This is a genomic window from Acinetobacter sp. 766875 (assembly GCF_000582055.1).
Taxonomy (GTDB): Bacteria; Pseudomonadota; Gammaproteobacteria; order Pseudomonadales; family Moraxellaceae; genus Acinetobacter; species Acinetobacter nosocomialis.
In genome coordinates, this window is the sequence record NZ_JEXX01000001.1 from 1 (window position 1) to 461,373 (window position 461,373).

Annotated in this window: 395 protein-coding genes, 17 tRNA genes and 11 pseudogenes (1 of these 423 only partly in view); 228 read left to right on the top strand and 195 right to left on the bottom strand. The window is 38.5% G+C overall.

Annotation, left to right across the window (positions count from 1 at the left end):
* The 3 genes from J576_RS00005 to J576_RS00015 all read left to right on the top strand — a co-directional run.
* Window positions 1-5,964, top strand: a 5,964-nt coding sequence (locus J576_RS00005) for a BapA/Bap/LapF family large adhesin (protein WP_147520472.1), incomplete at its 5' end; no start/stop codon positions are given.
* A 146-nt stretch (window positions 5,965-6,110) separates the two neighbouring features.
* The gene (locus tag J576_RS00010) at window positions 6,111-7,766 is read left to right on the top strand and encodes a glycoside hydrolase family protein (RefSeq protein ID WP_002048500.1); all 1,656 of its coding nucleotides are present in this window, start codon (window positions 6,111-6,113) and stop codon (window positions 7,764-7,766) included.
* A complete protein-coding gene (locus J576_RS00015) occupies window positions 7,763-9,487 on the top strand; it encodes a CapA family protein (protein ID WP_033855444.1) in 1,725 nt (574 codons plus the stop codon). Before J576_RS00010 ends, J576_RS00015 begins: the two co-directional genes overlap by 4 nt.
* Here the strand turns inward: J576_RS00015 and J576_RS00020 are convergent.
* Window positions 9,484-10,200 (bottom strand): zinc metalloprotease, encoded by a 717-nt coding sequence (locus J576_RS00020; protein ID WP_025467685.1) that lies wholly within the window; start codon window positions 10,198-10,200, stop codon window positions 9,484-9,486. The genes J576_RS00015 and J576_RS00020 overlap by 4 nt on opposite strands.
* 79 nt (window positions 10,201-10,279) lie before the next feature.
* On the opposite strand from J576_RS00020, the gene J576_RS00025 reads away from it, so the two are divergent.
* Window positions 10,280-10,609, top strand: a complete 330-nt coding sequence (locus J576_RS00025) for an MGMT family protein (protein ID WP_080660891.1) — start codon at window positions 10,280-10,282, stop codon at window positions 10,607-10,609.
* Between the two features lie 25 nt (window positions 10,610-10,634).
* A complete protein-coding gene (locus J576_RS00030) occupies window positions 10,635-11,381 on the top strand; it encodes a hypothetical protein (protein WP_004707334.1) in 747 nt (248 codons plus the stop codon).
* A gap of 37 nt (window positions 11,382-11,418) precedes the next feature.
* On the opposite strand, the gene J576_RS00035 is transcribed toward J576_RS00030, so the two are convergent.
* From J576_RS00035 to J576_RS00045, 3 genes are all read right to left on the bottom strand, one after another.
* Complete coding sequence (locus J576_RS00035) at window positions 11,419-11,856, bottom strand: universal stress protein (protein ID WP_002048591.1); 438 nt, start codon at window positions 11,854-11,856, stop codon at window positions 11,419-11,421.
* Window positions 11,857-11,979: 123 nt separating this feature from the next.
* On the bottom strand, window positions 11,980-12,612 hold the full coding sequence (locus J576_RS00040) for a CatB-related O-acetyltransferase (RefSeq protein ID WP_002048504.1): 633 nt from the start codon (window positions 12,610-12,612) through the stop codon (window positions 11,980-11,982).
* Window positions 12,613-12,727: 115 nt separating this feature from the next.
* Window positions 12,728-13,117, bottom strand: a complete 390-nt coding sequence (locus J576_RS00045; protein ID WP_081404054.1) for a RidA family protein — start codon at window positions 13,115-13,117, stop codon at window positions 12,728-12,730.
* A gap of 139 nt (window positions 13,118-13,256) precedes the next feature.
* Here J576_RS00045 and J576_RS00050 point away from each other — a divergent pair.
* A pseudogene (locus tag J576_RS00050) lies at window positions 13,257-13,854 on the top strand (TetR/AcrR family transcriptional regulator); the annotation flags it as partial.
* Window positions 13,855-13,923: 69 nt separating this feature from the next.
* On the opposite strand, the gene greA reads toward J576_RS00050, so the two are convergent.
* From greA to carA, 3 genes are all read right to left on the bottom strand, one after another.
* On the bottom strand, window positions 13,924-14,400 hold the full coding sequence (gene greA / locus J576_RS00055; protein WP_002048557.1) for a transcription elongation factor GreA: 477 nt from the start codon (window positions 14,398-14,400) through the stop codon (window positions 13,924-13,926).
* A gap of 87 nt (window positions 14,401-14,487) precedes the next feature.
* A complete protein-coding gene (carB, locus tag J576_RS00060) occupies window positions 14,488-17,718 on the bottom strand; it encodes a carbamoyl-phosphate synthase large subunit (RefSeq protein ID WP_002048602.1) in 3,231 nt (1,076 codons plus the stop codon).
* A gap of 14 nt (window positions 17,719-17,732) precedes the next feature.
* On the bottom strand, window positions 17,733-18,872 hold the full coding sequence (gene carA, locus J576_RS00065) for a glutamine-hydrolyzing carbamoyl-phosphate synthase small subunit (protein WP_031950607.1): 1,140 nt from the start codon (window positions 18,870-18,872) through the stop codon (window positions 17,733-17,735).
* A gap of 313 nt (window positions 18,873-19,185) precedes the next feature.
* On the opposite strand from carA, the gene J576_RS00075 reads away from it, so the two are divergent.
* The gene (locus J576_RS00075; protein WP_002048572.1) at window positions 19,186-19,773 is read left to right on the top strand and encodes a flagellar basal body-associated protein FliL; all 588 of its coding nucleotides are present in this window, start codon (window positions 19,186-19,188) and stop codon (window positions 19,771-19,773) included.
* 59 nt (window positions 19,774-19,832) lie between these two features.
* Here the strand turns inward: J576_RS00075 and J576_RS00080 are convergent, their stop codons facing one another.
* Both J576_RS00080 and yhbY read right to left on the bottom strand, forming a co-directional pair.
* Window positions 19,833-20,369 (bottom strand): DOMON-like domain-containing protein, encoded by a 537-nt coding sequence (locus J576_RS00080; protein WP_002048508.1) that lies wholly within the window; start codon window positions 20,367-20,369, stop codon window positions 19,833-19,835.
* 14 nt (window positions 20,370-20,383) lie between these two features.
* Complete coding sequence (gene yhbY, locus J576_RS00085; RefSeq protein WP_000729551.1) at window positions 20,384-20,707, bottom strand: ribosome assembly RNA-binding protein YhbY; 324 nt, start codon at window positions 20,705-20,707, stop codon at window positions 20,384-20,386.
* Between the two features lie 199 nt (window positions 20,708-20,906).
* Here yhbY and rlmE point away from each other — a divergent pair, with 199 nt between their 5' ends.
* The 4 genes from rlmE (at window position 20,907) to J576_RS00105 (ending at window position 25,016) form a co-directional block, all read left to right on the top strand.
* On the top strand, window positions 20,907-21,557 hold the full coding sequence (gene rlmE / locus J576_RS00090) for a 23S rRNA (uridine(2552)-2'-O)-methyltransferase RlmE (protein ID WP_000235573.1): 651 nt from the start codon (window positions 20,907-20,909) through the stop codon (window positions 21,555-21,557).
* A gap of 134 nt (window positions 21,558-21,691) precedes the next feature.
* A complete protein-coding gene (ftsH, locus tag J576_RS00095; protein WP_001286662.1) occupies window positions 21,692-23,587 on the top strand; it encodes an ATP-dependent zinc metalloprotease FtsH in 1,896 nt (631 codons plus the stop codon).
* Window positions 23,588-23,717: 130 nt separating this feature from the next.
* Window positions 23,718-24,569, top strand: a complete 852-nt coding sequence (gene folP, locus J576_RS00100) for a dihydropteroate synthase (RefSeq protein ID WP_002048603.1) — start codon at window positions 23,718-23,720, stop codon at window positions 24,567-24,569.
* Window positions 24,570-24,701: 132 nt separating this feature from the next.
* Complete coding sequence (locus J576_RS00105) at window positions 24,702-25,016, top strand: DUF5713 family protein (RefSeq protein ID WP_016804968.1); 315 nt, start codon at window positions 24,702-24,704, stop codon at window positions 25,014-25,016.
* On the opposite strand, the gene J576_RS00110 is transcribed toward J576_RS00105, so the two are convergent.
* The gene (locus J576_RS00110; protein ID WP_002048533.1) at window positions 25,017-25,358 is read right to left on the bottom strand and encodes a hypothetical protein; all 342 of its coding nucleotides are present in this window, start codon (window positions 25,356-25,358) and stop codon (window positions 25,017-25,019) included.
* Window positions 25,359-25,433: 75 nt separating this feature from the next.
* Window positions 25,434-25,519 (bottom strand) — tRNA-Leu (locus tag J576_RS00115).
* A gap of 196 nt (window positions 25,520-25,715) precedes the next feature.
* Between J576_RS00115 and J576_RS00120 the strand changes: the two genes are divergently transcribed.
* The gene (locus J576_RS00120) at window positions 25,716-27,479 is read left to right on the top strand and encodes an alkaline phosphatase D family protein (protein ID WP_002048525.1); all 1,764 of its coding nucleotides are present in this window, start codon (window positions 25,716-25,718) and stop codon (window positions 27,477-27,479) included.
* Between the two features lie 103 nt (window positions 27,480-27,582).
* Here the strand turns inward: J576_RS00120 and J576_RS00125 are convergent.
* Both J576_RS00125 and J576_RS00130 read right to left on the bottom strand, forming a co-directional pair.
* Window positions 27,583-27,668 (bottom strand) — tRNA-Leu (locus J576_RS00125).
* A gap of 11 nt (window positions 27,669-27,679) precedes the next feature.
* Window positions 27,680-27,753: transfer RNA gene (locus tag J576_RS00130), tRNA-Cys, on the bottom strand.
* 152 nt (window positions 27,754-27,905) lie between these two features.
* On the opposite strand from J576_RS00130, the gene folD reads away from it, so the two are divergent.
* Together folD and J576_RS00140 are read left to right on the top strand one after the other, a co-directional pair.
* Window positions 27,906-28,754: a bifunctional methylenetetrahydrofolate dehydrogenase/methenyltetrahydrofolate cyclohydrolase FolD gene (gene folD, locus J576_RS00135; RefSeq protein WP_001229846.1), complete on the top strand. Its 849-nt coding sequence runs from the start codon at window positions 27,906-27,908 to the stop codon at window positions 28,752-28,754.
* A 233-nt stretch (window positions 28,755-28,987) separates the two neighbouring features.
* Window positions 28,988-29,656 carry a class I SAM-dependent methyltransferase gene (locus J576_RS00140; RefSeq protein WP_001278008.1) on the top strand — a complete coding sequence of 223 codons (669 nt, stop codon included), beginning with the start codon at window positions 28,988-28,990 and terminating at the stop codon, window positions 29,654-29,656.
* Between the two features lie 21 nt (window positions 29,657-29,677).
* Here the strand turns inward: J576_RS00140 and J576_RS00145 are convergent, their stop codons facing one another.
* Window positions 29,678-30,100, bottom strand: a complete 423-nt coding sequence (locus tag J576_RS00145; RefSeq protein ID WP_001043188.1) for a hypothetical protein — start codon at window positions 30,098-30,100, stop codon at window positions 29,678-29,680.
* A 114-nt stretch (window positions 30,101-30,214) separates the two neighbouring features.
* Entirely contained in the window at window positions 30,215-31,546 is a 1,332-nt protein-coding gene (locus J576_RS00150) for an MFS transporter (protein WP_080593569.1), read from the bottom strand.
* A 373-nt stretch (window positions 31,547-31,919) separates the two neighbouring features.
* Between J576_RS00150 and glpK the strand changes: the two genes are divergently transcribed.
* Window positions 31,920-33,428 (top strand): glycerol kinase GlpK, encoded by a 1,509-nt coding sequence (gene glpK, locus J576_RS00155; RefSeq protein WP_002048566.1) that lies wholly within the window; start codon window positions 31,920-31,922, stop codon window positions 33,426-33,428.
* 153 nt (window positions 33,429-33,581) lie between these two features.
* On the top strand, window positions 33,582-35,099 hold the full coding sequence (gene glpD / locus J576_RS00160) for a glycerol-3-phosphate dehydrogenase (RefSeq protein ID WP_002048527.1): 1,518 nt from the start codon (window positions 33,582-33,584) through the stop codon (window positions 35,097-35,099).
* 41 nt (window positions 35,100-35,140) lie between these two features.
* Here the strand turns inward: glpD and J576_RS00165 are convergent, their stop codons facing one another.
* On the bottom strand, window positions 35,141-36,973 hold the full coding sequence (locus J576_RS00165) for a phosphoenolpyruvate carboxykinase (GTP) (RefSeq protein WP_002048516.1): 1,833 nt from the start codon (window positions 36,971-36,973) through the stop codon (window positions 35,141-35,143).
* Window positions 36,974-37,364: 391 nt separating this feature from the next.
* On the opposite strand from J576_RS00165, the gene J576_RS00170 reads away from it, so the two are divergent.
* The 4 genes from J576_RS00170 to groL all read left to right on the top strand — a co-directional run bounded on the left by J576_RS00170 (window position 37,365) and on the right by groL (window position 41,211).
* Window positions 37,365-38,303, top strand: a complete 939-nt coding sequence (locus tag J576_RS00170; RefSeq protein WP_025467684.1) for a diacylglycerol/lipid kinase family protein — start codon at window positions 37,365-37,367, stop codon at window positions 38,301-38,303.
* Window positions 38,284-39,042 (top strand): metallophosphoesterase family protein, encoded by a 759-nt coding sequence (locus tag J576_RS00175; protein ID WP_002048510.1) that lies wholly within the window; start codon window positions 38,284-38,286, stop codon window positions 39,040-39,042. The genes J576_RS00170 and J576_RS00175 overlap by 20 nt, the downstream gene beginning before the upstream one ends.
* A gap of 185 nt (window positions 39,043-39,227) precedes the next feature.
* The gene (locus J576_RS00180) at window positions 39,228-39,518 is read left to right on the top strand and encodes a co-chaperone GroES (RefSeq protein ID WP_000065579.1); all 291 of its coding nucleotides are present in this window, start codon (window positions 39,228-39,230) and stop codon (window positions 39,516-39,518) included.
* Window positions 39,519-39,576: 58 nt separating this feature from the next.
* Window positions 39,577-41,211 (top strand): chaperonin GroEL, encoded by a 1,635-nt coding sequence (gene groL / locus J576_RS00185; protein WP_002048605.1) that lies wholly within the window; start codon window positions 39,577-39,579, stop codon window positions 41,209-41,211.
* A 170-nt stretch (window positions 41,212-41,381) separates the two neighbouring features.
* Here groL and J576_RS00190 read toward each other — a convergent pair whose 3' ends face one another.
* Window positions 41,382-41,756 (bottom strand): diacylglycerol kinase, encoded by a 375-nt coding sequence (locus J576_RS00190; protein ID WP_004699662.1) that lies wholly within the window; start codon window positions 41,754-41,756, stop codon window positions 41,382-41,384.
* A 107-nt stretch (window positions 41,757-41,863) separates the two neighbouring features.
* Here J576_RS00190 and J576_RS00195 point away from each other — a divergent pair, with 107 nt between their 5' ends.
* Window positions 41,864-42,826, top strand: coding sequence for an MBL fold metallo-hydrolase (locus tag J576_RS00195; protein WP_004885578.1), 963 nt, complete (start codon window positions 41,864-41,866; stop codon window positions 42,824-42,826).
* A 44-nt stretch (window positions 42,827-42,870) separates the two neighbouring features.
* Here the strand turns inward: J576_RS00195 and J576_RS00200 are convergent, their stop codons facing one another.
* The gene (locus J576_RS00200) at window positions 42,871-44,010 is read right to left on the bottom strand and encodes a glycerophosphodiester phosphodiesterase (protein WP_002048491.1); all 1,140 of its coding nucleotides are present in this window, start codon (window positions 44,008-44,010) and stop codon (window positions 42,871-42,873) included.
* Between the two features lie 264 nt (window positions 44,011-44,274).
* On the opposite strand from J576_RS00200, the gene J576_RS00205 reads away from it, so the two are divergent.
* On the top strand, window positions 44,275-47,370 hold the full coding sequence (locus J576_RS00205; protein ID WP_002048493.1) for a multidrug efflux RND transporter permease subunit: 3,096 nt from the start codon (window positions 44,275-44,277) through the stop codon (window positions 47,368-47,370).
* 72 nt (window positions 47,371-47,442) lie between these two features.
* On the top strand, window positions 47,443-48,021 hold the full coding sequence (locus tag J576_RS00210) for a DUF4112 domain-containing protein (RefSeq protein WP_002048590.1): 579 nt from the start codon (window positions 47,443-47,445) through the stop codon (window positions 48,019-48,021).
* A 39-nt stretch (window positions 48,022-48,060) separates the two neighbouring features.
* Here the strand turns inward: J576_RS00210 and htpX are convergent, their stop codons facing one another.
* Together htpX and J576_RS00220 are read right to left on the bottom strand one after the other, a co-directional pair.
* Window positions 48,061-48,966, bottom strand: coding sequence for a protease HtpX (gene htpX / locus J576_RS00215; RefSeq protein WP_002048489.1), 906 nt, complete (start codon window positions 48,964-48,966; stop codon window positions 48,061-48,063).
* 257 nt (window positions 48,967-49,223) lie between these two features.
* Window positions 49,224-50,090 (bottom strand): lytic transglycosylase domain-containing protein, encoded by an 867-nt coding sequence (locus J576_RS00220; RefSeq protein ID WP_002048562.1) that lies wholly within the window; start codon window positions 50,088-50,090, stop codon window positions 49,224-49,226.
* 504 nt (window positions 50,091-50,594) lie between these two features.
* Here J576_RS00220 and ttcA point away from each other — a divergent pair.
* Window positions 50,595-51,500 carry a tRNA 2-thiocytidine(32) synthetase TtcA gene (gene ttcA / locus J576_RS00225; protein WP_002048552.1) on the top strand — a complete coding sequence of 302 codons (906 nt, stop codon included), beginning with the start codon at window positions 50,595-50,597 and terminating at the stop codon, window positions 51,498-51,500.
* A gap of 208 nt (window positions 51,501-51,708) precedes the next feature.
* Complete coding sequence (locus tag J576_RS00230; RefSeq protein ID WP_001110719.1) at window positions 51,709-52,092, top strand: SCP2 sterol-binding domain-containing protein; 384 nt, start codon at window positions 51,709-51,711, stop codon at window positions 52,090-52,092.
* 91 nt (window positions 52,093-52,183) lie between these two features.
* Here the strand turns inward: J576_RS00230 and J576_RS00235 are convergent, their stop codons facing one another.
* On the bottom strand, window positions 52,184-53,296 hold the full coding sequence (locus tag J576_RS00235) for an MltF family protein (RefSeq protein WP_025467683.1): 1,113 nt from the start codon (window positions 53,294-53,296) through the stop codon (window positions 52,184-52,186).
* 372 nt (window positions 53,297-53,668) lie between these two features.
* On the opposite strand from J576_RS00235, the gene greB reads away from it, so the two are divergent.
* Together greB and J576_RS00245 are read left to right on the top strand one after the other, a co-directional pair.
* Window positions 53,669-54,163 carry a transcription elongation factor GreB gene (gene greB / locus J576_RS00240; RefSeq protein WP_002048569.1) on the top strand — a complete coding sequence of 165 codons (495 nt, stop codon included), beginning with the start codon at window positions 53,669-53,671 and terminating at the stop codon, window positions 54,161-54,163.
* Window positions 54,164-54,252: 89 nt separating this feature from the next.
* Window positions 54,253-54,342, top strand: a tRNA-Ser gene (locus J576_RS00245).
* A 78-nt stretch (window positions 54,343-54,420) separates the two neighbouring features.
* On the opposite strand, the pseudogene J576_RS00250 reads toward J576_RS00245, so the two are convergent.
* Window positions 54,421-54,895 (bottom strand): annotated as a pseudogene (locus tag J576_RS00250) (SgcJ/EcaC family oxidoreductase).
* A gap of 664 nt (window positions 54,896-55,559) precedes the next feature.
* Between J576_RS00250 and posA the strand changes: the two are divergent.
* Window positions 55,560-59,558: a delta-poly-L-ornithine synthetase PosA gene (gene posA, locus J576_RS00255; protein ID WP_025467682.1), complete on the top strand. Its 3,999-nt coding sequence runs from the start codon at window positions 55,560-55,562 to the stop codon at window positions 59,556-59,558.
* Window positions 59,559-59,703: 145 nt separating this feature from the next.
* The gene (locus J576_RS00260; protein WP_002048518.1) at window positions 59,704-60,039 is read left to right on the top strand and encodes a hypothetical protein; all 336 of its coding nucleotides are present in this window, start codon (window positions 59,704-59,706) and stop codon (window positions 60,037-60,039) included.
* A 104-nt stretch (window positions 60,040-60,143) separates the two neighbouring features.
* Here the strand turns inward: J576_RS00260 and J576_RS20360 are convergent.
* The 4 genes and pseudogenes from J576_RS20360 to J576_RS00275 form a co-directional block, all read right to left on the bottom strand.
* Window positions 60,144-60,231 (bottom strand): annotated as a pseudogene (locus J576_RS20360) (hypothetical protein); the annotation flags it as partial.
* Window positions 60,232-60,237: 6 nt separating this feature from the next.
* Window positions 60,238-61,059, bottom strand: a complete 822-nt coding sequence (locus J576_RS00265; protein ID WP_002048573.1) for an ROK family protein — start codon at window positions 61,057-61,059, stop codon at window positions 60,238-60,240.
* A 406-nt stretch (window positions 61,060-61,465) separates the two neighbouring features.
* Window positions 61,466-61,972: pseudogene (locus J576_RS00270) on the bottom strand (GNAT family N-acetyltransferase).
* A gap of 33 nt (window positions 61,973-62,005) precedes the next feature.
* Window positions 62,006-62,263, bottom strand: coding sequence for a YjhX family toxin (locus tag J576_RS00275; protein WP_002048597.1), 258 nt, complete (start codon window positions 62,261-62,263; stop codon window positions 62,006-62,008).
* A gap of 277 nt (window positions 62,264-62,540) precedes the next feature.
* On the opposite strand from J576_RS00275, the gene J576_RS00280 reads away from it, so the two are divergent.
* Together J576_RS00280 and J576_RS00285 are read left to right on the top strand one after the other, a co-directional pair.
* Window positions 62,541-62,960: a hypothetical protein gene (locus J576_RS00280; RefSeq protein ID WP_002048583.1), complete on the top strand. Its 420-nt coding sequence runs from the start codon at window positions 62,541-62,543 to the stop codon at window positions 62,958-62,960.
* Window positions 62,961-63,096: 136 nt separating this feature from the next.
* A complete protein-coding gene (locus J576_RS00285; protein ID WP_081400874.1) occupies window positions 63,097-63,843 on the top strand; it encodes a hypothetical protein in 747 nt (248 codons plus the stop codon).
* Between the two features lie 45 nt (window positions 63,844-63,888).
* Here J576_RS00285 and J576_RS00290 read toward each other — a convergent pair whose 3' ends face one another.
* The gene (locus J576_RS00290) at window positions 63,889-64,524 is read right to left on the bottom strand and encodes a Shedu anti-phage system protein SduA domain-containing protein (protein WP_002048506.1); all 636 of its coding nucleotides are present in this window, start codon (window positions 64,522-64,524) and stop codon (window positions 63,889-63,891) included.
* Between the two features lie 813 nt (window positions 64,525-65,337).
* Here J576_RS00290 and J576_RS00295 point away from each other — a divergent pair.
* Window positions 65,338-65,892, top strand: coding sequence for a TetR/AcrR family transcriptional regulator (locus J576_RS00295; RefSeq protein WP_033855488.1), 555 nt, complete (start codon window positions 65,338-65,340; stop codon window positions 65,890-65,892).
* Between the two features lie 159 nt (window positions 65,893-66,051).
* Here J576_RS00295 and J576_RS00300 read toward each other — a convergent pair whose 3' ends face one another.
* Window positions 66,052-66,654: a TetR/AcrR family transcriptional regulator gene (locus J576_RS00300; RefSeq protein ID WP_002048563.1), complete on the bottom strand. Its 603-nt coding sequence runs from the start codon at window positions 66,652-66,654 to the stop codon at window positions 66,052-66,054.
* A gap of 111 nt (window positions 66,655-66,765) precedes the next feature.
* Here J576_RS00300 and J576_RS00305 point away from each other — a divergent pair, with 111 nt between their 5' ends.
* The 4 genes from J576_RS00305 (at window position 66,766) to J576_RS00320 (ending at window position 70,868) form a co-directional block, all read left to right on the top strand.
* On the top strand, window positions 66,766-67,863 hold the full coding sequence (locus J576_RS00305) for an alkene reductase (protein ID WP_022575229.1): 1,098 nt from the start codon (window positions 66,766-66,768) through the stop codon (window positions 67,861-67,863).
* A gap of 28 nt (window positions 67,864-67,891) precedes the next feature.
* A complete protein-coding gene (locus J576_RS00310; RefSeq protein WP_002048530.1) occupies window positions 67,892-68,941 on the top strand; it encodes an alpha/beta fold hydrolase in 1,050 nt (349 codons plus the stop codon).
* A 90-nt stretch (window positions 68,942-69,031) separates the two neighbouring features.
* Entirely contained in the window at window positions 69,032-70,039 is a 1,008-nt protein-coding gene (locus J576_RS00315) for an alpha/beta fold hydrolase (RefSeq protein WP_002048505.1), read from the top strand.
* A gap of 73 nt (window positions 70,040-70,112) precedes the next feature.
* Window positions 70,113-70,868 carry an SDR family NAD(P)-dependent oxidoreductase gene (locus J576_RS00320; RefSeq protein WP_002048543.1) on the top strand — a complete coding sequence of 252 codons (756 nt, stop codon included), beginning with the start codon at window positions 70,113-70,115 and terminating at the stop codon, window positions 70,866-70,868.
* 106 nt (window positions 70,869-70,974) lie between these two features.
* Here the strand turns inward: J576_RS00320 and J576_RS00325 are convergent, their stop codons facing one another.
* Window positions 70,975-71,592 carry a TetR/AcrR family transcriptional regulator gene (locus J576_RS00325; RefSeq protein WP_002048558.1) on the bottom strand — a complete coding sequence of 206 codons (618 nt, stop codon included), beginning with the start codon at window positions 71,590-71,592 and terminating at the stop codon, window positions 70,975-70,977.
* A 78-nt stretch (window positions 71,593-71,670) separates the two neighbouring features.
* On the opposite strand from J576_RS00325, the gene adeD reads away from it, so the two are divergent.
* Window positions 71,671-72,795: a multidrug efflux RND transporter periplasmic adaptor subunit AdeD gene (gene adeD / locus J576_RS00330; protein WP_002048488.1), complete on the top strand. Its 1,125-nt coding sequence runs from the start codon at window positions 71,671-71,673 to the stop codon at window positions 72,793-72,795.
* A gap of 9 nt (window positions 72,796-72,804) precedes the next feature.
* The gene (adeE, locus tag J576_RS00335; protein WP_002048548.1) at window positions 72,805-75,918 is read left to right on the top strand and encodes a multidrug efflux RND transporter permease subunit AdeE; all 3,114 of its coding nucleotides are present in this window, start codon (window positions 72,805-72,807) and stop codon (window positions 75,916-75,918) included.
* 69 nt (window positions 75,919-75,987) lie between these two features.
* Here the strand turns inward: adeE and J576_RS00340 are convergent, their stop codons facing one another.
* Window positions 75,988-76,593: a nitroreductase family protein gene (locus J576_RS00340; RefSeq protein ID WP_002048541.1), complete on the bottom strand. Its 606-nt coding sequence runs from the start codon at window positions 76,591-76,593 to the stop codon at window positions 75,988-75,990.
* Between the two features lie 37 nt (window positions 76,594-76,630).
* The gene (locus J576_RS00345) at window positions 76,631-77,413 is read right to left on the bottom strand and encodes an SDR family NAD(P)-dependent oxidoreductase (protein ID WP_002048539.1); all 783 of its coding nucleotides are present in this window, start codon (window positions 77,411-77,413) and stop codon (window positions 76,631-76,633) included.
* Window positions 77,414-77,534: 121 nt separating this feature from the next.
* Between J576_RS00345 and J576_RS00350 the strand changes: the two genes are divergently transcribed.
* Window positions 77,535-78,101: a TetR/AcrR family transcriptional regulator gene (locus J576_RS00350; RefSeq protein WP_002048538.1), complete on the top strand. Its 567-nt coding sequence runs from the start codon at window positions 77,535-77,537 to the stop codon at window positions 78,099-78,101.
* On the opposite strand, the gene J576_RS00355 is transcribed toward J576_RS00350, so the two are convergent.
* Entirely contained in the window at window positions 78,098-79,255 is a 1,158-nt protein-coding gene (locus J576_RS00355; RefSeq protein WP_002048571.1) for a glycerate kinase, read from the bottom strand. The genes J576_RS00350 and J576_RS00355 overlap by 4 nt on opposite strands.
* Window positions 79,256-79,649: 394 nt before the next feature.
* On the opposite strand from J576_RS00355, the gene J576_RS00360 reads away from it, so the two are divergent.
* The 5 genes from J576_RS00360 to epmA all read left to right on the top strand — a co-directional run bounded on the left by J576_RS00360 (window position 79,650) and on the right by epmA (window position 85,582).
* Window positions 79,650-82,058 carry an FdhF/YdeP family oxidoreductase gene (locus tag J576_RS00360; protein WP_002048492.1) on the top strand — a complete coding sequence of 803 codons (2,409 nt, stop codon included), beginning with the start codon at window positions 79,650-79,652 and terminating at the stop codon, window positions 82,056-82,058.
* Window positions 82,059-82,136: 78 nt separating this feature from the next.
* The gene (gene fdhD / locus J576_RS00365) at window positions 82,137-82,928 is read left to right on the top strand and encodes a formate dehydrogenase accessory sulfurtransferase FdhD (protein WP_002048604.1); all 792 of its coding nucleotides are present in this window, start codon (window positions 82,137-82,139) and stop codon (window positions 82,926-82,928) included.
* 119 nt (window positions 82,929-83,047) lie between these two features.
* A complete protein-coding gene (locus J576_RS00370; protein ID WP_002048592.1) occupies window positions 83,048-83,440 on the top strand; it encodes a YkvA family protein in 393 nt (130 codons plus the stop codon).
* A gap of 103 nt (window positions 83,441-83,543) precedes the next feature.
* Window positions 83,544-84,611 (top strand): 4-phosphoerythronate dehydrogenase, encoded by a 1,068-nt coding sequence (locus tag J576_RS00375; protein ID WP_002048606.1) that lies wholly within the window; start codon window positions 83,544-83,546, stop codon window positions 84,609-84,611.
* On the top strand, window positions 84,608-85,582 hold the full coding sequence (gene epmA, locus J576_RS00380; RefSeq protein WP_002048522.1) for an EF-P lysine aminoacylase EpmA: 975 nt from the start codon (window positions 84,608-84,610) through the stop codon (window positions 85,580-85,582). Before J576_RS00375 ends, epmA begins: the two co-directional genes overlap by 4 nt.
* A gap of 57 nt (window positions 85,583-85,639) precedes the next feature.
* Here epmA and J576_RS00385 read toward each other — a convergent pair whose 3' ends face one another.
* Together J576_RS00385 and radA are read right to left on the bottom strand one after the other, a co-directional pair.
* The gene (locus J576_RS00385; protein ID WP_002048497.1) at window positions 85,640-86,626 is read right to left on the bottom strand and encodes a Tim44 domain-containing protein; all 987 of its coding nucleotides are present in this window, start codon (window positions 86,624-86,626) and stop codon (window positions 85,640-85,642) included.
* A gap of 82 nt (window positions 86,627-86,708) precedes the next feature.
* The gene (gene radA, locus J576_RS00390) at window positions 86,709-88,097 is read right to left on the bottom strand and encodes a DNA repair protein RadA (protein ID WP_033855446.1); all 1,389 of its coding nucleotides are present in this window, start codon (window positions 88,095-88,097) and stop codon (window positions 86,709-86,711) included.
* 175 nt (window positions 88,098-88,272) lie between these two features.
* On the opposite strand from radA, the gene J576_RS00395 reads away from it, so the two are divergent.
* The 5 genes from J576_RS00395 to dapF all read left to right on the top strand — a co-directional run bounded on the left by J576_RS00395 (window position 88,273) and on the right by dapF (window position 93,887).
* Complete coding sequence (locus J576_RS00395) at window positions 88,273-89,691, top strand: amino acid permease (RefSeq protein ID WP_002048578.1); 1,419 nt, start codon at window positions 88,273-88,275, stop codon at window positions 89,689-89,691.
* Between the two features lie 300 nt (window positions 89,692-89,991).
* A complete protein-coding gene (locus J576_RS00400) occupies window positions 89,992-91,398 on the top strand; it encodes an amino acid permease (RefSeq protein WP_031951058.1) in 1,407 nt (468 codons plus the stop codon).
* Window positions 91,399-91,538: 140 nt separating this feature from the next.
* A complete protein-coding gene (lptM, locus tag J576_RS00405; protein WP_002048546.1) occupies window positions 91,539-91,763 on the top strand; it encodes an LPS translocon maturation chaperone LptM in 225 nt (74 codons plus the stop codon).
* A gap of 22 nt (window positions 91,764-91,785) precedes the next feature.
* A complete protein-coding gene (lysA, locus tag J576_RS00410) occupies window positions 91,786-93,036 on the top strand; it encodes a diaminopimelate decarboxylase (RefSeq protein ID WP_002048559.1) in 1,251 nt (416 codons plus the stop codon).
* A gap of 5 nt (window positions 93,037-93,041) precedes the next feature.
* Complete coding sequence (gene dapF, locus J576_RS00415) at window positions 93,042-93,887, top strand: diaminopimelate epimerase (RefSeq protein WP_002048521.1); 846 nt, start codon at window positions 93,042-93,044, stop codon at window positions 93,885-93,887.
* Between the two features lie 87 nt (window positions 93,888-93,974).
* On the opposite strand, the gene J576_RS00420 is transcribed toward dapF, so the two are convergent.
* Complete coding sequence (locus tag J576_RS00420) at window positions 93,975-94,598, bottom strand: LysE family translocator (protein ID WP_002048581.1); 624 nt, start codon at window positions 94,596-94,598, stop codon at window positions 93,975-93,977.
* A 162-nt stretch (window positions 94,599-94,760) separates the two neighbouring features.
* Between J576_RS00420 and xerA the strand changes: the two genes are divergently transcribed.
* From xerA to gyrA, 6 genes are all read left to right on the top strand, one after another.
* A complete protein-coding gene (gene xerA / locus J576_RS00425) occupies window positions 94,761-95,648 on the top strand; it encodes a site-specific tyrosine recombinase/integron integrase (RefSeq protein ID WP_081400872.1) in 888 nt (295 codons plus the stop codon).
* Between the two features lie 465 nt (window positions 95,649-96,113).
* Window positions 96,114-96,863, top strand: coding sequence for an electron transfer flavoprotein subunit beta/FixA family protein (locus J576_RS00430; RefSeq protein ID WP_000646180.1), 750 nt, complete (start codon window positions 96,114-96,116; stop codon window positions 96,861-96,863).
* Window positions 96,864-96,880: 17 nt separating this feature from the next.
* The gene (locus J576_RS00435) at window positions 96,881-97,813 is read left to right on the top strand and encodes an electron transfer flavoprotein subunit alpha/FixB family protein (RefSeq protein ID WP_002048542.1); all 933 of its coding nucleotides are present in this window, start codon (window positions 96,881-96,883) and stop codon (window positions 97,811-97,813) included.
* Between the two features lie 78 nt (window positions 97,814-97,891).
* Window positions 97,892-98,734 carry a helix-turn-helix domain-containing protein gene (locus tag J576_RS00440; RefSeq protein ID WP_002048551.1) on the top strand — a complete coding sequence of 281 codons (843 nt, stop codon included), beginning with the start codon at window positions 97,892-97,894 and terminating at the stop codon, window positions 98,732-98,734.
* Between the two features lie 90 nt (window positions 98,735-98,824).
* Window positions 98,825-99,784: an MBL fold metallo-hydrolase gene (locus tag J576_RS00445; RefSeq protein ID WP_002048514.1), complete on the top strand. Its 960-nt coding sequence runs from the start codon at window positions 98,825-98,827 to the stop codon at window positions 99,782-99,784.
* Between the two features lie 395 nt (window positions 99,785-100,179).
* Window positions 100,180-102,894, top strand: a complete 2,715-nt coding sequence (gyrA, locus tag J576_RS00450) for a DNA gyrase subunit A (protein ID WP_002048588.1) — start codon at window positions 100,180-100,182, stop codon at window positions 102,892-102,894.
* A 55-nt stretch (window positions 102,895-102,949) separates the two neighbouring features.
* On the opposite strand, the gene J576_RS00455 is transcribed toward gyrA, so the two are convergent.
* The 8 genes from J576_RS00455 to J576_RS00490 form a co-directional block, all read right to left on the bottom strand.
* On the bottom strand, window positions 102,950-104,596 hold the full coding sequence (locus J576_RS00455; protein WP_002048549.1) for an ArnT family glycosyltransferase: 1,647 nt from the start codon (window positions 104,594-104,596) through the stop codon (window positions 102,950-102,952).
* 9 nt (window positions 104,597-104,605) lie between these two features.
* Window positions 104,606-104,986, bottom strand: a complete 381-nt coding sequence (locus J576_RS00460; RefSeq protein ID WP_002048512.1) for a GtrA family protein — start codon at window positions 104,984-104,986, stop codon at window positions 104,606-104,608.
* A 1-nt stretch (window position 104,987) separates the two neighbouring features.
* Window positions 104,988-105,968, bottom strand: a complete 981-nt coding sequence (locus tag J576_RS00465) for a glycosyltransferase family 2 protein (RefSeq protein ID WP_002048490.1) — start codon at window positions 105,966-105,968, stop codon at window positions 104,988-104,990.
* Window positions 105,965-106,759, bottom strand: coding sequence for a ChbG/HpnK family deacetylase (locus J576_RS00470; RefSeq protein WP_033855448.1), 795 nt, complete (start codon window positions 106,757-106,759; stop codon window positions 105,965-105,967). Before J576_RS00470 ends, J576_RS00465 begins: the two co-directional genes overlap by 4 nt.
* 256 nt (window positions 106,760-107,015) lie before the next feature.
* Window positions 107,016-108,107, bottom strand: a complete 1,092-nt coding sequence (locus J576_RS00475; RefSeq protein ID WP_002048535.1) for an A1S_2622 family ABC transporter permease subunit — start codon at window positions 108,105-108,107, stop codon at window positions 107,016-107,018.
* Window positions 108,104-109,234, bottom strand: a complete 1,131-nt coding sequence (locus J576_RS00480) for an ABC transporter permease (protein ID WP_212750203.1) — start codon at window positions 109,232-109,234, stop codon at window positions 108,104-108,106. The genes J576_RS00475 and J576_RS00480 overlap by 4 nt, the downstream gene beginning before the upstream one ends.
* A 3-nt stretch (window positions 109,235-109,237) precedes the next feature.
* Window positions 109,238-110,356, bottom strand: coding sequence for an HlyD family secretion protein (locus tag J576_RS00485; RefSeq protein ID WP_033855450.1), 1,119 nt, complete (start codon window positions 110,354-110,356; stop codon window positions 109,238-109,240).
* A 12-nt stretch (window positions 110,357-110,368) separates the two neighbouring features.
* Window positions 110,369-111,856, bottom strand: coding sequence for a TolC family protein (locus J576_RS00490; protein WP_025467954.1), 1,488 nt, complete (start codon window positions 111,854-111,856; stop codon window positions 110,369-110,371).
* Between the two features lie 376 nt (window positions 111,857-112,232).
* On the opposite strand from J576_RS00490, the gene serC reads away from it, so the two are divergent.
* Window positions 112,233-113,312 (top strand): 3-phosphoserine/phosphohydroxythreonine transaminase, encoded by a 1,080-nt coding sequence (gene serC / locus J576_RS00495; RefSeq protein ID WP_002052530.1) that lies wholly within the window; start codon window positions 112,233-112,235, stop codon window positions 113,310-113,312.
* A gap of 58 nt (window positions 113,313-113,370) precedes the next feature.
* Here the strand turns inward: serC and J576_RS20170 are convergent, their stop codons facing one another.
* Complete coding sequence (locus J576_RS20170; protein ID WP_000691795.1) at window positions 113,371-113,517, bottom strand: hypothetical protein; 147 nt, start codon at window positions 113,515-113,517, stop codon at window positions 113,371-113,373.
* Window positions 113,518-113,550: 33 nt separating this feature from the next.
* Entirely contained in the window at window positions 113,551-114,492 is a 942-nt protein-coding gene (locus J576_RS00500) for a hypothetical protein (RefSeq protein WP_033855451.1), read from the bottom strand.
* Between the two features lie 256 nt (window positions 114,493-114,748).
* On the opposite strand from J576_RS00500, the gene J576_RS00505 reads away from it, so the two are divergent.
* Both J576_RS00505 and J576_RS00510 read left to right on the top strand, forming a co-directional pair.
* Window positions 114,749-115,234, top strand: a complete 486-nt coding sequence (locus J576_RS00505) for a YaiI/YqxD family protein (protein ID WP_081401001.1) — start codon at window positions 114,749-114,751, stop codon at window positions 115,232-115,234.
* A 10-nt stretch (window positions 115,235-115,244) separates the two neighbouring features.
* Window positions 115,245-116,153, top strand: coding sequence for a DMT family transporter (locus tag J576_RS00510; RefSeq protein WP_002052891.1), 909 nt, complete (start codon window positions 115,245-115,247; stop codon window positions 116,151-116,153).
* A 29-nt stretch (window positions 116,154-116,182) separates the two neighbouring features.
* Here J576_RS00510 and J576_RS20535 read toward each other — a convergent pair.
* A pseudogene (locus tag J576_RS20535) lies at window positions 116,183-116,263 on the bottom strand (PilZ domain-containing protein); the annotation flags it as partial.
* 137 nt (window positions 116,264-116,400) lie between these two features.
* Between J576_RS20535 and J576_RS00515 the strand changes: the two are divergent.
* The 3 genes from J576_RS00515 to J576_RS00525 all read left to right on the top strand — a co-directional run bounded on the left by J576_RS00515 (window position 116,401) and on the right by J576_RS00525 (window position 120,831).
* On the top strand, window positions 116,401-117,636 hold the full coding sequence (locus tag J576_RS00515) for a lipoprotein-releasing ABC transporter permease subunit (protein ID WP_004707458.1): 1,236 nt from the start codon (window positions 116,401-116,403) through the stop codon (window positions 117,634-117,636).
* Complete coding sequence (gene lolD / locus J576_RS00520) at window positions 117,629-118,315, top strand: lipoprotein-releasing ABC transporter ATP-binding protein LolD (RefSeq protein ID WP_002052552.1); 687 nt, start codon at window positions 117,629-117,631, stop codon at window positions 118,313-118,315. The genes J576_RS00515 and lolD overlap by 8 nt, the downstream gene beginning before the upstream one ends.
* An 83-nt stretch (window positions 118,316-118,398) precedes the next feature.
* Window positions 118,399-120,831: a DNA internalization-related competence protein ComEC/Rec2 gene (locus J576_RS00525; protein WP_033855452.1), complete on the top strand. Its 2,433-nt coding sequence runs from the start codon at window positions 118,399-118,401 to the stop codon at window positions 120,829-120,831.
* Here the strand turns inward: J576_RS00525 and J576_RS00530 are convergent.
* Window positions 120,784-121,767 carry a lysophospholipid acyltransferase family protein gene (locus J576_RS00530; RefSeq protein WP_080746702.1) on the bottom strand — a complete coding sequence of 328 codons (984 nt, stop codon included), beginning with the start codon at window positions 121,765-121,767 and terminating at the stop codon, window positions 120,784-120,786. The genes J576_RS00525 and J576_RS00530 overlap by 48 nt on opposite strands.
* A gap of 132 nt (window positions 121,768-121,899) precedes the next feature.
* Here J576_RS00530 and sppA point away from each other — a divergent pair, with 132 nt between their 5' ends.
* Window positions 121,900-122,916 (top strand): signal peptide peptidase SppA, encoded by a 1,017-nt coding sequence (gene sppA, locus J576_RS00535; RefSeq protein ID WP_002052797.1) that lies wholly within the window; start codon window positions 121,900-121,902, stop codon window positions 122,914-122,916.
* A 19-nt stretch (window positions 122,917-122,935) separates the two neighbouring features.
* The gene (locus J576_RS00540; RefSeq protein WP_002052584.1) at window positions 122,936-123,745 is read left to right on the top strand and encodes an alpha/beta fold hydrolase; all 810 of its coding nucleotides are present in this window, start codon (window positions 122,936-122,938) and stop codon (window positions 123,743-123,745) included.
* Window positions 123,746-123,809: 64 nt separating this feature from the next.
* On the opposite strand, the gene purN is transcribed toward J576_RS00540, so the two are convergent.
* On the bottom strand, window positions 123,810-124,439 hold the full coding sequence (gene purN / locus J576_RS00545; protein WP_002052470.1) for a phosphoribosylglycinamide formyltransferase: 630 nt from the start codon (window positions 124,437-124,439) through the stop codon (window positions 123,810-123,812).
* Window positions 124,436-125,506, bottom strand: coding sequence for a phosphoribosylformylglycinamidine cyclo-ligase (gene purM, locus J576_RS00550; protein ID WP_000071984.1), 1,071 nt, complete (start codon window positions 125,504-125,506; stop codon window positions 124,436-124,438). The genes purN and purM overlap by 4 nt, the downstream gene beginning before the upstream one ends.
* Before the next feature lie 135 nt (window positions 125,507-125,641).
* Here purM and cxpE point away from each other — a divergent pair, with 135 nt between their 5' ends.
* From cxpE to J576_RS00570, 4 genes are all read left to right on the top strand, one after another.
* A complete protein-coding gene (gene cxpE, locus J576_RS00555) occupies window positions 125,642-126,835 on the top strand; it encodes a chloramphenicol efflux transporter CxpE (protein WP_002052735.1) in 1,194 nt (397 codons plus the stop codon).
* 20 nt (window positions 126,836-126,855) lie between these two features.
* Window positions 126,856-127,554 carry a DnaA regulatory inactivator Hda gene (gene hda, locus J576_RS00560; protein WP_001249536.1) on the top strand — a complete coding sequence of 233 codons (699 nt, stop codon included), beginning with the start codon at window positions 126,856-126,858 and terminating at the stop codon, window positions 127,552-127,554.
* A gap of 324 nt (window positions 127,555-127,878) precedes the next feature.
* Window positions 127,879-129,732: a rhombotarget A gene (gene rbtA, locus J576_RS00565; protein ID WP_002052731.1), complete on the top strand. Its 1,854-nt coding sequence runs from the start codon at window positions 127,879-127,881 to the stop codon at window positions 129,730-129,732.
* Between the two features lie 15 nt (window positions 129,733-129,747).
* A complete protein-coding gene (locus J576_RS00570; RefSeq protein WP_002052876.1) occupies window positions 129,748-132,177 on the top strand; it encodes a CSLREA domain-containing protein in 2,430 nt (809 codons plus the stop codon).
* A gap of 84 nt (window positions 132,178-132,261) precedes the next feature.
* On the opposite strand, the gene J576_RS00575 is transcribed toward J576_RS00570, so the two are convergent.
* From J576_RS00575 to J576_RS00595, 5 genes are all read right to left on the bottom strand, one after another.
* A complete protein-coding gene (locus tag J576_RS00575) occupies window positions 132,262-132,651 on the bottom strand; it encodes a DUF3106 domain-containing protein (RefSeq protein ID WP_002052406.1) in 390 nt (129 codons plus the stop codon).
* Window positions 132,641-132,961 (bottom strand): hypothetical protein, encoded by a 321-nt coding sequence (locus J576_RS00580; protein ID WP_002052599.1) that lies wholly within the window; start codon window positions 132,959-132,961, stop codon window positions 132,641-132,643. The genes J576_RS00575 and J576_RS00580 overlap by 11 nt, the downstream gene beginning before the upstream one ends.
* Complete coding sequence (locus J576_RS00585; protein ID WP_000362317.1) at window positions 132,951-133,565, bottom strand: RNA polymerase sigma factor; 615 nt, start codon at window positions 133,563-133,565, stop codon at window positions 132,951-132,953. The genes J576_RS00580 and J576_RS00585 overlap by 11 nt, the downstream gene beginning before the upstream one ends.
* A 159-nt stretch (window positions 133,566-133,724) precedes the next feature.
* Entirely contained in the window at window positions 133,725-134,501 is a 777-nt protein-coding gene (locus J576_RS00590; RefSeq protein WP_002052861.1) for a TrmH family RNA methyltransferase, read from the bottom strand.
* 57 nt (window positions 134,502-134,558) lie between these two features.
* Window positions 134,559-135,530, bottom strand: a complete 972-nt coding sequence (locus tag J576_RS00595; RefSeq protein WP_002052522.1) for a class 1 fructose-bisphosphatase — start codon at window positions 135,528-135,530, stop codon at window positions 134,559-134,561.
* 182 nt (window positions 135,531-135,712) lie between these two features.
* Here J576_RS00595 and J576_RS00600 point away from each other — a divergent pair, with 182 nt between their 5' ends.
* Window positions 135,713-135,901 carry an NF038105 family protein gene (locus J576_RS00600; RefSeq protein WP_002052586.1) on the top strand — a complete coding sequence of 63 codons (189 nt, stop codon included), beginning with the start codon at window positions 135,713-135,715 and terminating at the stop codon, window positions 135,899-135,901.
* A 54-nt stretch (window positions 135,902-135,955) separates the two neighbouring features.
* Here the strand turns inward: J576_RS00600 and pal are convergent, their stop codons facing one another.
* The 10 genes from pal to J576_RS00650 form a co-directional block, all read right to left on the bottom strand.
* Window positions 135,956-136,519 (bottom strand): peptidoglycan-associated lipoprotein Pal, encoded by a 564-nt coding sequence (gene pal, locus J576_RS00605; RefSeq protein WP_002052670.1) that lies wholly within the window; start codon window positions 136,517-136,519, stop codon window positions 135,956-135,958.
* A 27-nt stretch (window positions 136,520-136,546) separates the two neighbouring features.
* Window positions 136,547-137,827: a Tol-Pal system beta propeller repeat protein TolB gene (tolB, locus tag J576_RS00610; RefSeq protein ID WP_002052600.1), complete on the bottom strand. Its 1,281-nt coding sequence runs from the start codon at window positions 137,825-137,827 to the stop codon at window positions 136,547-136,549.
* A gap of 90 nt (window positions 137,828-137,917) precedes the next feature.
* Window positions 137,918-139,318 carry a cell envelope integrity protein TolA gene (gene tolA, locus J576_RS00615; RefSeq protein ID WP_002052721.1) on the bottom strand — a complete coding sequence of 467 codons (1,401 nt, stop codon included), beginning with the start codon at window positions 139,316-139,318 and terminating at the stop codon, window positions 137,918-137,920.
* A gap of 3 nt (window positions 139,319-139,321) precedes the next feature.
* The gene (gene tolR, locus J576_RS00620; protein WP_002052868.1) at window positions 139,322-139,774 is read right to left on the bottom strand and encodes a protein TolR; all 453 of its coding nucleotides are present in this window, start codon (window positions 139,772-139,774) and stop codon (window positions 139,322-139,324) included.
* The gene (gene tolQ, locus J576_RS00625) at window positions 139,774-140,472 is read right to left on the bottom strand and encodes a protein TolQ (RefSeq protein ID WP_002052880.1); all 699 of its coding nucleotides are present in this window, start codon (window positions 140,470-140,472) and stop codon (window positions 139,774-139,776) included. The genes tolR and tolQ overlap by 1 nt, the downstream gene beginning before the upstream one ends.
* 24 nt (window positions 140,473-140,496) lie before the next feature.
* On the bottom strand, window positions 140,497-140,904 hold the full coding sequence (ybgC, locus tag J576_RS00630; RefSeq protein ID WP_002052673.1) for a tol-pal system-associated acyl-CoA thioesterase: 408 nt from the start codon (window positions 140,902-140,904) through the stop codon (window positions 140,497-140,499).
* Between the two features lie 210 nt (window positions 140,905-141,114).
* The gene (locus J576_RS00635; RefSeq protein WP_002052856.1) at window positions 141,115-142,449 is read right to left on the bottom strand and encodes a M20 family metallopeptidase; all 1,335 of its coding nucleotides are present in this window, start codon (window positions 142,447-142,449) and stop codon (window positions 141,115-141,117) included.
* Between the two features lie 204 nt (window positions 142,450-142,653).
* Complete coding sequence (gene ruvB / locus J576_RS00640) at window positions 142,654-143,658, bottom strand: Holliday junction branch migration DNA helicase RuvB (protein ID WP_002052424.1); 1,005 nt, start codon at window positions 143,656-143,658, stop codon at window positions 142,654-142,656.
* Window positions 143,659-143,666: 8 nt separating this feature from the next.
* Window positions 143,667-144,266, bottom strand: coding sequence for a Holliday junction branch migration protein RuvA (ruvA, locus tag J576_RS00645; protein ID WP_002052663.1), 600 nt, complete (start codon window positions 144,264-144,266; stop codon window positions 143,667-143,669).
* A gap of 91 nt (window positions 144,267-144,357) precedes the next feature.
* On the bottom strand, window positions 144,358-145,698 hold the full coding sequence (locus tag J576_RS00650) for a deoxyguanosinetriphosphate triphosphohydrolase (protein WP_002052941.1): 1,341 nt from the start codon (window positions 145,696-145,698) through the stop codon (window positions 144,358-144,360).
* A gap of 309 nt (window positions 145,699-146,007) precedes the next feature.
* On the opposite strand from J576_RS00650, the gene purL reads away from it, so the two are divergent.
* From purL to J576_RS00670, 4 genes are all read left to right on the top strand, one after another.
* A complete protein-coding gene (purL, locus tag J576_RS00655; RefSeq protein WP_002052793.1) occupies window positions 146,008-149,841 on the top strand; it encodes a phosphoribosylformylglycinamidine synthase in 3,834 nt (1,277 codons plus the stop codon).
* Window positions 149,842-149,923: 82 nt separating this feature from the next.
* A complete protein-coding gene (locus J576_RS00660; protein WP_002052957.1) occupies window positions 149,924-151,129 on the top strand; it encodes a multidrug effflux MFS transporter in 1,206 nt (401 codons plus the stop codon).
* 200 nt (window positions 151,130-151,329) lie between these two features.
* Window positions 151,330-151,455: a KGW motif small protein gene (locus J576_RS20370; protein ID WP_000977276.1), complete on the top strand. Its 126-nt coding sequence runs from the start codon at window positions 151,330-151,332 to the stop codon at window positions 151,453-151,455.
* A 68-nt stretch (window positions 151,456-151,523) separates the two neighbouring features.
* Complete coding sequence (locus tag J576_RS00670; protein WP_002052616.1) at window positions 151,524-151,841, top strand: YqfO family protein; 318 nt, start codon at window positions 151,524-151,526, stop codon at window positions 151,839-151,841.
* On the opposite strand, the gene J576_RS00675 is transcribed toward J576_RS00670, so the two are convergent.
* Entirely contained in the window at window positions 151,838-152,638 is an 801-nt protein-coding gene (locus tag J576_RS00675; protein WP_002052933.1) for an enoyl-CoA hydratase-related protein, read from the bottom strand. The two genes, J576_RS00670 and J576_RS00675, sit on opposite strands and share 4 nt — an antisense overlap.
* Window positions 152,639-152,747: 109 nt before the next feature.
* Between J576_RS00675 and J576_RS00680 the strand changes: the two genes are divergently transcribed.
* The gene (locus J576_RS00680) at window positions 152,748-153,323 is read left to right on the top strand and encodes a nicotinate-nicotinamide nucleotide adenylyltransferase (RefSeq protein WP_002052762.1); all 576 of its coding nucleotides are present in this window, start codon (window positions 152,748-152,750) and stop codon (window positions 153,321-153,323) included.
* An 11-nt stretch (window positions 153,324-153,334) separates the two neighbouring features.
* Here the strand turns inward: J576_RS00680 and J576_RS00685 are convergent, their stop codons facing one another.
* From J576_RS00685 to dapD, 8 genes and pseudogenes are all read right to left on the bottom strand, one after another.
* Window positions 153,335-153,697: a glyoxalase superfamily protein gene (locus tag J576_RS00685; RefSeq protein ID WP_002052476.1), complete on the bottom strand. Its 363-nt coding sequence runs from the start codon at window positions 153,695-153,697 to the stop codon at window positions 153,335-153,337.
* A gap of 11 nt (window positions 153,698-153,708) precedes the next feature.
* A complete protein-coding gene (locus J576_RS00690; protein ID WP_002052871.1) occupies window positions 153,709-154,278 on the bottom strand; it encodes a CAP domain-containing protein in 570 nt (189 codons plus the stop codon).
* A 121-nt stretch (window positions 154,279-154,399) separates the two neighbouring features.
* On the bottom strand, window positions 154,400-154,861 hold the full coding sequence (locus J576_RS00695) for a peroxiredoxin (protein WP_002052919.1): 462 nt from the start codon (window positions 154,859-154,861) through the stop codon (window positions 154,400-154,402).
* Window positions 154,862-154,878: 17 nt separating this feature from the next.
* Window positions 154,879-155,565, bottom strand: a pseudogene (locus J576_RS00700) (Dph6-related ATP pyrophosphatase).
* A 91-nt stretch (window positions 155,566-155,656) separates the two neighbouring features.
* Window positions 155,657-156,073, bottom strand: a complete 417-nt coding sequence (locus J576_RS00705; RefSeq protein WP_002052853.1) for a hypothetical protein — start codon at window positions 156,071-156,073, stop codon at window positions 155,657-155,659.
* Window positions 156,074-156,086: 13 nt separating this feature from the next.
* Window positions 156,087-156,758, bottom strand: coding sequence for a 7-cyano-7-deazaguanine synthase QueC (gene queC / locus J576_RS00710; protein WP_031955264.1), 672 nt, complete (start codon window positions 156,756-156,758; stop codon window positions 156,087-156,089).
* Window positions 156,759-156,798: 40 nt separating this feature from the next.
* Window positions 156,799-157,509 (bottom strand): 7-carboxy-7-deazaguanine synthase QueE, encoded by a 711-nt coding sequence (gene queE / locus J576_RS00715; protein WP_002052669.1) that lies wholly within the window; start codon window positions 157,507-157,509, stop codon window positions 156,799-156,801.
* Window positions 157,510-157,587: 78 nt separating this feature from the next.
* Complete coding sequence (gene dapD, locus J576_RS00720; RefSeq protein ID WP_002052807.1) at window positions 157,588-158,409, bottom strand: 2,3,4,5-tetrahydropyridine-2,6-dicarboxylate N-succinyltransferase; 822 nt, start codon at window positions 158,407-158,409, stop codon at window positions 157,588-157,590.
* Between the two features lie 285 nt (window positions 158,410-158,694).
* Between dapD and carO the strand changes: the two genes are divergently transcribed.
* Entirely contained in the window at window positions 158,695-159,423 is a 729-nt protein-coding gene (gene carO / locus J576_RS00725; RefSeq protein ID WP_002052777.1) for an ornithine uptake porin CarO type 4, read from the top strand.
* An 88-nt stretch (window positions 159,424-159,511) separates the two neighbouring features.
* On the opposite strand, the gene J576_RS00730 is transcribed toward carO, so the two are convergent.
* From J576_RS00730 to J576_RS00755, 6 genes are all read right to left on the bottom strand, one after another.
* A complete protein-coding gene (locus tag J576_RS00730; protein ID WP_002052645.1) occupies window positions 159,512-160,435 on the bottom strand; it encodes a CysB family HTH-type transcriptional regulator in 924 nt (307 codons plus the stop codon).
* A gap of 71 nt (window positions 160,436-160,506) precedes the next feature.
* The gene (locus tag J576_RS00735) at window positions 160,507-161,568 is read right to left on the bottom strand and encodes a sulfate/molybdate ABC transporter ATP-binding protein (RefSeq protein ID WP_002052588.1); all 1,062 of its coding nucleotides are present in this window, start codon (window positions 161,566-161,568) and stop codon (window positions 160,507-160,509) included.
* Between the two features lie 11 nt (window positions 161,569-161,579).
* Complete coding sequence (gene cysW / locus J576_RS00740) at window positions 161,580-162,464, bottom strand: sulfate ABC transporter permease subunit CysW (protein ID WP_002052783.1); 885 nt, start codon at window positions 162,462-162,464, stop codon at window positions 161,580-161,582.
* Complete coding sequence (cysT, locus tag J576_RS00745; RefSeq protein WP_004707527.1) at window positions 162,461-163,294, bottom strand: sulfate ABC transporter permease subunit CysT; 834 nt, start codon at window positions 163,292-163,294, stop codon at window positions 162,461-162,463. The genes cysW and cysT overlap by 4 nt, the downstream gene beginning before the upstream one ends.
* 80 nt (window positions 163,295-163,374) lie before the next feature.
* On the bottom strand, window positions 163,375-163,983 hold the full coding sequence (locus J576_RS00750; protein ID WP_033855455.1) for an RBBP9/YdeN family alpha/beta hydrolase: 609 nt from the start codon (window positions 163,981-163,983) through the stop codon (window positions 163,375-163,377).
* A 30-nt stretch (window positions 163,984-164,013) separates the two neighbouring features.
* A complete protein-coding gene (locus J576_RS00755; RefSeq protein WP_002052521.1) occupies window positions 164,014-165,021 on the bottom strand; it encodes a sulfate ABC transporter substrate-binding protein in 1,008 nt (335 codons plus the stop codon).
* Between the two features lie 262 nt (window positions 165,022-165,283).
* Here J576_RS00755 and pabC point away from each other — a divergent pair, with 262 nt between their 5' ends.
* The 4 genes from pabC to J576_RS00775 all read left to right on the top strand — a co-directional run bounded on the left by pabC (window position 165,284) and on the right by J576_RS00775 (window position 168,333).
* Window positions 165,284-166,096 carry an aminodeoxychorismate lyase gene (gene pabC, locus J576_RS00760; RefSeq protein ID WP_002052843.1) on the top strand — a complete coding sequence of 271 codons (813 nt, stop codon included), beginning with the start codon at window positions 165,284-165,286 and terminating at the stop codon, window positions 166,094-166,096.
* Between the two features lies 1 nt (window position 166,097).
* On the top strand, window positions 166,098-167,168 hold the full coding sequence (mltG, locus tag J576_RS00765; RefSeq protein WP_002052517.1) for an endolytic transglycosylase MltG: 1,071 nt from the start codon (window positions 166,098-166,100) through the stop codon (window positions 167,166-167,168).
* A 9-nt stretch (window positions 167,169-167,177) separates the two neighbouring features.
* Complete coding sequence (gene tmk, locus J576_RS00770) at window positions 167,178-167,777, top strand: dTMP kinase (RefSeq protein ID WP_002052412.1); 600 nt, start codon at window positions 167,178-167,180, stop codon at window positions 167,775-167,777.
* A gap of 133 nt (window positions 167,778-167,910) precedes the next feature.
* Entirely contained in the window at window positions 167,911-168,333 is a 423-nt protein-coding gene (locus tag J576_RS00775; protein ID WP_002052601.1) for a PaaI family thioesterase, read from the top strand.
* 50 nt (window positions 168,334-168,383) lie between these two features.
* On the opposite strand, the gene nadB is transcribed toward J576_RS00775, so the two are convergent.
* Window positions 168,384-170,027: an L-aspartate oxidase gene (gene nadB, locus J576_RS00780; protein ID WP_031951254.1), complete on the bottom strand. Its 1,644-nt coding sequence runs from the start codon at window positions 170,025-170,027 to the stop codon at window positions 168,384-168,386.
* 230 nt (window positions 170,028-170,257) lie between these two features.
* Here nadB and J576_RS00785 point away from each other — a divergent pair, with 230 nt between their 5' ends.
* The 12 genes from J576_RS00785 to J576_RS00840 all read left to right on the top strand — a co-directional run bounded on the left by J576_RS00785 (window position 170,258) and on the right by J576_RS00840 (window position 180,552).
* Window positions 170,258-171,634: a Do family serine endopeptidase gene (locus J576_RS00785; RefSeq protein ID WP_002052609.1), complete on the top strand. Its 1,377-nt coding sequence runs from the start codon at window positions 170,258-170,260 to the stop codon at window positions 171,632-171,634.
* 118 nt (window positions 171,635-171,752) lie between these two features.
* Window positions 171,753-172,205: an acyl-CoA thioesterase gene (locus J576_RS00790; protein ID WP_002052732.1), complete on the top strand. Its 453-nt coding sequence runs from the start codon at window positions 171,753-171,755 to the stop codon at window positions 172,203-172,205.
* Window positions 172,206-172,381: 176 nt separating this feature from the next.
* On the top strand, window positions 172,382-174,199 hold the full coding sequence (gene lepA / locus J576_RS00795; protein ID WP_002052578.1) for a translation elongation factor 4: 1,818 nt from the start codon (window positions 172,382-172,384) through the stop codon (window positions 174,197-174,199).
* Window positions 174,200-174,269: 70 nt separating this feature from the next.
* Window positions 174,270-175,097, top strand: coding sequence for a signal peptidase I (gene lepB, locus J576_RS00800; protein ID WP_002052421.1), 828 nt, complete (start codon window positions 174,270-174,272; stop codon window positions 175,095-175,097).
* Window positions 175,098-175,121: 24 nt separating this feature from the next.
* Entirely contained in the window at window positions 175,122-175,496 is a 375-nt protein-coding gene (locus tag J576_RS00805; RefSeq protein WP_033855456.1) for a DUF4845 domain-containing protein, read from the top strand.
* On the top strand, window positions 175,468-176,160 hold the full coding sequence (gene rnc, locus J576_RS00810) for a ribonuclease III (protein WP_025467956.1): 693 nt from the start codon (window positions 175,468-175,470) through the stop codon (window positions 176,158-176,160). The genes J576_RS00805 and rnc overlap by 29 nt, the downstream gene beginning before the upstream one ends.
* An 11-nt stretch (window positions 176,161-176,171) precedes the next feature.
* A complete protein-coding gene (era, locus tag J576_RS00815; protein WP_079376989.1) occupies window positions 176,172-177,194 on the top strand; it encodes a GTPase Era in 1,023 nt (340 codons plus the stop codon).
* A gap of 18 nt (window positions 177,195-177,212) precedes the next feature.
* On the top strand, window positions 177,213-177,407 hold the full coding sequence (locus J576_RS00820; protein WP_025467957.1) for an NF038104 family lipoprotein: 195 nt from the start codon (window positions 177,213-177,215) through the stop codon (window positions 177,405-177,407).
* A gap of 9 nt (window positions 177,408-177,416) precedes the next feature.
* On the top strand, window positions 177,417-178,130 hold the full coding sequence (gene recO, locus J576_RS00825) for a DNA repair protein RecO (protein ID WP_002052961.1): 714 nt from the start codon (window positions 177,417-177,419) through the stop codon (window positions 178,128-178,130).
* A gap of 13 nt (window positions 178,131-178,143) precedes the next feature.
* Window positions 178,144-178,869, top strand: a complete 726-nt coding sequence (gene pdxJ / locus J576_RS00830; protein WP_002052525.1) for a pyridoxine 5'-phosphate synthase — start codon at window positions 178,144-178,146, stop codon at window positions 178,867-178,869.
* Between the two features lie 6 nt (window positions 178,870-178,875).
* The gene (locus J576_RS00835) at window positions 178,876-179,520 is read left to right on the top strand and encodes a MiaE family protein (protein WP_002052437.1); all 645 of its coding nucleotides are present in this window, start codon (window positions 178,876-178,878) and stop codon (window positions 179,518-179,520) included.
* Window positions 179,521-179,793: 273 nt separating this feature from the next.
* Window positions 179,794-180,552, top strand: a complete 759-nt coding sequence (locus tag J576_RS00840) for an SDR family oxidoreductase (protein WP_002052905.1) — start codon at window positions 179,794-179,796, stop codon at window positions 180,550-180,552.
* 183 nt (window positions 180,553-180,735) lie between these two features.
* On the opposite strand, the gene J576_RS00845 is transcribed toward J576_RS00840, so the two are convergent.
* Window positions 180,736-180,811 (bottom strand) — tRNA-Asn (locus J576_RS00845).
* 49 nt (window positions 180,812-180,860) lie between these two features.
* Here J576_RS00845 and J576_RS20000 point away from each other — a divergent pair.
* Window positions 180,861-181,005, top strand: a pseudogene (locus J576_RS20000) (hypothetical protein); the annotation flags it as partial.
* A gap of 41 nt (window positions 181,006-181,046) precedes the next feature.
* The gene (locus J576_RS00850) at window positions 181,047-181,475 is read left to right on the top strand and encodes a hypothetical protein (protein WP_002052864.1); all 429 of its coding nucleotides are present in this window, start codon (window positions 181,047-181,049) and stop codon (window positions 181,473-181,475) included.
* Window positions 181,476-181,489: 14 nt separating this feature from the next.
* Here the strand turns inward: J576_RS00850 and J576_RS00855 are convergent, their stop codons facing one another.
* Complete coding sequence (locus J576_RS00855; RefSeq protein ID WP_002052956.1) at window positions 181,490-181,927, bottom strand: PaaI family thioesterase; 438 nt, start codon at window positions 181,925-181,927, stop codon at window positions 181,490-181,492.
* 184 nt (window positions 181,928-182,111) lie between these two features.
* Here J576_RS00855 and J576_RS00860 point away from each other — a divergent pair, with 184 nt between their 5' ends.
* Window positions 182,112-182,522 (top strand): GFA family protein, encoded by a 411-nt coding sequence (locus J576_RS00860; RefSeq protein ID WP_002052812.1) that lies wholly within the window; start codon window positions 182,112-182,114, stop codon window positions 182,520-182,522.
* 51 nt (window positions 182,523-182,573) lie between these two features.
* On the opposite strand, the gene J576_RS00865 is transcribed toward J576_RS00860, so the two are convergent.
* A complete protein-coding gene (locus J576_RS00865) occupies window positions 182,574-183,809 on the bottom strand; it encodes a pyridoxal phosphate-dependent aminotransferase (RefSeq protein WP_033855457.1) in 1,236 nt (411 codons plus the stop codon).
* A gap of 208 nt (window positions 183,810-184,017) precedes the next feature.
* Here J576_RS00865 and J576_RS00870 point away from each other — a divergent pair, with 208 nt between their 5' ends.
* Window positions 184,018-184,197, top strand: coding sequence for a hypothetical protein (locus J576_RS00870; RefSeq protein ID WP_000139632.1), 180 nt, complete (start codon window positions 184,018-184,020; stop codon window positions 184,195-184,197).
* Window positions 184,198-184,226: 29 nt separating this feature from the next.
* On the opposite strand, the gene J576_RS00875 is transcribed toward J576_RS00870, so the two are convergent.
* Together J576_RS00875 and J576_RS00880 are read right to left on the bottom strand one after the other, a co-directional pair.
* A complete protein-coding gene (locus J576_RS00875) occupies window positions 184,227-185,663 on the bottom strand; it encodes a sensor domain-containing diguanylate cyclase (protein WP_002052624.1) in 1,437 nt (478 codons plus the stop codon).
* Window positions 185,664-185,806: 143 nt separating this feature from the next.
* Window positions 185,807-186,598 (bottom strand): A1S_2505 family phage non-structural protein, encoded by a 792-nt coding sequence (locus tag J576_RS00880; RefSeq protein ID WP_002052788.1) that lies wholly within the window; start codon window positions 186,596-186,598, stop codon window positions 185,807-185,809.
* 179 nt (window positions 186,599-186,777) lie between these two features.
* Here J576_RS00880 and uvrB point away from each other — a divergent pair, with 179 nt between their 5' ends.
* The 8 genes from uvrB (at window position 186,778) to proB (ending at window position 196,315) form a co-directional block, all read left to right on the top strand.
* The gene (gene uvrB / locus J576_RS00885; protein ID WP_002052726.1) at window positions 186,778-188,799 is read left to right on the top strand and encodes an excinuclease ABC subunit UvrB; all 2,022 of its coding nucleotides are present in this window, start codon (window positions 186,778-186,780) and stop codon (window positions 188,797-188,799) included.
* A 94-nt stretch (window positions 188,800-188,893) separates the two neighbouring features.
* Entirely contained in the window at window positions 188,894-189,481 is a 588-nt protein-coding gene (locus J576_RS00890; protein WP_002052730.1) for a lipocalin family protein, read from the top strand.
* A gap of 108 nt (window positions 189,482-189,589) precedes the next feature.
* On the top strand, window positions 189,590-190,537 hold the full coding sequence (gene rarD / locus J576_RS00895) for an EamA family transporter RarD (protein ID WP_081401002.1): 948 nt from the start codon (window positions 189,590-189,592) through the stop codon (window positions 190,535-190,537).
* 216 nt (window positions 190,538-190,753) lie between these two features.
* A complete protein-coding gene (locus J576_RS00900) occupies window positions 190,754-192,211 on the top strand; it encodes a glyceraldehyde-3-phosphate dehydrogenase (RefSeq protein ID WP_002052743.1) in 1,458 nt (485 codons plus the stop codon).
* Window positions 192,212-192,360: 149 nt separating this feature from the next.
* The gene (locus tag J576_RS00905; RefSeq protein WP_004885863.1) at window positions 192,361-193,095 is read left to right on the top strand and encodes a hypothetical protein; all 735 of its coding nucleotides are present in this window, start codon (window positions 192,361-192,363) and stop codon (window positions 193,093-193,095) included.
* A gap of 11 nt (window positions 193,096-193,106) precedes the next feature.
* Complete coding sequence (locus tag J576_RS00910; protein ID WP_002052875.1) at window positions 193,107-193,781, top strand: hypothetical protein; 675 nt, start codon at window positions 193,107-193,109, stop codon at window positions 193,779-193,781.
* Window positions 193,782-193,945: 164 nt separating this feature from the next.
* Entirely contained in the window at window positions 193,946-195,166 is a 1,221-nt protein-coding gene (gene cgtA / locus J576_RS00915; RefSeq protein ID WP_002052725.1) for an Obg family GTPase CgtA, read from the top strand.
* A 15-nt stretch (window positions 195,167-195,181) separates the two neighbouring features.
* Window positions 195,182-196,315 (top strand): glutamate 5-kinase, encoded by a 1,134-nt coding sequence (gene proB / locus J576_RS00920; protein WP_002052602.1) that lies wholly within the window; start codon window positions 195,182-195,184, stop codon window positions 196,313-196,315.
* 26 nt (window positions 196,316-196,341) lie between these two features.
* Here proB and J576_RS00925 read toward each other — a convergent pair whose 3' ends face one another.
* Together J576_RS00925 and J576_RS00930 are read right to left on the bottom strand one after the other, a co-directional pair.
* Entirely contained in the window at window positions 196,342-196,998 is a 657-nt protein-coding gene (locus J576_RS00925) for an HAD-IB family hydrolase (RefSeq protein WP_004885875.1), read from the bottom strand.
* Window positions 196,965-198,173 (bottom strand): DUF1615 domain-containing protein, encoded by a 1,209-nt coding sequence (locus J576_RS00930; protein ID WP_002052526.1) that lies wholly within the window; start codon window positions 198,171-198,173, stop codon window positions 196,965-196,967. Before J576_RS00930 ends, J576_RS00925 begins: the two co-directional genes overlap by 34 nt.
* A gap of 82 nt (window positions 198,174-198,255) precedes the next feature.
* On the opposite strand from J576_RS00930, the gene dusB reads away from it, so the two are divergent.
* Window positions 198,256-199,281 (top strand): tRNA dihydrouridine synthase DusB, encoded by a 1,026-nt coding sequence (gene dusB / locus J576_RS00935; RefSeq protein ID WP_002052634.1) that lies wholly within the window; start codon window positions 198,256-198,258, stop codon window positions 199,279-199,281.
* A gap of 43 nt (window positions 199,282-199,324) precedes the next feature.
* On the opposite strand, the gene J576_RS00940 is transcribed toward dusB, so the two are convergent.
* Both J576_RS00940 and J576_RS00945 read right to left on the bottom strand, forming a co-directional pair.
* Window positions 199,325-200,371, bottom strand: coding sequence for an NAD(P)H-dependent flavin oxidoreductase (locus J576_RS00940; protein WP_002052631.1), 1,047 nt, complete (start codon window positions 200,369-200,371; stop codon window positions 199,325-199,327).
* A gap of 111 nt (window positions 200,372-200,482) precedes the next feature.
* Window positions 200,483-201,184, bottom strand: coding sequence for a VIT1/CCC1 transporter family protein (locus J576_RS00945; protein WP_002052483.1), 702 nt, complete (start codon window positions 201,182-201,184; stop codon window positions 200,483-200,485).
* Window positions 201,185-201,434: 250 nt separating this feature from the next.
* On the opposite strand from J576_RS00945, the gene J576_RS00950 reads away from it, so the two are divergent.
* Window positions 201,435-202,655: a tetratricopeptide repeat protein gene (locus tag J576_RS00950; protein WP_002052816.1), complete on the top strand. Its 1,221-nt coding sequence runs from the start codon at window positions 201,435-201,437 to the stop codon at window positions 202,653-202,655.
* Between the two features lie 2 nt (window positions 202,656-202,657).
* Window positions 202,658-203,794: a non-hydrolyzing UDP-N-acetylglucosamine 2-epimerase gene (wecB, locus tag J576_RS00955; protein WP_002052911.1), complete on the top strand. Its 1,137-nt coding sequence runs from the start codon at window positions 202,658-202,660 to the stop codon at window positions 203,792-203,794.
* Window positions 203,795-203,801: 7 nt separating this feature from the next.
* Here the strand turns inward: wecB and J576_RS00960 are convergent, their stop codons facing one another.
* The 9 genes from J576_RS00960 to J576_RS01000 all read right to left on the bottom strand — a co-directional run bounded on the left by J576_RS00960 (window position 203,802) and on the right by J576_RS01000 (window position 214,463).
* Window positions 203,802-204,707 (bottom strand): alpha-amylase family protein, encoded by a 906-nt coding sequence (locus J576_RS00960; RefSeq protein WP_025467958.1) that lies wholly within the window; start codon window positions 204,705-204,707, stop codon window positions 203,802-203,804.
* Window positions 204,685-206,529: a hypothetical protein gene (locus J576_RS00965; protein ID WP_002052922.1), complete on the bottom strand. Its 1,845-nt coding sequence runs from the start codon at window positions 206,527-206,529 to the stop codon at window positions 204,685-204,687. Before J576_RS00965 ends, J576_RS00960 begins: the two co-directional genes overlap by 23 nt.
* Window positions 206,530-207,780, bottom strand: coding sequence for a glycosyltransferase family 2 protein (locus J576_RS00970; RefSeq protein WP_000035254.1), 1,251 nt, complete (start codon window positions 207,778-207,780; stop codon window positions 206,530-206,532).
* Complete coding sequence (locus J576_RS00975; RefSeq protein ID WP_002052656.1) at window positions 207,767-208,663, bottom strand: hypothetical protein; 897 nt, start codon at window positions 208,661-208,663, stop codon at window positions 207,767-207,769. The genes J576_RS00970 and J576_RS00975 overlap by 14 nt, the downstream gene beginning before the upstream one ends.
* Complete coding sequence (locus tag J576_RS00980; RefSeq protein WP_002052464.1) at window positions 208,663-209,403, bottom strand: hypothetical protein; 741 nt, start codon at window positions 209,401-209,403, stop codon at window positions 208,663-208,665. Before J576_RS00980 ends, J576_RS00975 begins: the two co-directional genes overlap by 1 nt.
* 194 nt (window positions 209,404-209,597) lie before the next feature.
* Window positions 209,598-211,040 carry a deoxyribodipyrimidine photo-lyase gene (gene phrB, locus J576_RS00985; RefSeq protein ID WP_002052925.1) on the bottom strand — a complete coding sequence of 481 codons (1,443 nt, stop codon included), beginning with the start codon at window positions 211,038-211,040 and terminating at the stop codon, window positions 209,598-209,600.
* 102 nt (window positions 211,041-211,142) lie between these two features.
* Window positions 211,143-211,622, bottom strand: a complete 480-nt coding sequence (locus J576_RS00990) for an FKBP-type peptidyl-prolyl cis-trans isomerase (RefSeq protein WP_033855459.1) — start codon at window positions 211,620-211,622, stop codon at window positions 211,143-211,145.
* A gap of 135 nt (window positions 211,623-211,757) precedes the next feature.
* Window positions 211,758-213,044, bottom strand: coding sequence for an NAD(P)/FAD-dependent oxidoreductase (locus tag J576_RS00995; RefSeq protein ID WP_002052684.1), 1,287 nt, complete (start codon window positions 213,042-213,044; stop codon window positions 211,758-211,760).
* A gap of 99 nt (window positions 213,045-213,143) precedes the next feature.
* Complete coding sequence (locus J576_RS01000) at window positions 213,144-214,463, bottom strand: D-alanyl-D-alanine carboxypeptidase PBP6B (RefSeq protein WP_002052978.1); 1,320 nt, start codon at window positions 214,461-214,463, stop codon at window positions 213,144-213,146.
* A gap of 171 nt (window positions 214,464-214,634) precedes the next feature.
* Here J576_RS01000 and J576_RS01005 point away from each other — a divergent pair, with 171 nt between their 5' ends.
* On the top strand, window positions 214,635-216,338 hold the full coding sequence (locus J576_RS01005) for a M61 family metallopeptidase (protein WP_002052745.1): 1,704 nt from the start codon (window positions 214,635-214,637) through the stop codon (window positions 216,336-216,338).
* A 401-nt stretch (window positions 216,339-216,739) separates the two neighbouring features.
* Window positions 216,740-218,977 carry an NADP-dependent isocitrate dehydrogenase gene (locus J576_RS01010; protein ID WP_002052445.1) on the top strand — a complete coding sequence of 746 codons (2,238 nt, stop codon included), beginning with the start codon at window positions 216,740-216,742 and terminating at the stop codon, window positions 218,975-218,977.
* A 118-nt stretch (window positions 218,978-219,095) separates the two neighbouring features.
* On the opposite strand, the gene J576_RS01015 is transcribed toward J576_RS01010, so the two are convergent.
* Window positions 219,096-219,884 (bottom strand): rRNA large subunit pseudouridine synthase E, encoded by a 789-nt coding sequence (locus tag J576_RS01015; protein ID WP_025467959.1) that lies wholly within the window; start codon window positions 219,882-219,884, stop codon window positions 219,096-219,098.
* 200 nt (window positions 219,885-220,084) lie between these two features.
* On the opposite strand from J576_RS01015, the gene icd reads away from it, so the two are divergent.
* Window positions 220,085-221,341 carry an NADP-dependent isocitrate dehydrogenase gene (gene icd / locus J576_RS01020; RefSeq protein ID WP_002052682.1) on the top strand — a complete coding sequence of 419 codons (1,257 nt, stop codon included), beginning with the start codon at window positions 220,085-220,087 and terminating at the stop codon, window positions 221,339-221,341.
* Between the two features lie 80 nt (window positions 221,342-221,421).
* Here the strand turns inward: icd and J576_RS20295 are convergent, their stop codons facing one another.
* From J576_RS20295 to J576_RS01030, 4 genes are all read right to left on the bottom strand, one after another.
* A complete protein-coding gene (locus tag J576_RS20295; RefSeq protein ID WP_227865537.1) occupies window positions 221,422-221,865 on the bottom strand; it encodes a hypothetical protein in 444 nt (147 codons plus the stop codon).
* A gap of 48 nt (window positions 221,866-221,913) precedes the next feature.
* On the bottom strand, window positions 221,914-222,324 hold the full coding sequence (locus tag J576_RS01025; RefSeq protein ID WP_002052664.1) for a hypothetical protein: 411 nt from the start codon (window positions 222,322-222,324) through the stop codon (window positions 221,914-221,916).
* 219 nt (window positions 222,325-222,543) lie between these two features.
* Complete coding sequence (locus tag J576_RS19420) at window positions 222,544-222,669, bottom strand: hypothetical protein (protein WP_002052495.1); 126 nt, start codon at window positions 222,667-222,669, stop codon at window positions 222,544-222,546.
* Entirely contained in the window at window positions 222,666-223,844 is a 1,179-nt protein-coding gene (locus tag J576_RS01030) for a YbfB/YjiJ family MFS transporter (protein WP_002052455.1), read from the bottom strand. The genes J576_RS19420 and J576_RS01030 overlap by 4 nt, the downstream gene beginning before the upstream one ends.
* A 96-nt stretch (window positions 223,845-223,940) precedes the next feature.
* Between J576_RS01030 and J576_RS01035 the strand changes: the two genes are divergently transcribed.
* The 4 genes from J576_RS01035 to J576_RS01050 all read left to right on the top strand — a co-directional run bounded on the left by J576_RS01035 (window position 223,941) and on the right by J576_RS01050 (window position 230,265).
* A complete protein-coding gene (locus tag J576_RS01035; protein ID WP_002052908.1) occupies window positions 223,941-224,822 on the top strand; it encodes a LysR family transcriptional regulator in 882 nt (293 codons plus the stop codon).
* A gap of 197 nt (window positions 224,823-225,019) precedes the next feature.
* The gene (locus J576_RS01040; protein ID WP_002052703.1) at window positions 225,020-226,414 is read left to right on the top strand and encodes an L-cystine transporter; all 1,395 of its coding nucleotides are present in this window, start codon (window positions 225,020-225,022) and stop codon (window positions 226,412-226,414) included.
* A 150-nt stretch (window positions 226,415-226,564) separates the two neighbouring features.
* The gene (locus J576_RS01045) at window positions 226,565-227,380 is read left to right on the top strand and encodes a PhzF family phenazine biosynthesis protein (protein WP_002052566.1); all 816 of its coding nucleotides are present in this window, start codon (window positions 226,565-226,567) and stop codon (window positions 227,378-227,380) included.
* A 122-nt stretch (window positions 227,381-227,502) separates the two neighbouring features.
* A complete protein-coding gene (locus J576_RS01050; RefSeq protein WP_033855460.1) occupies window positions 227,503-230,265 on the top strand; it encodes a M16 family metallopeptidase in 2,763 nt (920 codons plus the stop codon).
* A gap of 59 nt (window positions 230,266-230,324) precedes the next feature.
* On the opposite strand, the gene J576_RS01055 is transcribed toward J576_RS01050, so the two are convergent.
* On the bottom strand, window positions 230,325-230,714 hold the full coding sequence (locus tag J576_RS01055; protein ID WP_002052603.1) for a DUF3144 domain-containing protein: 390 nt from the start codon (window positions 230,712-230,714) through the stop codon (window positions 230,325-230,327).
* A 103-nt stretch (window positions 230,715-230,817) separates the two neighbouring features.
* On the opposite strand from J576_RS01055, the gene J576_RS01060 reads away from it, so the two are divergent.
* Complete coding sequence (locus J576_RS01060; RefSeq protein ID WP_002052752.1) at window positions 230,818-231,450, top strand: hypothetical protein; 633 nt, start codon at window positions 230,818-230,820, stop codon at window positions 231,448-231,450.
* A 35-nt stretch (window positions 231,451-231,485) separates the two neighbouring features.
* Here the strand turns inward: J576_RS01060 and J576_RS01065 are convergent, their stop codons facing one another.
* Window positions 231,486-232,949, bottom strand: coding sequence for a CYTH and CHAD domain-containing protein (locus tag J576_RS01065; protein ID WP_002052436.1), 1,464 nt, complete (start codon window positions 232,947-232,949; stop codon window positions 231,486-231,488).
* A 165-nt stretch (window positions 232,950-233,114) separates the two neighbouring features.
* Here J576_RS01065 and J576_RS01070 point away from each other — a divergent pair, with 165 nt between their 5' ends.
* From J576_RS01070 to rapA, 6 genes are all read left to right on the top strand, one after another.
* Window positions 233,115-233,498 (top strand): Mpo1-like protein, encoded by a 384-nt coding sequence (locus J576_RS01070; RefSeq protein ID WP_017398143.1) that lies wholly within the window; start codon window positions 233,115-233,117, stop codon window positions 233,496-233,498.
* Between the two features lie 114 nt (window positions 233,499-233,612).
* Window positions 233,613-234,224 carry a thiamine phosphate synthase gene (thiE, locus tag J576_RS01075; protein WP_002052580.1) on the top strand — a complete coding sequence of 204 codons (612 nt, stop codon included), beginning with the start codon at window positions 233,613-233,615 and terminating at the stop codon, window positions 234,222-234,224.
* 41 nt (window positions 234,225-234,265) lie between these two features.
* Entirely contained in the window at window positions 234,266-235,564 is a 1,299-nt protein-coding gene (gene hemL, locus J576_RS01080) for a glutamate-1-semialdehyde 2,1-aminomutase (RefSeq protein ID WP_002052888.1), read from the top strand.
* Between the two features lie 62 nt (window positions 235,565-235,626).
* Window positions 235,627-236,331, top strand: a complete 705-nt coding sequence (locus J576_RS01085; RefSeq protein WP_002052974.1) for a hypothetical protein — start codon at window positions 235,627-235,629, stop codon at window positions 236,329-236,331.
* 132 nt (window positions 236,332-236,463) lie between these two features.
* Window positions 236,464-237,102, top strand: coding sequence for an RluA family pseudouridine synthase (locus tag J576_RS01090; RefSeq protein ID WP_002052556.1), 639 nt, complete (start codon window positions 236,464-236,466; stop codon window positions 237,100-237,102).
* 144 nt (window positions 237,103-237,246) lie between these two features.
* On the top strand, window positions 237,247-240,084 hold the full coding sequence (gene rapA / locus J576_RS01095) for an RNA polymerase-associated protein RapA (RefSeq protein WP_002052446.1): 2,838 nt from the start codon (window positions 237,247-237,249) through the stop codon (window positions 240,082-240,084).
* A 55-nt stretch (window positions 240,085-240,139) separates the two neighbouring features.
* Here the strand turns inward: rapA and J576_RS01100 are convergent, their stop codons facing one another.
* Window positions 240,140-241,156: an AI-2E family transporter gene (locus tag J576_RS01100; protein WP_002052593.1), complete on the bottom strand. Its 1,017-nt coding sequence runs from the start codon at window positions 241,154-241,156 to the stop codon at window positions 240,140-240,142.
* Window positions 241,157-241,324: 168 nt separating this feature from the next.
* Window positions 241,325-242,020, bottom strand: a complete 696-nt coding sequence (fabR, locus tag J576_RS01105) for an HTH-type transcriptional repressor FabR (RefSeq protein ID WP_002052794.1) — start codon at window positions 242,018-242,020, stop codon at window positions 241,325-241,327.
* A gap of 140 nt (window positions 242,021-242,160) precedes the next feature.
* On the opposite strand from fabR, the gene J576_RS01110 reads away from it, so the two are divergent.
* Window positions 242,161-243,231, top strand: coding sequence for a ferredoxin reductase (locus J576_RS01110; RefSeq protein WP_002052943.1), 1,071 nt, complete (start codon window positions 242,161-242,163; stop codon window positions 243,229-243,231).
* Window positions 243,232-243,243: 12 nt separating this feature from the next.
* Window positions 243,244-244,338: a fatty acid desaturase family protein gene (locus J576_RS01115; protein WP_002052591.1), complete on the top strand. Its 1,095-nt coding sequence runs from the start codon at window positions 243,244-243,246 to the stop codon at window positions 244,336-244,338.
* Window positions 244,339-244,370: 32 nt separating this feature from the next.
* Here J576_RS01115 and J576_RS01120 read toward each other — a convergent pair.
* Window positions 244,371-244,834, bottom strand: a pseudogene (locus tag J576_RS01120) (hotdog fold domain-containing protein).
* A 120-nt stretch (window positions 244,835-244,954) separates the two neighbouring features.
* On the opposite strand from J576_RS01120, the gene J576_RS01125 reads away from it, so the two are divergent.
* Complete coding sequence (locus tag J576_RS01125; protein WP_002052723.1) at window positions 244,955-245,587, top strand: TetR/AcrR family transcriptional regulator; 633 nt, start codon at window positions 244,955-244,957, stop codon at window positions 245,585-245,587.
* A gap of 53 nt (window positions 245,588-245,640) precedes the next feature.
* Here J576_RS01125 and J576_RS01130 read toward each other — a convergent pair whose 3' ends face one another.
* A complete protein-coding gene (locus tag J576_RS01130) occupies window positions 245,641-246,345 on the bottom strand; it encodes an SIMPL domain-containing protein (RefSeq protein WP_002052708.1) in 705 nt (234 codons plus the stop codon).
* Window positions 246,346-246,812: 467 nt separating this feature from the next.
* On the opposite strand from J576_RS01130, the gene J576_RS01135 reads away from it, so the two are divergent.
* From J576_RS01135 to J576_RS01145, 3 genes are all read left to right on the top strand, one after another.
* Window positions 246,813-248,186, top strand: coding sequence for a diaminobutyrate--2-oxoglutarate transaminase (locus J576_RS01135; protein WP_002052610.1), 1,374 nt, complete (start codon window positions 246,813-246,815; stop codon window positions 248,184-248,186).
* Between the two features lie 2 nt (window positions 248,187-248,188).
* Window positions 248,189-249,721: a pyridoxal phosphate-dependent decarboxylase family protein gene (locus J576_RS01140; protein ID WP_002052478.1), complete on the top strand. Its 1,533-nt coding sequence runs from the start codon at window positions 248,189-248,191 to the stop codon at window positions 249,719-249,721.
* A 285-nt stretch (window positions 249,722-250,006) separates the two neighbouring features.
* The gene (locus tag J576_RS01145) at window positions 250,007-251,437 is read left to right on the top strand and encodes an aldehyde dehydrogenase family protein (RefSeq protein WP_002052866.1); all 1,431 of its coding nucleotides are present in this window, start codon (window positions 250,007-250,009) and stop codon (window positions 251,435-251,437) included.
* A gap of 71 nt (window positions 251,438-251,508) precedes the next feature.
* Here J576_RS01145 and J576_RS01150 read toward each other — a convergent pair whose 3' ends face one another.
* Window positions 251,509-251,994 carry an Lrp/AsnC family transcriptional regulator gene (locus J576_RS01150; protein WP_000357090.1) on the bottom strand — a complete coding sequence of 162 codons (486 nt, stop codon included), beginning with the start codon at window positions 251,992-251,994 and terminating at the stop codon, window positions 251,509-251,511.
* 134 nt (window positions 251,995-252,128) lie between these two features.
* Between J576_RS01150 and J576_RS01155 the strand changes: the two genes are divergently transcribed.
* The 9 genes from J576_RS01155 (at window position 252,129) to blp2 (ending at window position 264,889) form a co-directional block, all read left to right on the top strand.
* Window positions 252,129-253,850 carry an alpha-keto acid decarboxylase family protein gene (locus J576_RS01155; RefSeq protein ID WP_002052651.1) on the top strand — a complete coding sequence of 574 codons (1,722 nt, stop codon included), beginning with the start codon at window positions 252,129-252,131 and terminating at the stop codon, window positions 253,848-253,850.
* Between the two features lie 139 nt (window positions 253,851-253,989).
* Complete coding sequence (locus J576_RS01160; RefSeq protein ID WP_002052892.1) at window positions 253,990-255,369, top strand: amino acid permease; 1,380 nt, start codon at window positions 253,990-253,992, stop codon at window positions 255,367-255,369.
* Between the two features lie 455 nt (window positions 255,370-255,824).
* On the top strand, window positions 255,825-256,856 hold the full coding sequence (locus J576_RS01165) for a substrate-binding domain-containing protein (protein ID WP_002052826.1): 1,032 nt from the start codon (window positions 255,825-255,827) through the stop codon (window positions 256,854-256,856).
* A 100-nt stretch (window positions 256,857-256,956) separates the two neighbouring features.
* The gene (gene pstC / locus J576_RS01170) at window positions 256,957-258,336 is read left to right on the top strand and encodes a phosphate ABC transporter permease subunit PstC (protein WP_002052700.1); all 1,380 of its coding nucleotides are present in this window, start codon (window positions 256,957-256,959) and stop codon (window positions 258,334-258,336) included.
* Window positions 258,333-259,730, top strand: a complete 1,398-nt coding sequence (gene pstA, locus J576_RS01175; RefSeq protein ID WP_025467960.1) for a phosphate ABC transporter permease PstA — start codon at window positions 258,333-258,335, stop codon at window positions 259,728-259,730. The genes pstC and pstA overlap by 4 nt, the downstream gene beginning before the upstream one ends.
* A gap of 13 nt (window positions 259,731-259,743) precedes the next feature.
* The gene (gene pstB, locus J576_RS01180) at window positions 259,744-260,646 is read left to right on the top strand and encodes a phosphate ABC transporter ATP-binding protein PstB (protein WP_002052705.1); all 903 of its coding nucleotides are present in this window, start codon (window positions 259,744-259,746) and stop codon (window positions 260,644-260,646) included.
* 147 nt (window positions 260,647-260,793) lie between these two features.
* The gene (gene sohB / locus J576_RS01185; RefSeq protein WP_002052504.1) at window positions 260,794-261,756 is read left to right on the top strand and encodes a protease SohB; all 963 of its coding nucleotides are present in this window, start codon (window positions 260,794-260,796) and stop codon (window positions 261,754-261,756) included.
* Window positions 261,757-261,892: 136 nt separating this feature from the next.
* Window positions 261,893-262,510: a cytochrome b/b6 domain-containing protein gene (locus J576_RS01190; protein WP_002052456.1), complete on the top strand. Its 618-nt coding sequence runs from the start codon at window positions 261,893-261,895 to the stop codon at window positions 262,508-262,510.
* Window positions 262,511-262,705: 195 nt separating this feature from the next.
* Window positions 262,706-264,889 carry an Ig-like repeat protein Blp2 gene (blp2, locus tag J576_RS01195; protein ID WP_033855461.1) on the top strand — a complete coding sequence of 728 codons (2,184 nt, stop codon included), beginning with the start codon at window positions 262,706-262,708 and terminating at the stop codon, window positions 264,887-264,889.
* A 47-nt stretch (window positions 264,890-264,936) separates the two neighbouring features.
* Here blp2 and J576_RS01200 read toward each other — a convergent pair whose 3' ends face one another.
* From J576_RS01200 to J576_RS01240, 9 genes are all read right to left on the bottom strand, one after another.
* Window positions 264,937-265,578: a DUF2238 domain-containing protein gene (locus tag J576_RS01200; RefSeq protein WP_002052686.1), complete on the bottom strand. Its 642-nt coding sequence runs from the start codon at window positions 265,576-265,578 to the stop codon at window positions 264,937-264,939.
* Between the two features lie 82 nt (window positions 265,579-265,660).
* The gene (purB, locus tag J576_RS01205; protein ID WP_002052704.1) at window positions 265,661-267,049 is read right to left on the bottom strand and encodes an adenylosuccinate lyase; all 1,389 of its coding nucleotides are present in this window, start codon (window positions 267,047-267,049) and stop codon (window positions 265,661-265,663) included.
* Window positions 267,050-267,103: 54 nt separating this feature from the next.
* The gene (hflD, locus tag J576_RS01210) at window positions 267,104-267,838 is read right to left on the bottom strand and encodes a high frequency lysogenization protein HflD (RefSeq protein WP_000229973.1); all 735 of its coding nucleotides are present in this window, start codon (window positions 267,836-267,838) and stop codon (window positions 267,104-267,106) included.
* Between the two features lie 13 nt (window positions 267,839-267,851).
* Window positions 267,852-268,985: a tRNA 2-thiouridine(34) synthase MnmA gene (gene mnmA, locus J576_RS01215; protein WP_002052965.1), complete on the bottom strand. Its 1,134-nt coding sequence runs from the start codon at window positions 268,983-268,985 to the stop codon at window positions 267,852-267,854.
* Between the two features lie 4 nt (window positions 268,986-268,989).
* Window positions 268,990-269,478, bottom strand: a complete 489-nt coding sequence (locus J576_RS01220) for an NUDIX hydrolase (RefSeq protein ID WP_002052563.1) — start codon at window positions 269,476-269,478, stop codon at window positions 268,990-268,992.
* A 120-nt stretch (window positions 269,479-269,598) separates the two neighbouring features.
* Window positions 269,599-270,144: a gamma carbonic anhydrase family protein gene (locus J576_RS01225; protein ID WP_002052760.1), complete on the bottom strand. Its 546-nt coding sequence runs from the start codon at window positions 270,142-270,144 to the stop codon at window positions 269,599-269,601.
* An 89-nt stretch (window positions 270,145-270,233) separates the two neighbouring features.
* Window positions 270,234-271,382, bottom strand: coding sequence for a D-alanyl-D-alanine carboxypeptidase PBP5/6 (gene dacC, locus J576_RS01230; RefSeq protein ID WP_002052555.1), 1,149 nt, complete (start codon window positions 271,380-271,382; stop codon window positions 270,234-270,236).
* A gap of 126 nt (window positions 271,383-271,508) precedes the next feature.
* Window positions 271,509-271,931, bottom strand: coding sequence for an MCR_0457 family protein (locus J576_RS01235; protein ID WP_002052886.1), 423 nt, complete (start codon window positions 271,929-271,931; stop codon window positions 271,509-271,511).
* A gap of 147 nt (window positions 271,932-272,078) precedes the next feature.
* Window positions 272,079-272,450, bottom strand: coding sequence for an MCR_0457 family protein (locus J576_RS01240; RefSeq protein ID WP_025467961.1), 372 nt, complete (start codon window positions 272,448-272,450; stop codon window positions 272,079-272,081).
* Between the two features lie 102 nt (window positions 272,451-272,552).
* Between J576_RS01240 and surE the strand changes: the two genes are divergently transcribed.
* From surE to J576_RS01255, 3 genes are all read left to right on the top strand, one after another.
* Window positions 272,553-273,323, top strand: coding sequence for a 5'/3'-nucleotidase SurE (surE, locus tag J576_RS01245; protein ID WP_002052561.1), 771 nt, complete (start codon window positions 272,553-272,555; stop codon window positions 273,321-273,323).
* A gap of 111 nt (window positions 273,324-273,434) precedes the next feature.
* A complete protein-coding gene (locus tag J576_RS01250) occupies window positions 273,435-274,274 on the top strand; it encodes a peptidoglycan DD-metalloendopeptidase family protein (protein ID WP_002052676.1) in 840 nt (279 codons plus the stop codon).
* A gap of 101 nt (window positions 274,275-274,375) precedes the next feature.
* Window positions 274,376-275,305, top strand: a complete 930-nt coding sequence (locus J576_RS01255; protein WP_002052792.1) for a LysR family transcriptional regulator — start codon at window positions 274,376-274,378, stop codon at window positions 275,303-275,305.
* 56 nt (window positions 275,306-275,361) lie between these two features.
* On the opposite strand, the gene J576_RS01260 is transcribed toward J576_RS01255, so the two are convergent.
* A complete protein-coding gene (locus tag J576_RS01260; RefSeq protein WP_033855462.1) occupies window positions 275,362-277,980 on the bottom strand; it encodes a Lon protease family protein in 2,619 nt (872 codons plus the stop codon).
* 166 nt (window positions 277,981-278,146) lie between these two features.
* Between J576_RS01260 and J576_RS01265 the strand changes: the two genes are divergently transcribed.
* The 4 genes from J576_RS01265 to rpmE all read left to right on the top strand — a co-directional run bounded on the left by J576_RS01265 (window position 278,147) and on the right by rpmE (window position 282,263).
* A complete protein-coding gene (locus J576_RS01265; RefSeq protein WP_025467962.1) occupies window positions 278,147-280,336 on the top strand; it encodes an AmpG family muropeptide MFS transporter in 2,190 nt (729 codons plus the stop codon).
* A gap of 2 nt (window positions 280,337-280,338) precedes the next feature.
* Window positions 280,339-280,740, top strand: coding sequence for a lactoylglutathione lyase (gloA, locus tag J576_RS01270; protein WP_002052709.1), 402 nt, complete (start codon window positions 280,339-280,341; stop codon window positions 280,738-280,740).
* 133 nt (window positions 280,741-280,873) lie between these two features.
* Window positions 280,874-281,845 carry a bile acid:sodium symporter family protein gene (locus J576_RS01275; protein ID WP_106465420.1) on the top strand — a complete coding sequence of 324 codons (972 nt, stop codon included), beginning with the start codon at window positions 280,874-280,876 and terminating at the stop codon, window positions 281,843-281,845.
* 193 nt (window positions 281,846-282,038) lie between these two features.
* Window positions 282,039-282,263 (top strand): 50S ribosomal protein L31, encoded by a 225-nt coding sequence (gene rpmE / locus J576_RS01280; protein WP_001200845.1) that lies wholly within the window; start codon window positions 282,039-282,041, stop codon window positions 282,261-282,263.
* A gap of 62 nt (window positions 282,264-282,325) precedes the next feature.
* On the opposite strand, the gene J576_RS01285 is transcribed toward rpmE, so the two are convergent.
* The 3 genes from J576_RS01285 to epmB are packed head-to-tail and all read right to left on the bottom strand — an operon-like array spanning window position 282,326 to window position 287,208.
* On the bottom strand, window positions 282,326-284,434 hold the full coding sequence (locus J576_RS01285) for an EAL domain-containing protein (RefSeq protein ID WP_002052928.1): 2,109 nt from the start codon (window positions 284,432-284,434) through the stop codon (window positions 282,326-282,328).
* Window positions 284,431-286,176, bottom strand: coding sequence for a cyclic-di-GMP receptor FimW-related protein (locus J576_RS01290; protein WP_004707685.1), 1,746 nt, complete (start codon window positions 286,174-286,176; stop codon window positions 284,431-284,433). Before J576_RS01290 ends, J576_RS01285 begins: the two co-directional genes overlap by 4 nt.
* A gap of 15 nt (window positions 286,177-286,191) precedes the next feature.
* On the bottom strand, window positions 286,192-287,208 hold the full coding sequence (gene epmB / locus J576_RS01295) for an EF-P beta-lysylation protein EpmB (protein WP_002052728.1): 1,017 nt from the start codon (window positions 287,206-287,208) through the stop codon (window positions 286,192-286,194).
* 73 nt (window positions 287,209-287,281) lie between these two features.
* On the opposite strand from epmB, the gene efp reads away from it, so the two are divergent.
* From efp to J576_RS01320, 5 genes are all read left to right on the top strand, one after another.
* On the top strand, window positions 287,282-287,851 hold the full coding sequence (gene efp, locus J576_RS01300) for an elongation factor P (RefSeq protein ID WP_002052936.1): 570 nt from the start codon (window positions 287,282-287,284) through the stop codon (window positions 287,849-287,851).
* Window positions 287,852-288,015: 164 nt separating this feature from the next.
* Window positions 288,016-290,112 carry a carbon starvation CstA family protein gene (locus tag J576_RS01305; RefSeq protein ID WP_016804680.1) on the top strand — a complete coding sequence of 699 codons (2,097 nt, stop codon included), beginning with the start codon at window positions 288,016-288,018 and terminating at the stop codon, window positions 290,110-290,112.
* A gap of 2 nt (window positions 290,113-290,114) precedes the next feature.
* Window positions 290,115-290,417 (top strand): YbdD/YjiX family protein, encoded by a 303-nt coding sequence (locus J576_RS01310; RefSeq protein WP_002052430.1) that lies wholly within the window; start codon window positions 290,115-290,117, stop codon window positions 290,415-290,417.
* Between the two features lie 167 nt (window positions 290,418-290,584).
* Window positions 290,585-290,661: transfer RNA gene (locus J576_RS01315), tRNA-Val, on the top strand.
* A gap of 298 nt (window positions 290,662-290,959) precedes the next feature.
* On the top strand, window positions 290,960-292,840 hold the full coding sequence (locus J576_RS01320) for a potassium transporter Kup (protein ID WP_002052660.1): 1,881 nt from the start codon (window positions 290,960-290,962) through the stop codon (window positions 292,838-292,840).
* 140 nt (window positions 292,841-292,980) lie between these two features.
* On the opposite strand, the gene J576_RS01325 is transcribed toward J576_RS01320, so the two are convergent.
* A complete protein-coding gene (locus tag J576_RS01325; RefSeq protein WP_002052791.1) occupies window positions 292,981-293,856 on the bottom strand; it encodes a zinc ribbon domain-containing protein in 876 nt (291 codons plus the stop codon).
* 808 nt (window positions 293,857-294,664) lie between these two features.
* Here J576_RS01325 and J576_RS01335 point away from each other — a divergent pair.
* Window positions 294,665-295,219, top strand: a complete 555-nt coding sequence (locus tag J576_RS01335; protein WP_002052712.1) for a TetR/AcrR family transcriptional regulator — start codon at window positions 294,665-294,667, stop codon at window positions 295,217-295,219.
* Window positions 295,220-295,325: 106 nt separating this feature from the next.
* On the opposite strand, the gene J576_RS01340 is transcribed toward J576_RS01335, so the two are convergent.
* On the bottom strand, window positions 295,326-296,294 hold the full coding sequence (locus J576_RS01340; RefSeq protein WP_002052719.1) for a threo-3-hydroxy-L-aspartate ammonia-lyase: 969 nt from the start codon (window positions 296,292-296,294) through the stop codon (window positions 295,326-295,328).
* 255 nt (window positions 296,295-296,549) lie between these two features.
* On the opposite strand from J576_RS01340, the gene J576_RS01345 reads away from it, so the two are divergent.
* Together J576_RS01345 and J576_RS20575 are read left to right on the top strand one after the other, a co-directional pair.
* A complete protein-coding gene (locus J576_RS01345; RefSeq protein WP_002052706.1) occupies window positions 296,550-297,173 on the top strand; it encodes a helix-turn-helix transcriptional regulator in 624 nt (207 codons plus the stop codon).
* 111 nt (window positions 297,174-297,284) lie between these two features.
* Window positions 297,285-297,521, top strand: coding sequence for a hypothetical protein (locus tag J576_RS20575; protein WP_079377406.1), 237 nt, complete (start codon window positions 297,285-297,287; stop codon window positions 297,519-297,521).
* A 35-nt stretch (window positions 297,522-297,556) separates the two neighbouring features.
* Here J576_RS20575 and J576_RS01350 read toward each other — a convergent pair whose 3' ends face one another.
* On the bottom strand, window positions 297,557-298,243 hold the full coding sequence (locus J576_RS01350) for a pirin family protein (protein WP_002052612.1): 687 nt from the start codon (window positions 298,241-298,243) through the stop codon (window positions 297,557-297,559).
* A gap of 186 nt (window positions 298,244-298,429) precedes the next feature.
* Window positions 298,430-299,686 (bottom strand): L,D-transpeptidase family protein, encoded by a 1,257-nt coding sequence (locus tag J576_RS01355; RefSeq protein WP_002052477.1) that lies wholly within the window; start codon window positions 299,684-299,686, stop codon window positions 298,430-298,432.
* Window positions 299,687-299,991: 305 nt separating this feature from the next.
* Here J576_RS01355 and hemE point away from each other — a divergent pair, with 305 nt between their 5' ends.
* From hemE to J576_RS01375, 4 genes are all read left to right on the top strand, one after another.
* On the top strand, window positions 299,992-301,065 hold the full coding sequence (gene hemE, locus J576_RS01360; RefSeq protein WP_002052969.1) for a uroporphyrinogen decarboxylase: 1,074 nt from the start codon (window positions 299,992-299,994) through the stop codon (window positions 301,063-301,065).
* A 6-nt stretch (window positions 301,066-301,071) separates the two neighbouring features.
* Complete coding sequence (locus tag J576_RS01365) at window positions 301,072-301,866, top strand: DUF817 family protein (protein ID WP_002052947.1); 795 nt, start codon at window positions 301,072-301,074, stop codon at window positions 301,864-301,866.
* 143 nt (window positions 301,867-302,009) lie between these two features.
* Entirely contained in the window at window positions 302,010-302,480 is a 471-nt protein-coding gene (locus J576_RS01370; RefSeq protein WP_002052590.1) for a DUF3015 family protein, read from the top strand.
* Between the two features lie 70 nt (window positions 302,481-302,550).
* Window positions 302,551-304,434, top strand: a complete 1,884-nt coding sequence (locus J576_RS01375) for an Lnb N-terminal periplasmic domain-containing protein (RefSeq protein ID WP_457758490.1) — start codon at window positions 302,551-302,553, stop codon at window positions 304,432-304,434.
* 67 nt (window positions 304,435-304,501) lie between these two features.
* Here the strand turns inward: J576_RS01375 and J576_RS01380 are convergent, their stop codons facing one another.
* Both J576_RS01380 and folE read right to left on the bottom strand, forming a co-directional pair.
* Window positions 304,502-305,653, bottom strand: a complete 1,152-nt coding sequence (locus tag J576_RS01380; protein ID WP_002052571.1) for an extended-spectrum class C beta-lactamase ADC-334 — start codon at window positions 305,651-305,653, stop codon at window positions 304,502-304,504.
* Window positions 305,654-305,809: 156 nt separating this feature from the next.
* Window positions 305,810-306,358, bottom strand: a complete 549-nt coding sequence (gene folE / locus J576_RS01385; protein ID WP_001187844.1) for a GTP cyclohydrolase I FolE — start codon at window positions 306,356-306,358, stop codon at window positions 305,810-305,812.
* Window positions 306,359-306,619: 261 nt separating this feature from the next.
* Here folE and xdhA point away from each other — a divergent pair, with 261 nt between their 5' ends.
* Genes xdhA through xdhC form a run of 3 tightly spaced genes read left to right on the top strand, consistent with a single transcriptional unit; the run spans window position 306,620 to window position 311,492 of the window.
* Window positions 306,620-308,125 (top strand): xanthine dehydrogenase small subunit, encoded by a 1,506-nt coding sequence (gene xdhA / locus J576_RS01390; protein ID WP_002052981.1) that lies wholly within the window; start codon window positions 306,620-306,622, stop codon window positions 308,123-308,125.
* Window position 308,126: 1 nt separating this feature from the next.
* Entirely contained in the window at window positions 308,127-310,502 is a 2,376-nt protein-coding gene (gene xdhB, locus J576_RS01395) for a xanthine dehydrogenase molybdopterin binding subunit (protein WP_002052689.1), read from the top strand.
* Between the two features lie 6 nt (window positions 310,503-310,508).
* The gene (gene xdhC / locus J576_RS01400) at window positions 310,509-311,492 is read left to right on the top strand and encodes a xanthine dehydrogenase accessory protein XdhC (protein WP_002052648.1); all 984 of its coding nucleotides are present in this window, start codon (window positions 310,509-310,511) and stop codon (window positions 311,490-311,492) included.
* 10 nt (window positions 311,493-311,502) lie between these two features.
* Here xdhC and J576_RS01405 read toward each other — a convergent pair whose 3' ends face one another.
* Genes J576_RS01405 through trpD form a run of 3 tightly spaced genes read right to left on the bottom strand, consistent with a single transcriptional unit; the run spans window position 311,503 to window position 314,073 of the window.
* Complete coding sequence (locus J576_RS01405) at window positions 311,503-312,198, bottom strand: Smr/MutS family protein (RefSeq protein WP_002052415.1); 696 nt, start codon at window positions 312,196-312,198, stop codon at window positions 311,503-311,505.
* 9 nt (window positions 312,199-312,207) lie between these two features.
* Window positions 312,208-313,014, bottom strand: coding sequence for an indole-3-glycerol phosphate synthase TrpC (gene trpC, locus J576_RS01410; protein ID WP_002052960.1), 807 nt, complete (start codon window positions 313,012-313,014; stop codon window positions 312,208-312,210).
* 9 nt (window positions 313,015-313,023) lie between these two features.
* Window positions 313,024-314,073, bottom strand: a complete 1,050-nt coding sequence (gene trpD / locus J576_RS01415; RefSeq protein ID WP_009498528.1) for an anthranilate phosphoribosyltransferase — start codon at window positions 314,071-314,073, stop codon at window positions 313,024-313,026.
* A gap of 356 nt (window positions 314,074-314,429) precedes the next feature.
* Between trpD and J576_RS01420 the strand changes: the two genes are divergently transcribed.
* The gene (locus tag J576_RS01420; RefSeq protein ID WP_002052450.1) at window positions 314,430-317,162 is read left to right on the top strand and encodes a TonB-dependent receptor plug domain-containing protein; all 2,733 of its coding nucleotides are present in this window, start codon (window positions 314,430-314,432) and stop codon (window positions 317,160-317,162) included.
* Window positions 317,163-317,175: 13 nt separating this feature from the next.
* Complete coding sequence (locus tag J576_RS01425; RefSeq protein ID WP_081404055.1) at window positions 317,176-319,941, top strand: M1 family metallopeptidase; 2,766 nt, start codon at window positions 317,176-317,178, stop codon at window positions 319,939-319,941.
* A gap of 95 nt (window positions 319,942-320,036) precedes the next feature.
* Here J576_RS01425 and J576_RS01430 read toward each other — a convergent pair whose 3' ends face one another.
* Together J576_RS01430 and J576_RS01435 are read right to left on the bottom strand one after the other, a co-directional pair.
* Entirely contained in the window at window positions 320,037-320,621 is a 585-nt protein-coding gene (locus J576_RS01430; RefSeq protein ID WP_000925672.1) for an anthranilate synthase component II, read from the bottom strand.
* A 206-nt stretch (window positions 320,622-320,827) separates the two neighbouring features.
* Complete coding sequence (locus J576_RS01435) at window positions 320,828-321,478, bottom strand: hypothetical protein (protein ID WP_002052583.1); 651 nt, start codon at window positions 321,476-321,478, stop codon at window positions 320,828-320,830.
* Window positions 321,479-321,591: 113 nt separating this feature from the next.
* On the opposite strand from J576_RS01435, the gene J576_RS01440 reads away from it, so the two are divergent.
* From J576_RS01440 to J576_RS01450, 3 genes are read left to right on the top strand one after another with little or no spacing between them, the layout of a single operon-like run.
* Window positions 321,592-322,032 carry a hypothetical protein gene (locus J576_RS01440; protein ID WP_002052675.1) on the top strand — a complete coding sequence of 147 codons (441 nt, stop codon included), beginning with the start codon at window positions 321,592-321,594 and terminating at the stop codon, window positions 322,030-322,032.
* Between the two features lie 2 nt (window positions 322,033-322,034).
* Window positions 322,035-323,351 (top strand): LysM peptidoglycan-binding domain-containing protein, encoded by a 1,317-nt coding sequence (locus J576_RS01445; protein ID WP_002052940.1) that lies wholly within the window; start codon window positions 322,035-322,037, stop codon window positions 323,349-323,351.
* Window positions 323,341-323,820 (top strand): hypothetical protein, encoded by a 480-nt coding sequence (locus J576_RS01450; protein ID WP_002052431.1) that lies wholly within the window; start codon window positions 323,341-323,343, stop codon window positions 323,818-323,820. Before J576_RS01445 ends, J576_RS01450 begins: the two co-directional genes overlap by 11 nt.
* 127 nt (window positions 323,821-323,947) lie before the next feature.
* On the opposite strand, the gene J576_RS01455 is transcribed toward J576_RS01450, so the two are convergent.
* Entirely contained in the window at window positions 323,948-325,750 is a 1,803-nt protein-coding gene (locus tag J576_RS01455; RefSeq protein WP_002052627.1) for an aminopeptidase P family protein, read from the bottom strand.
* Window positions 325,747-327,308, bottom strand: a pseudogene (locus J576_RS01460) (peptide MFS transporter). Before J576_RS01460 ends, J576_RS01455 begins: the two are co-directional and overlap by 4 nt.
* Window positions 327,309-328,011: 703 nt before the next feature.
* Here J576_RS01460 and glnA point away from each other — a divergent pair.
* From glnA to J576_RS01485, 5 genes are all read left to right on the top strand, one after another.
* Window positions 328,012-329,427: a type I glutamate--ammonia ligase gene (gene glnA, locus J576_RS01465; RefSeq protein ID WP_002052696.1), complete on the top strand. Its 1,416-nt coding sequence runs from the start codon at window positions 328,012-328,014 to the stop codon at window positions 329,425-329,427.
* A 125-nt stretch (window positions 329,428-329,552) separates the two neighbouring features.
* The gene (locus J576_RS01470) at window positions 329,553-330,062 is read left to right on the top strand and encodes a chorismate--pyruvate lyase family protein (RefSeq protein WP_002052747.1); all 510 of its coding nucleotides are present in this window, start codon (window positions 329,553-329,555) and stop codon (window positions 330,060-330,062) included.
* Window positions 330,059-330,937 carry a 4-hydroxybenzoate octaprenyltransferase gene (ubiA, locus tag J576_RS01475; protein WP_002052447.1) on the top strand — a complete coding sequence of 293 codons (879 nt, stop codon included), beginning with the start codon at window positions 330,059-330,061 and terminating at the stop codon, window positions 330,935-330,937. The genes J576_RS01470 and ubiA overlap by 4 nt, the downstream gene beginning before the upstream one ends.
* Before the next feature lie 115 nt (window positions 330,938-331,052).
* Window positions 331,053-332,510 carry an alpha/beta hydrolase family protein gene (locus tag J576_RS01480; RefSeq protein ID WP_002052558.1) on the top strand — a complete coding sequence of 486 codons (1,458 nt, stop codon included), beginning with the start codon at window positions 331,053-331,055 and terminating at the stop codon, window positions 332,508-332,510.
* A 111-nt stretch (window positions 332,511-332,621) separates the two neighbouring features.
* Window positions 332,622-332,822, top strand: coding sequence for a hypothetical protein (locus J576_RS01485; RefSeq protein ID WP_000082790.1), 201 nt, complete (start codon window positions 332,622-332,624; stop codon window positions 332,820-332,822).
* 9 nt (window positions 332,823-332,831) lie between these two features.
* Here J576_RS01485 and J576_RS01490 read toward each other — a convergent pair whose 3' ends face one another.
* The 7 genes from J576_RS01490 to J576_RS01520 form a co-directional block, all read right to left on the bottom strand.
* Complete coding sequence (locus tag J576_RS01490) at window positions 332,832-333,275, bottom strand: DUF2726 domain-containing protein (RefSeq protein ID WP_000464149.1); 444 nt, start codon at window positions 333,273-333,275, stop codon at window positions 332,832-332,834.
* A 55-nt stretch (window positions 333,276-333,330) separates the two neighbouring features.
* Window positions 333,331-333,406 (bottom strand) — tRNA-Asn (locus J576_RS01495).
* A gap of 181 nt (window positions 333,407-333,587) precedes the next feature.
* A tRNA-Asn gene (locus J576_RS01500) sits at window positions 333,588-333,663 on the bottom strand.
* 181 nt (window positions 333,664-333,844) lie between these two features.
* Window positions 333,845-333,920, bottom strand: a tRNA-Asn gene (locus tag J576_RS01505).
* A gap of 8 nt (window positions 333,921-333,928) precedes the next feature.
* Window positions 333,929-334,004: transfer RNA gene (locus tag J576_RS01510), tRNA-Asn, on the bottom strand.
* 146 nt (window positions 334,005-334,150) lie between these two features.
* The gene (gene sodB, locus J576_RS01515) at window positions 334,151-334,777 is read right to left on the bottom strand and encodes a superoxide dismutase SodB (RefSeq protein WP_000208082.1); all 627 of its coding nucleotides are present in this window, start codon (window positions 334,775-334,777) and stop codon (window positions 334,151-334,153) included.
* A gap of 147 nt (window positions 334,778-334,924) precedes the next feature.
* Window positions 334,925-335,683, bottom strand: a complete 759-nt coding sequence (locus J576_RS01520; RefSeq protein ID WP_033855466.1) for a Nif3-like dinuclear metal center hexameric protein — start codon at window positions 335,681-335,683, stop codon at window positions 334,925-334,927.
* 193 nt (window positions 335,684-335,876) lie between these two features.
* On the opposite strand from J576_RS01520, the gene J576_RS01525 reads away from it, so the two are divergent.
* The gene (locus tag J576_RS01525) at window positions 335,877-337,052 is read left to right on the top strand and encodes a S1C family serine protease (protein ID WP_002052780.1); all 1,176 of its coding nucleotides are present in this window, start codon (window positions 335,877-335,879) and stop codon (window positions 337,050-337,052) included.
* Window positions 337,053-337,101: 49 nt separating this feature from the next.
* Here J576_RS01525 and J576_RS01530 read toward each other — a convergent pair whose 3' ends face one another.
* The 6 genes from J576_RS01530 to ahcY form a co-directional block, all read right to left on the bottom strand.
* Window positions 337,102-338,340 carry a multifunctional CCA addition/repair protein gene (locus J576_RS01530; protein WP_002052620.1) on the bottom strand — a complete coding sequence of 413 codons (1,239 nt, stop codon included), beginning with the start codon at window positions 338,338-338,340 and terminating at the stop codon, window positions 337,102-337,104.
* Between the two features lie 91 nt (window positions 338,341-338,431).
* On the bottom strand, window positions 338,432-340,702 hold the full coding sequence (locus tag J576_RS01535; RefSeq protein WP_002052468.1) for an NADP-dependent malic enzyme: 2,271 nt from the start codon (window positions 340,700-340,702) through the stop codon (window positions 338,432-338,434).
* Window positions 340,703-340,938: 236 nt separating this feature from the next.
* Window positions 340,939-343,791 (bottom strand): putative bifunctional diguanylate cyclase/phosphodiesterase, encoded by a 2,853-nt coding sequence (locus tag J576_RS01540; protein ID WP_002052819.1) that lies wholly within the window; start codon window positions 343,789-343,791, stop codon window positions 340,939-340,941.
* 134 nt (window positions 343,792-343,925) lie between these two features.
* Complete coding sequence (locus tag J576_RS01545; RefSeq protein ID WP_033855467.1) at window positions 343,926-344,648, bottom strand: 16S rRNA (uracil(1498)-N(3))-methyltransferase; 723 nt, start codon at window positions 344,646-344,648, stop codon at window positions 343,926-343,928.
* An 18-nt stretch (window positions 344,649-344,666) separates the two neighbouring features.
* Window positions 344,667-345,503 (bottom strand): methylenetetrahydrofolate reductase [NAD(P)H], encoded by an 837-nt coding sequence (gene metF / locus J576_RS01550; protein ID WP_002052821.1) that lies wholly within the window; start codon window positions 345,501-345,503, stop codon window positions 344,667-344,669.
* A gap of 72 nt (window positions 345,504-345,575) precedes the next feature.
* Entirely contained in the window at window positions 345,576-346,958 is a 1,383-nt protein-coding gene (gene ahcY / locus J576_RS01555; RefSeq protein ID WP_002052729.1) for an adenosylhomocysteinase, read from the bottom strand.
* 221 nt (window positions 346,959-347,179) lie between these two features.
* Between ahcY and J576_RS01560 the strand changes: the two genes are divergently transcribed.
* On the top strand, window positions 347,180-347,716 hold the full coding sequence (locus J576_RS01560; protein ID WP_002052417.1) for a cysteine peptidase family C39 domain-containing protein: 537 nt from the start codon (window positions 347,180-347,182) through the stop codon (window positions 347,714-347,716).
* A 38-nt stretch (window positions 347,717-347,754) separates the two neighbouring features.
* Here J576_RS01560 and J576_RS01565 read toward each other — a convergent pair whose 3' ends face one another.
* The 3 genes from J576_RS01565 to lipA all read right to left on the bottom strand — a co-directional run bounded on the left by J576_RS01565 (window position 347,755) and on the right by lipA (window position 352,003).
* Window positions 347,755-348,138 carry a carboxymuconolactone decarboxylase family protein gene (locus J576_RS01565; protein WP_000043121.1) on the bottom strand — a complete coding sequence of 128 codons (384 nt, stop codon included), beginning with the start codon at window positions 348,136-348,138 and terminating at the stop codon, window positions 347,755-347,757.
* Window positions 348,139-348,241: 103 nt separating this feature from the next.
* Complete coding sequence (locus J576_RS01570; RefSeq protein ID WP_002052429.1) at window positions 348,242-350,707, bottom strand: acyl-CoA dehydrogenase; 2,466 nt, start codon at window positions 350,705-350,707, stop codon at window positions 348,242-348,244.
* Window positions 350,708-350,989: 282 nt separating this feature from the next.
* Complete coding sequence (lipA, locus tag J576_RS01575) at window positions 350,990-352,003, bottom strand: lipoyl synthase (protein ID WP_001289255.1); 1,014 nt, start codon at window positions 352,001-352,003, stop codon at window positions 350,990-350,992.
* 196 nt (window positions 352,004-352,199) lie between these two features.
* Between lipA and sthA the strand changes: the two genes are divergently transcribed.
* Window positions 352,200-353,612 carry a Si-specific NAD(P)(+) transhydrogenase gene (gene sthA / locus J576_RS01580; RefSeq protein ID WP_002052850.1) on the top strand — a complete coding sequence of 471 codons (1,413 nt, stop codon included), beginning with the start codon at window positions 352,200-352,202 and terminating at the stop codon, window positions 353,610-353,612.
* A 243-nt stretch (window positions 353,613-353,855) separates the two neighbouring features.
* Here sthA and J576_RS01590 read toward each other — a convergent pair whose 3' ends face one another.
* The 4 genes from J576_RS01590 to map form a co-directional block, all read right to left on the bottom strand.
* Window positions 353,856-355,070 (bottom strand): MFS transporter, encoded by a 1,215-nt coding sequence (locus tag J576_RS01590; RefSeq protein ID WP_002052551.1) that lies wholly within the window; start codon window positions 355,068-355,070, stop codon window positions 353,856-353,858.
* A gap of 169 nt (window positions 355,071-355,239) precedes the next feature.
* Window positions 355,240-356,586, bottom strand: coding sequence for an MFS transporter (locus tag J576_RS01595; RefSeq protein WP_002052479.1), 1,347 nt, complete (start codon window positions 356,584-356,586; stop codon window positions 355,240-355,242).
* Between the two features lie 407 nt (window positions 356,587-356,993).
* Window positions 356,994-358,112, bottom strand: coding sequence for an OmpW/AlkL family protein (locus tag J576_RS01600; protein ID WP_002052859.1), 1,119 nt, complete (start codon window positions 358,110-358,112; stop codon window positions 356,994-356,996).
* A gap of 206 nt (window positions 358,113-358,318) precedes the next feature.
* Window positions 358,319-359,143: a type I methionyl aminopeptidase gene (gene map / locus J576_RS01605; RefSeq protein ID WP_002052913.1), complete on the bottom strand. Its 825-nt coding sequence runs from the start codon at window positions 359,141-359,143 to the stop codon at window positions 358,319-358,321.
* Window positions 359,144-359,353: 210 nt separating this feature from the next.
* On the opposite strand from map, the gene rpsB reads away from it, so the two are divergent.
* The 6 genes from rpsB to J576_RS01635 all read left to right on the top strand — a co-directional run bounded on the left by rpsB (window position 359,354) and on the right by J576_RS01635 (window position 363,717).
* On the top strand, window positions 359,354-360,106 hold the full coding sequence (gene rpsB / locus J576_RS01610; RefSeq protein ID WP_001982118.1) for a 30S ribosomal protein S2: 753 nt from the start codon (window positions 359,354-359,356) through the stop codon (window positions 360,104-360,106).
* Window positions 360,107-360,243: 137 nt separating this feature from the next.
* Window positions 360,244-361,119 (top strand): translation elongation factor Ts, encoded by an 876-nt coding sequence (gene tsf, locus J576_RS01615; protein WP_002052897.1) that lies wholly within the window; start codon window positions 360,244-360,246, stop codon window positions 361,117-361,119.
* Between the two features lie 64 nt (window positions 361,120-361,183).
* Window positions 361,184-361,666: a DUF3465 domain-containing protein gene (locus J576_RS01620; protein WP_002052771.1), complete on the top strand. Its 483-nt coding sequence runs from the start codon at window positions 361,184-361,186 to the stop codon at window positions 361,664-361,666.
* Between the two features lie 96 nt (window positions 361,667-361,762).
* Window positions 361,763-362,587, top strand: coding sequence for an AraC family transcriptional regulator (locus J576_RS01625; protein ID WP_002052540.1), 825 nt, complete (start codon window positions 361,763-361,765; stop codon window positions 362,585-362,587).
* A gap of 94 nt (window positions 362,588-362,681) precedes the next feature.
* Window positions 362,682-363,398, top strand: coding sequence for an AzlC family ABC transporter permease (locus tag J576_RS01630; RefSeq protein ID WP_025467966.1), 717 nt, complete (start codon window positions 362,682-362,684; stop codon window positions 363,396-363,398).
* 1 nt (window position 363,399) lies between these two features.
* Complete coding sequence (locus tag J576_RS01635; RefSeq protein WP_025467967.1) at window positions 363,400-363,717, top strand: AzlD domain-containing protein; 318 nt, start codon at window positions 363,400-363,402, stop codon at window positions 363,715-363,717.
* Between the two features lie 37 nt (window positions 363,718-363,754).
* On the opposite strand, the gene J576_RS01640 is transcribed toward J576_RS01635, so the two are convergent.
* From J576_RS01640 to J576_RS01690, 11 genes are all read right to left on the bottom strand, one after another.
* Window positions 363,755-364,207 carry an Mpo1 family 2-hydroxy fatty acid dioxygenase gene (locus J576_RS01640; protein WP_002052736.1) on the bottom strand — a complete coding sequence of 151 codons (453 nt, stop codon included), beginning with the start codon at window positions 364,205-364,207 and terminating at the stop codon, window positions 363,755-363,757.
* Window positions 364,208-364,779: 572 nt separating this feature from the next.
* Window positions 364,780-365,397 (bottom strand): septal ring lytic transglycosylase RlpA family protein, encoded by a 618-nt coding sequence (locus J576_RS01645; RefSeq protein ID WP_002052473.1) that lies wholly within the window; start codon window positions 365,395-365,397, stop codon window positions 364,780-364,782.
* Window positions 365,398-365,687: 290 nt separating this feature from the next.
* Complete coding sequence (mltB, locus tag J576_RS01650; protein ID WP_002052939.1) at window positions 365,688-366,689, bottom strand: lytic murein transglycosylase B; 1,002 nt, start codon at window positions 366,687-366,689, stop codon at window positions 365,688-365,690.
* A gap of 19 nt (window positions 366,690-366,708) precedes the next feature.
* On the bottom strand, window positions 366,709-367,851 hold the full coding sequence (rodA, locus tag J576_RS01655; protein WP_004707770.1) for a rod shape-determining protein RodA: 1,143 nt from the start codon (window positions 367,849-367,851) through the stop codon (window positions 366,709-366,711).
* 126 nt (window positions 367,852-367,977) lie between these two features.
* A complete protein-coding gene (locus J576_RS01660; RefSeq protein ID WP_002052502.1) occupies window positions 367,978-368,628 on the bottom strand; it encodes a hypothetical protein in 651 nt (216 codons plus the stop codon).
* A gap of 23 nt (window positions 368,629-368,651) precedes the next feature.
* Window positions 368,652-369,464 (bottom strand): NADPH-dependent 7-cyano-7-deazaguanine reductase QueF, encoded by an 813-nt coding sequence (gene queF / locus J576_RS01665; protein WP_002052678.1) that lies wholly within the window; start codon window positions 369,462-369,464, stop codon window positions 368,652-368,654.
* Complete coding sequence (locus J576_RS01670) at window positions 369,461-370,234, bottom strand: ABC transporter permease (protein WP_002052782.1); 774 nt, start codon at window positions 370,232-370,234, stop codon at window positions 369,461-369,463. Before J576_RS01670 ends, queF begins: the two co-directional genes overlap by 4 nt.
* The gene (locus J576_RS01675; RefSeq protein WP_002052950.1) at window positions 370,231-371,166 is read right to left on the bottom strand and encodes an ABC transporter ATP-binding protein; all 936 of its coding nucleotides are present in this window, start codon (window positions 371,164-371,166) and stop codon (window positions 370,231-370,233) included. Before J576_RS01675 ends, J576_RS01670 begins: the two co-directional genes overlap by 4 nt.
* Before the next feature lie 117 nt (window positions 371,167-371,283).
* Window positions 371,284-371,360, bottom strand: a tRNA-Arg gene (locus J576_RS01680).
* A gap of 101 nt (window positions 371,361-371,461) precedes the next feature.
* Window positions 371,462-372,085, bottom strand: a complete 624-nt coding sequence (locus tag J576_RS01685; RefSeq protein WP_002049342.1) for a hypothetical protein — start codon at window positions 372,083-372,085, stop codon at window positions 371,462-371,464.
* 149 nt (window positions 372,086-372,234) lie between these two features.
* Complete coding sequence (locus tag J576_RS01690) at window positions 372,235-372,921, bottom strand: 3'-5' exonuclease (protein ID WP_002049276.1); 687 nt, start codon at window positions 372,919-372,921, stop codon at window positions 372,235-372,237.
* A 248-nt stretch (window positions 372,922-373,169) separates the two neighbouring features.
* Between J576_RS01690 and J576_RS01695 the strand changes: the two genes are divergently transcribed.
* Complete coding sequence (locus J576_RS01695) at window positions 373,170-374,399, top strand: alpha/beta hydrolase (protein ID WP_002049062.1); 1,230 nt, start codon at window positions 373,170-373,172, stop codon at window positions 374,397-374,399.
* A 121-nt stretch (window positions 374,400-374,520) separates the two neighbouring features.
* Here the strand turns inward: J576_RS01695 and J576_RS20605 are convergent.
* Window positions 374,521-374,586: pseudogene (locus J576_RS20605) on the bottom strand (hypothetical protein); the annotation flags it as partial.
* 60 nt (window positions 374,587-374,646) lie between these two features.
* On the opposite strand from J576_RS20605, the gene glyA reads away from it, so the two are divergent.
* The gene (gene glyA / locus J576_RS01700; RefSeq protein WP_002049224.1) at window positions 374,647-375,900 is read left to right on the top strand and encodes a serine hydroxymethyltransferase; all 1,254 of its coding nucleotides are present in this window, start codon (window positions 374,647-374,649) and stop codon (window positions 375,898-375,900) included.
* A gap of 40 nt (window positions 375,901-375,940) precedes the next feature.
* On the opposite strand, the gene adeH is transcribed toward glyA, so the two are convergent.
* Genes adeH through adeF form a run of 3 tightly spaced genes read right to left on the bottom strand, consistent with a single transcriptional unit; the run spans window position 375,941 to window position 381,808 of the window.
* The gene (gene adeH, locus J576_RS01705; protein WP_025467740.1) at window positions 375,941-377,389 is read right to left on the bottom strand and encodes a multidrug efflux RND transporter outer membrane subunit AdeH; all 1,449 of its coding nucleotides are present in this window, start codon (window positions 377,387-377,389) and stop codon (window positions 375,941-375,943) included.
* A gap of 12 nt (window positions 377,390-377,401) precedes the next feature.
* On the bottom strand, window positions 377,402-380,581 hold the full coding sequence (adeG, locus tag J576_RS01710; protein WP_002049365.1) for a multidrug efflux RND transporter permease subunit AdeG: 3,180 nt from the start codon (window positions 380,579-380,581) through the stop codon (window positions 377,402-377,404).
* A 6-nt stretch (window positions 380,582-380,587) separates the two neighbouring features.
* Window positions 380,588-381,808, bottom strand: coding sequence for a multidrug efflux RND transporter periplasmic adaptor subunit AdeF (gene adeF / locus J576_RS01715; RefSeq protein WP_033855468.1), 1,221 nt, complete (start codon window positions 381,806-381,808; stop codon window positions 380,588-380,590).
* Between the two features lie 197 nt (window positions 381,809-382,005).
* On the opposite strand from adeF, the gene adeL reads away from it, so the two are divergent.
* The 5 genes from adeL (at window position 382,006) to J576_RS01740 (ending at window position 386,276) form a co-directional block, all read left to right on the top strand.
* Entirely contained in the window at window positions 382,006-383,037 is a 1,032-nt protein-coding gene (adeL, locus tag J576_RS01720) for a multidrug efflux transcriptional repressor AdeL (protein WP_002049092.1), read from the top strand.
* 176 nt (window positions 383,038-383,213) lie between these two features.
* On the top strand, window positions 383,214-383,999 hold the full coding sequence (locus J576_RS01725) for an ABC transporter substrate-binding protein (RefSeq protein WP_002049251.1): 786 nt from the start codon (window positions 383,214-383,216) through the stop codon (window positions 383,997-383,999).
* Between the two features lie 91 nt (window positions 384,000-384,090).
* Window positions 384,091-384,780: an ABC transporter permease gene (locus J576_RS01730; RefSeq protein ID WP_000010370.1), complete on the top strand. Its 690-nt coding sequence runs from the start codon at window positions 384,091-384,093 to the stop codon at window positions 384,778-384,780.
* Window positions 384,777-385,490: an ABC transporter permease gene (locus tag J576_RS01735; protein ID WP_002049239.1), complete on the top strand. Its 714-nt coding sequence runs from the start codon at window positions 384,777-384,779 to the stop codon at window positions 385,488-385,490. Before J576_RS01730 ends, J576_RS01735 begins: the two co-directional genes overlap by 4 nt.
* A gap of 9 nt (window positions 385,491-385,499) precedes the next feature.
* Window positions 385,500-386,276, top strand: a complete 777-nt coding sequence (locus tag J576_RS01740) for an ABC transporter ATP-binding protein (RefSeq protein ID WP_002049337.1) — start codon at window positions 385,500-385,502, stop codon at window positions 386,274-386,276.
* A 70-nt stretch (window positions 386,277-386,346) separates the two neighbouring features.
* Here the strand turns inward: J576_RS01740 and abeS are convergent, their stop codons facing one another.
* From abeS to J576_RS01760, 4 genes are all read right to left on the bottom strand, one after another.
* Entirely contained in the window at window positions 386,347-386,676 is a 330-nt protein-coding gene (gene abeS, locus J576_RS01745) for a multidrug efflux SMR transporter AbeS (protein WP_002049209.1), read from the bottom strand.
* A gap of 235 nt (window positions 386,677-386,911) precedes the next feature.
* Complete coding sequence (locus J576_RS01750) at window positions 386,912-387,175, bottom strand: YfhL family 4Fe-4S dicluster ferredoxin (RefSeq protein ID WP_002049324.1); 264 nt, start codon at window positions 387,173-387,175, stop codon at window positions 386,912-386,914.
* 2 nt (window positions 387,176-387,177) lie between these two features.
* Window positions 387,178-388,548 (bottom strand): prephenate-dependent tRNA uridine(34) hydroxylase TrhP, encoded by a 1,371-nt coding sequence (gene trhP, locus J576_RS01755; RefSeq protein ID WP_025467741.1) that lies wholly within the window; start codon window positions 388,546-388,548, stop codon window positions 387,178-387,180.
* Between the two features lie 56 nt (window positions 388,549-388,604).
* Window positions 388,605-390,071: an aminotransferase-like domain-containing protein gene (locus J576_RS01760; protein WP_081404056.1), complete on the bottom strand. Its 1,467-nt coding sequence runs from the start codon at window positions 390,069-390,071 to the stop codon at window positions 388,605-388,607.
* Between the two features lie 230 nt (window positions 390,072-390,301).
* Between J576_RS01760 and J576_RS01765 the strand changes: the two genes are divergently transcribed.
* Window positions 390,302-391,171 carry a PhzF family phenazine biosynthesis protein gene (locus tag J576_RS01765; protein ID WP_002049316.1) on the top strand — a complete coding sequence of 290 codons (870 nt, stop codon included), beginning with the start codon at window positions 390,302-390,304 and terminating at the stop codon, window positions 391,169-391,171.
* A gap of 55 nt (window positions 391,172-391,226) precedes the next feature.
* Here the strand turns inward: J576_RS01765 and J576_RS01770 are convergent, their stop codons facing one another.
* Entirely contained in the window at window positions 391,227-392,006 is a 780-nt protein-coding gene (locus J576_RS01770; RefSeq protein ID WP_002049093.1) for a ferredoxin--NADP reductase, read from the bottom strand.
* A 104-nt stretch (window positions 392,007-392,110) separates the two neighbouring features.
* Here J576_RS01770 and tsaA point away from each other — a divergent pair, with 104 nt between their 5' ends.
* A complete protein-coding gene (gene tsaA / locus J576_RS01775; protein WP_081400906.1) occupies window positions 392,111-392,839 on the top strand; it encodes a tRNA (N6-threonylcarbamoyladenosine(37)-N6)-methyltransferase TrmO in 729 nt (242 codons plus the stop codon).
* A gap of 10 nt (window positions 392,840-392,849) precedes the next feature.
* On the opposite strand, the gene J576_RS01780 is transcribed toward tsaA, so the two are convergent.
* Window positions 392,850-394,121, bottom strand: coding sequence for an MgtC/SapB family protein (locus J576_RS01780; protein WP_002049080.1), 1,272 nt, complete (start codon window positions 394,119-394,121; stop codon window positions 392,850-392,852).
* Window positions 394,122-394,409: 288 nt separating this feature from the next.
* Here J576_RS01780 and tfpB point away from each other — a divergent pair, with 288 nt between their 5' ends.
* From tfpB to J576_RS01800, 4 genes are all read left to right on the top strand, one after another.
* Window positions 394,410-396,167 carry a type IV pilus assembly ATPase TfpB gene (gene tfpB, locus J576_RS01785; RefSeq protein WP_002049296.1) on the top strand — a complete coding sequence of 586 codons (1,758 nt, stop codon included), beginning with the start codon at window positions 394,410-394,412 and terminating at the stop codon, window positions 396,165-396,167.
* Between the two features lie 75 nt (window positions 396,168-396,242).
* Window positions 396,243-396,593, top strand: coding sequence for a NirD/YgiW/YdeI family stress tolerance protein (locus tag J576_RS01790; RefSeq protein WP_002049212.1), 351 nt, complete (start codon window positions 396,243-396,245; stop codon window positions 396,591-396,593).
* 104 nt (window positions 396,594-396,697) lie between these two features.
* Window positions 396,698-397,360, top strand: a complete 663-nt coding sequence (locus tag J576_RS01795) for a response regulator transcription factor (RefSeq protein WP_002049133.1) — start codon at window positions 396,698-396,700, stop codon at window positions 397,358-397,360.
* The gene (locus tag J576_RS01800; protein WP_002049101.1) at window positions 397,357-398,715 is read left to right on the top strand and encodes a sensor histidine kinase; all 1,359 of its coding nucleotides are present in this window, start codon (window positions 397,357-397,359) and stop codon (window positions 398,713-398,715) included. The genes J576_RS01795 and J576_RS01800 overlap by 4 nt, the downstream gene beginning before the upstream one ends.
* Window positions 398,716-398,780: 65 nt before the next feature.
* On the opposite strand, the gene hemP is transcribed toward J576_RS01800, so the two are convergent.
* Complete coding sequence (hemP, locus tag J576_RS01805; RefSeq protein ID WP_000993415.1) at window positions 398,781-398,951, bottom strand: hemin uptake protein HemP; 171 nt, start codon at window positions 398,949-398,951, stop codon at window positions 398,781-398,783.
* Between the two features lie 136 nt (window positions 398,952-399,087).
* On the opposite strand from hemP, the gene J576_RS01810 reads away from it, so the two are divergent.
* Window positions 399,088-399,990 (top strand): NUDIX domain-containing protein, encoded by a 903-nt coding sequence (locus tag J576_RS01810; RefSeq protein WP_002049113.1) that lies wholly within the window; start codon window positions 399,088-399,090, stop codon window positions 399,988-399,990.
* A gap of 22 nt (window positions 399,991-400,012) precedes the next feature.
* Here J576_RS01810 and J576_RS01815 read toward each other — a convergent pair whose 3' ends face one another.
* The gene (locus J576_RS01815) at window positions 400,013-400,564 is read right to left on the bottom strand and encodes a tetratricopeptide repeat protein (protein WP_002049196.1); all 552 of its coding nucleotides are present in this window, start codon (window positions 400,562-400,564) and stop codon (window positions 400,013-400,015) included.
* 20 nt (window positions 400,565-400,584) lie between these two features.
* Window positions 400,585-402,981, bottom strand: coding sequence for a penicillin-binding protein 1B (gene mrcB, locus J576_RS01820; protein WP_002049355.1), 2,397 nt, complete (start codon window positions 402,979-402,981; stop codon window positions 400,585-400,587).
* 185 nt (window positions 402,982-403,166) lie between these two features.
* On the opposite strand from mrcB, the gene J576_RS01825 reads away from it, so the two are divergent.
* A complete protein-coding gene (locus J576_RS01825; RefSeq protein WP_002049094.1) occupies window positions 403,167-404,075 on the top strand; it encodes an NAD(+) kinase in 909 nt (302 codons plus the stop codon).
* The gene (locus tag J576_RS01830; protein ID WP_002049252.1) at window positions 404,072-404,344 is read left to right on the top strand and encodes a YeaC family protein; all 273 of its coding nucleotides are present in this window, start codon (window positions 404,072-404,074) and stop codon (window positions 404,342-404,344) included. Before J576_RS01825 ends, J576_RS01830 begins: the two co-directional genes overlap by 4 nt.
* Window positions 404,345-404,555: 211 nt before the next feature.
* Here the strand turns inward: J576_RS01830 and J576_RS01835 are convergent, their stop codons facing one another.
* Window positions 404,556-405,560, bottom strand: a complete 1,005-nt coding sequence (locus tag J576_RS01835; RefSeq protein WP_002049173.1) for a glycosyl transferase family protein — start codon at window positions 405,558-405,560, stop codon at window positions 404,556-404,558.
* Between the two features lie 498 nt (window positions 405,561-406,058).
* Here J576_RS01835 and J576_RS01840 point away from each other — a divergent pair, with 498 nt between their 5' ends.
* Together J576_RS01840 and J576_RS01845 are read left to right on the top strand one after the other, a co-directional pair.
* Window positions 406,059-407,414, top strand: coding sequence for a dicarboxylate/amino acid:cation symporter (locus J576_RS01840; RefSeq protein WP_002049312.1), 1,356 nt, complete (start codon window positions 406,059-406,061; stop codon window positions 407,412-407,414).
* A 158-nt stretch (window positions 407,415-407,572) separates the two neighbouring features.
* Window positions 407,573-408,718, top strand: coding sequence for an acyl-CoA dehydrogenase family protein (locus J576_RS01845; protein ID WP_033855470.1), 1,146 nt, complete (start codon window positions 407,573-407,575; stop codon window positions 408,716-408,718).
* Window positions 408,719-408,768: 50 nt separating this feature from the next.
* On the opposite strand, the gene J576_RS01850 is transcribed toward J576_RS01845, so the two are convergent.
* Both J576_RS01850 and J576_RS01855 read right to left on the bottom strand, forming a co-directional pair.
* Window positions 408,769-409,392 carry a hypothetical protein gene (locus J576_RS01850; protein WP_002049128.1) on the bottom strand — a complete coding sequence of 208 codons (624 nt, stop codon included), beginning with the start codon at window positions 409,390-409,392 and terminating at the stop codon, window positions 408,769-408,771.
* Window positions 409,393-409,500: 108 nt separating this feature from the next.
* Complete coding sequence (locus tag J576_RS01855; RefSeq protein WP_002049259.1) at window positions 409,501-410,445, bottom strand: alpha/beta hydrolase; 945 nt, start codon at window positions 410,443-410,445, stop codon at window positions 409,501-409,503.
* Window positions 410,446-410,630: 185 nt separating this feature from the next.
* On the opposite strand from J576_RS01855, the gene pheA reads away from it, so the two are divergent.
* The 5 genes from pheA (at window position 410,631) to J576_RS01880 (ending at window position 417,879) form a co-directional block, all read left to right on the top strand.
* A complete protein-coding gene (pheA, locus tag J576_RS01860; protein ID WP_002049199.1) occupies window positions 410,631-411,740 on the top strand; it encodes a prephenate dehydratase in 1,110 nt (369 codons plus the stop codon).
* A gap of 108 nt (window positions 411,741-411,848) precedes the next feature.
* Window positions 411,849-414,095: a bifunctional prephenate dehydrogenase/3-phosphoshikimate 1-carboxyvinyltransferase gene (locus J576_RS01865; protein ID WP_002049075.1), complete on the top strand. Its 2,247-nt coding sequence runs from the start codon at window positions 411,849-411,851 to the stop codon at window positions 414,093-414,095.
* Window positions 414,096-414,222: 127 nt separating this feature from the next.
* Window positions 414,223-414,606 (top strand): hypothetical protein, encoded by a 384-nt coding sequence (locus J576_RS01870; RefSeq protein WP_002049301.1) that lies wholly within the window; start codon window positions 414,223-414,225, stop codon window positions 414,604-414,606.
* Window positions 414,607-414,839: 233 nt separating this feature from the next.
* Complete coding sequence (locus tag J576_RS01875) at window positions 414,840-416,270, top strand: formylglycine-generating enzyme family protein (RefSeq protein ID WP_025467744.1); 1,431 nt, start codon at window positions 414,840-414,842, stop codon at window positions 416,268-416,270.
* Between the two features lie 148 nt (window positions 416,271-416,418).
* Window positions 416,419-417,879, top strand: a complete 1,461-nt coding sequence (locus J576_RS01880) for an aminoacyl-histidine dipeptidase (RefSeq protein WP_002049363.1) — start codon at window positions 416,419-416,421, stop codon at window positions 417,877-417,879.
* A 94-nt stretch (window positions 417,880-417,973) separates the two neighbouring features.
* Here J576_RS01880 and J576_RS01885 read toward each other — a convergent pair whose 3' ends face one another.
* Window positions 417,974-418,930: a ribonuclease Z gene (locus tag J576_RS01885; protein WP_002049170.1), complete on the bottom strand. Its 957-nt coding sequence runs from the start codon at window positions 418,928-418,930 to the stop codon at window positions 417,974-417,976.
* A 59-nt stretch (window positions 418,931-418,989) separates the two neighbouring features.
* Between J576_RS01885 and J576_RS20610 the strand changes: the two genes are divergently transcribed.
* The gene (locus J576_RS20610; RefSeq protein WP_493302653.1) at window positions 418,990-419,070 is read left to right on the top strand and encodes a hypothetical protein; all 81 of its coding nucleotides are present in this window, start codon (window positions 418,990-418,992) and stop codon (window positions 419,068-419,070) included.
* Window positions 419,071-419,124: 54 nt separating this feature from the next.
* Here J576_RS20610 and J576_RS01890 read toward each other — a convergent pair whose 3' ends face one another.
* Entirely contained in the window at window positions 419,125-419,757 is a 633-nt protein-coding gene (locus J576_RS01890) for an alpha/beta hydrolase (RefSeq protein WP_016805219.1), read from the bottom strand.
* Window positions 419,758-419,882: 125 nt separating this feature from the next.
* Here J576_RS01890 and yaaA point away from each other — a divergent pair, with 125 nt between their 5' ends.
* Entirely contained in the window at window positions 419,883-420,662 is a 780-nt protein-coding gene (gene yaaA, locus J576_RS01895) for a peroxide stress protein YaaA (RefSeq protein ID WP_002049265.1), read from the top strand.
* A gap of 217 nt (window positions 420,663-420,879) precedes the next feature.
* Here yaaA and J576_RS01900 read toward each other — a convergent pair whose 3' ends face one another.
* The 5 genes from J576_RS01900 to J576_RS01920 all read right to left on the bottom strand — a co-directional run bounded on the left by J576_RS01900 (window position 420,880) and on the right by J576_RS01920 (window position 423,610).
* Entirely contained in the window at window positions 420,880-421,665 is a 786-nt protein-coding gene (locus tag J576_RS01900) for a thiazole synthase (protein WP_002049185.1), read from the bottom strand.
* Between the two features lie 13 nt (window positions 421,666-421,678).
* A complete protein-coding gene (thiS, locus tag J576_RS01905) occupies window positions 421,679-421,876 on the bottom strand; it encodes a sulfur carrier protein ThiS (RefSeq protein ID WP_001167820.1) in 198 nt (65 codons plus the stop codon).
* A gap of 13 nt (window positions 421,877-421,889) precedes the next feature.
* Window positions 421,890-422,255 carry a DUF423 domain-containing protein gene (locus tag J576_RS01910; protein WP_002049118.1) on the bottom strand — a complete coding sequence of 122 codons (366 nt, stop codon included), beginning with the start codon at window positions 422,253-422,255 and terminating at the stop codon, window positions 421,890-421,892.
* A gap of 109 nt (window positions 422,256-422,364) precedes the next feature.
* Complete coding sequence (gene rpoH / locus J576_RS01915) at window positions 422,365-423,231, bottom strand: RNA polymerase sigma factor RpoH (RefSeq protein ID WP_002049311.1); 867 nt, start codon at window positions 423,229-423,231, stop codon at window positions 422,365-422,367.
* A 133-nt stretch (window positions 423,232-423,364) separates the two neighbouring features.
* Complete coding sequence (locus J576_RS01920; protein WP_002049159.1) at window positions 423,365-423,610, bottom strand: sulfurtransferase TusA family protein; 246 nt, start codon at window positions 423,608-423,610, stop codon at window positions 423,365-423,367.
* A 374-nt stretch (window positions 423,611-423,984) separates the two neighbouring features.
* Here J576_RS01920 and J576_RS01925 point away from each other — a divergent pair, with 374 nt between their 5' ends.
* Both J576_RS01925 and rhlB read left to right on the top strand, forming a co-directional pair.
* Window positions 423,985-424,197 carry a cold-shock protein gene (locus tag J576_RS01925; RefSeq protein ID WP_000126912.1) on the top strand — a complete coding sequence of 71 codons (213 nt, stop codon included), beginning with the start codon at window positions 423,985-423,987 and terminating at the stop codon, window positions 424,195-424,197.
* A gap of 109 nt (window positions 424,198-424,306) precedes the next feature.
* Window positions 424,307-425,458, top strand: a complete 1,152-nt coding sequence (gene rhlB, locus J576_RS01930) for an ATP-dependent RNA helicase RhlB (RefSeq protein WP_002049290.1) — start codon at window positions 424,307-424,309, stop codon at window positions 425,456-425,458.
* 38 nt (window positions 425,459-425,496) lie between these two features.
* Here rhlB and J576_RS01935 read toward each other — a convergent pair whose 3' ends face one another.
* Window positions 425,497-425,877, bottom strand: coding sequence for a putative periplasmic lipoprotein (locus tag J576_RS01935; RefSeq protein ID WP_002049100.1), 381 nt, complete (start codon window positions 425,875-425,877; stop codon window positions 425,497-425,499).
* 203 nt (window positions 425,878-426,080) lie between these two features.
* On the opposite strand from J576_RS01935, the gene J576_RS01940 reads away from it, so the two are divergent.
* The 12 genes from J576_RS01940 to J576_RS01995 all read left to right on the top strand — a co-directional run bounded on the left by J576_RS01940 (window position 426,081) and on the right by J576_RS01995 (window position 438,442).
* Window positions 426,081-426,656: a nitroreductase family protein gene (locus J576_RS01940; protein ID WP_002049223.1), complete on the top strand. Its 576-nt coding sequence runs from the start codon at window positions 426,081-426,083 to the stop codon at window positions 426,654-426,656.
* A gap of 34 nt (window positions 426,657-426,690) precedes the next feature.
* Entirely contained in the window at window positions 426,691-427,764 is a 1,074-nt protein-coding gene (locus J576_RS01945; RefSeq protein ID WP_002049214.1) for an NAD(P)H-dependent glycerol-3-phosphate dehydrogenase, read from the top strand.
* Window positions 427,765-427,819: 55 nt separating this feature from the next.
* On the top strand, window positions 427,820-428,275 hold the full coding sequence (locus tag J576_RS01950) for a SixA phosphatase family protein (RefSeq protein WP_002049122.1): 456 nt from the start codon (window positions 427,820-427,822) through the stop codon (window positions 428,273-428,275).
* 22 nt (window positions 428,276-428,297) lie between these two features.
* Window positions 428,298-429,437, top strand: coding sequence for a type II secretion system protein GspL (gene gspL / locus J576_RS01955; protein ID WP_025467745.1), 1,140 nt, complete (start codon window positions 428,298-428,300; stop codon window positions 429,435-429,437).
* Window positions 429,437-429,916, top strand: coding sequence for a type II secretion system protein GspM (gene gspM, locus J576_RS01960; RefSeq protein ID WP_002049124.1), 480 nt, complete (start codon window positions 429,437-429,439; stop codon window positions 429,914-429,916). Before gspL ends, gspM begins: the two co-directional genes overlap by 1 nt.
* Window positions 429,917-430,005: 89 nt before the next feature.
* Window positions 430,006-431,010 carry a quinone-dependent dihydroorotate dehydrogenase gene (locus tag J576_RS01965; protein WP_002049313.1) on the top strand — a complete coding sequence of 335 codons (1,005 nt, stop codon included), beginning with the start codon at window positions 430,006-430,008 and terminating at the stop codon, window positions 431,008-431,010.
* A gap of 6 nt (window positions 431,011-431,016) precedes the next feature.
* Window positions 431,017-431,604 carry a CvpA family protein gene (locus J576_RS01970; protein ID WP_002049156.1) on the top strand — a complete coding sequence of 196 codons (588 nt, stop codon included), beginning with the start codon at window positions 431,017-431,019 and terminating at the stop codon, window positions 431,602-431,604.
* Window positions 431,605-431,629: 25 nt separating this feature from the next.
* Window positions 431,630-433,171 (top strand): amidophosphoribosyltransferase, encoded by a 1,542-nt coding sequence (gene purF, locus J576_RS01975; protein ID WP_002049153.1) that lies wholly within the window; start codon window positions 431,630-431,632, stop codon window positions 433,169-433,171.
* Between the two features lie 78 nt (window positions 433,172-433,249).
* On the top strand, window positions 433,250-435,139 hold the full coding sequence (locus J576_RS01980; protein ID WP_002049148.1) for a M48 family metalloprotease: 1,890 nt from the start codon (window positions 433,250-433,252) through the stop codon (window positions 435,137-435,139).
* Between the two features lie 100 nt (window positions 435,140-435,239).
* On the top strand, window positions 435,240-435,893 hold the full coding sequence (locus J576_RS01985) for a hypothetical protein (RefSeq protein WP_002049249.1): 654 nt from the start codon (window positions 435,240-435,242) through the stop codon (window positions 435,891-435,893).
* An 11-nt stretch (window positions 435,894-435,904) separates the two neighbouring features.
* Window positions 435,905-436,870 (top strand): 2-hydroxyacid dehydrogenase, encoded by a 966-nt coding sequence (locus tag J576_RS01990; RefSeq protein ID WP_002049072.1) that lies wholly within the window; start codon window positions 435,905-435,907, stop codon window positions 436,868-436,870.
* A 144-nt stretch (window positions 436,871-437,014) separates the two neighbouring features.
* Entirely contained in the window at window positions 437,015-438,442 is a 1,428-nt protein-coding gene (locus J576_RS01995; protein ID WP_081400907.1) for a M48 family metalloprotease, read from the top strand.
* A 101-nt stretch (window positions 438,443-438,543) separates the two neighbouring features.
* On the opposite strand, the gene J576_RS02000 is transcribed toward J576_RS01995, so the two are convergent.
* Complete coding sequence (locus J576_RS02000) at window positions 438,544-438,990, bottom strand: GatB/YqeY domain-containing protein (protein WP_002049105.1); 447 nt, start codon at window positions 438,988-438,990, stop codon at window positions 438,544-438,546.
* A 26-nt stretch (window positions 438,991-439,016) separates the two neighbouring features.
* On the bottom strand, window positions 439,017-439,232 hold the full coding sequence (rpsU, locus tag J576_RS02005) for a 30S ribosomal protein S21 (RefSeq protein WP_001136722.1): 216 nt from the start codon (window positions 439,230-439,232) through the stop codon (window positions 439,017-439,019).
* Between the two features lie 145 nt (window positions 439,233-439,377).
* Here rpsU and tsaD point away from each other — a divergent pair, with 145 nt between their 5' ends.
* Entirely contained in the window at window positions 439,378-440,388 is a 1,011-nt protein-coding gene (gene tsaD / locus J576_RS02010) for a tRNA (adenosine(37)-N6)-threonylcarbamoyltransferase complex transferase subunit TsaD (protein ID WP_002049277.1), read from the top strand.
* Window positions 440,389-440,390: 2 nt separating this feature from the next.
* On the opposite strand, the pseudogene J576_RS02015 reads toward tsaD, so the two are convergent.
* Together J576_RS02015 and J576_RS02020 are read right to left on the bottom strand one after the other, a co-directional pair.
* Window positions 440,391-441,493: pseudogene (locus tag J576_RS02015) on the bottom strand (DUF6670 family protein).
* 101 nt (window positions 441,494-441,594) lie between these two features.
* On the bottom strand, window positions 441,595-442,476 hold the full coding sequence (locus J576_RS02020; protein ID WP_002049146.1) for an ATP-binding protein: 882 nt from the start codon (window positions 442,474-442,476) through the stop codon (window positions 441,595-441,597).
* Window positions 442,477-442,654: 178 nt separating this feature from the next.
* On the opposite strand from J576_RS02020, the gene J576_RS02025 reads away from it, so the two are divergent.
* The 13 genes from J576_RS02025 to J576_RS02090 all read left to right on the top strand — a co-directional run.
* Entirely contained in the window at window positions 442,655-444,163 is a 1,509-nt protein-coding gene (locus J576_RS02025) for a DUF3336 domain-containing protein (protein ID WP_002049303.1), read from the top strand.
* A complete protein-coding gene (locus J576_RS02030) occupies window positions 444,150-444,956 on the top strand; it encodes a protein kinase domain-containing protein (RefSeq protein ID WP_025467747.1) in 807 nt (268 codons plus the stop codon). Before J576_RS02025 ends, J576_RS02030 begins: the two co-directional genes overlap by 14 nt.
* Before the next feature lie 102 nt (window positions 444,957-445,058).
* A tRNA-Leu gene (locus J576_RS02035) sits at window positions 445,059-445,143 on the top strand.
* Between the two features lie 53 nt (window positions 445,144-445,196).
* Window positions 445,197-445,270 (top strand) — tRNA-Trp (locus J576_RS02040).
* Window positions 445,271-445,297: 27 nt separating this feature from the next.
* Window positions 445,298-445,382, top strand: a tRNA-Leu gene (locus J576_RS02045).
* 53 nt (window positions 445,383-445,435) lie between these two features.
* A tRNA-Trp gene (locus J576_RS02050) sits at window positions 445,436-445,509 on the top strand.
* 27 nt (window positions 445,510-445,536) lie between these two features.
* A tRNA-Leu gene (locus J576_RS02055) sits at window positions 445,537-445,621 on the top strand.
* 67 nt (window positions 445,622-445,688) lie between these two features.
* Window positions 445,689-445,762: transfer RNA gene (locus J576_RS02060), tRNA-Trp, on the top strand.
* Window positions 445,763-445,975: 213 nt separating this feature from the next.
* Complete coding sequence (locus J576_RS02065; protein ID WP_002049200.1) at window positions 445,976-447,733, top strand: ShlB/FhaC/HecB family hemolysin secretion/activation protein; 1,758 nt, start codon at window positions 445,976-445,978, stop codon at window positions 447,731-447,733.
* Window positions 447,734-447,796: 63 nt separating this feature from the next.
* On the top strand, window positions 447,797-459,319 hold the full coding sequence (locus J576_RS02070) for a two-partner secretion domain-containing protein (protein WP_033855472.1): 11,523 nt from the start codon (window positions 447,797-447,799) through the stop codon (window positions 459,317-459,319).
* Between the two features lie 610 nt (window positions 459,320-459,929).
* Window positions 459,930-460,322 (top strand): hypothetical protein, encoded by a 393-nt coding sequence (locus tag J576_RS02080; RefSeq protein ID WP_002049260.1) that lies wholly within the window; start codon window positions 459,930-459,932, stop codon window positions 460,320-460,322.
* Window positions 460,323-460,438: 116 nt separating this feature from the next.
* Entirely contained in the window at window positions 460,439-460,861 is a 423-nt protein-coding gene (locus tag J576_RS02085) for a hypothetical protein (RefSeq protein WP_002049190.1), read from the top strand.
* A 223-nt stretch (window positions 460,862-461,084) separates the two neighbouring features.
* Window positions 461,085-461,373, top strand: partial view of a hypothetical protein gene (locus J576_RS02090; RefSeq protein ID WP_002049102.1) — the 5' portion only. 56 nt of this gene lie beyond the right edge of the window; 289 of the gene's 345 nt are visible here — the first part of the coding sequence; it begins with the start codon at window positions 461,085-461,087; its stop codon lies off the right edge, out of view.

Genomic DNA, 461,373 nt, shown 5'->3' on the forward strand with positions numbered 1-461,373 from the left:
GTGACTGTAAATGGTGTGAACTATACTGCGGTGAATAATGGCAACGGTAGTTGGACCCTTGCAGACAATACACTTCCAGTGTTGGCTGACGGTCCACATACTGTGACTGTGACAGCAACCGACCCGGCAGGTAATGTAAGTACAACCAGTGCAGTCGTGACTGTAGATACTGCAGCAGCGAACCTGCTTGGTCCGATTACAGTACCGGATGACTTAAATGCTGACGGTATCATCAATGCATCAGAACTTGGCACAGACGGCAGCTTTAATGCCCGTGTAGCATTGGGTCCAGATGCAGCGGTAGGTACTGTTGTGAATGTTAACGGCACTGACTACACAGTGAGTGCAACTGACTTAAGCAATGGCTATATCACAGCAGCGATTCCTGTAACAGCAGATGGCCCAATTACCATTCATGCCCAAGCAGTGGATTCACAAGGTCATATCAGCAGCCCGACAGATGTCACTGTAACTGTAGATACTACAGCAGCGAACTTGCTTGGTTCGATTACAGTACCGGATGACTTAAATGCTGACGGTATCATCAATGCATCAGAACTTGGCACAGACGGTAGCTTCAATGCCCGTGTAGCATTGGGTCCAGATGCAGCGGTGGGTACTGTTGTGAATGTTAATGGCACTGACTATACAGTGAGTGCAACTGACCTTGGCAATGGCTATATCACAGCAGCGATTCCTGTAACAGCAGATGGCCCAATTATCATTCATGCACAAGCAGTGGATGCGCAGGGCAACATCAGCAGCCCAACAGATGTCACTGTAACTTTAGATACGACAGCGCCGACAGTTGCTTTAAGTGATGTAACCACAAATGACAGTACGCCTGAATTAACAGGTACAGTGAACGATCCAGCAGCGACTGTTGTCGTGACTGTAAATGGTGTGGACTATACTGCGGTGAACAATGGCAACGGTACCTGGACACTTGCAGACAATACACTTCCAGTGTTGGCTGACGGTCCGCATACTGTGACTGTGACAGCAACCGACCCTGCAGGTAATGTGGGCACAGGTAGCGCGGTCGTGACTGTAGATACTGCAGCAGCGAACTTGCTTGGTCCGATTACAGTACCGGATGACTTAAATGCTGATGGTATCATCAATGCAGCAGAACTTGGCACAGATGGCAGCTTTAATGCCCGTGTAGCGTTGGGTCCAGATGCAGTGGTCGGCACAGTCGTAAACGTTAACGGCACTGACTACACTGTCAATGCAACTGACTTGACGAATGGCTATATCACCGCAGCAATTCCTGTAACTGCAGATGGTCCAATCACCATCCATGCACAAGCAGTGGATTCACAAGGTCATATCAGCAGTCCAACAGATGTAATCGTGAATGTCGATACTGTTCCAGCGAACCTGCTTGGTCCGATTACAGTACCGGATGACTTAAATGCTGACAGTATCATCAATGCATCAGAACTTGGCACAGACGGCAGCTTTAATGCCCGTGTAGCATTGGGTCCAGATGCAGCGGTAGGTACTGTTGTGAATGTTAATGGCACTGACTACACAGTGAATGCAACTGACCTTGGCAATGGCTATATCACAGCAGCGATTCCTGTAACAGCAGATGGCCCGATCACTATCCATGCCCAAGCAGTGGATGCGCAAGGCAACATCAGTAGTCCAACAGATGTCACTGTAACTGTAGATACCACACCAGCTGATTTAATCACTGCGATTACAGTACCGGATGATTTAAACATTGACGGCATCATCAATGCATCAGAACTTGGTACAGACGGTAGCTTTAATGCCCGTGTAGGATTAGGTCCAGATGCAGCGGTGGGTACTGTTGTAAATGTTAATGGCACTAACTATACAGTCAATGCAACTGACTTAAGCAATGGTTATATCACTGCTGCGATCGCAGTAACTGCAGATGGCCCAGTGACTATCCATGCCCAAGCAGTAGATGCGCAAGGCAATATCGATAATGCTACTGATGTCACAGTAACTGTGGATACTACGCCACCAGACATTAATGCTGCTGCAATTGCGATTAATCCGATTACAGGTGATAACATCCTTAGTCCGGTTGAGACTGCAGGAACAGTAAATATTACTGGAACAGTGACTATTCCTGCTGATGCAACTGTTACCTCGGTTGTTGTTAACGTTAATGGCACGGATTACACGGCTGTAGTAGATCCGGCGAATGGAACATGGACAATAGGTGTACCTGGTAGCCAGCTTGTAGCTGATACTGATTTGACAGTTGATGCAAAAGCAACCTTTACGGATGCTGCTGGCAACAGTAGTAATTTGCAAGCTACACAAAGTTATACAATTGCAAGTTCTTCTATCATTGCATATGACAACTTTGATACAGCTGTTCTTGCTCCACAGCCATTACAAATCGCAAATGATGCGGCTCTTGGTAGTAAAACTTACTTGGCGCTTGTATCACTTGCTGGACTTAACTTACAGCTTGGTTCTGAAGCGGTTAACTTTAATGTAGCTGCCAACCAAGAAGGTAATGCGACATTTACCTACAGTGCTTTAATAGGGGTTAATGCTCTATCTGATTACTCATTAGTTGTACAAAAATTTGATACAGCTACTGGTCAATGGACTTCTATATATGGCGGTGGTCAAGCAGATATTCTTCACCTGACTTTATTAGGTTCTACACCAGGTGTTGTTATCGATGGGCTTGAGCAAGGACAATATCGTGCCTTTATGACTTATAACGGTCTGGCAGGTATTGGTTTACTAGGTACTTTAACAGGTACTATGGACATTTATGATACAACCCAAATCGGTGGTTTCTATACAGAAGCTGCAGATGGTAATGTGATCGTAGATGTTAACTCAAACGGTCAAGCTGATGTCGTAACTCCAAATACAGTTGTGAGTGAAGTTAATAACCAACCTGTTCTTGCTAATGGCACAATCATTAATGGTACATACGGTACATTGGTGATTAACCTTGATGGTTCATACACTTACACTCCAAATCAAAATGCTTCTGGAGTTGGACAGGTTGATCACTTTGTATATACGTTAAAAGATTCTGTAACTGGTGATGTAGCTCAAGCAGCTCTTAACATTCAGTTAAGTTCTGTCAAAGCTGCAGATAACTTGGCAGTTGCTGAAATTAATCCGGAATCTTTACTTGTTGCGAATGACGTAGCACTTGGTAGTGCAAGTTATGTAGCTGCAGTATCGTTAGCAGGTCTAGATTTACAGCTCCTTGGTAAACCAACAGTTGCATTCAATGTGGATGCTGACCGTCAAGGTACTGCGACATTTACATTCAGTGGTTTACTCAACGCTGGTGTATTGAATGATTATTCGATTGTTGTTCAAAAATATGATGCTGCAACAGGACAATGGGTATCTATTGGCGGAAATAACCCACAAGTGACTTTAGTTAGTCTATCTCTAATAGGAGGTACTCCAACAGCAGTCATTGAAGGGCTAGATCCAGGACAATATCGTGCATTTATGGGCTACAGTGGTCTACTAGGTGTGGGTATTGGTGGTACATTGACAGGTACAATGGATGTGTATAACCCATATGTTGTATCTGGATATTCAGTTGATCCGATCTCTGGTAACGTCATCAAAGATGCTGGTATTAATGGTGCAGTAGATGCTGCAAGTAATAATGCAGTGATCTCAGCAGTGAATGGAAATGCCGTTAACGCAACGGGTACAACTACAATCACTGGTACTTACGGTACGTTAGTGATTGATCAACATGGTAATTATACCTATACACCAAATGCAGATGGTCTAAACCTTGGTAAAGTTGATCAGTTCTCGTATACGTTACTAGACCCAGCAACAGGTAATACATCTCAAGCTGTCTTGTATGTCCACTTGGATAGTAACAAGGTTGCTATGACTTGGAATGCAGCAGATCCATCTCAGCCTGCAGTAATTACAGGTCATGTTCCAGTTGATGCAATGGATAACGTTGCTTCAGCAGCAATTGACATGGTTTACCCAACTACACAACAAGTTCTTAGTAACGCGATTAGTTATAACTGGTTGTTAGGAGTTGGCGGAGTCGTTATTGGCTCTAAACAAGGTACAGCAACCTTTAATGTAGCTGAAGGACATGTGTCTGAAGCTATCATCTCGGTTAACTTTGGTTCAGTAGCTACAGTTGTTGATGGTTTACATGTGGTATTAACACGAGTAAATCCAGACGGTACTCGTACAGTAATTGCAGATAGCGCGAATACTGGAGTGCTTGATCTATTAGGTATCTTTGGCTCTGAAGTGAAATTCAAAGTTGATAATTTAGGTTCTGGTAGCTATGAGCTATTTATGGAAAGCAATACGCTTCTAACAGCTCTAGGTAGCGTTACAGCAAGTATTACTTTGAATAATGGTGATATTACGCAAGTACCTAACTTGGTTGTAACTCCGGTTACAGGCAATGTTCTTTCAGACGACAACTCGGCTGTATATGGACCAAACTATACGCCAGACTATATTACGACTACGACAGTTGTGACTTCTGTCACTTCTGAAACTGGTAATACGCAGGCTGTAAATGTAGGTTCATCAACAGTTATTGTGGGTGCTTATGGTTCCTTAACGATTAATGCTGATGGTACTTATAGTTATCAAGCTACAGCGAACACACAAAATATAGGAAAAGTTGATAGCTTTACCTATACAGTGACAGACCCTGTAACTGGTAGAACAGACACAGCAACATTGCATATCCAAATTGGTTCTCCAGATGTGAATATCACTTGGAATAATGTTAACCCTGGTGCAGATGCGGTAATACCGTTACCTGTAGCAAATGCTGATACTAATCATGCAACTGTTAGTATGAAACAAGTGACTGATGCAGTTGTTGATGTACCAAGTGGTAACGTATCGCTTAGTACATTACCTCCAGTTTTAAGTAGTACAGTGACATCGAACCAATTTGTTGTTGCAGCTAATACTGTTACTGATGTACATGTTCAGTTGAACTATTTAGCATCTTTAAGCCTGTCTGTTTTACCAACGACTGGATATAAGATCCAACAATTTGTTGGGGGAGCGTGGGTTGATACAGTTTACTCAGGTTCTGCGACCGCTTTGGCAGGTATTTTAGGTGCACCAGCATACTCAGCTGATGTATCTCATTTATCTGCTGGTACTTATCGAGTGGTATTTAGCTTATCTAGCTTACTTCCAATTGGTAATATGTCACTTGATTCAGTTGTAACGACCAAAACAACCCATCTAGATACTTATACACCTGATGGTCAGTCTGATTGGATTCACGGCAATATCTTGTTAGGCGATACAACTGGTGGAGTTGCAGATACTTCGGCTGCTTCTCAACTATATGTTGAAGTTACACCAGGAAATTACCAAATTGCTGCTGGTCAGGCGATCAATACTGGCGAAGGTACGTTGTATCTCTACCATGATGGTTCGTACTACTATAAAGCTCTTGATACTGCGGCAAATGCTACGATTGATACGATTAACTACAAACTCGTATCGGTGACTGGTGCAGAGTCAACTAGCACATTAACGATCAACTTAAGTCAAGAGTTGAATAGCCTAGCTGTAAGTACAGGAGCAAATGATACATTTACGCTTGGAAATGGCTCGGATACCTTGATTTACAACACGTTGACTGCTGCTAGTGTGAATAGCCCAACAGGTGGTAACACAACTGCTGGTGGTGTAGATAGATGGACTGATTTCCATGTAGGTAATACAGCAACTGATAGTCAAGCTGATAAGATCGATATTAGTAACTTGTTACTTACTCATCCAAACAGTTTAACCATTGGTCAGTATGTATCTGTAAGCTATGACGCTGCCACACAAAACGCCACCATTAGTGTAGACCGTGATGGCTTAGGTTTAACTTATTCAAGTACGCAATTGTTGACGATTCATTTGGATCAAGCTAGAACATCATTAACGCTTAATGATCTTCTTAACAACGGTCAAATTATCTATTAATAGATAATTAACCAAATAAAAAAGAGAACCCTAGGGTTCTCTTTTTTATGTTTAAACAATACGTTAACTGAGCTTTTAAAGAGTTCATGCTATGATGTATTGAAAATTTTATAGAACAACAAATAACGAATAGGGACTTAATTCGAGTGTCGGTATTTCTAGACTTTAAAAGACAACTTAAGCTTTGGTTGGAACATTTCGTTCAGCATGTTTCAGACTTTCCGGAAAAAACAATTTTGTTTATATCATTTGGTCCTAAAGATCAAAGATGTAGTGTCTGGCATACCGAAAAAACAGCTTTTTCACAAGCAACTATACAGTTATTCGATTTTATTAATAGACAGTTTTCTCCAGATCAACTTCCAGACTATATAAAAATTGATGTTGCCTACAACCTAGAAAAACAAAGTTGGAGTCAAATAGAACAACTTGTTCATCATCAATTTCATAATAATCATTACCGCAGAGGAATTGCATTTGATGAAGCATGTTCGGTAATTTTTCTTGAGCAAGAGATATATGGCAAAGCAATTATTCGAGGTTTGAGTTATGACAAACCTAACTTTTTTGATGAAACCAATCTCAACTATGCAATTAAGCAAAAATATAACGCTCCTAAACCACAAATTAGACTACAAGAGCTGCAAGACATTTGGACTTTCGATACCTATGCAACTTTTTATGAAAATGGACAGTTTATTAATTTAGCAAGCCGTTATGATGCAAATGGTATTAGAGGTATTGCGACCAATAAGAAGCTGCATTTTAGAGAGCTCATTGAGAAAAATGCAGCGTTTTTGCACAGCCAGATTCAAGAAAATGGCAAATTCATTTATGGCTATTTTCCTGCTTATGATCGTGATATACGGAACTATAATACGGTACGTCACTGTACTTCGCTTTATGCACTATTAGAAACTTTCGAATTACAAGATAAACCTGAGTACTGGCCTAAAATTATTGCAGCAATTCAATACGCTCTTACTACTTTCTATAAAGAAAAAGACTCTACAACTGCTTTTATGATTGATGGTAAAGAAGGGGAGTTTGAAATTAAATTAGGTGCAAACGCAGCAGCTATTTTAATGTTAACGAAATATCAGGAAATTACTCAAAAAACAGATTATTTAAAATATGCAGAGAAACTTGCAAATGGTATTTTAAAATTAGTTGATTCAGATGGATTAACTACTCATGTATTAAATTATCCAGACTATGATTTAAAAGAAAAGTTTAGAATCATTTATTATGATGGAGAAGCAGCATTAGCTTTACTCAGGTTGTATCAAATAAATCAGGATAAAAGATTATTAGACGCTGTTAAATTAATGTTTGAAAATTTTATTTATAAAAGATATGAAAAATATCATGATCATTGGTTAAGTTACTGTACCAATGAGCTTACAAAAATATGTCCTGAAGAAAAATATTTTATTTTTGGTTTAAATAATTATTTAAAACATTTTATTTTTATTCGAAATAGAAAAACAACGTATGCAACTTTGTTAGAAATGCTAATGGCTGCTTATAAAATGGTAAATCGTTTAAAAGAGCAAGGCCATCAAAAACTTTTTGAACAAGCTTATATGCACGAATTAAAAAAACTGATTACATTTCGGGCTGAGTTTCAAACCACAGGTTTTTTCTATCCGGAAATAGCGATGTACATGGCGCGTCCAGATAAAATATTAAATGCTTTTTATGTACGACATGATCGTTTTAGAGTAAGAATTGATGATCAGGAACATAACTTGTCTGGCTACATTGCTTACGTAAAAGATTTCGAAGGAGAGGAGATATGACTGATCCTCTATTTGAAATTAAGCTGCTAGCCTCTCTTGATCATGCTCAATTTGAAGAGGCAATTTGGACATTTGAAATTGATGGAGACATTTCTACTTTATTATTGATTGATTATGCATTAGAACAATTCCATCAAAAAAAAGTTCAAGCTGATAAAGTCTATCGGGTTTCTGAACAAAAAAATAAGAAAATTGGTGAACAATATTTGGGCTTGGAAAAAAATGAATCTTATACATTTGCCCAGATTTTACAATTCGTAATTTTTACTCAGGCAAATGATGTTAAAGATGCCTTAAGCAATATACTGTTTGATTCCGTTGAGCAAGCTCAATTGATCTTGTCTAAGAGAGCGGAAAACTACAAATTAACTTTAAAAGCGCCTAATCAATTAAAAAATCTATTTTTGTTGGCAAAAAATATTTATAGCTATCCAGCCGAGCTAAAGAACCTTTTCTTTATCAAAACACTTTTTTTTAAAAATAAAGTATATCAACCGATTACACCTTTGCTTGCTCATCCAGTACTCACCTCGGTTTTATATCTCTCACATACCTTTAGACAGATTTATATCACTTATTCTGAACAGAATCAGAGCATTGGAATTTTCTCTTTTTTAGATGTTATTCACCGTCTTGAGCATTTGGTTCCGTACTACCATTTTTTTCAAGAAAAGTATGTCGAGGCAAAAAAATGTTCTTCTCAAACAGGCATTATCAATATTCTGGGAGATACCTATTTCGGTGAAATGTATACTGAAAAGCGTAAGTCTAGAGGACAAACAGATGCTTTACAGCAGTATGGATATCACTATTCATTTGAAAAAATACAGCTATTTTTAGGTAAAAATGACATAAACATAGCTAACTTTGAAGCAGTCTTTTCTTTAGAAAACCAATCGCCGTTAAAAGATAAAAAGCCATTCATTCTAAAAGCCGACGCTAAAAAAACATTAGAAGAGTTTAAGAGCATTCATTTGAATTATTTGATGTTGGCGAACAATCATCTGAAGGATTATGGTGATGAAGGAGTAGCCCATACATTACAACAGTTGGATCAGGCGAGTATTGCTTATATTGGCGCTGGACTGAACCAAAAAGATGCTCACAATTACTTTGAAATAGCTTTTGAAGCTAAGCACTATGCGATTTTTAATGGTTATTGGCATAGAGTCAGTGCTTATCTAGACTATGATTTCTATGCACTAGGGGCAAGAAGTGGAGTAGCTTGTTTAAATGGTGTTTTACTTGAACAAATAATGCGTTATAAGCAGAATCATCCAGAGCGCAAAATTATTGTTATTTGTCATTGGGGTATCGACTTTAAGCCTATTACAAAAGACCAAACTAAACTCGCGACTATTCTTACTCAAGCAGGAGCTGATCTTATAGTTGGTCATGGCGCTCATACTATTCAGCCAATCCAGATCATCAATCAAAAGCCTGTTGTGTTTGGTATTGGTAATGCTGTGTTTAATAGTGATGGAGAATATGAACAGCAAAATGCTTTGCCATTTGGTTGTATAGCCAAACTCGATTTGGCAAATGACTTACTTCGTCTTTATCCAATTTATACGGATAACTTAAAAACTTTTTGGCAGCCGTATCCAGTAGATATTGAAGATTTCTCAAAGGCCAGTACTTATATGACATCTTTACTGACCCATGAGAATTACATGGCATCCCAAGATAACTTGGGGAGATATGTTGAAATTAAATTTTAAGAATATTGTTTATAAGTTGATAAGATGGTTTGAAGCTGTGTTTGAGTAAACCCCAAATTTCTTAAGCCGCCACTGCCTAATTTACACTCAGCACTGGCCATAATATTGGTGGGGGTGGTTTTAGTTGCATTAGGTACACATACATGTTTTAAGCCGAAAGCATGGCCCATTTCATGAATACTACCCGCTTGAATATTGTAATTTAATCGATTCCAGTCTAATAAAATAAAGGGTTTTCCATTATTACGGAATGTACGACTAGTAACATCATCAAATTCTAAGTTTTTTGAATACGCATCGTATATAAAGACTATGACCTCTTTATGTGCTGTTCGTTTAGGAAAGCATGCATTCACACTTGCAGGGATCGAGCCTATAGAAATAGGACGAGCTTGGTTTATTTCATTACCAAGTTCGCAATGCATTTTTGAAAAATCTTGGTAAGAAATATAACGGTTTAATTTGAAATTAAAGATTTTATTGCCTTGGTCATCTAAATAATATTTATTTAAGATGCGGACTTCTTTTCGCATTTGTGTAAGGTTATCAAAGCGTGCAGCAGAAGGATTGTCTGTAGTAAAAACGAAAGTAATTGGAACTACAGGTCTATTATTGGCAGGTTCCTCTGATAAATCTGGCGTTTGTAGAGGAGGGCGGGTCGTACAAGAAACACACAGAAGTGTCCCTGTAATCATCAGTAAGGTTTTTTTCATATTCATCGCAATGTCTCTGCATATTCTTTTAAAGAGATTTAAAGTAAATTTTTATATGATATGAACGATGTCAATTTTTATGGATTCCACTTTGACAACTCAGTATGAACTACATCGACAGATTTTAGAAGTGATTGCTCTAATTCCATATGGAAAAGTAGCAACTTACGGACAAATAGCACGTATGGCAGGGTTACCCAAACACGCCAGATTAGTAGGTTATGTTCTTAAGCATCTTGATGCAGATCATCAAGTTCCTTGGTACCGTGTTATTAACTCACAAGGTAAAATTAGCCTAAGTAAGTTTAATGAAAAAGGTGAAAATGTTCAGCAGTTAAAGCTTGAAGCTGAAGGAGTCTATTTGTTGAATGGCAAAGTGAACTTAAAGCAGTTCGCATGGCAACCTTAAAATTATTAATAGAGAACAAATACAAATGCAGAATTATAAATGGCAGAGTCTAGCCATATTACTACTAGGTTTAACAGTGCAATCGAGTTTTGCAGAGCAGGCTATTTCAGCTCAACCTTTTATAAATGTGAAAGTCTCATCACAAGATATACATTCGATTTGTCAGCAGTTAAGTCATAAATGTAGCGATGAAGCTAAGCTATGGAAAGTCAAAAACACACAAGATCAGACTTATTATTTAATAGATGAAACTCCACAAATTGCTGAAGTTAAAAAGCAAAATAATCAATATACGGTGTTGAATCAGTGGAATTTTAAAAATTATGAACATAGTAATAAAGAGCCACATTCTGATGATTTAGGCCCTAATGGACTCAAAATCTTTCCAGCACTATATCCACTCAATAAAAATGAGCATGCAATAGCAGTGCTAAACACATGGTTTACTGGTTATTCTGGAGGAGGACGCTTTGAGGAAAACGCTGATTTTATTGAGCTTAAGTCTAAAGGGCAGTATCAAGTTGCCTTAAAAGATATTAATTTTTCTTCGAGTAAAATGATTCGGGCATGTTTTTCAGAACGAGAGTATAAGAAGTCACAGCATTGCCATGATGAAACATGGATGACATTAAATATTAGGTTTAAAGATATCGGTCAATCTTACTATTTATGGCAGTTAAATTATAAAAATTATTCTTGGGATGCTTTTAAAAGTAAAAAAACAATAACGGTTGAGCAATCAAGAGAAGACGTTATTCCTTTTAAAAAATAGGTGCCTATCTGGCCGAATTGAGCCAGACAGGCATTTTTTAGCGAACAATTAAAACAGGAATATGGCTTTCACCTAAAACTTTTTGTGCAACACTTCCTAATACAAGTTTTCGTACGCCTGTACGGCCATGAGAGCCCATTATAATTAAGTCAGCATTAAGCTCTTGTGCAGCTTGAATAATTTCTTCATGCACAACGAAACCTTCAAGTAATTTGGTTTCTACGCTAAGACCTTCTTGTAAAAACTGTTGTTTGGCTTGTTCTAAAATATCAAGTAAGTATGTTCTAGTCCGCTCAATTAGTTCATTGGTTTGACCAGTCTTTACATAAAGATCTGCAATAATTGGATCAAGTGCCATGACCTGTATGATAGTAATTTTACTATTTAATGCTTTGCCAAGTTTGATCGCTTCTTTCATAGCGACCATAGATGTTTCAGAACCGTCAATTGGTACAAGAATATGTTGGTATAACATGAGAATGTTCCTTATTGTAATGATGCTTATTTATTCAATACTTTATACTTCTTTTCTTACGATTTAAATTCGGCCACGTAATCATTTGTGATTTTTTAAACAAGAAAAACTTGAGAATATATTTTACTTATCTCTTAAATTTTCAATATGGATTGTTAAAGCGTCAATATCATCAGTTTGCAAATATTCACGCATTTTTAAAACTTGTTTTTCATCTAAATCATAAAGTTTTAAAGCAAGTAGTTTGTCGATTTGTTCTTGAGGAAAACGGTATTTAATAACTTTTGCCGGAACTCCACCTACAATTGCATAGGGTGGGACGTCTTTTGTTACGACGGCTCCAGTTGCAATAACAGCACCTTCACCGATTTTTACACCTTGCATAATCATGGCACGGCTTCCAATCCAACAACCATCTGCAATGATGGTGTCGCCAGCTGCTAAAAAACTGCGGGTATCAAAAGGGAAAGTCGAAATCCAGTCTGGTCTATGAAGCTGATTACCACCCATCATAATCACACACTCAGCGCCAAAACATACAAAATTACCAATATAAAGCTGATCGATTGGTTTATCGGGAGTAGATGGTTTGTCGTGTAAATAGCGTACGACACAGCGTTCAAAACCTTGATCCCAGTAGGCTGAGTAGTAAGAATAATTACCTTTAATATGGATATTCGGATTTTTTACAGTTTTGGAAATAAATTCAAATTCGCACCAATGGCGGACAGGGGAGCTAATTAACTTTTCAGCCATAAGGAAGATATAAAAAAGGGAATAAGTCATTATACCGAATTGCGATTCAAGCTGAACCAATAATCTCAGTTCAGCTAGTGAATCGAATACTAAAGCACGTACTAATTTGTCTTCATTACTTATGAGGAATACGTGCAATGACTTTAATTTCAAAATCAAAACCCGCTAACCAAGTTACGCCAACAGCTGTCCAGTTGGGATAATGCTTTTGTGTAAAGATTTGATTTTTAACCTTCATAATACTTTCAAACTGCCGTTCGGGATCCGTATGAAAGGTAGTGACATCAATAATATCATCGAAAGTGCAACCTGCTGCTTTTAATGTCTCTTCTAAGTTTTTAAAAGCTTGTGTTACCTGTTTTTCAAAATCAGGTACAGGCGAGCCATCTTCCAGGCTACCAACCTGCCCTGAAACAAAGAGTAAATCTTTCGATTGAATTGCGGCTGAATAGCCATGCTGTTCATATAAGGCATGACGATTTTGGGGAAATATTGCAGTTCTCATCAGGTTTGTTCTCCTTCAGTATTTAATTTCTAATCAATAAATGTCGGTTAATTTTCACATACGCTTCGTATGTAAACTTAATTGACATACGAGGCGTATGTCAATTAATATTTTTTGTGATGATTAGCTGGTGAAATATATGTCTGTTCGTGAAAGAAAAATGGCGGAAACCCGCAAAAAACTAATTGAAGTAGCACGTCATGCATTTGCGGAATATGGCTATACCGATACTTCAATGGATAAACTCACGGCCGAGGCAGGATTGACTCGTGGGGCGCTTTATCATCATTTTGGCGATAAGCGTGGTTTATTTGCAGCAGTTGTAGAACAAATTGATTCACAGATGGCCGAATATGCTCAGCAGCATCGAGAGCAGTTTGATGATCTTTGGGAAGGATTACTAGTTGAAGGGCAGACTTATATTCAAAATGCTTTGAAGCCTGAATTTCAGCGTATTGTGCTACGTGATGGCCCTGCAGTGTTGGGTGATCCGGCGCATTGGCCAAGTCAAAATAGATGTTTGCAGTCTACTCGTGAGTGCGTTGAACAGCTTTTGATAGAGGAACGAATTAAAATTGTAGATCCAGAAGCAGCAGCAGTGCTTTTAAATGGTGCTGCCATGAATGCAGCCTTATGGGTGGCTTCTAGTGAATATCCTGAACAGGTACTTCCTGAAGCATTAAATGCTTTTCAAATCTTTGCATCAGGTTTTTTAAAAGACGCATAGTGAATTTTTTACTATTTGTCTTAAATGTAAAAACCCCTCAATTGAGGGGTCTTATAGCCTAAGTATATCTAATTAAAAATTAAAGATATTCTACACTTACAACTTCGTATTCAACTTCGCCTTGAGGAGTGGTAATTTTTACTTCATCACCTTCATTTTTACCCAAAAGGCCACGTGCAATTGGTGAATTTACTGAAATTTTATTGATTTTAAAATCAGCCTCATCATCACCAACAATCTTATAAGTCTTACGTTCTTCAGTATCAAGGTTTTCAATCGTTACCGTAACACCGAATACAACACGACCGTTTTGTTCTAAGTCTTTAACATCGATGACTTGTGCAGCACCCAATTTCCCTTCGATATCTTGGATACGGCCTTCACAGAAACCTTGCTGTTCACGAGCAGCATGATATTCTGCGTTTTCTTTTAAGTCCCCATGTTCACGTGCTTCAGCAATCGCTTGAGTAATACGTGGACGTTCAACAGATTTCAGATGTTGTAATTCTTTCTCTAAGGCGATTTTACCTTCAGGGGTCATTGGATAACGTTGCATTTCGGTCCCTCTTAAGTTGAGAAAACACAGTTAAAAAAATGAAAAAATCCCGCCACCGATAAGGTGGCGGGACTTATCGGAAAAAAATTAACCTACAGTTAAATCTTGCAAGCGGTATACATCCATTGGCAATTTCACAGCAAAGGCTTGGCAAACTGCTTCTGCACCATTGATAGTCGTTGTGTAATAAACTTTGCCTTGGAGGGCAGCACGACGAATCATTGCAGAATCATATTGAGCTTGTTTGCCTTCAGTAGTGTTGACAATAAGGTGTATTTCACCATTTTTCAAGCGGTCAACAATATGTGGACGTCCTTCAGTTACTTTATTTACAGATTCACATTCCAAACCTGCTTCTTTAAGTACTTTATACGTTCCACCTGTTGCTACCAGTTTGAAGCCATAAGCTACGAACTTTTTAGCGATATCAGCAATATATTTCTTATCAGATTCACGAACAGATAAGAAAGCAATTTTTTCTTCGCCTTCAGTTGGTAGACCAGGTAAACGATCATTCGAACCTAAAACGGCTTTATAGAACGCTTCGCCAAATGTCTTACCAACGCCCATTACTTCACCTGTAGATTTCATCTCAGGCCCAAGCATTGGGTCTACGCCTTGGAACTTAGCAAATGGGAAAACAGCTTCCTTCACAGCAAAGTGAGTTGGAATGATTTCTTCAGTAAAGCCTTGAGATTCAAGTGATTGCCCCGCCATACAACGAGCAGCTACTTTTGCTAGAGATTCACCAATACATTTCGATACGAACGGAACAGTACGTGATGCACGTGGGTTTACTTCAAGAACGTAAATATCGTCGCCTTTAACTGCGAACTGAACGTTCATCAAACCAACTACACCAAGTTCTTTCGCCATAGCAACGGTTTGACGACGCATTTCATCCTGTACTTCTTTAGAAAGAGAGTAAGGAGGGATAGAACATGCAGAGTCACCAGAGTGAATACCAGCTTGTTCGATGTGCTGCATGATACCGCCGATTACGACATCTTTACCGTCAGATACGCAGTCAACGTCAACTTCAGTTGCATCATCAAGGAAGTGATCAAGAAGAACAGGCGCTTCATTAGAAGCCTGTACTGCTTCACGAAGATATCGTTTAAGTTCATCTTCGTTATATACGATTTCCATTGCACGGCCACCTAATACATAAGATGGACGAACAACTAACGGATAACCAACTTTCGCAGCTTCAGAGATACCTTCTTCAGCAGATTTTACGATGCTGTTGTTTGGTTGGCGAAGCTGTAAACGTTGAATCATTTGTTGGAAACGTTCACGGTCTTCCGCGCGGTCAATGGCATCTGGAGAAGTACCGATAATAGGAGTACCAGCTTCTTCTAAAGCACGTGCTAATTTAAGTGGAGTCTGGCCACCGTATTGTACAATTACGCCTTTTGGCTTCTCAGTACGTACGATTTCAAGAACATCTTCAAGTGTTACAGGTTCGAAGTATAAACGGTCAGATGTGTCATAGTCGGTAGAAACAGTTTCAGGGTTACAGTTCACCATGATTGTTTCATAACCGTCTTCACGCATTGCTAAAGCAGCGTGTACACAGCAGTAGTCAAATTCGATACCTTGACCAATACGGTTTGGACCACCACCAATTACCATGATCTTGTCACGGTTTGATGGATTTGCTTCGCACTCTTCATCGTAAGTTGAATACATATATGCTGTACCAGATTCAAACTCTGCAGCACATGTATCAACACGTTTGTAAACTGGATAAACACCCAAGTTCCAACGTTGCTTACGGAATTGCTTTTGAGAAATACCCATAAGGTTCGCAATACGAAGGTCAGATAAACCTTTACGTTTGAACGAACGGATATTTTCAGCAGTTAGATCACCAAAACCTAAAGTTTTTACTTGAGCTTCTGTCTTAACGATATCTTGAATTTGGATCAAGAACCAACGGTCAATCTTAGTTGCTTCAAATACGTCATCTAAAGAAAAGCCATGACGGAATGCATCTGCTACGTACCAAATACGCTCAGGACCCGGAACTTTAAGCTCTTTTAAAATGGTTTCTTTTACGTTTGTTGCACCAGCTTCGATTTTTTCATCAAAACCGCTTACACCAACTTCAAGACCACGTAATGCTTTTTGTACAGATTCTTGGAAGTTACGACCGATTGCCATGACTTCACCAACAGATTTCATCTGAGTGGTTAATACAGGTTCTGCTTGTGGGAATTTCTCGAAGTTAAAACGAGGAATCTTCGTTACAACATAGTCGATTGATGGTTCAAAGCTTGCTGGAGTTACGCCGCCAGTGATGTCATTTTTCAATTCATCAAGGGTATAACCAACAGCTAGTTTCGCAGCAATTTTTGCAATCGGGAAACCAGTTGCTTTAGAAGCAAGAGCAGACGAACGAGATACACGAGGGTTCATCTCGATCACAACCATACGGCCGTCTTTCGGGTTAATACCGAACTGAACGTTAGAACCACCTGTCTCAACACCAATTTCACGAAGAACCGCAACTGAAGCATTACGCATCAATTGGTATTCTTTGTCAGTTAATGTTTGAGCTGGTGCTACAGTGATTGAGTCACCTGTGTGAACACCCATTGGGTCAAAGTTTTCGATCGCACATACGATAATACAGTTGTCGTTTTTGTCACGAACAACTTCCATTTCGTATTCTTTCCAGCCAATTAAAGATTCATCAATCAATAACTGGTGAGTAGGAGAGAGGTCGAAACCGCGTTCACAAATTTCAAGGAATTCTTCACGGTTATATGCAATACCACCGCCTGAACCACCCATTGTAAATGATGGACGGATAATTACTGGGAAACCAAAGCGAGATTGGATTTCCAATGCTTCTTCCATGGTTTCAGCAATAGCAGCTTTTGGACACTCTAAACCGATTTTGCGCATAGCGATGTCGAAGAGTTTACGGTCTTCGGCTTTTTCAATCGCTTCTTTCGTTGCACCAATAAGTTCTACGTTGTATTTCGCTAATACGCCATTTTCATCAAGTGCAAGCGCACAGTTCAGTGCAGTTTGTCCGCCCATAGTTGGAAGGACCGCATCTGGACGTTCTTTTTCAATGATTTGAGCAACAGTTTGCCAAGTAATTGGCTCAATGTAAGTTGCATCAGCCATTGAAGGGTCAGTCATAATGGTCGCTGGGTTAGAGTTAACCAAAATAACACGGTAACCTTCTTCACGAAGCGCTTTACATGCTTGAGCACCAGAGTAGTCAAACTCACAAGCCTGACCGATAACAATTGGACCAGCACCAATAATTAAGATGCTTTTAATATCCGTACGTTTAGGCATTATTCGCTCCTTAATTACTGTTTAGATGCTTCGATAAGTTCGATGAAGTGATCGAACAATGGGGCACAATCATGTGGACCAGGGCTTGCTTCAGGATGACCTTGGAAGCTGAAAGCTGGTTTGTCAGTACGATGGATACCTTGTAAGGTGCCATCGAACAATGATTTATGCGTTGCTTTTAAGTTAGCCGGTAATGTCTCTGCATCTACAGCAAAACCATGGTTTTGAGAGGTGATCATCACTGTACCATCTTCAAGATTTTGTACAGGATGATTCGCACCGTGGTGACCATGATTCATTTTTACAGTTTTTGCACCAGAAGCGAGTGCCAAGATTTGGTGTCCTAAACAGATACCAAATACAGGTAATGTTGTGGTTTCAACAATAGTTTTTACAGCTTCGATAGCGTAATCACAAGCAGCTGGGTCGCCAGGGCCGTTTGAAAGGAATACGCCATCTGGATTAAGTGCTAATACTTTTTCAGCCGGAGTTTCAGCAGGAACAACAGTGAGTTTGCAACCGCGGTCTGCAAGCATACGCAAGATGTTGGTTTTGACACCATAATCGTATGCAACCACGTGGTATTTTAACTCAGGTTGAGTAAAGCCTTTACCTAATACCCACGAACCTTCAGACCATTCAAAGCCTGTTGGATCACAGCACTCTTTTGCAAGGTCTAAACCATTTAAACCACCAAAAGCGCGAGCTTTAGCAATCGCTTCTTCTTCAGTAATATTTTCGCCGGCAAGGATGCAACCATTTTGTGCACCTTTATCACGTAAAATACGAGTAAGTTTACGTGTGTCAATATCAGCAATTGCGACAACATTGTGTGCTTGCAGATATTCACTTAATGATTGCTCAGAACGGAAGTTGCTGTGTAATAGTGGAAGGTCACGAATAATTAAACCATTCGCCCATACTTTATGGATACGACCAGATTCAACGTCTTCTTCGTTGCAACCAGTGTTACCAATATGAGGGTAAGTTAATGTCACAATTTGTTGTGCATAACTTGGGTCAGTCAAAATTTCTTGATAGCCTGTCATGGCTGTGTTAAAAACGACTTCTCCAGTCGTACTTCCCGTTGCGCCGATTGACGTTCCTTTAAAGATCGTTCCATCTGCGAGGGCTAAAATGGCGGGGGGGCTCAAACCAAAGCTCCTGAATTTCGGCTGTAAAAAAGCGAGTAGACCTAAAAAAGATAGGCAATGTTCTAAAAAAACATGCCCCTCCCTATCGGTCTGCCCGCTTGTAACTTAACAGCGCATTATACGCATGGAACCCTAAAAAGTCTATTTATTTTCGATTAAAAAATATAATTCCTTGCTTGCTTTTTGCAAAAAAACTCATCCGCTTGTCTGAAATTGATACTTTTAGCAAATTGTCTAACAATCTGGTGGCTGAAATAAGCCAATTCCACTTATTGTAATGCTAGCTAAAAAATAAACAATATGAGGAAATAGCATGAGCAATAATCAAGTTTCAAAAGATATAGCTGAGAATGCTTCGTCTGTAGCAGAGACGGTTAAAGCCGAAGTAACTGAAGCAAAAGAAGCTGTAGCGAAAACAACAACTCGAGCTAAAAAAGCAGTGAGTACAAAAGCAACACAGGTAAAAGAAGTTGTAGCTGAAAAAACAGAACAGGTGAAAGAAGTCGCTCATGAAGCAACTTCGCAAGTTAAAGAAGCTATTGCAGAAACTCAAGAACAAGTTAAAGCTGTAATTACCGAGACTGAAGAAAAAATTGAGGCTGAAACTCAAGAATTGAATCAGAATATTCAAAACCAGTTTGCTCAGATTAAACAAGATATTTTACAACGTCTTGATGTGATTAAAGCTCAGTTCAATACTTCTCAAGAAGGACTAAATGAACTGAAAAATACATTAAAAGCTGAAATTAATGCATTAATTGAAGATTTAACGAAAGTGACTAAAGAACTTAAGGGTGACATTAGTCAAATTTCTTTAAAACATAAAGATTCTTTAAGTGAGAGTTTAAAGCGCACAAAAAATAATGCGGTTGAGGCTTGGAACAAAGCAAGAGATCACTAAGAATTGAAGATTAAAATTCAATAAAAAAGCGAGAATTAATTTCTCGCTTTTTTATTTTTTTAAAACTGATGCAGCCAATCACGTTTATTGTGAAAATCAGCATTCTTGCCACTATGCTGCATTGCATAGTACTGCATACCATCTTTTGTTTTTAAAACAGCAGTTAAACCTAAATAAAGGTTTGCCCATTTCAAACGGTGCTGTTGCATAAACTGACCTAAATCAAGACTTACATTTAAACCATAATGGGTACGCTTGAGATGATTTAGTTCGATATCGTAAGCAACGAGGGGAGGCATGCTTTCCGGATATCGATATTCTTCAAACTGGTAGGTCTGCCATGCTTGAGAAGGGGAAAGGTTAATTTCCCGGTAGAAATCTTCATCATGCACGCCGATAAAAATTTCAAAACAAGTCTCTTCCCACAAAAAATCTTGACGAGGATGAGCCGCGACTTCTTGGGGCCAGATAATAAGTTGGTTTGGATCACGAATCCAAAAACCCACATTTAATGTATGCGGGGCTTGCTGTTCAATTGCGCCAACAACAGAAACAGCATGAAAACGATCAAAAGCTGAAAGTTCGTAACTTGCCATAAGTAGTCAATAAGTTAGTTTGCTAAGTGAGCGTGACGAACGAGGTTAGATAAGTGTTGGTTTTGCTTAGCTGCTTTTTTGTAGAGTAAAACGATTTTACCGATTTTCTGCACAGCTTCAGCGCCAGTTGCTTCTACAATTGCATCAATTACAGCTGCACGAGCTTCACGGTCTTCACCAGCAATTTTTACTTTGATGAGTTCATGATCATTTAAAGCACGAAGCGTTTCTTCGATTACAGCATCTGTTAAGCCTTGTCCACCAATCATGACAACCGGATTAAGCACGTGACCAATTTGACGTAAACGTTTACGTTCATGAATAGATAAAGCGGCCATTAAAAATACCTGATTTTAAAAACGACTTAGTATAGCAAAAAACTTAAAATCAAATGTACGAAAAACTGTATAAATAATCGATCAACATTATTGGAAAAAAACTGTAAAAGTTATTGAGATTACGTTACATCCGTACTGTAATGAGAGTAATTTTCACGTACAATGAGCAATCAGAAGTTTTTTTGATATTTAGTGAGTTATGGCAACACGCATCACAAACCAAAAATTGTCTAAAAGTAGTCGTGCGTGGATGAGGGAACATCTAGACGATCCTTTTGTAAAAAAAGCACAAAAGGAAGGATATCGTGCACGAGCAGCCTATAAACTTCTTGAAATTCAAGAAAAATATAAGTTGATCAAGCCAGGCATGACAGTGGTTGATTTGGGAGCAGCTCCTGGGAGTTGGTCGCAAATTGCTGGGAAACTTGTTGGTAGCAAGGGTTTAGTTATTGCTTCCGATATTTTACCTATGGATGCTTTGCCGGATGTCACTTTCTTACAAGGCGACTTCAGAGAAGAAGCTGTATTTGAAAAATTGTTAAATATTTTAAACGGAAGACAAGTAGACATTGTAATTTCTGATATGGCCCCCAATACATCAGGTAATAGGGCTGTTGATCAACCTCGACAGATTTACTTGTGTGAACTTGCTTTAGACTTTGCTCAGAAAGTCTTGGGTCCAAATGGACAGTTTGTTGTTAAAGTGTTCCAAGGCGCAGGATTTGATGAGTTTCGTAAACAAGTCGTTGATAGTTTTGATGTGTTAAAAACAGCAAAACCAGCAGCTTCTCGGGCACGATCTAAAGAAGTTTTTTTGGTTGGACAAGGGCGTAAGAAAGCATTGCAATAAAGTTTACTTGCCAAGCTCCTAAAAATTGTGCATTTTGTATCTTTTAGGTTATCCGCAAGCAAGACAATTGCTGTTTTTAAGACGATCGGCCAAGATTGGGCATGATCAAATTAGATCGATATGGGAATAAAGCTTTGAGCGATTACTTCAAGAATGCCGTATTGTGGCTAATAATACTGGGTGTTCTGATTTTAATTTTCAGTAATATCAGTGACCGCAATAAGCCTACTGCAATGAAATATTCAGATTTTGTTGCAGCGGTGAATGCTGGCCAAATTAAGCAAGTCACGATTGACGGTTTAAATATTAGTGGTGAAAAAACTAACGGATCTCAGTTTGAAACTGTTCGTCCGCAAGTTGAAGACACTGAACTTATGCCAAGCTTAAACAAGCAAAATGTTGTTGTAGAGGGCACAGCACCACAACGTCAAGGCATTTTGATGCAACTTCTCATTGCTAGTTTCCCTGTACTGTTAATCATTCTGTTATTCATGTTCTTTATGCGTAACATGGGTGGTGGTGCAGGCGGTAAAAATGGTCCGATGAGTTTTGGTAAATCGAAAGCGAAAATGCTTTCAGAAGACCAAATCAAAGTGACTTTTGCTGACGTTGCTGGTTGTGATGAAGCGAAACAAGAAGTTGTGGAAATTGTAGATTTCTTAAAAGATCCTGCAAAATTCAAACGCTTGGGCGCTACGATTCCACGTGGTGTACTTATGGTTGGTCCTCCAGGTACTGGTAAAACGTTATTAGCCAAAGCAATTGCTGGTGAAGCAAAAGTTCCATTCTTTAGCATTTCTGGTTCTGACTTTGTTGAAATGTTTGTGGGTGTGGGTGCGTCCCGTGTCCGTGACATGTTTGAACAAGCAAAACGTCATGCACCATGTATCATTTTTATCGATGAGATTGATGCAGTAGGCCGTCACCGTGGTTCGGGTACAGGTGGTGGACATGATGAGCGTGAGCAAACCTTGAACCAAATGCTCGTAGAGATGGATGGTTTTGAAGGTAATGAAGGCGTAATCGTTATTGCTGCGACTAACCGTGTTGACGTATTGGATAAAGCATTATTACGTCCAGGACGTTTCGACCGTCAAGTTATGGTTGGTTTACCTGACATCCGTGGTCGTGAACAAATACTGAATGTGCATTTGAAAAAATTGCCTTCAGTTACTGGTGTAGATGTTAAAGTTTTATCTCGTGGTACCCCTGGTTTCTCTGGTGCTCAGCTGGCAAACCTTGTAAATGAAGCTGCTTTGTTTGCTGCTCGCCGTAATAAGAACACTGTCGATATGCATGATTTTGAAGATGCAAAAGACAAGATCTATATGGGTCCTGAACGTAAATCAATGGTTTTACGTGAAGAAGAGCGTCGTGCAACTGCTTACCATGAAGCTGGACATGCAATTGTTGCTGAGATTTTACCGGGTACTGACCCTGTGCATAAGGTAACAATTATGCCGCGTGGTTGGGCTTTAGGTGTAACTTGGCAGTTACCTGAACAAGATCAGATTAGCCACTATAAAGACAAAATGTTGAATGAAATTGCAATTTTGTTTGGTGGACGTATTGCTGAAGAAGTTTTCATTCAGCAACAATCGACTGGTGCTTCAAATGACTTCGAACGTGCTACAAAAATGGCTCGTGCGATGGTAACGAAGTACGGTATGTCTGACAAAATGGGTGTTATGGTTTACGAAGATGAAAACCAAAATGGATTCTTCGGTAACGTAGGTAGCCGTACAATTTCTGAAGCTACTCAACAGCAAGTTGATCAGGAAGTACGCCGTATTTTAGATGAACAGTATAAAGTTGCTCGTGATATCTTGGAAAATAATAAAGATATCGCACATGCAATGGTTAAAGCTTTGATGGAATGGGAAACCATTGATCGTGATCAAATCCGTGACATCATGGAAGGTCGTGAGCCTCAACCACCTAAAGTTTATATTGCTGAAAATCCGGTATCTGCGTTTGAACCACCAAAAGATGGTCCATCTACTCCACCGCCATTACCAGCAATGAATTAAGTTGATTAATAAAAAAGCCACAATCATGTGGCTTTTTTATTTGTCTTAAATTTCGATAAAGCTGAAAGAATTCGACAGCATGTAAAGCATACTTGTTAAAATAGCCGTTGATTTTGAACCGGAGCTTTTTATGCAGTTAATTTCTTTACCTAAGCAGATTTTACAGTGTGGACAGCTTCAATTAGATTTATCTCAGCCTCATGTCATGGGTATCTTAAATGTTACCCCTGATTCTTTCAGTGATGGTGGTAAACATAACCAATTAGACCAAGCGGTTGATCATGCACTGAGTATGATTGAGCAAGGTGCGACTATTATTGATATTGGAGGAGAATCTACAAGACCTGGTGCTTCAGAAGTTGCAGTAGAAGAAGAAGTGCGACGTGTGGTACCTGTTGTGGAAGCTTTATCTCATCATAATATTATTTTATCGATCGACACGAGCCAGCCGGAAGTTATTCGCGCAGCAAAAGCAGCAGGCGCACATATCTGGAATGATGTTCGCGCCTTAACACGTCCCAATGCTTTAAAAACTGCTGTAGAGCTAGATATCCCTGTGGTGATCATGCATATGCGTGGTGAGCCAACTACAATGAATCAGTTGGATCAATACGCTGATGTAACATTAGATGTAATGCAAGAATTGCAACAACGTATTGATGAGGCTTTGGCTGTTGGGGTAAAAAAGCACAACATTATTGTTGACCCTGGATTTGGTTTTGCAAAAAATGCTCAGCAAAATTTAAAACTATTAAAAGAATTTTGGAAACTTAATGAATTGGGCTATCCAATTTTATCTGGTCTTTCTCGTAAACGGTTTATCGGAGAAGCTTTAAAAGGTGCTGCCGCTGATCAACGTGCTGTCGGAAGTGTTACTGGGCATTTGCTTAGTATTCAACAAGGAGCATCCATTGTCAGAGCACATGATGTAAAAGCAATGCATGACGCTATCTCGGTTTGGCAAGCTATGCAACAAGCTTGAAATTCCCTTGTATAAATAGACTAGGGTATGGGTGTCTTAAATAAAGTGGATGAGTGAGTCGGGTAAAAATCTCGTGATTTTTGTGAAAATATGTTATAAGCGGCAAGTTTTTGCTGTTGTGTAATCTTTTGTATGTTCGAAGACCTACTTCTCCCGATGTTTGATGATGAATATTATCCAGATATTTTGGTCGCTGAACTTAAGCAGCTTATTGAACAATTTGCTAAAAAAGTTCAAAAACCTGCTTTAGCTGATCAAGATGTTTATCGATATGCTCATCAGACTGTAAGTGAAATTAATGAAATGAAACCGCAGTTTGAAGATCTAGATTCATCGCTTGATGATAGTGCTGCTGATTATATTGCGGAGGCAATGATGATGGTGGTGCAAGATGCAGGATTTTTAGATCTTGAAATGGAAGAGCTGGTTATGAATCGAGAGTGGTAATTACTCTCGATTTTCAAAGCTTTCAAGTGCATCTAATAAATGACATGAAGACCCTAAATGAACTTCATCTATTTTCTCAACTTCCAATATTAAATTTCCATTCTGCTGTACTTTGACATCTGCTAATAAGCTTACCCAATATTTTTTCTCTTTCTGCTGTAATGCTTTTAATTGAGTAATCACATCTTGAGAAGCTTCAATTAAATAGTCATCTTGAGTGATAGAGCAGCGTATAAAATGCCAATATTTATTTTTAAATAGGATAGTGCCGTTAAAAATATCTCCAGCATTTGTAGAAGGTATAAAGAGTAGAGAGGATATAAATATTAATATTCTTATCATGGGATCATTTTCATTAGGCATAAAAAAACCAGCTTACGCTGGATTCTTTGTAGCACCAAATTCAATATTTGAAAATGGTGCCCGGGGCCGGACTCGAACCGGCATGCTTTGAGGGCGGGGGATTTTAAATCCCCTGTGTCTACCTATTTCACCACCCGGGCATGTGCGCAATAATAGAGGACAAGTGCGCGATTGGCAAGAGAAAATCGGAGAGTTTGCTTTATTTTCAATCAGTTCTTATCGGTATTTATATAAATTAACCAATTTTTGTCATGATTTGTTCATCAAACTGAGATCAGCTGTTCATGTTATGTACTTAAGTTTAAAGCACTCATTGCTTAAAACTTAGAGAATTTTATGTCAGAGAAAATTTCACGCCGAGAATTAATTCAAAAAAGTCTATTCGGTTTTGGGGCTTTATCTATACCTGTTGCTTTTACGGGTTGCAACGATGGCTCAGATGATGAAAATCCGCAAGTACAAGCAGATTTTCTTCATGGGGTTGCAAGTGGAGATCCTTTGCAGGATAAAGTCATTTTGTGGACACGAGTAACTCCAGTGGATTTAGGAGTGCGTTTAAAAGTTGTATGGGAAATTTCAACCGATAATCAGTTTAAACAAAATTTAAAGACAGGAATGGTTGAAACAACGAAGACTGATGACTTTACAGTGAAAGTTGATGCAGCTGGGTTACAAGCAGATACTGTGTACTACTACCGTTTTAAATTTGGTAGTAAAGTCTCACCAGTAGGACAGACGAAAACATTACCAACTTCTACGAATAAAGTGAGCTTTGCAGTATGTTCTTGTTCTAACTATCCTGCGGGTTACTTTTATGTTTATCGTGAAATGGCAAAACAGAATGTTGATGTCATTATTCACTTGGGTGACTATATTTATGAATATGGGGCAGATGGCTATGCGGCGGAAGATGCAGTAAAGCTAGGCCGTAATTTACCTGCCGATAATAATAAAGAAATTATTAAATTAGATGATTATCGCAAACGTTATGCGCTTTATCGTCAAGATAAAGATTTGCAAGCAGCTCATCAGCGCCATCCTTTTATTGTGATTTGGGATGACCATGAGTTGGCCAATGATGCTTGGCGTGAGGGGGCAGAAAATCATCAAAGTAATGAAGGGGCTTTTTCGGACCGTAAATTAGCTGCTCTACAGGCTTATTTTGAATGGATGCCAATTCGTCCAGTCTCTAGTTCTGACCATTTAAATATTTATCGTCAGTTTAACTTTGGTTCACTTGTCCAATTAACCATGCTAGATACGCGTATTATTGCGCGTGATAAGCAGCTTGCATATGCAGACTACATGACGACTACAGGTTTGGATATTGCAAAGTTTCAGGGAGATTTAACTAATCCGGTGCGTACTTTGATGGGGTATACACAAAGAGATTGGTTGGTTGATAAATTAAAGCAATCTACAGCAACATGGAATGTAGTAGGGCAGCAAGTTTTAATGAGTAAAATGTGGATTCCAGCTGAGTTGTTGGCGTCTTTAGGGCAAATTACTTCAGGAGGAACTTCGCCTGATGCGCTTGCTAAAATGAATGCACAAATTACCGAGTTGGTCGCTTTAAAACTTCGTTTACAACAAAATGATCCGACATTAACAGCCCAAGAAAAAGCAAGAATTATGACGGTTGCGCCATATAATCTCGATGCTTGGGATGGTTACTATGCTGAGCGAGAGTTTGTATATGATAAATTGGCAGAGTTTAATAAAAAGATCATTGTGTTAGCGGGGGATACTCATAACGCATGGGCATCTTATTTATATAGCCAGAAAGGGAAGTATATTGGAGTTGAATTGGCGACTAGTTCTGTATCGTCTCCAGGTTTAGAAAAATATTTAAGTATTCCACTGGCTCAACTGCAACAGTTTGAATTTGCTTTTACTACATTAATTGATGAATTGGCCTACTGTAATTTAAATCAACGAGGATACTTATTGGTTACTCTAGATCAGGCACAAGTTCATTCTGAGTGGAGATTTGTAGATTCAATTAAAAATACCGAATATCAGATAGATTCAAGCCGACAAAACGATATTGTATTGGATCTAAATTTGATGCCGTTAAAACAAGATCAAAAGACTGCTTGAAACTATAGAAAAGTAGAGGGTTGCTGAGGTAACCCTTTTTTTTAGGCATAAAAAAACCAGCTTACGCTGGATTCTTTATGACACCATATTCAGTACTTGAAGATGGTGCCCGGGGCCGGACTCGAACCGGCACGCTTTGAGGGCGGGGGATTTTAAATCCCCTGTGTCTACCTATTTCACCACCCGGGCTTTACCAAATTTGGAGGCGGAGGTCGGAATCGAACCGGCGTCCACGGAGTTGCAGTCCGCTGCATGACCACTCTGCCACCCCGCCTACATTTGGTGATGCACATATTAGCAACCTTTACAAAAAAAACAATACTGTTTTGAGCGAAGATGCACATAAAAACAACATCTAGAATAAAATTGTCGAAATTATCATGTATTATTGGCACATTAAATTCATGTCTACCTTGGAGATGTGCTGTGGCATTGGTTTTAGACGGTCGTGCATTAGCAAAGCAAATTGAAGAAAATTTGTTGGTACGTGTTGAAGCTTTGAAAGCAAAAACAGGTCGTACCCCGATTTTAGCGACTATTTTGGTTGGAGATGATGGTGCTTCTGCAACTTATGTACGTATGAAAGGAAATGCCTGCCGTCGAGTAGGTATGGATTCATTAAAAATCGAATTACCACAAGAAACCACAACAGAACAATTATTAGCTGAAATCGAAAAGCTTAATGCCAATCCAGATGTTCACGGTATTCTTTTACAACATCCAGTTCCTGCACAAATTGATGAGCGTGCGTGTTTTGATGCGATCTCATTAGCAAAAGATGTAGATGGTGTAACTTGCCTTGGTTTTGGCCGTATGGCAATGGGTGAAGCTGCATATGGTTCAGCAACTCCTGCGGGTATCATGACAATTCTTAAAGAAAACAACATCGAAATTGCTGGTAAACACGCGGTTGTGGTTGGCCGTTCAGCAATTCTAGGTAAACCAATGGCAATGATGTTGTTACAAGCAAATGCAACAGTAACGATTTGTCATTCACGTACACAAAACTTACCTGAGCTTGTGAAACAAGCTGACATTATTGTTGGTGCTGTAGGTAAAGCTGAACTTATTCAAAAAGACTGGATTAAACAAGGTGCAGTTGTTGTAGACGCTGGTTTCCATCCACGTGATGGTGGCGGTGTTGGCGATATTCAATTACAAGGTATTGAAGAAATTGCTTCTGCTTATACGCCAGTACCAGGTGGTGTTGGTCCAATGACTATTACAACTTTGATTCGTCAAACTGTAGAAGCTGCTGAAAAAGCTTTAGGTTAATTTAATTTATTCACGGCGGCGTCCTACCGTTTAACGCAAATGTTAGGAGCTCGTATGTTACTTTTCTTTCGGGAAAAGTAACCAAAACCATTTGTCATCCGCAAAACTCGTCAGCTACTGGTTAGCTATAGATGAGTCGCAGAAACATTTTAGTTTAATGTAGTCCTACCTCGAACAATTGCGGATGACGTTAACGCGTATCAAATAGTAATTGTAAATTGTTGAGCTTATTTATGAGCTGCACCTTTCAACTGTCTAAAGCCCCTGAACATTTACTTCAAGCCCTACATGAAGTCATTCCTCATTGTGAATTAATGGCACAACAGTTGCCAGAAACTCCAATTTCTTTATGGTTGATTCCTCCAGTTTTTCCAACTGATCGTTTAGATGACGAAGTTATTCGCCGTATCTGGAATGACACGCCGTATTGGATTTTTTGTTGGGCATCAGGCTTGGCGATGGCTCAGTGGATACTTGCAGAGCCGCACCATGTTAAAGATAAAGTGGTGTTAGATTTCGGAGCAGGTTCTGGTGTAGTGGCAATTGCTGCAAAAATGGCAGGAGCAAAACGCGTAATCTGCTGTGATATTGATCAGGTTAGTCTAAATGCTTGCCGTGAAAATGCTTTACTTAATGATGTAGAGCTCGAATATCTGGATGATTTATATAAAGCTGAGCAGGTTGATGTTTTACTCGCTGCTGATGTGTTATATGACCAATGTAACCGCTTTTTCTTAGACGAATTTTTAAAATTTGCACCAGAAGTATGGGTAGCAGATAGCCGTGTTAAAAATTTTAGTCATCCAAAATATGAAAAAATTGAAGAAAGAAGTGCGACAACGTGGCCAGATTTGGATGAAGCAAAAGAATTTAGAAACGTAAGTTTTTATAAGACGCTGTAAAAGAACAGCGTCTTTTTTATGTTATGAACAAGTATAACGAACAACTTTCAATGTACTTGGACGTGCTTCAAGTGCTTGGCGTGTCGCATAATCTTCACCATTATTTAAGCTAGGTGTATTTGATAAGCCAAAAGACGCGCGAGTTTCACCGAGTTGAATTCCATAATGCTCATCTTTAGCTGGATTAGGAATTTCGTTGATGCTTAAAATTGATAATTTATAAACTTTCTGGGCACCTAACACATTCTGACAAGCACGTTGTAATTTGCGCTCATCAAGTTGCTGGTTACTACGGCCAGCTAAAGTATAAGCTAGAGTCGCTGAAGTTTTAGTTTGGTTTTCAATCTGATAGCCAGTTGAACCATTATATTGTCGAGGCGTAGTCTGACAAGCAGTTAAAATAAACATACTACTTAATGCCAAACATAAAATACTTTTATTCATCAGTATCGTCCTTATTTTCTTATACGCAGTATCTCATAAAATAGAAGCGTTGTTTGTGGTTATTCACTAGTTTAGAGCTAACATCGGCTCATGATATTAGCTCTAATAAAAATATTAGTGTTCTTTGATTTTTGAATGATGTTTGGTGTCTTTCATAAATATATAGATCAGTAATGAAATGAAAATCATAATACTGACATAAATGAAATACCAAGATTCATGACCAGCTTCTTTAAAACTTAATGCGAAGAATTCGGCTGTTCCTCCAAATAAAGTGTTTGCAATTGCATAAGGGAGAGCTACGCCCAAAGCACGAATATGTGCTGGGAAAAGTTCAGCTTTCACGACAGCATTAATTGAAGTGTAGCCAGTCACCATGATCAGGCCCCCAAAGCATAACCAGAATGCAGTCCAGTAATTATGCGTGTTTGCGAGAGCATCAAATAGGATGTAGGTGAATAAAACACCTGTCACCCCGAAGAAAATCATCAGTGGTTTACGCCCAATTCGATCTGATAATGCACCCGCCAATGGCTGTAAACACATAAAAATAAATAAGGCTAGAGTAGTAATTTGAGTCGCTTCAGGTTTGGTAAAACCAGATGTATTGACTAAATATTTTTGTAGATAGGTGGTGTAAGTATAAAAAGCGAGTGTACCACCAGCAGTTAAGAACAATACTGTAAAGGCTTCTTTAGGATAATGCTTAAATAAAGCAAACATTCCTGATTTTGGCTGATCCGTCTCTGTTTGAGCATTTTTAAAAGATTGTGTTTCTAATAGCCCACGGCGAATACGGAATACCACAATTGCTAAAAGTGCACCAATGAAAAAGGGAATACGCCATCCCCAGTCATGCAATTGCTGTTCGGTGAGTACCATTTGCAAGATGAGTAGTACACATAAAGCTGTAAGTTGTCCTGCAATTAAGGTGACATATTGGAAGCTTGAGAAAAAACCACGACGGTTCTTTTCAGCCATCTCACTTAAATATGTCGCACTTGCACCGTATTCACCACCTACACTTAAGCCTTGAATTAAACGTGCAATAACCAAAAGTAATGGTGCAAATACGCCAATACTTTCGTAGGAAGGGGTAACCGCAATGAGTAGAGAGCCAACACACATTAAGGTGACAGAAAGCGTAAGGCCAGCTTTACGTCCTTTACGGTCTGAATAAATCCCCATTATCCATGCGCCAATCGGACGCATGAGGAAGCCTACTGCAAAAATTGCAGCTGCTTGAAGAAGTTGAGCAGTTTGGCTCCCTTTTGGGAAAAAAGCATGAGCAAAATAGAGCGTAAATGCGGCATATACATACCAGTCGTACCATTCGACAAGGTTGCCAGCAGAACCGCCCAAAATTGATTTTAGACGAGTTTTTGTATCTAAATTAGAATGTGGAGGTGTTGCGGTAGAAGGTTGATCAACCATGAGTCGCTCCATGTTTCGCTTGGGTTGAATGCTATAGAAGAGAAGATTTATTCCGTTTTTACATATTATCTAGAGGAGTATTTCACTTTATTTTTTTTATGTCTGTAAAACAATGTTTATTATTTAAGCAAAGGAATAAATTGAATATTTATGTGATTTCAAATTAGCCGATCAGTTCATTTTTATAAGCTTACTCGGATTTTTAGAATATTATTTTTTCCCAAGTAGTAAAAACCGATAAAGAATGAGTAATGTTTGGGCGAAGAAAACCTATATCCCTTAAAAATAATGATATATTCCAAAGAAAATTTTAAATAAATACAGTTAGGCATAATGTCTTTGCATTGTGGACTAGATGTGTGTGGATAATGAAAGGGACATTCAGATGTCAAATTGCCCAAAGAAATATATTGTTGCTTTTGATCAGGGCACAACAAGCTCAAGAGCAATTGTTTTAGATCATGATGCAAATGTTGTCAGTATTGCTCAAAGAGAGTTTACTCAGATTTACCCTCAGCCGGGCTGGGTTGAACATGATCCAATGGAAATTTGGGCAACTCAAAGCGCTGTGTGGGTAGAGGCTTTGGCTCAAGCAGGCATCAAGAGTGAGCAAGTTGCGGCAATTGGGATTACAAACCAGCGAGAAACCACCATTGTCTGGGATAAGAAAACAGGTAAGCCTATTTATAATGCTATTGTTTGGCAAAGTCGACAGACGACTGAAATATGTAATCAATTGCATAAAGCTGGTTGGCAAGAATATATCCGTAAGACCACTGGTTTAGTGATTGATCCATATTTTTCGGCCACAAAAATTAAATGGATTTTAGATCACGTGGAAGGCAGCCGTGAGCGTGCTGCGCGGGGAGAGTTATTATTTGGTACGGTGGATACCTGGCTCATTTGGAAATTAACTAATGGTGCTGTCCATGTCACTGATTTTACCAATGCTTCACGGACTATGCTGTTTGATATCGAAAAGCTTGAATGGGATGAAAAACTTTTACAAGCTTTAGATATTCCTAGAGCAATGCTACCTGAGGTGCGTAGTTCATCTGAGGTCTATGGGTATACACATACTATTAGTGGCCAAGAAGTAGGTATTCCTATTTCGGGAATCGCTGGCGATCAACAGGCTGCACTTTTTGGTCAAATGTGTGTTGAGTCAGGGCAGGCTAAAAATACCTATGGTACAGGCTGCTTTCTACTCATGAACACAGGTAAAAAGATTGTTCGTTCAGAGCATGGATTACTGACTACTATTGCATGCGGTGCAAACGGAGAAGTGAATTATGCTTTAGAAGGTGCCGTGTTTAATGGTGGCTCTTGTGTACAGTGGTTACGCGATGAATTAAAGGTTATTAAGAACGCTAAAGATTCTGAGCATTATGCAACACGAGTAAAAGACAGTAACGGTGTATACGTTGTTCCAGCTTTTACCGGATTAGGGGCACCGTATTGGGACCCGACAGCACGCGGAGCAATTTTTGGTCTGACGCGTGGGGCTAGTATTGAACATATTATTCGTGCAACTTTAGAGTCCATTGCTTTTCAAACTCGAGATGTTTTAGATGCTATGCAGCAAGATGCAGCAGAAGAACTTCGTACGCTCCGTGTTGATGGTGGCGTAACGGAAAATAACTTCTTGATGCAATTTCAGTCTGATATTTTAGCAACCCCTGTAGAACGTCCAATAATGAAAGAAACTACCGCTTTGGGCGCTGCTTTCCTTGCAGGTTTAGCAACGGGTTTCTGGCAAGATCTTCACGAGTTAAGAAATAAATCTGCCATAGAAAAAGTTTTTGAACCCAAAATGTCTGCTGAACAATCTGAGTTTATTTATAAAGGTTGGTTGAAAGCAGTGAAACGCAGTCAAAGTTGGGCTGAGGATTGATTTGTTCTTTAATGAGTTAAATTAAAAGTAGAGTAATCAATTAGCGGCTCAATGTTTATTTATTCAAAATTGATTATTCTACTTTTTTGATTGTTGTTTCATCAATTTGATGTTTTAATTTTTATAAGATCAACAATAAAAAGAATATGAGAAATGACAGTACAAACTAATGATTATTCAAAAGTATATGATATTGCTGTAATTGGTGGCGGTATTAATGGCGTCGGTATTGCTAATGATGCAGTAGGCCGTGGATTATCGGTATTTTTGTGTGAAAAAGATGATTTAGCCAGTCACACCTCATCTGCTAGCAGTAAATTAATTCATGGTGGTCTACGCTATTTAGAACATAAAGAATTCAGGTTAGTCAGAGAAGCATTAGCAGAGCGTGAAGTGTTGTTGGCTAAAGCGCCACATATTATTGCACCTATGCGTTTTATTATGCCTCATCGACCGCATTTGCGTCCTGCATGGTTAATTCGAGCGGGTCTATTTTTTTATGATCATTTGGGAAAACGAGAAAAATTATTAGGTTCAAATCTGATCTATTTCAAAGAAGATAGTCCCTTAAAACCAGCGATAACACGTGGCTTTGAATATTCTGACTGTACTGTAGATGACGCACGTCTTGTGGTGTTAAATGCGCTACAAGCTAAAGAGCAGGGTGCCAAAGTCGTGACACGAACACGATGTGTGAAGGCGTATAAAGAACAAGAACTTTGGCACTTGGAACTACAAAGTGGAGCTGAGGTTTATCAGATACGTGCAAGAGCTTTAGTAAATGCAGCTGGTCCTTGGGTTGAAGAAATTATTAGTGAAAATCTAAATTTAAGATCTCCTTATCAAGTCCGATTGATCCAAGGAAGCCATATTGTTGTGCCAAAGCTATATGACTGTCATAAGGCTTTTATTATGCAAAACGAAGACCGACGGATCGTTTTTGCAATTCCTTATTTAGAAAAATATACCCTCATTGGTACAACAGATCAGGAATACACAGGTGATCCACAAAAGGTAGAGATTACTGATGTAGAAATAGATTACCTTTTGACAGTGACAAATTCACATTTTAAAAAGCAGTTAACGCGAGCAGATATTGTAAGTCAGTACTCAGGTGTACGTGCTTTATGTGATGATGAGTCTGATAACCCTTCGGCAATTACCCGCGACTATACTTTGGCACTACAGACGGAAGATAAAACGGCACCATTGTTATCGGTATTTGGTGGAAAGATTACGACTTATCGGAAACTGGCTGAGGCCGCTTTAGAACATCTGTCTCCGTTCTTTAGTGAAATGGCAGAGGAGTGGACTGCCAATGAACCATTACCGGGTGCTGAGAACTGGACTACATTAGTTGATTTAATCAACCAGATTCAATTAAGTGTAAATGGAGTTTCAGAATCCCTTGCCAAACGTTGGGCACATGCATATGGCACAAGAGTTTGGAACATGCTTCATGAACAAAATAGTATAGAACAATTGGGGCAAAATTTTGGTCATGATTTATTTGAATGTGAAGTTAAATATTTATGTGAATATGAGTGGGCAAATACTGCAGAAGACATACTCTGGCGAAGATCTAAATTAGGTTTGGCGTTTAATGAGAAACAGGTGAAAGTGTTAGAAGCTTACTTGTCTGAACGTCGATTAAAAGATGATGCCGCATAATAAAAAAGGCCGCATGAAGCGGCCTTTTTTATATTTAGCAATTAGAAGCCAGTTTTTACAGCTTCAAGTAATGCTGCTTGACGTTCTTTTAATGCTTTTGGTAAGCGCTCGCCAAGTTTATTGAATAACTCAGTGTGGCTTTCAATTTCAGTAACCCACTGGTCTTTATCTTGAGTAGTGATAAGGTCAAATTGTTCTTTACTGAACTCAGTACCTTTCCAGTTCAAGTCTTCATATGTTGGAACAAAACCGATTGGTGTTTCAACAGCGTTTGCACGGCCTTCACAGCGGTCAATGATCCACTCAAGAACACGCATGTTTTGACCGAAACCAGGCCATACGAAGTTGCCTTCAGCATCACGACGGAACCAGTTTACGTTGAAGATTTTCGGTAATTTGTTGCCAGAAGCTTCAGCTTTCTCGCTTACTTTTGCACCAAGGCTTAACCAGTGGTCAAAGTAGTCAGCCATGTTGTAGCCAGCAAATGGAAGCATTGCGAATGGGTCACGACGAACGATACCTTGTTGACCAACAGCAGCAGCAGTAGTTTCAGAACCCATAGTTGCCGCTTTATATACACCGTCAACCCAGTCAAAAGCTTCAGAAACTAAAGGAACTGTATCTGCACGACGACCACCGAAGATGAACGCAGAAATTGGAACACCTGCTGGGTTTTCCCAATCAGCGTCGATAGATGGACATTGACCAGCTGCAACAGTGAAACGAGCATTTGGATGTGCTGCTTTTTCGCCGTTTACGTGAGGTTGACCTTTCCAGTTCGTTAAGTTTGATGGAACTTCTTTAGAAAGACCTTCCCACCATACTTGACCATCTTCAGTTACTGCTACGTTTGTATAGATAACATCTTTATGAAGTGTTGCCATACAGTTCGGGTTAGTCTTGGTATTTGTACCAGGAGCTACACCGAAGAAACCAGCTTCAGGGTTAATCGCATATAAGCGACCGTCTTCACCTGGTTTGATCCAAGCAATATCGTCACCTACAGTTTCGATTTTCCAACCTTCATAACCTGCTGGTGGAATTAACATCGCAAAGTTTGTTTTACCACAAGCAGATGGGAATGCAGCAGCGATGTAGTGTTTTTCACCTTGAGGGTTAGTTACACCAAGAATAAGCATGTGTTCAGCTAACCAACCTTGTTCGCGTCCCATGACAGAAGCGATACGAAGAGCTAAACATTTTTTACCAAGTAATGCGTTACCGCCGTAACCAGAACCGAAAGACCAGATTTCACGAGTTTCTGGATAATGAACGATATATTTCTCTGGGTTACAAGGCCAAGCAACGTCTTTTTGACCTTCAGCAAGTGGAGCACCTACTGTGTGTACACAAGGAACAAATTCGCCGTCTGTACCTAATACGTCATAAACTGCTTTCCCCATACGAGCCATTTTGCGCATGCTAACAGCAACGTAAGGAGAGTCAGTTAACTCGATACCGATATGAGCAATATGGCTACCTAAAGGACCCATAGAGAAAGGAACAACGTACATCGTACGGCCTTCCATTGAACCTTCAAATAAACCATTTAATTTTTCACGCATAACAGCTGGATCTTCCCAGTTGTTTGTCGCACCAGCATCTTCTTTATTTTGAGAGCAGATGTAAGTACGATCTTCAACACGCGCAACGTCAGATGGGTCAGAATTTGCAAGATAAGAACCAGGATGTTTTTCTTGGTTTAATTTCTGCATGGTGCCGTTAGCGATCATCAAGTCGATTAGACGTTGATACTCTTCTTCGCTTCCGTCACACCATTCGATTTTTGCTGGTTTGGTTAAGTTTGCAATTTCTTCAACCCATGCTATAAGCTTAGGATGACGAACGAATTCTGGTGCGTTCACTGTGGTCATGGTGAGGCCTATTCAAAATATGTACAACGTACAAGTCTATTCATTGGGGTACAATGAAAGATCAAATAAAAAAGTGGCTGTATTAAAGCATAAAATCATAAAAAAAATAAGACTAAAGACTAACAATTAGATATTTGGAATTCCGATCATTTTTTAATAAAAATCATTTGTTTATAGTTTTTTATAAGGTTTTTGCTTTTATATTTTTATGTTGTATGTGTGTTATTTACTTAAGTTATTTTATTAAAAATCAATAAATTAACTCTTAAATTTTTCTTGAGAATTATTATTGATTAAACAAATGAAGATCATTCAAAATTTACATAAAGAGACTTTTAATAGGTGATTTTATATACAAAATAGAATAAACATCCCACTTTACGATAATAAAATGCGGCCTTTGAAACCTCTTTCGATCATCTATAACGAAAAATCAGGATTTCACGCTTCAAAACATGAAGATGTTTATGAGCAACTGATGACTGTATTTACTGAACATAGTTTTGAAATACAAGTATTTGAATTAAATGAAAATACATTGTTCGATGATCTGATGAATAATGTTATTCATCGGCATTCACAAAACGAAAATATAGGGGTGGTTGTTGCAGCTGGTGGGGATGGCACATTAAATGCTGTTGCATCTAAACTTAAGAATACTTCTATTCCAATGGGAATCTTGCCTTTAGGTACTTTTAACTATGTCGCTAAAGTTTTAGATATTCCGCTAGATCTTTTAGAAGCAGCAGAAGTGATTGCTACAGGCATTCCTCGGTCAGTACATATAGCAGCAATCAATGATCATATTTATTTAAATAATGCTAGTTTAGGTCTATATCCACTCTTTATCAAAAAGCGCGAACTCTACAATAAATATTTAGGAAGGCTTCCTTTACATGCCTATACATCAGCTTTAGATGTTTTGTTAAGAGAAAATAAGTCAATGAAGCTATCTATAACAGTAGATGGTAAAAAATATCCCGTTAAAGCACCTCTTATTTTCTTCGGGAATAATCAATTACAACTATGTGATATGAAACTTAGAATTGCAGAATGTGCAGCACAGGGACGAGTTGCTGGAGTTGTAATTACAAAAAGTGATAAGCTGAGTTTACTCAATATGCTTTGGCAGTGGATTCAAGGTAAAGTTGAAGATGCCCAAGATGTATATAGTTTTTGTGCAGATCATGTTGTAGTCGAATGTGCAAAAAAATCGAAACTTACAGTTGCTTTAGATGGTGAAATCATAGAGATGAAACCACCTTTAAATTTCACTGTAGAAAAAAATGCTTTAAATATAATGGTGCCGAATGTTATTACATCTGTCTGATTTACACTTTGGAACGGAAAAACAAGAGTGTTTAGAGGCAATTAGGCACTTCTGTATTCAGCAACAGCCTGAAGTAATTGTTGTAAGTGGCGATATTACTCAACGTGCCAAATACGAACAATTTTTTAAATGTCGGCAATATTTAGATAGTCTCAATATTCCTTATTTAGTGGTGCCAGGCAACCACGACATTCCTTTGTATCATGTCTGGAATCGTTTTTTTTCTCCATTTACTCGTTATCGATATTTTTTTGGTGAACTGGAGCCAACTTTAGAAACTGAACATTTTTATATTGTTGGTGTAAATAGCATACGCCGTCGTTACCATACGCGTGGTCATATTTCGATTGAACAAATTCAAGATACTTATGAGCGTTTACAAAAAGGGCCTAAAGATAAATTAAAGCTAGTAGTTTTCCATCAACCTTTTTATACACCACCCGATAATAAGCATGGAATAAAGGATTGTCCGGTTTTAGGAAAAATCGCCTTAGAGAAGTGGAGTACAACTGGATTATTCGGAATGTTGCATGGTCATCTCCATAAAACGGCTATATATGATTTAACTCAAATTTACCATCTGGAAATAGATCATCCTATTTATGATATTCATGCGGGTACAGCAACTTCTACTCGTTTATATCATCATAACCCAAATAGCTTTAATACGGTTTCAAATACAGGAAAGATTCAGCATTATTGGTTTAATGAACAGCAGGCTGAATTCACTACAGATTGATTTGGTTTAGATGAGATTAAATATTTGATTGTTTAAAAAATATTCAAAAAACAGAAAAATTTTTCTTATTTCCCCTTGAAGCCATTTTTTTCATCCCCACAAAAGTGACATCTAAATATTTTGTTATTGCTCTGGATTAAAGCAATAACGATTAATCAAAAAGACTAAGTCTGATGGAGTTAATTATGAGCAACATTCGTCCATTACATGATCGCGTTGTGATTCGTCGCGTAGAAGAAGAAACCAAAACTGCTGGCGGTATTTTATTGCCAGGTTCTGCTGCTGAAAAGCCATCTCAAGGTGAAGTAATTGCAGTAGGTAATGGTCAAATCACTGATAACGGCGTACGTGCTTTGGATGTTAAAGTTGGTGACAAGGTGTTATTTGGTACTTATGCAGGTACAACAGTTAAAGTAAACGGTGAAGAACTCTTAATCATGAAAGAGTCAGACATCTTAGCTGTATTAGAAGGCTAATCGATCCATAACTCAATTCATTATCAGATTCAGTATTTAAAAAGATTCGGAGTTTAATATGTCAGCTAAAGACGTAAAATTTGGTGATTCAGCTCGCTCAAAAATGATTGCAGGGGTAAACGTACTTGCAGATGCGGTTAAAGTGACTTTAGGTCCTAAAGGCCGTAACGTTGTAATCGACCGTTCTTTCGGTGCGCCGCACATCACTAAAGATGGTGTAACTGTTGCTAAAGAAATTTCATTAAAAGACAAGTTTGAAAACATGGGTGCTCAACTTGTACGTGAAGTTTCAAGCAAGACTAACGACATCGCAGGTGACGGTACGACAACTGCAACTGTACTTGCTCAAGCAATTTTAAACGAAGGTATCAAATCAGTAACTGCTGGTATGAACCCAATGGATTTAAAACGCGGTATCGATATTGCAGTAAAAACTGTAGTTGAAAATATCCGTTCTATTGCTAAGCCAGCTGATGATTTCAAAGCAATTGAACAAGTTGGTTCTATCTCTGCTAACTCTGATACTACTGTTGGTAAACTTATCGCTCAAGCGATGGAAAAAGTAGGTAAAGAAGGCGTAATCACTGTAGAAGAAGGCTCTGGCTTTGAAGACGCATTAGATGTTGTAGAAGGTATGCAGTTTGACCGTGGTTATATCTCTCCATACTTTGCTAACAAGCAAGATACTTTGACTGCTGAACTTGAAAATCCGTTCATCCTTCTTGTTGATAAAAAAATCAGCAACATTCGTGAATTGATTTCTGTTTTAGAAGCAGTTGCTAAAACTGGTAAACCACTTCTTATCATCGCTGAAGATGTTGAAGGTGAAGCGCTTGCAACTCTTGTTGTAAACAACATGCGCGGTATTATCAAAGTATGTGCTGTTAAAGCTCCTGGTTTCGGTGACCGCCGTAAAGCAATGCTTCAAGACATCGCGATCTTGACTGGCGCAACTGTTATTTCTGAAGAAGTTGGTATGTCTTTAGAACAAGCGACTCTTCAAGATTTAGGTACAGCGCACAAAATCACTGTTTCTAAAGAAAATACAGTTATTGTTGATGGTGCTGGTGATGCTGCTGCTATCGCTGAGCGTGTTCAACAAATCCGTGCTCAAATCGAAGAATCTACTTCAGAGTATGACCGTGAAAAATTACAAGAACGCGTTGCTAAATTGGCAGGCGGTGTTGCTGTAATTAAAATCGGTGCAGCAACTGAAGTTGAAATGAAAGAGAAGAAAGACCGCGTTGACGACGCTCTTCACGCAACTCGTGCAGCAGTTGAAGAAGGTGTTGTTGCAGGTGGTGGTGTTGCGCTTGTACGTGCAGTAAATGCGCTTGAAGGCTTAAAAGGTGCTAACGAAGATCAAACTGCAGGTATCAACATTTTACGTCGTGCGATCGAAGCTCCACTTCGTCAAATCGTTGCGAACGCTGGTGATGAGCCATCTGTAGTAATCAATGCAGTTAAGAAAGGTGAAGGTAACTTCGGTTATAACGCTGCAACTGGTGAATATGGCGATATGTTAGAAATGGGTATCCTTGACCCAGCTAAAGTAACTCGTTCTGCACTTGAGCACGCTGCTTCTGTTGCTGGCTTAATGTTGACTACAGAATGTATGATCACTGACATTCCTGAAGACAAACCAGCTGCTCCAGACATGGGCGGTATGGGTGGAATGGGCGGCATGATGTAATAAACATCAACGTCTAAATAAAAAATCCCTGCAAATGCAGGGATTTTTTTATTTCTTATATAAATTAAGAAAAAGTTAAGTTGATATTCTTAAACTTATAGTCAGGAACAGTAGCTGTAGTTCCTCTTTTTTGTTACACCATGCTTATCCTCTTATAAGCATGGTTTTTTTTAACCTAATAAAATGATAAGCCATGTCACTGCAATAATTGAAAGCGCGACAAATTGAGCAGCACTTCCCATATCTTTAGCATTTTTAGAGAGTTGGTGTTTTTCAAGTGATACACGGTCAACTACCGCTTCAATCGCAGAATTGAATAGTTCTACAATAATTGCAAATAAACACACAACCACCATAAGTGCATGTTCACCGCGAGTTACATCTAGAAAAAAGCTAGTAGGGATAAGCACAACATTAATTAAAACAATTTGTCGGAAAGCGGCTTCATTTTTATAAGCTGCTTTAAATCCTGAAATTGAATAACCTGTCGCATTCAAGATGCGCTTTAGTCCGCTTTTGCCTTTGTAGGGAGAATAACTATTCATTCACTTATATTTTTAACACTTTTCATGCATTATATATCGCGGCCCTTAAAAAAAATATTAAATCTTTTTTAAAGATTTTGACTTTATAACTTGATAGAGAAGAAGAGATGAAAAAATTATTTGTAGCATTAGGACTTGTCATGGGTGGGTTACATGTAAGCTATGCAGAGCCTGCCTCAGCTCAACAAGTACCGGGATATTATAAGCATCAATTTGGTAATTACCGCATTACCTCATTACTTGACGGTACCATCTATTTAGACCCTAAGTTGTTCAAAAATTTGAGTCAGGCTGAGAAGACTAAAATTTTAACAAAATACGCCGCTGTTAATGAGAAAGGGGTTCAAACTTCGGTAAATGCATTCTTGGTAGATGACGGTAAAAGTTTAACTCTTGTTGATAGTGGTGCTTCAAGTTGTTTTGGCCCACAGTTGGGTTCAATTGCTAAAAATCTTGAATTGGCAGGCTATCAACTTGCTAACGTGAAAACGGTTTTGTTAACCCATCTACATCCAGACCATGTTTGTGGTATTGCTCAAAATGGAAAAGCTGTATTTCCTAATGCAACTATTTATGCACATGAACGTGAAGCTGACTATTGGTTAAATCCAGCTTCTGAAAAAACTGTACCCGCAGATAAAAAAGAAAACTATTTAGGCACGGTTAAAAATATAAAAGCTGCGCTTGCACCGTATCAAGCGAAAAAAGCTTTCAAGACCTTTAAAGATGGCGATGTCATTCAAGGTTTTGAAGTAATCAATACACAAGGGCATACACCGGGTCACCACAGTTTCCGTTTAAAGAGTAAAAATCAACAAATTGTCTTTGTGGGAGACATTGTCCACTCACATTCTTTGCAGTTTGATGCTCCAAAAACCGGCGTAGATTTTGATGTAAATTCTGAGCAGGCAATTAACACTCGTTTGAAAATGTTTGCTGAAATCTCAAATAAACAGCAATGGGTAGCTGCTCCACATTTGCCATTCCCAGGAATTGGCCATGTGTATAAAGTAAATGCAGAGCAATACCAATGGATTCCTCTATATTTTAATAACAGTGTTGATAAGTAAAAAAACAGGGCATTGAATGCCCTGTTTTTTTATTAAGTCTTTAACTATTTAGTTGCTTTCTCAAAATTATTGACTGCTTCACGGCCGAGTGCTGGGTCATCTGTAAAGATACCATCTACACCTGCTTTGAAATATGCTTCAAACTCTTTTAGAGCACCTGTCGGGCAACGCTCGGCAGGTTTATCGTTACATTTTAAAGGCTGAGGTAAAAAGTTATTTTCTGGACGGAAAGTATATGGGTGTACTTTTAAGCCAGCGGCATGTGCATCGCTAATAAATGAAGTAGTTTGTACTGAACCATCATTATTGAAATTGAGAATATAGTTTTTGCTTGGGCCTACACCATTTGCATATTTAGCAACATCTTTTAAGCTTTGCGCTGTAGCTAAATCACCATATGTTTTAGACACACCAGATTCAACAAAGTCTGCTGGTCGAGAAGTTTTTGCATCATATAACTGAATGATTTGTGCATGTTTAAGTGTTTTATGTAGATCAAGTTGATCTTTTAAATACTTTAAATTGCTGACTTCGAACGATTGCAAATAGATAGGGGCAATATCACGTGTATATTGATATTTGGCAAGAGTTTTAAGAAGTGTGTCTTCCATGGCCAAATTCTTGTTTTTAAAATAAGTTGGATGTTTGGTTTCAATATATAAGCCAATAATCTTTCCGGTTTTTTTATAATTTGCTTCGGCAAGTTCAATGACTTGTTCAAGTGTTGGAATTGAATACAGATCGTTATAAGCCGTATTTGCTGGTCGGAACTCAGGAATACGTTCACGTGCTTTAACTTGTTGCAATTCATTTAAAGTGAGGTCTTCCGTAAACCAACCCGTTAAATTGACACCATCAATATTTTTTGTGGTTTTACGGTCTGCAAATTGGGCAAGAGTACTGATATTGGTAGTACCACCAATTTCGTTTTCATGACGAGTAACCAATACACCGTCTTTTGTTGAAACCAGATCAGGTTCAATAAAGTCAGCACCATCATCAATCGCTTTTTGATATGAAGCCAAAGTATGTTCAGGACGTAAAGCGCTAGCGCCGCGGTGTCCAATCACTAAAATTTTAGGAAGTTGATATTCTGGTGTAGTTGGGGTTGTTTCGGTTTTATCATCGTCATTGCAACCGACCAAGCTAATTAAACTTAAGCATAAAAGTGCTTTTCTAAACATAATTCTACTCATATTGTTTTAGTTGAAACGACTCAAGTATTAGGATTTAGTTTGACATGATCATGAAGAATTCATGAATTTTAAGTGACACTATTTAACTGGTTCTTTATTGCTTTGTTGGAAATAGTGAATCACGCTTTGTTTTTGTCTTAATTACATTTATTGTTTTAATTCCACTTGTCTTTTTTACACCGCTCGTTGATGATCACAAAGTCTCAAAGCGGCATTTACTCCTGTTAATTAACGACATCATACCGAGCAGCCATGCTATCTAAATTTTTTATTCAGCGCCCCATTTTTGCCAATGTATTGGCGATCATTGTCATGGCTTTTGGTATTTTTTCGGTGATGCACTTGCCCGTAGAACGGTATCCCGATATTGCACCTCCGAAAATTACAGTGTCGGCAAGTTATAGCGGGGCAGATGCACAAACGGTTGAGCAAAGTGTTACCCAAATTTTAGAACAACAAATACAAGGGATTGATCACTTACTCTATTTTAGCTCATCAAGTGATTCATCAGGACGTAGCCGAATTACCATTAGTTTCGATAATGGAACCAACCCCGATACTGCTCAGGTCCAAGTCCAAAATAGTATTAGTGGCGTCATACGCCGTTTACCCGATGAAGTACAACGTCAAGGGGTGACAGTCAGTAAGTCACTAGGCGATACCTTTATGGTAATTGGTTTATACGACTCGACTGGTAAAACCGGAAATATTGAGCTGTCGGACTATTTAACTACACATGTTGTCGATAACTTAAACCGTATTGAAGGGGTGGGTGAAACGGATGTATTCGGTTCGCAATATGCGATGCGTATCTGGTTAAATCCAGACAAGTTAAAGCAATATAATTTAATGCCCAGTGATGTGGCTAATGCAATCACTGCTCAAAATACCCAAGTTGCTGCAGGTGCAATCGGTGATTTACCAGTCATTGATGGTCAATATCTAAATACAAAAGTGACAGCAGGTTCTCGACTAAAGACTGTTGATGATTTTAAAAATATTGTCGTAAAGTCAGATAAAACGGCGAGTTATGTTTATTTAAAAGATATTGCAAGAGTTGAGCTCGGTGCAGAAAACTATCAGTCTTTCAACACGATTAATGGTTATCCTGCTGCGGGTGTAAGTATATCTCTGTCCTCGGGCGCAAATGCTATTCAAACTTCTAAGCTCATCCATCAAACCTTAGATCAGCTCGCCGCTAAATTACCAGCAGGCTATAAAATCGTTTATCCACGAGATAATACGCCGTTTGTTCAAGAGTCGATTAAGGAAGTTGTAAAGACGCTTGTAGAAGCCATTATTTTGGTAATTTTGGTGATGTTCCTGTTTTTGCAAAGCTGGCGTGCAACACTCATTCCGAGTATTACCGTTCCGGTTGTGATTTTGGGAACTTTTGCAGTCTTATATGTGCTTGGTTTTAGTATTAACACATTAACGTTATTTGCACTGGTACTCGCTATTGGTTTGTTGGTTGATGATGCGATTGTCGTAGTTGAAAACGTTGAGCGGCTCATGCATGAACAGCACTTAACTCCAAAAGAAGCTGCAATTGAGTCAATGGGTGAAATTAGCGGTGCATTAGTCGGCATTACATTGGTTTTAACTGCTGTTTTTATTCCAATGTCTTTTTTAGGTGGTTCAATTGGCGTGATTTACCGTCAGTTTTCCATTACTTTAGTTGCCGCTATGGCATTATCGCTTACGGTTGCACTCATTTTAACGCCTGCATTGTGCGCATTAATTTTAAAACCTAATCCTGAACCTATGCGCTGGGCAGTGTGGTTTAACCAAAAAATTGATCAACTTAAAAATAAATATATCAAGCTTGTTCAGACGAGTATTCATTACAGTAAATCGGTTATTGTGATTTTTGTGGCGCTGATTGCAGTTTTTATGCTCTTCTACAGTGGTTTAAAAAGCGGCTTTATTCCTAAAGAAGACCAAGGTATTTTAAGTGTGCAAATTAAGCTGGTAGACAGTGCTCCAATTTCTGAAAGTCAGAAAATTGGTGAACAAGTGCGCCAATACTTTCTCACTAAAGAAGATAAAAATGTTGATCTGGTTTTAATTCGTTACGGTCGAAATAATGCCGGGACAGGACAAAATTTAGCGCAAGGCTTTATTGCTTTAAAACCTTGGGATGTACGTACGGCGAAAGAGGACTCGGCTGACGCTATACAAAAGCGTGCAATGAAATATTTCAGAAATTTTAGTAATGCTCAAATTAACGTGACCTTACCTCCTTCGGTAAATGGTTTGGGGCAGACTGATGGCTTGGATTTCTGGATTCAAGATTTAAATGGACAAGGGCAAAACTTCTTAGATGGTATGTTCCGTCAGTTACAGGCTCAAAGTAAAAACTATTCAACGTTTGAAAACTTTGATAAGCAGTCTACCAATAGTAAAGCAAATCTGAATATCAAAATTGACCAGAAACAGGCTTTGGCAAATGGTTTGGAACTCTCTGCAATTAATAACACTTTGTCGAGTGCATGGGGCGGAACTTACGTAAACGACTTTATTGATCGTGGACGTATTAAACGTGTCATGATTCAAGGCGATGCCGAGTTCAGATCTAAACCTGAAGATTTATATAATTGGTCTGTGCGTAATAATCAAAATGAAATGGTGCCTTTTAGTTCGTTTGCTAACTTTAGCTGGGGTGGGGCACCAGAAATTGTAAAACGCTATATGGGATATAGTGCTTTACAGTTACAGGCTGATGTTGCCGGTGGTAGCAGTTCTGGTCAGGCTATGAAAGATGTTGAACAACTCGTCAACCAGCAAAAAGATATTGGCTTGGCTTGGACTGGTCTGTCTTTTGAAGAACAGAAGTCGACCAATCAGGCGGTATGGTTATATCTGATTTCGGCAGGTTTTATTTTCTTATGTTTAGCTGCTTTGTATGAGAGCTTAAGTATTCCTGCTGCCGTGATGACTTCTATTCCGCTAGGTGTAGGAGGAAGTGTTATTTTCTCTTATATCTTTGGTTTACCAAATGACGTGTATTTCCAAATTGCACTTCTAACCACGATTGGATTGTCTTGTAAAAACGCAATTTTAATTGTTGAGTTTGCTGCATTAGCCCAAGAGAAAGGAAAGAATGCTATTCAGGCCGCTTTAGAAGGCGCAAGCTTGCGTTTAAGACCGATTTTAATGACTTCTTTAGCCTTTGGTGCAGGTGTGATTCCACTTGTATTTGCACAAGGCGCTGGTGCGGTGAGCCGCCAAGAAATTGGTATTAGTATTTTAGGTGGCGTAATGTTTGGTACTGTACTGGTTCTATTCTTTATTCCAGTTATGTATGTGTTATTACGTTCATTGTTTAAATCGAAAGCTTCAAGTTAAAAGCAAACAATTTAAAAACAGGCATTAAATCAAGTATATTAAGTTTAACTTCTCTTCATATATTTGATTTAGATGCCTCAAGAAAAAAAACTAACACAGCAGCAGGTCATCGCACTGGAACGGGACCTTGCCAAGTTTGCAACCATGATGGATAGCGCCGTCCGTATTCCTTTTACAAAGCAGGGTATTGGTGCCGATGCTGCTTTAAGTACTATTCCAATTGCTGGTGATGTTGCGGGTTTTGTCCTGACTTGCTACGCCATATATAAAGCCAAGCAAATTGGTGTGCCACAGCACAAGCTTACTCCCGTCATAAAATTGGCTGTAGTCGATGCTGTGGTGGGGTGTGTACCAGTTGCAGGAACTATTTTCGATATTTTTATACGTCCTAGTAGAAAAGCATTAGATGTGGTTCATACCCATATTCGTGAAGAATATGCGATTCAAAGTGATATACATGTTATTCATCCGTATTTACATGAAAAGCTTGAAAAGAAACAGCAACACTCAGCCTTCTGGCGTAATCCTGTTGTGAGTTGGCTATGGCTACATATACCGGATTTATTAGGGGTATTGATGCTTGTTCTGATTGGTTTAGCAATGTGGTGGGGGATTAGTTTTCTTTGGGGACTGGCCCATCATTCAGCCTAATAAAAAAGCCTCCAACTGGAGGCTTTTTTATTTACTGTGTTATGGGCAATCTAACTGATGTAGAGCTGCGACACGCTGTTCAATCGTTGGGTGAGTTTGGAACAAAGCAGCTAAGCTGAAACCTTGTTCTTTACCTTCCGCAATCGCGAACGCTTTCATTTCTTTTGGCATTTGGTCTGGTAACTCTGTTTCAGCTTGCAAACGTAATAAAGCAGAAATCATTGCTTGTTTACCAGCTAAACGGGCACCGGCTTCATCTGCACGGTATTCACGGTAACGAGAGAACCACATTACAATAGCAGAAGCTAGAATACCGAACACGATATCTAAAACCATCGTAATGAGGAAGTAACCCATACCAGGTGCTTCATTGTCTTGACGACCAAAAACATTACGGTCGATAAAATCACCTACTACACGAGCAAAGAACATAACAAAGGCGTTTACAACACCTTGGATGAGTGCCAAGGTGACCATGTCACCATTTGCAACGTGACCAATCTCGTGCGCAAGCACGGCACGTAGCTCATCTTTGTTCATACGCTCAAGTAGACCGCTTGAAACGGCAACTAACGCATCATTTTTATTCCAGCCTGTTGCGAAAGCATTAGACTGATATGAAGGGAAGATACCAACTTCTGGCATATTAATACCAGCACGTTGAGAAAGTTCAGCGACTGTTTGCAATAACCAGCTTTCAGCTTGGTTACGAGGAGCATTTGGGTCAATCAGTTCTGTACCAGTAGTTTTCTTAGCCATCCATTTGGACATAAATAGAGAGACTAAAGAGCCCACCATACCAAACACAAAACAGATGACTAAAAGGTTGCCTAGATTTAAGCCACCCGCGCCATGGTAACTACCGACACCGAAGAGTGACAAAATAATGCCAGCTACAACCAGTACCGCGAGGTTGGTAAGCAAAAACAAACCAATCCGCATCATTGAGAAAATCCTCTTATAAATAAAATATTATCTGATTTATAAATTATAAATCACTCAGCTAATATGCGGCGCTTGGGGGAAAAATTCAAGGAAAAAATAAGGAATCGATACATTCTTTCCGGTATACGAATGTATTCAAATTAAACAAGTTATTTATAAGGCCCGTCTAAATACTAGGGTCGGGGTAATAGATCATTACAATTTTTAGACGATGGGCCTTATTAAAGCATGAGCTGCAAAGTATGCGGTTTTTAATTTTACTCAATTCTGATATGGGCAATTGCCGTTGCATTATTGGTGACATAAGTCCCTGTTGGTGCATCGGTATAGGTGCCATCAGACAATGTCACGATTTGGCGTGCAGAAGAATATTTAACAGGTTTAGCCGATACTTGTTGAGTTGTGGTGGTTTGGGTCAACTCTGGCTGATTTACAGTCTGGGTAGAAATATTTGAATTACTAAAAGATGAAAGGCTTACACCAGAAGAATATAAGTTTTGATATCGACTTGTGACTCGTCGTACATAATCTTGGGTTTCACGGAATGGCGGAATGCCGCCGTATTTATCCACGTTCCCTTCACCTGCATTATAAGCCGCAAGAGCCATTTGCGTATTGCCGTTAAATCGTTTGAGCAACCAACTTAGATATTTAGCACCAGCAAAGATATTTTGCTGAGGATCATAAGCATTAGATACGTTAAAACGGCGAGCAGTAGCTGGCATGAGTTGCATTAAACCTTGCGCACCCACAGGAGAATGAGCATTCACATTAAAACCAGATTCGGTATGCATGACTGCCTTAATTAGACCTTCGGATACACCATGCTGTTGTGCTGCTTGTTTAATAATATGGTCAAAAGCATTTTTATTTTTGCTATAGCTTGGTAGAACAGAAGCTTCTGAAGCGCCCCAGTTTGTATAACTATGAATATTACTATCGGGGTAGTAAGTCACCTTTACTTTCTTGAGTGAATGATCATAGCTTTTACGGTTAGTGAGTAAAGTGCTGCCATTTTTGTCTTGGTAAATGTACATTTGACCCGCTAAAGTCGGTGTTATACCTACCGAAAAAGTGGTCATCCCCAGTAAACACGAAAAAAGATATTGAACCGAATTTTTCATTTTATGTTATTCACAATTTTAAGGTATTCGTAACTAGTCAAAGAGTTTATCAAAAAATATTACAGAAAGAAGTTTTGTGTAATTTTTTTTATTTTTGCTCTTTTAAAAAATCAAGCTGTTTTGTTCGAATGATCATCAAAAAAAATTAAAAAAAATTTTTAAAATGATTCTATTGACTTGTCTAACTATTTGAAAATTAAAGACAAAAATCATTGGTTAAAAAATGATCAATTTAAATAAAACCCTTAACAGAAGGTGAAAACAGTTTGTCAAGTATTAAGAAATCCACAATTTTATCCACAGGTTTTGTGGAAAACTGTGGAAAAGTCCAAAAAGTAAGCATTTTGCGCAAAAAATGAACTCATCGGTCAAAATGGAGCACTGCTTTTGCATCATGCCTGAGCATTATGACGACTTCAAGAATTGAAACTATTCTTTTGATGCGATTCCCGTCCGAATCATATAAAATTGCGCGGTATTTTTATTTATGGGTATATCTCGTCTATGTACGCGCCAGTTGAGTCCAACGAAGGATTTAATTTTAAGCCTGAACTTCCAACAAGCTCGGCCTATTATCGTTTGCTTAAGAAGCTTCGCCGTCAAGTTGGACATGCCATCCGTGACTTCAACATGATTGAAGATGGTGACAAGGTCATGGTGTGTGTGTCTGGTGGTAAAGACAGTTATACCTTGCTCGACATTTTGTTGCAGTTCAAACGTATTGCACCAATCAACTTTGATATTGTTGCGGTTAACCTTGACCAAAAACAGCCGGGCTTTCCAGAAGATGTGTTACCACGCTATATGGAAGAAAATAACATTCCATATTACATTTTGGAAAAAGACACTTATACCATTACTAAACGTTTAACACCTGAAGGTAAAACATACTGTGCAGTGTGTTCACGTTTACGCCGTGGTTCGCTTTATGGCTTTGCTCAAGAAATTGGTGCCACTAAAGTTGCGTTAGGCCATCACCGTGATGATATTATTGCAACTTTCTTCTTGAACTTATTCCATGGCGGTAGCTTAAAAGCAATGCCACCTAAGCTTTTGTCTTCGGATAAGAAAAATATTTTGATTCGTCCTTTAGCTTATGTTGAAGAAAAAGACATTATCAAATATGCAGAATTACGTAAGTTCCCAATTATCCCGTGTAACCTTTGTGGTTCACAAGAGAACTTACAACGTGCCATGCTTAATGAAATGTTGCGTGAGTGGGATAAACAATATCCGAAACGTTTACACAGTATTTTTGGTGCGTTACAAAACGTGTCTCCGTCTCAGTTAGCAGACCGTGATTTGTTTGATTTCGAAGCGCTAGATTCTCAGCGCGAGATCGACTTTAAAGACCCTGAAGAACTTAAAAAACGTTTAGATGTCGTGAACTTAAGTTTTGCTGCTGAATAAAACAATTAAGTAAGTCAATTAAAGGCACTTTATAAACAAGTGCCTTTAATGTATCAAAATACTAAAAAATGAATGTTCCGTACAAAAAGTCATAGCCCAACCTTAAAATTACATGCTATAACAACGCACAAGCAGAAGTGCTTCATATGATGTTGTCTGGATAGGCAACTAACTAGAGAAATTGAACAAATAAATTTGAGGAAGAATCATGCCTGCATTTTTAACTGATGATTGGTTTGCGACTGTCGAAAAATTAACTGCTGAAGCAGGTGATCTTAATTTGCCACCAGCTCTTGCGAATTTGGCAATTAATTTAGTAGTTACAGATGCTTCTGGAAATACCGAATTAGCGTTAGATGGGGGTAAAATCCAAAAAGGTTTGTCTTCAAATGCCAAAACAACTTTAAACATGGATGCTGAAACTTTACGTAAAGTATTCCTAGAGTTTGATATGGCTGCAGCTATGCAAGCATTCATGACTGGTAAAATTAAAGTTCAAGGCGACATGTCTCAGTTAATGGCTTTACAAACAGCTAAACCAAGCCAAGAACAAAAAGATTTGTTCAAGAAAGTATTAGAACAAACAGCTTAATTCTAAAAGAATTCATATAAAAAGCTTACCCCAAGAGGTAAGCTTTTTATTGATACAAACAATGAATTTATCAACTTTTAAAACAATAAAACTAGATATTGATTCGTGTTTGAGCCGTTTTAATATGCTCAAGATAAGCACGGATACGAGTCACATACTGTACCGCTTGTTTGTATCGACCATTTCGCATTTGATTGCGTTGTAAATAGTCATAGAGATTAACCCATTGGTTTGGGTCTTTTCCTTGGGTTTGTAAGCGCTTCTGGATCTGGTTGACTGCTCCCGGACCCATATTGTAGGCCACAAGGGCATACCAGTTACGATCTGGGTAGGGAATATCACCATACTCACTTAGCATGAGATCATAATATTTCGCACCGCCCTGAATGCTTTGCGCTGGATCGCTACGGTTACTTACACCCATTGCCCGAGCTGTACTGTTGGTTAACATCATTAACCCGCGTACGCCTGTTGGTGAAACAGACTCTGGCTTAAGATACGATTCTTGATAGCTCATTGCTGCAAGCAAATGCCAATCTAAATCATACTTGGCCGCGCTTTGTTTAAAGCTGGCTTTGTAAATAGGTAGACGTGTACTTATATCACGTTGAATCGTCGACCAAGACTCAGGTTTTACAACGTTACGGTTATAAAATGAAGCCAGTTGTTGAGTCAGACCATTTTGCTTGCTTTGACAAACAAAACCACTGGCTGTTTGTGTAAGAGGATCATCTGCTTGTTTAAACACCCAGCTTAAATCGGGATTTAATCCATTTTTTTGCAAATTTACGATGTCACCACAACTTGCAGAAAAAGACATTAAACCTTTGTTCTCGATTGAGCTTAAGCTCGCGGTCGTCATGGCAAGATTTGCTTTACCTTGCTGGACCCACTTGAGTGCGGTGGCGTTATCTGCCACGATTTTGAAGTCCAACTTTACATTTAAGCTTTGTGCATAGTTACGAGCCAAGTCATAACCGAAGCCATGTAAAAATTGATCTTCTTTAAAAACAGTAGTTGGGCTTTCTACAGCAACTACGGTTAATGTGTTGGTGTTAACTACAGTATTGTACTGTAGGGTTTTTCCTGCATTGATACTATGAAAGGGAAAAAACATAGTGCTGAGCGCAAGAACTTTCAATGGGAGAGAAGAAAATAAAGAGTTAAGGCTAAGCCTCGACCCAGAACTTGAATTACTGTGCATGTTGTCTCCGCTACAGATAATTTATGCCCTAAAAGCCAGACAAAAAGCTGCCATAACTTTTAAAAGTTGATAAATTCAATAAGGGGTGGGCAGTCATGACGTCATTCAAAATGACATGAAATGAAAAAAATAAACTATGTAGAAAATCTACAAAGTTTTTGGTTGGGTTAAAAAATACTCAACATTTAAGATGCGCGCATCATAATCTTCAAAAAAAAGATTGTCAAATTTTGAACAATTAAATATTCGATATATCAACATAACAACATGAATTTATTAAGGAAGAAAATTTATACACTTCTGATATGAGTAAATAGGGTATAAAATGCTACATCTTGTAAGCAGTATGTTGTTCATCAGTGGTTTTTTATCATGAAATCTAACTTAATCACTCGGTCAGGACATGACAAATTAGTTGCTGAATTAAAACAACTTTGGCATGAAGAACGACCAGAAATCACAAAGAAAGTGAATTGGGCGGCAAGCCTTGGCGACCGCAGTGAAAATGCCGATTATCAGTACAATAAGCAGCTGCTTAGAAAAATTGATCGACGGGTACGCTATTTAGGAAAACGTTTAGAAGAGTTAAAAATTGTCGATTATGCTCCCGAGCAAGAAGGCAAAGTTTACTTTGGCGCTTGGGTCGAAATTGAAAATGAAGAAGGTGAACAAAAAACTTTACGTATCGTAGGGATTGATGAAATTTATGATCATCATCCTCAACATATCTCGATTGAGTCGCCAATGGCACGTGCACTCTTGAGTAAACAAGTCGATGATGAGGTTGAAGTGCACACTCCTTTAGGTAAAAAGCTTTGGTATATCAATGCAATTCGTTATGAAAAGCCTAAAAATGATGAAATTTAAATAGATTTGTTTTTATTTTGAGCGTTTGAATTAAAAATTAAATAAAAGATTTGCCAACTTGCATTTTTGTTTATATTATAGCGCTCGTTGGAAGCGTGGCAGAGCGGTTTAATGCACCGGTCTTGAAAACCGACGAGGGTGTGAGTCCTCCGTGAGTTCGAATCTCACCGCTTCCGCCAAAATTCTTAAAAGCCCTTGTTAATGACAAGGGCTTTTTTTATGTCTATAAATTACTTAAAAAATTATATTGCTCTGTTTCATAAATTTCTAAGTATGATCTCTCCTGTGCGTGGGTTCGTTAAAGTCACATTTTCTAGCGCCTGAATACACCAAGAGTTATTTTCCTTAACAAGGACGGTGAGAAGAAGGGTATCAATTTGATGGGGACCCTGAGGATGAGCTAAGCCTGCGGTTAGACGACTCCAAAAATGTGAAATACAGATATCATTAGTTAAAGAGGTGACGTCTATGAGTTCATTCTCTAGTGTTGAATCGCTATAGATGGTGTCATGAATAGGCTGGTGAAGAGCAATAATTTCATCAATGCCTTTAACGTAATGACCGAAACGATTAACAAAAGTCGCATCTTGATGAAAAAGTGCTGCAAAGGCCTTCATATCATGATTATTCCAAGCGGCTTGAAATGCTAGGGGAATGTCTTCTGGGTTTATTATGTGTTGACTCATATGATCCCTACTATTTAAGTTCTTAAGTCTATTTTCAATATATTATAAATGAAGGGACTTCGACCTGCTTAAACGTAACAGCAGCCCTCTTTCTTCATATGTTTGAGATTCTATATAAACAAACAATACTTGCAGCGCAAAACAGGGAGAACTTCTTCATAACTAAACGATATTAAACATATGTAAGCTTGAGTTAAGCGATTGCAAAAGTTTTTAGAAAAATACAGATAAGAATATAAGATAAATAGAAATGACTCATAATGACTTTAATATATTGTTAATAATTAAATACCCTCTAAAAATTTAAATAGAATTTTCCATTTTTAGGACTTTTTAAATGTTCACAATGAATCAATTAAGTTTAAAATATGGAGAATTTGTATATCGGATAGCATTTATTAGTTTTATTAAAATTAGAGTTATATAAATCTTGTGAATTATAGGTTTTTACTTGGCTGTTTTTGTACGTTTTTCATCCTGATGAGTGTGGTGAAATTAAAATATTGTAGCTAAGAGCTTAATTTTTTTAGAAAAAAATGAGCCTAAACAATCGGAATTTATATATTATTAAATAGACTTTAAAACTAAAACTTTAATCTTGATTTAAGTTCAATTATTTAATTTATGACATATCTTGATTTCTTTAATGGGTCACAAAAACAAACATGACTTCATTTGAGCCAAATCAGAAAATTAAAGAGAGTATAAAAATGAACCAGTTTGTAACAAACACGAATAATATTATTCGTGGAAAGTATCATCCGGAATTTTTGCAGCATGAAGTCTTGGCCGATATTTTTGTCCATACTGCACAAACTCTTCCTGATAAGACGGCTTTAATTGAAGCAGATAAAACGTTGAGTTATGGTGAGTTATATCAGCAAGCTTTAATCATGGCTCAGCATTTGACGATAAGAGGGGTAAAACCAGGTCATATTGTTGGGTTATGGTTGCCTCGTGGTATTGAGCTTTTAAAAGCTCAGTTGGCAATTTGTTTAAGTGGTGCAGCATGGCTTCCATTCGATATGGATACACCGGCTGACCGTATAGCAGTTTGTCTTGAAGATGCCGAAGCTGTAGGAATGATTACTACAGATGAATGGTATGCACATTTAGATGAAGTACCACAAACAAAGTGGACCAATACTGAATTGCAAAAGCCGCTCAGTGAAAATATTCCTTTAGCTAAAACGACCCCCGAACAACCTGCGTATATTATTTATACATCCGGTTCAACAGGTAAGCCGAAAGGGATCGTGATTACCCAAAGAAATATTTGCCACTTTTTACGTAGTGAAAATAATGTTTTGGGTATTGAAGAGCAAGATAAAGTCTATCAAGGCTTTTCTGTTGCTTTTGACATGTCGTTTGAAGAGATCTGGCTTTCTTACTTGGTTGGTGCAACATTGTGGATTGCACCTAAGTCACTTGTGAGTGACCCTGAACGTTTATGCCAAACATTAAAGCAAGAAAACATTACCGTATTACATGCTGTACCGACTTTACTTGCTTTATTCCCAGAAGATGTACCTAACTTAAGAATTATTAACTTAGGTGGGGAAATGTGCCCGGATTCACTGGTTGACCGTTGGGCATTGCCTCATCACAAAATGTTTAATACGTATGGTCCAACTGAGACTACGGTTACGGCAAGTCTTGAGGCATTGGAGCGTGGCAAACTTGTTACCATTGGTAAGCCTTTACCAAACTATGGCATGTTGGTCATAAACGCTGAAAGAGAATTACTACCCCAAGGTGAAACAGGTGAGCTCTGTATTTTCGGGCCAAGTGTGGCAGAAGGATATTTAGGCAGACCTGATTTAACGGCTGATAAATTTATTCAAAACCCTTGGGCAGAAGGTCCAGATGAACAATCGCTCTATCGTACTGGTGACTTGGCTAAAATTGATGAATTTGGACAAGTACATTGCTTGGGACGTGCCGACGATCAGGTAAAAATTCGTGGTTTCCGTGTTGAACTCGGTGAGATCGAAGCTGCGCTTTGTGATATTGAAGGTATTGGTACTGCGGCAGTTATTCTTCGTCCTGAAGACGGTATTGACCAGCTCATTGCGTTTATTGCACCAGAAATTGATGCAAAGAAAGCAGTCGAAATTAAAGAGATTCGCCATAATCTCAGCCAGCGATTACCACCTTATATGGTGCCAAACCGTTTTGAGATTATTGAAGAAGTTCCGCGTTTATTGTCAGGAAAAATTGACCGTAAGGCTTTAAAAGCACGACCACTTACGAGTGTGATTGACCGTAGTGAATCTGACCAACCACAGAACCCGGCCGAAGAAGTTTTATTTGGTATTTTAAATCGCTTGTTTCCAAACATGCCGATTAAACTCGACTCAGATTTCTTTGATGACCTAGGTGGGCATTCACTTCTAGCGGCGGTTTTAATTTCGAACCTACGTGAACATCCGGAATATAGCCACTTAACTATTCAAAACTTATATCAAGCGAGACGTGTTGGAGCCATTGCTGCACTCATGCTAGAGCAACCAACGCCGACTGTGTTTGATAGCCAGATTGGACAAGATAACCCTCGTAACCAAACTTATAAATGGTTATGTGGTATTGCTCAGTTTATTACTATTCCAGTTTTAATCTCGATTAATATCTTGCAATGGTTAGCGCCATTCTTTACCTATCATTATTTTACCGGTGGAACACGAGATAGTATTCCAAATGCAATCGCGATGTCTTTATTGGTTTATATCAGCGTAATTATTGCCAGTTTTGTGGTTTCAATTACGGTAAAACGATTATTAATGACAGGCGTTGGTGCAGGGCAATATCCATTATGGGGATTAACTTATTTCCGTTGGTGGTTAGCAGACCGTATTAGCAATATTTCACCAGTCTATCTTTTATCAGGCTCGACTTTACTTAACTTATATTTGAAAGCGCTTGGTGCGAAAATCGGCCATGACGTAACGATTAGTTCAGTACACATTCGTATGCCATCTTTACTTACTGTTGAAGATGGGGTGAGCATTGGTTCTCAAGTAAACTTGGAAAATGCCAAAGTCGAACATGGTCACTTGGTATTAGGCTCAATTCACTTAAAAGAAGATAGTTATGTGGGTTCTTATGCTGTGTTAGAAGAAAATACAGTGTTAGAAAAACAAGCTCACGTAAATGCCTTAACCTCAATTGAATATGACACAGTGGTACCAGCTGGAGAAATTTGGGATGGTACACCTGCGAAGAAAATTGGGCATGTGGACGAACACGCTAAATTGCCAGAGCGTCCAAAATTATCGTTTATTCGTAAAATTGCTGAATATGCATATTATGGAATTAGCGCATTAATTATTGCCTGTCTGTTCTTTATTCCAATTTTCCCAAGCTTTCTTTTGGTCGACTGGTTAGATGCAAACGTCTTTAATATTAGTACGAACGACCATTTGCAAATCGCACTTTACTATTTCATTTTAGCGATTCCAGCTAGTGCAATGATGATGATGATTACTGCTGTTATTTCTTCAGTCATTCGTAAAATTGCATTGCCTCGTCTTGAAACTGGAACCTATGCAGTACATGGCGGCACGTATTATCGTAAATGGTTTGCGTCTCAAATTTTAGAGACAAGCTTACAAACTTTACATGGCTTGTTTGCGACCATTTATGCGCCAACATGGTTCCGTATGCTCGGTGCAAAAGTAGGTAAAAATACCGAAATTTCAACTGCAAACGGTGTTATTCCAGAAATGCTGACTTTGGGTGAAGAAAGCTTTATTGCCGATGCTGTAATGCTAGGTGATGAAGAAATCAAAGGCGGTTGGATGACATTAAAATCGACCAAAATTGGTAACCGTAGTTTTGTCGGAAACAGTGCTTATATTGCTGATGGTACCGTGTTACCAGACAACGTCTTAATTGGCGTGCAATCTAAATCACCAGATAACCGTGAAATGTATGATGGTCAAACTTGGTTTGGTTCTCCACCATTGTTGTTACCTGCACGTGAAGCTGCTGAGAAATATCCAGATCATTTAACATTCTTGCCAAGTATCAAGCGCCGTTTAATGCGTGGTTTTATTGAAGGCCTTCGTGTTGTATTACCTGCCGCTCTTGCGATTGGTGTGGGTTATATGATTGTGCTTGAGATTATTGATGTTATTAACAAATACAACATTCCAACTGGTTTGTTGGCTTTAACGCTTGCTGGTTTGCTCTATGGTGTCGGCTGCTTCGTTATTGTTGCATTGTTAAAGTGGATTTTGATTGGTCGTTATCAACCACGTTCAGCTCCAATGTGGACCATGTTTGTATGGTTGAGTGAAGGGATCACAAGCTTATATGAGTCAGTTGCGATTCCTAACTTCTTAAACTACTTGAGAGGAACGCCAATGTTGCCATTCTTCTTGCGTATTTTAGGTGTTCGCATTGGTAAAGACGTATATATGGATACAGCCGATATTACAGAGTTTGACTGTGTAAGCATCGGTGATCGTGCTGAGTTTAATAGCTTCTCTGGCCCACAAACGCACTTGTTTGAAGACCGTATTATGAAAATCGGACAAGTGAATATTGGTAACGATGTTGTGGTAAATACACGTAGTATTATTTTGTATAACGCAAACGTGAGCAACCATGCCGTGTTAGGTCCATTAACATTGGTTATGAAAGGTGAAAATATTCCGGCTAAATCTGCTTGGATTGGTTCACCGGCTGTGCCTTGGGTTCATAAATAATAAATTGTTGAATTGAAAAAAGCCTCTGTAGAACAGGGGCTTTTTTGTAGCTAAGCTATGGTTAATTTTAGACACTTATATAATGTTCATGTGCTAAGTACATTGTAAAATATCAAACTTAAAAGGTATAGGAAGAATTTTAGGAATGTATTTAGTTCATATTTGGAAAGTTAACTCTATGGAAAAAGGCGAGTCTATATTCGCTTATCAAATACAAAAAGAATTTGCAGATATTTTAGTTTCAATTTTTGATGAGGAGTCACTTCCACTTATTTCAGATCTTTCATATGTAGATTATGATTTATACAGTGATAAACAGCTTAATCAATTAATTAACGAATTTAAAAAACTCTTCGAAATTTATACGGATTTTAAAGATGAAATTTCTAAAATAATAAGCTTTTTAGAAAAAGCTATTGAGTGTAAAGAAAAAATTCTTTTTGACCCTTTTAGAGAATCAATCTTGGGTTTAAATATTTAAATTTTCTCTAAAATACTAAAGCTTATATCAAATTTTTCAGCTCAATAAGTAAAAACCTAAGCTATTCCCAATATGCCCTTAGCCAAGTTTTATAGCCATTCATGTTCACTTAAAGCAATCAAAGCATGCGAAAGGGTTTTTTCCATTAATATTGGCTGAACTTTCAGCATGCTGAATCAGAAAAATACTTATATTGTTTTATTGTTCAATTGCACGTATAGCACCTAAAGCAGCTACTTTTTTCCCCGCCTTTACTTTTGATATATCGCAATTTTGCCAAAGCTCGGGAAGGCAGTTTTCTTTAGCAGCTTCTAAAGCCGCCTCTAAATAACCGGGTAACTCTATTGTTCCTCCTCCTATTACTAGTTGTGAAGGATTTAAAAGATTAATGACTGTGGCTATTCCAAGACCTAAAGCTTGTCCAGCGTCTTTTATAACAGCTAAAGTAGATTGATCTCCATTGTTAGCCATTAATGCTAAATTAGATGGGCTTAGTTCGCATAGTTTGGTAATTGCAGCTCCACTGGCAAGTTCATCTAGACGCTTAATTCCTTCATTACTTTGTACTGGTAAGTAACCGAGTTCACCAGCCCAACCACTAGCTCCCAGTAAGGGTTTTCCATTTGTTATGAATGCAGCCCCAATACCTGTACCAATCATAATAATGCCGCTTGCAGCATGAGATGAAAAATCATTGAGTTCTGCATACATAGCGGCTTTTACATCATTTAAGATCATTGTTTTACTACATAATGATTTTAATGCGTCATTTCCTTGCCAGCCTATGAATGCTGGAAGGACATCACAATTAACAATGTGTCCAGATTCGTTGACTAGACCCGGCACTGCTAGGCTTATGCTTTCGAGTTTAATTCCATGTTTTAAAATAAAAGATTTTAGATGTGATATTAATTGTTCTGGAGTGAATGAAATTCCTGTACTAAATATTTCTTCAATTTCATCACATAATATCAATAACTTAGTGCCTCCAAGATCTACACCAATTTTCTGAGTTTTCATCAAAAACCTTATCTCAAAATTATTTTATAAATTTTAACGTGTCTATATGATCAAGATTTGATAATTATTAGTATTTGTGTAATAAATTTTAAAATTGATTCCAAATGGAAATCAATTATTTGCCATATATTTCAATCTTACATATAACGGACAGCCCTAATTTTCTGTTTACTTGCTCCATTCATAACCCACTTTTACCAGTAACTATCTGATTATTTATCCTTACTTTTTCATGATCTAATCTAAAACAGATGTCATCTTGCGTGTTGTACTAAAAAGGGAACTACTCTCAATTTTATTTGTAGAATTTAATAGGTTTAATAATTATATAATTTTCAATGTTTTAAATTAATAAAAAGCCTCTATAAACAGAGGCTTTTTTATTATGTGTTGTAAGCGAACTTATTTATTCAGTTGCCATAAATGCTTCATGATAAGTAACTTCTCCTGAGGGAATATCATTAGTGAAGCTTATAGCTTGAAAGTATTCATTTGGTACATTAGGTAAATTTAAATCAGGGTATGATTTAAAACCAAATCGACTGTAATAATTTGGATCACCTAATAGAACGCAGCCTTTTCCGCCTAATTCTTTTAACTTTTGAAGAGCTGCATTCATTAAAAGAGAACCAATGCCAATTCCTTGTTTATTTGGGCATACAGAAATAGGGCCTAGGCCTTACCAACCAGTTTCACCTGACGTGATTGTAACTGGTGAAATAGCCACATGACCTACAATTAAGCCATCTTCTATAGCAACTAAAGAGATCGTGAGTTGCTTATGTTTCCGAAGGCTATTCACAATAAATTGTTCGGTATGGCTAGAATGCTCTTCATTTAAGAACGCGGCTTTTGTCAACGCTTCGATATTTTTAATATCTTCGGGTTGTTCATCTCGAATTGTAATATTCATATTTTTCTTTCTCTTAATAAATAGCAACTTATATCAACGATTGTCTAGTTGAGGGCGGACAGTCTGGAGTCCTAACAATGTAATTTGATAAGGTTGGCTATTTTTAGACTTGATTAAACGTTTTGCTTTTAGCTTTTTAAATACATCTAAGGAACAATCAGATAGCACGAAACCTTCTCGTGTATAGCATTCAACGAAATAGACTGTGCCTGATGCATTACGTTGGTATTTAATATGTCCGCCTTTGGCAAGGACATGAAGAGTTCGCTGTTCGAACTTTGAAAGATTCATGTTGGAGCCTTGATAATAATCAAACGTGCAAATAGAGGTGATCAGAAATATGACCACAGAAAAATTGCGACATTGATAATCAACTCAATAATAAAAATTGAGAGTGATTATCAGATGATTACTATCTCCAACATATAAACCTCTTTTAGAAGGGGGATACTTTTATTTAAAGGGTATATTAACTGTATATATCACCTAATAACAAATGTTTTTATATTCATAGGCCATTCATTTATATAAAATCAGGCAACAAAAAATTATGTATGAGTTTTAGTAAATGAAAAAAACAATTTTTAGCCTAATTTTTCCTATCTGTGCAGCTTTTTCCAATAGTATTCAAGCAGAAGAAGTTTATTATCAACAAGAAGATATCGCTTATGCTTTTGAACTAGATTCAATCGAATTTTATTTACCAAGTAAAAGTAAATTTAAAATTACTGCTACCAGAAAACTAGTTGGCGTACCCGAAACAAAGTTTTATACAGGTGATTTTGATAAAGATAATATTGCACAATTTCATATGGCTTTTGACTGTTCACACAAGACGATACAGATTTTAGACTTTATGATTGGTGATAAAAATAATGGTGAACTTAAGTACAAGAGCGATAAAAAGAGTGAAGTAATGAAAGCCACGGGTGACAATGATTTAGCTATGCTTAATTTAGTATGTGAAAATGCTAAAACTATAAAATAGTGCCTGGAATTATAAGGCTTGTTTTTTAATACTCGTATATACAATTTTCTTGGCGACCCACCTTTGAAAAAATGAAGCTAAAGATTTAATAATTATGATACCTGTACAGACATTCTCGGTTTTTGCAATTTTTCTGTTGTTTATTGCGCCATTGATTGGTGTTGTACTAACGCTAGGTTTATTAGTGAAAGCACTATTCTTTTGGCGAAATAAGGCTCAAAAGCCTGTGAGGTTTTTCTCTCAAAAAACATTATTCATTACGCTAGTGGCATTCATATGTGATCTGTGGGCAGGTTATTTATTTTATATGACTGAATCGGTAAAGTATGAGATTGCTCTTAAGCAGCATTACAAGGAAAGTCGTAGCCATTTCGTTTTATCTCAAGATGCACAATATGGCGAACTGTTGATTCCTAAAGGGAGTTTAATTAGTCGTTACGATGCTTTTGACAACGGTGAGCCACAAGTACCTTTTAGCTTACGTGGATTACAGGCTGTACGTTTCCCTCATCCTGTACAAGTCGCAGGAATGTGGGTAACAGCAATAGAGCCTCCTCGAATGGAATTGGCGTGGGATCAGCAAATAGGTCCAGTTATGCGCTTTGATCCTAATGAGGCCGATGGCTATGGTGAATGGGTTTACGATACGAAACGTCCTACTATCGCTTGTTCTCGTGGAGACATCGTACTACTAGAAATTCCACTCATTGATTACGATATTCAAAAAGAATTTGGTAAACCTGAGCCTGATGGAGCTAATGCACGTTTTCGCCCGAGTGAGTGGGGTGTTCAACAATGCGAAAAAGGTCAGGGACCAATTAAGGTTAGTCCTGCATATACTGGGACTGCGCCAAAGAAACCTTGGTTTCAACTATCAGGCTGAAAATATTCCATGTTAAAAAATCTTTATTTAGCTTAATAATGTCAGCTATAGCATTGTTCTCCATTTCATTATGTAGGAATATTTTTCCCAATAGCTTTGAAGTTTTGTAGAGTTTAATACATACGAATTTTCTTCAAAGCTCCAATAATGATTGGGTTTTTTTTCATAATTTTCGATAGCTCTATCAAAAATATCCATAGATCGAATTTCGATACTATTCTGATTTTCAAAAGCTCTCCACAGGCTAGCCTCTTTCTGTTCCCAATCATTTTTTTCACCAATTACTAAAATATATCTAAATTTGCTTACCGCTCCAAAGATCCTGCTTTTCTCAGCAGGGTGAATATTAAAATATCTTTGCCAACTTTTTACTTGTTCAATTCCATGATTTAACTCAGCACTAGGTTCATTTTTTTGATTAAAGAGCTTTACATTAGGTTTTTCAATTTCGACTAAAACCCACTCAGGACCATCTGAATTATCATTTAACCAACAAAAATCACATCTAAAATTATTACCAAAACTAACTTCTGAAAAAATTGGTTGTATTCCCCAATGTCTTGAAAATAACTCAGAGAAAAGAAAACTATTTTCTTTTAGTAATTGTAGAAGTTGTCTTTCAGAAGATGTAGCTCTTGCATTTTTTAGCTGCTCTTTTACTTTTACTAAATCAAAAACCATTATTCATCCGATTAATTATGAAGATCTAAAATATGTTACACCTACTAGCTTATTTAACCCGAATTTTGTTTAAGTGTGCAATTATACATGTAAAACTCATTCATTATTTTAATAATTAAAAAACTGATTTTAAGTTTTCCTAAAAATTAACATACTACATCTTGTATGCAATCTTCCAAGCCAATTATCTTCCCTTTATAAACCCCCATTTAACAATAACTCACCCATTATTTATCCTTACTTTTTAATGATCTAATTTAAAACAAATGTCATTTTGTGTGCTTGACTGCAAAAGGGTTGAGCACTATTCTTTGCCTGCTGGCCTACATTGCCAGTCGGTCGTCGCAGACCGAATATTATCTCCCGCATCAGAGCCATTCCTTCTGAGGAATACTCATATGTGGTAGCCACTCGTTCCTTTCCCGTAGCGGTAGGACGGGAGAGGGACACCTACGGGTGTGCTAGTTTGAGATAATACTAGTCTGCGAACCCTTTCTCGTTCTGCCACCATAATTCTATAAATGTCTGGCAGAACTCCAAATAAAAAGGAGTTGGCTTTGCACATCCATTATTTCTTGGCAACCTTTGCCAAAAGTTATAACAACACAACTTAGTTTTTAACAAGTTTGATCGCCATGCGGCAAATCAGGCTTTAAATCGTCACGACTAAAAACTTGCAGCAACAATAAAACTTGAGATGTGCCAAGCACAGTCTTTATGGCTTTGCTATGCCTTTTTTTCAGCTTTAAAAAAGTAAAAGGCTTTTATATCTCATTTATATACAACAACAATTTATTTTATAACGGTAAAACTATGCCAAATTTAATTCTCCCAACACGTGCTTTTGAGGTTGTAAAAAAAGGGATCGACTTATTTCACTACGGTGGCTTTCATATGGTCGGCGTCGACAAAATTGTGAAAGAAACCGAAGTGAATAAAATGACGTTTTATAATTATTTTCACTCTAAAGAACGCTTCATTGATATCTGTTTAATTGTGCAAAAAGAACGGCTCCAAGACCAAGTGGTTGCAATAGTGGAGTACGACCATGACACAAGCACAATCGATAAACTCAAAAAACTTTATGTATTACATACCGACTTAGAAGGGCCTTACTACTTATTATTTAAGGCCATTTTTGAAACTAAAAACAGCTATCCAAACGCTTACCAAACTGCGGTCAGATACAGAACATGGCTTAGCAATGAAATATATAGTCAGCTTAGATTACTAAAAAACGATGCAGCCTTTAATGACGCCAAAATATTGCTATATATGATTGAAGGCGCAATTATTCAGCTTTTAAGCTCAGAACAGGTCGATCAAAAAGAGAGGTTATTTAATTACTTTCTAAATGCTTTGGCTTAGCTAAAAGTGTGGAAATGAAAAGTTAGAAACAATAAAAACCATCAAGGTGAGCGTTTTTTTTCACTAACCCACAAATCTTATTGGTTATTTAAAGCAATTTTATCTTAGTGATTTAAGTTGAAATCAAACCAAATGATTTCAACTATAAAATCATTAAAATTAATTGTTTAAGGTTTTTAAAGCCATTTCTACACTGTCGTATAGATTTTCAATAGGCACATTATCTTTTGCTTGAACCGTAATACCAAATAGAATCATGCCAAAATAATCTGCTAAAACATCTAAGTTTAAGCTTTCAGCCACATCACCATCTTTTTGACCTTGTTCAAGTCTCGCTCTAATAAGAGCAACGGTTTTTCTGCGTTCATTACTCAAGATGTCTTGTACATTTTTACTTTCAGATGAACCTGATAATGCAGCAGAGACAACTAAACAGCCTGTTTTATCTGGCTTGCTATAAAATTGGTCAATTGTTCTGATTAACAAATTTTTAATGCCTTCTTGAGCTGTTAAAGACTCTTGAAGTGCCTCAATTCGATAATTACCAAAATTTTTAACATAATAATCAACAGCTTCAATAAACAATTTTTCTTTGTTTCCAAAAGAAGCGTAAAGACTTGGCGGGTTGATTTCCATTGCTTTTGTCAGGTCATTAATCGACGTCGCTTCATAACCATTTCGCCAAAATAGATTCATCGCTTTGTCTAATGCAGCATCTCGATCGAAATTACGAGGGCGGCCACGACCTGCGGTTTTATTCATTTTGCTCTCCATTTTGTATCAATCACTACAAAAACATGTTGACTGTATTTTAGCACGATTATATAGTGATCACTACATAAATAATCTTATGCATATTTTAAGGGCTAAAAAATGAATCACAAATTATTTAATCCAGTGGCTGTGGGTGATGTTGAACTAAGCAATCGTATTGTTATGGCACCGATGACCAGATCAAGAGCAGCACAACCTAATGATGTGCCGACCGAGCTTAATGCACTTTATTACGGTCAACGTGCAAGTGCTGGTTTAATCATTACTGAAGGCACACAAGTTTCTGATGTGGGTAAAGGCTATTCTTTTACGCCCGGTATTTATTCAGAAGAACAAATCAAAGGTTGGACTTTAGCGACTCAAGCTGTACATGAAAAAGGCGGAAAAATTGCTGCTCAGTTATGGCATGTTGGGCGTATGTCGCACTCTTCACTGCATAGCAACCACGAACAACCCATTGCACCATCTGCTATTCAGGCCAAAGCTTCAGTATTTATTGCCAATGAAAAAGGTGAAGGGGCAATGGTGCCTGCCGAAATGCCAAGAGCAATGGATTTTGATGATATTCAAAACGTTAAACAGGAATTTATTCAAGCTGCTCGCAATGCTGTACAAGCAGGTTTTGATTTAGTCGAAATTCATGCCGCGAATGGTTATTTATTTGACCAGTTCTTATCTACAGATGCGAACCAGCGTACTGATAACTATGGTGGATCTGTTGAAAATCGTGCACGTTTCTTATTGGAAACTGTCGACGCATTGATTGATGCGATTGGTGCCGGCCGAGTAGGTGTGCGTTTATCACCTTGGGGAACCATTAATGGCATGACAGACCAACAACCCGAAGAAATTACGCTTTATTTAGCTGAACAATTACAAAAAAGAAATATCGCTTATATTCATTTGGCTGAGTGGGACATGCTTCCACATGGTGATACTTATCCAGTGGGTTTCAGAGAAAAACTCCGTTCACTGTTCACAAATACATTAATTGTTTGTGGAAATTACTCACTCGAAAGAGCCGAAACTATTCTTGATAAAGGATTAGTAGATGCGGTGGCATTTGGTCGTCCTTTCATTTCCAACCCAGATTTAGTAGAGCGTTTACAGTCAGGTCATTCTTTAGCACCAGCAAAATCTGAATATTTCTATGGTGGCGATGCAACGGGTTATACCGACTATCCGACTGCTGAATAAGCCCACTCTATAAATCAAGGCTAAGAAAATGAATAAATTTTTTAAAGTAATGACTTTGTCCGCAGCAATTGGTGTATTGGGATTAAGTCAAGCAAATGCAGAATATGACCCAAACTTAAAGTCGATAGATACGCCACCAGCCGTTTCACAGCAAATGTTTAATAAAGTGAAATCTGAGGGGTTAGGCCAGTATGCTTATGCAAAAGGTTTATCTAGTAAGTTTATCGAGTCTGAAGGTGTAAAACTTCATTACGTTGAAGGAGGATCTAAAGGCACACCAATTGTATTTATTCATGGTTTTGGTTCGACATGGAAAATGTGGGAACCAGTCATGCTTTCTTATATGAAAGACCATAAAGTGATTGCAATAGATTTACCGGGTTTGGGTCAATCATCTCCCATACTTAACGATGATTATTCGGCAGAAAATACATCAAAAATCTTGATTGGTGCGATTAAAAAAATTGCTGGTAAAGGGCCAATCTATTATGTCAGTCACGATTTAGGTAATTCGGCTTCTTATCCACTGGTTGCCAATAATCAGGGCTATATCAAAAAAGTAGTATTTATGGACTCGCCAATTCCAGATCGTGCGATGTTTGGATATCCGGGATACACACTTGATGGTCCAGGTCTGGGTTGGCACTTTGGTTATTTCAGCTTTGGTGATATTGCTGAAAAGCAAATTGCACATGATCCAGATTTATTTTTCTCGTACTTTATTAAAACTTATGCAGGTAAAAAAGACATTTTTACGCCTGAACTCCTTGCTGAGTTGATTGAGCCATATTCAACTCGAGATAAATTAAAAGCAGCTTTTGGTTATTACCATTCTCATGCTGATTCAGTTCGTCAAAATGAAGCACTGCTCGCTAATGGTAAAAAGTTAACCATACCTTCTATGGCACTTACAGGCCAAAAAGGCGTAAATGATGTTTTAGTTAAAGAGATGCGAGCACGATTTGTAGCTGATCCAGCCGAATACTCAGCCATTATTTTGCCAGATACAGGACACTGGATGGTGGAAGAAAATGCTGAAGGTGTTGAAAAAAGTTTATCGAACTTTTTATTTAAATAATGACTAAAACTTTTACATCCGAATCTATCTGGGGTTCGGATGTAACTCACCTAAAACATCCTTATTCCAAGTGGTTGGGAGAAATGATAGATGAAAAATAAACTTCCATTCTTGTCTTTATTTTTTGCTTGTCTCACTGCGTCATCAGTTAGTTATGCAAATAATGTCTATGGAGAGCATTTAGAAGGATTTAAATATCCTTACCCGCTCCAGTATTTTAATTTCTCATCCCAGCAGCAAAATTTAAAAATGGGATATATGGATGTTCAACCCAAGAAGCCGAATGGACAAACAGTAGTGGTTTTTCATGGCAAAAACTTTTGTGCTGCAACTTGGGAAGAAACCATTAATTTTCTAACACAAAATGGTTATCGGGTGATTGCTCCCGATCAGATCGGTTTTTGTACTTCTAGTAAACCCGATCATTATCAATATAGTTTCCAACAGCTTGCACAAAACACTCATGCTTTACTCGAAAAACTGGGTGTTAAACAAGCGATTTTATTAGGACATTCAACAGGTGGCATGCTCGCAACGCGATATGCTCTTATGTATCCCCAACAAATAAAACTCCTCGCAATGGTTAATCCAATTGGACTAGAAGATTGGAAAGCAAAAGGGGTTCCGTACCGTACTATTGACCAATGGTATCAGCGTGAACTGAAGGTGACTGCTGAGTCAATCAAAGCCTATGAATTAAAAACTTATTATCAAGGCGTATGGAAGCCAGAATATGACAAATGGGTTGATATGCTGGCTGGACTAAATGCGAGCAAAGGACATGAAAAGGTCGCATGGAATTCAGCTCTTATTTACGACATGATTTTTACACAACCCGTCTATTATGAATTCTCTCATCTTAAAGTGCCTACCGTGCTTTATATCGGTACTGGTGATACGACTGCAATTGGTAGTGATATAGCCCCACCTGACGTTAAACAAAAAATTGGTCAATACAGCGTTTTGGGTAAAGAAACCGCAAAAATGATTCCAAATGCTGAATTAATTGAGTTTGAAGGCATGGGGCATTCGCCACAAATGCAAAATCCTAAAATGTTTCATGATGCTTTGATCGGAACTTTAAAGAAATACGACTAACTATTTTGGTCTGTTACCAAGATAAAAATAATTTATTTAAATTCAATTAAATAGTTTGTGAGATGAATAAGTTATGAACACGACTTCATCACATGATTTAGAACGTAAAATTGCATTTGTACAAGGTGGTTCACGTGGTATAGGTGCGGCTATTGTCACTAAATTGGCTGAACACGGAGCAACAGTAGCCTTTACTTATGCAAACTCAGATCAGGCAGCTAACCGTTTGGTAGATGATCTTAAAGCGAATGGCTTAAAAGTGATGGGAATTAAAGCTGATAGTGGTTCACCAGAACAGGTTATTCACGCCATTCATAAAGTTGCAGATGAGTTCGGTCGAATTGATATCTTAGTGAATAATGTTGGTATTTTTGTGATGAACAAAATACAAGATGTGACATTAGAAGAAATAGAAAAGATCATGGCCGTAAATATTAAAAGCGTGATTGTAGCTTGCCATGAGGTTGTTAAATATATGCCTGATTATGGGCGTATTATTAATATAGGAAGTATCAATGCTGAACGTGTGCCTACAGCTGGATTAACTTTATATGCTATGACTAAATCTGCGGTGAATGGCTTAACTAAAGGTATGGCTCGAGATTTGGGGGAACGATTCATTACTGTAAATAATATTCAACCGGGACCTGTCGATACTGATATGAATCCGGCAGAAGGCGAAATGGCAAATTCACTTTTAGACCTTATGGCGATTAAACGTTATGGTAATAGAAATGAAATTGCAGATTTAGTTTTATGGCTCTGTAGCGAGCATGCGGGATATATCACTGGTTCAAATATTAATATTGATGGCGGTTATGGTATTTAGGTGAGCATGTGGTTTAGATTGATATGGTCAATATTGTTTAGCATGTTTTAGTTATGAGCCTATTTTAAAAAGCCCCGTTGAATAGGGGCTTTTATCATTTTTGCAGTTATTCTTTATACTGCCATGCCTTTAAAAACATTGAACAAACTTCTTGATTGAGTTTTTTCAATTCTTTAGGAGTGGGTGGTGCACCCCCTAGCATTGTTGCAGGATAAGAATATCCCATTACAGCACCCAAAAAGGCTTTAGCAGCTTCATCAGGATGTTCAACTTGAATTAAGCCAGCATTGTGTGCAGTTTCAAGAATATGACTTAAAGACCTCTTAATATTGCCTTGAGTACGATTCTGAATTTTAGGAAGAATCTCTTTCATTTCAACTAAAGCAATAATCAGTAATCGTTGCAGACGAATTGCATCAACATTATAAAAATGAGTTTGCACAGCGTACCCAATATCAAATAAACGTTGATCTAATCGTTTGTTACTATCCACGTGATGCTCAATAAAAGGAGCTTCCATTTCTGCTTTTAAATGGTCGAAGACTTCAATCAGCAGCGCTGTTTTGGTTGGAAAATGGTTATATAAAGTTTGTCGATTTGTACCAGCTTTAGTGGCAATAGCCTCTAAACGGACTTCTAAACCTTGTTCAAGAAATAGTTCACGTGCTGCTGCTATAAGAGTTGGGCGGATTCGAGAGGGACGTCCTGGAGATTTTTTTAACATATGGTGTTTTCTTGCACATCTTATTTATTTACTTTACAGTAAAGTAAATAAATTGTCCATATTTCTCGGGTTCCCGATATGCCTGATATTCATTTTTTTTGTCGTAAAACCTTGTATTTATTGCCTGTGCTCTTGTTTCTAAGTGGATGTGATTCTGAAAAACCTATTGTTAAAAATAACCAAAAGGTTGGTGTTATCACCATAAAAAAAGAGACGATTGAATCTTCTTATCAGTTAGCTGGAAGAACAGTGGCTTCTGAAATCTCACAAGTGCGTCCACAAGTAAACGGAGTAGTTATTGAGCAGTTGTTTAAAGAAGGCTCTCAGGTGAATAAAGGACAACCGCTTTATAAAATTGATTCTTCACTCTATCGCGATAGCGTTGATGAGGCTGCTGGTAACCTTGCACTTGCTAAAGCAACAGTGAACTCAACTCGTCTGCAAGCTGAGCGCTATAAGGAACTCATTAAGGTAAATGGCGTGAGTCAGCAAGAACTTGATAATGCGTTAAGTGCTTATGAACAGGCAAAAGCCACCGTTGCTGTAAATGAAGCAGTATTAAAAACAGCGCGAACTAATTTGCGTTATACACAAGTTACTGCGCCTATTTCAGGGCGGATAGGGCGCTCTTCGATTACACGCGGAGCTTTAGTGACTTCTGCACAAACAGATCCTTTAGCAACCATTCAAAAACTTGACCCGATGTATGTCGATTTAACTCAGTCGAGTGATGAATATATGGCGCTACGTAAACAGCTCACTGAAAATGGAATAAAACCAACTGAACTTTCAGTACGTTTACAGCTCGAAAATGGCACCACTTATTCGCAACAAGGAACTTTTAAGTTCAGTGATATTGCAGTAGATGAAGCAACTGGAAGTATCACGTTGCGTGCAGCATTTTCAAATCCAAATCATGGTTTATTGCCGGGAATGTATGTACGTGCAGAGCTTGGAACGGGTACGCGATCTAACAGCATTTTAATTCCCCAAGGAGCACTTTTTAGAGATGCAGATGGAACCGCGCTTGTATGGGTGGTTGGAAAAGATAATAAAGCTGAACAACGAAAAATTACGCTAGGAAATGCAATTGATAACCGTTGGTTAGTGAAATCGGGCTTGAACGAAGGAGATCAAGTCATTGTTGATGGCCTGCAAGGTTTAAGTGCCGGTATGGCGATTGAACCTACTCCAATGACCTGAGGATGCGCTATGTTGTCGAGTTTTTTTATTGCACGGCCTATTTTTGCTTGGGTTCTTTCTATTTGTATTATGGCCTTGGGTACCATTTCTATTTTGACCTTACCCATTGAACAATATCCAGATATTGCACCACCGGGTGTAAACGTCACTGCAAATTATCCCGGGGCATCTGCCAAAACTGTTGAAGATAGTGTAACCCAGATTTTGGAACAGCAAATTAAGGGCATTGATGGGTTACTTTATTTTTCATCGAGTAGCAGCTCGGCTGGCCAGGCACGTATAAGCTTAAGTTTTAATCAAAAAACAAACCCTGATACCGCTCAAGTTCAGGTCCAAAATGCAGTCAATCAGGCGCTTAGCCGACTACCGCAAGAAGTGCAGCAGCAAGGTATAACCGTGACAAAGTCACAAGGCGATAGTCTATTGGTTTTTGCACTTTACGATGAAAGTAATACAAGAACTTCTGTCGATATATCCGACTACATGGTGAGCACACTTCAAGACCCGCTAAGTCGCGTCGATGGCGTAGGTGAAATCACAGTATTTGGTGCTCAATATGCAATGCGCATATGGCTCGATCCACATAAACTAAATAGCTATGGCCTTATGCCTTCAGATGTCAGAACTGCGATTGAAGCTCAAAATGCACAAATTACAGCAGGTGAGTTGGGGGCATTACCAACTCGTGACGGACAGGCTTTAAATGCAACCGTAACAGCATTATCCCGTCTACAGACCGTAAATCAATTTGAAAATATTATTTTACGGACTCAAACAAACGGAGCTGTAGTTTTACTTAAAGATGTAGCTCGTGTAGAGCGCGGTGCAGAAAATTATCAAACCTCTACACGTTTGAATGGAAAGCCAGCTTCGGGTATGTCTATTCAACTTGCTTCGGGTGCCAATGCTTTAGAAACCGCTGAAAGAGTAAAAGCTGAGGTCACGCGTTTAACCGGTTCTATGCCATCAGGGTTAAAAGTTGCATATCCACGTGACAGTACTCCATTTGTTGAAGCATCTGTAAAAGGAGTGATTAAAACTTTAGCTGAGGCAATTGTTCTAGTCATTATTGTCATGTTCTTGTTTTTACAGAGCTGGCGCGCCACTTTAATTCCAGCTATTGCGGTTCCGGTCGTATTGTTAGGAACGTTTGGTGTACTCAGTATATTGGGTTATAGCATTAATACGCTGACTTTATTTGCGATGGTACTTGCAATTGGTTTACTAGTAGATGATGCAATTGTCGTTGTAGAAAATGTAGAGCGGGTTATGCATGAGCAACATATTGATGCCCGGCAAGCTACCCTAATTTCAATGAAAGAAATATCGGGTGCATTGGTCGGTATTGCGATGGTACTTGCTGCGGTATTTTTACCTATGGCTTTTTTTGGTGGTTCTGTCGGCATTATTTATCGCCAATTTTCGGTAACACTCGTATCGGCTATGGTGCTTTCAGCCATTGTTGCTTTAACCCTTTCACCTGCGTTATGTGCAACCTTACTTAAACCTGCAAATGAAAAACAGAAGCAGAGAAAATTCTTTACTTGGTTCAATCGTAAAGTCGAACAAGGGCAGTCAAGCTATCGTACAAAGCTGCTCGCTGTTTTAGGTAAGCCCAAAATATTTATGATCATATTCTTAGGTATTACAGCTTTGTTAGGCTGGCAATATACGCGAATGAATACTGGGTTTTTACCACAAGAAGACCAAGGCTCAGTTATGGTCCAGTTTAGTACGCCAGTAGGCACAACACTCGCTGAAACAGAACGGGTAGGTAACTTGATAGCAGATTATTTCCTGACGAAAGAAAAGGATAATCTCAATGTGATTTTCATGGTGATGGGTAGAAATAACGCGGGCAGTGGGCAAAATGTGGGAATGGCATTTGCTGGACTCAAACATTGGGATGACCGAGAAGGGAGTGAAAACACAGCAGAAGCAGTGATTGCTCGGGCAAACTCATATTTTAAGTCGCTGCGTAACGCACGTGTTCAGGTACTTTCACCAGCCGCAGTAAGGGGGCTTGGGCAATCAAGTGGTTTTGAGCTTTGGTTACAAGATGCTGAAAATAAAGGACGTGATGCTTTACTGGCGGCACAAAATAATGTGTTAAAAGCAGCAAGTGCTGATTCTGGCTTAGCAGCAGTCCGTCTAAATAGTTTAGAAGATAAAGCTCAGTTACAAGTCGATATCGATCAAAGAAAAGCCAGTGCACTTGGTTTGGCTCAAACAGATATCAGTAATACGCTATCTTCGGCATGGGGTGGATCTTATATTAATGATTTCATCGATCAGGGACGTGTTAAGCGAGTTTATATACAAGGAGACGCGATTTATCGTTCCTTACCTCAAGATATTGGGCAATGGTATGTTCGCGGTGCGACAGGTCAGATGACGCCATTTTCTAGTTTCTCTTCTGTAAAATGGCAAATGGGACCTCAAATGCTGCAACGCTTTAATGGTCTTTCAGCTGTACAAATACAAGGCTCTGCGGCAACTGGTGAAAGTTCTGGTGGAGCTATGGATAAGATGCAGCAGTTAGTTGATCAGCAACAAGGCTTTAACCTTCAGTGGAGCGGGTTGTCTTATCAAGAGAAGTTAGCTGGTGGTCAAACCATTTGGTTATATTTAGCATCTATTATCTTTATCTTTTTGTGTTTGGCAGCACTTTATGAAAGTTGGTCTATTCCTGTTTCTGTCATGCTAGTGATTCCTTTAGGTCTGATTGGAGCTGTGGTGGCTGCAAGTCTGGCTGGTTTTGTGAATGATATTTACTTTCAGGTAGCTATGCTTACTACCATTGGACTTTCTGCCAAAAATGCTATTTTGATTGTTGAGTTCGCGGCAGCCAAGTTAGAGGCAGGGCAAGCATTAATGGAAGCAATTATTGAAGGAGCAGGTCAGCGATTACGTCCCATTATTATGACATCTCTGGCATTTGTTGCGGGCGTTCTTCCCTTGGCTGTATCTACAGGAGCAGGAGCTGTTAGCCGTAAAGAAATTGGTATAGCCGTAACGGGCGGTATGATTTCAGGAACCTTGCTTTCTATTTTCTTTGTGCCTTTATTCTTTCTTTTAGTTCGCCGTTTAACCAATAAGCTAAACGAAAAAAAGATGTCATAAAATAATGAAAGTCATTAAAAATTAGACCCTTACACTATTTATAGCATGAGGGTCTAAAAGACATATCACTTAGAATGTATTTTGAATAATGACTTCATCGAAAGGAAGTTTACCCACACGTGGGTAAGGTTCAGAAGCTGACTTACCAACAGCAATCATTAAACACACCACATGGTCTTCAGGCAAGTTAACGAGCTTCGCCATTGCGTCAAAGTCAAAACCATCCATCGGGCAGCTATCTAAACCATGTTCTTGGGCAAGTAACATCAGAGTTTGAGCAAAAATCCCTGCACTACGCATAACTTCGTCACGTTGGGTTTGTGGGCGGTCACGGTAATACTGGTCAATCGCGCCAGCCATAATATTTTGAACTTCTGGAGTCGCACCATCCCATACACGTTTAGCATCAACTTCCCATGTATTTAATTTTGCACATAATACAATGAGTAAAGATGCTTCTGTAACTTGTGGTTGGTCCCAAGCAATAGCACGAATTTTTTGTCTTAACTCAGCATCTTCGACAACAACCGGACGCCAATGCTGCAAGTTAAAAGCACTTGGTGCATTTGCTAAAACTTCTTGTAATAACTGCTTTTTGTTATCTTCAGATAACTGAAAAGAAGGGTCGAAGCGTTTAATTGCACGGCGCTTACGGAGAGCATCAATAACATTCATAAGATTTTCCTACTTGAGAATTGGGTAGCGGTACTTGTTAGTTTGTATAACGTTGGGCTACTTCAGCCGAAGAAAAGTTTGGTAATAATGTCATACGTGATTTTTCAAAATTATTCCAATGATTTTCGTCTTTCAGCACAGGAATTGTAATTGTTTCTTTACGATCAAAGCCGATTAGAGCAGCATCCACCAAATTATTGACGTCCATTAATGGCGGAACTTGGCTTAAATCGATACCTGAACGTTCCCAAATTTCAGTTTTGGTTGCAGAAGGCAATACGGCTTGCACATGTACGCCATGATCTTTTAACTCTAAATGTAAGCCTTGGCTAAAAAAATGTATAAAGGACTTACTTGCACCATAAATGGTAGAACCAAATTCAGGAGACAACCCAACAACAGAACCTAAATTAATAATTGAGCCTTTACCTTTACGTACGAGTTGCTCGGAAACCGCATGAGACAAACGAACAACCGCCGTCATATTTAAAGTCATGAGTGTTTCAATTTCTTTAATATCTTGAGTTAAAAAATTTCCGCTAAGTGTAATACCTGCGTTATTTACCAAAATTTCAATATCAGCATCGTTTTTTAGAACATCTTCAATTTTGCTAATGTCTTGATCCTTTGATAAATCGGCCTGAATAAATTCGACCTGTACACCGTATTTTGCTTGAAGGTCTCTCGAGATTTTGTCTAAGCGGTTGGTATCTCGTGCAACCAAGATTAAGTGATGGCCACGTTGTGCAAAACGGTCTGCATAAACAGAACCAATCCCTGACGAAGCTCCTGTAATAAGTACTTTTGATTGAGCTGACATGTGATGTCTCCACGCTTTATTTTTAGATGATGATCATAATCTAAAATAACTAATTTTTGATGTCAATCATAATCAATGTATAATTATGACCAGTAGGGTGAATAAAAGTGGGTGCGCCAACATGAAAGTCAGTAAAACTCAGGTAAAAGAAAACCGAGATAAAATTGTTGAAAAGGCGACTCAACTGTTTCGTAGCAAAGGCTACGACGGGGTCGGCATTGCCGAGTTAATGTCTAGCGCAGGTTTTACCCACGGCGGCTTTTATAAACATTTCACTTCGAAAACAGACCTTGTCTCAATTACCGTTAAACATGGGCTTGAGCAGGTTTTAAAAAGAATAGAAGGTTTAAACTTAACTCAATTTATTCAGCTTTATGTGTCTCGCACTCATCGAGATAATCGAGATTTGGGCTGTACCTTAACAGCGCTATCTTGTGATGCCGCAAGACAGCCCGACGAAGTAAAAGTCGAATTTGAAGAGGGCATTGAGCAACTTATTCAGTTCATTATGAACGAACGAGCCAAACAAGTTTCTTTGGAAACACCAGAGTTAAGAAAGCAAGCTATTAATATTCTTGCCCAGTCTGTAGGGGCAATTGCCTTGTCTCGCGCATGCCCAGACCAATCAAACCTTAGTGATGAAATATTAGAAAGCTGTAAAGAGAGCCTTTTAAAATTAGCCGATTAAGCTTTGTTATCCGTTAAGCTGGTTTGGCTAAATTGAATTAATCTTGCAATATCGACGGTTCTTTCATAAATGAGTTCTGCTGCATATTCACAGGCCTGTTCTAATGTAATGGGGCCATTGGCGAGTGAAAAAGCAGCTGTAACGCCATGTTCATAAAGCGCTTGGTAGCCTTCGCCTAAAGCGCCTGCAATCACAATAACGGGAACATTGTGCGCTTTGGCAATTTGGCTCACCCCAAAAACTGTTTTACCGCTTAAGGTTTGTTGGTCAAATTTACCTTCGCCTGTAATGACCCAATCTGCGTTAGCAATTTTATGCTCAAGTTGATTTAGTTCGGCTACGACTTTAACACCAGCTTTAAAGTCTGCATTTAAATAACTTTTGGCTGCAAAGCCTAAACCGCCAGCAGCACCTGAGCCTGCTTCATCTCGTTTGTCGAAACCTAAAAGTTGCGCCGAGACATCGGCAAAATTGGCAAGGGCTGCATCGAGTAACTGTACTTGAGTAGGGGAAGCCCCTTTTTGTGGGCCAAAAATATGTGATGCGCCATTTGGGCCACAGAGTGGATTGGTCACATCGGCAGCCAGTAAAAACTGTGTATGTTCAATGCGTGAGTCGAAATGTGTTAAATCAATGTTTGATAAGTTGCTTAGAGCAAGCCCACCTGCGGATAAAACATTTTTATTAGCATCGAGTAAAACCGCACCCAAAGCACTGAGTAAGCCTGTGCCGCCATCATTAGTAGCACTACCGCCCACGGTTAAAATAATATCTTTTGCGCCTGCGTCTAAAGCATCCAAAATGAGCTGGCCTGTGCCAAAGGTTGTGCTGTGGCAGGCGTCTCGCTCAGAGGGCGGAACTAACTGTATGCCGCTCGCTTGAGCCATTTCAATGATGGCGATTTTTTGTTTTTCTAACCAACCCCATTTGGCTTGAACAGGCTGACCTAATGGCCCGACTACAGTTTTTTCACGCCATTGACCATCACAGACTTCTAAAACAGCTTCAATGGTTCCTTCACCGCCATCTGCCATTGGGCATAAAACAGTTTCTGCATGAGGAAAAACCGCTTGCCACCCTTTGGCAATGGCTTGCGCTACCTTCAAAGCAGATAAGCTGTCTTTAAATGAGTCAGGGGCGATCACAACCTTCATAAATGCTCTAATAAGGATAAGTTTCTCATTGTTTTATACTGCTTAATACCAAAAAACCATAGATAAACACATATAAGTGTCAATTTTAAAACGCTTTCAAACTCTTAAAAATGAAACCCAATAATGTTTTTATCTGTAAAAACCACAGCCATTAAATTTTTAACCAATTGTTTTATATGTTTTTATATAAATAACGTGATTGGGTTGAATGATTGTAATTGTAAATAATATGGCACATATTATAAGAACGGTTGAGCCGGCTTTTAAAATATGAGCAATAACATAAAAAGCAGACTCTACTCATGGGTAAACAGCGGGTAGCTTTGATAAAACCATAATTAAATTGTGATTTCAGTGAGCCTGTTGAGTGTAAAAAAGATAAGAGGATGAAAAAGTGGATAATTCAGAAGAACAAAAGCACATACAGGAAAATAATAGTTTTGCGCGAATTGAGCCATATACTCATCCTGCTGGCGGGTGGGGCGCACTGCTGAGTGTTGCTCGAAACCTAAAGCGACAAGATATTTTAGGCAAAGGCTCAATTACCTTACTCAACATTAACCAGCCGACAGGTTTTGACTGTCCCGGCTGTGCATGGCCAGAAAAGAAAGATGCCCATGCCTTTAACTTTTGTGAAAATGGTGCCAAAGCAGTTGCTTTTGAAGCAACCAGTAAAACCGTTACTCCCGAATATTTTGCAGGCCATACAGTTAGTTGGCTGTCAGAACAAAGTGACTTCTTCCTAGAAGACCTAGGCCGCTTAACCGACCCAGTTCGTTATGACGCTGCAACCGATAAATATGTGCCTATTTCGTGGGACGATGCATTTAAGCTCATCGCTCAACATTTACATGCACTAGACAACCCTGACCAAGCGGCATTTTATACGTCGGGCCGTGCCAGCAATGAAGCAGCATTTTTATATCAATTGTTTGTGCGAAGCTTTGGTACAAATAACTTTCCAGACTGTTCGAACATGTGTCATGAAACCACAAGTGTCGGCTTGCTTGACTCGATTGGTTTAGGAAAGGGCACAGTCACCCTAGATGACTTCGATATAGCTGATGCAATTTTTAGTTTTGGTCATAATCCCGGAACCAACCATCCGCGTATGTTAGGTACTTTGCGTGAAGTGTCTAAACGTGGCGGCAACATTATTGCGATTAACCCAATTAAAGAACGAGGCCTAGAGCGTTTCCAAGACCCGCAAGCACCGCTTGAAATGATGACCAACGGCAGTACGCCAATTAGTCGTTATTATTTCCAGCCTAAAATTGGGGGTGACTATGCACTCATGTTAGGGATGTTAAAGCATTTAAATGAGTGGGATAAAAAAGCACTTGCCTCAGGTAAACCAAGCGTTTTTGACCGAAACTTTATTGCGGTCAATACTGTTGGTTTCGATGAAATGATTGCCGAGGTAGAAAGAACCGAGTGGGCAGATATTCATAAGCACTCAGGTCTGTCACCTGAACATTTAGAAAAACTCTCTAAACTCTTTTTAGAGTCAGAGCGCTCTATTTTCTGTTGGGGTATGGGCATTACCCAGCACCGTCACGGAACTGCTAACGTACATATGCTGGCAAATTTATTGTTGGCGCGTGGTCAAATTGGTAGACCGGGTGCAGGACTTTGTCCGGTTCGTGGGCACAGTAACGTGCAAGGCGACCGAACTATGGGTATTAATGAACTGCCTAGCCCTAAACTACTCGATAGCATTGACCGTGTGTTCGGTATTAAATCACCGAGAAAAAATGGGCATGGTGTGGTTGAAACCATTAAAGCTATGGCTGAAGGCGAGGTCAAAGTCTTTATTGGTTTGGGCGGAAACTTTGCGGTTGCGACGCCAGATACTCCATATACTCAAGAAGCGCTTAGAAAATGTGATTTAACTGTTCATGTCGCAACGAAATTAAATCGTAGCCATTTGGTGTGTGGTAAAGATGCACTTATTTTGCCATGTTTAGGCCGTACCGAAATAGATGAGCAGCTTCATGGCCCACAAGCCATTTCGGTTGAAGACTCCATGAGTAATGTTCACTTGTCGGCAGGACGTAATACGCCAATTTCTAAAAACATATTGTCTGAACCGGATATTGTGGCAAGAATGGCTGAAGCTGTTCTTCCAGACAGTCAGATTAAATGGAAATGGTATATTGAAAGTTATGACCGCATTCGTGACTCCATTGCCGATGTGTTTGATGAGTTCCATGACTTTAATTTACGTGTTTATAAACCGGGCGGTTTCCACCTCGAGCATCCTGCTAATCAGCACATCTGGAATACCAAGAGTGGTAAAGCGCAATTTCTGATTACACCACTTGAAGAAGTCTACGCGGATAAAGAAAACCAATACGCTGCTGCATATACCGAAAGTAAGGTGTATACCTTAATGACCACCCGTTCTCATGACCAATACAACACCACTTTATATGGTCTGGATGACCGTTACCGTGGGGTATTTGGTCAGCGCCGTGTGTTGTTTATGAACCAAGCCGATATTGATGAAGCAGGCTTTGAAGCAAATCAGTGGGTTGATATTGAAAGTGTTTTCTCGGATGGTGTGAAGCGCATTGTGCACAGTTTCCGTATTGTGCCGTACAACATTCCACGAGGCAGCTTGGCGGCTTACTATCCGGAAACCAATCCTTTGGTGGCATTAAGCAGTCATGACAAATATGCCAAAATTCCGGCATCAAAAAGTGTTCCTGTGATTTTACATCCCGGGAATGCACCAGAGCATTTTAACTTGGCAACAGCCGTTGACCCTGAAGATGCCAATAAGAAAGTCAGCAGCCTCTAAGTGAACCTGTTTTTTAAAATGAAATCTAAGCAAATGGCGCTCTAAACAAGCGCCATTCTTGAAATAAAGGAAATAATTTTGACACCACATGCTTATGGGGTTGAAACATTACAAGTACAGCGGTTTAACAAAACCGAATCTGAAAATGTTTTAGATCATATTGTGCAAGAGTATCCAATTGCCTTGGTATATAACGGTATTTCACATGCGGTGATGATGGCAACACCGACCGATGTCGAATTATTTGCCAAAGGTTTTAGTCTCTCGGAAGGCATTTTGACCAGTTTAAAAGAGCTATATGTCCTTGATGTGCATCAAAATGAGTTGGGCATTATGGTTGAAATGACCATTTCATCGAGAGCATTTGCTGCATTAAAAGAGCATCGTCGCATGATGGTTGGTCGTACAGGCTGTGGTTTATGTGGCATTGAAAGTTTGGAGCAGTTTCAGTTAGATGTTCCCCAAATTACAACGCATGCATCAAAAATATGGCTTGAGCAAATTCCGACTGCCATTTCCCATTTAAAAGCCCAGCAAGAAATTACCGCTTTAACAGGTGGGGCACATGCCGCAGCGTGGGTAGTTGATGGTCAAATTGTGGCGTTATTTGAAGATGTCGGCCGCCATAATGCTTTAGACAAATTAATTGGTTATATAGCGCAAGAAAACTACGACACCAGTTTAGGTTTTGTGGTGATGACCAGTCGGGCAAGTTATGAACTGATACGAAAATGTGCCCAGTTGAATATTAGCTTGCTTGCTTCAATTTCTGCACCGACCAGTATGGCCATTCAGTTAGCCAAACAATCTGGCCTGACATTGGCAAGTTTTTGTAGGGGAGACCGGTTTGTTTTATATACAGAAATTTAAAATATATCGTTCAATATGATGGGCTTAAAACGAAGCTCATCTAACATCTCTGTTGCTTTTAAGCTATGGATAGATTTTATAGATTATTATAAAACTCAAAAGGTTCAGAGACTGACCAAATGTCTTGGTTACAATCACTAAAAGAATGGGCAAAACGTCTAAAAAAACAAATTATTATGCTTTGGTTTGCCTCAAGGCATCCTCAAATGCCGTGGTTACCCAAAGTGATTGCGGTCGTGGCTGTGGCTTATGCATTTAGTCCTATCGACTTAATTCCAGATTTTATTCCTATTTTAGGCTTTATTGATGATGCTATCATTTTACCGATACTCATTTGGCTAGCGCTTCGTTTTACGCCTCAACAAGTCATTTTAGATGCAGAACAACAAGCCAAAGAATGGTTAGATGAACATGAGAAAGGGCCACGAAATTATTTGGTTGCTGTACTGATTATTTTAATTTGGCTCACTCTTGCCGTGATGGCTTACTTTTATTTTGGTGGTGGTTTGTAGTTGAACCGAGTCTTAAAACCTGTGCGAATTTAATACCCTTAACATTGTGCTTTGCTACAACTCAAAGGATAATAACGTTTTTATAAACTATGGGTTGCAGACCATGAAAATCGTCGCAGATGAAAATTTGGCGTTTACCGATTACTTTTTTTCAGAATTTGGCGATATTCAACACAAAGCAGGGCGCACTTTAACGCATACAGACGTACAAGATGTTGAAGCTTTATTGGTTCGTTCAGTCACCGCAGTAAATGAAAGTTTAATTCAAAATACCGCCCTAAAATATGTGGGCAGTGCCACAATCGGGACCGATCATTTAGATATTCAAGCCCTAGAAAAACATAATATTACATGGGCCAATGCCGCAGGTTGTAATGCACAGGCAGTTGCTGAATATGTGATTACCGCTTTACTTCATTTAGATGGTAGCCTTTTAGAACAACAAGAAAAATTTACGCTAGGCATTGTGGGGCTTGGAAACGTGGGGAAACGTTTAGCTTATATGGCTCGGTTGCTTGGCTGGAACGTAATTGGCTTTGACCCATATGTACAGTTAGATTCAATTGAAAATGTGAACTTTAAAGCCCTATTACAACAAGCCAATGCTATTTCAATTCATGTGCCGCTTACCAAAAACGGTGAACATGCGACATATCATCTATTCAACGAAGAAACTTTTGCAGCGCTTCAACCAGATACAATTTTAATTAATAGCGCTCGTGGTCCGGTTGTGAAAGAAACTGCTTTAATCGAAGACATTCAACGTACCAAACGTAAAGTTGTACTTGATGTATTTGAACATGAGCCAGTGATATCAGATGAGCTTTTAAATATGTTGGCTTTGGCGACACCACATATTGCAGGTTATAGCTTGGAAGGAAAAGCTCGTGGTACACAAATGATTTATGAAGCGTTTTGCCAAAAATTTGGCTACGACATTAATAAGCGTTTCGAAACGCAGTTGCCTGCATGCGAAGATTATTTTTCAGGACATGACTTAAAAGCAGTGTTAAAGCAAAAAATATCTCATATTTATGATATTGCTCAAGATGATGCCAATATTCGTGCCTGTGTTAAAGACGGCAAAGTAGAGCAAAAAGCATTTGATTTATTACGTAAGAATTATCCGCTGCGTCGTGAATGGGCAGCACACGGGGGTCCGCAAGCATGAGTTTAAGTTATCAACCTACGTGTTCAATTGATGCTTTAAAGGCTCGTGCCAAGCTTTATACCCAAATCCGTCAGTTCTTTGCAGAACGTGGGGTCATGGAAGTTGAAACACCCGTAGTTTCACAAGCAGGCGTTACCGATGTACATTTAGCCTCGGTTCAGACTTTACGTCATATCAATGGTAAATTGCAGACTCAGTATTTACAGACTTCTCCGGAGTTTGCCATGAAACGTTTGCTAGCAAGTGGTAGCGGACCGATTTATCAAATATGCAAGGTTTTTCGTGACGATGAACACGGGCGTAAACACAACAGTGAATTTACCATGCTCGAATGGTATCGTCCGGGTTTAGACTTAAAAGCATTAATGCATGAAACAGCCGATTTATTGCAAACCTGTTTACAGCATCGTTTTGGCGAAGTTCGTCCATTTATTTTAAGTTATAAGCATGCCTTTCAGGACCGTTTAGATATTAACCCGTTACAAGCAACTTTAAAGCAACTCAAAGATACTGCAAATCGTGTTGGTTTAAATCTTGATTTAGGTGATGACCGCTTAGCTTATATGGACTTGTTGTTTTCTCATTTTGTTGAGCCAAGTTTAGGTTTTGATGCACCTGTCTTTTTAACTGACTTTCCGCCAGAAATGGCGTCTTTGGCAAAAGTGAAAGTAGATGAAGATGGGGAAGAGGTCGCAGCGCGTTTTGAGGTTTATATCGAAGGTCTGGAACTTGCCAATGCTTACGATGAATTGCTTGATGCAGACGTGTTACGTTCACGCTTTGAAGCAGACAATGCAGAACGGGCTAAGCAAGGGCTTCATGTTGTGCCATTAGATGAGTATTTGTTAGCAGCTTTGCCTCATATGCCAGAATGTTCAGGAATTGCTTTAGGCATAGACCGATTACTCATGGTTGCAACCGAACAACTTAAAATTGAAAAAGTCATCGCATTTCCAGCCGAAATTGCCTGAGTGCGAGCAAATAAAAAAGCCACATATTGTGGCTTTTTTATTTGGAGCTTATTTAAATTAAGCTTGTTGAATACCTGCAACCACCCAGTCTTGCTGAGAGCCAACAGGTTTTACAAAGTGCCAGATTTCTGTAAATGGCTGTGGCAAGCTATTTAAATCTTCACTTACTGTACCTGTGAAGCGTACGCTCACAATGTATTGACCATTTTCAGTCGCACTGTCTACAACCATTGCATTTAAGTTACTAAACTCAGCAACGTCCTGATCTTGATTCTCCATGATGTCGTTATACATAGAGTTATAAAGTTCAGGTGTTAAGTAGCGACGAATTTCTTCGATGTTACTTGCACTGTTGATTGACTGAATGTGGTTAAAACGCTGACGGGCAACACGTAAGAAAGAAGCAGGTTCACTACCATCTGGTAACTGGTTGCCATTACTTGTTGTTGCACCACCAAACGGTGCTTGAGTTGCTGTACCACCACCAACAGACTGACCAAAAATATTGGTATTGTCGTTTGAGTTAGTTGGTGCAGCTGAACGGCCAAATGTGTTTTGACCGTTGCTGTTTGGAGCGTAAGGATTATTTGCTGCTAATTTTTTTTTCCCGCCCAATTTGCGGAATACAAAAAAGGCAACAGCAGCAGCAAGTAATACCCATAACCAGCCTGGGATACCACCTTTCTTCTCTTGTTGCTGTTGAGCTTGAACCGCTTGTTGCTCGTTATCTGGCTGGGTTACACGTTGTTCAGTTGATGTTGGTTTGTCATCAGCTAAAGCATGTGCTGCAACAGCACCTACGGCAGCACCAGCTACACCAGCTGCAACCATTGAACCAACACCCGGACCAGATCTTTGAGGTGCTGTAGCAGGTTGTTGAACTGGAGTCACTTGACGAGGTTGTTGATATGACTGGCTTGAAGTGGTAGAGCGTGCCATGCCGTGGCTTTTACCACCACCTGCACGTTTTGCTTCAGCAAGAGGAGAAATTGCCAAAGCAGCCATTAAAATACCGGTTATCAAGCCGCGCTGGTGTACTTCCATAGGAAATTCCTGTTTAAAATTAATTTGTAATTGTATTTATGCAGTCATTTACACTAAATTTCAACTATAAAAATATGTTTTTTTATGTCAATTCATCGCTGAGCTGCATCGCTTCGGTAAGGGCTTCATGTAAGCGCGCCACAGCAATTACTTGTACTCCCGGAATCGCTTTTTGTGGTGCGTTGCCTCTAGGTAAAATGACATATTTAAAGCCATGTTTTGCTGCTTCTTTTAAGCGTTCTTGTCCATTCGGTACAGGTCGGATTTCACCTGAAAGACCAACTTCACCAAAAACTGCAAGTTGCTGAGGCAATGCCTTGGTACGTAAACTTGATGCACACGCCAGTAAAACAGCCAAGTCAGAACCTGTTTCAGTAATTTTTAAACCACCGACAATGTTGACATAAACGTCTTGCCCTGTAGTTTGTACACCACCATGACGGTGCATTACAGCAAGCAACATGTTTAAACGGTTTTGTTCAAGACCAAGAGCGACACGTCTAGGTTGTCCTTGAGCATCATCAACTAAAGCTTGAACTTCAACTAAGAGTGGGCGAGTTCCTTCACGGCTAATCATGACAATTGAACCGGGAATGGCTTCGTCATAACGACTTAAGAAAATAGCAGAAGGGTTAGCCACTTCACGTAAGCCCTTATCGGTCATGCCAAATACACCAAGTTCATTGACTGCACCAAAACGGTTTTTCACCGCACGAATCATACGATAGCGTGAGTCTGATTGGCCTTCAAAATAAAGCACACAGTCCACCATATGTTCTAAAACACGTGGGCCTGCCAGTGCACCTTCTTTGGTCACGTGACCAACAATAAATAATGCCGTGCCACTATTTTTTGCATAGCGGGTTAATAACGCAGCAGATTCACGAATTTGTGAAACCCCACCAGGTGCAGATTGAAGCGTTTCTGTGTAAAGCGTTTGAATCGAGTCCAAAATTGCTACTACAGGACGTTCTTGCTCTAAAACTTCACAAATGCGTTCGACACAGGTTTCAGACATGACTTTTAACTGGTCTGTAGGCAAGTCAAGGCGCTGTGCACGCAAGGCCACCTGAGACAATGATTCTTCACCCGTAATATAAAGTGCAGAACTTTTTGCACTTGCCATGTGGGTTGCTGTTTGTAAAAGAATGGTCGATTTACCAATACCCGGGTCACCACCAATCAGGACTACTGAGCCTGTGACCAAGCCACCACCAAGTACGCGGTCAAACTCGCTAATACCTGTAGGTAAGCGGGTTTCATGAGAAACTGAGACTTTATTTAGTGTTGTTATATTGGCAACTTGGCCTGCGTAGCCCCCAATTTTAGGACGAGCGCGATGGGCTGTAGTAGGTTCGAGTTTAACTTCAGTCAGAGAATTCCATTCACCACACTCTGAACATTGACCAGCCCATTTAGGATGATCCGCACCACATTGTTCGCAACGGTAAACAGTTTTGACTTTGTTCATATTCGACTTCGGTTTGTTAACTTCATAATCAGTAAAAACAGAGTATAGCAAAACGACACCCTGAACGTAGGCAGAACCCGATCATTTTTCAAAGGTCTATTTTTCACGCGTTGTCCAAAAATATTGGAATGTATTTTGCTTTAGCTAAGGTGGGAAATTTTTAGGATATTTACCTATGTCTAATCTTCAGCATCATGATCATGCTGGCGACTTACAGCGAAAGCTGACCAATCGCCATTTACAATTGATCGCTATTGGAGGGGCCATTGGAACAGGCCTGTTTATGGGGTCGGGCAAAACTATTTCATTGGCGGGGCCATCAATTTTATTTATCTATTTAATTATTGGCACCATGATTTTCTTTCTTATGCGTGCTTTGGGAGAGGTTTTACTTTCAAACCTAAATTATAAGTCGTTTGTCGATATGGCTTATGACCTGATTGGGCCTTGGGCTGGTTTTTATGTCGGGTGGACCTACTGGGTAAGTTGGGTGCTCGTAGGTATGGCAGATTTAACTGCGGTGACGAGCTATCTGAGCTTTTGGCTCCCCAATGGAGTTAGTTTTAGCCCAATAGAACAGGCAATGATTAGTGCAGGCTGTGTTCTCTTTCTATTGATTTTAAATTTATTGACGGTTCGTTTATTTGGCGAAGTCGAATTTTGGTTTGCGATTATTAAAATTGTTGCCATTATTGCTTTAGTTCTTGCCGGCATCTATATGGTAGTGACCAAGTTCCAATCACCATCTGGCTCTGTTGCGGCTATTTCTAATATTTGGAATCATGGCGGTATGTTTCCTCATGGGGTAAATGGTTTCCTTGCCGGCTTCCAGATTGCGATCTTTGCTTTTATTGGTGTAGAACTGGTCGGAACCACAGCTGCTGAAACTAAAGACCCTCATAAACATTTGCCTAAAGCAATTAACGCAATTCCGATTCGCGTCATTTTATTCTATGTATTGGCATTAATGGTGGTGATGTCTGTAACGCCTTGGGATCAGGTAAAAGCAGACCGTAGTCCATTCGTTGAACTATTCTTAATGGCAGGTATTCCAACAGCTGCAATTATTATGAACCTAGTGGTGTTGTCATCGGTCATGTCATCGATGAATAGTGGTATTTTTTCAACTAGCCGAATGATGTATGGCTTATCGCGTGATGGTCAGGCACCTGAAACATTAGGTCAGTTGACTAAAAGTGCAGTTCCAGCAAATGGTTTAATTTTTTCCTGTGCCTGTATTATGGGTGGTGCTTTATTACAATATTTTGTGCCCAATACGATTGAAGCATTTACCTTGGCAACAACGTTATGCACCATTTTATTTTTAACGGTATGGATTTTGATTTTGGTGTGTTATATCCGCTACCGTAAGTTATCTCCTGAACTGCATGAAAAATCGAACTTTAAAATGCCGGGTGGGGTAGCGATGAGTTATGTCGTTATTGTTTTCTTCTTATTTACGATTGCGATTTTAAGCCTTGAAGCAGACACAGCTAAGTCGCTTATGGTCAGTCCAATTTGGTTCCTCGTTCTTGCAATTGGTTACTTTGGTTTTTATAAGTCAAAAATAAAACGTAATTTTGCCCAAGAATAAATAACTTAGAAGCAAAATATAAAAAGGCAATCGATCTGATTGCCTTTTTTAATTGAAAAATCAAAGTGGTTCAAGTCTTAATTTTAGACTGGAAGGTGCGTTGTATTGCTATGTTCTTGTGCGTATTATCGGATTTAATTGTATGTATCTTGAAATTATCAGCCATACAGACAAAAATTGGTTAGCTGAAAAGTTGTCAAAAAATATACATTTAAAAGATACCTGCAAATGGTGCGATATCGTCTTTTTGATTTGAATTTAGCTAACGGACTAAAAAAATTACTGGAGTGTATTCATAAAATGTCGAATCAAAATCTGAGTGATCCTCATGAACAAGGTGAGCTCCATCGTAGTCTTTCCAATCGGCATTTACAGCTGATTGCAATTGGTGGTGCCATTGGTACTGGTTTATTCATGGGGTCAGGTAAAACAATTAGTCTTGCCGGCCCATCTATCTTATTCATTTATTTGATTATTGGTGTAATGGTGTTTTTTGTCATGCGTGCGCTTGGCGAATTACTCCTGTCAAATTTAACCTATAAATCATTTATTGATTTCACCACAGATTTAATTGGCCCATGGGCAGGTTATTTTGTGGGATGGACCTATTGGTTGTGCTGGATCACGATTGGTATCGCCGATCTGTCTGCAATTATCTATTACTTACAATTTTTCAATAACGGCCAGCCTTTCTCACCAGTTGAAGGGGCAATGATTAGTGTGGCTGCTATTGTATTTATTATGGGTTTGAACCTGTTAACTGTACGCCTATTTGGTGAATTAGAGTTCTGGTTTGCACTTATTAAGATTCTTGCGATTATTATTTTAATTGCAGTGGGTCTATGGATGATCTTTACTGGCTTTACTTCTAGTACGGGCGAGGTGGCTTCATTTACTCATTTATGGGCAAATGGCGGTTTCTTCCCAACAGGGGTGCATGGCTTCTTGGCTGGCTTCCAGATCGCGATCTTTGCTTTCGTGGGTGTAGAACTTGTTGGAACAACAGCTGCTGAAACCAAAGATCCTGAGCGCAACTTACCTAAAGCGATTAACTCAATTCCAGTTCGTATCATTATTTTCTACGTCTTGGCATTGCTTATTGTGATGTCGGTAACTCCGTGGAATAGAATTGATCCGGCGATCAGCCCATTTGTAAACTTGTTTAGCCAAGCTGGTATTGCGGCAGCAGCGATCTTGATGAACTTAGTAGTATTGTCATCAGTTATGTCTTCGATGAACAGCGGTGTATTCTCAACAAGCCGTATGTTGTTTGGTTTATCTCGTGAAGATCAAGGTCCAAAAGCTTTTGGTAAATTGAACAGACGTGCAGTACCTGCAAATGCATTGTATTTTTCTGCTGCATGTTTATTGTTAGGTGCGGCATTACAGTATTTTGTACCAAATACAGTTGAAGCATTCACTCTTGCAACAACGCTTTCAACTATTTTGTTCATTTGCGTGTGGTTACTAATTATCTGGAGTTATATCCGTTACTACACGACACGCCCTGAACTGCATGCCAAATCAACATTTAAATTGCCGGGCGGCCTATTTACCTGTTGGATCACGATTATTTTCTTTGTTGGCATGATTTATGTGCTGTCTTTAGAGCCAGATACTTTTAAAGCACTGAAAGTCAGCCCAATCTGGTTTATTATCCTGATCATTGGTTATTTCTTCTTCTATAAACCACGTCATAAAAAGTAATGAAATTGATTTACTTATGACTAAACGCCAGCTGAAAAGCTGGCGTTTTTTATGCATATTGTTTTTCTATTCAAGTTTACTCTTTAGCCGCTTGCATGATCACGGTATACTGCATCGAATTGTTTAAATCAGGTGCTCAGATGCTTCGTGTCATTTGCCTCATCAGTTTATTGAGCAGCAGTATTTTGCTTACAGCTTGCGGTCAGTCAGGAGCATTACAGCTACCTTCTGATCCAAATTATGACCACCGTGCAAAATACTTGCTCTATCGTAATAAAGAATCAAAACAAGTTGTGCAAAAAGATGAAAAGGCTGAACAGCCAGTCGAGTCATCATCAGCTCCAACCCAAACAACTTCACCTTAAGCTTTGAAATAAGGACACATTCATGAGTTTCACCCGCATTAATGGAGTATTGCATGCAGAGCAATGTTCTCTAGAGCAGCTTGCGCAGCAATTTGGCACACCGTTATATGTTTATTCAAAAACAGCTTTTGAAAAACATTATTTAGATATGGACCGTGCCTTTGACTTTATTGATCATCAAATCTGTTTTGCGGTGAAGTCTAACTCAAACTTGGCTGTTCTTAGTGTCTTGGCAAAACTTGGTGCGGGTTTTGATATTGTCTCTGGTGGTGAGCTGGCTCGTGTTTTAAAAGCCGGTGGGAATGCTTCTAAAATCGTATTTTCAGGTTTAGGTAAAACTGAAGTCGATATTGAAACCTCACTCAATGTAGGTATTGCTTGTTTTAATGTTGAGTCTTATGCAGAGCTAGACCGCATTCAAAAAGTAGCTGCTCGCTTAGGTAAAAAAGCGCCTATTTCTTTGCGTGTAAATCCTGATGTCGATGCAAAAACACATCCTTATATTTCAACTGGTTTAAAAGAAAATAAATTTGGTATTCCAAGTGATGCTGTTTATGAAACTTATCAATACGCAGCTTCTTTACCTAACCTTGAAATTGTAGGTATTGACTGTCACATTGGTTCACAGCTCACTGAAACTAAACCATTTGTTGATGCTTTAGACCGTGTCATTGTGATGATTGATGAGTTGAAGAAACTAGGCATCAATCTTAAACATATCGATATCGGTGGTGGTTTAGGGGTTTGTTATAAAGATGAGACACCGCCAAGTGTTGAAGAATATGCAAACTCTATGAAACCTGCTTTAGAAAAGTTAGGTCTTAAGGTTTATATGGAGCCGGGCCGTAGCATCAGTGCAAATGCGGGCGTACTTTTAACTAAAGTTGATTTGCTTAAACCAACTACACATCGTAACTTCGCTATTATTGATGCAGCAATGAATGATTTAATCCGTCCTGCTTTATATGAAGCTTGGATGGATATTCAGCCTGTTGTACCACGTACCGATACTGAAGAAAAAGTATGGGACCTCGTTGGTGCAATTTGTGAAACAGGTGACTTTATTGGTAAAGACCGCTCACTTGCATTACAAGAAAATGACTTGTTGGCTGTACTCGGTGCAGGGGCTTATGGTTTTGTGATGAGTTCAAATTACAACACGCGTGGCCGTGCTGCAGAAGTCATGGTATCAGGTGAAAACAGCTATTTAATTCGTGAACGTGAAACGGTTGAGTCGCTTTGGGAAAAAGAACGTTTATTGCCTGAGGAGTAAATGAGATGTTATTAGAATTTACCAAAATGCATGGTTTGGGCAATGATTTCATGGTGGTTGACCTAATTAGCCAAAGAGCTTATTTAGATACAGCAACCATTCAACGTTTGGCAGATCGACACTTTGGTGTTGGCTTTGACCAGCTTTTAATTGTTGAACCACCAGATGTACCAGAAGCTGACTTTAAATACCGTATTTTCAACGCAGATGGTTCTGAGGTTGAACAATGTGGTAATGGCGTACGTTGCTTCGCTCGTTTTGTACATGAACGTCATTTAACCAATAAAACCAACATTACGGTACAAACCAAAGCAGGTATTGTTAAGCCTGAGCTTGGGCAAAATGGTTGGGTACGCGTAAATATGGGCTACCCAAAGTTTCTACCAAATGAAATTCCATTTGTTGCGGAAGAGCCAGAAGCCTTATATACGCTTGAGTTGGCAAATGACCAAAACATTAGTATTGACGTAGTCAACATGGGGAATCCTCATGCAGTCACTATTGTTCCAGACGTACTCACTGCTGATGTAGCAGGTATTGGTCCACAAGTTGAATCACATAAACGTTTCCCTGAGCGTGTTAATGCCGGCTTTATGCAAGTAATTGATGAAAAACATGTTCGCTTACGTGTATTTGAACGTGGTGTTGGTGAAACTTTAGCTTGTGGTACAGGGGCATGTGCTGCTGCGGTAAGTGGTATGCGCCGTGGTTTGCTTGCGAACTCAGTTGAAGTTGAACTTGCTGGTGGTAAGTTGCAAATTGAATGGCAAGAAGGTGATGTGGTGTGGATGACTGGTCCAACAACCCATGTATATGATGGGCGTTTGGATTTACGTTATTTTCAAGGTTAATCGCGTAGCCTAAATAGAAGCCTCTTTTCATCAGTTAAAGTGATAAAAGAGGCTTTCTTTTATATGTACAATAATTTTTTAATTTTATTATCTTTTACTTAAAGCTAATTTCAATGCGAACAGAACAAAAATACTGCCTGTAATTCGGTCCATATATTTCACAAATTTAGGTTGTTTTAAATAACGTGAAAGTGGTTGCATAGCCATAATTAATAGACTTGACCATAATACGCCAATCACGACATGAATCATTACAAGTCCCATCACCCAAGTGATAGCAGATGCTTGGGCTGGAATGAATTGTGGAAGAAATGAAATATAAAAAATACCAACTTTGGGATTGAGTAAATTGCCAAAGAAACCTTTAACAAACCAATTCTCTGATGTAGAGCGATTTGGATTATTTTCTTGTATGTCTGCAAGTTGGCTACGTGGTTTTAAAATCATATTTAAACCCAGCCATGCTAAATAAGCTGCACCCATCCATTTCAATAGATTAAAAGCTAAGTCAGATGCCATGAGCAGGGCACCTAAACCGCAGGCCACGATAACTCCCCAAGCAATACAGCCAAGACTAATTCCAAGAGCTGCTTGAAATGCTTTAGATTTACCTTCAAGTGTGGCAGTGCGAATAATTAAGGTTGTATCTAAGCCAGGAGTAAGCGTAAGTAACGTAATGGCAATTAAATAAGGAATGAGTATGGTGGTCATGGCAGCAAGGTCCAATGAATACTTGGTATAAATTGTAATATATAAGTTAGATTCATTATGCTGTGCGATATGAAATTTTCATGATCAAATAGTTTTTGGTACACTCAAAAAAATGGGCAAATAATGGAGAGCAATTTGGATTTTGCATTACAACTGCTCTCAATGTGGTTAAAAGAAAGAAAAATTCAGAACCAGTCTGAGCATACAATCACGGCTTATGAGCGAGATGTGAAAAGCTTTCTTGAATTCTGTGACTTAAAAAAAATTGATTTAAAAAATGTTGAAGCTTCAGATTTACGTGAATATCTGGCTCAGCGTGTTGAGCAAGACCAGTTAAGCGCAAGTAGCATGCAGCGTCATCTCACTTCTATACGCCAGTTTATGAAGTGGGCTGAACAGGGCAAATACCTAGAAATTAATCCTACTGACGATTTTAAATTGAAACGTCAGCCTAGACCTTTACCGGGCATGATTGATATAGAAACGGTTAATCAAATTTTAGATCAACCTATGCCGGAAAAACCAATTGATCAGCAATTATGGTTGCGAGATAAAGCCATGTTGGAACTACTTTACTCAAGTGGTTTACGACTCGCTGAACTACAAGGCCTCACAATTAAAGATATCGATTTTAATCGTCATCTTGTTCGTATTACGGGTAAAGGAAATAAAACCCGTATTGTCCCATTTGGGAAAAAGGCAAAAGAAAGTCTATTGAACTGGCTTAAAGTTTATAAAATCTGGAAAGGGCAGTTTGACCAAAATGCTTTTGTATTTATTTCACAGCGTGGTGGTGTGCTCACTCCACGGCAAATCGAGAAACGTGTAAAACTTCAGGCACAACGAGCAGGTGTAAATGTCGACTTACATCCGCATTTACTTCGACATTGTTTTGCTAGCCATATGTTATCAAGTAGTGGTGATTTGCGTTCAGTCCAGGAAATGTTAGGCCATAGCAACTTATCGACTACCCAAATTTATACGCATATCGATTTTGATCATTTGGCTCAAGTGTACGATCAGGCCCATCCGCGAGCGACCAAGCATTAAGTCATTTAAGATAAATTATCCATCAATAAGCAACTTTGATTGCATTGAATAAGATGAATGTAGAGATCATTTGTACTTTTTTACAAATTTGTTTAAAAGAAATATGTGAAATTACCCAATTGACCATTTTGAACTTTGCACATTTTGTCGGCATATATGGCCTAAAAACGATAAAATTTGATTCATTTATAAGGCGTTTATGTTTCTGACTAATAAGGTAAATAAGATAAAAAGATAATAAAAATCAATGTATAAAATAGACTTTAAAAAGAATAAAATAAGTACGAGTCAGGTGTGAATTTTTTTTTATGAACTGATGATTTCATTTTTTTTGTACTGTTCCAGAAAATTGTGACTTGACCGAAATGCCAAACACATTGCAAGATAGGGTACCTAAAAAATTTGAATTGAAGAGTTAATATACTTTTCTCAACATTTACTTTTGCTAGAACAGCCGAGGATTACATGAAGGCTCTTGTTGCTGTAAAACGTGTGGTTGATGCCAACGTTAAAGTTCGTGTTAAGCCGGACAATAGTGGGGTTGACCTTACCAACGTTAAAATGTCAATTAACCCATTTTGTGAAATCGCAGTGGAAGAAGCGGTTCGCTTAAAAGAAAAAGGAACAGTATCAGAAATCGTTGTTGTTTCTATTGGTCCTAAAGAAGCTCAAGAACAAATCCGTTCTGCAATGGCTTTGGGTGCAGACCGCGGTATTTTAGTTGAAACTACTGACGAAATTGGCGCTCTAGAAGTTGCTAAAATCTTAAAAGGTGTTGTTGATGCTGAGAAACCAGAACTTATCCTTCTTGGTAAGCAAGCAATTGATGATGACTCTAACCAAGTAGGTCAAATGCTTGGCGCATTATTAGGTGCTGGTCAAGGTACGTTTGCTTCTGAAGTGAAAGTGGATGGCGGTAAAGTACAAGTGACTCGTGAAATCGACGGTGGTTTACAAACTGTTGAACTTGCGCTTCCTGCAATTATTACAACTGACTTGCGTTTAAACGAGCCACGTTATGCTGCATTGCCTAACATTATGAAAGCTCGTAAAAAACCGCTTGATACTAAATCTCCTGCTGATTACGGTGTTACAGCTGGTACTAAGCTTAAAACTGTTAAAGTTGAAGCTCCAGCAGAACGTAAAGCTGGCGTACAAGTGAAATCTGTAGATGAGCTTGTTGAAAAATTGAAAAATGAAGCGAAAGTGATCTAATACGGAAGGATAAAATCATGAGTATTTTAGTTATCGCTGATCACAACAACCAGACACTTAACGGTGCTACTTTAAACGTTGTTGCTGCAGCTCAAAAAATCGGTGGTGATATTACTGTATTAGTTGCTGGTTCAGGCGCTCAAGCAGTTGCTGACGCTGCTGCTAAAGTTGCTGGTGTAAGCAAAGTATTATTTGCTGACAACGCTGCTTATGCAAACCAATTAGCTGAAAACGTAGCTGGCTTAGTTGCTGACTTGGCTAAAGGTTACAAATACGTTTTAGCTGCTTCTACAACGACTGGTAAGAACATTCTTCCACGTGTTGCTGCGCTTCTTGATGTAAGCATGATCACAGACATTATTTCTGTTGAATCTGCGAACACATTCAAGCGTCCAATCTACGCTGGTAACGCGATTGCAACTGTTCAATCTGACGAAGCAATCATTGTTGGTACTGTTCGTGGTACAGCATTTGATCCAGTTGCTGCGGAAGGTGGTTCGGCTGCGATTGAGACTGTTGGCGAAGTAAAAGACGCTGGCATTTCTAAATTCGTATCTGAAGAAATCGTTAAACTTGATCGTCCAGAATTAACCGCTGCTCGTATTGTTGTATCTGGTGGTCGTGGTGTAGGTTCTGGTGAGAACTACCACAAAGTACTTGATCCATTAGCTGACAAGCTTGGTGCAGCACAAGGTGCTTCACGTGCAGCAGTTGATGCAGGCTTCGTACCTAACGATTTCCAAGTTGGTCAAACTGGTAAAATCGTTGCACCTGAGCTTTACATTGCTGTAGGTATTTCTGGTGCGATTCAGCACTTGGCTGGTATGAAAGATTCTAAAGTTATTGTTGCAATCAACAAAGACGAAGAAGCGCCAATCAACAGCGTTGCTGACTACTGGTTAGTTGGTGATTTAAATGCTGTAGTACCAGAGTTGGTAAGCAAGTTGTAATTTACAGCTTAATACTTATTCGAAAAACGCCCTTGTGCTATAACTAGCCAAGGGCGTTTTTTTATTTCGATCATTATTATGAATATTAACTATTCTGCTTCCATAGAGGCCCATCAATTGCACCAATCATTGGTGAGATTGGCACGGGCAGATATGGCACGAGATTATTTATGTATTCGATCTAAAAATCAGCATGGGCTAGCCAATATTAAAGTTAACCAGTTGCACATGGGATTTATTTTATATGGGCAACAACAATTAAATCTTCAAAAAAAACAATTCAATTTTAATGCCGGTGATCTATACATTATAAAACCCGATACGGTTATCGATGCAGTTAATTTGCCTGACCCTATAACGGGTGAATACCTCACTATTCTTGTGCCTATGTGTGATGAAGTTATTCAAGCTGCACAAATGATTTGGGCAAAGCCAGTTGTAGACAGAACCGACGCAATATTAAAGTTTTCAATTGATGATTTCGCTACCTCTTTAACCGAGTGGCAAACCGCTTTATTTAGTCATGATGTGGTGAAAGCGCGTTTATGTATTACCGCTATACTTGTACAGTTATGTCAACAGCACTTCTCAGATGTGCTAATTGTACCGCCACCTAAATTGACAAAAATCATTCACGATTGGGTGATAGAGAATCCACAGCACCATTGGCAGTCTAGTGAGTTTGAAATGCGTTTAGGTTTGAGTAGTGCAACACTTCGCCGCAAACTTAACCATGAAGATACAACTTTAAGAGAAACGATTATGCATGCACGTCTTAGTTATGCACTTGAGTTGTTGTATTCGAAAAAACTACCGATGAAAACGATTGCAGCAAAATCTGGATATCAGTCTGTTGCTATTTTTCGTGATCGCTTTGTAGAGCGTTATGGGATAGATCCAGCTGTTCTAGCTGCAGAATAAGTTAATATGAGCGTTTCTTATCGCTTATTGAGCGATTTAAATAGATAAAAACCAATAGAGTTAAAGTATGAAAATACTAAGGACTCTATGATGAAATCATTAAAATCACTTGCGATATTATTACCGCTGAGTGCCAGTACAGTTATACATGCAGAACAAAACCCAACCGTGCATCAGGTTGATGGTTATTTTTTACAACCAATAGGAAACCTTAAAGTAACGGCATTGTTTGATGGGGAACTGGGACTGCCTCGTACTGATTTACTGGGTATTTCTGCTGAAAAAGCCAATCGACTGTTTGCAGAAAACTTTGTTCCTGTAGACGAGCATAATCAGATTGTCACGGATTTCTCTGCCTATCTTGTGCAAACGCCTACGCAAAATATTTTGATTGATGCAGGGACTGCAAAATGTTTTGGCCCAACTTTAGGTCATGTACGTGAAAACTTGAAGAAAGCAGGCGTACAGCCTGAACAAATAGATACGATTTTAATTACACATGCCCATCCCGATCACTTATGCGGTATTACACTCGATGGCAAAATGGCTTATCCAAATGCGAAAGTTTATCTAGCTAAAGAAGATGTAGATTTTTGGACATCGCCTGTTAATGAAGCAAAAGCCACTGATTTTTTTAAACCAATATTTAAAATGACGCGTGATGCATTACAGCCATACCAAAAGGCAGGGCAGTTAGTTGCGTTTACCAAATCCTCTTTTAATGTACCGAATGTTCAACTCATCGTGACTCATGGTCATACGGAAGGTCATTCTTCATACTTAGTAGATGGACAAAACGGACAAAAGTTCTTAGGTCTAGGTGATGTTGTGCACTACGGTGCGGTACAGTTTCCTTATCCTGAAGCAAGCTATAAGCCCGATACTGACTCGAAACTAGCCATATCTGTCCGTAAAGATATCTTTGAGCAAGCCTATAAAAACCATTGGTGGATAGGGGCAGCACATATCGCTTTTCCTGGCATTGGACACATTGGTAAAAGCTCAACAGGATACCAATGGATACCGGCTCAATATCGCCCTGTAAATTGATTCTTCAAAAAGCATAATTAGCTTTAAAAATGAACTCGGAATCTTTAACTCAAATAGTGCTAAGTTGAGCTAAGACGAAAAGTTAGATTCTTTAAATACATGAAATGTGTTCTAAAAAGAGCACTTTCATGCTGTTTATATTTTGGTCGAATAATTGAGTTTTAATGAATACATTTAAAAGTAGAAACCTATAATTTTAACTTATTAATTCTAATAGAATTTTTATTGTAAAAAAATGCTATTTTCAGATTGCTAAACTCCCAGTTATCGAGCAATTTATGCTATAGTATACAGCTATATTTTTTTCGATTTTAGTTCACTTTCCGGAACTAAATTTTTTGCAAGATCAAGACATATAAACGGATAGAAATATCTATCTGTAAGAAGGAGTATGCATGAGCGTATCGGAAATCCGACCGATTGCCATTGAGGACGAACTCAAGCATTCATATTTAGATTACGCAATGAGTGTAATCGTATCTCGTGCATTGCCGGATGTGAGAGACGGTCTTAAACCTGTTCACCGTCGTGTGCTTTATGCCATGCACGAATTGGGCAATGACTATAACAAAGCCTACAAGAAATCTGCTCGTGTCGTTGGGGACGTAATCGGTAAATATCACCCGCATGGTGACTCAGCTGTTTATGAAACCATTGTTCGTATGGCTCAAGACTTTAGCTTACGTTATTTATTGGTTGATGGTCAGGGTAACTTCGGTTCGATCGATGGCGATAGCGCCGCGGCGATGCGTTATACCGAAGTCCGTATGACTAAGCTGGCACATGAGCTTCTTGCAGATTTAGAAAAAGACACAGTTGACTGGGAAGATAACTACGACGGTTCGGAACGTATTCCTGAAGTACTTCCGACACGTGTTCCAAACTTGTTAATTAACGGTGCTGCGGGTATTGCTGTAGGTATGGCTACCAACATGGCACCACATAACATGACTGAAGTTGTGAATGCATGTTTGGCTTATGCTGACAATCCGAATATCTCGATTGAAGGGTTGATGGAATATATTACCGGTCCTGACTTCCCTACAGGCGGTATTATTTACGGTAAATCAGGTATTGTTGATGCCTACCGTACCGGTAAAGGTCGTCTGCACATTCGCGGTAAATACCATTTCGAAGAAGATGAAAAGACAGGCCGTACAACCATTGTCTTTACTGAAATTCCATATCAAGTAAACAAAGCAAGAGTGATTGAACGTATTGCCGAGTTAGTAAAAGAGAAAAAACTTGAAGGTATTTCAGAACTTCGTGATGAGTCTGACAAAGAAGGTATGCGTATTGCAATTGACTTGAAACGCGGTGAAAACGCAGAAGTCGTTGTAAATAACTTATTCTTAAATACCCAGCTTGAAAACTCATTCAGCATCAACATGGTTTGTCTAGACAATGGACAGCCAAAGTTGATGAATCTGAAAGATATTATTGCGGCATTTATTCGTCATCGCCAAGAAGTTGTGACACGCCGTACCATGTTCGAATTACGCAAAGCGCGTGAACGTGGTCATATCTTGGAAGGTTTGACAGTTGCCTTAGCTAATATTGATGAAATTATTGAAACCATCAAAACTTCTGCTAACCCTGCTGAAGCGCGTGAGCGTTTACTTGCTGGTGAGTGGGCAGGTGGTGGTGTTGTTTCATTACTTGAAAAAGCAGGTGCTATTTCTGTTCGTCCAGATGAAATTGAAGGTGAAGATCCAAATCGTCCATTTGGTCTAAGCGATTCAATTTACCGCTTATCTCCGACACAAGTAGGCGCAATTTTAGAATTACGTTTACACCGTTTAACAGGTCTGGAACAAGACAAGTTACACGCAGAATATACTGAAATTTTAGGTCAAATTGCTGAACTTACAGCAATTTTAAACGACTTCAACTTGTTGATGGGCGTTATTCGTGAAGAGTTAGCACAAGTATTACAACAATATGGCGATGCACGTCGTACTGAAATTGTTGAATCTCGTGTTGATTTCTGCCGTGAAGATTTGATTCCGGAAGAGCAAGTTGTATTAACTGTTTCACAAACGGGTTATGCAAAAACTCAACCACTTTCAGACTATCAGGCACAGCGTCGCGGTGGACGTGGTAAGTCTGCAACCTCAATGAAAGATGATGACTTTATTCAACATCTGATTGTGGCATCGAATCACGCGACTGTACTTTGCTTTACCAATGTAGGTAAAGTGTACCGTCTAAAAGTATTTGAGGTTCCTCAAGCATCACGTGGGGCAAAAGGTCGTCCAATCGTGAACTTGTTACCTCTAGATGCAACAGAAACAGTAACTGCAATCTTGCCGTTAACAGAGTTCCCAGAAAACCACTATGTGTTTATGGCCACAGCTTCTGGTACGGTTAAGCGTGTTGAGTTAGAACAATTTGCAAACATTCGTTCAAATGGTCTACGTGCTATTGAGCTTAATGAAGAAGATACCTTAATTGGTGTTGCGATTACTGATGGTAATCAGCAAATCATGTTGTTCTCTAACGAAGGTAAGGCAATTCGTTTTGCTGAAACTGACGTACGTGCAATGGGTCGTACAGCTAAAGGTGTACGTGGTATGCGCGTGAGCTTTGCTAGCAGTATCCTAAGTGAAGAAGATGCAGATGTAGAAAATGATGAATCAGATGATAATGATGATTCAGCAGATTCGAATCTAGTAAGTCGTATCGTATCGCTTGTCGTTGTACCTGAAACAGGTGAAGTACTATGTGCAAGTGCCAACGGTTACGGTAAACGTACTCCTGTAAATGACTTCCCAACCAAGAAACGTGGTGGTAAGGGCGTTATTGCAATTAAAACAAGTGAACGTAACGGTGAGCTAGTTGGTGCAGTTTCTATTGATGAAACTAAAGAATTATTGTTGATTTCTGATGGTGGTACGCTTGTTCGTACACGTGCAGCAGAAGTTGCAATGACAGGCCGTAATGCTCAAGGTGTTCGTCTCATCCGTTTAAGTGAAGAAGAAACCCTCGTTGGTGTAGTTTCAATTGAAGCTGTAGAAGACGAAGAAGAACTTCTTGAAGGCGAAGTAGATACGACTGAAACTGATAGCGAAGAAGTTGTATCTAATAATGAAGATACTTCTGAAGAGTAAAACGTTTTAAAATAAAAAAAGGAAGCCTAGGCTTCCTTTTTTATTTCTCGTCTATTTATTTTGCCGGATGGAAAATAAATACATCATAGTTTCGGTAATGTAGAGTTTTTACCGATGGGTCTTTAGTCGAAAAATTATTTGGTTGACTTACCACGATTAGATCTTGCTTTTGAGATAAAGCATCTTTGAGCTGCTGTTCGCTCCACAAATACTTTTTAAGTTGGGGCTCAAATAACAAGCCATCTTTAATTTCTAAAGAAGCACTATCGGAATGGACACTATCCCATTCATTTACAATATAGACAGGCTGTTTAAGCTTTAAAAGGAATGGCACATCATAAAAATAGTAATTGTAGAAAACTATTTTTGTAGATGGAGTAATGTACTCAGCAAAATCTGTTTGGCCAACATTATTTTTGGTATCTAAAATACGAACGGCAAAAGGAACAGAGCTACATAAAACAATTAAACTTATAAAAATATAGTTTAAATAGCTCACTTTTTGCTTTTTGTATAACCACACTAAAACCAGTGGGAGCACAATTAACAGCGCACCAATGGTATAAATAAATACAGCTTCGTGTTGGAAAAAAGGTTGATTTGCACGAATAAAACGAGGTGTAGCAGCAATACCAATTCCAAGAAGTATAATAAATACAGGAGTACCCCAAATCTGTAATTTGGTTTTATAACTGCTTTCAAGAACTTTGTTAATCACAAGTGCTAAGAAAATAGCAAGAGGTGGCACAGCAGGTAAAATATAGCCCGCTAGTTTAGATGGTGGAATAGAGAAGAAAACCGTAACAGAAATAAACCACCATACAAGCAGGGCAAATACACCTGATTGCTTATAGTCTTTAAAGATGGTCTTAATAGATTCAAATCTACTCGCAAAAAACCATGGTAAGCAGCTGACAAATAAAATAAGCAGATAGAAACACCATGGTTGTTTATTATTAAATTCTTTTGAACTAAATCGACTAAATTGTTGGTCAATAAAGAAGTAATGTAAAAATTGAGGATATTTACTTTGTACTGCATAGAGCCATGGACTAATGATGAGCAAAAATAGCAAGATCGCCAATGGATTAAGAAACGAAGGTATTTTCTTCCATTGTTTTGTGTAGAGTATCCACGGCAACAGGATCATACCTGGAATGAGAACCCCAATGAGACCTTTACTTAGAAAAGCAGCTGCACCAGCGATGTAACCTAAAAATAAAATAGGTTTACGTGCAGAAATGGTGAAATCAGCAAAGCATAAAACACTAATCGTAATCCATGAGGCTACTAGTAAATCATGGTTAATATATTGACTACTACCAAAAAAAAGCAGGTTGGTCGCTAAAATGATAACCGTAAGCTGTGCTACGCCTTCCGAAATATGCTTTTTTACAAATAAGAATAGTCCCACTAACATGAGGGTACCAGCTAAAACAGGTACTAACCGTAACACCCATACATGTACGCCAAAAAGCTCCATAAAAATAGAACTTAACCAGTGTAGTAGAGGGGGTTTATGCATGAATGGCAAACCATCGATTCGTGGAGTTAACCAATCTCCAGACTCGACCATAGCTCGGCTAATATCTCCATAGCGTCCTTCATCAGGTACAGATAGAGGTCTTATCCAAGAAAGAAGAAGTAACCAACACGGTAAAAAAAATAATAAAAATTTGGAATTACGAAGCCATTGCTGCATACACAATCCTTAATGTTGAAATGCAAAAAAACGGTTAAGCAAGAAAGTCACGACAGAGGTCAGAACAATTGCAATACACACTAAGGTTGAAACAGGGACATTAAAATAGAGGTTCGAGAGTAGAAGAAAACTTTCATTAAATAAAAAACCTAAGCCTGCAACCAATGTGAATTTTGGTAGAGTCTGACGATGATCAAGATGATGTGCTTTGAAAGTAAAAATACGATGCCCGAAATAGCTCACCCAATAGGCAACTAAAAATGCGAGTAAATTGGCATATTGCAGTGCAACATGCTTCTTAAACAGAAGCATGGCGACACTGTAGTGAGTAAGTGCTGCTGCGGCTCCAGTAGTAGCAAACCGCGTGAGCTGAAGAATATGAGCAAACATGTTAGAAACTAGAGAAAGTATTTTCCGGCTTTGTGATAGATTTTTCTTGTTTAATACGAGAATGTTCGGATGCAACAATATATTTTGGTCTATTTTTTACTTCAGCATAAATACGACTAATATATTCACCAACAATACCTAGGAATAACAGCTGTATACCGCCAAGTAAAGTCATACCTGCTGCAAGTGTTGCCCAACCTGGGACAGAAATTCCTTCGATCAACGTTTTAATGATGATCCATACGCCGTAGCCCATAGCACCTAAAGCCAGAATTGCGCCTAAATAAATACAGATGCGTAAAGGTAAATCTGAAAAACCAGTTAAACCTGACATAGCCAAGTTAAATAGAGATTTTACGTTAAAACTAGAACGGCCGTGCTGACGTTCCTGTTCAGAAAAATTAACGCCTATACTTTTAAAACCAACCCAAGCATATAGGCCTTTCATATAGCGATTTTTTTCTGGCAATTGTTTAATTGCTTCAACAACTTTTGCGTCTAATAGACGAAAGTCTCCAGCACTTTCTGGAATATCGATCGGTGAGCTTAAGTTTAATATACGATAGTAACCTTGAGTTAAAACACGTTTAAGCCAAGATTCAGTGGAGCGATTACGAATGCCATACACCATGTCATAACCATTTTTCCAAAGGTTGATCATGGTTGGAATTGCTTCAAATGGGTGTTGAAAATCCGCATCAATTAGTAAAGTAACTTCGCCTGTCACATGATCTAAACCAGCACTTAAAGCTGCTTCTTTACCAAAGTTGCGTGAAAGTTCAAGCACAACTAAGGGATAGTCATCAATCATTGTTTGCAAAATTGGAATAGTATCGTCCTTACTTCCATCATCGACCACAATAATTTCATAGCTAAGATTTTGCTGTTTTAGACTATTTGCTAAAGCAGGAATAAAAGTTTTTAAATTTTCTGCTTCGTTATAAGCTGGAACAACGCAGGATAAAAATGGTTTTGTGTTCATTGCATTGCCCCTAGTCTAGTGAGCTGGATACCATATTGCTGACAATCAATTTGAAACTGATCCGAACTAAAATATTCATATTCTTGTATTCGGGCGTGCTGAATCGGATCTTGATCATTTGATTCTGCAAGTGCTGGATGGCACATTATCAGTAAATGGTCTTTTGCATGTGCAAGCCAGTATTGATTGAGTTCGCCATAATCAGTTTGCTTTAAATCATAAATACCAGCAAATTGGTCGTTCTGATTAAATTGATATGTTTGACATGCTTTTGCCAAAGAGTTAGAACCAAGTGCAGAGAGCACACGAGTCTTAAAACGATAGTGAGGTAAATCAATCGGATGCTGTAAATTTCGAATCCAGCCCGTAAATTTCTTCTCTTTTAACAATTGCAGCAAAATATCGCGTATAAACGGAAATTGATGAATATGTTGATGTCCATCAATAAAGTCTGGCTGTTTTCCCATGACTGAAACAAATAAGTCCCATTGCTCTTCAATACATTTCGTAATTAATTCACGATTCAGGCTTGAAGACCATGCACGTAAAATAAGCATAGGTAAGGAAAAAACAGTATTACCTGAAGCGAATTGATGGGTAAGATTTAAATGCAAACCGATATCAATTTGATCGCTAAAAGGTTTTAATTTAGCAGCAGCAGTTTCCCACAATTCAGATTGGGTCATACATGAGGTTGCCTGTAGGGCACCTTGTTCAATAAGTTGAATAATTGCGTCTGATATTTCTGCATTCATTGCAAAGTCATCTGCGCAATAACACACTTTTGCCATATCCAGATTCCGTCATAGGCAGGATTACAGAATACTCTGCGTAGCTGCTGAAAAACTATACTAATTACTATGGAGAAAATTTCTTAATTTCAACTTAAAGTTTTCTTAAGGTTTCATGACAATTGATACAAATTAATACTTTGAATTTATTTGTTTTTTTAGATTTTTTTGGTCAATTATTTAAGAAATAAGCTTTAACTATAAGATTTTATAGTAAATAAAAATATAATTTATACACATTTATGAGTCATTAAATTTATTTGGAATTTTTTAAACGTGAATGAGCAATAATTAAAAAAATGATTCCAATTATTGCAAGAAAAATCAATTTAGGAATCACAACATTTAAAGGAACACCCATTTGATTAAGCTGTACAAACATTTGTACACCGTGTGTAGAGGGTAAGCACCAAGCAAACCATTCTAGCCATTCTGGCATGGCGTGGTGGGGCCATGCGGTACCGGTTAATAAGAAAAGCGGAACTGAACTAAATACAATAATATGTCCGGCACGTTCAGGCATGTCTAAAAGTGAACCAACTAACATGCCTAGTCCAATCACACAACTAATAAAAATAGGAACCGCGACGAGTAAACCAATAAAGTTTCCACCGTGTGGGTAGTCGTTGAACCACAAGGTAAAACCAAAAAGATAAAAGCTGCTTAAACAACCAATAGTAAACAGGCTGGCAAAAATTCCAGCAAAACGAATGGAGGTAATTTTTTCATGCTGTTCGCGGTAGCTTGCAATCAGCATGGCTAAACCTAATACAATCGTTTGGTGAATAATGAGTGTTGCAACTGCTGGAAAAATATAGCTTCCATAACCTGAAAGGGGGTTAAATAAAGGAACCTGATGAATAGAAAGAGCTGGTTGGAAATGTGTACGCTCTCCAAATTTTTCAACATATTCTTTTAATGTAGCTTCAATAGATGTAGCAAGACCTAACCCAATTTCTTTAGTTTTTAAGAAGTTGGTTGTACTTAAGTACAAGCCAATTCCACCAGTTTCTCCGCGGCGTAGGCTCTGTGTTAAGTTGTTGGGTAAAAGCAAAATACCATCTGCTTTTTGCTCGCGAACCATTTGCTCAGCTTGGAGAAAATTAGCAGTCACATTAACAATTTTAACGTGCGGACTATTGCTTGCTTGTCCAATAATTTGAGAGCTTAAAAGACTCTGTTCTTCATCAACCACGACAATTGGAATTGATTCGGCACGTTCAGCTTTATAAGCAGTTGGATAAAAAAAGCTATAAAGAATGACTGATAAAATCAGTGTCGTGAAAACCGAACTGTTACCAACAATATCTTTAAACGTTTGGGCATAAGCCTTTAAGAACTCTTTCATTGCGCTGCCCCCCGAACTAGTTTTTTAAGCAGCAAGGAACTCAAAATAAAATAAATAAGGCAGTAGCCAATCAGTATTAAAAAGGGCGTCATTGAAATAAAAAGTGGACTTCCAATCACCCATTGTTCGGTTTGGAGCTTTGCATAAGGTGTATATGGAATAATTAAAGACCAAAATTTAGTGAAAATCGGTGCATTATTTAAAGGTAGGGTACCCCCTGCAAAACTTAAAGAAGCCCCGCCGTATACTGCAATAAAACCAAAAGTTTTACTTAAATTTTTGGTGGCTAAAATGACAGTACTACTAATGAGTGCATAAGAAAAATAAAGCAAAAACTGGGCAGCTAATAAAAGACTAAGAGAACCTGCGACAAACCAACCTCGGATCTCAACTAGCCAAAACATCCATAACCAAGTCCAAAGACAAAAAATAAAGCTATAAAGTAAATTTTTAGCCAGTAAGCCGCGAATAAAATTTTCGCGGTTGACCCACTGGGTTAATGTGCTGCGTTTAAGCTCTTGTCCAATAGCAAAAGCCACACAACAACAGAGTAATAGATGCAAAACAGCAGGAACCATGAAAGGTGCTAAATAAAATTCATAGCTCATGCTTGGATTATAGAGTGTTGAAATTTTGATGTGTGCTGTAGGGACATCTAAATAAGGAATATTATTTGCAAGATAACTCTGGCCTGCATAGTCTGCTAAAGCATTCAGTGTACTGACTAGCATTGCTGAGGAAATCGTATTTCCTACGCTAAAAAATGACTGATTAAAAGCAATACTGATTTGTGCGTCTTGAGCTTTTACAAAACGTTTTTCAGCGCCGTCAGGAATAAAAACATAGCCCCAAATTTTGGTTTCATTGAGTAGTTTTTCAGCTTCGGTCGAGCTTGCAGTAATTGTTTTAACATCTACTGTATGATTTAACGAAAGATACTTTTCAATATTGCGGCTCAGCTCACTTTGATCCTGATCAATAATCGCGATAGGTAAATGTTCAGCCTTACCTGCATAAAACATGCTGCTAAACAAAAAAATGATAAAAGCAGGGATAAGTGTCACCATACACAAATCCCATTTATTGCTTCTTAGATAGTTTAGTTCACGTAATATACTGGCAAACATGCTTTATTTTTCTTCTTTAATTTTAAATAGAACACTCATGCCAACTTTTAAATCTTTGACAGGACGCTCAGGTACCAAATGCAATTTAAAGCTACGGATATCATAACCGCCGGTTTGACGTGTGGTTTTAATGGTGGCAAATTCACCTTCGGCATCAATATTTTTCACTTTAAACATTACGGTTTGGTTCAGCGCAGGAATGAATCCCTCTAGCGTTTTGTTTTTATAAACAGAAGCGTACTGATTTTCACCGACATTTAAACTCACCCACAAATCATCATCTTCTAAAATGCTGACAACCGGTACACCCATCGCAACGAGTTCAGAAGGTTTGCCATAAGTTTTTGAAACTGTACCTGAAATAGGAGCGAGTAGGCGGGTTTCTGCCTCAAGTGCTTGAGCTTCACTGACTGCTGCTTTGGCAATATCAACTTGTGCATCTGCTGTAGATTTCTGCTGACTGGTACTTCCGCGCTTTGCTCGAGCATATTGTTGATAAGCTGCTTCACTTAACTCTTGAGCAGAAGTTTGTGCAGCTAACATCTCATCTCGTCTTTGACGAGAAATAACACCTTGTCTATATAAATTTTCACCACGTTGATAAGTGGTTTTTGCAAGGTTCGCCTGAGCTTTCATACTTTGCCAGTTGGCATAAAGAGTATCAATATTTTCCTGTTGCGAACCACGGTCTACAGTAGACTGAAAAGCTAAAGCTGATTGTAGTGTAGCTAAAGCTTGCTGCTTTTTAGCTTCAATTTCTGGGCTGACTAAACGAACCAGAGGTTGTCCTTTAGAAACTTTTTGGCCTTCTTGCACATAAATTTCTTCAATACGACTTGGAACTTTAGTACTGACGTGAATCGTTTCAGCCTCAACTCTGCCTTGTAATTCAATAGGCTTAGGTTGATAACTTTTCCATAAACCGAAAATGATTAGCCCTAATAGAGCAATAATGCCCACCGCAATAATTAGTTTAATTTTTGAACTTTTAGGCGGTTGAGAACTTTTACTCGTTTTTACTTCTTGCGCATTGTCGGTTTGAATATTTTGTTGATCTTGACCTGTATGCTCTGTATCCGTAACAGGTGAATCTTGCTGAGAAGAAGATGATTCTTGATTCATGTTATGCCCCCATTAGCGGATATAGTCGGTGTGTGGTTGAGTCACATAAGCTTTAAACTGGTCCATAGAACCATGGCTTTGCAATAGCGTTGCGAGCGACATGACATATTTATAAGCATTTAAAGCCATTTCTGTTTTTAAAGCACTTAACGCATTTTGCGCGTCAATGACTTGTGTGGCTGTTCCCATACCTTCACGGAAAGAAAGCTCCTGAATACGTAAGTTTTCTTGAGCTGCATTGATATTTCTTTGAAGTAAGGTATGACTTTGCTGCGCTGAATTGAGCTCGTTATAAGACTTATTCAATAAAGCTTCAATCTCTTGTTTAGTTCGTTCAGTCATGAGTTCTGAGGCATAACGTTTTAACTCGGCAGCATGAATATTCTTATTTTTATCTACGCCAGAAAACAGATTGTATTTTGCCATGACACCTACAATCCAGTTTTCATTTTCATCGAGTGAATATTCACCAAAAGCAAAGAGGCTTGGCTTTTTAGCTGCTTGTTGAGCCTGAATATTCGCATTAGCCAATTGGGTGTCTAACTGCATTTTTTGCACAAGGCTTGATTTTTGAGCGTAACTACTTAGCAGTGCTTCTAAAGATTGGCTACGAACTGTATTTACAAAAAGAGGAGTACTCAAATCAGGATTACTTTGCTGATGAAGAAGATTGTTTAAACTGAATTGGCTAGCATTCAGATTTGCTTGAGCATTTTGTAATGTTCGTTCGGCATTGTTACGGGCAACTTCAAATTGCATGCGTTGTCCTTTACTAATAAAACCTTGCTGTTCGAGCTTTAGCGCGTTGCTGTAATGCTTTTGCATTGCATTAAAGTTAAATAAGCTACTCGCGACCAGTTGTTGTTGTAATTGCACATTAAAGTAACTTTGTACGACTTCGAAGCGCTGTATATCTTGCTGTTGTTGGCTTGAAAGCTCGGAACGTTGAGCTTGAATATTAGCTATTTTCTTTGCACTAGTCGTCAAGCCTCCTGTATAGATTGGCATCACAACTGAAATAGAGGGGCGGACTACTTGGTCTTCTACAGTCAAATTAGCGTAGTTAGGAAAACGATTGATTCCATCATGGATGATTTGGTTTGAACCTTCTTGAACTTGTCCTAAAACATCTGATGGAATGACATTGTTCCACTGAGACAATTTGTCGTTTAATCCTTGGCTTAAATCATTCTCAAGTTTTTGCTTAAAACCACTAAGTGGCACATCTGTTTCACTATGAAACGCGTATGCTCTAACGTTTAAATCAACTCTGGGTAAGCCTAAACCTTTTACTGCTTCGGCTTCTAATTGAGAGGCTTGTTGTAAAGCTTGGTTGGCTTGAGTGCTATACGAGCTTTTTAAAACTTGTTGTTCTGCTTCAGCATAACTTAAGCTTTGTGCATAAATAGGCGTTGCAATAAATACTCCCAATACCAACGCAAGGTAATTGGGTTTAAAGAAAAAAGGGCGTATTGACTGTCGATACTGATGTGTTGGCATTTTATATAACAATTTTTGATCATCCCTTATAGTTTAAATTTCTTGTTATTAAATTCAATTATCATATTGTTTATTATACAATTGTATAAAAGCACAAAATGATTTTGAGTTTATTTTGCTTGACGGAAAATCATACAGCAAACTTTATATATTCCTCACAGTATGGGGAACTCGATTAACAAGTCAAGTTGAACTTTATTTAATAAAACTTATAAAAAAATAAGTGAAAGCAAAGAAATAAATAAAATAGTTATTGAAAAAATAAACCTAAATACGCCCTAGCATTGAAATATTTACTAGAGAAGCTGCTGCAAGCTTAAGCAATCTGTGGTTAAATGCCTTTTTTTATTGTGTTTCACTTTACAAGGGAAAAATCATGCGCGCGTACAATTTCTGTGCTGGTCCTGCTGCATTACCTACTGCCGTTTTAGAAAAAGCTCAAAAAGAGTTGTTGGATTGGCAAGGTAAAGGTCTATCCATCATGGAAATGAGTCACCGTAGTGCTGACTATGTTGCCGTAGCTGAAAAAGCTGAAGCAGATTTGCGTAAGCTTATGAATATTCCTGAAAACTATAAAGTACTGTTTTTACAAGGCGGCGCGTCATTACAATTTTCAGCAATTCCTTTAAACCTGCTTGGTAAAAATAACAAAGCAGATTATATCCATACAGGAATTTGGTCTGAAAAAGCGTTAAAAGAAGCAAAACGCTATGGTGATATTAATACTGTAGAAGCAGGTATTAAAGTAGATGGTAAGTTCGCCATCTCTGATCAAAGCGAATGGAACTTGTCTGACGATGCAGCATATATTCATTATGCAGATAACGAAACAATTGGCGGATTACAGTTTGCAGGTATTCCTGATGTTAAAGCGCCACTTGTATGCGACTATTCATCAAGTATTTTATCGGCTCCATTAGATGTGACCAAGTTTGGTTTAATTTATGCTGGCGCACAAAAAAATATTGGTCCTGCTGGTTTAACAATCGTTATTGTTCGTGATGATTTACTTGACCAAGCTAAGCCAGAAATTCCAAGCATTTTAAAATATGGTGACCAAGCGAAAAATGGTTCTATGGTAAATACTCCTTCAACTTATGCTTGGTACTTGTCAGGTTTAGTATTTGAATGGTTATTAGAGCAGGGTGGGGTAGACGCTATTCATAAAGTTAACCTTGAAAAAGCTCAGTTACTCTATGGTTATATCGATTCAAGCGATTTCTATAATAACCCAATTGCTATTCCAAACCGTTCAATTATGAATGTACCATTCACTTTGGCAGATGAAGCTTTAGAAAAGCAATTCTTGAAAGAAGCTGAAGAAAATCATTTATTGAACTTGGCCGGTCACCGCTCAGTTGGGGGTATGCGTGCAAGTATTTATAACGCTGTGCCATTAGAAGGCGTACAAGCACTTATTCGCTTTATGGATGATTTTGCTAAACGTAATGGTTAAGTAAATCAAAAAAATAAAGCCCTCAAAAAGAGGGCTTTATTTTTATATAATTTATTAATTAAAAAGGCATAAAACCAAATTGATGTATCATCATCGCAGCTAAGAACATACCTAAAACGAAAAAGCAAAACGCACCAGTATCGACCCTTATACGTGGGTTACTAGTTTGAATGAGGCTGGTGGTTTGTTCAGGTATAATCTTCATTCAATAGCCTAATTTTTAAAATATTAGTGAAATTCAATTAGTTTCACTATTTTTAGCATAAATATTCGCCTGAATCCAGATATTACCGCGAATATATTCACCAATATTAAAGTTTTTGTACAAATCATTTTGGGTCGCGATGCGCACTAATATGGCAGGAAGATTGTCTTCTAAAACTAAAGTGACATCATAAAGAGTATATTCTGCACCCATAAATGTCATTGAAGTTTTACCGACAATATTACCTTGGAACCAAGCTTCGTCTTCTTGACCAAGATTTTCCCCATATAAATATGCAACCATTTTTGAAAAATCAACCGTTACAGGTTCTTGATCTTCCTCAGTTTTTGGTTGCCATTCATTAATGAGTTCTTGTAGGTTTTCAGGTGCAGTACCATTATGTTCAGTTAAAATTGCATTTAACGCACGGTGATGCTTAATTGATGCCGGATCATCTACAACAATTGTTTCGCCGGCAGGAACGGACTCTAATTCATAAGCCCATGCATTAAATTGAACTTGGTAAGTTTGGGTTTTGTCATATTGACAACGATTAACACTAAATAAATTATCAAATGCATAAACAGTCGTATTTTTATTTAATCTTAAACTTAATACTGCCTGAGTTGCTGAATCACAAGTAATGATGCGCTCAATTTGTGCATTATATTGATACGGGCTTTCAAAACTAGGAAATGCTGTTTTTAGAGCACGAGGCTTTTGATTTTCAACTGCAATAATTTGGTTAATGGTGACATTTTGCCCTTGAGGACCTTGAATCAGCCAAAAAGATTGATCCATTTCATCTTCACTTTGGCATAAACCCATTGGCATTACAGGAGCATCAAGCGCCAGTCCAAGCCATTTTGGTACATCTGTCTCTGGATGGGCGGTCAGTAGATTCCAATGCTCGCCATGACTACCAAAATTTTGGTCGTTTACCGTAATAACTTCTGGACTGTTTTGATTTTTCATAAGTACGATTGATGTTGGGTTTATCTCACTTGTTATATTAAATCGAGGGTAATTGCTATTTTTCAAGTCAACATATGTAAATTCTCTTGCAAAAGCACATATTTACTTATTAAAAAGCCTTTCAATAGGCAAAACACGTGCTTTTAAGAGTGAATATAGTCGACTGTTAAGAGATTGTTAAAATTAAATTTAGAAAACAAGTTTTATATTTAGCGCTATTCTCTAATGAAATGCATCTGTTAGACTTATATTTTTAGTGGAAATAGAGAATAACGTGCTGCCATTTAAGTTATGGGTAGACGCAGATGCATTACCTAAAATTCTGCGTGAAGTCATTTTGCGAGCTTCAGATCGTTATCAGTTAGAAGTGATTTTTGTAGCCAATCAAAATGTCGGTATTACCCCATCGGTACGCATTAAATCAATACAGGTTTTAAGTGGGGCTGATCAAGCCGATCAGGAAATCGTTGATCGTATGTCTGAAAATGACATTGTCATTACACAAGATATTCCGCTTGCTGCTCAAGTTATTGAAAAAGGTGGTATCGCGATTCATCCACGTGGTGAGATTTATACCGCTGCAAATGTTAAGGCCCGTTTGCACTTACGTGACTTTATGGATACGCTGCGTGGTGCAGGAGTCCAGACAGGTGGCCCACCTCCAATTTCAGAACGAGATAAACGCGAATTTTCCAGTGCACTCGATCAAACAATTTTAAAGCAAAAACGTAAAACAGCTTAGTGAGCCTCTTATGCCATCCCAAACTAACTTGGCTTCAACTTACGTCTTGCTTGTATTTATTTGGGCAACGACACCTTTAGCCATTGTGTGGAGCGTGTCTGACTTACATGTTATGTGGGCCTTACTCTTACGTTTTTATATTGCTTTACCTCTTTCAGTTATTGTTTTACTTATTCTAAAAACTTCTTTTCCCACTCATAAGCAAGCTCTCCATAGTTATTTTGCAGGGTCTTTTAGTTTAATTGGCTCTCAAATTTTTACTTATGCTGCAACTCAATATTTAAGTTCAGGCATGATCGCACTCATGTTCGGTCTGGCGCCTATCATGGCTGGATTAATTGGCCGTTTTGCTTTTGGTCAGCATCTTTATAAATTGCAGTGGCTTGGTATGGCGATTGCCGTTTGTGGTCTAGCAATCATTTGTTTGAATGGATCTGGTCAGCACGTGCATCCATTTGGTATTGTCTTAATGTTGGTCAGCGTTTTTGTTTATTCATTTTCTATTTTTTGGGTAAAAAAAGTGAATGCCCAAATTCAACCTATGGCTCAGGCAACAGGTTCAATCTTAGTCTCATCGCTTTTGGCGAGCTGTCTTATTCCATTTATTTGGCAATATGCTCCGACCCATTTGCCACAAGCTAAATCCTTATTTGCTCTAATTTATACAGTTCTTATGGCTTCACTCGTTGCTATGTTCTGTTATTTCAAACTTGTACAAAATATCAAAGCAACTACTTTATCGCTTACAACCGTTATTACGCCTATGTTAGCTATGATGATTGGTGCTGTTTTAAACCATGAACATCTTTCAATGATGGTTTTTGTGGGGGCATTTATTATCTTGTTTGGTCTATTTCTGTATTTCTATAAAGACATTCAAGCAAATCGTAATTTTGCCCAACATATTAAATCTAAATAGGAGAAGATGAGGGTAATTTGTTGAGCTTATTCATTAAATTGTTCTAATTCGTAGCTAAATGCATGATCAAATTGATCTCATATCTTAAGTAGTAGAAAATAGCGCAGCAATATAATATTAGGATTGTTAAGGGTAGGTCAGAACTTACTGATTTTTAAACCTTAATACAGCATCTAACGATATGGCTAAATAAGAAGTGTGGATCGCACTTCTCTATTTTCCATCAATGACCTTGGATTTAGAAGGTATGTTTAAACCAATCTCACTGTATATAGGGTTGAGATATACTCGCGCACGACGCAGTAATCATTTTATTTCTTTTATTGCATTGGTTTCGATGGTCGGTTTGACACTTGGTGTCGCTGTACTGATCACGGTACTTTCTGTAATGAACGGTTTTGACCGCGAATTGAAAAATCGTGTTTTGGGAATGGTACCGCAAGCGACAGTTTCTTCAACGCAAATTCTTACGGATTGGCCTGAGCTGATTAAACGAGTTGAAAATCATCCCCATGTGACTGGAGTTGCACCTTTTACTCAATTACAAGGTATGTTAACTGCTCAAGGGCAAGTGGCTGGTATCATGGTGACGGGTATTGATCCGAAATATGAAAAGAATGTGTCTATCATTCAAAATCATATTGTTGCGGGTAGCCTCGACTCACTTAAAAAGGGTGAGTTCGGTATTGTGCTTGGTAAAGACATGGCCGATTCACTTGGTTTACGTCTAAATGACAGTGTGACATTAGTATTGCCAGAAGCAACGCCATCTCCAGCAGGTGTTGTTCCTCGTTTTAAGCGCTTTAAAGTGGTTGGTATTTTCAGCGTAGGTGCTGAAGTGGACTCAATGGTCGGATACATTGCTTTATATGATGCATCGACTTTATTGCGTTTACCTGATGGTGCTCAAGGCGTCCGTTTAAAAATGGATGATATTTTTGCTGCACCTCAAGTTGCCGATGATATTGTGAAAAACTTGCCAAGCAATTTCTACGCAACGAACTGGACCTATACACACGGTAATTTGTTTAATGCCATTCAAATGGAAAAAACATTAGTTGGTTTATTACTTGTACTGATTATTGTGGTTGCTGCATTTAACATTGTTTCGTCTTTGGTCATGGTGGTAACTGACAAAAAATCGGACATTGCAATTTTACGTACTTTAGGTGCGTCACCATCCATGATTACTAAAATCTTTATGGTGCAAGGTACAGTGATTGGTGTGATTGGTACAGTTGCGGGCACGGTTTTAGGTGTAATTTTGGCACTTACGATCAGTGATATTATTTCTTGGTTTAATAATGTTCTTGGACTTAATTTGTTCGATGCCTATTTTGTACATTACTTACCTTCGTACTTAAGATGGCAAGACGTGACAATTATCGTGATTGTTTCTTTACTCTTAAGTTTCTTGGCAACAATTTATCCGGCGCTTCGTGCAGCCAAAGTTCAACCTGCCGAGGCATTGCGTTATGAGTAAAGTCGTTCTAGAAGCAAAAGATATTTATAAGCATTTTGATGATGGTAAATCTAAGGTTGAAGTCATTAAAGGTCTTTCTTTACAAGTTGAAGCAGGACAGTTTGTCTCTATTGTTGGTGCAAGTGGTTCAGGTAAAAGTACTTTGTTACATGTACTCGGTGGCTTAGATCAACCGACTCAAGGCCAAGTCTTTTTAAATGGTCAGCGCTTTGATAACTTAGGTGAAGCAGAACGTGGTTTTCAACGTAATCAGTATTTAGGTTTCGTTTACCAGTTTCACCATTTATTGCCTGAATTTAGTGCGCTTGAAAATGTGGCAATGCCTTTAATGCTTCGAGCGGACAGTCAATATAAGTCGGTTAAGGCTCAGGCTGAGTATTTGTTAGATCGAGTTGGGTTATCTCATCGTATGGACCATAAACCAGGTGAACTTTCTGGTGGTGAACGTCAACGTGTGGCTCTTGCTCGAGCATTGGTGACTAAGCCTGCGGTCGTTTTAGCTGATGAACCAACCGGTAATTTGGACCGTAAAACAGCTGTAGGTATTTTCCAATTACTTACCGACTTGAAGAATGAACTAAATATGGCGATGCTCATTGTGACCCATGATGAGCAATTAGCTCAGGCAGCAGATTCTATCTTGCATATGGAAGATGGTTTGTGGGTAAGCGGTTCTTAAAAAATTGTCATTAAATCACATTGTTAAAGCCCACTGAGTTGGGCTTTAATTTTGCCCCTAAAATGATAACGACAAGATTTTAAATGCTTAAAATTATTTTATTGGGGTGGGTTGGTGGTATTGCATTGATGGGCATTAATTTACCTTTAATTATGCAATATGGAAAAGTAGGCAAAGCTCTGCTGTTACTTGCTTTTATTTTCTATCTTTTTAAACGCTCAGTATTCGTTAGCCGACCATTTTTAAAGGCAATGTATTCTTTGTTATGTGCAGCCAGCCTTTTTGTTGTGGGGTATCAATATGCCGAGAATGCGTTGGTCGAACGCTTACAACAAAGAGAAATGGATTCAAAAAATCTCGATATTATTGTTTATATAAATCAACTAAGTGAAGAAAAAGACAATAAAGTTCAACAAAATGCTCAAGTATTAAACCTATCTAAAGATCCGGTAAATTGGCTACTGTATTTAAAAAATGATAATCAAAGTGTGTTGAAGAGCAATCAAGAACTTCAATTAGGCCATTACTATCGACTATCTGGAAAAACAAAACCTGCTCATAGTTACGCCACAGCAGGAGCTTTTGATCAGGAAAAGTGGTTTATTCAGCGAAATATAATGTCTGGTTTTATTGTTCAGCATATTGAGCCTTTAAGCCGTGATGAAATTTATCGATTGGGATATCAACAGCATTCAAGAGAACAGCAGTCCTTTTTTAATAGATTTCAAATAAATATAGAAAAGCTGCGCTTAAATTTTAGGCATCTATTGCAAAATTCTTCACTACATCAAAAAGGACTAATTTTAGCTTTGCTGACTGGTGATGAAAGCCTTTTATCAGATGAGACCCAAATACAATTTAAACAATTGGGAATTGCTCACTTGTTAGCGATTTCAGGGCCACATGTACTTATTTTTGCCATCATGTTGTCTTGGTTCTGTCATCAAGTCATCTGCCGTTATTATCCTCAAATTTACTTATGGAAACCCAAACAAGTTTTGATGGCTATACCATGCTGTTTCGGTGTTTTAATTTATACAGCTTTTGTGGGTTTCGAAATTCCTGCATTACGGACATTGTTGTCAGTCTTTATATTTATTTCTTTTATAGTATTAAAACAACCTCTTAAACCATTTGCGTTGCTCGTATACAGCGCAAGTTTATTATTACTCATGGACCCGTTTAGTGTCTTGTCTGCAGGTTTTTGGTTGTCTTATGGGGCATGCTTTATTTTATTAAGAATTTATCAAACTATAGTTCAAATACCTGATCAACATTTTTTAAGCTTACGCTCGAAAATGATTTTTATGACTAAGGTGTTAATTGAGTCTCAAGGCAAAATCTTTATTGCATTGAGTCCTTTAACCTTACTTTTCTTTCAACAAATTTCTTGGATTGCTCCATTAACCAATATTGTTGCGGTGCCTATCGTTGGTGGGATTATTGTTCCTTTAAATATCCTGGCTGCTTGTACATGGTTTATTGTTAAACCATTTGGAAACATGCTTTTTTATTTCAATGATATCTTGCTCAATATATTGCTGAGTTGTTTAGGCTTATTAGAAAAACTGTCTTTACCACTACAAGGTATAAGCTTGACGCCACTGGCTTTATTCGCAGTGAGTTTAGGCATCCTTATTTTATTTTTGCCTAAAGGCATTTTGCCAAAAACATGGGGAATGCTCTGTTGTTTACCTCTCATTGTTGTGAATAAAACGAACCAACCAATTCAACTTCATATTTTAGATGTTGGGCAGGGGCAAGCTATTTTCTTACAGCAGCCTGAACAAAACTGGTTAATTGATACAGGTGGTTCTTATGATGAAAAGATCTTTAGTATTGGTCAAAATGTTGTAGTTCCATTCTTACGCCAACAAGGAGTGAAGCGATTAGATCGTGTTGTGCTCTCCCATCTTGATCAAGATCATAGTGGGGCTTTTCCTGTCATTCAGCAGGAGTTTCCTATAAAGCAGGTTCTCTCAAATGAGCAATCTTCCACTACTCTAAAGCAGCCATTTCAGTATTGTCATCAAGGTCAACAATGGCAATATCCTGAATTAGATATTCAAATTTTATGGCCTAAAGAAAAAGATTTAGCTTTTGTCCATTCTGAACAGAATCAATATTCCTGTGTGGTATATCTGCATTTTAAAGGAATTAGTGATTACCAAAATTTTCTGATTATGGGAGACGCGGGATGGGAGGCAGAATACGAATTGTTAAAAGACTATCCAAGTTTAAAAGTAGATGTTTTGGTATTAGGTCATCATGGAAGCAAGCACAGTTCGGCTTATGATTTTTTAGCAACCCTAAAACCAAAACTGGCAATTGCATCGGCAGGGGTTGATAACCGTTATGGCCATCCTAGCCAAGAGGTTATCAATCGTTTAAAAGCCCTTCATATCCCACTTAAAAGTACAGTAGAGCAAGGAACGTTAAGTTTTGTTCTGGAAAACCAAAAAATGATTTTACACAACCGACGTTTTGAGCGCCTCTGGTTGCGTAGAGTTCCCTAAAGCTTCAGCCTTGAGCCTATTCACGGTTTTAATCGCTTCTGAAGGGTCAATATTATAAACATTGTCTAAAGCTGGGTTTGCTTTAAAGCGTTTATAGCTCCAGTGGTAGTGTTCTGGATATTTATGGATGAGTTGCTCAATTGCCTGATGGATGACATAAGTACCATCGTCTGCAGTTCCTTCATAGATCTTCTCATCCATTGGTTCGATATGCATGGTAAAACCATCATTTTCATTACGGATCGCATAAAGGAATAAAGCTTTTGCCTTAGTCTTTTGGATGAGTTTTGCACTTAAATTACTTGAAGCAAGTGGCACACCAAAATAGTTCACCATATCTCCCCCAATGTTCGGAGTATGATCTGGCAAAATTACTGTAGTTTCACCTTGTTTGAGTGCTTTAAAAATTTGTCTTACACCAGTTTCATCGGTCGGGACTAGATTTGCTTGTTCACGACTGCGAGCTTCTCGTACAAAACGGTCAGCATCATCATCTTTGACTGGTTTATATAAAATAGTCATTGCTGTGAACTGAGCACACCATGCATTCATGACTTCCCATGTGCCAAAATGAGGAACAATGAGTACAACACCTTTTTTTGCTGCTAAAGCATCGTGAAAGTATTGTTCGCCTTCTATCCGATGGATACGAGCAATATTCTCTTCATTAGATGAACCCCAGATACTTAAAAACTCGAAATATGAGGTTAATTCATTATGTACAGCTTTTTCTGTAATTGCTATACGTTGCTGTGGTGTTAAGTGGGGCAGTGCAATTCTTAAGTTAAGCTCTATACTTTTTGAAGTTTTAGTAATTTTTAAAGTATTTACAAGGCCAGCCAATAGACGAGCAATAGAACGCCCAAATTGAATAGGTAGTCGGCTAAATGTTTTGAGTAATTGATAGTTCATGCTTTTTGAATCTGGTCTGGTCATCTATAGCAGTAAGGAGGAAACAACAAGTAAAAAAAGACAAAAATATTATAAATGAAATCATATTATTTAGACAGTTTTTATCAAATCAACGTATATAATGACATCATTTCGATTGATTTGGATTGGAATTTTATGTCCGATTGGCCACCAAAACCACAAAATGAACCTATAACCTCTAAACAGAACGGACCGGAATGGCAAATCCTTGAGAAAGCTGTGCTGGCTTCTGTAGAAGAACAACGCCGTAGTCGTCGCTGGGGTATATTCTTTAAAACACTTACTTTTATTTATCTATTGTTCATTGTTGTGTTAATGGGCAAAGGTTGTTCGACCAGCAAAGAAGGCTCAGCAGCAAGTAGTAGCAGTGCTCATCTGGCTGTGGTTGATATTGTTGGAACCATTGATGCTTCAAGCAATCAAGCAGTAAATAGTGAAGATACGAATAAAGCGCTTAAACGCGCCTTTGAAGCTTCAAATAGCAAAGCAATTGCACTTAATATTAATTCTCCTGGCGGTTCTCCTGTTCAGTCGGATGAAATTTGGCAAGAAATTCGCTATTTGAAAAAAGAACATCCTGACAAGAAAGTCTATGCAGTGATTGGCGATATGGGTGCTTCAGGTGCTTATTATATTGCTTCTGCGGCTGATGAAATTATTGTGAATCCATCAAGTTTGGTAGGCTCAATTGGTGTCATTATGCCGAACTATGGCATTACTGGTTTAGCTCAAAAACTTGGAATTGAAGACCGTACTTTGACAGCGGGCACCAATAAAGACATTTTAAGTATGACAAAACCGATTAATCCTGTACAACGAGAGCATATTCAATCTGTACTCGATAATGTCCATACTCATTTTATTAATGCAGTGAAAGAAGGACGCGGGAAACGCTTAAAATCAAATGATCCTGCTATTTTCTCAGGTCTTTTCTGGACTGGCGAGCAAGCAATCCAGTTGGGTGTCGCTGACCGCTCAGGTAACATTACGAGCTTGATGCGTGAACTGAAGCTTGATAATAAAGTTGACTACACAATTGAACGTAATCCACTGCAATCTATTTTAGGTCGAATGGGAGCAGAAATGGGTAAAGGTTTAAGTGAGTCAGTTGCTCAACGTTTACAGACGAGCCAAGACGCAAAGCTACAATAATTTAAATCAGGATAACGGTATGTCAGTAAAACCGGTTATACACTTTGCGCATGCCAATGGCGTGCCGTCTAAGGTGTATCAAAAGTTGTTTGATCAATTAAAAGATGAGTATGACGTAATTTATGTTCCACTCATTGGGCCTGACAAACGTTATCCGATTACCAATCACTGGCCTTTTTTGGTTGATCAGGTGATTGATAGTATTGTACGCCAAGCGAAGGGGCGCAAGGTGATTGGACTTGGTCATTCGTTAGGTTCAGTTTTAACCTTAATGGCATCTTTTAAACGCCCTGAGCTTTTTTCACAAGTAATTATGCTAGATCCGCCTCTTATTTTGGGTCGATACTCTTTTGCTTTTCATATGGCAAAATTATTTAAACCTAAAATAGTCGATGACATGACACCTGCGGGTTTATCTGCACGTCGTCGTGAGCATTGGGAGTCTCGTGAGCAAGCCGCTGCATTGTTACGTCCAAAAGGTTTTTATAAAGACTTTGATGAAGACTGCTTTCAAGCCTATATTGACTATGCTTTAAAAGAAGATCCAGTTCGTGGCGGTGTTACTTTAACTATTTCTCGTGAAGATGAAGTTGCGATATTCCGTAAAAATCCTTCTTGGTGGTGGCTACCTATGCCAAAACCGAAAATGCCTGTACATCTAGTCGTGGGTAAAGAGAGTGCCTTCTTAAAAAGAGGTTTTCCTCAAATGGCAAAGCGTAAAATGGGAATTCCATTTAGTGTGGTTGAAGGAGGGCATATGTTCCCTCTAGAGCATCCAATTGATACAGTGAATTATATTAAGAAGCTTATTCATAGCAATTCACGCTAATAAGACTTTTATAAAAAAAGGACATGCATGCATGTCCTTTTTTTACTTACGTTGAGCAAATCTTTTACCAAGATGCAAAACGAATAGGGTGTTCAAGAATTTGATTACGGAAATAGGCTTGTCCATCTTTCCATGTCAGCTGGCCATTACATAACCATTCTGCAACTTGAGGATAAATAAAATGCTCAAGTTTATGTACACGTTCTGCCAAAGAAGCAACATTGTCATGTTCTTTGACTTCAATTGCAGATTGAGCAATTGCTTGACCAGCATCAAGTTCAGAAGTTACAAAGTGAACTGTACAACCATGCAATCGATCGCCCGTATTTAATACACGCTGATGTGTATTAACACCTTTATAAGCGGGTAATAGTGAAGGATGGATATTGAGCATTTTACCTTGCCATTTATCGACAAAGTTTGCAGTTAAAATACGCATGAAGCCAGCTAAAATAACGATATCAGCTTGCCATGCCATAAGTTGCTGATGCATCGCTTCATCAAAATCGGCACGACTAGGAAAGTCTTTATGCGAAATTACCGCTGTTGCGATATTGGCATTTTGAGCACGCTCTAGGGCATAAGCATCGGCTTTATTGGACAATACACCTACAATTTGCCCTGATAGACGTGCATCTATCAAGGCTTGTAAGTTACTGCCGTTCCCAGAGACTAGAACAGCAATTTTCATCATTCAAAGATCACACGAATTTTTTCGTCTGCACCTTCCACTGATTCAGCATTTTCTTGGATATGTCCGATTTTCCAAGCTTTTTCACCTTGAGCATTAAGCACTTCAATTGCTTTTTCTGCATCATTTGCGTCAACTGCAATGACCATACCTACACCACAGTTAAAGGTACGGTACATTTCAAAACGTTCTACATTACCTTCACGTTGTAGAAGTTTGAATAATTCTGGCCATTCCCAAGAAGCTTCATTAATGACAGCTTGAGCACCATTTGGTAATACACGCGGTAAGTTACCAGGTAAACCACCACCAGTGATGTGTGCCATAGCATGCACATCAACTTGTTTGCAAAGCTCAAGAACTGGTTTTACATAAATACGTGTTGGTTCCATTGCGACATCTGCAAGAGGACGGCCATCAATCACTTGAGTTAAGTCTACGTTCTTAACATCTAGGATTTTACGTAGTAATGAATAACCATTTGAGTGAGCACCACTTGATGCAACACCAATAAGTACATCACCAGATTTTACTTTAGAGCCATCAATAATTTTGCTTTGCTCAACAACACCCACTGCAAAACCAGCAAGATCGTAATCTTCACCTTCATACATACCAGGCATTTCAGCTGTTTCACCACCTACAAGTGCACAACCTGCAAGTTCACAACCTTTACCGATACCAGTAACTACGTTTGCAGCTACGTCTACATTTAAGTGACCAGTTGCATAATAGTCGAGGAAGAATAATGGTTCTGCACCACAAACCAAAAGATCGTTAACACACATAGCGACAAGATCTTGGCCGATTGTGTCATGACGATTAAGGTTAAGTGCTAAACGTAATTTAGTACCTACACCGTCAGTTCCAGAAACCAAAACAGGTTCTTCGTAACCTTTAGGAATTTTGCATAGTGCACCAAAGCCACCAAGTCCGCCCATTACTTCTGGACGAGTTGTACGTTTAGCGACTGACTTGATACGATCGACCAGTGCGTCGCCCGCTTCAATGTCAACACCCGCATCTTTGTAGCTTAAACCGGTATTTGGGGTAGAAGTTGAGTTGCTCATAAATGAAGTCTCCGCATTGGCGGCAGATTATAACCTGAATATACGAAACTCTTATGTTATTTATGCTCGAAAATGCTATCTTTAATAAAAATATTTTTCCATTTATAACGATTAAATCAAAAAAGGCTAGATTTTATGCAAGATCGTATACTGCGCCGTATTTTCTTACTCGCAGGTATTGTATTGCTGGTATGGGTATTATACTTGCTCAAGCCTGTGGTCATTCCATTTCTTGGTGCTTTTTTCCTGGCTTATTTATTCAGTCCACTTGTCGATGTTCTAGTAAAAATTAAGCTCCCTCGTTGGTTGGCAATTAGCATCGTTTTTATCGGTATCGGTGTAACTTTAACTGTTGCATTATGGTATTTGGTTCCACTCATCTGGAAGCAACTTGTTTATGCTCGAGATAGTATCCCTGCTGGAATTCACTGGATTAATGCAGAGCTACTACCTTGGATTTCTTCGACCTTCCATGTCCAACAAATGGAAATCGATACTGATCAAATGTCCAAAGCGGTTATGGATTATGTCCAGACCAATTACAGTGCCGATAGCATTCAGGCTGTTTTATTAAAGCTTGCACAATCAGGTCTGAATTTTATTCAGATTGGTGGAACACTCGTTTTAATTCCAATTATCGCTTTTTATTTTTTATTAGACTGGGACCGTATGTTGCAGAACTTACGTCGTCTCATCCCACGACCATATGAAGCCACTACCTTACAAATCGTTCGTGAATGTCATAGTGTTTTAGGAGCATTTGTTAAAGGTCAGTTCCTCGTTATGCTTTTGCTCGGTGTGGTCTATGCGGTAGGTCTACAATTAATTGGGTTAGAGGTTGGACTTATTATTGGTATGGTCGCAGGCCTTGCCAGTATTATTCCTTATTTGGGATTTGCAGTCGGCATTATTGCAGCCATTATTGCAAGTCTATTTCAGTTTGGAATGGACTGGACTCACTTGTTACTCGTTGGTGTGGTTTTTATGATTGGTCAAGCTGTAGAAGGCTATATTCTACAACCATTCCTACTCGGTGATAAAATTGGTCTTTCACCAGTTGCTGTTGTATTTGCTGTTTTGGCAGGCGCGCAACTTGCTGGTTTCTTAGGAATGCTCATCGCATTACCAGTGGCTGCGGTCATTGTTGTACTCTTAAAGCACTTAAGGGATAACTATGAAAAGAGTAGCCTTTATGGTGCGTATTCGGAATTATTTGTGCAAGAGGGTAATATTCAGCAAATTCATGTAGAAACTGAAAATACTAAACTTGATCTTGAAGTTAAAACACAGCAAGATACAGATACACCAAATCTTTCAGATCAGAAATAATTTCAAGGCCAATTCATTATATGCGTCAACTCCAACTGGATATAGAACCTCAACTTGATGCCCGAATCAGTGATTTTTCGGGACCAGGTTGGGGGCATGTAGTCGATGCAGTGCGTCAACTACATGCAGGTCTAGTCAATAGATTTTATATCTATGGTGGAGCTGGAACAGGTAAGAGTCATTTGCTTTCAGCGATTTGTGATTCTTATTTAGAAGTAGGCAAGTCAGCAATAAAAGTTTCACTGTTGGAACTTCTTGATGCTCCGATTGAGGCAATTACTTGTTTAGAGCATTATGATTTAGTTGCTTTAGATGATATTGAATCTATTAGTGGCGTGCCGCACTGGCAAAAAGCTGTGTTTCATTTAATGAATAACCATGAAGGACAACTTGTATTTTCTTCACGGGTTGCGCCGATTGAATTAAAACTCGAGTTACCAGACTTACAATCACGTCTTACCCAAGCGGTCAGTGTAAAAGTGCCAAGTGGAAGTTTATACGCAGACCGTTATGCTTTAGTCACTTCTGTTATGGCTAGACGTGGTATCCATTTCGATCAGCAGATTGTCGACTATTTACTTTTACATGGGCCGCATCAAGCTTCTGTTTTATTACAAACCGTAGCACAGTTAGAAAAACTTCTTAAAGGTGAGAAGACTAAGCTTTCAAATGCAACGTTAAGACAAATTTATGCTTTAATTGATGAGTACCAACAATAAATTGTTTCATACATCTCGTTATTTCTTTGGTTGGGGTGAACTTGGGTTTTTTGCTAAAAAAATAATGAACTATTAAATACTTATGCTTTTAACTTTAAAGTGTATTGTTAAATTTTTTTCTAAGAAAATTTTCATATATCAATAGATGCTTAAATAACCAAATATTTATAAAGTTATATGAACAAAATGACCGGATAGGCCGATCAAAATATCTTGAGAAATTCTGATTCCTGTGACAAAGTACGCACAAAGGATGCGATTGCAAAAGTGGACACTTTGCAATATTGACAAAGAAAAATGAAAAAAATAGGTAAGGAGAAGGGTATGCTCAAACGGAGCATTGCTTTTGCATTATTGGCTGCTGCTGGGCACGCTTATTCTGCTGATATTCAAGTGACAAGTTTAGCTGATGAAGATAAAGATGATACGGTATGTACGCTTAGGGAAGCTGTACAGTTCCTAAATTATCGTGGCTCATCTAATGCAGCTGACGTTGAAAAATATGCAAATGGGTATCATGGTTGTGGAAATAAAGATGCTTCATCAAATATTATTTTACAGCGCGATCAAGAATATAGCTTAAATAGCAGAATAACGATTACAGCTCCCCTTACAATTAGTACAGCAAAAAATGATTCTACATTAGTTGATACTGATCAGCCTGGTTCTCATAATGCAACTATCAAAATGGTCGGTACAGATCAATTATTTAAAATTGATGATGGTAGCGTTGAAAAAGCTTCTTTTGCTGTCACCTTAAGTGATCTTAACTTACAAGGTGCAGGCGCAAACTCTAATGTGTTAACAGGTGGTTTAATTTTAAACCATGAAAAATTGACTATTCAAAACTCTCGATTGATTGGTGGATATGCCAATCAGGGTGGGGCGATTTACAATCAAGGATTGTTATCGAAAACAGGTCAAACAGCTGGCTTTGTAACTATCATAAATAGTTTGATTCAAAATAATAAAGCAACCCAAGGCGGCGTCATTTACAGCGAGCAGCCTTTATATTTAGTGACCCAATCTGTAGTCCGAGATAATGAAGTTTCTTCTGCAGATGGTGCCTTATTTTATGGCGCAACAAAATTTGATGATGAAAGTACTGGTGGATACTTAAATGTACGTGCCATAGGCTTTAGTAATAGTACCTTTTTCCATAATAAAGTTGGTTTTATTGCAAACATTAAAGATGGAATGTTTGTTAATAATATTACAATGATTAAAAATGCAGCAGGTTTATTTTTAGATGCTCCTCAAGGAAATGCTTCTGTTTCTAACAGTATTTTAGTCGGTAATGGGGTTAACTGTACTCCAAATACAAATGATCAAACTGTTGTCCAAAGCAACTTAGTAACCACTGACTGTAATCGCAATGCTTCTGCAAAGCTGCCTAATATACTTTTGCCTACGAGTGAAAAGTTAATTGCTGGTGATAGTGATGAAGGCATATGTGATGTAAGTGCTAAAGACGGCTTGTTATGTCCATTTAATACACCAAAAGATAGTTTCCTTGGCTTTTTTAAACCACGATTACTTGAGAGCTATAACACTTTAGCTGACTCCTTAATTATTAATAAAGGACGTTTATATAGTGATGGCTCATCAATTGGTTTAGCGAGTTGTGAGAAACTTGATCAACGTGGAAAAAACCGTAGTGGTTATGATGAGTTATGTGATTTAGGGGCAATTGAATATATTTTAAATAATGAAATCGCAACAGTAGGGCAAGATATTAAATATGGACAAGTTGCAAAATTTAATATTTTAAATTCTTTAAGTGAAGCAGATTTGGTCACACCAGCTACATGTAAGCGTTTATTTGGTGACCGTCCAGATGGAAAAGAATGGCAACCAGGTTGTCTAAAAATAAAACAAAGTACTGATACGCCAGTCTCTAAAGGTAGTGTAACCATAGACCAAAATGGAAACGTGGTTTATACGCCAAATGGAAACTGGCATGGTGCGGACATTTTTAGTATTCAAGTCGTTACGAGTGTATCAAGATTTAATGATGGAACCGATTTCCAATATGTCTCGATTCCAGCAACCGTAGTCCAAGAACCTGTATCTGGTATTGAAGATAAGTCTGTTAGTACCGGTGGTGGGGGAAGTGTCGGTGGTGGATTAATTTTAGGATTATTCGGATTAATTGCATTGCGCCGTTTCAAGTCATAATCAGGGATGAGGACTATGAAAAACTATAAAAAAGCAGTATTAGCATTAGCTGTGCTAGCGGCTATGCCACTTTTTGCTGATACAGCAAATCAAAGAATCGAAGTGACAACTTTTGCAGATGAAGATGGTGAAAACCCTAATGCGTGTTCGTTAAGGGAAGCGATAAAAGTTGCTGAAACACGAAGATCTGATTATGGATGTACAGTCTATAACACTTCTAAAAGTCAGGTAATCCAATTAAAAGCAGGAACTTATACATTAAACAAAGAATTGGTTCCAAATGCAGATATTGCGATTTATGGGTATGGTGAAAAAGATCAAGATAAAAATTGGGCAGAAAAAAGTGTTTTAACCAATGATTATCCAGCATTACAACCGTTACAGACGAGAATTAATGCTGCTGGTAAGTCACGTATCTTTAATACAGCGGTAAATAAACAACCTTTATTTCTTCAAAATATTATTTTGGAAAATGGTTCAGCACCAGACTTTGGTGGTGCTATTTATGCAGGTGGTAATGTTACCTTATTAAATAGTCAAATCTTGAACTCGCAAGCGTCTAAAGGTGGTGCTATTTTCCTCGGTGGCGATAATGTTAATTTGTCGGCAACTCACTCTTTGATTCAAGGTAATAATGCAACATCTGGAAGTGTACTTTCAATGAGTTGTTGGAATGGCACAGCCTATACAAAACGGGAAGTAACATTTACCTCTTCTAGTGTTATGAGTAATGGTTCAAATAGTTCTAATAATACTTTTGAGTTTTGCGGAGAGCCGAAAGCAACCTTTACAATTAATACAATAGCTAAAAATATTGCAAATACAGTAAATGGTAGTATTTTGAAATTTACTGGTGATGCTACTCCTAACGGTACTCCTAATCCTTCAACCATACTTAGCGCTAACAGTAGTTTAATCTTAAAAAATAATACTATTGTTGAAAATAATGCTTATACCACGTTTTTATATGACACATTAGGAAGTAAAGAATTAAGATTTAATTTAATCGGTTATAATCCGGGAACCTATGCCTGTCATTATTTTATAGGGCCAGCCACTGATTTAAAAAATGCTGGTTTCATACTATCTTTTAACGCATTAAATTTGACGAATGATGCTGGAAAATGTGATCTACCAACGGAAGCTCTTACGTCTACACATCGAACTGTTGATATAGCAGGCCAGTCTTTTGACTCATTATTAGAACCTTTACATTCAGCTGGGCCAGAGACTGGTTTTTTACCAATTTATTATCCTAAAAATAATATAAGTGGTAAGAATCTAGTAGATGTAGACCCAGAGGGTAAAGACTCATGTACTTCTATCGACCAGCGCGGACTTTCACGCCTTGCCGATAGTAAATTATATTATCAACCAAATGGTCGTAATAGCTGTGATATTGGTTCGATTGAACTAATGAAACTGACCGCTGGAGATATAAAAGGTTTAGGTAATACGTCACTTACAGATCTGCTTGCAAAATATCAATCTCAATATGATACGGTTCAGAAGAATATCTTGAATCCAGATTATGCATATTTATTAAATGTATTAAAAATCGATTCAGCAAATTACAAGAACCTTCTTGATCAAACTAAAGCAAATGCAAAATATCGAGCAATTTATATCGACTTAAAGGCAAATGGTTTACCTTTACCAAATGAAGATAGTAGTCATTTATTAAAGTTCTTTAATACATCTGATTATAATATTAATCTTGAAACTGTCGGTACAGGATTGATCGACGATAAAGTTACAAACATTAAAAAGGATGATGGACTTTTTTGTGAATGGAATGATGCTTTACAGCAAATTATATTCTATCGTTCAGATGATATTATTACCCAAGCAGGCGATTATAACTATTGTAAATATACAATTAGCAGTAAAGATGGCACTACTCAATCATCTGGGTTATTAGAAGCCCGATTTGATAATATCCCACCAGTTGCTGGTGATGGAACTGTAACTTTTAAATATTTAGCAAATGAAGTCATTCCTTTGAATTTATTACAGTATGCGAATGATGATGGAGATGGTCCTACAAGTACACTTAAGACAAAGCCAAATAAACCTAAATTTTGGGTGAATGATCAGGGTGTAGAGTTACCGATTTATATACCAAGTAAAACTTCAAAGGATGGTATTTTCAAGGTAGTCAAAGCAGATCGAGAAGGGCCATGTCCTAAAGATGATAGCGGTAATACTTGCTATGGTGGTAACATCTATATTCAAGCGAGTAACGTATTTAACACCTTCAATGATACATTGACTTACTATGTTTATGATGCAGATGGAACTATTTCAGCTAAAGCAGGAACGATTAATTTAGTAAGTACAGCAACTACAACAGATGATTCTCGAAGTGGAGGTGGAGGAAGTATTGGAATTTTCTCTCTGGCATCCTTGCTAAGTTTGATTGTCTATAGACGTTACCGTAAATAAGCATAAATAAAAAAAGCCTCCATAGGAGGCTTTTTTTATTTCTTGTTAGATTTTTGAATGGCACATTATTAAAAAAAACAGTTTTTAGTGCTCTAAATATTTGTTGATATATTCTTCACGTATAGCGGTTCTTTCATCAGCACTTGCTTTGAGCATGCGTTGACGTAAATCATTACGTTCTTGTGTACTCATTTTTTGCCAAGCTTCACGCATTTTCTGTTTTTCTGCATCTGGAAGTTGGTTGAACCAATCCATACGTTGTTGCAGATTAGCGCTTTGGTTTGCTGGTAATTCTTTTAAGCTTTGATAGCGTTTAATTACTGCTCGTTGTTCTTCTTCAGACAAAGCATTCCAAGTATCATCTACTTGAGTATTGGCATCTTTAGAAAAAATCCAGAAACGTTCAAAACCCGCAAAACTGGTTTGCAGGAAACTTAATGAACAAAGGATAAGTGCTAACTTTTTAGCTACCATGTTGAACTTTATCCTCACCCAACACCATCAGCATTTCTAAATCTTCCACCATTTGTGGTGATAATTTAGGATTTACAACCACTTGATTTTGTGGCTTATCCATCATATCTACCGAATTAGGTAAAATAACAAAACCAGTAATTGCTGCTGCAAGTGCAAAACCAGTCATTTTCCAGACACTATAAAAAGAGGCTGGTTTTTGTTGGATATGGTCAAGCACATGATTCATCACCACTGTTTTATTTTTATGGTGATGGGCCAAACTATCGAGTTTAGACGTCACCTTTTTAGTGAAATCATCATGATTCATTAGAACCTCCCATGGGATTTAAATGCGCTAAGTACTCTCTAAGTCCCTGAATTGCTCGATGATAATGGGTTTTTACACTACCTTCAGTACAGTTCATAATTTGCGCTGTGGTGTGGGTATCGAAACCTTCCCAAGCACGTAACATGAAAGCTTGTTGTTGACGAACAGGTAGTTTTGCAATCGCTTCCTGAATTTCTTCTATGGTCACTGCTTGATCTAGAAAATCTGCTGGATTGATTGCTTTTTCATCGACAATATCAATGATTTCTTCATCATCATTGTCTAGACTAACTTTTTTGAAGAATGAAAATGGATTTGCTCGACGAGCTTCTTTGCGGCGCCAATCCTGAAGTTTGTTGTTTAGAATGGTATAAAACAGCGGATACCATTCTTCAGTACTTCGATCGGCGTAAGACTTGTGTAAAGCAATAAATGCTTCTTGAACCAAGTCCATGGCAATGCCCTGTTGACCTTGGGTAGCACTTTCCATCATCACTAAAGCACGTCCAGTAACATCTTGCATAAAAACCTTTAGGCGTTGTTCAGCCGTGCTGGCATGAACACTAGATGCTTCCGATCGAGACTTTTTCGGTGCTAAATCCATGGAGATGGAAAATCCTGTCATTGGACGTACCCACCTTATCTTCAATATATCTCTTATATAACGTTGAAAAGAGGTGGGAGGTTGACAACAATCGGCTATTTTTTAGTAGTGTAAATGATTTTTTTCACAAATATGAGCGATGTAAAATAAATTAACGTTTTATTGGCGTTGGCGAACCATTTCAAAAAAGCAAATTGATCCTGCAATTGCTACATTTAACGACTCTTGACCACCTGGTTGCGGTATCGTTACTGATTGTGCATGCTCTAAAGCGTAATCACTTGCGCCTTGTCCTTCGTTGCCTAAAATCCAAACACATGGTTTTGAAAGATCTTTTGAATAAAGACTAGTCGAGCGATGAGAGCTTGTAACGAAAACAGGAATATCGAATTTAGGAAGAATATCGGTCAAGTGAAAGTTTTCAAAGCAAGACAGGCTAAAATGTGCCCCCATACCTGCCCTTAAAACACGTGGAGACCAAAGTGAGGCAGAGCCTTGTGTACAAATAATTTGTTTAATATTCGCTGCTGCTGCAGACCGTAATAATGTACCTACGTTACCTGGGTCTTGTACATTTTCGAGAATTAGAGTGTCTACGTTATAGTCAATCGTTGATGCAGTTTTAGGCAAATCAATAATAGCTAAGCAAGGAAGGGTATTACCTAAGGTACTTAAGTCTTTATATAAAACTTCGCTAATAATAAAGACATGACCTTGGTGAAGTTCAATGATTTTCTTTAAATCGGGATGTTCTAAGGCTTGTTCAGTTGTAAACAAAGAAAAGAGTTTTTTCTGTTGTTGTAACCAAGCTAGGCAAAGGTGAGTACCTTCAAGAACCGTTTGTTGATGCTTTTTTCGGGCGCTATTGAGTTCAATTAAACCACGCAAATGTTTAATTTTTGCATTGTCTTTTGATTCTAAAAAAATAACCGCCATAAGGATATATCCAAAAGGGCGTCATCATACTATATGACGCCCTCTATAATTTAATTATTAATGATAGCTTGTTACGCGTTCAACTTCGTTTTTAGACCCGATAATTACCGGAACACGTTGGTGAAGCTCTGTTGGTTCAATATCTAAAATACGAACACGGCCTGTAGTTGATGAACCACCTGCTTGTTCGATGAGCATACTCATTGGGTTAGCTTCATACATTAGACGTAAACGACCAGCTTTTTTCGGGTCTTTTAAGTCATATGGATAAAGGAAGATACCACCACGGCATAAAATACGGTGAATATCACCCACCATACATGCTACCCAACGCATATTGAAATCTTTTTCACGTACAGATGTTTTACCTGCAAGTAACTCTTCAATATATTGTTTCACTGGTTGTTCCCAATGACGCTGGTTAGATGCGTTAATTGCAAATTCTTGAGTATCTGCTGATACTTGAATATTCTCTGTAGTAAGTAAGAATGTTTGAGTTTCTGGATCTAAAGTAAAGAAAGCTACACCATTTCCAACTGTTAAAGCCATCATTGTTGATGGGCCATATAACACATAACCAGCAGCGACTTGTTGAGTACCTGCTTGCATGAAATCTTGCGCTTGTGTAACTGCATTTTTTGCAGGGAGAATCGAGAAGATTGTTCCTACGCACATGTTGATATCAATATTACTTGAACCATCTAATGGGTCGAATAGTACCAAGTATTCGCCGTTTTCTTGCGCAGGTGTAAAATCATCAAGTTCTTCAGACGCAAGACCACCTACGTGAGGATGAACTTTTAAAGCATCAATTAAATAGTCATTAGAAATCACATCAAGTTTTTTCTGTGTTTCACCTTGAACATTTTCATTACCTGCACTACCTAAAATTCCAGCCAATGCACCTTTTTGTAGGGCTTGGTCAATGGTTTTACAAGTCGTCGCAATCGTGTCGATAACTTGGGCCAACTCAGGTGTAAGGTTCCCTTTTTCTTGTTGTAAAAATTGGGACAATGTGAGGTTGGACATAAAAAAACGCTCCTGTGCGCAAGCATCAAAATGAGTCAAATAAATACGTGGCATATTCTAGATGAGAATGCCGGAAAATAAAAATTATCTTACTTTATTTGTGTTGCATTTATGCTTACAAGCCCCATTTTACGTGGTATGTTGTTTGCATAGCAAAGGAATGTATATTTAGGAGAATCGAAATGACAACTAAGAAGTTTGATGCGACCCCAACGGCAGGTGAACCAATCAATTTAGAAGAAATTTCGAAAGAAAGTGTTCAGGAGGCTTGGAAAGATTATGAAGCAAAACCTGAATATAAAGCTTTTAATAAGCACGATTTGATTGAGTCAATGCAACATTCAGAAGAAGAGGAAAATAAATCTTCTTAAATTAAGAATGCAAAAATAAACGCCCATATTTGGGCGTTTATTTTTTTAGATGTTTTATTTTAATAGGGGAGGAACCGCTTCATAGTTAATTTCAACACGGCGGTTTTCTTTCCATGCTGATTCGTCATGTCCTGGATTAACTGGCGCTTCTTTACCATAACTTACCGCTTCAAGTTGCTGTGGATTTACACCACTTGTAATAAGGTAACTTTGAACGGCTTTTGCACGACGCTCACCTAAAGCCATGTTGTATTCACGCGTACCGCGCTCATCTGTATGACCAGTTAATGCAACTTTTGAGTTTGCATTGGCCATGAGGAATTGAGCATGGGCTTGAAGAGTTTGATAGTCTTCAGCAGATAAATCACTACTGTCGTAATCGAAGTGAACAACACGTTTAGCTAAAGCAGCTTTATTTGCCTCAGTTACACCTTTTGATGAAGCACCTGCCAAATTTTGGGCATTTAATGCAGCATCTTCACTTAAACCTGTTGTGTTTACGGTGCTTGGGTTTGTAGTACCAGCATTTGCAGTCGTTGCTGGTTTACGGCTCGCACAACCTGTCATGACAAGCGCTACACTAAGTAGAGGAAAAGCCAAATATTTGATTGATTTCATCATCATCTCCATCAATGGAAGAAAAAGTTATTTAGGTGCCCAGGCTGGTTCACGTACTTCACCTTGCTCACTCGGTAAATTCATACGGAAACGACCATCAGTGGACATGATAGACAGTAAACCACGGTTTCCTTCACGAGTTGCGTAAACCACCATTTGCCCATTTGGTGAGAAACTTGGTGATTCATCTAAACTGGTTGGGGTAAGAATATTGACAATGCCTGTATTAATATCTTGGATAGCAACTTTATAGTTACTACCACTTGGTCGATGCACCAGTGCAATTTTTTTACCATCTGCACTTAAAGTGCCACGAGCATTAAACGACCCTTTAAATGTTAAACGTTTTACTGAGCCATCTCCAAAATCATAGCGATAAATTTGAGGAGAGCCTCCACGGTCAGATGTGAAAATAAAAGCTTTTCCATCTGGTGTATAACGTGCTTCTGTATCAATGCCTGAGTCATTTGTCATACGTTTGACTTGGCGAGTTGATAAATCCATTTGATAAATTTCAGGGTTACCATTCATCGATGCTGTAAATAGCATTGATTTACCATCTGGGGAAAAGCTTGGTGCACCATTTAAGCCTTTAAAGCTAGTCAGTACTTCACGTGTTCCTGTAGAGAGATCTTGTAAGTAAATTGCTGGGCGTTTAGTTTCAAAAGAAACATAAGCAATTTTTTTAGCGTCCGGAGTCCATGCCGGAGACAAAATCGGGTCGCGTGAAGAGAGAACAGTCTTTGGTTGTTCACCATCTGTATCAGCAATTTGTAAGGTGTAACGTTCCGCTGGGGTTGCGGGATTACGTAGTACATAGGCAATACGACCACTAAAATCACCTGCAATACCAGTCAATGCTTGATAAATAGCGTCACTTACCATATGTCCTGCTTGGCGCACACGTGAAGCAGGGACATTTAGCAATTCATTCAAAAGATATTGCTGTTTTTGCACATCATAAAGCTGGTAATGAACTTCAAACCCATCAGCCGTTTGCTTAATTTGTCCAGTAACAACATATGGAATACCAGCAGCTTGCCAATCAGATGCTTGAATTTGATTAATTGCAGCATTTGCAGGTAAATTTTTTGATGAACTTGTAAAGCGGCCTGAACGGTTTAAGTCAGTCTCAACAATAGGGTAGAGACCATTGTCATTATTAAATGGAACAATAGCGATTTTTGGCGCCTGATCAGGTGCTTTTGCAATTTCTAAATGTAATTGAGCAAAAGCAGCTGTCGGTGCAAGAGGACTTAATGCTGTAAGCAACGTTAAGGCTAGAAGGTGTTTGCGGGTCGTTTTCATAGGTTTAAAGTCATTAAAGGCATTTTTGTGACTGTGGATTTTGTAACATAGTTACATGCCTTAAACTATTTAAAGCATGTAACAATATACTTATTTTGCAGTAAATGTTGAACTGAATGACCTTGCTTCACGTCGAGCATCAGGATCGGATGGCATTGGGTAAGGTGCAGCAGAACGAATCGCAGCTTCAACACTCGCTTTAACATCTGGGTTGCTAGAGCTAACAATAACTGATAATACAGCTCCACTATCGCTGAGAGTGACACGCGCAGTTGCTTTCTGACCCGATGTTCCTGCTGGGATATCCCAAGCATTTCGAATTTTCTGTTCAAAATCACGTTTCGCTGAAGATGCAATTTTTTTGGCTTCACCCTTTTTCTGTGCAGCTTCTTCCTGTGCTTTTTTGGCAGATGCAGCTTTTTCTTCTGCCTCAGCCTCAGCTTTACGCTTAGCCTCTTCAGCCGCTTTTTGCTGTTTCGCTTTCGCATCAGCTTCAGCTTTACGCTTAGCATCTTCAGCCGCTTTCTGCTTTTTAGCCTTCGCGTCAGCTTCGGCTTTATGCTTAGCCTCTTCAGCCGCTTTTTGCTGTTTGGCTTTTGCATCAGCCTCAGCTTTACGCTTAGCCTCTTCAGCCGCTTTCTGCTTTTGGGCCTTCGCATCAGCTTCAGCTTTATGCTTAGCCTCTTCAGCCGCTTTCTGCTTTTGGGCTTTCGCATCAGCTTCAGCTTTACGCTTGGCTTCCTCAGCTACTTTCTGCTGTTTAACTTTCGCATCTTCAGCTGCTTTACGTTTAGCATCTTCCGCAGCTTTTCGGGCTTCATGTTTAGCTTTTGCCTCAGCTTCAGCCTTACGTTTTGCTTCTTGCTGTGCCTGAAGTTTTGCATTTTCTGCTTCACGTTTTAGTTTTGCATCAGCCTCAGCTTTACGTTTGGCTTCCTCAGCAACTTTGCGAGCTTCACTTTGTTCATGTTTAGTTTTTGCTTCAGTTTCAGCTTTACGCTTTTGTTCAGCTTCAACTTTTGCAGCTTTCGCTTCAGCTTGACGCTTAGCTTCAGCCTGCTGTTTTTGAGCTTCCTCTAAACGTTGTTGTTCCGCAGCTTGCTTCGCTTTAGCCGCTTCTTCAGCTTTACGTTTTTCCTCAGCTAATTTTGCTTGCTCAGCTTTTTGCTTTTGGGCAACCAGATGTTGTGCTGTTGGTGGAGGAGGTGGCACTGGTACTGCTGGAATATTTTGAGGAAGATTTTCATCCACAATTGGGCTTAAAACTTCTTCCGCCTGATTTTCTGCAGTAGTTTGTTGCTCAACTTCTTTTGCTAAAGGTGGTGGTAAATCTTCTGGCTTAACTAAGATAGTCGTCAGCTTTTTTGGCTGTTCAGGTGGTTTACTTAAGCCTAAAAAAAGCAAGCCGACAATGGCAATTGCATGAACTCCAAGTGTGAAGCCCAATGCAATCGCATTTTGTTTAAAAGGAGGCTTTTGATTTTTGTTCATAGCTTATTTTAAAGGCTCTGTCAGAAGGCCAACTTGAGTTAAACCTGCTTCTTGTAAACTTGCCATCAATGATACGACTTCGCCGTAAGGGCGCGACTTATCACCATTCACTAAAACCGTAAGTTGTTTGTTTTCCTGCTCAGCTTGTTTTTGTGCTTCACTTAAAACAGATTCAAGCTTTTCACGAGAAAGTGGCTCGTTGTCTTTATAATCTTGATATTGAAGATAAATATTGCCATCTTTACCAATCGTTACCATGGCTGGCATATCTTTGGATTCAATTGGACGATTATTTGCCTGCGGTAAATCAACTTTAATACCGCTAGTAATCATGGGCGCAGTCACCATGAAAATAACTAAAAGTACTAGCATTACATCGATATAAGGCACGACGTTCATGTCACTTTTTAATGGTTTTTTTATGCGCTCAAAGCGCCCTGAACGTTGAATGGCCATTATGCATCTTCCTGTGATGAACCCACAGATTGACGTTGCAATAAAGCAATCATCTCTTCGGCAAATAGTGCGCGGTCAGAGTAGACGCTTTCACCTTTAGCCGTAAAGTGGTTAAAAGCTAATACCGCAGGAATTGCAGCAAATAAACCAATAGCAGTTGCAATAAGCGCTTCAGCAATACCCGGCGCAACTGTTGCTAAAGTCACTTGATCAACGGCAGCCAAACCGATAAAGGCATTCATGATTCCCCAAACTGTACCGAATAAACCGATATATGGAGCAACAGAACCGATACTTGCTAGAGTGCCTAGGCCATATTCAAGGGTACCCTGATCACGACTTAAACCTACACGTAAAATACGCTCGGTGCCTTCGATCGTTTGAGAGGTAGACGCGTTACGCTTTTTAAGTTTGAAAAACTCACTCAGTCCTTGATAAAAGATATCCTCAAGGCCTGAGCGTTTTGAATTGAGTTGTGCGTTGTTATAGAGCGTATTAAGTTCAGCACCAGACCAGAACATTTTTTGGAAATGTTCATCACCTTGACGTGCTTTTTTATAACCCATATGTAACTTGGCAATTAAGTACCAACTAAAGATTGATGCTAACAATAAAATTAGCATGACCAATTGGACGACTGGACTTGCTTGTAAGATAAGGTCAGAAATATGCAGGGTTGATTCAATGTTTGTTGCCATAGTTACATATGCCTGTTGCTTTTTTTAGTCTTGTTCCAATTCTTTACGAATAAGATCACGTATTTCTTCAGGAAGGCGACGTGGCATCATTTCTTTACTTAAACATGCCAATTCAACCTCGCCAGAAGCAAGCAAGATTTCACCACGATAAATATTTTGTTGCAACACAAATGACGCAGCTTTACATGAAACTACACGTGCTGTAACAGTAATTAAGTCATCCATTAAAATAGGACGCATGTATTTCACATCAATTTTATGAACAACAAAGTTGTAATCTTTTTGACGCCAGTAATGGTCAACACCAGCAGCGCGGAGCCATTCTGTACGGGTACGTTCCATATAGCGAATGTGGTTGGCATGGTAAACAATACCACCTGCGTCCGTATCTTCGATATAAACACGAATGTTGAATTCAAAATGATTCGCCATGAGAGTATTCCGTTTTAGTTCACTATAGAGCTTTATATTTAAAATATGACTGCTGAATAAAACATCAGTTCTATCTCAAGTCATACATCTGCTTTTAAATACGGGGCAGTTTAGCAGATTGCATACTAAGTCCTATGGCACAACCTTTCAATTGCGATGGCTGTCTTTGTTGTCTAAAACCGTACCCTCTATGACAAGCATATTGTTAAGTTAAGACTGTTTCCACGCAGCCTGAACTTGTTTAGCTATATTGGGATAATCTAATACAAATCTTATATGCAGCTCAGTTCCTGTTTTTAAGGCCTTATTATCTACAATAAAATAGGGGCTATGATTTGGTGCAGCTTGAGTTAAATCATGATTTTCTGGTGTTGCACCCAAAAAAATAAAAAATGAGGGCATTAATTTGCCATAATAGGCAAAATCTTCACTTGCGCTTGCATTATGATCCAAAACATGAAGTTTTGAGTCTCCAACAACCTTGAGTAATGTGGGTTGAATAAGTTGAGTCAGTGCTTTGTCATTCATTGTTACTGGAGCATAGGGCGCAATTTCAACTTTGGCAGTCACATCATTGGCTTGAGCATTATGCTCTATCATGGCTGGTAAACTTTTTAAGATATTTGCCCGTATCTGTTCGTTATTAGAACGAATAGTCCCCACCATATTAACTTGTTCAGGAATTATATTTCCTGCTGTGCCACCCTGAATATTACCAATACTCACTACACCCATACCTTGGGTGAGATCAGTCCTTCGGCTAATAAGGCTTTGTAAATTATTAATCATTTGTGCCGATGCATAAATTGGATCTCTACCTAACCAAGGGGTAGAGCCATGTACTTGCTTGCCGTTGACTTGGATACGTAAATGATCTGCACTATTTAAAATAGCACCGTCTTTATAATAAAGATGTCCACTTTGCATACCAGATATGACATGTATGCCAAAAATGGCTTCAGGTTTATAGTCTCTAAATGCTCCATCTGCGATCATTTTTCTTGATCCGATTTGATCACCTTGCGTGAAATTGTCTATATCTGCTCCACCTTCTTCAGCGGGTTGAAAAACAAAGACAACGGTACCTGATATTTTATCTTTATTGGCAGCCAGAATTTTTGCAGCCCCTAATAACATTGCAGTGTGCGCATCATGTCCACAAGCATGCATTACATAGGTTTCTTTACCTTGGTAAATTGCTTTTTGTTTACTTGCAAATGGCACACCACTTTTTTCTTCCATAGGTAGTGCATCCATATCGGCTCTAAGCGCAATAATAGGGCCGGGTTTATTTCCTTTTAAAATACCTACAACCCCTGTTTTTGCATAACCCGTTTTGACTTGAATGCCATAAGACTTTAATTCTTTTTGAACAAGTGCAGATGTTTTAAATTCCATATTGCCAAGTTCAGGATTTTGATGAATATGTTGTCTTAACTGAATGACCTGATTTTCATTTTGTTGTGCAGCATCTTTGATCCAATCTGCTAGGCTCAGTTGACTCATTAAGGCGAATGGCAGAAGTAAAGCGGCTTTTTTGTACATGTCCTTATCCTAAAAATATTATTGTTCATAAGATTTAATATCTAGATTTCTTATAATTCAGTTTTTAAAAATATTAAAAAATCAATAAGGTATAAATAAAGACTTAAAAGGTATAGAGTAATTAACTTATTGATAAGACAGTTATTATTTGAGTTAAAAAGAATAGTTAAATTAAAAAAGGAAGAGAAAAGTCTCTTCCTTTGATTAGTTTTTAGGCTCAGGGGGCGTCATTCCAAACTGTAAATAAGATTGGTTGGTTGCTATACGACCTCGTGCGGTACGCATGACATAACCTTGTTGAATTAAATAAGGTTCAATCACGTCTTCAAGTGTACCGCTATCTTCAGCCATGGCAGCTGCAAGCGCTTCAACTCCAGCAGGACCGCCATCAAAACGCTCGAGTAACATGCTCAAATAACGACGGTCTAGGGTATCTAGACCAGCTTTATCAACATTGAGCATATCAAGCGCACGTTGTGCCATTTCATGAGTCACCTCACCCGTACCTTTTACTTGTGCATAGTCGCGAACACGTCGTAATAAACGATTGGCAATACGCGGTGTACCGCGTGAGCGACGAGCTACTTCTTCTGCACCTTCAACTGTAATTGGTACATCCATGAGGTTTGCAGAACGTGACACGATATGAGTTAGGTCTTCTACAGAGTAGAACTCAAGACGCTGCACAATACCAAAACGGTCGCGTAGAGGTGAGGTGAGTAAGCCGGCACGTGTGGTGGCAGCAACGAGCGTAAAAGGTGGTAAATCTAGTTTAATTGAACGAGCAGCAGGGCCTTCACCAATCATGATATCGAGTTGGTAATCTTCCATTGCCGGATACAGAATTTCTTCAATCACTGGAGAAAGACGGTGAATTTCATCAATAAATAAAACATCGCCTTCTTCAAGGTTGGTGAGCATTGCAGCCAAATCACCCGCACGCTCTAAAACAGGTCCTGAAGTGGATTTGAGATTGCCACCCATTTCACGAGCAATAATATTGGCAAGCGTGGTTTTTCCTAAGCCCGGTGGACCGAAAATCAGTGTGTGATCGAGTGCTTCCCCACGACCACGAGCCGCACCGATGAAAATTTCCATTTGCTCGCGTACAACTGGCTGTCCAATATAATCGGCAAGTGAAGTCGGTCGAATAGCCCGATCAAAATGATCTTCAGGTTTTTCTGTTCCACTGATTAGACGGTCTTGCATAAATGTATTTACTTCATCATTGATTTAAGAGCAGCACGAATAATATCGGCTGATTCAGTGTAATCGGCTTTAACCGCAGCTACAGCTTTTTGTGCTTCAAGTGGTTTATAACCTAAAGACTGTAATGCTGCTTCTGCTTCAGCAACAGGAGAGTTTGCAGCAAATTGAATTTGAGGCATGGTAGCCACAGTTGAAGTGCCTTGAGCCAAGGTTTTGAAACGGTCACGTAGTTCAATCATTAAACGTTCAGCCGTTTTTTTACCTACGCCTGGAACTTTGACCAAAGTGTTTACATCGTCATGTTCAATTGTGTGTACTAGCAATTCAACACTTAAAGTAGAGAGAATACCTAATGCCATTCTCGGGCCAACACCATTTACTTTTAATAAGGTGCGGAAAATTGTTTTCTCTTGAGCATCACTAAAACCATAAAGCTGCTGAGCATCTTCACGGACGACCAAATGCGTCCATAGCGTAACTTTCTGGCCTTTTTGTAATTGGCAAAATGTTGAAAGTGGCGTATCAATTTCATAGCCCACACCATTTACATTCAGTAAGACAGTTGGGGCTTCTAGGGCAAACACTTCGCCAATTAAACATCCGATCATAGCGTAATTTCACTTATTCATAACTGTAAATCTGGTCGTTCTAAATGTATTAAAACGACACCAGCTGTATTTCTTTCTATATTAAGGCAACTTAAAACAAGCCGATTTTATTACCTTGTAGCTCTTGCGCCAAGCTATAAGCCTGATGATCTGAAAACTTACTAATAATATCGAGTACCTGCATGATATTGTTATAGTGATTGTTGCTAAAGCGAGCACCGTATAAATGAAGAATAGACATTAAACGTTGTTCTTTAAAGCTTAAAGATTTATGCGGCATGGTTAATGGTACAAATGCATCAAGAATAGTTTGCAAACTTTGGTGAGCAATAATTTCTAAACCAGACTTTTGTGGATGTTCAAATATTTTTTCACGTGCCAGATTTTTGGCTGTTTCAATTCCTTTAGCAATATCAGGTGAGCAGTATTGTAAAAGGCTACCTTGAAGCTGACCCGTAATAATTTCATACTGATGCTTGGCAAAAGCTGTTGTGACTTCATCAACCAGACGTTTCATAACACGGCCACGTAATGCCGAGATTTTTTGTTGCCATGTACTGCTCGGCTGTGACAACTCTTCAGGTTGACCATAATCTGCAATCAAGTTGAGGAAAATCGGTTCAACTTCTTGATAGTGCAGCATATTTAAAATAATGCCATCTTCTAAGTCGATGAGGGCATAGCAAATATCATCTGCTGCTTCTAATAAATAGGTGAGTGGATGGCGGCAGTAGTGATATTCACCTAATTGAATGAGACCAAGCTGTTCAGCAATTTGTTTTAAAATTTCTTTTTCAGACTGATAACAACCAAACTTCGCCCGTTGGTGTGATGGACGATCACCTTGAGAAGCTATTGTTTTTGAAAGCCAAGGATATTTTAAATAAGCGCCTAAGGTCGCGTAAGTTAAACGCATACCCCCATCATCTGGGTGGTAGTCAATACGGGTTAATAAGCGTAAACCTTGAGCATTGCCTTCAAACTGACGAACATCGGCTTCTTCTTCGGGAGTTAATTTTTTTAGAAAATCATTATGTGAGGCATCGTCAAACCATTCACGAATCGCATACTCGCCGGCATGACCGAAGGGAGGGTTGCCAATATCATGAGCAAGGCAGGCTGCCTGAATGATTGCACCGACATCGGCAGGAGAAATCCAAACGGGCAATTCATCTTTTATTTTTTCGGCTGCCAGCATGCCCATGGAACGGCCAATACAGGAAACCTCAAGGGAGTGAGTTAAACGGGTATGGATACCGTCATGTTGTGCTAAAGGGTGAACTTGTGTCTTACGGTTTAACTGACGAAAACTTTGTGAAAATATAATGCGGTCATAATCTTTATGAAATGGGCTACGAGCCAGCTCTGTACTGCTTTTTTTGCTACCTAAACGAACCGCAGAAAGCAGTTCTAACCAACGCATTTGTTCCATTTATCATTATTCAAAACTATAAAGCCTGATCATGCCAAAAAAAACTTAAAAGCACTAGCGTGGTGCGACATAGTTTGTCTTAGTTCAGGTTTTATTATGTTATTGAATAAACATGAAACAATTTATTTTGAGTGAGAATGATTAAAAAAATGATTTTGAACAAAAAACACATCACTTCTTGCAGAATTAGGTTACAGAATACTGATTCTACATCTAGCTGATTTTAGCAAGACACAGTAGAATATGCGCTCTCTCTAAAGTCACATTGCGGTAAGGTTCACAAGACCTGCCCGTGGAGCCAAAATCAACATGTTTATCGTGGCCGGTGCAGCAGCACATTCTTCTTTTAAGAAAGCTCAACTATTAACACGTTTATCGTCAATTAGTTCTGTTCAATCTTTTGACAGCCAATGGGTCTATTTGTTTGATCAAGCGCTCAACGAGCAGCAACATCAATCTGCTTTGCAATTATTAAATGACGGTGAGTCTTTTGAACTTCGTCAACCTGCAAGTGATGAGATTCAGATTTTAGTGACACCACGTGTGGGTACTATTTCACCTTGGTCATCTAAAGCGACTGACATTTTCAAAAACTGTAATACGCCAGTTCACCGTTTAGAACGTGGTCTTTTATTTACCTTAAAAGGTGTTTCTGAAATTTCTAATGAAGTAAAACAAGTACTTCATGACCGTATGACTGAAACTGTTTTTGCACAAATTGAAGATGCAAAAGCACTATTTTCAGAAACAGCACCAAAACCTTTAAATTCAATTGATATTTTAGGTCAAGGTAAAGAAGCATTAGTAAAAGCCAACAACGAATTTGGTTTTGCTTTATCTGAACAAGAAATTGATTATTTAACAGAAGCATTTACTCGACTTGGTCGTAACCCAAATGACATCGAATTAATGATGTTTGCACAAGCAAACTCTGAACATTGTCGTCATAAAATCTTCGGTTCTGAATGGACAATTGATGGTGAAAAACAACCATTATCATTGTTCCAAATGATTAAAAACACTTATAAAGAATCACCAACTGACGTGTTATCGGCATATAAAGATAACGCTTCTGTAATTGTTGGTTATGACACTATGCGTTTTTATCCGAAAGCAGATGAAAACGGTCATTTTGTTTACAAATATAAGAGCCAAGCTGCTCACATTTTAATGAAGGTTGAAACGCACAACCACCCAACAGCAATTTCTCCATTTGCTGGTGCAGCAACAGGTTCAGGCGGTGAAATCCGTGATGAAGGTGCAACTGGTCGTGGTGGTAAACCAAAAGCGGGTTTAACAGGCTTTACAGTTTCTAACTTAAATATTCCAGGTTTTGAACAACCTTGGGAAGAAAACTACGGTAAACCTTCACGTATGGCATCGCCATTACAAATTATGATTGAAGGTCCATTAGGTGGCGCGGCATTTAACAACGAATTCGGTCGTCCTGCATTAAATGGTTATTTCCGTACTTTCGAACAAAATGTAAATGGTGAAGTGAAGGGCTTCCATAAGCCAATCATGATTGCTGGTGGTTACGGTAACATTCGTCCTGACCATGTAGAAAAAGATGCGATTCAACCAGGTGACTTGCTCATTGTATTGGGTGGCCCTGCAATGTTAATCGGCCTTGGTGGCGGTGCAGCATCTTCTGTAGACAGCGGTACAATGGGTGAAAGCCTTGATTTCGCTTCTGTACAGCGTGAAAACCCAGAAATGGAGCGCCGTTGTCAAGAAGTGATCGATACATGCTGGCGCTTAGAAGACTTCAACCCAATCGTGTCTATTCATGACGTTGGTGCGGGTGGTCTATCAAATGCAATGCCTGAACTTGTAAATGACCATGAGTTAGGTGCAGTTCTTAATCTTCGTAAGATTCCTTCATTAGAACCGGGCATGAGCCCAATGGAAATCTGGTCAAACGAAGCACAAGAGCGTTATGTTCTTGCAATTCGTCCAGAGTCTTTAGAGCAGTTCGAAGCAATCTGTGCACGTGAACGTTGTCCATTTGCCGTGTTAGGTGAAGCAACTGAAGCACGTCATTTAACTGTTGAAGATCCATTGTTCCAAAACAATGCAGTTGATATCCCAATGCAAGTGATGCTTGGTGGTACACCGCGTATGCAACGTTCTTATGAAACAATTGAGCGTAAAGGTAACGAATTTGACGCTTCAAAAGTTGATTTGAAAGATGCGATTTTCCGCGTATTGAAAAATCCTACAGTTGCGTCTAAATCATTCTTGATCACTATTGGTGACCGTTCAATTACTGGTATGGTTGCACGTGATCAAATGGTTGGTCGTTGGCAAATTCCTGTTGCGGATGCAGCAGTAACGACAACCAGCTTACAAGGCTTCACTGGTGAAGCAATGGCAATGGGTGAACGTCCACCAGTTGCATTGTTAAATCCAGCAGCGTCTGCTCGTTTGGCAGTTGCTGAAGCAATTACCAATATTGCATGTGCAAACATTGAACAAATTAGCGATATCAAACTTTCTGCAAACTGGATGGCTGCTGCTGGTCAAAAAGGTGAAGACCAAGCACTGTTTGAAGGTGTGAAAGCGATTGGTATGGAAATGTGTCCTGCTTTAGGAATTGCGATTCCTGTAGGTAAAGACTCACTTTCAATGCGTACCACTTGGAACGATAACGGCGAAGATAAAGCTGTAACATCTCCAATGACTGGCGTAATTACTGCATTTGCTCCTGTAGCTGATGTTCGTAAGACTTTAACACCAGAACTTAAGAATTTAGAAGATTCAGTACTTGTACGTATTGATTTATCTAAAGGTCAGTTCCGTTTAGGTGGTTCGATTCTTGCTCAAGTATATAAAGCAATTGGTTCAATCACTCCAGATGTTGATAGTTTTGATGATTTCAAAGCGTTCTTTGCTTTAATTCAAGACTGGAATAACCGTGGCTTGATTCAAGCTTACCATGACATCGGTGATGGTGGCTTACTCGCAACTGTAGCTGAAATGATGTTTGCTTCACGTTTAGGTGTGGCATTAGAAAACCAAACTACTGCTGGTTTATTTGCAGAAGAAATTGGTGCAGTAGTTCAAATCAAAGCAGCTGATTGGGAAGCTTTACAAGCAGAAGTTGCTGCTTCTAGCTTGAAAGATGCAATTGCTGTAGTTGGTCGCGTAAATAACACCGATCAATTATCTGTAAATGGCTTAACACTAGAGCGTGCAGAGTTACAACAAGCTTGGTCTGAGGTATCTCATCAGATCCAACGTTTACGTGATAACGTTGAAACTGCTGATCAAGAGTTTGCTTTAATTACTGATAAATCACATCAAGGTTTAATTGCAAAACCTACATTTGATTTAAATGAACCTATTGAAGCGCCGTTTATTAATAGCCGTCGTCCTAATATGGCAATCTTGCGTGAGCAAGGTGTAAATGGTCATATTGAAATGGCAGCAGCTTTCGACAAAGTTGGCTTTAATACGATTGACGTACACATGAGCGATTTACTTGCTGGTCGTGTGAGCCTAAGTGATTTCGAAGGTTTAGTGACTTGTGGTGGTTTCTCTTACGGTGACGTAATGGGTGCAGGCGGTGGCTGGGCAAAATCAGTTCTGTTCAATGCGAAGTTACGTGATCAGTTTGAACAATTCTTCCACCGTGAAGGTACGTTTAGCTTAGGTATCTGTAATGGTTGCCAAATGTTGTCACAATTAGCACCGCTTATTCCGGGTGCTGAACACTGGCCACGTTTCCACCGCAATATGTCAGAAGTTTTTGAAGCGCGTAGCGTAAACGTTCGTGTTGAAAAATCTGTTTCTGTATTACTTGATGGTATGGAAGGTTCGATTTTACCAATTGCTGTTGCACATGGTGAAGGTCGTGTAGTTGCAAGCGAAGCTAACATAGCAAGCTTGAATGCAGCGAACCAAGTTGCATTGCGTTATGTTGACAGCCACGGTAACCCGACTCAACATTATCCATTGAACCCGAACGGTTCGCCGGAAGCGATTACTGGTGTAACATCTAAAGACGGTCGTGCAACGATTATGATGCCGCACCCAGAGCGTACCTTCCGTGCAATTCAACACTCTTGGAGTCCAGAAGAGTGGACTGAAGACGGTGCATGGTTACGTATGTTCCGTAATGCACGTAAGTTTATTGGTTAATATAAAAATTGAAATAAGCCACCGTCAGGTGGCTTATTTGTATGTAGTACAATGTGAATAAAATAAATAGTAGAGAAGAAAAATGAATTCAAAAATCCATTTCCGTGAGTTTGCACTTCTGATGGCATTACTCATGTCTATTGTTTCTTTTTCGATAGATGCAGTTTTACCTGCCTTAGGTGAGATTGGACAAGTTTTTGACTTAAAAAATAATAATCAGACACAGTGGGTCATCATTGGTATTTTTTCCGGTATGACAATAGGTCAGCTTATAGCGGGACCGCTATCCGATGCAATCGGCCGTAAGCGCATTTTATTTACCGGTATCATCATTTACTTTTTGGGAAGTTTATTGTGCTTTACCACACAAAGTTTTGAATGGTTTTTAGTCGGACGCTTCATTCAAGGTGTTGGGGTTTCTGGGCCTTATGTTGCTTCTATTTCAATTGTTAGAGATAAATACAGCGGTGCTCAAATGGCCCGTATCATGTCTTTAATCATGATGGTCTTTATGGTTGCACCTGCGATTGCACCAAGTCTGGGGCAGCTTATTATTCATTTCTTTGGTTGGCGTGATATTTTTGTTTTATACATGGCGTATGCACTAGTCGTTGGGGCATGGGTCGCTCTACGATTAGAAGAGACACTACTTCCTGAAAACCGTTTACCTATGCGTTTACAAGCATTTCAAGAGGGCTTTAAAGAGGTAGTGAGTAATAAAACCACCATGAGCTATTTGCTATGTGCAGGCTTTTGTTTTGGTGGATTTATTGGTTACTTAGGAACTTCTCAACAAATTTTTATGCAGCAATTTGGTAAAACTGGGCAAGAATTTAGTGCCTATTTTGCTGTGCTTGCTGGTGTAATGGGCATTGCTTCATTTACCAATTCTAAAATTGTCATGAAATTTGGTATGCGTCCAATCTGTATTTATGGCTTTCTCGGTCTTTGCTTAATTTCACTTATTTTCTTAGGGATTCAACTTATAGGTGTGACTGTAGCATTTTGGATGTTCATGCTTTATGCCTGCATTCTGTTCTTATTATTTGGAACTTTATTCGGTAATTTAAATGCGATTGCAATGGAGCCAATGGGGCATGTTGCTGGCATGGCATCGGCTATTATTGGTGCAGCGTCCTCCGTTTTGTCACTTATTCTTGCCTCTATTATTGGGCAATTATATAACGGCACATTAATTCCAATGACTTGCGGTTTTGTCATTTTATGTGGTTTAGCATTTATGATGACAGTATATGAGAACAGATATTTAAAGAAATCGAATGCTTAAAATGATTCAGAATAATGATAGCTCACTGAATTAGAAAAATTTTCTTTAAACTTAAAGTAAAGGTAAGAAAATACGTTTTTTAAGGACTTTAAGAAAATCTATAAGAGTATAGACATAAGTATATTTAACCCCTTATGCTTGGATTGCTGTTGGTTCAATTTTTGCTTTCTCTGTAACAACGATAAAAATCGGAGATCAAAATGATGAAAAACAAAAATCACATAAGAACGATGTACACAAGAGATAAAGGTTGGCGCTTATTTGGCTTGGCGCTTGCCATACAAATACTTTTTATTGGAGCAAATTATCTAGCAATGATGAGCTGACTTTGATTCGTGGTCTTCTTAAAGGGTATGATTTAAAGCAAATTTACTAGTTTTGAGTCATTCTATTCATGTTAAAGCTGATTTATTACGTACCTGAGTCACATCTTGAGTCGACTAAACAGTCTATATTTGCGGCCGGAGCAGGTGGGATAGGGAACTATGAACAATGTGCTTGGCAAGTTAAAGGAATAGGGCAATTCAAGCCAGTTAAAGGAGCTGATCCTTATATTGGAGAGCTAGGTGAACTTGAGCAAGTTGACGAATGGCGTGTTGAAACGATTGTGCTTGAAGAAAAGGCAAATGCAGTAGCAAAAGCATTAAAGGCAAGCCATCCTTACGAAGAGCCTGCCTTTGAGTTTATTCAAATCATAGAAGTTGATTTTTAATTAAACTGTGAAAAGTCCGGTTTACGTTTTTGCATAAATGCCTGCACAGCTTCTAGCATTTCTGGAGATTGAACGCGTTGCATAAAGATTTCTGCTTCATGGTCAATACATTCAATAATCTGATCTAAATCATGTTTCATCAAGGCTTTGGTTTGTTTTAATGAAGCAAGTGGTAAAGCTGTTAAGTGTTGAGCAGTTGCCTGAGCAGTTGCATAAGCATCTTCAACGATTTCATTCACTAAGCCAGCTTGTAGAGCAGTTTCTGCATTGAACTTTTTCGCAGTAAACAGTAGTTCAGCTGCTTTGTGATAACCGGCTTGTTTAACTAATAATTGACTTGCACCACCTTCAGGAGAAAGCCCAAGGCTAACAAAAGGAATTTGGAAGAGGGCCGTATTGTCGGCAAAAACGAGGTCTGCCTGTAATAAAATCGTAACACCAATACCAATTGCTACGCCTTTTACTGCAATAATAAGCGGCTTTGATAGTCTGGCAGCAGATTTAAGGAGTATAAATGGAGGAACTTGACCTGCTGGGCCAGCATTCGGATTTTGTACAAAACCCATAAAGTCTTTCATGTCATTACCAGCGGTAAAGTCATGTTCAGCACCACGTAGAACGACTACTCGTACATCTTTATTTTGGTCAGCTTCATCAAGTGCTTTGGCAATCCATAAATAAAGTTCGCCATATAATGCATTTTTTGCTTCTGGGCGATTTATGGCTAAGGTGAGTACGCCACCTTCTAAATTTGCTTGTAAATGTTGATGAGGTTGTTGAATACAGCTAAGTGTCATCGTACTATCCTTGCTTTAAACCACGTTGTTGATTTTTAGGTTCTCATTATGGCGCATATTTTTTGTAATAAGCGTAACTGGTGAGTTCATAAAAAGTGAAAAACTCATTATGTATACATTTGATTATCTCGTTTTTATAGGTCGTTTTCAGCCATTTCATTTGGCACATATGCAAACGATCGAAATCGCGCTACAACAAAGCCGTTATGTGATTTTGGCATTAGGTTCCGCCCAAATGGAACGTAATATTAAAAATCCGTTTCTCGCGATTGAACGAGAGCAAATGATTTTATCTAATTTTTCATTAGATGAGCAAAAGCGTATTCGATTTGTGCATGTTGTCGATGTTTATAATGATGAGAAATGGGTAAAACAAGTCAAATCACTGGTAAATGGCGTGATAGAGCCGAACTCAAAAGTTGGTTTAATTGGCCACTTTAAAGATGAGTCATCTTATTATTTAAGATTATTTCCAGAATGGATAATGGTGGAGCTGGATAGTTTAAAAGACTCTATTTCAGCAACACCAATGCGTGAGGCGTATTATCGTGGTGAAATCCAAACGGAATTTTTTCCTGTTGGAACTATTCAATTTTTAGATGAATTTAAAAAAACACGTACTTACCAACAGCTTCAACAACGTTTTGAGCAAGATGACCGCTCTAACTTAGATGAAATTGAGTAATTAAATATAGATTAAGCATCTGCCCAAAAGATAATTCGGTTGGAAAAAGGATCGGTAATACTGAGTTCTAGCGTTTCCCAATCTGTTTTTTCAACCTGAGGTTTAGAAAATTTATAATCTTTTTGACTGAGTTCACTATGTAACTCATAAATATGTTCCCAATAAATACGGATTGCGCTGTGCGGACTTGCATCTCCAAAATGTTCAGATAAATGAATGATGCAATCATCTTTGGAAATCTGTAAATACAGTGGAAAGTTGTCTTCAAACTGGTGTTGCCAATCGAGCTGAAAGCCTAAAAACTCAAGGTAAAATGATCGAGCTAAATCAACATCAAAAATTCTTAAAATTGGTGTAATAGAACCTGATTGCATCATTTTTCCTTTTAACGTGTACCAAATTGTTGAGTCCAATAGCTCTTTTGTTTACCTGTTTGGTCAGAAGCACAAGCGATTGCATAAGTTGTGAATTTTGGATTCATTAAATTGCTACAGTGTAGGGGACTCGATAGCCATTTAGACATTACCTCATTTAAAGTTTTCTGCCCACTCGCGACATTCTCACCGTTGGCGTTACTAAGCGTATTGTAAAGTTTTAATCGTGACTTTAAATCGAGGCCAGTCGAGCCAACATGCCCAAGAAAGTTATGTATCGCCATATCTTCACTATGAGAAAGTGCGCCTTTATATAAATTATTATTCCAACTCAGCGGCGTGGTTGCGGAAAAATAATGCGGACCACATTGGCGTGATTGCTGGCGAATTTGATTGATTGTACTAAGAATAGCTTTTTGATAGGCAGGGTTTTTTAAATCTTGGCAGTTTATTTCTATAGATGATTTTTGAACTTGTGGTCTAGAAGAGCTCAGTGTAGGAGGTGTACTTGATGAGTTAACTGAGCACGCAGCAGTAATAAGGCTACAAGGCAATAAAGTACAAACTTTTAGTAGATTCATAGCTATGCCATTATTCGAATTATTTTAACATTTTTATCATACGCCAAATTAAAATGACTGAGCAATTTATGTGCGTGTAAAAAAGCGAGTATTCAACTCGCTTTTTTGTTGCTCAAGCTTATTAAGCCGTTTGTAATGCTTTTAAGTCTTCTAAAACTTGTTCTGCATGGCCAGCAGCTTTTACTTTACGGTAGCTTTTAACTAAAGTTTTGTTATGGAAAATAAAAGTAGAGCGCTCAATACCCATTACTTTTTTTCCATACATATTCTTTTCTTTAATGACATCAAAGTGATTACAAAGCACTTCTTCTCTATCACTAATTAAATCAATAGTTAGAGCCTGTTTTTCTGTAAAGTTTTGGTGGGCTTTTACTGAGTCACGTGATACTCCAAAAATACGAGCACCCAAAGCATCAAACTGATCTTTTAAACAAGAAAAACCGACAGCTTGTGTGGTGCAGCCAGGAGTTGAGTCTTTAGGGTAGAAGTAAATAATCAGCCATTCATTATCGATTTCAGCCAAATTCACTTCGCCGTGTGTAGTTGGGAAAACCTGATTTGGCAGTTGAATATTTTCAGACATTTCTTATCCTTTAAAAGTTAAATTCGATCTAATTCAAGTGGTAGAAAAGCATATTCTTCATGATAAACAATATCGAGTTTTCTTACAGGAATAGCTTTGTTAAAAATTGGGCCGTCAATGACAGTGGTATGGAATTCGCCGCCCTCACCACATGGATCAATTCCGCGGTTTTCAAGTTCCTGTATATACTCTAGCGATAACATTTGACCTAAATCTTCCACCTTCATCCCGAGTTTAAGGTTTACGGTCACAATGATGCTCTAAAATCCAAGTTGAATAAACTCTTCAACAACTTCACGGTGAGGGCGTAGCCAAAGTGGCATGCCTAGTTTAAGTCCAACCATTTGAGTGACGCGATCATGCCAACAGCCATGTTCAGGCATATCTAAGTCACCTGTAACCAGTACTTCTGCACCTTTTTGTTTAGCTTCATTCAATAAGTTAATGAATTTACTTTCATAGTCATTCCAGCTAGATGAAGCCATAAACACGGGTAAGCCAATTGCTTTCGCTTGTGCTTGAATAATATCAAGTGGCATAGCATGGGAACGGGAGCGTTGGCCATGTTCTTCCAGCATAACGATTAAACCAATTACATTACCAGTTCGCATTGCATCATACAGTGCAAGAGAACTGTCTTTACCTCCACTAAAGGAGACAATTGACTGTCTGTTATGTGCGTTGGTTTTCCATTGTTCTTGCATGGTTTATTTCGAATGATGAGGTCAGTGTCATTTTAACAGAGCTATAAAAAAAGCCTGCATAAATGCAGGCTTAATTTGGAGCAACAAAAGCTTATTTTTTAGGAGCTTGTTGTTGAGCTGCTTTCATTGCTTCTTCAGTTAATTTTTCAAGCTTAGTTGTTAACTGAGGACCGAAACATGCTTTAAGATCACGGTTTTGTTGTTGTACAAAAGCTAAAGAGCTTGGGCTTTTCTTCGCATTGATTGCGCTTTGGATTTCCCATTTTTGTGCTTCAGTCACTTTACCTTGTGCTTCCACTTGGCAGCTACAGAATTTGCTAACTTCAGCTGAGCTTAATTTACCGCCTTTTGCAGTTTGGTCTTTACAAACGTTGATTAATGCACCTTTAACGTTAGTGCTTTTATATGCTGCTTGAACTGGGTTATCAGCTGCATGAACTGAACCAGCCATAAGTGCAGCTGCTGAGAATAAAGATGAAAGAATAAGATTTGATTTTAACAACTTCATAAATTTTACCTACTTATTGCGGTATATAGCGTGTTGGATCGGTGACACCAGCATCGATAAAGCCTTCTTTACGCAAACGGCAACTGTCACATTTGCCACACGCACGTCCTTGAGCATCTGCTTGATAGCAAGATACCGTTTGACTATAGTCTACGCCATGTTCAATCCCTAAACGTATAATATTCGCTTTGGATAAATGTAACAGGGGTGTTTCAAATTTAAGTGGTTTTCCTTCAACGCCAGCTTTGGTTGCAAAAGGAGCCATATTGGCAAAAGCATCAATAAATTCTGGGCGACAATCAGGATATCCTGAATAATCAACAGCATTGATACCAATAACAATCGCTTCAGCATTGAAAACTTCTGCTGCTGCTAAGGCATAAGAGAGGAAAATTGTGTTACGTGCTGGTACATAAGTTACAGGAATGCCTTCTTGTAATTGTTCTGGTACAGCAATGTTATGGTCTGTAAGTGCAGATCCACCTAAATTGGCTAAATCGATATTAATAACACGATGTTCAACGCCTGCGCGCTGCGCTAATGCTTTTGCTGCATCAAGTTCAGTGGTTGAGCGTTGACCATACATAAAACTAATAGCGATACATTCATAGCGCGCTTGTGCCCAAGCTAGGCAAGTGGTTGAGTCTAAGCCGCCTGAAAGTAAAACAATGGCACGAGGGCGCATATTTTTCTCCATATTCGGAATGATTTGTTTTATTGAATGACTAACGACCTGATTCATCGTTCCAGAGCAGTTTATGTAACTGTAGCTGGAAACGAACAGGCAGTTTATCGTCCAGTATCCACTGTGCCAGATCACGTGCTAAACGTGGTAGGCCAACAGCACCTTTTTCAACTGCAAAGGCAGGGGAGAACCAAACGGTACTGACTTTGGTCTGCAGTTGATATTGTTCAACTTGTTGTTTTGACCACTCATAGTCTTCACGATTACAGATCACAAATTTGATTTGGTCATGTGAAGTTAGGTAGTCAAGATTACTGATGAGATTACGATGTTCTTCACCAGAAGTTGGAGTTTTTAAATCGAGAACTTTAGAAACACGTGGGTCTACTTTTGACACATCGAGCGCGCCACTGGTTTCCAAAGAAACGTCAAAACCGGCATCGCATAAACGTTGTAATAAAATTAAGCAATTTGGCTGTGCTAGAGGTTCGCCACCAGTCACACAAATATAAGGCGTTTGATATTTTTCAGCCGTTTCAATAATGTGCTCTAGTGATAAACGTTCACCTCCTTCAAAAGAATAGGTGGTATCACAATAACTACAACGTAAAGGGCAGCCCGTTAAGCGAATAAATACAGTCGGTAGACCAGAGGCATTTGCTTCACCCTGCAACGAGTAAAAAATCTCGGTAATGCGTAAACCAGACGCAGGGTCAGAGACAGGAATTGCAGAGGAACGTAAGGAAGCCATTCTAGAAATACCACACTATATAAAAAATAAAATCTCTACGATCAGTGTTGACCGTAGAGATGCTTGATCAAACTGAAATTAGTCAGCGCGTAACAAATCGTTCAAACTTGTTTTTGCACGTGTTTGCGCATCAACTTTTTTCACGATAATTGCAGCGTATAAGCTGTATTTACCATCAGCAGACGGGATGTTACCAGGTACAACAACTGAACCAGCAGGAACGCGGCCATAATGGATTTCACCAGTTTCACGGTCATAAATTTTGGTTGATTGACCAATGAAAACGCCCATTGAAATGACTGAACCTTCTTCAACAATAACGCCTTCAACGATTTCAGAACGCGCACCGATAAAGCAGTTGTCTTCAATAATGGTTGGGTTAGCTTGTAATGGCTCTAAAACACCACCAATACCTACACCACCAGACAAGTGAACGTTTTTACCGATTTGAGCACATGAACCTACAGTTGCCCATGTATCAACCATTGTACCTTCATCTACATAAGCACCAATGTTGACATAAGATGGCATTAACACCACATTTTTAGCTTGGAAGCTACCACGACGAGCAACAGCAGGAGGAACAACACGAACACCAGCAGCTTTAAATTGCTCTTCAGTCCAACCAGAGAATTTAGTTTCAACTTTGTCGTAGAAACGAAGATCACATGACTCGATTGGTTTATTGTCATTTAGTTTAAATGATAATAAAACAGCTTTTTTTAACCATTGATGAACAACCCATTCACCATTGATTTTCTCTGCAACACGAAGTGTACCGTTATCTAATCCAGCAATTGCTTCTTCAACAGCTTGGCGAATTTCGCTTGAGCAATCTGCTGCAGTAAAGTTTGCGCGGTCTTCAAATGCTTGCTCAATGATCGTAGAAAGCTGAGACATGATCTTCCTTCCATAAAAAATTTTAAAGATTTTACACTAATTTGTGACAAGAATCTTTGAAAAAACGTGTTACGTTTAAAGCGAGAGTTAAAGTGGAAAAGCTTATTAGATAATCAAGTGTTTTTTACACAAAAATGATTTGAAAATAAAAATTTAACTCAATTTGTATCAAAAAATAACAGAAATCTAGCAGTTTTTGTATAAAAAAGAATCTATGCTCTTGAATATAATTTTTGTCACAAGCTGAATAAATTAAAAACAGAGCCTTTTCTTGAGGAGAAAACGATGAAAGTATTACGTGTTTTAGTGACAACTACAGCTTTACTTGCTGCTGGTGCTGCAATGGCAGATGAAGCTGTTGTTCATGACAGTTATGCATTCGATAAAAACCAATTAATTCCAGTAGGTGTTCGTGCTGAGGTAGGTACTACAGGTTACGGTGGCGCTTTATTATGGCAAGCAAACCCATATGTAGGTTTAGCATTGGGTTATAACGGTGGTGACATTTCTTGGCGTGATGATTTATCGATTAATGGTACTAAATATGACGTTGATATGGATAATAACAACGTATATTTAAATGCCGAAATTCGTCCATGGGGTGCAAGTACTAACCGTTGGGCTCAGGGCTTATATATTGCCGCTGGTGCTGCGTATTTAGATAACGATTACGATCTAACTAAACGCTCATCAGATGGCACTATCAAAATTAACGGAACAAATTATTCTTATAATGGTTCTGTAAATGGTCAGTTAAGTTATAAAAATGATATTGCTCCTTATTTAGGTTTTGGTTTTGCACCTAAAATCAATAAAAACTGGGGCGTATTTGGTGAAGTAGGTGCTTATTATACTGGTAACCCAACTGTAGAGTTAGATAAACAAGGTACTTTTGTTAATGCTGCAGGTGGTAATGCGGATGCTGACTTACGTGCTGAAGAAAACAAAATCCGTAACGACGATAAATACAAATGGTTCCCAGTTGGTAAAGTTGGTGTGAACTTCTTCTGGTAATAATATCCTATAAAAAAACGAGTCTCGGCTCGTTTTTTTTATAGATAAAAATAAAAGAGCTAAAAAGCTCTTTTATTTTTTGCAGTTCTTATTCATCTGGATAAGCAATTTTCTTCAACGCTTTAATGTCAGCATCAGGTGAGCATAAAGAAATAAACTCATAACCGTAACCGCGTAATAAGTGACCTTTGCGAACAGCAATCCATGTAGTATTAACACCAAAGATATCAGTTTTAATTTGCTTTAAACGATAGTCACGTTCCGCATCATAGGCAACATCGTTGACAATTCCGACGCCCATACCAAGTTCAACATAAGTTTTAATAACATCGGCATCAAGCGCAGACATTACGATATCTGCATCAATTTGAGCATCTTCAAATGCTTTATCAATTTTAGAGCGACCTGTAAAACCACCGTGATAAGTAATCAATGGATATTCAGATAAAGCATCAAGATCGATTTTATCGAGCTTTGCAAGTGGATGATCTTGCGGAGTAATAATACTGTGCTGCCACTGATAGTATGGAATACTTGCTAAGTTTTCTTCAGTGGTTAAAGACTCTGTCGCAATACCAATATCGGCTTCGCCTTGTAAAAGCATTTCTGCAATTTCGACAGGACTGGCTTGTTGCAAAATCAAATGGACTTTAGGGAACAGCTTTTTAAATTGATTGACAATCGGTGGTAGCACATAACGCGCTTGAGTATGCGTTGTCGCAATTGTTAAAGTACCTTCGTCCACTTTATTAAAGTCATCTGCAAGACGTTTAATATTTTCTGCATCTACAAGCATACGTTCTACAATGCTAAGTAGCGATTGGCCTGGTTCAGTTAAACCAAGTAAACGTTTACCTTTACGAACGAAAAGTTGTACACCTAACTCATCTTCTAAATCTTTAATATGTTTACTTACACCTGATTGAGAGGTATATAACGCGGCAGATGCTTCCGTTAAATTAAAGTTTTGGCGTACTGTTTCTCGGATAATTCTTAATTGTTGAAAGTTCATTTACACTTTTCCTCGAAAGAGGTGAGGAACGGCTTTAAATTCCGCGAGATGGCTCCTCACCAAATAATTCCTTAAGCAACTTGATCTGCAAATAGGTGAAGTTGAGATGCACTCACCCAAACAGTTTGATTTGGTTTAAATGCATGTTGTTTTGCAGCTTCACTGCTCAAAGCAATCTCAATTAAACGTCCATTACGATCTTGTAATTCCGCCACTACTTTTCCAGCAATCCAGACTTCACGTACAAAAGTTGCTTCAATTGTATTTGCCTGTGGTTGCGAATGAATATGTAACTCATCCGGACGGGCAAAAGCAATCACTTTTCCTTGCGGTGCCTGAACTGTAGTCGGTAATTCGATACGATCATTGCCAATACGGATAATACCGCCAGCATGTTCGCCTTCAAAACGGTTTGCTTGACCTAAGAAATCAAATACGAATGGTGTGGCAGGTTTTTCGTAAACTTCACGCGGCGAACCAATTTGTTCGACGTTACCTTTATTCATCACAATAATTTGATCAGCTACCTCAAGTGCTTCTTCTTGATCATGGGTTACGAAAATTGAAGTGATATGCAGCTCATCATGCAAGTTCCTTAACCAGCGGCGTAGTTCTTTACGGACTTTGGCATCAAGTGCGCCAAATGGTTCATCAAGCAATAGCACACGAGGCTCTACAGCGAGTGCTCGCGCTAAGGCAATACGTTGACGTTGACCACCAGAAAGCTGAGCAGGGTAGCGGTCTGCTAAAAAGCCCAGTTGAACTAGGTCAAGCAAGCGAGTAACACGTTTTTTAATCTCAGCTTCCGAAGGACGTGTGGCACGAGGGCGAACACGTAAGCCAAAAGCAATATTGTCAAATACAGTCATATGGCGGAATAAAGCATAGTGCTGAAATACAAAGCCAACTTGACGTTCGCGAACATGGACATTAGTTGCATCTTCGCCTTCAAGTAATACTTGACCGCCATCGGCCGATTCTAAGCCGGCAATAATACGAAGTAGTGTGGTTTTACCGCAACCAGATGGTCCGAGTAGCGCAACCAGCTCGCCCTCTGGAAAGTCTAGGGAAATATTTTTAAGCGCATGGAATGCACCAAAGTGTTTTTCAATATTCTTAACTTGAATACTCATGATTTCATTCCTTACGAATCAGTTGAATGCGGTTCTGGTTTGTCTTGATGTAGTTCTAACCAAGTTTTCAATACCAGTGTTAATAAGGCTAAGAAAGCAAGCAATGAGGACACGGCAAAGGCTGCGCTGAAGGTGTACTCGTTATATAAAATTTCAACATGCAGTGGCAGAGTATTAGTTTCACCACGGATGTGTCCCGAAACTACCGATACTGCGCCAAACTCACCCATTGCGCGGGCATTACACAAAATCACACCGTAAATCAGACCCCACTTAATGTTAGGCAGAGTGACTTTCCAAAAGGTTTGCCAACCTGATGCACCGAGTACAATAGCTGCTTCTTCTTCCTCTGTTCCTTGCGCTTCCATAAGAGGAATTAACTCACGTGCAACAAATGGAACTGTGATAAAGATGGTCGCTAAAACAATTCCGGGCACGGCATATAAAATCTTAATGTCATGGTCCATTAACCAGCCGCCTAGCCAACCTTGAGCACCAAAAATCAGTACAATCATTAAACCTGCAATAACAGGTGAAACTGAAAAAGGCATATCAATAATAGTGGTTAAAATCGCTTTGCCTTTAAACTGGAACTTAGAAACAGCCCATGCAGCAGCAACACCAAATATCACGTTAATCGGTACGGCAATCGCTGCGGTGAGTAATGTTAATTTCACCGCTGACAACGTATCTGGATCAATTAAAGCCTGAACATAGACTTCAAGGCCTTGTTTAAACGCTTCAACAAAAACCAAAATAAGTGGCAGCATTAAGCAACTAAGAAAGAAAATCAGTGCAACTGTAATCAGCGTATAACGAACCCAAGTCGGTTCACGAGTTGCATCACGGGATTGCAATTTCAAAGCAAGTGCATTGCTGTCGGTATGTAGGTTCATGTGATATTTCTCCCAGTACGACGGTTTGCCCATGCTTGAAGTAAGTTAATGACAAATAAAATAATGAAAGAGAGAACTAACATAACTGCAGCAATAGTCGTTGCACCTGCATAGTCATATTCTTCAAGGCGAGAAATGATCATGAGCGGGGCAATTTCTGTTTTAAACGGCTGGTTTCCTGCAATGAAAATTACAGAACCATATTCACCTACACCGCGAGCAAATGCTAAAGCAAAGCCTGTAAATAGAGCAGGGAGTAATATGGGCAAAATAATTTTAGTAATGGTCTGCCAGCGATTTGCCCCAAGTGCAGAAGCCGCCTCTTCAAGCTCGGTTTCGATATCGCTTAATACCGGTTGAACAGTTCGAACAATAAAAGGAATACCAATAAACACTAAAGCTAGCGTAATCCCGATAGGGGTATAAGCAACATGAATACCAAGTGGTTCTAAATATTGACCAATCCAGCCAGTAGGAGCATAAAGCGAAGTGAGCGCAATACCTGCGACTGCCGTTGGTAGTGCAAAAGGTAAGTCCACTAAAGCATCAACTAGACGTTTTCCGGGAAAGTTATAACGGACAAGGCACCAAGCTAAAAGTAGTCCGAAAACAACATTAATAAACGCCGCAATTAATGCTGAACTAAAGCTGAGTTGAAGCGATTTTAAAATACGTTCAGAGGTTAAAATTTCCCATAGTCCGTCCCATCCGATTCCAAATGATTTGATAAAGACTGCGGCTAATGGAATAAGCACAATAAAAGAAACGTAGGCGAGGGTGAAGCCCAATGATAGACCAAACCCAGGCAGCACTCGGGATCGCTGCGACATGATATTTCCTCAAAGAGAAAAGCCTGCTGAAACCAGTAAGCGAATAAATAAAGATAAACGGCGCGGTATAAAGCTGGGTATTAAGCAAATTTCAAAGAGAAATGTGTCTTTACCGGATCAATAGATGAGTGGCTACACATCGAATCTTCAGGAAGTAGATAGTTCAGTAAGTCAGGAAATGGGCCAAAACCAGAAGCAACATTAATATGCCCAACTTGTCCAAGATTAATTGGGTTTAATTGCCAAGCTTTAGCAAGTTGTAAAGCATCGAAAAAATCTAGCCAAGGATCATTTTCACTAATCAGTAGTGTTGTAGGCACATTAATTTTTAACTGATGAAAATAATCTTTGTAGTCAGTCAGGCTATGGCGGGCAAAACCTGCTTCACCAAAACGTGCTGGATTTGCAGGAGCAACCAAAATTAATTTTTTAACTTGAAGTTGTAAATCAGGATGCTCAGCCAAAGCAGCAACACTGGTTAAGCAACCGAAACTATGCGCAACGATTTGTACGGGTGCTTGTACTGCTTGAACTGTTTTAACAAATTGCTCAATCCATTCACTTAATACGGGTCTATCCCAGTTTTTTTGCTCAACACGAGAACTAGACACGAGTTGACGCTGCAACCAAGATTGCCAATGTTGATGTTCACTTCCACCTACACCTGGAACAATTACAGAGTGAGTCATGTCTGTTCTCCTTATCGTTAGTACAAAGAATTACTTCTCTGCACTATTGATTTTCACGATTTGATCGAAAACACCACCATTATCAAAGTGTTGTTTTTGCACTTTTGTCCAACCACCAAACTCTTTATCAATTGTTACGAGTTTCAATGGTTTAAATACATTGCTGTATTTTTTGAGTACGGCTGCATTACGAGGGCGGTAGAAGTTACGTGCTGCAATTTCTTGGCCAGCAGGTGAGTACAAGTAGTTGAGGTAACCTTTCGCGATGGTGAGGTTGCCTTTTTTAGCAGCGTTTTTCTCAACAACAGCAACTGGTGGTTCAGCTAAAATCGAAAGAGACGGGGTAATAATTTCAAATTTGCCCGGTTGTTCGCGAACAGCTAAGTGAGCTTCATTTTCCCAAGCAAGTAATACGTCACCAATGCCACGTTCAGCAAAAGTCGTGGTTGCACCACGTGCACCCGAATCTAGAACTTTAGTGTGCTTATAAATTTGGCGGACATACTCTTGTGCTTTAGCATCGTTACCACCTGGTTGATGTTTTGCCCAAGCCCAAGCTGCAAGGTAGTTCCAGCGAGCACCGCCAGAAGTTTTCGGGTTTGGTGTAATAATTTCTACACCTGGTTTGATTAAGTCACCCCAGTCTTTAATTTGTTTAGGGTTACCCTTACGTACCAAAAACACGATTGTTGATGTGTATGGAGTAGAGTTTTGTGGCAATTTCTTCTGCCAATCAGTTGGAAGTAATTTTGCTTTTTCTGCAATTTCATCGATATCAGCTGCAAGAGCTAATGTCACAACGTCAGCATTTAAGCCATCAATCACGGCGCGGGCCTGTTTACCAGAACCACCGTGTGATTGTTTAAACTGAATATCTTGTCCAGTACGCTGTTTCCAGTAAGTACCAAACTGTTTATTAAAGTCTGTATATAACTCGCGAGTTGGATCATAAGAAACGTTTAAGAATTCTTGAGCTGCAAATGATGAAACAGAAAGAAGAGCAGCAATAACCCCGACTTTTAATTGAGAAAAACGCATGAGATAACCCCTCAAAAATACGAAATGTTCAAAACATGAACGCAGAATAGCGCTAGTCTTTATTCTAAAAAAATAATAAAAAACGAATTTAATATGAAAAATATAGAAATATAAAAAATGGATAAGCTATTCTTAAATCTTGATATATAACAAGTTTCAAAAGTGCTGATTAAATCGGTATAATTTTTTAAAATCAGTCATTTATTAATTAAATGAAAGGTGTTGTATTGTTGGGCGGTTTTTAAGAAAGGACGGATTAAGCATGTGGTGTTTTAAAAATGGACAACCTGTTGAAACCATTCCGTTACTAGACCGAGCATTTCATTATGGAGATGGTTGCTTTAGCACAATTCGTGTTTTTCAGAATGAGATAGAGCTTAAAGCTCGTCACTGGGAACGTCTAAAACTTGCTTGTCAAAAACTAGCTTTAATTGCAAATTTTGAATTAATTGAACAGAGTTTGCAGCATTTATACCAACAAAACCTTGTGCTCAACGGCACTTTAAAAATTGTGATTAGCCGCGGTGAAGGTGATCGTGGTTATACTTTACCAAAGCATGAGGCAGATATTTATGTCTGGTTTTATCCAAAAGCACTGGAGCAATTCCAACCCGACTTTATAAAGTGCGGGGTTTTAAATCAGGCCTTGGGTTTAACCATGCCGAGTCTAGTTGGACTTAAATCTTTAAACCGTCTAGAACAGGTATTGCTAAAAAAAGAAGCAGATCAACAAGGGTGGGCAGAAGCATTAGTATCTGATGTACAAGGTTATATTGTTGAAGGGGTAAGCAGTAATTGTTTTATTCGTTTAAATGATAGATGGATTACACCGGAACTTCGCTATAATGGCGTCCACGGTGTGATGCGTGCAGAAATTTTGGCACGTATGCAGCACCATGGAATTGCCTGCGAAGTCAGAATAATTGAATTAGATGAAGTGCCACAAATACAGAGTCTATTCTTTTGTAATGCTTTACATCCAATGCGAGTGGTTACTCAAATCGGTGAACAAACTCTAGATTCACAGGCGTGCCTAAATTTATTTCATAATCTTAACTTGAATCAGATTCATTAATATGCCGAAGCCACCTGTGAACGCGAAAGCAAAAAATGCTAAAAAAAAGGGCAAGAAAACAGCATCTCATTTTCCTAAAAAGTTGGTGCTGATTGGCTTTTTTATCGTTTTAATTTCTATTTTTGCTATTTTGTGGTCAAGTTTATTTAAAGCTTATCCTGTTGAAGGGAAAAAGCAGATGCTATCGATCACATCAGGTGAGACCTATTCTGGTTTTATTGATCGTTTAGCCAAAGAAAATAAAATCCATTTCCCAATTGTACTTAAGCTTTATCAAAAGTTTATGATTCATGACAGCATGAAAGCTGGTGTGTATGAAATCGAACAGGGAATGAGCGTAAGACAAGTATTGGAGATGTTGTCTAATGCTGATAATGCTCAGATGAACCGTATTTTAGTGATTGAAGGTACGACTTTTAAACAGCTTATTACTGCACTCAAAAATGATAAAAATGTAAAAAATACAATACTCGATTTACCAGATGACCAGCTTATGAAGGCTTTAGGTATTCCTTATCATCATCCGGAAGGTTTATTTGCGCCTAACACTTATTTCTTCGCAAAGGGTGAGACTGACAAAAAAATCCTCACCGATTTATATCATCATCAAATGAAAGCTTTAGATACTGCTTGGGCAAATCGCGCACCAAACTTACCCTATAAAGATAAGTATGAAGCTTTAATTATGGCTTCGATTGTTGAAAAAGAAACAAGTATAGATAGTGAGCTTGAGCAAGTATCTGGTGTATTTGTACGCCGTTTGAAAATTGGTATGCGTTTACAAACTGACCCAACCGTGATTTATGGAATGGGTGATAACTATAAGGGTAAGATCAGTCGCGAAGACTTACGTACACCAACCGCATATAATACCTATACAATTAATGGCTTACCGCCAACACCAATTGCTTTGCCAAGTCAAAAAGCAATTGAGGCCGCCTTACATCCAGATGATTCAAATAACATCTATTTTGTAGCGACTGGTAATGGTGGACATAAATTTACGGCAGACTTGCAAGCACATAACCAAGCAGTGCAAGAGTATTTATCCGTGTTGAGATCGAAGAAATAAGGAAAAGAGATGTTTATTAGCTTTGAAGGCACGGAAGGGGTAGGAAAAACTACACTCATTCGAAAAATTCATCAGCATTTTGAAGAGCAAGGTAAACAAGTTGTTTTAACTCGAGAGCCGGGTGGAACACCGCTCGCAGAACAAATACGTTCGATGCTTTTAGCGGTAAATCATGATGAAAATATGAGTCATGATACTGAGCTACTCTTAATTTATGCGGCACGTGCTCAACACTTACAACAAGTGATTTTGCCGGCTTTAGCCTCTAACAAAATTGTTTTAAGTGATCGTTTCACAGATGCCAGCTTTGCTTACCAATGTTCTGGTCGTGGTTTAAGCCAAGATAAATTACAGCTTTTAAATCAGAACTTTGTTTCACGTATGCCAGAGGTGACTTTCTGGTTAGATGCACCGATTGAACTCGGTATGAATCGTGCACGTGAGCGTGGAGCTTTAGACCGTTTCGAGCAAGAAAAGTTAAGCTTCTTTACTAAAGTTCGCGAAGGTTATGAGACTTTATGGAAATCTGAACCAGAACGTATTAAACGTTTAGATGCTACGCAAAGTCCTGAACAGGTATTTGAGCAAGCCTTGCAATACTTAGGATAAATAATAAAAGCCACTCTCAGTTCTGTGGGAGTGGTTAAAAATGACGACAAATCTGCTTAAAAAGATCATAGAACATATTGAACAGTATTTTATGCTATTTTGAATACTGTTCTAAAATTGAAGAAAAATAAGGATGAAAAGTTCAAAAGAAGAAATCATAGCGTTTCTTGAAAAGGAATTTCCCCCAAGTCTTGAACATTGCACGATTGAATCAGTTACACCTAGAGCTGCTGTCGTTTATTATCATGTAGATCAAAGACATCAACGCCCAGGCGGTACCATATCTGGTCCAACCATGATGACTTTGGCAGATTTTGCTTTGTATATTGCAATACTCGGTGAAATTGGAATTGTGGGTTTGGCGGTAACGACGAATTTTAATATTAATTTTCTAAGAAAACCCGCAGGTGATAAAGACTTACGTAGTGAATGGAAGCTTATGAAAGTAGGAAAAAGCTTAGTCGTGGGTGAGGTCTGGATTTATTCAGTTGGGCTAGAAGAACCAGTAGCGCATGTGACCGCGACTTATTCAATTCCACCCAGATCACAAATATAAAACTAAATAAAAAGCACAGCCAGAGCTGTGCTTTTTTGTAGAAAAATAGCCTAAATGTCGGTATTAACCAAGGGCTGCTCTACTGCAAAGTTTGGAGGCGTTAGAACCGTTTTACGAATCTCACTCGAAGTTTCCGGATAATCTAGAGTGTAATGTAGGCCACGCGATTCTTTACGGTGCATGGCACAGCGAACGATCATTTCGGAAACAAGTATAAGATTACGCAGTTCAATTAGGTTTTTGCTGACACGGTAGTCTTGATAATATTCAGTGATTTCACGCTTTAACATCTCAATACGGTGTAAAGCACGTTCTAAACGTTTTGTGGTTCTGACAATACCAACATAATTCCACATGGTTGAACGTAACTCATCCCAGTTTTGTAAAATAACCACATCTTCATCTGGGTTGGTTACTTGTGAATCATCCCAAGTTGGTACTTCTGGTAATATGAAGTTTTCATCAAATTTATTTTCGATGTCTTTTGCTGCACTCATACCGTAAACAAAGCACTCAAGTAACGAGTTACTTGCCATACGGTTTGCGCCATGTAAGCCTGTATAAGAGGTTTCACCAATTGCATATAGACCTTCAATATCGGTCTGGCTGTTGGAATCAACAACAACACCACCACATGTATAATGTGCTGCGGGTACCACCGGAATCATGTCTTTGGTAATGTCGATACCTAGCTCAAGCAATCTTGCATAGAGTGTAGGGAAGTGCTCTTTAATAAACTCAGGTGATTTGTGGGTAATGTCTAACCATACATGACGAATACCGAGACGCTTGATTTCATGGTCAATGGTACGTGCCACAATATCGCGAGGAGCCAACTCTGCACGATCATCGAAACGTAGCATAAAACGTTCGCCGTCTGGCAGGCGTAAATAAGCACCTTCACCACGCATCGCTTCAGTAATTAAGAAAGAACGTGCTTGCGGATGATATAGGCAGGTTGGATGAAACTGGTTAAATTCCATATTGGCTACACGGCAACCTGCGCGGTAAGCCATAGCAATACCATCACCTGTAGCAATATCTGGATTAGATGTATAAAGATAAGCTTTCATCGCACCACCGCAAGCAAGTGCGGTAAATGGAGCAAGGAAAGTATGAACTTTTTCTGTTTTTTCATCTAATGCATACAAACCAATAGCACGATTCGCTTGATCTATATGACCCAACTTATGCGACGTAATTAAATCAATCGCAATGTAATTTTCAAAAATTGTAATATTCTTGCGTTCTTTCGCTCGTTCAACCAATGTAGTTGAAATAGCTTTGCCTGTTGCATCAGCAGAATGGATAATACGGCGCTGTGAGTGACCACCTTCACGTGTTAAATGAAGCTGTTCATCTTCATCTAAGGTGAACTGCACGCCTTGCTTTAAAAGAAAATCAACAGAAGGACGGCCACCTTCTACAGTATGCTGTACTGCATCTATTTCACATAAATGAGCACCTGCAATCATAGTGTCATTAATATGTTGTTGAATAGAGTCAGTTTCATCAAGAACTGCAGCAACACCACCTTGTGCATAGAAGGTACTTGCTTCAGTTAAAGCAGCTTTGGCTAAAACCGCAATATTAAAATGACTTGGTAACGATAAAGCTAGGCTTAAACCAGCACCGCCACTGCCCACAATAATCACGTCAAAGTGGTGAATTGTCTGTTGATTAGGCATGTCCATTCGCATCAATTTAAAACGTCCGCTAATGACACCCCTTTTTACCTAAAAAGGCAAGAGCTTAAGCGCTCTAAGTCACAGAAAAATTGCAATTAGCTTAAAAAATTGCAATGTGTAAAATAAACGTGATGAGGATGCCTTACAAATAAACATATTGTTACGCACAATTCCAAAGCGTTGTGATACAACAGTTTTATTCTTATTCTCGTAGACCAATTGTGGGTGAGCACCGAATGAAATCTCGCTATTTACAACAAGGAATGTATGCAGCGGTATTTACAGTTGCTGCTGTTCAAGCAAACGCTGCTGTTGATTTTTCAAACCTCGTTGAACAAGTTAGTCCGGCTGTGGTGAGTGTAAACGTTGTAAAAAAAATGACGCAGGATGAACTGTTACAGCAGCAAGTTCCTGAAATTTTAAAACGTTTCTTTGGTAATCAGGTCATCATTCCACAGCAACAAGGTCCTCAAGAAAAAACCGCATACGGTAGTGCATTCTTTATTAGTAAAGATGGTTACTTACTTACAAACCATCATGTGATTGAAAATGCTTCCCGCATCAGTATTACTTTAAATGACCGTCGTGAGATTGATGCAACTGTTGTTGGTAGTGATGAACGTACCGATGTTGCCTTATTAAAAGTGAATGGAAATAATTATCCTGCTTTAAAAGTAGGAAATGTTGACCGTTTACGAGTGGGAGAGCCTGTTTTAGCGATTGGTTCGCCATTTGGTTTTGACTACTCAGCTTCAGCAGGTATTGTCAGCGCTAAATCACGTAACATGAGCGGTGAAACCTCTGTACCATTTATTCAAACAGATGTAGCTTTAAACCCTGGTAACTCAGGCGGTCCATTGTTTAATCAAAATGGTGAAGTTGTCGGGGTGAACTCACGTATCTTTAGTGGTACTGGCGGTTATATGGGCTTGTCTTTCTCTATTCCAATCGATGTAGCGATGGATGTAGCTGAACAGCTTAAAACAAAAGGCAAAGTTACTCGTTCATACCTAGGCGTTATGATGCAAGATATTGACCGTAACCTTGCCGATGCTTACAAACTGCCTAAACCAGAAGGTGCTCTTATCACACAAGTTACGCCAAATTCACCTGCTCAAAAAGCAGGACTTAGAGCTGGCGATGTGATTTTAAAACTTAATGGTGCTTCTGTACTTCGTACAAGTGATTTGCTCTATGCCTTAAACAAAGTACAGCCAAACCAAACAGTTCAGTTTGAAGTATTACGTGATGATAAAACTCGTAATATTTCGGCAACTCTGGCAACTGCACCAGATGAAACACCTGCTACAGGTACTCAGGCTTCTACTTCTAAAGGTCCAGTATTAGGCATGAGTATTCGTGATTTGGCTGAACCAGAGAAAAATGCGTTAAGCGTGAAAGGTGGTATTTATGTTCAAGATGTTCGCCGTGGTGGGCTAGCATCATTGTCAAATATCATTCCTGGTGATGTAATTGTTCAGGTTAATAATACTCAAATTTTGAATAGCCAAGATTTTGCTAAAGTTGTTTCTAACTTACAAAAAAATACGGTTGCTCGGGTTGGGATTATTCGTCAAGGCCAACGAGCAATGCTTGGTTTGCGCATCCAGTAATATGACATAAAAATGAGCCACCCTGAAAATGGGTGGTTTTTTATTATTTGGATTCGGCATAATGTGATCTAGCTAATTTGAATGTAGCTTTAGATTTAATAATTAAAGTGGGTGTTTTGTGAGCAGTATTTTCGATTTACATATTCAGGTTCAGCCACAGCATATTGATGCTTTGGGCCATGTTAACAATGTAATGTATGTCCAATGGATGCAAGATGTTGCAGCTGCTCATGTTGAAACATTAGGAGTAGGCGTAACCAAATATCTTGAGCTCAAGCATGCAATGGTTGCTGTTGAGCATCATGTGCAATATCGTAAAGCTGCGTTTGAAGGCGAAGAAATCGTACTACGGACATGGCTCGATGATATCAATGCACTTTATTCATTTCGTCAGTATGTTTTTTTTCGCCCTTCTGATCAGGCTGTCTTATTTGTTGGGAATACCAAGTGGGCATGTATTGAAATTGAATCTGGCCGACCAAAACGTATGTCACCGACTTTTACACAAGCCTATAAGCCACTTGACTCAAGTATAAATCCTTTAGATTTTACTATTTCGTATGCTCGATAGTCGGAAGTATTACATGTGTTTTGAATTGTCATTTTTTAGAACATAAGTACAAAGCTCATGATTATTTTGGATACTTTAAAATATCCATCTGCTATAATCTCTCGCAATTTGTTAAACCGCTTTGGCTATGTATTAAAACAAGCTACATAGCACTTTATATTTTCTCAAGGTAGCCCATGGCGCAAGCTAAAAAATCAGTTGATATCAAAAATATCCGAAATTTCTCGATTATCGCTCATATCGATCATGGTAAGTCTACTTTGGCTGACCGTTTTATTCAGATGTGCGGTGGCTTACAAGATCGTGAGATGCAAGCTCAGGTCTTGGACTCAATGGAGCTTGAGCGCGAACGTGGGATTACCATTAAAGCAGCGTCTGTGACATTGTATTACACCCATCCAAATGGGCAAGAATATCAGCTTAACTTTATTGATACCCCAGGGCACGTCGACTTCTCGTATGAAGTATCGCGTTCATTAGCAGCGTGTGAAGGCGCGTTATTGGTCGTAGATGCGGCGCAAGGCGTAGAAGCTCAATCAGTTGCAAACTGTTATACAGCAATTGAACAAGGCCTCGAAGTTCTTCCTATTTTAAATAAGATTGATTTACCGCAGGCTGAACCTGAACGTGTAATTCATGAAATTGAAGAAATTATCGGGATTGAAGCGACGGATGCGCCAACTTGTTCAGCAAAAACAGGTTTGGGCGTTGAAGGTGTATTAGAACGTTTAGTCGATGTTATTCCAGCGCCAGAAGGTGATCGTGAAGCTCCACTTCAAGCGTTAATCATCGATTCATGGTTTGATAACTACTTAGGTGTAGTCTCTCTTGTCCGCATTAAAGAAGGTCGTATCCGTAAGGGCGATAAAATGTTGGTTAAGTCGACAGGACAAACTCATCCGGTAACTTCTGTAGGTGTATTTAACCCTAAACATACTGAAACCGATATTCTTGAAGCTGGCGAAGTAGGATTTGTTATTGCTGGTATTAAAGACATTTTTGGTGCACCAGTAGGTGATACTATTACGCTTGCGTCTACACCAGATGTTGCAACTTTACCTGGTTTTAAAAAGGTTAAACCACAGGTTTATGCGGGTCTTTTCCCAATCGATTCAAGTGATTTTGAACCATTCCGCGAAGCATTACAGAAATTACAAATTAACGATTCTGCCTTGTTCTTTGAACCTGAAAGTTCTGATGCACTTGGTTTCGGTTTCCGCTGTGGTTTCTTAGGCATGTTGCATATGGAAATCGTACAAGAGCGTTTAGAGCGTGAGTATGATCTCGATTTGATTAGCTCTGCACCAACAGTAGTCTATGAAGCCGTTACCAAAAAAGGCGATACGATCTATATCGACAGTCCATCTAAAATGCCTGATGGTTCAGTTGTTGAAGATTTACGTGAGCCAATTGCTGAATGTCATATTCTTGTGCCACAAGAGTACTTAGGTAATGTCATGACCTTGTGTATTGAGCGTCGTGGTGTACAAAAAGACATGAAATTTTTAGGTAATCAAGTTTCGATTACTTTTGAAATTCCAATGGCTGAAGTCGTGATGGATTTCTTTGACAAGCTCAAATCATGTTCACGTGGTTTTGCATCGCTAGACTATAACTTCGTACGTTTCGAAAGTTCATCTTTAGTTAAGGTTGATGTATTAATTAATAGTGAAAAGGTTGATGCCTTGGCTATGATTTGTCACCGTAATGATGCTCGCCATCGTGGTATTGCTCTAGTTGAAAAAATGAAAGATTTGATTCCACGTCAAATGTTTGATGTTGCAATTCAGGCTGCTATTGGTGCTCAAATTATTGCTCGTTCGACTGTTAAGGCGATGCGTAAAAACGTTCTAGCAAAATGTTATGGCGGTGACGTGTCTCGTAAGAAGAAATTACTTTCTAAACAAAAAGAAGGTAAGAAACGTATGAAACAAGTGGGTAGTGTAGAAATTCCACAAGAAGCGTTCTTAGCTGTTTTGAAAGTAGAAAGATAAAAGAAAGGGCTGGGATGAACTTATATTCTCCCAGCCATAAAGCAAGCAGCTAGGCTGCGAGTGAGGTCATGTGGATTTTGATTTTAATTTAATTCTTGTTCCAGTTACGCTGATTTTATTTGCAGTGTGGTTGCTAGATAAGCTTGTTTTTAAACAGCGTGCAAATAAAGGGCGAGAGAACGAAAATTTTGTTATTACATGGGCCTATGACTTTTGGCCAGTTTTAGCTGTTGTGCTTGTACTTCGCTCATTTCTTTATGAGCCATTTAATATTCCATCAGACTCTATGGTTCCAACTTTAGAGACTGGCGATTTTATCTTAGTTAATAAATTCGACTATGGTGTGCGTTTACCTATCGTAAATAAAAAAGTCATTGATGTAGGTGAACCGAAACGTGGTGATGTCATCGTATTCCGTTACCCACCACAACCAACCATTAGTTATATTAAGCGTGTAATTGGTTTACCAGGTGACCATATTGTTTACGATCATGGTCAATTGATTATTAATGGTCAGAAAATTCCTAAAGTACCAACACAATTTAGTCGTGAAAAAGATGCTTTAGATACACCAACGTCTATTTATCATAAAGAAACAATTGGTGATCATACCTTTACGATGCGTGAACTCGAAGGTGTAAACGTTGCGCGTCAGGCACCATTTATCAACTATGTTGATAATGGCAAATATTCAAACCAAGACGGTTTATATTGGGAAGTAACTGTTCCGAAAGGACATTACTTTGCAATGGGGGACAACCGTGATCAAAGTGCTGACAGTCGTTTCTGGGGGTTCGTTCCTGAAGAAAATTTAACAGGCCGAGCTTTCTATGTCTGGATGCACAAAGAACCTGGTTTCCACCTGCCAAGCTTTAACCGAAATGGAAAAATAGATTAAAAACAACCATTAGGAAAAACAAAAATGCGTAAGGCACAACAGGGTACTTCGTATTTAGCAATTTTATTTGGGGTGGTTATATTTGCAATTGCGGCGAAAGCCGTACTTGCAGTTTGGCCAGCATATTGGGATGATCGTGTGATTAATAATCAGATTACAGAGCTCATGCAACAAAGCTCAGCTGATATCACACCCCAAAAGTTTATGATACAGATGGACCAACGGCTGGAGATGAACAATATTCGTGATCTCCATTTTAAGGAAATTGCTGAAGTGTTTAACGAGTCTGGTCTAATCGTCAAAAAGAAATATGAAGTAAGAAAACCTTTCTTACTAAATATTGATTTAGTTTTAACATTTGAGAAGAGTTTTGACAAAACATCAGTTCAAACTAAGTGATCCTCGCTTACTCAGTCGAATCGGTTATCAATTTAAGCAGCCCGAATTGCTACAGTTAGCTTTGACTCATCGTTCGGTGAGTCATAAGTATAACTATGAACGTCTGGAGTTTTTAGGCGATTCGTTGTTGGGGATGATCATTGCCAATTATTTATACCATGCCTATCCACATGAAAATGAGGGGCGTTTAACACGTATGCGTGCGACTTTAGTTCGCCAAGAAGCATTAGGTAAAATTGCAACCGATTTGCAACTTAGTCGGTGTTTAATATTAAGCACAGGCGAGTTGAAATCTGGTGGTCATCATCGTGAGTCAATATTAGCGGATACGGTAGAGGCGATTATTGGTGCAATTTATCTTGATAGTAGTGATCTGAACCTACTCAAAGATATTGTGTTAAAATGGTATGTACCTTATTTAGATCATATTGAGCCAACAGATCAACTCAAAGATCCAAAATCACGTTTACAAGAGTATCTACAAGCACGTAAAAAACCTCTCCCTGTTTACGAGGTTGTAGATATTCAGGGTGATGCACCTCATCAACACTTTACAGTCGAATGTTTGGTAGATGGTTTACCAAAGATTTATGGTGAGGGGTCAAGTCGTCGTTTTGCCGAGCAGGCAGCAGCGGCGGAAATTTTAAAGTTATTGGAGCAATAACCTGCATGTCGATGCATTCTGATCAAATCAATCCAGATTCAAATGAAAACCAAGATCCAAACAATCTGATTGATCAATTTTTTAGTTCCAAAGGCGTTACAATTCCTTCGGATTTTAAGAGCGGATTTGTGGCGATTGTAGGACGTCCAAATGTGGGTAAATCTACCCTCATGAACCATTTATTGGGTCAAAAACTCTCAATTACTTCACGTAAACCTCAAACGACTCGCCATAAAATTATTGGTATTGATTCACGTGAGAAGATGCAAGCGGTTTATGTAGATACACCGGGAATGCATAAGAAAGAAGTACGTGCGATCAATAAAATGATGAACCGCGCTGCTCATTCTGCATTACGTGATGTTAACTTGGTTTTATTTGTTATCGATGCATATAAGTGGACTCAAAATGACGATTTAGTGCTTGAGAAACTCAAGAACGCTGAAATGCCAGTTATTTTGGTCATTAATAAAGCTGATACTTTTGAAGATAAAAGAGAGATTCTTCCTTTAATTCAAGAGCGTACCAAGCTTATGAATTTTGCTGAGATTGTTCCTGTTTCTGCTCTTCGTGGAGCAAACTTGGAACATTTAAGTGAAACGATTGAAAAATATCTTCCTTATCAGCCGCCACTGTATTCATTTGATCAAATTACGGACCGTTCAGAACGCTTTTTAGCAAGTGAAATCATCCGTGAAAAAATTATGCGTCAGTTGGGTGAAGAGTTACCATATGATTTAACAGTACAGATTGAATCTTTTAAAACAGAAGAGGCAACTGTTAATGAGAAAAATGGTCGATTAAAACCAGCTTGTACCTATATTGATGCAACAATTTTTGTTGATCGTCCTGGCCAAAAAGCGATTGTGATTGGTGAAAAAGGTGCCAAGCTTAAAACGATTGGTATGGATGCTCGCAAAGACATGGAAAAAATGTTCGAACAAAAGATCATGCTTACCTTATGGGTTAAGGTTAAAGGCGGTTGGTCTGATGATGAACGTGCTTTGAAAAGTTTAGGATATAGCGATATCTAACAAGCAGGGAATACTGGTATGAAAACAATTACATCAATATTGGCTATTATTGGGTGTACATTGATGTTACAAGGTTGTGTATATAAGCTTGTAACCGTACCAGTAGGTATTGCTTATAAAACAACTAAAGGTGTCGTGAAGGGTACAGCTGCTGTTGTAGGAGCTGTAATTCCTGATGATGACGATAAAAAAGAAAAAGAATCTAAGGAATAGTTTCTTTTTATGATGCGCAATGAAGTCCTACATGGATATATGATTCACCATCGTAAATATCGTGAAAAAAGCCATATTGTGCATCTCTTCACTCAGGAATACGGGCGGGTCGATGGCATTTTAAGACAGACTCCTCCTCCCCAATATCAACCAATTCGGTTGCAAGCTACAGGTAAAAGTGAACTCAAAAATTTTACGAAGCTGGAAATATTAAATCAGCCAGTTTTCTTTTTTGGTGATGCTTTTTTTGCTGGCTTTTACTTAAATGAAATTGTTCTAAGACTTTGTCCTCTAGAAGAACCAATGCCACAAACTTTTGAACAATATCAATTAACTTTGCTTCAGTTACAACAATTATCTTCTCACGAAAATCCCGATCTTTTTCTCAGACAGATCTTAAGGCAGTTCGAACATATCTTACTTCCAGAGTTGGGCTATGCAATTGATTTTTCAGTTGATAGCTCACAAAAAGAAATTTTGCCAAATCAGTTTTATCAATTTCAAGTGACTGAAGGCTTTGCTCCCGTTGTCCAGGCAAGCCACTCATCTTTGTCGGGAAAAGCAATTTTATCTATGCTGGATTATGAGCAAGGGCAGGATTTTTCTCACGAACAATTGCAATTATTAGGTAAACTATACCGTCAAATGATTACATCGCTTTTAGGTGATCGTCCCCTAAAAAGTCGACAATTGTGGATTCAAAATACTCAAACTCAATCGTAATTAGGATTTATTTATGGCTGCATTGCTTGGTGTAAACATAGACCATGTTGCTACTCTAAGACAGGCGCGCGGTACTACTTACCCAGACCCTGTAGAAGCTGCTCTTATTTGTGAACAAGCTGGTGCAGAGGGGATTACTTTGCATCTTCGTGAAGACCGCCGCCATATTCAAGATGATGATGTGCGTCGCATGCGTCCATTGTTAAAAACACGTATGAATCTAGAGTTGGCCGTTACTGATGAAATGGTTGAGTTTGCCAAAGAAATTAAACCACAGCACGTGTGTTTCGTTCCTGAAAAACGTCAGGAAGTAACAACTGAAGGTGGTTTAGATGTAGTAACTAACTTTGAAAAAGTTAAGGCTGCAACCCAGGCTTTAGCTGCTTTGGGATGTGACGTATCATTATTTATTGATGCGGATTTTGCTCAAATTGATGCGGCAGTTGCATGTGGCGCACCTACGATTGAGTTGCACACAGGTGCATATGCCGATGCAGCAACAGAACAAGAACAACAAGAAGAGCTGGCTCGTATTGTAAAAGGTGTTGAATATGCCGCTTCAAAAGGTTTGGTTGTAAATGCAGGACATGGCCTTAACCTAAAAAATATTGCACCAATTGCAGCAATTCCACAAATCCATGAATTAAATATTGGTCATTCAATTATTGCAGATAGTGTTTTTGTAGGTCTGGCACAGGCTGTTAAAGATATGAAAAAAGCGATTCAGGCAGCAGGATAAGTAGTAATGTCGAGTATCAATTACGATGAATTAATGCAGCCTGTGTTGGCATTTTTGGGGTGTCAAACTCCAAATGAATGGTTAGATGAGGCCGTTAATAATTTAGACATCTTGATGCAAGATCATGCCAATTGTGAGAAAAAAGCAGCCGGTACGGCAATGAACTTGATGTTCCGCTATAGTTTTTTTACAGATCTACAAGTCAAACTTGCTCAACTTGTACGTGAAGAAATGCTTCACTATGAACAAGTTCTCGAGTTTATGACGAAACGTGGCCAAGAGTGGAAAGGTTTAAGCGCAGGACGATATGCAGGTGGCTTGCGAAAAGAAATACGTACCTATGAGCCAGAAGCTTTAATTGATGTACTGGTTATCGGAGCTTTTGTAGAAGCACGTTCATGCGAACGTTTTTATGCACTTGCTCCGCGTGTAGATGACGAACTGGGACGTTATTATCGTTACTTGCTTAAGTCAGAATCTCGTCATTTTGAAGACTATTTGGCACTAGCGCTTGATGTTGCCAAAACTGCCAAAATGAAAGATCCTGAAGAGGATATTCAGCAACGTATTGAACACATCCGTGAGGTTGAAAAGAATCTGATTTTGACTCCGGATGATACTTTCCGGTTTCATAGTGGTATTCCTGCATAGTCTTGGGCGCCTCAAATAAAAAAGTTTACCTTTCACGGTAAACTTTTTTATTAGGTGAGCTTTATCTTTTTGGCTATAGACATGTTCTGCTTTTAGTTTTTAAATGCATATAATTATTTAATAAATATATTTTTTATAGATTTTAATTTCTCTTAAAATTTTTAAAAAAACTTTTATTTTTTTAGGCTAATAATCAATATTGTGTAAATATAAAGGCTGATATGTTCATCATGAGTTCAACTGAAATAGTTGATTATTTCTAAGGATATAAGAATGTTAGCATTAGTTACAGGCGCATCGGCAGGTTTTGGTTATAGCATTTCAAAAAAATTGATTGAGTTGGGCTATAAAGTTATTGGTTGCGGAAGACGGGCAGAAAAACTAGAAGAATTAAAACAAGAACTTGGTGAGAAATTCTACCCATTAGTATTTGATATGACAGATACAGTAGAAAATATAAATAAGTTATTTAAAGAATTACCAAATGAATTTCAAATCGATCAAATTGACTTACTGGTCAATAATGCAGGCTTGGCATTGGGTCTAGAGCCAGCAGATAAAGCTGAATTAGATGATTGGTACACGATGATTGATACCAATGTTAAGGGGCTGGTTACTATTACCCGACTAATTTTACCAAGTATGGTGCAGAAGAAATCGGGTCTAATTATTAATATGGGGTCAATTGCAGGTACATATCCATATCCTGGTGGTAATGTTTACGGTGCAACAAAAGCTTTTGTGGAGCAGTTTAGTTTAAATCTTCGTGCAGATTTAGCTGGTACTGGTGTACGAGTAACAAATATTGAGCCGGGACTATGTGGCGGTACTGAATTTTCTCTTGTGCGTTTTAAGGGGGATCAGGAGAAAGCTAGTAGTTTATATGATAAAAAGAATCCAATCTTGCCTGAAGATATTGCAAATACGGTCGCATGGATTGCATCACAACCACCGCATATTAATATTAACCGTATAGAAATGATGCCAACGACTCAGTCTTTTAACCCTTTAAAAGTTGTAGAAGTGGAATAATGTAATTTTAAAAAAGATCTAAGCGTAGAAGGTCACCTAAGTTTAGAACTGATGATTCGATCTGGTAAATATTCGAATTATGAAAAGCAAATCCTCTACAGGCAGTAGGGGATTTTTTTATAGGTATACTTTAATAGAAGGCAATAAAAAAGCCCGCTTTAATGCTGCGGGCTTTTTAATATTTGGCTCTCCCACCTGGGCTCGAACCAGGGACCTGCGGATTAACAGTCCGTCGCTCTACCGACTGAGCTATGGGAGAATCTGCATGCGATTATAAGGAGATTTTGACAAGGGTCAAGTGAAAATCGTCATGTTTCCTTCATTTTTGTGTTGTATGCTTTTTATTTGATCAAGTTGAGTGGCGAGGATATAAATTACTTGCACTTTAAAAACTCAATTGCTAGATTCAAAAAAGAACGAGCGTTTGGAGTAATCCAAACAGTGTGGATTTAAACCAACTTGCCAGCACTAAAATGGCTAAATCGGAGATAAGTATGAAAACACTTACTGTTGCTTCTATTTTTTCTAATTTTGATTTTTATCAACGCAATTATCTCAATATTTTAAATCAACCAGAATCTTATTACACACTTGTAGAAGATGCATGGATCAATGCTTTTCCATTTAAAAAGCAGGATTTGTACTTAGGTGACTTATTACAACTCTGGTTTAGCTCAAAATGGGATGCGCATACTTCACTGAAAGTTTTAAAGTCTTGCAATATATTAGATCAATCTAAACCCCTTTATATTTTCCAACTCGAAGGGGAATTATTGTGGGGTAAAAATAAAGTTTTAGCTTGGTCTACTCAGTTTCATAAAGTGATAGAGCTTCAACTTAAGAATATTTGGGCACCTTATGTAGTTGCACAAACTTGTGACCGTCCAGATCTTCCTGACTTAATAAAAAAGGCAGCCGTTTAAAGCTGCCTTAGTTTTTATGGTCGAATAATCATACAAGTCGCTGTTGCATAAGCATAAATTTTGCCTTCTTCATCAATAATTTTGCCTTCGGAAATACCCAAATTTTTACTTATATTAATAATCTTACCTGTAGCAAATAAAGTCTGATTTTGAGGAATAGGACGACACATTTTTACATTCAGATCGATAGTTCCATAACCTACACCAGCGGGTAACATCGTATGCACAGCACAGCCAGTCACTGAATCTAGAACAGTTGCAGCGAAACCACCATGTACGCCACCTAAAGGGTTTAAATGGCTATGATCTGCTTGTGCTTTAAAAGTTACTGATCCTTCAGAAATTTCAGTGGGTTGCATAGGTATAGTTTTGCTAATACTCGCAGGCGGAATGTGGCCTTCAACCATGGCTTGTAAAAATTCGAGGCCTGTCATTTCCATAGGTTTTTTCATTTTTGAGTCCTTCAGTTATTAAAGTTCTAAAATGGAACTTGATGTTAAATTAGGCGTTAAATTAACTATTGTCAAGTTGGAGTGAATAGGAGGATAGGTCATTTATAGTTTATAAACTTGTAAAGTTGGATTGGGCAGAATATTTTATAAATCTAAAAATATAAATTTCGTATGGAAAATAATAATGAACGGTCAGTGTTTATGTGGTGAAACAACTTTTGAAGTTGAATTAAAAAATCATGATGTTCATGTTTGTCATTGTTCGATGTGTCGAAGACAGACAAGTGGTGTCATTATGACAGTTGATGTAGTTAAAGGTAGTTTAAAGTTTCTTCAGCAAAAGCATCTTAGTGTATTTAACTCTTCTGAATGGGGTGAAAGGGGCTTTTGTAATGCTTGTGGAACAACAATTTTTTGGAGAACGAAAGATAATAGTTATTGCAATATCAATGCATTTTCCTTAAATGAGCCGGTAGAAGGTTTACACCTTGATATGGAAATTTTTATTGATTCAAAACCCGATTTTTATACTTTTCAGAATGATACCAAGAAACTAACTGGGGCCGAGGTGGTTGCGCTATTTAACCCAGAATAATTTTAATTATAAAAAAGGCCTCAATTTTGAGGCCTTTTTTAGTTTTACAAATTATTTTGCAGCTTTTTCAGCTTCGATAGATGCAATCGCAGCATCAACACCTTTGATTGATTCAGCAGCTTTTTTGATACGTGCTAAAGCATCAACGAGTACTTCATCAGCTGTTGCATATGAAATGCGCATGAAGCCGCCTAAACCAAATGCATCACCAGGAACAACTGCTACGCCAGTTTCTTCAAGTAACCATTCAGAGAATTCTGTGCAAGACTTTAAGCCTTTTGCACGAATAAGAGGGCGAATATTTGCATATGCATAGAATGCGCCATCAGCAGGTAAACAAGAGATACCTTTGATGTCGTTTAAGCCATTAACTACTAAGTCATGACGACGTTTAAACGCTTCAATCATTGGCTCTAAAACATCTTGTGGACCATTCAATGCAGCTTCAGCAGCAACTTGTGAAATTGAAGTTGGGTTAGAAGTTGATTGAGACTGGATTTTTTTCATTGCACCAATGATTTTTGCTGGACCGGCTGCATAGCCAATACGCCAACCTGTCATTGCATATGCTTTAGATACACCATTTAAAACAATTGTGCGGTCATATAAATCTGGAGCAACAGTTGCAATGTTATAGAACTCATCTTCCCAACGGATTGGTTCATACATGTCATCAGAAGCAACAAATACTTGTGGATGACGACGTAAAACCTCAGCTAAAGCTTCTAATTCAGCTTTGCTATAAATCATACCTGTTGGGTTAGATGGGCTGTTTAATACTACTAAGCGAGTGTTAGGAGTAATTGCTGCTTCTAGTTGTTCAGGTGTAATTTTGAAACGTTGGTCTTCACCACATTTCACAATAACTGGCGTACCTTCAGCAATAATAACCATATCTGGATAGCTTACCCAAAATGGCGCAGGGATGATCACTTCATCCCCTTTGTTTAATAATGCAAGTGCCAAGTTAAAGAAGCTTTGTTTACCACCACATGAAACCAAAATCTGGTTTGCTTGATAATCAAGATTATTATCACGCTTCAATTTAGCAATAATTGCTTTTTTTAACCCAGGAGTACCATCTACAGCCGTATATTTTGTGAAACCATTATTAATCGCTTCAATTGCAGCATCTTTGATGTGTTGAGGGGTATCAAAATCTGGCTCGCCAGCACCTAAACCAATCACATTCTTGCCAGCAGCTTTAAGCTCAGCTGCTTTATTAGTTACAGCAAGTGTAGGGGACGGTTTGATGGCATTGACACGATCAGAAAGACGTACGTCCACGGCAATATTCCTCTTATGGGATTAAAAAATAAAAAGCATACTATCTTATCGCAAAAATTAAGTAATTTGCGGATGTGGGTATTTTTAGATGTAAAAAAGTTTAATTTAGAAACGTTCTTGTTGCGGTTTTATTCAATTGAAGCTTTTTTCGAAAGAAATGAGAAAAATCCTTTATAATAAATCGCAATCGAAATATCGAGACTGAATTATGACTGAGCAACAGCCAAAACAGAAAAAGGCTTTGGTGAAATTGCCATTCCCAATGCCTAATGAAAGCAACCAAGCTGGCGATGCTGTACACAACCAAGTGCGTCCGAAGCCAGAGCAATATGCAGATAGAACTTGGATGCCACCTCGTGGTACTCGTCGTTCTATGGGTAAGCGTTAATTAAAAAAACAGGCAATATGCCTGTTTTTTTATTGTTGTAGTACTTCTTGATAATAAATTTTTTTCTTTTGATACATGTGATGATCTGCGCGTTTTAACATCTCTTCCACTTGTTCATTTTCTTTTGTCGTTGCGTGTCCAATTGCAATACTAATAGGATGGCTTGAGTAATATTGATTATCGATATTAAAAAGCTCCTGAATAGTTTGAAGCATAATCAATACATTTGCCTCATCTGCACCAGGCATCAAAATTACGAACTCGTCTCCACCAATTCGGGAGGCAGTATAAGCAGTATTCGTAATAGCTTGGTTTAAAATATTCCCCACACGACGTAATAAACCGTCACCAATATCGTGGCCAAGTTGATCATTCGTTTCTTTTAAACCATTCATGTCTAAAAAAATTGAAGAAACAGGACGAATAATGCTGCGGTTTAAACGATTAAGCTCTTCTGTAAAGAAAGCACGGTTATAAAGTTTAGTCAGTACATCATGCTGACCTAAATATTCTAAATAATTTTCAGCTTTCTTTCGTGCAGTAATATCTGTAAGAGCAACCTGTACCAATCCCCAAGTATCTTCATAACCGGGGAATACGGTAAATTGCAGTAAAACATTTCTGATTTGGCCATCTAATGCATAGTTAACGGCTTCACGCTTATGGTGAATATTTCCTTGCCAGAGTTCAATTAGTTGTTCTCTAAAAGTTTCCACCATCTCTTGAGCAAAAATTTTATGCGTATTTTTTAAAAGAGCGGTTTTGTCAGGTGCTTTAAATAAATCAAGAGTCGACTGATTAACATCTAAGATTAAAATATCTTCGATACATTGGCGCACGAATTCAGGATGCACATCTAAAAAAGTCCTAAAGTCTTCAATACCTAATAGCCTAAGCTGATCAATTCTATTTTTAATACGGCTAAAATCTTCAACCCAAAGAGAAGTGGGGGAGTAGATAAACATTGATTCTGCTAGGCGTCGATTTTTCTCTTCCTGACGAAGTGCATTTTGATAAGGCGTAATGTCTTCAGTGGTAATTAAAATACGGTCAAATGTAGTTTCAGAACCCGGTAAAATTGCTCCCCGTAGTTGTACATCAATACGTTTACCAGAGAGCGTGTAATTTATCGTGGTACTTGAGAAATGAGTTTTGCCATTCCATAACGCTTCGAGTTCATGAATGTGAGCTTCAAACATCTCTTTTTTAAAAATAAGATTTAAATTGGCACATAATTCTTCTTGGTTTTTTGCTTCAAAAAGTTCTAATACCTTTTGGTTGACCTTAATAATTTTAATTTTATGGGCGCATTCGGCAATTAAATTTTCATTTTGACTTAGAAATTCGTAAAGGTTTTCGACCCCTTGATTTCTCCATAAATCAAATAGCTGTTTAACTTCACTGAAGTCCTCAATCCACATTGGAATTGGGGTTAGGTCAAAAATTGAAGAATCTAAAGTTTCCATTTGTTTCTTTAAGTATTCAGTTTGTCTTAAAGTATAATGAGAAAAATTAGGATTTGGGAAAATAATCAATTTAAATCTTTAGAAAAATTAAAATAATGAGAAAGCAGAATTTATCTGCTTTACTCATAAAATATCAAAATAAATTAACGGTTAATCGGGTGGTCGATATTTTTCTCGCCGCGCCATAATTTAATGAAGTCTTGTTCATCAAAATCATAAAGTTCCATCAGTGCCACAATGACACTGACAAAAATCATTGCGCCTTCTGAGTTACCATGAATATTGAAAATCTTGCCATTGAGCTTACCTAAAATATCACTCAATTCGTGCTCTCGGCCTCTGCCATAGCGGTCACGAGGGTACAACTCTTCATTTAAAACAATCAGCGCTATTGCTTTTTCAGCATCTGATAAATCAGTTTTATCTAAAGCATCTTCAAAAGATTCACTGCCATGATTAAAGTAAAAAATAACCTCATCGTTAATAAAACTTTGAACCATTTTTTGAGTGAGTGTCGGAAACTGTGAAACAGCATTATCTTCAACATAAGGTTTAAATGATTCTGGAAAAATCACGTTGTGATATATGCCTTTAAAAAGTGGGGCAATTTCAGAAACTTTATAACCCGCGATCCCACATCCTAAAGCAGTGACAAAGTATTTCATTTTAGGATGATTTTTTGCATAAATTTTAAAGTCTTCAACATAATGCTCGATTTGGGAGAGAGGCATTTGTTGAATGTGTTCATTTAAGGTTGGAATTGCAAAGCTTTGTCCAGCCCAGCCACGTCCCACACCTTCTACAGCCCCAAAATGCTGACTGGCAACACGTGCGGCTCCACTACCATGTTGCCCAGCCATATTACTACCGAAGACAAACACTGTATCTTCAGGGAGTTCAGTTACAATACTTTCATCATGATATTGATAGGTCATGGTTATGCTTTTTATCTAATGGATAAGTTCATGTTGCAACCGTTTAAAGCATTGGTCAAGTGTCAAGATGCTTAATATTTTCGCTGTATATTAATCTGGCTACAGACTTTAAATTAGGGAAAAAATCCCCATTAAATTGCTAGACGATAAATTCAAATTTTTTATAAAGAGAGAGAACTGTGAACGAAAATCAACCTTTCGATTTGGTCACTCATTACCAGCCAGCGGGTGATCAGCCACAGGCAATTGAAAAGCTGGTAAATGGCGTCGAAAAAGGTTTTCGTAATCAGTTACTTTTGGGTGTGACTGGTTCCGGTAAGACCTATACCATGGCAAACGTGATTGCCCAAACACAGCGACCAACCATTGTGATGGCGCACAATAAGACATTAGCAGCCCAGCTTTATGGTGAATTTAAAGCCTTCTTCCCAAATAATGCAGTTGAATACTTCGTAAGTTATTACGACTACTATCAACCCGAGGCTTATGTTCCGTCTTCAGATACGTTTATTGAAAAAGATGCAGCAATTAATGACCATATTGACCAGATGCGTTTATCGGCAACACGTGCCTTGTTAGAGCGTCGTGATGCAATTATTGTAGCTTCTGTTTCTGCTATTTATGGTTTGGGTGACCCAAATGCCTATATGCAAATGTTATTGCATGTGGTTCAGGGTGATCGAGTGAGTCGAGACGAAATTATTCGCCGTTTGGTTGAAATGCAATATACCCGTAATGAGCTTGAATTTTTACGTGGTACTTATCGAATTCGTGGCGAAATTATTGATATTTTCCCAGCAGAATCTGACCAACACGCAATTCGTATTGAACTTTTTGACGATGAAGTAGATTCAATTCGTTGGTTTGATCCACTCACCGGTAAGATGGTGCGCAAAGTACCACGTGTTACGATTTATCCGAAAAGTCATTATGTAACGCCAAAAGACAACTTAACGCGTGCTATTGATACCATTAAGGATGAACTTCAAGACCAGCTTAAGTTCTTCCGTGAACATGACAAGTTGCTTGAGGCTCAGCGTATCGAACAGCGTACTCGTTATGATTTGGAAATGATGCAGCAGTTAGGTTATACCAATGGTATTGAAAACTACTCTCGTCATTTATCAGGCCGTCCAGCAGGTGAAGCACCACCGACATTATTTGATTATGTACCGGACGATGCTTTACTTATTATTGATGAGTCACATGTAACGGTTCCTCAGATTGGCGCAATGTATAAAGGTGACCGTTCACGTAAAGAAAACTTGGTAAATTATGGTTTCCGTTTACCAAGCGCGCTTGATAACCGCCCAATGAAATTTGAAGAGTGGGAACGTATTGTTCCGACCACTATTTTTGTGAGTGCAACGCCAGCTAAATACGAGTTGGAGAAGTCAGAACAAGTGGTTGAACAGGTCGTTCGTCCTACAGGTTTGGTTGATCCTGAAATTGAAGTTCGCCCAGTACTTACTCAAGTCGATGATGTTCTTTCTGAAATTAATATTCGTAAGAACTTAAATGAACGTGTATTGGTGACGACTTTAACAAAACGTATGGCGGAAGATTTAACATCTTATTTAAAAGAATATGGTGTTAAGGTCGCTTATTTGCACTCGGATATTGATACGGTTGAACGTGTCAAAATTATTCATGAGTTACGTACAGGCGTATTTGATGTTTTGGTTGGTATTAACTTACTTCGTGAAGGCTTAGATATGCCAGAGGTTTCTTTAGTTGCTATTTTAGATGCAGATAAAGAGGGCTTCTTACGTTCAGAACGTTCACTTATTCAGACCATTGGTCGTGCTGCGCGAAATGTGAAAGGTAAGGCAATTTTATATGCAGATAGAATTACCGACTCTATGCAAAAAGCAATTGATGAGACAGAACGCCGTAGAGCTAAACAAATCGAATTTAACGAGCTGCATGGTATTACACCACGTAGTGCAGTCCGTCAGGCCGTGAAAGAAATTGATACGGGTGAAGTGCTTTCAGATGATCAAATTGATGAGAAAATATTGGAGCAGGCACAAGCACTAAGTGCTGATGACCGTCATATTCTTTCTGACCCTAAATTGTTCAGTAAGCATATTACTAAGCTTGAGAAAGAAATGTTAAAGGCGTCTAAAGATCTACAATTTGAGCAAGCGGCTCGTATTCGTGATGAAATCGTTCGTTTAAAAGCGCAAATGTTGCAATAAATGGATACATAACACTACATGATTTGTTTAAAAAACAAGCTACTGTAGATGTTTAAGTTATTTTTGTATTCACAACTAATAGTTGAGGGCAACAATGGCATTTCGAAATAATGTTCCGCAAGCCAGTTGGCGCTTGGCAAAAATTGCATTGGGCGGGATTGTTCTAACTGGCTTAGCCGTTGGAACATATGCCTATGCCCAGCAGAAGCCTTTACCAACTGTCGATAAAGTTGAATTAGACCGTTATTTAGGTGTGTGGTATGAAGTCGCACGTAAACCGGCTTTTTTCCAAAAAAAATGTGCTTACAACGTATCTGCAACTTACACTTTAAATGAAAATGGAAATATCGTTGTAGATAATCGCTGCTACGATAATCAGAAGCAATTACAGCAATCTATTGGCGAAGCTTTTGTAGTTAATCCACCCTATAACACAAAATTAAAAGTAAGTTTTTTACCTGAAGCTGTGAGATGGATTCCGGTTATTCGTGGAGATTACTGGATTTTAAAGCTGGATGAAGACTATCAAACTGTTTTAGTAGGGGAGCCTTCACGTAAGTATCTTTGGGTATTATCTAGAACACCACATCCCAAAAAAGAATTGATTGATGAATATCTAAATTATGCCAAAACATTAGGATTTGATATTCGTGATGTTATTCATACTGAGCACAAAGAATAAATAAATTCTGCTTAATAAAAAACCATGTTTTCGCATGGTTTTTTCTTTTTTATAGTGGATAAATCAAGTATTGTATCGCTTTATTTTTCTTAAAGTGTAAAGAGGTTAGTGATGTTAAAAGGCGTGATTTTCTCTGTCATGGCATCATTAACTTTCGGTGTTCTTTATTTCTATACTCAACTACTTGGTCAACTTGATAGCGAGCAAACATTTGGGTGGCGTATTATTGCTACTTTGCCATTTTTAACTCTATTTATGTGGTGGAGTGGTGACTTAAGTCATATTAAAAATATCTATCAACGTATTTTGGCAAAACCTTCTTTACTTTTGTTACTCATAACAACCTCGATTTTAACGTCGATACAGCTATGGCTCTTTTTATGGGGACCCATGCATGGACGTGGTTTACAAGTATCTTTGGGATATTTCCTTCTACCGCTTGTGCTGGTTTTGGCTGGTAGTGTGCTATATGGGGAAAAAATATCAAAATTTCAGTGGGTCGCTATTATTCTGGCAATAGTTGGTGTCGGCCATGAGATTTTTCGTTTAGGAAGTATTGCTTGGGAAACTGCTTTGGTGGCCATTGGTTACTCAGCTTATTTCTTGTTACGCAAGAAAATTAAAACAGATAATTTAGGTGGTTTTTGGTGGGACCTTTTGATCATCATGCCTGTGGCGATTTATCTAACACATACAGGATTATTGCCATATAGTAAATTTTTCGATCAACCAACTCTTGCCTTAGTAATTGCAGGATTAGGAGTACTTAGTGCTATAGGCTTGGGATGTTACATATTAGCAAGTCGTTTTTTACCTTTAGTTGTATTTGGCTTACTTGGATATCTTGAACCAGTGTTACTTGCTTTAGCATCCTTAGTGCTAGGGGAAAGCATTGGTCAAGAAGAATGGTTTACTTATATTCCAATTTGGTGTGCTGTATTTGTACTTGTGCTAGAAGGTGCATTCCATCTTTATCAGCAGCAGAAAAAAGCCAAAAATTTGCAATTAAATCTCGAAAAATATCAAAAAAGATTAAAAAATGATGCTCATGATTAGAGCAACAGAATCTAAAAAGTAAGAAAAAGCAAAAATTTAGCTGCTTTAAACAATAAGATAATAAAAAATAATTATAGGTATTTTATGAATTTATGATGAATTTTGGGAAAATCTAGTCACTGACGTCAGCTTTTGATTCATTCTTGCTAATAATTCCATTACAATTACGGGGTTTTAAAAATCACGCCTAGATATAATTAATTAGAGGACGTATCTGTGAGCAAAGACACTATCATCGCCCTGCACGCTGAACACCAAGGCCGTTGGAAAAACCGTGAAGAAATCGCGGAACGTATGATTGCATTAATCGGTCAATTATACCGTGAAAAAAATATTGTCGTATCTGTTTACGGTCGCTCTTTAATTAACCGTTCTGTTATTCAAATTTTGAAAACTCACCGTCGTACACGTGTTGTAGATGTTGAGCTTTCTGTAGTAAATACTTTCCCAATTTTAGAAGCTTTAGCAAAAGTTGAAAACATTGGTTCTGCAGAAGTTGATATCGGTAAACTTGCAGTTGAATATAAAGAAAAAGGCGGTGATGTTGACGCTTTTGTTGCTCAAGCAGTTGAGTCAATTAAAGGTAGCGCAACTTCTGAACAACCTAAAGATGTAGTTCTTTACGGTTTTGGTCGTATTGGTCGTATCTTAGCTCGTTTAATCATTAGCCAATCAGGTTTAGGTCGTGGTTTAAGCCTTAAAGCGATTGTTGTTCGTAAGTCTTCTGACGGTGACTTGGCAAAACGTGCTTCTTTACTTCGTCGTGACTCTATTCACGGTACTTTCGCTGGTACAATTTCTGTTGATGAAGAAAACGAAGCAATCATTGCTAACGGTAACTTCATCAAAGTGATCTATGCATCTAGCCCAAGTGAAGTAGACTATACTCAATACGGTATTGAAAACGCGCTTTTAATCGACAACACTGGTAAATGGCGTGATGCTGAAGGCTTAAGCCAACATTTGAAATGCCCAGGTGTTGCACGTGTTGTATTAACTGCACCAAGTAAAGGCGAAATGAAAAACGTTGTATTTGGTGTAAACAACTCTGACATCTTAGATGAAGACAAAATCATCTCTGCTGCAAGTTGTACAACAAATGCGATCACTCCAATTCTTAAAGTATTGGATGACAAATATAAAGTTCTTAATGGTCACGTTGAGACAGTTCACTCATTTACAAATGACCAGAACTTAATTGATAACTATCACAAAGCTGATCGTCGTGGTCGTGCTGCTACATTGAACATGGTTATTACTGAAACTGGTGCTGCTAAAGCTGTTGCTAAAGCATTACCTGCATTAAAAGGTAAGTTAACTGGTAACTCTGTACGTGTTCCTACACCAAACGTATCTCTTGCAATCTTAAACTTAACACTTGATAAAGAAGTTGATCGCGAAGAAGTGAACGAATACATTCGTCAAATTTCGATTAACTCTAAACTTCAAGGTCAAATCGGTTATACCAACTCTACAGAAGTTGTATCGAGTGACTTTATCGGTTCTCGTACTGCTGGTGTATATGATGCTCAAGCAACAATTACTTCAGGTAACCGTTTAACTGCATATGTTTGGTACGATAACGAAGTAGGTTATAGCTGCCAAGTATTACGTATTGCTGAACAAATGTGTGGCGTAAGCTATACAAAAATCCCTGCAGAAACTAATGCTTAATTTGATTTAACGTTAGATAAAAGTATGTGACAAAAAGACCCAGTTTAGACTGGGTTTTTTTACAACCGTACAAAATATATGCTGATTATTTTTTAGAAATCAATGAGAATAGGATTTAAGGAACAAAAAGAAATAGTAAGGGATTGGAATTGCAGCAGTTTAAAAGATTATTGATAGTCTTCTTTTTCATCATCATCGCGAATATATGTGGTGTGCTCATCGCCATTTGGGTTTTCAAGCATTTTAATATTTATATTCCGCTGAAAAACCAAGCTGTAGCGATTGATTTACAAGAACCATTACAGGTACAGGTCAAAGTAAAAGATGCTTTAAATGTCGATGTAAAAGGCCGAGTAAATGCGAATATTCCTATTAATGAAAAGTTAACGATACCTTTAACACAGACGTTAACTCCTCGTGTCTATTTCGATAATATGGTGCCAATCAGCACAGTTATTCCTGTAAAAGAAACGTTAAAAGTTGATCAAAGCCTACCGATAGACACCAAAGTTCAAGTCAGAGTATTGGGTAAGGATATTACTTTGCCATTAAAAGGGAATATTCCCTTAAAGCTTGATGTACCTATTGATATTCAAGTACCGCTCGATCAAAAAGTTCATTTGAAGTTTGATGCTCCAGTTAAAACGGTTTTAAAAGAAGATCTTCATATTCCACTAAATGCCCAATTAAAAACAAATATTCCAATTCAGGGTAGTTTAAATGTACCTGTAAAAACTGCTTTAAATGCTTCAGTAGATGTCAAAAATACTTTGCCAGTTAAAATTGAGCATGGCGAGTTAAAAATACCTCTATCAAGCATGAGCCTTAATCGTGTTAAAGATGATAACGCTACATCTTTACCTGCACAGAACCAGAATAAGTAGGAAGGTGACTTATGCTGGGTTCAATAAAAAGTATGCTCATCAGTTTCTTTCTGATTATGGTACTCACGGCAATTTTATTTTGGCTCTATTTAAATATACAAGCTTCGGTGGTGGTTTCTGCGCACGAATCAGATATTCGATTACCAGAATCATTAGAAACTAAAATACATGTTGGTAATAATTTACAGGTCCAGTCCATAGGTAAACTAGATACATCAATTGATATTAATCGTCAGATTTCGGTGCCTTTAAAGGGGAGATATTTGGCTGATTTAGCGTTTGAAGTTGAGACTCCAATTACAGTAAGCGTTGATTATGCAACAACGCTGAAAGTTGATCAGGTGATGCCTTTGGAAACAACAACCGATTTAATATACCAAAATAAGTTGTTACCTAGGTTTCCACTAAAACTAAATATACCCATTAATCTGGATATTCCATTTCAGTTAAAACGTAGCTATACCATTCCTGTTAAGATTGCTTTTAATGGTCCAGTTTATTTCGAGTTCGATGAATCGGTAAATTTACCGATTAAACACCAATTTAATCCAAGCTTAAAAATTAATGATGCAATGGAAATGGGCAATATCTCAAGCTTTAATGCCATTATGTATAACTCTGTGCAACACACTAAAGCTAATTTAGATATGAAGATGGATTTACCTCTGCGTAATGTACACCCTTAAGGAATAAATACATAAAGAGAGGCTATGTTCTGCTATAAGTTTTTATCAATATAAAAAGTAATAAAATAAGACCTAGGAAAGTAGAATTCTCTCGATTTTCTATTCGAGAATTTTATGAAAATATGGCAGAATAGGCGGTTTTAGAGTTTTTAGAGGATTGGCAAATGCGCTTTGTTGATGAAGCAGTCATTACCGTAGAGGCTGGCGACGGTGGCAATGGCGTAGCCAGTTTTCGCCGTGAAAAATTTGTACCATTTGGTGGCCCAGATGGTGGTGATGGCGGACGTGGTGGAAGTATCTATATTCAAGCCGATGATGATACAAGTACCTTAGTCGATTACCGTTACACCCGTAAATTCCGCGCTGAACGTGGTAAAAACGGTGCAGGTGCTAACTGTACCGGACGCGGTGGTGAAGATGTGGTTTTAAAAGTACCTGTTGGTACAACAATTGTTGATACAGATTCTGGCGATATTATTGGCGACTTGGTTGAAGACGGCCAAAGAATTCTGGTTGCAGGTGGTGGTGAAGGTGGTTTGGGAAATACACACTTTAAATCATCAACTAACCGTGCTCCACGTAAATGTACTACGGGTACTAAAGGTGAATTTCGTGAAATTCGTCTTGAGTTGAAAGTATTGGCAGATGTTGGCTTATTAGGTATGCCAAATGCTGGTAAATCTACTTTCATTCGTGCTGTAAGTGCTGCAAAGCCAAAAGTGGCAGACTATCCATTTACAACCATGGTTCCAAACTTGGGTGTTGTAGATGCTGACCGTCATCGTTCATTTGTCATGGCCGATATTCCGGGCCTTATTGAAGGTGCGGCAGAAGGTGCAGGTCTAGGAATTCGTTTCCTTAAACATTTGGCGCGTACTCGTATTCTTTTACATATTATTGATGTACAACCAATTGATGGTTCAGATCCAGCTCATAATGCAAAAGCAATTATGAATGAGTTGGTTAAGTTCTCACCTACTTTGGCGAAACTACCAGTTGTTTTAGTGCTCAATAAACTGGATCAAATTGCTGAGGAAAGCCGTGAAGAGTGGTGTCAGCACATTCTAGATGAATTAGAGTGGACTGGACCTGTCTTTAAAACATCGGGCTTATTAAGTGAAGGTACAAAGGAAGTTGTGTACTACCTGATGGATCAGATTGAACAGCAACGTGAACGCGAAGTTGAAGATCCTGAGTACGCAGCAGAAGTAAGAGCTTTCCGTGAACAACTAGAAGTTGAAACACGTGAACAAACCATTGCGGCAAAAGAAGCATATCGTGCAATGCGTCGAGCACAACGTCTTGAAAGCATGATGGACGATGATGATGATTTTGACGATGATGAAGACGACAATGATGTAGAAAGCATCTACGTTCGTGACTAAAAAACCGAGGAAAACATGATAGAAGTGGTCGATGGGCAACGTAAGCTCAGTGAGTGTAAACGAATCGTTGTTAAAATCGGATCATCTTTACTCACAGCAAATGGGCAGGGGCTAGATCTGGATGCTATTTCGCATTGGGCGAAACAGATTGCAGATTTACATAATGCTGGGCACGAAATTATTTTAGTGTCTTCAGGAGCTGTAGCAGAAGGTATGGTTCGTATGAAGCTTGCGAGTCGACCCACCGATCTACCCAGTTTACAAGCATGTGCCGCAATTGGGCAGATGGGCCTAATTCATACATGGTCTAGCGTGCTTGAAAATCATAGTATTCGAACAGCTCAAGTGTTATTAACACATGACGATTTGGCAGATCGCCGTCGTTATTTGAACTCATGCGATGCGTTGCAGAACTTGATTGACTGGCGTGTTATTCCGGTTATTAATGAAAACGATACAGTCTCTACTGACGAGATTCGTTTTGGTGATAACGATACCTTAGCGGCAATGGTTGCTGGTCAAGTACATGCTGATTTACTGATCATTTTAACAGATCAGCAAGGCATGTTTGACTCAGATCCACGTCACAACCCTGATGCAAAGCTGTTATCAACTGTTCGTGCCATGGATGATGTTTTATTTGAAATGGCTGGCGGTGGTGGTGTACTTGGGCGAGGTGGCATGGTCACTAAAGTCCGTGCTGCACGTTTAGCTGCCAAGTCAGGTTGTCCAACACTGATCGCTAGTGGTGAAAGTGATAATGTATTGTCACGAGTCATGGCTGGTGAAATGCTTGGTACATTGTTCACGACTGATAAAGACCGTATGACAGCACATCAACAGTGGCTTGCTGCACATTTACAAACAGCAGGTCGTCTGGTCATAGATGATGGCGCGGTTGACGCGATTAAATCTAAACATCGCAGTTTATTACCTGTTGGGGTAAAAACTGTTGAAGGACATTTTGATCGTGGTGATGTGGTTGAATGCGTTGATAAGCAAGGTAAACGTATTGCGGTTGGACGAGTAAACTTTAGTTCTCGTTCAGCTGAAATTATTAAGGGCCTCTCTTCAGACAAGGTTTATCAAGTACTTGGAGAAGCTCGTTCGCTTGAAATGATCCATCGTGATCATATGGCGATTTATTAACTAGTGATCTACAAAAAAAGCTCGCTTTATGCGAGCTTTTTTTGTGGTGTTAACGATGGCAAGATTCGATCTTCACCGACCATAAAAGGGTGGGTGGCAAGGCTCAGCATATCTAAATCTTCTGAGCTATTTCCATAAGCATAAACTTGATAATAATCCTGCAAAGAATATTGTTCATGTATTCTTAACTTCTTTTGTTCACTACTACAATCTGGCGTTGAGTAATAACCCGTCATCATGCCATTTTTTACTTGAGTTTCAGTACAAATTAATTCGATATCGAGCAATTTGCAAAGTGGAGCAAGATAGATATCGATTGAAGCCGAAACTAGTACTACCTGATCACCAAGTAACTGATGTTGTTGTAATTGTGCAAAAATTTCAGGTGAAAGAGTTGAGACGAGTTCTTGTGCATATTCTTCGCCTAATCTTTGCAGCTCAATTGCTGGGGTATTGCGAAACATGCTTCGAAAAAGTTTGGCACGCATCGCATGGGCGGGATAAAAATTAAGATAATAGGCTTGAATCCATGGCAGGATTTTCAAGCCTTGCTTAACTATGTGGCGCTTAGATAACGCATAAAAGATGAACCCTGTAAAACTGTCTTTACTACACAAGGTCCCATCAAAATCAAACAGGGCGAGATTTTTTATTGTCTTATTCGTTTCGCTCGTTGCATACATGATTCATATCGTCCGTTTACGCGGGTTGCATACCAGTTAGTATTATAGTCACGACTTAATTTAGGCCCAGAAATTACCACTTGAGGCATAATAGCATAGATAGGTTCTTTGCCTGTTTTTGCCTTATAGAGTTTAGTTAAGGCAATATAAGTTTGTGTATTCTCAAACTTTTTCTCTTTTTCTAATTTAAGATCATCGCGAAGTTGTCTTGGTGTAATTAAGACATTATTTGCAGTAAATAGTTTCATTAACTCTTTTTCTGACTGACTCTGAACTGCGAGTGGACTACCAGCTTTATCGTAAAGTAGTAAATCACCATCTAAGGTGAGCTCATTATCAGTAAGGGCATCGAGCATGCTTTGAAAAGCAGCATTACGGCTAGAATACATACCTGAGTTATAATCGGCAAAACGATAAATGGCCTTATCATAGTCTGCTGGGTATACCATCAAGCGATGAATGCCATAATATAGACCGCCATATTGCGTATAAAGATCATTTCTCAGGTCTGCAATATTCATGCTAGAACGTTTATGCGCTTTAGCATAATTAATATGAACTTGCATTGAACCCAATGTGGTGATTGGATTCATTTTTTCACCAATATCTTGCCCAACCAGTTTAGCTGCACCAGTTAACGCACTGACATGATAATGTTGAGTCATAAAATCAAAAATTTGACGATAAAGTAAGTCGAGATCTTTTTCAGTTTTGACTTTACGCATCTGACTCATATAGTTGTTGTCAGGAGAGGGTTGGGTTTTCAATACTTCTTCAAAATAACCTGCGACAGTACCCCCCACTTTCTGGCCAAGTTTGTCTTCAAACTTTTCATTTAAACGGGTACTGACTTCGTCAACTGCTTTTTTGCCTAGACCTGGTACTACAGGGTTAGCAACAAAGTTAGATTCCTGATCTACAATCGCGACAATACTACAAACATTTTGTTTGGTTTTAGGAATTTTTAAGTCCTGCATAATATCGTCAATATCTTTAGCCCATGACTCCCGATCATGCACACGTGCTGGAATTAACTTTTTAATTTGCTGACTTTCTAAATCGGGCTCATCATTTTTTGACCACCAGGCTTTATCTCCACAAGCAGCTAAACTCATGCATACGGTGACTACACCGAATGATTTTAATAAAAAACGGGAAGACAACGGTTTGTTCATGGCGAGGAAAGCACCTGCAAAAAAGATGAGCTGATCAAGCGGATGAAGTATACTATGTTGATCATCAATTGTATGAATATATATGTATATTGGTCCCTATCAACTGTCAAATAATTTAATTGTTGCTCCTATGGCCGGTGTAACTGACCGTCCATTTAGAACGTTGTGCAAGTATTTTGGTGCGGGTCATGCGGTCAGTGAAATGATGACTGCTGATAAAACTTTACGGATGACTAAAAAAAGTCTTTATCGTGCTAATTTTGATGGAGAGTTAGCTCCTATCTCTGCGCAAATCGCGGGTTCTGACCCAGAACAGTTGGCTGAGGCTGCTCGCTATCAAGTTGCAAATGGGGCACAAATTGTTGATATCAATATGGGATGTCCTGCAAAAAAAGTATGCAATAAATTAGCAGGTTCAGCATTATTACAAGATGAAGACTTGGTTGCTCGAATACTGGATGCAGTTGTTGCAGCAGTTAACGTTCCTGTGACTTTAAAAACCCGTTTAGGATTTTTAAATGGCCAAGAAAATATTTTAAGGGTGGCAAAACGTGCAGAAGAGGCGGGGATTGCTGCGTTAGCATTGCATGGCCGCACACGTGAAGACATGTATTTAAATACAGCACGTTATGAATTAATCAAACATGTTAAAGAGTTAATCAATATTCCAGTAATTGCCAACGGTGATATTGATAGTCCTGAAAAAGCAAAATATGTACTGGACTATACTGGCGCCGATGCAATCATGATTGGGCGGGCTGCACAAGGTCGTCCATGGATTTTCCGTGAAATTGCCCATTATTTAAAAACTGGTGAGCATTTGGCTGCTCCAAATATTGAAGAAGTCAAAGATGTACTTTTAGGGCATCTGTCTGAGTTATATCAATTTTATGGTGAATATTCTGGATGTCGTATTGCTCGTAAGCATATTGCTTGGTACACCAAAGGTTTACGTTCAAGTAACGAGTTCCGACAAAATATGTATAAAGTTGAAACCACTGCTGAACAGGCATTAGTAGTCGAGAGTTATTTTAATCAATTGCTTGCAGAAGGTAATTTGATGAGCGATGTTCAGGTTGAACAGGTTAATTTATTAGCTACTCACTAAAATAAAGCAACCAGTACACAGGCTGGTTGCTTAAAATCTTCATCTATTCATTATCTAGCATTTCAACAACGAGTTGATTAACCAGATCTGATGCTCCTAATTCGCGTATCAGTGCAACATTACTTCCTGCCCAAAATGCACCAAAACCATAGTCATGGTGTTTACTCGCAAGAGCATTAAGTTGCTTCGCCAAATCGTAAGCGTATGGATACTCTGGTTGGGCAGGTCGAGTAGGTGAATCAATTTGGTTGTGCCAATGGTTGAATAAACCGCGAGCGGGGCGCCCAGAAAGGCTAGCGCTAATTTGTGTTATGGGTTCATTAAATAATGCTTTGCGATATTCAGCAGAAGCATTTGAGGTCTGGCATTGAACAAACGCTGTACCTAACTGGACTGCGGTTGCTCCCAAGCTCAACATATGTTTGGCTTGTAAGCCAGTCATGATCCCGCCTGCGGCGACAACCGGGAGTTTGCAATGCTGCACAATCAATTGTACTAAGTCACTGGTTTTAATCGCAGCATCAAAAGTTTGATTGAAAATTCCGCGATGGCCACCTGCTTCAATACCTTGAGCAATAATAATATCAATACCTGCTGCTTCAATGGCTTGCGCTTCAATTAAATTGGTAGCCGAAACCATAGTCAAAATACCAGCCTCTTTTAAAGCTTTAATTTGATGCGGATGGGGAATACCAAAATGAAAGCTCACCGCTTTGGGCTTAGTTTCTAAAACAACATTTAAAAAGTCATCATTATCTAAAAAACTTGGATAGATGCAGTGCAAATCTTGAGGTGGCCGAGCACCGAATTTTTCAAAATGAGGACGTAGATATTCAATCCATTGTTTTGCTTTTTCTAGATTAAGTTCTGTAGACTGATGACAGAAAAAATTAACCTGAAATGAGTTTTCGGTGAGTGCTTGAGTTTTTAAAATTTGTTCACGTGCACTTTGTGGGGTATTTGCTCCCAAGCCTAATGATCCAAGGCCTCCTTGATTTGAAACCTCGGCCGCTAGTTCTGGTGTAGAAACCCCTGCCATGGGAGCCAGAAAAATTGGATGTTTAATTGCAAATTGTTGTAATAGGCTCATTTTATTCACCTCACTTCTTTCACTTCACCATAACGTGAAAATAGAATGAAGAGCAAATAATATTGGCTATTTAATTTTTAAATATTCTAGAGGAGTATTTAAAAAACTTTTTTATAAAGGGGTGACATTAAATAAAGAACCGATCCAGCTTGAAAAAGCCATTGCTAAAATTCCCCATAACGTAATACGCAAACTCCCTTTAATTTTAGATGTACCTGCAAAATAACTAGAAAGTGCACCTAAAATCGCTAACGAAAGAATACCAGTAGCCAAAACCACAGGCATAATCAAATGATTAGGGCTTAGTAATATAGCGAGCATAGGGAAAAAAGCACCAAAAGAAAATGATGCGGCAGATGATAAGGCAGCTTGTACAGGATTAGCTGCGGTATTTTCATGAATGCCGATTTCATCACGAGCATGTGCACCCAATGCATCATGAGTTGTTAACTGTAAAGCAACCTCTTGAGCCAATTCTTTAGATAGTCCTCTAGAAATATAAATTTGAGTTAGCTCATCTAACTCTTTTTGAGGGTGCTTTGAGAGTTCTTTTGCTTCAATCGCTAAATCTGCTTTTTCAATATCTTCTTGAGATTTTACGGAAATATATTCTCCAGCAGCCATTGAGGTAGCACCAGAAATAAGGCCAGCAATACATGTAATTAATAGAGTGTGTGAGTTGGCTCCACTTGCTGCCATGCCCATAATTAAGCTAGTGACAGAAATAATTCCATCATTAGCCCCTAAGACTGAAGCTCTTAACCAGCCTGAACGGTGAATTGCATGGTGTTCTGTATGATGTGGAAAAGCCATGTGTTTTTCCTTATAAATGTTTTATAAATACTATGAAACTTTACAATTTATTGATCAAAAAATATGTCATCATTATAGGGAATTTAGGGATACTAAAGAATAGATCAATAATAAAAATGGAGACTAAATTATTTATATAAAACATTTTTAACCTAACTTAACGGTGTAAATCATTATTTTTAATTATGATATTTATTGATCATTCCAAAAAAACTGCCCCTAATAACTCTAATCTACTGTAGAGGTGAAAATGAAAAATAGCAAAACAATAAATTCTATAACGCATTCAATATTACTTATGGGAGCAGTGATCTCTTCTTTAACGGTAGTGAGTATGAGCTCTGTTTATGCACAGGACCAAGTAGCTTCAGACTATAAACCTGGAAACCTCATTTATGATAAATGGGACAGATTTTATAAAATAGAGCAGTCTCAACCTCAAGAAGCAGAAAAAATTTTAGTTGAGCTGAGTAAGCTGACCCCTACAGATATTAAAGTCTGGAAAAGCCTAACTTATTTACAAATTCGGCTCGAAAAAAGAGATGAGGCTTTACAAAGTTTAAGACAAGCAAGAGCTTTAGCTCCTCAAGATGATACTTTAAAATTACAAGAAGCATATTTGCTGAATCAGCAAAAAAAAGATCGTGAAGCATTAGTTCTATTTAAAGAATTAACTTCATCTTCAGATCCAGCAATTGCAGCAAAGGCAACTCAGGCAGTTAAAAATTTAAGTGGGGGAGAAATTAAGGCATATTTTGGCGATATTTATTTTGCACCTTCTTATGAGTCACGTTATGACGATGTTATTTTTCCTTTAAAAGTTCGGTACGGAAAAAATATTGATAATGGACGAGCTCAAGTCTATGGTTTTCTTAATTTAAACCGTGATACTAAATCTCAAGGTGGGGTACGACCTGAAATTATTGATGAGAACGCAGTCACTCTTGGGGTAGGCGCAAATTATCAACCATGGATTTCAATACCGGTTCGAGCTTATGTCGAAGTTGGTGGAAGTTATGACTTGATTGACAGAAATAGAAAAAAATTTCGTGAAAGTGTAGTTGGGGGGGTGACAGGTTATCAAGAATGGTATTCACCATTGAACTGTAATCATACACTTTGTTTAGATAATTACTTTACCGATCTTTATGGCAATGTCGCGACTTATTCGAGAGAAGATTATAACGTTATTGGGGATTTGCGCTTACGTACAGGCTTAAATCTTTATAAGGGTGAGAGTGGGATTGTGCAGGCTTATGTAAAATTGCATGGTTTAGCAGATAGTAAAGATGAATATTACAATAATTTATTTGAATATGGCCCGGGTATTTCATGGCAACCTTTTAATTATCAACCAATAAAACTTCGTGTTGAACGTTTATATGGCAACTATTTTAAAGACGTACCTGTTAATACAAAAGATCATTACAACAACACTCGTGTAGAACTTGTTTTTTATAAGGACTTCTAATAATGAAAAAAATTTTTATTTCGATTGTATTTGGTACTCGTCCAGAGCTTATAAAGCTAGCTCCGGTAATTTTATTAGCAAAACAAGATTCACGATTTCAGATAGAAGTGATTTTCACGGGGCAACATGATGAGTTAGTGCGAGATGCTATCGATTTCTTTGGAGTTGAAATTGATCACCGACTTAAGATTATGAATGCTGGGCAAAGCCTCAATCAGCTCTTAATTCATGGCTTGACGCAACTTGAACATGTCTACACCGATGGTCAAAAAAGAGATGCGATTGTCATTCAGGGCGATACCACAACTGTCTTAGCTGCTGGGTTAGTTGCATTTTCAATGAAGATACCTGTTGCTCATGTTGAAGCAGGTTTACGTTCATATGACTTAGACCACCCATTTCCTGAAGAAGGTAACCGTCAGTTAGTCTCCCGTATTACCAAATGGCATTTTGCCCCTACAGAGCAGTCAAAACAAAATTTGTTAAATGAGCAAATTCAGCAAGCTTTAATTACGGTGACAGGTAACACTGTAGTAGATGCTGTGTATTTAGGAAGAAAAATAATCGCTGAAAAATCTGGTTTGAAAAATCAGCTTGATCCCTACGGAATTGAATTAAAACTAAATGATAAAGTTGTACTTATTACAGCTCATCGCCGTGAAAATTTTGGTGAGGGAATTCAAAATATTTGTAATGCGGTTGAATATTTAGCAAAACAGCATCCAGATTTGCATTTTATTTGGCCTGTGCATTTAAATCCAGCTGTACATGATGTAGTACATGATAAGTTTAGAAATCATGCTCAAATTCATCTTGTGAAACCTCTAGATTACCCAAGTTTATTAGCTGTTATAGACCGCTCCACCTTTATTTTAACGGACTCTGGTGGTTTGCAAGAAGAAAGCCCATCATTTAATAAGCCTGTATTAATTTTACGAGATACCACTGAACGCCCAGAAGTAGTAGAGGTGGGGGCTGGAGTACTCGTTGGTACAAATCAGCAAAAAATTATAGATGAAGCTGAGAAACTTTTAACAGATTTACAGCATTATCAAAAAATGGCAAATGTTGAAAATCCGTTTGGTGATGGACGTGCAGCTCAGCGAATATTAGATGAAATTGCTAAAACTTATGAATAGAAGTCATTTATTTTGAAATTTCCGATTCGTTTATGGCGGTAGATGTGCCGCCATAAGCGAGACGATACCACAAACCGACGATGTAAACCGACCAACGTCCCATGTAGTGTGGACCATCAAAAATATAAATTTTCTTGCCTTCATAAGCTTTAATCTGAGAAATAATTTCCCAAGGATATGCTGCTCGGAATTGTCCATTTTTCTTGGTTCGAAAGGCTTCTAGCACAATCACCGTTTTATCTTTTCCAAGAGTTTGCTCAAGTTGATCTAAAATACGTCGAGCTTGTTGTGGAGTTCTTACTCCCACACCTACGCCGTCTTGAAAAAAGATACCCGCTTGTTGAGGCAACCAACTTTTAACCCACAAATCATAGTTTTCGGGTTCGCTTTCACCACTGTAAATACTAACCCAGATAGGTGAAGGGAGCTTTTCTAAAACATGTCCTAATGTACTGACTCTTAGCCATGTGGGATCGGCTTCTACTGGAAAATAATAACCTTTTAAAGATGCATCATTTTGTTCTTGAATAATTTGCGCAGATTTTTCTCCTAAAGCAACGACATTTGCACGTGCTTCACGTTCGTTATATTCACCTGCTAAACCCAAGATAAGATTTTTGGCCCAAGGTTGTTGTTTAATTTTTTGTATATCAATGGCATTTTCCCATTGAGGAAGATTAGAGTTTTTCCACCAAGATTTAGATTCGACGACTGACCATTGAGGAACAAAAGTGTTCACTCCTAAGTAATGCCAGTTTCCTTTAGGAGGAGTGGTATTATTGTCGGGTTGCCAGAAAATGCCTTCAATAATTGGAGGCTGCCCGTGATTTTTGAACAACCCCGCATACGCCACTACACTACATATAATTAAAATAATAAAAGCAGTTATTTTAATTGGTATCTGTTTTCTCATTATTTCGTCGTAACCAATACCACAAGAAGATCACTATTATCATAATTGCAGAGATAATCACAACTAATAAAAAGAATGATGATTGCTGAACTAATGGCGCTTTTTGGTTGCCTACAATTAATTTTTGGAGAACATAAATATTGCCATTTTCAGAAACCAGCATTTTGGTGACATTGTTTGGAATTTTATGTTGAATCGTTCCCCATAAGTGCATGAAAGTTTGGGCACCATTTTCAGAGTCAGTAATCACATCAAAGCGGTTATTGTTATAACTCACAATAAAACCATTTGCTGCTGCTGGTGCATAAATAATGTTTTGATGCATTGATACTTGTTGCTGATAAATTTCTTTATTGACTCTGACATTAACTGCTTGAGGAGAGTTTGGTGAAAACCGTACTAAGTTTAATGGCATAGGTGCTTGTGTAAGCAGCATATTTTTAGCAACTTGCCCTAAAATAATAGCAATGTTTAAAGCCCCTGACTGGTCATCAATTGCAATTGTTGGCTTGGTCGCTAACGTCATGGAAAGTGCTGCAACACCATTTTTGAGCTTATGTGGAAGTTTTACCGTTGACTTGGCGGTATCAACCCAAAGTGAACCATGAGCATTTGGTAAACATTGAGAGTTGGCAATGACCGAGTTTTCAAGTTTTAAGCTAAAGTTTGTTGTATTTGAAATTTCCTTGGCAAAGATGTTGAACTGTCGGTTTACGGGGTCAGAAGCAAGATCTGCCGTTTTCATACTACCAGCGAGGCCGCCATCCAGCCATGCAGTGATACTAGAGCCTTGTAATAAACCACTTTGAATACGAAGTGCAATTTGTCCCTGTAGGATATCAGTTGGTTGCCATACTGCTGGAAAATCAAGAAAGAGGTTCTTTTCAGCATGGTTGAGTCTGAAGTCACTAATACCCAAATCTGCAAGCGTATCAATTTTTCTAAATTGCGCCCACGCTGGTGTTGAAATTGTGGTTGGGAAAATAGCACTGCCTGTATCAAGCTGCTGTACATAAGACGGGTTAATTAGTCCATTAATTGCGGCTGTAAGCTCTTGAGGTGTGTGGTAAGTAATTGATAATGTCGGTACACCTTCTGCTGGTTTTGCAATTTGTACTAAAGCACCACCTTTAAGTGGGCTAGCCGAATGAATTACTTCAATAATAAAGTTTGTTTCAGGGTTTAAATTAGTTTGTCCTGAATCGACCCACTCAATTGGTGTTACAGAACTCCAAGAGCTTGCCAAACGAGCTAGCATAGATGCTTCGGTAATTTCCTTACGGTTATATTTTAAAATTCCAACAAATGGGGTAAGACGTCTAGCTTGTGGGTTAAATAGGGCATCTGGTAAATCTTTTAAACGGTATATATTTCGGACAGGGGTAAAGTCGAGTTGGGAATTACTCAAATAAGTTAAATGATCGATATCTTCGGTACAGAAGGTTTCTTTTGTCTGGTTTAGAGTTGTCGGTTTAGCATATTGTTGAATAATAAAATCTAAACGGTGAAAACCACTTGGGCTGGCAGGAATATTAAATTTAAATTGGCCATCACCATTTAAGGTCGTGTTATAGATGAGTTTATCGTCATACTTCACGAGTAATGTGGTGTCGTTTTCAGTGGAATAGTCAGTAGAAAACTGGATATTTTGCCATTCTGCACCTTTTCCCACATAGAAAAAATGAGGCTCCACCGTATATTTAGTTGATGTACTAATATCATCTAATTTCCATGTGTTGGTATGAGCAGGCACGGCTAACATAAGGCAGCTGCTAGCAAGGAGTGCTTGTATAAGTGGATAGAGTTTGAAAGTCTTTTTCATTTATTTTTTCTCCTTGCTACGTTCTGTTTTGTACCATTGAAGGGAATTACCCTGTATTTTATTTTTTAGCATGTCGAATGCGGCTTTAAATACAATAAATAAGAAGATTTGTGAGTAACTTACGTAAGATAGAACAGAGTAAAAATAGAGTTCTGGTTTAACTTTTTCTAAAGATAGCGTAAACCACATTTGCGCTACATATAGGCAAAATGAAAGGCCCCACAGGAGCGTAAATGGTCCCGGAACTGAAATACCTGCAATATCAAGTAAGCCAAGTGTTAAGGTGATATGACTCCAGAATAGAGCTGGTACGAAAAGGATGTAGCACATAATATTATTCAGAATTTCAATTCCGATAGGAAATGGTGTTCTGAGTGCTACAGGTAAATATTTACGTGTCACATAAAAATTACCTTGTGTCCAACGTGAGCGCTGTTTAACAAATACACTTAATGAAGGCGGGTCCTGCTGCCAACCAATGGCATAGGGAACCCATTTAATTCGTTTTTGTCCGATGAAAATTCGGAAACTCATTTCTGTATCATCGACTAGCGACTTTTCATCAAAACCACCTAAAGTTTCTAAGGCATCGCGCCAGATAACGTAGTTAGTCCCCATCAATGTTGATAACTCAAAACGTTGCCAGCGGCCACCCTGAAAAATCCACTGGAAAAAGATGAATTCAATCGCAATAAAGCGAGTCAAAATACTATCTTGCCAGTTACGGGTTCTTACTTTGCCATTTACAGCAACCAACTTTTTATCTGCCAGTAAGGTTTGTGCAAGTAATCGGACGCAATCAGGTTCAGGCGTACTATCTGCATCATAAACAACAATTAACTCACCTTTAGCATGAGGAAGGCCGTTATTGAGTGTTCTTGATTTACCTTTACCGCCCATACCTTTGGGGACATTAACAATCTTTATGCACGGATAAATTTTTGCAAGGTTTTCTGCGATTTCAAGGGTGTTATCTTTGGAGCCATCATTGATCAATAAGACTTCATAAGACTCTGCTGGATAATCCTGTTGAGCAATGGCATGCAAAGTGTCTTCAATCACCACGCCTTCATTATAAGCAGGGATCAAAACACTTAAGATGGGCCATCTTTCAGGTATTGGTAAGTTTTGCAGCTCTTTTTCAGCTGTTTTGGAATACTTCCACGCTTGATAACTTAACCATGCCCAAAATGCTTGTGGAATCCAAATACCTAAAAAGCCAAATAAAAACAGGATATCAATTGGAGCCATTTTTACTGACCCTCCTAATAATAGAAGAGATGAGTACTAATAATAGAATTAATCCCACTACTAAGGAGATCCATGAAATATAGCTACCAAATGTACCCAGAAGATCTGGATAAGTTGTTGTTAAAATCAGATCAAGAGGAACTACAACAACACTTAAACCAATAAATATATAACCTATAAGACTCGTATTCACATGTTCAGAAGTACTGGCATAATCAATATTATTAAATTTCCACGAAATACCGAGTTGAGGATAACGAATATTAGATAGGGGTAAGTCGGCAGGAGGATTAATAATAATCTCATAACCTGATACATGGCCGTTAAAGTCTTTGGCCGAATAAAATAAATGCTGACCTTGTCGGATTTCTCTAGATGGTAAAGGGACGGCTGAAGAATTTAACTGGACAATATAACTTCCAGCTGGCTGTGAAATTAAATTTTCATCCCATCCTGTACTTACGAAAGCAGCCATTGGCCTTAAACCAATAGCAGTTGAAAAAGTAGCCTTTGCGGCAAAATACTGAGGTTGTTCAGTTTTAAAAAGCACGATGGGGATAGCACCTTGGCTCACGGCTTCTTTTAATAAAAAATAGTGGGGGAAACCAAATACTTCATCTGGCAAGATAATGCCGGGTTTAATTCCTTGATGTATAAGCCTTTGGAAACTTTCCGAGTTGAGTTGATCAATGGTAAAGACAGGCCACCATGTATCTTGATAAGGAAAAAACATGGAAAGATCATTAGAACTTTGTGCTTCGGCTTTTATTTGTTCAGCTTTAATTTCACAATGATAATATTGCCGATAGAACTGCTGTAGAGTGGCATCTGGATATTGGCTAGATGCAATCACAATTCCACAAATGTTAAGAAGATTAGACATTAATTCATCTCCTCAGGTGGAATTGGAATAATTTTATATTCCACCTCAAGACGCAACGTCATAATTTCTCTTAATTTTTTAATAAATTCAGGTTCTTGTTCAGTTTTTTGCTGACGAATCATAATACTGTATATATTTTCGAGATCATCATCTGCAAACTGAAAAACAATTTCATTGGGCTGATGCTGACTCAAAATTTTGATCATTTCGTTTTGAGTAGTTTTCCAGACATCATCACCTAGCATTTCTTTAATGAGACTACGATTAAGAATCTTGATTGAAAAGACTTCATAGTCTTGTACATTATGGTGATCAAGAAGCTTAAAAAAGCTACGCTGGAAATATTTCAAAGCGCTGATCGGGAAAATATCGCGGCGATAATTTCGATCATAGCTTTGAATATCTCGATATTTTTGAACATTAATTTCAATATTGTGGCGTACAGCACTTAAAAATAGCGGAATAAGAGGAATAATAAACAGTAAGAGAAGCTGCCGCTCAATATGAGTTTGTGCACCTAAGTCGAGTAGAAAATATACAGCAACTCCAATAAATGCGAGTAAACCAACAATTAAAGACAAGCCAACTTCTAAAAAAGCACCCGAAATTAAAAGAAGAAGAATAAAGATCCAGCTTCCTCTAAAACTAACAGGCAACCACTCATATGCAACCATTCCCATAAATAGATGTGCTGCGATAATCCATAAGACGAGTGTTCTACCTGGGTTCTTTTGTTGCATGCGAGCTATGCTACCTTTTTTGTAATGTTAATTTTTTTATACTTTTATAATGAAAGGTGTCCATTTGCGAAGTTGTTGTTGTTTCTGTCCTTTTTAAGTATCTGCTATGTTTATTTGTAGATGAAAGTCCCTTTATAGTCAAATCCCGTCTTTATTTTTTAATCAAAAATAAACAGATAAGACGCAATTCTTATCTAAATATGCTTGAAAGTTTCAATTGCTTTTAATCGTGTTTCTTTTAAATCTACAATTGGTTTTGGATAATTTAAACTCAAATTGATTTTGCTTGAGTAGGGGTCATGAATGGATTTATTGTCCAGATGAGCCAGTTCTTTCACCCATTTACGAATATAGTCCCCATTAGGATCAAACTTTTGTGATTGGGAAATCGGGTTAAAAATTCTAAAATAAGGCACAGCATCTGTTCCTGTTGAGGCACACCATTGCCATCCCCCATTATTTGCTGCCAAATCTCCATCAATTAAATGTTGCATAAACCACTGTTCACCAATACGCCAGTCAATCAATAAGTTTTTGCATAAAAACATGGCTGTAATCATACGTACTCGATTATGCATCCAACCTGTTTGTAAAAGTTGGCGCATCCCGGCATCCACAATAGGAATACCAGTTTGTCCTGTTTGCCAAGCTTTTAGATGCTCTGGATTATGGTTCCATTTAATTTTCTGAGTATCTTTCTTAAATGGAAGATGCTTAGAAACATACGGAAAATCAAATAAGATGTGCTGGTAGAACTCTCGCCAAATAAGTTCATCTAGCCATGTTTGTTGACCTTCATTGTCTAAATGAAAGTTGCCGTGTTGATTACGAAAGAGTGCTTGTAAACACTGCCTTACAGATAAGATTCCAATATTTAAATAAGGAGAAAGTTTGCTTGTGCCATGCACATGAGGAAAATCTCGCTCAACTTTATAATGGGATACAGAATCTTCGACAAATTGGTCTAGTTGTTCTAATGCATATGACTCGCCAACAGGCCATAAATCTTGCTGTTCTTTAGAAATAGATGAACAAAATAGTTTTTCAATTTCTGCCAAGTCCACACTTTTTTCATCTAAAAACTCTAATGAAATTTCATTTTGCTTATGTGGTAAAGGGAAGCATTGAGGTAAACCGCTGGTATTTAGTTTTGCATAACATGCTTTTTTGAATGCACTAAAAACCTGATAGGGTTGTTGTGATTGATTGCGAATGGAACGTAAAGGAAAAATTGTACGATCATGAAATAAAAAAAGCTCTTTGCTTTCCTTATTTAAAGAATCTTGTACTGTTTTATCTCTTTTTAATTCATTTGCACCCATTTCAATATTGGCATAGACATTTTCAATATTATATTTCTTGCTGAAATCAGAAATAAACTTAGCAGTATCTTCCCAATAAGGAATGACTTGGATAACAAGTGGAATATGAAGTGATGCTAATTCTTTTTGAAGCTCTTTGAGCTGCCGTAAATAAAAACTAATTTTTATTGGAGCATCGTCGTGTTGTTTCCATTGCTCTGGCGATAAGATGACTAATCCAATTGAAGGCCCTTGCTGACAGGCATGCCATAAAGCTGCATGATCATGTATTCGTAAATCTTGTCGGAACCAAATCAATTGATAAGCATTTGACATGCATAGTCCAATAATAAATTAACTTACTGAATATTATATAAAATAAACGCATAAAAAAAGCAAAGCCGAAGCTTTGCTTTTTATCATCTTGTGAAAGATGAATTAGTGGTGACCACCTGCACCATGTACGTGACCGTGATCTAACTCTTCTTGAGAAGCTTCACGGATTTCTACGATTTCAACTTCAAAAGTTAAATCTTGGCCAGCAAGTGGGAAGTTTGCATCAACTACAACGTTGTCGCCTTCAACCGCTTTAACAGTAACGATTTGAACGCCGTCATCTGTTTGAGCTTGGAATTGCATACCAGGTTGAATGTTATCAACACCTTGGAACATTTGAGCTGGAACTTCTTGTACTAGGTCTGGGTTGTATTCGCCATAACCTTCAGCAGCTGGTACGTTTACAGTGAATTTATCACCAACAGTTTTACCAGTTAATGCATTTTCTAAACCTGGAATGATATTGCCTGCGCCATGCAAATAGGCAAGTGGTTCACCTTGAGATTGATCAAGTGTTTCACCCTCAGCGTTTGTTAATTTATAGTGGAATGAAACCACGTGGTTATTTGCAATTGCAGTCATGTTTTTGATCCATTCAATCAATTAAAGCGTACATCATAAAGTGAAAAATAAATTTTGTAGACTACAAAATCTCAATCTTTAACACTTTTTCTAATGCGTTTTTATCTATATAGGGATGAACTTAAAAAATTCAACTCAATACAGCTTAATTTTTGGACGTACTCGTCTTGTAAGTAAATCTTTCACTGTGAGTAGTCCAGCTTGAGTGTATCCATGAATTGTTGCTTGATGTAAACGATATAAAGATACGTACATCGTTTTAGCAATATATCCTTGTACACTGACATCCCCCAGCAATTCTCCAACGGCTTTATTACGACTTAAAGACACAAGCGAACCTTTGTCGTTAAATGTAAACATTGGCTGTGAGCGGCCATTCAGCCGAGCAGCCATTGCATCGACTAAAAAGCTTGCTTGTTGACTGGCAACTTGAGCACGTGGTCCGAGTGGGGGATTTCTTGCGTCGAGTTGACAGTGTGCACAATCACCGAAAGCAAATACATTTGGATCGGAGTAAGTTTGCAGAGTTGCGTAGACCATTAAACGATTAATATTGTCACGTTCGAAATCAGTAAAACTTTCAAGAACTTTTGGCGCTTTTACGCCAGCTGCCCATACCGTAATATCACTTGTGAGTTGATTACCGTTACTGAAATAAATGCAGTGTTTATCAACTTTTTCAACGCGGTGTTGAGTTAAAATTTCGATGCCCATTTTTTGGAGCTGTTTTGCACTATGCTCAGCCGTTTTTTCACTTAAAGCAGGCAGGATTCGTTCTGATGCTTCAATCAGTGTGATTTTGACCTGTTTAGGATGGATCTTTTTCAAACCATAGCGATAAAAGTTTTTGGTTGTTTCAATCAGTTCTGCTGCAAGTTCAACCCCAGTTGCACCCGCACCAATGATTCCAATATTTAACGTGCGTTGATCTGGTTGATTTTGCGCTTCGATATATAAATGTAAAAGATCTTGCTGGAAAATATCTGCTTGTTTTCGGCTATCGAGGAAATGACAGTTTTCGCGTACCCCAGGTGTATTAAAGTCATTTGACACTGAACCAAGCGCTAAAATAAGCGTGTCATAATTCAGTTGTTGAACATGCGTGTTTTGTTCTTTGGATACTTGAGGTGGTACAACATCTATTATTTTTTGATCTTTGTGTATCGCAACAAGTGTTCCTAATACAAACTCGTAATGATGTTTTTCTGCATGGGCAAAATAATTGGTTTGTTCTTCGTGAGGGTTTAAGGAACCCGCAGCAATTTCATGGAGTAGAGGTTTCCAGATATGAGTCAAATTTTGGTCGACTAATGTAATTTTAGCTTTACCACTTTTCCCAAAAGTTTCACCGAGTTGTGTGGCAAGTTCTAAACCACCCGCACCACCACCGACAATAACAATATGATGTAAACTTTCGGCCATTTTTATCACCTAATTATTTTTCTATAAAAAAAAGATGGCTAAATTATGCCATCTTTTATTTATAAAATTTATTGTGCCTCTGTGCACAATTTGATGTTTTTAGTGCGAATCTACCGGGTAAAGTTTTGCGGCACTATGGTTACTCGATGAAAAAATAGAGAACAAATTTGAGAACCACATCACGATTCTTTGGAAAATATTCGCTTCTTCAATATGTACATCATTTTCAATTTGTAAGCTGCGAATCAGCTGATTATTTTGATAAATTGAAACAGTTGCCAAGTTCATGGCTTTCATTAAAGGTGCAGTTAACTTTTGCTCATTTAACTGAATATTTACACGAGTTTGGGTTGTTTCAAGTGGAACAATAGTCTTCGGTTGCTTATTGCTATCAAGAACTTGAATTCGCTGTGTAGCGTAGTCAAATGTATTTAAATCAATTGGTGCTGGCTCAGCATATAAAGAAGTTGTGACAATGGTCGGCTGCTTAGTTTCTACTTTAAACATTTTTAAAGTTGATTTAATGACAGGTAGTTCAGCAATCAATTTTTGCTCAGGAATAACCACTTCATCACGTGTATACGCATAAGCAAGGTTCATTAATTTATCGGCAATTTCAGCACGTTTCACGGCACTTGGTGTACCTAAAACAATAACCAGTAAACGTCTTTGCGGTAAGTTTGGTGAAAATGAAGGACGTGAAGCCGTTAGAGCCAAGTTATAACCTGCTGCTTTGGTATAGCCAGTTTTTAAACCATCTACAGATGGATCATATTTCAGAGCAAGGTTAGTTGCATGGTGAAAACGTTGATTGTAGCTAAAGCTTGGCATTTTTGAATAATGTAAATATTCAGGAGTTTGGTGAATCACTGCCTGACTTAATAAGCTTAAATCATGCGCTGTCGTGTAATGATCAGGCATTGTAATCCCGGCAGGGTTACTAAAATGCGTGTCTTTCATACCTAAAGCTTGAGCTTCTTGGTTCATACGTTGTACAAAATGAGGCACATCACCAGAAATTTTTTCGGCTAAAGTCACAGCTGCATCATTTGCCGACATCACAATTAAACCAGCCAAAAGCTGATCAACTGAAATTTGCTCGCCTGCTTTAAGGTACATTTGTGATTCATCCCACTGCACCACGCTTACGACTGGTGTTGCGGTAATGACTTCGTTCAGTTTTAGTTTTCCAGCCTTAATCTCTTTTAATGCAATGTAGGCTACCATCATTTTGGTTAAAGATGCTGGTGCACGTTGTACATGACTATTATGTTCAGCAATGATTTGTCCAGATTGAGTGTCTACAATTGTCCATGCAGCGGCTTCAACACTTTCAGGAGCAATATTAAGTAGAGCAGCATTGGTAAGAGTAGTACAGAAAATACTAAACAGTGTAAAAAGAGATAGGAAGAATTTCACTAGGTGACCTTGACGTTTACTGGCAAATACGGAACACAGATGCCCAGCATGCTATGCCTTTTTTTTGTAGAAGGCTAGTGTGAATTGTTGCCAAAAAATACATCTACGCAAGTCGATACAAAAAAGTGATAATCTAATGTGAAACCGTTCTTATTTTAAATTGAAGAATTTATGTTGCATTATCAAATAGAGTTCGATGATTACAAACAACACCTTGTTCACGTAACAATTCGTTTTTTAGCGAATCCAAATCAGGAACTATGGTTACCAACGTGGATTCCAGGCAGTTATTTAATTCGTGAGTTTTCTAAGCATATTGAGGCTGTAAAGGCCTATGATGAAGCTGGACGCATGCTCAATATTAAAAAAACTGAAAAAAATCGCTGGCGGTTATTTAATACCGATCATGAGTTAATTACTGTTGAATACGATGCGTATGCTTATGATTTGTCGGTACGTGGTGCTTATGTAGATCAAACGCGTCTATATATTAATCCTGCCTGTGTGTGTCTAGGCTTGGAAGGTCAGGAGCAAGCTGCTTGTGAAGTAGAAGTCTTTTTGCCTGATGAGCTGAAACACTTTCAATTAGCAACCGGTTTAGCTTCAAAAAGCTTAGTTAAGGGACGTTTTACCTTAAAAGCTGATCATTATGATCAACTCATAGATAGTCCATTTGAACTTGCGGAGCAAACACGTTTTAGCTTCGAAGCTCATGGAATTGAACATGAGTTTGCAATTTCTGGACAGCACAATACCAATGTAGAACGTTTAAAAACAGACATTGAAAAAATTTGTGCAGCCGAAATTGAAATGTTTGGTTCAGCTCCATTTAAAAACTATATCTTTATGACGATGGCTACAGGGAATAGTTATGGTGGCTTAGAGCATTGCAACAGCACAAGTTTGATTACACCACGTGATGATTTACCAAAATCGAATGAACCAACTGAACCTTCGAAAGATTATCAACGTTTCTTAGGTTTATGTAGCCACGAGTATTTTCATTCTTGGTTAGTGAAGTTTATCCGTCCAGAAAACTTTGCGAACTACAATTTGCATCAAGAAGGTTATACCTCGCTACTGTGGATCTTTGAAGGGTTTACTTCATATTATGATGATCTCATTTTATTACGTAGCGGTGTGATCTCTCAGAAGTCTTATCTAGATTTGTTGAAGTCACAGCTTGATCGTTATTTACAAAATCCGGGGCGCTTTGTTCAAACAGTAGCTGAATCAAGTTTTGATGCATGGATTAAGTTTTATCGTCCAGATGAAAATACGAATAATGCCGGTACGAGCTATTACAACAAAGGCGCATTAGTTGCCTTATGTCTAGATTTAGGCTTACGTTTACGTGGTTCCAGTCTAGATGCCTTAATGCGTCGTTTGTATGAAAATACGCAAAATAGTATTCAGGTCAATGAGCGTACTGTTTTTGATTTATGTGAAGAGTTAACTGGCGATAGTTGGGTTGAGCAGATTAATCATTTGATTAATACCACTGAAGAATTGCCGCTTGATCAGTTATTCCCTGAGTTTGGCTTAAGCTATACGCTTAAAAATGATAAGACCTTGGCTTATGGCTTAAAGTTAACTGATAAGCCAGAGGGCGTATTAGTACAAAATGCTCACCGTGAAGGAGCTGGTGCAAAAGCTGGTATTTCTGCCAATGATGTCATTATTGCAATTGATGGATTAAAAGCGACCACAAAACTTATTGAAAAATATGCTAAACAAAAGGGCAGTTACCCAGTCTTGGCTTTCCGCCGTGATGAGTTGTTATCATTTGAGGTTACAGGCGACAGTATCAACTTAACTGAAGTTGAACTTGTTGTTGAAGATCAAAGCAAAGCTGATAAATGGTTAAAAGCCTAAATAACAGTGAATTAATTTATAAAAAACCGATGTTTCGTACATCGGTTTTTTACTTTTTAGTAGATTATAAAAATTGAAATAGGTGTTATCTTTGAGTTTATTTTGAATGAAAAGTATAATATTTGTCAGAACTCTGAAAGATATCTCATGTAATTTAACAATGTCGTATATCTAAAAAGTTGGTAATCGTGCATGTATTACCATAAGTTAGGTATAAGATTATTATCAATAGATTTAAATTATGTATTATTTCGCTGCGAAATGTCGTTATCACTGGATATTTCGTTGACTGAAAGCCAATGAGAGCCGATACTCTCAGGGTTTTATTTAAGCATATCGGTTCGTAGGTACTGGGCCAAAAGCTCGGTCCTCAAAACTCAATTCAACGGAAGGGGCTATATATGGCTGGTGAAAAGTCAACTATCATTTACACACTGACTGACGAGGCGCCATTATTGGCGACTTATTCGCTACTGCCGATCATTGAGACCTTTACTAAGCCAGCAGGTATCGAGATTGTTAAAAGTGACATCTCTGTAGCTGCACGTGTGCTCGCAGAATTCGCTGACTACCTAAGTGAAGAGCAAAAGGTATCCGACAACCTTGCTGAGCTAGGTCGTCTTACACAAGATCCAGATACTAACATTATCAAACTCCCAAATATTAGTGCCTCTGTTGCGCAATTGACAGCATGTATTAAAGAACTTCAATCTAAAGGTTATCCAATTCCTGACTATCCGGAAAACCCAGCGACTGAAGAAGAAAAAACAATCAAAGCTCGTTATGGCAAATGCCTAGGTTCAGCAGTAAACCCTGTCCTTCGTGAAGGTAACTCAGACCGTCGTGCTCCTGCTGCCGTTAAAAATTACGCTAAGAAACACCCTCATTCAATGAGCGAGTGGAAACAATGGTCACAAACTCACGTTTCACACATGGAAGAAGGTGACTTCTACCACGGTGAAAAGTCAATGACGCTTGACCGCCCACGCAACGTAAAAATGGAACTTATCACAAACAGTGGTAAGAGCATTGTTCTTAAGCCAAAAGTTGCGCTTCAAGAAGGCGAAATCATTGACTCGATGTTCATGAGCAAGAAAGCACTTTGTGATTTCTATGAAAAAGAACTTGATGATTGTAAAGAAGCAGGAATTTTATTCTCTTTACACGTTAAAGCGACAATGATGAAAGTTTCACACCCGATTGTTTTCGGTCACTGTGTGAAAATTTACTATAAAGAAGCTTTCGAAAAACACGGTAAATTGTTTGACGAATTAGGTATTAACGTAAATAACGGTATGGCTGGGTTATACGAGAAAATCGAAACTCTTCCAACATCATTACGTGAAGAAATCATCGAAGACTTACATGCTTGCCAAGAACACCGTCCTGCACTTGCGATGGTTGACTCAGCAAAAGGTATCACTAACTTCCATTCGCCTAACGACATTATTGTAGATGCTTCTATGCCTGCAATGATCCGTGCTGGTGGTAAAATGTGGGGTGCTGATGGTAAGCAATACGATGCTAAAGCAGTAATGCCAGAATCAACATTTGCCCGTATTTACCAAGAAATGATCAATTTCTGTAAATGGCATGGTAACTTCGATCCGAAGACTATGGGTACAGTGCCAAACGTTGGTTTGATGGCTCAAAAAGCTGAAGAATACGGTTCTCACGATAAGACTTTTGAAATTCCTGAAGCAGGTATCGCAAACATTACCGATCTTGACACTGGTGAAGTGTTATTGACTCAAAATGTTGAAGAAGGCGATATCTGGCGTATGTGTCAGGTGAAAGACGCTCCGATTCGTGACTGGGTAAAACTTGCAGTGACTCGTGCACGTAACTCAGGCATGCCTGCGATCTTCTGGCTTGACCCATATCGTCCACACGAAAATGAATTGATCAAGAAAGTACAAAAGTACTTAAAAGATCATGATACGACTGGTCTTGATATCCAGATCATGTCTCAAGTACGTGCTATGCGTTACACACTTGAGCGTGTAGTTCGTGGTCTCGATACAATTTCTGTAACTGGTAACATTTTACGTGACTACTTAACTGACTTGTTCCCAATTATGGAACTTGGTACTTCTGCGAAAATGTTGTCTATCGTTCCGCTTATGGCGGGTGGTGGTATGTACGAGACTGGTGCAGGTGGTTCAGCACCTAAACACGTACAACAACTTGTTGAAGAAAACCACTTACGTTGGGATTCGCTTGGTGAGTTCCTTGCGCTTGCAGTTTCTTTAGAAGAAATGGGTATTAAAGAAAATAATGCTCGTGCCAAGTTACTTGCGAAAACACTTGATGAAGCGACTGGTAAATTACTCGATAATGACAAGTCTCCATCACGCCGTACAGGTGAGCTTGATAACCGTGGTAGCCATTTCTACTTATCACTTTACTGGGCAGAAGCACTTGCAGCTCAAGACGAAGATGCTGAGTTGAAAGCTAAATTTGCTCCACTTGCAAAAGCATTAGCTGAAAACGAACAGAAGATCGTTGCTGAGCTTGCTCAAGTACAAGGTAAAGCAGCTGACATCGGTGGTTACTATGCAGTTGATCCTGCGAAAGTAAGCGCTGTAATGCGTCCAAGTGCTACATTTAATGCAGCGCTTTCAACTGTTCAAGCTTAATAACTAATTCGTTAGTAAATAGCTGAAAAGCCGGTGTATATGCGCCGGCTTTTTTATTTTTATAAATAATAGCTATTAAAAAAGCCCACTTATGTGAGCTTTTAAAAATTAAATGTTTTTATCGACCATTACGGCTACGACCACGAGGTGCTTTAGTATTTGGACGAGTTGTACCGTTAGTTTTACGACGTGGCTTTTCACTTTCATCCATTTGCCAGATACGCTTTGTACCAGACTTTTTAACAGAACCATCTTTATTCTTACGAACCATTGGTTTGCCACCTGTACCACCCGGTTTTTTCACATATGAACGTGATCGATAAGGTTGCTCGGCTGGAACATCTTTAAAGTCTGGGTAGAGTAGAGGTTCGATTTCTTTGGTCTCGCCCGGCTGTAATCCTAATTGCACTAAATCAATTGAACCGATTTTAGTACGAATGAGACGTAAAGTCGGGAAACCTACCGCAGAGGTCATGCGACGAACTTGGCGATTACGACCTTCACAAATAGAGATTTCAATCCAAGATGTTGGAATGCTGGCACGGTAACGTACAGGAGGGTCCCGGTCCCATAACCATTCAGGTTCACTTACCTTAATTGCTTTAGCTGGTAAAGTCATACCATCATTAAGCTCTATACCTTTACGAAGTTGCTCAAGCGCTTCTTCGGTAACATCGCCATCAACTTGAACTAAATACGTTTTGTATTTTTTATTTGCAGGGTTAGTAATGAACTGATTCAAACCACCATGATCGGTTAAAAAAACTAAACCCTCAGAGTCCATATCAAGACGGCCTGCTATGCGTAAAGTCGGGTCATCTATAAAGTCAGACACCGTCATATGCGCTTCGTCTTTACGAAACTGGGAGAGCACGTCATAAGGTTTGTTGAGAATGACGATTTTCATAAAAAATGACTTCTTCTTTCAAATAAGAGGTAAAAACATTGAGCAATATTTAAGTGTGAAATTTGCTTATTTCCCACATAAATCTCAAAAAGGATTAAATTCGATTAAGCTATTATGCGTGAATAAAAGTTGAAAGTATTGTTTATCGATAATTATTTTTGTTTGGTTAGTTAAATATTATAAAAGGGAGAATCTACACAATGGGTTATCAGAAGATCGTTGTTCCTGCCGACGGTGATAAAATTACAGTAAAAGCAGACCTGTCACTGAATGTACCGAATCATCCAATTATTCCTTTTATTGAGGGTGATGGTATTGGTGTAGATATTACACCGACAATGAAAAAAGTTGTTGATGGGGCAATTTTAAAAGCCTATGGCGGCAAACGTTCTATTGAGTGGATGGAAGTCTATTGCGGTGAAAAGGCAAATAAAATTTATGGCACTTATATGCCAGAAGAAACTTTTGAAGCCCTGCGTGAATTTGTCGTTTCAATTAAAGGCCCCTTAACTACTCCAGTTGGTGGCGGTATTCGCTCACTTAATGTGGCATTACGTCAAGAATTAGATTTGTACGTATGTGTACGGCCAGTACGCTGGTTTGAAGGTGTTCCTTCACCTGTTCAGCATCCTGAATTAACCGACATGGTTATTTTTCGTGAAAATTCGGAAGATATTTATGCCGGTATTGAATGGAAAGCCGATTCGGAAGAAGCTAAAAAAGTTATTAAATTCCTTCAAGAAGAAATGGGGGTCACAAAAATTCGTTTCCCTGAAGGATGTGGTATTGGTATTAAACCCGTTTCCAAAGAAGGATCACAACGTTTAGTTCGTAAGGCCATCCAGTTTGCCATAGATAATGACAAACCATCGGTGACTCTTGTTCACAAGGGCAATATTATGAAATATACCGAAGGTGCATTTAAAGAATGGGGATACGAGTTAGCACTAGATCGTTTCGGCGGTGAACTCATAGATGGTGGCCCTTGGGTTAAAATTAAGAACCCTAAAAATGGTAAAGACATTATTATTAAAGATGTAATTGCAGATGCTTTCTTACAGCAAATTTTGATGCGTCCTGCTGACTACTCTGTGATTGCAACCCTTAATTTAAATGGTGACTATATTTCCGATGCATTAGCAGCAGAAGTAGGGGGGATTGGAATTGCACCCGGTGCAAATATTGGTGGCGCTATTGCAGTTTATGAAGCAACACATGGAACAGCACCTAAATATGCTGGGCAAGATAAAGTAAACCCGGGCTCAATTATTCTATCTGCTGAAATGATGCTTCGAGACATGGGATGGACTGAAGCGGCTGATCTGATCATTAAAGGAATTTCAGGAGCGATTTCAGCTAAAACGGTAACTTACGATTTTGAGCGTTTAATGCCGGGCGCAACCTTATTGCGTTGCTCTGAATTTGGTGATGCCATAATTCAACATATGGAAGATTAAACTTAAATAAAAAGGCCCTCGAACGAGGGTTTTTTATGTATATAAGTATTTATACATTTTTATGCTATTAAAAATTAAAACTAAGAGTGGGCAGTGTATACCCATAATAAACAAGCCAATACTGTAAAACTTAGCAATATTAAACCTTGTCCGTGATGAGTAGCATACAGAGGTACATTACCAATGCTATGCGTCATTTTATAGTTCAAAACAGGCCTGATACAAAAGAAAAAAAGAGGTAATGATAAAATCACTGTATTACTAATTTTAATGCTATAGCGGAAATAGTAACTAAATAGCCCTATCGTAGCCGCATATAGCAGCGTTTTGAAAAGCACTTCACCACTGGTATATATATCTATGCCAATATAAAAATTAAACTTCCATATAAGAAGGCTAACTGTAGCAATTATTGTAATAATGCCGACAACAACCGCTTTTGCTGGGTTTGATACATTGTACATTTTTAAAGTTTTTAATTGGTATAAATTAATTTGAATAAAATATATATTATAAAAAAGTATAGTGCATTAACTATTTTTAACTTTATAAAACTCCTCAAAAAATCTGATTTAGACATTTTGCGACTCACGCGAGTTTGAACTAGTCTCTTTAAATACCCATAAGGCAAAACAGAATATAATGACTATTAGTAGACCTAAACTTTGACCATGACCCGAGAGATAAAACGGAACATCTGGGATGGTTTGAAGGGCTTTATAATCAAGAATTGGTTCTAGCCAAAAGTACGCGAATGGAACAGCAATTAAAAATTGTGTTGTAAACTCAATATGATCGCGTGTTAAAAAGCCAAGAATAGCTGCTGTGGCAATATAGATAATGATCTTTACAGAGACCTCATAGGATGTTGTGATATCCAGTGCAAAAATGGTCCGGCATTTAAATGCCAGTAATGAAACACAGATAAAAGCAAACATCGCCAAGAGCTTTAAAAGCTCATCAATATAATTGTTATTGCTCATGTCTTACTCTATTTTAAGTATTAAAAATTATAAATTTTTATCGAATATAGATCAGAAAATAACACTCTACATTGACATAATATGACATTTTTTGTCAGTTGAGCTTACTGAGTAGGCGTATAGACATAGGCGTTATGCAGTTAGCTTTACTGATCTACTCATTAATTTTGACAAACTACGATTACTCAATGAAAAGCCCCTTATGTATAGGGGCTTTTTTTATTGCATAAATTCTGGATGTTTCTGGAGTTTAGAGATACCAATTTTCTTTTGATAGCTTTGGTCTAAAGCCTGAATAATAAGTACAAAGACAATTAAAAAGAGAGGAAAGTACAAAGTTTTCATAGTTTGGTTTCTCCGAGAGAATTTGGTAGGGAAGAATGGGTACGAATTAAAAGGCTCAATGCAAATAACAAAACAATGCCTCCCATTAAAAACAGATGGGCATAAGACCAATGCAAGTGGTGTAAAGTACTAATAACAACGCCACCTAATAGCTGAGTGCTGGCAAACCCAATGGTGGCAAGGCTCCAGATTTTTTGATAACGCTGCTCATAAATCTGTAGCAGACTATAAGAGCTAATAAATACAGTGGCTGGGGTAAGTAGACCTGTAAGAAAGGACGATAAGGCGAGTAAAGCAGTAGCATGGGAAAAGAATGGTAAAGCAACTGCCAAGCAGTAGACACCGTATAGCCATTTAATGGCTTGTAAATAACCAGTAAAGCGGCTTAAACAATAAGCTACAAACGCGCCAATACAGCTTCCTGCCCCATAAAGAACCCAAAATAAATTTCGTTGTTGCAAGGGAAAGTGTAGGGTTCCCGATAAGTAGTCCATCCAGAACAAAGAGTGGGGAATATAAGCAAAAGCACTGCACATATAAGCAATAATAATGACAAGCCCCAAACGTGAGTGTTTGAAGTTTTGAGGAGCTTGCGTTGTGACTTGTACGGCCTGAGTAGACTGATATTTTAATAAGCGGAAAAGAACGGAACTGCCAATAATAGAGAGTACTGCAAAAATGCTCCATACATATTGAACAGACATGTTTTTGAGTGCAGGAATAATGAGAGTAGCAGACAGCACCCCCACACCAATACCGCTAAACCCTAAAAAATTAACTTTAAGTCTTTGGCTAATTGCAATATTTTTCATAGCAAAGCTAGGTGCTAAAATCATGAGTAGGCCACCTGCGATACCTGAAATAGTACGCCAGAGAACAAACCAAGCCATAGGCATGTGTATAAACGAACAGCAGAGCAGGCTTAAACTGCCTAAGACAGCCGAACTTGTGATCAAAGCGGGAATAGATTTTTCTTTAATGCTAAACAGTGCCAATAGTGCGCCAACCAGATAGCCCAATAAATTTGCACTTCCTAAGTAACTTGCAAAATCATGAGTCCATCCATATTGCACAATCATGATCGGCATGAGCGCAGTATATGAAAATCTAAAAATACCAATTCCTAGGCAAGTCGCTAAAAAGACAAGCAGGCTCATTCGATAGAACGTAGACATGGGAAGTCTCTCAATTTTTTTATTATTAAAAGCGAGTTTATTTATCATTAGAAATGATTTAATATGATGTTAATTATCTTGTTTTGAGATAGTGGTATGTTGCTTAAGTCTTTAGAGTTTTTTTTAGCGGTTGCAGAGAGTGGAAGTTTTTCACTAGCTGCACAAAAAATGTGTACGGTTCAATCGAACATCACAAGTCATGTGAAGAAGCTTGAAGAAGAGTTAGGCGTGGTTTTATTAAATCGCCATAACCCCGTTACATTAACTAATGCAGGACAGCAGCTACATAGTTATGCTGTGCAAATGATCGCACTGCATAATAAAGCGAAAAAAATTTTTCAAGAAGGTGATATTGACCCGAATGAAACCATTCGTTTGGGCAGTATGGAAACGACAGCAGCTATACGACTTCCTCAATTGCTTAATCAATGTATTCAGCAATATCCGAATTTACCAATTGAGCTTCAAACTCACCCAACCCGATATTTGTTAAACGCGGTGCAACAGGGAGAAGTCGATTGTGCGTTTGTTGCTTCTAAATATGTAATTCCAGAGTTATATAGTTTTCCAGTGTGGCAAGAACAACTGGTTTTAGTTTGCCCAAAACAACAAACTCACTTTCCCGACATTACCACCCTCGCAAAGACTCGTTTTATTGCATTTCGACAAGGTTGTTCTTATCGGCATGCAATTGAGCTGTTTTTAAATGATCATAGTGTTCCACCTTCACAAATTATGGAAATGGGTAGTCTCGATGGCATTGTGAGCTGTGTAGAATTAGGAGTCGGTTTTGCTTTGTTGCCCAAGTCATATCTGAGCAAAGTAGCCGATAAAGTCTCATTAAGTTGTTTTGAAATTAACACTGAATCTGCACATTTCACTACTTATTTGGTTGCTCAGCCTCCTGAAACATGGGGCAGTAATTTAAAGCAATTTATTTGTTTTATTGAGCAAAACTTTATACAGAAATGCGCTTAATTTTTATACATAAATATCCTACTTATCTTATGTTTTAAAAGTGATATATATGTATTTAAAAGTCATTTTATATTCTCATTCAGATCAGTAATGATCTGCATGCTAGAAAATTGTTGAAAAAGGTAGTTTATATAGGCCGGCTATGGTCAAATATGCCCCCTTAAAAGATGACACAAGCAATAAGTTGGAGTTTGGGAATGAATATACCCTTAATCATCAATATTGTGGTTTTTGTCGGGTTAATATTTTTACTCGCCCAAACACGTAAAACGGACTGGAGCTTGTCTAAAAAAGTTCTAGCTGGCTTAGTTCTAGGTGTGGTGTTTGGCTTAGGACTACATTTGATTTATGGCGGTGGCCATCCGATTCTTGCTGAATCTATTAGCTGGTTTAATATTGTTGGTAACGGCTATGTAAAACTTTTACAAATGGTCGTGATGCCTTTGGTCTTTGTTTCGATTTTAGGTGCGGTAGCGAAGCTGCACCAAGCTTCTTCTTTAGGAAAAATCAGCTTCTATACCATCGGGACTTTGTTATTTACGACACTCATCGCTGCGCTGGTTGGGGTATTTGTGACGAACTTATTTGGTTTAACTGCCAAAGGTTTGGTACAAGGGGCTGCAGAAACAGCTCGACTTACCGCGATTCAGACTGACTATGTGGGTAAAGTAACAGACTTAAGCGTACCGCAATTTATACTTTCTTTTATTCCGAGTAACCCTTTTGCTGAGTTAACGGGTGCAAATCCGACTTCGATTATTAGCGTGGTTATCTTTGCTGTATTTTTAGGGATAGCAGCACTCAACTTGATGAAAGATGATGCAGAAAAAGGTCAACGTATTCTGACGGCTATTCAGACTTTACAGTCATGGGTCATGAAGCTTGTTCGTTTAGTAATGACGCTTACACCGTATGGTGTTTTTGCTCTCATGACAAAAGTTGTGGCAAGTTCAAATGTTGCGGATATCTTGAACCTAGGTGGTTTCTTGGTGGCGTCTTATTTAGGTTTGGCGATTATGTTTGTCGTACATGCTATTATTTTGACTCTGACTGGTGTTTCTCCACTTAAATTCTTCAAGAAAGTTGCTCCAGTTCTAACATTCGCGTTTACGAGTCGTTCAAGTGCAGCAAGTATTCCATTGAGCATTGAAGCGCAAACTCGTCGTTTAGGCGTGCCTGAGTCTATTGCAAGTTTCTCTGCTTCTTTTGGTGCCACTATTGGACAAAATGGTTGTGCGGGTTTATATCCAGCCATGCTCGCAGTCATGGTTGCGCCAACTATGGGTATTAACACCCTAGACCCAATGTGGATTGCTTCGTTAGTGGGTATTGTCACTTTAAGTTCAATTGGCGTAGCAGGTGTGGGTGGCGGTGCAACTTTTGCTGCGCTGATTGTGCTTCCTGCGATGGGCTTACCTGTAACTTTAGTTGCGCTTCTTATTTCAATTGAACCACTCATTGATATGGGGCGTACTGCATTAAACGTAAATGGTTCAATGACTGCTGGTGTAGTTACAAGCCAATTTATGGGGCAGACCGACAAAGCTATAATGAATAGCGAAGATGAAATTGAATTAACTCAACATCATTAAAAGTTAATATTAAAATGGCTCATCCAATCTGGATGAGCCGTTTTTTTATATGCGTAAATTGCTACTGTGATGTTAATTTTAAAAAAACTGTATCTGTTTTTCTTTTAAATAATTTTTAAAAATGAGCTTATTAAGAAAGAGAGCACTAACATGAAAATGTATCAAGTCGATGCTTTTACCAAAGAGTTATTCCGTGGAAACCCTGCTGCTGTAGTAGTTGAAAAAGAGTGGCTAGATGCAGATTTAATGCAAAAGATAGCGCTTGAAAATAACTTATCCGAAACTGCTTTTGTAAAAATTATAGACTCTGAAAATTATGAAATTCGTTGGTTTACTCCAACAGTTGAAGTCGATTTTTGTGGACATGCGACTCTTGCCAGTGCGTTCGTATTATTTAAAGATTTTACTGAGAAAAAGACTCTTAATTTTCATGTACGAAACTTAGGCCTATTTGTCGTTCATCAAGATGAAGACGGCAAAATCAGAATGAATTTTCCAATTCGTAAGGCTCATCAAGTTGAAGATTATCCGGCTGTTTTACGTCAAGCATTAACAAAACCGTTTAAAGCGGTTTATCAAAATGTTCAAGCCTACATTGTTGAATATGAATCAGTTCAAGATGTATTGGATGAGAAGCCTGACATGAACTTGCTTAAAGCCTTAGGTAAGCGGACTGCGATTACCACCAGTGGTCTTGATGTAGCAATAACGTCAAGAGCAGATCAACACTATGATTGCATATCGCGTTATTTTGCTCCTGTCGCAGGTATAGAAGAAGATCCTGTTACAGGTTCAATTCATACCGCAATAGCACCGCTATGGGCAGAGAAACTCGCTAAAAATAATATTACTGCTTATCAGGCTTCTAACCGTGGAGGCGTTTTGTATTGTAATGTGCTGAATCAGGAGCGTATTGAAATTTCAGGCTATGGCAAACTTTATATGCAAGCAGAAATTTTTCTTTAAAATATAAGGCCGTTTAAATAAACGGCTTTTTTTTCAAATCTTTACTATTAATGTCAGCTTAAATTTCCTACTATAGTCCCACAACTATTGATTTTTTATTATTCAAATTAATTGGTATTTATATGTTTATGCAGTTTAAACAACTGACTCTCTCCCTATGTATTCTTGGTTTAAGTGCTGCGTCTTTTGCACAAACAACATTAGTAAAAAGTAAGCAAAATATTGAGGAATATAAATTAGATAATGGCTTTCGGGTGGTACTTGCGCCGAATGACAAAGAAAATAAAATCTTTATTAATACCATCTATTTGACAGGTTCTTTAAACGACCCGCAAGGTAAAGGTGGCTTAGCACATTTACTTGAGCATTTGGCCTTTAAAGGCACGCAAAATGTAAAAGGTGAAGAATTCCAACGCCGTTTAGATCAATATACATTAATGACGAACGCGAGCACGGATTACTATTCAACTAAATACACGAATATTGTCCGTCCAGAAAAAACTGCACTTGATCAAGTACTGTATCTTGAATCTGAGCGTATGGACAAATTGGTTTTACAAGAAAAATTTGTTCCTTCTGAAATTGAAATCGTAAAGCGTGAACGTGAAGTCCGTATGGATCAGCCTTTTGCTGTTTTAATGGATCAAATGTGGAAATCGGCTTATGGAAACCAGTATTTAGGACGATTACCGATTGGTGATTTGCCAGAGCTTAAGTCAATTAAAATGCCGGAATTGAACCAGTTCTACCGTAGTTGGTACGCACCTAATAATGCGGTCATGGTGATTTCAGGCAAGTTTGATAAAACTGATGTTTTAAAAACGATAGATCAATATTTTAGTCCAATTCCTGCGCGAGCTGTGCCTAAGCGTGTTCAGGTGCCTGTGTTAGATTCTACAAAAATAAAGAATCGTGAATTTGTGGTGAAAAAGGGCAGTGATTTAGCCAAATTTCATATTTATATGAATGGGAAAAACGTCAAAATTCAGCCTACACTGGCTTTAGCGCCTATGTTATATACCATGCAGCCAAGCGGTCATTTGTACCAGAATATGGTTGAAACAGGCATTAGCACAGATGTTCAGGCATCAACATGGTTAGACCAAGATTTTAATGTTGTATTTTTAGGGGCGGTCTACTCACCTAAAAACGACCCCAACAAAGTAGAAAGCGCTTTGCTCTCTGGAATTGAAAAGGGTAAACCTTTTACTGAGACTGAGCTAAAACGTGTAAAAAGTTTAATGAAAACACAAAGTGAGTTAGTCAATAAAGACGCCGTTGCTTTGGGATCTCGTTTAAGTGATTACAGCGTAGCTGGTGGGCAGTGGGATCAATATTTCAAAGATTTAGATGCAGTTGAGAAAGTGAAGCTCAATGACGTAAATCAAACCTTAAAACAGTTCCTTATTGCTGGGCATCGTATTGATGGCGATATTTTGCCGACACCTGAAGATCAAAAGAAAGCATTGCAACTCGACCCAAAAGATAAACCTAAAACTTTAGATCAGACAGATGTTAAACCAGAACCTTTAAAAGACCCGAAAGTTTATCAACAAGAAGTTAACGAGTTTTTAAAAACTTCTAAGCAATATGCTGAGAGTAATGAAAAAAAGATTATTCGTGGAAAACTTAAAAATGGAATGAAGTATGCTTTGTTCCCTGTGGAAACCCGTGATGATCGTACCTATGCCACCATTACTATGGATTTTGGTACAGAAAAATCTTTATTTAATAAAGGCACAGTAGTTGATTTAACTTCGTATTTATTACTCCGCGGTTCTGATAAATATAGCCTGCAAGATATTGCCGATAAATCGATTGATGCTGGTGGCGCGGCTTATGCAAGTGCCGACGGCAATGGCATGACCATTAATATTCAATCTAAAACTGAAAAGTTTGATGAATTCTTCAAGTTTGTTCTAGAGGTTATGAAAAACCCTAAATTTGAACAATCTCAATTCGATTTAATTAAATCTCAAAGCTTATCTAGTCTTGATCGACCTTATACAGAACCTGATGTAGTTGCAGGTTTAACGTTGTCACGTTTAGTTGAAGAATATCAGCCAGGTGATTTACGCTTCCACTTTGAACCTGAGTTAGCCAAAAAACAATTAAAGGATGTGACCCAAGAACAAGTCAAAGAGTTATATCAGCATTTCTTTGCAATGAACCATGCCCAAATTGCAATTACCGGCGCATTTGATGCCAAAAAAATGAAAAAACTATTAAATCAGGAGTTTGGTAGTTGGAACAGTAAACAACCATATGAAAAAATCTTAATTCAACACGTCGATTTTCCTGCTCAGCAAGTACATGCTTTATCTGAACAACGTGAGTTTGGTAGTTATCAAAGCGTACTTGCGATACCGGTTGGAAAAAATCATCCGGATGCATCTGCCTTAATTTTAATGAATTATATTTTAGGTGATTCTCAAATTTCTTCGCGTTTGGCTCAAGAGCTTCGTGAAAAAAATGCATTAGTTTATGGTTTTGGAACAGGACTGCAACTTGATCAGGACACCAATGTGGGTGCATTAAGTATTAGTGCAAACTATACGGCGGGGCGTTCGGCACAAGTTTCTGCTTCAGTTCATAAGGTATTAAATGACTTATTAACCAATGGTATTACCGAGCAAGAGCTTGCAGCAGCTAAAGCAGATCTCATGAAAAAACGTGTTACTGCATTAGAGGATGAGCGTAATATTCACGGTATGTTAAATATTGAGCTTGAGTCAGGTAAAACATTACTGGATCGTGTTAAGCATGATCAAGATTTAACAAAGCTAACTGTTGCTGATGTGAATGCAGTCATTAAAAAATATATTAAACTTTCTAATCTCGTTGAAGTGATGGCTGACCAATATGGTCAACCGCAAAAGCAATAAATGACTTGCCAAATAAAAAGTCACATGAAGTGGCTTTTTATTTGGGTATTTAAAATTTATTAATGATCATGGTCATGCTTGTGAGTATGAAAATCTTCATTCTTACGGAAACGTAAATAGTTTTCGAACTGTTCACAGTACTCATCAAAGTTATCTTCAAGCATCATTTGAAATTGTTGAAGCAGATAAGACATCACTTGCTCTTTTGCATCACGCATTTCATTGCCATCTTTAAAATTATTGGCAGCGACCCATGTATTAAAACGGGCAGTTGCAAATAACATCGCAGCACTCACTTGACCGCGAAGCTCAGCTGGATCAGGTTTTTGGCCTTTAGGCGGGCGACAAAAATCATTCGCTTGTTTAATGAATTCATCCGCACGCTCAAAGAAAACAGCATTTAACGCTTCTTCTTCAGTAATATCTGTTGCATTAATCTTTTGAGACATGACTTATTCCCGCAAAAATAGAGCTGCTTATTATAGGCAAAGCCTTGCGGAAACAAAACCTTTGCCTTAGTCTGTAAATAGCCTAAGTATTGGGAGTTATAATATGCAAGATGCAATTGCCGTTCAAAGTCTAAAAACAGACATTGCTTTATTACGTCAGCATGTTTTTCCGCCCCAATATTTGGAGCATGTCGAAGGGCTGCCAATTTATTATGGTTTGCAAGAAGAAGTCTTAGCCTATTATCAACAATGGAAATATTTAATAGAAAGGGCACAAGAGCTTTTTCAACCTTTTATGGAAGATGAGTTACCAGATGCCATTCATTTACCAAGCCATCTAAATTTACCTTTATTCTTTTTTCATGTGGACCGTATTCGGATTAATAAAACACGTGCTAAAGAATCGAAAACTTTCCGTGGTGTGGCGAGTCTTATTGAAAAATGTGGGCAGTTTGAAACAGATCAGATATTTACCATGCAAGAATGGTTGCAGAGTGACGACACAGCAGCCTTAGTTGCACACCGTGAATTTATCGATTTAAGAACTTATGTATTCCAGCATGGTCAAAGTGAATATACGCGTTCACGTTTTTATACCAATGGGATTGTGTTGGGTGTTGAGCCTCACTTTAAACTTGTTGACGCTCGTGATAAGCCAAGAAAACAGCGTAGTGATAGCTATAGCGACCCATTAGCAGATAATGGTGTATGGAAAGTATTTGGTAAATACCGCTAAAAAGTCGCGACATATTTGCCGCGACTTTAAAATTCTTACCAAAATATTTTTGCCTGTTTAAATTTTTGCAAAGCTTCGGCAGACTGATTTTGTAAATAAGGCTGTTTGGCCTTAATCCATCCTAATGCAAACCAAAAATGCGGGTCATGTTCAGTTGCTTTATTAAATAGATCTTCGGCAATAAACAAGTCGTTATAAAGGCCTAAAGTATTTTGCACAGGTTGTAATTTTTTTAAAAACTGCTGAACATTTTTACGTGGATATAAGCTTGATATAAATTCGATACAGTAACGTAATTGCTTCGCTTTTTTACGAATTTTGTGCTGTTCAGTGACTTCAAGTTCTGTGAAATGATCGGCATGACTTATGACTTGGTGATGTAACTTGTCTAAGCTTTTTTCTATCTGTTTTTTCAATTTTCCTTTAGCGTTTTGGTTATCTTCTTCTGAATAAGCAAATGCCAGTAATGCGAGCACGAGCTTAACGGTTTCTGCAGATTTAAACAGTGTGGTTAGGTCTTTTAATGGCTGCTCAGAAATAGGTAGCAAAAGTTCAGGTGAACCATGCTGCACAATCATCGGTAAAATTTCAGTACGAATGGCATCTTCGTCTCGCGTGTCTCCAAGCTGACGGAACAGTTCGGCAATTTGCTCTTCCCATACAGGGTTTAACTCGTCTGACCATGTTGCAAAATGGTGAAGTGCGCTGCGTAAACGGCGTAAGCTCACGCGTGCTTGATGAATGTGTTCAGCGTCGGCAACACCATCAGCAATTGCAGCCATATTCGGCAAGAACTGTCCCAAACAGTTTTCTACAATTTTTTTGAGCGCCTGTTCTGCTGAAACGTCTTTATCTAAGTTCAGATTTTTTGCGTGAACAGCCGGTGAAGCAGCTTGCCCCAATGCAAGTAAATTACCTCGCTCGGCTTTACTTCTAACATCGAGCCAAAGTTCATAACGATTAATCCATTGCTGAGCAAATTGAATAAGTGTTTTAACTGCACCTTGTTTAAGTTCGAACTCAACTTCGCAAATTTTGCTTTGTGCTGTTGCTGTTTTTACGACGCCGTCATCGAGACAGACTTCAATTGCCGTGTCATCTGCTTCAAAAACATGATAGGTACGTTGTACATCAGTCTCAAACTGTAAGCTTAGTTTTTCGACTTCAGAGCCTAAAGCTTGAGTAATCAAATCTGTGACGGCTTTATTGTCTTTATATAACTCAAGGTTTAAGTCAGGTTCTTGATCGCATTTTCCTAAAAAAACTTCTTCTTCGACACGATGTAAATGACTTTGGCCAGCGGCTTTAAAGGTTTGTACCCACAGATCATTTTCTTTACGTAAACGTAGAGCCATGCCATTTTTTGCGAGTAGGCGATTTGGTGTATCGTAATACTTGGCCTGTAAATGAATATGCTGCGCTTTATGCTTTTTTAAATACTGCTGAACAGTTTTTTTCTTCGATTCAGGTAACTGAAACTTAAGCTCAACTTCAACCATAATGGATCTCCCTGAATCAGGTATTTAAACTATCTTGAATAAGTATAATAGCTTAGCGCTAAAAATAATGTTTTTGATAGAGAAAGTTACAATCAAACATATGACGCTACACTTTTATTTAGGTGTACAATCAGGTGATGTTTTGATCAAATAAAAATCAGGAAGATGATCGTGAATGCACCAGTAAACTTTAGCCATGAAACTCAGCCAGAGTTTGAGTTACCGATTAAAAACTATCAGGAATTTTATCGTTTTTACTTAACCGAACACCGTAACATTATGAGCAGACGCTTACATGTGGTGGGAAGTAGCATTGGTCTATACTTTTTTTCAAAAGCGATTCGTAAGAAACAAGCTAAATATGTGCTCTATGGTTTGGTAGCGGGTTACGCAAATGCATGGGTTGGACATTTTGTGTTTGAAAAAAATAAGCCTGCCAGCTTTAAACAGCCACTTTATAGCTTTATTTCTGATTGGCGAATGCTTTCGGATGTTGCAACGGGTCGATTAAGTTTGATTGATCGTAAGCATGATAAAATTCCAAGTTAATTTATTTATTTTTTTAAATATACCGATTGGTACTGGTAAGCCTATATCAATCGGTACTTATGATGACTTATAAATCCGTTATACTAGCGAAGTTTTCAAAAGCGAGAGTAGAGTATGCGCGGTTTATATCTCATTACCAATGATGACCCAATCGAATTATTATTAGAAAAACTAGACGCTGCACTCGCAACCCATCAAATCGCAATTTTACAGTACCGCCGTAAAAAAGTAGACAAAGCCGATCAGCCTGCTGAAGTTGAACAGATTAAAGGTTTATGTGAAAAATATCAGGTTCCTTTTGTCATTAATGATGATTTAAAACTGGCTGCAAAGTTTGGTTTAGGTGTGCATTTAGGACAAAGTGACGGTGAAATTACCGATGCAAAATCACAGTTACCAGAAAGCGTCATTATTGGCCGTACTTGCCTAAACTCATTAGAACTTGCCCAAAAAGCAATTGCTGATGGCGCAACTTATGTTGCCTTTGGCGCTGTGTATGCAACTGCGACTAAACCGGAAGCAGGTAATGTAGGTATAGAAGTGATTAGGCAAGCAGCAGCTCATTATAATTTACCTATTTGTGCAATTGGTGGTTTAACAGTTGAAAACTCAAAACCCGTGATTGAGGCTGGAGCTGACCTCTGCGCAGTCATTAGTGATATATTAGGTCGATCAACTGCTGAAATTCCTGCCCGTGTACAAGCATGGGCACAATTATTTTCTTAAGCTTTCAAAATTATTTTTAGATATTTAAGACGAGCATTTCCATGAGTTTATCTCCAAAGCAAGAACAGTTATTTAAACAAGCCAGCAAACACATTCCAGGTGGTGTGAACTCTCCAGTACGTGCCTTTAATGGCGTTGGAGGAACACCAGTTTTCATCGAGAAAGCCAAAGGTGCGTATTTATGGGATGTAGATGGCAAGCGCTATGTAGATTATGTTGGCTCTTGGGGACCAATGATTTTGGGCCATGCTCATCCAGATATTATTAAAGCTGTGCAAACAGCAGCAGAAGATGGTTTAAGTTTTGGTGCACCAACCGTACATGAAACAACGCTGGCAGATATTATTTGTGAAATCATGCCATCTATTGAATTGGTACGTATGACCAACTCTGGTACAGAAGCAACTATGACTGCTATTCGTTTAGCACGTGGTTATACTGGCCGTGACAAGATCGTGAAGTTTGAAGGTTGTTACCACGGACACTCTGACTCTTTATTAGTAAAAGCAGGTTCTGGTTTATTAACTAAAGGTGAGGGTGAACCAACATCGAAAGGTGTACCAGCTGATTTCGCTAAACACACTTTAACACTACCATATAACGATATTGCAGCATTAAAAGAATGCTTTGCAAAATTTGGTCATGAAATTGCGGGTGTTATTATTGAACCTGTCGCAGGTAACATGAATATGGTGAAACCAATTGATGGTTTCTTACAAGCGATTCGTGATGTGTGTGATGAATATAAATCTGTATTCATTATTGATGAAGTAATGACTGGTTTCCGCGTTGCATTAGGCGGTGCTCAGTCAGTTTACAACGTTAAACCTGACTTAACGACTTTGGGTAAAATTATTGGTGCGGGCTTACCTGTAGGTGCATTTGGTGGTAAGCGAGAAATCATGGAATGCATCGCACCTTTAGGTGGTGTATACCAAGCGGGAACTTTATCTGGTAACCCACTTGCTATGCGCGCAGGTATTGAAATGTTCAAACATTTACGTCAACCGGATTTTTACAGCAAATTATCGGCTCAACTTGAAAAGTTACTTGCAGGCTTACAAGCAGCAGCAGATGAAGCAGGTATTCCATTTAAAACTCAGCAAGCGGGCGCAATGTTTGGCCTTTACTTTACCGACCAAGAAGATATTACAAGCTTTGACTCTATGTTGGCATGTGATATTGAAGCTTTCAAAAAGTTCTTCCATGGTATGTTAAAGCGCGGTGTAAACTTGGCGCCGTCAGCATTTGAAGCAGGCTTTATTTCATCTGCTCATTCAGATGAAGATATCGAATATACGATTCAGGCTGCAAAAGAAACCTTCGCTGAAATGAAGTAGGCAAAAAGGCCCGTTTTAAACGGGCCTTTTAATTTGAGCTATTTTTATATTTGTAGAGAACAATGTTTTATCCCTTACCTCGAAAAATCCAGTTAGCCGCAAGTACTTCAAATTGGCCTATTGAATCTACGCATAGTATTTTGCTCATGGTTGGGTTAAATGAACTTGAAAATACCCCTGACTGGATGAACCAACCATTAGCCGATCATTTAGAAATGCTAAGCAAAAGAGCGCAAGCGCTCGAAATTCCAGTCATGATGATTCAGTCATCGCAACTTCAACAGACCATGTTACAGCTTGGGCAACAGTTGTCATCAAACACTCAAGCACAAGTGATAATGGCGGGAAATTTATCACCGCTATTTAAGCAAGTCATGCAGCTTGTTTTATCCATTACAGATTATGTAGCCGTTGTAAATGATGCGATTTTGGCGAGTAGTTTAGAGCAGCATATACAATGGATTGAAAAAATCAGTTTTGACTCCATTCAACATATAAACACACAGACTTTAATGCGGTTATGGTCTTTAAGAGCACCGTCGTCACAGGTGTTGTCCGATAAGGGAATTTTATTGGCAGTTGCTGAACAGGTTGGGCGGCATCCAATGGAAATTCATCCCGAAATAGATTTAAGAAACTATGGTCTAGACACTGCTGGAGTCAATTATCTGGTGGAATTATGGCGTGCGAACGGGGCGAGTCTAAGTGCTGAAGAGCTGATGCAAACACCTACGTTGCAACATATTATGCAGTTATTGAAGCACTAATCGGCTTTAGCCATAAACTGAATCATAATATTTGCAAATTCTGTTGTTAATTTACCCGAACGGCATTGTAATTCGGACGTAAGCTTTTTATTATTGCCCGCTTGTTTTTCATCTTACCTTGGGAATACAACTTTGAGTGATTTTCTAAGTGAACATCTGATCTATCGTGATGATGATTTTATGGTGATTCATAAACCTTCGGACATTTTGAGTGTGCCAGGGAAAGGTGATTTACATGACAGCGTTTTGACAAGACTGGTGGCAATTGAACCACGAACTTTGCTCATTCACCGCCTTGACCGTGATACCTCGGGTATTTTGGTTTTTGGGTTATCTAAGCGTGGACAAAGTGCGATTGCACGCCAATTTCAAGACCGTCAAACTTCGAAAATATATGAAGCGCTAGTTGCTGGTCATCTAGACGGCGAAGGAACTGTTGATCTCCCTGTAGTCTATGACCCGAGACGACCACCTTTACATATTGTCGATGCTTCTCATAACAAACCTGCTTTAACACATTGGCAGGCGATTGAACATTTCCAGATTCAGGGACAACCGGTTACGCGTGTCAAATTAACACCGATTACCGGACGTTCTCATCAACTCCGTGTACACATGCAATATCTGGGACATCCGATTGTAGGTGATACATTGTATGCAACACCTGAACAATTACTTGTTCCTCGTCTGTGCTTGCATGCCAAACAGTTAAGCTTTAATCATCCTGTCACAGGGGAATCATTAACGTTTAACTGTCCTGTACCGTTTTAATGTAAAAACTTTCAATGAGTAATTTTTGTAGCGAAATAATTTAATTGGTTTCTGCTGCAAAATTTTGCTTTAAAGACTACATAAAAAGATGCAAAAATAAGCTAATTTGCATCGTACAATATGTAGTGCGAACTTGAGAAAAAGGTGGAAAAATTGCAGCAGTATGCTATTGGTCAACGTTGGCTATCAGATACAGAGACTGAGCTCGGTTTAGGCGTTCTTATTGATGTAGATGAAAGATCTGTCAGCATTTTATTCCCCAAGAGTGATGAAACGCGTGTCTATGCACGTAATAACGCACCATTATCTCGTATCATCTTTAACACAAACGATGAAGTTCAAGATCAAGAAGGCCAAAAGTGGACTGTTGAGTCGGTTGAAGATCGCCATGGCGTTTTGCGTTACAACGTAGTTCGTACCTTAGAAAATGGCGAACAAGAACGTAAAGCGCTCAATGAAACTCGTATCGGTGCACAAATTCAATTATCAAAACCTCTAGATCGTTTGCTAGCAAGCCAGATCGATTATAAAGAGTGGTATGACTTACGCATTGAAGCCATGCTAATGCAAGCGCAAATGCAAACCAGTCCATTACGCGGCTTGGTTGGTGCACGCGTTGGTTTAATCCCACATCAACTCTATATTGCACATGAAGTCGGTAAACGTTTTGCACCACGTGTTTTACTTGCCGATGAAGTAGGTTTAGGTAAAACAATTGAAGCTGGTTTGATTATCCATCAACAGCTTAAAACTGGTCGTTCAGAACGTATCCTCATCTTAGTCCCTGATTCGCTGCAATATCAGTGGATGATTGAAATGCGTCGCCGTTTCAACTTGCAATTTTCTCTGTTCGATTTAACCCGTACTGCGTCTATTAAAGAACATGATCCAGAGCTTAACCCGTTCTTAACTGAGCAATGTATTATTGCCAGTGTAGATTTGATGGTGGACCATGACGATTTACGTGAGCAAGCACTAGAAGCTGGTTTCGATTTACTCGTTGTCGATGAAGCGCATCATTTAATGTGGAGCGAAGAAGAAGGCGGTAATGATCGTTACGACTTAGTTGAAGAGCTTGCTGAAAATACGGCTGGTGTATTACTTCTTACAGCAACACCTGAACAGCTTGGTGTAGAAAGTCACTTTGCACGCTTACGTTTGTTAGATCCGCAGCGCTTTAGTAGTTTAGAGCGTTTCTTAGATGAAGAAGCGCAATACCAGCAAACTGCTCAAGTTGCAGAAGTATTGATGTCAGATGAACCTTTAACTCAAGAGCATTTAACTGCTTTAGAAGGTTTATTGGGTCATTCAATTGAAGATCAGCCTGAACAACGTTTCAGAGCGATTCATGAGTTGTTAGACCGTCATGGTACAGGGCGTATTTTATTCCGTAATACGCGTGAAGCGATTCAAGGTTTCCCAGGCCGTGATTGCCAACCAGCACCTTTGCCAGCGCCAGAAGATTGGTCAAAAGACGGTAAACTACGTGAGCAAATGTGGCCAGAAGAAGCACAAATTGATGGATCATGGATGCAAAATGACCCACGTGTGCCATGGTTAATGGAAATTCTACGTAAAGAACTTAAACATAAAAAAGTTCTTTTAATTGCACGTAGTGGCCCTGTAGTTGAATCTTTAGAAAGCGCACTTCGTTTGCATGCAGGTATTCGTACTGCAATGTTCCATGAAGGCATGAGTTTACTTGAGCGTGACCAAGCAGCTGCTTACTTTGCAGAAGAAAGCTATGGTGCTCAAATTTTACTGTGTTCTGAAATTGGTTCAGAAGGTCGTAACTTCCAGTTTGCGAGTGATCTCATTTTATTTGATTTGCCTGCAAACCCAGATGTTTTAGAACAACGTATTGGTCGTTTAGACCGTATTGGTCAAGAAAACCGTATTCAAATTCATGTACCTTACTTAATGGGCACCGCTCAAGAGCGTATGTTCCGTTGGTACAATGAAGCATTAAATATTTTTAGCAATATTTCTCCTACAGCTCAAACGCTGCAAGAAAACTTTATTGTTGAATTAAAAGACTGCTTACTTTCAGATCAAGGCCAAACATTCGAAGACTTACTCGAAGAAGTCAATGTTCAACGTCAAGCTTTAGAAACAGAGTTACAAGCTGGTCGAGATCGCTTGCTTGAATACAACTCATGTCGTCCTATCGTTGCACAAGAAATTGTTCAAGCCTTAGAAGACTACGATGACAACACAACATTACCTATGTTTGTGAAGCGTTTTATGTCTTCAACCAATATCGATTTTGATGAGCAAAGTAACGGTACTGTTATTATTCGCCCAACAGACCAAATGCAAGTTCAAGGTTTGGCACTAGACGAAGAGGGCATGACTGCGACGTTCTATCGTGATCAAGCACAAATGCGTGAAGACGCTCAATACCTGACTTTAGAGCATCCGTTCATTGAAAGTGTAATGGAAATGATCCGTACCCAATCCTTCGGTAGTACCAATGTTGCTGTTCTTAAGTCAAATGCATTAAAGCAAGGTTCTGTATTACTTGAAGTTTGGTTTAAAGTTGATGTAGTTGCGCCAAAATCTTTGAACTTGCCATCAAGCTTACCGAAACAGCTCATTCGCGTGTTGTTAAGTGAAAATGGTCAGGACTTATCTGAAAAGATTGATCCAACCATTTTAAAACCATATTTGCATCATTTAGATGGCAATAGCTGTCGCCAAGTGGTTAAAGCTCGCCGTGAAGTAATTGAAGAGCGTTATAGACAAGCACTTGATATTGCTAAAGTCGGCTTGCCACAGCTTCAACAGCAGGCAAAAGAGCATTATGGTAGTAAATGGCAATATGAGATTGACCGCTTAACTTATTTAAAACAGTTCAACCCAAGTATTCGTCAAGACGAAATTGAGCGCTTACAGAAGTTACAAAAAGAAGGCTTGAGTTTACTCGATGGCTTAACTGTAACTCCGGAAGCAATTCAAGTACTCGTGGTGGTTAAACCATAAGTAAGCAATCATAAAAAAGCGCCGTTACGGCGCTTTTTTATTGAGTAAAATTTAATTAAATCATTCTGGCATCTTTTAATTCTAGTTTTAAATACGCATAAAAGATTGGTGCTGCAATCAATCCACCTAAACCAAAAATTGACTCAAAAATTAACATTGCCAATAAAATTTCCCATGCATTGGCATTAATTTTATGTCCAATAATTTTCGCATTAATAAAATATTCTAACTTATGTACTAATACGAGATAGAGCAGAGCAACGCCTGCTAGACCGAGTGAAACCGTCAATGCAGCAATAAAAGTGAGCGTATTTGAAATTAAGTTGCCTAAAATTGGAATGAGACCAAACAAAAAAGTAAGAATGGTTAAGGTTTTGGCGAAAGGGAGGTGAACACCCCAAATCGGCAATATTACAAACGCAAATAATATAAAGAGCAGCGTATTAATTGCTGAAATTTTAATTTGAGCAAAAACGACGTTTCTAAAAGAAATTGATAACTTTTGAATACGTTGAATGAGTAAAGACTTAAATATAGGCTGTGGTGTTCGACGGTGAAAGCCATGAATAGCCACCAAAATACCAATAATAAGGCCCATAATCATCGTTACGAAGTTATGTAAGATATCGGAACTGGCATTTTTTAATGTCGTCACGTTATCTTTCATAAACGCAAAAATTTCATCTTTTAGTTCTGTAACGCTGTCTGGAATATAACCTGGAAGATATTTGCCAATTTCGGTTTGTAAGTGTAATAGCGTTTGATCGACTTTATTGTTGATATTATGGATACCTACACCTTTTAGGTCATAAACCACAAAGCTAATTAAACTTGTAATGAAAAAGGCGATGAGTGAAACCGTGATAATACTGAGTAAAATACTAATAAAAATGCGAGCTCTTTGACCATCAATATAACGTTCAACAATAGAGCTTAAACTAATAATAATTTCATAAATGAGAAAGCCAGCAAAAAAACTTGCTAAGAGATGCAAGGGGATAACCGAAAGCAAAAAAATGCCCATCAGAATATAACTTGCAATCAGGCTTTGACGATTACTCAAACTTTGCATGTGAATCCCTAAATATCGTGGGGAAATATGGGTATGTATTGCTAGAATAATAATTACTTATACTCTTGCATGTTGGTTGCTTCAATCTACGAATTATATTTTTATCAAGAAACTGGTATATCTGTATAAAAAATGGCTTGTAAAATCACAAACCATTTTATGTTGAATTTATCGTATTTTTGCTTCGTCTAGATGACGGGCACCTTCCAAAATCATTCTTATCATAATCATGGTTTGTTCTGCGACTTCTGCACGTTGATGAACTGGAAGATCAATCACCTTAGCACCCATATGAAACACCAGTTGAGTAATTGCTTTTGCAACGAGTTCCGGATGGTATAGGTGGTTGTTATTTAAGCGCTCTAGGCGGATTAAATCTTCTTGTAGCTCTTGCTGGAAAAAGTTGAGCTGACGGTCTACCGCAGCTTTATAAGAAGCTGAACCTGTAAAGCCTTCGCGTAACAACAGACTTAAATTACCTTCGTCTGCATCAAGCTGCTGAAGAAAAATTTCTACTGAACTACGAATAATGCTGTCTTGAAAAGATGCACGCAAACGAGCTTGACGAATAATCTTACGTAAAACGATACCAGCGCGGTCAATGAGTGAAATGGCTAATTCATCAATATCTTTAAAGTGGCGATAAAAGCTATTTGGTGCAATACCAGCTTCTCTCGCAACTTCACGTAAGCTTAATGAGGCGATACTTTTTTGTGGACCAATCAGGTTAAGTGCAGCCTGAAAAAGTTCGTCTTTCGTAATAGTCGCTTTTCTTCCAACAGAACGCGTTGCTGTTTTTATTTCAATGACATCTTGTGAAGAGGCTGTGTCATTTGGGCTCTGAGAAAGTGAGGTTTGGGTCATGCTTTTCAATATATTCTTAAACTGTCTGGATTATAGCGTTAGACAGGGAACTTGTGAAATTGTAATTAAAAGTACAGGTGTATATACAAATATATATACATGTGTATAATAATTAAAAAAGAGCGACAGAGCCCTCAGTTATGCAAGCAATCGAAAAGAGAAATTCTCTATTCAATTCATTAACACAAGCTGTATTTGATAAAGATATAGCGAGTTTCTGGCTACAAAAAATAAATCCTTTATGGTCTGTAAAGCACGGACTAGTTCAAATTGTAAAAAAAGAATTCGTAGCTCATGACACTGTGAGCCTTACTTTAAAATGCAACCGTTTGGTTAAAATGGGAGCAGCAGGTCAGCATCATCCAGTGATTGTTGAAATTGCAGGCCGCCGTTATGAACGTACTTATAGCTTGACGCAAGTAGACGCAGAGCACTTACGTTTAACCGTTAAAAAAGTTGCTGATGGTATTGTCAGTAACTGGTTCATTGCCGAAAGTAAAATTGGTGATATTTTTGAGCTTGGTCAGCCTTATGGTGACATGCAACAAAATATCCAGACACCGAAATTAATTATGTTGGCTGCGGGTAGTGGTATTACACCAATGTTGAGCTTAATTACAGCAATTAAGCAAAGCCAGCAGTTAGAAAAAGTACAGGTTCAGCTTTTATATTGGGTAAAACAGCGTTCTGATGCTGCTTTTACAGAGTTTTTCGAACAAGTAGCAGAGCAAAATCCAAACTTCAGCTATCAGGTGTTTTACACACAAGAAACTCCAAATGATGAGCGCTTAAATGCTGAACATCTTGCATTGGTTGATGATATTGAAAACAGCACGGTCTACGCATGTGGTCCATCTGGCTTTGTTTCAACTGTCGAAGAGCTTTTTGAAAAAGCGCCAGCCGTGCTTACTGAAGCATTTAGTTTAACTAATGAAAGCTCTGCAGATGACGTCGGTTATGTGAATGTCACATTAACACAGTCTAATAAAGTGATAGCAATTCCTAAGAGTCAATCAATTTTGGTGAGCCTAGAGCATGAAGGTGTTAAGCCAACACACGGTTGCCGTATGGGAATTTGTAATAAATGTGTTTGTAGTAAAACGCAAGGTTCTACACGTAACTTACTAAATGGTAGTCAAAATACAGAACCAAGCCAGTTACTTAAGATTTGTGTGAACTCAGCACAATCCGATCTAGTTATTGATCTTTAAGAGAGACCTCTTATGAATATGCCAGTGAAAGTCGAATATTTTAAAAATCCTAAAAATCGCGATTTGACTCCAGCAGAACTTGAAGCATTTGCAAAAGAGCTTGACCAGATCAAACAAGAAGTATTGGATGATTTGGGTGAAAAAGACGCAAAATATATCCGTCGTGTTTATGCTGCCGTTCGCTATAGCAGTCTTTTAGGACGAGCATGCTTATTTGCAGGTTGGTTCCCACCAGCATGGATTTTGGGTACAGGTCTATTAGGTTTCTCTAAAATTATGGAGAACATGGAACTTGGTCATAATGTTATGCATGGTCAATATGACTGGATGAATGATCCAAAATTTAATGGCCAAACTTATGAGTGGGACACGGTAGGTACATCTGATAACTGGCGCCAAACTCATAACTATAAACATCATACTTATACCAATATTAAAGGTATTGATGATGATATTGGTTATGGCTTACTCCGTTTATTCCCAGAGCAACGTTGGAAACCAGGGTTTTTACTGCAACCGATTTATAGTATTCCATTTTGCTTATTGTTCCAGTGGGGCGTAGCAATTCAGAATCTTGAAATTGGGCGTGTGCTTTATAAACGTAAGACCAAGGCACAATTTTTAGAAGAGTTAAAACCAGTGAATAAAAAAATTGGTAAGCAACTTTTTAAAGACTATGTTTTCTTCCCTCTCATTGCAGGGCCAGCAGCTTTACCAGTATTTACGGGTAACTTAGTCGCTAATGGTCTTCGTAATATCTGGACATTCAGTATTATTTTCTGTGGTCACTTCACAAAAGATGCAGAAGTATTTCCAAAATCTGTTTTACAGGAAGAAAGCCGTGGACACTGGTATATGCGCCAAATTCGTGGTTCTTCTAACTTAACAGGTTCAGAAGCATTTCATATTTTGTCTGGCCACTTAAGTCATCAAATCGAACATCACTTATTCCCAGATATTCCTGCTCGTCGTTATCGTCAAATGGCTCCAAAAGTTGAAGCAGTTTGTAAAAAATATGGTTTGAACTATAACAATGCCAGCTTTGTTAAACAGTTTGGTCAAGTGGTCGGGCGTATTGCAAAATATGCTTTCCCATTTAAAAAATAATATGAAAAAGCCCTGAGAGTTCAGGGCTTTTTTTATTTCTTTTTAGTAATCCACATCGTAATAGTGGCATGGAATACCTTGTCTTGTGAGTGTCGTAAACATCTACATTAACTAAATATTCTCCAGCCTTTTCCCAGTCATAATTCGCGTGTACAGGTGCCGCTACAGCAATAAGGTCTGTTTCTGCCTTTTTTAAATATTCAACAGTCATGCCTTTTGGAATCCAGCGATGAGTGGACGGGACAGTGACTTCTGTCATTGTTCCCCCCGCCAGTTCAGCCATATTACACATGGCAATTGCATGTACTGTTCCAATATGGTTAAGCACAGAACGCTTCTTTTTGATGGAAATTTCACAATAATTTGGCTTTAGCTCAATAAAAAGAGGTGAAATACTGCCGAAATAGGGTGCTTTTAGGCACAGCATGCGAGAGAAAGTCCACTTTCCTTTAGGAAAAGCACTGACTTTATTCCAGAGTTCTAATGTTGTTGCCATAATTAATTTTCCTTTAATTTAAAAAATACAGAATATTATTCTGTTAAAGAATATAGTTCTGTTTACAAATAGGCGTCAAGTCATTCAAAATATCTCCGATGACTGGTCAGAGAATACAAAATGGTGTCTGCTCAAAATTTATTAGAACGTTTGTATCCCGGAAGAAGGGCTGCGTTAAAACGACAAATATTGTTAGATGCTTTAGATTGCTTTTTAGAGCATGGCATTGAAGCGACCAGCATTGAAATGATTCGTGCCAAATCAGAAACGAGTGTTGGAGCGGTTTATCACCATTTTAAAAATAAAGAGGGAGTCGTCGCGGCTTTATTTTTTTCAGCTTTAGATGACCAGACAGCACTAAGAGATGAATATTTAAAACGGGCCAAAACATTACAAGAGGTGGTATTTGGTTTAATTCATAGTTATGTAGACTGGGTAAGTGAACAACCCGAATTTGCAAAATTCTTAATTACTGCTCATTTCAATATTATGCAAGGGGAAGAACAGCAACAACTTGCTCAAAAAAATAAAAGTAGAAACAAAAAGATATTCAGCTTGATTGCAGATTTTGAAGAAGTTAAAGCATTCCACATGATTCCACATGAACTTTTGCTGTCACTGGTCATTGGTTCTACAGAAAGTTATTGTCGTGCGTGGTTATCAAAACGTGTAAAGTCTGACCCTAAAATCTATAAAGACTTGTTAGCCAAAGCAGCATGGAGTTCATTGCAGGATTTATGTTTAGAACAATAATGTGGAGCATAAAAAACCGCATTAAGAATGCGGTTTTTTAGTTTGAAAAATAATTATTTAAACTGGATTGAACCATTTGCATTTACGGTAATTTTAGACTCACCAGCAGCCATATCTTGAGCTGGGGCTGCAGCTTCGGCCAACGCAAATTTAGCCATACTTGCACGCATTACAGGCTGAGGAAAATAGTTATTCGTGTTTAGGTTTAGATTAACTAACGTGTATTGGCTCTTATTCCAAGCTTGAGTCAACATTTGAGCACGTTGCTGGAAGCTTTTTGACGCTTCAACCATTAACTCATTTTCAACTTTTTTACGTTGCTCATCTGAAACACTAAAATTAATGGATTGAGTTTGAAAGCTTTGTTGTAACTCATTAATTAATTGGCTTGCTGCTTTAAAATCTTTACTTTCTAAACGGATTTCTGCACGGCCACGCCATTCTTTTAATTTGTTACTGTCATTGTCATAAATTGGATAAGTGCTTTGAGCACCGGTTTCCACTTTTACCTGCGGATATTTGCGTGAAGTCGCCAGTGCTTGATTCATTAACTGGTTAATTTGATTTGAAAGTTCAGCAGGCTGCTTGTTACTTTTTTCAATATATAACGTTGCATGCATTTCATCGTTAGATACCTGACGAGAAGCTTCAGCTTGAACATTTACAATATTGTAGTGAAGTGCATTATCATCTTGGGCAAAAACCATAGGGCTGAGTACCGTACCAAGGAGAAGAGTAGATATTGCTAAAGTACGCATAAATTTATCCTTTAAAAATTAATATAAATTTAATTTTTTTTCATTAAGAAATGTTAAACATAAGTTATGCATAACTTTTGCAGATTTTGTGGGGTATTTGTAATATTTAAATCAAGTTTTTTAATTTTTGGTGCAGACAAAAGCTTTAAAAAATAAAAACTTAAAAATAAAGTATTTCAATGTAACTTAAAAAATCAAACTAATATAAAAAAAGAATATTTTCTTTAGGTTGTCACATAGTATGATGATAATTCATCATAACTATTGGGATAATACATTTTTTCAATAAGATTAGATGAGTAAAGTACACAAAAGACGTTTTTTTTCTTGCAAAATTAGGTATCATCGCGCTCCTAGTTACAAGATATAAAATATGTGTCTTCGCTAGTTCTATAAAGCACCGAGTCAAAGGACCAAAAGTCACCAGACTTATTTCTTTCTACCCTTATCAGAGATGGTAATCCGATATGAGCGTTACTTCTGTCAACCCTGCCACTAATGCTACTAACGAATATTATTTGACTCGCCAAAGTCAAATGGAATCGAATGTTCGTAGCTATCCACGTAAATTACCGTTAGCGATAGCGAAAGCACAAGGTTGCTGGGTTACTGATGTTGAAGGTACACAGTACCTTGATTGTTTAGCTGGGGCAGGTACATTGGCTTTAGGTCATAATCATCCTGCGGTGATTCAAAGTATTCAAGACACATTGGCAAGTGGTTTGCCATTGCATACTTTAGACTTAACCACACCTTTAAAAGATGCGTTTACTGAAGCGTTGTTAGCATATTTACCAGGTGGTAAAGAAGAGTATTGCTTACAGTTCTGTGGTCCTGCTGGTGCAGATGCGACTGAAGCAGCAATTAAACTTGCTAAGACTTACACTGGTCGTAGTTCAGTAATCAGTTTCTCTGGTGGTTATCATGGTATGACCCATGGTTCACTAGCAATGACTGGTAACTTAAGTGCGAAAAATGCAGTTAATGGTTTAATGCCAGGCGTACAATTCATGCCATATCCGCATGAATATCGCTGCCCACTTGGTTTAGGTGGTGAAGCTGGTGTTGATGCTTTAACTTACTATTTTGAAAACTTTATTGAAGATGTTGAAAGCGGTGTAACTAAGCCGGCTGCTGTCATTCTTGAAGCAATTCAGGGTGAAGGCGGTGTTGTTACAGCTCCAGTAAAATGGTTGCAAAAAATCCGTGAAGTAACTGAAAAGCACAACATCGTTTTAATTTTAGACGAAGTTCAAGCTGGCTTTGCACGTTCAGGCAAAATGTTTGCATTTGAACATGCAGGTATTGAACCTGATGTTGTCGTAATGTCTAAAGCAGTAGGTGGTGGTTTACCACTTGCAGTATTAGGTATTAAACGTAAATTTGATGCTTGGCAGCCTGCTGGTCATACGGGTACTTTCCGTGGTAACCAACTTGCTATGGGTACTGGTCTTGTCGTATTAAAAACGATTAGCGAACAAAATCTTGCTCAAAATGCGCAAGAGCGTGGTGACTTCTTACAAGCTGAATTGAAAAAATTAGCTACTGAATTCCCATGTATTGGTAACGTACGTGGCCGTGGTTTAATGATCGGCGTTGAAATCGTTGACGAGCGTAAACCTGCTGACCGTATCGGTTCTCATCCTGCTGATTCTCAGTTAGCAGCTGCGATCCAGACTGCTTGCTTTAACAACAAGTTATTGCTTGAAAAAGGCGGTCGTAACGGTACAGTAATTCGTTTACTTTGCCCACTCATCATTACTCAAGAAGAGTGTGTTGAAGTAATTGCCCGCTTCAAGAAAGCAGTTGCAGAAGCATTGGTTGCAGTACGAGGCGCTTAAATATGGTGGATTTTGCAGAACATCGTAAAGCGTTACTCTGCAATGATGCACAATCCATTGCTGACTATGAGTCAGCAATGGGCGAAGCGGTAAAAGCCGTTTCAGCATGGTTGCAAAATGAAAAAATGTACACAGGCGGTAGCATTAAAGAATTGCGTTCAGCAATTTCTTTCCAACCTTCAAAAGAAGGTATGGGTGTACAACAATCTCTTCAACGTATGATTGAGCTTTTCTTAAATAAAAGCTTGAAAGTACACCATCCACATTCATTAGCGCATTTACACTGCCCAACTATGGTGATGAGCCAGATAGCGGAAGTGTTAATCAATGCAACTAACCAGTCTATGGACTCATGGGATCAAAGCCCGGCAGGTTCATTAATGGAAGTTCAGCTGATTGATTGGTTGCGTCAAAAAGTAGGTTATGGTTCTGGTCAGGCAGGTGTTTTCACTTCTGGCGGTACTCAATCTAACTTGATGGGTGTGTTGCTTGCTCGTGACTGGTGCATTGCGAAAAACTGGAAAGACGAAAATGGTAATCCATGGTCTGTACAGCGTGATGGTATTCCAGCTGAAGCAATGAAAAACGTCAAAGTCATTTGTTCTGAAAATGCGCATTTCTCTGTGCAAAAGAACATGGCAATGATGGGCATGGGCTTCCAGTCAGTTGTAACTGTACCTGTGAATGAAAATGCTCAGATGGATGTTGATGCTCTTGAAAAAACGATGGCGCATCTTCAAGCTGAAGGTAAAGTTGTTGCTTGTGTTGTTGCGACAGCAGGTACAACCGATGCTGGTGCAATTGATCCATTGAAGAAAATTCGTGAAATCACAACGAAATATGGTTCATGGATGCATATTGATGCTGCGTGGGGCGGTGCACTGATCTTGTCAAATGACTATCGTGCAATGCTTGATGGTATTGAGTTGTCTGACTCGATCACCCTCGACTTCCATAAGCATTATTTCCAAAGCATTAGCTGTGGTGCGTTCTTGTTAAAAGACGAAGCGAACTATCGTTTCATGCACTACGAAGCTGAGTACTTGAACTCTGCTTATGACGAAGAGCACGGTGTACCAAACCTTGTATCTAAGTCATTACAAACGACTCGTCGTTTTGATGCATTGAAATTGTGGATGACCATTGAATCTCTAGGTGAAGACCTTTATGGTTCAATGATTGATCATGGTGTAAAACTGACTCGTGAAGTTGCAGATTACATTAAGGCAACTGAAGGTTTAGAGCTTTTAGTTGAACCACAATTTGCTTCGGTATTGTTCCGTGTTGTGCCACAAGGCTACCCAGCCGAGTTCATCGATAGCTTAAACCAAAACGTAGCAGACGAATTGTTTGCACGTGGTGAAGCAAATATCGGTGTAACAAAAGTGGGTAATGTACAGTCATTGAAAATGACTACATTAAGCCCTGTTGTAACATTTGAAAATGTTAAAAACCTTTTAGCTCAAGTATTGGCTGAAGCTGACCGCATTAAAGATGCGATTGCTTCTGGTAATTACGTACCACCAATCGACTAATTGAGTTGATACTAAAAAGCTCGGTTTATTGCCGGGCTTTTTTATTACATATTATTTTTATTAAAAGTGTGCATCGGAAAAGACTAATATGCACAAAATATGCATATTTTCAAAAAACAAAAATAATTATGCATGATTTATGGGGAGCAAATTTCTTATTGTATTGGTAGGTTCCAGATATTTTGGGTTGTATTGATATATCAATATCGCACTTACTTTAAATAATCCCGCTTTAACTGAAAAAAGTAAGAGGCTGTAATTACAATTAAGACAAGGAAGAAAAAAATGCAACAAGCGAATATGCTCAATGAATTTAAACTCATTATTGGCGGTCAACGTTGTTCAGGTGAACAAGGTGAACTAGAAATTATTAACCCTGCTACTGGCTTAACTGCTGCACGTTGTGCAAAAGCATCAGTTGCGCAGGTGAACCAGGCAGTGAGTGCAGCTAAACAGGCATCTAAAGCTTGGCAACAAGTCTCGCACGATGAACGTAAATCAATCCTAAATAAAATTGCAGATGGCATTGAAAAGCACGCTGAAATGCTCGCAGAGCTGGTTGTTCTTGAACAAGGTAAACCACTGGCACTTGCACAAATGGAAGTGCAGGGTGCAATTGGCTGGACGCGTTATGCGGCTTCTATGGATTTACCGGTAGAAGTAATTGAAGACAGTGAAACTAAGCGTATTGAGCGCCATCGCCAACCATTGGGTGTAGTGGCTTCAATTACGCCATGGAACTGGCCACTCATGATTGCAGTTTGGCACATCATGCCTGCATTGCGTGCGGGTAATGTTGTGATTAGCAAACCTTCTGAATACACACCACTATCGACTTTACGTTTATGTGAAATCATTCAGCAAGAAGTTCCGGCTGGTGTAATCTCAATTGTGGTTGGAGCTGGTGAGATTGGCGAAGCATTATCTTCTCATCCAGATGTGCAAAAAGTTGTCTTTACTGGCTCAACTCGAACTGGTCAGCACATTATGGCTGGGGCAGCTCAGCAGCTAAAACACTTAACTTTAGAGCTCGGCGGTAATGATGCTGGTATTGTATTGCCAGATGCAAATATCGATGAAATTGCAGCTAAGATTTTTAATATGGCGTTCTTAAACGCTGGTCAAACATGTGCGGCATTGAAGCGTTTATATGTACATGAAAGCCAATATGAGGCTTTATCTCAAAAGTTAGCTGATATTGCCAACGCTCAAGTGGTGGGAGATGGTATGGCATCTTCTACAACATTTGGTCCAGTACAAAACCAAATGCAATATAACAAGGTGAAAGCTCTTATTGCTGAAGCGATTGAACAAGGTGCAAAAGCACTTTCTGGACAACAACAGTTACCAGAGCAAGGCTACTTTATTGCGCCAACTATTTTGACTGAAGTTTTTGACTCTTGTCGCGTGGTGCAAGAGGAGCAGTTTGGTCCAGTGTTGCCTGTTTTAAAATATACCGATATCAACGATGCAATTGCCCGTGCCAATGACAGTGAGTTTGGCTTAGGCGGTTCAATTTGGTCTTCTGATCTTAAAGCCGCACAGACCTATGCTACGCAGCTTCAATGCGGAACGGTTTGGATTAATACCCATGCAGAAGTGTTGCCTCATGCACCTTTTGGTGGCTGGAAAATGTCTGGCTTAGGCGCTGAATTTGGTTTGGAAGGTTTGCTTGAAAATACGATTGGGCAAACGGTCCATATTAGTAAAATCTAAATATTAATTTTAAGGCGGATTTAGTATCCGCCTTTTTATTTTCACTTTTAAGAGTGAAAAGCTGAGTTATTTTATTGAGAGTGATGATAGCTCATGCTTTTAGGCTTGATTAAAAAATGATTCTGTTCTTTAATTTTTTTCAGAACGATGTAAGACTTTATGTGACCTATAAAATTGTAAGAAAGTAATCTTTCAGTCACAAATTGAGAAAGCTGTTCTAAATTTTCAGCAACGACTTTTAAAATAAAATCAGCATCACCACTAATTGAAAAAGCATCCTGAATGTTATCTTCAGCTTCAATCAGCTCTTGAAAAGCTTGTTGTGATTTGGCTTCGTGTGTCCTTAAATTAATGTGAATCATTGCTGTAACTTCAAGCCCTAGCGCCTGTTGCTGGATGCGTGCCGTGTAGCCAAGAATCACGCCTTTTTGCTCAAGCAATTGACGTCGTCTTGAACATTGAGAAGCAGATAAACCGATTAAATCTCCAATTTCCTGATTGGTGAGTCGTCCATTCTTTTGTAGTGCCTGAATGATTTGCCAGTCGAACTTATCCATTGCATAAAATCCTTTTATGATACACAAATCATGTATTTTTATTAAAATGCGTTTTCATTATGCACGAAATCTAAAAGATAGATGAAATATTATTTTTCTATGGAATAAAAATTGGTCTCAAAGGATATAGAGCAATGTTCATAGAAATTGGTGAATTTTTAAATCTTCGTCTAAAACAAATGGGTATCCAACATCTTTTTGGTGTACCTGGTGATTTTAACCTCTCATATCTAGAACAAGTTGAAGCAGACCCACAACTCGAATTTATTGGAAATTGTAATGAATTAAATGCTGCCTATGCAGCAGACGGTTATGCACGAATTAACGGTTTTTCTGCCTTGGCAACCACTTATGGTGTAGGTGACTTAAGTGCCATTAATGGTATTGCAGGTGCCTATGCAGAAAATGTACCTCTTATTCATATCTCAGGTATTCCACCTTTACATGCAGTACAAAAGGGCACTTTAATTCACCACACGCTTGTCGATGGTAACTATGACAATATTATGAACTGTATGAAAGAGTTCACAGTTGCCCAAACTCGTTTAACTCCTGCAAATGCAGCTTCTGAAATTGATCGTGTGTTACGTCAGTGTTTCCTTGAACGCCGTCCTGTACACATCCAACTACCTGGTGATATTACTCACGTTAAAATTGAAGTGTCTGAGCGTCCGCTCGACCTAAGTTATCCAGCTGTTGAGCCTGAATTATTGCAAAGTGTGGTGAGCAAACTTTGTGACATTATTGAGAATGCTCAAAGTCCAGCGCTTTTAATTGATAATGAAGCTTCAGTTTTTGGTGTAACTTCACTTTTAAATGATTTGTCTCAAAAATGCTCAATTCCATTTGCAGGTATGAATACTGCAAAAAATATTATGGATGAAGGTTCACCACGCTACATTGGTACTTATGTTGGTGGGGCGAGTCAACCGCATGTGAAAAATATCATTGAACAATCTGACTGTTTAATTGGTATTGGCGCGCGCTTTACCGATGTAGGCTCAGCTGTATTTACTCATCAAATTGAGACCAAGAACTACATCGAAATTAAATCTTATGGTTTAAATATTTTTGGTCAGGATTTTCCGGGTATTGAAATTGGACAATTACTTGTTGAGCTAAATAAAAAAGTTGCGCCACGTAAATCGTCAGTTCCCCTTCTTGAAAAACAACCTCAGAAAGTAGTTGAAGCGCCAGCTCAACAGAGGCTAAGCCAAGATGTGCTTTGGAACTACATTTCAGGTTTCTTAAAAGAAGATGACGTGATTATTGGTGAGGTAGGGACCTCAAACTCTGCTTTGTCAGGTATAAAACTGCCTGCTACAGCAAAATATATTGCACAGCCACTTTGGGGTTCTATTGGTTACACCTTACCTGCTTTGCTTGGTAGTTTGTTGGCTGCTCCAGAACGCCGTCAAATTTTATTTATTGGTGACGGTTCGTTCCAGCTTACGGTACAAGAGCTTTCTACAATTATCCGTCATGGCTTAAAACCAATTATTTTCTTGCTGAACAATGGCGGCTATACCATTGAGCGCTTAATTATGGGTGAAAACGCTGCCTATAACGACGTGCAAAACTGGAAATACACTGAAATTCCAGCGGTATTTAACGGTAAAAAAGGTCATACCACTTACGTGGTTGAAACCGCAGGACAGTTAAAGAGTGTTTTAGACAACGTTCAGCAAAATGACCAGTTAACTTTTATTGAATTAAAACTACCAGCAATGGATGCCCCGGTGAGTTTGAAAAAATTTGCTTCTGTGATTGCACGTTTTGATTACGGCGATCGTGGCTACGAAATTTTAAAGGAGCGTTCCCAACCTATTAAATGTAAGGATGCAAGCTCGTTTTAAATAGAAGATAGGACACGTCTTCTCAAAATTAAATGGACTCATATTAAAGCAATTTATGTCCGAAGGTCGGTTTCTGATCTTCGGATGTGGTGCTGAATAAAGGTGTACAGGAAGTGACACCAACATTGGAGATAATGTTATGGATGCAAACAATAAGCACGAGTTAAAACAAGGCTTATCCAATCGGCATATTCAACTCATCGCACTCGGAGGGGCGATTGGAACAGGTTTATTCTTAGGTCTATCACAAACAATTAAACTGGCAGGTCCTTCAATTTTATTAGGATATGCAATTGCAGGAGTGATTGCCTTTTTAATTATGCGTCATTTAGGTGAAATGGTTGTTGAAGAACCGGTAAGTGGTTCTTTTAGTTATTTTGCGAACAAATACTGGGGCAAAATGGCTGGCTTTATGTCTGGTTGGAACTACTGGGTGTTGTATGTACTGGTAAGTATGGCCGAACTGAGTGCAATTGGTACGTTTATACAGTTCTGGTGGCCTGAAATTCCGACATGGATGACTGCATTATTTTTCTTTATTTTAATTAACGGCATTAACTTGGTAAATGTCCGCTTTTTTGGGGAATCCGAGTTCTTATTTTCCTGCATTAAAATTGTTGCGATTTTAAGTATGATTGGCTTCGGTGCTTATCTTTTACTTTCAGGCTCAGCAGGTCCGCAAGCAGGTGTTGCAAATTTATGGCAACACGGTGGTTTCTTTCCGCATGGTATTCATGGCTTTATTATGGCTTTGGCTGTGATTATGTTTGCATTTGGTGGTTTAGAGCTTATTGGTATTGCAGCTGCAGAAACCAAAAAACCTGAAACAACAATTCCAAAAGCAGTGAACCAGATTGTGTACCGCATCTTGATTTTTTATATCGGTGCAATTGGTATTCTTTTATGTCTTTATCCTTGGAATATGGTGGCAGAAGGCGGTAGTCCATTTGTCTTAATTTTCCAGTCACTCAATAGTAATGGCGTTGCCAATGTTCTGAACTTTGTGGTCTTGATTGCTGCTATTTCGGTTTATAACAGTTGTATTTATTGTAATAGCCGTATGTTGCATGGTTTAGCAGAGCAGGGTAATGCGCCAGCAATTTTGAAAAAAGTAAATAGCCGTGGTATTCCAGTTCCGGCAGCAGTGGTGTCTGCATCAATCACAGCAGTCTGTGTGGTGGTGAACTATTTAATTCCTGGCCAAGCTTTTCAGCTCTTTATGATGTTGGTTGTTGCAGCGCTTGTCATTAACTGGCTCATGATTTCTGTCACGCATTTGAAATTTACTAAAGCAATGAAATTACAACGTCGTCAAACTAAGTTTCAAAGCATCATGAGCCCATGGAGTAACTATTTAACCATTAGCTTTGTATGTTTCATTCTTATTATTATGGCAATGACTCCAGATATGAGACTAGCTGTGATTTTGGGGCCGATCTGGCTTGCTGTTTTAGCCATTATGTATTTCTTGAAGTACCGTAAAAAAATGGTCCCAATGCCAGAAGTACAATCAAACTGATAAGCTTAATTTACGGTGATATTGCGGTTATCTGACAAAAAGCAGGTAACCGTTTATCTTTTTGTCATAATATTTTCATCTTTGAACGAAATAATTTTTTAAAAACAAATATGTCATCTAAAAATTTGAGAAATGTGTCAAAAATTAAATTTGTAATAACAATTTATTAAATTCTTTAAGTTTTTATAATTTAAGAATAATTGTAAATTTGGTAATTGGGATGATTGTCATATTTAATATAAAAATTAGGTTCTCTAAGCCTTATAAAATAAGTTTAAATGCTTGATATAAAATAAAATTAAAAATGTGACAATGAACATTATAAAAATCATTAAAGCGTCATAATACTGTAACTTATTTGTCATATTTTCTATTCACAATGCAGCTATCGAAGAGCGTACAAGCACTAAACAAAAAGTGACGTACAACCTATTGCATTAATGAGAGAGAACAGAATGCGCTTAAATCCACGTCAAATCGCAATTGCGTTAGCAGTAACTGGGGCCGCTGTAACAACGACTGCAAATGCAGCTCGTGATACGATTCAAATTGCTGGTTCTTCAACTGTATTACCGTTTGCCAGCGTTGTAGCTGAAGAGTTTGGTAATACATTCCCTCAATTTAAAACTCCTGTTGTAGGTTCTGGTGGTTCTTCTGCTGGTTTAAAACAATTCTGTCAAGGCGTTGGTGACAACACGATCGACGTTGCAAACGCTTCTCGTAAAATTAAAACTACAGAAATTGAAGCTTGTAACAAAGCTGGCGTAAAACAAATTCAAGAAATCAAAATCGGTTATGACGGCATTGTATTTGCGTCTAGCTCACACAAAGCAGCTTATAAATTAAAACCTTACCATGTGTTTGCTGCTTTAGCTGCACAGTTACCTTCAAAAGGTAAATTGGTTCCAAACCCTTATACAAACTGGAACCAAATTGACAAATCACTTCCTAATGAACCTATTACGCTTGTAATTCCTGCGTCTAACCACGGTACGCGTGAAGTTTTCCAAGAAAAAATGGTTGATGCTGGATGTGAATCATACGAATACTTCAAAAACCTAGATAAAGATGCTCAGAAGAAAGCATGTTCGACTTTCCGTAAAGATGGCCGTGTAATTGAAATTGCTGGCGACTATACAGAAACTCTAGCTCGCTTAAAAACTTCTCCAAGTGCAGTCGGTGTATTTGGTTTAAGTTTCTATGACATGAACCGTGACAAGTTACGTGTAGCATCAGTAAACAACGTTCTTCCTTCTGAGAAAACTGTGTTAAATGGTACATACCCTGTATCTCGCCCATTATTCTTCTATGTAAAAGGCGAACACTTAAAATCAGTTAAAGGTTTACCACAGTATGTAGAATACTTCCTAAGCAAAAAAGCGACTGGTAAAGGTTCTAAAGCTGAGCGTGACGGTTTAATCGCGATGTCTGACGCAGAACGCGCTAAAGTCTTAGCTGACTTTAAAGCAGGTAAAACTGTTAAATAAATTGTTTTGAATAGGGGCTGGTGATCCCAAGTGATCATCAGCCTTTTTGTCTAACACGTTTTTCCCAAATTATGACAATTGAGAAAACAGTGGAGAATACATGAATCTGCTACTTATCGGTGTGTTGTTAGCCCTTGTGGCAATTGCATATCAACTTGGGCTGAGAAAAAGCCGTAACCTAGCAGGTAAGGGAAGCAACTCGGCGACATTACATTCTCGTCCTGGTTATTATGGCGCACTGGTTGGACTTTGGTGCGGTATCCCTGCTTTTTTAATTTTGATGATTTGGAACTTAGTTGAACCAAATATTTTAAATCATATTATCTTTAATAATGTTCCAGCTTCTGTGTCAGCTTCTCTTGATGAAGCAGCAAGAAGTGTACTTGTTGATCGAGTTCAAGCGATTGCTTCTGGTTTTGGGGTAAGTGATCATCCGGCAGCTTATGAGTTAGCTGCTGCTCAGCAATATGCAAAATTTCAAACGATTGGCTCTTTTGCCAAATTTGCTGTTGTTGTTTGTGCTGCATTATTAGGTCTAGTCTGGGCAAAGAAAAAAATCAGCCAAGAGTATCGTGCACGTAACCAAGTTGAACGTGCCATCAATGTTGGTTTGATCTTGTGTTCAGGTGTAGCAATTTTGACCACAATCGGCATCGTAATGTCGATGTTTGGTGAAGCAATGCGCTTCTTCCATTTTGTAAGTCCAATCGACTTTTTCTTTGGTACAGAATGGAACCCTGGCTTTAGTACTTCAGGTAATGCTGAAGGTAGTTATGGGTTATTACCATTGCTATGGGGTACGCTCATGGTCAGTGGTATTGCTTTATTGGTTGCTGTACCTGTTGGCTTAATGATTGCCATTTATTTAGCTGAATATGCTTCACCATGGTTACGTTCATGGGCAAAACCAACGATTGAAGTGTTAGCGGGCATTCCAACAATTGTTTATGGTGTTTTTGCCATGATGATTATTGGTCCATTCTTTAAAGCTGTTGGTGCTCATATTGGTATTGAAATTAACGCAACCAGTGCACTGACTGCTGGTTTCGTAATGGGAATTATGATTATCCCATTCGTTTCATCTTTATCTGATGACATTATTACTCAAGTTCCTCGTGCACTTCGTGATGGGTCACTCGGACTTGGCGCAACCAAATCAGAAACAATTCGCCAAGTGGTTTTACCAGCAGCATTACCGGGTATTACTGGGGCATTTTTATTGGCTGTATCACGTGCCGTGGGGGAAACCATGATTGTGGTTTTGGCAGCGGGGAACAGTCCACTTCTACATGCAAATCCGTTTGAAGCTGTTTCGACAGTGACTGTAACCATCGTAAAACAGTTAACTGGCGATACCGATTTTGCAAGCCCACAGGCCTTGGTGGCATTTGCACTGGGTTTAACACTCTTTGTAATCACCTTGGGATTAAACATTGTTGCACTGTACATTGTGCGTAAATACCGTGAGCAATACGAATGAGTACATCAAATACATCGTCTCCTATGGATCAGAACGTATTTGATCCACAAGCTGCTGCTCAAGCACGTGATCGCCGTAAAAAAGTCATTGAAAAGTCATTGGCTAAACGTCACCGTAAAGAAAAAGCTTTCCGTATTGCTGGTTTATCAGCAGTGGTTATTGGCCTTGCATTCGTAGCGCTACTGTTTGGTAGTATTTTGGTAAAAGGTTTACCTGCATTTTGGCAAACCAGTATGAATGTACCAGTTTACTTCGATCCTAAAGTGATTGATGCCGGTCCGTTGCCAGTACGTGCACAAGGTGAAACACCTGCTCATTACCAAGAACGTTATGTCGATTGGCAAACAAAAATGGGTATGGTGGATTGGGACAGCCTCATCGTAAATGGAATAGTTGCTAAAGACCCTTCACTTGAGTCACAACGTGATTCTTTACGTAGCCTTTACGCAAGCTCGGAAGCTTATCGTTTACGTGACATGGTATTTGCTGACCCATCACTCATTGGTAAAAAAGAGAATCTTACTTTCTTGGGTGATGCTAACGTAGATGTCTGGTTAAAAGGTAACATTGACCGTTCATTACCAGATGACCAGCAGCAGCTCGATCCGGAAATCCGTAAGCTTGCAGATGATTTGAAAGCAAAAGGTATTCTTGAAAATACGTTTAATACTAACTTATTTAAGAATCCGGATTCTCGTAGCTCACCAGCAATTAGTGGTCTTGCAGGCGCATTCATGGGTTCATTATTCATGATGTTGATTGTGATTATTATCTCGATCCCAATTGGTGTGGCGAGTGCTATTTATCTGGAAGAGTTTGCTCCAAAGAATTTTATTACCGACATCATTGAGGTCAACATTAATAACCTTGCTGCTGTTCCTTCAATTGTATTCGGTTTACTTGGTGCTGCAATTTTCATTGGCTGGATGCATTTACCATTATCAGCTCCATTTGTCGGTGGTTTGGTATTAAGTTTAATGACATTACCGACAGTCATTATTACAACACGTGCTTCTTTAAAAGCTGTACCTCCATCAATTCGACAAGCTGCTCTTGGTTTAGGGGCATCTAAAGTACAAACCGTTTTTCACCATGTTTTACCTTTGGCTATGCCGGGCATCATGACAGGTTCAATTATTGGTGTGGCACATGCTCTAGGTGAAACTGCACCGTTACTTTTAATCGGAATGAGTGCATTCGTTGCAAGTATTCCAACCACTCCATTTGATCAAGCAACTGCTTTACCTGTTCAAGTTTACTTATGGCAAGGTAATGAGTTGCGTAACTTCTTCGAAGGCCGTACAGCTGCTGCGATTATCGTACTCCTTGCATTAATGATTGGTTTAAACAGCCTTGCAATTTGGTTACGTAAAAAGTTCGAAGTGCGTTGGTAATAGAGGATAAATAATGAATACTATTGATATTACGAATTCCTTAGAAAAGGATAAGTTAGTGAATACTGAACAATCTCCACTTACAGATACACAACTGCATCATGGCACTTCGTATGTTTCGCATTTTGAGCCACATACTTCAAAAAAGCCAAACTCAACCGAAATCAAGATCAGTGCACAAGATGCCCATGTTTATTATGGTGACTTCGAAGCGATTAAAGGCATTGATTTAGATATCTACCAAAATGAAGTGATTGCATTTATCGGGCCATCAGGCTGCGGTAAATCGACTTTCCTGCGTACTTTAAACCGCATGAATGACACAATTGATGGTTGTCGTGTAACAGGTAAGATCACTTTAGATGACAAAAATATCTATGATCCGAATCTGGATGTAGTGTTACTACGTGCTCAAGTGGGCATGGTATTCCAAAAGCCAAACCCATTCCCTAAGTCTATTTTTGATAACGTTGCATATGGACCAAAGTTACATGGTTTAGCACGTGATAAATACGACCTAGAAGAAATTGTTGAAAATAGCTTGCGTAAAGCTGGTCTATGGGAAGAAGTTAAAGACCGCTTAAATCAGCCGGGTACAGGCTTATCTGGTGGTCAGCAACAACGTTTATGTATTGCGCGTACAATTGCGGTAAGTCCTGAAGTCATTTTGATGGATGAACCATGTTCTGCACTTGATCCAATTGCAACAGCAAAAGTGGAAGAACTGATTTCAGAACTTTCTGACCAATATACGATTGTGATTGTAACGCACTCAATGCAACAGGCGGCGCGTGTTTCAGACCGTACTGCTTACTTCCATTTAGGAGATCTAATCGAAGTAAACTCTACAGAGAAAGTATTTACTCAACCTGACCATCAATTGACAGAAGCGTACATTACTGGTCGTTTCGGTTAATTTATAGTTATAAAAGAAAAAGAGCCTCGTGCTCTTTTTTTTATTTAATAAATGAAAATGAATCTATTTTGCAAAATCGCTATTGAATTTTAATCAAAAGAACCACATCTTAAGGCTATAAAGACAAACTTATGAGCATAGAATTTTATGTTATTCCATTTGCCTAAACTCCCTGCGGAAATACGTGTCAGCCATTTAAATGCACGTGTAAATGAACAGAGAAAAAAAATTGCACAAACGACAGCAAGCCGTTTAGAGCTTTTACAATTGGCTCAACAACTTGCGAAAGAAGCTAAAATCCGCCGTAAGAACAATCAGAAAATTTTTGTTTTAGATTTTAAAGGTGATATTCAAGCATCTGCGGTTGAAAACCTCCGTGAAGAAATCACACTTATTTTAGCTACCGCTAAAGCTGGACGTGACCGCGTAGTGGTACGTCTTGAAAGTCCGGGTGGTATGGTTCATGGTTATGGACTAGCAGCAGCTCAGTTAGTTCGTTTACGTGATGCAGGCTTTCATTTAACGATTTGTGTCGACAAGGTCGCTGCAAGTGGCGGTTATATGATGGCTTGTATTGCAAATGAAATTATTTCTGCACCATTTGCTGTTGTGGGTTCAATTGGTGTCGTTGCTCAAGTTCCAAATTTCAATCGTCTTTTAAAAGAGCATAACGTTGACTTTGAACTTTACACAGCAGGGCAATATAAGCGTACTGTGACTATGTTCGGTGAAAATACACCTGAAGGTAAAGCGAAATTTGAAGAAGAGCTACAACAGACGCATATCCTGTTTAAGCACTTTGTAGAAAAGTATCGTCCACAGCTTAATGTAGATAAAGTTGCTACAGGTGAGCACTGGTATGGACAAGATGCGCTTGATTTAAACCTTGTAGATAAATTACAAACTTCCGATGAATACCTATTAGCGTTGTTACCTCAGCATGACGTCTATGTGATTAACACACGCAAAAAGGCGACTTTGGGTGAAAAGTTAGGTTTACAAGCAGCACAAATGGCAGATAGCTTGATTCCAGCAGTAATGCATAAAGTTGCAGATACGTTGGCAAAAGCGAATTCAACTTTAGTGCAAATGCGCGATACCAAATTTTAATTAAGATATGTTTTAACTAAAGAGTACCTTTATAGGTACTCTTTTTTTATGGAATTGATTAAACCAAATTTGATTAATATTTATTTAAGTTTTAATTGCCAAAGTTAATATTATTTTTAAATTTTTGAGTTTAGTGATGTCAAAAACGTTATCGCATATTGATATTCTTATAAGAGTTTTGCACATCATTATTATGGTTTCTTTCGTTGGTGCTTATTTTACAGGGGATAACGAGGACTTACATCAGGTGCATATGATGTTTGGTTATATTCTCCTGATTGGCATTATTACACGGGTTATTTGGCACTTTTTAAGTCCACGTGTTTCAAGTACTGCGCCATTTGGCTTAAAGAAGCGGAGCACTATGGCATTTAATGCAATTAAAAAGTCCTTTAGCCATACAAATTCAGTCAGTCTTTTTTCGAAAAATACAATTCAATTGTTCAGTATTGGGCTATTTCAAGCTTCGATTGTATTTATTTTCATACTCATTCCTGTTGTTGTAGCACTTGGATACGGAACAGAACACTTTACTTATGCTTTGAGAGACTTACATTCATTTTTCGCAAACTTATTTTTAGCTTTGGTTATATTGCATCTTTCAACGCTTATTTTAAATAGCATTCTTGCTAAACGCTTTCAGGGTTGGACGATGCTTAAAATGACATGGGCAGATAAAAAAATAACTAAATTTATGACATTATTCATCTTATTTCTTGTAGGAGCTTTTAGCTTTGTTTATTTAAGAATGTAATATATAAGTTTTATATAAACTCTATTCGAAGTTATTTTTTAATAAAAATTCAAAAAATATTGTTGATAAATATACTTATTGAATTGTGATAGATAAGTGATTTTGATATTTTAGGCAACAATAAAATAGCTTTTAGATGTTTCATTTAAAAAGTTACACATTTAAAAATATAACTGAAATTCAGGATAGGAAATAATGACAAGAATAATTGTGGCATCCAAAGAGGGTTTGGACGTTCTGCAAGATGGTCAACTCAACAAAGTAATTTTAAATCAGCCTACTATTATTCAGATTGGTGTAAGCCAAAAAGATATTGCATCCATGGAAAAACAGGGTGGGCGCTTAGTTATCCATTTAAAAAATGGAGAGACTATTGTCTTAGAAAATTTCTTTAATGAAGCAACAAATACAACAGAGCATTCACTTGTTTTTCCGACTGAACATGGAAAATTTGTTGAAGCGCAATTCGATGCTCAAGGTAAAGTGATCGATTATAAAGGCTTAAATCATGTTACAGATTTAGGCTATGCCAGTACGAGTCCAGCAGCTGCAACTATGGCGGTTGATAGTGATCCAAGTTTTACGATGGGTAATGTACTCAAAGCAGGCTTAGCAGTTTTAGCTGCGGAAGGATTATATCTTTGGGCTTTTAAGAAAGATGATAAGGATGACTCATCAAGTGCACCTGATTTAATCGCACCTGCTGCTCCTACAGCTACGCTTGCTGATGATACCGTGACAGTGACTGGTAAAACTGAAGCAAATGCAAAAATCTATCTTAAAGATGCTGCAGGTAATACAGTCGCATCGGGTGTTGCAGATGCAAGTGGTAACTACACTGTTAAATTAGATAAGCCGCTCGTGAATGGGGACAAATTAAACGTTATTGCCCAAGATGCGGCTGGAAATAGTTCTAAAGCGACTGTTGTGACAGGTACAAAAGATACAATACCTCCAGATGCTCCGCAGGCCCAATTGAGCGATGATGGTTCATTGTTGACTGGTAAGGCAGAGGCAAATGCCAAAATTACAGTGTATGACGCCACTGGCAAAGTATTAGGTTCTGTTTTTGCAAATAAAGATGGTATTTATTCTTTAAAGCTTACTCCGCCGTTAACCAGTGAAGCGGGCGGTAAAGTTGTTGCTGAAGACGCTGCTGGTAATAAATCTGAAGAAGTTAAAATTATTGCGGGTAAAGACACCGTGCCACCAGCTTCTCCTTTTGTTGAAGTCAACAAAGAAGGGTCAGTAATACATGGTAAAACTGAAGCAAATGCAAAAGTTCAAATAAAAGATGCCGATGGTAAAGTGATTGGAAGTGGGACCGCCGATGCTCAAGGTGACTTTCAAATTACACTTTCACCTGCTTTAACAGAATCCCAAAAAGGTACAGTAGTTGTTGAAGATGCAGCCGGTAATATGTCTAAACCCGTTGAAATTAAGCCGGGCTTTGACTCGATTGCACCGGATAAACCAACGGCTCAAATTAATGCAGATGGAACTTCGGTAACTGGTACAGCGGAAGCCAATGCCAAAATTGAAATTAAAGATGCAACTGGTAAAGTGATTGGTACCGGAACGGCAGATGCGAATGGAAAATTTACGATTACTATTTCGCCTGCATTAACTGATAACAACCATGGTGCTGTTTCAGCGATCGATGGTGCTGGAAATAGATCTGAAAGTCTCGACATTGTGGGGACAAAAGATACCATACCCCCGACAAAACCTATCTTAAATAGTGTAGAAGATGATGTAGGTGACATAAAAGGCGCTATTGCAGCAGGTTCGGAAACTGACGATGCTAGACCAAAACTTACAGGTTCAGGTGAAGCTAATGCGACACTTACGATTTATGATAATGGTGTTGCAATTGGGGTGGTGACTGTAACGGCTGGTAGATCTTGGTCATTTACTTTTGATAAAGATTTAACTCTTGGTAAGCACAGCATTACTTTAACCCAAACTGATGCAGCAGGGCTGACCAGTGAAGCAAGCTCTCCATTTACTTTTTATGTGGTTGCACCGAAAGTCGCGAGTCTGGCTGATGCTTCAGTCAGTACTTTAAGTACAGAAACACCATCTTTAGCAGATAGTGTTGGGTTACACACTTTAAAGGTTACGCAAAGTACGACAACTGAGCCTACGAATCAGCAGAAAACTGTTCCTGTAGATGATTTGCTAAAAAGCTCTTCTTTAAACGATTCAGATCCTGTCTCAAAACTTCTATTATCGACAGCATTGAAAACAACGCAGATACCTGAGCAAACTGACGTAAATACTTCAATTGATCAAACAACAAATTTTGATCAAATTTTACCAAATACGAGTTCTTCACCTTTGCAAAATATTTTAGAGCAAACCTATCCGGTTGTTTAACAGGCCGTTTGGTAACAAATAAAAAGCGCTCATTGAGCGCTTTTTATTTAAGGTTTATGGGCTAATTTTGGTGATGTTATCAAGGCAAAAAGCCCATAGAAGATTGCTCCAGTTGTAGCGAGTAGCATGTCTTTATGAGCATCCCACATGTCACCTTGTTGCCCATTATAGTTTTCCGCTTGTTCAGGTGATAAGCCTATTGCGATTACCCATTCAATTAATTCATAGAATACACTCGATGCCATCACGAATTGGACTACAAGCAAAAATAGAGAAAAAGGACGTGCGGTCGGCAACCATACTTGGAAAACACGATAGATAAGAGGGTAGAGCAAAGCACCATATGAAAAGTGGACAAGTCGATCATACATATTACGAGACCAGCCCATGTACTCATCTAAATTAAAATGAAAGATGTGCTGAATCCAGTCATTGTATGGAACGTATGAATAAAGATAATGAGCACCAATTACGTGGATTAAAAGAAACAGTAAATAAAAACAAAAACTTAAAAAATCGAGACCAATTTTTTTAAAAATAATAAAAAGTAGAATCAGCATCAAAACAGTTCCAGCTTGATGAAGTAAATAAGCTTCAAACTCAAGAGGCTGTATACCTGAAATGATAATGGCAATGAAAAGCAGACTAAGCGCAATATAATGTTTAAGCTTAAATTTTTTTTCGATCATTTTCTAAATAAGATTTCTTTTGATGAATATGAGTGTAATAAAAAAGCGAAGCCTAAGCTTCGCTTTTATCAAATTTTTTTAATTAGATTTTGCTAATTAAATCGTTAATTTGTTTTGCTTGTTCAGCTGCATTACCTGTGTAAGTTGCAGGTGTAAGCTCAGCTAAACGAGCGCGCTCTTCGCTTGGTACTTGAGCAAGTTCATTACCATTTACGAAATCAACCATCATGTCGCGAGTCATTGCTTGACCACGAGTTAAAGCTTTTAACTTCTCATATGGTTTTTCAACGTTATAACGACGCATAACGGTTTGAATTGGCTCTGCAAGAACTTCTTGAGCTTGGTCAAGATCTTCATTCAAGCGGTTTGCATTCAATTCAAGTTTGCCAATACCTTTTAAGCAAGCATCAAAAGCAATTAAGCTTTGAGCAAAACCAACACCCATGTTACGAAGTACAGTTGAGTCAGTTAAGTCACGCTGCCAGCGAGAAATTGGTAATTTTTCGCCTAAGTGAGCCAACACAGCATTTGCAATGCCTAAGTTACCTTCAGAGTTTTCAAAGTCAATCGGGTTAACTTTGTGCGGCATAGTTGAAGAACCAACTTCACCTTCTTTAAGTTTTTGTTTGAAGTAACCTAAAGAGATATAACCCCATACGTCACGGTTAAAGTCGATCAAAATTGTATTGTAACGACGTAACGCATCAAATAATTCAGCCATGTAGTCATGTGGCTCAATTTGAGTTGTGTATGGGTTAAATGTTAAACCTAAAGATTCAACAAAAGCTTGTGAATGGGCTGGCCAATCAACATCTGGGTAAGCAGAAAGGTGAGCATTGTAGTTACCTACTGCACCATTGATTTTGCCGAGTAACTCAACATTTTCAAATTGCTTGATTTGGCGAGCTAAACGATATGCAACGTTCGCCATTTCTTTACCCAAAGTTGTTGGGCTAGCAGTTTGTCCATGTGTACGAGACAACATCGGTTGTTCAGCATGAGTCGTTGCTAAAGCAGAAATTGCATTTAAAATTTGCTTCATGCTTGATACTAAAACTTCACGACCATTTTTAAGCATAAGCGCATGAGACAAGTTGTTGATGTCTTCTGATGTACAAGCAAAGTGAATGAACTCACCCGCATTTTGTAATTCAGCAATACCAGCAATTTTCTCTTTCAAGAAATATTCAACGGCTTTTACGTCATGGTTAGTTGTACGTTCAATTTCTTTAATGCGATTCGCATCTTCTTCAGAGAAGTTGCTTACGATTGCATCTAGAGCTGCATTTGTTTCAGCTGAGAAAGGAGCAACTTCAATAATTTCTGGACGGTTAGAAAGCGCTTGTAACCAACGCACTTCTACAGTGACACGAGCATGAATTAAACCAAACTCAGAAAGAAAAGGGCGTAGCGCATCACATTTGCTGGCATAACGTCCATCTAATGGTGATAGTGCGGTTAAAGCGTTCATAACGATTCCTTAATGCTGGAATAAACATAAAACAAAAATAATCTCGTTACAGCCTTAGATAACTTGGTACTGTAAGCGAGCAAGAGCTTGAATATCCTGTAGCAATTTACGTTTGCTAAAAATCATGTTCCATGAACTACCGCCGAGTTGTCGCCATAAATGAGCCATTTGTAGCCCTGTAAACAGACAAGCACGAATACGGTTGGTATGGTTGGTATCTTTAAATGCCTCAGCATTACCACGAACAAGAATGCGTGGATTAATTTGCCCGGCAGTATCAACATAGGTTTGTGCCAAATTGGCTAAAATGCTGGGGTGTAAATAGTTATTATCGAAAAAAGAAAGCTGTTTTAAAATCTTCTGCTGTGCTTTTTCAATAATGGCCACATACTCAGGATTGCTATAGACCTTCTTTTCTAGCTGCAAAAGTGACATCGCGTAAGACATAGGAAGTTTTGCACTACGCATTTTAGGCAAACGAGATTTGGGCGCATTGGTAAAAGGCTGGGTAATACAATTCTCAAGAGTTTTAAGACCTAGAGAAATATCAGCCAATTGATTAAAAAAATCTAATGTCTGAACGGTATTATTATTTGTTGTAGGGCGAATATTTAAACTCGCCTTTATTAATAGCTCAAAATAGAAGTTACCACTTTCACCAATACTTTGTTGACCTGTCATAGCGGTCATATGCGTAAGCTGGGTCGCTTGAAATACCCCCGCCAAGGCAAGGGCACGGTTTTGGCGAACATTCAAGGCTTGTGATTGTTGAAAGGGTAACTCCACCATGCCATTCATTCCCTTAAATAAAATTTGGTGTAGGGGCATTTGTATGGTGAATCACACCCCCGCCTAGGCAAACTTCATCTGAATAAAATACAACACTTTGACCTGGTGTAACTGCGCGTTGAGGTTCATCAAATTCAACACGAACACCATGCTCACTATTTTCATCAATAAACACTGTGCAAGCTTGATCAGGCTGGCGATAGCGTGTTTTAGCGGTACAACGTAATCCTTCAGCCGGAATATGTTGTTCACCAGCTACCCAGTCAATAGACTCACTCCAAAGCTGCGTACTTTGCATAAGTGGATGTTCATGTCCTTGGCCTACAACTAAACGGTTATTGGCAACGTCTTTATGAAGTACAAACCATGCACCTTCAGCTGCACCTTTCATACCGCCCAGACCAATACCACCACGCTGACCGAGCGTATAGTACATCAGACCGTGATGTTCACCAACTTCTTTACCATTATCCAGCACAATTTTACCTGGTTGAGCGGGTAAATATTGTTTAAGGAAGTCATTAAAACGGCGTTCACCGATAAAACATATACCAGTTGAATCTTTTTTCTTCGCAGTTGCTAAGTCCAGCTCTTCGGCAATTCTACGAACTTCCGGTTTTTCAATTTCGCCAACAGGGAAGAGCGTTTTATTAATTTCGCGGCCATGTACTGCATGCAAGAAATAAGTTTGATCTTTATTATTATCTAAACCACGTAATAAAGGCGCATATGCTTCACCTTTAGAGTTATATGCAGTTTCAGCACGACGAGCATAGTGACCTGTTGCAATAAAGTCAGCACCTAAAGTCATGGCATGGTCTAAAAATGCGCGGAACTTAATTTCTTTATTACATAAGATGTCTGGGTTTGGGGTACGACCAGCTGCATATTCAGCCAAGAAGTGTTCGAATACACGATCCCAATATTCCATCGCAAAGTTTGCAGTGTGAAGTTTAATACCGATTTTATCTGCTACTGCTTGAGCATCGGCTAAATCTTCCATTGCTGTACAGTATTCCGTGCCGTCATCTTCCTCCCAGTTTTTCATGAAGAGACCTTCAACTTGATAACCCTGTTGAAGTAAGAGTGCCGCAGAAACAGATGAATCTACGCCACCAGACATACCGACGATGACACGTTGTTGCATAGGACTAGGCATCCAAATGAGAAGTTAATGAGGGAGAGAAAGGGTGCTCATAAATAAGAGCTAAAGGATAATGGTGTCCTTTTATGGCATCTTCAATCGCTTTAATGACCAGAGGACTACGAGCGCGGGCAGATTCTTGAAGCTCATCTAGAGTCATCCAGACAGCAGAAACAATACCTGTATCGAGTTTAGGTTCGCTTTCGACGTGAGTGATATGTGCTAAAAAGCAGAAGCGATAGTAAGTACGGTCCGGAAACATAGGCGGAGTATATGTATAAATACCAAGTAAGGCATCTATCTCAACATGATGACCCGTTTCTTCAAGTGTTTCACGAATAGCAGCTTCTATTAGCGTTTCACCACATTCCACATGACCAGCAGGTTGATTAAACACAGTGTGTGCAAAACCTTCGCTATGTTCTTCGACAAAAAGATAGCGTCCATCTTTTTCTACGACTGTAGCGACAGTGACATGAGGAGTCCATGCGGCCATAAAAAAGCACCATGAATTTAAAAGTCGTATGATACGAAATTTAGGGGTTTTTGGCTACGGTGATCTTACAAACGATAGAGAACTATAAAAGCTCTATCGTTTGAAAAAATTGAGTATGTACTAATTGGTTTGGTTATCTTTATGGTTGTTTTGCACTTTTACATAATGTTTTGCTGAATAAGGTAAAAATGCCAATTCTTTTTCGGTTAATGGGCGTACTTGTTGTACAGGGCTTCCAACATAAAGATAACCACTTTTTAAGACTTTACGAGGTGGCACTAAACTTCCTGCACCAATCATCACATCATCTTCAATAACAACATCATCTAAAATGACGGTATTGATCCCGACTAGTACGCGGTTACCAATAGTACAGCCATGTAAAGTCACATGGTGACCCACCGTCACATCTTCACCAATAATAAGAGGCGAACCATTAGGCTTAGCATCATTTTTATGGCTGACATGTAACATACAATGGTCTTGTACATTACTATTTTTACCAATTTGAATACTATTTACATCTCCGCGAATGACTGCAAAAGGCCATACCGAAACATTTTCGGCCAATTTAACATCACCGACAACCACTGACATTTCATCAATGTAACAGCTTGGATCAATTTGTGGATGATGATCTAAATAAGGACGGATGTTTTTTGTCATGAGAAGCATCAAAATAAAATTTAATAGAAGTATAAAATAAAAAAGCACTCAAGCTAATAGCATGAGTGCTTAATCGAACTATTCTAAAATTAGAATAAGTTACTAAAGAATTGTTTGATATGGTCGATCATGCGTGCAAAGAAGCCTGCTTCTTCAACTGGTTTTAATGCAACAAGAGGTTTTTCAGCAATGACCTTGCCATCTAAACTTGCAACAAGTTTACCTACCACTTGGCCTTTTTGAAGAGGGGCATTTAAATTTGGTTGAACAACCAATTGAGTTTTTATACCACCTGCTTTGCCTTTAGGCATAGTGACATTGAAGTTCTCTGCTAAACCAATTTGAACTTCATTTTCTTTACCGAACCATACTTTAGCTTTTGCAAGAACTTGGTTTGCAGGTTGAACATTTGCAGTTTCAAAGTTCGCAAAGCCCCAAGACAACAACGCGCGTGTTTGGTTAGCACGTTCATTAACGCTGTCGGTACCAAAAATAACTGAGATTAAGCGCATTGGGCCACGTTTACTTGAAGTTGTTAAGCAGTAACCAGCTTCATCTGTGTGGCCTGTTTTTAAACCGTCAACACTTGGGTCAGTATAAAGTAACGCATTACGGTTACCTTGTTTGATACCGTTAAATGTAAATTCTTTCTCAGAGTAAATTGGATAGTATCTTGAGCTGTCTTTAATAATATGTTGAGCTAGAACAGCCATATCTTTTGCAGTTGAATAATGACCTTCTGCAGGTAAGCCCGTAGAGTTCATAAACTGGGTATTTGTCATACCAATACGTTTTGCTTCCTGATTCATGAGGTGAGCAAAAGTACCTTCATTTCCAGCAATATGTTCAGCCATTGCTTTTGACGCATCATTACCAGACTGAATGATAATACCTCGAAGCATTTCTAAAACTGTTGCAGTGCCATTTAATGGTACATACATACATGATTCAGCGCTGCTTCCTTTACACCAAGCAGATTCGTTCATACGAACCTTTTCATTCTCGGTAAGCTCACCTTTTAATAATTTTTGTTCAATGATGTAGCTTGTCATCATTTTAGTCATAGAAGCTGGCGCAAGCTTTTCATTTTCATTTTTAGAAGCGAGAATCTGTCCTGTCTCGTAATCCATTAATACATAAGACTTATTATTTAATTCTGGCGGAGCTGATAAGACAGTTGCTGCATAAGAAAAACTTGGTAAGAGGAGGAGTGCAGCAATAGCGCTTTTTCGAGTCATTCTAGGTAATTCCAATATCTTGTGTGAAGCAGAAGAACCTAGCATTTTAGGACAAAGCAAAGCCGACTTCTATGGGGGAAGTCGGCTTTTTCAAACAGTATTGTAACTAGAGAGTTTTTAACTAATTTAGTTTTGCGATTGATAAGCTTTTACGTCTTGACAAACTAACTTGTTTTGCTCGTTACCAGCAGCTTTCGCATCATTACGTGCTTCTTTTAAGACTTTCTTGAAACTTTTGTCTTTGCTACGTTTTTCTAAAGCTGCAACTGGGTCAGCTTCATTTGGTAAATAATCTTTCACAAGGCGCTCATAACCTTGGGCAAATTCAGCATCTTTTTTGCCAATTAAACTTGGACAAATTTCAGAAAGTACTTGAATTGCTGCTAATTCTTCGGGTGTAGTCCCTTTGGTCGGCGTAACTTCAACAACATTTTCATTTTCAGTTTTCTTTTCAGCTGTTTTTTTCTTGTCAGCAGCATAACCCACTGTTGCCATTGTCATGAGTAAAACAACAGAAAGTGATTGAACTAAGCTTTTTTTCATAAACATGGATAACCTGAAACAAAAATTTGAAATATGCCGATAGCTTAAACAATTTAAACGCTAAAAAAATGGAAAAAATGTATTGTTATGTAGGTTTTCTGCTTTACATAAACAGAAAACCCTTCAAAGAAAAGCGTATTGAGTCAAATAAACTTAATCTTTGTAATTTACCACTTCCTGACAAAGTTCGTGTTGCTCATGGTGATCCATTTCTTTTGCCGCTTGGCGAGCTTCACTTAAAAGTGTCTTGTATTCTGCATCATTTTGTAGGGCAGAAAAGGTAATTGACTTATTGGAATAACCACCAAGGTACATTGCAATAATTTTTTTAATATTCGTTTCAAGATTTTTATTTGCGCCAACAAAACTAGGGCAAATTTCTTGTAAAACTTGAGTAGATGCAATGTCATCTTTAATTAAGCTATCAGCTTCTTGTGTCGAGATACCCTCATCAGCAAAAACCGTTTGCGTACACAATGTGATACTGATCCCCAATACTTGAAAAAAAGGAGCGAAAGTTTTCATTTTTTCACAATTTTATAATGCTATGGAGGCATAAATATATATAATTCAACAAATAATTCAATTGAGAAAACCTTCGGGTTTATTTGTCGAGAAAGATTTTTTGTGAATATTCTAATTGCGAATGATGACGGTGTATTTGCACCAGGTATACAGGCTTTAGCTGAAGCGTTAAAACCATTAGGCCGTGTTGTTGTAGTTGCTCCAGAAAGTGAAAGAAGTGGATTTTCGAGCGCGTTAACATTAGATCGTCCTTTACGTCCTATTCAAATTGCTGAAGATGTATGGGCTGTAAATGGAACGCCAGCCGATTGCGTCTATTTATCTATGAATGGATTGTTTGATTTCGAATTTGACTTGGTAGTTAGTGGAATCAACAGTGGTGCAAACTTAGGTGATGATGTTCTGTATTCGGGAACAGTCGGCGCTGCATTTGAAGGACGCTTAATGAAACAGCCTGCAATTGCGGTTTCTTTAGCGGGTTCTGATGTGCGTTCATACAACCATAAAGATGATTATGCACAAGCAGCCAAATGGGTACATGACTTTATTGCCAAAGGTTTACCTGCGCTACCACCTCGACATATTTTTAATATTAATATTCCGGATGTACCTCAGTTGAAAGGTACACAAATTACCTATCAAGGACGCCGTGCTCAGTCTAAACCCATCACAAGTCATGTCGACCCAAGAGGAAGACAGGTTTACTGGATTGGTCTGGCAGGTGAAGCAGTTACGGATCCGCAGCGTATTGCTAGCCAGATTCAATCTGACTTTTTTGCGGTTGCAAACGGTTTTGTGAGTGTGACCCCAATTCAGATGGATGCAACAAACTATGCGGTTTTAGAGGATTTGCAGGCAAGCTTGGGTCAATAATTTGGCCCGAATGTTATAACTTTGTGAATATAGAAAAAGAGGAACATGTTTCCTCTTACTTTTTTGGTACTCTTAGCCGAAATGATTTGTAGCATTTAGTGAGGGAGATCGATGCATTTAACTGGGCAACAAAGCAGATCGCATATTCAAAGAGACAATATAATGAAAATTATGATGTTGTCTGTAGCTGTAGGTTTTACTGTTGCAATGGCAGGATGTGCTTCTAAACCACAAATTAATAATAGTTCTCGCTATTCAATGGCTCCTAACTATTACACCGTTCGTTCAGGTGATACTTTAAGTGGCATTGCAATGCGTTATGGTTTGGACTATCTCAGTATTGCAGAGATGAATGATATTGCTCCGCCATATCGTATTTATGTTAATCAATCATTACGATTGAAAAAATCTTCTTCACCAAAAACCGTGTCGACACAAGTCATGGCGCAACAAGAGCCAATTAAGCGCCAAACAATTGCAATACCGTCAACCACAACTCCGCCAACAACAACGGTTACTACACCGCCGCCAAGAACAGTTGCACCAACAACCAATACTAGCGTAGGTGCTTCTATTCCAAGTTCAAGCTTGCGTTGGGTGAAACCAAATAATGGTCCGGTTATCCAAGGATTTAATTTGGCGAATAATGTCAAAGGAATTCGTTACGGTGGTAACCAAGGTGATCCTATTTATGCGGCAGCTGACGGTCAAGTTGTATACGCAGCCGATGGTTTAAAAGAATACGGTAATCTCGTTTTAATCAAACATATTGATGGCTATATCAGTGCGTATGCCCACAATAGCAAGATGATGGTGAAGAGTGGAGACAATGTAACCGCAGGCCAAAAGATTGCTGAAATGGGGTCTTCAGGGGCTTCTCGTGTCATGCTTGAGTTCCAAATTCGCCTTGACGGTAAACCAATCAATCCGGCAAATCTTTTACCAAATTAGCTAATGCAATAAATATAGGTTTCCTCGTATAATGTAATTGGTTGCTTTCATTACAACAATAAGCATTTTTTATAAATTTAGAATTAGATTTGAGGAAACCTATGTTAGATCAGCTTCGTGCGATGGGTGTTTTTGCTTGTGTGGTTGAAAAAAGTTCATTTAGTGGTGCGGCACGTGAATTAGGCATTACAACAAGTGCTGTCAGTCAGCAAATACGTTCTCTTGAAAATGAAATGGATGTAATTTTATTACACCGTTCTACTCGAAAACTTAGTTTGACAGAGGCTGGACAGGCTTTTTTCTCAAGTTGCCAAGAAATGTTGGCAGCAGCAGAAAGAGGCAAAATCAGAATCAATGAATTGCGAGATGACTTGATTGGTGATTTGCGTATTGCAACAACCCCAGACTTAGCAGTTCAGCACATTATTCCTGCTTTATCTCATTGGATGTCTGCCCATCGCGGTTTATCTGTTCATTTTGAAGTGGGGCATCGTTATATCGACTTAATTGAAGAGCGAATTGATATTGCCGTACGTATGAGCTCTACGCCAGTAGAAGAGAGTAGTTCTGTAGTTCCTATGGCTTTTGTCGATCAGATTTTGGTAGCCTCTCCCAGCTATCTCAATCAATCAAGCCCGATTTTGCATCCCAACGATTTAAACAACCATGAGTTGCTTTCTATCAATGCAATGAACGAATCACGCACTTTTAACTTCCAGCATGCTAAAACAGGTGAAAAATTAAATATTGAGATGGTAAGCCGTTTGCAAAGTAATAATTTGCAAGTTGCTAAAGCCTTATGTCAGCAAGGACATGGTATTGCTAGAATTTTATATTTAGATGCTCAAAAAGAATTGAAGGCTGGTTCTTTAATTGAAATTCTTCCAGATTGGAAACTTCCAGCTTTCACTTTATATGCAGAGATCGCCAAACACGATCAACAGCCAATGAAGATTCAGCGTTGTGTTGAAGCGCTTAAACAGTATTTTAGTCAATTGGCTGGCGGAAGGGCCATGCAAATTGTTCGCTAATTTTACCTTATTCATAAAAAAGGGCTTGTGATTACAAGCCCTTTTTTTACTTAGTACTATTTTTGCTTCAGAGTCGCAACTTCTTCTTGAGTCTCTTGTGGAAGATCATCAGCTGTGAGCTCTTCGTGCTTTTTGATTTTTTTCTTGTTTTTCTTTTTCTTCTTTGGTTCCTCTTCAATTTCTGCACCATCTTCGATGGCTTGCCAATATTCAAGTTGCTCCATTACAGCCGCATAAATAGAGTGCTTACTGTACTTGCCTTTTTTATCGAGTGTACCGACTGGAGGAGCCATTAAAATTTCAAGTGCTTGGTCAATCGTATCAATCGCATGAATATGGAACTGACCAACTTTTACTGCATCAATTACATCTTGGCGTAACATCAAATGTTGCATGTTTTGACGTGGGATAATGACACCCTGTTTGCCAGTTAAACCTTGTAATTTACAAGCATCATAGAAGCCTTCAATCTTTGCATTTACATCACCAATTGGTTGAACTTGGCCTAACTGATTCATAGAACCGGTAATTGCCCATGATTGATCAATTGGTATTTGGCTAATTGCAGAAATTAATGCAGAAAGCTCGGCAACCGTTGCACTGTCACCGTCGACTTGCCCATAGCTTTGTTCAAATGCAAGCGCGGCAGAGAAGTGTAAAATCTGTTCACGGCCAAAGTGAGCTTTCAAGAAGCTAGACATGAGCAACACGCCTTTGGCATGGAGTGAACCACCAAGTTCTACACTACGTTCAATATCAAGAATATCACCGCCACCTTGATAAACTGAGGCAGTCAAACGTGAAGGTAAACCAAACTCAACATCTGCATAGTGAATAACGGAGAGGGCATTGATTTGACCTAAACGGTGGCTCGAAGTTTCGATTAACTGAGTTCCACGCGATAGATCCTGCCAGTAAAGTTCTCTTAAATAGCCTAAGCGATATTGTCTATGTTGTAATGCAAGATTAATGTGTTGGTCAGTTACAATCTTTTCATTGGCTTTAAATGCATGATGATGTGCTTCGCGAATGAGATCACCCAAAGTTGAAGCATGTAATGATAGTGAGCTTTGGTCTTCCGCCTGACGGCTTGAGTCGGTAAGTAAAGCTGCTAAAGCACTACGATCAAATGGAAGTAGTTTATCTGCTTGTACATAGTCAGCAATTAGCTGCATGTAAGCTTGTTCATTTTCGTCATTACGTTGTAATGTATCGGTAAAATCTGCACGAATTTTAAATACACTACCAAGCTCTGGTTCTACTTCTAAGATTTCATAATAAATCTCAGGTTCTGCCATAAGAACCACTTTAATATCAAGTGGAACTGCAGCAGGTTCTATCGAGATAGAGCCTGTTAACGTCAACATATGTTCAAGAGAAGAGAGTTTGAGTTGACCTGATTTTAAGGCACGTTTTAAACCCTGCCATGCATAAGGCTGTTCGAGTAATTGCTCGGCTTCAAGCATTAAAAAACCACCATTCGCTTGATGTAGAGCACCTGGGCGAATGAGTGTGAAATCTGTGGTAATTGTACCGTTGTGCGTAAGCTGTTCTACATGACCAAGCAAGTTGTAGTGGGTTGGGAAATCTTCAAAAATAACCGGTGCACCGCTGTTTGGTTTATTTGAAACAATTACATTTGCTTGATAACGTGCTGGTACACGATTGAACATAGCAGGAGCAAAGTCATCTTCTTCTTGCTCTAAAATGAGTTCAACGTTGTCAATTACATCTTGCGCATATTGTTTTAAATAATCTTCAAGCCCTTTAACTTGACCATACTTATTTAAAATTAAATCTATTCGTGGCATAACCACTTGAGTCGCGATGTCTCGATTTAAAACAGAGACTTTGTCTCGTGCATCGTCTTCTAAATCGCCTAAATGCAAACCAAGACGCTCAAGCTTTTTATCCATATAGCGAATATTCGCCGCGATTTCAGCACGCTGTTTACTATTTAAAGCATCAATTTCTGCTTGGGTCAGTTCTTGAACCTGATCATTTTTTACTTGGACAGGCACGAAACCATGCTTCTCATTTCGAGAAATTAATTTTAAATCGAGCTCTTCGCCTTCTTTTGTTAACTCAACAAGCGCTTCTTGCTGCTCATCTCCAGTTTCCTGACGAATTCGCTCAATACGGTTATGATAAGTCTCAGCACTAAAACGGCGTTCAAGCTGTTTTAAAATAATTTGCCAAGTTTGATGAAGAGTATGTTGAAACTTGGTTCCTTGCCCAGCAGGGAAGCGTAGCGCAATTGGCTGACGCGCTTGCTTAAAGTTATAAACATATACCCAATCATCTGGAGTAGGCATTGTTTTCGCATGTTGTTGTAGTAAACGCTTAATCATGGTGCGTTTACCCAAACCTGCCGTTCCTACTGCAAAAATGTTATAACCAGAGTAGGGTAAAGAAATGCCGGCTTCTACTGAAGCTTTGGCACGATCTTGTCCTAAAAAGTTATTAAGCGGTTTTATACGTTTTGTTGAGGCTGGAATATTTTCAAAATCTGGAATATGTGTAAGTTGCTCGGGTTTTAAGGCTGTTTTATCCAAAGTCATTTTTATATCAGGTTGCTCAAAAGCTGAAGGAAATGCATTTATTGTGACGTTTGTGGTGTTTGTTTTAGCGAGTGATAAAGTTGAAGTTGTCACTTGATCAAGTTTTTGTGTCACTGTTGATATCCAGCAAAAGAAAACGAAGGTTGAAGATTAAAGGTATACAGGTTTAGCATAAAATATCAAGCAAACTTGCTGCTTTTATCACCAAAACAAAACTTGATTGCAGAAAGAATCTTGAAAGCAATTGTAAGAAGCGATTGAATAGACGCATTTATAATTTATGGAAAATAAAAAACGAATGACCACACAAACCTCTGGTTGGGTCTCGGCGTTTAAAGCATTTTTAGACCGTCGTGCATTAATTATGCTATTTCTGGGTTTTTCTGCCGGAATACCTATTTTACTAATTTTCTCTAGTCTTTCTTTATGGCTAGGTGAAGCGGGCATTGATAAAAGTGCAGTCACTTTTTTCAGTTGGGCAGCTTTGGGATATTCCTTTAAGTTTGTTTGGGCACCTCTCATTGATGAATTGCCAGTACCGGTCTTGACCAAGGCTTTAGGTCGAAGACGTGCTTGGCTGCTTATTGCTCAGTGTTTAATTGTGCTTGCGATTTGCACCATGGCTTTCGCGGACCCAGCTTTAGGCCATAGCTATTTGGTTCAAATGGCAGCCGGTGCAGTGTTGCTTGGCTTCTCGGCAGCAACGCAAGATATCGTAATTGATGCTTATCGTATCGAATTAGCTGAAACTGAAATGCAGACGGTGTTGGCGTCGACTTATAATGCTGGCTACCGTATTGGTATGATTGTAGCTGGGGCTGGTGCATTATTTTTAGCAGCACATTTAGGAACAGCTAAAGGCAACTATATTTACGAGGCGTGGAAAACGACCTATTTAACCATGGCAGCAGTCATGTTAGTCGGTATTGTTACAACCTTGCTTGTCCGTGAACCTAAGGTTAATCGCGTATATAAAAACTACAAAACTACTGATTATTACCGTCTGGTTTTAGTCTTCTTTATAGCGGTCATTTCGTTTGTCATAACTTATATTTACTCAGGTCAAATTACCGAGGCAATTTCCAAAGCTGGCAATATTCAAGATAGTGCAGCTTTATTTGGTTTAGAAGCTTTAAGATTCTTAACAGCAACAGGTTCTGCCATTTTAGTTGGTTATGTGCTAGTTAAGATGGGTGTGGTCAACCAGCAAATGGCAAAAGAAACTTGGATTGCTCCAATTCTGGATTTCTTTAAACGTTATGGTGTCAAACTCGCGTTAGTGCTTCTATTTTTGATTGGCTTCTTCCGTATTTCAGACATCATTGCCGGTGTGATCTCAAATGTCTTTTATCAAGATCTAAACTTTAGCAAAGAACAAATTGCTGAAGCTGTAAAAGTTTATGGTGTGATCTTTAGCTTGGTTGGAGGCTTCTTAGGAGGCTTATTAGCACAGCGTATGAACATCATGAAACTGATGTTTGTTGGTGCTGTATTGGCAAGCTCTACTAACCTCATTTTCATTGGTTTAGTGAAATCTGGCAAACCCCTTGATATGTTGGATGTTCAAGTGGGAGACAAACATTATAAAGCTCAGCCAGATGAAGTAGGTTATTGGAAGATTAAAGTCCCGAGTTCCACTTTTGAAGGAACAAAACAAGTTGATGTAAAAGCTGGCTATGCTTTGCAAGGTCAACAAGCAGACACCATAGTCCGAGTTCAACCTCTAGTAACAACGTATGCTGAACATGTACCCCTACAGATTTTACCTTTGATGGGAAGTGACCAAATCACTGCTAAATCTTCTGAAGGCAGTGTGGTTGTTCGTGGTCAGTATTTTGGTAAAGCTTTATCGCCTAACCAAAAGATTGTGTTGAATCTTGATGGACAGAATTTTGATGCAAAAATGACAGATCAAAAAGGTGTATTTAACGCTGCAATTGATATGCAAAAATTACTGTCATCACCAAGCAAACAAATTACTGCGTCAGTTGTCGAAGGAAACCAAAAAGTATTATCAGTTTCCCATCATTATAACGTTGCTTCAAATTCTGTACCCAAAGCTGAATTAGATGTAAATATTGACCCTCTACCATATATTGATACTCAGTCAGGTAAAGAGGTTGAGATTAGCGGTAAGGTCATTAAGCCTTATAGTTCGCTGTGGCTCTACTTTGCAATTGTTGTGGATAATATGGCTTCGGGCCTCGCGGGTGCAGCATTTATTGCATTCCTTTCGAGCCTAACCAGTGTGTCATTTACCGCTGTTCAATATGCGATCTTTAGTTCACTCATGACCCTTACACCAAAACTTTTAGGTGGATATTCAGGTACCATAGTGAGTAATATTGGGTATCCAAACTTCTTTTTGATGACCACATTGATCGGGATTCCAATCTTAATTTTAGTGGTTTGGGTTGGCAAACTACTCAAAGATCATCAAACACATGAAACAGAAAAGGCAGGTGAATAAACATGCGAATGCTTCATACAATGTTGCGAGTAGGCAATTTAGAACAATCTTTAAAGTTCTATACCGAAGTATTAGGGATGAAGTTACTTCGTAAGCGTGATTATGAAGAAGGTCGTTTTACACTAGCATTTGTTGGTTATGGCGATGAAGAAAATAATACCGTGCTTGAACTTACGCATAACTGGGATACATCAAGTTATGATTTAGGCAATGCCTATGGTCACATCGCAATTGGTGTCGAAGACGCTTACAAAGCATGTGAAGAAATTAAAGCACGTGGTGGTAAAGTTGTGCGTGAAGCTGGCCCAATGAAGGGTGGCGTTACGGTTATTGCCTTTGTTGAAGATCCAGATGGCTACAAAATCGAGCTCATTCAGCAAGATGCAAATGCTAGAAATAATTAAATAATTGACTTTGGCGCTTTAAGATTTAGGTCTTAAAATCCTAGCTTTATTTTTATAGCCCAGTATGATGAAGGCTTGACCAAATGGTCAATTTATCAACTGGGTTTTTATTTGTCTAAAATAATCATAGGATGTGAACATGCTGAAGTTCTTGGCACTTGATCGATTTACAATTTTGTTGGTTGGTATGGTGCTACTAGCAACATTTTTTCCAGTCAGTGGTCAAGCTGCGCAGTATTTCAATACATTAACTACAGTCGCGATTGCAATTTTATTCTTCCTTCATGGAGCTAAGTTGTCTCGTGAGGCAGTCATTGAAGGTATTTTGCATTGGAAAATGCACTTGTTGGTATTTGCAATTACGTTCTTTATTTTTCCTGCCCTTGGTTTATTGGCTAAACCTATTCTTTTGCCCTTATTAGGACAGCAGCTCTATTGGGGCTTCCTGTTTATGTGTTTCTTACCTTCTACGGTTCAGTCTTCTATTGCTTTTACTTCAGTGGCAAAAGGAAATGTAGCAGGGGCGGTATGTAGTGCATCTTTTTCAAACTTGGTTGGCATGTTCATTACACCAGTTTTAGTGAGTTTCTTTATTTTAGGACAAAGTCAGCATGGCTTTGATCCAACATCATCTATTGTAGAAATTACGCTGTTGTTATTGGTACCATTTGTTTTAGGGCAATTGCTTCGTCCTTATGTTTTTCCATATATGGCAAAAGTACCAAGTATTGTAAAAGCGTTCGATCAAGGCTCAATTTTGATGGTGGTGTATGGTGCATTTAGTGGAGCGGTGGTTGCTGGACTTTGGCATCAAGTAAACTGGAAAACCTTACTTCTTTTGGCGCTCGCTTGCTCTGTATTACTGACTATTATTATGTTGCTTGCCCTGTATTTACCGCGTGCTTTTGGTTTTAGTCGTGCCGATCAGATTACTGTTTTCTTTTGCGGCTCAAAAAAGACCTTGGCAAGTGGTGTACCAATGGCACAAATCTTATTTATTGGTCAGCCTTTAGGAATGATTGTATTGCCAATTATGATATTTCACCAAATACAGTTAATGGTGTGTGGAGTAATCGCAAATTACTGGGCTAAATCCCAAGATTAATTCGCAAAAAAAAATTATATGGCGTATAATACTGTCCACTTGTTGTGCTTAGCTCTAACCCTAGAGGTTTCGGTGGGCCAAAAGAATGGTCTGTTGTGGTGTTGATCTGCTTGTAAAAGCTTTCCTCAATTTAATTGAGAGTGATCAATTGCGATGACAGCTTAAGCCTTTCTTCAATTAGGAGTAATCGACGATGCGCGCCGATATTCACCCAAAATATGAAAAATTAGTTGCAACTTGCTCATGCGGTAACGTAATCGAAACTCGTTCTGCTTTAGGTAAAGAAACTATTTACCTTGACGTATGTTCAGCTTGCCACCCTTTCTACACTGGTAAACAAAAGAATGTAGACACTGGTGGTCGTATTGACAAATTCAAACAACGTTTTGCTGGTATGTCTCGCTCTATCAAGCGTTAATACTTCAAAACGAAATAAAAAACGGGCTTATGCCCGTTTTTTGTTTTTAGCGTCCAAGACCATTACTGGTCTTGCACATCTGTTAAACGATCAAGCTTCTTCTGAAAATAATCACCTTGTAAGAAACGTGTTTCCACATTCCATGCATTGGCAAACAGGTTCATGTCATTTAAGTTAGCTAATAAAATTCCAATTGGTTTTACAGTCAAATAGTTCAATACTTTTTCTTGCAAGCTATTGAGTCCTTGGTCTGAGCTTAATAGATCAGTTTTGCTAGACTGCAGTTTTACAAGCTGGATATCAAGCTGCTGTAAAATTGAATCGCTATATATAGAAGAAGCAAAGTCTCGGATTGAAACTTCTGCACCATGTTGACGTAAACGACCAATCAGCGGTTGAACTGTTGGAAGGTAGTGCTGAAGAGCTTGTTCCGAAAATTGCAAAATCAAAGGACATTCAAGTTTACTACCAATGATAGTAAGCAGTTTGGAAATCAGCTCAGGGAAGGTTTTATCTTTCAGCAAAATATCAATATTAAGGTTAATAATGAGCCTTGCTTTAGGATACTGAGCAATGAAATTATGAAGCTGTTTACAGGCTTCTACTAATATCCAGCGATCTAGTTGAATTGATAGTTCAGCATCTTCTTTTAATTCAGCTAAGTCATTTAAATCATGCCATTGTTCGTCTGCAATAAAGCCACTCGTTACTTCATAGTTATGAGTTTCTTCATCATGTTTATCGTAAATTTGCTGATACTTAAGATGTATCTCACCTTTAGCTAATTTTTGTTTCAACTGCTGTAGCAAAGAAGACTGCGAAGTCACCTCAAAGTGCTCAATCGTTAAATCAAGAGGAACAGCTTCAATGCTCGGCGAAACTGGTTTTTCTACAATAGGCGTTATTTCAAGCTGAGGGGTAACTTGAGGTAGGTTCTGCTTTTCAGCTTCATTAAGTAATGAGCTAAATGTAGTTTCAGTTAATGGTTGGTTAAGCGGAGCATAGCCAAGTTTTAACTGTACCGAAAAGTTTTGCTCATTCACTTTTAACAAGTGTTCTTTTTGCAAAGTTTGTAAACTCGTCAACTGAGAATTTAAAACCGTACTATTTTCAGCTTGTAAAATCCCGACATAACTGCCCAAGTCGACTTGGAAAATCGGCATCTGAGCATGGTCTTTTAAAAAACCATGTAGCTGATTGAAATAAAGTCCTAAAGTTTGCCAACCTTGTTGAAAAAGTCGTTCTGGACACTGTGCAAGTCTAAATAGAACTAGAGCATTTGCTTGGGCAGGGTGGGTCGATAAATGACGATTAATCTGTGGCCAAGCTGCACTTAATCCAGTCGTTTTCTCTGTTAGTGCTGTATTTGCTGGTGTTTTTAAATCAACTTGATAGTCGATGGTCAGTTGTACAGCATCTTCTTCTTGGCTCGGAATAAATTCCAGTTTTAAAGCATTATTACCAGAAATAGCTTGATGCTGACTTTGAATTTCGAAACGTGCTTGATCAAACTGGCCTAAAGAAATCTTCTTAAAACGTTGTTTAAAAATATTTAAATCGTTAGGTTGTAAGACATCTAAAATCGGCAAACCAATAATATCTTCTTCTTGCTGGAAACCAAAAAGATTCAAATATTCGGTATTTGCCTTAATATGTATACCTTCTTGAAAAATAGCGACCGCTTTATGGCTGCTATCGACCAGTGTTTGCGTATGTGTATGAATGGTATCAAGCTCAGCCAAAAGGCGCTGTTCTTTCTGTAAAAGTCGGCTATATGACAGCGCTCGAACAAGCGTAATATAGAAATAGTCCAAAGGTTCTAATGGAACTACATCATAAATGCCTTTTTGAATATAGTTTTGATATTGCGATGATTGGTAGTCATCTGGTTGTAAAAGTAAAATTGGAAGTTGCGGCTGTTCTGAGGCTTGAACAAGGGAGAGAGTTTGTTCAATTTTCAGATCGTACGCACGACCAAAAATAATGACATCCCACGATGTATTTAACTGCTTTTCAAAACTTTTTAAATCATCAAGTAATAAGGCATTAACTTGATAATCATTCCCCGATAATAAAGTTAAAATTTGGTTATAACGTAACTGGTTATCATCAATAATGAGTAAACGTATTTCAGTACGTTTTAACTTTTTAGATAGTAAAGAGTTTCTCACTTTAATGCTTCCCATAAATCTTGGTTATTCGCGTTACTATTCTTTTTCAGCATGAACTGATCAAGCAGATGTTGTTGCTGCTCATTCAAAAGTTCAAATTGAAATTGAATAAAACTTTGAGTAATGAGTTGTGCTTTGAGTAGATACACTTTGATTTCTTCTGTCCCCAATCGTAAATGAATTGTTTGTTGCTCTCTAAAAATTTGAGACCCCGGTAAAATAAGTGTGTTTTGTATTTCTTCTAGGTTTTGAGTTTGTAGTAATAGTGCAGGGTGGTAATTACGAGTATGGCGCTCTGCCTGAATATGTACGGCACAAGGGAACATGGCTTGCGAAAGAATTTCTAAACCCAGCTCCAGACTTTTTTCAGTCGATTGTTTAATCCAGCGAATCACACCGCCACGCCACTGACCATGCAGCGTTTCTTTGACTAAAATATATTCGCCAGTTCTTAAGTTTTTAGGGGCTTCACCAGACCATTTAATACGATAGCCATTAACACTAATATCAAGCACTGTAGTTTGGTAAATCGTCTTGCTCTCACGACTCAAGCGTTGATACGAGCTGGTCTGTTGCTCTTTTTTTTCTAAGTTTGATAAAACTTTTGATTCACTTTGTAGATTATAGTTATTGTTAAGCTGTAGCGTTTCTTCAAAGTTTTTTGCTTTGGATAAATAAAAATGAGCAGTACTTAAGCCAAAACAGATTTGCAGTGCAGCATTGTATTCATAACGTTCATGACGGCGCTGTGCTGTGGTACCCAAAATGGTTTGAACGTGGAATTTTAGTGCTGGACTCAAATAAATCTTTTCATTTTTAGACATGTATTGAGCATTTTTATGCATGGTAGCAGTCACATGCTCAAGCAAGGCTTGTGTACTAATGAAAATGCTTGGGTTGAAATTTGAGCTTTGCTTTTTGTTATATACAGGCGGATGGTCTTTAGTCGGATCGACTACATATTTAGTTAAAGCAGAGTCTTTAGGCAAGATTTGAATCATGCGTGCCCAGTCAAAACTACATTGAAACAAAGCCTGAATTTCTGATTGACGAATCTGATTGGTATTAAAAATATCTAATAAAATCAGCTGTGCATATGCCTGTGTAATATTTGCTAAAGGGTGCTGTACACCTTGAATATGATTAATATTGGTTAAATGATATTTATACTGAACAGCTGTTTCATAAAGTTGATGTGCAATTAACCATTGGCCTTTTACAGGTTCGCTGTAGAGCATATGCTGTTGGTATAAAAGGTTGGTGAGTTGCTGCAATGCATGGAATGTCGCCAAAATACGCGCAGTTTGTAAGTTTTTCTTTTGTTTAAAAGAAAATAAAGAGAATTTTTGTCTTTGTAGCTGCTCGTGGCTGGTCTGTGCAATATTTAAATAAATGCTGGCAAAATAACAACGCAGCAGCATTGCCAGCTCAATAATATGCTCGTTACGGTCGGTACTAATCACCCCTTGGTTAAAGAAGTTTTTTTCTAAGCTTGCCAAAACATTATTAATAGTTGGGTGAAGCGTTTGAATTAAGTCAAAGCGGAGCGTTTCACTGCAATTTAATTCATTTAACTCCAAAATTGCGGTAAATAGCGCTTTTGAAGTATCACCCAATTGCATAATAGAAAGGGTAGTGACCCATTCATTAAGATCTTTAATGTTGGCTTCACAAAAGCTTAACCGTTCACGGGTACGTGAGGTTTGATTGTGAAAAATGTCCGAAAGTGCATTATTCATCATCACTTATTATATAACTCAAAAAGTTGTAGCCCCAAAAAGCGGTGTTTTATTCTTTTCGCCCGCAATTTCCCTGACGAGTTTAGGAACCAGATATCCAGGTAGGCTCGCTAACACGTCTTGATATATCGCATCTATTTCAGATGGCATTAAATCAAAATGTTGTGCGCCTTTTACTTTATCTAATACGTGTAAGTAATATGGCATAACGCGAGCTTCAAATAGACGATAACTTAAATCAGTTAAAGTTTGAGCAGAATCATTGACACCTTTTAGCAATACAGCCTGATTTAGTACAGTAATGTGGTGCGAAGATAACTCCATCAACTTTGAACAAGTAAAGTCATCGAGTTCAGAAGCATGGTTTGAGTGTACCACCAGAATAATACGCAGCCTACTGTTTTTTAATAAAGAAATAAGCTCTTCGTCGATTCGATTTGGAATGACAATTGGAACTCGTGAATGAATTCGCAAAATCTTAACTTGTTTGAGAGATGATAAGCGTTCTAGCCAAAGTGCAAGCTTACGATTAGAAAGTGTAAGGGGGTCACCTCCACTTAAAATCACTTCATTAATATCGGGATTAGCTTCGATATAATTTTTAATATTGAGCCAATCATCATTTTTTGGCAGATTTTCCTGATAGGGGAAGTGACGACGGAAACAGTAACGACAATGCACAGCACATGCGCCTGTTAAGGTCAGTAAAAAACGAGATTTATATTTATGTAAAACACCTGGTAACTGGTTGGCTGCTTCTTCACCTAAAGGGTCGGTTACAAACTCAGGATGCTCTTCAAGCTCTAAATGATGAGGTAATACTTGTAGTAAAAGCGGGTCAAGCGGGTTTTTAGCGTTCATTTTTCCGACGAACGCACGAGGAACACGCAATTTAAACTTTTCAGAAGCCAGAATCGCACCTGATAATAGCTGATCTGAGGATAACTCGAGTAGGCTTAGCAGTTCAGAAGGATCAGTAATAAGGTCACTGAGTTGTGATTGCCAGTTTTGCTCTTGGTATAAATAGTTTATCATTTGACACGATTAAGATAATGCAACAACGCATTATATCGCATAGTTGACTTGTTAAGTTTGGAGTGTGCCTTTCATGGCCTATTATTCTACAAATGATTTCAAAGCTGGCCTTAAGGTTATGCTTGATGGTAACCCATGTTCTATCATGGAAAACGAATATGTAAAACCAGGTAAAGGTCAAGCGTTCAACCGTGTAAAATTACGTAACCTTAAAACTGGCAAAGTATTAGAAAAAACTTTCAAATCAGGTGACTCTTTAGAAGCGGCTGACATCGTTGAAGTTGAAATGGATTACTTATACAACGATGGTGAAATGTGGAACTTCATGGATCCTGTAACTTTTGAGCAAATCGCTGCAGACAAAACTGCAATGGGCGATGCTGCTAAATGGTTAAAAGACGATTCAAATGAAAAATGTACAATTATGTTGTTCAACGGTGTACCTTTAACTGTAAACCCACCGAACTTCGTTGTATTAAAAATCGTTGAAACTGATCCGGGCGTACGTGGTGATACATCTGGCGGTGGCGGTAAACCAGCTAAGCTTGAAACAGGTGCGGTTGTTCGTGTTCCGTTATTTGTTCAGCAAGAAGAAAGCGTTCGTGTAGATACTCGTACGGGTGAGTATTTAGAGCGTGCATAATAGTTAAAAAATAAACTATTATCGAAGGGATGATGTAAATCATCCCTTTTTTTATGCGAAAGTATAAGAGGAAAAAAGAAAAAGGAGGAGTAGAGTCACAGGGATTAAGAGAAACAGTACATAACAATATAAAAATGCTGTAGTTATTTATTGAGAGGTTAAGAATGGACACAATGCAAGCGAAATCTACGCTTCCCTCCAAGCTGGTCTGGAGCCTAGTGGCAATTATAGGTGCAATTTCTTTTGGGATGCTGGCACTCAGTCGTGGTGAACATGTTAACGCGGTTTGGCTTGTACTGGCTGCAGCATGTGTATATAGCATCGCATATCGATTTTATAGTCTATTTATTGCAACTAAAGTATTTGAATTAAACCCAAGACGTTTAACCCCAGCACATCGTTTAGCCGATGGTCTGGATTATGTACCCACTAATAAATATGTGCTTTTCGGTCATCACTTTGCTGCAATTGCAGGGGCAGGACCGTTAGTTGGACCAATTCTGGCTGCACAAATGGGCTTTTTACCAGGAACGATTTGGTTATTGGTCGGTGTTGTGTTGGCGGGGGCAGTACAAGACTTTTTAGTCTTATTTATCTCAACACGCCGTGATGGTCGTTCACTTGGTGAAATGGCAAAGCAGGAGCTTGGTTCTTTTGCTGGTATTGTCGTAATGCTCGGTGCGCTTGGGGTAATGATTATTATCCTTGCGGTACTGGCGTTGGTGGTTGTTAAAGCACTTGCACATAGTCCATGGGGTGTCTTTAGTATTGCAGCAACCATTCCAATTGCATTGTTCATGGGCGTTTATATGCGCTTTATCCGTCCGGGACGTATTGCAGAAGTTTCAATTATTGGCTTTGTTTTAATGATGCTGGCAATTGTCTATGGTGGACATGTTGCAGCAGACCCATACTGGGGTGAGTTCTTCACTTTAACGGGTACACAACTTACTTGGTGTCTCATCATTTATGGTTTTATCGCATCGGTATTGCCAGTTTGGTTGTTATTAGCACCGCGTGATTATTTATCTACCTTCCTCAAAATCGGGGTGATTCTTGGTTTGGCGGTGGGTATTATCATTGCATTACCTGAATTGAAAATGCCGGCTGTAACCCACTTCATTGATGGTACAGGTCCAGTTTTCTCAGGTAGCTTATTCCCATTCCTATTTATTACCATTGCCTGTGGTGCCATTTCTGGTTTCCATGCGCTTGTTTCTAGTGGTACAACACCAAAACTCGTCGATAACGAAGCTGACATGCGCATGATTGGCTATGGCGGTATGCTTATGGAGTCTTTTGTCGGGATCATGGCAATGATCTGTGCGACAGTGTTAGACCCAGGTGTGTACTTTGCGATTAATGCGCCAGCGGCAGTACTCGGTACAACTGTAGAAACTGCGGCAGAAGCTGTACGTAACTTAGGTTTTGTTGTTACCCCAGAAATGCTGACCGTGTTGGCTCAAGAAGTAGGTGAAAGCTCGATTCTTTCACGTACAGGTGGTGCACCTACCTTCGCTATTGGTATGGCTCATATCATTTCTGAAATTTTTAATAGCCGCCAAATGATGGCATTTTGGTATCACTTTGCCATTTTGTTTGAAGCATTGTTTATTTTAACTGCTGTCGATGCCGGTACTCGCGCTTGTCGTTTCATGGTGCAAGACACGGTAGGTATTGTTATTCCTGCGGTTAAAGCATCAGGTTCATTCTTTGGTAATTTGGTTGGTACAGCGGTTGCAGTTGGTGGATGGGGCTTCTTTGTCTATCAAGGTGTGATTGACCCACTTGGTGGTGTTAATTCATTATGGCCTTTATTTGGTGTTGGTAACCAAATGCTGGCTTCTATGGCACTTATTTTAGGTACAGTCATTCTGTTTAAAATGAAAAAAGAAAAATATGTATGGGTGACGATTATCCCAACAATTTTCTTATTCATTACCTGTATGACAGCAGGCTGGCAAAAGATTTTCCACGAAAACCCAAAAATTGGTTTCTTGGCGCAAGCGCATAAGTTCTCTGACGCGATTGCTCGTGGTGAAATTATTAAACCAGCCAAAACTATTGCTGAAATGCAAAACATTGTGATGTCGAATCAGATTAATGCTGCGCTTTGTGGCTTCTTTATGATTGTATCGATTGTCATGATTATTGCCTCAATTGGTATTGTTCGCCGTGCTTTAGCGAGTCCGAAACCGACTGTAAATGAAGCGCCTGCGGTATATGCCGATCCTGAAGTGGTTACCACTCGAGGAGAATAAAGATGAATTTTAAATTTGCAAAAAATGGAACTGTCATTATTGCGAAAATCATCAAAATGACAGTGCTCTCGCAAAAAGAGCTATTACTTTCTCCAAAGAACTGGTCGCGTATAGCAACCTTGTGGCAACGTTTACAGCAAAGCTTCCGACTGATGGTTGGCGTGCCGGACTATCAAACATATTTGGAGCATATGAAAGCCCATCATCCAGATTTAACACCTATGGATGCAAAGACTTTCTATCGACATTGTGTTGATGTGCGTTATCCATCGGCAGGTGGTACTTTGAAGAAATGCCCATGTTAAGTTAAGCTTGATATTTGGTTAAACAAAGACGGTATGTGGTTGAACCATGTACCGTTTTACTTTTTGGAAAATGAAAAAAGTTTGCTCAAAGTCTGCTCATTTGTATTTTTTTCAATGGCAAATCTCTTGTTTTGCTTTTGAAAAATGAATATGATGCTTTCCATTCTAGGTGTATAGCTCAGTTGGTTAGAGCGCTACGTTGACATCGTAGAGGTCTCCAGTTCGAGTCTGGATATACCTACCAAGATTCGCTGTTAAATCAGCAATTTAAAAAACCGCCTTAAATGGCGGTTTTTTATTTTCGGGGTATTTTCGGGGAATTAATTCACGCCTTAATGTGGATAAGTACGAAAATTAGTCAAGTTTAGAATTCAAATACTATGAGAGTAGACTAATTTTGTGTTTATAGTCCCCCTTATTATAGGAAGTAATATCTTATTGATTATTAATGCTCTTGATTTTTATATTTTGATCAATGATATTGGGTTATAGGTGTTAGTACTTCTATATAAGAATAATAATTTCATATCAAGGAGATATGGATGAGTTCACATGAGATTGGACGTCAAAAAATGTCAGCAATGACATTGGGTGCTTTAGGGGTAGTTTTTGGTGATATCGGTACTAGCCCACTTTACGCTTTTACCCAATGTTTTCATACATCACATAATGTTCCTATAAATGAAGCAAATGTTCTAGGCATTTTATCATTGATTTTTTGGGCACTGATGATCGTGGTGTCCTTGAAATTTAGTATGTTAATTATGCGTGCTGATAATCATGGTGAGGGCGGCATTTTAGCTTTATTAGCTCTTAACATGCACAATAAGCAAATTGGGCCTAAAGTGCGCTTTGGGTTAATTACAATTGGTTTATTTGGTGCTTCATTGTTTTTTGGTGATGGCATTATTACCCCAGCTATTTCAGTATTGTCAGCAGTAGAGGGATTGTCGGTAGCAACCCCTATTTTTACACCGTATGTAATACCAATTACGATTGTGATTCTAATTGGATTATTTATGATTCAGAAAAAGGGAACTGGATCAGTGGGCCGTTTTTTTGGACCTATCATGCTACTGTGGTTTTTCTCATTAGGTATTATTGGCCTATCTCACATTATCAAGAACCCTTTTATCTTGAATATGCTTAATCCGTATTGGGCTTTTCCTTTCATTGAAAATAACCCCGTGACTGCATTTGTAGTTATGGGAGCAGTTGTATTGACGATTACAGGTGGAGAGGCGTTATATGCGGATATGGGCCATTTTGGTCGTAAGCCAATTCAATTAGCTTGGTTTTTTGTTGCGTTACCATGCTTGGTATTAAACTATGCGGGACAAGGTGCATTAATTCTGCAAAACCCGCAGGCCATCGAGAATACTTTTTTCATGATGGTACCTAAAATAGCATTATATCCTATGATTGCTTTAGCAACTGCTGCGACAGTAATTGCCTCTCAGGCAGTTATTTCAGGTGTGTTTTCTATGGCACGTCAAGCTATCCAATTAGGTTATTTACCACGTTTTGCTATTGATCATACCTCTGAATCTGAAATTGGTCAGATTTATATACCAGCATTGAACTGGATGTTGCTTGGTATGATTATTGGTTTAGTGCTTATGTTTCAATCTAGCGCTAATCTAGCTTCGGCTTATGGTATTGCAGTAACTTTGACTATGTTTTGCGATACGATTTTAGTTGCTTTCATCATGTATCACTTATGGAAATGGCCTTCGTGGGTTATGTTGTTAATTGCGATACCTTTGCTAATTCCAGATCTCCTCTTTATTGCTTCAACTTCACTAAAAATTGTAGATGGCGGCTGGTTCCCATTAATGATGGGTGCGATCACTTTTATAATTATGACAACATGGCGCCGTGGACGTGAGTTACTACTGCGCAAGTTGCAAAGTGACACTATGCCATTAGATTTATTTATTAAGAGCTTGGAGTCTAGTGCTTATATGGTGGGTGGAACGGCTGTATTTATGACAAGTAGTCCAAAAGTTGTTCCTCATGCTTTATTACATAATTTAAAACATAACAAAATACTTCATGAACGTAATATTTTGATCACTATCAATACTCGTGACATTCCATATGTAGATGAATCAGAACGTATTGATGTCGAAGTATTAGATAAGCATTTTTTACGTGTTAGTGCTTATTATGGATTTAAAGAGCAGCCCAATGTACCTCAAGCATTAGAACAAGCTTTAACTAAGTTGAATCAACCATATAACATTATGGACACAAGCTTTTTTGTATCACGTGAACGTGTAATTCATAACGTAGGTGATGGTATTGTTTCATGGCGCGAAAAACTGTTCATTTCTATGCAACTTAATACGAGTCCTGCTAGTGATTTCTTCCAGATACCCGCTAACCGAGTGGTGGAAATGGGGAGTCAAGTAGAGATTTAGGGATGCCTTGATTGATTTTATATGCGCGGAAATAAGAGGCTTTTTAAAGGCTTAAATTTAGAAGATTTAAGCCTTTTTTTCATGATTCGAGAACTATTTTAGACGGTTACTCTAATTCAAGTTGATCATCTTCTTTTATATTATTCTATTTTTGAGATTTCATCTTTTCCTTCAGGTGGAATATAGCATTTCACCTTATGTGGAAGTTCTCCACCTAGATCATTTTTTGATTCATACAATACAGATACAACAATATTGCCATTACCTTGCGCTTTAAAAGTATCGATATTCCCATATTTGATTGATAAGGGATGCGTTTCATTAACTCTAATTAGTTGCTTACATCGGCTTATAGCTTCATCTACATCTACTGATTTTTGTGCCTGAGATAGTATCTGTTTATCCTCTTTTAATTCCTTTTCTGAAACATAAAAATGCTCGCCGTTTGCGCAATTAACATAAATAACAATTTCTTTTTTAGGTATGCTTCGCGTTGTAGAGATACCAGCTTCTTCAATTGAATCACAAGTATTTTCGCTATTAGCGACTTTCTGTACTGCTGCTTTTTCTACATTAGTAATTTTCTTAACCCATTTACTTCCCCATTCAGCATAAAGCTTAGGGAATTGATCTTTTGTATAGTCATTATATGCATATTCATTAATAGGTTTTGCTGAAGATATATTGCTTTTATCTCCGATTTTATTATTTGATTTTGTCTCTGAACCAATATTAGCGAAGAGCATTATTGGAATACCTAAGATGATAACCCATAGTAAAAGATTAAAAAGTTTAGTACGTATCTTTGAGTTTTGAGACGAAGATATTTCTTGTGAGCTGCTGGAAAGGTTGCTCTTATTACTTAACATATCAGGTAAAGGCGGAGGCGTTGTTCTTGATGCATTTGTTTTAAGAAATGGGTTTCTAAGATTTTCTATAGGAAAACCGCAGTGAGGACAACTTTTAGCTTGATCACTAATTTCTTTCTTACATTCTGGGCATGATATTAAAGCCATTTTTCCCCCTTTAATAAATTAAATATAAATTTGTTTTTGATATTTAATATTTAAAACTTAGGCATACTAGTTGATGAAATTCATAAATACTTAAACCTATATTACCTAAGAACTATATATAAAACACAAAAAAGATCAGATGCTGAAAGACAAAATCACATTTCAACCTTTTCATAACCCCACCTTTATAAACCCCACTTTAACAATCACTTAACTATTATTTATTCTTACTTTTTAATGATCTAAATTAAAGCAAATGTCATTTTGTGTGCTTGACTGCAAAAGGGTTGGGCACTATTCTTTGCCTGCTGGCCACATTGCCAGCCGGCTTTGACAGGCTGAATATTATCTCCCGCATCAGAGTTATTCCTTCTGAGGAATAGTCTTGTGTGGTGTGCCACTCGTCTCTTTCCCGTAGCGGTAGGACGGGAGAGGGACACCTACGGGTGTGCTAGTTTGAGATAATACTAGTCTGTCAACCTTCTTCCGTTCTGCCACCATAATTCTATAAATGTCTGGCAGAACTCCCTATAAAAAGGAGTTGGCTTTGTACATCCATTATTTCTTGGCAGCCGTTGCCAAAAGCTATAACGACACCACTTAAAAATTTAAAGCAGCTTGATGACCTATAGGGTTTTCAGGCTTTAAGTCATTACGGCTCAAAAAACTTGTATCAACAATAAAACTTGAGATGTGCCAAGCACAGTCTTTAGGGGCTTTGCTGTGCCTTTTTTTCTCCTAGAAAGGACACAGGCTTTTTTTATCTCATTTATATACAACAAAAATTTATTTTTATAACGGTAAAACTATGTCAAATTTTATTCTCCCAACACGTGCTTTAGAAGTTGTAAAAAAAGGAATAAATCTGTTCCATCACGGTGGGTTTCACATGGTCGGTGTCGACAAAATTGTGAAGGAAACCGAAGTGAATAAAATGACATTTTATAATTATTTTCACTCTAAAGAACGCTTCATCGAAATCTGTTTAATCGTACAAAAAGAACGCCTCCAAGACCAAGTGGTTGCACTGGTCGAGTATGACCATGACACAAGCACTATCGATAAACTCAAGAAGTTGTATGTTGTACATACCGACTTAGAAGGCCCGTACTACTTATTATTTAAGGCTATTTTTGAAACTAAAAATAGTTATCCAAAAGCTTATAAAACCGCGGTGAGATACAGAACATGGCTGACCAATGAAATTTATAGCCAGCTTAGATTACTTAAAACCGATGCTTCTTTTACCGATGCCAAACTCTTTTTATATATGATTGAGGGCGCCATTATTCAGCTTTTAAGTTCAGATAAGACAACTCAAAAAGAGAAGATGCTGGAATATTTTCTGCGAGGACTGATTTAACACTACATTTTATTTAAATTAAGACGAAATAAATCGAAAAGTTAATACAGATTGGATGTCTATCTATGAAGCTTTACCTAACATCATAGATAGACACCGACTTTTATTAAGCAGATAAAAACTCTACATATTTAGAAATATCAACGTTGCCACCACTAATAATGATGCCTATACGTTTGCCTTTTAACTCATGCTTTAAATTACGCGCAGCAGCAAAACCAAGACATCCTGTTGGTTCAACGACCATTTTCATTCTTTCAGCAAAAAACTTCATACAGCTAATGAGGTCTTCATCTGTGACTGTCAAAATATCATCAACTTTTTGTTGAATAATAGGGAATGTTAATTTGCCTAAATATTGCGTTTGAGCACCATCGGCAATGGTTTGTGGTGTATCAATATGAACAATTTCTCCCTTTCTAAAAGACATTTGCCCATCATTTCCTAAAGCAGGCTCAACGCCATATATTTTACAGTTCGGAGAAAGCTGGCGAGCAGAGAGGGCAGAACCTGCCAATAAACCGCCACCACCTAAACATACGAACAGGTAATCTAATTCGCCGACTTCTTCAAATAACTCTTTTGCAGCCGTTCCTTGACCCGCAATTACATGTGGATGGTCATAAGATGGAATGAGTGTCAGGCCATTTTTTTCGGCAATCTCTTTACCAATTTTTTCCCGATCTTCGGTATAACGGTCAAATTCAACAATATCGGCGTCGTACTCTCGGGTCGCTGCCATTTTTGCAGCAGGTGCATCTTTAGGCATGATGATTGTTGCTGGAATACCAAGAATTTTTGATGCGAGCGCAATCGCCTGTGCATGATTTCCCGAAGAGAAAGCGACCACGCCAGCTTTTTTCTGAGCTTCATTGAATTGTAAAAGCGCATTTATTGCACCACGAAATTTGAAAGCACCAACTCGCTGAAAATTCTCACATTTAAAGAATACTTCTGCTTTAAATTCATTATTAACAGTACGTGAAGTTAAAACAGGAGTCTTATTTGCAAAACCTTTTATACGTTCAGCAGCGGCTGCGACATCTTCATAAGTGGGAAGGGTTAAATTTTTCATAATTAAACCTAATTCTATTCAATGTTTTCGGATGCAAGATTTGGTATTGCTCAAGGAATACACAAGATAGTAGCCTTGTTTAGATAAAATATATATGTTTAGATAAAATGTCTAATTTTATTTTCTAATGTGATAACAATCAGATATAAGATTTTGATTTACATTAATTTTAAAATTAGATAAAAAGTCTAAATTACTATTACATGCTTCATTCTAAAGTTTGAAATAGTAAGTAAGTCATTTGGAGGAAATACCTTGGGAAATCGTGATAAACATTTGCTAACTCAACTAGATACCATTGCGAAGGGGTTAAGTGAAACGCTATTTCCTTTTTGTGAGGTCGTTGTCCATGACTTAACAAATCCTGAGCATGCCATACTCTCTATACATAACAATTTATCTGGTCGAAAAATTGGAGATCCGGCAACCGAGTTAGGGTTGGCTAGAATCATGTCTCCAGAGTTTCCAAACCTCATTTCAAACTATGCAAACCAGTTTGCTGATGGTCGGCCCGCCAAAAGTACGTCTATTGGGATTAAAGATGAAGAAGGCCAGTATGTAGCCGCTTTATGTATGAATATTGATTTAACCCTATTTAGGGGGATGCAAAGCGCTTTAGAGCAGTTTACTAAAATTGAAACTGACAACATTATTGAAAATTTAGAACCGAATGGTACAGAGGCAATTCGAAGATATATTGACCAATTTGCCTCAAAGCATGCTACGACACCGCGTATGTTAAAACTCAATGAGCGTAAACAATTAGTACATGAGTTAAAAAATAACGGTTTGTTAGATATTAAAAAGGCTGTCGAGACAGTGGCACAACATTTAGGTATATCAAGAGCCAGTGCCTATTTGTATGTAAAAGAAACTTAATAGATTGATCTTATCTATCAAAAAACAACTTGTTTATTCAACATAGCTCATTTAAATAAATGGATAGGGACACAACAAGTATCTCTATAGCCTAATCAAGGAGGTCGTTATTTGAAGTTATTTATTATTATATTTATAGCCATTTTTTCGAGTATTGGACTGATCTGTTTAATCGCGCTACTCAGAAATTTAAAAAGTTATTCACCATCGAGTGATCATGATTATTCATCTTCAACACATCATTTACACGATAATAGTTCTAGTCATCATCATAGCTCTAATTATTCAAATGATTGTTCATCGTCTTCAGACTCAGGGAGTTGCGATGGGGGCGGAGGAAGCGATTAAAAAAAGCCCTTTCATATAAAAGGGCTTTTAGCTATTTAAGGTAAATCAAACCAAATGAATTGGCTGTCTTCAAGTGCATGAATCACGGCGTTATCTTCAAACACTAAAGCATCACCCGCTTTAACTTCTTGATCACCAATACGAATTACACCTGAAATGACATGAACGTAATTTACGCGTTTTGATGTTTCAACAGGAAGTTCATTTCCTTTTTCCAATACAGCAGATTTGACCTCTGCGTTTTGGCGGATGTGCATTGGGGCATTTGCATCGGGACCTGCAATTAAATGCCATTTATTTGGATCTTTACGTGGGTCCAAACTAATTTGTTGGTAATTTGGCTCGGCTTCTTTTACGTCTGGAATAATCCAGATTTGTAATAGATGTACGGGTGTATCAGTGTTATTGATTTCACTGTGCGCCACACCTGTACCAGCGCTCATGAGTTGCCATTCACCAGCCTTAATTTGACCTTCATTTCCCATCGTATCACGATGTGAAATTGCACCATCGAGCACACAGGTTAAAATTTCCATGTTGTCATGAGAGTGCGTGCCGAAACCGTTATGGGCATCAATTCGGTCGTCATTAATCACGCGTAATGCACTAACACCCATATATTTCGGGTTATACCAGTTACCAAATGAAAAGCTATGATAAGACTCTAACCAACCCGCTTTAACATGACCACGATCTTCACTACGATGCAAAAAAGCATTCATGATTTGATCTCCTCAAATTATTATTGATCTCTTGAGGACTATGTTAAACCTGTAGAAACAAGCTAAAAATAGAGTAGATGCAACATATTGTTGCGTTTTTAATATGATGAAATGTCTATAAATATTCGTTTTAAATTTTAGATATAAAGAAAGCCTGCATAAAGCAGGCTTTCTTTTTTTTAAAGATTATTCTAAGAATTTAACAGTAACGCCAGAACGTACTTTATTACCTAAATCGTTAGCATCCCAGTTAGTTAAACGGATACAACCGTGTGATGCAGTTTTAGAAATTAAAGACGGGTTTGGTGTACCGTGAATACCGAATGATTTTTTACTTAAACCAATCCAGATGTTACCTACAGGAGCGTTAGGGCCTGGTGGTAAAGAAAGTGGTTTTAAGTTTTTACCTTGTACGAAGTTCGAAGGTGAATAGCTATACCAAGGGTTACGCGCAACACCAACTACCTTATAAGTACCGGTCGGAGATGGCGTATCAGTACTGCCAATTGTTGCAGGAAATGAGGCAATCATTTGATTGCGGCTATTAAACAGATACAACTGTTTAGCACCTTTATGCGCAATAATTAAATGAATGTCTTCTGGTAAGTCATTGCGTACGTTAGGAACAATAATTTTCTCACCAACTTTTTTGAAGGTTGCTTTCGGGTTTAGTTTCTTTAAGAAACCTTCATCAATATGGAACTTCTCGCCCAACATTTCACTCACGCGAGTGTAATACAAACCTTTCATTTTGGCTTGTAATGCATAGTCAGAAGGAATTGACTCAGCATACGGACCTTTGAGGTCTGCATCAGTAATGGTGTATTCAATAAATGCTGGTTTTGTTTGTTTTGCAACAAGCGCATCCCAAGTTTCTTTAGTAAGTTCACCAGTAGGTGATAAACCATTCATTTGCTGGAAAGATGCAATTGCTTTAAGCGTGTTTTTACCGCTCATGCCATCAATTGCACCCGGTGAAGCATGCGCATTGTTTAGCATGACATGGGCACGTGCATAAACTGGTAATTGACCTTTACCAATATTTTCGTACCACTCAGCATTGTTTAAGCCATCTAATGTCCATGAAACGGCTGGAGCAGAAGTAGCAGTCTTAGATGCTGTTGTTGTTTTAGCTGGCGCTGTTGGTTCTGAAGCAGCAATACCTGAATCGGCATTTGGATCTTCAGCTTTTTGTAAATTTTGTAATGTTGTAGACGCTCGATTTAAGTCATTTTGTTCTTGAGCTGTAATCTGTGTCTGGGCTTGAGCTTGAGTTTGGGCTTTAACAGTTGAAGCAGCATCTACAGCAAGTGGATCAATCGGATCTTCTACAGGAGCAGATACTTTTTTAGGAGTGACTGGTTGCTCAGTTGTTGACGCAGCCAAAGCAACATTAGCAATAATACAACTTAAACTCATAGCGAGTAATGAGCGAACAAACATGTAATTCAACCTTAAGAATTTTCATATAAGCAATAGGGTAAGGAGACTGATCCTAAAGTTTATAAAATCACCGATAACGCAATGTATGCGTATTTAAGTATTGGTGAATTTAATCATTAAAGGAAGATCAATAAACCCGATGTAACATGTTGCAAGTATTGCAGAAAACCGAGCTTCTTGCAGTAGACTTTTGTGTAAATATGCATTTTTTAGTAGATTGACAAGTTTTTTGTATGAAATTGAAATTATAAAAACATTCACCTTTTTGATATGATGCTGCCACATGAAAAAGATAGAGATCGGCAATGACGACACTTAAAAATGATCGTTTCTTACGTGCTTTATTACGTGAGCCTGTAGATACCACTCCAATATGGATGATGCGCCAAGCAGGACGTTATTTGCCTGAATATCGGGAAACACGCTCAAAAGCTGGTGACTTTCTATCTTTATGCAAAAATACAGAGTTTGCTTGTGAAGTAACTTTACAACCTTTGCGTCGCTACGATTTAGACGCAGCAATTTTATTTTCAGATATTTTAACGATTCCAGATGCGTTAGGACTAGGCCTTTATTTTGAAACAGGCGAAGGCCCTAAGTTTCATAAAACGGTTCGTACTGAACAAGATGTAGCAAACTTACCTAAGTTAAATGCTAAATCTGATCTTGATTATGTCATGAACGCAGTAAGCACAATTCGCTCTGCTTTAGGTGGACAAGTTCCACTCATTGGTTTTTCGGGTAGCCCTTGGACACTGGCGACTTATATGGTTGAAGGTGGTTCAAGCAAAGAGTTCCGTTTTACCAAGCAAATGATGTATGCCCAGCCGGAAGTTTTGCATGCGTTGCTTGATCATTTAGCAGATTCAGTCATTGATTATCTAAATGCGCAAATTGATGCAGGCGCTCAGGCCATTCAAATCTTTGATAGTTGGGGTGGGGCTTTAGCACATCGAGAATATGTAGAATTCTCACTGAACTATATGAAAAAGATTATTGCAGGTCTGCAACGTGAAAAAGATGGACGCCGTATTCCTGTCATCGTATTCACTAAAGGTGGTGGTCAGTGGCTAGAGCCAATGATTACAACAGGTGCAGATGCATTAGGTTTAGACTGGACCACACCATTAAATACAGCTCGTACAACTGTAGCAGGCCGTGTTGCTTTACAAGGAAACCTTGATCCGGCTGTTTTATATGGTTCAGCGGCTTCAATTGAAAAAGCAGTGAAAGCCATGCTAGATGATGCTTATGCAAATGGTGAGAAGACAGGCTATGTTGCAAACTTAGGCCATGGCATTACCCAATGGGTAGATCCAGCCCAGCCAAAAATCTTTGTAGATACAGTACATGAGTATAGTGCTAAATATCTAGGATAGTTTTTTGTGCAATATCTCTCTTTAACCTTTCAATTTATTGGCAAGGCTGTTTCGGCAGCCTTGTTTGGTATTTTGCTTTTAATTGCTTTTGCTTTAACCGCGCCGATGGGAAGCCATGAATATATGGGTTTTTATCGTTATGATTATTTACTCATCTATGCGCTCATTATTCAGATTTGCCTGTTGTATTTAAAGCTTGAGTCTTGGCAAGAAGCCAAGGTCATTGCTTTATTTCATATCATGGCAATGGTCATGGAAATCTTTTTGACACACCCTGGCATTGCTTCATGGCAATATCCGCAGCCTGCTGTGTTTAAAATTATTACTGTGCCTTTATTTGCAGGCTTTATGTACTCGGCTGTAGGTAGCTTTTTTGCTCGCTCAATCCGTTTATTTCAAGTTTCTTTTGAAAAACTTCCAAGTTTTGGAAGTATGCTTTTTCTCGCATTTTTCTCATATATTAATTTTATGAGTAAATTTTTTATACCAGATATTCGCTATATTTTATTTGCTTTTAGTGTTTATATTTTCTGGAAAACTACACTTTATTTTCAAATAAATGAACGTAAGTTTAAAACTCCAATGCTCCCTGTGTTGGTGACACTCGCATTCATAATTTGGGTTGCTGAAAATATTAGTACATTTTATAAAATTTGGGTTTATCCAAGTCAGATCAATGCTTGGCATATGGTGGGATGGGGTAAACTTGGTTCATGGTATTTATTATTACTACTAAGTTTAGTATTAGTTCTTAAAATATTAGGTCATCGAGATAATCAAGGTAATTGGAATTTAAAATAAAAATTTCCTTTTTACTTTTTATCATATTATTTAATTTTTAATTGCTAAATGACAAGCATATCGCTATCTTTGAAGGGTGTAACAATAGTTACACATAACAATACATAAGAAACAATCAATAATGATTTTGGAGATATACATCTATGTTAAAAAAATTAGCTTTAGCTGCTTTGTTAGCAGCTGGTTCAAGTGTTACTATGGCTGATAACGATGTAGGTTGTGGTGTGGGTACGCAAGTATGGGCTGGCCAAAAAGGAGTGGTGCCTAAAATTCTTGCTGCAACAACAAACGGTATTTTTACTAACCAATTATTAGGTATTACTTTCGGTACTTTAGGTTGCCGTCAAGGCGGAACAGTAACAGCTCAAGTTGTTACCTTCACAAATGAAAATGCAGAAGCTTTAGCGCGTGATATGGCTGTAGGCCAAGGTGAAAGCCTGAACGTACTTGCTGAGTTAATGCAAATTAAACCACAAGACAAAGACCGTTTCTTCAAAGTTTCAAAAGCAAACTTCGGTGAAATCTATTCAACAAACAACCAAAACACACTTCAAGTATTAGCATCATTACAAAACGTAATGGCTAAAGACGAAGTTTTAAAAGCTTACGTATAAGTTTGAAATTGAAAACCCTGCCATTTGGCAGGGTTTTTCTTATATTTAATGATAAAAATTGATGAGCTTAATGAAATCGGTTGCTTTAATTTTTGCCTCATTGGCAGTTAATATTGCGTATTCAGCAGAAATAAATCCATCTATTCAAAACTATTGGTCTATTGCAGAACAAAAAAAATTAGATCAAGACATTACATGGCAACGGCTCATGTATGCCAATAAAAACCAGAAGAGTGAAGTAAGTTATTCAGGTTATTTTATTGCTGCAAATGGGAAAAATAATTTAAAAGAAGAACAGAAAGCTGATATCGCTGCATTATTTACACCAGCCCCAGACAACCAGTCAATACGTTGTAAATTTCCGGCACGTAGTCAGTGGCTTATAAAGCAATTAGGCATTCAGGAAAATGAATTGCCGCAAGTAAAATGTTCAGAGTTTGAAAACTGGATTGGCCAGATTAAGCCTTATAAAGCGACTTTAATTTATGCGACTGACTTTATGGGCAATCCAAGCTCAATGTTTGGACATACCTTATTGCGTTTAGACCCTAAAGATCAAAAGCAGTTAAACCTCGTTTCTTACGCTGTAAATTATGCGGCCACTGTCGCAGGCAATGACAACTGGTCATATGCTTGGAAAGGCTTAACAGGGCAGTATCCGGGTGAATATTCACTTATGCCTTATTATCGTAAGGTAAAAGAGTATGGTGATTTTGAAAGCCGTGATTTATGGGAATATGAGTTAAATCTATCTCCTGAAGAAACACGTTTTTTGGTGAGCCATATTTGGGAAATGCAACATGTGAGCTTTCCTTATTACTTTGTAAGTGACAACTGTGCCTATCGGTTACTGGGCTTAGTCGATTTAGTTAAACCTGAGTCTCATCTACAAGAAAAGTTTAATTATGCTTCCATTCCAATGGAAACCATTAAAGCGATGCAACAGCAAGGACTCACCAAAGCTCCTGTTTATCGACCCGCTTTAGAAACTCAATTATTGGCCCAAGCTCATCAACATGGTGCGTCTTTAGCAAAAGTTGCTCATCAAGTAGCAATGAAGCCAATTCAACAGTCTACAGAAACACTTAAATCATTTAGCCCATCAGATCAGGCCAAAATCCTTGAGATGGCTTACGATGATTTATATCTACAATTTATTGGTCGCAAAGTTGAAGAAAGCTTTGCCCAGCCACAGCTTAGACAGCTTTTAGCACTACGAAGTCAGATTGATTTAGATAAACAGCGCCAAGAACCTAAACGACCTTCTACCGAGCCAACACAAGGCCATAATGCACGTAATGTTTCGCTAAAACTGGGCGAAGTGCAAGGTGACAAGTTTATCGAGATAGGTCATAGACAGGCTTATCATGACTTAATAGATCCTCAAGGCGGATACCGTGCCGGTACTCAATTATTATTTTTAAATGGTAATGCGCAGTGGCGTAACGATCATCTAAAACTTGAGCATCTTGATCTGTTAGAGGTGAACTCCTATAACCCGATTCAACCATTTAAAACACCGCTGACTTGGGGATTTAACTTAGGTTGGCGTCAGGAAGCGGTTCATGACGGTGTTTATAGTGATGAAAAGCAGCATGGCGTCGCGAGTTTTAATGCTCAGGTTGGTTACAGTCTTGCAGATTATGAGCGCAAACATATTTGCTATGGGCAGGTACAAACTTACGTCCAAGCGGGTTCAAATTTAGATAAAGGTTGGCGTGTAGGAGTAGGGCCGACATTAGGGTGTATGAATCAGTGGTTTGAAAAGTTTAACTCAGTGGTGCAAGTGGAGTTGCCATATTGGGAAGACAAAAACCAATGGAACTTACGTTTAAATACACAGTGGCAATATGTCATTAATAGCAATAATGCTATTCGGCTTAATTGGGATTATGAAAAACAGAATCATCTGGACTGGATGAAATCAAGTCTTGGATATGTTTGGTTCTTTTAAATCATATATTCATAAAAAAGAGAGAAATAGATGAAGACTATTTCTCTCTTTTTGTTTTAGAGAAAAATTATTTCTTTATTGCATTTAGCACAGCATAAGCTGCTTTAATGCGTTCTTCATTTGGAATGCGTTTATTGGTTAACATGACTAAACCAATATTTTCTTTAGGTATAAATACGACATAGGTTCCGAAACCATTGGTTGAACCAGTTTTGTGGTACATCTTAACTGAAGGTTCTTTTGAAATAGCAGTCACTTTATTAGGTTTCATCACAATCTGTTCTGAATTACTGTCTAATAAAGTTTGTAACGTTGCCGGATAAGCAAACTCTTCCCAACCGAGTGCCTGATACATGCTATTTACTTGATAGCGACCTTGATGTGTCTCATTAATTGCACGTTGAATATTTGCCGGATATTTCTGTGGGTTCAGGTTGGCATGAATAAAGCTCAGCATGTCGGGTAGGGTCGATTTGACGCCGTATGCTGGGGCATCGAGTGGACCAGGGTTAACTCGAATTGGCTGATTTTCTTGGTTATAGCCAAATGCATAGTTTTGCATCTGAGTTTTAGGCACATTGATATAGCTATGTTTTAAGCCAAGGTCCGGAAAAATCGTTTTTTCCAAGACCTGACTAAAAGGCTGTTTCATTGATAAACCAACTATTTCCCCAAATAGGCCAATACTTGGGTTTGAATATTGTCTATATTCACCGATTGGGTTTTTAGGTTTCCAATCTTTAAAAAAAGTTAAAACCTGTTGATCTGTTTGTACTTCATCTGGGAATTGCAAGGTGAGGTTACCACTTGTATAGGTGGCAAGTTGAAGTAAATTGACCTGATCAATTGGGGTGTTTTTTAACTCTTTCCAGTATTTGCCCGGCGTATCATCAAAAGAGATTTTTCCTGTATTTTTTGCATAAGCACCTGCCGTTGCAGTAAATAATTTACTGACAGAACCTAGCTCAAAAATGGTATTGCTATTTACAGCTTTTTTATCTTGAACGGATTGTAGGCCATAATACGTTTCATATTTTTTATTGTTTTGAATAATACCTACCGCCATACCCGGTACATTATATTTTTCTAATAAGGGTTTAAAATTTTGATCTACCAATTGTTTAATTTCTTGGTCTTTAGAAGTATTGCCCGCATAAATTGAGGTATTAAAAATAAAAAGAGAAGGTAAAAGTAAGTAAGAAATTTTTTTAAATCGCATGATTCGCTCATAAATCATTTAAAAAGAAAGATGCGTACTTTTATAACAAAAATCATCTAATTTAATTGTTATGTTTTATAGAGTTGGATTGAAGGTTTATAGCGTTCAGCTATAAAAAAAGCCCAACATTGTCGGGCTTTTTGCAGTAAAACTATATTAGTAGCTTTCTGGTACAGCACTTAAAAATTCACGGCGTGCTTCTTTATCGGTTTTAAAATCTCCGACAAATGAAACTGTACGAGTAGTAGATTCCTGTTTACCTACACCACGCATCATCATGCACATATGTGCAGAGTCAATGACTACAGCAACACCACGAGCGCCAGTGACTTCTGCAACAGCTTCAGCGATTTGCTGAGTTAAGTTTTCCTGAATTTGCAAACGACGAGCAAACATCTCGGTAATACGTGCAAATTTAGACAAGCCAAGCACTTTGCCTTCTGGTAAATAGGCAACATGAACACGGCCATAGAATGGAAGGAGATGGTGTTCGCAGAGCGAATAAAATTCAATATTCTTCACCAATACCATTTCATGGTTATCTGATGGGAAAACAGCATTATTGGTGACTTCTTCTAAAGTTTTACTATAGCCAGAAGTTAAATATGAAAAAGCTTTAGCCGCACGCACAGGCGTATCTTTAAGGCCGGGACGATTAAGATCTTCACCGACGGCAGTCAGAATATTTGCGTACGATTGCTGCATTGACATAAGACGTATAAATTTACTCTATTAGACAAGCTCGGCATTGTATCAGAAACATGCCCTGATGTTCATAAATCCTCACACTATATTTATTTTGGTTTTGCGCAAGCTTAGTAAAAGATGAATAAATTTCATGTTTTTTATCGTTAATAGTCAAGTGGTTGGATATGAAATGTGCGTTTAATATAGGTAAGTTCTAAATGATCGCTTCATGGCATCATATTTGCACAAAAGCATTATTATAAAACATAAGGATAAAACATGTCAGAACGTCCAATCACCTTCTTTTTTCGTGGCGGTCAGCAGCAAGTAGAAAATGTTCTACCCACAATGACGGTTTTACAGTTTCTACGAGAATATACCCAAACTGGTAAAACTAGACAGACTGGTACAAAAGAGGGCTGTGCTGAGGGCGATTGTGGTGCATGCACAGTAGTGATTGGTGAGTTGGTCAATGACAGCTTGCAATTGCGGAGCGTGAATGCGTGTATTCAGTTTTTACCGACTTTAGATGGTAAGGCTTTATATACAGTAGAAGACCTTCATAGCTTATTGCCTGCACAAGATGGCACGCTTCATCCGGTACAACAGGCGATGGTTGATATGCATGGTTCACAATGCGGTTTTTGTACACCCGGTTTTATCATGTCGTTATGGTCAATGTACGAAAATGAACAACAGCCCCCAAGCAAAGATAAAATCAGTGATTATCTTTCTGGAAACTTATGTCGCTGTACAGGCTATCGTCCTATTTTAGATGCAGCACAAAAAGCTTATGACTATCCACGTGTGGCATTAAAGCGTCAAAAAGTAATTGATGTATTAAAAGAGATACGAGCATTACCAGCATTGCATTTGAATGATCAAAAGCAGCAATTTTTTGCACCCAAGACTTTGCAAGATTTTGCTGCTTTACGTTCACAGTTACCGCAAGCACGGATTGTTGCAGGTAGCACAGATGTCGGTTTGTGGGTCACAAAACAGGGTCGTGATTTGGGTGATATGCTTTATATCGGTCAGGTTGAAGAGCTCAAAAAAATTGTAGTCACAGACCATGCTTTAACAATTGGAGCAAATGTAAGTTTAAGTGATGCACTCATTAAAATTTCAGATTTTTATCCCGACTTTCAAGAATTGCAGCGCCGTTTTGCTTCCATGCCCATTAAAAATGCAGGAACGCTGGGTGGAAATATTACCAATGGTTCGCCGATTGGCGATTCAATGCCAGCATTAATTACGCTAGGTACACGATTGATTTTGCGCGTTGGTGAGCAGACTCGTGAAATTGCTTTGGAAGACTTTTATTTAGACTATCAAAAAACAGCATTACGACTGGGTGAGTTTGTTGAGGCGATTGTTATTCCACTTCGTGAAGGGCAGACGCGTTTTAAATTTGCCAGCTATAAAATTGCCAAACGATTTGAGCAAGATATTTCTGCAGTATGCGCTGCTATTTCATGTGAGCTAGATCTAGATAAGGATAGTGTCGCTCACAATGTGAAAATTGCTTTTGGTGGCATGGCTGCTATTCCCAAACGTGCAAAATATGCAGAAGCCATATTGGAAGGCCAGCAAATTACAGCAGAATTGATCGTTCAGGCACAAGAAGCATTGTCGCAAGACTATCAGCCTTTAGATGATGGACGTGCTAGCTCTGCATATCGTTTACACGTCGCAAAAAACTGTTTACAGCGTTTTTATATAGAAAAAGTCCTGTCTCGGACAATCACTCGAGTAAATGACTTGATTGCTATGGTGGAGATCTGACATGAATCAAAATATTGACTTAAGGGTTTCTAAAAAATCCGCTAAAGCAGGTGATTCGATTCCACACGAGAGCGCGCATTTACATGTGACGGGGCAGGCAACTTATATTGATGATTTACCCGAGCTTGAAAATACGTTGCATTTGGCAGTCGGATTTTCAAGTTGTGCCAAAGGTAAAATCAGTAAGTTTGATTTAGATGCAGTACGTCAGGCCGATGGTGTCCATGCAGTTTTTTCGGCAAAGGATATTGAAGTTGAAAATAATTGGGGACCCATTGTTAAAGATGACCCAATTTTTGCTGAAGAGCAGGTTGAGTTTTATGGACAAGCCTTGTTTGTGGTTGTTGCTGACACTTATCAGCAAGCCCGTCAGGCAGTTCGCTTAGCAAAAATTGAGTATGTACCCGAAACTCCGATTTTAACGATTCAAGATGCGATTAAAAAAGAATCGTGGGTGCTACCGCCTGTTGAATTTAGCCACGGTGACGTTGAACAGGCTTTTGAAAATGCAACACATCATCTTTCAGGGAATATTCAGGTTGGTGGACAAGAGCATTTTTATCTAGAAGGGCAAATTTCCTATGCGATTCCACAAGAAAATCAGAGCTTAAAAGTCTATTGCTCGACACAGCATCCAACCGAAATGCAGTTACTAATTTGTCATGCACTAGGCATGAATATGCATCAGGTGAGTGTGGAAAGCCGTCGTATGGGTGGTGGTTTTGGTGGTAAAGAGTCGCAGTCGGCGCAGTGGGCATGTATTGCATCTTTGGCAGCGCAAAAAACAGGCCGTCCGTGTAAATTACGCTTAGATCGTGATGATGACATGAGTGCTACAGGCAAACGTCACGGTTTTGCTTATGAATGGTCAGTGGCTTTTGATGACACTGGTATTTTGCAAGGCTTAAAGGTGCAACTGGCTTCAAACTGTGGTTTTTCGGCTGATCTTTCTGGGCCAGTGAATGAACGGGCGATTTGCCATATTGGCAACGCCTATTATTTAAATGCAGTTGAGCTACGTAACTTGCGTTGTAAAACCAATACTGTTTCCAATACCGCATATCGTGGTTTTGGTGGACCGCAAGGCATGTTTGTCATTGAAAATATTATTGATGACATTGCGCGTTATTTAGGTTGTGATCCAGTTGAAATTCGTCAGCGCAATTTCTTTGCCGAGCAGCCCGGCGCCGGACGTGACCGTATGCACTATGGGGCAGAAGTTCGTGATAATGTTGCGCCAAAATTAGTAGCCGAACTATTGCAAAGTAGTGATTACGCGAAACGCAAACAGAGCATCCATGCCTTTAATCAGAATAATGACATCATTAAGCGTGGTATTGCGTTAACCCCATTAATGTTTGGTATTTCGTTTAACGCCGTGCATTACAATCAGGCAGGTGCACTGGTCTATGTGTACATGGATGGCACTGTCTCTATTACTCATGGCGGTACAGAAATGGGACAGGGGCTATATACCAAAGTACGGCAGGTTGCTGCACATGAGTTGGGTTTACCAATCGATAGCGTTCGTTTAATTGCAACAGATACTTCTCGTGTGCCAAATACTTCGGCAACTGCTGCATCGAGTGGAGCAGATTTAAATGGTAAAGCTGTTCAAAATGCCTGTATTAAAATTCGTGAGCGTCTGGCAAAACTTGCAGCCGAAATAAGTCAAAGTGAAGCTGAACAAGTCCAGTTTGAAGATAGTATGGTTTCAACAGCGAATGGTCTTTCATGGACATTTCCTGACTTGGTTCAACGAGCATATATGGCACGTGTACAACTATGGGACAGTGGTTTTTATAAAACTCCAGAAATTCACTATGATCAGGTCAACCATTTAGGGCGCCCATTTTTCTATTATGCCTATGGTGCAGCGGTTAGTGAGGTCGCAATAGATACCTTAACTGGGGAAATGAAAGTATTACGTGCTGACATTTTGCATGACGTTGGGCAGTCAATTAATCCTGCAATTGATATTGGGCAAATTGAAGGCGGTTTTGTTCAAGGGATGGGGTGGCTCACGACAGAAGAGTTGTATTGGCAGCCGCAGGGTCCACACGCAGGCCGTTTATTTACCCATGCACCTTCAACTTATAAAATCCCGACCAGTGTGGATATACCTCATATTTTCAACGTCAAACTGTTTAATAATCAAAATCAGGCAGACACCATCTATCGCTCTAAAGCGGTAGGTGAACCGCCATTTATGTTGGCATTGTCAGTTTTCTCTGCAATTCGTCAGGCAGTACAGGCGGCTATTCCAGAAAATGCACCGCTCGTACTCAATGCTCCGGCAACTGCCGAAGAAATTTTACGTGCAATTGCTATTGGACGGGGACAAGCTTTGGCAGATCGCCCACAAGCTAGAATGTAGAAGATTATGCAACATTTACAATGGTGGACTGATTTTGTAGCTTGGCAAGCCGATGCGTTGCCTATGGTATTGGTCACAGTGGTCTGTGCTGATGGTTCTACACCACGAGAAGTTGGTGCAACGATGTTGTTGCGGTTTAATTTACAACAGCAATGGCAGCAGTCAGATACGATCGGTGGGGGACATTTAGAGTTTCAGGCAATTGATATTGCTAAAGCAATGTTAAGTGAAACGGGAACTTGTGTGAGGCATATTGAACGTTTTAACCTCAGTGCTCGGCTTGGGCAGTGTTGTGGCGGAGTAATGTGGTTATTGTTTGAAAAAATATTACCTGCTGAAATTGCGTCGGATTTGTCTGGAAGTTTGCAAGCATGGCGAGCTGGAAAGCATATATCGCGTAACGTCTCACATCAATATGCATCCATTTGGCAAATTATGGATATGGAACAACAACCAAGTTTCGAGTTACATTCTGACAGTAGTGAGCAATGGCAATTTAGCCAGCAGATTCAACCTTATGCCATGCAAGTGTTGATTTGTGGTGCAGGTCATGTGGGTGAAGCAATTGTTCGTTGCTTATTGCCTATTGGTGTGAGGGTGAAATGGATTGATCCGCGTGATGATATTTTCCCATCCGATTTACTGGAACAGGTGCACTGTATAACAACTGATACCTTAGACGCCGAGATCGAGCATTTTGACCGTTCAGGTGCAGTTTTAATTTTAACGCACGATCATCAATTAGATTTGCAATTGTGTTTTATGGCCTTAAAACCTATGGCAAAACCATTTGCTTATGTTGGGATGATTGGCTCAAAAAGTAAAAGGGCTATTTTTGAAAAACGTATGCAGGTGCGAGGTTATACTCAGGAAACATTACAACGTTTGGTTTGCCCGATCGGGATAGAAGGGATTTCATCAAAACAACCTGCAACGATTGCCATTGCAGTAGTTGCTCAATTATTGCAGGTATTTGATGTAAAAAAATGATCCCAAAGGATCATTTTTTTTGTTCGAACTTAGGATTTTTTTCTGCACGTTTAAGCAGTACGAGAACGGCACCTGTACCACCTTGGTTTTCAGGGGCACTTACAAAAGCCAAAACATCACGATGCTGACGTAGCCATCCGTTGACATAGGTTTTTAAGACCGCTTCTGGGCCTTTACCATGCACAATTTTGATGACATTTTGATTTTCATCTTTTGCCATCTGGATGATTTGTAAAACTGCGTCACGTGCTTGTTCAATGGTACAGCCGTGTAAATCTACAGCTTCAAACCAACGCATCTTGCCTGCTTTTAAGTCTTCAAAAACCTTATGTTGAAGGGTCGCTATACGATAGCTTAACGTTGCTTGGCTTGCGACCGGATTTAAAGCAGCTTGTGTATCTGATAGCTCGGCATGTTCGGTATCACGACCACCTTCGGCAGCTGCACGTTTTGCCAAAGTTTGTGCATCGACTTTTTTGGCACGAGGTGTTTTTACATCGGCAATATTACTATTGTTGATGCGTTTTACACCTGCAACAGCCTGTTGAAACAGGTATGTATCTTCCAATTCTTCAGTCTCAGCCTGAGATTTTTTAGACTCAGGCTGATTTGCGATTTTGCTTGAATGAGGATTGGAGATTTGCTTTTTAAATTGCTTCAATAACTTTTGTTGCTCTTTAGAAAGCGATGAATCTTTATTACTCATATATCTTCATTAAACCGTTTGAGGTTGTCCAAAAAGAGCAGTAAAAGCTTGATCTGGACGTGGTTGTTTCATAAAACTTTCGCCAACCAAGAAACTGTGAATATCATGCTCTTGCATCATACGCACATCATCTGGTGTCGCAATGCCACTTTCAGTGATCAGTAAACGTGAGGACGGAAGTAATTTTTTCAAGCGGATAGACGTATTTAAATCTACATCAAACGTTTTTAAATTACGGTTATTCACACCTAGTAAACATTGCTCAGAAAGTTTTAAGGCACGCTCTAACTCTTCTTCGTCATGAACTTCAACCAATACATCAAGTTGATGTTCAAACGCTGTTTTAGACATTTCTTCGAGTTGCTGGTCAGACAAACAAGCAACAATTAATAAAATACAGTCAGCATGCAAAGCACGTGCTTCAACTACATTATATGGGTCGACTAAAAAGTCTTTACGTAAAGCAGGTAGGGCACAATGATTGCGGGCAATCGCAATATTTTCATCTGCACCCTGAAAGAAATCCACATCAGTCAGTACTGATAAACATGCTGCTCCAGCGTGTTCATATTGCTGAGCAATTTCAGCAGGATTAAAGTCTGCGCGAATGATCCCTTTTGATGGAGATGCTTTTTTAATTTCAGCAATCACACCCGGACGTTTATGTTGTAAAGCATTTGCAAAGCCACGTACTGGAGTCGCTGCTTTTGCAAGCTCTTCTACATCTTGCAAATTACGTTGTTTTAAACGTGCAGCAAGTTCCTCATGTTTACGGTCAACAATTTTACCTAAAATGGTATTTTGAATATTAATCATGAGAAGTCCTTAATCTGCCTGAGATTGTTTTAATGTTTTAGTAAATTCAGCTAAAACACTCATTTTCTCTAATGCTTGCCCGCCGTAAATAATATCTTGCGCAAATGTAACAGCCTGAGCATAAGTTTTGGTAATGCCTGCTACATAAATACCTGCGCCTGCATTAAGCGCAATCATGTTTGCAGCTTTTTCACCAATATCAGATTTATTTTTGCTTAAAGCATCTTTAATGAGCTTTAGACTCGCCGATGCATCAGCAACCACTAAACCATTTAATGTTTGTGACTCAATTCCGACATCTTCCGGATTAAGTGTCCACTCAGTAACTTCGCCATCTTTGAGTTCGGCAACAGTGGTAGGTGCTGCAAGACTAATTTCATCAAGACCATCTCTTGAATGAACAACCATAACGTGTTCAGCACCGAGTTGTTTCATCACTTCTGCAATCGGGCGACAAAGTTCATCTGAAAATACACCAATGACAAAGCGCTTTACCCCAGCCGGGTTGGTCAGTGGGCCAAGTAAATTAAAAATACTACGAATACCAAGTTCACGACGTGGGCCAGCAGCATATTTCATGGCTTTGTGGTGGTTTGGTGCAAACAAGAAACCTACACCCATTTCACGGATGCAGCGTTCGGTTTGTTGCATATCTAGATCAAGATGAATACCTGCCTGCTCAAGTAGGTCTGATGAACCCGATTTACTTGAAACGCCACGGTTACCATGTTTTGCAATGGTCGCACCTGCTGCTGCAATAACAAAGCTAGACGCTGTAGACACGTTAAATAAATTTTGTCCATCACCGCCAGTTCCCACGATATCTACTAAATGTTTGATATCACTCACATCGATCTTGATCGCAAATTCACGCATGACACGTGCGGCTGCCGTCATTTCGTCAATGCTTTCACCTTTCATGCGTAGGCCCATCATTAAAGCACCAATTTGTGCCTCGGTTGCCTCACCTTGCATGATGCTGCGCATAATTTCTTCCATTTGAGGCTGAGTCAAATGAATGTTCTTGGTAATGTGGTTAAGCGCCTGTTGGATATTCATAGTCATGATTTACAGCATTAATGATTAAAATTTTTAGGTGAAGTTGATCGAGTGTGGGAGGTTCGGCCTATTGCGTTCCATGATTCACTAGCTAGGGGAGCTATGTTAGCAGAAAATAATCAAAGATTTTTGCTGTTCGATAAGAGAATTAAAAATTTTGATTAGAGAAGGTTTTGAATCTATTCATAAACAAAATTTATTTATTGAAAAAGGTTTTAGTTTGTTGTGAGTTTTTATGATAAATAATTAACCATTTGGTATATCTTAAACATAAATATATCTAGAAAAAATGTGTATAAATCAAACAAATAAAAGTGGATATAGTAGGGCGATCTTTATTTTGTCTACTAATAAATATGTATTTAAATAACTTGAAATATGTAGGGGCTTTAAAAAATAAGCGCTCATTTATTTTTGTATTTGTTGCACTGTTTCATCCGTTAGAAAGTTATGCACAAGAAGCTGTAGAGCAACCACAAAACCAAGCTAAAGCAGATAAAGTAGTTCGTGTTGCAGTGACAGGATCTCGAATTTCAAAAGCACAAAAAGATGGCCCGACCAGTGTGACCGTCATTACCGCAGCCGATATTGAAAAACAAGGTTTTAGTAATGCATTTGATGCACTCAATAACCTGACGCAGAACACAGGTTTTGTACAAGGTGCCGATTATGGAAATACGTTTACGCCTGCGGCTAATGCCATTAGTTTACGAGGTCTGGGACCCAATCATACTTTGACTTTAATTAATGGACATCGGGTTGCAGACTATCCTGTGCCTTATGATGGCTCTGTCAATTTCGTAAACTTAGCCAATATTCCAACTGCTATTATTGACCGTATTGAAATATTAAACGGTGGTGCTTCTGCAATTTATGGTTCAGATGCAATTGCAGGTGTGGTGAATATTATTCTGAAAAAGAAAACAGACGGCACACAATTTAATATCAAGGCAGGCGGAACCAAAGAAGGCGGTGAAAATTTACGTTTACAACTGAGTGGTAGTAAAACTTTAGACAAGCTTAGTCTCGTTTATGGAGTTGAACTCAGTGGTCGTGAACCGATATGGGCAGCCGATCGGGATTTTATGAAGAGCCGAACTCGTTTGGGGGAGAAACCTGACACGATTGTGGGTCGGAAAAATGCCGATACTGGTAAATACCTTTCAATTGGAGGGTGTCAGGCCTTTAATGGTTTATTTAACGGATCAGTCAATAATATAGGACAAGCAGGGGCGGACAATTGTGCCAGTGGTTTGGCACGACCAACCTATTGGACTGTTCAAACTCAAAATCGCAGTCAAAATGGTTATCTCGGTTTAGACTATGAGTTAAATGATAAAACTCAATTATTTGCAGATTTTTTGATTGGGGCAAATCAAATTGAAAACAATACCCGTAGTCCGATATGGACCTCTTTAGGTGCATCGAGTGGTTATTTTCTAAATCAAGATTCGGGAAATTATGAAATTTGGAATCGTCGTTTTGCGCCTGAAGAATTAGGTGGGGTAGAACGAATAAATAAAAAATGGAAAGAACTTTCTTCGAACTTAAATTTTGGAATTCGAGGCGATATTGGGGAGACGAGCTGGAGTTATGAAGCAGCCTATAATGGTTCCATCTATACTAGTCAGCTACACCGCCAAGGCTTATTACGTTCGAATGTTGATGAATATTTCTTAGGTCAGCAACTTGGTACAGATGCAGATGGTATTCCTATTTATTCACCTCGCTTAGATCGTTTAAGTCGACCACTCACAGCAAGTGAATTTGAAAGCATTTCGGGCACAACAAAAGAAAAAGATAAGTCGTGGGCGCAAAGTTTAACCTTAAGCGCGAATGGTGACGTATTTAAGCTACCTGCAGGAACTGCCAAACTTGCGGCTGTGGCTGAAATTGGGCGTCAAGGCTTCTCGATTAAGCCAGATGAGGCGATCGAAAATGGTGAATATTATAATTTAAGCTCTAGTGGCGAATATGGAGGAACGAGGACCCGCCAAGCACTTGGCGCAGAATTATTCTTACCTTTAGCAAAACCATTAAATTTAACCTTGTCTGGACGTTATGACCGTTATGCTTTATCAGATAACAGCATTGATAAGCTAACTTTCGGTTCGGGTCTCGAGTTTAGACCACATCCAACTTTATTAGTGCGCGGTAACTATGCGACCAGCTTTCGTGCACCAGATATGAACTATCTGTTTTTAAATAAACAAAAAGGTTATTTCCCAAGTACAACGGATTATTTACGTTGTAGCCAAACGGGACAACCTTTAGATAAATGTAGCTTTAAAGATTACGCACCTGGGGCGAACTACACTTTAACCGGAAACAAAGAGCTGAAACCTGAAGAGGGTAAATCTTATGGTGCAGGTTTTGTTTGGTCACCCACCAATAAATTTGATATCAGCGTCGATTACTGGGATATCAAAATTGATAATCTTGTGACGAATTTAAGTGCGGACAAAATTCTACGTTTGGAAGCAGATTGTCGTTTAGGCAACCAAGATATTAACTCTGCGGCCTGTATCGATGCTTTGGCACGTGTAGAGCGTAACCCTGCAAATGCAGTTGTCGATCCAAATGTGATTAAGAATATTAATATCGTTCCGATTAATGCAGCATCAGACCATACCCGCGGGATTGATTTCACTAGTAGATGGCGCTGGAAAACAGACAGTTTTGGTAACTTTCTCTGGACGGTAAATTATAGCCGTGTACTAGAACATGAATATCAGCAATCAAAAGATGGCGAGAAAGATGATTACTTAAAAGATTTAAGTATTCCTGATTGGCGTGACCGTTTTAATACCAGTCTCAGCTGGAGCTATGGTGATTGGGCTTCAACAGTATTAGTTAATCGTTATGGCAAAATTCCAAATGGTAACCAAACTGCCTATTTAAGCCCAACGTATTTGGTGAACTGGAGTGGTACTTATCAAATCTCTCCAAAAGCTTCTGCTTCAATCATTATTAATAACTTGTTTGACAAAGTGAAACGAGATGACACAGGCGGTTGGCCGTATTATCCGGTAGGATCATATTCACCATTCGGCCGTCAAGGTTGGTTGGAGTTTAACTATAAATTTTAAGAATGATGTATGGATGCAGCGAAGTGGTACAGCAATTGCTGCATCTTTTTATTTAAAACTACAGAGGATAAAACCCCTTATGCTGGTCAAGCCTTCATTTAAAAAAAGATTGCTACTTACAACATTATTATCTTTATCGGCAACACAGATTTTTGCATCGAATAACAGTGAACAAATCCCGATTGGTAAATTACCCGAGTGGGTTGTACCAGAATCTTATGATTTAGATTTTAAGATTGATCCCGCACAAAAAGGCTATACCGGTAAAACTACTATTCATTTAAAACTGGCTCAAGCCACAGATCACCTCTGGATTCATGGTAAATCTTTGACGGTGAAAGAGGTGAATATCACATCGGCAGAGGGCGTCAAAACCAAAGCAAAATATGAGCAAGCCTCCGAGGTCGATGGGGTGAGTAAAATTAAATTTGCCAAGACCTTGCCCGCAGGCCAGTATCAACTCGTTCTAGATTTTAATGCGGCGTACGATCAGCAGCTCGACGGTATTTATAAAATTGAGTTTGAGGGTAAACCTTATGTGATGACTCAAATGGAAGCAATTAGTGCACGCCAGTCATTCCCATCATTTGATGAACCACGTTTTAAAACGCCGTTTAATATCCGTTTGACGATTCCAAGCAAATATTCAGGTTTTGCCAATACCCAACAAACATCTGAGCAAGCAGAGAAGTCAGGTTGGAAAACGCTCAGTTTTGCACAGACAAAACCACTGCCAACCTATTTACTTGCATTGGCTGTCGGACCGTGGCAATTACAAAAAGGGCCTGATATTGGAGCAACTTCATGGCGTAAGCAGCCGATCCAGTTACGTGGTATTGCACCCGATGCTAAAGCTGAAAAAATGCAGCATGCTTTATCTGAAACACCAGCTATTTTAAAAACTTTAGAAGATTATTTTGCCTTTGGTTATCCATTTGACAAGCTCGACTTGCTTGCAGCCCCAGACTTTGCTGCCGGAGCAATGGAAAACCCAGGGCTAATTACTTTTAGAGATTATCTAATGTTGTTAGATAAGGACTCACCAGTCTCTTTTGTACAGAATTCATTTAATGTCAATGCACATGAGCTCGCACATCAATGGTTCGGTGATGTCGTCACGATGCCATGGTGGGATGATTTGTGGCTAAATGAATCTTTTGCCACATGGATGCAAAGTAAAATTACTCAAAAATTACATCCGGAATTTAACGCTGATTTAGAGCGTATTTCAGACACCGCAGATGCGATGAAAAGTGATAGCTTGGTAAGTGTACGCCGTATTCGCCAGCCTATTTTAAGTAATGCCGATATTCAAACCGCTTTTGATGGTATTACTTACCAAAAAGGTGCAGCTGTTTTAAATATGTTTGAAAGCTATTTGGGTGAAGAAAAATTCAAACAAGGGGTGCGCAATTATATTAATAAGCACCAATATGGTAATGCGACAGCTAATGATTTAATTAGCGCTTTAGCAGAGCAATCTGGACAAGGTGAGCGCTTTACTAGAGCGATGAAAAGTTTCCTTGATCAACCGGGTGTACCTTTACTCAATACTTCACTACAGCAAGAAGGCAATAAAGTCTTTTTAAATGTGAAGCAAAGCCGTTACTTACCTGTGGGTTCAAAAGGTGATGCAAGAAGCCTGTGGGGTGTACCATTATGTGTACGTTATGAAGTTCCAAATGCAGGTAGTAAAGTGCAATGTGAATTGGTAGACCAAGCAGAAACCAAGATTGAACTCAAAGGTGCCAGCCTTGGCAGTTGGTATATTCCAAATGCAAATGCGGCGGGATACTACCAATTTAGTTTGCCACAAAAAGAATTTGCTCGTCTGACTGCTGCCACAGAAAAGCTTTCTAATACTGAACAGTTGGCCTATGCCTATGCAATTTCAGCTGCTTTTAACCATGGGGATATTAATTTATTGGCTGTCGTAGATGCTGCGAAGAAATTTGCCAATTCAAATAGTCGACAAATTAGTACAGCGCTGTTTTCCCAGTTAAGTACCATTCATCGTCATGTATTGAAAACAGAAGCTGAACGTGAACATTTTAGAAAAGTTTTGGCAAATTTATATTTACCTAAATTAAATCAGTTGGGTTATGTCAGTAAAACAGGTGAATCAGCTGAAGACAGTTTATGGCGTAGTGAGTTAGTTAGATTTCTTGCTTTAGATATTCAAGTTCCTGAAGTTCGTACACAACTGTTAAAACAGTCAGATGCTCTATTTGCTCAAAAGCAGCTTAATTTTGCGCAAGTAACACCTGAATTATTGCCAACCATTTTAGCTGTACGTGTACAAGAAAAAGGTCAACCAGCTTTTGACCGATTGTCTGGAGAGTTACAACACGTGACTCAACCAACACAACGTCTAGCAATCCTTACAGCCTTAGGCTCGGCAAATCAAGAAGCAACACGTCAACAAGCCCGTCAGTTGATTTTGAACCCGCGTGTTAAAGTTGGTGAAGTTCGTACCGTAGTTAACTCAATCAATAATTATGGAGATGAACAAGGCGGTTTGTGGTCTTGGTTTAAGGTAAATCATGAGGCAGTGTTTGATCGTTTAGGTAAGTCTTCGGCTGGGCGTTTTCCTGCAATGTTTAGTGGGGCAGCATGTACCCAACAACAAGCGGCACAGTTAAATGACTTTTTTGCACCACGAACTAAAGAGTTGGTTGGGGTGGAAAGAGGATTGAAACAGACTAAAGAGCGTATTCAACTCTGCGAATCGCTGGTAGCAAAACAAGATGGATCAATTGTGCAACAGTTACAGTTGTGATTGATTCAGCTATAAAAAAGCCAACTGATCATAGTTGGCTTTTTTATTCAGGGTTCTTATTAAATTACTTTTAAAACAAACTATTTAAAGCTGACTTATGCGTAGATGTCTAAAAAGTTTTTAAAGATTTGATGGCCATGTTGACTCAAAATGGATTCAGGATGGAATTGTACGCCTTCAATAGGAAGTGTCTTATGTTTAACGCCCATAATTTCTTCCATTGAGCCATCTGCTTCATTGGTCCAGCATGTTACTTCAAGGCAGTCGGGTAGCGTTTCCTGATCAATGACCAACGAGTGATAACGAGTTGCCGAGAATGGGCTAGGCAGATTACTGAAAATACCTTTATTGCTGTGGTACATATCAGATAAACGTCCGTGCATTACCGTTTTGGCTCTTACAATTTTTCCGCCAAAAGCTTGCCCGATACTTTGATGGCCTAAGCACACGCCAAGCAAAGGTATTTTTCCGGCAAAGTGATTAATTGCAGGAATTGAAATACCAGCTTCACTTGGAGAACATGGGCCAGGGCCAATTACGAGGTATTTAGGTTGCCATCGTTCAATATCCTCTAATGTGACTTGATCATTGCGAACTACTTTTACTTCCTGATTCAACTCGCCAAAATACTGGACGATGTTGTAGGTAAAAGAGTCGTAATTGTCGATCATTAGAAGCATTTTAGATTCAACTCACTAATAAATAAAAGGATTTTATTTTGATGCGGTTTTTATACTCAATTTAGTACCCAAGATTGCTAAAGTACTCATGTATAAAATAAAGCCACCATCAATAGATGGCTACTATATCAGAATTTTTATATTCTTCGACTTTATCTTTTACATAGAAGCATACCAAAATAAGTACTTCTAAATTAGATGTTTAGTCATTTAAATATAATAGATGAAATTAAAAGCGGATTTTCAATATGTAAAGCAAGCCTTTGACCTGTCTGGCAAGACTGTAAATATAAATCAAATGCAGAAGTAACACTGGGATCAATTGAAGCTTGCATCGCAAAGATTTGTTTTAGTTGTTCAACATAACACATAAGGAATTGAACAATGCTATCGAAACTATTAAGACTCCGTAAATTACTTTGAAAGTTTTTTAGATACGATAAATCTGGAGGAGTATGTAGACAGCACACTTCAACTGTTCCTGGTTCAACTTTATTAAGGTAAGTATTAGACAGTTGTTTTTCAAGAAATGCGCTAATCGGTATTGAATATAATAAGGAATTCACACCATTAAAAATAGAAAATACAATTGTATTTTTATTAATAAAATCTATAGGTAATCCTTCATATAATCTTCTATTTATTTCCTCAGCAATTATATCTATTTGTTTAATCTTTTGTTCTTCAATAGAAATATCAGCGAATCGCTTCATTATTCTGTTTATAAATACAACATCACCTGTTCCCGAAATTGCACCTCTGCACCATAACTGTATTTTATTTTCATTATTATGTGATACGCTTAATTCATTAGTCTCAACATTATAATTCATTGCCCTCTTATCTGCTGCAATCATAATAACATCACCTAAGTGAGCAGAAACAATCATGGTCATTGGGTTTAATTTTTAGATTTAATCAGATTATACTAGTATAACTTTATATTCTAATATTAGAGAATAAAAAAAGTATGGCTGGTGGTACACGTATTGTAATTAATGATAAAGGTATTAGTTTGATAACAGGGGGTAAGTTTGAAGTTAAAGCTGGTCAGCATATCTTTAATGATGGACAGCGAGTTAAAGCGGAACTTCCTAATTTACCTGTCGTTAATGAGATTAATAATTATACAAATAAATGGGATTTTTATGATTTATTTTATAAATCTAATTTCTCAAATGTGAAATACAAATTAATTAATAATAAAAACAATACTTATATTTCAGGAACGCTAGATGAACATGGTCGAACTCAACGTATAAATACTTCTACTAATGAAGGTTACGATATGCTGATTGGTATAGATGAGGGTTGGACTGTTTCAGTTGAAACTGGCAATGAAGATGATGAACATGATTATGAATGTAAATGTGGTTCACACGAAAATCATGAATATGGGGGTGAGATATAATCATGGATTGTCTAGCCAATATAAAATTCTTAGATGCCCTGGGCCAACCAATAAATGGGTTAGCTCATCAACTTTGGGTTGGTTCCTCATTAATTTCTGAGTTTGTTACTACTGCCAATGGCGAATCAGTATGGATTAAACGTCCAGTTGGAACAGTTATTGATGTTCGAGTTAGAAGCATAGCCACTGGAGAGTACAACTCTAAAGTTAAAATACAACTAATTGGCGAAAAGACTATTTTTACTATACGTAGCCCTAAAGTCTTGCTTAAAGGTTTAAAGCTAACTACTAAAGAAGTAGCACAGGGAGGATATGTTAGATCAACTTATATTGTTGCTGAAGGAGATTATTTATCTCGAATCGCGAAAGACAACAATACAACTACGGATGAGTTAATAAGAATCAACAACTTAAAAAATGACCAAGATATTCATGCTGGGCAAGTCTTAAAGATACCTACCAATAAAACTGAGGCTTCTTCGCCTGCGCCTGAAAACAAGCTAAAACCCCCTGTACCACAGCAATATCAGGCAGAGAAAACTAAGATTATCGTAGCTCAGCGAACCGATACTTTGCCTTTAATTGCTAAACTTACTGGTAATAGCATTGACGAAATTAAGAAACTTAATGGATTAAGTGACGGTAAAATCTCACAAAACCAAACGATAAAAGTCTATGATCGTCAAATTAAGTCTACTGTGCCTAAACCACATACTGAGAAGAAAAAAGACGAGAATCGGCCTGTAACACCACCTAAAGTTGTTCAGGATGCCTCACAAAATAAGGAAAAGACACCAGTTGCAAAGGTATCATCGTCAACCTCTGCATCTTCAAAAGTTTCTGCAAAGAATGAGAGAGCTATAGCTAGATTACATCCACAAGTAAGGGACTTAATCAGAAAGTTCATCAATGAAGTGTATGCAAAGCACCAGGTACAACTTGTTATTGTTCAAGATTATCGTACCTATGCACAGCAAGATGCTTTGTACGCCAAAGGACGTACAACACCTGGAAGTATTGTAACAAGAGCACGAGGTGGTCAAAGTAACCATAACTTTGCTTTAGCTGTTGATGTTTTTCCATTATGGGAAGATGGTAAACTTCACATGGATGCAAAGTCGGATGCTAAAAATATTCAAATATTGAGAAAAGTCGCCCCTGTCGGGAAAAGTATTGGATTAGAGTGGGGTGGAGATTGGAAATCAATAGTTGATAATCCTCACTTCCAACTAAAAACTGGAAAAACTATGTCGCAGCTTAGACAACTAACCAAAGATGCAGGCGGTGATCCATTAAAGGTAGTATATAATGTTAAATAAACAAGGCACGATAATAAAACTTATTATTAGTTTTTTCTTTCTCTTAACAGGATGTAACTTATCCGCTAAAACTAACATGTCTCCAAAGAAAATCTATGAGCTGGATTTAACTGATCAGGGAATTAGTCCTGAAGGTGGCGGGATCGAATTGAAAAAAGAGAAAAATTATTGTTCTCTTATATTAAGTCTTTATGGAGAATCGGGACAAGAAAAATATAAGTTCAATTTTAAGAAGGATAATTTGATTAATACAAATTACCTAAAATATAGATATAAGAATGGTTTGATAGAAGCTAATGATGACTTAGATGACCTTATTGCTGATGATAGTAAAAAATCAAATAAAGGTGCTATGGAATTAATAGCAAATAAGTCATTTGTTGGAAACAAAGATAGACAAATTACAAAAAAGTTTGAACTCTATAAGAAAAAAGTTCCTAAAATTCTATTAGACAGAAACTGTAACTAAATAAAAAATAATAAACGGATTAGAATAAGTATTTAGTATGGTTTTTGATTCTTTACATATCTTATAGGATTTAAATCAAAGCCTTGGCTCTTTCAAGGCTTTGATTTGGTTTAATGCTATTAAATATTTAAATCTTACGTGTGTTATAAATCAGCCAATCTAAAACATCGCCAGATAAATGTTCAGCCAGTGTTTCTTGAACAGTTTGATGATAACCATTTAACCAGTCTTTTTCTTCATCTGTTAGCATGTCAACGACAATACAGTCTAAATGAATTGGGCAAAGGGTCAGCGTTTCAAACTCTAAGAAATCGCCATAAGTTTTCTCAAACCCTGAGTGAAGTTTGTTTGCAACCAGATTTTCAATACGAATACCGTATTGTCCTTCATGATATAAGCCCGGTTCATTAGAAAGAATCATACCTTCACGCAATTTGCTGTAGGCATGAATAGTCGCGTAATAAGAAAGCACTTGTGGTCCTTCATGCACGTTAAGTGCAAAGCCTACGCCGTGACCTGTGCCGTGGCGATAATCTAAACCATGTTGCCATAAAGTATGACGACAAATTGAATCGAGTAGAGGAGCAGCTAAACCTTCTGGATAAATGGTTTTTGCTAAAGCAATATGACATTTTAGAACTAAGGTATAGTCACGTTTTTGTTGTTCTGTTGGAGTCCCGACAGGAACAACACGAGTAATGTCGGTAGTGCCGTCTACATATTGTCCACCAGAGTCAATCAGTAACAGACCATCACCTTCGATAAATGAATAGTGCTCTTCAGTTGCACGGTAATGGGGTAGAGCACCATTGGCATTAAAGCCAGCAATCGTTGAAAAACTTGGGCCTATAAAACCCTCTTGCTGAGCACGGAAAGCTGTAATTTTCTCATCAATGGTGAGTTCTGAAATGCTTTCACTATGATGAAGGGCTTTCTCTAACCAGTGAAAAAAGTGGCAAAGCGCGACTCCATCTTTCACCATGGCATGACGGATATGAGCTATTTCGCTTTCATGTTTACGCGATTTAAAAAGTGTACTTGGGTTGATGTCGTAAACAATCCGAATATCTTTTGCGATGGCTTGTTCATTAAAAATCGAGACTTTGGCTGGATCTAAAAGTACTGAGGCATCAGAAATATTCGATAAAAACTTAGCTGTATCTTCGTAGTTACGAATTTCAACGCCATCAGCTTTGAAAGCCTGTTGAATGGTTGAATCGACTTTGTTGCTAGCAATGAATAAAACAGCCTGTTGAGTACTGATATATAAATGGGAAAGGAATACAGGGTTGTACTCTACATCTTGTCCGCGTGCATTTAAAACCCAAGCAATATCATCTAAAGATGAAATGAAATGTCCTTCAATCGCCTTACTATTTAAAGCATCGCGTATTGCCTGAATTTTTTCTTTACGAGATAGGGCATTTAACCCTTCAGGCATTAAATGAATCTTCTCTAAAGGAAGTTCTGGACGATTAGACCAGATCGAGCCAATTAGATCTTGCTGTGTTTCAAGCTTAAAGCCACGTTGCTTTGCTGTATTTTCCAACGCTTTAGATTGCTGGATTGAAAGTGTTTGCCCATTTACTGAAATAACCGAACCCGCTGGTAGATTTTTCTCAATCCATGCGAGATGTGTAGAAGATTCATCACTGGTCAGTTTTTGTAATTGAAAGCCAGTTCCAGCGAGTTGTTGTTCGGCTTGTACCCAATAGCGCCCATCGGCCCAAAGTCCTGCAAAGTTTTGGGTCACAACTAAAGTGCCAACAGAGCCACTAAAACCGCTTAACCACTGCCTTGCTTTCCAATAGTCTGGTAAATATTCAGACATATGGGGATCTGCACTCATAACAACCAAAGCATCAATACTTTGATTGGTCATGAGTTCTCGAAGTTTCGCTAGTTTTTCTGGAACAGTTAAGTCGTTCATATCGTTTCCAAATCAGGTTGAACTTTGTTGGTACTTTTGTCCATTAATTTATTCATTGGTTTCTTTAATAAAAATAACACGATTGCGCCAATAACCAAGGCTAATACACAGCGTATAAATAGGCTAGGTAAATGATTAATACCATCTGCCGAGACTTGCCCGCCAATTAAACCTGCCATGAGGTTGCCAAGAGCTGTACCTGTAAACCATAAACCCATAATTTGACTACGTATGACATCAGGTGCAAGTTTGGTCATGGTTGATAAGCCAATTGGGCTTAAGCAAAGTTCACCTATGGTAAGAAGAAATAAAGTACCGACTAACCAAAATGGTGAAACTGCCCCACCATGAATAGCAAAATGACTGGCTAGAGACATAAGTAAAAAGCCACCTGCGGCGAATAACAACGCAATAATAAATTTGCTGATATAGCTTGGATCTTTATTCGCTTTACCTAGTTTCGCCCATAGCCAAGCTGCAACTGGAGCAAAGATAATAATAAAAAGAGCATTGATTGATTCAAACCATACAGTGGGAATCTCAAATCCGAAAACAATACGGTCCGTATAATCTTGCGCAAATAAAGTAAAAGTTGTGGGTTTTTGTTCGAAAGCTGACCAGAATAGGGCAGAGGCTGCTAATAAAACGAAGCAAATAATTATTTTAAATTTTTCATTTTGTTCTAAATTCAGGAAAAGCAGTAAGTATGCAAAATAAGCAATAATTCCAATGCTAATTCCTACAGTTAAGTAGGTGGAAACAACGACTGGGTTGATGTGAATAATCCCAAAGAAAGTTAATCCAATAACCACTGCAACAGCGAATAAAAAGCTAAATACAATTTTAGGCGCATTTTTATTTTCTACGACAGGTTTGCTACAGCTATTGGCTTCTTGTCGTAGCTCATTAAAAGTTTGGAGCTGCGGGATAGCTAAAAAGCGGAAAATTAATAAAGCAATGAGCATCCCAATGCCACCAATACCAAAGCCTAAGTGCCAGCCATAATCGCGAGCTAATAGACCTGTAATGAGCGGGGCAATAAACGAGCCCATATTAATTCCCATATAAAAAATGGAGAATCCGGCATCTCGTCTACTATCTTGAGCTTTGTATAAAGTTCCGACAATCACTGAAATACAAGTTTTAAATAAACCTGAGCCAAGAACAATCAGAACTAGACCGAAATAAAAAAAGAATTGATCAAAAATGGTGGTGAGGGCAATTGATAAGTGACCTAAAGCAATAATAATTGAACCGTACCAGACAGCACGCGCCTGACCTAACCAGTTATCAGCAATCCACCCACCAAAAACTGTCATTAAATACATTGAGCCTGCAAATAATCCTACAATAGCTGCGGCAGTTGGTCGATCAAGTGCTAGCCCACCGTCATTCACCATAGCAACCATATAAAGAACAAGTAAGGGGCGAATTCCGTAATAAGAAAATCTTTCCCAAAGTTCTGTAAAAAATAAAGTTTTTAATGGTTTTGGATGACCGAAAAATGCTTTATCGGTCTGTTCAAGTTCATGTTTCATTATTCAAATCCTTGAATGATTTTATGTTTTTTATAAACATAACTTTTAGTTTGTTTATTTATAACCAAAATTTATGTTTTTATTTTTTAGTTATTTTTAACAATAAAAGCAAATTTACCTTGTATAAAAACAGTGAATGAAAAAGAACATGAATAGTGGAGTTTGTAGATAGCGAATAACAAAAAGGAGCGTTCATTTGGCAAATCAAAGAACTGCCGAGTACTGAAATGCTCTATAAGAATTAATCAAAATGAAAACTATTTGGTAGATTGTAAATAAACAATAAAGAACTTACTTGGATGGCTTAACCAAGGCGCTTAAGTCATTTAAACAACGTAAAAATGAGTGAGAATGGATGCTTTAAGAAGTATAAATATTTTTTGTGTAATCTAATAAGAATCTCAACATTATATATAAGAAAGTATTATGATCATGAACGACTGTTAGAAATTGATGCAGCGGATTATATCAGTGCAACAATTTTGCACTAAATTAGGGCAATAATAAGCTATTTAAATATGCCATAATTTGAAAATGTGTGAATATGGTGCATTTGCACAAGCAAACAGTATAATGGGTTCAAGACAAGGGGCCTAAATCATGAATACTTATAAGTAATTCAATGTTTTAGGTAAGTCTTATAAAGTTGGTATGAGAATTGCTTAATAAATACCAGCAACTAACACGCACTTAACAAGTGCAACAAAATTTCATTGGAGCAAAATGAGCATGGCGAACAAGGTCCTTCAACTCATACAAGAAAGTGGCGCAAAATGGGTCGATTTTCGCTTTACTGATACTAAGGGTAAAGAACAGCACGTAACTTACCCAGCTGATTCTATTGATGAAGATACTTTTGAAGACGGTAAAATGTTTGATGGTTCTTCAATCGCTGGTTGGAAAGGTATTGAAGCATCTGACATGATCTTACGTCCAGATGCGGAAACTGGTTTCATCGACCCGTTCTTTGCTGAACCAACTGTAGTTGTGACTTGTGACGTTATTGAACCTTCAACTGGTCAAGGTTATGAGCGTGACCCACGTTCGATTGCTCGCCGTGCAGAAGAATACTTAAAATCTACAGGTATCGGTGATACTGCATTCTTCGGTCCAGAACCAGAATTCTTTGTATTTGACGAAGTGAAATGGGACATCGATATGTCTGGCGCTCGTCATACATTAATCGCTGAAGAAGCTGCTTGGTCTACTGGTAAAGACTATGAGTCTGGTAACTCTGGTCACCGTCCACGTGTTAAAGGCGGTTACTTCCCAGTTCCTCCGGTTGATTCTTCACAAGATATGCGTGCAGAAATGTGTGCAAAAATCGAAGACATCATGGGCCCAGGTCGTGTAGAAGTACATCACCATGAAGTTGCTTCTTGCCAGTTAGAAATTGGTGTGAGCTTCAATACTCTTGTTCGTAAAGCTGACGAAGTTCAACAGTTCAAATATGCTGTTTGGAACGTTGCACATCAGTATGCAAAAACAGCTACGTTTATGCCTAAACCAATGGTAGGTGATAACGGTTCTGGTATGCACGTTCACATGTCTATCTCTAAAGATGGCAAGAATTTGTTTGCTGGTGATGAATATGCTGGCCTTTCAGAAATGGCGTTGTACTTCATCGGTGGTATCATCAAGCACGCTCGTGCATTGAATGCAATCACAAACCCATCTACAAACTCATACAAGCGTTTGGTTCCTCACTTCGAAGCACCAATTATGCTTGCTTACTCAGCGCGTAACCGTTCTGCGTCTATCCGTATTCCATACGTTTCTAGCCCTAAAGGTAAGCGTATCGAAGCTCGTTTCCCAGACCCAATGATGAACCCATACTTAGGTTTCGCTGCATTATTAATGGCTGGTATCGACGGTATCCAAAACAAGATCCATCCGGGCGAAGCTGCTGACAAGAACTTGTATGATCTTCCTCCAGAAGAAGAAGCAAAAATCCCAACAGTTGCTCATAGCTTAGATATGGCTCTTGAAGCACTTCAAGCAGATCACGAATTCTTGTTAAAAGGCGGCGTGTTCACTAAAGAAATGCTTGATGCATACATCGAACTTAAAACTGAAGATGTACGTCGTCTTAACACGACTACTCACCCAGTTGAATTCGATATGTACTACAGCTTGTAATACGTATTTCGTAAAAAAGCCTGCTTATGCAGGCTTTTTTATTACTTGGAATGTTGATTGAATTCTCTACGTTTTTTATCAAAAAATTGGGGTAAACTAGGTGCGAGTTTTCATGTGAGCAGATTATGCGTAAACGACAACCAGTACTTAAACAGGAAGAAGTATTAAATCCTGCATTGAAAACATGGTTGTATGCGTCTGGTTCTCTGACCCAACAATTGACTGAACTTGGCGGTGGACAGTTCAGCGTAAAACCTTTTAAAGAACACTTTCAGCGTTTAACTTTTGCAGACAGTCAATGGATGAATATGCCTCATACCCATACTTCATGGGTAAGGGAAACATATTTATATGGCTGTGAAGTGGAACCTTGGGTTAAAGCAAAAAGTATTTTTCCAATTCGAAGTTTACAAAAAAAAGCTCGTATATTTCAGCATATTGGTTCTAAACCGATAGGTCGTTTTTTATTTCAAAGAACTACGCCACTGTGTGATCGCCGTGTTATTCGCTTACCAGAAGGCTGGACGCGACAAAGTTGCTATACTTGGCATGGGTGTAAATTTATTGTTCAAGAAACATTCTTACCGGCTTTTGAAGCTTTTTTATATCAGCAGCACGACAAGGAATTACTATGACGACTGCAACAGGTACAACATGGCGTCAGCGTTTAGAAGCTTATTATTATCTATGCCGATTTGATAAGCCAATTGGTACAGAATTGGTGTTTTGGCCAACCATGTGGGCACTTTGGGTTGCATCAAAAGGAATACCGAATTTAGGTATTTTATTCGTCATGATTTTAGGCGTCATTTTTATGCGCGCTGCTGGATGTGCGATTAATGACTTTGCTGATCGTAAAGTAGATGGTCATGTAGAGCGTACAAAAACTCGTCCTTTGGCAACAGGTGTCATTCGTGCGAGGGAAGCAGTATACGTATTCTTAGGTCTTGTTTTAGCAAGTGCATGTCTTTTGTTCTTTTTACCTATAGAAACTTTTTATTGGTCATTTGGCGCATTATTTTTAGCGTTTATTTATCCATTTATGAAACGCTATACCAACTTACCGCAAGTTTTTTTAGGAGCAGCATTTTCATGGTCAATTCCAATGGCCTTTACTGCCGTAGGTAAAACTCCGGATCTGACTTGCTGGCTGCTGTATTTTGGTAATTTGGCTTGGACAGTGGCTTATGATACTCAATATGCAATTACCGATCGTGAATATGATTTAAAGATTGGTGTGAAATCTACAGCTATTCTTTTTGGTCGATATGACATCCAGATTATTGCACTCCTACAAGCAACCAGTCTTGTCTTGATAGGAACGGCGTTATATTTAGAAAATATCTTATTTCCATGGGCAATCGTTGCTTTAATTGTTGTGGCATTCGATTTTATATATCAAACAATTAAAACCAAAGACCGCAACCCTCAGGTTTGTTTCTGGGCATTTCGTCACAATCGCTGGGTAGGATTAATCATTTTTCTAGGAATATTTTTAAATTTCATATAGTAAAAATGACCGTGAGGTTGAAAAGTGTTCTATGCAGAGCACTTTTTTTATGTCTTAATATTTGTGCATAAAAATTATGCGGAATAAATAACACATAACATAAAAAGGATATTTTATGAAACGGTCAAAAATTGCTTTAGCTATAACATTATCGGTTTCAGCATTATTTCTTACAGCATGTAATGACAACAATGACGATTACACTGGGATAGATTCAAATAAGACTTTTTTGTCTGAAAGTAATTACGCTATAGATAAAGTTGATAATGCTTCATCAATTAAAGTCATGACTTATAACATGACAAATGTGCAGGGAAAAACAGCCACTGCTACTGCTATGGTATTGTTCCCAAAAGCCTCGCAACCTAAAGATGGTTATCGAGTGGTTGTATGGGAGCATGGAACTGTAGGAGTAGGAGATAGTTGCGCGCCAAGTAAAAATGCAATTAATCCGCGATTTAAAATTTTAGCTGAAAACTTATTAGCAGCAGGTTATGTGATTATTGCACCAGATTATGAGGGTTTAGGTACGCCAGGTGTACATCCGTACTTAAACTTATCTAGTGAAGCAAAATCCGCATTAGCAGCAGTCAAGGCAGCAAAAGACCATTATGGAAATCAGTTGAAAGGCGATTGGATGTCAATTGGCCAATCACAAGGTGGACATGCATCATTAGGTACTGCTGAATTCGCCAATACAGATACAAGTTATAAAGGTGCTGTAGCTGGGGCGCCGGCATCAAGCTTGGGCACAATTATTCAAATTTATATTGATCCTGCAATGAATCAAGATAGTAATTTTGCAGTTAGTAAGCTAGATCAGGCAATTATAGCGCGTAGACAAATTGATGCAGCGATTGCTGCAGGGCAAATGTCTCCAAATGATCCACTGGCGCTTGGTGTACCAACAATTGATAAAACTGCAGAAGGATATGCTGAATTGTTAGCATATGCTGCTTTTGCAAGCGCTGGGATTAAAGCACAGCAACCAAATTATGATTTGAAGTCAATCTTTACATCAGGAGCAGCTGATATTGCAGAATTTGCTTATGGTCGTACAGGAGATGATGGTACATGTCTAAGTTATCCTGCACCTGATACTGCAAATGGTTTACAGGAGAAATTTAAAGCAGGAATCCTAGCTTTCTTAGCTGACCCTACACATCAAATTTCACAGTACGGTATTGATCTAAATAAATTCAAGACCGATCAAGTAGTTCAAAGTTTTTTAACATCGACTCAACCTGCAACGAATGCTACAGCTGAAAAAGTTATTAAAGCACCTGTATTTATTATTCAAGGTGAAAAAGATCAAGCAGTATTGCCTGTAGTAACACAAGCCTTATTCGCAAATATGAAAGCGAATGCTTTGAAATTTTTCCCTCAAGGTGGGTACGATAAGGGATATAACTTAACTATTGTACCGAATGCGACTCATACACAAGCAATCGTATGTCAAAATGCAAATGCCATAGATTTTATTCAAACGAATATGTCAGCAGGTACCGGTATTGTTTTAACTGATGCACAGAAAGATGCTAGCCAAAGCCCTCACTGTACAGGTAAATTTTAAGACCTATTTACTTGATTAAAATTAGTTTTAAAAAAGAGTCTCTTTATAGAGGCTCTTTTTGTTATATTGTTACGCATTCTGAAATCGATATTATTTGAGTTTGAAGGACTTATGAGCCAGCAATCTGTTGAAAAAAAATCTGTTCCTTGGTTATTAATGGGATTAGGTTTACTTATTCCTTTTCTGATTATTGGAATACTTTTTTTGGCTGCAAAAAGTGATGCTCAGAATAAAAAACAATATGAACAGCAGCGTTTAGAAATGGAAAAAAGAATAGCTGAGAAAGAAGCTGCCAATTCTGACAAGAAATAACAGTAGTTTTTAATAAATATCTTTTTGTAGCTGGCGTACACTCGGGATGTTTGTATAGCGTCTTACGATATAACCTGCCTCTATGAGCATTTGATCACGAAGACGATCTTCTTCGACTTTCTCAAGGTGAGTAGGGTCATCTAGCTCAATAATGGCTATTACTTCCATGTTTTCATCAAGCAAAACAAAATCAGTGACTTTACGGTTGAACTGACTACGAACCTTATAATCATTACTGGTGATTAATGCGCTAAAAGCCACTTGTGCTAGAACATGATAACTTGGGAAACTCTGTTTTAAGCGTATAAACATTTGAGTTTCAAAATTAGTAATAACAGGACGGGCAAAGAATTTTTGTTTGGGAAATAAATAAGGGCGTAAACAAACAAGAAGAAAAATACAGGTGCTTAAGCAACCTAAAATAATAAAAAATAAATGACTCGATTCGAACATGTGAAGACATCATACAAATAAAAACCCACTCATAAGGAGTGGGTTTTTAGAATCCTGGCTCTCCCACCTGGGCTCGAACCAGGGACCTGCGGATTAACAGTCCGTCGCTCTACCGACTGAGCTATGGGAGAATCTGGAAAGGGATTTTAGGCAGGAAAGGGGGCGAGGTCAAGGGTTAATAATGGAATTAGTGAGAATATCTAACTGATTGGTTTAAAAATATTCGAAACATTGATTTTATTCAAAATAATAGAAAAATATTAAATGATTAGAAAAGAAAAAGCCCACAATGAATGTGGGCTTTTAGAATCTTGGCTCTCCCACCTGGGCTCGAACCAGGGACCTGCGGATTAACAGTCCGTCGCTCTACCGACTGAGCTATGGGAGAATCTGGAAAGGGATTTTAGGCAGGAAAGGGGGCGAGGTCAAGGGTTAATAATGGAATTAGTGAGAATATCTAACTGATTGGTTTAAAAATATTCGAAACATTGATTTTATTCAAAATAATAGAAAAATATTAAATGATTAGAAAAGAAAAAGCCCACAATGAATGTGGGCTTTTAGAATCTTGGCTCTCCCACCTGGGCTCGAACCAGGGACCTGCGGATTAACAGTCCGTCGCTCTACCGACTGAGCTATGGGAGATTAGTAGATGGCTCTCCAACCTGGGCTCGAACCAGGGACCTGCGGATTAACAGTCCGTCGCTCTACCGACTGAGCTATTGGAGAATCTGATGCGCATTTTATGGATGAAATCTAAAAGCGTCAATAAGAATATTAAAGAAAATGAACCGTTTGCTTGATTAATATGCTTTTGTTGTACTAAAAATAAAAAAACCACCCAAAACAGGGTGGTTTTTTATAAAGAAATAAAATTATTTCTCTACACCAGCTGGTTGGCCTGCAAGTTTTGCATTTGCATAGTCCCAGTTCACAAGGTTTTCTAAGAAAGTTGCGATGTATTTAGGACGTAAGTTACGGAAATCGATGTAGTAAGCGTGTTCCCATACGTCAATTGTTAATACAGCAATTTGACCATGTGCAAGTGGAGTGTCTGCATTTGAAGTTTTAGTAATAGAAAGTTTACCGTTTACTTCATCAGCAACTAACCAAGCCCAACCTGAACCGAATTGAGTTGTTGCAGCAGCAGTAAATTCTTCTGCAAATTTTTCGTAGCTACCAAAAGCTTCGTCGATTTTAGCAGCGATTGCGCCAGTAGGTTTACCACCACCATTTGGCTTCATGCTGTTCCAGTAGAAAGTGTGGTTCCAAACTTGAGCAGCATTGTTGAAAATACCAGCTTTAGATGCGTCACCAGCAGTTGCTTTGATGATTTCTTCTAAAGTTTTACCTTCAAGGTCAGTGCCTTTGATTAAGTTGTTTAAGTTAACAACATAAGTGTTGTGGTGTTTGTCGTGATGGTATTCTAAAGTTTCTTTACTGATATGTGGCGCTAAATCATCATAGCCATATGGAAGTGCAGGTAAAGTAATGGTTGTCATGTTCCTATTCCTTGCATTTGCTGGGTTATACAATATTAAGTGGCTCTATTGTAAATGATTCTGTTAACAATAGGGCATCGTTTTAAAGAACTATACACAATAAAGATCTAATTAATACGCATAACACAGATTGAAAAAAAGACTTAATTAAATCGGATTATTCAATTCAAAATATTTAGATTCAACAGTGAACTGATTTGAAATGGCTTGTGCCAAACGTTGAACTCCATAACGTTCGGTTGCATGGTGACCGCAGGCAAAATAATGAACACCTAATTCTTTTGCTTCATAAAAAGTTCGTTCACTGACTTCCCCTGAAATATAAGCATCACAGTTTTGCAAAGCAGCTTTAGCAATAAAATCTTGAGCACCGCCTGTACAGAAACCTACTTTTTGAATCGTTTTCTTCTCGGCTGGTAAGTGAATCACTTTAAAATCAAAGCTGTTTTGTAGTTTTGCTTTAAAGTCATCTACAGAAAGTGCTTGTTCTAAATAACCAATGTTACCAATTGGATGTTTCTCGGTTAAATCGAGTGGTTCTAAGCTTTGCAAGTTTAGCTTTTCTGCAATGGCGATATTATTGCCCAAAGATGGGTGTGCATCTAAAGGTAGATGATAAGCGACTAATGAAATATTATTTTGAATGAGTTTTTTAATGCGGTTGCCTCGCATACCAGTAATAGGATACGGTTCGCCTTTCCAAAAATAACCGTGGTGTACAAGTAATAGATCGGCATTTTGAGCAATAGCTGCATCAATTGCATCTTCAGAAGCAGTCACTGCACAAAGAATACGTTTTACTTCAGTTGAACCTTCAATTTGCAGGCCATTTGGTGCGTAATCTTTAAATTCTGCTGCTTTTAAGGTTTGGTCGCACCACTGAATAATTTCATGCAAATTTGCCATGATATTTCCTGAATTGAGTAGTAAAAGTTGCTAAAGCTATAGAAACATATTTTGTTGTGTAACTAAAGCTAGACAAATCTTTTTTGACTTTTTTATGTATATCGACATATTTAATTTAAAATGCTTAACTGAAAACTCTTTTTGTTCAATATATTAATTTAATTAAAAACTTCTTTGCGTAGAGGATATGAACGTGCGCCGCACCTTTACATGGTTACCTTGGGTGTTACTTATTATTGTAATTGCCAGTTTTATTGCATGGCAAAAATACCATCAGCCGAAACCAACTGTTGCAGTTGATGGGGTGCAAATGCCTGCTGAGAAAGTTGAGCCTCTGGTGAATACTTCTCGAACGGGTGGGGTGGTATCTTATAGTGCTGCGGTAAAAGTTGCAGCGCCGGCAGTTGTTAATATTTTTACGACCCAGAAAGTTAAACAAAATCATCCTTTATTAAGTGATCCAGTTTTCCGTGAATTTTTTGGAAATCAGGTTCCCGAACAACAACAGCAAAATGAAAATAGCTTAGGTTCAGGGGTTATTGTTCGTGCTGATGGTTATATTCTTACCAACAACCATGTGATTGCCCAAGCTGACCAGATCGTAGTTGCTTTACATGACGGACGTCGTGCAGAAGCTACAATTGTGGGGACTGACCCAGATACAGATTTGGCAGTTATTAAAATCGATTTAGATAAACTGCCAGTATTGCCATTTAAATTAAGTGGTAATGAAGTGGGTGACGTTGTTTTAGCAATTGGTAACCCGTTTGGTGTAGGACAAACGGTAACTCAAGGTATTGTTTCAGCGACAGGTCGATCAGATTTAGGTATTAATACCTATGAAGACTTTATTCAAACTGATGCAGCAATTAACCCTGGGAATTCAGGGGGAGCCTTAATTGATGTTGCTGGTAACTTGATTGGTGTGAATACGGCTATTTTTTCACAATCAGGTGGCTCTTTAGGTATTGGTTTCGCTATTCCTGCGAAGGTTTGTCAACAAGTACTTAACTCAATTTTAAAAGATGGCCGTGTGGTCCGTGGTTGGTTAGGTATTAGTTTACTACCACCTACACAAGACGATGTATTGGCACCAAAACCACCAGTTGGTGTAATCGTTGCTGATGTATTAAAAAATGGTCCAGCGGCTTCTGCTGGTATTAAAGTGGGCGATAAAATTGTTCAGGTGAATAATGAACCGATTACTTCGGCTTCTCATTTGATTAACTACGTTGCTTTACAGGCGCCAAATAGTGAAATTAATGTATTGGTTGAACGAGATGGTAAACAACAAAACTTTGTTGTGACTGTGGGCGAGCGAAAAGCGCAAAATACTCAATCTCAGTATATCCCGCTTCCTAAACGTTAAAACCTCAATAAAAAAAGCCTCAAGATGAGGCTTTTTTTATGACTACTGATTAAGAGTGGCTAAGGCTTTGATGTTGATTTTTAAACTCAGCTAAAGCCTCAATTCGATATTGAATGAGCATTTCACCAATTTCTGCACCCTTAATGTTCTCTGGTAAATCCTGAACTTTAATAGAGCGAACAATCTGCATCGCTTCACGCATATATTGAGCTTGAGGATACGGACGATCTTCTAGCCCTAATCTGCCTTTTGCATCACATTCACAGGCTTGGACAAAAGCTTCTACTCTTTCTGGACGACGTAAAACATCTAAGCGTTGTAATAGACGCCATAAAGTACCTGGCTTTAATGACATAATCTGGTGGCATTTTAAATGCTCTTTACACACTGATAATGCCAACTGCTTGGTTTGCGTTGGGACTCTTAAACGTTCACATAATTGAGTAACTGGTTTAATTCCGCGTTCTTCATGCATGATATGACGAGGAAGCTCATCGGCTGGAGTAAGCGCTTTACCCAGATCATGTACTAAAACAGCAAAACGTACATCGAGTGAGTAATTCGATTTACAAGCTTGTTGTAATGACATAAGGGTATGAACGCCACAATCTACTTCAGGATGATATTCAGGACGTTGAGGTACACCAAATAAAGCATCAATTTCAGGGAAAAGATGCTTTAATGCGCCACAATCACGCAAAGTTTGGAAATAAATATCTGCATGAGTTTCCATTAAAGCGCGAGAGGTTTCTTTCCAAACACGCTCTGGTGTTAATGCATCCAGTTCACCTGACTCTGCCATGGTTTGCATAAGTTGCAAAGTCTCTGGTGCAATTTGAAAACCATATGGAAAATATCGTGCAGCAAAACGAGCGACACGCAAAACCCGTAGGGGATCCTCAGCAAATGCTTCTGAAACATGACGTAGAATTTTATTTTCTAAGTCGCTTTGACCACCATATGGATCATATATTTTGCCATCTTGATCCATGGCAATTGCATTAATTGTTAAGTCACGGCGAATTAAGTCGTCTTCTAAACTTACGGTTGTATCAGTAAAGAATTGAAACCCATGATATCCCTGACCAGACTTTCGTTCGGTTCGTGCAAGTGCGTATTCTTCTTTGGTTTGAGGATGAAGAAACACAGGGAAATCTTTGCCTACAGGCTGGAAACCTTGGGCGAGCATGTGTTCCGGCGTTGCACCGACAACAACATAGTCTTTTTCTTGATAGGGATGCCCAAGTAAAAAATCTCGGACGGCACCGCCTACTAAATACACTTGCATGAAAAAACCTCTATTCTTCAAGCAATCATGCTACAGAATAGAGGTTTTCTCAAGTGATTAGAGATGCTTTTCGTAAAAAGCAGTTTCTAAATTACTTTTCTTGTTGTTGAATTTCAGCAACAGTTAAAGCAGTCATATTGATAAGGCGGCGAGTCGTCGCTGTAGGTGTCAAAATATGAACTGGTTTAGCAGCACCTAGCAAAATTGGACCAATTGTAACGTTGTTACCAGAAGTTGCTTTTAACAAGTTAAATGAAATGTTTGCTGCATCTAGGTTCGGCATAATAAGCAAGTTTGCTGAACCTTTGAAACGTGAACCTGGGAAAGCATATTGACGAATGCTTTCGTCTAACGCTGCATCACCATGCATTTCACCTTCAACTTCAAGCTCAGGAGCTTGCTCAGATAAAATACGATAAACTTCACGCATTTTTTGAGCGCTTGAATCAGTCTGGTCGCTACCGAAACTTGAGTGAGAAAGTAAAGCTACACGTGGTGTAATACCAAAGCGACGTACTTCTTCAGCTGCTAAAATTGTCATTTCAGCAAGTTGTTCAGCAGTCGGGTTAGTGTTTACATAGGTATCAGCAATAAACAAGTTACGATCTTCAAGCATTAATGCATTTAGCGTGAAGAAGTTATTCATACCTTCTTTAAGACCAATGACATTGCGTACGAAGTCAAGGTGAATGTTATAGCTACTGTAAGTACCGCATAACATACCGTCTGCTTTACCAAATTTAACCAGAAGAGATGCAATTAAAGTTGAACGACGGCGAGCTTCACGTTGAGCATATTCAACAGTAATGCCTTTACGTTGCATTGTTTGATAGTAGTCTTTCCAAAACTCTTCATACATCGGGTTTTGTTCTTGATCTACAATCTCAATATTTACACCGTGTTGTAAACGTAGGCCTAATTTTTTGATGTTTGCTTCAATAACTGCAGTACGACCAACTAAAATTGGTTTAGCTAAATCTTCATCAACTGCAATTTGAACAGCACGTAATACGCGCTCATCTTCGCCTTCAGCATATGCAATACGTTTAGGATCTGTTTTTGCTTGAGCAAAGATTGGTTTCATTAAGAATGCTGAGTTATAAACAAACTCAGAAAGTTTTTGACGATATGCAGAGAAATCTTCGATAGGGCGAGTTGCAACACCTGAATCCATTGCTGCTTTAGCAACAGCAGGTGCGATTTCTAAAATTAAGCGTTGATCAAGTGGGCGTGGAATTAAGTAGTCACGACCAAATGAAGCAGATTTTTCACCATAAGTAGCTGCGTCAGCTTCTACGTGAGCCATACGTGCAATTGCGTGTACACATGCAATTTTCATATCTTCGTTAATTGTTGTAGCACCTACGTCAAGTGCACCACGGAAGATATAAGGGAAACATAACGCATTGTTTACTTGGTTCGGGTAGTCCGAACGACCAGTTGCCATAATGACATCAGGACGTACTTCATGTGCATGTTCAGGCAGAATTTCTGGATCTGGGTTTGCTAATGCAAAAATAATTGGATTTTCAGCCATTTGTTTCACCATGTCTTTGGTGAGAATACCTGCAGCTGAAAGACCTAAGAACATATCTGCGCCAGCCATTACTTCATGTAATTGAGTCGCTTTAATGTCTTGTACATAACGCTTTTTAGATTCATCTAAGCCTTCACGTGAAGTCGTAAGTAGACCACGAGAATCGGCAACAATGATATTTTCTTTATTTACGCCTAACGCGCAAAGTAAATCTAAACAAGAAAGGGCAGCAGCACCTGCACCTGAAGCAACGATTTTGATTTCTTCAATTTTCTTGTTAACGATTTGTAGAGCATTTAATAATGCTGAACCTACAATAATACTTGTACCGTGTTGATCATCATGGAACACAGGAATTTTCATGCGTTCACGAAGTTTCTTCTCAATATAGAAACATTCTGGTGCTTTGATATCTTCAAGGTTAATGCCGCCAAAAGTTGGTTCTAATGAAGCAACAATATCAACGATTTTATCTGGATCGTTTTCAGCAATTTCAATATCAAATACATCAACACCAGCGAACTTTTTAAACAGAACGCCTTTACCTTCCATTACCGGTTTAGAAGCTAATGGACCGATGTTACCTAAACCAAGAACCGCAGTACCGTTACTGACAACAGCAACTAAGTTACCACGCGCTGTGTATTTTGCAGCAGCTGAAGGATCACGTTCAATCTCTAAACATGGAGCAGCAACCCCTGGTGAATAAGCTAGAGCCAAATCTCGTTGGTTGACGAGTTGCTTACTAGGCGTGACGCTGATTTTCCCTGGATTTGGATATTCGTGGTAATTTAAAGCGGCCTGTTTTAAAGATTGATCGTCCATCTGAGTCTCTATTTGATACAAAAAAGCAAACTAGTCAAATCACTCATTTAGGGGGAGGCAACTTATTTCGTTTACTTTGCTTTAATTTTTACCAATTAAGAGAATAGTAGACGAATTGCCAATAGCCCCGTAGTGAGCTAAATGCTAAAGAATATAACACTACTTCTTTATTTCTCACAGTCAAAAACGCTCATTTTTGGAAAAACCAGCGCATGTAAAATAGACTGTTAAAACAATTATGAAATATACGTATTTGATTGTAGATATTGAATAATCTGATTTGGATGGAGTGGGCGACTAAAGAAATAGCCTTGTAAAAAATCACATTGTTGTTTTTGTAGATAAATGACTTGTTCCTCACTTTCAACACCTTCAGCAACCAGTTTTAATCCCATACTTTTGCCCATCGCAATCATGGCATTGACAATTGCTTCTTGTTTTTGATCACCAATTTTAGAAATAAAGGCTCGATCTATTTTCAAAATATCGATTGGGTACTCTGTTAGATAAGCTAAAGATGAATAACCTGTACCAAAATCATCGAGTGCAATTGAAATATTGCGTTCTTTAATTGAATGCAATAATTTTTTCACATTATCAGTATTGTCTAATAAAGCCGATTCGGTAATTTCTAGCTCTAAATTTGAACCATCTAACTGATATTGTTCTAAAAACTCATCCAAGTCATTGAGTAAAAGGCCTCGATGAATTTGTTGGGCAACAATATTTACCGAGACTTGGATATCTGTATAGCCAGCTTTTTTCCATTCTTGTAATTGTTTGCCGACTTTATCTAAAACGACTTTACCGATATCAGAAATAAGGCTACTACGTTCAGCAAAAGGAATAAACATATTCGGCATAACTAGTCCTTTTTCAGGATGTTGCCAGCGAATTAAAGCTTCAAAACCCTTAACTGATTTGTCATTTAAATTAATTTTCGGTTGGTAATAAACAACGAATTCATCATTTTGAATGGCTTTACGGAGCTCTTGTTCTAAATCGGCTGTCTTATATGGATTTGTTGTTTTATTACAATAATAGCTAATAGTATTGCCGCCCAGACGTTTTGCTTCTGACAATGCTTGTTCAGCGTGGTTGTTAAGATGGTCAACTTGTCTGCCATGTTCTGGAAAACAAGCGACTCCAATAGATGCTGTAATAAAATATTCCTGCTGATCAATATAAAAAGGTGCATTCAAAGCTTGTAATATATTTTGGCAATATTGCTCAATATTTGGGTGAATCGGTGATATTTCATAAATAATCGCAAAATCATCCCCATTTAAATAAGCGACTAAAATAGCATTAATATTGGTGAGACGTAGACGCTGTGCAAATTGTTTCAGTAGTTCGTCACCACTATCATTATTTAAGAACTCATTAAATGCTCTAAATCTATCAATATTAATTCGAATTAATGCCAGATTTTTAAAACTATAAGAGGGATTGACTAAATATTGATGTAATTGATTGTAATAATAAAAACGGTTAGGAAGGTGAGTTAAACTATCATAATTTTTTAAATAAGATAAATGTTGCTCTTGGCGTTTTTGCTCAGTTAAATCACGTGCAAAACCAATATAATTAATGACTTGATTGTGTTCATCTTTAACCGCATTAATATGAAGCCATAAATAAACACTCTTACCCGAAGCAAATTTTTCATCAAACTGGCCCATATATTCACCAGTTTTAAGAAGTTGTTGAGTAATCGAGTCATGAAACTGTTGTTGCTGCAATTTCTGATTTATTGCGATGTTAAATAACTGCTGATTTAATAACTCAGATTTCGAAAAACCAGTTAATTTTTCATAATAAGGATTAACATCAATATAATTAAGTTTTTCATCTAGAATGAAAATTCCTTCAGCAGCTTGTTCAAGCACAATAGCGCAGAGTCTTAAATGCTCTTGATCTTTTTTTTCCTGATGAATATCTCTGGTCATTCCAACCATGCGTAAAGCTTTATTGGTTTTAGGATCACGGCTAATGACACGCCCTACATCATGAATCCAGCGCCAAGAGCCATTACGACGTAAAATACGAAAAGTAATATTGAAATGATCAGATTTTCCTTCCAAATGTTCTTTTAAACGTTCATCAAATAATTTTCGGTCATTCGGATGAATACGCTCTAATATGGTTTTGAGATGTAAAGACGTATTTTGCGTTTGTTTTTGTTGATCAAAAAAAGTGATTTCTAGTTTTTGTTTTTCAATATCCCAGTCCCACGGTCGAATACCTGCAGTTTCATGGGCAAATGCTAAATTATGACGATGACTTTCAAGCCTCTCATTCATTTTGGTTAAGTCGTATGTTCTTTCACGTACTTTTTGTTCGAGTAAATGATTATTAAATTGAAGCTGTGCTTCAATATCTTTGGATTTATTTACTTCTTGTTGGAGCTGTACACATAACTCTTCAGCCCATTGAGTATGCTGTTCCGCGACTTGTACAAGTTGCTTATTTTTAAATAATAGTTGAGAAATTTTTTGATAGTTACGTTGAGTTGCATACGCACAAAGCAAAGTTGCTACAAAGGCTAAGTTATAAGCAAAGTAAAAAGGAAGTTGGGTGACTTGAGAATGGGTAAATTGACTAATAAGGAGTGGAACTGTACTTGGAATAAAGAGTAAATAAAAATATCGGGGCTGCTGAGTTAAAAAAGTAAGACCAATAATATGTGCTGAAGTAATAAATAGGGCGATTAGGATATGAACATCGGATACGGAGATTAAGCTAGCTGGAAGTGAAAAATGAAGAACAATTATATTTGTTCCCATTAAAATTCCAGAGAGCAAACAAATAGCTTGCAGGGTCAAATCAGTTTTTTTAATAAAATTAATATCGCGATATTGTGTTAAAAGTTTTGGAATAAATAATAGACAGGTAAAAATTAAAACGGTAAAGCCAATTGACCAAATAAACTTTGTAATGTAAGAAGTAAAGTAACAAGAGAAAATAAGGGCTGAAATTAGGCAAAGTAATATTAGGCTAATCAGATACCAGCGAATATATTGAATTGAGAGCCGGAGCTGTTCAATTTTTGTTTGATACTGTAAATATTCTTCCTGAAGGCCAGACATAAGATTTTTCTATCCTATTTTTTTACATTTATACAGAAAGAATCTGATTTATCAGTGGAAAAAAATTTAAATTAATATTCATACAGTAAAAGTAAGTTAACTTTAATTGTTGATTTAATCAATGTTCAATTAGTTTATATGGATAAAAACCGATAATTTAAAATAGATAATGCTACAACAGGTGCAGTTTCAGTGCGTAATACACGATCTCCAATACACCAGTTCATAAAACCAGCTTGATTCGCTTGCGTAATTTCATTTTCGCTTAAACCACCCTCTGGTCCAATTAATAGGGCAAGTTCAGGCTGAATCCCTGACAATACATCTTTTTGTTCTTTTTCAGGAGCTAAAACAAATTTAGATACAGGAAGTTCAGAAGAGCTTAGCCATTCATTAAGCGAAATAGGAGCTAAAACTTCTGGGACTAAGTTAAGTCCACATTGCTCACATGCTGCAATCGCAACAGCTTGCCAATGGTCTAATTTTTTTTGGTCTCGGTCATATTTCAAACGCATTTCACAACGTTCACTGGTTAAAAGCTGAATTTTGCTAACACCAAGTTCAGTGGCTTTCTGAATAGCATAATCCATTCGGTCACCTTTACTCATGACCTGACCAAGAACAGCTTTAAAAGGGGCATTACGGTTTGCAGGATTAAAATTCTCAATGGTGACAAATGCATTTTTTTTATTAATTTCGGTGAGTGTTGCGAGATATTCACCACCTTGCCCATTAAATAGAGTGGCTTTTTCTTGTAGTTGTGCGCGTAAAACCCGCACCCAATGATGGAATACCGATTCAGTCAGTTGAATTGTTGAGCCAACTGTAAGTTCAGTTTCGATAAAAAAACGATTCATTGGGTACGCCTTACAAAATTAATTTAAACCAAGATCAACAACAAGTTGACGAGTTGGTTCGACTTGGTTCATTGAATAGAAGTGCAAGCTTGGTGCACCACCTGCAATCAGGCGTTCGCATAGCTTAACAACAACTTCATGACCAAAAGCTTTAATACTTTCACTGTCATCGCCATAGGCTTGTAATTGCTTACGAATCCAGCGAGGAATTTCAGCACCAGTACCATCTGCAAAGCGAATTAAGTTACTTGCATTGGTAATTGGCATGATACCAGGAGCGACCGGAATATGAATTCCAGCTTTCTCCAAGCGCTCTATAAAATAAAAGTATGAATCTGGATTAAAGAAGAATTGGGTAATTCCTGCATTGGCACCAGCTTGTACTTTTTCAATAAAACGTTGGATATCTGAATCAAGGCTTTCAGCTTGAGGATGCATTTCTGGATAAGCTGCAACTTCAATATGAAAATGATCACCTGAGTGTTCACGAATAAAACGTACTAAATCTTGAGCATAAGGAAGCTCGCCAAGTCCAACCTGACCAGATGGTAAGTCACCACGCAAAGCGACTATACGGTCAATGCCTTGTGCCTTGTACAAATCGAGTAGTTCAGCAATACGTGTCTTATCATCGCCAATACAAGAGAGGTGAGGAGCAACAGGCGTGCCTTTACCGTTGAAATCATCAATGGCAGCAAGCGTACGCTCACGAGTAGAACCACCAGCACCATAAGTAATTGAGAAAAACTCAGGGTTTAATAGCTGTAATTCTTGGTGAACAATACGAAGTTTTTCAGCACCAGCATCAGTTTTTGGCGGGAAAAACTCAAAAGAAATAGGTGTACGTTTAGTCATGTCAAATCCTTGTAAACAGCGAAACATTATTTAGAAAAAAGGGCAGTCGGTTCACCGTCTGCCCTTAAATTCTTAGTATTTGTAAGCGTCAGACTTGAATGGTCCCTCAACAGCAACACCTAAATAATCGGCTTGCTCTTGAGTTAACTGAGTAAGTACACCACCGAAACCTGCAACCATTGCCGCAGCAACTTCTTCGTCAAGTTTCTTAGGAAGAACTTCTACACGAATTTTTGCAGCTTTTTCACTTGCAGGAAGGTCAGCAAATTTCTCTTGGAATAAGTGAATTTGGCCTAAAACTTGGTTAGCAAAAGAACCATCCATTACACGTGATGGGTGACCAGTTGCATTACCTAGGTTTACAAGGCGACCTTCAGAAAGAAGGATAAGGTAGTTGTTTTCGTCTTCTGAACGATAAACTTGGTGAACTTGTGGCTTAACTTCAACCCACTTGTAACCACGTAAATACGCAGTGTCGATTTCTGTATCGAAGTGACCGATGTTACATACAACTGCACCAGCTTTTAAGCTGTCTAACATTGCTGCATCACACACGTGGTAGTTACCAGTTGTTGTTACAACAAGGTCAGTGTTGCCAAGAAGGTCATGGTTAATATCTTCTTTTTTGCCTGTTTGTACGCCATTTTTGTATGGAGATACAACTTCATAGCCGTCCATACATGCTTGCATTGCACAAATTGGGTCAACTTCTGTTACACGAACAATCATGCCTTCTTGACGTAAAGATTGAGCAGAACCTTTACCTACGTCACCGTAACCGATCACAAGCGCACGGCGGCCAGATAACAACATATCTGTTGCGCGTTTGATTGCGTCATTTAATGAGTGACGGCAGCCATATTTGTTGTCGTTTTTGGACTTAGTAACTGAGTCATTTACGTTAATTGCAGGTACTTTCAAAGAACCGTCTTTCCACATTTCGATAAGACGTTGAACACCTGTTGTTGTTTCTTCGGTAATACCGTGAATACGTTCTAAAAGGGCAGGGTATTTTTCATGAACAAGAGCAGTTAAGTCACCGCCATCGTCCAAAATCATGTTGGCATCCCAAGGTTGACCATTTACATTGATCTGTTGTTCTAAGCACCATACATATTCTTCTTCAGTTTCACCTTTCCAAGCAAAAACTGGAATACCGCGAGCAGCAATTGCAGCAGCAGCATGGTCTTGAGTAGAGAAAATGTTGCAAGATGTCCAGCGAACTTCAGCACCTAATTCAACAAGCGTTTCAATAAGAACCGCTGTTTGAATGGTCATGTGGATACAGCCAAGAATTTTTGCGCCAGCAAGTGGTTTAGAAGCTGCATAGCGTTTACGTAAGCCGATCAAAGCTGGCATTTCTGCTTCAGCAAGTTTGATTTCTTTACGACCGTAGTCAGCAAGTGAGATGTCAGCAACTTTGTAATCTGTAAATGAAGCATTAACCGCGTTCATCAGGATCTCCTAGGAAAAAATAGTATTGATCATTCTGTTCGCGGATGCCGTTGTTGGTTAAAACGAGTGTCTAACCGATCGTCGAGCCTGGCAAAATGATCTTTAGTGCCGATCATTTGTCGCAGCATCCCTCGACTAGCGAAACATTGTACTTGGAAAAGCTTTTAGTGCCAATCTAGTTTTGTTTATTATCTGCGTAATTACGACTTTAGGTTTAAATTATGGCCTTAAATATTCCCGAATCTTTGGCAAATCTCGAAGCGAACAGTGGAGTTTTCGCAGTTTGGATGGTACTAAAGCATTATGGGATAGAAATTGATGTTGCTGAGTTGATTAAAGTTTGCCGATATGAGCAAGACGGTACCTATACGATTGCTTTAGCTGTTGCTTTAAAAAAATTTGGTTTTGATGTGTCTTTTCACTCAGATCATGATCCCAATATTAGCCCCAGCGAACGCATGAGCTATAAAGAAGCAAAGGTACTAAAAATTCCAATAGGATCTGCTTTGAGCTATCAAGATATTCAAGCTGCTATTCATAATGGAAAAATGATGATTGTGTACTACGACACTTTAGATGGTGTAGGTAATCAGTCACTGATTTATTCTATAGATCAAAATGAAATTTGCTTTTTTGATAGTTTTGAGCCGATGTCGTCAGCAGTTTTTGAGAATCAACGTAAAGCAGAAGGTATTTGCCGTCAGGCTGTCGTGATTGGTGACCGTAATTTAAATATTCATTCGACTAAATTGAATTAAATTTAAATGAGCCAGTAAAGTGTTGGCTCATACTGAAGTTATTGTTGTTGATATTCTTGAATGACTTCTAAAGCAGCGCGAAAAGCTTCCTGAGTAGCAGGAGCGCCGCAATATGGCAAACTATGCAATAAAGTTTCCTGAATTTCTTCCACTGTACAACCATTATTGAGTGCACCACGGACATGGCCTTTAAGCTCGGTAGGAGATTTAAGCGCAGTTAACATTGCTAGAGTGATTAATGAGCGATATTTACGTGGTAGCACACCTTCACGCTGCCAAGTCGAACCCCAAGCATGTTCATTAATCCAGTCTTGTAAGGGCTGGGTAAAGGGTACCGTATTTTCTTGTGCACGTTTTACAAAAGCTTCTCCCATCACTTCTGTGCGTACTTTTAATCCATTTTCGTAATCTTGCTTAGACATTAATTTCTCCTAAAAATAAAAGCGTCGAGTGACGCTTTTATGGTTATTTATTAATTAATGCGAATCAAAAATGATTGCAATAGTGAATTGGTGGAGGCATCAGTCACACTATTTGATGAGGGTTTGATAAAGGCAGATCCTTGTCGAGTTTTTCATCAAAAACATCGGTAAGCATGCTGTCAAATCGAATTGCATTGTATTGCAACAATTGTTGAGCTTCGCTATCAGAAATAAAGCCTTCTTTTGTAGCCTGCGCAATATTCTCTTCAAAAGTAAGCCCTGTAAATTTTCCTTTAGATTCAGCTTTCTTAAACTTATCCCAAAGCGGCTCGATGGTTCTTAAAATCTGGAATGTATGTTCCAGACGTCCAGTCACGTCATTAGGTTCAGTTGAATAGTACACATGGTGTTTAAGTTGCTCTCTAAATGGGTGTTCTTCCATCATAAGTTCAGCTACTTGTTGTTTTAACTCATCGTCAGGTTTTGAAATCATGCGGCCTAACGGGAAACATATCCATTTTACAAGTGCTGCTGGAAACTTGGCTGGGAAGTTATCAAATAATCCCCAAAATGCTTCCTGAATATTCAAGAATGCTTTTTGTAGTGCTAGCTTAGCATGCAGTTGTTCAGCTTCAGTTTTTTGCCCAGCTTCATAAAATTTTAAAATTGCAGTAGATATAAATAAATGCGCATGTATATCGGCTAAACGTCCTGATAGCATTTCTTTACGTTTTAAATCTCCGGCAAGTAAGCCAAGCGACATGTCAGAAACAAGTGCGAAGTTGGCACTAAAACGGTTAATCGTTTTATAGTAACTCGCAGTGAACTGATCTGATGATTGAGGTGCATCACTTGAACCACCTGTCCAACCATAAGCAAATGATTTTGCACCACGGTTAAAGGTATAGGCTAAGTGTTTAAATAACAGGTTGTCGAATTTTTGAACTGCATTGGCTTTATCATCAGACTGAAGCAATTGTAGTTCTTCAAAAAGATAAGGGTGACAGCGCATTGAACCCTGACCAAAAATCATTAATGAACGGGTTAAAATATTTGCACCTTCGACTGTAATTGCAATAGGAATAGCTTGATAGGTAAGTGCAAGGAAGTTGCGGGGCCCAAGCTGAATACCACGTCCACCAGCAATATCCATGCCGTGATTAACCACTTTGCGCATGGTTTCAGTTGCATAGTATTTTGCCATGGCGGTCATCACGGCAGGGGTTCCACCTTGATTTAAACCACATGTCACTAAATAACGGAATGCTTCAAGCATATAGGCATCACTGGCAATTTCACTACTTGCTTCTTGTACACCTTCAAATTTGCCGACAGAAATATTGAACTGTTGACGAATTCTCGCAAAAGCACCGACAGTAAGATAACTCATTTCACCTGCGGCTGTGGCTAATGCTGGAAGGGAAATACCACGACCGACGCCTAAGCATTCCATCAGCATGCGCCAGCCTTTACCAGCATTTTCTTGTCCGCCAATAATCCAGTCAATTGGAATGAAGACATCTTCACCCTCTACTGTTCCATTCATAAATGGAGAGCCGGGATAATGGCGTGCACCTATTTTTACACCTGCATGGCTTGCAGGAATGAGTGCACAGGTAATACCGTATTCGGTTTTATTTTTATCGCCGAGTAGACCTTCAGGGTCATAAAGCTTAAATGCTAAGCCAACTACGGTGGCAATTGGAGCAAGCGTAATCCAGCGTTTAGAGAAATTCATGCGTAGACCAAGAACTTGAGCGCCTTCATATTCGCCGTAGCAAACCACTCCCGAATCTGGAATTGCGCCTGCATCTGAACCTGCTTCTGGACTCGTTAAACCAAAGCATGGGATCTCTTCACCTTTAGCCAGGCCTGGTAAGTATTGCTGCTTTTGTGCATCAGTACCGTAGTGCATGAGTAGTTCGCCGGGTCCTAATGAGTTAGGAACCATACAACTCACCGCAGCAGTTAACGAACGCGAGGCAATTTTGCTCATAATGCGGCTTTGAGCAAATGAGCTAAATTCTTTACCGCCAAAGGATTTTGGAATAATTAGGCCTAAGAAACCTTTATCTTTAATGAATTGCCAAACTTCAGGAGGAAGGTCTTTTAATTGATGATGAATTTCCCATTCATCAAGCATACTACATAGCACTTCAACTTCATTATCGATAAAACTTTGCTCTTCTTGCGAAAGTGTAGGATAGGGATATTTTTCAAATTGCGACCAGTCTGGAGCCCCCATAAACAATTCTTTTTCCCACCAGCTTGTTCCTGCTTCTAAAGCTTCTTGTTCGGTTGTGCTGATGCTCGGCATTGAATTTGCCAGAGTTTTATATGCAGGTTGAGTAATTAAGTTAAACCGTAATGGTTTAAACAAAATGATAATGCTCAGCGCAATAAGAGGAATACCTAAGAGTAATGACCATGGCGTTAAAATGAATGCAGTAATTATGGCGACCGCAATCATAAGAACACTGCCAATGACTCTGTTTAGGTTAAAAAAGAAAATTGCCCATATTGCAATGAGCTGAATGATAATACTTAAAACAAAGAGTAGGAAAATCATACTTGCTCCTTGCTAGATAAGCCCTCAAGTTGGAAGTTACAAAAAAAAGCGATGAGAGATTAAGGCTTAACTAGCTAATTTTTTAATGCTGTTTAAATTTAATTTTTTATGTCGCAATTGATGTATATGCTAGAGCAGGGATATATCGTGCTTTTAGATATAAGATATTTTTAAATGAATGTGTAATGGCTTGTTTTATCGATTTGTCAAGAAATGTTATTGATTTTCTTATACAAATAAAAAGCCCTCAAATTAGAGGGCTTTTTAAAAAGATTTACTAGATTAAGCTTCGACGACCTGAACCGCGATTTTTTTAGCAGGATCTACTTTACGACGAACTTCTGGTACTGGTTCACCATGATATTGGCGGTCAGCAAAATAACTTGAACGAACCATTGGTGCAGACCAGATATTTCTAAAGCCAAGTTTACGGCCATGCTCTGCATAGCGTTCAAACTCTTCTGGTGTTACAAAACGGTCAATTGGCGCGTGTTGTTTAGAAGGTTGTAAATATTGACCGATAGTCACATAGTCGACATCGTGAGCACGTAAGTCATCAAGTAATGCAATCACTTCTTCTTCAGTTTCACCAATACCTACCATCAAACCACATTTTGTTGGAATGTCAGGGCAGTATTCTTTAAACATTTTCAATAAGTTTAAAGAATGTTGGTAATCTGAACCTGGACGCATGGCTTTATACAGACGAGGTACAGTCTCAATGTTGTGGTTAAATACGTCTGGTGGACATTCAGTCATAATGCGTAAAGCAATATCCATACGTCCACGGAAGTCTGGCACTAAAATTTCGAGTAATGTATTTGGACTAAGCGCACGAGCTTCTTTAATACAGTCCACAAAGTGTTGTGCACCGCCGTCGAGTAAGTCATCACGGTCAACCGAAGTAATTACTGCATATTTGAGCTTAAGATTGGCAATTGTCTCTGCCATGTGACGAGGCTCATCAGGGTCTAATGCATTTGGACGACCATGTGCTACATCACAGAACGGGCAACGACGTGTACAAATATCGCCCATAATCATGAATGTTGCTGTACCACCACCAAAACACTCTGGTAGGTTAGGACAAGCTGCTTCTTCACAAACGGTATGGAGTTTTTGAGCACGTAAAGTCGTTTTAATACGCTGAACTTCTTCTGGTGCCGTCATCTTGACACGAATCCAGTCAGGTTTACGCGGCACTTCAACCGTAGGTACAACTTTTACAGGAATTCTTGCGACTTTTTCAGCGCCACGAAGTTTTACACCCTGTTCAGGTTTACGGTGTTCTGACATATTTAACTTTTCCACTCGTTTATAGAGACATTGACATTGTATTATAGCGGAGTTCTTTGGTTAATAGCGGAAAATAACTATTCATATAATAAATGTGGTTATTCAGAAATATAGGGTTGAGAAATACATAAATTCACCGCATATTAGTCATAATCTATTATAAAATATGGTCATTCAAGAGAGGAAGGAGCTTTCAATGCCACGTAAAAAAGAGGTCGTTAGTGGGAATTTCGTTAAGTACGATACGGTAGTTCTCGGTTCTGGACCTGCAGGTGAAGGCGCGGCAATGAAGCTTGCAAAAGCGGGTAAGCGTGTTGCAATTGTAGATGTGCGTGATCAACTTGGTGGTAACTGTGCTCACGTAGGGACTATTCCAAGTAAAGCATTGCGTCAAACAGTATCTAGTATTATCCGCTATCAACGTGATCCAATGTTTCAAAAAGTAGGTGAATGGAAACAGTTCACCATGAAGCAGGTTTTGCGTAATGCACACAAAGTAATTCAACAACAAGTTGATACACATACACGCTTTTATGATCGCAACAAAATCGGTGTATTCCATGGCCGTGCATATATTCAAGATAAAAATACAGTTTTAGTTTTTAGCCATGAAGGCATTAAAGAAACAATTATCTGTAAGCAAATCGTGATTGCGACAGGTAGTCGTCCTTATCATCCACAAGGTCTCGACTTTGACCATCCTCGCGTATTTGATTCAGATAAAATTCTTGATCTTGATTATTCAATTCAAAAAATCATTATTTACGGTGCAGGCGTTATTGGCTGTGAATATGCTTCAATCTTTATTGGTTTAGACCATAAAGTTGATTTAATTAATACTCAGCAAAAACTATTAAGTTATTTAGATGATGAAATTGCTGATGCTCTGTCTTATCACTTACGTGAGCAAGGGGTGTTAATTCGCCACAACGAGCAAATGGATCATCTTGAAACATTTGATGACCACGTTGTTTTGCACTTACAAAGTGGTAAAAAGATTAAAGCTGATGCGATTCTTTGGTGTAATGGCCGTTCAGGAAATACAGAAGGTTTGGGTCTTGAAAATGTCGGACTAGTACCAAATAGTCGTGGTCAACTTTCTGTAAATGATCAGTATCAAACTGAAGTTGAAAACATCTATGCTGCTGGTGATGTGATTGGTTGGCCTTCACTTGCTTCGGCTGCTTATGACCAAGGACGCTGTGCTGGTGCGAACATGAGTGGTGAAGATGCGAAGCCAGTGCGTGATATTCCAACAGGTATCTATACGATTCCTGAAATTTCTTCGATTGGTAAGAATGAACAGGAATTAACGGAAGAGAAAATTCCATATGAAGTGGGGCAGGCATCTTTCCGACATTTAGCACGTGCACAAATTACGGGTGATACCGTGGGTGAGTTGAAGATACTTTTCCACCGCGACACTTTAGAAGTTTTAGGTATTCACTGTTTTGGTAATAATGCTGCCGAAATTATCCACATTGGGCAGGCAGTTATGCACAGCCCAAATAATACCTTGAAATATTTTGTTGAAACGACTTTTAACTATCCAACAATGGCTGAAGCATATCGTGTAGCTGCACTTAATGGTATGAATCGTTTATTTTGATTTTAAATAAGTTTTTCATAAAAAAGTCCGCAAACTTGCGGGCTTTTTTATTTTCATTAGACCATACGATTTTTATATTTTTATGACAATGTACAGACTGATTTTAGTGTCTCATCTATCTAGTGTGCACAAAATGCTTGATTAAAATATTCAAATAAATCAGGCGTCTGCTTCCATAATACGATAGAAATAACCAGAAGAGCGGCAATGAAGAAAGTCATAATTGTTTTCAAAAGTAAGGCATTATGCGTCATGAATAACAGCCTCCTCATTTACAAAGAAATGTACGATTACCCCTAATATACTCAATGCAATAGAGCAGAGCCAAATCGCATTGTAATTACCTGCTAAGTCATGGTTAACACCACCAAGCCAACCGCCAAAGAAAGAACCAACTTGATGGGTGAAAAACACGATTCCGCTCAGCATTGAAAGATATTTAACGCCAAACATATTTGCCACAATGCCGTTTGTAAGCGGAACTGTAGAGAGCCATAGAAGTCCCATGATGATGCCAAATGCATATACCGTATAAGTGCTTAAAGGTAATAATAGAAAGGCAATGATTGCGATGCCACGGCTTCCGTAAAGTGCCATTAATAGTTTAGGTTTCGAGAAACGGTCTCCCAACCAACCTGCACCGTAAGTTCCCACAATATTAAATAACCCGACCAAAGCAAGAAATACTGTACCTGTGGCTGCATCAAAGCCGTGATCGATTAAATAGCCTGGTAGGTGGACACCTAAGAAAACAACCTGGAATCCGCACACTAAAAAACCTAAAGCTAACCACCAGAACGGCTTATGTTTTCTAGCAATATTTAGTACTTGTTTAAAGGTGAGCTGAGGTTGAGCGGTTGCTTTTGGGGCTTGGTTGCTTGGCCCTTTTAACATCCATGCTAGAGGAATGATAAGAGCGATTAACAGCGCACTTACCATTAAAGCTGACGACCATCCCACTGTTTTAAGTAAGAGAAGGGTGGAAGGCAGCATAATAAATTGGCCAAAAGAACCAGCTGCACTGGCAATGCCCATTGCCATACTTCTTTTTTCTGATGGAGCAGCTCGGCCTACTGCGCTAAGTAATACTGTGAATGAAGTGGCTGATAAAGCTAAACCAATAATAAGACCTAGGCTCAAATTCAAAATGAGTACACTTGAGCTAAAAGCCATTAAGAGTAAACCAAGCGCATAAAGTAATCCGCCGACAGCAACCACAACTTTACTGCCATATTTGTCTGCGATTGCACCGGTAAAAGGCTGCACAGCTCCCCAAATTAGATTTTGCATAGCAATTGCGAGACTAAAAACATGCTGACCCCAACCAAAATCATGGCTCATTGGGACCAGATAAAGTCCGAAACCATGACGTACACCTAATGAAAGAGCCAAAATAATGGCACTACCAATGAGCATATAAATGAGTGATTGAGAAAACTGGTTGCTTGTTTTAGTCATTGTGAGTGTAAAGTTATAAGAATGTGATGAATCATTGTAAAAGATATATCGTATAATATCGATATATCTATAAAAATATTTAAGAAGAATTAAAAAGCTTGAAAGAGGTATGTGACGCTATAAAAAGTAAATAAGCAGAAATCATTTTAATTTCTGCTTATTATGAAAATTAAGCTGCGGAATTACGTTCAAGTAGAGCTTGTTCAAAAAGTACTTTTTCCTTTTCTTTATGCTCGGTTGTGAAGCGAATCAAAATTACGCTACAACCTGCAACCATAACCAGTCCACCTAAAATAAAGAGACAAGTTTGAACATCAAGTACACCTTTTAACAAGAAACCAGCTGCTACTGCACCAGCATTTCCACCTGCACCAATAATTCCTGCAACACCGCCTAATGCATTGCGATCAATAAATGGTACCAATGCATACGTTGCGCCGCAGGCCATGTGGGTAAATAGTGCAAAGATAGTCATTGAAAGAATAGCGAGAGTGACGCCGTTCATTTGAGAGAAAAGAATCAAAAATAAACCTTCGCCTAAAATCATGAGTACCAGTACCTTAGTGCGTCCGTCTAGTCCTTTTTTAAGTGCGACTTTATCTGAAATAATGCCTCCCAATGCTCGTGCGAATAACGCGAGAAGGCCAAATATTCCGGCCGTTAAGCCCGCAGTTTTTAAATCCATTTTGAACTGATCAACATAGTACATCGCTGCCACGTTATGGATAAAAATTTCGATACCAAAGCATGCGCCATAAGCCAGAAATAAAATCCAGACGCGGTAGTTACGAGCAGCTTGCATTAAAATTGCCATACCGCCTTTTTTACCACTGCCAACTTCAATACCTTCTGCCCGAACTTCTTTAAAATTTCCTTGAGGGCAATCTTGAGTTAGTTTCCAGTAAAGGACTCCCACAATTACCATCATTACACCAGGTACGATGAGAGCAATGCGCCAACCCATAGTTTGTTCGACACCAAACATGACAATTGCACCAAGTAATAAAGGCATTAACGCTTGAGTTGCACCGCCACCAGCATTGCCCCAACCAGCTGCTGCTGCATTTGCTGTGCCTACAACGTTAGGCGCAAACATAATACTCGTATGATATTGCGTAATGACAAAGCTTGCGCCAATTGCACCAATCAGCAAGCGGAAGAATAGAAAAGATTCATAACTGTTAGCAGCAGCGACACCAAATACCGGAATACTGCCAAGTAAGAGTAGGGCTGTATAGGTAATTCGTGGACCATATTTATCGCAAAGTGGTCCTACAGCAAGTCGTACTAAAATCGTAATCGCAACGGCGGCAATATTAATATTGGCAATTTGATCTTTTGTTAAGCCAAATTCGCCTTTAATAACAGGCATTAGTGGAGCACATGCAAACCATGCGAAAAAACACACAAAAAATGCGAGCCAAGACATATGGAACGCACGCATGGCTGGAGTTGAGAAACTAAATAATTTAATCTCAGTTGCTTTTTTTGCATCTAGATTGATATTTGAAGACATACGTCGTCCCCCTGAACTGAACGAAATTTTAATTTGCATGACAAATTGAATTGTCTATATGCATACCGATCAGAGCGGACGTCATTGGCCGTCTTGGTTTATCCATTGAATCGCCATTGATTCATCATGTTGTAATAAAGCAAAGGACGTGCCAAAAAGTAATTTTTACTAAGAGGAAAACTTTAGTTTTTAATTTTATTAAATTAGTTAGAAAATAAAAAAATTAATGACTAAAACAAAATTAAGAAAATAGGAAGAAATAGGAAAATGATGAGAGATTCTTTTAATAAGAAATGCTCATTTTTTTAGCATATTGGTTTAAAAAGAAGCAGCTTTAATTTGTTTAATAAAAAAAAGCTATAAAAACCTTTAGTAAAGCTTTTATAGCTGGGGTGCTTTTAAAAAAATTAGAAACGATAACCTATACCAACATATGTGATCAGTGGATCGATATCAATGGTCGTTTTTGCACGAATTAAATCTTTTCCAGTATTGCGATCAATTACATTAATTTTGGCATCACTGCTCATTTTTGAGTATGAAACTGAACCTACAGCAAACCAGTTTGGTTTAAAGTCATAGGTTGCGCCTAATGTAACAATTGGCGCAAAAGCATCAGTCGCTTTAAGTTTTACAACTGGATCTGCAGAAGATGTTTTACGATCTAGTGCTGCACCTGCCTTATTATCATGAATATTCTGTATCATGTGACCCGCTTGAATTAAATCGGCTTCAATACCAGAGTTCATTTTTAAATCATTAAAGTAGGCATACATCACACCAGCTCCAATATAAGGACGGAACTTATTTACTCCTGTTTTGCCAAACTGATATTGCAATTCCACAGCTGGTAACCATGCACGTGCAGTCGCAGCCTTACCCCCTTGAGAAAGATCAGTAATATGAATGTCTTGTTTCAAAGGAATATCCCCACCCGCTTTGGTAATACCATCTCCTAAGATTCCTCCAATCACAGATCCATCTTTTAGTGGAGTAGCTTTACCAGAAAGAGGAGCATAAATATTACCTTTTCCATTAATATCTACTTTAGGTGGAATACCGCCTTTAATTTCTAAAGATAAATTGTCCGTAAAGTTGTAGTTAAACATAAGTCCGGCAGTATCAACATCAGCAGCTTCTAAGCCAGAACCTTGTTGTTCCCATTGAGACAGACCATTAATTTCTGCTGTACCTGCAAGTGATGAGGGAAGGGTGTCAGTAAACTTATCCAGAAGGCTAATAGTGCTATACCAGAATTTTCCTGAAGGTTTACTTTGGTCGATTGCGTCTAAAACGGCTTTTGTAGATACATCTCCAACTTTAGAAGTAGTTCCTTCTGCAACACTAGTATTAATATTAACTGGATTTGCGCTTCCTTGTGGCATGGCATGTAACCAGCCAGCAGAAACCGAAAAACGCTTGAAACCATCACCATCTTTAAAACTAAAATATGGTGAAGCAGCGAAAGTGACTGTAGGCAGAGCAAAAAAGGCAGCTGTCATACAAAATAATGACTTTTTCATCATAAAGGACTCCATGTCCGGACATTTGTTTACTGATTTTTATTGAGCCCACCATAGCGCGTTTTATTAAAATGATTGTGTAATAAAAATTAATAATTGTAATGTTTTTGAAATATTTGTTTATATTTAGAAAGATTTATTAATAAAAAGTACAAAATAAAAAATAAAAGGCTACATAAAGTAGCCTTTTATTAAATCTGATTAAATTATTAATTGAAGCGTGAGAGGTCTTCTTCAGGACGAGCTGTTAACACTTCAATACCTGTTTGAGTCACTAAAATAGTATGTTCATACTGAGCAGAAAGTTTATGGTCTTTAGTTACAACAGTCCATTTATCACCAAGCAATTTAGTCTGCCAAACACCCACATTGACCATAGGTTCAATGGTAAAAGTCATACCTGCTTCTAAACGCATACCTGTACCCGGTTGTCCATAGTGCAATACTTGAGGTTCGTCATGGAAGACAGTACCGATACCGTGGCCGCAATATTCACGTACTACGCTAAAACGTTCTGACTCGACATATTTTTGGATGGCATGGCCAATATCACCTAAATATGAACCGTCTCTAACCGTTGCCATTCCACGATACATTGCTTCTTGAGCAACTTTACATAAACGGTTTGCCAAAATAGAAGTCTCACCACCCACGATATACATCATGTTAGTGTCGCCGTGATAACCGTCTTTGATCACGGTTACATCAATATTAAGAATATCGCCGTTTTTCAAGATTTTATTTTCAGAAGGAATACCATGACATACAACATGGTTAACCGAAGTACAGATAGAGTGTTGAAAAGCAGGGCGTCCTGGAGCACCGCCGTAACCTACGCAGGCTGGAATAGCGTGTTGTACATTTTCAATATGATTACGGCAAATCGTATCAAGTTCGAGGGTGCTTACACCGGCCTTAATATACGGCTTGATCATCTCTAGAACTTCAGCCGCCAGTCGTCCTGCAATGCGCATTTTTTCAATTTCATCTGGTGTTTTGATTAATCGACGTGGAGCTGTATAAGTACTGTTCATGATCTCTAAAAACTTTTGGTAATTTACAAGCGTCTATGGTATAAATAGCCGCCCATTTTATCAAATGCTTTTCGTGAATATCTTTTACGAAGAATTTTGATAGGTGGAGTAAAAAATCCGCACATATATCGTCACATTACTCTGGGTGCCCGTAAAAAGGTGGAGAATGCGGATATATGGAGGCCTAACCCAACTTTTAAGGTAAAGAAAATGGCAGATTACAACGTAAGCATGCGCGACCTTCTTCAAGCAGGTGCGCACTTTGGTCACCAAACTCGTTTCTGGAACCCAAAAATGCGTCAATACATTTTTGGCGCGCGCAACAAAATTCACATCATCAACCTTGAGCACACTGTTCCTGCGTTAAATGATGCTTTGAACTTCGCTAACCAATTAGCAAGCAAAAAGAACAAAGTTTTGTTCGTTGGTACAAAACGTGCTGCTTCTAACATCATCCGTGAACAAGCTCAACGCGCTGGTCAACCATATGTAGACCACCGTTGGTTAGGTGGTATGTTGACGAACTGGAAAACACTTCGCCAATCTATCAACCGTTTAAAAGATCTTCAAACTCAATCTCAAGACGGTACTTTTGCTAAGCTTACTAAACGTGAAGCTTTAGAACGTACTCGTGAGATGGAAAAACTTGAGCGCTCTTTAGGCGGCGTTAAAAACATGGGTGGTTTACCTGACGCATTATTTGTAATCGACGTTGATCACGAAGCGATTGCAATTAAAGAAGCTAAGAACTTAGGTATTCCTGTTATCGGTATCGTTGATACAAACTCTAACCCAGATAACGTTGATTACGTTATTCCTGGTAACGACGATGCGATCCGTGCAGTAACTTTATATGCTTCAGCTATGGCTGATGCAATTCTTGCTGGTAAAGAATACGCTCAATCTCAAGCGAACGCTCAAGCAAAAGGCGATGACGCTGCGAAAGACGCTTCTGAGGCTTAATGCGTTTTGACGCAGGCTTGTCATTTTTGCGACATGTAATGGTGGCAAATTAAGCGTCGAGAGTGCAAACGGCCCAGAGTTTCTTTGGGCCGTTTTTGTTGAACAGATTTATTTTCTACCGATTTTAGGAGATCAACATGACTGCAATTACTGCAAGCATGGTAAAAGAATTACGTGACCGTACTGGTCTTGCAATGATGGAATGCAAAAAAGCATTAACAGAAGCGAACGGTGACATCGAACTTGCTATTGATAACCTTCGTAAATCTGGTCAAGCTAAAGCTGCTAAAAAAGCTGGCAACATTGCTGCTGACGGTGCAATCACTATCGTTCAAGACGGTAATAAAGCGATCTTAGTTGAAGTAAACTGTCAAACTGACTTCGTTGCTAAAGACGAAAACTTCTCTAACTTTGCACACGCAGTTGCTGCTGCTGCTTTAGCTGCTGGCGAAACTGATGCTGCTAAAATCGCTGAATTAAAATTGGCTGATGGCCAATCAGTTGAAGAAGCTCGTATTGCGCTTGTTCAAAAAATCGGTGAAAACATCCAAGTTCGTCGCGCGAAAATCGTTGAAGGCGAAAACTTGGCTATCTATAAACACGGTTTAAAAATCGGTGTTGTAGTTTCTTACACTGGTGATGCTGACACTGGTAAAGGTATCGCAATGCACGTTGCTGCATTCAACCCAGTAGCAGTAAGCGCTGAAGCTGTTCCTGCTGACCTTATCGCTAAAGAGAAAGAAATTGCTGAAGCGAAAGCGTTAGAATCTGGTAAGCCAGCGAACATCGTTGAGAAAATGGTAACTGGTTCTGTTGAGAAATACTTAAACGAAGTTGCTCTTGACCGTCAAATGTACGTTATCGACAACGAGAAAAAAGTTGCTGACGTATTAAAAGCAACTGGTACAACTGTTGCTAACTTCGTACGTTTCGAAGTTGGTGAAGGTATCGAGAAAAAAGCTGAACTTAGCTTTGCTGAAGAAGTTGCTGCTGCTCAAGCTGCTGCGAAGTAATTCGTATCTTCAAAAAAAGCCCCTATGGGGCTTTTTTTATCCCTGTTGAAATCGGAATATAAAGATGACAAATAAAAAAAATTTGAGTATTGGCGGCATTATTGTTTTATTGATCGCTGCATATTTCGGTCTGGATTTATCTGGGCATAAGAAAAATCAATCGCCATCATCAAGTCCTGCCACTCAGCATACTGAAACTACGTTTTCAAATGATGGGATAGATACTATAAAAGCTGCCTATGACCGCAGACAAAGTAATGTTCAAGTGCAGGGAAGTGGTCGAGTAAAAGCAATTTTAAGAGAAGATAATGATGGGACAAAACATCAGAAATTTATTCTTGTATTAAAAAATGGTCTTTCAATTTTGGTCGCACATAATATTGATTTAGCACCAAAAATTGAAGATTTACATAAAGGGGATATTGTCGAATTTAACGGTGAGTATGAATATAACGAAAAAGGTGGTGTATTGCATTGGACGCATCATGACCCACAAAACCGCCATGAAAATGGTTGGTTGAAACATAATGGACATATTTACCAATAGAAATAGAGTATACATTTCTATCTAACAGCAATTTTGTTCTATGCATCTTTTTAAAACATGCTATGTTTTTTTTAGATAAATAGATGAGATGTATATATGCACCGGGAACAGGCTGACTACTTGCATTTGCGAGAGTTGGGCGGTTTAGAATTATTAAAAGCACATTACCATCAAACGCAATTTTCAAAGCATACCCATGAGGGATATTGTATTGGTGTTATTGAAGAAGGTGCACAGTCTTTTTTTAGGACGGGTCAATTACATGTCGCTCCTAAAGGCGACATTATTTTGGTGAATGCAGATGAAATTCACACAGGCTCATCTGCTGTTGAATCGGGCTGGCGTTACCGTGCAATCTATCCTACACCCGAAATGCTTGCTGAAGTAAGCCAAGATTTTTTTGAGCAAGGCCATGGGGCACCTTGGTTTCCACAAGCAGTTATTCAGGACTTGGGTTTGTCTCAACAACTTTGTTTATTATTTGATTTATTAGAACAAAAAGACAATTTTTTGCTTAAAGAAACCATGTATCTATCCACATTAGCATGTTTAATGATGCGCCACGGTAAATCACGGCACACTTTTTGTGAATTACCAGAAGCTTATTCGAAAATATTAAAAGTTAAAGATTTGTTGGCAGATATGCCTGAAAAGAATTTTTCTTTGCAGGAATTGGCTGACATGGCGGGATTAAGTGCTTGGCATTTTTTAAGAAAATTTAAAAAACATGTGGGTTTGCCACCTCATGCGTGGTTAGTGCAGGCACGTTTGCAAAAAGCGAGACAGTTGTTAAAGCAAAATGTTCAAACTGTGATGGTTGCACAGCAATGTGGATTTTCTGATCAAAGTCATTTTAACCGACATTTTAAAAAGGCCATGGGTGTTACACCTACCCAGTATGTAGCAAGTCTTAATCTCTAAAATTTATTTTTATTTCTAAACGCAATTTTGTTCAAGAGAAGTTAACCTGCATAGAAGAAAATCTATAAATATTTAATATTATAGATGTCTAGAGATGAATACTCGTTTAAATCAATCTATTAGATTTTCTAAAAGCCGACCTCCGTATCTTTTTTTACGAGGGGCGGTAGATATACTGCCATTGTCTATTTCGGTTATTCCGTGGGCTATTTTGGCTGGTTCAATGGCAATTCATGCAGGTCTATCATTTTATAAAGCATTGGCAATGTCAGGAATTGTGTTTGCTGGTGCTGCACAATTGGTCAGTTTGAGTATGGTGATGGAGGGTGCTTCATTATTAACAATCTATATCACGATTTTTTTTCTTACTGCTCAACATTTTATTTATGCATTAACTTTAAGAAATGATATTTCTATTTTGTCTTTGCCCAAACGATTAAGTTTAGGTTTTTTACTAACAGATGAATTGTTTGCCTTAAGTGCTCCGAACGAAAAAAGGCATCCTCATTATTTATTGGGGGCGGGTATATGTTTTTATTTATTTTGGGTAATTTTTAGTCTAGTTGGAATTTTATTGGCTACGGCGATTCCAGATTTATTGTCCTACCATTTAGATTCTTCGATTATTGCTATTTTTGTGGCCATGATTATCCCTATGTGTAAGGAAAAGCCTGTCATAGCCGGAGTTTTAACAACTTGTTTTAGTGGTTTTATTCTCAAACTTTTTCATGTTGAAGGCGCTATTCTGATTTCTGGTTTATTGGGAATGCTAATTGCGGTTGTTGCAGAAAATAGAACAGGAGAAAAATAAGATGTCATGGCTCATGATTTTAGGATTAGCGGCTATTGTGTTTTTTAATCGTTATTATTTTTTGGAACCCAGTGTAAAAGTAAAATTACCGGTATTGATGAATAAAATGCTGAACTATTCAGCGCCTTGCTTATTAACTGCTATTTGTATACCAGTAATTTTTTTTGAAGGAAATGAACTAAGAGGTCTTTTAGATAATCCATATTTATATGCGACAATATTTTGTATTGTAATTGCTTTTTATTTAAAAAAAGTATTATCAAGTGTGCTACTCAGTCTAGCATTTTTCTATTTTATAAATTTTCTAATAAATCAGTAAACTTAAGCTGAATCTAAAAGATTCAGCTTTTTAAAAATTATTGGGTAATCAATTTGTTCTGCCGACTTTTCCACTTTGGCAATATTTTTCCAAGATAGGCATCCATACACCAAACTGGGCCAATCAATAGAAATTGCAAATCTTTAAAGAAAGAGGGCTTTTTACCTTCAACTTTATGTCCATAAAATTGTCCAACCCAAGCAATCACAAAAATTGCAATATAAAACCCTATACCTACAGGTAGGGCATAAATGAGCCAAGCCATCACAACGAGAAGCGCAGCCATCGCTACTGCAAGTACAAGATCGAGTCGAGCATAGAAAATAAGAGTCAGTACAATGAGTAAAGCAGTGAGCAAAGCACTAAAGTGGGCGATGATTCCGATAATAGAAAACAAAATAGCTGGGACGCATACCCAATGAATTTTCTTATTCGTTGGATTTTGATGGCTTTCACTGTATTCATCAAACCATTCAGCAATAGATTTCATAGACCTTGTTCTCCATGTCTAATTTTGAGTCATTCTTTTTATGTCTATATTTTATCCTGTTGTTATGTAGATAGACAAGAAAAGTCAAAAATCTTCCTTATCGTACATTCATGTGACCTTAAAAATTAAGGACTGATCATCTGGAAAAAGCAGGGTGGAAAAAATTAAAAAATAATCTTAAAAGGCAGCACAATCGTTTTAAAAAATCAGGCTATTTATTTTTGGATTTTGAAGTGGGGAAATCCTTATAAAAACCACTTTTTTATGAAAAGCTGGAAAATAATAGAAAAAAGCTCAACTCAACTTGCTTTAAAACGCTATAAACAGCTTTTTTTGGACTAAGGTGGTACTAGGGTAGCGGAATTTTTTTAAAATGGCTCTAATCAAAAAATATAAGCAAAAATGGATGAGTAATAAAATGATGTGTTTTTGGGTTAAAAAATAATCAATTTTGTAATTAAAAAATGAGTAAAAAAACAAAATTTTTAGCATGATTTTTATATTTTTGGGTCTAAAAATTAAAAAGCCACAAATTAATTTGTGGCTTTTCCATGAACTCTAGGAGTAATCGCTTATGAAGTAGGGCCGTCTACACGTTCAATACTTACTTTTGCAGTACCAGCATTGGTAATACCAAGACGTTTTGCAGCACCGTATGATAAATCAAGTACACGATTTGCATGGAATGGACCACGGTCGTTTACTTTTACTACCACACTTTTACCATTGTCTTTATTTGTAACACGGATATAACAGTTCAATGGCAGACTACGGTGAGCAGCAGTAAGTGCATTCATATCGAATGTTTCACCACTTGCAGTTTTACGGCCATGAAATTGACGACCATACCAAGATGCCATACCAGTTTGGCTAAACTTACGAACAGTATTTGAAGCTACTGTGTTAAGTTTTTCAATCACTGAAGGCTCATCTTCAGGGATTTCAATTTTAGCTGCGATAGCTTGACGACGAATTTGATCGCCAGAACGTTCAGTGATTGAAAGACTGTTAATGTTAGAAAAACGAGAATTAAAGCTTTGAGTATCTTTACTCAATACACGTGCAGCTAAATTAGCATTTGGACCATCTACATCACTGTTTAATGATGATGATTGCATCATTTCAGCGTGCAGTGGGGCCATGCTTAAACTAGCCGTCAGTGCAAGAATGTATTTCAGCGATAACTGCATTTATATAAACTCCTGAGAACATGCTCTTTTTCTTTTAGCCAACAGGCTAAAAATTGAAGTGAACATGCCTAATTATTCACTTTTGCAATTGCTTGATTGGGGTGGATAATATTCATCGCTTACGGAGAGTGTCTAGTCTTTAACGAGAAATAGTTACAAAAAGGGCAAAAACTTACAGTTTTAGGTTAAAAAATAACCAAATATGTAACAAGGTATTTAAAATGTATGTATTGTGATCGATTTAACAAAAATATTTATTGACTTTTACATAAACTCATCAAAAAGCTAGCCTATCGGCTAGCTACCTCTGTGCCTAATAACCATACAGCAGTCGCATACATTCGACTTTTGTTATAGGTCGTAATTACCTGAAAATTCGGATAGGTTAAATAGTAAATTGGACCGTTATAGTCTTGTAATTGAATAACATTTACCATATCTAAGTCATCAATTTTAACTAATGGGTTTAATGGAGAAATTCCTTGATTTTTGAGCACACCATACGGAGTAGGTTGAGTGAGATCTTTAGCAATAATACTTTCTGGATTTGAGCCTACATAACGAGCCATAAAACCAATAGGCTGATCACGTTGCCAACCTTGCTTTGCTAGGTAATTTGCAATTGAACCAATCGCATCTTCCGCAGAGTTACGAAGATCGATATGACCATTACCATCAAAATCTACTCCATACTTACTGATATTACTTGGCATAAACTGTGGATAGCCAATTGCTCCAGCATAAGAGCCAACAATACTATTGGTTGGATAGCCTTCTTTGTAAGTCCATGCAATCAGAGCAGCTAACTCATCACTAAAATAATCAGCACGGCGAGGGTAACCAAATGCTAATGTTGCAAGTGCGTCACGAGTGATAAAAGAACCTTTATTTGCCCCATATCCTGTCTCAACACCTAAAATACCCAAAATAACAGCTTGAGAGACACCAAATTGCTGTTCAGCTCGGTTAAGCGCATCTGCATATTGATTTTTAAACCGGACACCACGTTGAATAGTACCTTCAACTAAAAACATAGAGCGATAATCGTACCAAGGCTTACTTTCTCCTGGACGAGTCATAATATTTATAATGTTTGGTAAATTTTTTGCACCGCTCATCGCGGCATCTACTTGTACACTACTTAAACCATAAGTATTCATGGCTTTTTGTTTAAAATTTAAATAATTAGGATCATTTACAAAATCATTGGCTTGAGCAAAATGACTTGTGCTCACTAGGCCGGTACACAAGGCAAGCGCTTTTAAAGTTTTATTAATAAATTGAGACAACATATCTTTTTAAAATTCCAAATTATCGATGTGTATGAATAGACATGACTAAACCAAAAGTGGCCATTAAAGTAATAATAGCGGTACCGCCATAACTCATAAAAGGTAAAGGAACACCCACTACAGGTAAAATACCACTGACCATTCCTGCGTTTACAAATACATAAACAAAAAAAGACAAACCAAAGGCACCAGCAACTAAACGACCGTAGTTATGAAAGCTCTGTAAACCAATCTGAAATGTTCTAAAAATAATAGCTGAATAAAGAATAACTAATATAAGTACGCCAATTAGGCCAAATTCTTCGGAATAAGCCGCAATAATAAAGTCAGTATGGCCTTCGGGTAAAAAGTGTAAATGTGATTGTGTACCTTCAAGAAAGCCTTTACCTGAGAAACCACCAGAACCAATAGCTGTTTTGGACTGAATAATATTCCATCCTGTTCCTAATGCATCTGCTTCTGGGTCAAGTAGCGTTAGAACCCGTTGACGCTGATAGTCGTGTAAAAGAAATTCCCAGGCAATTGGAATAACAATAGCTGCACAAGCTGCTGCGGCACCGATCATGCGCCAAGATAACCCACTTAAAAATAGTACGAAAATACCACTTGCTAATACGAGTAGGGATGTTCCTAAGTCAGGTTGTTCTGCAATCAGTAAGAAAGGAACACCAATTAACATTAATGATAAAACAACTTGAGAAAAGCTTGGAGGAAGTGGTTTGCGTGCTAAAAACCATGAAATCATCATTGGCATGCCAATTTTCATGAACTCACTGGGTTGCACGCTCCCGAAACCGGGAATATCGATCCAGCGTTTAGCCCCCATGCGGACTTCACCAAAGACCATAACTCCAATTAAGGAAAATAGTGCAAATAAATAAAAGTAAGGTGAAAAAGCTTGATAAACCTTAGGGGGAATTTGAGCCAGACTAATCATGACTAAAAAGCCAATACCAAAACTCATGGCTTGTTTACTGACTAAGCCTACATCTTGTGCAGATGCACTATATAGTACCGTTAAACCTAATAGGGCATTTAGGAATAAAAATAGGCATAACCACGGGTCAATATGAAGTTGCTGCCAGCGCGATGGTTGCATGGCAGTACTAAGACCATCTCGAGGAGCTTGGCGTAAAAATTTATATTGTGGACTAGGAGACATGCGGCTTTAACTAGGTCAATCAGTGCTTGGCGCATGCTAACATAAACCTGATTAATGGCAATGTATATCAATATTTTGCAATAAAAAAACCTGGCTCTCGCCAGGTTTCCGATGGTCTATTTTCTGTTAGTTAAAGAATAAACTATCGTGATATTCAGCCATCGCTTTTAGTTCAGTGCGATTTAAACTTGGAATAAGTTTATCGATCGCAATATGGACTGCTTTTGTTACAGCTGCTGCGCCAATATCGGCTGCTTTGCGCTTAATCATGCCTAAATCTAATGTTTTATTAAAATCAGACATAAAGTGTCTAACCATAGCATCACCAAACTGTTTATATAGTTCTGCTAAGGCTGCTTTATTAATGTCATTACCTGCTTGAAGCTCGGCAAAATTATGCTTCAAATTAGTAACTAAACCAGCATCTAAAGCTACACCAACTTTATATTGACCTTGTGGGTCTTTAAATAAGCTTTTCTCTGAAAACTCCACGGATTGTTTAACAACATCGTTTGGTGCTTTACTCAGTAATTGCTTTAAAAGCACAGCAACTGTTGATTTGACATAACCAGCTAGTTTTTCGGCAGTATCTCTTTTTTCACTCGCTGGGAAATGTTGTACTAACTGAGTCAGTACATTTTCAATAATTTCCTCATTAAGTTGTAAAGCAATTTTGTCTCGAAGTGGATATAACGGTTCACTGGAATTCTTATTCGCAATTCCAGTCTGTATATCGTTCAATAAGCCTTCAGAAGGGGTAAAACCAAAAAACGGCATGGTGTATCCTCAAATTATTCGTTTTATTGTCGTGCCAATCGAATCGGTTTTGGCATCCATGATAGATCCGATACTCGGCAAGGATTGATATCAAGTCCACCGCGGCGAGTATAAGTTGCATAAACCATCAGCTTTTCAGGTCGCAAATTTTGCCAAATATCTGCAAAGATTTGCTCAACACATTGTTCGTGAAAACCGTTATGCTGACGGTACGAGATAATATAAGCTAAAAGACTACGATAACAAGGTTTTTTGCCCTTAAAACGGATAAAAACTGTACCCCAATCTGGCTGTCCCGTGACTGGGCAGTTACTTCTCAAAAGATGAGAATACAGTTCAATTTCGACTTCTTCACCAGACTCATCCAGTTTTAAAAGTGATGCATCGGGATGTTGTTCTAAACGTTCAGGTGTTAGATCATCAATACAAATGCCTTGTGGTTTAGAAATATCAAGTTCATCTACTTGAAATAGCGTTAGCTCAACTTTGGCACCAGCTGCAGACGATAGATCTTTTTCAACCGTTTCAATAAATAACTCTTTAGAGCCAAACTGAGTGAAGTTAAGACTATTGAAGTATAGCTTTAATGACTTTGATTCAATCAAATTTGGTGAAGAAGCAGGCAGGGTAATTCTGCCAATCGCAACCTGTGGAATACCATGCGAGTTTAACCAAGATATTTCAAAAACATGCCACCAATCTTTACCTTGGTTGATACCTTCAATATGTGAATATTTTTCACGAGATTGAGCACGTGCAATTGGAAATAACACATCGGGTTGATAGCTAGTTGGATAATGGGTTTCTTTACCCAATAAAGACTGTTCGACACTCATTCACGCATTCCTGAACCACGAGCAAGTAAATAGTAGGCGATTCCATAAAGTACAACACAACATAATGTCACAATGATTAAAGAGAACGTAACGTTCACGTCACTATGACCTAAAATGCCGAAACGAAAAGCATTTACCATATACACAATAGGATTAATTAAAGAAAGTTTTTGCCAAAAAGGACCAAGTGCACTAATAGCATAAAACACACCACCTAAATAGGTGAGTGGAGTAAGTACAAAGGTTGGAATAATAGAAATATCATCAAATGATTTTGCATAGACTGCATTAATAAAGCCGCCTAAGGAAAATAAAACGGATGTAATTAATACTGTATATATAGTTACGAACCAGTTATGTATAAAAAGATGGGTAAAGAACATGCTCATCGCAGTAACAATGGCACCAACCAATACACCACGACAAATACCACCAATCACGTAGCCCCATAAAATAATATGTAAGGGCACGGGACTCATGATGAGTTCTTCAATACTCTTTTGAAATTTAACACTGAAGAAACTAGAAGACACGTTAGCATAGCTGTTCGTAATAACAGCCATCATGATTAAGCCAGGTACAATAAACTGCATGTAGCTCACGCCGCCCATTTGCCCAATACGTGAGCCAACCAAATTACCAAAAATGACAAAATACAAGCTCATGGTAATTGCAGGTGGTAATAAAGTTTGTGGCCAAATGCGAAGAAAACGGCGTACTTCTTTACGAACTAAAGTCCAAAGGGCAATTTGCAGTTGGTTAAAGTTCATTTTGCCGCTCCTTCAAGATTTTTCTCGACCATTTTGACAAATAGCTCTTCAAGGCGATTCGATTTGTTACGCATACTACGAACACGAATACCTTGTGACTCTAAAAGTTGGAATAAGTCATTTAATGTATGTGCTTTATCCATTGTTACTTCTAAAGTACTACTATCAATTAAGTTGAACTTCACACCAATAATATTGAGCTGGAGTGGGGCAATTGGTTCTGCTAAATCAAAAATAAAAGACTCTTCACTCAGCTGGTTTAAGAAATTTTTCATGCTGGTATCTTCTTTAATGACACCACGGTCAATGATGGCAATTTGACGACACAACATTTCAGCTTCTTCTAAATAATGTGTCGTTAAAATAATAGAAGTACCGTTTTCGTTCATTTCGGTTAGAAAATCCCACATAGAACGGCGTAATTCAATATCTACACCCGCAGTAGGCTCATCTAGAATAAGAAGTTTAGGTTCATGCATCATGGCACGGGCGATCATTAGTCGGCGTTTCATACCACCAGACAGCATACGTGCTTGTATATTACGTTTTTCCCACAAGCCAAGTTTTTCTAAATAATGTTCCGCTCGTTTCTCGGCAATCTTTTTATGAATACCGTAATAACCAGCCTGGGTAACTAAAATATCGAATGCTTTTTCAAATTGCCCGAAGTTAAATTCCTGAGGAACAACGCCAAGCTGCTGTTTTGCCAACGATGGATGAGTATCGAGATTATGTCCAAAAATCTCAACAGTTCCTGAAGTTTTTTTCGTGAGGGAGCTGATAATACCAATGGTTGTTGATTTGCCGGCACCATTTGGGCCTAACAACGCATAAAATTCACCTTCAGGCACAGTGAGGTTAATACCTTTTAACGCCTGAAAACCATTACGATATGTTTTGGACAAATCTCTTAAAACCAAAGCATCAGTCATGAAATTCTCACATTATGAAAGAGGGGTATATTTTGAGCGATAATGATTAATAAACCAAGTAAAATAGTCGGAATTTTATGAAATTGAGATAAATTTATGAAGTTATTATATATAAATTGGTGCGCCCGGCGGGGATCGAACCCACGACCCCAGGCTTCGGAAACCTGTACTCTATCCAACTGAGCTACGAGCGCACATGTGTGGGGCACATCATAGGAAAAAAACACCGGTAGGTAAAGCACGAAATACGTACCAAGTGAGTTTAATGCTTAATTAAACAGCAGCTTGTTCTATTTTAGATGCGTTGCTGAATAAGCTGAATTGAATAATTAATAGAATGGAGCGTATGTGCTAGCTCATGAGGAGGAATACGTGATTCCTGCAAACTGGTAATCCATTGCATTTGGCACATTTTAAGTTCTTGAAGTGTTTTTATTTGCTCTATTTTTTGAATAAGTGGCTTTGCCATAAGGCCACAGTATTGGCTTAAGCTTTGCTTCATCAACTGTTGTATTTCTTCAAAAGAGAGCTGTTGAACTGGAATGCTTGGTTGGTTATTTTCAATATTTGAAGAAGGCGCAGACGTTGAGTGAGGAACCTGAATTTCTCCAACTAAATCATTACTTTTATTCTCGTCAACATTTTTTTGATGTATTTCTTTAGTTGTTATAGATGACTCTTGGGGAGATATTTGTTCAGGTAACTCTGAATAATTTTCACTAGAAGGTGCAATTAGTTTTAAGTCAATGAGCTGTTGTATCAGTTCTGGTGGGGCGATCCGCTTTTTAAACTCGGTATCGAGACTTTGAAAATCTTCATGGTCTATTAATAGAAGTAAACGTCTTTGTTTTGCATTTAAGGTAATATTACGTTGTTGAAGCGCAACTCTTCCCAAATTGGTTCGATAAAAACCAGACATTGTATTTCCCCAATATAAAAATGAAGCAGTCTGTTTGATTTTTCTCAATCAAACAGCACTCTTCTTAATAAAATATAAATGGGGTTAAAGATAAAACTCAAAAATGACAATTTGATGAAGAATTTATGAATATCATCTATTTAAGGAAATTAAAATGCGCTTTCTAATGCCTTGCGTAAATAGACATCGAGCTCTTCCTGACGTAGAAGCCATTGAATATAATCTTTAGGCAGTTCAGCAATTGCCGTACCTTTATGCTTACCAAAATTAATCGTATGCGGAATACGGGCTTCTTCAGAAACTTGGTAAAGCTCTTCAATATCTTGAATATTTAAATGATAGATAATATGCATCAAAATATTGGCAGTTAAAATAATGTCAGCGTCGGCACGGTGAGCACCTTTCAGCATTTCTCGAGCTTTACCGCTACCTTGGGAAATCATATAAATGAGTGCAGAAATATTATGAGCTTCGGCATCTGGCCAAGCTTTACGTGCTAAAGCTAAAGTACAAATCGGTTTAATATGAGATACATCGACGCCACAGCGAGCAATTGCGGCAATATCATAATCAATATTATGGCCAATAATATAAGTTGTGCTATCAGGTAATTTAAAGGTTTTATAGTGAGGCTGATTTTCTAGGTCGGACTCTAAGATATGGTGAACAGCCATTGCAGCATAAGAGATCGGAGCTCCCACCTGATAAAGCTGATCAAACAATTTGCTTTTATCTAAAGTGAGTTTACCTGCATTAAGTTCAATAGGGGCGTATGCAATTTCAATAGGCAAACCATTTAGTGTATGAGTTTCTGTATCTAAAATAATGGCTTGCATCTTTTGAACCTTTAAACAATTACAAGTAACCATCAATCTTAACAGTTGGCTATCTACTTTAAAACATAGAGTAAGGCTAGATGAGCTATCAAATGCAATTTATGTTGAAAAGTAGAAAATCTCGCTGTTCATTTTGATTAAATATCACTTGCGAAAAATGAAGATTAGGCGTAATTGTTTGTAAGACATTTAAAATGTTCATTAAAAACTAAAGCACAACAAAAATTGAATTTAAGGAAGATATACGAATGAAAATGAAATTGTTCATGACCAGTGTTCTTAGCACAAGTTTACTATTGACGGGATGTGGAGATGGAAGTAGCGATGACAGTCCAGCAACTACTGATCCATCGGGTACTCCAGCCAATAATATTCAAAATCCAGTGGTTAAGGTCGATGCTTATACAAGTACTAACTTAGGAGCGGTTGCTGCTGAAAGTAGTATTTTAACTTATAAAATGTTAGGTCAAAGTGGACAAGAGGTGCAGGCAACAAGTCTAGTATTTACACCGACTACTCCACCACCAGCAGGCGGTTGGCCAATTGTGGTTTGGGCACATGGTACGACAGGGGTTGCAGATGCATGTGCACCGAGTAAATCGGCATTAACAGACAGTACTAAAGATTTAATTAGTAAACTTCTTGCAGCGGGTTATGTGGTGGTTGCACCAGATTATGAGGGATTAGGTACACCAGGTATACATCCATTTTTAAATATTAAAAGTGAAGCTTATTCAATTACCGATGCAGTAGTAGCAACACGCAATTATTTATTACAGCGGAACTTATTAACTTCGAAAAAGTGGGTTACTGTAGGACATTCGCAAGGTGGGCATGCTGCATTGGGCGCTGCACAATATGCGAGCCGTGCGCAGCTTGACTATAAAGGTACAGTAGCGGTAGCACCAGCTTCAAATCTAGGATTTATTTTAATTGCAGGTGAACAGGCTGTTGCTAATGCAACTGTGGATAAAAAGATTCCAATGTATGCGCAGCTTGATACATATACTGCTTTAGTGACAGCCGGCATTCGAAATACACAGCCAAGCTTTGATTATTCCCAAGTATTTACTTCACAAACAGCAAGTACTGCACAGCAGGCAGAAACAATTTGTGCAGGGCCATTGGGGCAAGCCTTTGGTGCAGGTATGACTAAGTATGCTACAGAGCATAATGGAACTCTGGATGGATATACGCGTACACAACCTAATTTTATGGCAGTACCTTTAGTTAAAACATTCTTAGATAAAGATTCTCAACCTTTACAGGCAAAAGTCACTACACCGATTATTATTTATCAGGGGCTAGCAGATACAACAGTTCCGAAAGTAGCTACTGATATTTTGATATCTAATGCCACTGTCGTCGGTACAAAAATTAATAGCTATGTAACGGGTAATTGGGACCATGAGGCGGCAATGAGCAGTAATGTAGATAATATTATTGGAAATGTACAAAACTTGCTGTCAGCTCAATAAGAGTGTTTGATATTTAAGGTTTTTTTATTGCTATGAAAAGCTAAATTTAACATTGGAAAATTAATAATTAAAAGCTTTTTAAGTGTTTATAAATTTTTTTAGATTTGATGGCTCAGTTTTAAATAAAAATTGAGCCATTTTTATTTAAAACTGAGCTAACTTGATTCTGTTTAATTATAAAGTTCATGCTACAATATGCCGCAATCTTAGCACGGCTTAAAAGCCCTAATTTATAGGACCCCCGCTAATGTTTGCCAATATTTCCATTTCTGAATTTGATCCAGAATTAGCTCAAGCAATTGCTTCTGAAGGTGAGCGTCAAGAAGCACATATCGAGTTAATTGCATCTGAAAACTATTGCTCTCCTGCTGTGATGGAAGCGCAAGGATCAAAACTTACGAACAAATACGCAGAAGGTTATCCTGGCAAACGCTATTATGGCGGTTGCGAATATGTAGATGTTATTGAACAAATGGCGATTGACCGTGCTAAAGAACTTTTTGGTGCTGATTACGCAAACGTTCAACCACATGCTGGTTCACAAGCTAACTCTGCTGTGTATTTAGCACTTCTTAACCCAGGCGACACAGTTTTGGGTATGAGCTTGGCTCACGGTGGTCACTTGACTCACGGTGCAAAAGTTAGCTTCTCTGGTAAAACGTATAACGCTGTTCAGTATGGACTAAATGCTGAAACTGGCGAGATCGATTACGAAGAAGTTGAACGTTTAGCGTTAGAACACAAGCCACGTATGATCGTTGCTGGTTTCTCTGCTTATAGCCGTGTTGTAGATTGGCAACGTTTCCGTGACATTGCGGACAAAGTTGGCGCTTACCTTTTTGTTGATATGGCTCACGTTGCTGGTCTTGTTGCTGCTGGTGTATATCCAAACCCAGTTCAAATTGCTGACGTAACGACAACGACAACTCACAAAACACTTCGTGGTCCACGTTCTGGTTTAATCCTTGCGAAAGCGAATGAAGAAATTGAGAAAAAACTTCAATCAGCTGTATTCCCTGGTAACCAAGGTGGTCCATTAATGCATGCGATTGCTGCTAAAGCAATCTGCTTCAAAGAAGCAATGTCTGATGACTTTAAAACTTACCAACAACAAGTTGTGAAAAATGCTCAAGCGATGGCTGAAGTATTCATCGCACGTGGTTATGATGTTGTTTCTGGTGGTACAGACAACCATTTATTCTTGTTATCTTTAATCAAACAAGACGTAACTGGTAAAGATGCAGATGCTTGGTTAGGTGCTGCTCACATTACTGTGAACAAAAACTCAGTTCCAAATGACCCACGTTCTCCATTTGTGACCTCTGGTATCCGCATCGGTACTCCGGCAGTAACAACTCGTGGTTTTGGTGAAGCTGAAGTTCGTGAACTTGCTGGTTGGATCGCTGACGTGATCGACAGCAAAGGTGATGAAAAAGTTATTGCTGATGTAAAAGCAAAAGTTGAAGCTGTTTGTGCAAAATTCCCTGTATATGCAAAATAATTTGTATATATAAAAAAAGCGCCGTAAGGCGCTTTTTTTATTAACTACTCCAACCGCCCCCTAAAGCACGGATTAAATTGATGCTTGCAATGATTTGGCTACCTTTCAGCTGAGCTGCTAATTGTTCTTGTTGCAAAATAGTACGGTCAGAATCAATGACATCAAGATAGCTAATCGCACCTTCTCGATAACGTAAATGAGAAAGTTGATTGGCATGACGAGAAGAGGAGAGTGCTTGGTTTTGAGCTTGAATTTGCTGATCGAGAATTCTTTGATCAGATAAACCATTTTCAACTTCGCGAAATGCGTTTAGTACAGTTTGTCTATAGTTGGCAACGCTTTCTTCATAAGCTGCTCGTGCTTGAGCAACGCCTGCTTTAAGTTGTCCACCATCAAATAAAGGTAAAGACAAAATAGTACCGGCGACAGGTCCTAGTAAAAAAGTCCGACTCGACCATTTACCCAACTCGCTTAAACTTGAAGATTCATAACCTAAAGCTCCTGTAAGACTGAGTTTTGGGAAAAATGCTGCACGAGCAATTCCAATACGTGCATTATCTGCTGCCATTGCACGCTCTGCAGCCGCAATGTCGGGTCGTCTTTCAAGTAAAGTTGATGGCAAACCAGCAGGGAGACGGATACTATTTGCAGTTAAAGGTTGAACTGGCAAGTTAAAGTCCGCTGGTGGTTTTCCTAATAAGACTGCAAGCGCATGTTCTGCACTGGCTCTGTTACGAGCAATATTTAGGGCAGTGGTTTGTGCGGTAGCAAGTTCGGTTTGTGCACGAGAAACATCTAATTCACTGACCAGTCCGTTTTTAAAACGAAGCTGCATTAAATCTCGTGTTTCACCTAGTAATTTGATTGTTCGGTTATAAATTGCTTGCTCGGTATCAAGTTGACGTATCAGAAAATAGCCTTGAGCAACATCTGCTTGTAGAGCTAAAAGTGCCGACTGATATAGAGCCTCTTGTTGCTGTAGATCTGCTGTTGCTGCATTGACACTACTTGCTACACGACCAAATAAATCGAGCTCATATGAAACATTGGCTTGAGCGCGCCATAAGGTGTGAGCCGAAGTATGTGCATTGTCATCTAAACCGAGTGAAGCCGGAGACGGCTTTTGGCGGGTTGGCCCAAATCCGGCATCAATACTTGGTAAGCGCTCAGCTTGAGCTGCCGAACGTAGTGCACGTGAAGCCTGAATATTGGCTGCCACCGCTTTAAGGTTCTGATTGCCTGCGATAGCTTGCTGTTCAAGTTCATTCAGTTGAGCATCATTGTAAATGCTCCACCATTCACCACGAGTTTGTTGATCGGCAGGTTGGGCAATCTTCCAGTTATTATCTTCAATTTTTGGATCAGATTCTTTGAATTTGACTGGCACTATAACTTTTGCAGGTTGATACTCTGGAGCTAATGAGCAGCCTGCAAGGAGCAGGCTTCCCATGAGTGAGGACAACAACCAGTTTTGTTTTGATGTAATCACCAAATGCCCTCCTTAATGATCGTGTGGGCTAGCTAACGGCGCTTCATGAACTGCCGCAGAATGTAGTTTATGTTTGCTGTTGAGGGTACGAATCAGAACGTAAAAGGCCGGGGTGAGGAATAAACCAAAGAATGTTACACCGATCATGCCGAAGAATACGGCAACACCCATCGCATGTCGCATTTCAGAACCTGCGCCAGTTGAAGTCACCAGTGGTACGACACCCATAATAAATGCAATAGAGGTCATTAAAATTGGGCGTAAACGTAGACGACTTGCTTCAATGGCTGCTTTAAAGGCAGTCGCACCTTGCATTTCAAGTTCCCGCGCAAATTCGACAATCAAAATGGCATTTTTACAGGCTAGCCCGACCAGTACCATTAGACCGATTTGGGTAAAGATGTTGTTATCTCCAGCAGTCAGCCAGACACCTGTCAGAGCCGCTAAGATTCCCATCGGTACAATTAAGATAACTGCTAATGGTAGGGTTAAGCTTTCATACTGAGCAGCTAAAACCAAGAACACGAGTAATACGCTAATTGGGAATACCCAAAGTCCTGCATTACCGGCCAAGATTTTTTGATAAGTTAAATCTGTCCATTCAAACTTGATACCACGCGGCAGAGTTTGTGCAGCAATACGTTCAACCGCAGCTTCAGCTTGGCTAGATGAATAGCCCGGTGCAGGTCCGCCGTTAATATCTGCTGATGTGTAACCGTTATAACGAACGACCATTTCAGGACCATAGGTTTGAGTGACATTTACCAATGAAGATAATGGCACCATTTGGCCGGCACTATTACGGGTTTTAAGTTGCAAAATATCTTCAGGGTTAGCACGGAAAGGCGCATCAGCTTGTGCACGAACCTGATAAACACGTCCAAAGCGGTTAAAGTCGTTAACGTACTGAGAACCCAAATAAATCTGCATAGTGTTGAAAACATCTGTCACAGCAACGCCTTGCTGTTTAGCTTTTACACGGTCCAGATCTACGTTGAGTTGAGGTACGTTAATTTGATAACTTGAGAACATTGGGCCAAGTTCGGGGGCTGATTGTGCTGCTTTCATAAAGTTTTGTGCAGCATCATTCAAGGCTGAATAGCCTAAGGCACCTCGGTCTTCAAGTTGCAGTTTAAAGCCACCCATAGTACCTAAGCCCATCACTGGTGGTGGTGGGAAAACTGCGATATAGGCATCTTGAATAGCTGAATATTTCTGGTTGAGTGCACCTGCAATAGCATTTGCAGATAAGTCTTTAGCCTTACGTTCATCAAATGGTTTTAAGGTCACAAAGACAATACCGGCACTCGAGCTATTAGTGAAACCGTTAATTGATAGGCCGGGAAAGGCAACCGCACTTTCCACGCCAGGTTGTTTAAGTGCAGTATCACTCATTTTACGAATGACTGCTTCGGTACGATCTAATGATGCGCCGTTTGGTAGCTGCGCAAAGCTAATCAAATATTGTTTGTCCTGCGCAGGAACGAAACCACCTGGAACAATATAGGAAATACCAACGGTTAAACCTAGAAGTGCTGCATAGACACCCATTGCCGAAGCTTTATGGGAAATAACACGGCTGACACCTTGACTATAACGGTCTGAAGCACGTGAAAACACACGGTTAAACAGTGCAAAGAAACGTCCAAATACACGATTCATAATACGTGTTAAGGCATCAGGTTTAGCATCATGTCCTTTAAGTAACATTGCTGCCAGAGCTGGAGAGAGGGTAAGTGAGTTAAATGCCGAAATGACTGTTGAAATGGCAATGGTCATGGCAAATTGTTTATAGAATTGTCCAGTTAAGCCTGTCATAAAGGCAAGTGGAACGAACACGGCTACAAGTGTTAATGCAATCGCAATAATCGGTCCGCTCACTTCTCGCATGGCACGGTAAGTCGCTTCCCTTGGATTTAAGCCAGCTTCAATATTCCTCTCGACGTTTTCGACGACCACAATCGCGTCATCGACCACAATACCGATAGCAAGTACCATTCCGAACAGTGAAAGCGCATTGATGGAGTAACCAAAAGCGAGCATGAGCGCGAATGTACCAATAATTGAAACCGGTACGGCAAGCAATGGAATGATTGAGGCGCGCCATGTTTGTAAAAATAAAATAACAACCACAACAACCAGTGCAATTGCTTCAAGTAGGGTATGAACGACTGCTTTAATACTGGCCCGTACGAATTGAGTCGGGTCATAAACAATGTCGTATTTAATTGAAGATGGGAAATCTTTTGAAAGTTCCTTCATCGTGCTACGTACTTGATCCGAAACTTGTAAAGCATTCGCACCCGGAGCTTGGAAAATTGGAATCGCGACTGCTTGTTTATTATCAAGTAATGAACGTAAGCCGTATTGAGAGGCTGCAAGTTCAACACGAGCAACATCACCCAATCGGGTAACCGCGCCATCAGGGGCAGTTTTTAAAATAATATCTGCAAATTCTTGCTCAGTAGTTAAACGACCTTGAGCATTGACTGAAAGTTGTAAAGGGGAATTACTTGGTGATGCACCGATTGTACCTGCTGCAACCTGAATGTTTTGTTCACGAATGGCATTCACAATTTCAGTGGCTGTGAGGTTACGCTGTGCCACTTTTTGTGGGTCAAGCCATACGCGCATCGCGTAGTCACCGGAACCAAATAATCCGACTTCACCTACACCTTGTAAACGTGCCAAACGGTCTTTTACGTTGAGCACCGCGTAGTTACGCAAGTAAGTCATGTCATAGCGATTATCTGGTGAGGTCAGATGCACTACCATGGTTAAAGTAGGTGAGCTTTTTAAAGTCGTGACACCTAAGCGCTGTACATCTTCAGGTAAACGGGGCATGGCCTGAGACACACGGTTTTGAACCAGTTGTTGTGCTTTGTCTGGATCGATACCGAGCTTAAAGTTCACCGTAATGGTTAAATTGCCGTCGCTGTTTGCTTGAGATTGCATATACAGCATGTCTTCGACACCGTTGATTGATTCTTCGAGCGGAGAAGCAACTGTTTCAGCGATCACTTTTGGGTTTGCACCCGGATATTGAGCACGTACCACCACAGATGGCGGAACAACCTCGGGATATTCAGAAATCGGTAACTGAAATACCGAAAGGAGACCGGCGAGTAAAATCAGTACTGATAACACACCAGCAAAGATCGGCCGATCAATAAAAAATTTAGAAATATTCATATGTGATTAACCTTTTGCCGGAGTTGATGTTTTATCTGTTGGCTGAGGTTGAGTAGGAGTAGTGCTAGCAGTGATTTGTGAATTTGGCATAGGCACGAGATGCGGTGTAACAGGGTCACCCGGACGAATTCGCTGTAAACCATTCACTACAATACGGTCACCCGCTTGTAATCCGCTATTTACGATTTGCAAGCCATCTTGTTGTGTGCCGAGTTTTACTTCGCGGTAAGCAGTTTGATTTTTCGCATCAACGACTACAACAAAGCGTTTATCTTGGTCGACACCAACCGCGGTTGGACTAATCAAAATCGCTGGGCGAGGTTGGCCTCCACCTAAACGGATTCGTGCATATAGACCCGGTAATAAAACACCGTTTGGATTGTCAAAAGTTGCGCGAACACGAATCGTACCTGAGGTTGTATTCAGGTTATTGTCGATTGAGTTGATCGTACCTTCGCGAGTAAAGCCTGTTTCATTGGCAAGTCCCATATAGACAGGAACTTGTGCTGAGTTACGCTGATTACTGATGTACTTGAGGTAAGTTTGTTCATCCACATCGAAAGATGCATAAAGACGGGATACAGACACTAAACTTGTTAAGACCTGTGCACCGTTACCTGCAGAGACGACATTGCCCACGGTCACTTCAGCTCGTGAAATCCGGCCGCTGACTGGTGCAGTAATACGGGTATATTCTAGATTTAAGCGGGCAGATTGAACTGCAGCTCTAGCGGCTTGTAGGTTGGCATTGGCTGAGCGTGCATCATTTTCTGCCAAATCTAACTCTTGGCGAGAAACAGCATTACTCTGAATGAGACGTTGAATACGTGAAAGATTGCTTGCGGTATATGTTACCTGTGCTTCAGCTGAAGCAAGCTGGGCTTTTGCACGATTCAGTTCTGCTTCAAAAGGACGTGGGTCAATGGTAAATAGTAAATCGCCTTTTCTAACAAGACTGCCATCTTTGAAATGTACGGCAATAAGTTTTCCTGAAACTTGAGGTCGAATATCAACTTGATCAATTGCTTCTAAACGACCGGAATATTCTTGCCAATCGGTAATGGTTTTGCTTACTACAGGGGCTACATCAACAGTAGCAGCTTGTTGGGCACTGGTCGGTGCAGCTTTTGCATCGGCATTTTCATGTAAAAACATAAAACTGCCCCCTGTAGCCAAAATGGCGACAAAGATGGCAGACAGTGCAAACTGTTTGCGGGAAAATGACATGAGGTGCTCCTAGTTATTTGGATACCTGTTTTCAGACTTTTAGTTATGGTCCGTATGGGAGAAACAGGGTTTATGGAATGGACGGAGCATAAAAGTTTGTCAATCACGAATAAATATATTAAATTTGATAACACTATTCGTATTTTTATAACAATTGATGTATTTGAATAAAGAAATGCATTAATAGGAGTGTGCGTGTGGATCTATTTCATGCCATGAGAGTATTCAACAAAGTGGTTGAAACAAATAGTTTCAGTTTAGCAGCTGATAGTTTGGGTTTACCGCGTGCTTCTGTGACTACAACCATTCAGGCTTTAGAGAAGCATTTACAAGTTCGTTTGCTGAATCGAACAACACGAAAAATTAGTCTCACACCAGATGGCGCGGTATATTATGATCGGACAGCCCGTATTTTAGCGGATGTTTCCGATATTGAATCTTCTTTTCATGATGCAGAGCGGGGGCCAAGAGGTCAGCTTCGTATTGATGTGCCTGTATCGATTGGCCGTTTAATTTTAATTCCAAGACTACGCGATTTTCATGCGCGCTATCCTGATATTGATTTAGTGATTGGTCTAAATGACCGACCTGTAGACTTGGTTGGAGAAGCAGTTGATTGTGCAATTCGGGTCGGTGAATTAAAAGATTCAAGCTTAATTGCGCGTCGTATCGGAACTTTCCAGTGTGCAACTGCTGCTTCACCGATTTATTTAGAAAAATATGGCGAACCTACCTCAATTGAAGATTTGCAAAAAAACCATAAAGCGATTCACTTCTTTTCAAGCCGTACCGGACGCAACTTCGATTGGGATTTTGTCGTTGATGATTTAATTAAAAGTGTATCAGTACGTGGACGTGTTTCTGTAAATGACGGTGATGCTTACATCGACTTAGCTTTGCAGGGGTTCGGTATAATTCAAGGCCCACGTTATATGCTCACCAACCATTTAGAATCGGGTTTGTTAAAAGAAGTATTGCCTCAGTGGACGCCAGCGCCGATGCCGATTTCAGCAGTTTATCTTCAAAATCGTCATTTATCGCTCAAAGTAAAAGTGTTTGTAGATTGGGTCGCTGAACTTTTTGCAGGTTGTCCATTACTTGGCGGTACGGCTTTACCTTTCGACCAGAAATGTGAATTTGCCTGTGATAAAGAAACTGGTCATGAATATACAATTCGTACTTTGGTCGAGCAGCACAATATTGCTGAAGCTTATACACTCAAAACTTAATCTTAAAATTTGATTGATTTTTCAACATTCAAACCGTCAATACAGCTCATTGCTTAGACATCTTCATAAATCCTTAATTTACTGGTATAGAAATTGCAATTATTTCGGCAGAAGAGTAATTTAGAAATTGCTCAAGTTTTTATCACCTTATTAGGATTTTAAGGAGAAGCTTCAAGATGGCAAGCTTTATGAAAAAAATGTTCGTTTCAACAACCTTAGTTTTGGCTGCTGTTGCAACGAATGTTCAAGCAAAGGATTGGAAGGTGATTCGTTTTGGTACTGAGTCGTCTTATGCGCCGTTTGAATATAAAACACCAGATGGCAAGTTAACTGGTTTTGATGTTGATTTGGGTAATGCAATTTGTGCAAAACTCAAAGCCAAATGTGTTTGGGTTGAAAACTCTTTTGACGGGATGATTCCCGCACTTAAAGCGAAAAAATTTGATGGCATTCTTTCATCAATGACCGTTACTGATGAACGTGCGAAACAAATTTTATTTAGTAGCAAAATCTATAACACGCCAACGCGTATGGTTGCAAAAAAAGGTTCGCCGTTGTTACCAACACCTACTTCATTAAAAGGTAAGCGTGTCGGTGTACAGCAGGGCACTATTCAAGAAACATATGCTAAAACCTATTGGGCTCCAAAAGGTGTGAGTGTTGTTCCTTATCCAACTCAAGATTTGATTTACCAAGACATGATGTCTGGTCGTTTGGATGCAACTTTACAAGATGCAATTATGGTTGATGGCGCTTTCTTAAAACAACCGAAAGGTAAAAACTTCTCTTTTGCTGGCGGCAATGTGGTGGATGTCAAAACATTGGGGGTAGGTGCGGCTATCGGTTTACGTAAAGAAGATGCAGACTTGAAAGCGAATATTGACAAGGCACTCGCTGCAATTATTGCGGATGGCACATACAAGAAACTCGAGAAAAAATACTTCTCTTTTAGCATTTACTAATGATGTGAAAAATGTCGGCTAAGTGCCGACATTTTTAAATCTATTCTCATCTCATCAATATTAGATATTGTTTTTAAGGAGAAGATGAGTCATGTCTTTTTCTGGCTATGGGCCACTCCTTCTCAGCGGAACATGGATGACCATACAGCTTGCGCTGTTATCACTCTTGCTTTCTGTCATTATTGGCTTAATTGGTGCGAGTTCAAAACTCTCTAATATTAAAGCTTTACGTTATATTGCGACCGCCTATACCACACTCATCCGTAGTGTGCCTGACTTAGTGATTATGCTGCTGTTATTTTATAGCTTGCAGTTGGGTTTAAACCAAATTACTGAAGCACTGCAAATGGACCAGATTGATATCAACCCATTTGTGGCTGGTGTGATTACATTAGCGTTCATTTATGGTGCATATTTTACCGAGACCTTTCGTGGTGCATTTCAATCGGTTCCGAGGGGACAAATTGAAGCAGCAATGGCCTATGGGATGACGCCGTGGCAGGTTTTTCACCGTGTATTATTCCCTCAAATGATGCGTTTTGCATTGCCCGGCATTGGTAACAACTGGCAAGTTTTGATTAAGGCGACCGCGCTGGTTTCCATTATTGGCCTGACTGACATTGTAAAAATTACGCAAGATGCAGGTAGAAGTACCATGCAACTGTTCTTTTTCAGCATCGTGGCTGCCGCTATTTATTTGGTCATTACTACCGTGTCGAACCTGATCTTAATGTGGCTTGAACGTCATTATTCTGCTGGTGTGAGGAAGGGGCAATTATGATTGAAATCCTTCAACAATATTGGAAAGCATACCTTTGGACTGATGGCCTACAAATGACCGGTGTTGCGATGACTGCCTGGTTATTAGTACTTTCTATTGGTATTGGGTTCGTGCTTGCTGTGCCTTTATCACTTGCACGAGTATCAGAAAATAACTGGTTGCGTGGTCCAGTTTGGTTGTTTACCTATGTTTTCCGTGGCACACCACTGTACATCCAACTGTTGATTATTTACTCGGGTATTTATAGCTTTGATTATGTCCATGAACATCAAACTCTCGATGCATTCTTTCGAGAGGGCATAAATTGCACCATTTTGGCATTCGCGCTCAATACTGGTGCATATACCACTGAAATCTTCGCTGGAGCGATTCGTTCTATTCCACATGGTGAGATTGAAGCTGCTCAAGCTTTCGGTATGTCAAAATGGAAACTCTACACACGTATTATCATTCCGTCGATGTTACGCCGTGCTTTACCGTTTTATGGCAATGAAGTCATTTTGATGTTGCACGCGACAACCATTGCATTTACCGCAACAGTTCCCGACATTTTAAAAATTGCGCGTGATGTGAATGCTGCAACCTATGACACTTTCAGTGCTTTTGGCATTGCTGCGGTGTTATATGCAGTGCTGGCTTTTATTTTGATTTGGATATTTCGTAAGTTGGAAAAACGTTGGTTGGCATTTTTAAAGCCATCGAATCATTAGGAGACATAAATGGAACAGGTTGCAAAACTAGTGATTCGTGATTTACATAAGACATTCGGCGATCATGAAGTACTTAAAGGAATATCACTTGATGCAAATGCTGGTGATGTAATTAGTATTATTGGTTCATCTGGTTCAGGTAAAAGTACCTTGCTGCGTTGTATCAACTTTTTAGAACAACCGAGCAATGGCACGATTAAGCTCAATGGTGAAAAACTACGCACAGTCTTTGATAAAAAAGGCAATTTAAAAGTAGTTGACCCAAAGCAGCTACAAAAAATGCGTACCCAGCTGATGATGGTGTTTCAACACTTTAATTTATGTTCTCACATGACAGTGCTAGAAAATGTCATTGAAGGGCCAATCCATGTACTTGGAGTAAAACGTGCTGAAGCAGAAGAGTGTGCACGCAAGTATCTACGTAAAGTTGGATTGCCTGAAAGTGTTGAGAGTAAATATCCGGCATTTTTATCTGGTGGTCAGCAGCAACGTGTAGCAATTGCTCGTGCTTTGGCTATGGAACCGGAAGTGATGTTGTTTGATGAACCAACCAGCGCACTTGATCCAGAGTTGGTAGGTGAAGTACTAAAAGTAATGCAAGGCTTGGCTGAAGAAGGTCGTACCATGATTGTGGTCACACATGAAATGGGCTTTGCACGTCATGTGTCTAATCAGGTGATTTTCTTGCATCAAGGGAAAATTGAGGAACAGGGACATCCTGATGAAGTACTTAACAACCCGAAAAGTGAACGTTTAAAGCAATTTTTGACGGGTAGTTTAAAATAAGCTGTTGATACCGAGTATGGTGAAACTTTTTTAACATTCTCATCATACTCGGTTGCTTTTTAATTATATTTTATAGATGAGTATTTTTAGAAAATACATTAATAATCACAATACCCGTGATCATTAAAGCTAAACCAATGCAGGCAGCCAAGTCTAAATGTTGTTTGTAAAATATCCAGCCAATTGCAGAAATTAAAATAATACCTGCACCCGACCAAATGGCATAGGCAATCCCGATCGGAATTGTTTTTAATGTTAGAGACAGTAAATAAAAAGCAATTGCATAGCCCACAACCGTAATAATAGACGGAATGGGAACAGTAAAACCTTGAGATGCTTTTAAAGCTGAAGTTGCAATGACTTCACAAGCAATCGCAATTGCTAAATAAAGATAAGACATGGGGAGCTGCGCCAGAATGAGTTTTAATCAATCTACATGAAATGTTGATATAGTTTGACCAGTTTTAACGATTGTTTAATTTTTTTGGTAAAAAATTACCAGTAAATCAAACTGAACTGATAAATTGATTTTATCACTAGCAAAGTGGTCTCAGCTATTTATTCGTTTATTCAATCATTGATCTGCATGGTCATTTAAGAGGATCAGTGATTTTAACTTGTTCCTCTAAAGGGTTTTAAGAAGAGAATGAGCCGATTAAATTCAGACCTTTAAATTTCTCTAATAATTGTTCTTTGCTTTCAATATGCGCAGGGTCTGGTTCTATACAATCGATTGGGCAAACCGCTTTACATGTTGGCGCATCGTAAAAGCCTACACACTCGGTACAACGAGATGAATCAATTTCATAAACTTTGCTTCCTTCAAAAATAGCTGTATTGGGGCATTCGGGTAAACACATATCACAATTAATGCAGTCATTCGTAATCAAAAGGGCCATGTTTAACTCACTGAATAAGCCAATGTAGAGGCAGTAATACTTTCTTTCGCTTGCGGCAAATTGCGTATGAGTAGGGCATAACTAATATCAACATCTTGTGAAAGTGGAATCTCAACAAAATGTCCCGAACCTTTAGCATCTGTAATTGGGTTGCCCTTTAAATCGCGCATTTCGGTTAAGGTAAAGCTGATATTGCCTTGAGGCGTCATCAGCTCAAGTGAGTCGCCAACCACAAAACGGTTTTTCACCTCAATGCGAATATAACCGCCGTGACGTTCTAAAACTTCACCACAAAATTGTTGATAGTCAAAGTGTGATGATCCGTCAGCATAGTTTTGATATTCGCTATGCACATGCCGTCTTAAAAAGCCTTCAGTGTAACCGCGGTTTGCCAAACCTTCGAGTTGGGCCATTAAACTTGGGTCAAAGGGTTTACCTGCTAAAGCATCATCAATGGCTTTTCGATAAATTTGAGCAGTACGGGCACAGTAAAAATAGGATTTAGTACGGCCTTCAATCTTGAGTGAGGCGATGCCCATTTTTGTTAAACGATCTACATGTTGTACCGCACGTAAATCTTTGGAGTTCATAAAATAGGTGCCGTGTTCATCTTCTTCGGCAGCAAACATTTCTTCATCATTACGTTGTACGAGTAAAGTTTGAACCGAGGTTGTTTCTGATTGTGCTGATGAGCAGCAAGATTTTTCTGGTGTATTTAGCTGAGTGGTTGGAATTACATCGCCGTTTGCATCTTCTTGGGCTTCATGCAGTTTATAGTCCCAACGGCAAGCATTGGTACAAGCACCTTGATTGGCATCACGCTTGTTCATATATCCAGAAAGTAAACAGCGGCCTGAGTAAGCCATGCATAGTGCGCCATGTACAAAAACTTCGAGTTCAATATCTGGTACGTGTTGCTGGATTTCTTCTATTTCTTCTAAAGATAACTCACGCGATAAAATCACACGGCTTAGGCCGTAGTCTTTCCAAAATTTAACAGTAGCCCAGTTAATAGCGTTGGCTTGAACCGATAGATGAATTTGCACTTCTGGGAAATGCTCACGTACCATCATAATTAAGCCGGGATCAGACATAATCAGAGCATCTGGCTGCATAGCCACAATTGGCTCAAGATCGCGTATAAAGTTTTTTAATTTGCTGTTATGTGGCTGAATATTTACCACAACATAAAACTTCTTACCCAAAGCGTGGGCTTCATCAATACCAATTTTTAAGTTGTCATGATCAAAAGTATTATTACGTACACGTAAGCTGTAACGAGGTTGGCCTGCGTATACTGCATCTGCACCATAAGCAAATGCATAGCGCATGTTTTTAAGAGAACCTGCGGGAGAGAGAAGTTCGGTTTTCATAAAATAAAAGGCATAAAAAATATATGGTTTTATTTTATTAACTCCGCATTTTTGATTCAACCTACTGAATTAGTAGGAATTTGAGTTATATCATTTTGCGCGGGTAGCATATTTTTTGCTAACTCTCCTAAGCGCATCAAAGCATTTAACATTTTCGGATTTAATTCGAAACAGGCTGCTATACGTAAACAATGACTAAAACGTTTATCAGCCGAACATAAAATTCCTGGCATACATAAGATCTTTTCATCCATTGCTTGATGAAATAGTTCTAATGTATCAATAGATTCGGGTAGCTCTAACCATAAAATAAATCCTGCTTGCGGGCGGCTGACTCGGGTACCGAGTGGAAAATAACGACAAATATAAGATTTGATGGTGTCAATTTGTTGTTGATAACGTTTTTTGAGCTGCCGTAAATGCAGGTCATAACCCCCATTCTCTAAGAAAAGTCCTAAAGTTTCCGTGAGCAAAGCCGGTTCGGCAACGGTTGTTGTTAATTTAATTTGCTGCACAATATTACGAAAGCGTCCAGCTTCTAGCCAACCAATTCGATAGTCAGGTGCCACAGTTTTGGTATAGCTACCACAGACCAAGACCCATCCATTTTGGTCAAATGCCTTAATGTTGGGTAGGAGAGGCTCGGTGAGTTGTAGTTCAGCATACATTGCATCTTCAATAACCGGAATTTGGAACTGATTAGCGAGCTCTGCTAAACGCCGGCGGTTGCTTTCAGGCATGCTAAAACCAAGAGGATTATGTCCTGTCGGAATAGTTAATATGGCTTTTTCACTTTTTGATTTTAAGAGTTTTTCAAGTGCATCTAGACACATCCCTGTATGCGGCGAAGTCGGCACTTCTACGATTTTTCGGCCTAAATTATGAAGAAGCGGGTACAGGTTATGAAAAGTAGGAATCTCAAGCGCTATGCTGTCACCTGCTTGGGTGGTTGCCATAATTGCGAGACTTAAAGCCTCCATAGTGCCATGAGTCAGCACAATGTCATCTGCGGACAGAAACATGCCAAGCTGTAAGCTTCGCCTAGCAATTTGAGTACGTAATCGTAACGAACCAGGCGGCAAAGTATAGTTTTTAAAAATGTCTGCCTGTGTCCGTAAAACTTGAGCAGTTAAACGTTTTAATCTTTCTATTGGATAGAAGTTTTCTCCAGTAGGGCAAGCTAGAGCTAAATTGGCATAGTCAGGCTCCATCTGTTTTTTAACAATTTGTGCGAGAAAACAGCTAATTCCTGAAAGAGATACTTTTTCTTCACTGACATAACGCTCTTCGAGTTCTAGTAAGTTTGAAGGCGCATGACAAACATAGTAGCCAGACTGTGGGCGAACTGAAATTAAACCTTGGTCTTCAAGCTGACGATAAGCTTCTTTTACGGTGTTAATACTGACCTGATAATGTTGCGCACAGTCACGAATTGAAGGCAGCCTAGAACCTACAGGCTGCCTACCATTCTGGATTCGAAGGGTGAGGTCATCACTCACTTTTTTATATTTGTACATGTCAATTTATTAAAAAGTAAAAGTAATGGATACACTTTATAGTGATCTGGTATTTATCTCAAATATTGTTATTCGCTTAGATTGATCCTTTTAAGCAGGATTTATTTTTAAGAACTGTGTCTATTATTTTTCATATTAACTGATACTGTGAACATCAAAAATAAATTAGTAAGATCAAAAAATGGTGAGCATTTAAAGCCATATTTTTTTAATTATAAAATCAGTAGGAGTGGTCTATGTCTGTTGTTGCATTTAAACAAGTTGATGTTTTTACTTCACAAGCATTTAAAGGAAACCCTGTTGCGGTCATTATGGATGCCAGTACTTTAACGTCTGAGCAGATGCAAGCCATTGCGAACTGGACCAATCTTTCTGAAACCACATTTGTACTTCCTGCGACCGATTCACAAGCTGACTATCAGGTTCGAATTTTTACTCCACAAAGTGAGTTGCCATTTGCAGGACATCCCACAATTGGTACCGCCTATGCTTTGCTTGAAGCGGGTATAGTGACTGCTAAAGAAGGTAAGCTAGTACAGCAATGCGGTGCAGGTTTAGTGACTTTGACTGTAAGTGATTCAAAGCATATTTCATTTGAACTCCCTAAGCCTAAAATTACTCCACTCGATGCAATGCATACTGAAAAATTGGCAGAAATTTTAAAATGTAAAATTAATACACAATGGAATGCAGCATTGATAGATGTAGGTGCGCGTTGGGTTGTATTACAAGCTGTAAATGCTAAGGCTGTTTTAGATAGCCAACCCGACTTTGCTGCTCTAAAAGAACATGATTTAGAAATGAAAGTTACGGGTGCGACAGTTTTCGGTTTTTATGAAAATGATGATATAGAAAAGCATATAGAGGTCCGTTCATTTGCACCTTCCTGTGGTGTAAATGAAGATCCAGTTTGTGGTAGTGGTAATGGGAGTGTAGCGTCTTTTATTCGTTACTATGGTATTTTGCCAGCACAAAATGACCTTGTGCTTTCTTCACAAGGTCGCGCTTTAGGGCGCAATGGACAACTTAAGCTTGAATTGCATCAAGATAAAATTTTAGTGGGTGGAACAGCTGTTACCTGTATTGATGGCAGCATCACCTTATAAAAAGAGCTATAAAAAAACCGAGGACTTTACCTCGGTTTTTTTATTTAGAAAAATCTTATTTTTCTACGAACGCACGTTCGATCACATAGTCGCCCATTTCACCCATACGAGGTGATTCAACTAAACCATGTTGGTCAAGTAACGCAGCAACGTCTTTTAAGAATGCAGGGCTACCGCAAAGCATTGCACGGTCAGTTTCACGGTTGAAACGTGGTAAACCGATTTTTTCAAATAAAGCGCCTGTTTCAATTGCAGTTGTTACACGGCCTTGTGTGTGGAAAGGTTCACGAGTAACAGTAGGGTAATAAACAAGTTTGTCTTTAATACCTAACTCTTCAAAGAATTCATGGTTTGGTAATTCGTTCAAGATTAAGTCTTGATAAGCTAATTCAGAAATATAGCGTGTACCATGAACAACAATTACTTTTTCAAAGCGTTCGTAAGTTTCTGGGTCACGAATAATTGACAAGAATGGAGCAAGACCAGTACCAGAAGATAAAAGGTACAAGTTTTTACCTGGTAAAAGATCATCATGAACTAAAGTACCTGTTGGTTTTTTAGAAACTAAAATTTCGTCACCAACTTGTACTTTTTGCAAAATTGAAGTTAAAGGACCATCTGGTACTTTAATCGAGAAGAACTCTAACTCTTCTTCGTAGTTTGCACTTGCAATCGAATATGCACGCATTAACGGTTTGCCATTCACTTCAAGTCCGATCATCACGAACTGACCATTTTTAAAACGTAAGCTAGTGTCGCGTGTAGTTTTAAAACTGAAAAGGGTGTCATTCCAGTGGTGCACATGAGTAATGCGTTCAACGTTAAAAGCAGCCATTAAAGGTCTCGATCACGATTAAAAGAAAACAGATTGCTATTCTAATCTAATTTCATTCCCGATAAACTGAATATATTTAATTGTGTTTATAAGAAAAAGTGATGATGAATTCTGTCACCCTCCCAATAGTCGGGCACATGTGCTCACCTTTTCGAGAAAAATTTGGTATTCCACGTCAGCCTAATTTGGTTAATATCGAATCTTATATCGAGATGGTAGAACCTTATAACGACTTGTTGGCTTTTGAGGGAATTGAGCAATTTAGTCATCTTTGGCTCATTTGGCAGTTTCATGACAATAAAAATCAGGAGACTGCAACTAAGTTTCGGCCTCAGGTTCGTCCGCCACGTTTAGGGGGCAATGAAAAAATTGGTGTGTTTGCAACACGCAGTATGTATCGTCCAGCGCCTGTGGGTTTATCTGTAGTACGTTTAAAAAAGATTGAAAAAGTCGGTAAGTCATTAAGAGTGTACGTTACAGGCAGTGATTTATTAAATGGCACGCCAATTTTAGATATTAAACCTTATATTCAATATTCAGATGCCATTGTTGATGCTCAAAGTGGTTATGCGCAGGCTGAACCAGAACGAAAGTCAGTCATATGGTCGCAAAGTGCACTCACTACCCAGCAGTATCTTTTAAAGAATAAAAAAATTAATACGCAATATCTTAATGAATTAGAACAAGTATTGACGTTAGACCCTAGACCTGCCTATCAAGAAGACCCTGAACGAGTCTATAAAATGAAATTTTCGAATTTTGATATTCATTTTAAAGTGAATGGCAATGTCATTACAGTTGTTGATATGGTGAAAGATGAATCGCTTATCTAATAAAGCCGTTTTAGAACCAATGTAGGTTCATCCATAGCAAGCTAATAAATATTGTCATATGCAAAATTTGGGCAGGAATAAAAGCAAGGGCATAACGCATTCCACCAGAAATAGCCGAGTTAATGCTTTTAGCAATCGCATGAACAGCGAAGCCGCTCATGAAAGCAATGAGTAGTGAGGTATGAGCGTTATTCGGTTCTCCTTGTACAATTACTGCTGCAATAGCTGCATGTATTTCAAACAAAGATGCGAGTAAGGTCCCTGCGATTAAGCCTGCATCTCCCAAATATAGACTTAGACCATAAACGCCTGCCTGAATGAGGGTAAGTGTCCCTGCAATAATAATTGCTTCTTTTAAGCTAAACATTCTGGAATCTAGCTCGGGTGTAGTCGTACTTCTTGGCTCTGCCTTGCGTAATATAATGAAAGCCCATACCGCTAAAAAAGCCAATGCAATGAGTGTTGGAAATATAATGAGTTTGAACCATGCCAAACTTATACCGACGACAATAATTAAGGTTTGTACCAATGTGGAAACACATGACATTAATGCTGCACCTGCATTTGTCTTGGCATTTGCACGACCAGAGCGTACTTCTAAGCCCAGACTTGCGATGGTGGCGGTACTTGAAACAAAACCTGATGCTAAAGAAGAGAGTAATAAAGCATTTTTAGAAGATAAAAGCCGCTTTGCAATATGTGCGAGGGCTTGCACAAATAAAATCAACGTCAGTAACTTTAAAATCACATGAGGGTTTAGAACAGGCCCCCAAAATGGTTTATTGGGAACTAAGGGTAAGGCAATTAAAAGTAATGCCAGTAAAAAAATCCCGTCGCGCAATTCTGATTCGGTAATCCATTGACTGGCTATGCCATGCATAGATTGTTTTGCCAATAAGATAATCGTCATAATCACGGCAAGTCCTGCAGCCAGTGAAATATTCCAAATACAAAGCGCCCCGATGAAGTAAGTCATAATAAAGGCAAGTTCTGTGGTGACACCAGGATCATTAGGCTGATTTTTAAGAGAGACAATACTGATCGCGCCTATAAGTAGAGCACCTACAATCCCAATTTCAGTACCAAATAAAAAGCATATTGCTCCGAGTAGGGAGCTAATTGCAAAAGATCGAAAACCTGCGAAAGTTTTATATTCGTGTTTTAACTTACTTCGTTCGCGCTCCAGACCAATTAATAACCCGCAGCCCAATGCAGCAGCAATGATAGTGATAAATTCTTCAAATGATGCAGTTTGTAATGACATTGTCATTGGAAGATTCATAATACTTCCTCTTAGGTTTATTGTTATATGTAGATGTCAGTCATTTTTAAATCATATATTCATGTCCAGTTTATGCTTTTTATTGTATTGAGCCTAGTCTCTTTTTTAATCAAACTATCATAATAAATATCTTTATAAATATGATCTATGCCACAAAAAAAATCTAAGTTGAGAATTGGTTTAATTAATTGAAGTTAAAAGATATTTAAAAGCTAAATTTGAAGATTTCTAGACCAGCTAAATCTAAAACATCTCTGCTATATTATAAAAATATATTGGGGATAACACATGAATGCACATGTAGAAATAGACGCACATTGGTGCCTAGAACAATTATTACAAGAAGGCCGTATTACTGAACGGGACAAATTACTGGTACAAACGACAAATAGACAAAAAGATCAATTGAAATGGCATCCATTACAGTGGATTGCACATTTTAATTTAAAAGACCAACAGCACGTACAAGCGCATTTAAGTCTAAACCGTCTGTGCCAATGGTTTGCCGATCGAGCGCAATTACCATTATTTGTGATTGATCCTTTAAAAGCAGATGTAAGCGCTTTAACTCAAGTCATGTCACAAGAGTTTGCAATTCGAAACCATATTTTAGCTGTAGAAGTCCATGCAGACCGAATTGTGATTGGTACAGACCAGCCTTTTAAAACAGATTGGTTAAACAATTTGGAAAGAAGCCTGGCACCGAAGAAAATTGAACGGGTATTGCTTAATCCCGAACAGTTGCAACGTTATTTGCGAGAATATTATCAGGTTAGCCGTGCGGTAAATTCAGCTCAGAAAGATGCTGCTCATGACCGTGATAACAAAGGGGTAGAAGCACTTTTACAGCTTGGCGATACACAGAATCCTGATGCCAATGATCAGCATATTGTGAAATTGGTTGACTGGATTTTACAGTTTGCATTTGAACAAAGTGCCAGTGACATTCATATGGAACCGCGTAAAGACAATGGCAAAGTTCGGTTCCGTATTGATGGTGTTTTACATACCATTTATAACATGCCCTCAAATACACTGACTGCCGTGATTTCCCGAATTAAAATTTTAGGGCGATTAAATGTAGCGGAAAAACGTAAACCGCAAGATGGTCGGTTAAAAACACGCACACCGAAAGGGCAAGAAACCGAACTCCGTTTATCTACCTTACCAACAGCGTTTGGTGAAAAACTGGTTATGCGTATTTTTGACCCAGATGTACTGGTACGTTCTTTTCAGCAATTGGGTTTTGATCAGTCTTTATTACAACAGTGGCAACGCATAACACAAAATAGTCACGGCATTATTTTGGTTACTGGTCCAACAGGTTCTGGTAAAACCACAACGCTATATTCTTCTTTAAAGCAGCTTGCAACCGAGCAGGTCAATGTCTGTACCATTGAAGACCCGATTGAAATGCTAGAGCCTAGTTTTAACCAAATGCAGGTCAATAATACAATTGATCTGGGCTTTGCTGATGGTGTGCGTGCCCTGATGCGTCAAGACCCAGACATTATTATGATTGGGGAAATTCGTGACCAAGATACTGCAAATATGGCCATTCAGGCAGCACTTACAGGTCATTTGGTTTTATCAACTTTACATACCAATGATGCGCCGTCTAGTTTGACCCGTTTACATGATTTGGGTGTGCAACCTTTTTTAACAGCAGCGACTATTTTAGGGGTATTGGCTCAGCGTTTAGTGCGACGACTTTGCCCACACTGTAAACAAGAAACTCATATAAATGAGGAAGAATGGCAGCACCTAACATTTGACTATATTATGGAAATGCCCGAAAAAGTTTATCAAGCAGTAGGGTGTGAACAATGCCGACATACGGGCTATAAAGGTCGAGTTGGTATTTATGAGTTTATGCCAGTTAGTCTTGAGCTTAAGCATCTTATTAGCAGCCATGCGACATTAAATGAACTACGAAGCCAAACCAAAAAAGAAAGTGTAGAGCCTTTGAGAATTGCGGGAGCACATAAAGTCATTGAAGGGCTTACCACTTTAGAAGAGGTATTAAGAGTTGTTCCATTAAACTAAAATTTTCTTAAGATTCACCTCATTTATGCTTGTTTTACTGATGTCATTCCAAGATGTAATCAAATAGGTGATTTTATGAAAGCATTTAAAGTGATCTTGATGACAGCGCTTACTGGTATAGCGCTAGCTCCTATATCTATGAGTCAAGCAGCGGCTATATCTGCAACGGTCACTACTGTTAAGCAAGCATTAACGGCAAAAGACGATACGCCTGTAAAACTACATGGACAAGTCGTGAAATCTATTGGAGATGAGAAATATCAGTTCCGAGATAAAACAGGTACTATCACTATTAATGTAGATGATGAGCTTTGGCAAGGTCATCCTATTTCCCCAACAACTAATATTGGTTTAGTTGGTGAAGTAGATATAGACTTTAAACCCTCAAAACATGTAGAAATTGATGTAGAACAAATCCAGTTTTAAGCACTGGACTTTACTTATAATATTTATAGCCGCACTGATGATGCGGCTTTGCTTTTTTAATAAAGGCTTGGCAAGATCAAGACAGAATATAACAGGAAAAATAGATGAGAATTTTGCTTGCAGAAGATGATCGCTCTCAAGCGGAAAGTATTCAATCTTGGTTAGAGTTAGATGGCTATCAAGTCGATTGGGTCGAAAGAGGTGATTATGCCCTTACTGCGATTGAGCAGCATGACTATGATTGTATTTTACTTGATCGAGGTTTACCTCAACTGGCAGGTGAAAAAGTCTTAACAACAATCCGTTATAAACAAAAAAATGTACCTGTCATTTTTATTACAGCGCGTGACAGCATTCATGACCGGGTAGAGGGACTAGATTTAGGCGCAAATGACTACTTGATTAAACCTTTTAGCCTAGAAGAGTTATCTGCCCGAATCCGTGCTCAATTACGTAATCAAACTTTAACTCAGCAATCGATTTTAATATGGGGAGATTTACATCTCGATACTCAAGCAAAAGTTGTATCGTTGGCCGGAAATTCTATTGATTTAACAGCGAAAGAGTTCCAAATTTTACGTAAGCTCATGGTTCATCCTGAACATATTGTTACTCGGGATCAATTAGAAGAAGCGCTCTATGCATGGGGTGACGAGATTGAAAGTAATGCAATAGAGGTTTTTATCTATCAACTTCGAAAAAAAATCGGCAGTAGCAGTATTAAAACCATACGGGGACTAGGCTACCGTATGGGAGATTTAAAATGAAAACGAATAGATCCTCTTTGCAGTCTCAACTGGTTAAAACCACCATGTGGAGCAGTATCGTGGTGGGACTGCTCGCTTTAAGTTTGCTTACCATATTTTCGATTTATCACAACATGTCAGTGCAAGATGAAATCATGGATGAAATTTCAGATACCTTACTGGTTTCTGATCTCTCTAAACATTCTATGAGACAATTTGACGAGCTCAGTGATGAGTTTGATATTCAATATGAATTATTAAATTCTGGTCAATTGCTTACTCATTCTCATACCTACCAACATGAACTTTTTGAACAAGGCAATTTATCAAAAGGTTTTTCATATTTTTGGTTTGATGGTCAATTATGGCGTAGTCTGGCCGCACAACAAAAAGATTCAGAGCTGCAAGTTGAGGTTTTTCAACCCATGAGTACTCGTGTTGAAGAAGTACTCAAAGCACTCGCTGGATATAGTGGTCTTATGGTTTTGTTCTGGCTACTACAATGGGTCATTGTAAGTTGGCGTACCGAACAACAATTGGCGGCTCTCAACCTACTCTCTAAACGTATTGCTCAAAAAACCGCATCAAATTTAGAACCGATTCAAGACCCAGATGTCATTACAGAAATTCAACCCGTCATAGATGCATTAAACCAGTTACTCGCAAGGCTCCAAAGGGCACTCGTTGCTGAACAGCGATTTACCGCAGATGCATCACATGAGTTACGTTCACCATTATCTGCCATACAAATGCGTCTGCAAGTTTTACAACGTAAATATCAGCATATTCCAGAGCTTGATCAAGACTTTGAACGGATCCAAGAAGACGTTTCAAGAAGTACCAAAATTCTTGAAAATTTACTGCTCCTTGCTCGTTTGGAACCTAATGAAATAGAACAACCAGAACTTTTTAAGAGTGTGATTGATTTAAACCATCTATTAGCTCGAGTAATTGAAACTGTAAGTATGGATGCACAAGCCAAACAAATGATGATTGAGACAAATATTTTGTCAAATGAAACCAAAATATTTGCAAATGAAGAATTACTTTTCATTGCTTTTAGAAATCTGTTTGATAATGCTATTCGCTATAGTCCTATGTTGGGTTTTATTCATGTTGAGCTCAGTCATGATCAGCAACAATTAAAAATTTCTATAGAAGACACTGGAAATGGCGTAGATGATGAAGTTTTAAGACGTCTAGGACAGCGTTTTTTTCGTGTATTAGGTACGCAGCAACAAGGCTCAGGATTAGGTCTATCAATTACTAAGAAAATTATTCAACTCCATGGTGGGGAACTGCAATTTATGCATGCAAACCAAGGTGGTTTAAAAGTTGAGGTGACATTGCCTTTTAATCATGAAATAAAAAAATAGCATGGTTGCCCATGCTATCCATTTTTTGTTTTCCCACGAATATTATTGAAACGCGAGGGTAGTTCTTATTTAGTTAAAATGAGACGGTTATTGCGAGTAAGGCGTAGTCGGTATTCCTCGCCAGCATGCATAATTCGAATTTCACGACCTAATGCAAATAGGTTGTTAGAATGCAGCATTGGTAAGGCATGAGCTGAGTCAGTGTTACGAGTAAATAAGCTAAAAGGTGCGTTCATTTGTTGTGCTCCGTGGTATATTCTTGAACGATTTAAATGATAATCATTATCGAATAGATCTGTCAATGAGATTTTAAAGAATTTATAAATTGATAAAATTTGCTTACACTTGGGAAAAATTTGAGTGAGTAGAAAAATGCCTAAACCGATAGTCGATGTCGCAATAGCTATCTTAATTCATCGCGGAAAAATATTAGTTGGATGGCGTGGTGAACAGCAGCATCAAGGTGGAAAGCATGAGTTTCCAGGAGGAAAGGTTGAGCAGGGTGAAACGCCTGAAGAAGCATGCCGCCGTGAAATTTATGAAGAAGTCGGTATTGGTTTAAAAGATTGGCATCAGTTTGATTATATTCACCATGAATATGATGACATTATCGTCAACCTTCATTTGTTCCATAGCTATGTACCTGATGAATTATTAAATCTTATTCATCAGCCTTGGACATGGTATACGCGTGATCAGCTAGTTAACTTAAACTTCCCGAAAGCCAATAAAGATATTATTAAAAGATTATATTGGCCACATTTTATTAAAATTAGCGCTACGCTCACACTACCCGAAAATGAAGCAACTTTAGTGTATTGGCGCAGTGAAAAAGATAATGTTAGTGAGGATGATCTAGAAAAATTAGCTCTTTTAGATACAAATCAGCTTTCAAAATTAATTGTGAATGTCGATACTTGGCACAAACTAAAACCTGATTTAAAAAGCCGTATAAAAACAGTACATCTTAAACAGTCTCAATTAATGAGTTTGCATAAAGGCGACTTAGAAATGGGAGTACGCTTTATTGCTGCTTGCCACGATGCGGTTTCTTTACAGCATGCTCAGCAAATTGGTTGTGATGCTGTTTTTGTAAGCCCTGTCAAAGTAACAGAGACCCATCCTGACGCTAGCGCATTAGGGTGGGATCGTTTTGCTGACTTAATTGACAAATGCCAGATTCCCGTCTTTGCTTTAGGGGGCATGAGTCCTGATGATTTAGCCACAGCACAGCAATATGGTGCGTATGGCTTGGCTGGTATTCGTAATTTTTAAAAAGACATAAAAGCATTAAAAGCTAGAGCGCTTTTAATGCTTGCTGAGCTTCCTGAACAGTTTTTGGGTTATTACGTTGTTGACCCGCTTTTAAAATGGTTAGCCAAAGCTGTTTTTTCATCGCTTGGCTCTGAGCAAAGCTTAAACCACGTCTTGCAAGAGACTCAGCATTAGCATATTGCTGTTTATGATTTGCAGTCAGTGCAAGAAATAAATAAGTCTCGGCAGCCTGTGGAGCTAAACGCTGGGCTTGAAGGGCGTAGCGCTCTGCATCTGACCATTGCTGGTTTTTGTAAGCTTGCTCAGTTTTTTGCATTAAAGTTTTAAAAGCTGGTAACTGGCTTCCATCATCATTAAAGCGTTGGGGCTTTTTCTGCTGAGGAACAATCACCTGTAAACTTTTACGTTGAATATCTGGATGATCATAGGGTGTAATTTTTACACCAGATGGTGTCTCAGCATTCTTTTTTTCAGTAACAGGTGGTGTTTTGTCTTTTGGAGCTGAATGATCTGGTAAAGTTGTACAGCCGACCATAAGTACAGCACCAATATAAAAAACACCTTTCTTTAACATATCCTGTTTCCTGTTAATGCTTAGTTGTTATAACTACCACTAGAAATCACTCGTGTGTTATTCGACAGATCTTGTTCCATCTGGCTTTCACTCTCACGAATATAGCTATCGCTATTATCCGGTTGAGAAGCTGGTGCTGTGTTATCACTTTGTGGTGCGTATGTTGGATCAACTTGATAATACGGTGCTCCACATGGCGTAGCACGATGCGGAACCGTATGTGTCAGCATAGGGATATACATCGCGCCAGCACAAGCTTGTGCTGATAAATCACCTGTTGCATGGTCAATCCATTGCCACTGTACCGTGTCTGGCTGACGTAGATTTACTGGTGTTTGACGTAATTGTTTCATCACATTAATCCACACTGGTAATGCACCAGATGAACCTGTTAAGCCAGTTACTTTGTTGTCATCTAGACCTAACCATACTACAGCGACATGGTTCCCCGAATAACCAGCAAACCATGAGTCACGTGTATCGTTAGTTGTACCTGATTTACCAGCCAATTTTAAAGTAGGAGGTAAGCTGTTATACGCTGCGCGGCCCGTACCTGATGACATGACCTGTTGTAGGCCATAGTTCATGATATAGCCAACCGAAGGGTCAATGGTTTGTTGTACGTTTAAACCATAACGATCAAGTAAACGGCCATTTGCATCTACCACAGAACGAATCGCACGAGTTGGATATTTGAAGCCACCTGTAGCGAAGTTTTCATAAATACCGAGTACTTCCATTGGTGACATATTAACTGCACCAAGGAAAATAGATGGGTAGGCTGGAATTGGTGATTCAACACCAAATTTTCTTAAGTTGTTGGTAAATGTAGATAACCCAAATTCTTGACCTAGACGAACTGCAGATAGATTGTAAGAGTTTGCTAAGGCTTCACTTAAACTTACAACGCCATGACCACCGCCACTATAGTTTTTCGGTGTCCAACTTTTACCGCCATCTACCGGAATGCTAATAGGAGCATCTTCGATCTTACTTGCCCAGTTATAACGTCCAGACTCAATTGCACTTAAATAAATCACTGGCTTCAATAAAGAACCGACTTGACGTTTTGCATCTAAAGCACGGTTAAAGCCAGTAAAATCTTGAGTTGAGCCAACGGCTGCAATCAACTCACCGTTTTCAGGATGTGCAATCAGTACCGCACCTTGCAAGTTTTTCAAGCGGGCAGGATTGCTTTGAGTCAGACGTTCTACAGAAGCTTTAAACGCATCTTGAACCTGAGTTTGTGCAATTGGATCCAAGGTCGTAAAAATACGTAATCCTTGATTAGTTAAATCGCTTTCTTGATATTCGGTACGTAACTGACGGCGCACAATATCTAGGAAATCAGGGAATTTTGCAGGACCTAAGCTTGGCTTGCTGAGAACACCTAAAGGACGTGCAATTTCAGTTTCATATTCGGCTTGAGTTAAATAACCCATTACACGCATGTTATTCAATACTGTATCGCGACGATTTTTTGCTCCTTCAGGGTTTTTCCAAGGGTTATATAACGATGGCCCTTGAACTAAACCGACTAAATAAGCTTGTTGCGCGACATTAAGTTCACGAAGTGGTAAACCAAAATAAAACTGCGAAGCCAAGCCATAACCATTAATTGAATAGTTACCATTTTGGCCTAAATTTACTTCATTTAAATAAGCTTCTAAAATTTCATCTTTGCTGTAATGAAGCTCAATAAGTAAAGCCATTAATGCTTCATTAACTTTACGCTTTAATGTACGTTCAGGGGTTAGATAGAAATTTTTGACTAACTGTTGTGTCAGGGTTGAACCACCTTGGCGACGTCCTCCAGTGACATTACTTACCAAAGCACGTGCTGTACCACGAATTGAAATACCGTGGTGATGGTAGAAATTACGGTCTTCTGTAGAAATTAAAGCTTCAATGAGTGGTTTAGGAACATTATTGAGTTTGATCAGAACACGGTCTTCATTATGCTGAGGATAGATCCCCCCAATCAGTAAAGGTTCTAAACGAGCCACACCTGTTGAAGAAGGTTTTGTACTGCGTACCTCTGCAACTTGGTCATTTGCAAAGCTAAGTTCTAAAACTTGTTCCGGTTCTACGCTATCACCATAGTCAAAACCGCGTGTATGTACATACATGTTGCTGCCTTGAGCAACGAAGGTTCCAGACTTGTCATAATTACTTGAAGTTTTGTAACCTAATAATTTTAATTCTTGGGTAAAATTTGCTTGAGTAATGGGTGCATTATTATAAATTTCCAAAGGCCGAGCGAACACTTTGGCAGGAATGTCCCAGCGCTGTCCTTCAAATTTTTCACGGATAATATTATCTAAACGAATCAGATAGATACTAAGAGCAATAAAAGCACCAATCACCAATATGGAAAAAATTAGCGCGAAGAAACCGATACCACGTTCAAACTTCATATAAATGAGATAAAACCCTAAACAATACGTTAATGATGCGATAGCTTGTCATCAATTTGCAATGATAAAACTGTGAATAAATGGAAAACTTAGATTGAATTTTACAGCATCTTGTTGTTATGTTTTTTTAAATTAATCAGGTTAATGTTATGATAGCGTAGAATCGCAGCGGAGCTTACTCATTCGTGCAAATTTCACATAAGTCCTTCAGAAACGTCGGGTTAATTGGTCGACCGGATAAATCATCAGTTGTAGAAACACTATGTTTAATTCATGACCATTTGCTAAGTTTAGGCCTAAACCCCATTTTTGATCAGGAAACTGCCGAATTAGTGCCCTATGATCATGCACAAGTTGTTAGTCGTCACTTATTAGGTGAAGTTGCTGATCTGGTGATTGTAGTAGGTGGAGATGGTTCTTTACTTCATGCAGCTAGAGCTTTAGTTCGCTACAATACACCTGTCATTGGTATTAACCGTGGGCGTTTAGGATTTTTAACTGATATTAAGCCTGCGGAAGCTATTTTTAAACTTGATCAGGTATTACAAGGTCATTTCCAACTTGATCGCCGTTTCTTGCTTGAAATGGAAGTACGGACCAATGGTGAAGTCATTTATGATGCAATTGCTTTAAATGACGTTGTACTACACTCAGGTAAGTCGGTACATATGATTGACTTTGAACTTAATATTGATGGTCAATATGTTTACCGTCAGCATAGTGATGGTTTAATTGTTTCGACCCCGACAGGATCAACTGCTTATGCATTGTCAGGTGGTGGTCCAATTTTACATCCGAGTATGGATGCTATTGCATTAGTTCCTATGCACCCCCATACATTATCTTCACGCCCGATCGTAGTTGGTGGGCAAAGTGAAATTAAAATCGTCATTCGCGAAAATCGGGTATTACCGATGGTGAGTGCAGATGGGCAACATAGTGTATCGCTCAATGTTGGTGACAGTTTGCACATCCGCAAACACCCATTTAAATTAAGTTTATTACACCCACCAGGTTATGATTTCTATATGGCTTGTCGTACCAAACTGGGTTGGAACCAAGATTTTGAATCTTTTCAAAGAGATGAATCATGAATATTGAACAAATGCTATCTGTTTTAAACCCTGAAATTGTAGAGCGTTTAAAAACAGCAGTAGAAATTGGTAAATGGCCAAATGGTATTGTTTTAACGAAAGAGCAGCGCGAAACATGTATGCAAGCTGTGATTGCTTGGGAGTTAAAGAACTTACCAGAAGAACAGCGTAGCGGTTATATTGACCGTGGTACAAAAGAAGAGGGTGAGGTTTGTGAAGATGATCATCACAAGCATGAGCCTGAATTTAAACCGATTCGTTTTGTTTAAAACCGTATTTTAAAACAAAAGAATAAATCCTAGTTAGCATTTGCTATCGCGTCGGCGACATGGATGTCGCCAGTTGAGCAACAGTACATGGAAGTACTGTTTGCTCAACAAAAGATTTTTGTTACTTTTCATCTTTGAAAAGTAAGTATTGCCTATATGTAGCCATATAAGAAAAACATGCTATAGAAGGCTGTATGATCTTATATCAGTTTTATTGGCTTGAATTACGTGTTTCCCATAACACTTTTGCTTTTTGCATTGCTTCCTCAAAACTAGAAACAACGCCCATGGTATATAAAGCAATACCCATAGTTTCTGTTACGGCCATTTCCCCATATTCATGATTTTGCTTTCCAAGCCAGACCGCTTTAAAGGTTGCTAAATCTAACTCTTCTTCAATTGGACTACGTTCAGGCGTAAGCTTTGGCAACTCATGCTCATAGAGTTCACCATTTTTAATACCGCAAATGAGAGTTTTAGCATCGGGGTTTCGTTCAAATTCACCGCCTTCACCTTTAATGACTGCACTATTTTGATAGCCTAAGCGAAGTGCGCTATGCTGATGGGAAGTTCTATACGCGGGATGGAATATGGCTTGCAAGGTGGCCTTAGCGTTAAAAGGATTAATGAGACGGGCTAACGTATGAATAGGTGAGCGTAAACCCATGACATTTCGTAAAGAAATTAAATCACTTAAAACAGGTGAAATCACATCTAGCGGTAAGTAAGCAAAATTCTGTTCGGCCAATTGTGTGCGGACTTCTTGTTCAGAATGGCAAATTTTATAATCTAAATATTGCAAAACTTGTTCGGTATAGACCCGGTTAATCGTATGTCCAGAAGCGCCATGCATGACGATTTTATAGCCGTGGTGAGCAAGAGTAAGAGCTGCTAATAAAAACCAAGGGTAATGTTTCCGCTTGCCTGCATAAGATGACCAGTCCAAGTCCACATCTAAAGGTTGAAAATTAAGTTGGTCTTTGGTGGCTTGTACAAAGCCTGCAAGCTCATCAATGGACTCTTCTTTAACACGTAGCAGCATTAAAAAAGCACCCAACTGAACATCAAGAACTTCACCTTTTAAAATCATGGTAAAAGCCTGATAGGCCTCTTCATAACTTAGTGAGCGAGAGCCGGTTTTCCCCTTACCTAAAATACGGACATATTGAGCAAAGGGATGTTCAGCATCTTTATAGATATTACGTTTAGTATTCATGGCAATTCAAAACAGTAAAAATAAGGGGGAGACAGCTCAAAATGAAATGTCTACAAGGACTTATCAATATGACATAAAAAACTGCTGAAAAAATATCAAAAGTGTTTCTCATACTAAAGTCTTAAGGCTGCATGAGTGTTTTTTGTGCGTATTAGCCAAAATTTTAACCGAATTGCTATTTAATTCGAGTAAACTTTCACGTGCTTTTTTGAGCACTCATATCATAATTTTATGTGATTCTCCTATATCTTCAGCTTTTTATTGGAAAAGTAAGAGGTTATTTCTGGCTACTCAAAGTGGTTGGAAACTTCAGGTATTCTCCTGTTTTAGAAAACTGTATTTCGTTTTCATTGAGGTAGTAGGAAGGTTTTTTGTTCCCAAAAAACCGTTTCCCTTTTGCGGTGTTTATGTGAAAGGTTAGGGCTGTGTATTCGTAAAGAATAGACGTTTCATTTTGATATTTCCAACGGACTTGGAAATATAGATTGAAGTAAAGTTATGGCTAAAAAACCGATTTATAAATCACTTTATTTTCAAGTGATTATTGCGATTATTGCGGGTGTTCTGGTTGGGCATTTCTCACCAAGTACAACGCAAATAGTGAATGGTGTTGAACACCATATTCCAGGTTTAGGTGAGCAACTCAAGCCATTAGGTGATGCTTTTATTCGTTTGATTAAAATGATCATCGCACCTGTTATTTTCTGTACAGTGGTCAGTGGTATCGCTGGTATGGAAAGTATGAAGTCAGTGGGTAAAACTGGCGGTGTTGCGTTGTTATACTTCGAGATCGTTTCAACAATCGCACTTCTGATTGGCCTTGTGGTGATTAACATTGCAAAGCCAGGCGTAGGAATGAATATTGATCCTGCGACTCTGGACACTTCAGGTATCCAAAAATACGTCACTTCTGGTGAATCACAATCTACCGTTGATTTCTTAATGCATATCATCCCAGATACAGTAGTGGGTGCATTTGCAAATGGTGAAATCTTACAGGTCCTTCTTTTTGCCATTCTATTTGGCTTTGCACTGCATAAGCTAGGTGATGCAGGACGTCCAGTTTTAAAGTTAATTGATCAAATTGCTCATGTGTTCTTTAACATTGTAAATATGATCATGAAGCTTGCTCCATTAGGTGCATTCGGGGCAATGGCGTTTACTATCGGTAAATATGGTGTGGGTTCACTGGTACAGTTGGGCCAGCTCATCCTCTGTTTCTACATTACCTGTTTATTATTTATTTTCTTAGTATTAGGAACCATCAGCCGTTTGAGTGGATTTAGCATTCTTAAAATGGTGCGTTTGATTCGTGAAGAACTTTTAATTGTACTTGGTACATCTTCTTCTGAGTCAGTTCTACCACGTATGCTACGTAAGCTTGAAATCGCAGGTTGTGAAAAGTCTGTGGTTGGTTTAGTCATCCCAACAGGTTATTCATTTAACCTCGATGGTACTTCAATTTATTTGACCATGGCTGCAATCTTTATTGCTCAGGCAACAAATACACAGCTTGATATCCAGCATCAAATTACTTTGCTATTGGTACTTTTAATTTCATCTAAAGGTGCGGCGGGTGTAACGGGTTCTGGTTTTATTGTTATGGCTGCAACTTTATCTGCTGTTGGTCATATACCAGTTGCAGGTTTGGCATTGATTTTAGGTATTGACCGTTTCATGTCAGAAGCTCGTGCTTTAACGAACCTTGTTGGTAACTCTTTAGCAACGATTGTGGTTGCGAAATGGGTTGGTGCATTAGATAAAGATAAACTAAATGATGCACTGAATAATCCCGATGAAGTAGATAGAAAAATGCTTGAGCAAAAAAGTGTAATTGCTGAGGCATCTCACTAATCATTTATCGTAATAAAAAGGAGGCTAAGCTTCCTTTTTTATTGGCTGACTGAAAAGTACAGTTTAAATGAGCAGCTATGCCATGACAGTAACTAAAAAAATGATTAGCATGCACAGCAATGAGATTCGATAAAACAATAAAGCCGAAGGAAAATATTATGTTGGCATATGATGCAGATTTAGAATTATTCCGTGATAATTTTAAACGTTTTATGAATGAGCATATTGCTCCACATTACGACCAATGGGAACGTGAAGGAATTATGCCGCGTTCAGTGTGGAATCAACTGGGCGAAAATGGCTTTTTATGTGTGGATGTCCCAGAAGAATATGGCGGTTATGGGGTTCCAACTTACTATTCATTAATGTTAGTTGAAGAGTCTGCTCGAGCTGGTTTTTGTGCATTATCAACTGCTATTTCATGTCACTCTGAAATTGCTGCACCTTATATTTTACATATTGGTACAGAAGAGCAAAAACAATATTGGTTGCCGAAAATGGTAACTGGTGAAGTAGTTGGGGCAATTGGTATGACTGAACCGGGTGCTGGTTCAGACTTACAATCAATGCGTACGAGCGCCATTTTGCAAGATGACCATTATTTACTAAATGGATCAAAAACATTTATTTCAAATGGTCAACATGCTGACCTTGTGGTGCTTGCAGTAAAAACCGATCCTCAAGCGCGTGCGAAAGGGGTATCGTTATTATTGGCAGATACACATTTGGATGGCTTTAAGAAAGGTACCAACCTCGACAAAATCGGTTTACATTCTCAAGATACTTCTGAGCTATTTTTTGACAATGTTAAGGTTCCTAAAAACCAGTTACTCGGTCAAGCTGGACAAGGTTTTGCTTATTTAATGCAAGAGTTACCACGTGAACGTACCGCTATTGCATCTACCGCAATTGGAGCTATTCGTGGTGCAATTGATTTAGCAACGGCTTATGTAAAAGAACGTCATGCATTTGGCCAGCCTATTTCTCAATTCCAAAATACGCGTTTTGTTTTAGCTCAAGCAAAAATTGATGAGCTTGCTACGGCTGCTTTTTACGAGAGAAACGTTGCTCTATATCAAGAAGATAAGCTAGATGTGGAAACAGCAGCCGCACTTAAAAGTTTTAGTACGGATATGCAAATGAAAGTAGCTGACAACTTGCTGCAACTTTTTGGTGGTTATGGTTATATGACTGAATATCCAATTTCACGTTTCTTTGTAGATGCTCGTATTCAGCGTATTTACGGTGGTACAAATGAAATTATGAAAGAAATCGTAGCGCGTGGCTTAATTGGTAAAGCCTAATTAAATAGTTTTAAAAAAAGCCTACCTTTGAGTAGGCTTTTTTATATTACCTATTTGTTAGTTCGATAAATGACAGGATAGTCTTGTTGCTTGGGTAACTTGTGTAAGGCCTGATTGATCTTTATTAAAAATGCATCGGCTTCATCTTGACGAAAAGAGTCTTCGGTATATTTGCTACGTTTTTGATTGATGCCACAACCCGTTATTTCCATATTTTCAGGATTAAATGACCAGTCATTTGGATTCTTTAAGTTAATGTCTAAATCACTTTCACAGCTTTTCCATAAATGTAAAAACTCATTTGATAATTCTGTTTTAAATCCTCGTGCTGGATAGACCGAGAAGCCTTTCATTTCGGGATTAGAAAATTGTATAAACATATCTACTGGCATACCTCCCCAAATGATTGCTGTATTTTCTGGTAATGTAATGCCTGATAAATTTTTTTCTTTTAAAGCATGTGTTTGTTCAAATTTCTGTCTGAAATTTTGCGATTGATAGGTCAGCTTGGTTTGAGGTGGGATTGGAATACCACGAATTTGATTACTGACAGTCGTCATATAGTACGGAGAATTATCAGTACCATTGCAACCTGCAATTATTGGACAACCGCCGCAAGCCGTTAAACTAAAAGTTGTAAAACCCAATAGGCTTAAAACAATAATTTTATTCATTCTATTTTACTGTTGTTATGACATATTGGGTCAGTATAACCAATCCATGCATTAAGAGGACTATCTTTAAGAACAACGAAATAATCAGCTTTAAATGTAATTATGTTTTTACTTGGCTGGCTGATGTAAGGGTCCATCAAATAAAGATTTACAGCTTTCTAAATTTTGACAAGAAGCAAACATAAGTGCTTTAGGTAAGCTCGCATACAAATTTGTAATATGTTGTTCGGCAGGGTTATAAAAATGCCAATAACTAAATTCGTTTGAACGTTTATTTTCTAAAGCTTTAAAAAAGTCTGCTTCATTAAGCGTATTATTCAGTTGAGTAAGAGGGCCACCTTGTTCATGTGTACCGACTGTGGTCATGAGTAAAGGGAAATGATTTAGTTTTTGACTTTGCCAATGTTCTAACTGTTGAAATAACATGCCTTGATCAAACCACAAAGAAGGACTTGCAGCGAAGTAACGCTGAAATGCATTTGGCTTTTGAAAAAAATGATAAAGCACAAACAAGCCTCCAAAAGAGTGCCCATAGAGGCTTTGTTGCTGGCTGTTAACCGGAAAATGTTTTGCAATTTCAGGTTTGAGTTCGTTATTTAAAAAGGCAATGAACTGATCAGCACCACCATATTTATATTTACCGTGTGCTTGAAATTGGGCAGAAGGTTCTGGTGTGTAATCATAAGCACGCTTTTGCACATCAAAGGTTTTTTGATGTGGATAACCAACAGCTACAATCATGAGCGGATCTAAACCTAATTTAGTCGAACCTGCTCCAATTGACTGAGCAATATTGGCAGCACTAGGGAAAGTTGCATTTCCATCTAATATATAAAGTACAGGGTAACCATGTTGGGGCGGGGCCACAGGCGGTTTATAAATTTGAATTAGATATTCATGACCTGTATTTTTAGATTTGATTTGGAATTGTGCCTGATTATTTTGAAAAACGATTTTTGATTGATCTTTTATTGAAGGTTGAGCCAAAACAGGCGTACTTATTAAAGTTCCCAAGAGAAAACTACAAGATAAAAAGAAAAATGGTTTAAGCATAATAAAGTTAAGTAAATGTTATAAGTAAAATAATAAATGAAAATCATTATCAAATAAAGTAATCTTATTGACAGGTTTGAGAGTGATTAACGAAAAAAGCCGGTACACCGATATTGCCTAACAAATCAAAGCCGACTATTGTTATACTCTCGTTTAAAAGATGATTTTTCTGAGGCTGCATTCCAATGATCAACGATGATCAAAACAAAACGACTTCTCTTAGTTTAGAACAAATTCGCGAAGATATTGATAGCGTAGATCAACAGATTCAAGAGTTATTAAATCGCCGCGCAAGCCTTGCTGAAGCTGTTGCTAAAGCTAAATTTGCTTCCGAAGAGAATCCTTTGTTTTATCGTCCTGAACGTGAAGCACAAGTATTACGCAAAGTTATGGAACGCAATCAGGGACCTTTATCTGATGTAACCATGGCGCGTCTGTTCCGTGAAATTATGTCTGCTTGCCTTGCTTTAGAAGCTCCGCAAAGCATTGCATTCTTAGGACCTGAAGGTACTTTTACGCAATCTGCTGTACTTAAACATTTTGGTAAAGATGCAGTTGTCCGTCCATTACCAACTATTGATGAAGTGTTCCGTGAAGTAGAAGCGGGTAGTGCACATTATGGTGTAGTTCCAGTTGAAAACTCATCTGAAGGTATTGTGAACCACACACTAGATTGCTTTAAAACATCGAATTTAAATGTGATTGGTGAAGTTGAATTGCGTATTCATCATCAATTCCTGGTTTCTGAAAATACGCGTAAAGACAGCATTAAACAGATTTATGCGCACCAGCAAACTTTGGCGCAATGCCGTCAGTGGTTAGACGCGCATTATCCAGGTGTTGAACGTGTTGCCTTAAACTCAAATGCAGAAGCTGCACGCCGTATTCGCAACGAATGGCACTCAGCAGCAATTGCATCTGATATTGCAGCAGGTATGTATAATCTTGAAATCTTGCATAGCAATATTGAAGATAATCCGGAAAATACCACTCGTTTCTTAGTGATTGGCCGTGAAAAAATTCCACAAAGTGGTAATGACAAAACATCGTTATTAATTTCAGCACATGATCGTGCAGGTGCTTTATTAGAAATTTTAGCGCCGTTTGCAAAACATAATATTAGCTTAACGAGTATTGAGACCCGTCCAGCATTACCTGAAAAATGGGCTTATGTATTCTTTATCGATTTAGAAGGTCATATCGATCAAGAAAACGTTGCTGCTGCAATCAATGATATCCGTCCAATGGTAAAAGAGCTTCGTATTTTAGGTTCTTATCCTGCTGCTGTTCTTTAATTACTTACGTTGGAATAATGACATATATCCAAAGGAATATGTCATTAAGCTTAAAAAACAAATTGCTCAAAGATTTAAATAACTTTGAGCAAAAGCAAAGTTGAAGTTATGTCACAACCCCTATTTAAAAAAGTTGCATTTATTGGTTTAGGACTCATTGGGTCGAGTTTGGCTCGCGTTATTGTTGCAGAAAAGTTGGCGACAACTATTGTGGCATCTACACGCTCACAGAAAACTTTAGAAGATGCAAAATCACTTGGTTTAATACAAGAAGGATTTTCCGATCCTGTAGAGGCCGTGAGAGGGGCGGATTTAATTGTTTTAGCCTTACCTGTACGTGCTACACAAAAAGTGCTTGAGCAAATTAAACCTTATTTGTCAGAAACCACAATTTTGACCGATGTGGGAAGTACAAAAGGTAATGTGGTTGATGCAGCAAAAGCTGTATTTGGTGAAAATTTACCAACAGGTTTTGTACCGGGGCATCCTATTGCAGGTAGTGAACACACGGGTGTTCATGCAGGTAAGGTCGATCTCTTTGCAAATCATAAAGTGATTTTAACGCCGTTACCAACAAGTGCAGAATGGGCTGTTGATAAACTGATTCAACTTTGGTCAGCTGCTAAAGCTGAAGTTATTTGTATGGATGTTGCCAAGCATGATGAGGTTTTGGCACATACGAGCCATTTACCGCATTTAATGGCATTTAATCTAGTCGAGCAACTTGCAAACCGTGAAGATAACTTGGATATTTTCCGTTATGCGGCTGGTGGTTTCCGTGACTTTTCACGAATTGCAGCAAGTGATCCTCAAATGTGGCATGACATTTTCTTTGCCAATAAAACCGCTATCTTAAATGCAGTAGATGGCTTCGAAAAGCAACTTACCGTACTTAGAAAATTGATTGAAAACGAAGATTCTCATGCATTAATGGGTTTACTCGGCCATGCTCAGGCAGCACGCCAACATTTCAATCATATGTTAGCCAAAAAACCTTTAATGGAGAAAAATAAGGTGACACAGCAATTCAGTATCTTACCGGGAAATAAGGCATTTAAAGGTAAATTTACCGTACCGGGTGACAAATCTGTGTCACATCGCTCCATTATGTTTGGTGCTATTGCCGAAGGCACCACCCATGTAACTGGCTTCTTGGAAGGTGAAGATGCTCTAGCAACTTTACAAGCTTTTCGTGATATGGGTGTAAGCATCGAAGGCCCTAAAAATGGTGAAGTGACCATTCATGGCGTGGGTATGCATGGCTTAAAAGCACCAGCAAGTGCATTGTATATGGGTAACTCTGGTACAAGCATGCGTTTGCTTTCAGGTATGCTTTCTGCACAAAAGTTTGATTCTGTTATGACAGGTGATGCATCACTTTCTAAACGTCCAATGGAGCGTATTGCTAAACCCTTACGTTTAATGGGTGCGCAAATTCAAACAACAGGCGAGAAAGGTACACCACCTGTAAGTATTACTGGTGGTCAGCAATTAAAAGGTATTCAATACGATTTACCTATGGCATCTGCTCAAGTGAAGTCTGGTATTTTACTTGCTGGTTTATGGGCTGAAGGTGAAACTTCGGTAACTGAGCCAGAACCAACACGCGATCATACAGAGCGTATGCTTCGTGCATTTGGCTATGATGTTAAAACTGAAGGTAATAAAATCTCACTCGTTGGTGGTGGAAAATTAGTAGGTACTAATATTCAAGTACCATCTGATATTTCATCTGCTGCTTTCTTTATGGTGGGTGCTGCAATTACTGAAGGAGCAGACGTTGTTCTGGAAGCTGTAGGTATTAACCCAACACGTACGGGTGTAATTGAAATTTTAAAACAGATGGGTGCTGACCTGACTGTTGAAAATGAACGTATTGCTGGTGGCGAACCTATTGCTGATATTCATATTAAAGGTTCACGTACCCTTAAAGGTATTCATATGCCTGAAGATCAAGTGCCTTTGGCAATTGATGAATTCCCAGCATTATTTATTGCAGCGGCTTGTGCTGAAGGTCAAACAGTACTCACAGGTGCGGCAGAGCTTCGTGTGAAAGAATCTGACCGTATTCAAGTTATGGCAGATGGTTTAAAAATCATGGGTATTGACTGCACACCAACTGAAGATGGCATCATTATCGAAGGAAAAGGCAAATCTGGCGATTGGTCACCAATCTTTGCTGGCGGTGAAATCGAATCGCACCATGACCATCGTATTGCTATGAGTTTTAGTATGGCAGGGCTTCGTACTTCTGGTCCGATTACAATTCATGGTACTGAAACTGTTGCTACAAGTTTCCCAACATTTACTGAGTTGGCGAATCGTGCAGGTTTAACGATTGAAGTTAGCCAATAACTTTTGACCTAATACATTTTATAATTGCTAACACAATAGCAACGGCAGCAGCGAGCTAAAGGCTTGGCTGCTGTTTGTTTATTGCTTATGCTAAGTGCAGATAATGATAATAGTGTTAGGACAAAGGATGAAAAAATTACAATTTATTGCCAGTTGCCCAGAACATGGGGTGCTTGATCATCCACCAAATGAATGCCATATCACTCAAGAATATGTAGCGGCCTTATTATTTAAACAATTGGGGCATTATGGTTTCGATGCACAGCATATTGTACATGAGCATGAAAAAGTAGAAGTAAGCATTGATAATCATCTTTTGCCGTTGTCTATTACTTGCCAGAAAACGGACCACGATGGGCATTTAATGTGTGAAATCTCTGCCAATCCAGATGAAGAACAAGACTGGTTTGAGAAAATCGAAACACAAAGCATTATTCGTCAGCTTGCGCAGGCTGTTGAAAATAGTTTGAAAGCCGATCAGAGTTTCTCCGAATTTGTTTGGAAGTCTTGACCAATTAAGCATATTTTGTGAAGAGAGGGTGAACATATTTGTTCACCCTTTTGATTGATTAATATTGATAAGAATTTTTTATTTTTGTAGTGACATTATTTAATAAAAATTAACAAACAAAAAAATAATATTGTTTGAATTTTGATCTAAATTTCTATTAATTTAAAAATACTATTTAACAAACAACTAATCAATTTCCTCTTTTTATTTATATTATTTTACAGAGAATTAACATGAATATAATTTCCAGTAATTATTCAAAAGGCTTTGGTATATTGATTATCTCCTTATTATCAGCTTGTAATAATGATGATAAAGATACAACCATAAATTCGAAGAATCAGAAGTTGTTAGAAGAAACTATTACTTCCTTGGAGAATCTTAAACAAACTTTGGTATGGCAAGAAAATCAATGTGATAGTGTCTATTCTAAAGTTATCGGTGAGGCGACAGTAGCTCAAAAATCAACGGCAGAACTAAGAGCCAGTATCGCGAGTTCAAATAATTTAGGAGTTTTTCTTGATAATCAAATTATTCCCAAACTAGCTCAGCTTACTGATGAGTCGACAGTATTAAGAGCGAGATGTAATGCTCCTGACTATGATGGAACAGGCGTAAGTATTGAGCGGCCTGCTATGCTTAGAGAAATGTTAAGTGAGTGGAAAGGAACAATTAATTTATTAATTCGTCAAATAAATAACCCTCCTAATATGAATCCTGAAATTAAATTAGCGTCATTAACCAACACCAATATTAATCAATTAACGGCAGCAAAATCTAAATTTAAAGATTGTTCAGATAGTTTTTGTCCAGAAATGACAGTTATTCCAGCTGGTAGCTTTTTAATGGGCGGAAATATAAATGAGCAAGAGCAACAAAATGTACCTGCTCAATCTCGGCCATATGAATTACCTCAACATTTAGTACAAGTCGAAAAACCATTCGCAATGTCAACTTATGAAACAACAATTGCTGAGTTTCAGGCTTTCCAAAAGGAAACTGGCTGGGAAGTCGAAGGATGCCGTAATTGGGAAACGCGAAATGGTGTTTTCAATATGTGGTATCGAGATGATTTAAATCCAAATAATTCGGGTATGAATCAGACACCTCAGGATCCTGTTGTATGTGTACGCCGTGAAGATGGAAGAGCATTCGCGAAATGGTTATCTAAAAAAACGGGCCAGACTTACCGTTTACCAACAGAGGTTGAGTGGGAATATGCGGCTCGTGCTGGAACGACAACAGCCTATTATTGGGGAGATGACCTTAATCTTGACCAAGCTTGTAAATATGCAAATGTATTAGATCCAGCAACAGTTGTAGCACTACCACAAACCAGTGGTTGGAGTTTATTTAATTGCACAGATGGTTATCCTTTTACGTCCCCAGTAGGGAAGTTTTTACCAAACAATTTCGGTTTATATGATATGAGTGCCAATGCCCGAGAATGGGTGGATGATTGCTGGCATGCAAATTATGAAAATGCTCCTAGTGTAAATCATCGTTGGGGTGAGGAAAATAATGGGCAGTGTAACTTCCCAGTTTTACGTGGGGGAGCATGGATATATAACACTTATAACGTACGAACTGCCTATCGTAATGCTTATGTAACTTCACAAGCCCGTTCAATCATGTGGGGTTTCCGTTTGGTTCGTGAAATTTAACTTTGATTTTTATATCTAATCTATTCTACATTTAGAGTCATTTTTAATTTATCAGCGTCGATTTTAATAAAGGCTAAAACTGCGCTGATAAATTCTTATCTTTGAATAAACCTAAGTTTATTAAGAATATTTGTGAGAGTATAAATATATGGTGCCATTTGATTTTTCAAACTTATCTCCTCAAATTGTTTGGCAGCATTTTCAAACACTTTGTACGATTCCGCGTCCCTCAAAGCATGAACAACAGCTTCGTGAGTATCTAAAAAACTGGGCCGAAAGTCGAAATTTAGAAACTTACGTAGATGAAATTGGTAATTTAATTATCCGAAAGGATGCAACTACGGGTAAAGAACATGTATCTGGCGTTATTCTTCAAGGCCACTTAGATATGGTCACACAAGCTAACACTGGCACGGTACATGATTTCTTTAAAGACCCGATTTGTCCAGTCCTCGAAGATGGCTGGTTAATTGCCAAAGACACTACTTTAGGTGCTGATAATGGCATTGGGGTGGCTTTGGCTTTAGCTGTTTTAGATTCAAATGATATTGCTCATGGACCAATAGAAGTTCTTTTAACAGTCGATGAAGAAGCAGGTATGAGCGGTGCTCGACTTTTAGAAGCCGGTATATTAAAAGGAAAATGGTTATTTAATATTGATACAGAAGAATGGGGTGAGTTGTATCTAGGGTGTGCTGGTAGTATTGATATTGAGGTAGAGCAGCCGCTTAGCTATGAACCAATTTCTAAAGATTTAAATATTGTGAATATTCAGGTGGCTGGTCTTAAAGGCGGACACTCTGGCATAGATATCCATTTAGGACGCGGCAATGCAAATGTTATTTTGGCTCGTTTTTTAAATCAATATTTAGGCTCACTTGGTGGGCATCTTGTTGAGTTTACAGGTGGTACGGCCCGTAATGCTTTACCGAGAGAAGCTGTAGCGACTATTGCAATTTCATCTAACCAATTGCCTGAATTAGAAAAATTACTCAATGAATATCAAACAGCATGGAAAAAACAGCTACAAGGTGTTGATGACAATCTGCAATTAACAATTCAGCCTAATAGTGCTGAAGTGACTGAAGTGATTGCTCAACAACAGCAAAACGAGTGGTTACAAGCTTTAGCAACAAGTCCTTATGGCGTTGCAAGTATGAGTCAAGCTTTACCAGATGTGGTTGAAACTTCAAATAACATTGGAGTGGTGACACTAAATAGAGAAGGCGGAAAAGCTGTTTTAATGGTTCGCTCAATGGTCAACCAAGAAGCTCAAGATTTTGCAGAAAAAATTCAGGCACATTTTCGTCAATTTAATATCGCCTCTATACTCACACCATTAGTTTCAGGTTGGACACCAAATCCTGACTCAGCGGCACTAAAGTGCTTACAACAAGCCTATCAAAATGCGTTTAATATTGAACCAAATCTAAAAGTAATTCATGCGGGTTTAGAATGTGGGATTATTGCTGAACATTACCCACATTTACAGATGGTTTCGTTTGGGCCTGATATTCAAGGTGCACATGCACCAGGCGAACGAGTAAAAGTAGATACTGTAGAGAAATGCTGGAAGCTACTGGTAACCGCTTTGGCATCTGTAGAGTAATTTTTTAAGAAATAAGAAGCTCAGTTATGAGCTTCTTAAACTTTTACATGGAAATGATGTGTAGTTAATTCGATCTCTCAATAAATATAATTTTTTACTCGATTTTTAAAAGTTGTCCTGTTTCATTTAAAGTAAATTCATCAAAATCATTTGCTAAATAAAAATGACCTTTATAAAACTGGCGAACTTCTTCGGAAATAGCTTGCTGGCCAGATTTATCCTGATGTCTAGGACTAAAATGCGTCAGAATTAAATTACCCAAAGATTGCTGTTCTGCAAATTCAGCCACCATTTTTGCTGAGCTATGCATTGGACCTTTGCCGATTTTATCTAAAACCGTTTGCAAGTATGTTGATTCGTGAATAAGGAGTTGGGCATCTTTGCAAGCGTCGGCTAATAGTTCTGGTTGGTCATTATCACCACCTATAATTGCATGAACTTGTTGATTTTGAATTTTGATAAAGTCTTGAGCTTTTAAAGTTTGTCCCTCAAATTCAATATTGTAGCCACGTTTTAAATGGCCCCACATATCGCCTTGAGGCACGCCTAGCTGTGTGAGAGCTTGGATATCTAACTTCTTCTGAATAGATTTGATATAAATACTAAAAGCAAAACTTGGAACACGATGGCTTAGAGGATGTGCTTGAACAATAAATTCATCAGTGATCTGTTGTGGCTGTATTGCATCATTCACATCAATAAATTGCAGTGAATAGGGCAAGTGTAAGTCTGTGAGTTGGGCCGTGATCTCAAACCATTGCTGAATTTCTTTCGGAGCAATCACGATTAAGGGTTTGCTACGAGCATTCATTCCCGCACTTGCCAATAAACCAACTAGACCATAACAATGATCGCCGTGAACATGTGTAATACAAATGGCAACTAGGTTTTGCAAGGAAAGTTTAGCTTGTTGAATGCGGTGCTGGGTACCTTCGCCGGCATCAACTAAAATCCAGTCCTTATTTTTGCTGTTACGAACCGCTAATCCTGAAACATTACGGGAAAGTGTGGGTACACCTGATGATGTGCCTAAAAAAGTAAAATGAAGCATATTCTTGGAATTTTTTAATCAAATGCGTAATTTATATTATAGACACTTATTAGAATTTTATAAAAATTATAGTAAATGATAGCGACCGAGTAAAAAAATATTTGGCACGTTTTGGGTTAAGTTGGAATAATTTTCAATAAGGACATACTTGAAAATGATGGGCATACTCTTAAGTTATGCCCATCAAATACACTTTATTTCATGATAATAAAGCGTGTAATGATTTGACGAAGCTGTTTTAAATAACCTGTAAAGAAGTGGTTAGCGCCCGGTAAAATCGTAATTGGATGCTTCTGCGGTTTTGCCCATGCAATTGCATCTGAAAGTAAAGTAATATCATCTTGCTCACCATGAATAAGTAGAATATCACCTTGAATTTCAGGGGTTTTATAGTGACGTAATCCCACAACAGTAGCTGTTGGTAAACCACACAAAATTAATTGTACAGGCTGTAATTCAGGGCTAAGCTGCGCATGACATTTTGCCAAAACATGTGAGCCGAAGCTAAAACCGCCTGCATAGAATGGTAAGCCTTCATGAAGCTTACGAACGTGTTCAATCACAGCTAAAATATCTTCGGTTTCGCCATGGCCTTCATCATGAACACCTTCACTGCCACCTAAACCACGGAAACTAGGACGGTAAACAATACAACCATATTCATTAAAGATTTGGGTTAAAAGAGCAGGGACTTTATGTTGAGGAGTTCCACCTTGCAATGGGTGCGGATGGCAAACAACCGCAAAGCCTTTGATTTCACCTTCAGGGCGGTCTACAAAAAGTTCAATTTTACCTACTGGACCCTGAATGAAAATTTGCTCAGACATATAAGAATCGATAAATAACAATACGTATTCCTATTTTACCGATAGTCGTCATTGAAAACACGAGTTAGCATTAAAAAATATCTACTGTTATAGTTGGTATTAAGAATAATTTTTTCAGGTTATCTATGCTTGCTTTAATTTCTCCTGCAAAAACTTTAGATTATGAAACAGCGCTACCTACAGATGAGTTTACTCAGCCGCGCTTATTAGAAAACTCAGCACAATTAATTGATGTTTGCCGCACACTTTCCGCTTCGGAAATTGCGACTTTAATGAGTGTTAGTGAAAAAATTGCCACACTCAATGCAGACCGTTTTAGAGATTGGAATCCCGAATTTAATTTCTCAAATGCTCGCCAAGCAATCTATGCATTTAAAGGTGATGTGTATACTGGTTTAGATGCGTACCATTTAAAAGATAAAGATATTGACTTTGCACAGCAGCATTTGCGTATGCTCTCTGGTCTATATGGTTTATTGCGTCCTTTAGATTTAATGATGCCTTATCGTTTAGAGATGGGTACTAAATTAAAAAATACGCGTGGCCATAATTTGTATGAATTCTGGGGTGATATCATCACTAACCAGATTAATGAAGACTTGGTAGCAATTAAATCTGAGCTGCTGGTAAATCTAGCTTCGGATGAATATTATAAGTCTGTCAATGAAAAGAAAATTAAGGCTGATATTGTGAAGCCTGTTTTCCTTGACCAGAAAAATGGCAAATATAAAGTCATTAGTTTCTATGCTAAAAAAGCACGTGGTTTAATGGCTCGTTTTATTGTTGAAAACCAATTAAATAAAGCCGAGGAACTTAAAGCTTTTAATACTGAAGGTTACTACTTTGATGCTGATAACTCATCGGCAAAAGAGTTGGTATTTAAGCGCGATGAGCAAGTGGCTTAATTAAATTAATAATTTTACGTGATATGCGACCTTTGGTCTCATGTTTAATTTATTAAGCTCTATATTGGCTATGCTTTACTTTTGAAGGGTCAAAAGTAACAAAAACCTTTGTTGAACAGAGGGCACATCCATGTGGCCCCTGTTCAACAGTGGCATCCATGCCACTTGGCACGATAGCTTTTGTTATCGTGCTTTAAAATTTAGGCAAAATTAATGATTACTTAAAGAAATAACCAGTCTCAGGTGAACTAGCATTTGCCATGCGTTTACGTGGCATACGTCCAGCTAAAAATGCTTCACGTCCTGCTTCAATAGCTTTCTTCATTGCAGAAGCCATTAAAATAGGATTTTGCGCAGCAGCAATTGCTGTATTCATCAGCACGCCATCACAACCAAGTTCCATCGCAATAGCTGCATCACTTGCTGTACCAACACCTGCATCTACTAAAACTGGTACTTTCGCATTTTCTTTAATAATTGAAATGGTGTGAGGGTTTAAAATACCTAAACCTGAACCAATCAAACTACCTAAAGGCATAATTGCAACACAGCCCATACTTTCAAGTTCTTGTGCAATGATTGGATCATCAGAGGTGTAGACCATAATCTCAAAACCGTCATCAATTAAAGTACGAGCGGCTTTTAAAGTCTCGGTTACATTTGGATATAAGGTTTTTTCATCACCCAACACTTCAAGCTTTACTAGGTTATGACCATCGAGTAACTCACGCGCCAACATACATGTACGTACTGCGCTGTCAGCATCAAAACAACCTGCGGTATTTGGCAAGATAGTATATTTTTCTGGTGGAATAACTGAAAGTAAATTCGGTTGATCTGGATTTTGTCCAATATTCACGCGGCGGATTGCGACAGTTACGATTTCAGCACCACTGGCTTGAATAGCTAAATCCGTTTCATTTAAGTCTTTATATTTCCCTGTTCCTACCAATAAACGAGATTGAAAAGAACGTGAACCAATAATGAGAGGGGTGTCTTGCATGGATAACTCCGACTTAGCCGCCGCCAACAGCGTGAATAATTTCGATACGGTCATGTTGAGCAATCGTAATTTGCTCTAATTTGCTTTTAGGTACGATTTGCTGATTGTGTTCAACAGCAAAACGTTTTCCTTCAAGTGCCAACTCCTGAATGAGTTGCAAAAGGTTTTGGCTAGGCGTGTCCGTTAATTCGCCATTTAAATAAATTTGCATGATCACATTCCGATTATTTTGCGTATTTGAAAGCATTCCAAGCCAAAACTAGCCATCCAGCAATCATTAAGGCTCCACCGATTGGCGTAATTGCACCTAATATGCGTGGTAAACCTAATGCCATGATATAAAGCGAACCACAAAAGAACAGAATGCCAATCTGAATAAGCAAGAAAGATAACTTGATTGGGAAATGGGGAAGAACCTTACTTAGAATACCAAGGGCTAATAGCCCAAGTGCATGATAAAAAAAGTAGTCGGTTGCAGTCTGCCACCAAGCAATTTGTTCAGGGCTCGCGTGAGCTTTAAGACCATGTGCTCCAAAAGCACCCAACATGACTGCAAAAGCAAGATTAAGGGCTGAAATGGCAATCCACATAACAAAAAACGCAACTGAATAATGAAAGGCAACGTTACCATAGAATAGGTTGGCTAAACATAGCCAGATAAAACAAAAGGGCTGGCCGCCCTCTTATTTTTTATTTACTTTAGCTTGCTGACATAGCGACTTTAATTTTTTCCATCGCATTTTTTTCAAGCTGACGAATACGTTCTGCTGATACATTATATTCAGCAGCAAGCTCATGTAGGGTAGATTTATCGTCATCTAACCAACGGCGCTGCAAAATATTACGCGAACGATCATCTAACTGGTCCATTGCATCATGTAAAGCAGATGTACTTTGCTCTTCCCAGTCTTCATTTTCAACTAAACGAGCAGGGTCGTAACGGTTATCTTCAAGATACAACGCAGGTGCTGTATGTGGAGTATCGTCGTCATCATCGCCTTGCGCTTCAAAAGCAGCATCATAAGCAGTTAAACGACCTTCCATTTCCAAAACTTGTTCTGGAGTTACATTTAAGTCGTTAGCAATAGATTGGGCTTCTTCGAGTGTTAATTTTTTACTCGATTTTTTCAAACTACGTAAGTTGAAGAAAAGTTTACGTTGAGCTTTAGTTGTTGCAATTTTTACAATACGCCAGTTACGAATAACGTATTCATGAATCTCTGCCTTAATCCAGTGGACGGCAAAAGATACGAGACGTACGCCCATGTTTGGGTCAAAACGTTTTACGGCTTTCATTAAGCCTAAGTTACCTTCTTGAATAAGGTCGCCTTGAGGGAGGCCATAACCTGCATAGCTGCGCGCAATATGAACGACAAAACGTAAATGCGACATTACCAGCATTTTTGCGGCATCAAGATCTTGGTCATAATAATAACGTTCAGCAAGTTCTTTTTCTTGCTCGGCCGTTAAAATAGGAATCTGATTGACAGTACTGATATATGCACCAAGGTTTACACCGGGCGCAGACAATGACAGGGGCATCAATTGATTGCTGCTGTCACTCATGAGTTCTCCTTATAGGATAGGATGGATTAACCAATAAATTCATCTTAATTTGAATTGGCTTCATAATTAAGGAAAATTGGGTAGAAAAATGTAAAATTTTATGCAGTTTCTAATCTTAGATTTTAACAAAGAATCATTGAGTTTCAATTAAATAGTGAAATTCTCTTTCTGAAATCTGCATGGTTTGACACATAAAATGATGTAAAGTGCAGTAACGCGTTACATCAATTTCACTATGCGGGTCAGATGATTTCAATAAAAATAGCTGCTTTCCTGATACTTTCTTAAGTTCACGTTTTAACATTAATAAAGGCATTGGACATGGTTGACCAAGGGCATTAATTTCAATAGGTGCTATAGCAGAAGAAGTAGTGCTCATTCATTTTAAAAACAACTAAAAAAAATATTTTAACAAATTTTTTTACGAACTCTAGGTGTTTTATAAAAATTAAGAGCTAAAGGAATACATAAAAATTATTGTAATAAACTGTTTAAAAAAAGAGCTAAAAATAGGGGAAATATTTGAAAAAAATTCTATTAATTGTCATAAACCCGTGTTAAGCTCGAACCGTTTTAGGAATTACCACACAGTTAAATTGTTTTAATAACCTATAACAAATGGATGTAACCGGAAATTGTTGATAGTTTTACAGAATGATTACAAGCTTTAAGATTATAAAAATTTTAAAACCTTGTTTGCTCTGCTGTTTGCAACACCGGAAGGTCCTTTTTTCATCATCTGAGGATTGACTTATGACAGCTCGTGAACAAGGCGTAGTAAAGTGGTTTAATGACACTAAAGGCTTTGGTTTTATTCAACGTAACGGCGGCGACGATGTATTCGTTCACTTCCGTGCAATCGTAGGTGACGGTCACCGTTCTCTACGTGACGGTCAACGTGTAGAATTTAGCGTTGTACAAGGTCAAAAAGGTTTTCAAGCTGAAAACGTTCAGCCTTTAGACTAAGACTAATTCATCTTTTTGATGAATCATGGACGCTCCAATTTTTGAATTGGGGCGTTTTTGTTTATAATGATCTTCTCATTCGAGAGATTGTTTGTTAGAGCGCGTATTTATGACATCTGGTTTTGAAACCTTGAATTTACATCCGCAACTTAAAAAGGCGATTGATGCTTTAGGGTTTACTCAAATGACCCCAATTCAGCAAAAGGTTTTAAAATATACATTAGCCGGGCACGATGCAATTGGGCGAGCACAGACAGGAACAGGTAAGACAGCTGCCTTTCTGATTAGTGTAATTAATGATTTACTCAATAATCCGGTTAAAGAACAACGTTTCCGTGGCGAACCTCGTGCTTTAATCTTGGCGCCTACTCGTGAGTTGGCCTTGCAAATTGAAAGCGATGCAAAGTTTCTCACAAAATTCTCTAATTTACATTTAGTGACCCTATTGGGTGGTGTTGATTTTGATAAGCAGAAGAAGCAACTTGATGCTAATTTTGTCGATATCATGGTTGCTACACCAGGACGTTTAATCGATTTTGTAGAACAAAAAGAAGTCTGGCTCGATCAAATTGAATTTTTGGTGATTGATGAAGCTGACCGATTATTAGATATGGGCTTTATTCCTTCGGTAAAACGTATTGTTCGTTATTCACCACGTAAGGAACAACGTCAAACCCTGATGTTCTCGGCGACTTTTAGTTACGACGTCTTAAATTTAGCAAGACAGTGGTTGTTTGAGCCTGTAACAGTTGAAATTGAGCCTGAACAAAAGACCAATAACGATGTAGAACAACGTGTTTATGTTGTAGCTAAACAAGATAAATATCGTCTTTTACAAGATATTTTACGCGAAGAACCAATTGATAAAGTCATGATCTTTGCCAACCGCCGTGATCAAGTGCGCCGTCTTTATGACCATTTGAAAAAAGATGGATATAAAGTAGGAATGCTATCTGGTGAGATTGCTCAAGATAAACGTTTGAAAATGCTAGAGCAGTTTAAGCAAGGGAAGCATAACATCATGATTGCAACGGATGTTGCAGGTCGTGGTATTCATGTAGATGGCGTGTCGCATGTTATCAACTTCACTTTACCTGAGCAGTCTGATGACTATGTTCACCGTATTGGGCGTACAGGTCGTGCAGGTGCACAAGGTGTAAGTATTAGTTTCTTGTCTGAAGATGATGCTTTCTATTTACCAGAAATTGAAAAAGCAATTGGTAAAAAACTACCACTTACCCGATTAGAGGGGTATTGCTAATAAAAAAATCCCAATCAATTGATTGGGATTTTTTTCAATTAATTAATTTTACAATAGAAGGTAAGAGTGGTTTGATAGTCGTCATCTTTTGCTAAAGATGCATTTTTACCAGTTAAAGTACCAATAACACCTGCAGCGGCTTCTACCATTTGACCCGTCTTTTCACTTACTACATCTTTTAATACACCATGATAAGTGGTTTTTTCATCAACAATAACAGGAGTTGTATTCTTAGAGCACGTTTTTTGTGCGGCAGTAACTGCATTATTCTTTGCAATTAAATTAGTTTTGCCAATACCAGTCACTTCAAATTGATTATTTTCTTTTTGAATTGCTAAAGTATTTTTAGGAGTGGTAGCACAAGCACCAAGTAATAAAACAACGCCGCTCATTGCGCTCGCTAAAATTATTTTTTTCATGATTCACCTAAGTTAATCGCTAAAAGACATAGCTATTTGAACATAAGTTTTCTATTTGATTTTGAATACGTTGTATGAGTTTTGAAGTTTTGTATTAAAAAATGTCAAACTATAAGTTCACTAAGTTTATAGGCTAGATTCCATGGTGGATTAACGGTAGATTATGCTAATCTATTTCGAATTTTTGAGTTAGATCAATATTAATGACGGATTCAGTAATACAAATAATTCACCAAAATATTCATCAGCGTCAGTCTATTGGCCAATTAATTGAGCCAGCTCCAAACTCAGATCAATTAGAGTTGGCTTTTCAGGCTGCTTTAACTGCTCCAGATCATCATAGGCTTAAGCCAACACGCTTTGTCGTTATTTCTGGTGAACAACGTGCTGCTTTTGGTGAGGTTTTAGCAAAAGCATTGGTAGATTTAGGAGAATCTGACCCCGCTCAGCTGGAACGTGTTAAGCAACATCCTTTTCGCGCTCCGCTACTGATTTTAGCTCTTACACAGTTACAAGATCATCCAAAAGTGCCACATTTTGAGCAAATCTTAAGTACTGGTGCGGCAGTACAAAATCTTTTGTTGTCTTTGCAAGCTCAGGGGTTTTCAACTATGTGGCGTAGTGGTGCTGTTGTTGAATCAACTTGGTTAAAACAGCATTTAGGTCTGCAACCGCATGATTTAATTTCAGGTATTATTTACGTTGGCACAGCAGCTAAAGCAATTGCACCGCGTGCAGATATTGAAAGTAAAGAATTCGTAAAAGTTTGGCAGGCTTAAGCGTCTGTAAAAGTAAGAAATAGGATAATAAAGCATGGCTGAATTTAAGTTTACAGATTTGGTGGAACCTGTTGCGGTCGATAAAAAAACGGCACTACGTATTACCGTTTTAGGGGGCGGTAGCTTTGGTACAGCCATGGCGAATTTAGCTGCTCGTAATGGCTGCGATACCATGATCTGGATTCGTGATGCTGAAACAGCAGAAGAAATTAATAAAACCCATATTAATAAACGTTATTTACCAGACTTTACTTTAGAATCTTCACTACGTGCTGTGTCTGATCTTGAGCAAGCGGTATGTGACCGAGATATTATTTTAGTTGCAATTCCTAGCCATTCTTTCCGCGATGTCTTAAAACAAATTGCTCCTTATATTACTGCACAAGCAGTTGTATCTTTAACCAAAGGTGTTGAAGCTAAAACATTTAGTTTTATGAGCGATATTATTCGTGAAGAACTACCAGAAGTTCCCTATGGTGTATTGTCAGGTCCAAACCTTGCCAAAGAAATTATGGCAGGGATGCCATCTGGTACAGTGATTGCTAGTGATTCTGAACTCGTCCGTTATGCCGTGCAGCATGCGCTTCATAGTGCGTTATTCCGTGTTTTTGGTAGCGATGATGTGCATGGAGTTGAGTTGGGCGGTGCACTTAAGAATATTTATGCAGTCGCGATGGGAATTGGGGCTGCATATAAAATTGGTGAAAATACCAAAAGTATGATTTTAACGCGTGCTTTGGCTGAAATGAGCCGTTTCGCGGTAAAGCAGGGCGCAAACCCGCTTACATTTTTAGGTTTATCTGGTGTGGGTGATTTATTTGCGACATGTAATAGTCCATTGAGCCGTAATTATCAAATCGGATATGCATTAGGTTCTGGCAAGACACTTGATCAAGCAAGTAAAGAATTGGGGCAAACTGCTGAAGGTATTAATACAATTGTCCAAGTGCGTGGTAAAGCACAAGAACTAGATGTATATATGCCAATTACCAATGCTTTATATGAAGTCATTTTTGAAGGTGCTCCACCATTAAATATTGCACTTTCTCTTATGAAAAATGGTCATCGTAGTGATGTGGAGTTTGTTTTACCTCATCATGAAGTCTGACGAATAAATGTCATAAATTGTGGTTATAATGCAGAATTATTAACAAGGAAATTTTATGCAACTGACATTAGTTCGTCATGGGGAAGCTGCTCCACCAGTTAATGGTAATGATATTAAACGTCCCCTTACTGCGCGTGGACATGCACAGGCTGAGCAAACAGCAACATTTTTAAAAGACATTGTAAAACCGGATATTTTTGTTGTTAGTCCTTTGTTGCGTGCTCAGGAAACTTTGGCACATATCCAGACTTATTTTAAAGATGTGCCAGTGCTGTTATGCGATAAGATTAAGCCAGATGATGATGCAAAAGAAGCAGTTGAATGGTTGTCTCAAATTCCTTATGAGTCGATTGTAGTGGTTTGCCATATGAATGTAATAGGTCATATTGCAGAGTTACTTACTCATGAAAATTTCAATCCATTTGCGCTTGCTGAAGCTAGAATTTATGATCAAGCTGTTATTGCAAATGGTTTATCAACACAAAAAAATAGTTTTATACCCACAATATAATTAAAAAGGTTATTTCGCCAACATGCTGTATATATGGATGCCTGAAACCAATGGAATATGGCATTGGTCTAACGGAGAGAGCTGGTTGCAGGCTGCGAGTCTCGATCAATTAATACAAGACTTGCAAATACATCAAGGAAAAGAAGCTACGGTTTTTTTTCCGAGTCGTCATGCACAAATGCTTCAGCAAACTATGGCGAAGTCCCACTACAAACAACTGGGGGCTGATGGGGTTAAATATCTACTTGAAGAGTTTGTGACTTTACCGATTGATCATATGAAAGTGGTTCACCATTTTCATGCCGATCAGTTAACTGTCTTGGGTGTCACTCAAGGGATGGTCGAGACATGGCAACATTCTTTGGCTTTGTTGCCAACCAAACTTGTTTCCTTGCTACCAGATTTTCTAATATTGCCAGAGCCGCAAACCGAGCAAGTTATTCTGTGTAATATTAATCACCAACTTTTGGTGCGTGAAAATAAATGGTTGGGTAATTCAATTGATGATTTGGGGCTTTTTTTAGAATTTCAGTCAGCTGAAAAACATTATCAATATAGTGGTTTAACACCAGAGCAACTAGAAAGTTTAGAAGCAGCTTCAAGTACAGAACAACGTTCTGAGTTCGTTTATCAATTTCAGCCATTAGATAAAACTAAGCAGCATCCTTTTAATGTTTTACCAAAATCAAAAGGTCAGGAGCGTACTTTTTCTGGTTATTGGAAGGCATGTGCTGCCGTTATTTTAGCAATTATTGTAGTTCAGTTTAGCTATGATCTATTGCGTTGGGTCAAATTGAAAAAAGTAGCAAATCTAACTGCTGACCAAACAATTGAACAATATAAATACTGGTTTGGACCATCTAGTCGTGTGACTGAACAAAATATTAAAGGTCAATTTGAAAGTCATTTAAGAATGAGTCAACAAGGTGACACACAAGCACTTTCTTTGTTAAGCCGTGTTGGACCTATTTTAATGCAAAGACAGATTTTGGCTCAGCAACTTAATTATGATGCTTCAATTTTAACGATGGCATTAAAAGCAAAATCGGCAGATGATTTACAAGCTTTGACACAACAATTAAATCAGCAAGGATTTAAAGCTGAGCTAGGTAATGTCCAAGCAAATGGTGGTGGGGCAATTGGGGTGGTGAAAATACAATAATGAAAATGTTAGCTCAATTGCAGAATCGTTTTGATCATTGGATTGAACAAGTTGTTCAATACCTAGATCGTTTAACTGTCCGTGAACGCGTTATGGTGGTCTTTACTACAGTTTTTGTGGTAGTGGCTATTGTTGGATCTTCACTTTGGAAAATGCATGCCTTGGCAGAACAACAGCAAAAACGCTTAAATGATTTAAAAGATCTGATGGTGTGGATGCAAAGTAATGCAGTTACTATGAAGCCTGCAAATGAGCTTGAACTTGATAAGTCTGGAAAAATACAAAGGGTGGCTCAACAGCAAGGTTTAACCGTGACTTCTCAGCAAAATGGAGAGCAGTTACAAATTGTTGTAACGCATCAGAATTATGCAATTTTAGCTAACTTTTTAACACAACTTGCACAGATGGGTCTTAGTATTCAGAAGATGGAAATGGTTTCAAGCGAAGGTCAGATTAAATTAACAGCGACAGTTCAATAACATATCAAAATATGCTTATGTCAAGCATGGTGTTTTGTGCTGCCTGTGCCTATAATATGCGTACCTAAAATCAGTAGACTGTGATTGGTATGTTATATTCACTTGCTCGCCCGATGTTGTTTAGTTTAGCACCAGAGCGTGCCCATGAATTAACATTATCCATGCTTGATAAAGCGCATAAGCTAGGCATGATGCGTCAGGCCGTAGAAGCAAAACCTACTACATGTATGGGAATCGAGTTTCCTAATCCGGTAGGTTTGGCAGCAGGTCTAGATAAAAATGGTGCTCATATTGATGCATTAGCCGGATTAGGTTTCGGTTTCATTGAAATTGGTACAATTACACCTCGTCCGCAATCGGGTAATCCGAAACCACGTTTATTTCGTATTCCTGAAGCTAAAGCCATTATTAACCGTATGGGTTTTAATAATGATGGTGTTGATAAACTTATTGAAAATGTCAAAGCTTCAAAGTTTAGAGGCATTTTAGGAATCAATATTGGTAAAAATGCTGATACGCCTGTCGAAAAAGCAGTTGATGATTACTTAATTTGTCTTGAGAAAGTTTATAACTACGCTTCATATATTACCGTCAATATTTCATCACCGAATACTAAAAACTTACGTAGTTTACAAAGTGGTGATGCGTTAACTGAATTACTGCAAACCTTAAAAGCGCGTCAACTTGAGTTGGCTGAGCAATATAACCATTATATTCCTCTAGTACTTAAAGTTGCTCCGGATTTAACAGCTGAAGATGTTGAGTTTATCTCTGCTCAATTATTAGATTTTAAAATTGATGGTCTTATTGTGACCAATACCACTTTGTCGAGAGAAGGGGTGGAAAACCTGCCTTACGGTAATGAGTCAGGCGGTTTGTCAGGTGCGCCTGTATTTGAAAAAAGTACAGAATGTTTACGTTTATTTGCTCAATCATTGAAAGGACAAATTCCTTTAATCGGTGTCGGTGGTATTTTGTCTGGTGAGCAAGCTTTAGCAAAACAACAAGCTGGAGCAACACTTGTTCAAATTTATAGTGGTCTAATCTATACGGGACCAATGCTTGTAAAGCAATGTGTTGAAGCTATGACCTAATTGAACATGAACACTATTGATATCATCATTCTAATACTTTTGCTCATTGGGGGGCTAAACGGTTTGCGACAAGGATTTATAAAAGCCTTTGCGAACTTGGTAGGATGGATTTTTGCATTAATTATGGGTGCAAAATATGCTGTTCTTCTAGCTCCGTCAATGTCGGGTTTAAGTCAGGATCCGGTGGTTCAAAAGATTGCAGCTTTTGCATTTATTGCACTCATTATTATTGTTTTAACTTGGATCGTCACCGCATTTTTAAATGGCCTCTTGAAAAGTTTAAAATTGGGGCCATTGAATCGTTTAGCAGGTGGTGCTTTTGGTTCGTTGAAGGGTTTATTGGTTGTTCTTATTACTATGCAAGGTGTTGGTCCTTGGGTAGAAAGTTCACCTCATTGGAAGCAATCCAAATTTATCCAGTTTTTATTGCCTTACGCACCTTTAGCCACGGAGCTTTCTAAAGGGGCAGCAAGTGAGGCTTTTCATCAGATAACATCTGGAGGCGGTGTATCTCGCACTTCTCCAAAACCAATGGACGAGTCGGAAGAACCAGAAATCCGGCCCGACCATTCAACAAAGAATCCTTTTTATTAATTCCTAGCTTGTCTGCGAGGTTGCTATGTGTGGAGTTGTTGGTATAGCCGGTAAATCGCCAGTGAACCAAATGTTGTTTGATGCATTAACGATGTTGCAACATCGTGGGCAAGATGCAGCTGGAATAGTAACCTGCCATGAAGGCCGTCTTTTCCTTCGTAAGGATAACGGTATGGTGCGTGATGTTTTTCATACTCGTCATATGAGAGCATTACTTGGTAATTATGGTATTGGTCATGTGCGCTACCCAACTGCGGGTTCTGCTAGTAGTGCTGAAGCTCAACCATTTTATGTGAACTCACCTTACGGTATTACACTTGCGCATAATGGTAACTTGACCAATGCAGAAGAAATTCATGATGACCTGTTTAAAACAGATTTGCGTCACATGAACACTGATTCTGATTCAGAAGTTCTTTTAAACGTTTTTGCACATGAGTTGCAAAAGAAAGGAACGTTAAATCCTACAGCTGAAGATATTTTTCATACAGTTTCTCGTGTTCATGAGCGCTGCCAAGGTGCTTATGGCGTAGTTGCTATGATCACTGGTCATGGTTTGGTTGGTTTCCGCGATCCAAATGGTATTCGTCCACTGATTTATGGCTCGCGTGTGACTGAACAAGGCGAGATGGAATATATCATTGCATCTGAGTCTGTGGCGATTACTGCTCTTGGTTTTAAAATCGAACGTGATATCGCACCAGGTGAGGCAATTTTCATTGATGCTGAAGGTCAGTTATTCACTAAACAATGTGCGGCTAACCCAAAATATCGCCCATGTATTTTTGAATATGTTTATTTTGCTCGCCCAGATGCAATTATTGATGGTATTTCAGTTTATAAAGCCCGCTTAAAAATGGGTGAAAAATTAGCGCATAAGATTTTGCGTGACTGGGGTGAAGACCATGATATTGATGTGGTTATTCCAATTCCAGATACAAGCCGTACTTCTGCATTAGAACTTGCAAATATTCTTGGTGTGAAGTTCCGTGAAGGGTTTATGAAAAACCGTTATATCGGACGTACTTTCATTATGCCGGGTCAGCAACAGCGTAAAAAATCTGTACGTCAGAAATTAAACCCGGTTGAGTTGGAGTTTAAAGGCAAGAACGTTCTATTGGTTGATGACTCTATTGTACGTGGTACTACGTGTAATGAGATTATTCAAATGGCGCGTGACTCAGGTGCGAAAAAAGTATACTTTGCTTCAGCAGCACCAAAAGTGATGTATCCAAACGTATATGGTATCGATATGCCTGCTAAAACTGAGCTTATTGCTTCAGAACGTAGTGTAGAAGAAATCCAAGAAATTATTGGTGCTGATCGTTTAGTATTCCAAGATTTGGAAGACTTGAAGAACGCCGTACGTACAAGTAAGGTTCCTACATTAACTGAGTTTGATTGCTCTGTTTTTGATGGTATCTATGTAACTGGTGGAATTGATGCAGACTATCTGAATAATTTGGAACAGAAGCGTAATGATTCTGCGAAAAAGAAAAAAGATGGTTATATTGATGTCAATATTGATGCAGCGTCAGTAGATTTGACGGGTATTAAAGAAGAATAGAAATAGCCGAAAAAAGCGGGTGTTTCCCGCTTTTTTCTTTTATGATGAAACTTAACAATGTAATTGGGAATATTTACATTGAAAGAAGTATGCCACTATTTAATCGAAAATAAAAATATGGCATGGTCCATCACTATGTGTTTGGTCGCTGTGCTTTTGACTATTTTTATTTTAAATCTCATTTTAGGTTTACTTGTTCATTTTTTTGATTATAGCCAACCGATTTGGTGGCATGCTTTAAGTCCCTATTTTATTGCTCTTTTGCTTTTTATTATGGTTTGGTCGGTGGTGACCGAGCTTTACATTTTACGTAAAGGTGGTCATTCCCTTGCCAAACAGCTTAAAGCACGTCGTTTGGTAAAAGGCGAGAGTACACCAGAAGAACATGCGGCATTAAAAATTACAGAACATTTGGCGCAAACATTTTCTCTTAACGTTCCAACTCTCTATGTTTTGCCTGATGAAGTAGGTGTAAATGCATTAACTGCAGGTTTTCACTCAAATGATATTGTCATTATTTTGACTTGGGGAGCTTTACAGAATCTAGATGAACTAGAGCTGTATGGTTTACTGGGTCATGAATTTAACCAAATTTTATCTGGTGAGGCTGTAGAAAATACTAAATTAAAAATTTTATACAGCGGTTTAACGACCTTCAGTCAATGGGGCAGTAAGCTCGCAAAACAAGGTTTTAAGCGCTACAGTCCGGGTTATAAGCATAAGTTCGAGACTGTGTTTGTAGCTGTTGGTGGAGTGATTTGGTTAGCAGGAAGTTTAGGTGTTTTAATCACTCGCTTTATTAAATATTTAACATTAAGTGGCCGCACATTTCGCAATGACCAAAAAACTATGCGGTTGCTAAAAAATAGTACGAATACCCAAACATTATTACGTATTTATGTTCACCATTCAGGATCACAAATTCATAGTGCTTATTCTGAATCAATCGCGCATATGTGTTTTGCAAATTCACTTAGCCCTCAAAGCTGGATGAATATTCACCCGAGCATTCGTGAACGTATTTACGAACTTAATCCAACTTTACTGCAAGATTTACAATTAGAAAATTTAAAGAAACTTCGCAATAGGCCTTTATTTAGTCTTTTCCGTTCATTAGAAGAATCTGAGACGGAAATCTATATTCCGTGGTCATCACCACAACCGCTGCCATTATTGCGTCTTTCTCCAATTAGCTTTGCATTAAATGATGCGATCAAGCCTTTAAGTAGTGATATCCGACGTAATAAAAAACGCCCTGAACTTATTCAGCGTGCATTGCAAACAGCCACTGGTTCACGTGAGGTGATGGTTGCGATTTTAATGATTCGTCAATATCGAGAATTTATTCCGCAAGAAGCCCCTGTAAGCCATTCGATAGTCGATGCTTTGCTTAATCTGGATGGTCGTATTCATATTCAGATATTTCATGACGCATGTAAAAATATTGGCCATATGCCTGCAAGTATTGCGCGTCAATTTTTGACAAAACTAGCACTTATTATTCAGGAAGATGGAGAGATCGGACTGCTTGATGCGCTACTATTAGAGCGGGTCAAATATGAATTGAACTTGATGCCACTTCATTTGCCAACAGCATTTGAAGAAGTGAAACCTCAAATAGTTCGTTTAATTGATGCGTTACTTCATGTGCAGCAAATTAATAGTCCAAACCAGTTGGAAGTCCGTGAGCGTATTTTGCGTTCTTTACTTAACCCAGATGAAATGCATATTTATGATGAAATTTCGGATGAGCCTTTAGACTTGGCTGAAATTTTAAATGACATTGCTGGCCTTTTACTTCGTGACCGTCTAAGTATTTTGGCAATTGCTGAGATGTGTTTATGGAGTGACCGCATTATTACTCAAGATGAACTTGATGTGCTGGAGTTACTCTACTGGCGATTTGGTTTTGAGTCCGATGAAATTGTAGAGCAAATGCAGAAGAAAAATAGCGTTATGATTATTTAAGAGACATATGTGATTTCCACTAGCGATCATTAAAAGAAAACGCTGAAAAAAAGTCAGAAGCCCGTTAGAATGTGTGTAGATTAGAGGTACTGATTTAAACATGATTGGGCAGCAAAGAAATATACTGGCAACTTTAGGAATTGATATATGGATTCCTAGAACACAAGCGTGCCAAAAAAATAATGCCCATGCTGTATGGCGAGATCAGATTGTTGAATCTCATACACCAATTATCACACCTACAATAGATGTTCCTGCTTTTGGACAAAAGCCATCTAAGCCTTTGTTGCCTGAAGCACCTAAAGTTGTAGAGCAACCTTCAATAGCAATTAGAGATGTTCCGCAGTCTGAAAGGGTTATTGAAAAACCTGTGATTGCTGTTGAGCAAGAGGCGATTGCTCCATTCGAGTTGCAGGCTTATTGCCTTGAAAAGTGTGTAATCTTTGTTGATGTGACAACACTAGAAAAAGAAGAGAAACAACTTTGGACAAATATACAAAAGGCTAAAGTGGGTCACTATGCTGAATTAAAATGGCCTTTTCCCTTAGCGGCATATCAAGATCAACGCGGTGTGGGTTCATATATTCAGGGTTTCTTAGATGCTGTAGCTGCAGAAAAAAAGATTTTGTGTTTAGGTAAATGTGCGTATATTCAACATGCAAATCTTATTCATTTAGCTAGTTTAAAAGAAATGTTAGATAAGCCTCTCCTTAAGAAAAGATTGTGGCAACTTATGCAAGATAACAATGAGTAGTAGGGATATACATGAAAAAGGTTGTAGTTTTTAGTCAAATTGATGAAGAGATTTTGTCACGGTTGCAGCAGGATTATCATGTTGTCGTATTAAACCCTAAACTGGGTGATATCAATGAACAGATACGACAAGAAGTGGTAGATGCTGATGGAATGATTGGCGCGGGACGCTTACTTAATGAAAGTAACCTTGCTCCAGCACAAAAATTAAAAATTATTTCATCTGTGACTGTTGGTTATGATAATTATGATGTTGCTTATTTGAACCAAAAGAAAATCTGGTTATCAAACACACCTCATGTTTTGACAGAAACTACTGCTGATCTTGCCTTTACTCTATTGTTAAGCGCAGCTAGAAAAGTACCATTTTTAGACCACTGGACTAAACAAGGCGAATGGAAAAGAACAGTAGGGCCACAGCAGTTTGGTCTGGATGTTTTTGGGAAAACACTTGGTATTATTGGACTTGGTAATATTGGTGCTGCAATTGCGCGTCGTGGTTTTTATGGTTTTAACATGAATATTGTTTACCATAATCGACGCGAAAAGCCTGAATTGGCCGAGCCATTGAATGCTCGATATCTAGGTTTGGATGAGTTGCTACAACAGTCTGATTTTGTAGTCACAGCAGTTGATTTAAATGCAGAATCTAAAGCCTTAATGGGCAAAGCTCAATTTGAGCTGATGCAAAAGCACGCTATCTTTATCAATATTGCGCGCGGTTCAGTGGTTGATGAGCAGGCACTTATTGAAGCTTTACAGCAGGAAGTTATTTTTGCTGCTGGCTTAGATGTATATGAAAAAGAGCCTTTGCAAGATTCGGCACTTTTTAAATTACCAAATGTTGTTACTTTGCCTCATGTGGGGTCTGCTACAGCTGAAACACGCAAAAAAATGGCAAATTTAGCTTATAAAAACTTAGTAGAAGCATTGGAAGATAAAACACCAAGGTATTTGGTGAACCCTAATTTCGTATAAATATTGAATAACACTTCATTGCAAATATAGTCTATTTTCAATGTTATAGTGAAAGCCTGCTCATATGATGTAAGAAACTCAAGCATTATATGAATGGGCTTTTTTGTTAGTTTAATTTTTAATAGAGAAGAACTTTTGAAATTTTTGCCAGTTATTTTAAGTTTGGCTTTTATAACAAATGCCTCTTACGCTGATCCTTTTGACTCAAAACCAGCTTCTGGGCAGGTTGAAATTCCGAATATTGGTAGTGGAATAGGATTACTTGATCAACAAAAAGAAAAATTTATCGGTGAAAAAGTTTTCCGTGAAGTTCATAAACAAATGCCAGTCATACAGGATGTATGGTTAGAAGATCAGTTTTTTCAAGTTTTCTCTAATATCTTGGCTGAAACACAGCTTGGACAACCTATTGGGCTTGTGGTCATTAAAGACCCACAAATTAATGCCTTTGCTGTTCCTGGTGGTTTATTTGCATTAAATACAGGTCTTATTTCCTCGGCTCGAAATATTGATGAGATTGCTGGAGTGATGGCGCATGAGATTGCTCACGTTTCGCAAAGGCACTTTAGTCGTTCAGAAGAGGCTTTTAAAGGACAAACTCTTTTAAGCTTGGCTGGTTTGCTAGCAGGTGTGGCTTTGGCTGCTCAGGCAGGCGGGGATGCTGGAGCTGCAGTCATGTTGGGTACGCAAGCTGCACTTCTGGATAAACAGCTCACTTATAGTCGTAATCAAGAGCGTGAAGCTGACCGAATTGGAATGCAGTATATGTATGCTGCAGGTTATAACCCGCAAAGTATGGCAGATTATTTTGAAACGATGCACAGAGCAACAAGTCATGTAAGTTTCCTGCCGGATTTTTGGCTTACGCATCCCTTAACGACTGAACGTATGAGCGAGGCCCGTTTAAGAGCAAACCAGATGCCTAAAGTTAAAAGTCGAATATATGATGTCGATTTTGAAATTTTAAAATGGTACACCATGGTGGTTGCGGGAGAGGCGACTGAAAACCAATTGCAAAGTCTGGCATCGCAAAAAAATCTCGCAGGGTTACTGGCTTTATCTGCTTTTTATCTTAAACAAGGAGATTATGCCCAAGCTCAAACAACCTTAGATCAAGTAAAATCTAGTGGTAAGCCACTTGTTTCTTTAATTCAAACAGATATTTATTTGGGTCAGAATAAACTTGATCTGGCCTATAATTCGATCGCTCCCTTACAAATGACAATGCCTGAAAATAAAGCGTTTAGCTACAAATTGGCTGAGGTTTTATTGCGTCAAGGTAAATATGCTCAAGTGCAAACTTTGGTGCAGCGTTTTATTAATAAAAATGCTCGAGATATTCAAGGCTGGCAACTATTACAGCAAGCCGCTAATTTAGATAAACAGTCACCGTTAAGAGCGGTGAATGTGTTGCGATATCGTGCAGAAGCACAGTATTGGTCTGGTAGTGAAGAAAATGCAATTAAATCTATGCTACATGCACAAAGACTAGCGAAAGGCAATCAAGCCATGTCAGCTAAAATTGATGGTCGATTAAAGCAAATGCAAGATGAGCGACGAATGAAAATTTAGAGCTTGTAGTTTGAGCTTATGCTTTTCAAACACACAGATATGCTTAAACTGACAAGTAAATGAAAGCTTAGTCTAAGAGTATATAAAGAGAGAGGAGGGAATTAAGCTAATTTAGCTTTAATTTTTGCTGAAACTTGAGCAGGATCGGCACGCCCGGCTATGATCGGACGTAGAGAATTCATCACCTTACCCATATCTTTCATGCTAGTTGCTTCTTGAGCAGCAATCGTTTGCTCAATGATAGAATCAAGCTCTTCCTCAGTCATAGCTTCTGGTAGAAACTGGGAAATAATCTCAGCTTCGGCTTGTTCTTTACTAGCTAAATCATCACGACCAGCACCTTCAAAGGCTTTGATCGATTCTTTACGTTGTTTAATTTGCTTTTCAATGACCGCAAGAACCTGAGCGTCGTCAAGCTCTATGCGCTCATCAACTTCGATTTGCTTAATTGCTGCTTGTAGACTACGCAAAACCGTCACTGTTGCCATATCTTTGGCACGCATAGAAGTTTTTAATGCATCAGTAATTTGGTCTTTTAAAGTAGTCATAATTTCAGCAGTCAATCACAAATTAATTAGTAAAGGCGAGTAGTACGTACAGATTCGCGAGCCAATTTCTTTTGGTAGCGTTTAACTGCAGCAGCTTTTTTGCGCTTACGTTCTTGAGTTGGTTTTTCGTAGAATTCGCGCTTACGAACGTCAGCTAAAACACCAGCTTTTTCGCATGAACGTTTGAAACGACGGATAGCTACGTCAACTGGTTCGCCTTCTTTCAACTTAACTTGTGGCATGTAAAATCCTCTAGATTATGGATAAGATCAAGCACACCATTGCGCCGGATCACAAGTGAAGGTCAGTATTTTACTCATTTACAACTCATATCACAAGTCTATAATAGCGATTGCAATATTTTGACTCATATAAAAGGCAGTTTTGATGATTGTTTTAGGCTTGGAAACTTCTTGTGATGAAACAGGGTTGGCACTTTATGATAGCGAACTCGGCTTACGGGGACAGGTTCTTTATAGCCAGATAAAACTTCATGCTGAATATGGTGGTGTGGTTCCGGAGTTAGCTTCTCGTGACCATGTTCGTAAGCTTATTCCTTTAATGAATCAGCTGCTTGAACAAAGTGGTGTTAAGAAACAGGAAATTGATGCAGTCGCTTATACACGTGGCCCAGGTTTAATGGGAGCATTAATGACAGGCGCATTATTTGGAAGAACTTTAGCTTTTTCTTTAAATAAGCCTGCCATCGGTGTTCACCATATGGAAGGACATATGTTAGCTCCATTGCTCTCAAGCCAACCGCCTGAATTTCCATTTGTAGCATTACTTGTTTCAGGTGGACATACACAATTGATGGCGGCTCATGCGATTGGTCAATATGAGTTATTGGGTGAATCAATTGATGACGCAGCCGGTGAAGCTTTCGATAAAGTTGCAAAAATGATGAATCTGCCATATCCGGGTGGGCCAAATATCGCAAAACTGGCGCTATCTGGTGATCCTTTAGCATTTGAGTTTCCCCGTCCAATGCTTCATCAAGGTCTAGATTTTTCTTTTAGTGGCTTAAAAACGGCAGTTTCTGTTCAACTGAAAAAATTGAATGGCGAAAACCGTGATGCTGACATTGCTGCTTCATTCCAAGAAGCTATTGTAGACACCTTGGTAAAAAAATCGGTAAAAGCTTTAAAGCAAACTGGGCTTAAGCGTTTAGTGATTGCTGGTGGGGTGAGTGCAAATTTACGATTACGCGAACAGTTGGAAACTTCATTGGCTAAAATTAAGGCGCAAGTTTACTATGCTGAACCTGCTTTATGTACTGATAATGGGGCAATGATTGCATTTGCAGGTTACCAGCGTTTAAAAGCAGGTCAGCATGATGGTTTAGCTGTCACGACTACACCGCGTTGGCCAATGACAGAATTGTCTATTCCTAAATAAAATTATTCATCTGCAAAGGTTTGTTGGTTTTCAATATCTATATATTCGATATAACCACGACCTTGCACTTCATTGCCAAAATAATGGCCCTTAAATATATAACCACTTGCATAACCTTGCCCATGACCATAGCGGAATGGGCAGTCAATTTCTGCCTGAATGTTTAAAATAATTTGCTTTGCATCATTTCGAGCGATCCATGAAAAATATTTTGGAAGTTGCATTTTTTTGCCCATTGGAGAAATGAAGTCATCAACTTGGTGTGAAATAATATCAAAGCTAACGTCTGTATAAATTTCAGCTGGTCGATCAAGATGTCTAATGTGCAAGGTATAGGTTACTGTTTGCCCCACAATATCTGCTTTTGTTAGAAGAAGTTGAGTGTTTTCATTTAAATTGATGATTTGATAAGTGAAAAAATCAAGCGGTAGTTTATGGTTCTCAGGTATAAGTTGAGTTGTGAATGAGTGGGGACCAACTGCACGAGCATATTTGTAAGTGCAAAGCCCTTCGCTTTCAATGCGTTTTTCCTGATAGTTTAAAAAACCTTTAAACTTTGCCAACAAGCTAAAATGGTCATAGACTGGTGTTTTTATAAACCATGAAACGTGTGAAGTCACATCAATATCAAAGTTGAAATCTAGACCCTCATAACGCCCATTAATATGAATTTGAGGGAATTTTCCTTGAATTGAAATCTCCTGACCAAGTTCTATTAAACTTCCATCTTTATTAATTTTTGTCTCTTCGGGAATGATATAGGCTTTCAATAATGCTTGTTCAAGGGCGGCTGTACTTGAAAAGAAAGTCGCTGTTTTCTAGGGTTTCCAACGATAATATCATCATGATCAAATGCAAGTGCGCCAGGCGTACCGATTAAAATCATAATATTTAAATAGCGATGAGGTTCTGGCAAAAGTGGAAAAAAGATTCCGTAGTGGGTCCAGCTATAGTATTTTTCGTCAACACGTGGGCGAATGATATGAGATTGAGTAAAAGGAAGGGTTGAATATTTTTTTGCTTGATCTAAAAAGCCTTGTGCGAATAACAAACTTTTAGCAACAGTTTTGCTTACTAGAGAAATTTTTGGCAATTGTTTTTTCATATATAAACCTAAAGAAAACTATCTATATTTAGGTTATGGAAAACAATTGCCAAAGCTAAGCGGTTTATAGGCCAAAGCTAAGGCTTTGTGGGACATTTTATTTAACTGTTAGACAGTTCTTTTAAAGCGTTTAAACCGATCCAATGCTTAGAAAACTGATAAGCCGCACGACCAGAGCGCTGACCACGCATTTGACACCAACGTAAACTCTCAGCTCGAACTTCATCATTGAAAGGCATGTTCGCTTTATCTAGATAATGTTCTACGATTTCTAAATATAAATTTTGATCCATTGGGTAAAAAGATAACCACAAACCAAAACGGTCTGATAGAGAGATCTTTTCTTCAATCGCTTCTTGAGGATGTAGTTCGGTATATTGGGGCACATCTACTTTGGTTACAGGTGTGTTTTCGTGCATGAACTCAGGTAACAAGTGGCGACGGTTACTGGTCGCATAAATAATAAAATTTGTTGAACCTGACTGTAATGAACCATCCAATACACTTTTTAAACTACGATAATTTTCATCTTCAGCATTAAACGCTAAGTCATCACAGTAAACGATATACTTTTCAGGTCGGTTTTGAATAATTTTTTGAATTTTTGGTAAGTCTGCTAAATCATCACGTTCAATTTCAATTAAACGTAATCCTTGAGATGCATACTCTGTGAGTAAAGCACGAACAATAGAGGATTTACCTGTACCACGTGAGCCTGTTAACAGTACATCATTTGCGGGTAAGCCATTTAAAAACTGCAAAGTATTTTGAATAATTTTTTCTTTTTGACGTTCGATGCCTTTTAAGTCATCAAGATAAATATTCTTAGGCGTATAAATGGCTTTAAGTTGCTGGTTTTCCCATCTAAAAGCTGGTGCAGTGAAATCAGTTTCTTGCTTCGGTTCAGGTAAGACCTGCTGTAACTGATTTAATACAAGTGATAAGGTTTGAACTAAATTGTCGGGTAAATCAATGGTAGCCATGGTTAATCAATCATGTTAAACAGTAATTTACTAGGATACTAACACCGAAATTTGCAAGCTGACAAAAAAGATACTGGTAATGTAGTTTATCGGTTTTGCAATTGATTGAAATGTTCAGACCGCGCATAGTGTTGTCATGTCTATTCAGTAAAATCATCTGTGAAGATGAGGACGAAATATGTTTGAAAAAATACGAAGTGATATGAATCCACATCAGGCTTACCGTATCAAAAAATTACAACGTCAATTAGACATGGCTGAATCTTATGAAGAATGGAAGTCTTTTGCATTAAAACTGGATGAAGAAACAGGTGCACAAGAGTGGAAGTTTGATAATAGTTCGCCTTACTTCGATGCCGAGCTCATTTCTTATCGTTACACTTTACTGAAAAGATATCGTCAGCAACACCGTACTCTGGATTTGATTTATCTTTTAAAAGAAGGGCTAACCTACGATATTGCAAATATTGGCCATCCTATGTTATTTGCTGCCACACATGTAGGCACAAAAAAATTAATTGAAGATTATATTGAAGAAGTCAGTCAAAGCTTGGCTTATATTGCATCTAGTGAATGTATTACGTTTCAAAGAAAAGAAAAAATCGAGTTTTTTGAAAATTGTGAAAAAGCTTATGGTCAGCCTGCTCTTATGTTTTCGGGTGGTGCAACTTTAGGTCTTTTTCATACTGGTGTATGTAAAGCTCTAATTGAACAAGATTTAATGCCTAAGGTACTGTCAGGCTCAAGTGCGGGCGCTATTATGACTGGTATGTTGGGAATTTCTGCCAGTGAAGATATTCAAAATTTGTTAAATGGCGAGCAATTTTTTAGTGATGCGTTTCACTTTAGAAAACTTCGTGAACTTATAAAAGGGAATGGTGGTATTGCAGATGTCCACTATTTAAAAAAATTCCTCATTGAAAATTTGGGCGATCTTACTTTTGAAGAAGCATTCAAAAAATCAGGTTTGAATATTAATGTCGCTGTTGCGCCGTACGATGCAACAGAAAATCCTCGGATTATGAATGCAATTATGACACCCAATGTTTTAGTTTGGAGTGCTGTGTTGGCTTCTTGTGCTGTACCAGTTTTATTTCCGCCTGTGCGTTTAACCAGTAAGCGTTATGATGGTGAACATACGCCGTATATGGCAAACACTAAATGGGTAGATGGCAGTGTGCGTAGTGACTTTCCACAAGAAAGAATGGCAAGGCTTTATAATTTAAACTACACCATTGCTAGTCAAGTGAATCCGCATGTTGTGCCATTTATGCAAGATGATGCACACCGTTTCCGTAAGGATGTTTTAAGTTGGCCTGAACGTATTTTAAGACGCCAAGGTAAAGTGCTTTCGATGGGAATAATGGATTTTACCCGTCAAAGATTAGGAGCCATTTCTCCAGTAAGAAGATTGCTTGATCACGGATATGGTGTAGTAGGGCAGCGATATTATGGAGATGTTAATATTATTGCCAAATATAGCTTAAAACATTATGCCTATACGTTACAAAACCCTCGTCCACATTTATTTAAACGATTACAACGAGAAGGTGAGCGTGCGACTTGGCCGAAAATATCTTCTATAGAAACTCATGCGCGTATTGGTAAAACAATTCAGCATTGTTTAGAAGTTTTACGTTTTGAAGAAAAGAAACAACAGCCAGAGTCTTATTATGCTGAAGCATGATTTTGCTTCTCATATAGAACACTTAAAATGCGTAACAAAACCTAAAAGTTCAGCTTTAGGAAGGCATCTATGGACATGTTCTATAGATGCTCATTACTACTGGCTAAAATATCAAGTGCCGCATGTACATGCTCAAGGTGAGCAAGATTTTTTGCATGAATTGCAATTCTATGAAAATATTCAGCATAAAAAAGTGAATTGGCTTTTGCCATTTAAAATATTTGATGTCAGTACTATTTCCCAATTACATCAGTTTGAAGGGAAAGTATTAATTTTGCCAGACACCGATTGCTGGTTTGATGACTTAGATCAAAAGCAAAATTTAAAAGATATTCATGAGATGATCTATACAGCGCTTATGGCTTTAGCAGAACTTCATGAGCTAGGGTGGATTCATGGCGATATTAAAAAAGAACACTTTCGAAAGTTTGAGCAGGGGCTATATTTTATTGATTTTGAAAAAGCACGGCTTATAACTACTCCTGATTCAATCATTGATGCTACGCCAAGATATATGGCACCTGAACTGTTCCATGGAACTAGGAAGAATATACAAAGCGATTTATATGCTTTTGGAGTTGTTTTATATGAATGGCTAAGTCAAATACGTTTACAAGCAAACACTTATCATGACTGGGCTGTATTGCATTGCCAAAACTTAAACATTCAATTACCAGATTCATTTCAAATTTTTTACCCGTTACTGGTGGGGTTATTGCAAAAACAGCAGAAAAATCGATTTTCAAATGCATTTGAAGCAATCAATTGTTTAAATGCTCTCTCAAACTTATAAAAATCATTGATCTAGTATCTGTATACAATTTACACGGTCAGTTTTTTTTAGAAAAAAAACACTTGTCACTGTTAGATCTTATCGCTAATATACACAGCCATCGGGGGCGTGGCGAAATTGGTAGACGCACTGGATTTAGGTTCCAGCGCCGCAAGGTGTAAGAGTTCGAGTCTCTTCGCCCCCACCACTTTAAGTTAAGACTTAAAGTTGATTTAAATGTTAAATCATTTAAATCTTGGAAGAGGATTGGTGTAATGGTAGCATGACGGTCTCCAAAACCGTTCGTCAAGGTTCGAATCCTTGATCCTCTGCCACATTTATTTTAAATAAATGTCCCAGATGGGGGCGTGGCGAAATTGGTAGACGCACTGGATTTAGGTTCCAGCGCCGCAAGGTGTAAGAGTTCGAGTCTCTTCGCCCCCACCACTTTAAGTTAAGACTTAAAGTTGATTTAAATGTTAAATCATTTAAATCTTGGAAGAGGATTGGTGTAATGGTAGCATGACGGTCTCCAAAACCGTTCGTCAAGGTTCGAATCCTTGATCCTCTGCCACATTTATTTTAAATAAATGTCCCAGATGGGGGCGTGGCGAAATTGGTAGACGCACTGGATTTAGGTTCCAGCGCCGCAAGGTGTAAGAGTTCGAGTCTCTTCGCCCCCACCATTGAAAAAAGCAAGACGATGATCTTGCTTTTTTTATGATTAAATCCAAAGGGTTTAATTGCCCATATAGAGGATTGGTGTAATGGTAGCATGACGGTCTCCAAAACCGTTCGTCAAGGTTCGAATCCTTGATCCTCTGCCAAGATTCAAAAAAGCTCCTGTTGAGGGAGCTTTTTTTATGTCTAACTGATTTTTATAAATAAATTGTGATTTAAAACCAATATCTTATAAAAGTAAGATTTAAGAAAATAAGATTTATTTTACATACAGACAAATCTGTATAAAAAATGCTTCCACTTTGTTAAGGTTTTGTTAAAATAAAATTAAGTTGATATTAATCACGGTTTAATTTTATATGTTGAACTATAACAAATTTAATAAAAGTGTCTTATTCATCTGCTTATCACTAACGGGGGGCCTAAGTTTTGCTGCGGACTCGGATGATGCTATTCGTCAGAGAATTCAGGCTGACCAAACTATTCGACAACAGCAACGTGATAGTGCTTTAGAAAAACAAATACAACCAGATGTAAACGTCAATCTAGGGCAAGAACAAAATAAGATTTCAGCTCAGCAATTACAATATTTACGTTCTAACAGTGAAACCCCTTGTTTTGAAATTAAGAAAATACTTTTAGAAGGTGAAGAAGCCCATCAATTCATATCAGATTTTAATGTTATTACGACTGGCAAGAACAATATTATTGGAAGATGTTTAGGGGTAAATGGACTAAACCAAGCCCTTGATCTTGTACAAAATAAAATTATAGCAAATGGTTATGTAACCACACGAGTTTTACTTCCTCAACAAAATATTGCATCTGGTACGGTGCGTGTTCGTGTTATTTCCGGACGAGTGGATCAGATTAAGTTTGCTGAGGGTACTTCTAAACGTGCACATTTATGGAATGCTTTACCGATGAAGTCGGGTGAGCTGTTAAATATTCGTGATATGGAGCAAGGTTTAGAAAACTTTAAACGAGTACCTACGGTTGAGGCTGATTTTAAGATCCAACCAGCAGAACAAAAAAAAGAACCGGGCTATAGTGATGTGGTTTTAGCTTGGCAACAGGCTAAACCTTATCGCTTACACCTCGGAATTGATGATTCAGGGAGTGAGGCGACCGGAAAATATCAAGGCACAGCAACTTTATCGCTTGATCATGTGCTGACCTTAAATGATCTATTTTATATCAGCTATAACCATGATTTAGGAGGTGGAAACTCTGGTAAACATGGTACTGATGGTTTTTATGCAAGCTATACCATTCCATTTGATTACTGGTTATTTTCAACTAGTTATAGTCGCTCTAATTACCTGCAAACAGTTGCTGGAAGTAGTGAAACTTATCAATATAGCGGTAAAAGCGAACTCATTAATGCAGATTTATCTCGAGTGATTTATCGAGATGCACACCGTAAAACAGCTTTAGGTTTTGGTGGGTGGTACCGTGAATCACAAAACTATATTAATGATGTAGAAATTGAAGTACAGCGCCGTAAAACTGCAGGTTGGAAAGCCACTCTTGATCATGTTGAATATTTTTCTAATGCCACTTTAAACGGCAATGTGACTTACAAGCGTGGTACAGGCTGGTTGAATGCAATGAGAGCACCAGAAGAAGACTTTGGGGAAGCTTATACGCATGTCGGGATTCTACAAGCGAATGCCAGTTTACAAGTGCCTTTTAAAGTGGGTCAGCAAAATCTGCAATATCTAGCTGAATGGCGTACTCAACACAGCAATCAACCTTTAACGCCTCAAGACAGATTTTCAATTGGAAACCGTTATACCGTAAGAGGTTTTGATGGTGAGCAAACTTTATTGGCCGATAACGGTTTCTTAGTTCGCAATGAACTAAGTGGCTCAATTATGAATAGGCCACACTCTTGGTATGCAGGTATTGATTACGGAGAGGTTGGTGGAAAAACTGCACATTATCCGAATCCTTTACCAGGCACGAGTTTATTAGGTGCAGTTATTGGGTTACGTGGACAAATTGCTCCCTTGCGTTTGAATTATGACGCTTTTGTGGGTGCGCCTTTGAAAAAGCCAGATCACTTCGAAACAGATGATTACACGACTGGATTTAGCGTGAATTGGACCTATTAATTCAAGTTTAAAGGTCCAGAACTTAATCAACTTTATTAAAAAAAGATTTAGTGAGATTTTAGAATGAATAAGAACCGTTATCGTATTATTTTCAGCCATGCTCGCGGTATGTTTATTGCTGTTGCTGAAATTGTAAAAAGTAAAACCAAGCAAGCAGGGCAAAGTCAGGGACAAGTGGGAACAGATTCGACTATAGATTCGGTTCTACCTATTCATTATAAAAAACTAAATCTACTTAATTTTGCTGTAATTGGTTGTTTGGGAGCATTGGTGATTAGCTTGCCAATGAGCAGTGTTGCTGAAACTCAGATTATTGCTGATAAAGGTGCGCCTACATCGCAGCAACCAACTATTTTAAATAGCGCAAATGGCACGACTCAGGTCAATATTCAAACACCGAGCGCAGGTGGTGTGTCACGTAATACCTATACTCAGTTTGATGTGGGGCAAGAAGGCGCCATTTTAAATAACTCACGTAATAACACCCAAACCCAATTAGGGGGCTGGGTACAAGGTAACCCATGGCTCGCAAAAGGCGAAGCCAAAGTTATTTTGAATGAAGTGAATAGTAATAATCCAAGTCAACTCAAAGGCTATATTGAAGTTGCCGGAAAACAAGCACAAGTTGTTATTGCGAATCCATCTGGTTTGATCTGTGATGGCTGTGGTGTGATTAACGCAGACCGTTTTACTTTAACCACGGGTCAAGCGGTAATGAACCAAGGTTATCTTGAATCATTCCGCGTCCGCGAGGGACAGGTCACGATTGAAGGTAAAGGTTTAAATGGAAGTTTAACTCCCTATACAGATATTTATGCGCGTGCTTTAAAAGTTAATGCTGGCCTATATGCAAATGAACTCAATACTGTACTTGGACAAAATGATATTCAAGTCAAAGACCAAGTAGCTCCTCAAATCACGGCAACAACAGGACCCACAACCACACCTCCGCCAAACTTTGCTTTAGATGTAGGCCAATTGGGTGGCATGTATGCTGGAAAAATCTTTTTGGTGGGAACAGAGCAAGGGTTAGGTGTACGTAACGCAGGTACGATAAATAGTACTCAAAGTACGCTTATGCTGAACGCAAATGGTGATTTGGTCAATAATGGTAACTTGATCGCGAATAAAGATCAGGTACAGCTGAAAGCTCAAAATACTAAAAATACCGGTAATGTGAGTAGCGCAACTTCACAAATTTCTATTGAAAGTCAAAGTCTAGATAACTCTGGTTTAATCAGTAGTGCTGATGAGTTACGTCTTAATCAACAAAATAGTTTAAGTAATAGTGGCACATTGAATGCTGCTCGCCTTGTTATTGATGCGGGTAGTCTAAAAAATAGTGGTTCTATCGAACAAACAGGTTTGCAAGGACTTGATTTAAAGTCAGGTTCAATGACAAACCTTGGTGGTAAAATCGGAATTGCCAAAAATACCACAGGTGGCGGTAGTGGCGGGGCGACAGGGGGGAGTGTTCCGACAGTTCCAACTGATCCCTCCAAAGATGGCGGAAGTTTAGAAGTTGCTACTCCAATAGATACGACCCCAAAAACTTATGATCAAGGTTATATTCATGTTAAGGAACAACTAAATAATGACCAAGGGGCGATCATTGCCAATGGTGGTGTAGATTTAGACAGCCAAAATGGTCTAGATAACCAAGGCGGTCAACTTAATCTGGGTGCTATTCATATTAAAGGGAATAGCTTTAATAACAACCAAGGTGAGCTCACAGTTAAAAGTGCTGATATCCAAACCTCAAGTTTTAGTAACCAACAAGGATTACTGCAATCACTCACTTCTTTAGATGTAAATAGCCAGTCGATTGATAATCAGGGCGGTAAAATTAATGCCTTGAATAATATTAGTATGATCTCGAGCGGTAACATTCTAAATCAAGCGGGGCAGATCGCGAGTTCGTCTGAACTTTATTTACAGGGATTGGGCCTAAACAACAGTGGGGGTGATCTGGAGGCTGAACAATTATTAAAACTTAATCTTTCAGGTCATTTGAATAACCAGAAAGGAAAAATAGTCACTAATAATAACCTGGATAGTTCGCTTTTTGGTTTAGATAACGACCAAGGTGAAATTTCTGCAAAAAATATTACGATTCAAAACAAAGATCAGGCTGTAAATAATGGTTCAGGAACGATTTATGCTGATCAAAGTTTAAAAATTCAAACTGGATCTTTAAATAATGCAGTCAACGGTACGTTATCTAGTCATGAAAATCTGCAAATTGATAGTCAACAACTCACCAATCAGGGCTATATTCGTGCTGATCAACAATTAAAAATTAATAATACAGGTGTTATGACACAGCAAGGAGGTGTTCTTTCAGCCTACGGTAATATTGATTTAACGAGTCAGCGTCTTGTTAGTGATGAAAAAAGTGTTATTGCGGTCGGTATCAATGCTCAAGGTGAGCAAGATCAAAATGCTCAAGCAGATTTAAATATTAAAACAGAGCAGGCACTTGAGCATCACGGAAAACTACTGGCAAGCCATAATATTGATTTAGATGGGGCAAATGTAGATTTATCGCAAGGAACGGCAGCAGCTCAAAATATAAATATTACAGCTCGTGATGGAGATATAAATAATCAGTCTGGTATGTTGCAGGCTGACACTATCCAATTAAATGCAATACAAAGCCAGCAAAGTCTGATTAACCAGGGTGGTCAAATTCTTGCGAAAAAATTGAATTTGAACATTGGGAAAGATATTAATAACCAACAAGGTTTGATTCAGCACACTGCATCAGATGACCTGAATTTAACTATTCAGGGAGTCATTAATAACCAGCAAGGCCGTATTCTCACAAATGCAAATCAGTTAAATATTCAAGCACAGGGACTCAATAGTGACTCTGGTGTGATCCTGCATTCGGGCCAAGCTGGCTTAAATATGGATATACAAAATATCCATGCGCAAAAGGCTGAATTGAGAACTAATGGCGCACTTAAACTTACGACCGATCAAGCACTATTAGACCAATCAAAAGTGTCTGCTACTCAAGCCAATATTCAAGCCAACCAATTTACTGACCGTAATGGTGAAATGTTGTTTAGTGCGGTAAATGGTCAAAGTTCAATTCGTGTAAATGGTGACTACCAACATCAAGGAAGTGTATTACAAAGTAACCATAGCTTAGACATTCAAACAGGTTCGCTTAGTAACCAAAATGGGAATATCTTAGTCACCCAAAATGGTTCATCTTCACAACCAGTACAGTTAAATATTGTCAGCCAAAACGATATTCAAAATGATTTGGGTAACATTGTGAGTGAAGGCCAACTTTCATTGAAAACTGGAAAAGGAATAAGCAACCAACAAGGAAATATAATTAGTTCTAATACGCTTGAGCTTACAACAGATCAGTTAATTAATAACCAGTCTGGGCAGATACAAGCGAAGGATATTAAGCTCTCTGCATCAAACTTAGACAATAGTTCAGGAGTAATTGCTGCTAAAACTGGTGATGTATCACTCAATATTAATAATCAGTTGATTAATGGTCGTGTTGAGCAGGGTAAATCGGCTGGTATTATTCAGGCAGCACAAAATATAGATGTTCAGACTGGGTTATTAGACAATAGTGGTCTGATTTATGCGGGTCAAAATCAACAACTCAAAGTTGCTCAAAATCTTAAAAATGCTGGACAGTTAGCTGCTCAAAATAACTTAAATATACAAACGGCGACACTGTCCCAGACTTCTGCAGGGAGCATTATTGCTGGTTTAACATCAGATGGTTCATTAGCAAATCAGGGTAATCTTAACATTGATGCTACAGGTGCTATAAGTGCGCAGGGGCAACTGATCGCGGGCGGTGATTTAAATAGTCAGGCAGCGAGTCATGTCTTAAACCAAAGCCTTGTTCAAGCAAAAAATATTTCGCTCAACAGTAAATCTGGTCAATTGAGCGCTCAACAAAGTTCTATACAGGCCGCACAGCAACTCAATTTAACCACTCCAGATACGCTAGATACTCAACAAGCCAATTTAAAGGCGAATAAAGTTCAAATTAATGCAAAAGACTTAAATAACCAGTCAGGACATATCCAGCAAACAGGTTTAGATGATACTCAAATTTTGTTGACAGGTGATTTAAGCAATCAAAACGGACAAATTGACAGTCTAGGCCAAAAACTACAAATAAATGCTAATAATTTAAATAACCAGAATGGTCTCATCCAATCTGGTACAGCAGACAGCCAACTTATACTCGCTATAGCTAATACGCTCAATAATAATCAGGGCAATATCAAAACTGCTGGTAGTTTGCAAACGAATAGTTCTGAGTTAAACAATGATGCTGGAACGCTACTTAGCTTCAATGGCTTTAACATCAATACACAGCAGCTTAGCAATCAAGCGGGTCAAATTGTTGAGGCTGGAACACAAGACAATATTGTTAACCAATTAATTGTTAAAAACCTTCTAAACAATAGTAATGGCAAGATTCAGACAAATCATAATCTTGAAATTCAGGCTGGTGTGTTAAAAAACAATACGGGCAGTATTGTGACCGCAGGCACAGCAGGTCTTAACCTCAACACAGCATCACGACTCGATAACCAGTCTGGAAATATTCGTTCTAGTGGTGATCTCAATGTAAATGCACAAGACATTTTAAATGATCAGGGACAAATTCTTGCTGCAAAAAATGCTCAGCTTAATAGCCAAAACACCTTAAGTAACCAAGCGGGATTAATTGCAGCACAGCAACAATTAATGATTCAAAGTGCTGCCTTGAATAACCAAGCGGGTCAAATTGGGTCGGTAGATGCGGGCGTAAATATCCAGACGACTCAGCAAGCACTCAATAATCAGAGTGGTAAGATTCAGGCGAATCAAGCGATTAACCTCGATGTACAGGGGCTTGATAATAGCCTACAAGGTTTGATTAGTAGTACTAAAGGTGATCAAAGCAAAATTCAGATTGATACTCACCAGCAGAACCTGAATAACCAAAATGGGCAGATTAATAGCGGTAATACATTACAGATTAGTACCAATGGTCTGAACAATCAGCAAGGTTTAATCACTGCACAGGGTGATCTTGGTATAAACGCCGTGCAACTGATTGATAACAGACAAACCTATCTAAATGCTACCTTGCCAGAGTTGGCCCAAGGTATTCAATCTTTAGGACAAGTCGTTTTACAAACATCAGAATTAAATAATGAACAAGGTCAGGTCATTGCTGGCAATGGATTAACCATTCAAGCGCCTAAGGTGAATAACAGTAATGCGGGCTTGTTAGCCAGTGGACGAGACTTACTGATCGATAGTGTTGGACAAGCAGGTACGATTAATAATCAGAAAGGCAAAATCAGTGCTAATCAGAACATTAGTCTAAATACAGGCCTGATGAGCGGAAGCCAACTCGATAATAGTCAGCAGGGCCTCATTAGTGCAGCAAAGCAAGTCAAAATTATTAGTCAAAATATTGATAATTCAAACAATGACCAGAACCAAGGTATTCAGGCAGGGCAAATAGAAATAGCTGCTAGTACTTTAAATAATAGTGCTGGACGAATCTCTGCTGAGCAGCAACTTAATTTAAATATTTTAGATAATTTAAATAACACCAAAGGCTTAATTAGTAGTCTTGATCAATTAACAATACAAGGTCAGCAAGATAATAACCGTCTAATCGTAAACAATCAGCAAGGGACTATTATTGCAGGTGAAGAAGGCTCATCAACTGCAGGTTTAAATATTCTGGCCAAAGGTTTAACAGGCGACGGTAAGGTCTTAAGTCAGGGACAGTTAAATCTTCAGCTCAATGATGATTATGTACAAGATGCTCAAGGTCAGTTGCAGGCACAGGGAAATTTAAACCTTAGCTCTAAGGGAAAAGTTACCAATCATGGTGCAATCAAAAGCAACGGACAGTTATCTATTTCAGCAAATACAATTGAAAATGCTGTAGATGGCAGTTTGGAAAGCCAGCAAACTCAACTTGAATCTGTAGGCGTGCTCAATAATTATGGACTCATTAATGGTTCAAATACATATGTTAAGGCAGGCCAACTCAATAATATTGCCGGACGTATTTATGGTGACCATATTGCAATTCAGGCGAATACTTTAAATAACCAAAGCCTCAAGGGTTTAGCGCCAGTCATTGCCTCAAGAGGTGATCTGGATCTGGGCGTACAGGTTTTAAATAATCTGGAAAATAATCTAAATCATCAAAGTGGTTCGCAAATTATTGCCATGGGAGACTTGCGTATAGGAGGTTCGCTTGACTCACAGTGGCATGCTCAAGGAACTGCTCAGCAAGTCAATAACCGAAGTTCTGTAATTAATGCCAATGGCAATATCGACTTGAATGCTGATATTGTTAATAACCAGAATGTCTTTTTTACAACCAAACAACAGCAGACCACAGAGCAACTGGATTACTGGAATATGTATATTTCAGATTCGCGTGCCGGATGGTATAACCCTGGTCCTCAGTCCTTAATTACTCAGGAAATCTATAGCCAGAATCCAGATTTATTTACTAAATTAAAGCCTGCACAACAACTTGTGACTTCCTATGACAACGCAACGATGCAGGATTATTTAAGTCGTCCTGATGGTTATTTCTTCATTGTAAATAACTATGACGATAGCTCAGCCGGCAACATGTTTAAAGGCTATGTCGTTTATAACGGACAGCTCTACAGTACTGACCATTATGAAAATGTGAAAAGTACCCAAACTACGACAACGACTGTAGCTGATGAGTCAGCACCTGCTGTGATCAGTGCAGGGGGTAATTTAAGTTTCACAGGCACAATTAATAATGACAAAAGCCAAATTATGGTGGGTCAAAAGCTGATCGGAGATGCAAACGCAATTCACAATGTCGATGCCAAAGGTCCTAAAATTACGCATGAAGAAGGAACGGTAACACCAAGTTATGGCAGTTATGGTGGCAAGGGGCACGATAGAGTCTGGGCTTCTGCTGAACAGGCTTATAACCCAGCAGATGTTACCAAAGGGGTGGATTTATTTATCTATGAAAATCCAACCAGTGCGACGCCTGTTAAAGTGCAAGACCAAACCCAGCAAGTCAATAAAGACAAACTGACTGAACAGGCGCTTAGTCAAAATCATGACTCCAATATTGTTGGTCAGCAAAATACACAGGTTAATCAAACAGAAACTGTTCAACAAACTGCAGCTCAATCTGATCGTATTCAATCAAATGAAATTAAAACAGGTCAGGCACAGCTTGAAGGCGTAGTCGGGGCAAACACTACCGATCATAAAGCCATGAGTAGTAGCGCAGTCGATCAAATTCAAAACACTGATACTAAGGCTGCCTCTGTTCAGGGGCAAACAACACAGATTGATGGTAGTGGTTTCGAGATTCGCACCAACAACGCTAACGTTAAAGTCCCAAATAATGCGTTGTATAGTAAAAATCCGGACAGCCGTGCTAACTACCTTGTTGAGACAGATCCAGCGTTTAGTAACTATCGCAACTGGTTATCTTCAGATTATATGTTGAATGGATTGGGACTTGACCCAGCGCTTCAACAAAAAAGATTGGGTGATGGTTACTATGAACAACGTATGGTACAGGACCAAGTTGCTCAACTGACTGGCTACCGTTTCTTACAAGGATATGGTTCTGATGAGGAGCAATATAAAGCGCTCATGAATAATGGGCTGAGCTATGCAAAACAGTACAACTTACGTCCGGGTATTGCACTCACTCCAGAACAAATGGCGCAATTAAGCAGCGATATTGTTTGGTTGGTAGAAAAAGAAACTACCCTACCAGATGGTACAAAAACCAAAGCTTTAGTCCCGCAAGTTTATGTTAAAGCGCGTGTGGGGGATTTAAAAGGCGATGGAACTTTAATTAGTGCCGATAGTATTCAGCTCAATTTAAGTAAAGATTTGACCAACGCGGGAACAATTGCTGGACGACAAGTTGTTCAAATTAATAGCCAGAATTTAAACAATCTTGCTGGAAACATCCGTGGTGGTGTAGTTAACCTGGGTACTGAAAAAGATTTAAATAATATTGGTGGTATGATTCAGGCCGATCAAGCCATGAATTTGCAGGTAAAAGGTAACCTGAATATTCAGTCAACCACACAGAGCAGCCAAAATGCATTAGGTCAGAGCAACTATAGCTGGACAGGAATAGATCGTATTGCTGGTCTTTATGTCGGTTCAGCACAACAGCAAGCGTTGAGTGATCAGCCAACCTTAGTGATGAATGTTGGGGGCGACACTCGTATATTGGCTGCAAATATCCAGAATAATAGCGGTGGACGAAGTATTATTCGTACGGGCGGTGACCTTAAAGTCGGTAGCCTGAATACGGAAGTGACTAACAATGTGGTGGGTAGCTCAAAAGCTTATCATTTAGATACAAGACAAGTCGAAGTTGGCAGTCAGATTAAGAGCCAAGGTGATTTAAGCTTACAAGGCAATAATATTCAGATTCATGGTTCACAAATTAGTAGTTCAGAAGGCTTAACTGCGTTACAGGCGAAAGAACAGCTACAGATTGAAGAAGGCCGAAATAAACTTGATCAACAAGATCAGTCAAGCTTTAGTAAGAGAGGTAAACTGAGCAGCTCTACGACCAGTGACTTTAGCCATCGTAGTTCAGATGTTGCGGTCGGTAGCATTGTTGAAGGCAAAAAGGTGCTATTGGATGCAGGAAATATCAATGTCCGTGGCAGCAATGTTGTTTCTGATGAGTTGACGCAGATTCAAGCCAAAGACAATGCAAATATTGAGGGAGCTCAGAACCAATACAACAGTCAAACCAATAGTGTTGTTAAAAACTCTGGTGTTATGTCTACGGGGGGTATTGGTTTTAGTTTAGGTAAAAAACAAGAAACTACTTTAAAAACCGAGCAACAACTCACCAATAGTGCTTCTCAGGTGGGCAGCTTAAACGGTAATACCAATATTGTAGCGGGTAAGACCTACCAGCAAACGGGAAGTACCGTTTCATCACAGAAAGGTGATGTGAATATATTGGCAGAGCAGGTCAATATTGAAGCTGCTAAAGAACAAAGCACAAGTGATTATAAGCATGAGATGCAACAGAAAGGTTTAACACTTGCAGTAAATGTTCCCGTAGTCTCGGCTGTACAAAGTGTAGCGGAGTCTGCTAAGCAGGTTGGTCAAAGCAAGAATGATCGTGTGAACGCAATGGCAGCAGCCAATGCTGGCTTTGATGCTTATAAGGCTGGACAGGCTTTAAGTTCATTACAAGGTGCATTATCAAATGCAGGTTCACTCAATGGTGGTGTAGAAGTTGGTGTTAGTCTGACTTATGGTGAACAGAAAAATACTGAAACAAGCCATTCACAAAGTACCACTGCGAGTCAAAGTCAGGTCAATGCTGGCGGACGTACATCTATTGTGGCTACAGGCGCAGGAGATCAATCGAATATTAATATTGTTGGTTCAGACGTATTGGGACAACAAGGTACACGCTTGGCTGCCGACAACAATGTCAATATTAAAGCAGCAGAACAAAACCATATTGAAGAAAGTAAAAATGAAAGTGCAGGCTGGAATGCCGGAGTTACTGTAAGTAACCAAACCGGTTTTGGTGTAACGGCTGGCGGTAACTTGGGTAAAGGTAAGAGTAATGGTACCGACACAAGTTATGTGAATAGCCATGTGGGTTCTAAAGATAGCCTAACCACGATAACAAGCGGAAAAACGACGAATATTATTGGCGGACAAGTACAAGGTAAAGGTGTACAGATTGAAGCCGATAACTTAAATGTTGAAAGCTTACAGGACAAAGTGACATATAAGAGCAAACAACAGAGTATGTCAGCACAAGTGAGTGTAGGTTTTAGTGGGGGTAGTGTATCTGGAAGCTTTAGCAACTCTAATGTAGATGCCAATTATGCATCTGTAAATGAGCAGACAGGTGTATTTGCAGGCGACGACGGTTACCAGATTAAGGTGAATAAAAACACTGACTTGAAAGGTGCAATTATTACCTCGACTCAGACTGCGGAAAACCTGAAGAAAAATAGCCTAGATACAGGAACTTTAACGTCTTCTAACATTCAAAACGTGACTGAATATGATGCTAAGGGCATTTCTGTAGGTGGTGGTTTTAATGCCGGAAAAAGTGGTACGGCAGGTAACAAAGAACCTGACACGGTACTTTCGACACCAAACAAAATTGATCAACACGCTTCAACTACAGTAGGGGTAAGTAAATCTGTTGGGTTTGGTCTAGACGGCGATAAAGACAGTAGTGTGACCAAAAGCGGTATTAATACTCAAAACATTACAATTCGAGATGAACAAGGCCAGCAAGCGTTAACAGGTAAAACTGCCGGACAGATTAAATCTGAGATATTGACGTCTGTAACTACAGATACAGCACGTGAGAATAGTGGAGCACTGCAAAATAACTTTGATAAAGATAGAGTTCAAAGTGAAATTAATTTGCAGATGGACGTAACGAAGAACTTTGATGCGAACCGTCAGGAAGCAAAAGCTGAGATCAATAAGAAGATTGATGATGCGAAAAAAGAAAATCAATCTATTATAGACAAGCAAAAACAAGGTCTAGGCTTAAGTAAACAAGAGCAAGACCAATTGAATGCTTATAATGACAAAGTTGAAAATTATCAAAGACTAGGCGTATTACTAGACAGTATATCAACAGGTTTGTCAGCTCCAACAAGTTCAAGTCTAGGTATAGCAACTGCAACCTTAAGTCCAGCGGTAAGTTATAAGATCGGTCAATACTTCAAAGAACAAGCGAGTAATAATGCAAATGGTCAACTAACGAGTGGTCAAGAAGCTGCACATATTTTAGCTCATACCATCCTTGGCGCAGCAGTTGCCGCGGCTGGTGGTAATAATGCGTTGACTGCGGGACTTTCAGCAGGAGGAGCAGAGGCAGCGGCACCAATATTATCGAGTTTCTTGTATGGAAAAGCTGCCAAAGAACTCACAGCAGATCAGAAATCTACAATTAGTTCTATTGTAGGTTTAGCGGGTAGTGCAGTTGGGGCAACGACGGGTGATATTGGTTCTACAGTTCAGAATGGGCAGGTTGCGCAGAATGCTGTGGAGAATAATGAGTTTTCAATAGTTACAGATGCAAGTAACAAGCAAGCAGGGAAGTCTATTGCTAAAATGCGTGCGGAGTGTCAAGCAAATGGTATTAATCCAAACTCAGCGGCATGTGGACAATACCAAGATGCGAAACTAAGGAAAGAGGCATCTGGTACATTGGGAAATTTAAGTGATGGTGCAACTATAGTAGGTTTATATCCGACACCTGCATCACCTTATTTGCTCGGTGCTGGTACTTTATTAGGTACAGCAAGTACATTGTTAGATGACGAAAAATCTATATATCAAAAGGGAGCAGAAATTGGACTTTCTACAATAGCTGGAAGCGCTGCAAGTAAAGTTGTTAAAGGTGTAAAAACACCAGAGGGAGATAGGTTATATTCCGAAACAGTAGAAAAGATTTTTAGTGAAACATCGGGTAAAGTTGCAGAAAAAGTACCTGGAGGAGTTATAAGTTGTGAGAAAAATCCTAAACAAATTGGGTGTGGAAAATGATTAAAAATATATTGCTGAATTATATTATGGGAAAATATAGAAAGATAATCGTTATAATTTGTACATGTATTGGTATTTTAATTGTTGGGCATCTAATTGTTTTTAATAATTTTATATTTGGTGAGGAGTTTTTTGCCTTAGTTTTATCCTATTTTGCATTTATTGTTGCAATATATAATGGATCACCAGTTGGATTTCCTTCAGTAAATATAAATTCTAATGATTTTGATATTAGTATACGAGCCTTATTCATAATAATGACATTGTCAATATTCTTGTATATATCATATTCTATATTTTAAGGAGGTAACCTAGTAGAGGGTGGTAGAATAGCAGTTACAATCTGTGACTACGTTATAAAGTTTATTGCTTAAATATTTTACTAGTGCTTTTTAGATAAATGTCATTGGTTCACAATTTAGACATGTACTTATGCAAATTCTTAGGAATGAGAGTTTGCATTCCTTTTTTGATTTTTAGCTAAAAGATAAGTGATCAGGCCTAGATAAATTATGTATCAATTTAAATAGAGAGTTATTTTAAATATATATTTATAGAATTCTAAAATCTTAATCAGAAAAATATTATAGTGACGTAAATAATGAGTAGAATGATATTTGTTGGTTTTGATCATAGCAAATCTGAGGGAGGAAAAAGTCTTTCTGAATCTATTGCTAGTACATATTGGGATGCATTTGGTGATTTATTGGATGAAGTTTTTTTGCCAAGCTATCCACAATTACATGAAAGCATAAAATCGGAAGAGGGTAAGTATTTAAAATTCTATACTTTTGAAGAATTGGACAGAGTTCACTTTAATTTATCTATTAAATTGATTAGACAATATGTTAAGCATATGAAAATAGAGGATTGGGGTAAAAGAGATTATATAACAGATATGGCTAAATGGCAGAATATGGCTCTTCAAGTATGGGAAGATATTGTAGAGCCCTATGTTGTACGAGATAGTCGATATGATACTAGACTAGCAAGTATTGATTAATGGTAAATACAAAGAGTATTTAAGATTATACGTGAGAGCATCATTGGTTAGTGTGGGTCCATCTGGTGGTGTAATTAGAAAATTGTTAAGATATTTCTAGTAATTGGTTTAATAATATGATTTCTTTTTCGGTTCCATGTAAGGTTAATAAACCGCCCATTGAAGTTTTAGAGAAAATTTCTAATTTTATATCTGATAATAAAATAAGTGGATTAACTCTAAATATTGAAGATGACTTATTGTTTGTTGACTCTTTGAAAGCTAGAGTTTGGATTGATGTTTTAAATGTTGAAACAACAAAACAGGATTTAAGTTGTTTTAATAGTTTGAATTTTGAAATTAGTAAAGATTCTGGAGAAGTTTTGTTTAAATATTTATATGATATAAGCGCAAAAAGAAGAGATTCTGAAACATTAAGTATCATGGTGAAGCTGGCTTATATTTTATCAAAAATAGAGGGAAGTTTTATTTATAATGATAATGGGCTATTGGATGGAAAGGAAGTATATTTATCAAATGAATTTGAAAAATTTATTTAATATAGTAAAGATCGGGATAATTTAGCTGATTAGGAATTTATGGACTATTAATGATAAAATTATTTAGGAAAATAAGTGCAGAAATTTTCGATTTTATTTTATAAAAGAGTTATTGTGAATTAATGGTTCTTTTATATTTTTTAAGGTTTTGATTTTATTATTAAAATGGAAAAATAGGGTTATTTTTATCTTTCCGATGAAGATAAAGTAATGAGAAGTAATTATGAATAATTTAAAAACATTATTATTGTATAGAGAAATTTTTGATAGCAATCGTCCTTTAGATAAACCTACTATTGAGGATAATAAATACTTTCTTTCAGAAAATAATGCTGATGAAATTGTAAAATATTTTGAGTCTGGATTAGTTTTATTAGAATTTGTAAGTCCAATAGAAGATCCTTATAATCACCAAGATATTTTACCAAATATCATTTATTCTGATGGTGTATATGTTTGGGATGCAATTATAATTAATTGGGTTAGAAAATATAGAGTTAGATTACCTGCTG

Excerpts from the sequence above, each read along its gene's own strand:
- J576_RS00015 (WP_033855444.1), top strand. The coding sequence starts at position 7,763 with ATGACTGATCCTCTATTTGAAATTAAGCTGCTAGCCTCTCTTGATCAT.
- J576_RS00020 (WP_025467685.1), bottom strand. The coding sequence starts at position 10,200 with ATGAAAAAAACCTTACTGATGATTACAGGGACACTTCTGTGTGTTTCT.
- J576_RS00025 (WP_080660891.1), top strand. The coding sequence starts at position 10,280 with ATGGATTCCACTTTGACAACTCAGTATGAACTACATCGACAGATTTTA.
- J576_RS00030 (WP_004707334.1), top strand. The coding sequence starts at position 10,635 with ATGCAGAATTATAAATGGCAGAGTCTAGCCATATTACTACTAGGTTTA.
- J576_RS00035 (WP_002048591.1), bottom strand. The coding sequence starts at position 11,856 with ATGTTATACCAACATATTCTTGTACCAATTGACGGTTCTGAAACATCT.
- J576_RS00040 (WP_002048504.1), bottom strand. The coding sequence starts at position 12,612 with ATGGCTGAAAAGTTAATTAGCTCCCCTGTCCGCCATTGGTGCGAATTT.
- J576_RS00045 (WP_081404054.1), bottom strand. The coding sequence starts at position 13,117 with ATGAGAACTGCAATATTTCCCCAAAATCGTCATGCCTTATATGAACAG.
- greA (WP_002048557.1), bottom strand. The coding sequence starts at position 14,400 with ATGCAACGTTATCCAATGACCCCTGAAGGTAAAATCGCCTTAGAGAAA.
- carB (WP_002048602.1), bottom strand. The coding sequence starts at position 17,718 with ATGCCTAAACGTACGGATATTAAAAGCATCTTAATTATTGGTGCTGGT.
- J576_RS00075 (WP_002048572.1), top strand. The coding sequence starts at position 19,186 with ATGAGCAATAATCAAGTTTCAAAAGATATAGCTGAGAATGCTTCGTCT.
- J576_RS00080 (WP_002048508.1), bottom strand. The coding sequence starts at position 20,369 with ATGGCAAGTTACGAACTTTCAGCTTTTGATCGTTTTCATGCTGTTTCT.
- yhbY (WP_000729551.1), bottom strand. The coding sequence starts at position 20,707 with ATGGCCGCTTTATCTATTCATGAACGTAAACGTTTACGTCAAATTGGT.
- rlmE (WP_000235573.1), top strand. The coding sequence starts at position 20,907 with ATGGCAACACGCATCACAAACCAAAAATTGTCTAAAAGTAGTCGTGCG.
- folP (WP_002048603.1), top strand. The coding sequence starts at position 23,718 with ATGCAGTTAATTTCTTTACCTAAGCAGATTTTACAGTGTGGACAGCTT.
- J576_RS00105 (WP_016804968.1), top strand. The coding sequence starts at position 24,702 with ATGTTCGAAGACCTACTTCTCCCGATGTTTGATGATGAATATTATCCA.
- J576_RS00110 (WP_002048533.1), bottom strand. The coding sequence starts at position 25,358 with ATGATAAGAATATTAATATTTATATCCTCTCTACTCTTTATACCTTCT.
- J576_RS00120 (WP_002048525.1), top strand. The coding sequence starts at position 25,716 with ATGTCAGAGAAAATTTCACGCCGAGAATTAATTCAAAAAAGTCTATTC.
- J576_RS00140 (WP_001278008.1), top strand. The coding sequence starts at position 28,988 with ATGAGCTGCACCTTTCAACTGTCTAAAGCCCCTGAACATTTACTTCAA.
- J576_RS00145 (WP_001043188.1), bottom strand. The coding sequence starts at position 30,100 with ATGAATAAAAGTATTTTATGTTTGGCATTAAGTAGTATGTTTATTTTA.
- J576_RS00150 (WP_080593569.1), bottom strand. The coding sequence starts at position 31,546 with ATGGAGCGACTCATGGTTGATCAACCTTCTACCGCAACACCTCCACAT.
- glpK (WP_002048566.1), top strand. The coding sequence starts at position 31,920 with ATGTCAAATTGCCCAAAGAAATATATTGTTGCTTTTGATCAGGGCACA.
- glpD (WP_002048527.1), top strand. The coding sequence starts at position 33,582 with ATGACAGTACAAACTAATGATTATTCAAAAGTATATGATATTGCTGTA.
- J576_RS00165 (WP_002048516.1), bottom strand. The coding sequence starts at position 36,973 with ATGACCACAGTGAACGCACCAGAATTCGTTCGTCATCCTAAGCTTATA.
- J576_RS00170 (WP_025467684.1), top strand. The coding sequence starts at position 37,365 with ATGCGGCCTTTGAAACCTCTTTCGATCATCTATAACGAAAAATCAGGA.
- J576_RS00175 (WP_002048510.1), top strand. The coding sequence starts at position 38,284 with ATGTTATTACATCTGTCTGATTTACACTTTGGAACGGAAAAACAAGAG.
- J576_RS00180 (WP_000065579.1), top strand. The coding sequence starts at position 39,228 with ATGAGCAACATTCGTCCATTACATGATCGCGTTGTGATTCGTCGCGTA.
- groL (WP_002048605.1), top strand. The coding sequence starts at position 39,577 with ATGTCAGCTAAAGACGTAAAATTTGGTGATTCAGCTCGCTCAAAAATG.
- J576_RS00190 (WP_004699662.1), bottom strand. The coding sequence starts at position 41,756 with ATGAATAGTTATTCTCCCTACAAAGGCAAAAGCGGACTAAAGCGCATC.
- J576_RS00195 (WP_004885578.1), top strand. The coding sequence starts at position 41,864 with ATGAAAAAATTATTTGTAGCATTAGGACTTGTCATGGGTGGGTTACAT.
- J576_RS00200 (WP_002048491.1), bottom strand. The coding sequence starts at position 44,010 with ATGTTTAGAAAAGCACTTTTATGCTTAAGTTTAATTAGCTTGGTCGGT.
- J576_RS00205 (WP_002048493.1), top strand. The coding sequence starts at position 44,275 with ATGCTATCTAAATTTTTTATTCAGCGCCCCATTTTTGCCAATGTATTG.
- J576_RS00210 (WP_002048590.1), top strand. The coding sequence starts at position 47,443 with ATGCCTCAAGAAAAAAAACTAACACAGCAGCAGGTCATCGCACTGGAA.
- htpX (WP_002048489.1), bottom strand. The coding sequence starts at position 48,966 with ATGATGCGGATTGGTTTGTTTTTGCTTACCAACCTCGCGGTACTGGTT.
- J576_RS00220 (WP_002048562.1), bottom strand. The coding sequence starts at position 50,090 with ATGAAAAATTCGGTTCAATATCTTTTTTCGTGTTTACTGGGGATGACC.
- ttcA (WP_002048552.1), top strand. The coding sequence starts at position 50,595 with ATGTACGCGCCAGTTGAGTCCAACGAAGGATTTAATTTTAAGCCTGAA.
- J576_RS00230 (WP_001110719.1), top strand. The coding sequence starts at position 51,709 with ATGCCTGCATTTTTAACTGATGATTGGTTTGCGACTGTCGAAAAATTA.
- J576_RS00235 (WP_025467683.1), bottom strand. The coding sequence starts at position 53,296 with ATGCACAGTAATTCAAGTTCTGGGTCGAGGCTTAGCCTTAACTCTTTA.
- greB (WP_002048569.1), top strand. The coding sequence starts at position 53,669 with ATGAAATCTAACTTAATCACTCGGTCAGGACATGACAAATTAGTTGCT.
- posA (WP_025467682.1), top strand. The coding sequence starts at position 55,560 with ATGAACCAGTTTGTAACAAACACGAATAATATTATTCGTGGAAAGTAT.
- J576_RS00260 (WP_002048518.1), top strand. The coding sequence starts at position 59,704 with ATGTATTTAGTTCATATTTGGAAAGTTAACTCTATGGAAAAAGGCGAG.
- J576_RS00265 (WP_002048573.1), bottom strand. The coding sequence starts at position 61,059 with ATGAAAACTCAGAAAATTGGTGTAGATCTTGGAGGCACTAAGTTATTG.
- J576_RS00275 (WP_002048597.1), bottom strand. The coding sequence starts at position 62,263 with ATGAATCTTTCAAAGTTCGAACAGCGAACTCTTCATGTCCTTGCCAAA.
- J576_RS00280 (WP_002048583.1), top strand. The coding sequence starts at position 62,541 with ATGAAAAAAACAATTTTTAGCCTAATTTTTCCTATCTGTGCAGCTTTT.
- J576_RS00290 (WP_002048506.1), bottom strand. The coding sequence starts at position 64,524 with ATGGTTTTTGATTTAGTAAAAGTAAAAGAGCAGCTAAAAAATGCAAGA.
- J576_RS00295 (WP_033855488.1), top strand. The coding sequence starts at position 65,338 with ATGCCAAATTTAATTCTCCCAACACGTGCTTTTGAGGTTGTAAAAAAA.
- J576_RS00300 (WP_002048563.1), bottom strand. The coding sequence starts at position 66,654 with ATGAATAAAACCGCAGGTCGTGGCCGCCCTCGTAATTTCGATCGAGAT.
- J576_RS00305 (WP_022575229.1), top strand. The coding sequence starts at position 66,766 with ATGAATCACAAATTATTTAATCCAGTGGCTGTGGGTGATGTTGAACTA.
- J576_RS00310 (WP_002048530.1), top strand. The coding sequence starts at position 67,892 with ATGAATAAATTTTTTAAAGTAATGACTTTGTCCGCAGCAATTGGTGTA.
- J576_RS00315 (WP_002048505.1), top strand. The coding sequence starts at position 69,032 with ATGAAAAATAAACTTCCATTCTTGTCTTTATTTTTTGCTTGTCTCACT.
- J576_RS00320 (WP_002048543.1), top strand. The coding sequence starts at position 70,113 with ATGAACACGACTTCATCACATGATTTAGAACGTAAAATTGCATTTGTA.
- J576_RS00325 (WP_002048558.1), bottom strand. The coding sequence starts at position 71,592 with ATGTTAAAAAAATCTCCAGGACGTCCCTCTCGAATCCGCCCAACTCTT.
- adeD (WP_002048488.1), top strand. The coding sequence starts at position 71,671 with ATGCCTGATATTCATTTTTTTTGTCGTAAAACCTTGTATTTATTGCCT.
- adeE (WP_002048548.1), top strand. The coding sequence starts at position 72,805 with ATGTTGTCGAGTTTTTTTATTGCACGGCCTATTTTTGCTTGGGTTCTT.
- J576_RS00340 (WP_002048541.1), bottom strand. The coding sequence starts at position 76,593 with ATGAATGTTATTGATGCTCTCCGTAAGCGCCGTGCAATTAAACGCTTC.
- J576_RS00345 (WP_002048539.1), bottom strand. The coding sequence starts at position 77,413 with ATGTCAGCTCAATCAAAAGTACTTATTACAGGAGCTTCGTCAGGGATT.
- J576_RS00350 (WP_002048538.1), top strand. The coding sequence starts at position 77,535 with ATGAAAGTCAGTAAAACTCAGGTAAAAGAAAACCGAGATAAAATTGTT.
- J576_RS00355 (WP_002048571.1), bottom strand. The coding sequence starts at position 79,255 with ATGAAGGTTGTGATCGCCCCTGACTCATTTAAAGACAGCTTATCTGCT.
- J576_RS00370 (WP_002048592.1), top strand. The coding sequence starts at position 83,048 with ATGTCTTGGTTACAATCACTAAAAGAATGGGCAAAACGTCTAAAAAAA.
- J576_RS00375 (WP_002048606.1), top strand. The coding sequence starts at position 83,544 with ATGAAAATCGTCGCAGATGAAAATTTGGCGTTTACCGATTACTTTTTT.
- epmA (WP_002048522.1), top strand. The coding sequence starts at position 84,608 with ATGAGTTTAAGTTATCAACCTACGTGTTCAATTGATGCTTTAAAGGCT.
- J576_RS00385 (WP_002048497.1), bottom strand. The coding sequence starts at position 86,626 with ATGGAAGTACACCAGCGCGGCTTGATAACCGGTATTTTAATGGCTGCT.
- radA (WP_033855446.1), bottom strand. The coding sequence starts at position 88,097 with ATGAACAAAGTCAAAACTGTTTACCGTTGCGAACAATGTGGTGCGGAT.
- J576_RS00395 (WP_002048578.1), top strand. The coding sequence starts at position 88,273 with ATGTCTAATCTTCAGCATCATGATCATGCTGGCGACTTACAGCGAAAG.
- J576_RS00400 (WP_031951058.1), top strand. The coding sequence starts at position 89,992 with ATGTCGAATCAAAATCTGAGTGATCCTCATGAACAAGGTGAGCTCCAT.
- lptM (WP_002048546.1), top strand. The coding sequence starts at position 91,539 with ATGCTTCGTGTCATTTGCCTCATCAGTTTATTGAGCAGCAGTATTTTG.
- lysA (WP_002048559.1), top strand. The coding sequence starts at position 91,786 with ATGAGTTTCACCCGCATTAATGGAGTATTGCATGCAGAGCAATGTTCT.
- dapF (WP_002048521.1), top strand. The coding sequence starts at position 93,042 with ATGTTATTAGAATTTACCAAAATGCATGGTTTGGGCAATGATTTCATG.
- J576_RS00420 (WP_002048581.1), bottom strand. The coding sequence starts at position 94,598 with ATGACCACCATACTCATTCCTTATTTAATTGCCATTACGTTACTTACG.
- xerA (WP_081400872.1), top strand. The coding sequence starts at position 94,761 with ATGTGGTTAAAAGAAAGAAAAATTCAGAACCAGTCTGAGCATACAATC.
- J576_RS00430 (WP_000646180.1), top strand. The coding sequence starts at position 96,114 with ATGAAGGCTCTTGTTGCTGTAAAACGTGTGGTTGATGCCAACGTTAAA.
- J576_RS00435 (WP_002048542.1), top strand. The coding sequence starts at position 96,881 with ATGAGTATTTTAGTTATCGCTGATCACAACAACCAGACACTTAACGGT.
- J576_RS00440 (WP_002048551.1), top strand. The coding sequence starts at position 97,892 with ATGAATATTAACTATTCTGCTTCCATAGAGGCCCATCAATTGCACCAA.
- J576_RS00445 (WP_002048514.1), top strand. The coding sequence starts at position 98,825 with ATGAAATCATTAAAATCACTTGCGATATTATTACCGCTGAGTGCCAGT.
- gyrA (WP_002048588.1), top strand. The coding sequence starts at position 100,180 with ATGAGCGTATCGGAAATCCGACCGATTGCCATTGAGGACGAACTCAAG.
- J576_RS00455 (WP_002048549.1), bottom strand. The coding sequence starts at position 104,596 with ATGCAGCAATGGCTTCGTAATTCCAAATTTTTATTATTTTTTTTACCG.
- J576_RS00460 (WP_002048512.1), bottom strand. The coding sequence starts at position 104,986 with ATGTTTGCTCATATTCTTCAGCTCACGCGGTTTGCTACTACTGGAGCC.
- J576_RS00465 (WP_002048490.1), bottom strand. The coding sequence starts at position 105,968 with ATGAACACAAAACCATTTTTATCCTGCGTTGTTCCAGCTTATAACGAA.
- J576_RS00470 (WP_033855448.1), bottom strand. The coding sequence starts at position 106,759 with ATGGCAAAAGTGTGTTATTGCGCAGATGACTTTGCAATGAATGCAGAA.
- J576_RS00475 (WP_002048535.1), bottom strand. The coding sequence starts at position 108,107 with ATGAAAGAGTTCTTAAAGGCTTATGCCCAAACGTTTAAAGATATTGTT.
- J576_RS00480 (WP_212750203.1), bottom strand. The coding sequence starts at position 109,234 with ATGTTTGCCAGTATATTACGTGAACTAAACTATCTAAGAAGCAATAAA.
- J576_RS00485 (WP_033855450.1), bottom strand. The coding sequence starts at position 110,356 with ATGAATCAAGAATCATCTTCTTCTCAGCAAGATTCACCTGTTACGGAT.
- J576_RS00490 (WP_025467954.1), bottom strand. The coding sequence starts at position 111,856 with ATGCCAACACATCAGTATCGACAGTCAATACGCCCTTTTTTCTTTAAA.
- serC (WP_002052530.1), top strand. The coding sequence starts at position 112,233 with ATGCGCGCGTACAATTTCTGTGCTGGTCCTGCTGCATTACCTACTGCC.
- J576_RS20170 (WP_000691795.1), bottom strand. The coding sequence starts at position 113,517 with ATGAAGATTATACCTGAACAAACCACCAGCCTCATTCAAACTAGTAAC.
- J576_RS00500 (WP_033855451.1), bottom strand. The coding sequence starts at position 114,492 with ATGAAAAATCAAAACAGTCCAGAAGTTATTACGGTAAACGACCAAAAT.
- J576_RS00510 (WP_002052891.1), top strand. The coding sequence starts at position 115,245 with ATGCCATCCCAAACTAACTTGGCTTCAACTTACGTCTTGCTTGTATTT.
- J576_RS00515 (WP_004707458.1), top strand. The coding sequence starts at position 116,401 with ATGTTTAAACCAATCTCACTGTATATAGGGTTGAGATATACTCGCGCA.
- lolD (WP_002052552.1), top strand. The coding sequence starts at position 117,629 with ATGAGTAAAGTCGTTCTAGAAGCAAAAGATATTTATAAGCATTTTGAT.
- J576_RS00525 (WP_033855452.1), top strand. The coding sequence starts at position 118,399 with ATGCTTAAAATTATTTTATTGGGGTGGGTTGGTGGTATTGCATTGATG.
- J576_RS00530 (WP_080746702.1), bottom strand. The coding sequence starts at position 121,767 with ATGACCAGACCAGATTCAAAAAGCATGAACTATCAATTACTCAAAACA.
- sppA (WP_002052797.1), top strand. The coding sequence starts at position 121,900 with ATGTCCGATTGGCCACCAAAACCACAAAATGAACCTATAACCTCTAAA.
- J576_RS00540 (WP_002052584.1), top strand. The coding sequence starts at position 122,936 with ATGTCAGTAAAACCGGTTATACACTTTGCGCATGCCAATGGCGTGCCG.
- purN (WP_002052470.1), bottom strand. The coding sequence starts at position 124,439 with ATGATGAAAATTGCTGTTCTAGTCTCTGGGAACGGCAGTAACTTACAA.
- purM (WP_000071984.1), bottom strand. The coding sequence starts at position 125,506 with ATGAGCAACTCAACTTCTACCCCAAATACCGGTTTAAGCTACAAAGAT.
- cxpE (WP_002052735.1), top strand. The coding sequence starts at position 125,642 with ATGCAAGATCGTATACTGCGCCGTATTTTCTTACTCGCAGGTATTGTA.
- hda (WP_001249536.1), top strand. The coding sequence starts at position 126,856 with ATGCGTCAACTCCAACTGGATATAGAACCTCAACTTGATGCCCGAATC.
- rbtA (WP_002052731.1), top strand. The coding sequence starts at position 127,879 with ATGCTCAAACGGAGCATTGCTTTTGCATTATTGGCTGCTGCTGGGCAC.
- J576_RS00570 (WP_002052876.1), top strand. The coding sequence starts at position 129,748 with ATGAAAAACTATAAAAAAGCAGTATTAGCATTAGCTGTGCTAGCGGCT.
- J576_RS00575 (WP_002052406.1), bottom strand. The coding sequence starts at position 132,651 with ATGGTAGCTAAAAAGTTAGCACTTATCCTTTGTTCATTAAGTTTCCTG.
- J576_RS00580 (WP_002052599.1), bottom strand. The coding sequence starts at position 132,961 with ATGAATCATGATGATTTCACTAAAAAGGTGACGTCTAAACTCGATAGT.
- J576_RS00585 (WP_000362317.1), bottom strand. The coding sequence starts at position 133,565 with ATGGATTTAGCACCGAAAAAGTCTCGATCGGAAGCATCTAGTGTTCAT.
- J576_RS00590 (WP_002052861.1), bottom strand. The coding sequence starts at position 134,501 with ATGGCGGTTATTTTTTTAGAATCAAAAGACAATGCAAAAATTAAACAT.
- J576_RS00595 (WP_002052522.1), bottom strand. The coding sequence starts at position 135,530 with ATGTCCAACCTCACATTGTCCCAATTTTTACAACAAGAAAAAGGGAAC.
- J576_RS00600 (WP_002052586.1), top strand. The coding sequence starts at position 135,713 with ATGACAACTAAGAAGTTTGATGCGACCCCAACGGCAGGTGAACCAATC.
- pal (WP_002052670.1), bottom strand. The coding sequence starts at position 136,519 with ATGAAATCAATCAAATATTTGGCTTTTCCTCTACTTAGTGTAGCGCTT.
- tolB (WP_002052600.1), bottom strand. The coding sequence starts at position 137,827 with ATGAAAACGACCCGCAAACACCTTCTAGCCTTAACGTTGCTTACAGCA.
- tolA (WP_002052721.1), bottom strand. The coding sequence starts at position 139,318 with ATGAACAAAAATCAAAAGCCTCCTTTTAAACAAAATGCGATTGCATTG.
- tolR (WP_002052868.1), bottom strand. The coding sequence starts at position 139,774 with ATGGCCATTCAACGTTCAGGGCGCTTTGAGCGCATAAAAAAACCATTA.
- tolQ (WP_002052880.1), bottom strand. The coding sequence starts at position 140,472 with ATGGCAACAAACATTGAATCAACCCTGCATATTTCTGACCTTATCTTA.
- ybgC (WP_002052673.1), bottom strand. The coding sequence starts at position 140,904 with ATGGCGAATCATTTTGAATTCAACATTCGTGTTTATATCGAAGATACG.
- J576_RS00635 (WP_002052856.1), bottom strand. The coding sequence starts at position 142,449 with ATGTACAAAAAAGCCGCTTTACTTCTGCCATTCGCCTTAATGAGTCAA.
- ruvB (WP_002052424.1), bottom strand. The coding sequence starts at position 143,658 with ATGCAAGACCGTCTAATCAGTGGAACAGAAAAACCTGAAGATCATTTT.
- ruvA (WP_002052663.1), bottom strand. The coding sequence starts at position 144,266 with ATGATCGGATGTTTAATTGGCGAAGTGTTTGCCCTAGAAGCCCCAACT.
- J576_RS00650 (WP_002052941.1), bottom strand. The coding sequence starts at position 145,698 with ATGGAACAAATGCGTTGGTTAGAACTGCTTTCTGCGGTTCGTTTAGGT.
- purL (WP_002052793.1), top strand. The coding sequence starts at position 146,008 with ATGTTTATCGTGGCCGGTGCAGCAGCACATTCTTCTTTTAAGAAAGCT.
- J576_RS00660 (WP_002052957.1), top strand. The coding sequence starts at position 149,924 with ATGAATTCAAAAATCCATTTCCGTGAGTTTGCACTTCTGATGGCATTA.
- J576_RS20370 (WP_000977276.1), top strand. The coding sequence starts at position 151,330 with ATGATGAAAAACAAAAATCACATAAGAACGATGTACACAAGAGATAAA.
- J576_RS00670 (WP_002052616.1), top strand. The coding sequence starts at position 151,524 with ATGTTAAAGCTGATTTATTACGTACCTGAGTCACATCTTGAGTCGACT.
- J576_RS00675 (WP_002052933.1), bottom strand. The coding sequence starts at position 152,638 with ATGACACTTAGCTGTATTCAACAACCTCATCAACATTTACAAGCAAAT.
- J576_RS00680 (WP_002052762.1), top strand. The coding sequence starts at position 152,748 with ATGTATACATTTGATTATCTCGTTTTTATAGGTCGTTTTCAGCCATTT.
- J576_RS00685 (WP_002052476.1), bottom strand. The coding sequence starts at position 153,697 with ATGCAATCAGGTTCTATTACACCAATTTTAAGAATTTTTGATGTTGAT.
- J576_RS00690 (WP_002052871.1), bottom strand. The coding sequence starts at position 154,278 with ATGAATCTACTAAAAGTTTGTACTTTATTGCCTTGTAGCCTTATTACT.
- J576_RS00695 (WP_002052919.1), bottom strand. The coding sequence starts at position 154,861 with ATGTCTGAAAATATTCAACTGCCAAATCAGGTTTTCCCAACTACACAC.
- J576_RS00705 (WP_002052853.1), bottom strand. The coding sequence starts at position 156,073 with ATGAAGTTGTTAAAATCAAATCTTATTCTTTCATCTTTATTCTCAGCA.
- queC (WP_031955264.1), bottom strand. The coding sequence starts at position 156,758 with ATGCGCCCTCGTGCCATTGTTTTACTTTCAGGCGGCTTAGACTCAACC.
- queE (WP_002052669.1), bottom strand. The coding sequence starts at position 157,509 with ATGGCTTCCTTACGTTCCTCTGCAATTCCTGTCTCTGACCCTGCGTCT.
- dapD (WP_002052807.1), bottom strand. The coding sequence starts at position 158,409 with ATGTCTCAGCTTTCTACGATCATTGAGCAAGCATTTGAAGACCGCGCA.
- carO (WP_002052777.1), top strand. The coding sequence starts at position 158,695 with ATGAAAGTATTACGTGTTTTAGTGACAACTACAGCTTTACTTGCTGCT.
- J576_RS00730 (WP_002052645.1), bottom strand. The coding sequence starts at position 160,435 with ATGAACTTTCAACAATTAAGAATTATCCGAGAAACAGTACGCCAAAAC.
- J576_RS00735 (WP_002052588.1), bottom strand. The coding sequence starts at position 161,568 with ATGAGTATTCAAGTTAAGAATATTGAAAAACACTTTGGTGCATTCCAT.
- cysW (WP_002052783.1), bottom strand. The coding sequence starts at position 162,464 with ATGAACCTACATACCGACAGCAATGCACTTGCTTTGAAATTGCAATCC.
- cysT (WP_004707527.1), bottom strand. The coding sequence starts at position 163,294 with ATGTCGCAGCGATCCCGAGTGCTGCCTGGGTTTGGTCTATCATTGGGC.
- J576_RS00750 (WP_033855455.1), bottom strand. The coding sequence starts at position 163,983 with ATGACTCACTCTGTAATTGTTCCAGGTGTAGGTGGAAGTGAACATCAA.
- J576_RS00755 (WP_002052521.1), bottom strand. The coding sequence starts at position 165,021 with ATGCGTTTTTCTCAATTAAAAGTCGGGGTTATTGCTGCTCTTCTTTCT.
- pabC (WP_002052843.1), top strand. The coding sequence starts at position 165,284 with ATGTGGTGTTTTAAAAATGGACAACCTGTTGAAACCATTCCGTTACTA.
- mltG (WP_002052517.1), top strand. The coding sequence starts at position 166,098 with ATGCCGAAGCCACCTGTGAACGCGAAAGCAAAAAATGCTAAAAAAAAG.
- tmk (WP_002052412.1), top strand. The coding sequence starts at position 167,178 with ATGTTTATTAGCTTTGAAGGCACGGAAGGGGTAGGAAAAACTACACTC.
- J576_RS00775 (WP_002052601.1), top strand. The coding sequence starts at position 167,911 with ATGAAAAGTTCAAAAGAAGAAATCATAGCGTTTCTTGAAAAGGAATTT.
- nadB (WP_031951254.1), bottom strand. The coding sequence starts at position 170,027 with ATGGACATGCCTAATCAACAGACAATTCACCACTTTGACGTGATTATT.
- J576_RS00785 (WP_002052609.1), top strand. The coding sequence starts at position 170,258 with ATGAAATCTCGCTATTTACAACAAGGAATGTATGCAGCGGTATTTACA.
- lepA (WP_002052578.1), top strand. The coding sequence starts at position 172,382 with ATGGCGCAAGCTAAAAAATCAGTTGATATCAAAAATATCCGAAATTTC.
- J576_RS00805 (WP_033855456.1), top strand. The coding sequence starts at position 175,122 with ATGCGTAAGGCACAACAGGGTACTTCGTATTTAGCAATTTTATTTGGG.
- era (WP_079376989.1), top strand. The coding sequence starts at position 176,172 with ATGCATTCTGATCAAATCAATCCAGATTCAAATGAAAACCAAGATCCA.
- J576_RS00820 (WP_025467957.1), top strand. The coding sequence starts at position 177,213 with ATGAAAACAATTACATCAATATTGGCTATTATTGGGTGTACATTGATG.
- recO (WP_002052961.1), top strand. The coding sequence starts at position 177,417 with ATGATGCGCAATGAAGTCCTACATGGATATATGATTCACCATCGTAAA.
- pdxJ (WP_002052525.1), top strand. The coding sequence starts at position 178,144 with ATGGCTGCATTGCTTGGTGTAAACATAGACCATGTTGCTACTCTAAGA.
- J576_RS00835 (WP_002052437.1), top strand. The coding sequence starts at position 178,876 with ATGTCGAGTATCAATTACGATGAATTAATGCAGCCTGTGTTGGCATTT.
- J576_RS00840 (WP_002052905.1), top strand. The coding sequence starts at position 179,794 with ATGTTAGCATTAGTTACAGGCGCATCGGCAGGTTTTGGTTATAGCATT.
- J576_RS00850 (WP_002052864.1), top strand. The coding sequence starts at position 181,047 with ATGAAAACACTTACTGTTGCTTCTATTTTTTCTAATTTTGATTTTTAT.
- J576_RS00855 (WP_002052956.1), bottom strand. The coding sequence starts at position 181,927 with ATGAAAAAACCTATGGAAATGACAGGCCTCGAATTTTTACAAGCCATG.
- J576_RS00860 (WP_002052812.1), top strand. The coding sequence starts at position 182,112 with ATGAACGGTCAGTGTTTATGTGGTGAAACAACTTTTGAAGTTGAATTA.
- J576_RS00870 (WP_000139632.1), top strand. The coding sequence starts at position 184,018 with ATGACTGAGCAACAGCCAAAACAGAAAAAGGCTTTGGTGAAATTGCCA.
- J576_RS00875 (WP_002052624.1), bottom strand. The coding sequence starts at position 185,663 with ATGGAAACTTTAGATTCTTCAATTTTTGACCTAACCCCAATTCCAATG.
- J576_RS00880 (WP_002052788.1), bottom strand. The coding sequence starts at position 186,598 with ATGACCTATCAATATCATGATGAAAGTATTGTAACTGAACTCCCTGAA.
- J576_RS00890 (WP_002052730.1), top strand. The coding sequence starts at position 188,894 with ATGGCATTTCGAAATAATGTTCCGCAAGCCAGTTGGCGCTTGGCAAAA.
- J576_RS00910 (WP_002052875.1), top strand. The coding sequence starts at position 193,107 with ATGCTGGGTTCAATAAAAAGTATGCTCATCAGTTTCTTTCTGATTATG.
- cgtA (WP_002052725.1), top strand. The coding sequence starts at position 193,946 with ATGCGCTTTGTTGATGAAGCAGTCATTACCGTAGAGGCTGGCGACGGT.
- proB (WP_002052602.1), top strand. The coding sequence starts at position 195,182 with ATGATAGAAGTGGTCGATGGGCAACGTAAGCTCAGTGAGTGTAAACGA.
- J576_RS00925 (WP_004885875.1), bottom strand. The coding sequence starts at position 196,998 with ATGTATGCAACGAGCGAAACGAATAAGACAATAAAAAATCTCGCCCTG.
- J576_RS00930 (WP_002052526.1), bottom strand. The coding sequence starts at position 198,173 with ATGAACAAACCGTTGTCTTCCCGTTTTTTATTAAAATCATTCGGTGTA.
- dusB (WP_002052634.1), top strand. The coding sequence starts at position 198,256 with ATGTATATTGGTCCCTATCAACTGTCAAATAATTTAATTGTTGCTCCT.
- J576_RS00940 (WP_002052631.1), bottom strand. The coding sequence starts at position 200,371 with ATGAGCCTATTACAACAATTTGCAATTAAACATCCAATTTTTCTGGCT.
- J576_RS00945 (WP_002052483.1), bottom strand. The coding sequence starts at position 201,184 with ATGGCTTTTCCACATCATACAGAACACCATGCAATTCACCGTTCAGGC.
- J576_RS00950 (WP_002052816.1), top strand. The coding sequence starts at position 201,435 with ATGAAAAATAGCAAAACAATAAATTCTATAACGCATTCAATATTACTT.
- wecB (WP_002052911.1), top strand. The coding sequence starts at position 202,658 with ATGAAAAAAATTTTTATTTCGATTGTATTTGGTACTCGTCCAGAGCTT.
- J576_RS00960 (WP_025467958.1), bottom strand. The coding sequence starts at position 204,707 with ATGAGAAAACAGATACCAATTAAAATAACTGCTTTTATTATTTTAATT.
- J576_RS00965 (WP_002052922.1), bottom strand. The coding sequence starts at position 206,529 with ATGAAAAAGACTTTCAAACTCTATCCACTTATACAAGCACTCCTTGCT.
- J576_RS00970 (WP_000035254.1), bottom strand. The coding sequence starts at position 207,780 with ATGGCTCCAATTGATATCCTGTTTTTATTTGGCTTTTTAGGTATTTGG.
- J576_RS00975 (WP_002052656.1), bottom strand. The coding sequence starts at position 208,663 with ATGTCTAATCTTCTTAACATTTGTGGAATTGTGATTGCATCTAGCCAA.
- J576_RS00980 (WP_002052464.1), bottom strand. The coding sequence starts at position 209,403 with ATGCAACAAAAGAACCCAGGTAGAACACTCGTCTTATGGATTATCGCA.
- phrB (WP_002052925.1), bottom strand. The coding sequence starts at position 211,040 with ATGTCAAATGCTTATCAATTGATTTGGTTCCGACAAGATTTACGAATA.
- J576_RS00990 (WP_033855459.1), bottom strand. The coding sequence starts at position 211,622 with ATGACTGCAATTGCAAATAACCACGTGGTTTCATTCCACTATAAATTA.
- J576_RS00995 (WP_002052684.1), bottom strand. The coding sequence starts at position 213,044 with ATGGCCGAAAGTTTACATCATATTGTTATTGTCGGTGGTGGTGCGGGT.
- J576_RS01005 (WP_002052745.1), top strand. The coding sequence starts at position 214,635 with ATGTTGCATTATCAAATAGAGTTCGATGATTACAAACAACACCTTGTT.
- J576_RS01010 (WP_002052445.1), top strand. The coding sequence starts at position 216,740 with ATGGCTGGTGAAAAGTCAACTATCATTTACACACTGACTGACGAGGCG.
- J576_RS01015 (WP_025467959.1), bottom strand. The coding sequence starts at position 219,884 with ATGAAAATCGTCATTCTCAACAAACCTTATGACGTGCTCTCCCAGTTT.
- icd (WP_002052682.1), top strand. The coding sequence starts at position 220,085 with ATGGGTTATCAGAAGATCGTTGTTCCTGCCGACGGTGATAAAATTACA.
- J576_RS01025 (WP_002052664.1), bottom strand. The coding sequence starts at position 222,324 with ATGAGCAATAACAATTATATTGATGAGCTTTTAAAGCTCTTGGCGATG.
- J576_RS19420 (WP_002052495.1), bottom strand. The coding sequence starts at position 222,669 with ATGAAAACTTTGTACTTTCCTCTCTTTTTAATTGTCTTTGTACTTATT.
- J576_RS01030 (WP_002052455.1), bottom strand. The coding sequence starts at position 223,844 with ATGTCTACGTTCTATCGAATGAGCCTGCTTGTCTTTTTAGCGACTTGC.
- J576_RS01035 (WP_002052908.1), top strand. The coding sequence starts at position 223,941 with ATGTTGCTTAAGTCTTTAGAGTTTTTTTTAGCGGTTGCAGAGAGTGGA.
- J576_RS01040 (WP_002052703.1), top strand. The coding sequence starts at position 225,020 with ATGAATATACCCTTAATCATCAATATTGTGGTTTTTGTCGGGTTAATA.
- J576_RS01045 (WP_002052566.1), top strand. The coding sequence starts at position 226,565 with ATGAAAATGTATCAAGTCGATGCTTTTACCAAAGAGTTATTCCGTGGA.
- J576_RS01050 (WP_033855460.1), top strand. The coding sequence starts at position 227,503 with ATGTTTATGCAGTTTAAACAACTGACTCTCTCCCTATGTATTCTTGGT.
- J576_RS01055 (WP_002052603.1), bottom strand. The coding sequence starts at position 230,714 with ATGTCTCAAAAGATTAATGCAACAGATATTACTGAAGAAGAAGCGTTA.
- J576_RS01060 (WP_002052752.1), top strand. The coding sequence starts at position 230,818 with ATGCAAGATGCAATTGCCGTTCAAAGTCTAAAAACAGACATTGCTTTA.
- J576_RS01065 (WP_002052436.1), bottom strand. The coding sequence starts at position 232,949 with ATGGTTGAAGTTGAGCTTAAGTTTCAGTTACCTGAATCGAAGAAAAAA.
- J576_RS01070 (WP_017398143.1), top strand. The coding sequence starts at position 233,115 with ATGATCGTGAATGCACCAGTAAACTTTAGCCATGAAACTCAGCCAGAG.
- thiE (WP_002052580.1), top strand. The coding sequence starts at position 233,613 with ATGCGCGGTTTATATCTCATTACCAATGATGACCCAATCGAATTATTA.
- hemL (WP_002052888.1), top strand. The coding sequence starts at position 234,266 with ATGAGTTTATCTCCAAAGCAAGAACAGTTATTTAAACAAGCCAGCAAA.
- J576_RS01085 (WP_002052974.1), top strand. The coding sequence starts at position 235,627 with ATGTTTTATCCCTTACCTCGAAAAATCCAGTTAGCCGCAAGTACTTCA.
- J576_RS01100 (WP_002052593.1), bottom strand. The coding sequence starts at position 241,156 with ATGCAAAGTTTGAGTAATCGTCAAAGCCTGATTGCAAGTTATATTCTG.
- fabR (WP_002052794.1), bottom strand. The coding sequence starts at position 242,020 with ATGACCCAAACCTCACTTTCTCAGAGCCCAAATGACACAGCCTCTTCA.
- J576_RS01110 (WP_002052943.1), top strand. The coding sequence starts at position 242,161 with ATGCAAGCAATCGAAAAGAGAAATTCTCTATTCAATTCATTAACACAA.
- J576_RS01115 (WP_002052591.1), top strand. The coding sequence starts at position 243,244 with ATGAATATGCCAGTGAAAGTCGAATATTTTAAAAATCCTAAAAATCGC.
- J576_RS01125 (WP_002052723.1), top strand. The coding sequence starts at position 244,955 with ATGGTGTCTGCTCAAAATTTATTAGAACGTTTGTATCCCGGAAGAAGG.
- J576_RS01130 (WP_002052708.1), bottom strand. The coding sequence starts at position 246,345 with ATGCGTACTTTAGCAATATCTACTCTTCTCCTTGGTACGGTACTCAGC.
- J576_RS01135 (WP_002052610.1), top strand. The coding sequence starts at position 246,813 with ATGAGCGTTACTTCTGTCAACCCTGCCACTAATGCTACTAACGAATAT.
- J576_RS01140 (WP_002052478.1), top strand. The coding sequence starts at position 248,189 with ATGGTGGATTTTGCAGAACATCGTAAAGCGTTACTCTGCAATGATGCA.
- J576_RS01145 (WP_002052866.1), top strand. The coding sequence starts at position 250,007 with ATGCAACAAGCGAATATGCTCAATGAATTTAAACTCATTATTGGCGGT.
- J576_RS01150 (WP_000357090.1), bottom strand. The coding sequence starts at position 251,994 with ATGGATAAGTTCGACTGGCAAATCATTCAGGCACTACAAAAGAATGGA.
- J576_RS01155 (WP_002052651.1), top strand. The coding sequence starts at position 252,129 with ATGTTCATAGAAATTGGTGAATTTTTAAATCTTCGTCTAAAACAAATG.
- J576_RS01160 (WP_002052892.1), top strand. The coding sequence starts at position 253,990 with ATGGATGCAAACAATAAGCACGAGTTAAAACAAGGCTTATCCAATCGG.
- J576_RS01165 (WP_002052826.1), top strand. The coding sequence starts at position 255,825 with ATGCGCTTAAATCCACGTCAAATCGCAATTGCGTTAGCAGTAACTGGG.
- pstC (WP_002052700.1), top strand. The coding sequence starts at position 256,957 with ATGAATCTGCTACTTATCGGTGTGTTGTTAGCCCTTGTGGCAATTGCA.
- pstA (WP_025467960.1), top strand. The coding sequence starts at position 258,333 with ATGAGTACATCAAATACATCGTCTCCTATGGATCAGAACGTATTTGAT.
- pstB (WP_002052705.1), top strand. The coding sequence starts at position 259,744 with ATGAATACTATTGATATTACGAATTCCTTAGAAAAGGATAAGTTAGTG.
- sohB (WP_002052504.1), top strand. The coding sequence starts at position 260,794 with ATGTTATTCCATTTGCCTAAACTCCCTGCGGAAATACGTGTCAGCCAT.
- J576_RS01190 (WP_002052456.1), top strand. The coding sequence starts at position 261,893 with ATGTCAAAAACGTTATCGCATATTGATATTCTTATAAGAGTTTTGCAC.
- blp2 (WP_033855461.1), top strand. The coding sequence starts at position 262,706 with ATGACAAGAATAATTGTGGCATCCAAAGAGGGTTTGGACGTTCTGCAA.
- J576_RS01200 (WP_002052686.1), bottom strand. The coding sequence starts at position 265,578 with ATGATCGAAAAAAAATTTAAGCTTAAACATTATATTGCGCTTAGTCTG.
- purB (WP_002052704.1), bottom strand. The coding sequence starts at position 267,049 with ATGAACGCTTTAACCGCACTATCACCATTAGATGGACGTTATGCCAGC.
- hflD (WP_000229973.1), bottom strand. The coding sequence starts at position 267,838 with ATGGTGGAGTTACCCTTTCAACAATCACAAGCCTTGAATGTTCGCCAA.
- mnmA (WP_002052965.1), bottom strand. The coding sequence starts at position 268,985 with ATGCAACAACGTGTCATCGTCGGTATGTCTGGTGGCGTAGATTCATCT.
- J576_RS01220 (WP_002052563.1), bottom strand. The coding sequence starts at position 269,478 with ATGGCCGCATGGACTCCTCATGTCACTGTCGCTACAGTCGTAGAAAAA.
- J576_RS01225 (WP_002052760.1), bottom strand. The coding sequence starts at position 270,144 with ATGACAAAAAACATCCGTCCTTATTTAGATCATCATCCACAAATTGAT.
- dacC (WP_002052555.1), bottom strand. The coding sequence starts at position 271,382 with ATGACTCGAAAAAGCGCTATTGCTGCACTCCTCCTCTTACCAAGTTTT.
- J576_RS01235 (WP_002052886.1), bottom strand. The coding sequence starts at position 271,931 with ATGTTTATGAAAAAAAGCTTAGTTCAATCACTTTCTGTTGTTTTACTC.
- J576_RS01240 (WP_025467961.1), bottom strand. The coding sequence starts at position 272,450 with ATGAAAACTTTCGCTCCTTTTTTTCAAGTATTGGGGATCAGTATCACA.
- J576_RS01250 (WP_002052676.1), top strand. The coding sequence starts at position 273,435 with ATGCATTTAACTGGGCAACAAAGCAGATCGCATATTCAAAGAGACAAT.
- J576_RS01255 (WP_002052792.1), top strand. The coding sequence starts at position 274,376 with ATGTTAGATCAGCTTCGTGCGATGGGTGTTTTTGCTTGTGTGGTTGAA.
- J576_RS01265 (WP_025467962.1), top strand. The coding sequence starts at position 278,147 with ATGGAAAATAAAAAACGAATGACCACACAAACCTCTGGTTGGGTCTCG.
- gloA (WP_002052709.1), top strand. The coding sequence starts at position 280,339 with ATGCGAATGCTTCATACAATGTTGCGAGTAGGCAATTTAGAACAATCT.
- rpmE (WP_001200845.1), top strand. The coding sequence starts at position 282,039 with ATGCGCGCCGATATTCACCCAAAATATGAAAAATTAGTTGCAACTTGC.
- J576_RS01290 (WP_004707685.1), bottom strand. The coding sequence starts at position 286,176 with ATGATGAATAATGCACTTTCGGACATTTTTCACAATCAAACCTCACGT.
- epmB (WP_002052728.1), bottom strand. The coding sequence starts at position 287,208 with ATGATAAACTATTTATACCAAGAGCAAAACTGGCAATCACAACTCAGT.
- efp (WP_002052936.1), top strand. The coding sequence starts at position 287,282 with ATGGCCTATTATTCTACAAATGATTTCAAAGCTGGCCTTAAGGTTATG.
- J576_RS01305 (WP_016804680.1), top strand. The coding sequence starts at position 288,016 with ATGGACACAATGCAAGCGAAATCTACGCTTCCCTCCAAGCTGGTCTGG.
- J576_RS01310 (WP_002052430.1), top strand. The coding sequence starts at position 290,115 with ATGAATTTTAAATTTGCAAAAAATGGAACTGTCATTATTGCGAAAATC.
- J576_RS01320 (WP_002052660.1), top strand. The coding sequence starts at position 290,960 with ATGAGTTCACATGAGATTGGACGTCAAAAAATGTCAGCAATGACATTG.
- J576_RS01325 (WP_002052791.1), bottom strand. The coding sequence starts at position 293,856 with ATGGCTTTAATATCATGCCCAGAATGTAAGAAAGAAATTAGTGATCAA.
- J576_RS01335 (WP_002052712.1), top strand. The coding sequence starts at position 294,665 with ATGTCAAATTTTATTCTCCCAACACGTGCTTTAGAAGTTGTAAAAAAA.
- J576_RS01340 (WP_002052719.1), bottom strand. The coding sequence starts at position 296,294 with ATGAAAAATTTAACCCTTCCCACTTATGAAGATGTCGCAGCCGCTGCT.
- J576_RS01350 (WP_002052612.1), bottom strand. The coding sequence starts at position 298,243 with ATGAATGCTTTTTTGCATCGTAGTGAAGATCGTGGTCATGTTAAAGCG.
- J576_RS01355 (WP_002052477.1), bottom strand. The coding sequence starts at position 299,686 with ATGTTTGTTCGCTCATTACTCGCTATGAGTTTAAGTTGTATTATTGCT.
- hemE (WP_002052969.1), top strand. The coding sequence starts at position 299,992 with ATGACGACACTTAAAAATGATCGTTTCTTACGTGCTTTATTACGTGAG.
- J576_RS01370 (WP_002052590.1), top strand. The coding sequence starts at position 302,010 with ATGTTAAAAAAATTAGCTTTAGCTGCTTTGTTAGCAGCTGGTTCAAGT.
- J576_RS01375 (WP_457758490.1), top strand. The coding sequence starts at position 302,551 with ATGAAATCGGTTGCTTTAATTTTTGCCTCATTGGCAGTTAATATTGCG.
- J576_RS01380 (WP_002052571.1), bottom strand. The coding sequence starts at position 305,653 with ATGCGATTTAAAAAAATTTCTTACTTACTTTTACCTTCTCTTTTTATT.
- folE (WP_001187844.1), bottom strand. The coding sequence starts at position 306,358 with ATGCAGCAATCGTACGCAAATATTCTGACTGCCGTCGGTGAAGATCTT.
- xdhA (WP_002052981.1), top strand. The coding sequence starts at position 306,620 with ATGTCAGAACGTCCAATCACCTTCTTTTTTCGTGGCGGTCAGCAGCAA.
- xdhB (WP_002052689.1), top strand. The coding sequence starts at position 308,127 with ATGAATCAAAATATTGACTTAAGGGTTTCTAAAAAATCCGCTAAAGCA.
- xdhC (WP_002052648.1), top strand. The coding sequence starts at position 310,509 with ATGCAACATTTACAATGGTGGACTGATTTTGTAGCTTGGCAAGCCGAT.
- J576_RS01405 (WP_002052415.1), bottom strand. The coding sequence starts at position 312,198 with ATGAGTAATAAAGATTCATCGCTTTCTAAAGAGCAACAAAAGTTATTG.
- trpC (WP_002052960.1), bottom strand. The coding sequence starts at position 313,014 with ATGATTAATATTCAAAATACCATTTTAGGTAAAATTGTTGACCGTAAA.
- trpD (WP_009498528.1), bottom strand. The coding sequence starts at position 314,073 with ATGAATATCCAACAGGCGCTTAACCACATTACCAAGAACATTCATTTG.
- J576_RS01420 (WP_002052450.1), top strand. The coding sequence starts at position 314,430 with ATGTATTTAAATAACTTGAAATATGTAGGGGCTTTAAAAAATAAGCGC.
- J576_RS01425 (WP_081404055.1), top strand. The coding sequence starts at position 317,176 with ATGCAGCGAAGTGGTACAGCAATTGCTGCATCTTTTTATTTAAAACTA.
- J576_RS01430 (WP_000925672.1), bottom strand. The coding sequence starts at position 320,621 with ATGCTTCTAATGATCGACAATTACGACTCTTTTACCTACAACATCGTC.
- J576_RS01435 (WP_002052583.1), bottom strand. The coding sequence starts at position 321,478 with ATGATTGCAGCAGATAAGAGGGCAATGAATTATAATGTTGAGACTAAT.
- J576_RS01440 (WP_002052675.1), top strand. The coding sequence starts at position 321,592 with ATGGCTGGTGGTACACGTATTGTAATTAATGATAAAGGTATTAGTTTG.
- J576_RS01445 (WP_002052940.1), top strand. The coding sequence starts at position 322,035 with ATGGATTGTCTAGCCAATATAAAATTCTTAGATGCCCTGGGCCAACCA.
- J576_RS01450 (WP_002052431.1), top strand. The coding sequence starts at position 323,341 with ATGTTAAATAAACAAGGCACGATAATAAAACTTATTATTAGTTTTTTC.
- J576_RS01455 (WP_002052627.1), bottom strand. The coding sequence starts at position 325,750 with ATGAACGACTTAACTGTTCCAGAAAAACTAGCGAAACTTCGAGAACTC.
- glnA (WP_002052696.1), top strand. The coding sequence starts at position 328,012 with ATGAGCATGGCGAACAAGGTCCTTCAACTCATACAAGAAAGTGGCGCA.
- J576_RS01470 (WP_002052747.1), top strand. The coding sequence starts at position 329,553 with ATGCGTAAACGACAACCAGTACTTAAACAGGAAGAAGTATTAAATCCT.
- ubiA (WP_002052447.1), top strand. The coding sequence starts at position 330,059 with ATGACGACTGCAACAGGTACAACATGGCGTCAGCGTTTAGAAGCTTAT.
- J576_RS01480 (WP_002052558.1), top strand. The coding sequence starts at position 331,053 with ATGAAACGGTCAAAAATTGCTTTAGCTATAACATTATCGGTTTCAGCA.
- J576_RS01485 (WP_000082790.1), top strand. The coding sequence starts at position 332,622 with ATGAGCCAGCAATCTGTTGAAAAAAAATCTGTTCCTTGGTTATTAATG.
- J576_RS01490 (WP_000464149.1), bottom strand. The coding sequence starts at position 333,275 with ATGTTCGAATCGAGTCATTTATTTTTTATTATTTTAGGTTGCTTAAGC.
- sodB (WP_000208082.1), bottom strand. The coding sequence starts at position 334,777 with ATGACAACCATTACTTTACCTGCACTTCCATATGGCTATGATGATTTA.
- J576_RS01520 (WP_033855466.1), bottom strand. The coding sequence starts at position 335,683 with ATGGCAAATTTGCATGAAATTATTCAGTGGTGCGACCAAACCTTAAAA.
- J576_RS01530 (WP_002052620.1), bottom strand. The coding sequence starts at position 338,340 with ATGCAAGTGTATTTAGTAGGCGGTGCCGTCCGAGATTTTTTACTTGGG.
- J576_RS01535 (WP_002052468.1), bottom strand. The coding sequence starts at position 340,702 with ATGGACGATCAATCTTTAAAACAGGCCGCTTTAAATTACCACGAATAT.
- J576_RS01540 (WP_002052819.1), bottom strand. The coding sequence starts at position 343,791 with ATGTCTGGCCTTCAGGAAGAATATTTACAGTATCAAACAAAAATTGAA.
- J576_RS01545 (WP_033855467.1), bottom strand. The coding sequence starts at position 344,648 with ATGAATCGTTTTTTTATCGAAACTGAACTTACAGTTGGCTCAACAATT.
- metF (WP_002052821.1), bottom strand. The coding sequence starts at position 345,503 with ATGACTAAACGTACACCTATTTCTTTTGAGTTTTTCCCGCCAAAAACT.
- ahcY (WP_002052729.1), bottom strand. The coding sequence starts at position 346,958 with ATGAACGCGGTTAATGCTTCATTTACAGATTACAAAGTTGCTGACATC.
- J576_RS01560 (WP_002052417.1), top strand. The coding sequence starts at position 347,180 with ATGGCCTTAAATATTCCCGAATCTTTGGCAAATCTCGAAGCGAACAGT.
- J576_RS01565 (WP_000043121.1), bottom strand. The coding sequence starts at position 348,138 with ATGTCTAAGCAAGATTACGAAAATGGATTAAAAGTACGCACAGAAGTG.
- J576_RS01570 (WP_002052429.1), bottom strand. The coding sequence starts at position 350,707 with ATGATTTTCCTACTCTTTGTTTTAAGTATTATCATTCAGCTCATTGCA.
- lipA (WP_001289255.1), bottom strand. The coding sequence starts at position 352,003 with ATGTCAGAACACCGTAAACCTGAACAGGGTGTAAAACTTCGTGGCGCT.
- sthA (WP_002052850.1), top strand. The coding sequence starts at position 352,200 with ATGCCACGTAAAAAAGAGGTCGTTAGTGGGAATTTCGTTAAGTACGAT.
- J576_RS01590 (WP_002052551.1), bottom strand. The coding sequence starts at position 355,070 with ATGACTAAAACAAGCAACCAGTTTTCTCAATCACTCATTTATATGCTC.
- J576_RS01595 (WP_002052479.1), bottom strand. The coding sequence starts at position 356,586 with ATGTCTTCAAATATCAATCTAGATGCAAAAAAAGCAACTGAGATTAAA.
- J576_RS01600 (WP_002052859.1), bottom strand. The coding sequence starts at position 358,112 with ATGATGAAAAAGTCATTATTTTGTATGACAGCTGCCTTTTTTGCTCTG.
- map (WP_002052913.1), bottom strand. The coding sequence starts at position 359,143 with ATGAACAGTACTTATACAGCTCCACGTCGATTAATCAAAACACCAGAT.
- rpsB (WP_001982118.1), top strand. The coding sequence starts at position 359,354 with ATGGCAGATTACAACGTAAGCATGCGCGACCTTCTTCAAGCAGGTGCG.
- tsf (WP_002052897.1), top strand. The coding sequence starts at position 360,244 with ATGACTGCAATTACTGCAAGCATGGTAAAAGAATTACGTGACCGTACT.
- J576_RS01620 (WP_002052771.1), top strand. The coding sequence starts at position 361,184 with ATGACAAATAAAAAAAATTTGAGTATTGGCGGCATTATTGTTTTATTG.
- J576_RS01625 (WP_002052540.1), top strand. The coding sequence starts at position 361,763 with ATGCACCGGGAACAGGCTGACTACTTGCATTTGCGAGAGTTGGGCGGT.
- J576_RS01630 (WP_025467966.1), top strand. The coding sequence starts at position 362,682 with ATGAATACTCGTTTAAATCAATCTATTAGATTTTCTAAAAGCCGACCT.
- J576_RS01635 (WP_025467967.1), top strand. The coding sequence starts at position 363,400 with ATGTCATGGCTCATGATTTTAGGATTAGCGGCTATTGTGTTTTTTAAT.
- J576_RS01640 (WP_002052736.1), bottom strand. The coding sequence starts at position 364,207 with ATGAAATCTATTGCTGAATGGTTTGATGAATACAGTGAAAGCCATCAA.
- J576_RS01645 (WP_002052473.1), bottom strand. The coding sequence starts at position 365,397 with ATGCAGTTATCGCTGAAATACATTCTTGCACTGACGGCTAGTTTAAGC.
- mltB (WP_002052939.1), bottom strand. The coding sequence starts at position 366,689 with ATGTTGTCTCAATTTATTAATAAAACTTTAAAAGCGCTTGCCTTGTGT.
- rodA (WP_004707770.1), bottom strand. The coding sequence starts at position 367,851 with ATGTCTCCTAGTCCACAATATAAATTTTTACGCCAAGCTCCTCGAGAT.
- J576_RS01660 (WP_002052502.1), bottom strand. The coding sequence starts at position 368,628 with ATGCCGTTTTTTGGTTTTACCCCTTCTGAAGGCTTATTGAACGATATA.
- queF (WP_002052678.1), bottom strand. The coding sequence starts at position 369,464 with ATGAGTGTCGAACAGTCTTTATTGGGTAAAGAAACCCATTATCCAACT.
- J576_RS01670 (WP_002052782.1), bottom strand. The coding sequence starts at position 370,234 with ATGAACTTTAACCAACTGCAAATTGCCCTTTGGACTTTAGTTCGTAAA.
- J576_RS01675 (WP_002052950.1), bottom strand. The coding sequence starts at position 371,166 with ATGACTGATGCTTTGGTTTTAAGAGATTTGTCCAAAACATATCGTAAT.
- J576_RS01685 (WP_002049342.1), bottom strand. The coding sequence starts at position 372,085 with ATGTCTGGTTTTTATCGAACCAATTTGGGAAGAGTTGCGCTTCAACAA.
- J576_RS01690 (WP_002049276.1), bottom strand. The coding sequence starts at position 372,921 with ATGCAAGCCATTATTTTAGATACAGAAACTCATACACTAAATGGTTTG.
- J576_RS01695 (WP_002049062.1), top strand. The coding sequence starts at position 373,170 with ATGAAAATGAAATTGTTCATGACCAGTGTTCTTAGCACAAGTTTACTA.
- glyA (WP_002049224.1), top strand. The coding sequence starts at position 374,647 with ATGTTTGCCAATATTTCCATTTCTGAATTTGATCCAGAATTAGCTCAA.
- adeG (WP_002049365.1), bottom strand. The coding sequence starts at position 380,581 with ATGAATATTTCTAAATTTTTTATTGATCGGCCGATCTTTGCTGGTGTG.
- adeF (WP_033855468.1), bottom strand. The coding sequence starts at position 381,808 with ATGTCATTTTCCCGCAAACAGTTTGCACTGTCTGCCATCTTTGTCGCC.
- J576_RS01725 (WP_002049251.1), top strand. The coding sequence starts at position 383,214 with ATGGCAAGCTTTATGAAAAAAATGTTCGTTTCAACAACCTTAGTTTTG.
- J576_RS01730 (WP_000010370.1), top strand. The coding sequence starts at position 384,091 with ATGTCTTTTTCTGGCTATGGGCCACTCCTTCTCAGCGGAACATGGATG.
- J576_RS01735 (WP_002049239.1), top strand. The coding sequence starts at position 384,777 with ATGATTGAAATCCTTCAACAATATTGGAAAGCATACCTTTGGACTGAT.
- J576_RS01740 (WP_002049337.1), top strand. The coding sequence starts at position 385,500 with ATGGAACAGGTTGCAAAACTAGTGATTCGTGATTTACATAAGACATTC.
- abeS (WP_002049209.1), bottom strand. The coding sequence starts at position 386,676 with ATGTCTTATCTTTATTTAGCAATTGCGATTGCTTGTGAAGTCATTGCA.
- J576_RS01750 (WP_002049324.1), bottom strand. The coding sequence starts at position 387,175 with ATGGCCCTTTTGATTACGAATGACTGCATTAATTGTGATATGTGTTTA.
- trhP (WP_025467741.1), bottom strand. The coding sequence starts at position 388,548 with ATGAAAACCGAACTTCTCTCTCCCGCAGGTTCTCTTAAAAACATGCGC.
- J576_RS01765 (WP_002049316.1), top strand. The coding sequence starts at position 390,302 with ATGTCTGTTGTTGCATTTAAACAAGTTGATGTTTTTACTTCACAAGCA.
- J576_RS01770 (WP_002049093.1), bottom strand. The coding sequence starts at position 392,006 with ATGGCTGCTTTTAACGTTGAACGCATTACTCATGTGCACCACTGGAAT.
- tsaA (WP_081400906.1), top strand. The coding sequence starts at position 392,111 with ATGAATTCTGTCACCCTCCCAATAGTCGGGCACATGTGCTCACCTTTT.
- J576_RS01780 (WP_002049080.1), bottom strand. The coding sequence starts at position 394,121 with ATGAATCTTCCAATGACAATGTCATTACAAACTGCATCATTTGAAGAA.
- tfpB (WP_002049296.1), top strand. The coding sequence starts at position 394,410 with ATGAATGCACATGTAGAAATAGACGCACATTGGTGCCTAGAACAATTA.
- J576_RS01790 (WP_002049212.1), top strand. The coding sequence starts at position 396,243 with ATGAAAGCATTTAAAGTGATCTTGATGACAGCGCTTACTGGTATAGCG.
- J576_RS01795 (WP_002049133.1), top strand. The coding sequence starts at position 396,698 with ATGAGAATTTTGCTTGCAGAAGATGATCGCTCTCAAGCGGAAAGTATT.
- J576_RS01800 (WP_002049101.1), top strand. The coding sequence starts at position 397,357 with ATGAAAACGAATAGATCCTCTTTGCAGTCTCAACTGGTTAAAACCACC.
- hemP (WP_000993415.1), bottom strand. The coding sequence starts at position 398,951 with ATGAACGCACCTTTTAGCTTATTTACTCGTAACACTGACTCAGCTCAT.
- J576_RS01810 (WP_002049113.1), top strand. The coding sequence starts at position 399,088 with ATGCCTAAACCGATAGTCGATGTCGCAATAGCTATCTTAATTCATCGC.
- J576_RS01815 (WP_002049196.1), bottom strand. The coding sequence starts at position 400,564 with ATGTTAAAGAAAGGTGTTTTTTATATTGGTGCTGTACTTATGGTCGGC.
- mrcB (WP_002049355.1), bottom strand. The coding sequence starts at position 402,981 with ATGAAGTTTGAACGTGGTATCGGTTTCTTCGCGCTAATTTTTTCCATA.
- J576_RS01830 (WP_002049252.1), top strand. The coding sequence starts at position 404,072 with ATGAATATTGAACAAATGCTATCTGTTTTAAACCCTGAAATTGTAGAG.
- J576_RS01835 (WP_002049173.1), bottom strand. The coding sequence starts at position 405,560 with ATGAATACTAAACGTAATATCTATAAAGATGCTGAACATCCCTTTGCT.
- J576_RS01840 (WP_002049312.1), top strand. The coding sequence starts at position 406,059 with ATGGCTAAAAAACCGATTTATAAATCACTTTATTTTCAAGTGATTATT.
- J576_RS01845 (WP_033855470.1), top strand. The coding sequence starts at position 407,573 with ATGTTGGCATATGATGCAGATTTAGAATTATTCCGTGATAATTTTAAA.
- J576_RS01850 (WP_002049128.1), bottom strand. The coding sequence starts at position 409,392 with ATGAATAAAATTATTGTTTTAAGCCTATTGGGTTTTACAACTTTTAGT.
- J576_RS01855 (WP_002049259.1), bottom strand. The coding sequence starts at position 410,445 with ATGCTTAAACCATTTTTCTTTTTATCTTGTAGTTTTCTCTTGGGAACT.
- pheA (WP_002049199.1), top strand. The coding sequence starts at position 410,631 with ATGATCAACGATGATCAAAACAAAACGACTTCTCTTAGTTTAGAACAA.
- J576_RS01865 (WP_002049075.1), top strand. The coding sequence starts at position 411,849 with ATGTCACAACCCCTATTTAAAAAAGTTGCATTTATTGGTTTAGGACTC.
- J576_RS01870 (WP_002049301.1), top strand. The coding sequence starts at position 414,223 with ATGAAAAAATTACAATTTATTGCCAGTTGCCCAGAACATGGGGTGCTT.
- J576_RS01875 (WP_025467744.1), top strand. The coding sequence starts at position 414,840 with ATGAATATAATTTCCAGTAATTATTCAAAAGGCTTTGGTATATTGATT.
- J576_RS01880 (WP_002049363.1), top strand. The coding sequence starts at position 416,419 with ATGGTGCCATTTGATTTTTCAAACTTATCTCCTCAAATTGTTTGGCAG.
- J576_RS01885 (WP_002049170.1), bottom strand. The coding sequence starts at position 418,930 with ATGCTTCATTTTACTTTTTTAGGCACATCATCAGGTGTACCCACACTT.
- J576_RS01890 (WP_016805219.1), bottom strand. The coding sequence starts at position 419,757 with ATGTCTGAGCAAATTTTCATTCAGGGTCCAGTAGGTAAAATTGAACTT.
- yaaA (WP_002049265.1), top strand. The coding sequence starts at position 419,883 with ATGCTTGCTTTAATTTCTCCTGCAAAAACTTTAGATTATGAAACAGCG.
- J576_RS01900 (WP_002049185.1), bottom strand. The coding sequence starts at position 421,665 with ATGCAAGACACCCCTCTCATTATTGGTTCACGTTCTTTTCAATCTCGT.
- thiS (WP_001167820.1), bottom strand. The coding sequence starts at position 421,876 with ATGCAAATTTATTTAAATGGCGAATTAACGGACACGCCTAGCCAAAAC.
- J576_RS01910 (WP_002049118.1), bottom strand. The coding sequence starts at position 422,255 with ATGTGGATTGCCATTTCAGCCCTTAATCTTGCTTTTGCAGTCATGTTG.
- rpoH (WP_002049311.1), bottom strand. The coding sequence starts at position 423,231 with ATGAGTGACAGCAGCAATCAATTGATGCCCCTGTCATTGTCTGCGCCC.
- J576_RS01920 (WP_002049159.1), bottom strand. The coding sequence starts at position 423,610 with ATGAGCACTACTTCTTCTGCTATAGCACCTATTGAAATTAATGCCCTT.
- J576_RS01925 (WP_000126912.1), top strand. The coding sequence starts at position 423,985 with ATGACAGCTCGTGAACAAGGCGTAGTAAAGTGGTTTAATGACACTAAA.
- rhlB (WP_002049290.1), top strand. The coding sequence starts at position 424,307 with ATGACATCTGGTTTTGAAACCTTGAATTTACATCCGCAACTTAAAAAG.
- J576_RS01935 (WP_002049100.1), bottom strand. The coding sequence starts at position 425,877 with ATGAAAAAAATAATTTTAGCGAGCGCAATGAGCGGCGTTGTTTTATTA.
- J576_RS01940 (WP_002049223.1), top strand. The coding sequence starts at position 426,081 with ATGACGGATTCAGTAATACAAATAATTCACCAAAATATTCATCAGCGT.
- J576_RS01945 (WP_002049214.1), top strand. The coding sequence starts at position 426,691 with ATGGCTGAATTTAAGTTTACAGATTTGGTGGAACCTGTTGCGGTCGAT.
- J576_RS01950 (WP_002049122.1), top strand. The coding sequence starts at position 427,820 with ATGCAACTGACATTAGTTCGTCATGGGGAAGCTGCTCCACCAGTTAAT.
- gspL (WP_025467745.1), top strand. The coding sequence starts at position 428,298 with ATGCTGTATATATGGATGCCTGAAACCAATGGAATATGGCATTGGTCT.
- gspM (WP_002049124.1), top strand. The coding sequence starts at position 429,437 with ATGAAAATGTTAGCTCAATTGCAGAATCGTTTTGATCATTGGATTGAA.
- J576_RS01965 (WP_002049313.1), top strand. The coding sequence starts at position 430,006 with ATGTTATATTCACTTGCTCGCCCGATGTTGTTTAGTTTAGCACCAGAG.
- J576_RS01970 (WP_002049156.1), top strand. The coding sequence starts at position 431,017 with ATGAACACTATTGATATCATCATTCTAATACTTTTGCTCATTGGGGGG.
- purF (WP_002049153.1), top strand. The coding sequence starts at position 431,630 with ATGTGTGGAGTTGTTGGTATAGCCGGTAAATCGCCAGTGAACCAAATG.
- J576_RS01985 (WP_002049249.1), top strand. The coding sequence starts at position 435,240 with ATGATTGGGCAGCAAAGAAATATACTGGCAACTTTAGGAATTGATATA.
- J576_RS01990 (WP_002049072.1), top strand. The coding sequence starts at position 435,905 with ATGAAAAAGGTTGTAGTTTTTAGTCAAATTGATGAAGAGATTTTGTCA.
- J576_RS02000 (WP_002049105.1), bottom strand. The coding sequence starts at position 438,990 with ATGACTACTTTAAAAGACCAAATTACTGATGCATTAAAAACTTCTATG.
- rpsU (WP_001136722.1), bottom strand. The coding sequence starts at position 439,232 with ATGCCACAAGTTAAGTTGAAAGAAGGCGAACCAGTTGACGTAGCTATC.
- tsaD (WP_002049277.1), top strand. The coding sequence starts at position 439,378 with ATGATTGTTTTAGGCTTGGAAACTTCTTGTGATGAAACAGGGTTGGCA.
- J576_RS02020 (WP_002049146.1), bottom strand. The coding sequence starts at position 442,476 with ATGGCTACCATTGATTTACCCGACAATTTAGTTCAAACCTTATCACTT.
- J576_RS02025 (WP_002049303.1), top strand. The coding sequence starts at position 442,655 with ATGTTTGAAAAAATACGAAGTGATATGAATCCACATCAGGCTTACCGT.
- J576_RS02030 (WP_025467747.1), top strand. The coding sequence starts at position 444,150 with ATGCTGAAGCATGATTTTGCTTCTCATATAGAACACTTAAAATGCGTA.
- J576_RS02065 (WP_002049200.1), top strand. The coding sequence starts at position 445,976 with ATGTTGAACTATAACAAATTTAATAAAAGTGTCTTATTCATCTGCTTA.
- J576_RS02070 (WP_033855472.1), top strand. The coding sequence starts at position 447,797 with ATGAATAAGAACCGTTATCGTATTATTTTCAGCCATGCTCGCGGTATG.
- J576_RS02080 (WP_002049260.1), top strand. The coding sequence starts at position 459,930 with ATGATATTTGTTGGTTTTGATCATAGCAAATCTGAGGGAGGAAAAAGT.
- J576_RS02085 (WP_002049190.1), top strand. The coding sequence starts at position 460,439 with ATGATTTCTTTTTCGGTTCCATGTAAGGTTAATAAACCGCCCATTGAA.